Below are 458,002 nucleotides of genomic sequence, written 5' to 3'. Positions count from 1 at the left end.
GTCCCGGGTCGCCTTCGGGCTGCCGGCGGAGAAGGCGCAGCGGGCCGTGGTGGTGGCGCCGCAGTGGCTGAGGAACTGGTCCAGGGTCGCGGCCGCGCCGAGGTCCGAGCCCATGCGCAGGAACGTCGGGAGCCGGGGGGCCTCGCGCGAGCCGTGGTTCGTCCAGGCCCGCGGGTCGATGGTGCTGTCGAGGACCATGGCGCGGACCCTGCCGGGGAACAGATTGGCGTAGGTGGCGCCCAGGAACGTGCCGTAGGAGACCCCGAGGTAGCTGAGCTGCGGTTCGCCCACCGCCTGGCGGAGTCCGTCGAGGTCGCGCGCGGTGTCGGCGGTCGACACATGGCGCAGGAGCTCGGGGTCGCGCTGCTGACAGCGCCGCCCCAGCTCCCGGTACGCGGCGATCCAGGCCGCCCGCTGCGCCGCGCCCACCGGGAAGCCGGCCGGTCTGCTGGCATTCCACGCGCGGGCCTCCGCGGGGGTGGCGAAGCAGTTCACCGCGGTGCTGCTGCCGATGCCGCGGGGATCCCAGCTGACGATGTCGAACCGCTCCCGCACCTCGCGCGGGAAGAACGGGTAGGACTGCGGCATCTGGATGGTGCCCGGCCCGCCGGGTCCGCCGGGGTTGAAGAACAGGGTGCCGAGGCGGCGCCGGGGGTCGGTCGCCTTCCGCTTGACGACGGCCAGTTCGATGGTGCGGCCGCCGGGGTTGCGGTAGTCCAGGGGCACCCTCGCGGTCGCGCAGTCGAACTGGCCGCCCTGGACGCAGGGGTGCCACGCCAGCCGCGGGACAGGCCCGGTGGGCGAGGGCGGACCGCCGGCCGTGGCGAGGCCCGGCCCGGCCAGGACCGTTGAGCAGGTCACGGCCGCGGTGACGACCGCGGCGTACCACCTACGGCCCGCCAGGGCCCCGGCTATGTGCATGCCTTGTCCTTCCACGGCTGAGCGCCCGGCGCCTCCGTACGCGGACGGGCGGCACGCTTCCGTGTCCACCACACCGTGGTCCGACACGGTGCGCGAGCCCACCGCGGCCGAATGGCCGAGCCCCGGATCTACGGCCCGACGAGCGTGCTCTGCCTGGCGGTGCGCCGGGGACTGGAGCGGAAGAAGGGCGCGTTCGGCCTTCGGCGCTTTGAGCTGCCGGTAGCGATCTGTGCGCTGGTGTGGATGCTCGTCGCGTTGTTCGTGCTGGTGGCGCCCGGGAGGCGCTGGTCTCCGTCGTGATCGTGGGCGGCCTGCTGCTCGCGGGCTGGGTGTGCTTCCTCCTCCTGCTGACGTTCGGCCGTGCGGCGCTGTAGACCGAGCCGCGGGGCGTCGGCGCCTTCATGCACTGACGTCAGAGGTGACTGGGGTGGGGGCGGAAGGCTGGGCCCGGTGCGGGGGTGCCGTGCGCGTCGCCCGTCGGCGGGCGGCCTTTCCGGCACGGCGCCGCAGCAGGCATTCGGCCGCGATCAGCTGGAGGACCAGGGCCGTCCAGGCGGTGGCGCCGGCGATGTCGTGTCCGGCGGCCAGGGCGTCGCCGGCGTAGGAGACGGGGTCGGTGAGCTGGGCGGCCACGAGGTACTCGAACAGCGGCTGGATCAGACGTGAGGTGACGGCCACGAGCGTGAGGGCGTAGTTGCGGATCATCCACACCCGGTGGTCGGCGTAGCGGCGCTGCCGGGCGGCGCGGTAGCCGGCGATGCCGGTGAGCAGCCAGAGGGCGTCGAGCACCGCCAGGGACGCCTGGTTGCTGAGGCCCAGAGGGGTGAGGACGATGACGGGGATGCCTACCAGGGCCGAGGGGAAGGCACCGGCGAAGAAGTAGGCGCGGCCCGTCCAGCGGTGGGCGGCCGGACTCCGGCGGCGCAGCCAGGGCCAGGACTGGGCGAGGCCGGTGAGCACGGCGACGGTGGCGGTGGCGATGTGCGCCACCAGCAGGGCGTAGTGGAGCTCGCCGCGGAGCGGGACCCGGCTGGTGTGCAGGTCGGGCGGGACGTAGGCGGTCAGCGCCCGCGCGGTGACGAGAACGGTCACGACGGCGAGCGGGAGCAGCCAGGCGGCGGTCCGGAGACGGCCGCGACGGCGCCGCCGGGCGGCGGAGGGGGGTTTGGTGGTGGGGTGGGTGACGGTGTTCGTGGTGATGGGGCGGGTGTTGGTGTGTGTGGTGGTGGGGTGGGTGTTGGGGTCTGTCGCGGCCGGGCGTGCGGCGCTGTCTGTGGTGGTGGGGCGCGCGCCGCTGTCCGTAGTGGTGCGGTGCGCGTCGGCCTCTGTAGTGGTGGGCCGGTCCCCGGCGGCGCCAGTGGCTCGGGCGGGGGGTTCTCCGTGTCCGGTGGCGGTCATGGGACCACTGTCGCGAGCGGAACGCCCCGGGACACGGGGCCCGGACACCCGGTGGGGGTGTACCCAGACCCCGTATTCGGGGTGACCGTACGGCGGGCGGCCGTGCCCGCCGGGTGGCTCAACCGGTGCGGTGCACCTTGGAGTTGGAGGCCTGGGCGCGGGGGCGGACCACCAGGAGGTCGACGTTGACGTGGGAGGGGCGGGTGATCGCCCAGGCGATGGTGTCGGCGACGTCCTCCGCGCTGAGCGGCTGGTCGACGCCCGCGTAGACCTTGGCGGCCTTGTCGGTGTCGCCACGGAAGCGGGTGGTGGCGAACTCGTCGGTCTTGACCATGCCCGGGGCCACCTCGATGACGCGCACGGGCTCGCCGCACAGCTCCAGGCGGAGGGTCTCGGCGATGACATGCGCGCCGTGCTTGGCCGCGACATAACCGCCGCCGCCCTCGTACGTGCCGTGGCCCGCGGTGGAGGAGAGCACGACGACGGTGCCGTCGCCGGAGGCGGTGAGCGCGGGCAGCAGCGCCTGGGTCATGTGGAGCACGCCCAGCACATTGACCTCGTACATGGTCCGCCAGTCGGCGGGGTCGCCGGTGGCCACCGGCTCCGCGCCGAGGGCACCGCCGGCGTTGTTGACCAGGACGTCGACGGAGGGGTGGCGGCCGAGGTCGGCGGCGAAGGCGTCGACGGCGGCGCGGTCGGTGACATCGAGGGCGTAGGCCTCGGCGTTCGGCAGCTCGGCGGCGAGCGCTTCGATGCGGTCCTTGCGGCGGGCGGTGAGCACCACGTGGTAGCCGGCCGCGGCCAGCGCTCGCGCGGTGGCGGCGCCGATGCCGCTGCTCGCTCCGGTGACGACGGCGGTACGGGCCTCGGCGGTCATGCACTCTCCTCGGGCGTGGGGCCCCTGCTCCTCATGAGCCGGGTGAGACGGTCCGCGGCCAGCATATGCAGGCCGGTCAACGGCCCCTGGGGGCGTACATGATCACTGCCATACCGGCCAGACAGACCAGCGCGCCGATCACGTCCCAGCGGTCGGGGCGGTAACCGTCGGCGACCATGCCCCAGGCCAGCGATCCGGCGACGAAGACACCGCCGTACGCGGCCAGGATCCGGCCGAATTCGGCGTCCGGCTGGAGCGTGGCGACAAAGCCGTACACCCCGAGCGCAAGCACTCCGGCGCCGATCCAGGCCCAGCCCCGGTGCTCCCGGACGCCCTGCCAGACCAGCCAGGCGCCGCCGATCTCGAAGAGGGCGGCGACGACGAAGAGGGCGGCGGAGCGGGCGATGAGCATGGGGGAAGCGTACGGACGGGAAGCGTGCGGAGGGGAAGCCCGGCTCCGGTGGGGGCGGGGGTGGCGGGGCGCGGGGACTGTCAGTGGGGTGTGGCAGCTTCGGAGGCATGCTGATCGAACGGGCTTACGTGGACGTGCCGGAGGGGACGGGGACGGCGGAGGACGGCTGGCCCTGGACGGTGCCGTGTGTGCGCCAGCTGGCAGAGGAGGGGCTCGCCTTCCGCGCTCCGGTCACTTTCCTGGTGGGGGAGAACGGTTCGGGGAAATCGACCCTGGCCGAGGCGCTGGCGGAGGGTTTCGGGCTGGATTCCTACGGAGGTTCGGCCGGATACAAGTACGCCAGCTCGCGGGAGAGGTCGCTGCTCGGCGGACTGATGCGGTTCGATCCGACGCGTGAGGGGCGGCGGATGGTGCGCGGGCCGCGGGTCCGCCGGCGGGGGTTCTTCCTGCGGGCCGAGACCGCGATGGAGGCGCTGAACGGGGAGCTGTCGCGGTCCCCGGACGACATGAGCCATGGGGAGGGCTTTCTGATGGCATTCCGGGAAAAGTTCGCGCAGCGCGGCCTGTATGTGATGGACGAGCCGGAGGCGGCCCTGTCCTTCTCCTCCTGCCTTGAACTGGTGGGACTGATGGACGAGTTGGGGAGCGGCGGCGCGCAGATCATCTGCGCCACCCACTCCCCGCTGCTGACCGCGCTGCCCGGCGCCGAGATCGTCGAGGTCGGCGAGCACGGGATGCGTCGCGTGGAGTGGGCGGAACTGGGGCTGGTCGACCACTGGCGGCGCTATCTCACCGACCCGCGGGCGTATCTGCGGCATGTGCTGGAGAGGTGAGAGCGGTGGCTATGGAGGCGCCGTCCTCGGTGCCGGTCCAGTGGGCGACGGCGCCCCGTAGCGCCGCGGTGCGTGCGGCGGGGGCGGTGGCGTCGGTGGCCCAGGCGATATAGCCGTCGGGGCGTACGAGCAGGGCCGTGCGGCGCTCGCTCCGCCAGGAGGCGGTCACCACGCGGTCATCGGCGGGCCGGGGGGAGTCCCCGCCGCTCGCCGGGGCCTGGGGCACACCGGGCTCACCGGCGGGGGTGATGAGGACGAACCGGCCCTGGCGGAGGAGCTCGTAGAGGCGGCTGCCGCCCGCCAGCCGGAAGTCGGGGGCGCGGTGGCCCGCGAGGGGGTGGGCGCCGGGCCCGGCCGGATAGGCGATGCCGATGCCGGAGATGGTGCGGATCGCCCGGCGGGACAGCGGCCGCACCCGGTTGACGAGCTGGGCGGCGAGCGCGCGGACGGCGGGCCCGGGGCCGGTGGGCAGCAGGGCGATCCGGATGAGGGCGCCGCTGCTGCGCAGCACCTGCTTGCCCACCGGGTGGCGCTCGGTCTGGTAGCTGTCCAGCAGGCTGTCGGGGGCCTGGCCCTGGAGCACCGCGGCCAGTTTCCAGCTGAGGTTGGCGGCGTCCTGCAGGCCGGTGTTCATGCCCATGCCGCCCGCGGGGGAGTGCACATGCGCGGCGTCGCCGGCGAGGAAGACACGACCGACCCGGTAGGTGGGGACCTGGCGCTCGTCGCTGTGGAAGCGGGAGACCCAGCGGGCGTCATGGATGCCGTAGTCACTGCCGAGGGCGAGCCGGGTCAGCTCGCGGACCTCGTCGAGGTCGGCCGGGGAGTCGTCGTCGGCCTGGTGGTGGCGGTTCCAGCCGATGACGCGGTACCAGCCGCCGCCGAACGAGGCGATCAGCGCGAAGGCCTCGCCGTTGGCATTGACCATGAGCGGGGAGTCGGGCTCCTGGGTCAGCCGGACATCGGCGAGCACCAGGGAGCGGATCACGGACTTGCCGGGGAAGGGCAGGCCGACGGCCTCCCGGATGGTGCTGCGGACGCCGTCGGTGCCGACCACATAGGCGGCGCGCACGGAGCCGAGGCCCTCGGCGGTCCGGAAGCGCACCGTCACACCCTCGGCGTCCTGGTCGAGGCCGAGCACCTCGGAGTCATGGCGGAAGGTGACACCGGCCCGGCGGGCTCGGCGCTCCAGGACCCGCTCGACCTCGAACTGCGGCGTGACCAGCACGAAGGGGAAGCGGGAGCGGAGCTGGGTCGGGTCGATGGTGGCCCGGCCGAAGAGGCGGAGGCCGGTGAGCGGATGGCCGCCGGCGACCAGCTCATCGGCGAGGCCGCGGGCGTCGAGCTGCTCCAGGGTGCGGGCGTGTACGACGAGGGCGCGGGTGAGGTTGCTGATCTCGGCGGGGCGGCGCTCCAGGAGCGTGACCCCCAGTCCCGCCTCGGCGAGGTCTCCGGCGAGCAGCAAACCGGTCGGCCCGGCGCCCACGACGATGACGTCCGTGTCGCGCGCCCCGCGGGGGTCGGCCCCCGTGCCGTCGCTCCGGTCGGTCCTGCGGTTCATGGCGTGCATGGCTTCCGCCTCCCGTGGCTGTGCCAACGCATGTTGGTCAACGCTTGTTGGCAAGCGTAGGGCTCCCGGGCCTGGCGTGTCAACAGGTGTTGGCCTACTGTTGTTGGCATGGCTGAACACGCCCCCTCCATGGACGCCGTACCGGGCGCCGCCCCCACCACGGCACCCGTCGCGCCGTCCGACGCACCCGCGGACACCGCCGCCCCCGCCACCGACGGCCTCGCGCCGGACGAAGCGGCCGACGCCGCCCGCCCCCGCCGCTCCGACGCCACCCGGGCCGCGATCCTCGCCGCCGCCAGGGACCGCTTCGCCGCGGACGGCTACGAGCGCGCCACCATCCGCGCCATCGCCAGGGACGCGGCGATCGACCCGTCGATGGTGATGCGCTACTACGGCAACAAGGCCGGCCTCTTCGCGGCCACCTCCGAGATCGAGGTGCACGCCCCGGACCTCACTCACTACCCGCGCGACGAGGCCGGCGCCCGGCTCGTGCGCCATTTCGTGGAGCGCTGGGAGAGCGACGAGACGCTGACGGCGATGATGCGGGTCGGCGTCACCAACGAGGCGGGCGCGGAGCGGATGCGGGGCGTGTTCGCCGAGCAGATCAAGCCGGTCCTCGCCGCGGTCTGCCCGGTGCCCGAGGAGGCGCCCACCCGCGCCGCGCTGATCGCCTCCCAGATACTCGGCATGGCGCTGTGCCGCTATGTGCTGCACCTTCCGCCGGCCGTCGACCTCGGCCGTGACGAGCTCATCGCCTGGCTGGCGCCCACCGTCCAGCGCTATCTGACGGCCGAACACCCCTGAGCACCGCCCGCACCGGGCGGCCTCCGGGGGGCGCTCACCGCACGTACGCGGTCGGCGGGACCCCGACCGTGGCGGTGACATCACGGACCAGATGCGCCTGGTCGCTGTAGCCCAGCTCGGCGGCGAGCGCGGCCCAGTCCACCGCGGCCTCGGAGGCGGCGCGCTCCAGGGCCTCGTGCACCCGGTAGCGCAGCAGCACCCACTTGGGGCTGACCCCCACATACCCGGCGAACAGCCGCTGGAGAGCCCGTACGGACAGGCCCTCGGCCCGCGCGAAGTCCGCGACCCGGCGGATCGTACGGTCCGTGCGGATCCGGTCGGCCAGCCCCATGGCGAGCTCGGCCTGGGCGAGAACGCGCGGCCCGGCCCGCAGCAGCGGGGTCAGGAAGGCGTCGAGCGCGGCGACCCGGGCGTCCTCGTCGGCCGGCTCCAGTACGGCGGCCGCGGCATCGGTGGGCCCGAAGGCGGCGGCCAGCGGCAGCCGGCGGTCCGTCCAGTCCGTGGCCGGCCGCTCCGGGGTGAGCGGACGGAACCCGCCCGGCCGGAACTGCACCCCGCACACCCGCCCGCGCCCCGCCAGCTTCTGCGCGAACAGCTCCAGCCCGACGCCCGCGACCTCGCCGAACCCGGGGCGGTCGGCGTACCGCTGGAAGACCAGGTTCACGCACGGATGCGGGACGACATGCGTGGCGTACGGCTCGGACAGATCCCAGTCGATCAGCCAGTAGTGCTCGACATACGGGCGCAGCGGTTCGGCGGGGGCGCGGCGGCGGAAGCGCACCCGCGTGAAGAGCCCGGGTGCGTCCACGATGCCCCGGGTATCGCGCCGTGGAGCGGCCATGCCTCGGATCCTAGGGTGGTCGCGGCGATTGTGAGCCGGCCGCCTGTCGCGTTTTTTCAAGCCGCCGTCGGCAGCGGCCCGTAGCGTCCTCGGCATGAACGACACATACGACATTCCGGATGAAACGCACCATGGCGCGCCGGCACACACGGCCCGACCGGCCGACGCGCCCCACCCGGCCCAGGCGCCCCACCCGGCCGACGCACCCCCACCCATCAGCGCCCTCCTCGACGCCGCGTCCCAGGCGGCGCTCCCGGTACTCCGCGCAGTACGCGACGACCAGCTGGGGCGGCCCACACCCTGCTCCGAGTACGACGTACGCGCACTGCTCAACCACCTCTTCCAGGTCGTCGTCGCCTTTCAGACACTGGCCGCCAAGAAGGACGTGGACTTCGGCCACACCCCTGACCGGCTCGGTGAATACGGGGCGCAGTGGCCCGACCGGTTCGCCGACGAGACCGTGCGGCTGGTCGAGGCGTGGGCGGCGCCGGGCGCGGAGGACGGGCTGACCGGCGGAATGCAGCTGCCCGCCCGGACCGTCGGCGCCATGGTGCTGCTGGATCTGACCGTGCACGCCTGGGACGTGGCCCGGGCGATCGGCCGGCCGTACGCGCCGGCCGCCGGCTGTGTGACCGAGCTGCGGGCGCTGGTCGCCAGGATGGCCCCGACGGCCCGCACGATGAACGTCTTCGCCGACCCGGTCCCCGTACCTCCCGGCGCCTCCGACCTGGACGTGCTGCTGGCGGAAACAGGCCGCGACCCGCACTGGACGGCCGGCTGACGGGGCGTCGGCCGGGGCCGCCGGACATGGCCCGATTGTGCCTGCGCCCAGCGGACTTCGTGCCTAGGGTGGAGCGACCGGCAGTCGCGGACGAGGCGGAGGCAGCCCGCAGATGGATGAGCACCGCACCGCCCGCGACCCCCTTCCCCAGGCGCTGATCGACTTCTACGGGCTGACGCCGCTGCCCCGTGAGGGTGGGCGCTACCGGAGTACCTGGGCGGGCCCCGAGCGCCCCGACGGACGGCCCGAGGGGACCGCGATCGTGATGCTGCTGACCGCCGAGCCGGGCGACTTCTCCGCCCTGCACCGGCTGCCGTCCGACGAGATCTGGCACTACTACCGGGGCGACCCGCTCACCCTGTTCCTCCTCCGGGAGGACCACGGCGGGGGCACGGCCCGTACGGTCGCCCTCGGGCCGGACGTCCTGGGCGGGCAGCACGTCCAGTTCACGGTGCCCGCCGGCACGTGGATGGCCGCCGAGGTCGCCGACGGCGGCGCCTGGACACTCTTCGGCTGCACGATGGCGCCCGGTTTCACCTTCGAGGACTACGAGCACGGGGACGCCGCCGCACTGGCCGCGCGCTTCCCCGGGGAGGCGGCGCGGATCACCGCGCTGAGCCGGCCATGACCACCACCCCGTCCGACCCCACCCGTCGCCCCGCTCCCACCGGCCTGCCCGACCTCCGGGGCCAGGTCGCCCTCGTCACCGGCGCCGCCGGCGTCCTCGGCCGCGGGATCGCGCTGCGGTTCGCCGCCGCCGGAGCGGCCGTCGTGGCGCACTACCGTACGGGCGCCGAGGCGGCACAGGAGCTGGTCGCGGAGATCGCGGCGGACGGCGGGAACGCGCTGGCCCTGCGCGCCGATCTGGCCGTCGAGGAGGAGTGCCACCGGCTGGTGGCGGAGGCGGCCGGCTGGCGCGGCCGGCTCACCGCGCTGGTCAACAACGCCGGGGTGCAGCCGACCCAGGAGCTGGCGGCGATGTCGCTCGCCGACTGGCGGGCGGTGACCGACCCGAATGTGCACAGCGTCTTCGCCTGCACCCAGGCCGCGGCGGCCGTGATGCGAGCCGCCGGCGGCGGCTCGGTGACCCATATCGCCTCGATCGAGGCGGACCGCCCGGCGCCGCGGCATGCCCACTACTGCGCGTCGAAGGCGGCGGTGGTGATGCACGCCCGCGCGGCGGCGCTCGAATACGGGCCGGACGGTATCCGCGTCAACAGCGTCTCGCCGGGCCTGATCGGCCGGCCTGGGCTGGCCGAGGACTGGCCGGAGGGGGTGCGCCGGTGGCAAGCGGCGGCCCCCGCCGGGCGGTTGGGCGCCCCGCAGGACGTGGGCGACGCCTGTGTCTTCCTCGCCTCACCGATGGCGTCCTGGATCACCGGTCACGACCTGGTCGTGGACGGCGGTGTCTCGGCCCGCCCGACGTGGTGACCGCCGGGGCCCGGCGCCGCCCGCGCTGAACCGTTACGGCCAGACCAGGCAGTACGCCTGGTGCCCCGCCTCGTGCAGCCGGTGGCTGAAGTCCTGCCACTCGTGCAGGAGCTGGTAGACGGTGAAGGCGTCCCGCGGGCCGCCCCGGTCGGGGACGGTGGACCAGATGAAGGCCGCCGCGCCGACCGACTCCTCGCCGACCCCGCGCAGCGGGTCGACCACGGTCATCGGCAGCTTGACGACGGCGTAGTCGGGGTGCAGAACGACGAGTTCGAGCGGCGGAACCTTATGGAGCGGTATGCCCTCTATACCGGTGAGGACCATGGCGGCCATCGTCTCCGGCTTGATCTTGCTGAACATGCCGCCCATGCCGAGCTCGTCACCGCCGAGCTCCTCGGGACGCATGGAGACCGGGACCCGGGCCGCGGTGGCGCCGTTGGGCGCACCGAAGTACCTGTACGTCACCCCCATGCGGCCGCCTCTGATTTCCCCGCCTGTGGTCCTGTCGCCCGTGGTCTCCTCGCGCGTGGTCCGGTCGCCCGTCGATTCCTCGCGCCGGTGACGGCCGCGCTGGGCGCGGTCGGGACCCCGGTCATTGGTTCCCTCGCCCAGTTCGCCACCGCGATGCATATCTCCACCCGACCACTCGCAGCCCCAGCCGCGCAACCCGATCATCGTCTCAGAGACCTCCCCCGTCACCGGCGTGTGAAACGCCCGGCCGCGCGCCCCCGTGCGCCTCTGAGACCATTGCTTGCGTGACTTACTCGTACGTCTCCACAGTTTCGCAGACGAGTGGGGGCTGACGCCCGGTCGAAAGCGAGAGGAATCAAAAAAGGATCGAGATTGAACCGAGCGGCGCCTGACGGCGTACCGCGAGGGGATTCCCGCACCGTTGTCAGCCGGGCCGTGCCCACGAGCCGCCGCCCTCCCTCCGTTTATGCAGGTCAGGATCGCCGTGTCTTTTCCGTATGAAGCCCCCGTTTCGCAGTCGCTCTTCGACCGCGCCTCCGTCGTGACGCCGGGCGGCGTCAACTCTCCGGTGCGGGCGTTCCGCGCCGTGGGCGGTACGCCCCGTTTCATGGTGTCCGGTACCGGTCCGTACCTCACCGACGCCGACGGCCGTGAGTATGTCGACCTCGTGTGCTCGTGGGGCCCGATGATTCTGGGCCACGCGCACCCCGAGGTGATCGCCGCCGTCCAGGAGGCCGTCGCCCGCGGTACGTCCTTCGGCACGCCCGGCGCGGGCGAGGTCGAGCTGGCCGAGGAGATCGTGGCCCGGATCGAGCCGGTCGAGCAGGTGCGGCTGGTCTCCAGCGGCACCGAGGCGACGATGTCGGCGATCCGGCTGGCGCGTGGGTTCACCGGCCGGCCGAAGGTGATCAAGTTCGCGGGCTGCTACCACGGGCACGTGGACGCCCTGCTGGCCGCCGCCGGATCCGGCGTGGCGACCCTCGGGCTGCCCGACACGCCGGGCGTGACGGGGGCGCAGGCCGGCGACACGATCGTGCTGCCGTACAACGACATCGAGGCGGTGCGGGCCGCGTTCGCCGCGCACCCGGGCGAGATCGCCTGTGTGATCACGGAGGCGGCGCCGGGAAACATGGGCGTGGTGCCGCCGCTGCCGGGCTTCAACCAGGGCCTGAAGGATCTGTGCACCGCCGACGGTGCGCTCTACATCTCCGACGAGGTGATGACCGGCTTCCGCGTCAGCAAGGCCGGCTGGTACGGCATTGATGGTGTTCGCCCGGATCTGATGACCTTCGGGAAGGTCATGGGCGGCGGCTTCCCCGCCGCGGCCTTCGGTGGCCGTGCGGACGTCATGGCGCATCTCGCCCCGGCCGGCCCGGTCTACCAGGCGGGCACTCTGTCCGGGAACCCGATCGCCACCGCCGCCGGTGTCGCGCAGCTGCGGCTGCTGGACGACGCCGCGTACGAGAAGGTCGACGCGGTCTCGGCGGAGGTGCGGGGCCTGGTCACCGCCGCGCTGGCCAAGGAGGGCGTGGCGCACCGGGTCCAGGCCGCGGGGAACATGTTCACGGTCTTCTTCACGGACGCCGAGGTGACCGACTACGAGGCGGCCAAGGCGCAGGAGTCGTTCCGCTTCACCGCCTTCTTCCACTCGATGCTGGAGCAGGGCGTCTACCTCCCGCCGTCCGCCTTCGAGTCGTGGTTCGTCTCGACCGCGCACGACACGGCGGCCGTCGAGCGGATCGCCGCCGCCCTCCCGGCCGCCGCCCGCGCCGCGGCCGGGGCGACGGCCTGACGGCTCCGGCGCACGGGCCGGCACCGCTTGAGACCACTGAATGAATGGGTGACATGAGCAGCGAAGAGATCACCGTCGTGCATCTGATGCGGCATGGCGAGGTGCACAACCCCGACGGCGTGCTCTACGGGCGCCGCCCCGGCTACCACCTCTCCGACCTGGGGCGGAAGATGGCCGACCGGGTGGCGGAGCATCTCGCGGAGCGGGACATCACCCATGTCGTCGCCTCGCCGCTGGAGCGTGCGCAGGAGACCGCGGTGCCGATCGCCGGTGTGCGGGGTCTGGATCTGGCCACCGACGAGCGGCTGATCGAGGCCGCCAATGTCTTCGAGGGGAAGACCTTCGGGGTCGGGGATGGTGCGCTGAAGAAGCCGGGGAACTGGAAGTACCTGACGAACCCGTTCCGGCCGTCCTGGGGCGAGCCGTACCTCGAGCAGGTCGTACGGATGATGGCGGCGCTGGGCGCGGCGCGCGACGCCGCACGGGGCCACGAGGCGGTGGCGGTCAGCCATCAGCTGCCGATCTGGATCGTGCGCAGCTTCGCGGAGCGGCGGCGGCTGTGGCACGACCCGCGGAAGCGGCAGTGCACGCTGGCCTCGCTGACGTCGTTCACCTTCCACGGCGACAAGATCGTTTCGGTGGGGTACAGCGAACCGGCGCGCGACCTGGTTCCCTCCCATCTTCTGGCGGGCGCCAAACCCGCCAAGGGAAAGAGCAAGGCCTTCGGGGCCTGACGGCGCATCACATGGCGCAACGTCAAAAGCGCGCGAAATCAAATATCTGAGCGACTGACCCGGAATCCCCGACGCTCAACATGCCCTCCCCTCAGTTGTCCGTTTATATGGATATTGAGTTCGGCGAGCACGAGGGGACGAGGGTATGCGCGCGATCAGTCGGCGAAACCTGCTGGGTATGGGAGTTGGGGCGGCCGTGGCGCCGGTCGTCGACGGCTGCTCCTCGCCGAACCCGGACGCGGGAGCCAACAAGCAGCGCGTAAAGAACGTCCAGGCCCGCCCCAAGCTCATCGGTGACGGTTCGACAGCGCATTTCGGAGCCCAGCCCCATCAGCCGAAATCCCCCGAACGGCTGGAGCCCGGTCAGACCCCGCCGCAGTTCGTGGTCTTCTCCTGGGATGGTGCGGGAGAGGTCGGAAACGGCCTCTTCCCCCGCTTTCTTCAACTCGCCCGGGACCACGGCGCGGCCATGACCTTCTTCCTCTCCGGGGTCTACCTCCTCCCCGAATCCCAAAGGCACCTCTACGAGCCGCCGAACAACCCCCAGGGCGCCTCCGACATCGGCTATCTCAGCGACGACCACATCAAGGAGACCCTCAGGTACGTGCGGGAGGCGTGGCTGGACGGCCACGAGATCGGCACCCACTTCAACGGGCACTTCTGCTCCGGCCGGGGCGCCGTCCGGCACTGGAGCCCACAGGAGTGGCAGTCCGAGATCGACCAGGTGATGGACTTCGTCACCAAGTGGCGCACCCACACCGGATTCACCGATCTGGAGCCACTGCCCTTCGACTACCGGCAGGAATTGGTCGGCAGCCGGACGCCCTGCCTCCTCGGGCAGCGAAACCTGCTGCCCACCGCCCGGGAACTCGGCTGGCGCTATGACGCCAGTTCACCCGGAGGAGTGCAGATGTGGCCGAAGAAGAAAATGGGGCTCTGGAACTTCCCGCTCCAGCAGATCCCCTTCCCGGGCCACTCTTTCGAGGTCCTCTCGATGGACTACAACATCCTCGCCAATCAGTCGAAGAACTCCACGAAGGCCCCGCCGGTCAACTACCCGGGCTGGCGGCAGCAGGCCACCGACGCCTATATCTCCGGATTCCGCCGGGCGTACGAGACCAACCGTGCGCCCTTCTTCGTCGGAAATCACTTCGAGCAGTGGAACGGCGGCATCTATATGGACGCCGTCGAGGAAGCGATCAAACACATCGCCAATGAGCAGAACCGGGATGTCCATCTGGTGTCGTTCCGGCAGTTCACCGACTGGATCGACGCCCAGGACCCGGAGGTGCTGTCCAAGCTCCAGCGGATCCCCGTCGGACAGCGGCCCGCCGGTGGCTGGAAGTCGTACCTGACAGCGGCCTGACAAGCCCCTTCGCGCGGGGACGCGGCCGGCGAGGGGGGCGTGGAAGATCCGGAATGGGCCCATGCGAAACTTTTCACATGAGTGCCTGCCGCGCCCCACGCCGCCTCACGAGCCGCCGTCGCGTCGCCCTGCTCGCCGCGGGGACGGCGGTCGCCGCGCTGACGCTGAGCGCCTGCGGCGACGGCGCCTCCGGCGGTTCCGCCCAGACCCGCTTCGTCCAGGGCAAGAACGGCGTCGACACCGTCAAGAAGGATCAGCGGCAGCCGGCGCCCGAGCTCTCCGGCGAGTCCACCACCGGCAAGAAGCTGGACGTCGCCGACTACAAGGGCAAGGTCGTCATCCTCAACGTCTGGGGATCATGGTGCGGCCCCTGCATCGCCGAGGCGCCGAACTTCTCCAAGGTCGCGAACGAGACCAAGGACAAGGGCGTCCAGTTCCTCGGGATCAACACCCGCGACTCCGAGAAGTCGCAGGCCACCAGCTTCGAGGAAGAGCACAAGGTGCCCTACCCGAGCCTGTTCGACCCGACCGGCCGGCTGATGCTGCGCTTCCCCAAGGGCAGCCTCAACCCGCAGTCCATCCCCTCCACGATCGCCATCGACCGGCACGGCAAGATCGCCGCGCGCTCGATCGGCCCGCTCGCGGAGGACGATCTGCGCAAGATGGTCGAACCGCTGATCGCCGAGAAGTGATCACGTGACCCTGCTCGCCGCCGCCGCGGAGAACCAGACCGTCCTCAACGGCACCCTGCTCGCCGCCGCCCCCATCGCGCTGCTCGCCGGGCTCGTCTCGTTCTTCTCGCCCTGCGTCCTGCCGCTGGTCCCGGGCTATATGTCGTACGTCACCGGCGTCACCGGCACCGACCTCGGCGAGGCCAAGCGCGGCCGGATGCTGGCCGGCGCCGGCCTCTTCGTGCTCGGCTTCACCGCTGTCTTCGTCTCCGGCGGCGCGCTCTTCGGCTTCGTCGGCCGGGACCTCCAGGAGTACAAGGACGTCATCTCGCGCGTCCTCGGCGTGCTGATGATCCTGCTCGGCCTGGCCTTCGCCGGCGTCCTCAAGAACTTCGGGCAGCGCGAATTCCGCTTCCACAAGAAGCCCGCCATGGGCCTGGCCGGCGCGCCGGTGCTCGGGGTGCTCTTCGGCGTCGGCTGGACGCCCTGCCTGAGCCCCACCTTCGCCGCCGTCAGCACGCTCACGTTCTACGATGCCAGCGCCGTCCGCGGCGCCCTGCTCACCGTGGCGTACTGCCTGGGCCTGGGCCTGCCGTTCATCGCCGTCGCGCTGGCCTTCCGCCGGGTGCTCGGCGCCTTCGGCTGGGTCAAGCGGCACTACGTCGGGGTCATGCGCCTCGGCGGCGGCATGATGATCGCGCTCGGCATCCTCCTCGTCACCGGCGTCTGGGACAGTCTGATGTCCGAGGTGCAGGCCTGGACGCAAAGCTCCACCGTTGGGATCTGATTGATGTCCACCAAGACCGGCACCCCCCGCGACCCGGGCCCCGCGGCCGACGGGGGCGGCGATCTCGGCGCGGCCGGGTCCCAGCTCTCGACCGCGCCCACCGAGGACGTCACCTTCCCCTCGCTCGGCCCCCTGGGCTGGGCGCGCTGGTTCTGGCGGCAGCTGACCTCGATGCGGATCGCGCTGCTGCTGCTCTTCCTGCTGTCGATCGGCGCCATCCCCGGCTCGCTGATCCCGCAGACCGGCATCGACCCGGTCAAGGTCGACCAGTTCAAGGCCGAGCACGGCACCCTCGCCGACATCTACGACAAGCTCGGGATGTTCCACGTCTACAGCTCGGTGTGGTTCTCGGCGATCTACCTGCTGCTGTTCATCTCGCTGATCGGCTGCATCGTGCCGCGCAGCTGGCAGTTCGTCGGACAGCTCCGCGGCCGCCCGCCGGGCGCCCCGCGCCGGCTGACCCGGCTGCCCGCCTACACCACCTGGCACACCGACGCGGCGCCCGAGGAGGTCCTCGGGGCGGCGCAGCGGCTGATGAAGAAGCGGCGGTTCCGCGCCCACCGGGACGGCACCGCGGTCGCCGCCGAGAAGGGCTATCTGCGGGAGGTCGGCAACCTCGTCTTCCACCTCGCGCTGATCGTGATGCTGGTGGCGTTCGCAGTCGGCAGCCTGTGGAAGTCCGAGGGCGGCAAGCTGATCACCGAGGGCGACGGCTTCGCCAACAGCCTCACCCAGTACGACGACTTCAAGTCCGGTGCCTTCTTCGACACCGACACCCTGGAGCCGTTCGGCTTCTCCCTCGACAAGTTCGAGGCGACCTACGAGCGGACCGGCCCGCAGAAGGGCACCCCGCGGGTCTTCCGCGCCCACATCAGGTACTTCTCCGGCGCGGACGGCAAGGAGCACAAGACCGCGATCGAGGTGAACACCCCCCTCGACATCGCCGGCTCCAAGGTCTACCTGCTCTCGCACGGCTACTCGCCGGAGGTCACCGTCAAGGACGGCCGCGGCAAGGTCGTCTACCAGGGCGCGGTGCCCTTCCTCCCGCAGGACCCCAAGAACTTCACCTCGACCGGTGTCGTCAAGGTCCCCGGCGCGCAGACCAAGGACGGCAAGCGCAATCAGCTCGGCTTCCAGGGCTTCTTCGTGCCGACGTTCGGCGGCAAGGGCTCCGGCTCGATGTTCTCCCAGTTCCCGGCGCTGGACTACCCGGTGCTGACGCTGACCGCCTACCACGGTGACCTGGGCGTCGGCTCCGGGCTGCCGCAGAACGTCTACCAGCTCGACAAGAAGCGCCTCAAGCAATACAAGGACAAGGGCGCCCCGGTCGCCAAGATGATGCTGCCCGGCGAGACGATGAAGCTGCCCAACGGTGACGGCAGCATCAAGTTCACCGGCATCAAGAGCTGGGCCAGCTTCAAGATCAGCCACCAGCCCGGCAACGGCCTCGCGCTGACCGGCGCGGCCGCCGCCCTGATCGGCCTGGCCGGCTCGCTGTTCATCCAGCGCCGCCGGGTGTGGGTCCGCGCCGAGCCGGGCGAAGACGGCCGCACCGTCGTCGAGCTGGCCGGACTCGGCCGCAGCGAGTCCGCCCGGCTGCCGGAGGAGCTCGCCGAGCTCGCGCTGGCACTGGAGCCCGACGCCCCCCTCGCCGCGGCCGACGACACCGGCCCGGCCTCCGAACCGAAGCCCGACCCGAAGCCCGGACCGGCCGCGGACGCCGGCACCGACTCCGAAGACCCCGGGGAGCCCACCGACTCTGCCGGACCTGCTGACCCCTCTGAAGGAGCGCGCGCGTGAACCTCGCTGCCGCAGCCAACGAGACAATGGCGCACAACAGCAACCTGCTGGTCTATTCGGCGATGGCGGTCTACACGCTCGCCTTCCTCGCGCACATGGCCGAGTGGGTGTTCGGCAGCCGCAGCAAGGTCGGCCGCACCGCCGCCGCCCTCACCGTCCAGGCCAAGGCGCCCGCGACCGTGCCCGTCCGGGCCGGAGCGAGCGGCTCCACCGGGACCGCCGTACTGGAGCGCCCCAAGGTCGTCACCCGGTCCGTCGCCGGCAGCCGGGACGTCCCCGACGGGCCGGGCGCCGCGGGCGGCACCGAGAAGGGCGACCTCTACGGGCGGATCGCCATCTCGCTGACCGTGCTGGCCTGGGCGCTGCACGTGGGCGGCGTCATCACCCGCGCCCTGTCCGTGCAGCGTGCCCCCTGGGGCAACATGTACGAGTTCTCCACGACCTTCGCCGCGGTCGCGGTCGGCGTGTACCTGCTGCTGCTCGTGCTCAAGAAGAACGTCCGCTGGATCGGGCTCCCCCTGATCACCACCGTGCTGCTCGACCTCGGGCTGGCCGTCTCGGTGCTCTACACCGCCAGCGACCAGCTGGTGCCCGCGCTGCACTCGTACTGGCTGTGGATCCACGTCAGCTGCGCGATCATCTCCGGTGCGGTGCTCTACCTCGGCGCCGTCGCCACGCTGCTGTTCCTCTTCCGCGACCGCCACGAGGCCAAGCTCGCCGACCCGGCGGGCAAGCAGCCCGGCGCCTTCGCCACCTCCGTGCTGGAGCGGCTGCCCTCGGCCGCCTCGCTCGACAAGTTCGCCTACCGCATCAACGCCACCGTCTTCCCGCTGTGGACGTTCACCATCATCGCGGGCGCCATCTGGGCCGAGGCCGCCTGGGGCCGCTACTGGGGCTGGGACCCCAAGGAGGTCTGGTCCTTCATCACCTGGGTCGCCTACGCCGGCTACCTGCACGCCCGCGCCACCGCCGGCTGGAAGGGCCGCAAGGCCGCCTGGCTCGGCCTGATCGCCTTCGCCTGCTACCTGTTCAACTACTACGGCGTGAACATCTTCGTGACGGGTCTGCACTCCTACGCGGGGGTCTGACCGCAGGAGTCCACGCGCTCCGCGGCGGTTCGCGCCGTCGCCCCCGGTGCCGTACGGGAAGCCTCGCCCCGAGGCCGCCCGTACGGCACTGTCGTTCCCGGGCGCGCCCGGCCCGCGTCCGCGGCGCCGCCCGCCCCCTCAGCGTCTCCGCCCCTCAGCGCCGCCGGCGCCGCCCGCGCTCCTGGCGCGGCGGCCGCTGCCCGCCACCCGGCAGCGTCGGCTTCGGCAGATGCGCCACCTCCCACTGCGCCTCGGCCAGCTGCTCGGCGGTGTCGTCCGGCAGCCGCGGCGGCCGGTGCGCCCGGTGGCGGAAGCCGAACGCGGAGGTCAGATCGCCGAAGGCGGACCGCCGCCAGGCACTGATATTGGGCTCCGCGACCCCCGTCCAGCGCTCCAGGAACTGCAGCACCGACGTGTGGTCGAAGGGATCCCCGGCCGCCCAGCCGCCCACCGTCCACGGCGACACGATCAGACACGGCACCCGGAAGCCGCCGCCGATCGGCAGGCCGCGCACGAACTCGTCCGGCGTCCCCGCGGGCGGCACCGGCGGCGGCACATGGTCGAAGAGCCCGTCGTTCTCGTCGTAATTGAGGATGAAGGCGGTCTTCGCCCACACCTTCCGGTTGGCCGCGATCGCCTCGATCTTCTTCGCGACATAGTCGGCGCCGGCGGCCGGCAGATAGTCCGGGTGCTCGGACTGATGGCTGGTGGGGATCAGCCAGGACACCGCCGGCAGCCGGTCGGCGCGGGCGTCGTCCTCGAAGGTGCCGGCCGGCTGCGCCCGCATCCCCCGCTCGTACAGCGGCTCCCCGGGCTTGGCGTCCCGGAAGGTCTGGAACTGCTCCAGGAGGTTGCAGCCGTAGTCGTCCTCCTCCTGGTAGACCTTCCAGCTGATGCCCGCCGCCTCCAGCCGCTCCGCGTAGGTCGTCCAGCGGTACGGCTTGGGCGCGGTGTTGTTCAGCACCGGCCCGCCCCGGGTGCCGCCCGGGTCGAGGGTGCCGGTCATCCAGTAGAGCCGGTTGGGCCAGGTCGGGCCGAAGACCGAGCAGAAGTAGTTGTCGCAGAGCGTGAACGCCTCGGCCAGCGCGAACTGGAACGGGATGTCCCGACGGGTGTGATACCCCATCACATACGGTCCGTTGACGCCGTCGGCCTTGCGGTGCGCGGGCAGCCAGCGGTCCATCTTCCCGCCGTTCCACGCCTCGTGCTGCACCGACCAGGCATGGCTGGTGGAGGGGATGGCCTGCGCGCTGGAGGTGTGGGTGTTCAGACGGAACGGCAGCAGATAGCCGTCCGGGTTCTGCGCGTCCGGCTGATGAAAGACGGACCGGCCGTCCGGCAGCGTCAGCGCGTCCGGGTCGGCGAAGCCACGCACGCCGCGCAGCGTGCCGAAGTAGTGGTCGAACGAGCGGTTCTCCTGCATCAGCAGCACGACGTGCTCGATGTCGTGCAGCGAGCCGTGACGTGCGGGTCCGGCGGCGACGGCCTTCTGGACGCTGGGCGGCAGCAGCGACAGCGCGGCGGCGCCGCCGACCGTGCCGGCCGCGGAGCCGAGGAGTCTGCGTCGGGTCATGTCAGGCATATGAGCCACTCTCCCTGAGTCGCGGGAGCCCTCCGTGGGCCGACTTGACTGTGGCGGCGGCTGAGTTTCCCGGGGAGGGGGAGGTAGCTGAACGATCCATCAAATGGCTGTGAACGGCGCTCAGTTGGCCGGACCTCGCTACGTCCCGTACGCCACACGAAGCAGCGCACGGCGGACCCCGCGGTGGCGGGATTTACGCGTTTGCGCGGCGACGTCAGGACACGCGGCGCAGGCCCGGAGTTCCCTCGGGTGCAGGGTAGGGACGCTCCCCGGGCAGCAGCGCGGCGGCCGCCGCGGTCTCCCCGGCCCGCACCAGCGCACGGACCTCCCGCGCCAGCGGGGTGACATCCCGGATCGCCACCGTCCACTCATCCGCGTACCGCCGCGACGCCTCCCCCGACAGCCCCAGCTGAAGCGAACGGTACGGCAGCGCCCGCAACCCCAGATCGCGCTCCGGATCCCACTGCACCCGCGCGGGTGCCCCCTTCAGCTCCCGCCGCCACCCCTCGCGGTCGGCATGCTCATCGGCGTCGTAATGCGACAGACAGGCATTCCGCAGCGCCCAGTCGAACCCGTCCCGGTCGATCTCGATCGCCAGCACGGTCTCCTGATCGGCCTTCTCGCCCCACCCGCAGCGGTACATCATCCACAGGAACGACGGCTTGATCCACGTCATCCGCTCCCGCTTCCAGGCCGCCGGAAACCGCCCGTCCCGCGCAGCCGGAAGGCCGAGCGCGGGGGAGTAGGCCTGGTAGACGGTGACGGTCGTGTCCGTGTGCAGGGCGCGGATACGGCGCTGCGGCTCGGCGAGGGTCGCGGGAGCATCCGTGGCGGCGTCCACGGGGGTGCGGGGAGCCGGGACAGGGCCGGTGGGACCGCTGGGGCCGGCAGAACTGGTGGTCATGCCTGGTCATCCTGGCGGAGGGCCGGGCGGCGGGCCAGCGAATTGTGGGGGCGGGGGCCGGGGCCGGACGGGGGTGCCGGCCCGCCGCTCACTCCTCCCCGATGTCCTCCCGCCACAGCTCCGGATGGGCCCCGATGAAGTCGCGCATCATCGATGCGCAGTCCGGGTCGTCCAGGAGGATGATCCGGACGCCGTGCCGGGCGAGCCAGTCGTGGCCGCCGTGGAAGGTGCGGGCCTCGCCGATGACGACGCGGGAGATGCCGAACTGGCGGACCAGGCCGCTGCAGTACCAGCAGGGGGAGAGGGTGGTGACCATCGTCGTGCCGCGGTAGCTGCGCCGGCGGCCGGCCGCGCGGAAGGCCGCGGTCTCGGCGTGCAGGGTGGGGTCGTCGTCCTGGATGCGGCGGTTGTGGCCGCGGCCGAGGAGGGCGCCGTCGGGGCCGTAGAGGGCCGCGCCGATCGGGATGCCGCCCTCGGCGAGTCCGGTGCGCGCTTCGGCGATCGCTGTCGCCAGCATGGCGCGGGCCTGTTCCTGCACATGGGTGGGGTGGCCGGTCGGGTCGCTGTGGCCGTCGACGTGGCCGTGCAGCCGGAGTTCGTCGCGGTCCTGCCCCCAGTCCTGCGTACGGTCCATGCGCTCACCGTACGCCGCGCACCGGGCTTCAGCCCGTGGCCGGCGGGGTGTCCTCCGGGCCGTTCGCCTCGCCCGGCCCGGCCTCCTTGCGGCGCAGCTCCTCCTCGCGGCGGCGCAGATCGGCCTCCCAGTCCTTCAGCAGCGCCTCGTCCTTCTTGTTCTCGTTCTTGAGGGACTGGAGGAACTCGGGGTTGTCGTCCGGCGCGACGAACTTCGTACGGTGGTTGCGGTGCCACTGCGACGGCGTGCTGCCGCCGCCCGCCGGCTGCCGCTGCTTGCCCGCCACCAGCCAGGCGACCGGGCCGACCAGTACCTCGCCGAAGAGCAGGATGATCAGGACCCAGACGACCTTGGGCAGTCCGCGCACCTGCGATTCGGGGGTGTTGAGGCAGTCGATGAACGCGTAGATCCACAGCGCCAGCACCAGTAGGAACGGCAGATACCTGAGCATTGCGGAACGGTCCCCCTGCGCGCGACGGCGGGCCCTCGCCGGGGCCCGGTGACCCGTCCAGGGTAGTGCGTACCCGATACTGGAACGCATGGCTTATGACGATCTTCGCTCGTTCCTGCGCGCGCTTGAGCGGGAAGGCGACCTCAAGCGCATCAAGGCCGAGGTCGACCCGTATCTGGAAGTCGGCGAGATCGTGGACCGGGTGCAGAAGTCCGGCGGCCCGGCGCTGCTCTTCGAGAACGTCAAGGGCTCGGCGATGCCGCTCGCCATGAACGTCTACGGCACCGACCGCCGCCTGCTGAAGGCGCTGGACCTCAAGGCGTACGAGGACATCAGCGGCAAGATCGGCGGCCTGCTCAAGCCGGAGCTGCCGCACGGGTTCGTCGGCGTGCGCGAGGCGTTCGGCAAGCTCGCCGGCATGACGCACGTCCCGCCGAAGAAGGTCAAGGAAGCGCCCGTCCAGGAGGTCGTGCTCCGGGGCGACGACGTCGATCTGGACCAGCTCCCGGCGCTGTTCACCTGGCCCGAGGACGGCGGCTCCTTCTTCAACCTGGGGCTGACGCACACCAAGCACCCCGAGAGCGGGGTGCGCAACCTCGGCCTCTACCGCCTCCAGCGCCACGACAAGCGCACCATCGGCATGCACTGGCAGATCCACAAGGACAGCCGCAACCACTACCAGGTGGCGGCCAAGCGCGGCGAGAAGCTGCCCGTCGCCATCGCTTTCGGCTGCCCGCCGGCCGTCACGTACGCCTCGACCGCGCCGCTGCCCGGCGACATCGACGAGTACCTCTTCGCCGGCTTCCTCCAGGGCAAGCGGATCGAGATGGTCGACTGCAAGACCGTCCCGCTCCAGGTCCCGGCGAACGCCGAGGTCGTCATCGAGGGCTGGCTGGAGCCCGGCGAGATGCTGCCCGAGGGCCCGTTCGGTGACCACACCGGCTTCTACACGCCGCAGGAGCCGTTCCCGGCGCTGACCATCGACTGTGTGACGATGCGTAAGCGGCCGCTGCTCCAGTCGATCGTGGTCGGCCGCCCGCCGACGGAGGACGGACCGCTCGGCCGCGCGACCGAACGCTTCTTCCTCCCGCTCCTCAAGATCATCGTCCCGGACATCGTGGACTACCACCTCCCCGAGTCCGGCGGCTTCCACAACTGCGCGATCGTCTCGATCGACAAGAAGTACCCCAAGCACGCACAGAAGGTCATGCACGCCATCTGGGGCGCGCACATGATGTCGCTGACCAAGCTGATCGTGGTCGTGGACGCGGACTGCGATGTGCACAACCTCCACGAGGTGTCGTGGCGGGCGCTCGGCAACACCGACTACGCCCGCGACCTCACCGTCGTCGAAGGTCCCGTCGACCATCTCGACCACGCCTCCTACCAGCAGTTCTGGGGTGGCAAGGCGGGCATCGACGCGACGAAGAAGTGGCCCGAGGAGGGCTATACGAGGGACGGGGGCTGGCCGGAGATGGTCGAGTCCGACCCGCGGACGGCGGCGCTGGTCGACCGCCGCTGGAAGGAGTACGGCCTCTCGTGAGCAGCGCATCCGCAGCCGTCCCGCAGCCGGGCCGCACCAAGGCCTTCCTGCGCCTGGTGATGATCGAGCACTCGGTCTTCGCGCTGCCCTTCGCCTACATCGCCTCGCTGACCGCGATGTACCAGGCGGACCGGCACATCCAGTGGGGCCGCCTGCTCCTCGTCACCGTCGCCATGGTCGGCCTGCGGACCTTCGCGATGGCCGCGAACCGCATCATCGACCGCGAGATCGACGCCCGTAACCCGCGCACCGCGCAACGGGAACTGGTCACCGGCGCGGTCTCGGTGAAGTCCGCCTGGACCGGCGCGCTGATCGCGCTCGTCGTCTTCCTGGGCGCCGCCGCCCTGCTGAACCCCCTGTGCCTGGCGCTGGCACCCCTCGCCGTGGTGCCGATGGTGGTCTATCCGTACGGCAAGCGCTTCACCAACTTCCCGCAGGCGATCCTCGGCCTCGCCCAGGCGATGGGCCCGGTCGGCGCCTGGCTCGCGATCACCGGGGCCTGGTCATGGGAGGCCGCGATCCTCGGCCTCGCGGTCGGCATCTGGATCGGCGGCTTCGACCTGATCTACGCCTGCCAGGACGTGGAGACGGACCGCGAGATCGGCGTGAAGTCGGTCCCGGCCCGCTTCGGCATCCCGGCCGCGATCTGGGGCGCCCGCGGCTGCCACCTCGTCACGACGGGCCTCTTCGCCTGGTACGTCGTGGCCACCGGCGCGGGGCCGTTCCTCTGGCTCGGCCTGGTGATCGTGGCGGCGGCGTTCCTCTACGAGCACACGATCGTCAAGCCCCATGACCTGACCCGCCTGAACCGGGCGTTCTTCCAGGTCAATGGCTTCATCGGGATCGCGCTGTTCGTCTGTGCGCTGCTGGATCTGGTGGTGCGGGGGCTGACTGTTTGAGGGGTGGGGGCGGCTTGCGGCCGCCCCCGGCCGTACGAGCTGCGCCCCTGCCCTGCCCCGCCGTGCCTGCTGCCTCCCTCTTATCCGGCAACGATTACGTAGAGTAATCAGTTCCTTGCGGTGTGTCAGGGGTTGACGGTTGCTCAGCCGTTTCCGGTAGTGCTCAGTTCTTCTCGCGCTCAGCCCTTTTGACGGTCGCTCAGCCCTTGCTCAGGGGCCAGGCGATCAGGCGGGGGTAGGTCCACAGTTCGCCGCGGGTTGCCTTGACCGTGGCCATGACGGCGCAGATGACGCCGGACAGGGCGTAGGCGCCGAAGATGGCGATCACGGTGATCAGGGGGACCGCGAGGCCGGAGCTGTTGCGCTGTTCTTCCGTGGCGACCGCGGCGAAGGTGAGGGCGCTGGCGACGTACAGCATCAGGCCGAAGGCCGCCATGATGGCCTGGGTGATGCCATAGTTCACGGCCTGGGTGGCGTGGTGGCGGATGTAGGGGTCGTGCTGGTTGCGGTCGTTGCCGCGCAGGGACAGCGGGAAGATCCAGCCGAGGAAGGCGCCCAGGCCGCAGCACATCATCGTGCCCGCGGTGATGGTCAGCAGCGCGCCGAGGTGGGACCACATCGCGGGGCCCGACGAAGCGGCGGGCGGCCGGGAGCCGTAGCCGGGCTGCGGGGTGCCGTAGCCGCCGGGGTAGCCGTAACCGCCGGGCTGCGGCGTGCCGGGCCCGCCCTGCTGGGGTGTCCCGTACGGCTGCTGTGGTCCGCCGGCCGGTGGACCGTATCCGGGCTGGTGGTAGTCGGACATGCTGTGCTCCCCCGTGGTTGGTGCGTGGCGCCTCAGGCGCGGTGCGGCACGCGCGCGGCCGTTCGTCCGGCCCCCGCGACTCCCGTGGGGATCGAGGCTATGCGAGGGGGCGGACATCGGCGGCGGGCAGGGCGCCGGGAGCGCGCTCCCGGAAGGCGAAGGCCGCGAGCACCCCGCCTATCAGCCCGAAGAGATGCCCCTGCCAGCTGATGCCGCTGTCGGTCGGCAGCGCGCCCCACAGGATCGAGCCGTAGAGCACGCCCACCACCAGGCCGATGCCGATGTCGAGGAGTTTGCGCTCGATGAAGCCGCGCACCAGGAGATAGCCGAAGAGCCCGAAGACGACTCCGGAGGCGCCCGCGGTGTTGCTGTCCGGCGCGGCCGTGAACCAGACGCCCAGTCCGCTGGTGAGGATGATCAGCGCGGCGACGGCGAGGAAGCGGCGCACCCCGCTGCGCAGCGCGGCGACCAGGCCGAGCAGCAGCAACGGCAGGGTGTTCGCCACGAGATGCCCGAAGCCGAAGTGCAGGAAGGCGGCGGGTACGACATCGGCCAGCTCGGCGGGCTCGCGCGGGGTGATACCGAAGGTGTCCAGCGCGCCGCCGGTGACGAAGTCGACGCCCTCCAGCAGCCAGAGCAGGGCCACCCAGCCCAGCATCAGGCAGATCGCGGGCTTCGCGCGTGAGGTCATCTCCGGCCGTCCCTTCTCGTCCCCCGGTGGGGCGGTCCCCGGCGGAGGTCCGCGAGGGGCGCACAGGTAGGAACGGCCGTGAGGGGGTCCATGGTTCCGCCGGATAGGCTCGATGCGTGGAGCCGCCGCACAACGACACCAGTAAGCAGGGCCCCGGCCGCCGCCGTCCGTGGGTCGTGGGGATCTCCGGCGCGTCCGGGACGCCGTATGCCGCGTCCGTGCTGCGCGGGCTGCTCGCCGCCGGGGAGGCGGTGGATCTGATCGTCAGCCGGGCGTCGCGGCTGACCCTCCTGGACGAGACGGGGATCGCCTTCCGGGACGCTCACTGGCGCGCTGACCTGCGGGAATGGCTGGCGCGGGGAGCGGATGGCAAACCGGGGACGTTTCCGGTGACGGAAGAGGACCTGGCGGAGGTGCGGTACTGGCCGGCCGGTGATCTGGCGGCCGGGCCCTCGTCGGGCTCGTATCCGGTGAAGGGGATGCTGATCGTCCCGGCGAGCACGGCGTGTGTGGCCGGGGTGGCGCTCGGGCTCTCGAAGGATCTGCTCCAGCGGGTGGCGAGCGTGACGCTCAAGGAGCGGCGGCGGCTGGTGGTCGCGGTGCGCGAGACCCCGTTGAACGGGCCGACGCTGAAGCATCTGGTGACGCTGGACGAGGCGGGCGCCGTGGTGCTGCCCGCCTCACCGGCGTTCTATGCGGGCGCGACGCACATCCAGGATCTGGTGGACTTCGTCGCGGGCCGGGTGCTCGATGCGGCCGAGGTGCCGCACGGGCTGTACCGGCGCTGGGAAGGGGAGCTGCGGGGCGGCTCCAAAGCAGTGGAGGAGGCCCCGGAGGCTCCTTAGCGCTTCTTCGCTGCGGCGCGGCCGAAGAGGCGCCGGGTCCGCGGTGCCGCGGAGCGGTGGGCACGTGAACGATTGGCCTGGTCCTGAAGCTCGCGCATGCGGGCGTAGGCCATCTCGATCGAGTACACGGTGACAACTCCTGTGAGATCGTCTCTGAAAGATTTACAGGGCTAAGGCCCTGCGTGCCTTAGATTCTACAGGCAGAACCCGAAAATGCGTAAAGATTGGAAGGCTTGAGGGCATGGACGCGGTGGATAGGCAGCTCATCCAGGCACTTCGCGAGAACGGCCGGGCCTCGTATGCGGAGCTCGGCCGGCTCGTCGGCCTCTCCGGGCCCAGCGTCACGGACCGGATCAACCGCCTGGAGGCGGCCGGTGTGATCACCGGCTACCGCGCGACGGTCGACGCCGCCTCGCTCGGCCTCGGCGTCACGGCGCTGGTGGGCATCTCGCTGTCGGACGCCACCGACCACGAGGACGTCGCACAGCGGCTGCGCGACCTCGAAGAGATCGAGGACTGCTGGTTCATCGCCGGCGACGACTCGTACATGCTCAAGGTGCGGGTGGGCGACGTGGACGGCCTGGAGCGCACCATCCGGCGGCTGTCCGGCACCAAGGGCGTCTCCCGTACGCGCACCACGATCGTGCTCTCCACCAAGTGGGAGAACCGCGTCGGCCAGCTGCCCGAAGAGGCCGAATAGGCCACCGGGCGCCACCGGTACCCACCGGGGCGGACGGGCGCGCCAGGGGGCTCCGTCCGCCTCTCTTACGGGGGAGTACGCTCGGTGAAGCCCGTTTCCGGCTCCGCAAGGGCACCGGAACGGCACCGATACGGCAGAGACTGGGAGGCGACCGGATGGCTGCGTCGATGGATGTGGGCCTCAAGCGCGAGCTGGAGGCGAAGGTCCACGCCGGGGAGCGGCTGACCCGCGAGGACGGTATCGCCCTCTACGAGTCCGACGACCTGGCCTGGCTGGGCGGCCTCGCCCATGAGGTGCGTACCCGCAAGAACGGCGACGTCGTCCACTTCAACGTCAACCGTCACCTCAACATGACGAATGTGTGCACCGCGTCGTGCGCCTACTGCTCCTTCCAGCGCAAGCCGGGCGAGAAGGACGCGTACACGATGCGCATCGAGGAGGCCGTCCGCCTCGCCAAGGCGATGGAGAACGACAACCTCACCGAGCTGCACATCGTCAACGGACTGCACCCCAACCTGCCGTGGCGCTACTACCCCCGCTCGCTCAGCGAGCTGAAGAAGGCCCTGCCGAACGTCTCTCTGAAGGCCTTCACCGCCACCGAGATCCACCACTTCGAGACCATCTCCGGGCTCTCCGCCTCCGAGATCCTCGACGAGCTGATCGACGCCGGCCTGGAGTCGCTGACCGGCGGCGGCGCCGAGATCTTCGACTGGGAGATCCGGCAGCACATCGTCGACCACCGCACCCACTGGGAAGACTGGTCGCGCATCCACCGCCTCGCCCACGAAAAGGGCCTCAAGACCCCCTCGACGATGCTCTACGGGCACATCGAGGAGCACCGCCACCGCGTCGACCACGTGCTGCGGCTGCGTGAGCTCCAGGACGAGACCGGCGGCTTCCAGGTCTTCATCCCGCTGCGCTACCAGCACGACTTCGTCGACATGCAGGACGGCAAGGTCCGCAACAAGCTCCAGGCCCGGACGACGATGGCGACCGGCGCCGAGGCCCTGAAGACCTTCGCGGTCTCCCGCCTCCTCTTCGACAACGTCCCGCACGTCAAGTGCTTCTGGGTGATGCACGGTCTGCAGACCACCCAGCTCGCCCTTCAGCACGGCGCGGACGACATGGACGGCTCGGTCGTCGAGTACAAGATCACGCACGACGCGGACAACTACGGCACGCCGAACAAGCTGACCCGTGAGGACCTGCTGGAGCTGATCCGCGACGCCGGCTTCCGCCCCGTCGAGCGCAACACCCGCTACGAGGCCATCCGCGAGTACCCGGGCCCGGACCCGGACCGCCGCGAATCCCCGCAGGCGATGCGCGTCTGACCTGCTCGGGAGCACCGTCCGAGGGGAGCGTTAGGGTCCGGGTCATGAACGTGCGTTTCGACCTGGACCCTTCTGTCACCCCCGAACTCCATGACGGGATATGCGCGTTGTGGGCCGAGGTCTCCAACGCCGGGGGCGCCGTCGGGTTCGTCCCGCCGGTGACCCGCGAGGACGTCCGCCCGGAGCTGCGCAAGCATCTGACGGCCATGGCCGAGGGCCGCCAGCGCCTGGTGGCCGGGCGGGACGCGGACGGCCGGGTGCTGGCCACGGCGTTCCTCACCACCAACACCCACCGCCTGATGAAGCACTGGCTGTGGGTCTACACCGTCATGGTCCACCCCGCCCTCCAGGGGCAGGGCGCCGGCCGCCGGCTGATGTCGGCGGTCGCCGACGCCGCCCGCTCCGTCGAGGGGATCACCGCACTCCGCCTCACCTGCCGCGGCGGCTCCGGCGCCCGCCCCTTCTACGAGGCCTGCGGCTACCAGGAGGTCGGCCGGGTGCCCGGCGCGATCCGGGTGGCCGACGGCGACTACCGCGACGACATCACCATGTGGCTGGATCTGGGCTGAGGGAAGGCCGGGGCGCCGCGAGGGGCGGGCCGCGCCGGTGACCGGCTGTGGCGGGGGCCGGCTGCGGCGGGGGCCGCGAAGATCGCCCGAAGCGCTGTGCTTGACTGGATGCAGACCCTTTAGGTTGCCGTTGAGGAGAAGGTCCCATCCGTGAGTAGCCACAAGTTCGCCACGCTCCGCTACACCGCCCTTCGCATCGGCCTCTTCGTCGCCTCGTTCGCCGTGGTGTGGGTGCTGGCGTACGTCCACGTGATCCCGCTCGGGCTCGGCGCCTCCAACATCTTCTGGCTGCTGCTGCTCGCCGTCGTGATCTCCGCGCCGCTCAGCTTCGTGCTGCTGCGCAAGCAGCGGGACGCGATGGCCGAGCAGATCGCCCCCAGGGTCGACCGCCGGCGTGCGCGCTTCGCGGCCAGCGTCGGCCAGGAGGACGGCCTGAAGTAAGGCCGCCCCACCGGGGCCGCAGGACCCGTCATGTAACACGCCTCACAGCCGCTTCGTCGCGACAGGCGCCCGTCGCCGTGGACTTCGTTCCACGGCCGGGCGCCTGTCGCGTTTCTGACGGCGGGTCCGGTGCGCGGGCCGCCCCGGGAACCCAAAGATTTTCTTTGGGTTCCTCAAAGTTCAAGTGTTAACGTTCGTGGCATGAAGACAGCAGCCGCGCCTCCGTCCCCCATGAGCACTCCGCTCGTGGCGCGCCTGCATGTCGATCTCTGCCGCTGTATGTCCGCGGCCTGTTGCCGCCGCTGACCTCTCTCCTCCAGCGGCCGGAGATCCTTCTCCCCACCCCTCCGGGCGGGAGAGGCCCGCAACGCTGCTGCTCCGCAGCCGCTCGAGTTCCTGGCGCTTCTTTTCGCCGTCCCTGACGCCTGACCTGTCCCCGGAGTGTGTCCCTTGTCCCCGTCCGCCGAGACTTCCGAGTCCGCACCGGCGCCGCAGCGCCCCACGTCCTCCCGCATACCGAAGATCCCGTTCTGGGTGCAGATCCTGACCGGCCTCGCCCTGGGCGTGCTGCTCGGCTGGGTCGCCAAGAGCGGTGACGTCGGCTGGCTCACCACCACCCTCCAGCACATCGGCGACCTCTTCGTCCAGCTGCTGAAGCTGGCCGTGGCGCCGCTGGTCTTCTTCGCGATCCTGGTGTCGATCACCAACCTGCGGCAGGTCAACAACGCCGCCCGGCTGGCCTCCCGCACCCTGCTGTGGTTCATGGTCACCTCGCTGATCGCCGTCGCGATCGGCCTGGTCATCGGCCTGCTCAGCAACCCCGGCGCGGGCACCGGCCTGACCCCCAAGGACGGCAAGCTCCCCGACCACGCGGGCTCCTGGATCGACTTCCTGACCGGCATCGTCCCCACCGACATCATCACGCCGTTCACCGAGCTGAACGTCCTCCAGATCGTCTTCATGGCCGCCGTCGCCGGTATCGCGGCGCTCCAGCTCGGCGAGAAGGCCGAGCCGGTCCTCGCGATCAGCCGCTCGGTGCTGGAGCTGCTCCAGAAGGCCCTGTGGTGGGTCATCCGCCTCGCCCCGCTCGGCACCGTCGGCCTCATCGGCAACGCCATCGCGACGTACGGCTGGAACCTCATCGGCAAGTACGCGACCTTCACCGTCGACATCTACATCGGCTGCGCGCTCGTCCTCTTCGGCGTCTACCCGCTGCTGCTGTCGACCGTCGCCAAGGTCAACCCGCTCCAGTTCTTCCGCGGCGCCTGGCCCGCCATCCAGCTGGCCTTCGTCTCCCGCTCCTCGGTCGGCACCATGCCGGTCACCCAGCAGGTCACCCAGCGCCTCGGCGTGCCGCGTGAGTACGCCTCCTTCGCGGTGCCGTTCGGCTCGACGACCAAGATGGACGGCTGCGCCTCGATCTACCCGGCGATCGCCGCGATCTTCATCGCCCAGATCTTCGACGTCCAGCTGAGCATCGGCGACTACCTCCTGATCGCCTTCGTCTCCGTCATCGGCTCCGCCGCCACCGCCGGCCTGACCGGCGCCACGGTCATGCTGACGCTGACCCTCTCCACCCTGGGCCTCCCCCTGGAGGGCGTCGGCCTGCTGATGGCCATCGACCCGATCCTGGACATGATGCGCACCGCCACCAACGTGGCCGGTCAAGCTGTATGCACGTTGCTCGTGGCTGCGCGGGAGGGAATCCTCGACCGCGACGCGTACAACAGCACGAAGAGCATCAGCCTGAACGCGGCTACTGCTGGTGACGCGGAGGAGAAGGTCTCCGTGCCGGCCGCTGCATAGCCTGAGCTTGCCTTCCAACTGCGCCCCGATCTCCTTGAGGTCGGGGCGCAGACGTATACGGCATGTCACCGTGCCGCCGGTACCTGTCGAGGTCCGGGCCGTTTGCTTTTCACTCATCGCTGGGGCAGAAGGGGCTCACTTCTTCGAATGCTCAAGAATGCAAACGGACACCAGACACGTCCCGACGGCACCAATCGCCAGGCTGATGAGGGCGCTCGTTAGGCCGCGAGCCTCCGCAAGGCCCAATATGAATCCGCCGATACCCGCAAACGTTGCGATCCCGCCAAGGACGATCAGATGGAAGGACCTGAGGTTCAGGAATGAACCAAGCGCCTCGTTCAAGACCCACAGTGGAGCGAACCTCCTACGTTGAGATCTAGGCGATCGGTCCGCTTCCTCCACGAGATTTCCCCTCTCCGTACAATGGGTTGAACTTATCAGGGCCTACGTTCCGACTCTGCTGTTCCAGCTTCTTCGAATCGCTCTCGGGGGTGTAAGCGTAGTCGACAAACGTTGCGGCAATAGCGACAGGTACACCGAAAATCTTCCCTGCACCCTTGATGATCCCGCTGCCGATCTTGTTGACGACAGATTCGCCACCCGCGCCGAGCTTCCCGCCTGCAGTTTTGGCCATCCCCGCGACAGCGTTCGGCGGGGTGCCACCCACGAAGTAATTCCATGCTTCCCCGAACCTGCCGTGTAATGCGGAATCTCCAGCATTGATCCACGACTTATAGCTGAGGAATTCTGCCACCGGCTTGATGGTGTCACTGCCCCAGGGCTTAGCTCCCAGCGTGTGCGTGCCGACGCGGTCACCCTTTTGGAAAGCCTTCTTGTAAGAGCTAATTGAGGTGTACACCTTGCCCTTGAAGCCCTCTGCTGGCTTGCCGGCAGTGTTGCTATGGAGGGCCTGGGAGGCAAAGTTGTCCGTTTCTTCTGCGTCGGCGAGGATCTCCTGGATCCTTAGGCTGAACGCTTCGATCTTTTTCTTCTGTAGGGCACGTATCTCTTCGTTGTCGGGGTCGTCTTGGTTTGGGAGGTCCTGAGTGGTGTCATTGCGGGCCTCGACATGGCCAGTGCCGCTGATCACCAAACCCCGGTCCGGCGCCTCTACATCGGCGAGTTTATGGAGGTCCGCTTTGTTCTTTTTCAGCCTGCCGTGGGCGTCGCGTAAGATGTCACGGATGCCTTTCGCCTCAGTGACCGCATCCGTGATCTCCTTGTCTGCGTCCTCGATCTGGCTAGCTGCCACCGCCGAGGTGAGGTCGAGACTGTTCCAACCGGCCTGACTAAATGTCTTCGAGACATCCTGCGTGAATGCGTCGTCCAGAGCGTCGAGGTGGCGGGCCTGGGTGTCCCATGCCTCGATGGCACTCTCCAGCCTGCTCAGATCGAGGTGATAGAGCTGCTCATACGTCACCATGCACTGTCACCTCATCCGAAGGGCGTGGACTTGGGCGTGGACTTGAATTTCTCCGCGTTCTCGCCCTCCGTCCGCTCATAATTGTCGGCAGTATTGGTGCACTTGGCGTGTATGCCGCGTAATGTCCCGACGAGTCGCGCAACCTGATCGTCCCAGATATCTGCCGTCTGGCCCAGGGACTTGCCTAGACTTCCGTCCCATGAAGCGCTTTTGAAAGCTGCGGCCGCGTGCACGGTCTCATCCTTGGCGCCACGCCCCTTGGTGTGCAGCTCACCTGCGAGTTCCAAAGAGTTGTTTCCGGCCTGACGTAGTTTCGCCGGATTTTTGATCTGAGCAACTCCGGTTCCCCCCGTATTGGGAGGGGTGGGTGCGGTTCCCCAGTCCACTACATGATCCCCCTTCATGTCGATGCTCTCCCTGCGGGCGCCCCGTGTTGTCCGCGCAGAACTTTTGATCGTACATGCGTCCCAATGGTGATCCGATATGGGTGCCGCAGGTTGGCTGATAAGTGGTGACTCGGTTACCCCTTAGGGCTGCCCGTGCAGTATCCGGAGCATTAGCCGCTTAATTTGGCCTCAGCTATCAACGTAACTCGATTCGTACGTTTTCTTAACGCGTCCTTGAGGGCTAGGTCGCCTCAGCTATCCACTCAGAGGTTGAGTGGGTCGCGGCGGCTTCGGCCTACCTGCTGGTCGGCTGGAGCCGCATCCGCTCTAAGAGAGGCTTGATCCACTCAATCCGCTCGTTCAAAGCGGGCTCCGCTCGGTACGGTCGTGGTCGTGTCCGGCGCGCGTGGGTTGGTCGCCATAGCGTGTGCCGGTTGATCGCGCGCGACTAGGGGAGCTGGTTCGGGCATGGCGGTTGACGCTGCTCGGGGTTCGGAAGAGGGGTTCACGTCGGCGGGGCGGCGAGGGTGATGGCTGCCGCGTGCCGGGCTGCGGGGCTCGATGACAGAGGGGCGGAGCTGATCCGCTTTGGGGAGAACGGACTGTTTCGGCTGGCGTCGGCGCCGGTGATCGTGCGCGTGGCCCGTGGAGAAGAGTGGATGCCCAAGGCCCGTACGGAGGTGGCCGTTTCGCGGTGGCTGACGGGTGAAGGGTTCCCTGCTGCTCGCATCGTCGAGGGTCTGGAGCAACCGTTCCTGATAGACGGCCACCCCGTGACCTTCTGGCACCTGATCGTTGAGGGTGACCGGAAGGCTACGTATGGGGAGTTGGGCGGCATTCTGCGCGACCTTCACACCCTGTCCGTCCCGGAGGGCCTTGAACTGCCGTCGTTCAATCCCTTCGACAAGCAGGAACTGCGCCTGGACCGCGCCGTGATCCCGCAGGATGACAAGCTCTTCTTGCGGAAGCGGTGGCGGGAGCTGCGGGACAAGTTCAACGACTTGAGGTTCGAGACACCCAAGGGGCCCGTTCACGGTGATGCCCACGTGCAGAACCTCATGGTGGACGATCAAGGGCAAGTGATCCTGATCGACTTCGAAGCCTTCTGCTTCGATCACCCGGAGTGGGATCTGATGGTCACGGCCGTGGAACACCACAGCCTTGGGTGGCAGACCGATGAGCAGTACGCCGGCTTCGTGAGCGCATACGGGCGGGACCTGTACGACTGGCACGGGTACGAGACGCTCCGCGGCCTCCAGGAGTTCGGCATGACGACGTGGCTCATGCAGAACGTGCAGGAGGACGAAGTCACCGCGGCCGAGTACCGACGGCGCATCGCCGGCCTCCGGAATGACGACGGCCCTCGGGACTGGCGCCCCCGGTAGCTGCTACTCGTCGTCCAGGCGGGCAAGGGCGTCACGTACCTGGTCGTCGAAGGCGGCCACGGAGGGGTTCCCTACGTGGATGCCGACCTCCTGCTGGAAATCGGTGACGTAGCGCTGGAAGCGGGACGACTGGAGCGTGTCCCCGCTGTCGACCGCGAGGCTTGCGGTCTCCACGGCGGCTTCCAGCTCGCCGTTCAGAAGCTGGCTTTGGGCGAGGACCATCCGGCAGAACCCTAGGGTGCGGGCGTACTTCGGGTCGGTGTCGTCGACTGCTCGTTGTGCGGCCTCGATCGACTCGCGGCGCATCTTCAGGTCGCGGAAGCAGTGGCAGAGTTCGCCCATGAGTTCTGCTGAGTCGAAGTAGCCGAGCCATTCCGGGTCTTCGCCTGTGTCGGCTCGCTCGAAGTGGTGTTCTGCCTCGTTCATGGCTCGGCCGGCGCCGGTGGTGTCGCCCGTGTTCGCGTAGGCACGGGCCTCCATCGCTGCGTAGTTCGCCATCGCGCGTGGGGTGGCTCGGCCCTTGGCTCCCTCGACGGCGGCGCGGGCAAGTTGAATCGCCTGGGCGTGGTTGCCGAGGTAGTTCGCCTGATGGCTCAGGTTGCTGAGCTTGTTCCGCTTTGACGGACACCATCGGTGTGGTGGTCAGGCTGCGAGTGCGGTCTCGTATTCGGCGGGACTGCGGTAGCCGAGGCTGCTGTGTAGTCGCTGCAAGTTGTACCAGCCCTCGATGAAGTCGAAGATCGCAGTGCGGGCGGTGGCCCGGCTGGGCCAGGAACCCGTGTCGAGCAACTCCCGCTTGATGGTGGCGAAGAACGACTCGGCGAGCGCGTTGTCCCAGCACTGCCCGGTGCGGCCGACGGACAGGCGGACGCCGAACTCCGTTGCCAGGGTGGCGAATTGCTGACTCGTGTACTGACATCCACGATCCGAGTGGAAGATCACTGGCCGGGTGGGACGACGCTGGCGGCAGGCGGATGTGAGAGCGTCCGCGACCAGTTCGGTCCGCAGGTGGTCGGCGGTGGACCAGCCGACGACGCGGCGGGAGGCGATGTCGATGACGGTGGCCAGATAGAGCCAGCCCTCCTCGGTGGCAACGTAGGTGATGTCACCGCACCAGCGTGTGTCGACGCCGTCCGGGTCGGGGGCGAAGTCCCGGACGACGAGGTCGGGCCGGGACGTGGCCCGCGGGTCGGGGATCGTCGTCAGCTGCCGTCGTCTGCGGTGCCGGCCCTGCAGCCCGGCGTTGCGCATCAGTCTGGCGATGCGGCGTCGGCCGCAGTCCTCGCCCTGTCGTTGCAGGGCGGCGTGGACTCGCGGGGCTCCGTAGGTCCCGCGGGACCGCTCGTGAACTTCGGCGATCTTCTCGGTCAGCTCGGCATCGCGGACCGCCCGCGGACCGGTCCTGCCACTGCGGCGGGCGTAGAAGGCGGCTCGGGAGACCTGCAGCAGTTCACACGCGCGCTTGACGTTGTGACCGTCTCGCTTCTCCGCCTCGATGAACGGGTGCACCGTCACCGGGTCTCCTTCGCGAAGAAAGCCGTCGCCCGCTTGAGGACCTCCACGTCCTCCCGCAACCGGCGGTTCTCCCGCCGCAGCGCGGCCAACTCCTCACGTTCGCTGCTGGTCAGCCCATCGCGCTCGCCCGCGTCGACCTCGGCCTGGCTGACCCACAGCCGCACCGCGGTCTCGGTCAGGTCGAAGTCCTTGGCGACCTGACCGACCGAGCGGTCACCACGCCGGCACAGCTCGACGATCTCGGCCTTGAACTCCGACGTGAACGAACGGCGAGGCCGAGGCTTCTTCTTCCCCATGCTCTCCATGATGGACATCCTCCCGGGGCAGAACCCCTGATCTCAGATGTCCGTCAAAGCGCATCAAGCCCAGTTCGGCTCTGCACTGAGAAACGTACATACTCAGTGTGCAGTTACGAACGTCGCCGGCCAGGCAGTCATCCCGATCCTGGTCTCCGCCCGGGAGAAGATCCTGGACCGCGACGCGTACAACAGCGCCGAGAGCATCAGCCTGAACACGGCCGCTGCGGATGACGCGGAGGCGAAGATCTCCGTGACGGCCGCCGCATGACCTGAGCTCGTCCTTTGGCTGCGCCCTCGGGGAGGGTGTGCGAACGCGATCCGTGTGCATGGTCGCCCGATGTGGGCGGCCAGGAACACGGATCGCGTTCTTCGTGCACGGTGGAGGAGACCGGTGTGCCGTGCCGGCCGGTCCTTCTCTCACGGCGGGCCCATGGCCGTTGACCCCGGCTGTGGGTGGTGTGGGCTCTGCGCAGACGGGGCGGCGGGGGCAGGGTCAGAGGGCGATGAAGGGGGCGTGGGCGGTGGAGGGTTGGAGGGTGGGGGTACCGGCGAAGGTGGCGTCGTAACCGCCGTTGAGGATGATCAGCGGGAGGCTGAGGATCTCGACGAGGGTTGCGGTGCCGTTGGCGTCGGTGATGGCGGTGCCCAGGAAGTGTCCGCCGGTGCTGAAGGTGATGATCTGGCCGGGGACGGGCAGTCCGGTGACCGTGTCGGTCAGCGTGGCGGTCAGGAACGGGAAGTGGAGTTGGAGGGGGAAGAGCTGGATGAGGGCGGGGGTGGCGGTGAGGCTGGTGGCGTGCGGGGTGACCACGGCTTGGTAGGTGAAGCAGCAGGCCAGGGTGGCGGTGCCGCCGGGGGTGGTGATGGTGACGGCGGCGGTGCCGGGGCTGCCGGGCGGGGTGGTGGCAGTGATCTGGGTGCCGGCGGGGTTGACGGAGACCGCGGTGGCGGGGACGCCGTTGAAGGTGACGGTGGCACCGGTCAGCCCGGTGCCGGTGATCGTGACCACGGTGCCGCCGGCCGCGGGACCCTGTCCGGGGGTGATGCAGGTCAGCACCGGGATGGCGAGGTAGGTGAAGCCGCCCGGCACGGTGCTGGCGCCGCTCGGGGTGGTGACGACCACGGGGCAGGTGCCGGGGGTTCCGGGCGGGGTGATGGCGGTGATCTGGGTGCCGGCGGGGTTGACGATGACGTTGGAGGCCGGGCGGCCGCAGAGGGTGACGGTGGCGCCGGTCAGGTCGGTGCCGGTGATGGTGACCATCGTGCCGCCGGCGACCGGCCCTTGGGTGGGGGTGATGCCGGATGTGGTGGGGGCGGCGGCATAGGTGAATGCGCCGGGCAGGGTGACGGCGCCGACCGAGGTGGTCACCACCACGGTCGCCGGGCCGGGAACGCCGGCCGGGGTGGTCGCGATGATCTGCGTACCCGCGGCGTTGTAGAACAGGTTGGTTGCCGCATTGCCGTTGAACGTCACCGTGGCACCGGACAGATTCGTGCCGGTGATCGTCACCACTGTGCCACCCGTGGCCGGTCCCTGCGCCGGGCTGATCGAGGTCACCGTGGGGGCAAGCAGGATGACGCTGACAGTGTTCGAGCCGGTGTTGGTGACGTAGACGTTGCCGCTGGGCGCGACCGTCAGCGCTTCCGGGTCGGTGCCGACAGGGACTGTGTCGGTGACGGTGTTGGTGGCGCTGTTGATCACCGACACAGTGTTCGAGCCCGCGTTGGCGACGAAGACGTTGCCGTTGGGCGCGACCGCCACCGCGATGGGGATGTTGCCGGTGGGCACGGTGGCGATGACGGTGTTGGTGGCGCTGTTGATCACCGTCACGTTGGCCGAAGCGAAGTTGGCGACGTAGACGTTGCCGTTGGGTGCCACCGCCACCTTGAACGGGTTGGCGCCGACGGGCACCGTGGCGGTGACGGTGTTGGTGCCGCTGTTGATCACCGTCACGTTGTTCGAATTGGTGTTGCCGACGTAGACGTTGCCGTTGGGGGCCACTGCCACCGACTGCGGGCTGGTGCCGACAGGGACCGTGGCGATGACGGTGTTGGTGGCGCTGTTGATCACCGTCACGCTGTTCGAACCCTGGTTGGTGACGTAGACGTTGCCATTGGGTGCCACCGCCACCGCGTCCGGACCGGCGCCGGTGGGCACGGTGGTGATGACGGTGTTGGTGGTGCTGTTGATCACTGTCACATTGGCCGAAGCGACGTTGGTGACGTAGACGTTGCCATTGGGTGCCACCGCCACCGCGAACGGGTTGTTGCCGGTGGGCACGGTGGTGATGACGGTGTTGGTGGTGCTGTTGATCACCGTCACATTGGCCGAACTCTGGTTGGCGACATAGACGTTGCCGTTGGGCGCCACCGCCACAGAAGACGGGCTGTTGCCGGTGGGCACGGTGGCGATGACGGTGTTGGTGGCACTGTTGATCACCGACACATTGGCCGAACCGAAGTTGATGACGTAGAGGTTGCCGTTGGGCGCCGCCGCCACCCCGACCGGGGTCGTGCCGACGGGGATGGTGAGGGTCGCCAGGAGAAGAGTGAGCGACGGCTGGAGCGCCGAGACCCCCTGGGCACCGTGTGCCACGGTCGCGGCTGTGGGAAGCCCGCCCGGCGGGGTGCCCTGGGCGAGTGCGGCAGGAATCCGCGGCGTCACCCACGGCTGAATGGTTGTGCTCATGAGGAGCCCTCTCTTCGCGATGAAGGGGGCTGCCCTTGATCTTCGCCCGGCCCTGTGCGGCACCGGGCATCGCGGCCCTCACGCCGGAGGCGCACCCTCCTGGCAGGTGGCCACACAGGCATGGGCTGCTCATCCCCCGGGGAGGGATGGGCAGCCCACCGGTTTGCCTCAAGTAACCCATCGGAGTGACGGCTTGGCAACGTCCTTGACGGGAGCTCACCCGGATGGCCGTGCCTGCCAGGCGGCCGGGCCGTGCTCCGCCATCAGCCCCGTCATCGGCCCCGCCATCAGCTCCGTCACCAGGCGTCCGTGATCCTCGCGGCCGGAAGGCTCAAGTGCAGGCTGTGCGCGTGGTTCTCCGGCTCATCCGTCATGCCGGCGGTGCTCGCTGCCGTGCCGCGGAGGTGTGCGTGCGGCAGCTGCGGCGGACGCCGAGACCATCAGCAGCGAGGACACGGCTGCGGCGCCGGTGCCGGCCATCCGCGGCTTCCCCGGCCCCGGGCTCGGCCTCAGTCCGCCGCCGCTCCCGTATGGCCCAGGATCGCCGTGGCGAGCGGCTCCAGTACGGCGGGCGGCAGCGCATGCCCCATCCCCGGGATCTCGACGACGGATGCGCCGCGGACACACTGCGCGAGGTGCTGGGGGTGCGGCGGCGGGAAGACCGGTTCGGCGGGCGCGCAGACCACGAGCGTCGGCACCTCGTTCGCGGCGAGGCGGTCCGTGCGGAGCATGCCCTCGTGCTCCGCACGGCCGTGCGCGGTGCTGGTCCGGTGATGCCCCGCGTGCTCGATGACGCGGTGCTCAAGAGCGCGGAAATACTCGGTGTCGAAGGGAAGTTGGTCACCGGCGAGTACCCGCCAGTGTTCGATCCGGCGCTCCACCTCGGCCGACGGGCCATGATCCTCGACCGGACGGGCCCATAGCTCCAGGACCTCGGGCGCGATGCCCGGCAGCTCGTCGACCGGCACCGTGCTGCCGTCGGGGCGGGTGTACGGGGTGCTGCTGAGGGCGCTGGTGCCGATGAGAGTGGCGCTGAGCAGTCGGTCGGGGTGGTCGGCGAGCACCATCTGGGCCAGCATGCCGCCCAATGACATGCCGACGACATGCGCCCGGCCGACTCCCAGCCCGTCCAGTACCGCGATCGCGTCCTCGGCGAGGTCGGCGATCCGGTACGGCTGCTCCTCGAAGGGCCAGGTGGAACGGCCGGTGTCGCGGTGGTCGTAACGGATGACCCGGTGGTGCTCGGCAAGCGCGTCGACCAGTGGCTCCGGCCAGCCGACGCCGGTCGCCTGGGCACCCATGATCAGCAGCAAGGGGGCCGCGTCGGCGGCGCCGCGCTGCTCGGTCCACAGGCGGACGCCGGGGGCGGCGTCGATGAACTGCTGCATGGGGCTGTCCTCCAGGGGGAGTGGGCGCACGGGTATCACGTCCGTGCTGCGCTGCGCCGCGTAGCGCAGCACGCGCCGCGCTAGCACGACGAGACGTATCGTCTCGCTGTGGCGGGAACGTGTCAAGGGAGGGAGGTCTGGAGGCGAAGATCGTAAACTTACTTTGCAGTAAAGGGGCGGGATGGAGGGACATTCAGGGTGGGAGCTGTGAAGAGCAAGCGGGTGCCGCGCGCGGTCCGGGAGCAGCAGATGCTGGACGCCGCGGTGCTGACGTTCGCACGGCGTGGCTATCGGGCGGCCTCGATGGATGAGATCGCCGAAGTGGCCGGGGTCTCGAAGCCGCTGGTCTATCTCTACCTGAATTCGAAGGAAGACCTGTTCAGTACGGTGATCCGGCGGGAGTCGGAGGCGCTGGTGGCGGCCGTGACGGCGGCCGTGGAGCCAGGGGGAACGGCCGACCGGCAGCTGTGCAGCGGTCTGAAGGGCTTCTTCGCGCACACCGCCGAGCATCCGTACGGCTGGGCCGTACTCCACCAGCAGGCGCGGACGCACGGTGAGCCGTTCGCGCGCGAAGTGGCCGCGCTGCGGGCGGAAATCGTCGCATTCGTCACGGAGTTGCTCGGTGCAGCCGCAAAGGAGGCGGGTTGCGTCGGCGAACTGGCCGAACGGGAGGTCGCGGGGCTCGCCCATGCCCTGGTCGGCGCAGCCGAGTCACTCGCCGAGTGGGCCAATGTCCGTACGGATGAAGGGGCTTCGGGCGAGCACGAGCATCCGTCGGCGAAGGACACGGCGGCCACGATGATGAACTTGGCCTGGACGGGCCTCAATCAGCTCATGGGCGGAGAACGCTGGGCGCCGGGCGGCCTCGTCGACCACGAGGGCCGCTCCTGCGCCGGGCGCTGACACGACCTACGCGCCGCTTGCCGCCCCGGTCCCGGTTCTCCGGGGCCGGGGCGGCTCCGTAAATGACGGAACGAAGGTCGTGCGGGGTATTGGCCAACTCCCGGTCCTCGCATAAATTTACCTCGAAGTAAGGTTACTGCTGGGTCAGGAGCTGGGTCGAGGATGCGTGCCACGGGTTCCCCCCACTGCGAGCGAGCCGTTCCCCGCCGCCCGCCCTTGCCTTCGCCGTGCCGTCCCAACCCCTCCCGTGCCAGCCGGTGTTCGCGCCCGACGAGGTCGACGCCGCGAAGACGTGCGGTAGTTCGACGCGGCGAGGGGGCCGTTGGCGCTGCGCGTCGTTGGTTGTCTGCGGGTGGGGTGTGGCTGGGCGCGCTTCGGTGGCGCGGCCGATCCATCAACTGCCCTTGGTGCGGCTGTGTGGGGGCTGGCGCCGTTGCGGGGTCTGTGGTTGCCGCGGGGGTCGGAGGGGACGCACCGGAACCCTCCCCCAGCCTCCGGCCGGGAGGTGCCCCCACGGCGCGGGCGACGCGGCTACGTGCGATTGAGCACCCCGGTGTTTGCTCCGGTCCTGCGGGCGGGCCCCGGTACATCCCCTCCGACCGTCCCCCGTTGCCGACTGCCGGCCGGTGACACCGCCCGTCACCACCCACCTCCGCCCGCGCCCAAACTGTGCGGGTGGCCGGACCAGGTCCCTGCCAACGGGGTGCAGCGCATGGCCGCCGTAACGGTCATCGGTATGGCGGGTCGGCCGCGTACGGACGGTGGTCGGAGGGGATGTCCGGTGCCCCGCCCGCAGGACCGGAGCGAACGCCGGGGTGCCTTACCTCTGGGACCCGCGTCGCCCGCGCCGAGGACGGGGTACCGGGCGTCCCCTCCGACCCGCCACCCACCAGCCGAAGGCGAACCGGCGGCCAGCCACCGGCAACCCGCACAGGAAAACGAGGAGCCGCTCGTGTCCCACCAGGAAAGTGCACCCACCGGATCACTCACCGCCTCCACCGTCACCCCCACCCTCACCGAGCCGCAGAAAACCCTGGTCGACGGCACGGTCCGCGAGGTCTACGTCCCCCCGCTGGCCCCGCCCGTACGCAGCGGCTCGCTCGGGGACCTCCCCTTCGTCAACGCCCACGAGGCCCCCGGCGACGTCGTGCTCGCCCGTAAGCAGCCGAGCGGAATCTGGCGCGACATCAGCGCCGCGGAGTTCGCCGCAGAGGTGCGCGCCGTCGCCAAGGGCCTGCTCGCGTCCGGCCTCCGCCCCGGTGACCGGCTCGCGATCATGGCGCGTACGACCTACGAGTGGACCCTCGTCGACTTCGCCGCATGGGCGGCCGGCCTGGTCACCGTCCCCCTCTACCCCACGTCCTCCGCCCACCAGGCGCAGTGGATCCTGCACGACTCCGGCGCCCGCGCCTGCGTCGTGGAGGGCGTCGACGAGGCCCGTCTGATCAGCGGCCTCCGCGCCGAGCTCCCCGTCCTGGACCACCTCTGGCAGTTCGACACCGGCGCCGTCTCCCAACTCGTTGCGGCGGGCCGCGACATACCGGACGAGGCGGTCGACCAGTGCCGCGCAGCCACCGGCCCGTACGCCCTCGCCACCCTCATCTACACCTCCGGCACCACCGGCCGCCCCAAGGGCTGCGCCCTCACCCACGCCAACTTCTTCGCCGAGGTCGACAACGCCGTCGAGCTCCTCCACCCCGTCTTCAAGTCGGTCAGCGAGGAGCCTGCCGCCACCCTCCTCTTCCTGCCCCTCTCGCACGTCTTCGGCCGGATGGTCGCGGTCGGCTGTCTGCGCGCCCGGGTCCGCCTCGGCCACGCCCCCAGCATCCGGACCGACGACCTGCTGGCCGACCTGGCGGGCTTCCGGCCGACCTTCCTCCTCGCCATCCCGTACGTCCTGGAGAAGGTCTACAACACCGGCCGTGCCACCGCGGAGAAGATGGGGCGCAGCTCCTCCTTCGACCGCGCGGCCCGTATCGCCCGCTCCTACGGCGAGGCCATCGAGGCCAAGGAGCACGGGACGGGCGCCGGCCCCGGCGTCGCCCTCAAAGCCGCCCGCAAGCTCTATGACCCCCTCGTCTACCGCCGTATCCGCGCCGCCCTCGGCGGCAAGGTTCGCCACGTCCTCTGCGGCGGCTCACCCCTCGGCCGCCGCCTCGCCGCGTTCTACACCGGCGCCGGCATCGAGATCTTCGAGGGCTACGGCCTGACGGAGACCACCGCCGCCACCACCGTCACCCCGCCCCTCCGGCCCCGTATCGGCACGGTCGGCTGGCCGCTCCCCGGCACCGCCGTCCGCATCGCCGACGACGGCGAGATCCTGATCCACGGCGAGCACGTCTTCTCCGGCTACTGGGACGCGGCCCTCGGCGCGGCCCGCCCGGTCACCGATCAGGGCTGGCTGGCGACCGGCGACCTCGGGGCTCTCGACCCGGACGGCTACCTCACGATCACCGGCCGCAAGAAGGAGCTCATCGTGACGACGGGCGGCAAGAACGTCGCCCCGGCCCCCCTGGAGGACCGCCTCCGCTCGCACCCTCTCGTAGGCCAGTGCCTGGTCATCGGCGACAACCGGCCCTACATCACGGCCCTGATCACCCTGGAGCCGGACGGGCTCGCGCACTGGCGCCAGATGAACAAGAAGCAGGACCTGCCGCCCGAGCGCCTGGTCCGCGACGAGCGCCTGCTGGCCGACATCCAGCGCGCTGTCGACGACGCCAACGAACTGGTCTCCCGCGCCGAGTCCATCCGCCGCTTCGCGGTCCTCCCGGTGGACTTCACCGAGGAATCCGGGCACCTCACCCCGTCCCTGAAACTCCGCCGGGCCGCCGTGGTCCGCGATTTCGCCAAAGACATAGCGGCCCTTTACGAAAGCAGATGACCCCCGGTCTGGAGCAAAAGCCCTCGGCGCGTCAAACTGGAACCCCGTGTCACCTCTGTGGGGGAGGTGGCACGGGGTCTGACGTGCGATGCCGCGCCACGACATCTGGCTGACTTCCACCGGCCGGACCGGTGGCCGTCGGCGCGGCGCACCCCCAGGGGCCGGTCAACGGCGGCTGCTTCGGGGTGAGTTGTCCGGGTCTTCTCAGCGCGGCGGCAGGGCCACGGCCGTCTGCATATCGCAGGTGTTGCACCAGAACGCCCAGCCGTTGGCGTCGACGGACCGCGACCCGCAGGCCAGACACGGGTCGCCCACGAAACTCGCGGCGACCCAGGATCCGGCCGTCGCCGCGCGCCGCCCGGCGATCGCGCATTCGTCGGCGTAGCAGGGGATGCACAACCCGCCCTGCTGGCCGGGCAGTTTCATCGACCGTATCCCGCAGGTCGAGCACGGGAGCTTGCCGACGTACTGCTCGTCCAGGCCGACCGGCTTACCGTTCCTACTGGAGGCCGCCATGTCGCCTCTGCCTCCTCTATGCCAGGACGGTTCCGGTGCCGCCACAACCGGAGCACTGTGTGGTGACGCGGTCGCCGGTCGGCGTCTCCCAGTCCACGGTGCCTCTGCCGGCGCAGTCGGGGCAGGGCTTCTGCGGGGGCAAGTGCTCGCTCATTCTGCCCACGGTATGCCGGGTCATGTTCCGATGTGACCACTTTCCGTGATCGCTTCGGTACGGAGTTGCGCCGGCGCCGCCGGGGGGTGCGTGGGGCGGGCGGGACGGGCGGGACGCTCGGCAGGGGTAATCCGGGTATCCGGGCATTCCTTCCCCTGCGGTTCGTCCGGCCGGGGGCGAGGTGGCCTGCGAATCCGCGGTCATTCGCGGAAGAATTCCCTAATGCGTGCGACATTCGGGTGTGTCATGCGCCGGATGGCCGGAATTCAGGTGTCCGCCATTCGTGGCAGTGCGCGTGTCGGCGGCGAAAAGGCAGGAGCCCCGCTCGCCACCGAAGTGGCGGAGCGAGGCTCCTTGGGTACTGCTTAGGGGCGACCTGGAAGAAATTCCGGGCCGGGCAACTTAGACCGGCGTGACGTTCTCCGCCTGCGGACCCTTCGGGCCCTGCGTGACGTCGAAGTTCACCTGCTGGTTCTCCTCCAGGGAGCGGAAACCAGAGGCGTTGATCGCCGAGTAGTGGACGAAGACATCCGGGCCGCCGCCGTCCTGGGCGATGAAGCCGAAGCCCTTTTCAGCGTTGAACCACTTGACGGTTCCGGTAGCCATAAGCCCTCCTTGGGCCAAAGGGTTGCCCTGCTCCAGAACCTGCAAAGAAGTCTGAAACTACAAGAGCCTGCGGGGTCACATGCTCCGCAGGCTCTGTACTGCAAGGGAAACCAAACTGCAACTTGCGCTGAGCGTAGCATGTGCTGCTCCTGAGGCGGAAGAGCCAAAGATCACGTTTAACCGACCGCACTAACGTCCATACGGCGACCCGCCGCGCTGCCACTGGGGAGACAGGTCTAGCCTCCGCATGTGGACAATTCAACCTTCGGAGACGCACCCGCGGGCGCCGGCGCCGGACGCCGTCGCAGCCGGCCGCGAGTGGGCCACATCCAGTTCCTGAACTGCCTGCCCCTTTACTGGGGCCTGGCCCGTACGGGCACCCTGCTCGATCTGGATCTCACCAAGGACACGCCGGAGAAGCTCAGTGAGCAGCTGGTCCGCGGGGATCTCGATATCGCGCCGATCACGCTCGTGGAATTCCTGCGGGCCGCCGACGACCTCGTCGCCTTCCCCGACCTCGCCGTCGGCTGTGACGGCCCGGTGATGTCCTGCGTGATCGTCTCGCAGAAGCCGCTGGACCAGCTGGACGGTGCCCGGGTCGCGCTCGGCTCGACCTCGCGGACGTCCGTACGGCTGGCCCAGCTGCTGCTCGCCGAGAAGATCGGGGTGCGGCCCGACTACTACACCTGCCCGCCGGACCTCGGTCTGATGATGCAGGAGGCGGACGCGGCGGTGCTGATCGGCGATGCCGCGCTGCGCGCCAATCTGCACGACGGGCCGCGGCTGGGCCTGGAGGTGCACGACCTCGGCCAGATGTGGAAGGACTGGACGGGCCTGCCGTTCGTCTTCGCCGTCTGGGCGACCCGGCGCGAGTATCTGGAGCGCGAGCCGGCCGTGGTGCAGAAGGTGCACGAGGCGTTTCTCGCCTCGCGTGATGTGTCGCTGGAGGAGGTCGCCAAGGTCGCCGAGCAGGCGGCCCGCTGGGAGACCTTCGACGAACCGGTCCTGGAGCGCTACTTCACCACGCTGGACTTCCGCTTCGGGCCCGCGCAGCTCAAGGGCGTCACGGAATTCGCCCGGAGGGTCGGGCCGACGACCGGGTTCCCGGCGGATGTGACGGTGGAACTGCTGGAGTCGGCGGCCGCCCGGTAGCGAGCGGCGGCGCGGCGCGGCCGTACTGCCGAGGCGAAGGCGTACGGCCGCTACTCCTGAGCCCGGCCGTGGCCTCTCCCGTGCGCCGCGGGCAGCCGCCCGGCCGGGCGGCGAGGCTGTCACACCCCTGACGTACGCTGGTTCAGTTCGTGATGCCCGCCTGCGAAAGGGACGCCCCGGTGACCGAGAACGCCGACCTCCAGTCCGTACTCGACCGCGCCGCGCAGGGCGGCCGCATCACGCCGGAGGAAGCGCTCGACCTGTACCGCTCCGCTCCGCTGCACGCGCTGGGCAAGGCCGCCGACGCCGTCCGCCGCCGCCGCTACGCCGGCACCGAGCACATCGCGACGTACATCATCGAACGCAACATCAACTACACCAACGTGTGCGTGACGGCCTGCAAGTTCTGCGCCTTCTACGCCGCGCCCAAGGACACCGCCAAGGGCTGGACCCGCGACCTCGACGACATCCTGCGGCGCTGTGCGGAGACCGTCGAGCTGGGCGGCACCCAGATCATGTTCCAGGGCGGCCACCACCCGGACTATGGCGTCGAGTACTACGAAGAGCACTTCTCCGCCATCAAGAAGGCCTTCCCGCAGCTGGTCATCCACTCCCTCGGCGCCTCCGAGGTCGAGCACATGGCCCGGATCTCCAAGGTGTCCGTCGAGGAGGCCATCCAGCGCATCCACGCCGCCGGCCTGGACTCCTTCGCGGGTGCCGGTGCCGAGCTGCTGCCGGCGCGCCCCCGTAAGGCCATCGCCCCGCTGAAGGAGTCCGGCGAGCGCTGGCTGGAGATCATGGAGACGGCCCATGAGCTGGGCGTGGAGTCGACCTCCACGATGCTGATGGGCACCGGCGAGACCAACGCCGAGCGGATCGAGCATCTGCGGATGATCCGTGACGTCCAGGACCGTACGGGCGGCTTCCGCGCCTTCATCCCGTACACCTACCAGCCGGAGAACAACCACCTGAAGGGCCGGACGCAGGCCACCCTCTTCGAGTACCTGCGCATGATCGCCATCGGCCGGCTCTTCTTCGACAACGTCGCGCACATCCAGGGCTCGTGGCTGACCACCGGTAAGGAGATCGGCCAGCTGTCGCTGCACTACGGCGCGGACGACCTGGGCTCGATCATGCTGGAGGAGAACGTGGTCTCCTCGGCCGGCGCCAAGCACCGCTCCAACCGCATGGAGATCATCGACCTGATCCGCAAGGCGGGCCGGGTCCCGGCGCAGCGCGCGACGACGTACGAGCACCTGCTCGTGCACGACGACCCGGCCAACGACCCGGTCGACGACAAGGTCGTCTCGCATCTGTCGTCGACGGCGATCGAGGGCGGCACGGCCCATCCGGAACTGAAGCTGATCGACGCCAACTGAGCCGCGGATGCTGACACTTCACCGGGTCCGGGGTGTCCGGCCCGGCCATGACGGGGAGCCGATCGCCGGGTACGCGGTCCTCGTCGACGGCGCCCGTCTCGCCGCCATCGGCCCGTACGAGGAGCTGTCGGCGGCCTACGGAGACCGCGCGCGGGTCCGGGAGTGGGACGGTGTGCTGACTCCCGGCCGGTACGAGCCCGCGGGCGCCGCGCTGTTGGAATCCGCCTACCACCCCGACCCGCGCGAGGCCGACGAGCTCGGCAGTGACCCGCTCACCGGCGAGGCGCTCGCCGCCCTCGGGATGACCGAGACCCGCTGGGGCGCCAGTGCCCGCCGTGGTCTCCAGCGTCTGCTGGCCCTCGGGACGACGTCGCTGACCGGGCCGTTCACCCGGCCCGCGGTCCGTACGGCCGTCCAGCGGTCCGGGCTCGCCGAGCCGCCCGGCGGCCGCCCCCGTGCGCTGACCGTGGGCGGCGCGGCCGATTTCGCGGTCTTCGCCGAGGACGGCAGCTGTCTGGCCACCGTTCTCGCCGGCCGTCTGGTCTACCGCCGCCGCTGACGGCGGGCGTGCCGCGCCGTGCCCGGTGCGGCCCCGGGACCCGGCACGGTGGACAATGGCCGGGTGACCCGAGCATCCCTGGACAAGCAGCCGCACGAAGTCGCCGCGATGTTCGACGGCGTGGCGGCCCGGTACGACCTCACCAACGACGTGCTCTCCATGGGGCAGGCGCGGCTGTGGCGCAAGGAGGTGGAGCGTGCGGTGGCCGCACGGCCCGCCGAGCGGGTGCTCGACCTCGCGGCCGGTACCGGCACCTCCTCGCTGCCGTTCGCGCGGACCGGTGCGTATGTCGTGCCGTGCGACTTCTCCGTCGGCATGCTGGGGGAGGGCAAGAAGCGGCACCCGTGGCTGCCGTTCACGGCCGGTGACGGTACCCGGCTGCCGTTCGCGGACGCGGTGTTCGACGCCGTCACCATCTCCTTCGGGCTGCGCAACATCCAGGACACCGATGCCGCGCTGGCGGAGCTGTACCGGGTCACCAAGCCGGGGGGCCGGGTCGTGATCTGTGAGTTCAGCGAGCCGACCTGGGCGCCGTTCCGCACGGTCTACACCGAGTACCTGATGCGGGCCCTGCCGCCGGTCGCCCGCGCGGTCAGCAGCAACCCGGACGCCTACGTCTACCTCGCCGAGTCCATCCGCACCTGGCCCAACCAGCCCGAACTCGCCGCCCGGCTCCAGGGCGTGGGCTGGACCGAGGTGGCCTGGCGCAATCTGACCGGCGGCGTCGTGGCAATGCACCGGGGGACCAGGCCGGCCGGCTGAGCAGGGCCGGCCGAGCAGGCCCGACGTCCCGTCGCCTTCCACGGGCGGGACTTCGGACTCAAAGGTCCCGACAAGGTCCTGCCGTCACGGCTTCAGCTTGTCGGCCTCCCGGACTTCGCTGAGGTGGATGAGGACGTCGAAGTCCTTGGCGAGCGCGACGTCGCGCGGCTTCACGGGGAACTGCGTGCCGATGCTGAGCGTGGGCCGGGCGGTGTTCAGCCAGTCGCGCGCGGCGGCCGGGGCGTTGCGGACGTCGAGGTAGAAGTCCCGGTAGCGGACCTGGTCGAGGGTGTGCTCGTTGCTGCCGGGCTGCGCAGCGTCCACGGTGAACTTCTTCCAGTCGCCGCCGAGGGCGGTGTCCTTCGACAGGAACGAGCCCTGGTTGAAGGTGAAGCCGATGGGGAGGTAGTTCTTGCCCATCGTGTCGCGCAGGAACGACCCCTGCGTCTTGGGATAGAGCTCGGGATAGCTGGCGGCGTAGCCGACGTGGTCGTTGTGCGCCGACAGCAGGATCTTCTGGCCGGTGTGCTGCTGCCACCAGGTGACGTTCTGGGCCATCACCTCGTCGCGGAAGCGCTGGAAGGTGGGCAGCGAGTCCGAGTCGTCGGGGTTCATGGTGAGGAACTTGGCGGTCTGGGCGATGGAGCGGGCGTTCTGCTCGGCCCATGCGAACGCCTCGCCGGAGCCCTTCTGGCTGCTGACCAGTTCCAGGGCCTGCTGTGCCTTGGTGGCGAGCTGCTGCCGTTCCGCGAGCGGCTTGCGCAGGTAGTCGAGGAAGTCGTTGATCGGGCGCAGGCCGGTGTAGAGCTCGTTGAGCTTCGGCAGCGCCTCCGGGTGGTTCTGCTGCACGTAGCCGGTCACCCGGCCGAAGAACGCCTCGCTTATCGAGGGGGCACCGAGGTCGTCGCCCATGAAGTGGACGGTGCGGCCCGGGTGGCGGCTGTTGTAGTCACGCATCCACTCGATGAGGCTGACGAACTCCTCGCGTTCCCAGGGGGAGTTGGTGAGCGTCTCCTTGGCGATCTTGCGGGCGTCGCCCTTGCCGGTCTGGAGGTAGTCGTCGATCCGGAGTCCGGCGGACCAGCTCAGTTCGAGGGCGAAGGTGGTGAAGCCCTTCTCCTCGACCAGGTAGCGGAAGACCCGCTCCTTCATGGCGAAGAACTCGTGGGAGCCGTGGGTGGCCTCGCCGAGGCCGACCACCTCGGCGTCGCCGATCATCGAGCCCAGGGCTCGCAGGTCGGCCGTGTTCGTCCCGGGCTCGGCCGAGCGCAGCGGGTGGGCCGCCTGCTCCAGTGCGCGGACCGGGCTCTGCTTCCCGTCGGCGGTGTCGGCCGGGGCGGCCTGGACCGCCACCGGAACGAGGACGGCTCCCATCGCGGCCACCGCCGTGACCAGCAGCCCCCGGCGGCCGATGCGCTTCCGGTGTCTCACCATGTTCTTGACCTCTCTTGCGTACGGCGACTTGAGGGGAATCATCGCCAGTGATGCCCTTGCCGCGCAGTGGAGGCAGCTACCGAACTCTTCGGGGGGCATACCCCCCTCGGAGGGCAGCCGGCACGTGGACTCGCCGTACGCCGTGCCCGCCCGGCCCTCGCCTCGGGGAGCCCTGGGGCACGGCGCTCGGCACCTGGCCGGTCAGTGACGTGGACCGGTCCGAAAACCGACGGCCGGTGCCCTCATGCCGCGGATGAGGGCACCACGCACGGCTCACATATCCAAACGGTGGCAGTACGCCGTACGCCCCTTCGGCGTGATCACTGTCTCCGCGCGGCGCATCCCCAGCCGCCGGGTCACCGCGAGCGAGCGCTCGTTGCGTGCGTCCACCATCGCGACGACATGCCGGACGCCGGCCGTCCGTACGGACTCCAGTGCCGCCTGCGCGGCAGTGGTGGCGTAGCCCTTGCCCCAGTACGCGCGGCCGAGCCGCCAGCCGATCTCGATCTCGCCCGCCGGTCCCCAGTCGTGCGGCCAGGGCTGGGCGCCGGTGAAGCCGATTACCCCGCCGTCCGCCGGGTCCACCAGGGTGAACAGGCAGAAGCCCAGCTCCGCGTGGTGCCGGCGCTGACGGGCGGTGAGCTCGTCGTACTCCGAGAGTTCGGCGGGGGCGCCGCCGTGGAACTCCATCACATCCGGGTCGTTGAAGGCCCGGTGCCAGTGCCGCGCGTCCTCCTCGGTGGGCACGCGCAGTTCGACGGCGGGGAGTGGTGTGTGCACAGACTTCATGGGGGACAACCCTTCAGGTTCTGATCACCAAGGCCCCCATAGACTGCACATGCCCAGTGCCGGTCGGCACCCAGATATCCAGATATCGACTTCCGGGAGACAGCGCCGTGACCGAATCCGCGTCCGTGACCGATTCCGTGACCACCCCCCGATCGGAGCACAGCGCGGATGTGATCGTCGTCGGTGCCGGGCCGGCCGGCTCGGCCACCGCCTATCACCTCGCCAAGTCCGGTCTGGACGTGCTCCTTCTGGAGAAGACCGCGTTCCCGCGCGAGAAGGTCTGCGGCGACGGGCTGACCCCGCGCGCCACCAAGCAGCTCGTCGCGATGGGCATCGACATCTCCGAGGAGGCGGGCTGGCTGCGCAACAAGGGCCTGCGGATCATCGGCGGCGGCTCCCGGCTCCAGCTCGACTGGCCGGAACTGGCCTCGTACCCGGACTACGGCCTGGTCCGTAAGCGCGACGACTTCGACGAGCAGCTGGCCCGGCAGGCGCAGAAGGCCGGTGCCCGGCTGTATGAGCGCTGCAATGTGGGTGCGCCGATCGTCCACGAGCTGACCGGCCACATCACCGGCGTGCACGCCAAGCTCGGCGAGGCCGGGTCTGATTCAAAAGACACGACCCCGGTCACCTTCCACGCCCCGCTCGTCGTCGCCGCCGACGGCAACTCCACCCGGCTCTCGCTGGCCATGGGCCTGCACCGGCGTGAGGACCGCCCCATGGGCGTGGCCGTCCGTACGTACTTCACCTCGCCCCGCCACGACGACGACTACCTGGAGTCCTGGCTGGAGCTGTGGGACCGCCGCGGCGCCCAGGACCGGCTGCTGCCCGGCTACGGCTGGATCTTCGGCATGGGCGACGGGACGAGCAATGTCGGCCTCGGCATCCTCAACTCCAGCTCCGCGTTCAAGGAGCTGGACTGGCGCGAGATCCTCAAGGCGTGGTGCGCCTCGATGCCCGCCGACTGGGGCTACACGCCGGAGAACATGACCGGCCCGATCCGCGGCGCCGCGCTCCCCATGGCCTTCAACCGCCAGCCGCACTACACCAAGGGCCTGCTGCTGGTCGGTGACGCGGGCGGGCTGGTCAACCCGTTCAACGGCGAGGGCATCGCCTACGCGATGGAGTCCGGGGCGATCGCCGCCGAGGTCATCGTGCAGGCGCACGCCCGTGCCACGTATGCGCAGCGCGAACTGGCCCTGGCGCGCTACCCGAAGATCCTCAAGGACACCTACGGCGGCTACTACTCGCTGGGCCGCGCCTTCGTGAAGCTCATCGGCAACCCCAAGGTCATGAAGATCGCCACCCAGCGCGGTCTGACCCACCCGCTGCTGATGCGCTTCACCCTCAAGATGCTCGCCAACCTCACCGACCCCACGGGCGGCGACGCGATGGACCGCATCATCAACGGGCTGAGCAAGGTCGCCCCGAAGTCCTGACACCGGGGCCGGTCACCGGACGGGAGGTCCGGGACCGGCCCTGTCCGTGCTTCTGCGGCGCCGGGAAGAATTTTCCGGCGCCGCGGTCACACTCTCCGGCCGGGATCCGTCAGTGCGGTAACGACGGATTCTCTTAAGGAGAGCAGCGATGGAAGCACGGATGAAGAACCCCGCGGTGGTCCTGCCCGAGGCCATGCAGCCGCTCCTCGACGTGTTCCGGGCGACCCGCGGGGGCGGGGTGCCGGAGGCGACGCTGGAGCTGGTCCATCTGCGCGCGAGCCAGATCAACGGATGCAGCTTCTGCGTCGACGGGGGAGTGAAGAGCGCCCGGAAGTCGGGCGTCAGCGACGATCAGCTGTTCGCGGTCGCGGCCTGGCGGGAGGCGCCGTACTTCTCGGACGCCGAGCGCGCCGCCCTGGCGCTCACCGAGGTGGCCACCCGGCTCGCGGACAGCTCCGACCCGGTGCCGGACCACGTCTGGGACGCCGCCGCGGACCACTTCGACGAGCGCCAGCTGTCGGCGATCATCCTGACGATCGGCATCACCAACCTTTTCAACCGGCTCAACGCGACCACTCGGCAGCCGGCCGGCGCGGGCTGGTAAGTCCCGCCCGGCGGCGGCCGTGACGGCCGCCGCCGCAGGCCCCTGGCGGCCCGCCGGTGCATCCGGCGGGCCGCCGCTGCTGCGCCCGCGCTCCCGGGGGCCGGTGACCGGTCCGTCAGCCGGCGGGGGCGGGGGCCGGTACGGGGAGCCGGCGTGCCGGGTCCGGGGACAGCCGACGGGCCGGGGCGGTCAGCCGCTCGGCGCCCGGCGGGACCGGTACCGCCGCGAAGATCGCGTTCTGCTGCTCCTGGAGCTCCCGCACCTGCGCGGGCGGAGTGCCCGGCAGCCGCTGCTCCTCGTACAGCTTGTGCGTCTCCAGCTGGGCCGCCTTGCTCTCGGGGGTGTGGAACTGGACCTCGAAGAGCTGGCCGGACCGGGGTGCGCGCCAGACGGAGTTGATCGCCTTGTAGCCGGTCCGGTTCCAGGTGTTGGTCCAGCGGGCGGAGTCGTTGCCCCAGGTGGACAGCAGCCCGGCCGTGGTGTGGACGCCCTGGCTGTAGGTGCCGGCCGGCCACTGGAGGGTGAAGCGGACCGCGTCATTGATCGTGCGGAGCGCCGCGTCCACGGTCTGCCCCGGTGTCTCCCGCAGCCGGGTGGCGACCTTGCGCTTGAGCGAGTCCGGCGATTTCAGCCGCTGGTCGAAGCCGACCAGTTCGGCATGGCTGATCCTGGCGGCTGCCCGGACCGCGGGGCTGATGGTGCGCTCGGCCCGCCGGGCGCGGGCGGCGAAACCGTCCACCTTCTTGTTCTCGGCGGCCGTCAGATGCAGTCCGTCCTGGTGCCAGCCGCCGTCGAGGCCGGTGGGCCGGGCGGTGAGCGGTGCGGCGGACGGTGCGGCGGTCGCGGTGGGGACGGCGCCCAGGCCGAGCGCGGTGGCCAGGGCGGCGGCCGTCGCGGCCCGGCTGACGAGGCGGCGGGGGGTGCGATGCGTATTCATCGAAGCGCGGTTCCCTCTCTCTGCGGAGGCCGGACGACGCATGAGCGGCATCTACGGCATATGGCGAGAGGTGCAACGGCGCGCACCGCGAATCGGTGGCTCCACGGGGCGGCGTTCGGCCCGTACCTGGCTTGATCGTGGCGCCGGGCGGCGCGAATCATCCGTCGGACGACGGCGCGGGGGAACGGCCCGGCGACCCGGCCCACGCAAAAGGACCGCCTCTCCCGAGCGGCGAGAGAGACGGTCCTTGTGGTGTGCGTGTGCGCGGCGGTCCTAGAGGACGCGCACCGCGCCGCTGGGCATGTCGTAGTCGAGCGGGCGCTCGACGATGCCGGTGCTCGGGTTCTGGGCCCCGATGAACTTGCCGCCGCCGACGTAGACGCCGACGTGGTAGGCGCTGCCCGCGCTGCCCCAGTACAGGATGTCGCCGACCTGGAGGTTGTCCAGGCCGACCTGGGTGCCGGTGGTGGACTGGTCCTGCGAGACCCGCGGCAGGTCGATGCCGATCTGGTTGAACGCGGCCTGCGTCAGACCGGAGCAGTCGTACGACGAGGGGCCGCTGGAGCCCAGCACGTAGGCCTTGCCGAGCTGCGCCTTGAGGAAGGCGACGAGCGTGGCGGAGCTGCCGGTGGCGGTCGACGCCGAGGGGGCGGACAGCGTCGAACGCTCGGAGGAGCGCGAGGCACGGGCCTCGGCGGCCTCCTTGGCCTTACGAGCTTCCTCGGCCTTCTTCTTCGCCGCGGCCTTGGCCTTCTTCACGGCCTCGGCCTTGTGCTTCTCCGCGGCCTTGGCGGCGTGCGAGAAGGCGCTGTCCTGGAGCGCCTGATGCTCGTAGTTGAACGCGACCTGCTCGGCCGTGTCGGCGCTCCTGGCGGCACTGGTGGCCAGCGCCGTCGTGATCGTCGGCATCTCCTGGGTTTCGGAGACGGGCTTTTCCGCGGCGTTGGCCGGCACCGTGGCGCCGGTCACCGCGAGGGTGAGGAAGCCACCGGTCACGCCCGCCCGCAGCGCCCGCGAGGACGCGGAAGGACGGCGGGGCTTCCGGTGGCTGGGTATGAGTGCGTTCGGGGACATGGCAATAACGGCTATCAGGCGCCGCTGGTTGCTGCCAAGAAAGGTGCAGTGCGCCACACTTGACGCGTACGCGACGAACAAAACGGACTTTTGTCCGCTCGCTGCCCCCGCGGCGGGATGTCCGAATTTCGCGATCATGTTCCTACGCATGGCATTTGCTGCTCCACGCGGGCCCGGCGGGCGCCTACCACTTCCGCATCCGCCACGCCAAGGCTTCCCGGGCGTCAAGCACTTAGTGCTGGAAATAGCGTGGGATAGGTCACTCTTGAGTGTCCGTTATGTTCCCGTGATCTGACATCGGCCGGCCACTCGTGAACGGAAGCACGTACCGACGATCACGACCGGGTCACGACCGGGCCGGATCTACCGGCCCGCCGCATATAGCAGTTGGCCGTGTCCAGCACCAATTTGCTTGTAGCGGCAACTACTTGATATTGGCAACCCCGCACTGACCAGCGGTAACACCAGGGAATGTCACCTCTCGTGATCACTCGCGCGCTTCGCGTATGAAGATCACCGCTCATCCGACTTCATGATCCTTCGCCGGGTGGTGGAGATCACAAAGGCGTTGTTCACCCCCGTGTCGCAGATCACAGACCAGCGGGCATAAGATGCAGGCGGCTCGGGCTTGTGAACTGCCTCACATAGGCACGATCTCCATGGGGCAGCCGGAGGGCCCGGGCGGACCGCCATCCAGTCATCGTCGACTGAAGGGAGCGAGGACGGTGAACGCTTACGCGCCCATCCTCGTACTGGGAGCCCTCGGGGCAGGCTTTGCGATCTTCTCCGTCGTGATGGCCGCCCTCGTCGGGCCCAGGCGTTACAACCGGGCCAAGCTCGAGGCCTACGAGTGCGGTATCGAGCCGACGCCACAGCCGTCCGGTGGTGGTCGCTTCCCGATCAAGTACTACCTGACGGCGATGCTCTTCATCGTCTTCGACATCGAGATCGTCTTCCTCTATCCCTGGGCCGTCACCTTCGACGCCCTGGGGCTTTTCGGGCTCGTCGAGATGCTCCTCTTCGCGCTCACCGTCTTCGTCGCCTACGCCTATGTCTGGCGTCGTGGCGGCCTGGAATGGGACTAGGGGTCACACATGGGACTTGAAGAGAAGCTGCCGAGCGGCTTTTTGCTGACCACTGTCGAGCAGGCCGCGGGCTGGGTGCGGAAATCCTCGGTCTTCCCTGCGACCTTCGGGCTGGCCTGCTGCGCCATCGAGATGATGACCACCGGCGCCGGGCGCTACGACCTCGCCCGCTTCGGCATGGAGGTCTTCCGCGGCTCGCCGCGACAGGCGGATCTGATGATCGTGGCCGGCCGGGTGAGCCAGAAGATGGCGCCCGTGCTGCGGCAGGTCTATGACCAGATGCCGGACCCGAAGTGGGTGATTTCCATGGGGGTTTGCGCCTCGTCGGGCGGAATGTTCAATAACTATGCGATTGTGCAGGGCGTCGACCACATTGTGCCCGTTGACATTTATTTGCCGGGTTGCCCGCCGCGTCCCGAGATGCTGATGGACGCCATTCTCAAGCTCCACCAGAAGATCCAGGACACCAAGCTCGGGGTCCATCAGGAGCAGGCCGCCCGTGAGGCGGAGGAAGCGGCACTCAAGGCGCTGCCGCTGATCGAGATGCCCCTCTCGTCCGGGAAGAAAGGGCTGCTGCGGTGAGTGAGCAGAAGAACCCCGAGCGTCCCGAGCCGGAGGGCCCGGACGAGGCGGTGCCCGCGCAGCGCGAGGACACCGGCGAGGCGATCGCCACCCGCCGCGGCATGTTCGGCGCCAACAACGGCGGGGACACCACCGGCTACGGCGGCCTCGTCCGCACGGTCCGGCTGCCCGGCGCGGCCCAGCGGCCGTACGGCGGACCGCGCGGCAGGGCCGACGGCTACGGGGAGTTCGACGAGATCGCCGACGAGCTGGAGGGCGCCCTCGACGAACAGGGGCTGGTCCCCGAGAACGTCATCGAGAAGACCGTCGTGGACCGCGACGAGCTGACCTTCCACATCGAGCGCGCCCATCTGCCGGCCGTCGCCGGGATCCTGCGGGACGACCCGGCGCTGCGCTTCGAGCTGTGCACGGGGGTGAGCGGAGTGCACTTCCCCGGCGACAAGGGCCGTGAGCTGCACGCCGTCTACCACCTGCGCTCGATCACCCATAACCGGCTGATCCGGCTGGAGGTCTCCGCCCCGGACGCCGACCCGCATGTGCCCTCGCTCGTGGAGGTCTATCCGACCAACGACTGGCACGAGCGGGAGACCTACGACTTTTTCGGAATCGTCTTCGACGGCCACCCGGCGCTGACCCGGATCATGATGCCGGACGACTGGCAGGGCTTCCCGCAGCGCAAGGACTACCCGCTCGGCGGCATCCCCGTCGAGTACAAGGGCGCCCGGATTCCGGCTCCCGACCAGCGGAGGTCGTACAGCTGATGACTACTGCACCGCACTCCCACTCCTCGTCCGGCCACCGCACCTCGAGCGACTTCGACACCCAGGAGTCCCTGGCCCGCGAGACCACCGAGGGGACCGTCTACAACGTCTCCGGTGGCGACTGGGACGAGATCGCCGCGGCCGCCGTGAAGGCCGACGACGAGCGGATCATCGTCAACATGGGGCCGCAGCACCCGTCCACCCACGGGGTGCTCCGGCTGATCCTGGAGATCGACGGCGAGACCGTCACCGAGGCCCGCTGCGGGATCGGCTATCTGCACACCGGCATCGAGAAGAACCTCGAATTCCGGACCTGGACGCAGGGCACCACCTTCGTGACGCGGATGGATTACCTGACGCCCTTCTTCAACGAGACGGCCTACTGCCTGGCCGTGGAGAAGCTGCTCGGCATCACCGGCGACATCCCCGACCGGGCCTCGGTCATCCGCGTCATGCTGATGGAACTCAACCGGATGTCCTCCCACCTCGTGGCCATCGCCACCGGCGGGATGGAACTGGGCGCCACCACGATCATGATCTACGGCTTCCGCGACCGGGAACTCATCCTCGACCTCTACGAGCTGATCACCGGCCTGCGGATGAACCACGCCTACATCCGGCCCGGCGGCCTCGCCCAGGACCTGCCCCCGGGCGCGGTCGACCAGGTGCGTGAGTTCGTCAAGAAGATGCGGAAGAACGTCGGCGAGTACGACAAGCTCGCCACCGGCAACCCCGTCTTCAAGGGCCGGATGGAAGGCATCGGCTATCTCGACCTGGCCGGCTGCATGGCCACCGGCGCCACCGGGCCCATCGTGCGCTCCGCCGGACTGCCGCACGATCTGCGCAAGACCCAGCCGTACTGCGGCTACGAGGACTACGACTTCGAGGTGCCGACCGCCGACACCTGCGACTCCTACGGCCGGTTCCTGATCCGGCTGGAGGAGATGCGCCAGTCGCTGCGGATCGTCGAGCAGTGCCTGGACCGGCTGGCGCCCGGCCCGGTGATGGTCGCGGACAAGAAGATCGCCTGGCCCGCCCAACTGGCCCTCGGCCCGGACGGTCTGGGCAACTCCCTCGACCACATCAAGAAGATCATGGGCACCTCGATGGAGGCCCTGATCCACCACTTCAAGCTGGTGACCGAGGGCTTCCGGGTCCCGCCGGGCCAGACGTACGCGGCCGTCGAATCGCCCAAGGGCGAGCTGGGCGTGCACGCGGTCAGCGACGGCGGCACCCGCCCCTACCGGGTGCACTTCCGCGACCCCTCCTTCACCAACCTTCAGGCCATGGCGGCGATGTGCGAAGGCGGCCAGGTCGCTGACGTCATCGTCGCCGTCGCGTCCATCGACCCCGTGATGGGAGGCGTCGACCGGTGAACGCCACTCCGGCAAACCAGGACGTGCAGCTGGGGATGCCCGCACTCCCCGCCCCCGATTACCCGGCGGACGTACGGGCCCGGCTGGAGACGGACGCCAAGGAGGTGATCGCCCGCTACCCCGGCTCGCGGTCGGCGCTGCTGCCGCTGCTGCACCTCGTACAGGCCGAGGAAGGGCATGTCACCCGTACCGGCATCCGCTTCTGCGCCGAGATGCTCGACCTCACCACCGCCGAGGTCACCGCCGTCTCGACCTTCTACTCCATGTACCGCCGCAAGAGCAGCGGGGACTACCAGGTCGGGGTCTGCACCAACACGCTGTGCGCGGTGATGGGCGGCGACGCCATCTTCGAGGAGCTCAAGGAGCACCTCGGCGTCGGCAACGGCGAGACCACCGGGGACGGCGCGGTCACCCTCGAACACATCGAGTGCAACGCGGCCTGCGACTTCGCCCCGGTCGTGATGGTCAACTGGGAGTTCTTCGACAACCAGACGCCGGAGACCGCCCGGCAGCTGGTCGACGACCTGCGGGCCGGCCGGACCGTCGAGCCCACCCGCGGTGCGCCGCTGTGCACGTTCAAGGAGACGGCCCGGATGCTCGCCGGCTTCCCGGACGAGCGGCCGGGCGCCGTCGAGGCCACCGGTGGCGCCGGCCCCGCCTCGCTGATCGGGCTGCGGCTGGCCAAGGGCGAGGCCGCTCCCGGCCGCGGCGCCGACCATGTCGTCTCCCCGCGGACCACGGCCGACAGCGCGCCCTCCGACGAGCCCCCGTCCGGGCACCCCGCGGACGAGGCGCCCGCCGGCCACCCCAGCTCCCATGACGCACCGCAGGAGACCTCGGCCTCCGACCCGGCCGGCCCCTCTCCCACCACCACCCCGGATGGAGAGGCTCCGCCACGCAGTGACGATACGTCCGGTCCCACAGCAGAGGAGGGGGAGTGATGACAGTGGCAGCCGAACACGGGGGTGCCTCCCGGCGCGAGACCGGCGGGGACCACCCCGAGAAGCTTCTGACGCCCGTCCTGTCCGCCTTCTGGGACCAGTCCGCGTCCTGGACGCTGGAGACCTACCGCCGGCACGAGGGCTACGAGGGCCTGCGCAAGGCACTGGCGATGCCCCCGGACGACGTCATCGCCTACATCAAGGACTCCGGACTGCGCGGCCGCGGCGGCGCCGGCTTCCCGACCGGGATGAAGTGGCAGTTCATCCCGCAGGGCGACGGCAAACCGCACTACCTCGTCGTCAACGCCGATGAGTCCGAGCCCGGGACCTGCAAGGACATCCCGCTGCTCTTCGCGAACCCGCACTCCCTCATCGAGGGCATCGTGATCGCCTGCCATGCGATCCGGTCGAACCACGCCTTCATCTATCTGCGCGGCGAGGTCGTGCCCGTCCTGCGGCGGCTGCACGAGGCGGTGCGCGAGGCCTACGCGGCGGGCTTCCTCGGGAAGAACATCCTGGGCTCGGGGCTCGACCTGGACGTGATCGTGCACGCGGGCGCCGGCGCGTACATCTGCGGTGAGGAGACCGCGCTGCTCGACTCGCTGGAGGGCCGTCGCGGACAGCCCCGGCTGCGCCCTCCCTTCCCGGCGGTGGCGGGCCTGTACGCCTGCCCCACTGTCGTGAACAACGTCGAGTCCATCGCCTCGGTTCCCGCGATCATGAACCGGGGCAAGGACTGGTTCCGCTCGATGGGCAGCGAGAAGTCCCCGGGCTTCACGCTCTACTCGCTCAGCGGCCATGTGGCCAACCCCGGCCAGTACGAGGCCCCGTTGGGCATCACCCTGCGCCAGCTGCTGGACATGAGCGGCGGGATGCGCCGCGGCCACCGGCTGAAGTTCTGGACGCCGGGCGGCTCGTCGACGCCGATGTTCACCGACGAGCACCTCGATGTCCCCCTCGACTACGAGGGCGTCGGCGCGGCCGGCTCGATGCTCGGCACCAAGGCGCTCCAGTGCTTCGACGAGACCACCTGTGTGGTCCGGGCGGTCACCCGCTGGACCGAGTTCTACGCGCACGAGTCCTGCGGCAAGTGCACGCCCTGCCGTGAAGGGACGTACTGGCTGGTGCAGTTGCTGCGCGACATCGAGGCGGGCAAGGGGCGGCCGGGCGACCTCGACAAGATCGACGACATCGCCGACAACATCAACGGCAAGTCGTTCTGCGCCCTCGGCGACGGCGCCGCCTCGCCGATCTTCTCCTCGCTCAAGTACTTCCGCGAGGAGTACGAGCAGCACCTCAACGGCAGGGGCTGCCCCTTCGACCCGGCCAGGTCGACCCTCTGGGCCGACAACGACGCTCACCTGGGGGTGAAGGCATGACCGTCACGACCACGGGGTCGGACAGCGGCTCCGCCGCCCGTCCCTCGGGGGGCGGCGAGGCAGCGATCCCGCCGGAGGACCTCGTCACCCTGACGATCGACGGCATCGAGATCTCCGTCCCCAAGGGGACGCTGGTCATCCGCGCCGCCGAACTCCTCGGCATCGAGATCCCGCGCTTCTGCGACCACCCGCTGCTGGACCCGGCGGGCGCCTGCCGGCAGTGCATCGTCGAGGTCGAGGGCCAGCGCAAGCCGATGGCCTCCTGCACCATCACCTGCACCGACGGCATGGTGGTCAAGTCGCAGCTGACCTCCCCGGTGGCCGAGAAGGCCCAGCGCGGGGTGATGGAGCTGCTGCTGATCAACCACCCGCTGGACTGCCCGGTCTGCGACAAGGGCGGTGAGTGCCCGCTCCAGAACCAGGCGATGCAGGTCGGCGACCCGGAGTCGCGCTTCGAGGGCCGGAAGCGGACCTTCGAGAAGCCGGTGCCGATCTCCACGCAGGTGCTGCTGGACCGTGAGCGCTGTGTGCTGTGTGCGCGCTGCACCCGCTTCAGCAACCAGATCGCCGGCGACCCGATGATCGAGCTGCTCGAGCGCGGCGCCCTCCAGCAGGTCGGCACGGGGGAGGGCGACCCCTTCGAGTCGTACTTCTCCGGCAACACCATCCAGATCTGCCCGGTCGGCGCGCTCACCTCGGCCGCGTACCGCTTCCGCTCCCGCCCGTTCGACCTCGTCTCCTCGCCGTCGGTGTGCGAGCACTGCGCGGGCGGCTGCGCGACCCGTACGGACCACCGGCGCGGCAAGGTCATGCGGCGGCTGGCGGCCGACGACCCCGAGGTCAACGAGGAGTGGATCTGCGACAAGGGGCGGTTCGCCTTCCGGTACGCGCAGCAGCGCGACCGGCTGGAGCACCCCCTCGTGCGCAATCCGGAGTCCGGCGAACTGGAGCCGGCGAGCTGGCCCGCTGCCCTGGAGGCGGCGGCCCGCGGGCTGGCCGCGGCCAAGGGGCGCACCGGCGTGCTGACCGGCGGCCGGCTGACCGTCGAGGACGCCTACGCCTACGCCAAGTTCGCCCGGATCGCGCTGGGCACCAACGACATCGATTTCCGGGCCCGGGTGCACAGCGCCGAGGAGGCCGACTTCCTGGCGTCCCGGGTCGCCGGCCGCGGCCGTGACCTTGGGGGCACCTCCCGGACGGAGTCTGGGGGAGGCGGGGGTGTCACGTACACCGCGCTGGAGAAGGCACCGGCCGTACTGCTGGCCGGTATCGAGGCCGAGGAGGAGGCCCCGGGCGTCTTCCTGCGGCTGCGCAAGGCGCACCGCAAGAGCGGACAGCGCACCTACGGGCTGGCCGCCTACGCCTCGCGCGGGCTGATCAAGGCGGGCGGCACACTGCTGCCGGCCGCGCCCGGTACCGAGACCGAATGGCTGGACGCGCTCGCGGGCGGGGTCGGCCTGGAGGGTGAGGGCCGTACCGCGGCCGAGGCGCTGCGGGCCGAGGGTTCGGTGATCGTCGTCGGTGAGCGGCTGGCGGCCGCGCCCGGCGCGCTGACCGCCGCGCTACGGGTGGCGTCGGCCACCGGGGCCGGCCTGGTGTGGATCCCGCGGCGGGCCGGTGAGCGCGGCGCCGTCGAGGCGGGCGCGCTGCCCGGGCTGCTGCCGGGCGGCCGGCCGGCCACCGATCCGCGGGCCCGCGACGAGGTCGCCGCCGCCTGGGGCGTGGCCGCGCTGCCGCACCGGCACGGCCGGGACACCGGCCAGATCATCGAGTCCGCGGCGACCGGCGAGCTCAGTGCGCTCCTGGTGGCAGGCGTCGAGATCGCCGATCTGCCGGACCCGGCCGCCGCACTGGCCGCGCTGGACCAGGTCGGCTTCCTGGTCAGTCTGGAGCTGCGGCCCTCGCAGGTCACCGAGCGGGCGGATGTGGTCTTCCCGGTGGCGGCCGTGGTGGAGAAGGCCGGGACCTTCCTCAACTGGGAGGGCCGGGCGCGGCTGTTCGAGGCCGCGCTCAAACCGGACCAGATGACCCGCCGGCATCTGCTGCCGGACTCCCGGGTGCTGCACATGCTCGCCGACGCCCTCGACGTCCATCTGGCGCTGCCGGACCTCCGTGCCGTACGCCGTGAGCTGGACCGGCTCGGCGGCTGGGACGGGCCGTACGCGGGCGAGCCCGCGGAGACCGGGCGGGCGCTGCCCCGCCCCGACAGCGGGGAGGCCGTCCTCGCCGGCCACCGGCTCCTGCTGGACCAGGGGCGGCTCCAGGAAGGCGACCCGGCGCTGGCCGGTACCCGCCACCCCGCGGTCGCCCGGCTGTCGGAGACCACCGCGCAGGAGACCGGGGTCAAGGACGGCGATCTGCTGGCGGTCACCGGGCCGGCCGGGGCGGTCCGGCTGCCGCTCCAGGTCACGCCGATGCCCGACCGGGTGGTGTGGCTGCCGCTCAACTCCACGGGCGGTGGCCTCGCCGCCGATACCGGGGCCCGCCCCGGTGACCTGGTGAAGATCTCCGCCGCCCCGGGCACCCCGGAGCAGCCCGAGGAGGTGGACGCATGATGCAGCTCGATCAACTCGCCGCCGCCGGCAGCGCGCTGGCCCAGGAAGACCTGTCGATGTTCGGCCGCGACCCGTGGTGGCTCGTCGTCATCAAGGCGGTCTTCTGCTTCGCGTTCCTGATGCTGACGGTGCTGTTCTCGATCGTCTGGGAACGCAAGGTCGTCGCCTGGATGCAGCTGCGCATCGGCCCCAACCGGCACGGTCCCTGGGGGATGCTCCAGTCCCTCGCCGACGGCATCAAGCTGATGCTGAAGGAGGACCTGGTCGTCAAGCGGGCCGACAAGGTGGTCTATCTCCTCGCGCCGGTCGTGGCGGCCATCCCGGCCTTCATGGCGATCGCGGTGATCCCCTTCGGGCCCGCGGGCAACGAGATCTCGATCTTCGGTGTCCGCACCCCGATGCAGCTGACGGACCTGCCGATCGGCATCCTCTACATCCTGGCCACGGCCTCGGTCGGCATCTACGGCATCGTGCTGGCGGGCTGGTCCTCCGGCTCGACCTATCCGCTGCTGGGCGGGCTGCGCTCGTGCGCGCAGATGATCTCGTACGAGATCGCGATGGGGATGTCGTTCGCGGCGGTGTTCCTCTACAGCGGGTCGATGTCGACGTCGACCATCGTGGAGTCGCAGCAGAACCGGTGGTACATCCTGCTGCTGCCGGTGTCGTTCATCATCTACATCGTCGCGATGGTGGGGGAGACCAACCGCGCGCCGTTCGACATGCCGGAGTCCGAGGGCGACCTCGTCGGCGGCTTCAACACCGAGTACTCGTCCATCAAGTTCGCGATGTTCATGCTCGCCGAGTACATCAACATGGTGACCGTCTCGGCCGTCGCGATCACCCTGTTCCTGGGCGGCTGGCGGGCTCCCTGGCCGATCTCGACCTTCTGGGAAGGCGCGAACCACGGCTGGTGGCCGCTGCTCTGGTTCACCCTCAAGGTGCAGCTGCTGCTGTTCTTCTTCATCTGGCTGCGCGGCACCCTTCCGCGGGTGCGCTACGACCAGTTCATGAAGCTGGGCTGGAAGGTCCTCATCCCGGTCTCGCTGGTCTGGCTGATGCTGGTCGCCACCGTCCGGGCGCTGAAGAACGAGGGCTACGACTTCTCCCAGATCGTGCTGTACGTCGCCGGCGGCGCCGTCCTGCTGCTGCTGATCTCCCTGCTCGTGGACTTCTTCCGGCGCGCCGAGGTGGCGGAGGAGACGGACGGCGACGGGGCCTTCGACCCGATGGCGGGCGGCTTCCCCGTGCCGCCGCTGCCCGGACAGAGCCTGCCGCCGGTGCCGCGCCGCAGGCCGCGGCGGGAGCGGGAGCTGATTGTCAGTGGCGGGGCGGACACTGTCAGTGACGGAATCGGAAACGACGGAAAGGGGGGCGACGGTGCCTGAGTTCCAGAACCCCGTGGCCGGCTTCGGCGTGACCTTCAAGGCCATGTTCAAGAAGCGGCTGACCGAGCAGTATCCGGAGGAGAAGAAGCCGACGGCGCCGCGTTTCCACGGCCGCCACCAGCTCAACCGCCATCCGGACGGGCTGGAGAAGTGCATCGGCTGCGAGCTGTGCGCCTGGGCCTGCCCGGCGGACGCGATCTATGTCGAGGGCGCGGACAACACCGACGAGGAGCGCTACTCCCCGGGCGAGCGCTACGGCCGCGTCTACCAGATCAACTATCTGCGCTGCATCCTGTGCGGTCTGTGCGTGGAGGCCTGCCCGACCCGCGCGCTGACCATGACCAATGAGTACGAACTCGCCGACAGGTCCCGTGAATCGCTCATCTACACCAAGGAAGAGCTGCTCGCGGGCCTGGAGGAGACCATGGTCGACAGCCCGCATGCGATCTACCCCGGCATGACGGAGAAGGACTACTACAAGGGTCTGGTGACCGAGGCCGCGCCGGGGACCGTCCGCCAGACCGCCACCTCCAAGGGCGAGAAGGACGACGAGAACCCGCAGGCGAAGGGGGCGCACGCATGACCGGCCTGGCCGCCGCGGCCTCCATGACCTCCACGGGGGAGGCCGTGCAGTTCTGGATCCTGGGCAGTGTCGCCGTCATCGGCGCGCTGTGCACGATCCTGATGAAGCGCGCCGTGCACAGTGCGCTGTCGCTCGCCGGGACCATGATCGTCCTGGCGGTCTTCTACCTGGCCAACGGCGCCTACTTCCTCGGCGTCGTCCAGATCGTCGTCTATACGGGCGCGATCATGATGCTGTTCCTGTTCGTCGTCATGCTCGTCGGTGTCACCGCCGCCGACTCCCTCAAGGAGACGCTCAAGGGGCAGCGCTGGCTCGCCGCCGCGGCGGGCCTCGGCTTCGGCATCCTGCTGATCGCCGGGATCGGCAACGCCTCGCTCAAGGAGTTCAACGGCCTGGGCGAGGCCAATGCCGGCGGCAATGTGCAGGGCCTGGCGGCGCTCATCTTCACCAAGTACGTCTTCGCCTTCGAAGTCACCGGCGCGCTGCTGATCTCGGCGGTCGTCGGCGCGATGGTGCTCACCCACCGGGAGCGCACGGAGCGCGCCAAGACACAGCGTGAGCAGTCCGAGGCCCGGATCCGCGAGGGCAAGCAGGTACCGCCGCTGCCCGCCCCCGGTGTCTACGCCCGGCACAACGCCGTCGACATCCCGGGTCTGCTGCCCGACGGCACCGTGTCCGAGCTCAGCGTCAATCCGACGCTGCGGGAGCGCGGCCAGATGCGCGATGTCTCCAGTGCGTCGCTCGCCGAGCTGAAGGCGCTGGAGCGGCGCTCCGAGGACTGGCTGGGCCGGGGCTCCGAGGACGAGCCCGGCCCGTCGTCGTCCGGTGGCGCGCCGTCGACGGAGCGCAAGGAGGGGGCCAAGAAATGAACCCGGTCTACTACCTCTATCTCGCCGCCCTGTTGTTCACCATCGGCGCGGCCGGGGTGCTGATCAGGCGGAACGCCATCGTGGTGTTCATGTGCATCGAGCTGATGCTCAACGCCTGCAATCTCGCCTTCGTCACCTTCTCGCGGATGCACGGGAATCTGGACGGCCAGATCATCGCCTTCTTCACGATGGTCGTCGCCGCGGCCGAGGTCGTGGTCGGCCTGGCGATCATCGTGTCGATCTTCCGCACCCGTCATACGGCCTCGGTCGACGACGCCAGCCTGATGAAGCTGTAAGGGGTCGCACAAAGTGGAGAACTTGATCGCGCTGCTTGTCGCGGCACCGCTGGTCGGTGCGGCCCTGCTGCTGTGCGGCGGCAACCGACTCGACCGCACCGGCCACTTGATCGGCACGCTGTTCTCGGTGGCGTCGTTCGCCATCGGGGTGGCGCTCTTCGCCGACATGCTCGGCAGGGGCGCCGAGGACCGTGCCCTGCATCAGCATCTGTTCAGCTGGATCCCGGTCGGCGGCTTCCAGGCCGACGTCGCCTTCCAGCTCGACCAGCTGTCCATGACGTTCGTTCTGCTGATCACCGGTGTCGGCTCGCTGATCCACATCTATTCGATCGGCTATATGGAGCACGACGAGCGGCGCCGCCGCTTCTTCGGCTACCTCAATCTCTTCCTCGCGGCGATGCTGCTGCTCGTCCTCGCCGACAACTACCTTCTGCTGTACGTCGGCTGGGAGGGCGTCGGCCTCGCCTCGTACCTGCTCATCGGGTTCTGGCAGCACAAGCCGAGCGCGGCCACCGCCGCCAAGAAGGCGTTCCTGGTCAACCGCGTCGGCGATATGGGCCTGTCCATCGCGATCATGCTGATGTTCACGACGTTCGGGACCTTCGCCTTCGGCCCGGTGCTCGCCGCCACCGGCACGATGACATCAGGCGCTGCCGCGCCGGGCTCCGAGGGCAAACTGACCGCCATCGGGCTGATGCTGCTGCTGGCCGCCTGCGGTAAGTCGGCGCAGGTACCGCTCCAGTCCTGGCTCGGTGACGCGATGGAGGGCCCGACCCCGGTCTCGGCCCTGATCCACGCCGCCACGATGGTCACCGCCGGCGTGTATCTGATCACCCGCTCCGGGGCGATCTTCAACGCCGCGCCGACCGCCCAGCTGGCGGTCGTCGTGGTCGGTGCGGTCACGCTCCTCTTCGGTGCGATCGTCGGTTGCGCCAAGGACGACATCAAGAAGGCGCTGGCCGGTTCGACGATGTCGCAGATCGGCTACATGATCATGGCCGCCGGCCTCGGCCCGATCGGCTACGCCTTCGCGATCATGCACCTGGTCACCCACGGCTTCTTCAAGGCGGGCCTCTTCCTCGGCGCCGGTTCCGTGATGCACGGGATGAACGACGAGGTGGACATGCGCCGTTACGGCGGCCTGCGGAAGTACATGCCGGTCACCTTCGTCACCTTCGGCCTGGGCTATCTGGCGATCATCGGCTTCCCCGGTCTGTCCGGCTTCTTCTCCAAGGACAAGATCATCGAGGCGGCGTTCGCCAAGGGCGGCACCGAGGGCTGGATCCTCGGCGGCGCGGCCCTGCTGGGCGCCGCGATCACCGCGTTCTACATGACGCGGGTGATGCTGATGACGTTCTTCGGGGAGAAGCGCTGGAACCCCGACGAGGTGCATCCGCACGAGTCGCCGAAGGTCATGACGCTCCCGATGGTCGTGCTGGCCGTCGGATCGGTCTTCGCGGGCGGGCTGTTCAGCGTCAACGAGGTCTTTGTGAAGTGGCTGGAGCCGGTCACCTCGTTCGCGCACGGCCACTCTCCGGTCAGCGCCACCACGGTCACCGCCGCGACGATGGTGGTGCTGGTCATCGGTGTCGGTATCGCCTGGCTGATGTACGGCCGCAAGCCGGTGCCGGTGCTGGCCCCGCGCGGTTCGCTGCTGACCCGGGCCGCCCGCCGCGATCTGCTCCAGGACGACTTCAACGACCTCGTCTTCGTACGCGGCGGCGAAGAGCTCACCGGCACCCTCGTCCAGCTCGACCGCACCCTGGTGGACGGCGCGGTCAACGGCACGGCGGCGTCGATGGGCGGACTCTCCGGCCTGCTGCGCCGGTTGCAGACCGGATTCGTCCGTTCGTACGCGGTCCAGATGCTGGGCGGCGCCGCCGTTCTCGTCGCCGCGACCCTGCTGATGAGGGGTGTCTGAGCCATGTCGTTTCCCCTGCTGACGGCGGTGGCCGCGGTCCCGGCGGTCGGTGCGATCGCCACCGCCGCGCTGCCCGCCGCCAAGCGCACCGTGGCCAAATGGCTCGCGCTGCTGTTCTCGCTGCTCACCTTCGCGCTGGCGCTGGTCGTCGCGTTCCGCTTCGACCCGGGTGCGAAGGGCCCCTTCCAGCTCACCGAGTCGCATGCCTGGATCAGCGACTTCGGCGTCCGCTACGAACTCGGCGTGGACGGCATCGCGGTCGCCCTGATCGCGCTGACCACCCTGCTGATCCCCTTCATCATCCTGGCCGGCTGGCATGACGCCGACCCCCTGGAAGAGGCCACGCCCAACCGGCGCTGGCGGCCCACCCAGGGCTTCTTCGCGCTGATCCTGGCCGTCGAGGCGATGGTGGTCCTCTCCTTCGAGGCCACCGATGTCTTCCTCTTCTACATCTTCTTCGAAGCCATGCTGATCCCGATGTACTTCCTCATCGGCGGCTTCGGGGACCGGGCGGGCGGGGACGGCGAGGACCAGGCCGCGAGCCGGCGCTCGTACGCCGCGGTGAAGTTCCTGCTCTACAACCTCGCCGGCGGACTGATCATGCTGGCCGCGGTGATCGGGCTGTACGCCGTCACCGCCGACCAGCTCGGCACCGGCACCTTCTCGCTCCAGCAGATCGTCGAGGCCCGGGCGGCCGGCAAGCTCGACATCGGCACCGGTACCGAACGGCTGCTCTTCCTCGGCTTCTTCTTCGCGTTCGCGGTGAAGGCGCCGCTGTGGCCGCTGCACACCTGGCTGCCGGGCGCCATGGGGGAATCCACCGCACCGGTCGCGGTGCTGATCACCGCGGTGGTCGACAAGGTCGGCACGTTCGCGATGCTCCGCTTCTGCCTCCAGCTCTTCCCGGAGGCCAGCAGCTGGGCGACGCCCGCCATCCTGGTGCTCGCCCTGATCAGCGTGCTCTACGGGGCGCTGCTGGCGGTCGCCCAGCGGGACATCAAGCGGCTGATCGCCTACGCCTCGATCTCCCACTTCGGCTTCATCATCCTGGGCATCTTCGCGATGACGTCCCAGGGCCAGAGCGGCGCGACGCTCTACATGGTCAACCACGGCATCTCGACCGCCGCGCTGATGCTGGTGGCCGGTTTCCTGATCAGCCGCCGCGGCTCCCGGCTCATCGCGGACTACGGCGGCGTCCAGAAGGTCGCCCCGGTCCTCGCCGGTACGTTCCTCATCGGCGGCCTGGCCACCCTGTCGCTGCCCGGTCTGGCGCCGTTCGTCAGCGAATTCCTGGTCCTGGTCGGCACGTTCAGCCGCTATCCGGTGATCGGCATCATCGCCACCCTCGGCATCGTCCTCGCCGCGCTGTACGTTCTCGTGCTCTACCAGCGGACGATGACCGGGCCGGTGAAGACCGAGGTGCGCGGCATGCCCGACCTCCGGGTGCGGGAGCTGCTGGTGGTGGCGCCGCTGGTGGCGCTGCTGCTCTTCCTCGGGGTCTATCCGAAGCCGCTCACCGACCTCGTGAATCCGGCGGTCGGCCACACCCTGTCCGTCGTGGACAAGAAGGACCCCAAGCCCACTGTGCAGGTGGACGCCGGGCCCGGTGGAGGCCGGGCCGGCCAGGCCGTGCAGGATCAAGACCGGGAGGCCGCGAAGTGAGTTCCGTGGCAAGTGTCCACAGCCTGTGGACGGTGGCGCACGGCGCACCGGGCAAGATCCCGGCGCCGCACATCGAGTACGCCCAGCTGTCTCCGACGCTGATCGTCCTGGGTGCGGCGGTGCTCGGCGTCGTCGTCGAGGCGTTCGTGCCGCGCCGGCACCGCTACTACTCCCAGCTGCTGCTGACCGTGGTGGCGCTGGCCGCCGCGTTCGCCGCGGTGATCGGTCTGGCGGCCGGCGGCTTCGGCTCGGCCAAGGCGCATATCGCCGCCATGGGCGCCCTCGCCGTCGACGGGCCCGCGCTGTTCCTCCAGGGCACCATCCTGCTGGTGTCCCTGGTCGCGATCTTCACCTTCGCCGAGCGGCGGCTCGATCCGGCGGCGCACGGCAAGCGTGTGGACTCCTTCGCCGCGCAGCCCGCGGCCGTGCCCGGTGGTGCGGCCGAACAGGCCGCGGTCAAGGCGGGGTTCACCACCACCGAGGTCTTTCCGATCGCGCTCTTCGCGGTCGGCGGCATGCTGGTCTTCCCGGCGGCCAATGACCTGCTGACCCTCTTCATCGCGCTGGAGGTCTTCTCCCTCCCGCTGTACATCCTGTGTGCGCTGGCCCGCCGCCAGCGGCTGCTGTCGCAGGAGGCCGCGGTGAAGTACTTCCTCCTGGGCGCCTTCTCGTCCGCCTTCCTGCTGTTCGGCGTGGCCCTGCTGTACGGCTACGCGGGCACGGTCACCTACGCCGGGATCGCCGAGGTGATCTCGGACGGTGCCAAGCAGATCGATCCGGCGCTGGCCGGCACGATGGGCAATGACGCACTGCTGCTGATCGGTGCCGCGCTGGTGCTGATGGGGCTGTTGTTCAAGGTCGGCGCGGTCCCGTTCCACATGTGGACCCCGGACGTCTACCAGGGCGCCCCGACCCCGGTGACGGGCTTCATGGCGGCCGCCACCAAGGTCGCGGCCTTCGGTGCGCTGCTGCGGCTGCTGTATGTCGTCCTGCCGGGCATGCGCTGGGACTGGCAGCCGGTGATGTGGGGCGTCGCGATCATCACGATGCTGGGCGGGGCGATCGTCGCCATCACCCAGACCGACATCAAACGGCTGCTGGCCTACTCCTCCATCGCGCACGCCGGCTTCATCCTCGCCGGTGTCATCGCCACCAGCGAGGAGGGCATCTCCTCGGTGCTCTTCTACCTCGCCGCCTACTCCTTCGTGACCCTCGGCGCCTTCGCCGTCGTCACCCTGGTGCGGGACGCCGGCGGGGAGGCCACCCAGCTGTCCAAGTGGGCCGGGCTCGGCCGGCGTTCGCCGCTGGTGGCCGCGGTCTTCGCGGTCTTCCTGCTGGCCTTCGCGGGCATCCCGCTGACCTCCGGGTTCGCCGGAAAGTTCGCGGTCTTCAAGGCGGCGGCGCAGAGCGGCGCGGGCTGGCTGGTGGTGGTCGGTGTGCTCTCGTCGGCCATCGCCGCGTTCTTCTACATCCGCGTGATCGTGCTGATGTTCTTCCAGGAGCCCAAGGAGGACGGCCCGACCGTCGCGGTGCCCAGCCCGCTGACGACCACGGCCATCGCCATCGGCGTCGCGGTCACCCTGGTGCTCGGCCTGGCGCCGCAGTACTTCCTCGATCTGGCCGGCCAGGCCGGGGTCTTCGTGCGCTGACCACGGCGGCGCGGTACGGCAACGGCCGCCGCCCGGAGCCCTCGGGGGGTTCCGGGCGGCGGCCGTTTTCCGCGTGGCGGGGCGGTCAGCTCTTGGGCATCCCGCTCGGCATCTCCGGCATGTCGGGGATCTTCACGCTGCCGTCGGTGGACTTGGTGTACTTCTCGGTGGGGCCGTTCTTCCAGTCGACGGTCAGGGTCTTGCCGTCCGCGCCGGGCTTGAGGGTGCCCATGGTGCGGGTGGTGTCCCCGTCCGTGCACTTGACCGCGGCCATGGTCATCCCGGCCATCTCCTGGACCTTGCCCAGACAGGCGGCCTTGTGGCCGTTGCTGAACGCGACGGTGCCCTTGGTGACCACCAGGATCAGCGGGTTGCTCTTCGGGCCGGACTTCCAGGCCCCCTCGAACGCGGCGGGGTCCGCGGGCTTGTCGCCGCCTTCCGGAGCCGACGGCGCGTCCGGCGACTTGCTCGGCGTGCTGTCCTTGCCGCTGTCGTTGCCGCCGCTGCTTCCGCAGCCGCTGAGCAGCATCGCGGCGATGGCTGCCGCCCCGGCGATCTGCGCTGCCTTGCGCACGTACGTCTCCTCCGTTGTGGGACCAGGAGACGTGAGGCTAGCAGCGGCCCCGGCACCCGTCCGAGCCGTCGCCCGGATTGCGGCAGCGCCGGTACGGAGTTGGTGTGCGGCTGTGACGTGGGAGCGCCGGTGAGGCGGCGGAAGGGATGCTCCGGGTGGGCCGGGCCGGCCTGGACCGGCCCGGCCCGGCGTACCCGGCGCTCCGCCCGGGTGTGTGAGCGGTGCGCCGTTCACCCCGTCGGCAGGATGCGGCCGGTGACCTCGCCCAGGCCGATGCGGGCGCCGTCGGGGCCGGGCGCCCAGGCGGTGAGGGTGACCTCGTCGCCGTCCTGGAGGTAGGGGCCCTTGCCCCGGGTGAGTTCCAGCAGGCAGCCGAGCTGGTCGGGGTCGGGCCCGGAGACGGTGCCGGAGGCGAACAGATCGCCGGTGCGCAGCGAGGCGCCGTTGACCGTCATATGGGCGAGCTGCTGGGCGGCCGTCCAGTACATGGCGGAGAACGGCGGCCGGGAGACCGTCTCGCCGTTGATCCGCACCTCGATACGGATGTCGATGCCGCCCGGCTCCGCACCCGCGTCGTCGAGGTAGGGCAGCAGCGGGAAGTCCCGGGCGGGCGGCGCCGTACGGGCCTCGTCGAGGGCGTCGAGCGGGGTGATCCAGGCGGAGACGGAGGTGGCGAAGGACTTGCCGAGGAACGGGCCGAGCGGCACGTACTCCCAGGCCTGGATGTCGCGGGCGGACCAGTCGTTGAGGAGGCAGACGCCGAAGACATGGTCGCGGAAGGCGCCCAGTCCGACCGGTTCGTGGAGCGTGGAGGGCGCCCCGACGACAAAGCCGACCTCGGCCTCGATGTCGAGACGGAGGGACGGGCCGAAGGCGGGCGCCTCGTCCGCGGGGGCCTTGCGCTGGCCGCTGGGCCGTACGACCGGGGTGCCGGTGACGACCACGGTGCCCGCCCGGCCGTGGTAACCGATCGGCAGATGCTTCCAGTTGGGGGTCAGCGCCGCGTCGTTCGGGCGGAAGATCCGGCCGACGTTGGTGGCGTGGTGTTCGCTGGCGTAGAAGTCGACATAGTCGGCGACCTCGAAGGGGAGGTGCAGCGTGACCTCGGCCAGCGGATGGAACAGCGGCGCCACTTCGCCGCGGTGCGCGGGGTCGGTCACGGCGCTGTGGACGGCCGCGCGGATCTGCCGCCATACGGGACGGCCCGCGGCCAGCAGCGGGTTGAGGGTCGGTGCCGCGAGCAGTTCGGCGTGCGGATGGATGGCGGCGGGCAGCGCGCTCGGCAGGGCGCTCAGATCGAGGACGCTGTCGCCGTAGCGGACGCCGAGGCGGCGCCGGTCGGGCGCGTCGGCGGTGCTGAAGACGCCGTAGGGGAGGTTGTGCGGGCCGAAGGGATCGCCTTCCGCCAGGTCGAACGGGCTCTGCTCGGGCATGGACAGCTCCTCGCGTGCGTCGTCGCCGGTGGGCGGCCGGGGCCGGGTGGCCCGCGGGCCGTGGGGCCGACGATCAGATTACGGCCGGGCGGTGATCAGCGGGGCGGTCTCGGGGCGCGCGGGCGCGCAGGCGTACGCAGACGGTGGGCGGTGGCGCGGTGCGCCGCGCCCCACGCATCGGTCATGTCCGGAAAAGCCTTGCCGCACCGCGCAATTCGGGCCTAACTTCCTTGCCTGACCGGCGGGAGGACGGCGCCACCGGGCGGGAGGGGCCGGACCGGCGGGTGACGGGGCTGTTGCTCCCCCTCGCCGAAGAGGCGGCCGGGCGGCCGTTCTTCACGCGAGGGAGGACCGAAGTGAGCACTCCGGTAGCGGTCATCGGGGCCGGTCCGTACGGGCTGTCGGCGGCCGCGCATCTACGGGCGTACGGCCTGCCGGTGCGGGTCTTCGGGCAGCCGATGGCGAGCTGGCGCACGGGGATGCCCGCGGGCATGCTGCTCACCTCGGCGCCCGCGGCCTCCGGCATCGGCGTCCCGCAGCCCGGCCACACCCTCGGCGACTTCTGCGCGGCTACGGGGGAGGGGCCTTACGTCACGGACCGGGACCTCGTCCCCGTGGAGACCTTCGTGCGGTACGGGCAGTGGGTGCAGCAGCGGCTGGTCCCCGGCCTGGAGCAGGTCCGGGTGGTGTCGGTCGACCGGCGGGCCGACGGCTTCGAGCTGAAGCTGGACAGCGGTGAGCAGGTCGGCGCGCGGGCGGTGGTCGTCGCCACCGGCCTGACCGGGCTGGCGCAGCTGCCGCCGGAACTGGCCGCCGCGCTCCCGGACGGCCCGTCCGCCACCGGGCCGGTCTCGCACAGCTCCCAGCACCGCGATCTGTCCGCGCTGGCCGGCCGGGACGTGGTCGTGATCGGCGCCGGGCAGTCGGCGCTGGAGAGCGCGGTGCTGCTCACCGAGGCGGGCGCGGCGGCCGTACGGGTGGTGGCGCGCGGCCCCGGCGCGGTGGGCTTCGGCGCGCCACCGGACCACCGGTCGCGGCGGCGCCCGCCGTCGCCGTTCGGCGCCTGGCCCCGGCACACGCCGGCGTACCGCGCCGGTGCCTTCCGGCGGCTGCCGGTGCCCGCCCGTCGCTATCTGGGGCGCCGGGTGCCCGTCCCACGGGGGGCGTGGTGGCTGCGGGAGCGCTTCACCGACCGGGTGCGGGTGACGCAGGGGCGCCGGATCGTACGGGCCACCGTCCGCGACGGCCGCCCCGTACTGGCGCTGCGCGGCGCCGACGGGCACGGCGGGGAGGTCGTCGCCGACCATGTGCTGGCCGCGACCGGCTACCGGATGGATCTGGCGGCGCTGGACTTCCTGGGAGCGGGGCTGTGCACCGGGATCGTGGTGCGGGCCGGCGGTCCGCTGCTGGACGGCGGCTTCCGCTCGTCCGTGCCGGGGCTGTATTTCACGGGGCTCCCGGCGGCCGCCTCCTTCGGGCCAGCGATGCGCTTTGTGTGCGGCACGGAGTTCGCCTCGCCGCGGCTGGCCAGGGCGGTGGCGCGGGCGTACGGGTGAGGCGGGGGCGCCCGCACGGGGCCGGGATCCGGTACGCCCGTATGCACGGTGTGCGCCTCAGTCGGCCATGACGGCCGGGGGCGTCGGCGCGGAAGTCGTCCTGCGCCACGGTGATTTCGCCCGTGGCGGTGACCGGTACGTCCGTCCCGGGGACGGGGCGGTGACCGGGGCGGGGCTTTCCGGCCATGGCCGGTCCGCGGGGCCTTGCCGGAGCGGAAGCGGACCGGGGATGCTGGCGGTTGCCGGTCCCGCTCTTCCCGTTCGCCGGTCCCGCTCTTCCGCGTCGCAGCGCGTCAACAGTTGATCCGGAACATCCCGGCCGAGGGGTCGCCGTGCTTCCCGGGCGGTTCGGGGGGCGGGCGCTCACGGTGATCGAACTGCGACCGGATACGCTGGCCAGTGGTGGAGACAGCGACAGATCGACATTCAGTTTGATCGTCAGCAGACAGGAGTACCCCTCGTGACCGTCGTCGGGCCCTTCGGGCTGAGCGTGCGGGACCAGGCTCTTGAGGCCGATGTCCAGGCCGGGTTGGCGGCTGTCGAGGAGGGCCTGCTGGAGGCCACCAAGAGCGACGTGCCGTTCATCACCGAGTCTGCGCAGCATCTCGTGCGCGCGGGCGGCAAGCGGTTCCGGCCGCTGCTGGTGATGCTGGCCGCGCAATTCGGTGACCCCTACAGCCCGGGTGTGGTGCCCTCCGCCGTCGTCGTGGAGCTCACGCACCTGGCGACGCTCTACCACGACGACGTGATGGACGAGGCCGATGTGCGCCGCGGGGTGGCCAGCGCCAACGCCCGCTGGGGCAACTCCGTCGCGGTGCTGACCGGCGACTTCCTGTTCGCCCGCGCCTCGCACATCCTCGCCGACCTCGGTCCCGAGGCGGTCCGGATCCAGGCCGAGGCGTTCGAACGCCTGGTGACCGGCCAGATCCTGGAGACCGCGGGCCCGCGCGACGGCCGGGACCCCATCGACCACTACCTGGACGTGCTGGCGGGCAAGACCGGCTCGCTGGTCGCCGTCGCCTGCCGCTTCGGCGCGATGATGTCGGGCGCCGAGGAGTCGACGGTCAACATCCTCACCCAGTACGGCGAGCGGCTCGGTACGGCCTTCCAGCTGGCCGACGACGTGCTGGACATCGCCAGCGACTCGCACGAATCGGGCAAGACGCCCGGGACGGACCTGCGCGAGGGCATTCCGACGCTCCCGGTGCTGCGGCTGCGGGCGCGGGCCGAGAGCGCCGCCGGTACCCCCGAGGACCGTGCGCTGTGCGAGCTGCTGGCCGGCGACCTCACCGATGACGCCCGGCACGCCGAGGCGCTGGCCGGTCTGCGCGCCCACCCGGCGCTCGAAGAGGCCCGCCGCGACACCGTGCGCTATGCGGAGGAGGCCCGCGCGATGCTGGCGCCGCTGCCCTCGTGCATGGCCAAGTCGGCCCTTGAGGGGCTCTGCGACGCGGTGGTGCACCGAGCGGGCTGAGACCGCCCGCCGTGCCGGTCCCTGAGGTCTCCCGCCCCGCCTGCCTCTGCGATGTGCCTCCGCGTCCCTGAGGGCATGTCCCCGCATCCCCTAGGGAGTGCTCCGCCTCCTGTGGTACGGCCTCCGACCTGAGGTGAGCGTGCGTCATACCTCAGCAGTACGACGAGTTGCTCCCGCGGGCTGACGTTTTCTGCCGGGCGGTTTGGTGAGATGGAACCACCTGAGCGCGGCGGACAGGTCACCATGGGCCCCAGGGGGGAATACGTGGACAGCACAGCAGCCGCCGCACACGACGGAGGTAGGGCAGATGCCACGGAACGAACCGACCGAGGTCACCGACGAATGGGGCGGGGAGCGTTCCCCGAAGCGCCGTAAGGCGGTGCGGTATGGCGTGCCGGTCGCGGTGGCGGGCTTGTCGGCGGCCATGATCGGGCTGGTCCCGGCGTTCGCCGGTTCCGCTCCGGACCTGCCGAAGATCTCGGCACAGGACCTGATAGCCAAGGTCGCCAAATCGGATGTCCAGCAGCTCTCCGGCACGGTCCGGGTCACCACGGACCTCGGCCTGCCGTCCCTGCCGGGCGCCGGAGCGGGCGCCTTCGGCGGCGCCCCGGGCGGCGGCGCGCAGGGCGGGGACGGTGCCTCCGCAGCGCCCCAGAACAAGCTGATGGAGCTGGCGTCCGGTGCGCACACGCTGCGCGTCGCGGCCGACGGCCCCGAGAAGCAGCGGGTCTCCATCGTGGACAAGGGCGCCGAGTACAGCCTCGTCCACAACGGCAAGGACGTCTGGGCGTACGACAGCGGCAGCAACACCGCCGTGCACAACACCGCCCCCGGCGAGCGGTCCGGCAAGCAGCACCGGGCGCCCGAGGGCCTGCCCAAGGACCTGAAGACCGCGACGCCGCAGGACCTCGCGAAGCAGGCCCTGGAGGCGGCCGGTGACACCACCTCGGTCACCGTCGACGGCACCGCCAAGGTCGCCGGACGGGACGCCTACCAGCTGCTGATCAAGCCCAAGCAGGCCGGTTCCACGGTCGGCTCGATCCGGGTCGCGGTGGACGCCGAGAACGGCACGCCGCTGAAGTTCACCCTGACCCCCAAGAGCGGTGGCGCGGCCGCCGTCGACGTCGGCTACACCAACGTCGACTTCGCCAAGCCCGCCGCGAGCACGTTCTCCTTCACCCCGCCCAAGGGTGCCAAGGTCGTCAACGGCGACAAGGAGCGCGCGACCGCGCAGCGCGGGCACGGCAAGGACGCCCCGTCCCGCAAGGAGCTCGCCAAGGGCATGGACGGGCTGAACGTCATCGGCAAGGGCTGGACGTCCATCGCCACCATCAAGGGTGACGGTCCCGGTCTGCCCTCCGGCAAGGACAAGGACAAGGCCAAGGGCGCCGGCGGTGACGTCGGCAACTTCCTGGACAGCATCGGCGACGAGGTCAACGGCAAGTTCGGCTCCGGCCGGGTCTTCAGCACCCGTCTGGTCAATGCCCTGATCACGGACAACGGCACGGTCTATGTCGGCGCCGTCGACAAGCAGACGCTGATCAACGCGGCCAACGCCGCCAAGTAAGGCACCACCGCGGCCTCGCGGGACCGCCGCGCCACCCCTTCGCGGAGGGGTGGCGCGGCGCAGCCCGTGGGCCTTCCGTACGACAGGGGGAAACCGATGCCGGCACCGCCCGCTCCGGGGTCCGGACCGGTGCGCCCGCCCGTCGACGAGCCCGCGGCCACGCCTGCACCCGCCGGGGAGTGGGCGATCGAGACCCAGGGGCTGACCAAGGCGTACCGCGGCGGGCGGCGCGCCGTCGACGGCCTCGATCTGGCCGTACCGCGCGGCAGCGTCTTCGGCTTCCTCGGCCCCAACGGCTGCGGCAAGACCACCACCATCCGCATGCTGATGGGCCTGATCGAGCCGACCGCCGGCCGCGCCCGGGTGCTCGGAGAGCCGATGCCCGCCGCGGGCCGCCGGGTGCTGCCCCGGGTCGGCGCGCTCATCGAGGGCCCGGCGCTCTACGGCTTCCTCAGCGGGCGGGACAACCTCCGCCGGTTCGACGCCGCCGACCCGGCCGCCGATCCCCGCACCCGCGAGGCGCGGGTCGGCCGGGCGCTGGAGCGGGTGGGCCTGGCCGCGGCGGCCGGCAAGAAGGCGCGCGCCTACTCCCTCGGCATGAAGCAGCGCCTCGGCCTGGCCGCGGCCCTGCTCCGGCCGCGTGAGCTGCTGGTGCTCGACGAGCCCACCAACGGCCTGGACCCGCAGGGCATGCGGGAGATCCGGGCCCTGGTCCGCGAGCTGGCGGCGGACGGCACGACCGTCTTTCTCTCCTCCCACCTCCTCGACGAGATCGAGCAGATCTGCACCCACGCCGCGGTGATGGCCCGCGGCCGGCTGCTCACCCAGGGCCCGGTCGCCGACCTCTCCGCCACGGTCCTCGGCCCGCGCGGCCGCGCCAGGCTGACGGTCACCACGCCCGACACCGCGGACGCGGCCCGGGTGCTCAAGGAGTGCGGCGTGACCGGTGTGGAGGTCACCGACGACCGGGTGACGGGCGAACTCCCGCCCCCGGACGCCCCCGTGGGCGGGACGGAGAACGGGGCGCCGCGGGAGGTCGCGGAGCTCAACGCCGCGCTGGTGCACGCCGGTGTGCGGGTCCGCGGCTTCGGCACGGCGCGCGCCTCGCTGGAGGATGTCTTCGTGTCGCTGACCGGGGAGGGCTTCGATGTCGCAGGCTGAGGCGGTGGCGCGGACGCCCCGGCCGTTGTGGTCGCTGGGGCTGCTGCGCAGCGAGATCGCCATGACGTTCCGGCGCTGGCGCACCCTCGCGCTGCTGGCGGTGCTCGCAGGGATACCCGTCCTGGTCGGTATCGCCGTCCGGATCGAGACCGGTGACGGCGGGCCGGACGGTGGCGGTGGCGGTGAGGGCGGCCCGGCCTTTCTCTCCCAGGTCACCCACAACGGCCTCTTCCTGGTCTTCGCCTCGCTGGCGGTGACGCTGCCGTTCTTCCTGCCGATGTCCGTCGGCGTGATCGCGGGCGACTCCCTCGCCGGCGAGGCATCCGGCGGGACGCTGCGCTATCTCCTGGTCGCCCCCGCCGGCCGCACCCGTCTGCTGCTGGTCAAATACGCCACGACCCTGACGTTCTGCCTGGTGAGCACCCTGATCGTGGCGCTCTCCGCACTGGCGACCGGCGCGCTGCTCTTCCCGCTGGGCGAGGTCACCCTGCTCTCGGGCACCTCCGTGTCCTTCGGCGAGGGGCTGCTGCGGGCGCTGGCCATCGCGGTCGCGGTGGCGGTGTCCCTGACCGGGGTGGCCGCCATCGGCCTGTTCGTCTCGGCGCTCACCACCAGCGGCATAGCGGCCATGGCGACCACGGTCGGCCTGCTGATCACCGTGCAGATACTGGACTCACTCCCGCAGCTGCACGCCCTCCAGCCCTACCTCTTCCCGCACTACTGGCTGTCCTTCGCGGATCTGCTCCGCGACCCCGTCTACTGGGACCAGCTGGAGAAGAACCTCGGCCTCCAGGCGCTGTACGCCGTGGTGTTCGGCTCGGCGGCCTGGGCGCGCTTCACCACCCGGGACATCACTGCGTGAGGCCGGTCGGCCGGGGCGTCTCCGGCTGTTCCGCGGTGGGCTGTGCAGCCGCGGCTGCCGGGGCCGCTTCCGTGGCCGCTTCCGGGGGCGGTGCCGCCGCGGCCGCCTGGGCCGCGGCCTCGGCCAGCGCGGCCCGCGCCCGCCCCGCGGTCCGCAGCGCGTCCCAGGTCAGCATCGCCAGCGCCAGCCACACCAGCGCGAACCCGGCCCAGCGCTCCGGCGGCATCGTCTCGTGGAAGACCGTGAGCCCCAGCAGGAACTGAAAGGTCGGCGCCAGATACTGGAGCATCCCGATCATCGTCAGCGGCAGCCGCACTGCCGAGGCGCCGAAGCAGATCAGCGGCACTGCCGTCGCGACCCCGCAGGCCGACAGCAGCAGCGCCTGGCCCGGCCCGGTGGTGAAGCTGGCGTCGCCGCGCAGGCCGAGGAAGACCAGAAAGCCCAGCGCGGGCAGCAGCTGGAGGGCCGTCTCGGCGCTGAAGCCCTCGATCCCGTCGAGCTTGATGCCCTTCTTGACCAGCCCGTACGTCGCGAACGAGAAGGCCAGCGCGAGCGCGATCCAGGGCATCCGGCCGTAGGCGACGGTCATCACCAGGACGGCCAGGGCACCGATCCCCACCGCCGCCCACTGGAGCGGCCGCAGCCGTTCGCGCAGCACCAGGACGCCGAAGGCGATGCTGACCAGCGGATTGATGAAGTAGCCGAGCGAGGCCTCCAGGACGTGCCCGGAGTTGACCGCCCAGATGTAGAGGAACCAGTTCGCCGAGATCACCAGGGTGCTGACCAGGATCAGCCCGAGCCGCCGGGGCTGCCGCAGCAGCGGACCGATCCAGGACCAGCGGCGGAGCACGGCCAGGAGGACGACCGCGACGGGCAGCGACCACACCATGCGATGGGCCAGGATCTCGGACGGCGCGGCGTCGTCCAGCAGGCGCCAGTAGAGCGGCAGCAGGCCCCACATGGTGTAGGCGGCGATGCCGTAGGCGAGTCCGGTGCGCTGCTCGCTTCGAGTCTGCAAAGGGACCCTCCTGGTGGTGCCGTGTCGCCCTGGTGAACGTAGCGCCGCCCGGAGCGCCTGTCATGCCCGTCTTGCCATACGGTCATGACGGTCCGTAGGGGCGGCTCCGGCGGGCCCGCTTCAGGCGGGCAGCCCGTTCGGCCCCTCCAGTCCCTTCAGCGCCTCCGCGATCGACTCGGCGACCGGTGTGGTCGGACGGCCGATGAGCCGGGACAGTTCGCCGGGCGTCGCGGACAGCTCGCCGCGGGCGATCCCGGTGTCCGCGTCGGCGACCAGCCGGGCGCCCAGCGCCGGTACGCCCGCCTCCACCAGCAGCGCCACATACTGCTCCGGCGGCAGATCGCGGTACGCGACGCGCCGCCCGGCCTGCCGTGAGACCTCGGCCGCGTACTCGGCCATCGTCCAGGCGGTGTCGCCGCTCAGCTCGTACACCGTGTTCTCGTGGCCGCTGCCGGTGAGCACGACGGCGGCCGCCTCGGCGTAGTCCCGGCGCGCGGCGGTGGCCACCCGGCCGCCGTCCGCGCTGCCCACGACGGCGCCGGTCCGGAGGGTGGTGGCGAGCGCGCCCGTGTAGTTCTCGTGGTACCAGCCGTTGCGCAGCAGGCAGTACGGCACCCCGGACGCGAGCAGCGCCTGCTCGGTGGCGAGGTGCTCCTCGGCGATCGAGAACGTGGCCGTCGGCCCGCCCAGCACGCTGGTGTACGCCAGCAGCCCGACGCCCGCCTCCCGTGCGGCGTCGATCACCGTGCGGTGCTGGGTGAGGCGCTGCCCCGCCTCGTTCCCGGAGATGAACAGCACCCGGTCACCGGCGGCGAAGGCGCCCTGGAGGGTTTCGGGGCGGCTGTAGTCCGCGGTCTTGATCTCCACCCCGCGGGCCGCGAGGCCGGCGGCCTTGGCCCGGTCGCGGGCGAGCGCGACGATCTCGCCGGGTGTGGTGCGCCGGAGCAGTTCCTCGATGACGAGCCGGCCGAGTGCCCCGGTGGCGCCGGTGACGACGAAGCTCATGAGTACCCCCTGTGGGCGTCGCTGGCTGAGGCCCCGACCGTATGCCTGCGCTAAACGATCGTCTATGACGGGTGTACGGATAGCTCGTGCGGGATCCCCTTCAGCATCGCCCGGCGGCGCGGCACCGGCACGGCGCAGGGGAGGGGCGGCCCGCCGTGAAGCACGGCCCACAACGAACGGGTGCCTCCGGGAACGCCGTATGACGCTTCCCGAGGCACCCGTTTCGGCACCGGTCGGTCAGCCGACGACCGTCCAGGTGTCGTTGCCCGTCAGCAGTGAGGCGAGGTCGCCCTTGCCCTTCTGCTCGATGGCGGCGTCCAGCTGGTCGGACATCAGGGTGTCGTAGACCGGCCGGTCGACGCTGCGCAGCACACCGATGGGGGTGTGGTGCAGGGTGTCGGCGTCGGCGAGCCGGGAGAGCGCGAAGGCCGTCGTGGGCGAGGGGTTGTGGGCGTCGTGCACCAGCACCCCGCCGGTCCCCTCCTCCCGGACGTCGATGACCTTGAGGTCGCCGGTGGCCGGGTCGCGGACCACGCCCTTGGAGCCGAAGCCGTCGGGGGCCAGCGCGCCGAAGCGGATCGGCTGCCCGTGCTCCAGCCGGATCACGGCCTCCTCGGCCTGCTCCTTGTCCTTGAGTGCCTCGAAGGCGCCGTCGTTGAAGATGTTGCAGTTCTGGTAGATCTCCACCAGGGCCGTGCCGGGGTGGGCGGCGGCCTCGCGCAGCACCGAGGTGAGGTGCTTGCGATCGGAGTCGACGGTGCGGGCCACGAAGGACGCCTCGGCGCCGAGCGCCAGCGAGACCGGGTTGAACGGCGCGTCCAGCGAGCCCATCGGCGTCGACTTGGTGATCTTGCCGACCTCGGAGGTGGGGCTGTACTGGCCCTTGGTCAGACCGTAGATCCGGTTGTTGAACAGCAGGATCTTGAGGTTGACGTTGCGCCGCAGGGCGTGGATGAGGTGGTTGCCGCCGATGGACAGCGCATCGCCGTCACCCGTGACGACCCAGACGGACAGATCGCGCCGCGAGGACGCCAGGCCGGTGGCGATCGCCGGGGCGCGGCCGTGGATGGAGTGCATCCCGTAGGTGTTCATGTAGTACGGGAAGCGGGACGAGCAGCCGATGCCGGAGACGAAGACGATGTTTTCCTTCGCCAGGCCGAGCTCGGGCATGAAGCCCTGCACGGCGGCGAGGACGGCGTAGTCACCGCAGCCGGGGCACCAGCGCACTTCCTGATCGGACTTGAAGTCCTTCATGGACTGCTTGGCGTCGGCCTTGGGCACCAGGGAGAGCGCCTCGATCTGCGAGGGCCTCTCCGAGATCGCCTCAGTCATTGATGGCCTCCTTAAAGACCTCCGCGAGCTGCTCGGCCTTGAACGGCATTCCGCTGACCTGGGTGTGCGACTGCGCGTCGACGAGGTACTTGGCGCGCAGCAGCATGGCGAGCTGTCCGAGGTTCATCTCCGGCACGATCACCTTGTCGTAACGCGCCAGGACCTCGCCGAGATTCCGCGGGAAGGGGTTGAGATGGCGCAGATGGGCCTGCGCGATGCGGTCTCCCGCACGCCGGACGCGCCGGACCGCCGCGGTGATCGGTCCGTACGTCGAACCCCAGCCCAGGGCAAGGGTCCGGGCGCCCTGGCCGCTCTCGTCGGCGGGGTCGTCGACCTCGAGGTCGGGAACCTCGATGCCGTCCACCTTCGCCTGGCGGGTGCGCACCATGAAGTCGTGGTTGGCGGGGTCATAGGAGATGTTGCCGGTGCCGTCCTGCTTCTCGATGCCGCCGATGCGGTGCTCAAGACCCGGCGTGCCCGGCACTGCCCAGGGGCGGGCCAGCGTCTGCTCATCGCGCTTGTACGGCCAGAACACCTCGGTGCCGTCCGCCAGCTGGTGGTTGGTGCCGGAGGCGAACTGGACCCGCAGATCGGGGAGTTCCTCGACATCGGGGATCCGCCACGGCTCGGAGCCGTTGGCCAGATAGCCGTCGGAGAGCAGGAAGACGGGGGTGCGGTAGGTGAGCGCGATACGGGCCGCGTCCAGCGCCGCGTCGAAGCAGTCGGCGGGCGTCTTCGGCGCCACGATCGGCACCGGCGCCTCGCCGTTGCGGCCGTACATCGCCTGGAGCAGGTCGGCCTGCTCGGTCTTGGTCGGCAGCCCCGTCGAGGGCCCGCCGCGCTGGATGTCCACGATCAGCAGCGGCAGCTCCAGGGACACCGCGAGACCGATGGTCTCCGACTTCAGCGCCACACCGGGGCCGGAGGTGGTCGTCACCCCCAGCGCACCGCCGAAGGCCGCGCCCAGCGCCGCGCCGATACCGGCGATCTCGTCCTCCGCCTGGAACGTCCGCACACCGAAGTTCTTGTGCTTGGACAGCTCGTGCAGGATGTCGGAGGCCGGGGTGATCGGGTACGAGCCCAGATACAGCGGCAGATCCGCCTGCCGGCCCGCCGCGACCAGCCCGTAGGACAGCGCGAGGTTCCCGGAGATGTTGCGGTAGGTGCCGGTGGGGAAGTCCTTGGTGGCCGGTGCGACCTCGTAGGAGACGGCGAAGTCCTCCGTCGTCTCACCGAAGTTCCAGCCCGCCCGGAAGGCGGTGACGTTCGCCTCCGCGATGTCCGGCTTCTTGGCGAACTTCGCCCGCAGGAACTTCTCGGTGCCCTCGGTCGGCCGGTGGTACATCCACGACAGCAGGCCCAGCGCGAACATGTTCTTGCTGCGCTCGGCCTCCTTGCGGGAGAGCCCGAACTCCTTGAGCGCCTCGATCGTCAGCGTGGTCAGCGGCACCGGGTGGACGTTGTACGCCTCCAGCGAGCCGTCCTCCAGCGGGCTGGTGGCATAGCCGACCTTCGCCATCGGGCGCTTGGTGAACTCATCGGTGTTGACGATGATGTCCGCGCCCCGCGGGACATCGGCGATGTTCGCCTTCAGCGCGGCGGGGTTCATCGCGACCAGCACGTTCGGCGCGTCACCGGGCGTGAGGATGTCGTGGTCGGCGAAGTGCAGCTGGAAGCTGGAGACGCCCGGCAGGGTCCCGGCAGGGGCCCGGATCTCGGCGGGGAAGTTGGGCAGCGTCGACAGGTCGTTGCCGAACGACGCCGTCTCGGAGGTGAACCGGTCGCCGGTGAGCTGCATACCGTCACCGGAGTCACCGGCAAACCGGATGATCACCCGGTCCAGACGTCGGACTTCTTTGCCTTCGCCGCCGTTACCGGACGCGCGTTGTTCCCCGACAAGCGCTGCGTCGGTCTGCTCGGCTGGGCTACTGACCTGGCTGGTCACTGCTTCGGACCTCCCTCGAGGGGTGCGGCGTCCCCGCCGGAGGCAGGGCTCGGGACGTGTCGTACCGACCGGTTGTCCCATAACCATCGTACGTGGGTAAGGGTGGCCTTCCTTGGGTCGATCGCATGGTGGACGTCGGCATGAGACAGCGATCTGGTGCGTTTGTCATGAAATCACCGCCCCCGTGGCCCCGTTCTTCATGACGCTCCGGACTCCCCCATTGGTTCTACGCCCAAAGTCCTCGACCTGGGCGGAAAACACCTCGAACAGCCCATCTGACAGAGTGTCAGATCCTCAGGAGTTGAGGTAGGTGAGCACTGCAAGCACTCTGCGGTGATCCCCGTCACTCTGCGCCAGACCCAGTTTCGAAAAGATATTGCTGACGTGCTTCTCGACCGCACCGTCGCTGACCACCAGCTGCCGGGCGACCGCGGAATTCGTCCGGCCCTCGGCCATCAGCCCCAGCACCTCCCGCTCCCGGGGTGTCAGATGGGCCAGCACATCCTGCTTACGGCTGCGGCCCAGCAGCTGGGCCACCACCTCCGGGTCCAGCGCGGTCCCGCCCCCGGCGACCCGGACCACCGCGTCGACGAACTCCCGCACCTCGGCCACCCGGTCCTTGAGCAGATAGCCGATACCCCGGGTCGAACCGGCCAGCAGCTCCGTCGCGTACTGCTCCTCGACGTACTGCGAGAGGACCAGCACACCGAGGCCCGGGTGGTCCCGGCGCAGCCGGATCGCGGCCCGCACCCCTTCGTCGGTGTGCGTCGGCGGCATCCGTACGTCCGCCACCACCACATCCGGCAGCGCCCCCTCGTCCGCCAGCTCCCCGATCACCTTGATCAGCGCCTCGGCGTCCCCCACACCGGCCACGACCTCGTGCCCCCGGTCGGTCAGCAGCCTGGTCAGGCCCTCGCGGAGCAGCACCGAATCCTCGGCGATGACCACCCGCACCTTGTCCTCCACGGCTCAGATCCCCCCATGTGTCACCCCGTCCCGCCCCTGCCGGACCCCAGCATCCCAGCATCCGGACGGAAGCGAGGCCGGTAAGGGGGGCCGGGGCGCAGACAGGGGTCCGAGGGGCGCCGGGTGTGGGGGTGGACGGGGCCCGGGTGCTGACCGGGCGGCTTGCCCAGTGCCGTCCGGTGGTCAGCCAGTGCTCTCCGATTGGCGCCGCAGGCGCCGCCCGGCGGTCCTCCGCCAGTGCCGTCCGGTGGTCAGCCGCGCCACGGCGGACAGCCGATGCTCTCCGGTGGTCATCCGCGCCACGGCAGCTCGGCGGTGATGCAGGTCGGGCCGCCGGCCGGGGAGTCCACTATCAGCAGGCCGTCGACGGCATCGAGCCGTTCGGCGAGGCCGGCCAGGCCGGTGCCGCTCTCCGTGTGCGCGCCGCCCTGCCCGTTGTCCGCGACCAGCACCATGAGCCGGTCCGCGTTGGTCCACACATCGAGCGTGGCGCTGGTGGCCCGGGCGTGCTTGGAGACGTTCTGGAGCAGTTCGGAGGCGGTGAAGTAGGCGATGCCCTCGATCGCCGCGGCCGGCCGGCGGTCCAGATCCACGGTCACCGTCACCGGAACCGTGCACCGCGCGGACAGTGCCGACAGCGCCGGGCCGAGGCCCCGGTCGGTGAGGATCGCCGGATGGATGCCGCGGGCCAGGTCACGCAGCTCCCGGAGTGCGGTCTTCACCTCGCCGTGTGCCTCGTCCACCATCTTGGCCGCGGCCTCCGGGTCCTCCGCCAGCTTCTCCTTGGCCAGGCCCAGGTCCATGGCGAGCGCTACCAGTCGCGCCTGGGCGCCGTCGTGCAGATCGCGCTCGATGCGGCGCAGGTCGGCCGCTGCGGTGTCCACCACCACCCCACGGTCCGACTCCAGCTGCGACACCCGGGTGGCGAGCAGGGAGGGCCCGAGCAGGCCGTGGACCATGACGCGGTCGACCTGCGTCAGCCCGTGGATCACCCACGGCCCGGCCAGCACCAGCAGCAGCCCGAACCCGCTGGTGAACCCGATCTCCGTCGGGGTGTCGAGATAGACGCCGTGGCCGTGGCCGTCGCCCCACATCAGGGCGCCCGGCTGGTCGAGATAAGCGGGGAACGTCCACCTCCACAGCGGATAGGCCAGCAGCGCCCAGCCGACGGTCCAGAGCGTCAGCGAGAAGACGAAGGAAAAGATCGCCCACGGCAGGTGCAGCAGGGAGTAGACGACGTGCCGCCAGGACGCACCGCTCTTGAGTACGGCTCCGACCCACCCCATCAGGCCCGGCCTGGAGGCCCGGGGCGGCTCCGGGGCGGCGACCTCCAGCCCCAGCAGGGCGCGGGCCCGCGCCCGCTCCAGACCGCCCAGCGCACGGCTGCCGGCCAGGCCGCCCGCCAGCACCGGGACGCCCAGGGTCGTCACCAGCAGACCGGTGCCCAGCGCGAGCATCGTTATCGCGTACGTGAACATCAGGACGGACATCGGGAGGCTGAGGAGGAGGTAGAGGAACTCCCGCCAGGTGCGCCCGGAGAACGGGGCGCGCAGCCCCACGGGCACCCGGGAGCCGCGAAGTCGCGGTGCGTATGCGGTATCCATCGTCTCGTCGTCCGTTCTGCCGGGCGCGGCCATGCCCTGTCGGCGCCGCTGTCTGCTCCGCCGCTCACTGCGGCTTTTCCGCCATGACAAGCGTCCGCGACCGGCGGCCCCCGCACCATGAGGGTTCTCGCAGTCTTCGCCGGGGGTTATCCCCACCCCCGGACCTGTGGTCGACCACAAGCGGCCGACCACAGCCGGCCGCGCGGCCCCACCCCGACGGCCCGCCGCGTCCTCAGGCCCTCGCCCCGCCGCGCCGACGCGCGGCCCCGACCCCGGCCCCGACTCCGACCCCGTCCCCCGTCCGCTCCCGCCACGGCAGCTCCGCCGTCACCCGCGTGGGCCCGCCCACCGGCGAATCCAGCACGAACAGCCCGTCCACCGACCCCAGTCGCTCGGCGAGCCCGGCCATCCCGCTGCCGCCGTCCAGCCGCGCCCCGCCCTTCCCGTTGTCCGACACCTGGATCAGCAGCCGTCCGCCCGCCCGTCGCCCACGGCCGCCCCTGTCCGAGGCCCCTGCGGGCCCGCCCTCCTGGACCCGCCACACCTCGACGGTGGCCTGCCGCGCCGCACTGTGCTTGGAGATGTTCTGAAGCAGCTCGGAGACGGTGAAGTAGACGATGCCCTCGATGGCGGGCGCGGGCCGCTCGGACAGGTCCACCGTCGTCGTGACCGGCACCGTGCAGCGCCCGGCCAGCGAGGTCAGCGCGGGCCCCAGCCCCCGGTCGGTGAGGATCGCCGGATGGATGCCCCGGGCCAGATCCCGCAGCTCCTGGAGCGCCAGCTTCACCTCGCCGTGCGCCTCGTCCACCATCGCCGCCACGCTTTCGTCCGCCCGGCCCTCCAGCAGCTTCTCCTTGGCCAGGCCGAGCCCCATGGCGAGGGCCACCAGCCGGGCCTGCGCGCCGTCGTGCAGATCCCGTTCGATGCGCCGCAGATCGGCGGCCGCGGTGTCGGTGACCGTCACCCGGTCCGTTTCCAGCTCGGCGATCCGCCGCTCCAACTCGTCGGACGGCGAGAGGAGCCCGCGCACCATCGCCCGGTCCACGTTGGTCAGCCAGCGCGCCACCCAGGGCAGCGCCGGCCACCCCAGGAAGAACAGCACGAAGACGACCAGGAACGTGAGGAGGGCCCACGGCAGCCGGACGAACATGAACAGCGCATGCCGCCAGGCGACCGGATCCTTCAGACTCGCCCACAACCACGCCAGGAACCCCGGGTGCCGCGCCCGCAGCCGGCTCGGCTCCTCGACCCGGACCCCGAGCAACGCCCGCGCCCGGGCCCGCTCCAGCCTCCCGTATTGCCGGCACGCCTGTAGCCCCGTGGCCAGCAGCGGCAGCGTGATCACGATGAGGGACAGCCCGATTCCCGCCACCACCCACACCATCAGCACCGCGAACGCCACACATCCCAAAGGGAAGTTGGCCAGCAGATAGGCGATCTCCCGCCACGTCGCGCCGCTGAGCGGTGCTCTGGGCGGCGGTGGTGTGGCGCCGTCAAGGGCGTCCTCGGCAGTACTGGGGCGGGAACTCTCCGTCATGCGCCCCAGCCTGCCCGGTGGCCGTGCGGGGTGCCATGGGGTAACTGGGCGGACCGGGGTGGGGTTTGCCCCATTCCGCTCCGCGCTTCGAGCCTCCCGACGCAGGTCAAGGCGGTTGCGCCGGGCCGGGGCGCAGCGCCTGTTCCGTTATCGGCGTGGTGGACACGGCGCGCCGACGGGACCGTAAGGTGTGGCGATGCACAACGGGAGGGGCGAGGGGCCATGGCGCGGGGTTACGACGGCCAGTTGCTGAAGCCGGACGACGCCGCGGACCGGCCGGAGTCCGCCACACGGGACCTCGCCGACGCGGTGGCCGCCCCCCTCGACGTCCGCGGCTGGGGCTGGGGCGAGCGGAGCCGGGTCTGGACGGCGGTGACGGCGAGTGTGCTGCTCGCGGCGGTCACCGGGGTGTGCGCGGGCAGTTGGTACGCCAACGGGGACGCGGCCCGCTGGCTGGGTGTCGCCGCAGTCCTCGTCACCGCCGCAGGTGCGGCCGTCGGCGCGCTCGCCGCGCGACACGGGCAGCACGCCCCGGGAGCCGCCCTGTTGCTCCTCGGCGGGGTGCTCGGGGTGGCCGCGGCCTGGCAGGCGGTCCCGGGCGGCGCGGCGCGGCTCGCCGCCGTCGGACTCACGGTGGCGGCCGTGCTCGCGCTCCTCGGGCTCTGTACGGGGCTGGGGCGCGGCGGCCTGACCGCCGCCGCGTCGCTCGCGCTCGCGGTCGGCGCCTGGGAGCTGGGCCTGGCCCTGACCACCCCCGCACGTACGGGAGTTGTGCTCGGCTTCGTCTCCGTCCTCGTCCTGGGCCAGCTGCCGCGCCTCGCACTGCGGGGTGCCGGCCTGACCCGGCTCGACGACCTGCACTCCGGCGGTACACCGGTCAGCCGGCACCAGGTGGCGGGCGCACTGGGCGCCACCCACCGGGAGCTGGCCCCGGCAACAACGGTCGCGGCGGCCTCGGCCGGAGCGGCCGGGGTGCTCGCGGTGCAGACACCCGGCCTCTGGACCGTGCTCGCCGCGCTGCTGCTGTGCGGCGTGCTGTGCTCACGGGCACGGGCGTATCCGCTGGCTGCGGAGGTCGTCGCGCTGCTGGCGGCCGGCCTGGCGGTCGGCGTACGGCTGGTGCTGCTCTGGGCCACCGACGGCGGGGCGGCGGCGCCCGCGCTGGTCGTGCTGGGCCTGCTGGCGGTGCTGCCGGTCGCGCTGCTCGCGGTGCGGATCCCGGAGCCCTCGCGCGCCCGGCTGCGCCGGTGGCTGGACCACGCCGAGTCGGTGGCCGTAGTGGCGCTGATCCCGGTCACTCTCGGGGCCTTCGGGCTCTACGGCGCGCTGTTCGGCGCATCCTGACCCGGAGAGGCGGTGGAGCGGACATGGCATCGGCGGAGCGCGATCCGGAGCGAGCGGGAACGGGAGCGGAAGGGGGAGGGGGTGTGGACGCGGTGCAGGCGATGAACCCGACTCCTGGGGCCTCTACGGCAAGGGAGTTGAGCGCGGCGGGAAATACGGGCGAGAGCGGCGAGTGGGGTATGACGGGCGAGGCGGGAGCGATGAGCGCGTCGGGGGCGATGAGCGAGTCGGACGGTGGTCCGGCGGGGCGGGGGACCGCTCCGGGGGCGCCGGGGATGCCAGGGATTCCGGGGGTGCCCGGGGGCATGCCCGGGGGCGGTGCGATGCCGCTGAGTACGCCGATGTCTTCGGCCGGGGCGCCGCCGCACGCTGAGCCGATGCCTCCGGCCGGGATAACGCCTCCCGCCGCTCCGCCGATGCCCGCCACCCCGGTCCAGCCGCCCGGCCCCGCCGCTACGTCGCCGGGCCCCGCGTCACCCACCCCGCCGCCTTCCGCGCCCCTGACCCCAGGAGCGCCCGCCCCAGGAGCGCCCACCTCCGGAGCCCCTGCCTCCGGAACGTCCGCCCCTGGAGCGCCCGCCCCCGCTCCCGGCCGCTACGGCCGATCCGGGCTGCCGGCGCGGACGCCGCTCTCGGTGCCCCTGCTGCCGCCGGAACTGGCCGACGGTCAGCCCCGGCCGCGTCGCGGCGACCCCGTGGCCCGGCGTGCGGGCCGGGCGCTGCGCAAGGTCTTCGCCTCGGCCCCGGCCGCCGAAACGGCCGCGGTCACCCAAGCCGCGCACGCCATCCAGCAGCCCGTGACCACGGGCCGGCAGATCGCCGTGTCCAGCATCCGCGGCGGCGCCGGCAAGTCCACCCTCGCTGCCCTGCTCGCGCTCACCTACGCGCACTACCGCTCCGACCCGGTGCTCGCCGTCGAGGCCGATCCGGCGCTCGGCACGCTGCCGCACCGGCTCGGCGCCCGCGAGGTGCGGTGGTCGGGCAGCGATCTGGCGCAGATCGTCGAGCCGTCGATGATGATCACGGATCTGACCGGCTATCTCCTCCCGTTCGCGGGCGGCGGCTGGCTGCTGCCCGGCAGCCAGGGCGCCATCGGCACCCGGCTGGATCTCGACACCTACCGCGTGGTGATGACCTCGCTGCGCCGCCACTTCGCGGCCACCGTCGTGGACTGCGAGACGCTGCCCGCCGAAGTGGCGCGCACCGCGCTGGTGACCACGCAGGCGCGAGTGGTGGCCACTCCGGCGACCCCGGAGGGCGTGGCCGCCACCCGCTCCGTACTGGACTGGATCGGCGGACTGCACTCCGGCCTGCTGCCCACCACCGTCGTCGTGCTCACCCACACCTCGCCCGACAGCGGCGTCGACGTCCGCCGGGCCGCCGAACACCTCGGCGCCGGTGGTGCGGCGGTACTGCCGCTGCCCTACGACCGGCATCTGGCGGCCGGCGGCGCCATCCGTACGGAGCTGCTCGGCGAACGCACGAGGGAGGCGGCGGCGCGCATCGCCGCCGAGGTGATGGACCGCGCGGTCTCACGGGAACCGGGCCGGCGGCAGCAGCAACGGCAGACGACGGTCCACCGCCCGGGACAGCCGCCGGTGTACGTCCCCGGACAGGCCACGGCCCCCGCGCCACCCCAGGAACCACAGCGGCCCCAGGGGCACACCGGTCAGCAAGCTCAAGCGCAGCCCCAGGCCGGTCCGCAGGCACTGGCGCAGCCGCAAGCCGGTCCGCATGCCCAGACCGTTCCGCAGCCCCAGCCCCCACACCAGCCCCAACCGGCTCCCCACTACTACCCGCCCCAGGCCATGCCCCCCGCGCCCGGAGCGCACCAGCCCCCACCGCACCCCCAGGCGCAGGCCGCCCCCACCCAGCCGTCCCCGTCGCCGCCGCAGCCCCTGCCGACGATGCCGCCAGGGCCCCAGCCGGCCGCCGGCCCGGAAGCCCCCGGCGCCCCCGCCGCCCCCGACCGCCGCAGCCCGTTCGACGGCGGCCCGGTGCACTGACGCCAAGCCCTCCCGGACCGTCTCCGTCCTACCGCCCGTCCGGTCCGTGAGACAGGTTCTGAGACAACTGGGCGCTGTGTCTACGCTGCCGGCCACCCAGGAAGGGCGAAGTGGGGACAACCCCACCGGCCGCGACGATGCGGCTGCTCACCGGGGCCGGGGCAGGGCCTAGACTCCGGTCCGTACAGATCGTCGAAGTCGTTGAACAATCACAGTCAGGGAGCGAGGGGCGGACGTGCCGGACGCGACCGTACGCACCACCGTCGCCGCGGACTACTTCCAGGGCTACTCGGTCGTCGGGCTCATCGCCGTGATCGGTGTGCTCTTCGTCGCCGTGGCCTTCGGTGCCGGGCGGCTGCTGCGGCCCGTGGTACCGACGCCGGAGAAGCTGCTGACGTATGAGTGCGGTGTGGATCCGGTCGGTGAGGGCTGGGCGCACACCCAGGTCCGCTACTACGTCTACGCCTTCCTCTACGTCATCTTCGCCGTGGACTCGATCTTCCTGTTCCCCTGGGCAACGATCTTCGCCGCCCCCGGTTTCGGCGGCGTGACGCTGGTGGAGATGTTCATCTTCCTCGGCTTCCTCACCGTCGGCCTGCTCTACGCATGGAAGAAGGGCGTCCTGGAATGGACGTGACCCCCGCCTCCAACGGCGCCGCGGCCGCGGGCGCCGCCCCCGAGTTCCTGCCGGAGCCGCGGCGCCTGGGCACCCTCGCCCGGCTCGCGCCCGAACCGATGAAGGTGGTCCTCAACTGGGGCCGCCGCTACAGCCTCTGGGTCTTCAACTTCGGCCTGGCCTGTTGTGCCATCGAGTTCATCGCCGCGTCCATGGCGCGCCACGACTTCATCCGGCTCGGCGTGATCCCGTTCGCGCCCGGCCCCCGCCAGGCCGACCTGATGGTCGTCTCCGGCACCGTCACCGACAAGATGGCGCCCGCGGTGAAGCGGCTCTACGAGCAGATGCCGGAGCCGAAGTACGTCATCTCCTTCGGGGCCTGCTCCAACTGCGGTGGCCCCTACTGGGACTCGTACTCCGTCACCAAGGGCGTCGACCAGATCATTCCGGTGGATGTGTACGTCCCCGGCTGCCCGCCGCGTCCGGAGGCGCTGCTCCAGGGCATCCTCAAGCTCCAGGAGAAGATCGCGCGCGAATCGCTGGGGGAGCGGTACGCGAAGGGCGGCACCGCCCGGCCCTCGGCGGCCGCGCTGCGCAGCGGACTCGTCACCCCGCCCGCGCCGCAGCCGGCGGCTGAGCCGAAGCCGGCCGGGGAGGAGCCCCGATGACCGAGCAGCCCGAGCAGCAGCCGGAAACCCCCGGGCAGCAGCCGGAAACCCCCGGGCAGCAGCCGGAGACCTCCGGTCAGACGACGCCTGCTGGTCAGACGACGCCCGCCGAGCAGACGACGCCCGCCGAGCAGGCCGAGGCCCCCGAGCAGTCGGCGGCGCCGGACCCGGGTGAGCAGCCCGGGGAGCCCCCGGCCGAGCCGGCCGTCGGCTGGCTGCCGCGCCCGGCGAGCGAGATCTTCGGCCCCGGGGCCACTGCGGAGCTGGCGTACGACCTGCTGACCGTCGACGTCCCCGCCGACGGCTGGCTCACCGCGCTGACCGCCGCCCGCGACACCCTGGGGTGCAGCTTCTTCGACTGGCTGAGCGCCGTCGACGAGCCCGGCACCGGCTTCCGGATCTGTGCCCACCTCGTGGAGGTGGCGCGCCCCGGCACCGTCCACCGGCTGATCGTGCGGACGACCGTGCCGCACGACGCGGCCGCGCTGCCCACCGCCGTCGGTGTGTACGCGGGCGCGGGCTGGCACGAGCGGGAGACCCACGAGATGTTCGGGGTCGACTTCACCGGCCACCCGCACCTCGAACCGCTGCTGCTCCCGGAGAACTTCGAAGGGCACCCGCTGCGCAAGGACTTCGTGCTGGCGGCCCGGGTCGCCAAGGCGTGGCCCGGCGCCAAGGAGCCGGGCGAGTCCGAGCACGGCGGCCCCAAGCGGCGCCAGATGCTGCCCCCGGGCGTCCCGGACCCGAACGAATGGGGCCCGCTGAAGGGCCAGTTGCCGCCCGCGCCCGCACGTCCGGCGCGGGGTGCGCGGGCGGCCGGCGGCGCCGCGGGCGAGCGTCCGGCACGCCGTACCCGTACGGCGGCCGCGGGTTCGGCCGGCCAGCAGGCGGCGGCGGAGGGGACCGGAACTCCGGCGGCTCCGGCGCGTACCGAGCGGCCCGAGCGCCCGGCACGGCGTACCCGTTCGGTCAGCGACGGGTCGGCCAGCCAGCAGCGCGCGGCGGCGGAGTCCGCTGCGGAGACGGCTGCGGCGGCAGAGGCGGCGCAGGCAGCCGCGGAGAAGCCCGCGGAGACCCCTGCGGAAGCGGCGCCCCCGACCTCCTCCGACGCGCCCTGGCACCACGCTCGTCCGGCCTTCGACGAGCCGGAACGGAAGCCGGACGAGCCGAAGGCGGCACCCGGACGGAAGCCGGAGCCGGCGCCGAAGGCGGAAGCGGATTCCGAGTCGAAGCCGGAGCCCCGTAAGGCGGCCGAGCCGGACGCGCCGGAAGAGAAGCCGGAACCGGCCACCACCACGGAGCCGGAGCCCGAACCGGCCGCCACCCCTGAGCCCGACCCCACCCCCCAGGACCCGGCAGGAGGCGACACCCCATGAGCGACGCTTTCGACATCGCGCTGCGTCTGCTCGCCGTCTTCGTCGTCTTTCTGGTCTTCCCCCTGGTCATCGGGCAGACCGAGCACAAGGTCATGGCCCATATGCAGGGCCGGCTCGGGCCGATGTACGCGGGCGGGTTCCACGGCTGGGCGCAGCTCGTCGCCGACGGTGTGAAGTTCGCGCAGAAGGAAGACATCGTGCCGGCCGGTGCCGACCGGCGGATCTTCCAGCTCGCGCCCGCCGTCGCGCTGCTGCCGTACCTCCTGGTCCTGGTCGCCATCCCGATAGGCCCGCACAACGCCGTGGGCCAAGAGCTGGATGCGGGGATCTTCTACGTCCTCGCCGTCATGGGTGTCGGGGTGCTCGGCTCGCTGATGGCGGGCTGGGCCTCGGCGAACAAGTTCTCGCTGCTCGGCGGTCTGCGGACGGCCGCGCAGCTGCTGGCGTACGAGCTGCCGATGCTGCTCGCCGCGGCCTCCGTCGCGATGGCGGCCGGCACGCTCTCGCTGCCCGGCATCCTGGAGGCCTTCCACTGGTGGTGGGTGCCGTGGCAGATCGTCGGCGGCGTGGTCTTCTTCACCGCGGGGCTCGCCGAGCTCCAGCGGCCGCCGTTCGATATGCCGGTCGCCGACTCGGAGATCATCTTCGGTGCGTACACCGAGTACACCGGTCTGCGCTTCGCCCTCTTCCTCCTCGCCGAGTACGCGGGCATCGTCGTCCTCTCCGCGCTGACCGCCGTCCTCTTCCTGGGCGGCTGGCACGGCCCGTTCGGCGCCGACGGTCTGGGCTGGCTGTGGACGCTGCTGAAGACCGTGCTCCTCGCCTTCGGTGTCATCTGGCTGCGGGTGACCTATCCGCGGCTGCGCGAGGACCAGTTGCAGAAGCTCGCCTGGACGGTCCTCATCCCGCTCGCCCTCGCCCAGATCGCCCTCACCGGCGTCATCAAGGTGGTGATCTCGTCATGAGCTTCCCCGGTTCGGGCCTCGCCAAGGGGCTGGCCGTCACCCTGCGGACGATGACGAAACGATCGGTCACCGCGCAATACCCGGACGTCCAGCCCGACCTCCCGCCCCGTACCCGCGGCGTCATCGGGCTGTTCGAGGAGAACTGCACGGTCTGCATGCTGTGCGCCCGCGAGTGCCCGGACTGGTGCATCTACATCGACTCCCACAAGGAGACGGTGCCGCCGGCCGCCCCCGGAGGCCGTGAGCGCAGCCGCAATGTGCTGGACCGCTTCGCGATCGACTTCGCGCTGTGCATGTACTGCGGTATCTGCATCGAGGTCTGCCCCTTCGACGCGCTCTTCTGGTCACCGGAGTTCGAGTACGCCGAGACGGACATCCGCGAGCTGACCCATGAGCGGGACAAGCTCCGCGAGTGGATGTGGACGGTGCCCGAGCCCCCGGCGCTCGACCCGGCGGCCGAGGAGCCCAAGGAACTGGCCGCCGCCCACAAGGCCGCGGACAAGCTCGCCGCCCAGCAGCAGGCCGAAGCCGAGGCCGCCCGGGCCGCGGCGGCCGAGCCGGACCAGGACCGACCGGACACCCCAGGGGAGGGACAGTGACGCTCGCCGCCACCGCAGCCGGCCAGGGCTTCCTCTCGCCCACGGGCGTCGAGGTCGCCTTCGTCCTCGTCGGCATCGCCACCCTCGGCGCGGCCGTCATCACCGTCACCACCAGGCAGCTGGTGCACGCCGCCCTCTGGCTGGTCGTCGCCCTCGGCGGGATCGCCGTCGAATACCTGCTCCTCACGGCCGAGTTCATCGCCTGGGTGCAGGTGCTGATCTACGTCGGTTCGGTCGTCGTCCTGCTGCTCTTCGGGCTGATGCTGACCAAGGCGCCCATCGGCCGCTCCCCGGACGCCGATTCGGGCAACCGCTGGGCCGCGCTCGCGGTGGCCCTCGCCTCGGCCGCCGCCCTGGTCTGGGTCGTCGTGGACGCCTTCCGGGCCACCTGGATCAGCTTCGAGGGCGCCGCCCAGGGCTCCACCGAAGCCTCCGGGCGCAGCCTCTTCCAGTACTGGGTGCTGCCCTTCGAGGCGCTGTCCGTGCTGCTGCTCGCCGCGCTCGTCGGGGCGATCGTGCTGTCCCGCAGGACGGGGGAGGGCAGGGCCGCGGCGGCGGACCTCAAGACCGGCGCCTTCCGTGCCCCCGCCCCGCGAGAGGAGCAGCGCTGATGCATCTCGTCTACCCGGCCGTCCTCGCCGTCCTCCTCTTCTGCACCGGGCTGTACGGCGTGCTCGCCCGCCGCAACGCGATCCTGGTGCTGATGTCGGTCGAGCTGATGCTCAACGCCGTCAACCTCAACCTCGTCGCCTTCGACGTCTGGCTGCGCGACACCCTGCACACCGGCCAGGCGCTCACCCTCTTCACCATCGCCATCGCCGCCGCCGAGATCGGCATCGGGCTGGCGATCGTGCTGCTCGTCTACCGCAACCGCGGCAGCTCCGACATCGACCGGCTCCGTGACCTCGCCGAGCAGGCGGGCGCCGGGGACGGGGACCCGCAGCCGGACACCACGGCGGAGGCCGCCGCGTGACCCTCACCACCACCGCCGTTCTCGTCCCCCTTCTGCCCTTCCTCGGGGCCGCCGCCGGCCTCCTCCTGGGCTGCCGGGCGCCCGGATTCGTCCGGCCGCTGGCCGTGCTGCCGACGCTGGCCGCGGCCGCGCTCGCGGTGACCGTCGCCGTCGGACAGGGCGGGGGCCCGGCCACCGACATCGCCACCCGGCTCACCCCGACCGGCTCGATCCCCATCGACCTGGCCCTGCACATCGACGGCTTCGCCGCGCTGCTCGCCGTCCTGGTGGGGGTGGTGGCGTCCTGTGTGCAGCTCTACTCCACCGCCTATCTGCGCGACGATCCGCGCTACCCCTCCTACGCCGCGCTGGTCTCGCTCTTCACCTCCGCGATGCTGCTGGTCGTCTACACCGGCGACCTGATGCTGCTGCTGGTCGGCTGGGAAGTCATGGGCATCTGCTCCTACTTCCTCGTCGGCCACTACTGGGAGACCGAGGCCGCCCGCGCCGCCTCCCTCAAGGCCTTCCTCGTCACCAAGCTCGGCGATGTCCCCTTCCTCTTCGGCATCTTCGCGCTGGCCGCCGACGCCGGAACCTTCCGCATTACCGGCATCCTCGGCACCGTCACCAACGGCGGCCTGGACCATCCGACGCTGATCGCGCTGCTGCTGCTCGCCGGTGTCGCGGGCAAGTCGGCGCAGTTCCCGCTGCACACCTGGCTCCCGGACGCGATGGCCGGTCCGACGCCCGTCTCGGCGCTGATCCACGCCGCGACGATGGTGGCGGCCGGTATCTATGTCGTGGCCCGTCTCCTCCCCGTCTTCGCCGCCTCCGCGGCCGCGCTGGTGGTGATGGCCGTCATGGCCGCGATCACCATGGTCGGCTCCGGTCTGGCCGCACTGGCCCAGGACGACATCAAGCGCGTCCTGGCCTATTCGACGGTCGGCCAGCTCGGCTACATGCTCGGCGCGCTGGCCGTCGGCGACCGCGGCGCCGCCGTCTTCCACCTCATCTCGCACGGTGCGTTCAAGGCCCTCCTCTTCCTCGGCGCGGGCGTGATCATCCACGCCGCGGGCACCAACTCGCTGGCCGCCATGTCCCGGATGAGCGGCCTGGCCCGGCGCATCCCGGATGCCTACTGGACCGTCACCGTCGGCCTGCTCGCGCTCGCCGCGATCCCCCCGTTCGCCGGCTTCTTCTCCAAGGAAGCCGTCCTGGGTGCCGCCGAGCACGCCGCCACCGGTGCGGCGCACGGCATCCCCGGCGCGGCCGGCTGGACCGTCCTGGTCTCCGGACTGCTCACCGCCCTCCTCACCGCGGCCTACGCCACCCGCCTGTGGCTGCTGGCCTTCAGGGGCACGGGCGTCGAGGTCCCCGACCACGGCCCGCAGCCGGTCGTCATGAACGCCGTGCTGTGGGTGCTCTTCCTCCCGACCGCCGCGCTCGGCCTCGCCGCCCCCCTCCTGCCCGGATGGTTCGACGGGCGGTCGCTCGCGCCGACCCTGACCACCTCCGTCCTGGGCACCGGTGTCGCCCTCGTCGGCGGCCTGGTCACCTATGCGGCCTGGCGCCACACCACCGCCCTGGCCGCCCGCACCCCGATCGGCGCGGTCGTCACCGACCCGGACGCCCCGCCCGGGCTCGCCGAGGAGACGGCCATCGCCACCCACGCCCCGGTCTACGGCAGCATCGCCGGCGCCCCGGACCCGGCCGACCCCGGTCGCCTCCTCCTCGGCCCGCTCCAGCCCCACGCCGCCGTCGGCTTCCACCTCGACGCCGTCTACTCCGCACTGTTCGTCCGGGCCGTACGCGCCGCCGCCTCGCTCGTCCGTTTCCTGGACCGCGAGGTCGTCGACACCTACGTCAGCGGTGCCGCCGCCGCCCCCCGGTGGCTGGGCGCCGCCGTCCGCCGCGCCCAGACCGGGAACGTGCAGACCTACCTCGGCGCCCTGCTCGCGGGCTCGCTCGTCCTGGCCGTCGCCGCCGTCCTCGTCGCCACGGGCACGGGGGCCTGACCGTGCTGCCATCCCCCGGGGGCCGACCCCCGCACCCCCAGCCGACAGCCTTCGTGGCCTGCCTCGCCGGAGCCGAACCCCTGAGGAGGGCCTGACCCGTGAATCACACCGCTATGCAGCTTCTCCTCGCGGCCGTCGTCGTCCTCCCCCTCGCCGGCGCGCTCGCCGCCCTGCTCCCGGCCCCGCCCGGACTGCGCGGCAAGAACCCCGACCAGGCCGTACTGCGCCACGGCGTGACCGTCACCGGTGTCGTGCTCGCCGCCTCGATCGCGCTGGCGATCGGCTTCGACCACGACAACCCGGCCCGTATGCAGGCCACCACCGACATCAGCTGGATCCCGGCGCTCGACATCCGCATCCACCTCGGCGTCGACGGCATCTCGCTCCCCCTCGTCGTCCTGACCGCGCTGCTGACCTTCCTCTGCGCGCTCTACTCCTACTTCCACATGCCGACGGGCCCGTCTCCCAAGGCATTTGTGGCCCTGCTGCTCACTCTTGAGGGCGGCACCCTCGCCACCTTCGCCGTCCTCGACCTGATGCTCTTCTTCCTCGCCTTCGAGATGGTCCTCATCCCGATGTACTTCCTCATCGCCCGCTGGGGCGGGGCGGGAAAGCAGGCGGCGGCCTGGAAGTTCATCCTCTACACGCTGCTCGGCTCCGTCGTGATGCTGCTCGGCCTCCTCCTCATCGGCGTGAAATCCGGCACTTTCGACATGGTGGCACTCGCCACTGACAACGGGCCGAAAGCCCAGCTCAGCCACACCGTTCAGCTGCTGGCGGTGCTCACGGTCGGCATCGGGCTGGCCGTCAAGTCCCCGATGTGGCCGCTGCACAGCTGGCTGCCCGACGCGCACACCGCCGCCCCCACCGTCGGCTCGGTGCTGCTGGCCGGCGTGCTGCTGAAGATGGGCACCTACGGCTTCGTGCGGATCGCGCTGCCCATCACGCCCGAGGGCATGCAGACCTTCGCGCCGTACCTCGCCGCGCTGGCCGCCGTCGGCATCATCTACGGCTCGCTCGCCTGCCTCGCCCTGGTCCGCAAGGGCGCCAAGGGCGACCTCAAGCGTCTGATCGCCTACAGCTCCGTCGGCCACATGGGCTTCGTCCTGCTCGGCATCGCCAGCATGACCCCCACCGGCGTCAACGGCGCGCTGTTCGCCAACATCGCGCACGGCCTGATCACCGGCCTGCTCTTCTTCATGGTCGGCGCCCTGAAGGACCGCACCGGAACCACCGACCTCGACGCCCTGGCCGGGACCACCGGTGCCGCCCTCTACGGCAAGGCACCCCGCTTCGGCGGTCTGCTCGCCTTCGGCGCCGTCGCCTCGCTGGGCCTCCCCGGACTCGCCGGGTTCTGGGGCGAGATGCTGGCCATGTTCGGCGCCTTCCAGCCGGCCGCCGGCCTCAGCCGCCCCGCCTTCCTGACGTTCATGGTGCTGGCCGGCCTCGGCACCCTGCTGACCGCCGCCTACCTGCTGCTCGTCGTCCGCCGCGTCTGTATGGGCGGCACTCCGCACCTCGCCCCGACCGCCCCGCTCGGCACCGCCGACCCGGCCGGCGAGGACCCGTCCGGAGAGCCCGCACCGGCCCCCGCCGTCCCCGACATCGCGCGCTACGAATACGCGGCCTGGTCCCCCCTCGCCGTCCTCACCGTCCTTGCCGGACTGTGGCCCGCGGCCCTCCTCGGCCTTACCGACCCGGCCGTCCAGCAGCTCCTCGGAGGCGGTAAGTGATGAGTTCGATCACGCCCCTGGTCCAGTCCGTCGACTGGCTCGCCCTCGCGCCGCCCACGGTCACCGCGGCCGTCGCCCTGGTGGTGCTCGTCGCCGACCTCTTCCTCCCGGCGGCCCGCAAGCCGCTGCTGGGCTGGATCGCCACGGCGGGGCTCGCCGCCTCCGCGCTGCTCCTGCTGCCCCTCCTGGGCGGCGGCCGCCGCACCTTCTGCCTGCCCGCCCACCCCGACGTGTGCAGCTATGTGGCCGACCCGTTCGCCCTGGTCATCCAGTTCCTGGTGCTCGGCGGGGCGCTGCTGACCGCCCTGCTGTCCATCGACACCGTCAAGGACCAGGGCCTGCCCACCGGCGAGTACTGGTTCCTGCTGCTCTCCTCGGCGGCCGGCGCCGCCCTGCTGCCCGCCTCCCGGGACCTCGCCACCCTCGTCATCGCCCTCGAAGTGGCCTCGCTGCCCGCCTTCGCCCTCGTCGGGCTGCGGCGCGACGACCGGCTCTCCTCCGAGGCGGCGCTGAAGTTCTTCCTGTCCTCGGTGGCCGCCACTGCGGTGATGCTGCTCGGCGTGAGCTTCCTGTACGCGGCCACCGGCAGCCTGCACCTCTCCCAGGTGGCGCACGCGCTCACCGCGCTCCCCGACCCGCGGCTGGCCACTCTGGCGAGCGCCGGCGTCGCGCTCACCCTGGTCGGCTTCGCCTTCAAGACCGCCGCCGCCCCGTTCCACTTCTGGGTGCCGGACACCTACGTCGGCGCACCGCTGCCCATCGCCGGCTACCTCTCCGTGGTCGGCAAGGCCGTCGGCTTCTCCGGCCTGATCCTCGTCACCGTCCAGGGCTTCCCGTCGTACGCGAACGTCTGGGGCCCGGCGCTGGCCGTCCTCGCCGCCCTCACCATGACCGTCGGCAATGTCGCGGCCGTCCGCCAGGACCCCCGCCGCGCGCACAGCGCCGTACGCCTGCTCGCCTGGTCGTCGGTCGGCCAGGCCGGCTACCTCCTGGTGCCGATCGCCGCGGCCGGCTACACCAGCGACCCGGCGCACGCCATCGGCTCCACCGTCGCCTACGCCCTGATGTACGCGGCCGTGAACCTCGGCGCCTTCGCCGTCGCCGCCCTGGTGGCCCGTACGAGCCCCGCCAACCGCATCACCGACTACCGGGGCCTGTACGCCCGCCGCCCGCTGGCCGCGCTCGCCCTGGGCTTCTTCCTGCTGTGCCTGGCCGGTCTGCCGCCGGGCATCATCGGCCTGTTCGCCAAGGTCACGGTCTTCTCGGTGGCCGTCGACGCGGGCCTGGCCTGGCTCGCGGTGATCATGGCGATCAATGTCGTGATCGCGCTCTACTACTACCTGAAGTGGACCACGGTGCTCTTCAGGGGAGCCGAGGCCGTGCCCGCGACCGCCCCGGCGGAGCAGCACCCGCCCCGCGCCGGGATCCCGGGCGCCCTCGCCACCGCCATCGCGCTCGCCACCGTCCTCGGCATCGTGCTCTCCGGCGCCCCGCAGCTCGTCCTGCGCTTCGCCTCCGGGGCGCTGCTCTAACCGGCCGGGCGGCGGATACCCGCCCGCTGCGGACCGCCCCCGGCGGCCCGCAGCGGCCCCCACGCCGCCCGTACGGCGGCGGGCCCCACCGGGCGCCGCTCCGTGCCCCGCCCGGCCCGCCACGCGCGCACCGGGGAACCAGGCTCGTTCATCTCGCGTTGACCAGTGAGTAAGGGTCCACTGGAGAGTGGAGAAACGCAGCACAGGGTTCCCCTGCCGCACCGCTTGGAGGGCGTACCGTGCACCGCCGGCACAACGGGCTCAGGACCGCCGTACTCCTCGGGGGACTGTCCGCCCTCATCATCGTCATCGGCAGCCTGTTCGGCCGTACGGGCCTGATCATCGCCGTCGTCGTCGCCCTGGGCACCAACGCCTACGCGTACTGGAACAGCGACAAGCTCGCCCTGCGGGCCATGCGCGCCCGCCCGGTCAGCGAGTTCGAGGCCCCACAGCTCTACCGCATGGTCCGCGAGCTCTCCACCACGGCCCGCCGGCCCATGCCGCGCCTGTACATCTCCCCGACCCAGGCGCCCAACGCCTTCGCCACCGGCCGCAACCCCCGCAACGCCGCGGTCTGCTGCACCGACGGCATCCTCCAGCTGCTCGACGAGCGTGAGCTGCGCGGCGTCATCGGCCATGAGCTCAGCCATGTCTACAACCGCGACATCCTCATCTCCTCGGTCGCGGGCGCACTGGCCTCCGTCGTGATGTTCCTCGTCAACTTCGCCTGGCTGATTCCCCTGGGCCGCTCCGACGACGACGAGGGCCCCGGCCTCCTGGGCATGCTGCTGATCATGATCCTCGGCCCGGTCGCGGCCGGGATCGTCCAGCTGGCCGTCAGCCGCTCCCGTGAGTACCAGGCGGACGCCTCGGGCGCCCAGCTCACGGGCGACCCGCTGGCCCTGGCCTCCGCCCTGCGCAAGCTGGAGACGGGCACCCGGCAGCTTCCGCTGCCGCCCGAGCCGCGGCTGGAGACCGCCGGACACATGATGATCGCCAATCCGTTCCGGGCGGGCGAGGGCATGACCCGGCTGTTCTCCACCCACCCCCCGATGCACGAGCGCATCGCCCGTCTGGAACGGATGGCGGGCCGGCGCCCCTGACGGACCACCGGCCCCGGGGGAGCGGTGGCCGCCGCGTGCCGCCCGCCGCATGATGAACGCAACGCAACGCTTTACCCGGCCCAGGGCGTCTTGCCCGGCAGTTACGTTCTCCGCCGTGCCCGTGGAAGGCTGCTGATCATGAAGTTCATCCTCAACATCATCTGGCTGGTTCTCAGCGGCTTCTGGATGGCGCTCGGCTATGTGGTCGCGGGCATCATCTGCTGCATCCTCATCATCACCATCCCGTTCGGCATCGCGTCCTTCCGGATCGCCGGCTACACCCTGTGGCCCTTCGGCCGGACGACCGTGGTGCGCCATGACGCCGGTGCCGGCTCGGCCATCGGCAACGTCATCTGGATCATCTTCGCGGGCTGGTGGCTGGCCCTGGGGCACATCGTCACCGGCCTCGCCCTGTGCGTGACGATCATCGGCATCCCCTTCGGCATCGCCAACTTCAAGCTGATCCCGGTCTCCCTGATGCCGCTGGGCCGCGACATCGTCCCCACGGACGAGCCCTTCGCAACGCGCTGACCGCCCGCCCCGCCAGGCCCCTCACCCTCGGCCCGTACGAGTCCCCGAGGGGCCCGCTGCCCCACAGGACCGCTCGGTTCGCCACCCGATACGCCGGTGGGGCGGCACGCCGCAGCGCGCCGCCCCATCCCGTGGCACCCGGAAACCGGGCTCCTACCGGTAGTTCACGAACTGGAGCGCGAAGTCCAGGTCCTTGCCCTTCAGCAGCTGCTGCACCGCCTGAAGGTCGTCCCGGCTCTTCGAGCTGACCCGCAGCTCGTCGCCCTGCACCTGCGCCTTGACGCCCTTCGGGCCCTCATCGCGGATGATCTTGGCGACCTTCTTCGCGTTGTCCTGCGAGATCCCCTCCTCGATAGAGGCGAAGATCTTGTACTCCTTGCCCGAGGCCTGCGGCTCGCCGGCGTCCAGCGCCTTCAGGGAGATCCCACGCTTGACCAGCTTGGACTGGAAGATGTCGAGTACGGCCTTCACTCGCTCCTCGGCGTTGGCCCGCATCTCGATCTTCTCGCCCGACCACTCGATCGACGCGCCCACGCCCTTGAAGTCGTAGCGCTGCGAGATCTCCTTGGCGGCCTGGTTGAGGGCGTTGTCGACCTCCTGCCGCTCTACCTTCGAGACGATGTCGAAACTGGAGTCGGCCATGTTGAGTTGGCTCCTCGTACCTAGATCCGTCAGGGGCGCGGCCCGTCCCCGGACCGCCTGCCAAGCCTAGCCACCCGGCCAAGATCCAGCGCTCCCGAATCGAGTGGCGAACCACCCCCAGCCATCGGGTATGGTTTACGTCGTTGCCACGGAGCACCGCCCAACAGCGGCTCTCCCGGCAGCAAACCCAGGCGGTGTGCCCGAGCGGCCAAAGGGAGCAGACTGTAAATCTGCCGGCTCAGCCTTCCCAGGTTCGAATCCTGGCGCCGCCACAGGTGAGAAGGGGCCCGTGACCAGCGTAAAAGCTGGTCACGGGCCCCTTTTTCGTTGCCGCCACCGGAAGATCCGCTATGGGCGGTATGCCCCACTCTGTCTCACCCTGTTTCGCGTGCTGACCAGCGCGAGTGGGGCACGTGTGGGGCAGTCCCAGGGCGCTGGCTCCCACCCTTCAAGGCAGCCTCGATGCGGGCATTCGCCGCGGCAGCCGCGCCATCCAGGCACTTTGCGTAGACGCGGAAGAGCACGGCCACGCTGTGGCCCGCACGTGCTGCCACCACCTGGGGCTCCACTCCCGTCTCACCCCGCCCGCGCGCACAGGCGGACGGAGCCGGTGGGTCACCGCCCACCCGGCGGGCCCGCCCCTCAGCGCCCGGCCACCGCCCGCACCGCATCCTCCACCGGTACCTCGCCGCCGATCAGCTCCAGCGTCCGGCCGATGGTGGCCGGCTCGTCGAGCAGCGCCACCAGGGCGGCCGCCACATCGTCCCGGGTCACCTCGCTGCGGCCGGTCGTGTCGGCCAGCGCCACCAGGCCGGTGCCGGGGTCGTTGGTCAGCCGCCCAGGCCGCAGGATCGTCCAGTCCAGCCCGGCGCGGGCCCGTACGTCCGCGTCCGCGGCGCCCTTGGCCCGCAGGTACGCGGCGAAGACCGGGTCGGTGCCCTCGGGGGGCACACGGTCCGCGCCCATGGACGAGACGACGAGGAAGCGCCGTACCCCGGCCGCCTCGGCCGCGTCCGCGAAGACCGCCGCCGCGCCGCGGTCCACCGTGTCCTTGCGTTCGATGCCGCTGCCCGGCCCCGCTCCCGCCGCGAAGACGGCCGCGTCGACGCCTTCCATGTGCCGGGCGACATCCTCGACCGACGCCGACTCCAGGTCGCAGACCACCGGTTCGGCCCCCGCGGCCAGCAGGTCACCGGCCTGTTCCGGCCGGCGGATGATGCCCGCCACCTCGTCCCCGCGCTTGGCGAGCAACCGCTCCAGCCGCAGCGCGATCTGACCATGTCCACCTGCGATGACAATGCGCATGATCCCGACCGTACGCCGAAGCGCCGCCGCGCAGTGCGGGACCGGCCGGGGGAGCGGCCGTTGTCCCCGCGCGCGGCTCAGCGCTGAGACTGCCGCGGCAGCTCCAGCGCCACCTCCGCCGCCGAGTCGCAGTACTCCCGCACCGCGCTGGTACGGGCGACCACCCGCCCGCGGTGGATCACGATCCGGCTGTACGCGAGCGAGAGCACCCCGGCGATCCGCTCGCCCCGCACCGCCAGCAGCTCCGCGGGAAAGCCCGCCTCGACCCGTACCTCCGGCAGCCCCAGGGTCGCCCGCGCCGCCGAACTCACGCTCTCGTAGGCCGCCTCCGGCGTGGCCTCACCCAGAGAAGCCAGCAAATACGCCGCCTCCAACGGGTCACCGCGCCCCACCGGATTCGCCACGTCCCGCAACGCCCCGCTGCCCGCCGCCACCTGGACACCGGCCGCCCGCAGCAGCCGTACGGGCGCCGGCCGCGACACCCGCGAGCCGTACCGCTCCAGGCCCGTGCAGTCGCCCTGCGGCAGACAGACGACGGCGACCCCGGCGGCCGCCAGCTGCTCGGCGACCCGCGCCGCCACGCTCCGCGGCATCCGCGCCATCCCGGCGCACGGCCCGAGCGCGACGCCCGGCCGCAGCCCGCCGGACATCGCCGCGAACCGCGCCAGCCGCGCCGGATCGTCCCCGTCGGTGTGCAGATCCACCGGGCAGCCGTGCTCCCCGGCCAGCTCCAGCACTGTCTCGACGTACCCGGCCGGATCGGGGTCGAGGTCCGGGCAGCCGCCGATGACCGAGGCGCCCATCTTCACCGCGTCCCGCAGCATCGCCAGCCCGTCCGCCCCGGCCACCCCGGTCAGCACCCGCGGCACCGCGACCGCCGCCAGATCGGCCAGCCCGCGCAGCGACCGGCGCGCCTGGAGCACCGCCTCCAGCGAGCGCAGCCCCTGTACGTCACCGATCCTGACGTGGCTGCGGGAGGCGGTGGCGCCGTGCCCCAACTGGAGCAGCGCGGCCTCGGTCGTCCGGCGCTGCACGTCCTCGGGTGAACGGGAGGCGGGGCCGTCGGAGTCGGCGGTCAGGGCGGTGTCGCAGTGCGCGTGGGGTTCGGCGGGTGCGGGGAGCAGGAGGTAGCCGGCGAGGTCGACGCGGGCGCCCTGCGGGGCGAGGCTGCCGGCCGTCCCGACGGCCTCGATGCGTCCGCCGCCGAGCCGTACGTCCACCATCCGCCCGTCGGCGAGCCGGGCGCCGCACAACACCAGCGCTCCGCTTTCCGACCTGGCGAACCGGCCGGGCCCGACGGGCTTTCCCGGCTGCGGCTGCGGCGAACTGCTGTCGGACATCGCGCTCCTCGAAGGCACCGGCGTGCAAGATCACGCAGCGTTCTTCCGAGCCTAGGCCGCTGCCGGGAGAGCGTTGCGCAGGCGCGAAATAGTCGTACCGGTGTGGTGCGCGGGGCCGCTGTGGCACGGCCCGGATACGGATTTCACGTTTGGCGGCGGGCCGTGTAATGTCTTCATCGCTCGCCCCAATAGCTCAGTCGGCAGAGCGTCTCCATGGTAAGGAGAAGGTCTACGGTTCGATTCCGTATTGGGGCTCTGATGTGTAAGGTTCCCGCCTTCGGGCGGGTTCCCCTCGCATCGCAGCGGTGTAGCTCAGTCGGTAGAGCAAGCGGCTCATAATCGCTGTGTCACCGGTTCAAGTCCGGTCACCGCTACTGACAGTAGCCGATTGTGGGGTCGGTCCTCCGATCGGCTACTCTTTTATGCGTTAATCCGACCACCCGTCCGTCCAAGGAGCACTCACGTGGCTGCCACCGACGTCCGCCCGAAGATCACGCTGGCCTGCGTGGAGTGCAAGGAGCGGAACTACATCACCAAGAAGAACCGGCGTAACGACCCGGACCGTCTTGAGATGAAGAAGCACTGCCCCCGTTGCAACTCGCACACCGCGCACCGCGAGACGCGATAACACAGGCTAGTCCGTGAGGCCGTCCCCATTCGTGGGGGCGGCCTCACGGCGTTGTCACCATCAGTACAGGGAGGTTGCGAGCCCATGGCGCTCGACCAGTCTTTTGTCGGACGCACGTACCCGCCCACCGACCCGTACGAGGTCGGCCGGGAAAAGATCCGCGAATTCGCCGAGGCGATCGGCGACTCCAACCCCGCTTACACCGACGCCGAAGCGGCCAAGGCACTCGGGTACTCCGATGTGATCGCACCGCCGACTTTTGTGTTCGCCATCACTTTCAAGGCCGCGGGACAGGTCATCGAGGACCCGCAACTGGGCCTGGACTACAGCCGGGTGGTGCACGGCGACCAGAAATTCGCCTACACCCGCCCGGTGCGCAGCGGTGACCGGCTGTCCGTCACCTCCACCATCGAGGCCATCAAGACCATGGCGGGCAACGACATCATCGATATCCGCGGCGAGGTGCACGACGAGGCGGGCGAACACGTCGTGACCGCGTTCACCAAGCTGGTGGCCCGTGCCGCGAAGGAGGCCTGAGATGACCGCGAAGATTTCCTATGGCGAGGTCGAGGTCGGCACGGAACTCCCGGCGCAGACCTTCCCGGTGAGCCGCGCCACACTCGTCCGGTACGCGGGCGCCTCCGGTGACTTCAACCCGATCCACTGGAACGAGAAGTTCGCCAAGGAGGTCGGGCTGCCGGACGTCATCGCGCACGGCATGTTCACCATGGCCGAGGCGATCCGGGTGGTCACCGACTGGGCCGGCGACCCGGGCGCGGTCGCCGAATACGGGGTGCGCTTCACCAAGCCCGTCATCGTCCCCAACGACGAGACCGGCGCACTGATCGAGGTCAGCGCCAAGGTCGCCGCCAAGCTGGACGACGACGACCGTACGGTCCGCGTCGACCTCACCGCGATGAGCGCCGGCCAGAAGGTGCTGGGCATGTCCCGCGCCGTGGTCCGCCTCGCCTGAGCCGGGGCCGCCGGGGGCGTCCGGCCGAGCACTGTCGGACCGCCCCCGTACCCTTGGGCGCGTGCAGGAACTCCACGACGCCCCCCTCGCCCCGCTGACCACCTTCCGCCTCGGCGGCCCGGCCACCCGCCTCGTCACGGCCACCACCGACGACGAGGTGATCGCCGCCGTCCGCGCGGCCGACGACACCGGCACCCCGCTGCTGATCATCGGCGGCGGCAGCAACCTCGTCATCGGCGACAAGGGCTTCGACGGCACCGCCCTGCGCATCGCCACCCGCGGCTTCGCGCTCGACGGCACGACCCTCACGCTCGCCGCGGGCGAGAACTGGTCCGACGCGGTCGCCCGCACGGTCGAGGCCGGACTGGCCGGTGTGGAGTGCCTGGCCGGTATCCCCGGGTCCGCGGGCGCCACCCCGATCCAGAACGTGGGCGCGTACGGCCAGGAGGTCTCCGCCACGATCACCGAGGTCGTCGCCTACGACCGCCGCCTCGGCGAGACCGTCACGATCCCCAGCGCGGAGTGCGGCTTCTCCTACCGCCACAGCCGCTTCAAGCAGCACCCCGACCGGTTCGTGGTGCTGCGGGTGCGCTTCGCCCTGGAGGACGCCGGGGGCCTCTCCGCGCCCCTGAAGTACCCCGAGACCGCCCGCGCCCTCGGCGTGGAGGCCGGCGACCGGGTCCCCGCCGCCGTCGCCCGGGAGACCGTGCTGGCGCTGCGCGCCGGCAAGGGCATGGTGCTGGACCCCGAGGACCACGACACCTGGTCGGCGGGCTCGTTCTTCACCAACCCGATCCTCACCGAGGCCGAGCACGCCGTCTTCCTCCGCCGCGTCCAGGACCGCCTCGGCCCCGACGTCGCCCCGCCCGCCTTCCCAGCCGGCGACGGCCTGGTGAAGACCTCCGCGGCCTGGCTCATCGACCGGGCCGGCTTCACCAAGGGCTACGGCAGCGGCCCCGCCCGCATCTCCACCAAGCACACCCTCGCGCTCACCAACCGCGGCACGGCCACCACCGAGGACCTGCTCGCGCTGGCCCGCGAGGTCCGCGACGGCGTGCACGCGGCCTTCGGCGTCACACTCGTCAACGAACCGGTCACGGTCGGCGTCAGCCTCTAGCCGGCCTCTGGCGGGCCTCTGGGCGGCCTCTGGCGCCCCTACGCGGCCAGCCAGGCGTCGATCTCCGCCAGCAGCCGCTGCTGCTCGTCCTGCGGCGCGCAGGAGCCGCGGACCGACTGCCGGGCCAGCTCGGCCAGTTCGGCGTCGGTGAAGCCGTGCGCGGTACGGGCGATCTCGTACTGCGCGGCCAGCCGCGCGCCGAACAGCAGCGGATCGTCCGCCCCCAGCGCCATCGGCACGCCCGCGTCGAAGAGCGCCCGCAGCGGCACGTCCTCCGGCTTCTCGTAGACCCCCAGCGCCACATTCGACGCGGGGCACACCTCGCAGGTCACCCCGCGCGAGGCCAGCCGGCTCAACAGCACGGGATCCTCCGCGGCCCGTACGCCGTGCCCCACCCGGCCGGCGTGCAGATCGTCCAGACAGTCCCGGACGCTCGCCGGCCCCGACAGCTCACCGCCGTGCGGCGCCGCCAGCAGGCCGCCCTCCCGGGCGATGGCGAAGGCGCGGTCGAAGTCCCGGGCGAAACCCCGGCGTTCGTCGTTGGACAGCCCGAAGCCGATCACCCCGCGGTCGGCGTAGCGCACCGCGAGACGCGCCAGCGTACGGGCGTCCAGGGGGTGCTTCATCCGGTTCGCGGCCACCAGGACACGGATACCGAGCCCGGTGTCCCGGGAGGCACTGTGCACCGCGTCCAGGATGATCTCCAGGGCCGGGATCAGCCCGCCCAGCCGCGGGGCGTACGAGGTCGGGTCGACCTGGATCTCCAGCCAGCGCGACCCGTCCCGGACATCCTCCTCGGCGGCCTCCCGCACCAGCCGCTGGATGTCCTCGGGCGTCCGCAGACACGACCGCGCGATGTCGTACAGCCGCTGGAAACGGAACCAGCCGCGCTCGTCCGTGGCTCTGAGCTGGGGAGGTTCACCGCTCCGCAGTGCCTCCGGCAGATGGACGCCGTACTTGTCGGCGAGGTCCAGCAGGGTCTCGGACCGCATCGAACCGGTGAAGTGCAGGTGCAGATGGGCCTTCGGCAATCGGCGCAGGTCTCGGATGGCGGCTTCGCCGCGGGCACGAACGCTCTCCATCCGAAGATCTTGCCGCATGCGAGCGGGCGCCGGTAGGGCCTTTCCCGAAGGGGTGTCCGGCGGAACGGGCGAGCGGGCGCCGGGAAGGTGTCCCGGCGCCCGCTCGCTCACCTCCGGATTTTCGGGGGTGCGGCCGTACTGGAGGCGCTACTTGGCCTCCGCCAGCAGCTTCTGGATCCGCGACACGCCCTCGACCAGGTCCTCGTCGCCCAGCGCATACGAAAGCCGCAGGTAGCCGGGGGTGCCGAAGGCCTCACCCGGGACGACGGCGACCTCCGCCTCCTCCAGGATCAGCTCGGCCAGCTCGACGCTGCTCTGCGGGCGCTTCCCGCGGATCTCCTTGCCCAGGAGCTCCTTGACCGACGGGTAGGCGTAGAACGCGCCCTCCGGCTCCGGGCACAGCACGCCGTCGATCTCGTTGAGCATCCGCACGATGGTCTTGCGGCGCCGGTCGAAGGCGACCTTCATCTCCTCGACGGCCGTCAGATCCCCGGAGACCGCCGCGATGGCCGCGGCCTGCGCGACGTTGGAGACGTTGGACGTGGCGTGCGACTGGAGGTTCGTGGCGGCCTTGATGACGTCCTTGGGGCCGATCGCCCAGCCCACCCGCCAGCCGGTCATCGCGTAGGTCTTCGCCACACCGTTGACGATGATGCACTTCTCGCGCAGCTCGGGCACGACCACCGGCAACGACGAGCTGGTGACATCAGCGCTGCCGCGCGCGGCGGCCTCGCCGTAGACCAGGTGCTCGTAGATCTCGTCGGTCAGCACCCACAGGCCGTGCTCGGCGGCCCAGCGGCCGACGGCCTCGACCTGCTCGCGGCCGTAGACCGCGCCGGTCGGGTTCGACGGCGAGACGAACAGCAGCACCTTGGTGCGGTCCGTGCGGGCGGCCTCCAGCTGCTCCACGGTCACCCGGTAGCCGGTGGTCTCGTCCGCGACGACATCGACCGGCACCCCGCCGGCCAGACGGATCGACTCGGGGTAGGTGGTCCAGTACGGCGCCGGGACGATGACCTCGTCGCCCGGGTCGAGGATCGCCGCGAACGCCTCGTAGATCGCCTGCTTGCCGCCGTTCGTCACCAGGACGTTCGCGGGCTCGATCTCGTAGCCGGAGTCGCGCAGCGTCTTCGCGACGATCGCGGACTTCAGCTCGGGGAGGCCGCCGGCCGGGGTGTAGCGGTGGTACTTCGGGTTGCGGCAGGCCTCGATCGCCGCCTCGACGATGTAGTCGGGCGTCGGGAAGTCGGGCTCACCGGCGCCGAAGCCGATCACCGGGCGCCCGGCGGCCTTGAGGGCCTTCGCCTTGGCGTCGACGGCGAGGGTCGCGGACTCGGAAATCGCACCGACCCGGGCCGATACGCGGCGGTCGGCAGGGGACGAAGCGGGAGGAGTGGCAGCGCTCATACCGGCATCGTCCCAGACCTCTGACAACCCCGGCGCACGCATCGGCGGGCACCACCCGGGACGTTTCTGTTCGACGCCCGGCTCTGAAGCACGTACACTCGCTGATCGTTGGCTCCCGACAGGTCGCCGCGGTGCACGCACGTAGTGCAGTCAGCCGCATGCGGTAGGTTGGGGGAACCACAAAGGGTCGTAGCTCAATTGGTAGAGCACTGGTCTCCAAAACCAGCGGTTGGGGGTTCAAGTCCCTCCGGCCCTGCTACACGCACTTCGTCACCACAGTGCGTGCACGCGTACGTATGAAATGCACCGCCGTGCGGCTCAACCGGGCGCGGCACGGCCACGACCCGGATTCAGGTGAGGACGAGTGACGGACGCCCTGGGCTCCATCGACATGCCTGAGCGCGGTCGTTCCGAGGATGAAGCCGCGGACTCCCAGAAGAAGCCCCGTCGCGGCGGCAAGCGCGGCAAGAAGGGCCCCTTCGCGCGCCTCGCGCTCTTCTACCGCCAGGTCGTGGCGGAACTCCGCAAGGTCGTCTGGCCCTCGCGCAGCCAGTTGTCGACGTACACCAGCGTGGTGATCGTCTTCGTTGTCATCATCATCGGTCTCGTAACCGTGATTGACTTGGGAATCAACCGAGTCGTCGGGTACGTCTTCGGCTGATCCCGCGGAGGGCGCCTCAGCGGGCGCCCGTTTCGCATGTTCAACCCCTTGAAGCCAGGAAGAAGCAGCCACCGTGTCTGACCCGAACCTGAACGACGCCGCCGACTCCGCCGAGACGGCAGCGGCCGACGTGGACGCGGCTGCCTCGGCCGAGGTCCAGGGCGACGACACCGAACTCGAGATCGTCCAGGCCGCCGACGAGATCGACGAGCTGGACGCCGAGGAAGCCGCCGCCGGTGAGCCCGCCGAGGTCGCCGCGGTGCACGTCGAGGACGAGGCCGAGGACGAGGACGTCGCTGAAGCCGCAGAGGAAGAGGAGCCGGTCGACCCGGTGGCCGCCCTCCGCGACGAACTCCGCGGCCTCCCCGGTGAGTGGTACGTCATCCACACCTACGCGGGTTACGAGAACCGCGTGAAGACCAACCTCGAGCAGCGTGCCGTTTCGCTGAACGTCGAGGACTACATCTTCCAGGCCGAGGTGCCGCAGGAAGAGGTCGCCCAGATCAAGAACGGCGAGCGCAAGACCATCCGCCAGAACAAGCTCCCGGGCTACGTTCTCGTGCGCATGGACCTGACGAACGAGTCCTGGGGCGTCGTCCGCAACACCCCGGGCGTCACGGGCTTCGTCGGCAACGCCTACGACCCCTACCCGCTGACGCTGGACGAGATCGTCAAGATGCTCGCCCCGGAGGCCGAGGAGAAGGCCGCCAAGGAGGCCGCCGCGGCCGAGGGCAAGCCGGCGCCGTCCCGCAAGGTCGAGGTCCAGGTGCTGGACTTCGAGGTGGGCGACTCCGTCACCGTCACCGACGGCCCGTTCGCGACGCTCCAGGCGACGATCAACGAGATCAACGCCGACTCGAAGAAGGTCAAGGGCCTCGTCGAGATCTTCGGCCGCGAGACCCCGGTCGAGCTGAGCTTCGACCAGATCCAGAAGAACTAGGTTCTTCCGGAACACCAGCCAAATCGACCAGGTCAGACGGGCTCACAGCCGGTCTGACCTGCTCGGTTTTTGGCCGCGCGACTATACCCGTTATCGTTGTGCGGTATGCCTCCATCCGGATGACCGGGTGGATCGGCGAAACACCTCTCACTAGGACCCGGAGAGAGCATGCCTCCCAAGAAGAAGAAGGTCACGGGGCTTATCAAGCTCCAGATCAGCGCCGGCGCCGCAAACCCGGCCCCGCCGGTCGGCCCCGCGCTGGGCCAGCACGGCGTCAACATCATGGAGTTCTGCAAGGCCTACAACGCCGCGACCGAGTCGCAGCGTGGCATGGTCGTGCCGGTGGAGATCACGGTCTACGAAGACCGTTCCTTCACCTTCATCACCAAGACCCCGCCGGCCGCGAAGCTCATCCTGAAGGCCGCGGGCGTGGAGAAGGGCTCCGGCGAGCCGCACAAGACCAAGGTCGCCAAGATCACCGAGGCGCAGGTCCGCGAGATCGCCACCACCAAGATGCCCGACCTGAACGCCAACGACCTGGACGCCGCGTCGAAGATCATCGCCGGCACCGCCCGTTCCATGGGCATCACGGTCGAGGGCTGATCCCAGCCCTTCAGGCACCACCCGTGGCAGGACCAGGCGCTGGTCCGCACCACGACTCCACCCCACTGCATCAGGAGCAGAAGTGAAGCGCAGCAAGACTCTTCGCACCGCGGACGCGAAGATCGACCGGGAGCGTCTGTACGCCCCCCTCGAGGCCGTCCGTCTCGCCAAGGACACCTCCCCGACCAAGTTCGACGCGACCGTCGAGGTTGCCATGCGCCTGGGTGTCGACCCGCGCAAGGCCGACCAGATGGTCCGTGGCACCGTGAACCTCCCGCACGGCACCGGTAAGACCGCCCGGGTCCTGGTCTTCGCGACCGGTGACCGTGCTGCGGCCGCGGAAGCCGCCGGCGCCGACATCGTCGGCTCGGACGAACTGATCGACGAGGTCGCCAAGGGCCGTCTGGACTTCGACGCCGTCGTCGCCACCCCGGACCTCATGGGCAAGGTCGGCCGTCTCGGCCGGGTGCTCGGTCCCCGTGGTCTGATGCCGAACCCGAAGACCGGCACCGTCACCCCCGATGTCGCCAAGGCTGTCACCGACATCAAGGGCGGCAAGATCGAGTTCCGCGTGGACAAGCACGCGAACCTCCACTTCATCATCGGCAAGGTCTCCTTCGACGAGACCAAGCTGGTGGAGAACTACGCCGCGGCGCTCGAGGAGATCAACCGCCTCAAGCCGTCCGCCGCCAAGGGCCGCTACATCAAGAAGGCCACCATCAGCACCACGATGGGCCCTGGCATCCCGCTGGACTCCAACCGCACCCGCAACCTCCTCGTCGAGGACGAGGCCGTCTGATCTTCCCGATCGGCGCCTCGTAGCGTGTGACCACTGTCGTCAGGCCCCGCTCTCCTGTGAGGAGGGCGGGGCCTGACGCATGCTGTGCCGCTCTTAGCGGCCGCGCCGGCCCCTGGGTGAGGAGCGGGGCGGAGGACGCGCTCCAGTGGCCGGGAGCGCGGCCGGTGCCCCCCTCTCGGTCGATTTGCCTGACGCAGGGCTCTCCCGTACCGTATGCGGAAGCCAAAGACCGCTGGTTGTCTCTGTGCGCCCGATCCCGGGTGTGCAGTGGCCGAAGGATCCGCTAGCTGCGGACGGCCTGCGCAGGTGTGTATGGATGAACTCCCAGGCAGATTTCTGCCTTGGTCGAGTACGCCCCGTGCGCCTGCGCCGGGGCGTTTGTTTTGCCCAGCCCCTTCTGCGCGGTCCTCATCACCCGGAAGGAGGCCGAGGCTCATGGCGACGTCTGACAAGATCGCAGCCGTTGAGGAGATCACTTCTAAGCTCCGTGACTCCAACGCAGCTGTTGTGACTTCTTACACCGGACTGACTGTGGCGCAGCTCAAGGAGCTGCGTCGTTCTCTCGGCGAGAACGCTCAGTACCGTGTGGTGAAGAACACGCTGACCAAGATCGCGGCCCAGGAGGCCGGGATTCAGCTGGACGAGCACCTCAAGGGCTCGACCGCTGTTGCTTTCGTGACCGGTGACCCGGTCACGGCGGCGAAGGGTCTGCGTGACTTCGCCAAGGAAAACCCCTCTCTCGTCATCAAGGGCGGTGTCCTTGAAGGTAAGGCGCTGTCCGCCGACGAGATCAAGAAGCTTGCGGACCTCGAGTCCCGTGAGGTTCTGCTCGCCAAGCTGGCGGGTGGCATGAAGGCGTCCATGGCCAAGGCCGCGGCGACCTTCCAGGCCCCGCTCACGAAGTTCGCCCGCACCGCGGACGCGCTTCGCAGCAAGGTCGAGCAGGGCGGTGCCGGTACGCCGGCTCCCGCCGAGGCTGCCGAGTAACCACTCGGACGCCCAGCGGGCCCGTAGTACGCCCGCCAGACATGTACATCCGGCACCAGCCGAATTAGTGGAAGGACCGCCACCATGGCGAAGCTCAGCCAGGAAGACCTGCTCGCGCAGTTCGAGGAGATGACCCTCATCGAGCTCTCTGAGTTCGTGAAGCTCTTCGAGGAGAAGTTCGACGTCGAGGCTGCCGCCCCGGTCGCCGTTGCCGCCGCCGGCGTCCCGGGTGCCCCGGCCGCCGAGGTCGAGGAGCAGGACGAGTTCGACGTCATCCTCACCGGTGCGGGCGACAAGAAGATCCAGGTCATCAAGGTCGTGCGTGAGCTGACCTCCCTGGGCCTGAAGGAGGCCAAGGACCTCGTCGACGGCACCCCGAAGCCCGTCCTCGAGAAGGTCGCCAAGGACGCCGCCGAGAAGGCCGCCGAGTCCCTCAAGGGCGCCGGCGCCTCCGTCGAGGTCAAGTGACCCCACGGAGTCTCTGACTCCCGTCCACGGCGCCTGAGGCGCTTCGGACACCAGCCAAGGGCGATCACCCATGCGGGTGGTCGCCCTTCGGCGTGCTCGCCACGGCTGCGTTGTCTCGCGCCTGCGTGCGAGTATGGTGATCATCGTTGCCCGGACGTGCCCCCATGTGACGATCTCGCCGAGGTGGGGGGCCTTGACGAACCGGACGCGGCGCGCAATTCTCGGGACGCGACGCAGAAGCGATCCAGGGTTCGAGGCATGGATCGCGGACGAAGAGGGAAGCATCGGTGTGCGCCACTGGCGCAGGGCTTTCGGCAGGCGCAGGGCATTGAGACGAACAAATGAGGGCTTCCTCCGGTGCGGAGGGCATGACCTCCCGGAGGGAGAAGATCGGTATCACGGTGCTGAACCGGTCTCCGGAATCTCGCTCTGGACATCAGTGTGCCAAGTGGCTACACTGACCCTTTGCGCTGCCTGTTAGCTGCTCCCTGCCCGTCACCAGGGGCATACCCGAGCCCGAGCAAACCTGAATGAACCGCCCTGATCTGGGCTTTTCCTCAGTCTGCTCGATTCGGGACCGGTACGCGCGTAGTGAGTCCGAGCCCTCGGAAGGACCCCCTCTTGGCCGCCTCGCGCAACGCCTCGACTGCCAATACGAACAACGGCGACAGCACCGCCCCGCTGCGCATCTCTTTTGCGAAGATCAAGGAGCCCCTCGGGGTTCCGAACCTCCTTGCGCTGCAGACCGAAAGCTTCGACTGGCTGCTCGGCAATGCCGCATGGAAGGGTCGCGTCGAGGCTGCGCTGGAGAGTGGGCAGGAAGTCCCCACCAAGTCCGGTCTTGAGGAGATCTTCGAAGAGATCTCCCCGATCGAGGACTTCTCCGGGTCGATGTCGCTGACGTTCCGCGACCACCGCTTCGAGCCCCCGAAGAACTCCATCGACGAGTGCAAGGAGCGCGACTTCACGTACGCGGCTCCGCTCTTCGTCACCGCCGAGTTCACCAACAACGAGACCGGCGAGATCAAGTCCCAGACGGTCTTCATGGGCGACTTCCCGCTCATGACGAACAAGGGCACCTTCTGCATCAACGGCACCGAGCGTGTCGTCGTCTCGCAGCTGGTGCGCTCGCCGGGCGTGTACTTCGACAGCTCCATCGACAAGACGTCCGACAAGGACATCTTCTCCGCCAAGATCATCCCGTCCCGGGGTGCCTGGCTGGAGATGGAGATCGACAAGCGCGACATGGTCGGTGTGCGCATCGACCGTAAGCGCAAGCAGTCCGTCACCGTCCTGCTCAAGGCGCTCGGGTGGACCACCGAGCAGATCCTCGAGGAGTTCGGCGAGTACGAGTCCATGCGCGCCACCCTGGAGAAGGACCACACCCAGGGCCAGGACGACGCGCTGCTCGACATCTACCGCAAGCTGCGTCCCGGCGAGCCGCCGACCCGCGAGGCCGCGCAGACGCTGCTGGAGAACCTGTACTTCAACCCCAAGCGCTACGACCTCGCGAAGGTCGGCCGCTACAAGGTCAACAAGAAGCTCGGTGGCGACGAGCCGCTCGACGCCGGTGTGCTGACCACCGATGACGTCATCGCGACGATCAAGTACCTGGTCAAGCTGCACGCGGGCGAGACCGAGACGATGGGCGAGTCGGGCCGTTCGATCGTTGTCGAGACCGACGACATCGACCACTTCGGCAACCGTCGTCTGCGCAACGTCGGCGAGCTCATCCAGAACCAGGTCCGCACGGGTCTGGCTCGTATGGAGCGCGTCGTGCGTGAGCGCATGACGACCCAGGACGTCGAGGCGATCACGCCGCAGACCCTGATCAACATCCGGCCGGTCGTCGCCTCCATCAAGGAGTTCTTCGGCACCAGCCAGCTGTCCCAGTTCATGGACCAGACCAACCCGCTGTCGGGTCTGACCCACAAGCGCCGTCTGTCGGCGCTGGGCCCGGGTGGTCTCTCCCGTGAGCGGGCCGGCCTGGACGTCCGTGACGTGCACCCCTCGCACTACGGCCGCATGTGCCCGATTGAGACCCCTGAAGGTCCCAACATCGGTCTGATCGGTTCGCTGGCCTCTTACGGCCGGGTCAACGTCTTCGGCTTCATCGAGACGCCGTACCGCAAGGTCGTCGACGGCCAGGTCACGGAGGAGGTGGACTACCTCACCGCTGATGAGGAGGACCGCTTCCTGATCGCCCAGGCCAACGCGAAGCTCTCCGAGGACATGCGGTTCTCCGAGCAGCGTGTCCTGGTCCGCCGTCGTGGCGGCGAGGTCGACCTCGTCCCCGCCGACGAGGTGGACTTCATGGACGTCTCGCCGCGCCAGATGGTGTCGGCCGCGACCGCCATGATTCCGTTCCTCGAGCACGACGACGCCAACCGCGCGCTCATGGGATCGAACATGATGCGCCAGGCCGTGCCGCTGATCAAGGCGGAGTCGCCGCTGGTCGGCACCGGCATGGAGTACCGCTGCGCGGTCGACGCCGGTGACGTCATCAAGGCCGAGAAGGACGGTGTGGTCCAGGAGGTCTCCGCGGACTACATCACCGTCGCCAACGACGACGGCACGTACACCACGTACCGCGTCGCCAAGTTCACCCGCTCCAACCAGGGCACCTCCTTCAACCAGAAGGTCGTCGTGGACGAGGGCGCGCGGGTCATCGAGGGCCAGGTCCTCGCCGACGGTCCGTCCACGGACGAAGGCGAGATGGCGCTCGGCAAGAACCTGCTCGTGGCGTTCATGCCGTGGGAGGGTCACAACTACGAGGACGCGATCATCCTGTCGCAGCGCCTCGTGCAGGACGACGTCCTCTCCTCGATCCACATCGAGGAGCACGAGGTCGACGCCCGTGACACCAAGCTGGGCCCCGAGGAGATCACCCGGGACATCCCGAACGTCTCCGAAGAGGTCCTCTCCGACCTCGACGAGCGCGGCATCATCCGTATCGGTGCCGAGGTCGTCGCCGGCGACATCCTCGTCGGCAAGGTCACGCCCAAGGGTGAGACCGAGCTGACCCCCGAGGAGCGCCTGCTCCGCGCGATCTTCGGTGAGAAGGCGCGCGAGGTGCGCGACACCTCGCTGAAGGTGCCGCACGGTGAGATCGGCAAGGTCATCGGCGTCCGCGTCTTCGACCGCGAAGAGGGCGACGAGCTGCCCCCGGGCGTGAACCAGCTGGTCCGCGTCTACGTCGCCCAGAAGCGCAAGATCACCGACGGTGACAAGCTCGCCGGCCGTCACGGCAACAAGGGCGTCATCTCGAAGATCCTGCCGGTCGAGGACATGCCGTTCCTCGAGGACGGCACCCCGGTCGACATCATCCTCAACCCGCTGGGTGTCCCGTCCCGAATGAACCCGGGACAGGTCCTGGAGATCCACCTCGGCTGGCTCGCCAGCCAGGGCTGGAAGGTCGAGGGTGTCGAGGAGGAGTGGAAGAAGCGTCTCCACTCGATCTCCGCCGACGAGGTCGCCCCCGGCTCCAACGTCGCCACCCCGGTGTTCGACGGTGCGCGCGAGGACGAGATCTCCGGTCTCTTCGAGTCGACGATCCCCAACCGCGACGGTGAGCGGATGGTCAAGGGCTCCGGTAAGGCGCGGCTGTTCGACGGCCGCTCCGGTGAGCCGTTCCCGGACCCGATCTCGATCGGGTACATGTACATCCTCAAGCTGCACCACCTGGTCGACGACAAGCTCCACGCGCGTTCGACCGGTCCGTACTCGATGATCACCCAGCAGCCGCTGGGTGGTAAGGCTCAGTTCGGTGGCCAGCGGTTCGGTGAGATGGAGGTGTGGGCGCTGGAGGCATACGGCGCCGCATACGCCCTCCAGGAGCTGCTGACGATCAAGTCCGACGACGTGACCGGCCGCGTGAAGGTCTACGAGGCCATCGTCAAGGGCGAGAACATCCCCGAGCCCGGCATTCCCGAGTCCTTCAAGGTGCTCATCAAGGAAATGCAGTCCCTGTGCCTCAACGTGGAGGTGCTGTCCTCGGACGGCATGTCCATCGAGATGCGCGACACCGACGAGGACGTCTTCCGCGCTGCGGAGGAGCTCGGCATCGACCTGTCCCGGCGCGAGCCGAGCAGCGTCGAAGAGGTCTGACGGGAGTTCGGCCGGGGAGCCAGTGATGGTTCCCCGGCCGGCCCCAGGACCCCCGTTTCAGACCCCTAAGACTTACAACCCTGAGAGGGATTGACGCATAGTGCTCGACGTCAACTTCTTCGATGAGCTCCGGATCGGTCTGGCCACCGCTGACGACATCCGTCAGTGGAGCCACGGCGAGGTCAAGAAGCCCGAGACCATCAACTACCGCACCCTCAAGCCCGAAAAGGACGGACTCTTCTGCGAGAAGATCTTCGGTCCGACCCGGGACTGGGAGTGCTACTGCGGTAAGTACAAGCGCGTCCGCTTCAAGGGCATCATCTGCGAGCGCTGCGGCGTCGAGGTCACTCGCGCCAAGGTGCGCCGTGAGCGGATGGGCCACATCGAGCTTGCCGCTCCCGTGACCCACATCTGGTACTTCAAGGGCGTGCCGAGCCGGCTGGGCTACCTGCTGGACCTCGCGCCCAAGGACCTCGAGAAGGTCATCTACTTCGCCGCCTACATGATCACGTGGGTGGACGAGGAGCGCCGTACGCGCGACCTGCCCTCGCTGGAGGCGCACGTCTCCGTCGAGCGTCAGCACATCGAGCAGCGCCGTGACTCCGACCTGGAGGCCCGCGCCAAGAAGCTCGAGACCGACCTGGCCGAGCTGGAGGCCGAGGGCGCCAAGGCGGACGTGCGCCGCAAGGTGCGCGAGGGTGCCGAGCGCGAGATGAAGCAGCTGCGCGACCGTGCGCAGCGCGAGATCGACCGTCTCGACGAGGTCTGGAACCGCTTCAAGAACCTCAAGGTCCAGGACCTCGAGGGCGACGAGCTGCTCTACCGCGAGCTGCGGGACCGCTTCGGCACGTACTTCGACGGCTCCATGGGTGCCGCTGCCCTGCAGAAGCGCCTGGAGACCTTCGACCTCGACGAGGAGGCCGAGCGCCTTCGCGAGATCATCCGTACCGGCAAGGGCCAGAAGAAGACCCGTGCGCTCAAGCGCCTCAAGGTCGTCTCCGCCTTCCTGCAGACCCGCAACAGCCCCAAGGGCATGGTGCTGGACTGCATCCCGGTGATCCCGCCGGACCTGCGTCCGATGGTGCAGCTGGACGGTGGCCGCTTCGCGACCTCCGACCTGAACGACCTGTACCGCCGTGTGATCAACCGCAACAACCGTCTGAAGCGGCTTCTCGACCTCGGTGCGCCCGAGATCATCGTGAACAACGAGAAGCGGATGCTCCAGGAGGCCGTCGACGCGCTGTTCGACAACGGCCGCCGTGGTCGCCCGGTCACCGGTCCCGGTAACCGTCCGCTGAAGTCCCTCAGCGACATGCTGAAGGGTAAGCAGGGCCGCTTCCGTCAGAACCTGCTCGGTAAGCGAGTCGACTACTCGGCGCGTTCCGTCATCGTCGTCGGCCCGCAGCTCAAGCTGCACCAGTGTGGTCTGCCCAAGGCCATGGCGCTGGAGCTCTTCAAGCCGTTCGTGATGAAGCGCCTGGTGGACCTCAACCACGCGCAGAACATCAAGAGCGCCAAGCGCATGGTCGAGCGCGGCCGCACGGTCGTCTACGACGTGCTCGAAGAGGTCATCGCCGAGCACCCGGTGCTGCTGAACCGTGCGCCCACGCTGCACCGTCTGGGCATCCAGGCCTTCGAGCCGCAGCTGGTCGAGGGCAAGGCCATTCAGATTCACCCGCTCGTCTGCACCGCGTTCAACGCGGACTTCGACGGTGACCAGATGGCCGTCCACCTCCCGCTGTCCGCGGAGGCCCAGGCCGAGGCCCGCATCCTGATGCTGTCCTCGAACAACATCCTCAAGCCGGCCGACGGCCGTCCGGTCACCATGCCGACCCAGGACATGGTGCTCGGTCTCTTCTTCCTCACCACGGATGAAGAGGAGCGCAAGGTCATCGGTGAGGGCCGCGCGTTCGGCTCGGCCGCCGAGGCGATCATGGCGTTCGACGCCAAGGAGCTCTCGCTCCAGGCGAAGGTCGACATCCGCTTCCCGATCGGCACCGTCCCGCCCCGCGGCTGGACCCCGCCGGTTCCGGAGGAGGGCGAGCCCGAGTGGCAGCAGGGTGACAGCTTCCGGCTGCGGACGACCCTGGGCCGTGCGCTCTTCAACGAGCTGCTGCCCGAGGACTACCCGTTCGTCGACTACTCGGTGGGCAAGAAGCAGCTCTCCGCGATCGTCAACGACCTGGCCGAGCGCTACCCCAAGGTCATCGTGGCGGCGACGCTCGACAACCTGAAGGCGGCCGGCTTCCACTGGGCGACCCGTTCCGGCGTCACCGTCGCCGTCTCGGACATCGTCGTGCCGGAGGCCAAGAAGGCCATCGTCGCGGGCTACGAGGCCCAGGACGAGAAGGTCCAGAAGCAGTACGAGCGCGGTCTGATCACCAAGGACGAGCGCACGCAGGAACTCATCAACATCTGGACCAAGGCGACCAACGAGGTCTCCGAGGCGATGAATGAGAACTTCCCCAAGACGAACCCCATCTTCATGATGGTTGACTCGGGTGCCCGAGGAAACATGATGCAGATGCGGCAGATCGCCGGTATGCGTGGTCTGGTGTCGAACGCGAAGAACGAGACCATCCCGCGTCCGATCAAGGCGTCGTTCCGCGAGGGTCTGTCCGTGCTGGAGTACTTCATCTCCACCCACGGTGCCCGTAAGGGTCTGGCGGACACCGCCCTTCGTACCGCCGACTCCGGTTACCTCACCCGTCGTCTGGTCGACGTCTCCCAGGACGTCATCATTCGCGAGGAGGACTGCGGCACCGAGCGCGGCCTCAAGCTGCGGATCGCCTCGAAGGACGCCGCCGGTGTCCTGCGCAAGGCGGACGACGTCGAGTCCAGCGTCTACGCCCGCATGCTCGCCGAGGATGTCGTCGTCGACGGCAAGGTCGTCGCCCCGGCGAACGTCGACCTCGGTGACGTGCTCATCGACGCGCTGGTCAACGCGGGCGTCGAGGAGGTCAAGACCCGTTCGGTCCTGACCTGTGAGTCCGCGGTCGGCACCTGTGCCTTCTGCTACGGCCGTTCGCTGGCCACCGGCAAGCTGGTCGACATCGGTGAGGCGGTCGGCATCATCGCCGCCCAGTCCATCGGTGAGCCCGGCACCCAGCTGACGATGCGTACCTTCCACACCGGTGGTGTGGCCGGTGACGACATCACCCTGGGTCTGCCGCGTGTCGTCGAGCTCTTCGAGGCCCGTACGCCCAAGGGTGTCGCCCCGATCTCGGAGGCGGCCGGCCGCGTCCGGATCGAGGAGACCGAGAAGACCAAGAAGGTCGTCGTCACCCCGGACGACGGCAGCGAGGAGATGGCCTACGGCGTCTCCAAGCGTGCCCGTCTCCTGGTCGGCGAGGGTGACCACGTCACGGTCGGCCAGCCGATGACCGTGGGTGCCGTCAACCCGCACGACGTGCTGCGGATCCTCGGCCAGCGTGCCGTCCAGGTCCACCTGGTCGGCGAGGTCCAGAAGGTCTACAACAGCCAGGGCGTGGCGATCCACGACAAGCACATCGAGATCATCATCCGGCAGATGCTGCGCCGTGTGACGATCATCGAGTCCGGCGACGCGGAGCTGCTGCCGGGCGAGCTGGTGGAGCGCACGAAGTTCGAGGGCGAGAACCGTCGCGTCGTGGCGGAGGGTGGCCACCCGGCCTCCGGCCGTCCGCAGCTGATGGGTATCACCAAGGCTTCGCTGGCGACGGAATCCTGGCTGTCGGCCGCCTCCTTCCAGGAGACGACCCGAGTGCTGACGGACGCGGCAATCAACGCCAAGTCCGACTCGCTCATCGGCCTCAAGGAGAACGTCATCATCGGTAAGCTCATCCCGGCCGGTACGGGCCTGTCCCGCTACCGCAACATCCGGGTCGAGCCCACCGAAGAGGCCAAGGCCGCGATGTACTCGGCCGTCGGTTACGACGACATCGACTACTCGCCCTTCGGCACCGGCTCCGGCCAGGCGGTCCCGCTGGAGGACTACGACTACGGTCCGTACAACCAGTAATCCTGGTCCGTACGACAGCAACAGGGCGGTCATCCCTTACGGGGTGGCCGCCCTGCGGCGTTGCCGCGGCCCCTGTACCGGCCGTTTCCTCAGGTCGGTTGCCGCCCAGGGGAACTTGTCCTCCCATTGCTGCGTCTGTGATGAGAAGATGGGGGAACTGTCGAGCGGGGGGAGGTTCGCGAAGTGGCATTCCAGCCGTGGCAGGGTGGTCAGCCGGCTCAGCCGTCGAATCAGGTGCCTGCCATGCGTGCCTCGCACGCCGACCGTGAGCGGACGGTCGATGTGCTCAAGGCGGGATTCGCCGAGGGGCGGCTTCAGCAGCCGGAGTACGAGCAGCGGATCACACGGGCCTACAAGGCGCAGACGCACGCCGAGCTGCAGATGCTGGTAGCCGATCTGCCGCAGGGGCCGGTGCCGCAGGCACAGTTCGTGCCGCAGCGGCCGATGGTGCCGGCGACGTTCATGCCGATGCCCCTGCAGATGCCGGTTCCGGTGACGACGAACAGCTCGGCGACGGGCGCGCTGGTCTGCGGGATCATGACGCCGGTGACATGGGGGCTGACGGCGATTCCGGCGGTGATCCTGGGGCACAAGGCGCGGGCCGAGATCCGGCGGTCCGGTGAGCGCGGTGACGGCCAGGCGCTGACGGGGCTGATCCTGGGCTGGCTGGCGATCGGCGGCTGGGCGCTGTTCCTCCTGGTCTTCATCCTCTCCGCCGCGGTCAACCTCTAGGGGCCGTCCGGTGGAGCCGTCCGCGGTCGGGCGGCGGCTCCCGGGGCCGCCGGGGGAGGGCCGGCGCGGGGCCTGGTGCCTTCTTCCGTACGGCGGTGGATCCCACTACGGTGACCGCAACGCCGTGAGGAGTCCGGCGTGTCCTTCGCGTGTGCATTTGTTTTGACCGCAGCCCATGCGGTAGGTACGCTCTGACCTTGTGCCTGGGGTGTCCCTGGGCTGCCGTGCGCGCACTCTCCCGCTGGAGTACCTGCCGGGCCGTAAGGCCGCGGAAGGGCTTCGTCCGGAGTGCCATCAGCGCGGAAGCCGGGTTTTGACACCGCAATCTGCCGCCTCCTTCGTTCCAGCGAGGGACCGGACTGCAGTATTCGACACACCCGACCGCGTGGGTCGGGGAATGTTCCAGGTTAGCTTTACCGAGACTGGCACACAGAAACCGGAGAAACGGTGCCTACGATCCAGCAGCTGGTCCGAAAGGGCCGGCAGGACAAGGTCGAGAAGAACAAGACGCCCGCGCTCGAGGGTTCCCCCCAGCGCCGTGGCGTCTGCACGCGTGTTTTCACGACCACCCCGAAGAAGCCGAACTCGGCCCTGCGTAAGGTCGCGCGTGTGCGTCTGACCAGCGGGATCGAGGTCACCGCTTACATTCCGGGTGAGGGCCACAACCTCCAGGAGCACTCGATCGTGCTCGTGCGTGGCGGCCGTGTGAAGGACCTGCCGGGTGTTCGGTACAAGATCATCCGCGGCTCCCTCGACACGCAGGGCGTCAAGAACCGCAAGCAGGCTCGCAGCCGCTACGGCGCCAAGAAGGAGAAGTAAGAATGCCTCGTAAGGGCCCCGCCCCGAAGCGCCCGGTCATCATCGACCCGGTCTACGGTTCTCCTCTGGTGACCTCCCTCATCAACAAGGTGCTGCTGAACGGAAAGCGCTCCACCGCCGAGCGCATCGTTTACGGCGCCATGGAGGGTCTGCGCGAGAAGACCGGTAACGACCCGGTCATCACGCTCAAGCGCGCGCTCGAGAACATCAAGCCGACCCTCGAGGTCAAGTCCCGCCGTGTCGGTGGCGCGACCTACCAGGTTCCGATCGAGGTCAAGCCCGGCCGTGCCGGCACCCTCTCGCTCCGCTGGCTCGTGGGTTACTCCCGCGCCCGTCGTGAGAAGACCATGACCGAGCGCCTCATGAACGAACTGCTCGACGCCTCCAACGGCCTCGGCGCTTCGGTCAAGAAGCGTGAGGACACGCACAAGATGGCCGAGTCCAACAAGGCCTTCGCGCACTACCGCTGGTAGTCGCAACCCACATCGAGACCGAGAGAAGATTGAGCCACTATGGCCACCACTTCGCTTGACCTGGCCAAGGTCCGCAATATCGGGATCATGGCCCACATCGACGCGGGCAAGACGACCACCACCGAGCGGATCCTGTTCTACACCGGTGTTTCGTACAAGATCGGTGAGGTCCACGACGGCGCTGCCACGATGGACTGGATGGAGCAGGAGCAGGAGCGCGGCATCACGATCACGTCTGCCGCGACGACCTGCCACTGGCCGCTGGAAGACGTCGACAACACCATCAACATCATCGACACCCCGGGCCACGTCGACTTCACGGTCGAGGTGGAGCGCTCGCTGCGCGTCCTGGACGGTGCGGTGACGGTGTTCGACGGCGTTGCCGGTGTCGAGCCCCAGTCCGAGACCGTCTGGCGTCAGGCGGACCGCTACGGCGTGCCGCGTATCTGCTTCGTCAACAAGCTCGACCGCACGGGTGCCGAGTTCCACCGCTGCGTCGACATGATCGTGGACCGCCTGGGCGCGACCCCGATCGTGATGCAGCTGCCGATCGGCACCGAGGCGGACTTCAAGGGTGTCGTCGACCTCGTCACCATGAAGGCCCTGGTCTGGTCGGCCGAGGCCGCCAAGGGCGAGATGTACGACACCGTCGACATCCCGGACACTCACATCGAGGCTGCCGACGAGTGGCGCGGCAAGCTGCTCGAGGCCGTTGCCGAGAACGATGAAGAGGTCATGGAGCTGTACCTGGAGGGCCAGGAGCCCACCGTGGAGCAGCTCTACGCCGCGATCCGTCGGATCACCATCGCTTCGGGCAAGGCCGAGAACACCACCGTCACCCCGGTGTTCTGCGGTACCGCCTTCAAGAACAAGGGCGTGCAGCCCCTGCTCGACGCGGTCGTGCGCTACCTCCCCTCCCCCCTCGACGTCGAGGCCATCGAAGGCCACTCCGTCAAGGACCCGGAAGAGGTCATCAAGCGCCAGCCGTCCGCGGACGAGCCGCTGTCCGCTCTGGCGTTCAAGATTGCGAGCGACCCCCACCTGGGCAAGCTCACCTTCATCCGCATCTACTCGGGCCGCCTCGAGGCCGGCTCGCAGGTGCAGAACTCGGTGAAGGGCAAGAAGGAGCGCATCGGCAAGATCTACCGGATGCACGCGAACAAGCGTGAGGAGATCGAGTCGGTGGGTGCCGGTGACATCGTCGCCGTCATGGGTCTGAAGCAGACCACCACCGGTGAGACCCTCTGCGACGCGTCGAACCCGGTGATCCTGGAGTCGATGGAGTTCCCGGCCCCGGTCATCCAGGTCGCCATTGAGCCCAAGTCCAAGGGCGACCAGGAGAAGCTGGGTGTCGCCATCCAGCGCCTCGCCGAAGAGGACCCCTCGTTCCAGGTGCACACCGACGAGGAGACCGGCCAGACCATCATCGCGGGTATGGGCGAGCTGCACCTCGACGTGCTGGTCGACCGTATGAAGCGTGAGTTCCGGGTCGAGGCCAACGTCGGCAAGCCGCAGGTCGCCTACCGCGAGACCCTGCGCAAGGCCGTCGAGCGTCTCGACTACACGCACAAGAAGCAGACCGGTGGTTCCGGTCAGTTCGCCAAGGTGCAGATCGCGATCGCGCCGCTCGAGGGCGACGGGTACGAGTTCGAGAACAAGGTCACCGGTGGCCGTATCCCGCGGGAGTACATCCCGTCCGTGGACGCGGGCTGCCAGGAGGCCATGGAGTTCGGTGTTCTCGCCGGCTACCCGCTCACGGGCGTCAAGGTCACCCTGCTCGACGGTGCGTTCCACGAGGTCGACTCGTCGGAAATGGCCTTCAAGATCGCCGGTTCGATGGCCTTCAAGGAGGCCGCGCGCAAGGCCTCCCCGGCCCTGCTCGAGCCGATGATGAAGGTCGAGGTCACCACGCCCGAGGACTACATGGGCGACGTGATCGGCGACATCAACTCCCGCCGCGGTCAGATCCAGTCCATGGAAGAGCGCAGCGGCGCCAAGCTCGTCACGGGCCTGGTCCCCCTGTCGGAGATGTTCGGCTACGTCGGAGACCTCCGCAGCAAGACGTCGGGTCGCGCAAGCTACTCGATGCAGTTCGACTCCTACGCCGAGGTTCCCCGGAACGTCGCCGAGGAGATCATCGCGAAGGCCAAGGGCGAATAGGTCCGTCTCCCGAGAGCCGGAACACGCTTTAGGCTTGACACCGTCTGAGGGGGTAATCCCCGCAACCCGCGAGGATTGCCCCGTCAGCCGGCATCCCAGCAAAGATCACCTGGCGCCGATGAGTAAGGCGTACAGAACCACTCCAGGAGGAACCAGTGGCGAAGGCGAAGTTCGAGCGGACTAAGCCGCACGTCAACATCGGCACCATCGGTCACATTGACCACGGTAAGACGACCCTCACGGCCGCCATTACCAAGGTGCTGCACGACGCGTACCCGGACCTGAACGAGGCCTCGGCCTTCGACCAGATCGACAAGGCTCCTGAGGAGCGCCAGCGCGGTATCACGATCTCGATCGCGCACGTCGAGTACCAGACGGAGAACCGTCACTACGCCCACGTCGACTGCCCCGGTCACGCGGACTACATCAAGAACATGATCACGGGTGCGGCGCAGATGGACGGCGCCATCCTCGTTGTCGCCGCCACCGACGGCCCGATGCCGCAGACCAAGGAGCACGTGCTCCTGGCCCGCCAGGTCGGCGTTCCGTACATCGTTGTCGCCCTGAACAAGGCCGACATGGTGGACGACGAGGAGATCCTGGAGCTCGTTGAGCTCGAGGTCCGTGAGCTCCTCTCCGAGTACGAGTTCCCCGGCGACGACGTTCCGGTCGTCAAGGTCTCGGCGCTCAAGGCGCTCGAGGGCGACAAGGAGTGGGGCGACTCCGTCCTCAAGCTCATGGCCGCCGTCGACGAGTCGATCCCGCAGCCCGAGCGCGACGTCGACAAGCCGTTCCTGATGCCGATCGAGGACGTCTTCACGATCACCGGCCGTGGCACCGTTGTCACCGGTCGTATCGAGCGTGGTGTCCTCAAGGTCAACGAGACCGTCGACATCATCGGCATCAAGACCGAGAAGACCACCACCACGGTCACCGGCATCGAGATGTTCCGGAAGCTCCTCGACGAGGGCCAGGCCGGTGAGAACGTCGGTCTGCTGCTTCGCGGTATCAAGCGCGAGGACGTCGAGCGCGGCCAGGTCATCATCAAGCCGGGCTCGGTCACGCCGCACACCTCCTTCGAGGCCCAGGCGTACATCCTGTCGAAGGACGAGGGTGGCCGTCACACCCCGTTCTTCAACAACTACCGCCCGCAGTTCTACTTCCGTACCACGGACGTGACCGGCGTCGTGACCCTCCCCGAGGGCACCGAGATGGTCATGCCGGGCGACAACACTGAGATGACCGTTGAGCTCATCCAGCCCGTCGCGATGGAAGAGGGCCTGAAGTTCGCCATCCGTGAGGGTGGCCGGACCGTCGGCGCCGGCCAGGTCACCAAGATCACGAAGTAATTTCGCTGATCCGGTGATCCGGTAGCTCCCGGCCTTCGGGCCGGGGGTCCGGGGCGCTTGCCCCGGGAAAGCACGACAAGGAGCCCTGTCCGCCGTCAGGTGGGCGGGGCTCCTTGACAGTTGGGCCCCGATTAGCCTTACGCGTCCCAGGTGTGGCACACTGTCCAGGTTGCTCGGTTGAGTGCCGATGCTGCGCGCCTCTCGCCGGGAGGACTGGAAGCGAGTCCCAGGTATTCGTCGCCCCTTTTCAGGGTCGGAAATACGGGAATCTTCTGGGAAGCGTCAGCGGGGTGCCTCGACCAGGCGCCCGGTGGGTGTTCTTCCCCTGCTGACTCCTTCTGAAGGATCTCCTTTATGGAGATTTACGGGAAGGGGTGCGACACGCCCGACCGCGTGGGTCGGAGAAGAACAGTGTTTCCCAGGGAGCACAGCGCATCGGGTCCCAGAGCGTTTCGAGAGACAGGACTACTGAGTAGCCATGGCGGGACAGAAGATCCGCATCCGGCTCAAGGCCTACGACCACGAGGTCATCGACTCTTCGGCGAAGAAGATCGTCGAGACGGTGACCCGTACTGGTGCGTCGGTCGCGGGCCCGGTGCCGCTGCCCACTGAAAAGAACGTGTACTGCGTCATCAAGTCGCCGCACAAGTACAAGGACGCGCGCGAGCACTTCGAGATGCGCACGCACAAGCGCTTGATCGACATCCTCGACCCGACGCCCAAGACCGTTGACTCGCTGATGCGCCTGGACCTTCCGGCCGGCGTTGACATCGAGATCAAGCTCTGAGAGGCGCGGAACAGATGGCTAAGCAGATCAAGGGCATCCTGGGCGAGAAGCTCGGCATGACCCAGGTCTGGGACGAGAACAACCGTGTCGTCCCGGTCACTGTGGTCAAGGCCGGCCCCTGTGTCGTTACCCAGGTGCGCACCAATGACCAGGACGGTTACGACTCCGTCCAGATCGCCTTCGGCGAGATCGACCCGCGCAAGGTGAACAAGCCCCTCAAGGGCCACTTCGCGAAGGCCGACGTCACCCCCCGTCGTCACCTCGTCGAGGTCCGTACCACCGACGCCGGTGAGTACACCCTCGGCCAGGAGCTGACCGCTGAGACCTTCGAGTCCGGCGTCAAGGTGGACGTGACCGGCAAGAGCAAGGGCAAGGGCTTCGCCGGTGTCATGAAGCGTCACGGCTTCCATGGCGGCAAGGCCTCCCACGGTGCCCACCGCGTGCACCGTAAGCCTGGCTCCATCGGTGGCTGCGCCACCCCGGGCCGCGTGTTCAAGGGCATGCGGATGGCCGGCCGTATGGGCAATGAGCGGGTCACCACCCAGAACCTGACCGTCCATGCCGTTGACGCGGAGAAGGGCCTGCTGCTCATCAAGGGCGCAGTTCCTGGTCCGAACGGCGGCCTCGTCCTGGTCCGTACCGCGGCCAAGGGGGCCTGAGGTAACCGATGAGCACCATTGACATCCTTTCGCCGGCAGGCGACAAGGCCGGTAGCGTCGAGCTCCCCACGGAGATCTTCGACGCCAAGGTCAGCGTTCCGCTGATCCACCAGGTCGTTGTCGCGCAGCTGGCCGCTGCCCGTCAGGGCACGCACAAGACCAAGACTCGCGGCGAGGTCCGCGGCGGTGGCAAGAAGCCGTACCGCCAGAAGGGCACCGGCCGCGCGCGCCAGGGTTCGACCCGTGCGCCGCAGTTCGCCGGCGGTGGCATCGTCCACGGCCCGCAGCCGCGTGACTACTCGCAGCGGACGCCCAAGAAGATGAAGGTTGCCGCCCTGCGCGGTGCCCTCACCGACCGGGCCCGCAACGCGCGCATCCACGTCGTTTCCGGCGTGGTCGAGGGTGCGACCTCCACCAAGGCCGCCAAGGCTCTTCTCGGCAAGGTCAGCGAGCGCAAGAACGTGCTCCTGGTCGTCGAGCGCAGCGACGAGGCCGCGTGGCTGTCCGCCCGCAACCTGCCCCAGGTTCACATCCTGGAGCCGGGCCAGCTGAACACGTACGACGTGCTCGTCTCCGACGACGTGGTCTTCACCAAGGCCGCCTTCGAGTCCTTCGTGTCTGGCCCCAAGGCCGCTGAGACCGAAGGGAGCGACGCCTGATGAGTGAGGCCGTCGTCACCAGCAAGACCTTCTCGGACCCGCGCGACGTGCTCGTCAAGCCGGTTGTCTCGGAGAAGAGCTACGCCCTGCTGGACGAGAACAAGTACACGTTCATCGTCGCGCCGGGCTCGAACAAGACCCAGATCAAGCAGGCCGTCGAGGCGGTCTTCTCGGTCAAGGTCACCGGGGTCAACACGATCAACCGGCAGGGCAAGCGCAAGCGCACCCGCACCGGTTACGGCAAGCGCGCAGACACCAAGCGCGCCATCGTGACCCTCGCCGAGGGCGACCGTATCGACATCTTCGGCGGCCCGGTCTCCTAACGGAGTCCGAGTCGTCCGGAATCGGACGAGGACTGAGAAATGGGTATCCGCAAGTACAAGCCGACGACCCCGGGCCGTCGTGGCTCCAGCGTCGCCGACTTTGTCGAGATCACGCGGTCCACGCCGGAGAAGTCGCTGGTCCGCCCGCTGCACAGCAAGGGCGGCCGTAACAACGCCGGTCGTGTGACCGTTCGCCACCAGGGCGGTGGCCACAAGCGCGCCTACCGAGTGATCGACTTCCGTCGTCACGACAAGGACGGCGTGCCGGCCAAGGTCGCGCACATCGAGTACGACCCGAACCGCACCGCGCGCATCGCGCTGCTGCACTACGCAGACGGCGAGAAGCGCTACATCATCGCGCCCCGTGGCCTGGTCCAGGGTGCTCGGATTGAGAACGGCCCTGGCGCCGACATCAAGCCGGGCAACAACCTGCCGCTGCGCCACATCCCCGTGGGTACGACGATCCACGCGATCGAGCTGCGTCCGGGCGGCGGTGCGAAGTTCGCCCGCTCGGCCGGTGCCTCCGTACAGCTGCTGGCGAAGGAGGGCCGCATGGCCCACCTGCGCATGCCGTCCGGTGAGATCCGCCTGGTCGACGTCCGCTGCCGCGCCACTGTGGGCGAGGTCGGCAACGCCGAGCAGTCGAACATCAACTGGGGCAAGGCCGGCCGTATGCGCTGGAAGGGCGTCCGCCCGACCGTGCGTGGTGTCGTGATGAACCCCGTCGACCACCCGCACGGTGGTGGTGAGGGCAAGACCTCCGGTGGTCGCCACCCGGTCTCGCCGTGGGGTCAGAAGGAGGGTCGTACTCGCTCGCCGAAGAAGGCCAGCAACAAGTACATCGTCCGCCGCCGCAAGACGAACAAGAAGCGCTAGGAGCGGGTTTAGATGCCGCGCAGTCTCAAGAAGGGGCCCTTCGTCGACGACCACCTTTCCAAGAAGGTGGATGTTCAGAACGATGCCGGCACCAAGAACGTCATCAAGACCTGGTCCCGCCGCTCCATGATCGTCCCGGCCATGCTCGGCCACACGATCGCGGTGCACGACGGCCGCAAGCACGTCCCGGTGTTCGTCACCGAGTCGATGGTCGGCCACAAGCTCGGCGAGTTTGCGCCGACCCGCACCTTCCGCGGCCACGAGAAGGACGACCGCAAGTCGCGGCGTCGTTGATCGGCGGAGTGCGAAGACTATGACTGACACCGAAGGGACAACCATGGAAGCCAGGGCCCAGGCGCGGTACATCCGCGTCACGCCCATGAAGGCCCGCCGCGTGGTGGACCTTATCCGTGGCATGGATGCCACGGAGGCTCAGGCGGTCCTGCGTTTCGCCCCGCAGGCCGCGAGCGTGCCGGTTGGCAAGGTGCTGGACAGCGCCATTGCCAACGCTGCACACAACTACGACCACACGGACGCCTCCACGCTGGTTATCAGCGAGGCGTACGTCGACGAGGGCCCGACCCTGAAGCGGTTCCGTCCGCGTGCTCAGGGCCGTGCCTACCGGATCCGCAAGCGGACCAGCCACATCACCGTGGTCGTCAGCAGCAAGGAAGGAACCCGGTAATGGGCCAGAAGGTAAACCCGCACGGGTTCCGGCTCGGCATCACGACGGACTTCAAGTCCCGGTGGTACGCCGACAAGCTGTACAAGGACTACGTCAAGGAAGACGTCGCCATTCGTCGCATGATGACGAAGGGCATGGAGCGCGCCGGTATCTCCAAGGTGGAGATCGAGCGCACCCGTGAGCGCGTCCGCGTTGACATCCACACCGCTCGTCCGGGCATCGTCATCGGCCGCCGCGGCGCCGAGGCCGACCGCATCCGCGGCGAGCTGGAGAAGCTGACCGGCAAGCAGGTCCAGCTGAACATCCTCGAGGTCAAGAACCCCGAGACCGATGCTCAGCTCGTGGCCCAGGCCGTCGCCGAGCAGCTGTCCTCCCGCGTCTCCTTCCGTCGCGCCATGCGTAAGAGCATGCAGTCGACGATGAAGGCCGGCGCCAAGGGCATCAAGATCCAGTGTGGTGGCCGTCTCGGCGGCGCCGAGATGTCCCGCTCGGAGTTCTACCGCGAGGGCCGTGTGCCCCTGCACACGCTCCGTGCGAACGTCGACTACGGCTTCTTCGAGGCCAAGACCACCTTCGGCCGTATCGGCGTGAAGGTCTGGATCTACAAGGGCGACGTCAAGAACATCGCCGAGGTGCGTGCCGAGAACGCTGCCGCCCGTGCGGGTAACCGCCCGGCTCGCGGTGGCGGCAACGACCGCCCGCGCCGCGGTGGCGAGCGTGGCGGCCGTGGTGGCCGCAAGCCGCAGCAGCAGACCGCCGCTGCCGAGGCCCCCAAGGCCGAGGCCGCTGCCGCTGCTCCGGCGGAGACCCCCGGAACGGAGGCCTGACCGACATGCTGATCCCTCGCAGGGTCAAGCACCGCAAGCAGCACCACCCGAAGCGCAGCGGTATGGCCAAGGGTGGCACCGAGCTGGCCTTCGGTGAGTACGGCATTCAGGCCGTCACCCCGGCTTACGTGACGAACCGTCAGATCGAGTCCGCTCGTATCGCGATGACCCGTCACATCAAGCGTGGCGGCAAGGTCTGGATCAACATTTACCCGGACCGCCCGCTCACGAAGAAGCCGGCCGAAACCCGCATGGGTTCCGGTAAGGGTTCTCCGGAGTGGTGGGTCGCGAACGTCAAGCCCGGTCGGGTGATGTTCGAGCTGTCCTTCCCGAACGAAAAGGTTGCCAAGGAGGCGCTGACCCGCGCCGCCCACAAGCTTCCGATGAAGTGCCGCATTGTGCGGCGCGAGGCAGGTGAGTCGTGATGGCGGCCGGTATCAAGGCGACCGAGCTGCGCGAGCTGAATGACGAGGACCTCGTCGGAAAGCTTCGTGAGGCCAAGGAGGAGCTGTTCAACCTCCGCTTCCAGGCGGCGACCGGACAGCTTGAGAACCACGGTCGGCTCAAGTCCGTCCGTAAGGACATCGCCCGGATCTACACCCTGATGCGTGAGCGCGAGCTGGGCATCGAGACGGTGGAGAGCGCCTGATGAGCGAGAAGAATGTGACTGAGACGAACGAGCGCGGTTTCCGCAAGACCCGTGAGGGTCTCGTCGTCAGCGACAAGATGGACAAGACTGTCGTCGTCGCTGTCGAGGACCGCGTCAAGCACGCGCTGTACGGCAAGGTCATCCGCCGTACCAACAAGCTCAAGGCGCACGACGAGCAGAACGCTGCCGGCGTCGGCGACCGCGTCCTCCTGATGGAGACCCGGCCGCTGTCCGCCACCAAGCGCTGGCGCATCGTCGAGATCCTCGAGAAGGCCAAGTAATCCCTCCTAGGGGGACCCCCTAGGAACAGTTCCGCCAGGCTCGGCAGGGGCCCACTCGTCAGAGGAAAGCCCCTGCCGGGAACCGGCAGACAAACAGGAGATAGACGTGATCCAGCAGGAGTCGCGACTGCGTGTCGCCGACAACACTGGTGCGAAGGAAATCCTTTGCATTCGTGTTCTCGGTGGTTCCGGTCGCCGCTACGCGGGCATCGGTGACGTCATCGTCGCCACCGTGAAGGACGCGATCCCCGGTGGCAACGTGAAGAAGGGTGACGTCATCAAGGCCGTCATCGTTCGCACCGTCAAGGAGCGCCGCCGTCCGGACGGCTCGTACATCCGCTTCGACGAGAACGCGGCCGTCATCCTCAAGAACGATGGCGACCCCCGCGGCACCCGCATCTTCGGCCCCGTGGGCCGGGAGCTGCGCGAGAAGAAGTTCATGAAGATCATCTCGCTCGCGCCGGAGGTGCTGTAACCGATGAAGATCAAGAAGGGCGACCTGGTCCAGGTCATCACCGGTAAGGACAAGGGCAAGCAGGGCAAGGTCATCCAGGCCTTCCCCCGCGAGGACCGTGTCCTGGTCGAGGGTGTCAACCGGGTCAAGAAGCACACCAAGGCCGGCCAGACCGCTCGTGGTTCGAAGACCGGCGGCATCGTGACGACCGAGGCCCCTGTCCACGTCAGCAATGTTCAGCTGGTTGTGGAGAAGGACGGCAACAAGGTCGTTACCCGCGTCGGATACCGCTTCGACGACGAGGGCAACAAGATCCGCGTTGCCAAGCGGACCGGTGAGGACATCTGATGACTGCCACCACCAACGCGCCGCGTCTGAAGACGCGCTACCGCGAAGAGATCGCCGGGAAGCTGAAGGACGAGTTCTCGTACGAGAACGTCATGCAGATCCCCGGTCTGACCAAGATCGTGGTCAACATGGGTGTGGGCGACGCCGCCCGCGACTCCAAGCTGATCGAGGGCGCCATCCGCGACCTCACCACGATCACCGGCCAGAAGCCGGCCGTCACCAAGGCCCGTAAGTCCATCGCGCAGTTCAAGCTGCGTGAGGGCCAGCCGATCGGTGCCCACGTCACCCTCCGCGGTGACCGCATGTGGGAGTTCCTGGACCGCCTGCTGTCGCTCGCGCTGCCGCGCATCCGCGACTTCCGTGGTCTGTCCCCGAAGCAGTTCGACGGTCGGGGCAACTACACCTTCGGTCTCACCGAGCAGGTCATGTTCCACGAGATCGACCAGGACAAGATCGACCGTACCCGGGGTATGGACATCACCGTGGTCACCACGGCGACCAACGACGATGAGGGCCGCGCTCTCCTTCGTCACCTCGGCTTCCCGTTCAAGGAGGCGTGAGCGAGATGGCGAAGAAGGCTCTGATTGCCAAGGCTGCTCGCAAGCCGAAGTTCGGTGTGCGCGCGTACACCCGCTGCCAGCGCTGCGGCCGTCCGCACTCCGTTTACCGCAAGTTCGGCCTGTGCCGCGTGTGCCTTCGTGAGATGGCTCACCGTGGCGAGCTGCCGGGCGTGACCAAGAGCTCCTGGTAATCCCTTCATTGGGATGACCAGGGCTCTCGGTAAGCATTCGGTCGGTGGGCGCCCCGCCTCTTCTTCCCGTAGGGTAGAAGGGTTTGGGCGCCCCGCCGCCCGAGACCGACCGCGGGCCGAGCCCGCATAAAGTCGCTTACTACGCCGTAGGTCCCCGCGCCGCACCCGTCCCGACTCTGATCGGGGAGAGGGATGGCGCACATAGGAAACCCCGGCGAGAGAGGCCGAAGGCCAATTCATGACCATGACTGATCCCATCGCAGACATGCTGACCCGTCTGCGTAACGCGAACTCGGCGTACCACGACACCGTCGTGATGCCGCACAGCAAGATCAAGTCGCACATCGCGGAGATCCTCCAGCAGGAGGGCTACATCACCGGCTGGCGCGTCGAGGACGCCGAGGTTGGCAAGAACCTCGTCCTCGAGCTGAAGTTCGGCCCGAACCGCGAGCGCTCGATCGCCGGCATCAAGCGGATTTCGAAGCCGGGCCTGCGGGTCTACGCAAAGTCCACAAGTCTGCCGAAGGTCCTCGGCGGCCTGGGCGTGGCGATCATCTCCACGTCCCACGGTCTCCTGACCGGCCAGCAGGCCAGCAAGAAGGGCGTGGGTGGGGAAGTCCTCGCCTACGTCTGGTAACCAGGGAACGGAGGAATAGCTAATGTCGCGTATTGGCAAGCTGCCCATCCAGGTTCCCGCTGGTGTGGACGTCACCATCGAGGGCCGTACGGTCGCGGTGAAGGGCCCCAAGGGTTCCCTCTCGCACACCGTCGCGGCGCCCATCGAGGTCGCCAAGGGTGAGGACGGCGTGATCAACGTTGTCCGCCCGAACGACGAGCGTCAGAACAAGGCCCTGCACGGCCTGTCCCGCACGCTGGTGGCGAACATGATCACCGGCGTGACCCAGGGCTACAGCAAGGCGCTCGAGATCAGCGGTGTCGGTTACCGCGTCCAGGCGAAGGGCTCCAACCTGGAGTTCTCCCTGGGCTACAGCCACCCGATCCTGATCGAGGCCCCCGAGGGCATCTCCTTCAAGGTCGAGTCCCCGACCAAGCTCAGCGTCGAGGGCATCGACAAGCAGAAGGTCGGCGAGGTTGCGGCGAACATCCGCAAGCTGCGCAAGCCTGACCCGTACAAGGCCAAGGGCGTCAAGTACGCCGGCGAGGTCATCCGCCGCAAGGTCGGAAAGGCTGGTAAGTAAGCCATGGCATACGGTGTGAAGATCGCCAAGGGCGACGCTTACAAGCGGGCCGCTGCGAAGCGCCGCCACATCCGCATCCGTAAGCGGATTTCGGGTACCCCGGAGCGTCCGCGTCTGGTGGTGACGCGGTCCAACCGTGGCATCACCGCCCAGGTCATCGACGACATCGCCGGCCACACGCTGGCCTCGGCGTCGACCCTGGACGCGTCGATCCGTGGTGGCGAGGGCGACAAGAGCGCTCAGGCCAAGCAGGTCGGTTCCCTGGTCGCCGAGCGTGCCAAGGCCGCCGGTGTCGAGGCCGTCGTGTTCGACCGTGGTGGCAAGCAGTACGCCGGGCGGATTGCCGCTCTGGCCGACGCCGCCCGCGAAGCCGGGCTGAAGTTCTAAGCCCCGGTTCCGGAGCTAGCGGACGTAACAGAGAGAGGTAAATCCAATGGCTGGACCCCAGCGCCGCGGGAGCGGTGCCGGTGGCGGCGAGCGGCGGGACCGGAAGGGTCGCGACGGTGGCGCTGCCGCCGAGAAGACCGCATACGTTGAGCGCGTTGTCGCGATCAACCGTGTCGCCAAGGTTGTCAAGGGTGGCCGTCGCTTCAGCTTCACCGCGCTGGTCGTGGTGGGCGATGGTGACGGCACCGTAGGTGTCGGTTACGGCAAGGCCAAGGAAGTTCCGGCTGCCATCGCCAAGGGCGTGGAAGAGGCCAAGAAGAACTTCTTCAAGGTCCCCCGTATCCAGGGCACCATCCCTCACCCCATCCAGGGCGAGAAGGCTGCGGGCGTCGTCCTGCTCAAGCCGGCTTCCCCCGGTACCGGTGTGATCGCGGGTGGCCCCGTGCGTGCCGTTCTGGAGTGCGCGGGCATCCACGACGTGCTGAGCAAGTCGCTCGGTTCGTCGAACCCGATCAACATCGTGCACGCCACGGTGACCGCGCTTCAGGGCCTTCAGCGCCCCGAGGAGATCGCGGCCCGTCGTGGCCTGCCGCTGGAGGACGTTGCTCCCGCCGCTCTGCTGCGGGCGCGTGCAGGGGTGACCGCGTAATGGCGCACCTCAAGATCACGCAGACGAAGTCCTTCATCGGTAGCAAGCAGAATCACCGCGACACCCTCCGTTCGCTGGGCCTCAAGCGGCTCAACGACGTGGTTGTCAAGGAGGACCGTCCCGAGTTCCGCGGCATGGTGCACACCGTCCGCCACCTCGTGACGGTTGAGGAGGTCGACTGACATGGCGGAGAACAACCCGCTGAAGGTCCACAACCTCCGGCCCGCCCCGGGCGCCAAGACCGCCAAGACCCGTGTGGGTCGTGGTGAGGCGTCCAAGGGTAAGACCGCTGGTCGTGGTACCAAGGGCACGAAGGCCCGTTACCAGGTTCCGGAGCGCTTCGAGGGCGGGCAGATGCCCCTCCACATGCGCCTCCCGAAGCTGAAGGGCTTCAAGAACCCCGCTCACAAGCAGTTCCAGGTCGTGAACCTGGCGAAGCTGGCCGAGCTCTACCCGCAGGGTGGCGAGGTCACGGTGGCCGATCTGGTCGCCAAGGGCGCGGTGCGCAAGAACGAGCTCGTCAAGGTCCTGGGCCAGGGCGAGATCTCCGTGGCGATTCAGGTTTCGGTTGACGCCGTTTCCGGGTCCGCCAAGGAGAAGATCGCCGCTGCCGGCGGCACCGTCACCGAGCTCATCTGAGTTCGTTGGTTCAACTGACCGGGGATGCCCATTGATTGGGGCATCCCCGGTTGGTCGTTCCAAGGGGGTACGGTCGCCGGTAAGGTGGCGTGCAGTGTTGTTTTGTCCGGGACCAGTCCTCGGACGTTCGCCGCACAGGCCGTGCCTGTGCGGTTTTGGCCGCTAACTATTCGTCGATCCTCAAGACCGTCACCTCTCGCACAGGCGGGAGGCGCAGGAGGCACCGTGCTCACCGCGTTCGCCCGAGCGTTCAAGACGCCCGACCTGCGCAAAAAGCTGCTGTTCACATTGGGCATCATCGTGCTCTACCGGATCGGCGCGCATGTCCCGGTCCCCGGGGTGAATTACGCGAACGTCGAGACCTGCATGAAGCAGGCCGGCGGTAACAGCGGGTTGTTCGCCCTGGTGAACATGTTCAGCGGTGGTGCGCTGCTGCAGATCACGATCTTCGCGCTGGGGATCATGCCGTACATCACGGCGAGCATCATCCTCCAGCTGCTGACCGTCGTGATCCCCCGGCTGGAGGCCCTCAAGAAAGAGGGACAGTCCGGCCAGGCCAAGATCACCCAGTACACGCGCTATCTGACCGTGGCGCTCGCGATCCTCCAGGGCACCGGACTGGTGGCCACCGCCCGCAGCGGTGCGCTCTTCCAGAACTGCCAGGTCGCCAGCGAGATCGTGCCCAGTGACTCGATCTTCACCACCATCACGATGGTCATCACGATGACCGCCGGCACCGGCCTGATCATGTGGCTCGGCGAGCTGGTCACCGACCGCGGTATCGGCAACGGCATGTCGATCCTGATGTTCATCTCGATCGCCGCCGGCTTCCCGGGCGCGCTGTGGCAGATCAAGCTCACCGGCAAGCTGGCCGACGGCTGGATCGAGTTCTTCGCGGTGATCGCGGTGGGCCTGGCGATGGTCGCCCTGGTGGTCTTCGTCGAGCAGGCGCAGCGGCGGATCCCGGTGCAGTACGCGAAGCGGATGATCGGCCGCCGGTCCTACGGCGGTACGTCCACTTACATCCCGCTCAAGGTGAATCAGGCAGGTGTGATTCCTGTCATCTTCGCGTCATCGCTGCTCTACATTCCAGCCCTCATCGCACAGTTCAGCGGGTCGAAGGCGGCATGGGCGACGTGGATCGCCACCAACTTCACCAAGGGAAATCACCCGGTTTACATCGTTACGTACTTCCTGCTGATCGTGTTCTTCGCCTTCTTCTACGTGGCCATCAGCTTCAACCCCGAAGAAGTTGCCGACAACATGAAGAAGTATGGTGGCTTCATCCCGGGTATCCGGGCTGGTCGCCCGACGGCCGAGTACCTCAGCTACGTGCTCAACCGGATCACGTGGCCGGGCTCGCTGTACCTGGGGCTGATCGCGCTCGTACCAACAGTGGCGTTGGTGCTTTTCAACGCGAACCAGAACTTCCCGTTCGGCGGGACGAGCATCCTGATCATCGTGGGTGTGGGTCTGGAGACCGTGAAGCAGATCGAGAGCCAGCTTCAGCAGCGCAACTACGAAGGGTTCCTCCGCTGATGCGAATCGTCCTCGTCGGACCCCCGGGGGCCGGCAAGGGTACGCAGGCTGCGTACCTTGCCAAGAACCTCGCGATCCCGCACATCTCCACGGGGGACCTGTTCCGCGCCAACATCAGCCAGGGCACGCCCCTCGGCCGCGAGGCGAAGTCATACATGGACGCCGGCAATCTGGTGCCCGACTCGGTCACCATCGCGATGGCCGAGGACCGTATGGAGCAGCCCGACGCAGCCGACGGCTTCCTCCTGGACGGCTTCCCCCGCAACCTGGGCCAGGCCAAGGCGCTGGACGAGTACCTCAAGGACAAGAACCTCACGCTGGACGCCGTCCTGGACCTGGAGGTCCCCGAGGACGAGGTCGTGAAGCGGATCGCCGGCCGGCGTATCTGCCGCAACGACAGCAGCCACGTGTTCCACGCCGAGTACAACAAGCCGGAGACCGAGGGCGTCTGTGACGTCTGCGGCGGCGAGCTGTACCAGCGGGACGACGACCGTGAGGAGACCGTCCGCAAGCGCCTTGAGGTCTACCACACGGAGACCGAGCCGATCATCGACTACTACAAGGCTCAGGACCTGGTGGTCACGCTCCTGGCGATGGGCAAGGTCGACGAGGTCACCAAGCGCGCGATGGCGGCTCTGCCGTCCCGGGACGCGTAGCAGCAAGAACGGCGTGCCTACGGCCGCGGTGCCCGCAACGGGTACCGCGGCCGTATCGTGTACGGGGCGGTCGTGACGGCCGCCGGACAAGCGTTGTAGTCGGTTCAGGAAGGCGCCAGCCGTCATGGTGGAGATCAAGACCCCCGAGCAGATCGCGAAGATGCGCGAGGCGGGGCTGGTGGTCGCCGCCATTCACGCGGCGACCCGGAAGGTCGCGGTGCCCGGCGCCACGACCAAGGACCTGGACGACGCGGCACGCAAGGTGCTCGCCGAACACGGTGCGAAGTCGAACTTCCTCGGATACGGCGGCTTCCCCGCGACGATCTGCACTTCGGTCAACGATGTCGTGGTCCACGGCATCCCCGGCACCGACACCGTGCTCCAGGACGGCGACCTCATCTCGATCGACTGCGGCGCGATCATCGACGGCTGGCACGGCGACGCGGCGTACACCGCCTTCGTCGGGTCCGGTCACGCGCCGGAGCTGGTCGAGCTGAGCCGGGTCACCGAGGAGTCGATGTGGGCCGGCATCGCGGCGGTCGCCAAGGGCAACCGCCTGGTCGACATCTCCAAGGCGATCGAGGGCTACATCCGCCGCCAGCCCCGCCCGGCCGGCGGTAAGTACGGCATCGTCGAGGACTACGGCGGCCACGGCATCGGCTCGCAGATGCACATGGACCCGCATCTGCTGAACTACGTCGACCGCAAGCGCGGCCGCGGCCCGAAGCTGGTGCCCGGCTTCTGCATCGCGATCGAGCCGATGGTGAACCTCGGCACGGCCAAGACCCATGTCCTCGACGACGACTGGACGGTCAAGTCGAACGACGGCAGCTGGTCCTCGCACTGGGAGCACTCGGTCGCGCTGACCGAGGAGGGCCCGCTGGTGCTGACCGCGCCGGACGGCGGCAAGGCCAAGCTCGCCGAGCTCGGGATCACCGCGGCGCCCGACCCTTCCTCAAGGTCTTAAGGGCCAGGGGAGACCCCATCGCTTGAGCCGGACGGCCTCGACGTGAGCCGGACGGTCGGGGCGTAAGGATCACGCCTGATGGGCAATAATCCAGGATTCGTCTTTTCCTGGGCCCTGGCGTAGACTGACGCGTCGGCTCTCGTGCATCCGTATGCCCTCTTGGTTGAGGGTGTGGTGCGGGATAGTCGATCAAGGTAGCCGATTCGAAGGGCGAAGCGTGGCCAAGAAGCAAGGTGCCATCGAAATCGAGGGCACCGTGATCGAGTCCCTCCCGAACGCCATGTTCAAGGTGGAGCTCCAGAACGGTCACAAGGTCCTCGCGCACATCAGCGGCAAGATGCGGATGCACTACATCCGTATCCTCCCGGATGACCGGGTCGTCGTGGAGCTTTCTCCCTACGACCTGACGCGTGGCCGGATCGTCTACCGCTACAAGTAGATCTTGTCGGCGCCCCGCTCCCGTGGGGTGACGGCACTGACCCGGAGAACCTCACATCCCATGAAGGTCAAGCCGAGCGTCAAGAAGATCTGCGACAAGTGCAAGGTGATCCGCCGCCACGGCCGGGTCATGGTCATCTGCGACAACCTGCGCCACAAGCAGCGCCAGGGCTGACGCACGCCGACCACCTGCATTTCGCAGTTTTCGCGCGACGCAAGCACATACGTACATACGCAGTCACCCGACCCCCGCATCACTTGCGTGGGGACGACACCCCCGGCTCGGAGGCCGGGGACCCGGCTCGTAATTCTTCAGAGTCTTACGGGAACGGTGCTGCGGAAGACCTCCGAATAGCCATCAGGAGCCACATCAATGGCACGCCTCGCAGGCGTTGATCTCCCGCGCGAAAAGCGTGTGGAGGTCGCCCTCACCTACGTCTTCGGTATCGGGCGGACGCTGTCGCAGCAGACCCTCGCCGCCACCGGCGTGGACCCGAACACCCGTGTTCGCGACCTTGCTGAGGAAGACCTCGTCAAGATCCGCGAATTCGTGGACAACAACCTCAAGACCGAGGGTGACCTCCGTCGCGAGATTCAGGCCGACATCCGCCGCAAGGTCGAGATCGGCTGCTACCAGGGTCTGCGTCACCGCCGCGGTCTGCCGGTGCACGGTCAGCGCACCAGCACGAACGCCCGTACCCGCAAGGGCCCGCGTCGCGCGATCGCCGGCAAGAAGAAGCCGGGCAAGAAGTAGTCCTCAGCAGGACGCACTGTGTGCCCTGGGGGAGACCCCCAGGCCCCTGCAAGCGGTCTTCGCTGTAGGACCGACCACCTCCACGGGAGTAATGAATGCCTCCGAAGGGCCGTACGGCCGGCGCCAAGAAGGTGCGCCGCAAGGAGAAGAAGAACGTTGCCCACGGGCACGCTCACATCAAGAGCACGTTCAACAACACGATCGTCTCGATCACGGACCCCACGGGCAACGTGATCTCTTGGGCCTCTGCCGGCCACGTCGGCTTCAAGGGCTCGCGCAAGTCCACCCCCTTCGCCGCGCAGATGGCCGCCGAGTCGGCCGCCCGCCGCGCGCAGGAGCACGGCATGCGCAAGGTCGACGTCTTCGTCAAGGGTCCCGGCTCCGGCCGTGAGACCGCGATCCGCTCCCTCCAGGCCACCGGCCTCGAGGTGGGTTCGATCCAGGACGTCACCCCCACCCCGCACAACGGATGCCGCCCGCCCAAGCGTCGCCGCGTCTGACCACCTGAAGTAGGAGACAACACAATATGGCGCGTTACACCGGGGCCGACTGCAAGCGTTGCCGTCGGGAGAAGCAGAAGCTCTTCCTCAAGGGGAGCAAGTGCGAGAGCGCAAAGTGCCCGATCGAGATCCGTCCTTACCCCCCGGGTGAGCACGGTCGCGGGCGCACCAAGGACAGCGAGTACCTGCTCCAGCTTCGTGAGAAGCAGAAGTGCAGCCGTATCTACGGTGTCCTTGAGAAGCAGTTCGTGAACTACTACAAGGAAGCGAACCAGAAGACCGGCAAGACCGGTGAGAACCTTCTGCGCATCCTTGAGACCCGCCTCGACAACGTGGTCTACCGGGCCGGCTTTGCCAAGTCCCGCGACCACGCCCGTCAGCTGGTGCGTCACGGACACATCACTGTGAACGGCCGCAAGACCGACATCCCGTCGGCGCGGGTGGCCGTGAACGACATCGTCGAGGTCCGCGAGGGCTCTCGGAACCTGACCCCCTTCGAGGTGGCCAAGGCCGAGGCCGGCGAGAAGACGGTTCCGGCCTGGCTGGAAGCGATTCCGTCGAACCTGCGGATTCTCGTGCACAGCATGCCCGAGCGCCAGGTGATCGACACCCAGGTGCAGGAGCAGCTGATCGTTGAGCTCTACTCCAAGTAAGAGCTGACCGGTGGGGGCGGTACGGAGCCGATGGCGCCGTGCCGCCCGTACTCTTGTCAGTACAGCGGGCGTCAAATAGCGGGCGTCCACGACTGAAGGATCGAAGAACATGCTGATTGCTCAGCGTCCCTCGTTGACCGAAGAGGTCGTCGACGAATACCGCTCCCGGTTCGTGATCGAGCCGCTGGAGCCGGGCTTCGGCTACACCCTCGGTAACTCTCTGCGTCGTACCCTCCTGTCCTCGATCCCGGGTGCGGCGGTCACGTCCATCCGCATCGACGGTGTCCTGCACGAGTTCACCACCGTGCCGGGCGTCAAGGAGGACGTCACTGACCTCATCCTCAACATCAAGCAGCTGGTCGTCTCCTCGGAGCACGACGAGCCGGTCGTGATGTACCTGCGCAAGCAGGGTCCCGGCCTGGTCACCGCTGCTGACATCGCGCCCCCGGCCGGTGTCGAGGTGCACAACCCGGACCTGGTCCTCGCCACGCTCAACGGCAAGGGCAAGCTGGAGATGGAGCTGACCGTCGAGCGCGGTCGCGGCTACGTCTCCGCCGTCCAGAACAAGCAGGTGGGCCAGGAGATCGGCCGTATCCCGGTCGACTCCATCTACTCGCCGGTGCTCAAGGTCACGTACAAGGTCGAGGCGACCCGTGTCGAGCAGCGCACCGACTTCGACAAGCTGATCGTCGACGTCGAGACCAAGCAGGCCATGCGCCCGCGTGACGCCATGGCGTCCGCCGGTAAGACCCTGGTCGAGCTGTTCGGTCTGGCGCGCGAGCTCAACATCGACGCCGAGGGCATCGACATGGGCCCGTCCCCCACGGACGCCGCCCTCGCCGCCGACCTGGCGCTGCCGATCGAGGAGCTGGAGCTCACGGTCCGCTCGTACAACTGCCTCAAGCGTGAGGGCATCCACTCCGTGGGTGAGCTCGTGGCGCGCTCCGAGGCCGACCTGCTCGACATCCGCAACTTCGGTGCGAAGTCGATCGACGAGGTCAAGGCGAAGCTGGCCGGCATGGGCCTGGCCCTCAAGGACAGCCCGCCCGGATTCGACCCGACCGCCGCCGCCGACGCCTTTGGCGCGGACGACGACGCGGACGCGGGCTTCGTGGAGACCGAGCAGTACTGAGTTTGTCCGGCGGAGGTCCGGGGTGTCCCCCCCCCGGGCCTCCGCCGTGTGAGCCTTCCGCGGGGCGGCCGCCTCGTGGGAACTGACACCGGTACCTGATACGGCCGGTGCAGCAAAGAAGGAGATACACCATGCCGAAGCCCGCCAAGGGTGCCCGTCTGGGCGGCAGCGCTGCGCACGAGCGCCTCATGCTGCGCAACCTGGCCACCGCGCTCTTCGAGCACGGCCGCATCACGACGACCGAGGCCAAGGCCCGTCGTCTGCGTCCGTACGCGGAGCGCCTGGTGACCAAGGCGAAGAAGGGCGACCTTCACAACCGCCGTCAGGTCATGCAGCTGATCTCGGACAAGAGCGTCGTGCACACGCTCTTCACCGAGATCGCCCCGCGGTTCGAGAACCGCCCGGGTGGCTACACCCGTATCACCAAGATCGGTAACCGTCGTGGCGACAACGCTCCCATGGCCGTCATCGAGCTGGTGGAGGCGCTGACCGTGGCCCAGCAGGCCACCGGTGAGGCCGAGGCCGCGACCAAGCGTGCGGCCAAGGACGCGGAGGCGGCCCCGGCTGCCGAGGCGACCGAGGAGTCGAAGGACGCCTGAGTCCCGGCTTGAGCGTCAGCGGGTCCGCCCTTCGGGGCGGGCCCGCTTTCGTATGCGGGCGCGGGTGTCCCCGCGCGGCTTGAGAGGATTGCTGGTGTGAGCGACGAAGTGAAGCCGGGCGCTGTCCGGGTGCGGATGGACCTTTCGTACGACGGAAAGGACTTCTCCGGATGGGCGAAGCAGGCCGGCGGGCGGCGGACCGTCCAGGGGGAGATCGAGGACGCGCTGCGGACGGTGACCCGGTCCGCGGAGACGTATGAGCTCACTGTGGCCGGGCGGACGGACGCCGGGGTGCATGCGCGGGGGCAGGTGGCGCATGTGGATCTGCCCGCGGAGCTGTGGGCCGAGCACCAGGACAGGCTGCTGCGGCGGCTGGCCGGGCGGCTGCCGAAGGATGTGCGGGTGTGGCGGCTCGCCGAGGCGCCGTACGGCTTCAACGCGCGGTTCTCGGCGATCTGGCGGCGCTATGCGTACCGGGTCACCGATCACCACGGCGGGGTGGACCCGCTGCTGCGCGGCCATGTGCTGTGGCATGACTGGGAGCTGGACGTCGAGGCGATGAACGAGGCCTCCCGGCCGCTGCTGGGTGAGCACGACTTCGCGGCGTACTGCAAGCGGCGGGAGGGCGCGACGACGATCCGTACGCTCCAGGAGCTGAGCTGGGTGCGCGGGGCCGACGGGATCATCACGGCGACCGTGCGGGCCGATGCCTTCTGCCACAACATGGTGCGGTCGCTGGTGGGCGCGATGCTCTTCGTCGGGGACGGGCACCGGCCGGTGGAGTGGCCGGGCAAGGTGCTGGCCGCCGGGGTGCGGGACTCGGCCGTGCATGTCGTACGGCCCCATGGGCTGACGCTGGAGGAGGTCGGCTATCCGGCCGACGCGCTGCTGATGGCGCGCAACCAGGAGGCGCGGAACAAGCGGACGCTGCCGGCGGCCGGCTGCTGCTGAGCGGCGGCCCGGTGGTGGCGCCGCCGGATCGGCGGCGCCACCGGAGGCGTCAGGAGGTCTGGCCGGCCTTCCGCCGGGCTTCCTTCAGCTGCTGCTCGGCGGCCTTGGCGGCCTGGTCCTTGCCGCGCTGGGTGATCTGGCTGAACGCGTAGGCACCGCCGTCCCGGGCGATCTGCCGGGCCTTGGTCTCGGTGTTGATGACGTCCTTGCCGTTGAGGTAGCCGGCGATCGTGAAGTAGGCGTAGCGGCCGGTGGCGTTGGTCGCCATCCGGCACTTCGTGCCCTGGCAGAAGTTCCCGGGGACGCCGCCGCCGGGCAGCGGCATCAGGTTGGCCTTGCTCTCGTTCATGACCTTGGTGGCCTGGGCCGGGGAGTCGAAGACCGCGACGCCGATGGTGACCGCGACACCGCCCTTGGCGTACGTGGCCCGCAGCAGCTGCCGGCAGCCGTTGTGGGTCAGCGAGGAGACCAGCGGGCCCTGGGCGGCGGCGGTGCAGTCCTTGGTGCCGGCGGTCTTGGTGCGGGGGTAGGTGTGCTCACCGACGACCATGCTCTTCTGCGGGAAGAGGGTGGCGGGCGTCAGCGGCGCCTTGTCCTTCTTGGGGTCGGAGATGTAGTCCCGCGGGTTGGGCGGGGGCGGGACGGAGACGTCCGGGAACGACGGCTTGTCGTCCGGCGTCGCGGCGTCGTCGGACGCGCTGGGCGACGCCGTCGGACTGCCGCCCTTCGCGCCGCCGGTCATGGCGGCGGCGGTGACGATGCCGGCCACCGCGAGGGCCGCCAGCACGCCGCCGCCGATCCACAGCAGACGCTTGCGGCGGGACTGTGCCGCACTCTCCTCGGCGAGTGCGCCCCAGTCCGGCGTGGACGACGAAGAACCCCCGGGGCCGTCGAACGGCCCGCCTTGCCCAAAGCTCATGCCGCGCATCCTAATGGGGTTGGTAGAAGCCTTGGAGGCCGGTCACAATCCCGTTCATGGGACATCTTGAGGCCGGACATCTGGAGTACTACCTGCCGGACGGGAGGGTCCTGCTGGGAGATGTGTCCTTCCGCGTGGGGGAGGGCGCGTCGGTCGCACTGGTGGGGGCCAACGGGGCCGGGAAGACGACGCTGCTGCGGCTGATCGCGGGGGAGCTCCAGCCGCACGGCGGGGCGGTGACGGTCAGCGGCGGGCTGGGGGTGATGCCGCAGTTCGTGGGCTCCGTACGGGACGAGCGCACCGTGCGTGACCTGCTGATTTCCGTGGCGCAGCCGCGGATCAGGGAGGCGGCCGCTGCGGTGGACGCCGCCGAGCTGGCGATCATGACCGCCGAGGACGACGACGAGGCCGCGCAGATGGCCTACGCCCAGGCGCTCAGCGACTGGGCCGAGGCCCGCGGCTACGAGGCCGAGACCGCCTGGGACATCTGCACGACGGCGGCGCTGGGGATGCCGTACGAGAAGGCGCAGTGGCGCAAGGTGCGCACGCTGTCCGGCGGTGAGCAGAAGCGGCTGGTGCTGGAGTCGCTGCTGCGCGGCACCGACGAGGTGCTGCTGCTGGACGAACCGGACAACTATCTGGACGTGCCGGGCAAGCGGTGGCTGGAGGAGCAGCTGCGGCAGACCCGTAAGACGGTGCTGTTCGTCTCGCACGACCGGGAGCTGCTGGCCCGTGCCGCGGAGAAGATCGTCAGCGTGGAGCCGGGCCCGGCGGGCTCCGACGTCTGGGTGCACGGTGGCGGCTTCGGCACCTACCACCAGGCACGCAAGGAGCGCTTCGCCCGCTTCGAGGAGCTGCGGCGGCGCTGGGACGAGAAGCACGCCCAGCTGAAGAAGCTGGTGGTGTCGCTGCGGCAGGCCGCCTCGATCAGCCATGAGATGGCCTCGCGCTATGCCGCGGCGCAGACCCGGCTGCGGAAGTTCGAGGAGGCCGGGCCGCCGCCGGAGCCGCCGCGTGAGCAGGAGATCACCATGCGGCTGCGCGGCGGGCGCACCGGCGTGCGCGCGGTCACCTGCGAGAACCTGGAGCTCACCGGCCTGATGAGGCCCTTCTCCCTGGAGATCTTCTACGGCGAGCGGGTCGCGGTCCTCGGCTCCAACGGTTCCGGCAAGTCGCACTTCCTGCGGCTGCTGGCCGGGGACGAGGAGAATCCCGTCCCGCACACCGGCGCCTGGAAGCTGGGCGCCCGGGTCGTCCCCGGGCACTTCGCGCAGACGCATGCCCACCCCGAGCTGATGGGCCGCCCCCTGCTCGACATCCTGTGGACCGAACACGCCAAGGACAAGGGCCAGGCCATGTCCGCGCTGCGCCGCTATGAGCTGGAGAAACAGGCCGAGCAGCGCTTCGAGCGGCTCTCCGGCGGCCAGCAGGCGCGCTTCCAGATCCTGCTGCTGGAGCTGTCCGGGACGACCGCCCTGCTGCTCGACGAGCCGACCGACAACCTGGACCTGGAGTCGGCGGAGGCGCTTCAGGAGGGGCTGGAGGCGTACGACGGCACCGTGGTGGCGGTCACCCACGACCGGTGGTTCGCGAAGTCCTTCGACCGGTTCCTGGTCTTCGGCTCGGACGGGCTGGTGCGGGAGACGTCGGAGCCGGTGTGGGACGAGCGGCGGGTGGAGCGGAAGCGGTAGGCCGGGCCCCCGGACCGCACGCCGGTTCGGGGGGCGTTTTGACCCCGCTGGGGACGGCCCGGTATTCTGCTGGTTCGTTATGCGTATTGGCTTGCTCTATCTCACGTGAGGGGCCCTTACGCGGTCCCTGGGCCGATAACCAGCGGCGGACGATCGGGTTGCGTCACCCGTAGTGCCGCCCTGCTGCGGGATCGGTCACGGCGACCAGTACAGGACCCATTCACTTAAGAAGCGAAGGCTAAGACGTGCGTACGTTCAGCCCCAAGCCCGGCGATGTCCAGCGCCAGTGGCACATCATTGACGCGCAGGACGTTGTCCTGGGCCGTCTGGCCACCCAGGCCGCGTCCCTTCTGCGGGGCAAGCACAAGCCGGTCTACGCGCCGCACGTTGACATGGGTGACTTCGTCATCATCGTCAACGCCGACAAGGTGCACCTGTCCGGCAACAAGCGGACCCAGAAGATGGCCTACCGCCACTCGGGCTTCCCGGGCGGTCTGCGTTCGGTCCGTTACGACGAGCTGCTCGACAAGAACCCCGAGAAGGCCGTCGAGAAGGCCATCAAGGGCATGCTCCCCAAGAACACCCTCGGCCGTCAGATGCTCTCGAAGCTGAAGGTCTACGCAGGTGCCGAGCACCCGCACGCTGCGCAGCAGCCGGTCCCGTTCGAGATCACCCAGGTCGCGCAGTAAGTCCGGCCACCCCCTAAGACGACAGAGAATTCTGAGGAGCATCGTGGCCGAGACCACTCCCGAGACCGTCATCGAGAACGAGAACGAAGACGCCGTCGAGGAATACACCACCGAGACCGAGGTCGTGGAGTCGGAGTACACCTCCGAGTCCCTCGCCTCCCGCTTCGGCGACCCGCAGCCGGCCGCCGGCCTGGGCCGTCGCAAGAACGCCATCGCCCGCGTCCGGATCGTTCCGGGCACCGGTCAGTGGAAGATCAACGGTCGCACCCTTGAGGGCTACTTCCCCAACAAGGTGCACCAGCAGGAAGTCAACGAGCCCTTCAAGGTGCTCGAGCTCGACAACCGCTACGACGTCGTCGCCCGCATCTCCGGTGGCGGCATCTCCGGCCAGGCCGGTGCGCTGCGCCTGGGCGTGGCCCGTGCGCTGAACGAGGCGGACGTGGACAACAACCGCGGTGCGCTCAAGAAGGCCGGGTTCCTCAAGCGTGACGACCGTGCGGTCGAGCGCAAGAAGGCCGGTCTCAAGAAGGCCCGTAAGGCGCCGCAGTACAGCAAGCGCTAATCGCGCGTGCTGCACTGTGCAGCATCTTGGCGAACGCCCCGGTGGCACCTCCGTGCTGCCGGGGCGTTCGGCTATCCGGGACCAGGGGCGTATACCTGGACTTAATGCTCTGGTCCAAGCTCATCTACTCGGAGGACACCAGTGGGACGACTCTTCGGCACGGACGGTGTGCGCGGCGTCGCCAATGCGGATCTGACGGCGGAGCTGGCGCTCGGTCTGTCGGTCGCTGCGGCGCATGTGCTCGCGGAAGTCGGCACCTTCGAGGGGCACCGGCCGGTGGCGGTGGTCGGACGCGATCCCCGCGCGTCCGGTGAGTTCCTGGAGGCCGCGGTCGTCGCGGGCCTGGCCAGCGCCGGTGTGGACGTGCTGCGGGTGGGCGTGCTCCCGACCCCGGCGGTCGCGTATCTGACCGGCTCGCTCGGTGCGGACCTCGGCGTGATGCTCTCCGCCAGCCACAACCCGATGCCCGACAACGGCATCAAGTTCTTCGCCCGCGGCGGCCACAAGCTCGCCGACGAGCTGGAGGACCGGATCGAGCGGACCTACCGCGCGCACAGCTCCGGCGAGCCCTGGGAGCGGCCGACCGGTGCCGGTGTGGGCCGGGTCACCGTCTATGACGAGGGCTTCGACAACTATGTCGCGCACCTCGTCGGCGTGCTGCCCAACCGCCTGGACGGGCTGAAGATCGTCATCGATGGCGCCCACGGCGCGGCGGCGCGGGTCTCGCCCGAGGCGTTCGCCCGGGCCGGCGCCGACGTCATCACGATCGGCACCGACCCCGACGGCCTGAACATCAACGACGGCTGCGGCTCGACGCACCTGGAGCTGCTGCGGGCGGCCGTGGTCGAGCACGGCGCTGACCTGGGTGTCGCCCACGACGGCGACGCGGACCGCTGCCTGGCCGTGGACCACGCGGGCAACGAGATCGACGGTGACCAGATCCTGGCCGTCCTGGCGCTCGGGATGCGCGAGGCGGGCACGCTGCGCAAGAACATCGTGGTCGCCACCGTGATGTCGAACCTCGGCTTCAAGCTGGCCATGGAGGGCGCGGGCATCGACCTCGTCCAGACCGCGGTCGGCGACCGCTACGTCCTGGAGGAGATGAAGGCGCACGGCCTCGCGCTGGGCGGCGAGCAGTCCGGGCACGTCATCGTGCTGGACCACGCCACCACCGGCGACGGCACGCTGACCGGTCTGATGCTGGCCGCCCGGGTCGCCACGACCGGCAAGCCGCTGGCCGAGCTGGCGGGCGTCATGGAGCGGCTGCCGCAGATCCTGATCAACGTCCCCGACGTCGACAAGTCCCGGGTGGCCACCTCGCCCGAGGTGACCGCGGCGGTCGCGGAGGCGGAGCGCGAGCTGGGCGCCACCGGGCGGGTGCTGCTGCGGCCGTCCGGTACGGAGCCGCTGGTGCGGGTCATGGTGGAGGCGGCGGACATCGAGCAGGCCCGTGCGGTGGCCGAGCGGCTGGCGGACGCGGTCAAGTCGGCGCTGGGATGAGTGCCGCAGGCGGTGGCCGCGGCCGCCGTTGAGGCAAAAACGGCCTCGCCCCGGGGTGGCACCTTGCCGCCTCGGGGCGAGGCCGTTTCCGGTACGGGGCGGGGCCGTCCGCTGCGGGGGAGACCGTCTCCGGTCCGGGACGGGCCCGTTCCGGTCGCTAGCCGGCGACCGGGAGGGTGCCGTGCCGGGCCCACAGGAGCTTCTGGGTGGCCAGGGTGAGGGTGCCGGCGATCACGATGCCCACCATGTTCAGCCCGAGCTGGCCGACGGAGCCCCAGGTCTGCGCGTAGTCGCCGTAGGTGAAGGCGACGGCGGCGTTGGCGGCGGCGGGCACGGTCGTCACGGAGATCGCCACGCCCACCAGGGCGCCGGACTTCGCCGAGGTCAGCGAGAGGGTGCCGGCGACGCCGGCGAGGAAGGCCACCACGAACGACATCCAGTCCGGCTGCCAGATGAACGACGTATTGGGCCGCGGGCCCTTGACCCGGTGCTCGGTGAACAGCCCCACCGCATCCATGAAGTAGCTGAAGCCGCAGGTCAGCACCATGGCCACGACGAAGCCGACGACCAGCGCCACCAGCGAGCGCCAGGCCGGCCGCGGAGCGCGCCGGACCAGGGCCGTGGAGATGCCCGCCAGCGGGCCGAACTCGGGGCCGACCGCCATCGCGCCGACGATCAGGATGGCGTTGTCGAGGACCACACCGCAGGCCGCGATCATCGTCGCGAGGGTCAGGAACGCGAGGTAGGTGGCCGAGAGCGTCGACTCCTCGTGGGTGGCGTCGGTCAGCGACTCCCACAGCACGGCGTCCGCGCCCTCGCCGGGGGCCTCGTCCGCCGCCCGGTCGGCCCGCCGGGACAGCGACAGATCGATGTGCTCCAGCGCGATGGAACCACTCCGGTCGAGGCCCATCTCCCGCAGCTGGGCCAGCAGTCCGTCACCGGCCTCCCGGGCGACATCGCACAGCACCACATCGCCCCGCGGCTCCCGGGCCGCCCCGCTCAGCACGACGAGATGGGTGGTCCCGACGGTCCGCTCCAGCAGCTGGAGCACCTCGTCCGTACGGTCCGCGGGGACGATCAGGCGCAGATGCAGCACGGTGTTCGCACTCCCTAGAGTTTGCGCAACGACAGCCGTTGCACCTTGTGGTCCGGCCCCTTGCGGAGCACCAGGTTGGCGCGGCCGCGGGTCGGGGCCACATTCTGTTGCAGGTTGGGCTTGTTGATGGTCCGCCACATCTTCCGGGCGTAGTCGAGGGCCTCGTCCTCGGAGACCTGGGTGTACTTGCGGAAGTACGAGAACGGGTTCTGGAAGGCGGTCTCGCGCAGCTTGCGGAAGCGGCCGAGGTACCACTTCTCGATGTCCTCGGTGCGGGCGTCGACGTAGACGGAGAAGTCGAAGAAGTCGGCGAGCCCGAGGCGGGTGCGGCCGTCCTTGCCGGGCAGGGCCGGCTGGAGGACGTTCAGGCCCTCGACGATGAGGATGTCGGGGCGCTGCACGGTCAGCTGCTCGCCCGGCACGATGTCGTAGATCAGGTGGGAGTAGACCGGCGCGGTGACCTGGGCCTTGCCGGACTTCACCGCCGCGACGAAGCGGGTCAGCGCCCGCCGGTCGTAGGACTCGGGGAAGCCCTTACGGGACATCAGACCGCGCCGGTGCAGTTCGGCGTTGGGGAAGAGGAAGCCGTCGGTGGTGACCAGCTCGACGCGTGGGTGCTCGGGCCAGCGGGCCAGCAGCGCCTGGAGCAGCCGGGCGGTGGTGGACTTGCCGACCGCCACGCTGCCCGCGACCCCGATGACGAACGGGGTGCCGGGCTGGGGGCCGCCGCCCGCGTCGCCGAGGAAGGTGTTCAGCGCACCGCGCAGATTGCTGGTGGCGCCGACGTAGAGGTTGAGGAGCCGGGACAGCGGGAGATAGACATCGCGTACCTCGTCGAGGTCGATGACATCGCCCAGGCCACGCAGCTGTTCGACCTCATCGGCCGTCAGGGGCAGCGGGGTTTTCTCCCGCAGGGCGCTCCACTGTGCGCGCGTCAGATCGACGTACGGGGAGCTGTCGGCGCGGCGTCGTTGCTGCGGATCGGTCGTCTGGGGCACGCGCCCATTGTGCGCAGCCGCCACCCGCCGTTCATCTCGGGGTGGCCCGCCGGGCGCCGGAAGGTGGTCTTGTGGATGTCGGGGTGGGCTTGGGTGAATCTCAGCCACCCTGTCTGTACCGGGTTGATATTGCCCGGTACGGTCAGCGGCGGGGAAGGGCCCGGAGCCGGGCCGCGGACGAATCAGGGGGGTTCGGGTGCGCACGCGTAAGGCCGGTCTGCTGGGACATCGGCCGTGGGGGAGAAGCGCCGGCGCGGACCACACCGGTCCGGACTGCATGACGGACGGCTTCGCCGCCCAGGTGTACGCCGAGCTGGCCGAGGAACTGCCGGACGAGGACCTGGGCGAGGATCTCGCCGATTTCCTGGAGCGCTACGAGCCGGGCGGCGGGCCCGGCGGGGACGCCGAGGCGGACGAGGAGTCCTTGGAGACGGTGCGGGAGGCGCACGTGCGGATATCGCGGGGGTACTGAGGGGCCTGGGCGCGCGGGCCCTGCCGTGCGGTGCGGGGGTGCGTCCCCGGAACCGCGGAGTCATCGGCCATGCTCATGACCGGAAAGAGTGAGCCCGGCGGTCCGGTCGGCTCCTCGTGAGCGCGGCGTGAAGGACCTTTCAGATGACTCGGACCCGCGTGATCCCTGCCTGCTTCACGGTGGCCGCCGCGGGCGTACTGGCCGCCGTGGCGCGGGTGTTGATACGGCCCGCGGCGGCGCTGCCGCGCTGGGATCTGCTTGGCTGTCTCGCCCTGACCGTGGCGGGACTCGTGGGCGCGCTGGTGTGCCTGCGGCGCGGCCCGGTTCCGCGCGCGGCGGGGGCGGGGAGCAGCCGGTTCTGGTGGCCTGCCCGCAACTACGGGTGGTCCGTCGCCGGGTTGTGGGCGGCGGCGGTGCCCGTGGGGCTGTTCCTGTACGGGGCCCTCGCCTACTCACCCGAAGCCGCGCGGATCACCGAGGCCGACGGCGGCATCCGCGCGGTGTCCGTCCGGACGGTGCTCTCCGCCGAGTATGTGCGGCAGAAGCACTCCGGCCACTACGAGGTGGTCGCCCGGGTCGCCGTACCGTTCGACGCCGGAACCAGGTCCGAGCGGGCCGCCTTCAGCTCGGAGCGCCGTACGGAGCGCGGTGACCGGGTCTGGGCCCTCTTCGCGCCCTCCTCGGCGGAGCTCGGTGTGCTCGTCGACAGCGACCGGGACGCCCTGCGGGCGAAGGCGGGCGGGTCCGCGCCGGGCGGCGTCCTCGCCGTCGTGCTGGTGGCGGCGGGTCTGGCGCTGTGCCTGGGCACCGTCTTCGGCGGATTTTCCCGGGCGTCCCGGGGCTTGCGGCGTCCGCTGAAGAAGGGCTGGTGCCGGGCCGCGCCCGTCACCGTGCGGAGCGTGGCGGTGGCGGAGGACAGTACCAAGGGCTACCAGGGCGTGGTGTTCTGCCGGCTGCGGCCTGTGCTGAAGCTCGAAGGGGCCGGTGGGGAGCACCTGGATGTGCTGCTCGACCCGGTGATCGATCCGTCGCACCTGTCCCGGGAGATCAACGGCCTTCCGGCGCGGCTCTATTGGGAGCAACGGGCGGCAGAGCACCCCGGCCCGCTCCGGGCGCGCGCGATGGTGGTGCTGGAGGGGCAGCGGTGTCTGCGTGGTGATCTCACGGCCGGCCGGGCCTCGGACCGTCCGGAGGGCACCGCCGTGCCGACCGCCGCGTCCCTCCCCGGGGGAGACCGCCTGCGGGCGATCCGTACGTACCCGGCCTGGGATCCGAAGCTGCACGCCGAGGGGCTGTGGTGGGTGATGTCGGGGGTGCTCGCGCTCGGTGTCGTCGCCTTCGGTGTGGGGCGCTGGGTGTCGTTCGCGCTGGGCGTCGCCGCGTTCTGCGTGCTGTTCATGGCGCGCCTGGTGATGAATGACAGTCGTGCGCGGTATCTGAAGGGCTTCCTTCCGGAACCTGCGCCCCGCGGCGGGCGGTGACCTCGGGGCGGCGGTACGGGCGCGTTGCCGTACCGCCGTGGTGCGGGAGGTGGCGCGTACGCTGCCTCCATGTGCGGAATCGTGGGATATGTGGGCGGGCAGAGCGCCCTTGACGTCGTCCTGGCCGGGCTGAAGCGGCTGGAGTACCGCGGGTATGACTCGGCGGGGGTCGCCGTGCTGGCCGATGGTGGGCTGGCGGCGGCCAAGAAGGCCGGGAAACTGGCCAACCTGGAGAAGGAGCTGGCGGACCGTCCGCTGCCGGCCGGTTCGACGGGGATCGGGCACACCCGGTGGGCCACGCACGGCGGGCCCACCGACGAGAACGCCCATCCGCATCTGGACAACGCCGGCCGGGTCTCGGTCGTGCACAACGGCATCATCGAGAACTTCGCCGGGCTGCGCGCCGAACTCACCGACCGCGGGCACGAGTTGGCGTCCGAGACGGACACCGAGGTCGTGGCGCATCTGCTCGCCGAGTGCTATTCGTCGTGCGGTGAGCTGGCCGAGGCGATGCGGCAGGTGTGCCGGCGGCTGGAGGGCGCGTTCACGCTGGTCGCGGTGCATGCCGATGAGCCGGATGTGGTCGTCGGGGCGCGCCGGAACTCGCCGCTGGTGGTGGGCGTCGGGGACGGCGAGGCGTTCCTGGCCTCCGATGTGGCGGCGTTCATCGCGCACACCCGCGAGGCGATCGAGCTGGGCCAGGACCAGGTCGTGGAGCTGCGCCGGGAGGCCGTGACGGTCACCGACTTCGACGGGGCGCCCGCCGAGGTGCGCGAGTACCACGTCGACTGGGACGCCTCGGCCGCCGAGAAGGGCGGCTACGACTACTTCATGCTCAAGGAGATCGCCGAGCAGCCGAAGGCCGTCGCGGACACGCTGCTGGGGCGGATCGACGCGTCGGGCGTGCTGTCGCTGGACGAGGTGCGGATCCCGCCGGAGGTGCTGCGCGAGGTCGACAAGGTCGTCATCGTGGCCTGCGGGACGGCGTACCACGCGGGGATGATCGCCAAGTACGCGATCGAGCACTGGACGCGGATCCCCTGCGAGACCGAGCTGGCCAGCGAATTCCGCTACCGCGACCCGATCCTGGACCGGCACACGCTGGTGATCGCCATCAGCCAGTCCGGCGAGACGATGGACACCCTGATGGCGCTGAGGCACGCCCGTGAGCAGGGCGCGAAGGTGCTCGCCATCTGCAACACGAACGGCTCGACCATCCCGCGGGAGTCGGACGCGGTGCTGTACACGCACGCCGGGCCCGAGGTGGCGGTGGCGTCGACGAAGGCGTTCCTGACCCAGCTGGTGGCCTGCTACCTGGTGGCGCTGTACGTCGCGCAGGTGCGGGGCACGAAGTGGGGCGACGAGATCCGGGCGGTGGTGCGTGAACTGGCCGCCATCGGCACCCAGGTCGAGCAGGTGCTCGGCACGATGGAGCCGGTACGGGAGCTGGCGCGCTCGCTCGCCGACAAGAACACCGTGCTGTTCCTCGGGCGGCATGTGGGCTATCCGGTGGCGCTGGAGGGTGCGCTGAAGCTCAAGGAGCTGGCGTACATGCACGCGGAGGGCTTCGCGGCCGGGGAGCTCAAGCACGGGCCGATCGCGCTGATCGAGGACGATCTGCCGGTCGTCGTCGTGGTGCCGTCGCCGCGCGGGCGGTCCGTGCTGCACGACAAGATCGTGTCGAACATCCAGGAGATCCGGGCCCGGGGCGCGCGGACCATCGTCATCGCGGAGGAGGGCGACGAGACCGTCGTGCCCTACGCCGACCACCTCGTCCGGATCCCGCGGACGCCGGTGCTGCTCCAGCCGCTGGTGTCGACCGTCCCGTTGCAGGTCTTCGCCTGTGAGCTGGCCACCGCCCGTGGCAACGAGGTCGACCAGCCGCGCAACCTCGCCAAGTCGGTGACGGTGGAGTGATCATCGGGGTGGGGATCGATGTCGCCGAGATCGACCGCTTCGGCGCGGCGCTGGAGCGCACGCCGGAGCTGGCGCACCGGCTGTTCATCGAGGACGAGCTGATATTGCCGAGCGGCGAACGGCGGGGCATCGCCTCCCTGGCCGCGCGGTTCGCCGCCAAGGAGGCGCTGGCCAAGGCGCTCGGGGCACCGGCCGGGCTGCACTGGACCGATGCCGAGGTGTACGTCGAGGACAGCGGGCAGCCGCGGCTGCGGGTGCAGGGCACGGTCGAGGCGCGGGCGGCGGAGCTCGGGGTCCGGTCGTGGCATGTGTCGCTGAGCCATGACGCGGGGGTCGCCTCCGCCGTGGTGATCGCCGAGGGGTGAGCCGGTACGGCGCCTGTCCGGTCCGTCGTGGCGGGCGCCGTCCTCGGGCGGGGGGAAATCCCCCGCACCTGGCAGGTGAGGGGCGAGACTTGGCGGCATGAGGACTGCCTACAGCGTGGAGACCGTACGGGCCGCCGAGCGCGCGCTCATGGCCCGGCTGCCCGAAGGGGCCCTGATGCAGCGGGCGGCCGCCGGACTGGCCGTGGCCTGCGGGGAGTTGCTGGGCAAGGTGTACGGCAGCCGGGTGGTGCTGCTGGTGGGCAGCGGTGACAACGGCGGGGACGCGCTGTACGCCGGCGCCCGGCTGGCCCGGCGGGGAGCCGGGGTGGCGGCGGTGCTGCTCTCGCCCGAACGGGCCCACCAGGGTGGACTGGCCGCGCTGCGGGCCGCCGGGGGGCGTGTTTCGGGCGACGCACCGCGGGACATCGGCCGGGCCGACCTCGTCGTGGACGGCATCGTCGGGATCGGCGGGCGCGGCGGGCTGCGACCGGAGGCCGCGCAACTCGCGCGGGCGGCATGGGAGTCGGCGCCGGTGGTCGCGGTCGATCTGCCCAGCGGGGTGGACGCGGACAGCGGCGAGGTGCACGGGGACGCCGTACGGGCCGATGCGACGGTGACGTTCGGCGCGTACAAGCCGGGGCTGCTGATCGATCCGGCGCGGGACCGGGCCGGGGCGCTGCGGCTGGTCGACATCGGGCTCACGCTGCCGCAGGAGGCCGAACTGGAGGCGTTGCAGCACACGGACGTGGCGGAGCTGCTGCCGCGTCCGGCGCCCGAGAGCGACAAGTACCGGCGGGGCGTGGTCGGGGTGGTCGCCGGGTCCGCGCGGTATCCGGGGGCGGCGGTGCTCGCGGTGGCGGGCGCGCTGCGGGGCGGCGCGGGGGCCGTGCGGTATGTCGGCCCGGCCGCCGACGCGGTGCTGGCGCGCTTCCCGGAGACGCTGGTGCATCCCGGGCCGCCGGACAAGGCCGGCCGGGTGCAGGCGTGGGTGATCGGGCCCGGCATCGGGGACGAGGCGGACGCGCTGGAGGATGTGCTGGCGGCGGATGTGCCGCTGCTGGTGGACGCGGACGGCCTGCGCTTCCTGACGCCGGAGCGGGTCCGCGAGCGTAGGGCAGAGACCTTGCTGACGCCGCACGCGGGGGAGGCCGCCGCGCTGCTCGGGCGCGGGCGCGAGGAGGTCGAGGCGGCGCGGCTGGCCTCCGTACGGGAGTTGGCGGCGCGCTACGGGGCCACGGTGCTGCTCAAGGGCTCGACGACGCTGGTGGCGGAGGCGGACGGTCCCGTACGGGTCAACCCCACCGGGACCGGCTGGCTGGCGACGGCCGGGAGCGGGGATGTGCTCTCGGGGGTGACCGGGTCGTTGCTCGCCGCGGGACTGCCCGCGCGGGACGCCGGATCCGTCGGCGCGTATCTGCACGGGCTGGCGGCGCGCCGCGCGGCCGGGCCGGACGGCGCGCCCATCCTGGCCTCCGAGGTCGCCGCCCATCTGGGCACCGCCTGGCGTGATGTGACGCACTGACAGCTGCCGGGGCGGCGTTACGCCCCGCGGGGGAACGGTGCGGGCACCAGGGCGAACCTGGTGCCCGGCGGGCGGTATGGCCGCGCGCCCACGGCATGCGTGAGGGCATGAAACGCACCCTTTCGGCGTTGCTGGTCTGCGCCTCGCTCCTCGTTGCCGGGCAGCCCGCGGTGGCCGTGGCGCCGTCGCCCACCGTGGCGTCCCCGTCCGCCGCGTACCGTCTGCCCGCCCTGGTTCCCGGGCTGCCGCGCGCGGTACGGGAGACCACCCGGCCCCGGCACATCGAGTACGTGCCGCGGTCCGAAGTGGCGCCCGCCAACCGGGCGGCCCGGTGCAGCGCCTCCACCGGGCCCTACCAGCGGCAGGCGGAGCGCTACCTGGGGCGGCAGGTGGACGGGCGGCAGAGCACGGGGGACTGCCGGGCGATCCGGCGGTTCCAGCAGTCCCACCGCATCGCGCCGGCGACCGGTTTCGCGGGCCCGGTCACGGGGGCGATCGTGCGGGTGATGCGGGCCAGGAAGGACCCCAACCGGGCCGGGCACTGCCCCGCTCTCGCCCAGCGGACCGCGTGTGTCGACCTGAACCGGCAGCTGATGTGGGTGCAGCAGGGCGGCCAGGTGATCCTCGAACCGGTGGCGATCCGGTCCGGTGCGCCGACCATGGAGACCCGCACCGGCTCGTACCGGATCTATCTGCGCCACCGGCACCACATCTCGAACCTCTACGGCACGCGGATGCCCTACGCCCAGTTCTTCGACCGCGGAGAGGCGCTGCACGGCGTCTACGAGGACATCTTCTCGGGGGCCGGCTCGCACGGCTGCGTCAACCTCACCATGACGGACGCGCGGCGGGCGTGGGAAGTGCTGAGGCAGGGCGACACCGTGTACGTCTGGGGGCGGAAGCCCGGCGTGTGAGCACGCTTTCCGCGCCCGTCCCACGGGGCCCCGCGGCGTCGCCTGCGACACTGAGGGGGATGAACGAGACAGCGAAGCGCGCCCGCGCCACCATCGACCTCGCCGCCGTGCGGTCGAATGTGCGTGCCCTGCGGGATCGCGCACCCCGGGCAGAGCTGATGGCCGTGGTCAAGTCCGACGGCTATGGACACGGAGCGGTGCGCTGTGCGCGCGCCGCCCGTGAGGCCGGTGCGGGCTGGCTGGGTACGGCGCTGCCCGAGGAGGCGTTCGCGCTGCGGGCGGCCGGTGACACCGGGCGGCTGCTGTGCTGGCTGTGGACGCCGGGCGGCCCCTGGCGCCGGGCCATCGAGCAGGACATCGAGGTCGCGGTGAGCGGGCTGTGGGCGCTGCGCGAGGTGACCGCTGCGGCCCGGGAGTGCGGCCGTGCCGCCCGTGTCCAGCTCAAGATCGACACCGGGCTCGGCCGCAACGGCTGCGCCCCCGCCGACTGGCCGGAGCTGACCGCCGCCGCCCGGGCCGCTGAGGCCGAGGGTGTGCTGACGGTCAGCGGCGTCTGGTCGCACTTCGCCTGCGCCGACGAGCCCGGCCACCCCTCGATCGCCGCCCAGCTGGCCGTCTTCCAGGAGGGGTTGCGGACCGCCGAGCGGGCCGGGCTGCACCCCGAGGTGCGGCATATCGCCAACACCCCGGCGCTGCTGACCCTCCCCGAGGCGCACTTCGACCTGGTCCGTACCGGTATCGGCATCTACGGCATCTCGCCCAGCCCCGAGGTCGGCACCTCGCAGGACTTCGGGCTGCGGCCCGCGATGACGCTGGAGGCCTCGCTCGCCTCGGTCAAGCGCGTCCCGGGCGGCCACGGCGTGTCGTACGGGCACCACTACACGACGCCCGGGGAGACCTCCCTGGCGCTGGTCCCGCTCGGCTACGCGGACGGCATCCCGCGGCACGCCTCCGGCACCGGCCCGGTGCTGGTCGCCGGCAAGTGGCGGACGGTCGCCGGGCGGATCGCGATGGACCAGTTCGTGGTCGATCTGGGCGGCGACAGCGCCGAGCCGGGTGATCCGGCGGTGCTGTTCGGCCCGGGGGACCGCGGTGAGCCGACCGCGGAGGACTGGGCCAGGGTGGCCGGAACCATCGGCTACGAGATCGTCACCCGGATCGGAAGCCGGGTCCCGCGCGTCTATGTGGACAGCGGCATACGGAGCGAAGCCGAAGGGGACAGCGCGCTCACGGGGGGTACGGCATGACCGAGGGACAGGAGGCCGCCGCGCAGGCGGTCGAGACGGCCGTCGAGGCGGCCGGCAACTGGGCACGGGCGGGCCGGCACGCCGGCGTGGCCGGTGCCGCGATCGGAGTGGTCGCGGCGGGCGCCGCGGCCGGTGTGGCGATAGAGCGGATGACGGTCGGCCGCGGGATGCGCCGCCGGGCCCGGCTCGCACTGGACGCCGCCGGCCCGTACGGCACGCTGCGCGGCACCCCGGGCGCGGCGATCGCCGAGGACGGCACCGAGCTGTATTACGAGGTCGACGAGCCGGGCGTGGAGACGGGCCGGCCGGAGAAGGACGACCACCCGGGCAAGGGCAGGAACGGCAAGGGCGGCAAGGCCGACCGGTCCGCCAAGCCGGTGCGCGGCAAGGAGGCGCGGGCCGCGCAGGAGGCCCAGGGCGGTCTGCGCAAGCGGCTGTCGGCGGCGCTGGGCCGGCGCGCCCTGGCCCCCACGGTCGTCTTCAGCCACGGCTACTGCCTGAGCCAGGACTCCTGGCACTTCCAGCGCTCCGCGCTGCGCGGCGCGGTGCGCACCGTCCACTGGGACCAGCGCAGCCACGGCCGCTCCTCGCGCGGCCACGGCCAGATCGACGGCACGGAACCGGTCACCATCGATCTGCTGGGCCGGGACCTGAAGGCGGTGCTGGACGCCGCGGTGCCCGAGGGGCCGATCGTGCTGGTCGGGCACTCCATGGGCGGGATGACGGTGATGGCGCTGGCCGACCAGTTCCCCGAGTACGTCGCGGAGCGGGTGGTCGGGGTGGCCCTGATCGGCACGTCAGCGGGCCGGCTCAGCGAGGTCGGCTTCGGTCTGCCGTCCATGGGCGTCAAGGCCTTCCACTTGCTCGCGCCGGGCGTGCTGAAGGCGCTGGGCTGGCAGCGCGAGATCGTCGAGCGCGGACGGCGGGCCACCGCCGATCTGTTCGCCGGGATGATCAAGCGGTATTCGTTCGGGACGCCGGAGAAGGTGGACCCGGGCATCGCGCGGTTCGGCGAGCGGCTGATCGAGGCGACCCCGATCGATGTGGTCGCCGAGTTCTTCCCGGCGTTCGCGGTGCATGACAAGACCGAGGCGCTGGTGGCGTACGACGCGGTGCCCGCGCTGGTGCTCGCCGGGGAGAGCGATCTGATCACCCCGGCCGACCACAGCCGGTCGATCGCCGAGGTGCTGCCCGACGCGGAGCTGGTCTGTGTCCCCGGCGCCGGGCATCTGGTGATGCTGGAGCGGCCCGAGCTGGTCAATGAACATCTGGTGTCCCTGGTGGAACGGGCCGGCGCGGCGGCCCGCAGCTCCCGGCACGCCCGCGCCTGAGCGCCTGGCCTGGCCGGGGGCTCAGGCCACCCGGCAGGCCGGCGCGGCGGACCCTCGGTCACAGCGGCGTGGTCGGGGAGGTGCGGGCGGGACGTACCATTTGCGGCATGAGCACCACCGGCGCGATGGCGCACATCACCGTCAAGTCCCCCGAACAGATGCAGGAGTTGGGCCGCCGCCTGGCCCCGCTGCTGCGCCCCGGCGACCTGGTACTGCTCACCGGTGAGCTGGGGGCCGGCAAGACGACGCTGACCCGCGGCCTGGGCGAGGGCCTGGGTGTGCGCGGCGCCGTCACCTCTCCCACCTTCGTCATCGCCCGGGTCCACCCCTCGCTGGCCGGCGGCCCCCCGCTGGTGCATGTCGACGCCTACCGGCTCGGCGGCGGGCTGGACGAGATGGAGGACCTGGACCTCGATGTCTCGCTGCCGGAGTCGGTGGTGGTCGTGGAGTGGGGCGAGGGCAAGGTCGAGGAGCTGTCCGACGACCGGCTGCATGTGGTCATCGGCCGTGCCGTGGGCGACGACGGCCCGGCGGCCCTGGAGGCCGACGCGGACGACGTACGCGAGGTGACGGTCACCGGCTACGGCGCGCGCTGGGCGGACGCCGGGCTGCCCGCGCTGGAGACCTGCTGACGGCGGGGCGCGACGCCCGCTGCGGCGCCCCGGCCCGGCCCTGGATCCGGCCGGGCGTCCGGTAGTTTCCGACAAGCCGTCGGTAAGATGTTGCGCACCTGGTACCGGGCGTGGTCACATGGGTGGAGACCCCAGTTAGGTGAGCCTAAGTAGCCAGCCTAGCTTCTGTCGGTTGCCCCAGGAGCCCCGGGAGGCGTCCATGTCGGCCCACCAGCCCTTCCCCCCGTCTGACGGCCGCGAGGGCAGCCCCGTCGCGGCGGCCGGGCGCGCCGGCGAGACGCCGACGATGAACGAGCTGCTGGCGGCGGGCGCCGCGGCCAGCGCGGTCTCCACACCCCCCGACGCCGCCGAAGAGGCCCGTCAGGACAAGCCCGCGGAGCCGGCGGCGGAGGAGTCCGAGGAGCCGGCGTCCACCGGAGGCCGCGACGCGGCGTAGCCCGTAGGGGCGAAGAGCGGACCCGCCGGGCGCCGTGCGGTCAGGAGACGACGACGACCTTGGTGCCGGTGGGCGCGAAGTCCCACATGGCCTTGCCGTCCGCACGCGACTCACGGATTCCGCCGGTCTTCTTCCCCGTACCCGGGTCGGGCCGCGAGCCGTCCACGGCGGCGCTGAAGCCGACCGTGACCCCGCTGACACCGGCGAACCGCACCACGTGCTCGATCGCGATCCCGTCCGAGCCGGTGACGCTGACCGACCGCGAGGCGACCGCGTAGGAGCCCGGCGGCGGGCTGACGGTGCTCGGCGCGACCGTGAACGTCCGCAGCGCCTTGTCCTGCGCGGTGACCAGCCAGACCCGCTTGGCGCCGAGCGAGTAGACGATCCGCTGGCCCTTGCCGGACGCCGCCGGGACCGGGGCCGGAGCCGGGGTCTTGTGCTTCTTGCCCTGCTGGGCCGGGTGCTTCTCGGGGGCGCTGTGGCGGCCGTCGCTGCGGGCCCGGGTGAGGGTGTCCGGGGCGGACGCCGCGGCCTGGTAGCCGAGCACTCCGACCACGACCAGGGCCGCCGTGGTCAGCGCGGTGACGATCGTGCTGCTCTTACCGGGCACCGCTGTGCCACCTTTCCTCCCTCTCCCTGCCGCCGGCGGGGAGTCCCGGGCCTGGAGGCCGGGCTGCTTGCTGCTGGGCTACGGGGGCGACGGTAGCACCGGGAACGGGAACCACCCGCCGAGCCGTAGTCTTAAGGACGTGCTGCTGCTAGCTCTTGACACCGCCACCCCCGCCGTCACCGTCGCGCTCCATGACGGCACCCGCGTTCTCGCCGAGTCCCGCCAGGTGGACGCGCGCCGGCACGGCGAACTGCTGCTGCCCGCCGTCGACCGGGTGCTGGCCGAGGCCGGGCAGAAGCTCGACGCGGTCAGCGACATCGTGGTCGGCGTGGGCCCGGGCCCCTACACGGGGCTGCGCGTCGGCCTGGTGACCGCCGCCACCTTCGGGGCCGTGCTCGGCGTCCCCGTGCACGGTCTGTGCACGCTGGACGGCCTCGCCCACGCCTCCGGGCTGACCGAGCCCTTCGTCGTGGCCACCGACGCCCGCCGCAAAGAGGTCTACTGGGCGCGCTACGCCGATGCCCGCACAAGGCTGACCGACCCGGCCGTCGACCGTCCCGCGGACCTCGCCGACCAGGTGGCCGGCGTCCCGGCCGTGGGCGCGGGCGCGGTGCTCTACGACACGGTCTTCACCGGCGTACGGCGCGAGGCGCCCGAGCACCAGTCCGCCGGCGCGCTGGCCGACCTGGCCGCGCTGAAGCTCGCGGCGGGGGAGGAGCTGCTGCCGCCGCAGCCGCTGTATCTGCGGCGTCCGGACGCCCAGGTCCCCGCCAACTACAAGGTGGTCACTCCCCGGTGAGTTCCCGCCCGTCGTCCGAACCCCGCACCCCGGCGCCTCCCCCGGACGCTGTCCCGGGGGACCCCCGGCGCGGCGACGACGCCCGGCCGGCGGCCGCGCTGCGCGAGATGCGCTGGTGGGACCTGGCGCCGGTGCTGGAGCTGGAGCGCGAGCTGTTCCCCGAGGACGCCTGGTCGCCGGGCATGTTCTGGTCCGAGCTGGCGCACGCCCGCGGCCCGTCCGCCACCCGCCGGTATCTCGTCGCCGAGCAGGAGAGCCGGCTGGTGGGCTACGGCGGGCTGGCCGCCGTCGACGGCACCGGCGACATCCAGACCATCGCCACCGCCCGCGACCAGTGGGGCAGCGGCCTCGGCGCCCGGCTGCTGACCGAACTCCTGCACGCGGCAACGGACTTCGAATGCCATGAGGTGCTGCTGGAGGTCCGGGTCGACAACCTCCGCGCCCAGCGCCTCTACGAGCGCTTCGGCTTCGAGCCGATCGGCTTCCGCCGCGGCTACTACCAGCCCGGCAACCACGACGCCCTGGTGATGCGCCGCACCACCCAGACCTCCTCCGAAGCACCCTCCGTACAAGGAACTTGACAACCATGGCTGACTCACGCGGCGGACCGCTCGTCCTCGGCATCGAGACCTCCTGCGACGAGACCGGTGTCGGCATCGTCCGCGGCCACACCCTGCTGGCCGACGCGGTCGCCTCCAGCGTCGACGAGCACGCCCGCTTCGGCGGCGTGGTGCCGGAGGTGGCCTCCCGCGCCCACCTGGAGGCGATGGTCCCCACCATCCAGCGCGCCCTGAAGGACGCCGGGGTCGCGGCCTCCGACCTCGACGGGATCGCGGTCACCGCGGGACCGGGCCTGGCCGGCGCGCTGCTGGTCGGCGTCTCGGCCGCCAAGGCGTACGCCTACGCCCTCGGCAAGCCGCTCTACGGCGTCAACCACCTCGCCTCGCACATCTGCGTCGACCAGCTGGAGCACGGCCCGCTGCCCGAGCCGACGATGGCCCTGCTGGTCTCCGGCGGCCACTCCTCCCTCCTCCTCGCCCCCGACATCACCTCCGACGTGCGTCCGCTCGGCTCGACCATCGACGACGCGGCCGGTGAGGCGTTCGACAAGATCGCGCGGGTGCTGCACCTCGGCTTCCCGGGCGGCCCGGTCATCGACCGCTACGCCCGCGAGGGCAACCCCGACGCGATCCGCTTCCCGCGCGGGCTGACCGGCCCCCGCGACCCGGTCTACGACTTCTCCTTCTCCGGCCTGAAGACGGCGGTGGCCCGCTGGATCGAGGCCAAGCGGGCGGCCGGCGAGGAGGTGCCGGTGGCGGATGTCTCGGCGTCGTTCCAGGAGGCCGTGGTGGACGTGCTGACCCGTAAGGCCGTCCGGGCCTGCAAGGACAACGGCGTGGACCACCTGATGATCGGCGGCGGGGTCGCGGCCAACTCGCGGCTGCGGGCGATGGCCCAGAGCCGCTGCGAGGACGCCGGGATCACCCTGCGGGTGCCGCGGCCCAAGCTGTGCACCGACAACGGTGCGATGGTCGCGGCCCTCGGCGCGGAGATGGTGGCCCGCAACCGGCCGGCCTCCGCCTGGGACCTCTCCGCGGACTCGTCCCTCCCGGTCACCGAGCCGCATGTGCCCGGCGAGGCCCCCGAGGACGCCGCCCACCCGCACGGCCACTCCCACGACCATGACCACGTCCACGAGATGAGCAAGCACAACCTCTACTCCTGAGGCCCGGCCAGGACTCGCTTTGTCCTTCTGCGAGTCCTTACGCCGCCCCCGGCCCGCTGTCCGGCCCCAGGTCTTACCCTGACTGGGGCACCGAGTGTGCGAGTGGGGAGGCGGCAGGCTGTGGACTGGTTCTGGTGGGTCTTCATCTTCTTCATGGCGGGCGGCTTCGCGAAGGTCGCCGACACCGCCCGCACCGCGCTGCGCACCCGGCACGAACGCAAGATGGAGCGCCTGGAGACCGCCCGCCAACAGCGGCAGGAGCTGGCCGCCGCCCAGAAGCCGCCGGAGCCGGTGTGCGGGTGCACCCACCACCTCGCCAAGCATGACAAAAAGGGCAAGTGCCATGAGCGGGTGGAGATGGCGGTCGCCTGGGACGCCGACCACAAGCCGGTGCAGTACGAGGCCGGCCAGTGCACCTGCCAGCAGTACATCGGCCCGCAGCCGCTCTCCCAGATCTACGCCGAGGACCTCACCGACCTGGCGTGACCGGGTCCGTGGCCGGGTGCCCCAGCAGCATCGTGGGGGCGCCGGCGACCCGGGTGAGGAAGATCGTGCAGGACGCGCGGCCGCCGCCGAGCTTCAGCTTCTTGCGCAGCTCCTCCGGCTCCACCGCCGAGCCGCGCTTCTTGATCACTGCGATCCCGACCCCGCGCTCCCGCAGCAGCGCCTTGAGCTTCTTGACGTGGAACGGCAGCACATCGGTGATCGCGTAGGCCGTCGCGTACGGGGTGGCCGTCAGCCGGTCCGCGGTGATGTACGCGATGGTCGGATCGAGCAGCCGGCCGTCGAGCTGCTCCGCGACATCCGCGACCAGATGGGCCCGGATCACCGCGCCGTCCGGCTCGTACAGCCAGTCGCCGACCGGCCCCGGCTCGGGGTCCGGCAGCCCCGCGCCCAGCAGCGAGTCCCCGGCCGGCAGCAGTGTGGCCCGGCGGCCGCCGGGCGTGACGCGGTCCGCCCCGTCCCCCGCCGCGCCGAACCACACCACGGCTTCCTTGACGTCGCCCCCGTCCGAGATCCACTCCGTCTCGGCGTCCTCCGGCAGCGCCTCGTGCGGCACCCCCGGCGCGATCTTCAACGCCGCGACCGGTGCCTTACGGGCCGCCTCGACGGCCCAGGACAGCGGCGGCGAGTACGCCTCGGGGTCAAAAATCCGGCCACCCCGCGCCTTGCTGCGCCGCGCCGGATCGACGAACACCGCGTCATACCCGGCCGTATCCACCTCCGTCACATCCGCACAGCGCACCTCGATCAGCTCCGCGAGCCCCAGCGCCTCCGCGTTGGCCCGCGCCGCCGCACAGGCCAGCGGGTCACGGTCGACCGCCAGCACCCGGATCCCGGCACGCGCCAGGGCGATCGCGTCCCCGCCGATACCGCAGCACAGATCGGCCAGCGAACGCACGCCCAGCGCGGCGAGCCGGGTCGCGCGGTGCGCCGCCACCGTGGCGCGGGTGGACTGCTCCACCCCGTTCGGCGTGAAGTACATCCGCCAGGCGTCCGCCCCGAACTTCGCCACCGCCCGCTGTCGCAACCGCGCCTGCCCCAGCGCGGCCGATACCAGCGCCGCGGGGTGCGCCCGCCGTAGCCGGGTGGCTGCCGCCAGCTCATCCGCCGGGTCGTGATCCCGCAACTCGGCCAGCAGGGCCTGTCCCTCCGGGGCGAGGAGGTCGGCGAAGGTGTCTCCGTCATTCACGGTGTCATTGTCCTCCCACGTTTTTGTCTTTCCCGCCGTGGGTGTTGCTCGCCGTTTGTGGCCCGCTTCGCGGTGCCCCCGCCGTTGCGCCTGCGGCGGGCTGGGTGGGTGTCGGGTGCGGTGACGGACCTCCGGGGCCGGTGTGTGGGACTGCTTCGCTTTACGTCCCACACACCGGCCCCTCCGGCCCGTCCCCTCCCGTTGGGGGAGTGAGTGACGGTGAGTGGGGGCGTGCCACTCGTAGCCAGTTCACTGCGACCGACAAGGCGCACCGGACCACCTACGGGAACCCCGATCAACGTTTCTCCCATCCCTCAACGGGAGGGGACGGGTCGGAGCGGGTGGGGGTTTCCGGACGTAAAGCGAAGCAGTCCGGAAACCCCCACCCGCGCAGGCCCGTCACCGCACCCCGACAGCCCCGCGCAGCGGACCCGGCCCGCCGCAGGCGCAACGGCGAGAGGCAAAGCGCAGCGGACCGGCGGGGGCACCGCGAAGCGGGCTACAAGCGGCGAGGTCCCAGACGGCGGGAAAGCCGAAAACGTGGGAATTAAAGCGGCTCACGCCGCCTTTGCGCACGGTCGCTGATCCGCAAAAGCAAGGCCACCATGACCCAATTGGCGACCAACGAGGAGCCCCCCTTGGCGAGGAAGGGGAGGGCCTTGCCCGTGAGGGGGATGAGGCCGGTGACGCCGCCGGAGACGACGAAGACCTGGAGGAGGAGCGCGCCGGAGAGGCCGACGGCCAGGAGTTTGCCGAAGGGGTCGCGGGCGCTCAGGCCGACGCGGAGGCCGCGCTGGGCCAGCAGGACGTAGAGCATGATCACGGCCATGACCCCGGCCAGGCCCAGCTCCTCGCCGACGGTGGTGAGGATGAAGTCGCTGTTGCCGGCGAAGCCGATCAGTTCGGGGTGGCCCTGGCCGAGGCCGCTGCCGCTGATGCCGCCGCTGCCGAAGCTGAGCAGGGCCTCGGCGAGCTGGTTGGACATGTGCTCGGCCTGGCCCTCCTTGGTGAAGGCCCGCATCGGGTCGAGCCAGGCGGTGACCCGGCCGTGGACATGTGGTTCGAGGGAGCCGACCACGGCCGCGCCGACCGTGGCCATCAGCAGGCCGCACACCACCCAACTGGTGCGGTCGGTGGCCATGTAGAGCATGATCACGAAGACGCCGAAGAAGATCAGCGAAGTGCCCAGGTCGCGTTCGAAGATCAGCACCAGCAGGCTGATCGCCCAGATCGTGAAGATCGGCGCGAGCTGCCGTCCCGGGGGCAGCTGGATGCCCATGACGCGGCGGCCGGCCAGTGCCAGGGCGTCGCGGTTGACGGTGAGATAGCCCGCGAAGAACACCGAGATCATGATCTTCACGAACTCGCCGGGCTGCAACGACAGCGGCCCCAGCAGGATCCAGCGCTTGGCGCCGTACATATCGGCGCCGAAGAAGGCCGGTGCCATCAGCAGCACCAGCGCGATCACCATCGTCAGATAGATGTAGCGCTGGAGGATGCGGTGGTCGCGCAGCAGCAGCAGGATGGCGAGGCAGACCATCACCCCGATCACCGTCCACAGCAGCTGGCCGTTGGCCGCCTGGGCGGTCTTCAGCCGGGGGGTCTGTGCGTAGGTGAGGTCGAGGCGGTGCAGCAGCACCAGGCCGATTCCGGTCAGCAGGGTGGCCAGCGGCAGGATCAGCGGATCGGCGCGGGGCGCGTAGCGGCGCAGGACCAGATGTGGGACCAGCGTCATGAACAGCATGCCGGCGGTGAAGACGGCCAGTCCGCCGGGGTGCAGGCCGCGCATCGACAGACCGGTGTAGGTGTAGCCGAAGACCGTGATCAGGACGACGAGGGCGAGCAGCCGGGCCTCGGTTCTCCGCCGGTCCGGTGCCTGGGCGAGGGCGGCGAACGTCATGGTGCGCTCGACATCCCGCTCCGGCACCCGGGCCTTCCGGGGAACTCTGGTCGGTGCACGCACGGCTATTCCTCCGCCATCTTGTCGGGGCCGCCGGCCGGCCGGGTGCGGGCCCGGTTCGTCGGCCCGTCAGTCGAGGGAAGAGACGAGGCAGCCGAGGGCGTGGTTGCGAGGAAGGGGAAGGCATGTCCGATTTGGCGGGAAGCTGCCTGCCTCGTAACCCGCCCCGCCCCCGCTGTAGATGGCCATGATCGCCGAAGCCGGGCCGCCGGGAAACCGGGCCCTGGCACGGCCGGTCAACCGGCGTCGCGGGAAGAGCTCCCCGCCGCGCTGGCACTCCGCTTGACCGAGTGCTAACCGCGTCATAGTCTCGGCGTTGGCACTCTCCAGTGGGGAGTGCCAGACACAGCGACGGGCAGGTCCGGCACCCGCGACGACGGATCCACCTGGTCGCCACCTCAGACAGTTAACCCCGTGAGATCTCCGAAGGGGGAGGTCGGATCGTGACGACCACCAGCTCCAAGGTTGCCATCAAGCCGCTTGAGGACCGCATTGTGGTCCAGCCGCTCGACGCCGAGCAGACCACGGCCTCGGGCCTGGTCATTCCGGACACCGCCAAGGAGAAGCCCCAGGAGGGCGTCGTCCTGGCCGTGGGCCCGGGCCGGGTCGAGGACGGCAAGCGCGTCGAGCTCGACGTGAAGGTCGGCGACGTCGTGCTCTACAGCAAGTACGGCGGCACCGAGGTGAAGTACAACAACGAGGACTACCTCGTTCTCTCGGCTCGCGACGTTCTCGCGATCGTCGAGAAGTAAGTCACCCAGTTTTGCCGTGATCTGCGCCCCTGGTTCCCGCGTCTAATCAACCCGGGGCAGGGGCGCAGTTCGTTTGAGCGACAGCGGTCCCCACGTCGTGGCCGAGGATCGCAATGAGAGGACTTGAAGCAACCCATGGCGAAGATCCTGAAGTTCGACGAGGACGCCCGTCGCGCCCTTGAGCGCGGCGTCAACAAGCTTGCCGACACCGTCAAGGTGACCATCGGCCCCAAGGGCCGCAACGTCGTCATCGACAAGAAGTTCGGCGCGCCGACCATCACCAACGACGGTGTCACCATCGCCCGTGAGGTAGAGGTCGACGACCCGTACGAGAACCTCGGCGCCCAGCTCGTCAAGGAGGTGGCGACCAAGACCAACGACATCGCGGGTGACGGCACCACCACCGCCACCGTGCTGGCCCAGGCGCTGGTCCGTGAGGGTCTGCGCAACGTCGCCGCCGGCGCCTCCCCCGCCGCCCTGAAGAAGGGCATCGACGCCGCCGTCAAGGCCGTCTCCGACGAGCTTCTCGCCACCGCCCGTCCGATCGACGACAAGTCCGACATCGCTGCCGTGGCCGGTCTGTCCGCGCAGGACAAGCAGGTCGGCGAGCTCATCGCCGAGGCGATGGACAAGGTCGGCAAGGACGGTGTCATCACCGTCGAGGAGTCCAACACCTTCGGTCTGGAGCTGGACTTCACCGAGGGCATGGCCTTCGACAAGGGCTACCTCTCGCCGTACATGGTCACCGACCAGGAGCGGATGGAGGCCGTCCTCGAGGACCCGTACATCCTGATCCACCAGGGCAAGATCTCCTCGATCCAGGACCTGCTGCCGCTGCTGGAGAAGGTCATCCAGGCCGGTGCCTCCAAGCCGCTGCTGATCATCGCCGAGGACGTCGAGGGCGAGGCCCTGTCGACCCTGGTCGTGAACAAGATCCGTGGCACCTTCAACGCCGTGGCCGTCAAGGCCCCCGGCTTCGGTGACCGCCGCAAGGCGATGCTCGGCGACATGGCCACCCTCACCGGTGCCACCGTCATCGCCGAGGAGGTCGGCCTCAAGCTCGACCAGGCCGGTCTGGACGTGCTCGGCACCGCCCGCCGGGTGACCGTCACCAAGGACGACACCACCATCGTCGACGGTGGCGGCAACTCCGAGGACGTCGTCGGCCGGGTCAACCAGATCAAGGCCGAGATCGAGTCCACCGACTCTGACTGGGACCGCGAGAAGCTCCAGGAGCGCCTCGCCAAGCTCGCCGGTGGCGTCTGCGTCATCCGCGTGGGTGCGGCCACCGAGGTCGAGCTCAAGGAGAAGAAGCACCGTCTGGAGGACGCCATCTCCGCGACCCGCGCCGCGGTCGAGGAGGGCATCGTCTCCGGTGGTGGCTCCGCGCTGGTCCACGCCGCCAAGGTGCTGGAGGGCTCCCTCGGCAAGGAGGGCGACGAGGCCACCGGTGTCGCCGTCGTCCGCCGCGCCGTCGTCGAGCCGCTGCGCTGGATCGCGGAGAACGCCGGCCTCGAGGGCTACGTCATCACCGCGAAGGTCGCCGAGCAGGACAAGGGCAACGGCTTCAACGCCGCCACCGGCGAGTACGGCGACCTGGTCAAGGCCGGCGTCATCGACCCGGTCAAGGTCACCCGCTCCGCCCTGGAGAACGCCGCGTCGATCGCCTCGCTGCTGCTGACGACCGAGACCCTGGTCGTCGAGAAGCCCGCCGAGGAGGAGCCGGAGGCCGGTCACGGTCACGGCCACGCGCACTGACGCGAGCTGTCCCGCACTGACGTGAGCCGTCGCATCGGCTGACGCGCCACGTCGGACTGCTTCACCCGAGACCCGGTTCCCGCATTGGCGGGGGCCGGGTCTTCGGGTTTCCGGCGGGCGCGCGGGGCCACGGCCGCCGGACTCCCCGCCGGCGGGGCCCGGTTCACGCCGAGTGGTGCAGCTCCTCCCGCCGTACGGGGGCGAGGAACGGGCGGCCCCGGCCGTAGCGTTCGAGTTCGTCGAGGGCGTGGTCGGCCAGGCGGTGCAGCTCGGTGCCCAGCGAACCCGCCACATGCGGGGTCAGCAGCACGTTCGGCAGGTCGTACAACGGCGAACCGGGGCGCGGGAGTTCGGGCTCGGTGACGTCGAGGACCGCGTGCAGCCGGCCGGTGATCAGCTCGGGCAGCAGGGCCGCCTCGTCGACCAGCGCGCCGCGGGCGGTGTTGACCAGGGTCGCGCCGTCCGGCATCAGGGCCAGCTGCCGGGCGCCGAGCAGATGCCGGGTGGCGGGCAGCTGCGGGGCGTGCAGGGTGACGATGTCGCTGTCGGCGCAGAGCGCGTCGAGCGGAACCGGGACCGCGCCGAGCCGGGTGGCCTCGGCGGCCTCCACATACGGGTCGTACAGCAGAACGCGCAGGTCGAACGGGCGCAGCAGCTCGATGACACGGCGGCCGACACGGGAGGCGCCGATGATGCCGACGGTGCGGCGGTAGTTGCCCGCCCCGGCGAGTTCGCCCGGCCAGTCGTGCGGCGCGCGCAGACCGCGGTATCGGTGGGCGGCGTGCAGCACGCGCTTGTTGGCGAAGAGGATCGCGGCGAGGGCGTACTCGGCGACCGGGAGGGCGTTGGCGGCGGCGGCCGAACTGACGGCGATACCGCGGTCCCAGCAGGCGTCGGTGAGGTGGTGCTTGACCGATCCGGCGGCGTGCACGACGGCCCGCAGCCGGGGGGCCGCGGCCAGCACCCGGTCGGTGAGCGGCGGCGCGCCCCAGCAGGTGAGCAGCACCTCGGCGCCGGCGAGGGCGGCGGCGACCTCGGGGGTGGGGTCGGCCAGATCGTGGGCGACCAGATGCGGGTCCGTACGGGCCAGGGCCGCGAGGCGGGTGTGGTGGCGGGCGGCGAGGAGCCGGCCGGCCACACCCGGCCCCATCGACAGCAGCAGACCGGGCCGGACCGGTGGCGTTTCCGCAGGTCCTGGGGGACTGTCAGAGGTGGGGTGCATAGTGCTGAACGGACCTCCTTCGCGGCCGTCCGCCGTCGCGCCTCGCTCGTCCCGCGTCGCGCGCCGCCGGCCGGTCCACGTCGTTGTGCGTCCTGTGCCGTTCCGCGGGGGACGGACCCGGGGGTGCACCGTCGCCGCACCCCACCGCCCCGCCCCGCGCGCCACGGCCATGGCACCACCCCGGCGCCGCCCCCGGCAACGGGCCGGGTGACGTGGCGTCAGCGGGGGCCGTATTTACGGCCGGTACGGGACGTCAGACCCCCCAGCACGCCACGGGGTGCCAGCTTCACCGCGCCCATGAGCGCCTTGTAGCGCGGATCCGGAACGGACAGCGACTTCCCCCGCGTCAGGTCCTTCATCGCGGCGTCGACCAGCTTGTCCGCGTCCAGCCACATCCACCCGGGGATGTTGTCCGTCCCCATCCCGGCCCGCTCGTGGAACTCGGTCCGTACGAACCCCGGGCACAGCGCCATCAACCGCACGCCGCTGCCCGCCAGATCGCGCGCCGCGCCCTGGGTGAACTGCACGACCCAGGCCTTGCTCGCGCCGTAGGTGCCCCGCGGTACGAACGCCGCCACCGACGCCACATTGACCACCGCGCCGCGCCGCCGGTCCCGCATCCCGCGCACCCCGGCCGTGGTCAGCCGCAGCACCGCCTCACAGTGCACCTTGAGCATCGTCAGCTCGTCGGCCATCGAGACTTCGAGGTACTCGCCCTTGTTGCCGAAACCGGCGTTGTTCACCAGCAGGTCCACCGGGTGCTTGGGGTCCGAGAGCCGGGCCTCGACGGCCGCGATGCCCTCCTCGGTGGCCAGATCGGCGCTCAGCACCTCCGCCTCGATGCCGTGCCGGTCGTGCAACTCGGTGGCCTGCTCGTGCAGTCGCTTCTCGTCGCGGGCCACCAGCACCACGCTGTGGCCGTCGCTCGCGAGCCGCCGGGCGAACGCCGCCCCGATACCCGCCGTCGATCCCGTGATCAATGCAGTCGTCATACGGGCACGCTATCCGCCCCGGGCACGACGCCTGAGCCCCAACCCCCGGTGGCGCGGCCGCCCCACGGCCCACCGGAGGCAGATCCTCCGCCGCCCGCTCCGGGCCCCACCGCCCCGGGCCCGGCGGGGCCGCTCAACCCACCGCCCGCTCCGCATACTTCCGGGCCTTCTGCCGCGCCTCCTCCGGCAGCGCCGCACCCGCCTCCAGCAGCCGCGGCAGCAGCTCCCGCCGGGTCGTCAGGGCCCGGAACATCAGCCCGATCGTCACCTCGTGGTCCGGCCGGTGCACCACCTCGACGGCGTCCCCGGCCCGGATCTCGCCCGGCTCGATCACCCGCAGATACGCACCGGGCACCGCGGCCTGGGTGAACCGCCTGATCCAGCCGCGCTCACCGAGCCACGCGTGGAACGTCCGGCACGGAATCCGCGGTGAGGTCACCTCCAGCAGCAGCCCCGGACCCACCCGCCAGCACTCGCCGATACGGGCACCGGTGACCTCGACGCCCCATGTGGTGAGGTTCTCGCCGAAGACCCCATTGGCCAGCTCGCGGCCCAGTTCCCGCTGCCAGGCGTCCAGATCCTCCCGGGCGTAGGCGTAAACGGCCTGGTCGTCGCCGCCGTGATGGCGCAGGTCGACCACCGCGTCCCCGGCCAGCCCGCTGCCCCCGACGCCCTGGGGGCCGGGCGCGGCCACCGCCACCGGCCCGTCCACGGGCCGCTTGTCGATCCCCGTACCGCCCTCCGCGGCGGTGTGCCGGCACGGGGTCGGCCGCCCCACATTCACGCTCAGCAGCTTCATACGGTGCTCCGTTGCTCGGTCGTGCGACGTGCTCCGGGGCCGGTTCCGCCGGCGTCACCCCAGCTCATGCGCGCCTTCGATCCACGTTAGGCATGTCCGACAGCCGTGTGCCCCAAAAGCAAGGACGCAATTTTTCCCGACCGGTCCAAGCGGCGCTTATGCTCGAAACATGATCGAGGCCCGTCACCTCCGTGTGCTGCGCGCCGTCGCCAGGAGCGGCTCGTTCTCCGCGGCCGCGCGCGAACTGGGCTGCACCCAGCCGGCCGTCAGCCAGCAGATGAAGGCGCTGGAACAGTCCGCCGGCACCCCGCTGCTGGTCCGCGCGGGCCGCGAGATGCGGCTGACCCAGGCGGGTGAGGCGCTCGTCCGGCACGCGGTCGGCATCCTGGCCGGGCTCACCGCCGCCGAGGAGGAGATCGCCGCCATCGCGGGCCTGCGTGCGGGACGGGTGCGGCTGGTGTCGTTCCCCTCCGGCAGCTCGACGCTGGTGCCGACGGCCCTGGCCACGATGCGGGCCGCGCACCCGGGCACCCGGGTCTCGCTGGTCGAGGCCGAGCCGCCGCGCTCGATCGAGATGCTGCGCAACGGTGACTGCGAGATCGCGCTGGCCTTCCGCTACCCCGAGGTGCGCGGTGCGGACCCGGCGGCCGGGGCGGAGTGGGACGACCTGGTGGTCCGCCCGATCCTGGCGGACCGGCTGGTCGGGCTGGTGCCGGCCGGGCACCGGCTGGCGAAGGCGGGCGTCGCGCGCTTCGACGAGCTGGCCGACGAACCGTGGATCGCGGGCTGTCCCCGCTGCCGCAGGCATCTCGTGGAGGTCTGTGAGAGCGCGGGCTTCACCCCGCGGATCGACTTCGCGACGGACGACTATCCGGCGGTCATCGGCCTGGTCGGGGCCGGTCTGGGAGTCGCCGCGCTGCCGGAACTCACCCTCGCGTCGGTGCGTCCCAAGGGGGCGACGGCGGTACGTCTGGAGCCTGCCGTCCACCGCGAGATCGTCGCGCTCACCCTGCCGGATCTGGCGCAGGTCCCCGCCGTCGAGGCGACGCTCGACAAGCTGGTGGACGCCGCGGGGCGCTGACGGCCCGGGGGCCGCGGCTTCGGCCGTCATTGCAGGAACGTTTCTTCAGGAGCGGTCCGCTCCGGGGTGTCAGGCGCCCGAGGCGCCCGGGTGGCCGGTCATGGAAGAGGCGGGGACCAGCCGGTGCCGGGCCCGCCCCATGAGTTCCTCGCGCTCGTCCTCCGTCAGCCCGCCCCACACCCCGTAGGGCTCACGAACGGCCAGTGCATGCGCCGCGCACTCGGCCCGTACCGGGCAGCGCATACAGACCTCCTTCGCCGATGTCTCACGCGCGCTGCGGGCCGCTCCGCGCTCACCTTCGGGATGGAAGAACAGCGAGCTGTCCACGCCACGGCAGGCAGCCAGCAGCTGCCAGTCCCAGAGGTCTGCGTTCGGGCCCGGGAGGCGGGAGAAATCTGCCATTGCTTGTCCCCTCGAAGCGATGCTGATTCGGGCTCGGTGCTCACGACGGTACATCTACTGTCGAAGTAGATGTAAATATGACTCATTGCGAATCTAGTCATAGTCACCACGAAAATGGAAGAAAGAGAGCCAAATAGGGCATAGGGTGCACGCGCGGATGCCGGTCGCCCATTGAGTCGTCTGCGTATCCGGCTCCTCACGGAGCGTGCTGAACTCGGTCGCCGAAGCCGTAACTCTTTCGAGTGACCGTCGTTGAGAGTGCGGAGGCGGTTGGCAGAGGTAGACCCCGGGCAAATGTCCGAGGGCCGTCAATCGCACAGGTGACGATACGTACCAGCCTGGAGGCTCAAGGTGACGCGCATCAGCTGCGGAGGGCGGTCATGACATCCGTCCTCGTCTGCGACGACTCCCCGCTTGCCCGAGAGGCGCTCCGTCGGGCGGTTGCGACCGTGCCCGGCGTCGAGCGTGTGACGACCGCGGCCAACGGCGAGGAAGTCCTCCGCCGCTGGGGTGCCGATCGTTCGGATCTGATTTTGATGGACGTACGGATGCCCGGTCTCGGCGGTGTCGAGACCGTGCGCCGGCTGCTGTCAGCGGACCCGGGCGCCCGGATCATCATGCTCACGGTGGCCGAGGATCTGGACGGGGTCGCGCTCGCGGTCGCCGCCGGTGCCCGCGGCTATCTGCACAAGGACGCCTCGCGCGCCGAGCTGCGGGCGACGGTGACCCAGGCGCTCGCGGATCCGACGTGGCGGCTCGCCCCGCGCCGGCTGCGGTCCGCCGAGATGGGTGCCGCGCCGACGCTCACCGCGCGGGAGATCCAGGTGCTGGAGGGCATGAGTCACGGCCGCTCGAACGCCGAGATCGGCCGTGAGCTGTTCCTCTCGGAGGACACGGTCAAGACCCATGCCCGGCGCCTTTTCAAGAAACTCGGCGCCTCGGACCGGGCGCATGCGGTGGCCCTGGGCTTCCGCTGGGGACTGGTCCGCTAAGGCGTTGTGACGTGCAGCGATGCGGGGGAGTGAAGATCCCCGCCCGCCGTGTGGCGGGCGGGGCGGCAGAGCGCCCCGTGCCCGTCGGCGTACGACGGCGGTCCGATTCGCCGCGCGGTGCCGCATCCTTGGGAGTATGGAGTTCCTCGGGGACGGGCCGGTCGGGCACGAGGGGAGGGCGCAGGACATGACATCAGCCGGCGCACCTGCCGCTCATAACGCTTCAGTGCACAAGTGCGGACCTGATGCCGCGGATCGCGCGGCGCCAAGGCACCATGGTCCGATGCGTGATGACGGGAAGCAGGAAATCGGCGATCTCGTCGCACGCGCAGTCGAGGGTGACCAGCGGGCCACCCACGATCTTCTGGCCCATGTGCACCCCCTCGCCCTGCGCTACTGCCGTACCCGGCTGTCGCGGCTGCCGGGTGATGCCCGGCACTTCGTCGAGGATCTGGCGCAGGAAGTATGTGTCGCGGTGCTCTGTGCGCTGCCGCGTTACCGCGACACCGGCAAGCCCTTCGAGGCCTTTGTCTTCGCGATCGCCGGCCACAAGGTCGCCGATCTCCAGCGGGCCGCCATGCGGCATCCGGGCAGCACGGCCGTGCCGTCCGACGAGATGCCCGAGCAGCCGGACGACTCCCTCGGCCCTGAGGAGCGGGCGCTGCTGAGCAGCGACGCCGAGTGGGCCAAGAAGCTGCTGGCGAATCTTCCGGAGAACCAGCGTGAGCTGGTGCTGCTGCGGGTCGCCGTCGGGCTGACGGCCGAGGAGACCGGGCAGATGCTGGGCATGTCGCCCGGTGCGGTGCGGGTGGCCCAGCACCGTGCGCTGAGCAGGCTGCGGGCGCTGGCCGAGCAGTAGCGGTGACCGGTCAAAAGCGGCCGGATGTCACCGTAGAAAAGCACAAGTGACGAGGCCCTCATCGCTCGTGGAATGGGCCACCCCATTAGGCCGTTAGCATGGGAGTCCGCGCTGAGGCAAGAGCATTGGGGAAGGTGTCATGAGTGACAACGTCGACGGTATGCCCGCCAAATTCGCCATGCTCGGGCTGACATACGACGACGTGCTGCTGCTGCCCGGTGCGTCGGAGGTGCTGCCGAACGCGGTGAGCACCGCGTCCCGGGTCTCGCGCAACGTCACGGTGAACATCCCGCTGCTGTCCGCGGCGATGGACAAGGTCACCGAGGCCCGGATGGCCATCGCCATGGCGCGGCAGGGCGGCGCGGGTGTGCTCCACCGCAATCTGTCCATCGAGGACCAGGCCAACCAGGTCGACCTGGTCAAGCGCTCCGAGTCCGGCATGGTCACCGACCCGATCACGGTCCGCCCGGACGCCTCGCTCGCCGACGCCGACGCGCTGTGCGCCAAGTTCCGCATCAGCGGGGTGCCGGTGACGGACGCCGCGGGCAAGCTGCTGGGCATCGTGACCAACCGCGACATGGCCTTCGAGATGGACCGCAGCCGTCAGGTCCGCGAGGTCATGACGCCGATGCCGCTGGTCACCGGCAAGGTCGGCATCTCCGGCGAGGACGCCATCGAGCTGCTGCGCCGCCACAAGATCGAGAAGCTGCCGCTGGTCGACGACGCGGGCGTGCTCAAGGGCCTGATCACCGTCAAGGACTTCGTCAAGGCGGAGAAGTACCCGAACGCCGCCAAGGACGCCGAGGGCCGGCTGGTCGTCGGTGCCGCGGTGGGCGTCGGCGGCGAGGCGTACGAGCGGGCGCAGGCGCTGGTCGAGGCCGGTGCCGACTTCCTCGTCGTCGACAGCGCGCACGGCCACAGCCGCGGCATCCTCGACATGATCGCCAAGGTCAAGTCCAACATCAGCGTCGATGTCGTCGGCGGCAATGTCGCCACCCGCGACGGTGCCCAGGCGCTGATCGACGCGGGCGCCGACGGCATCAAGGTCGGTGTCGGCCCCGGCTCCATCTGCACCACCCGCGTCGTCGCCGGTGTCGGCGTGCCGCAGGTCACCGCGATCTACGAGGCCGCGCAGGCCGCGAACGCCGCGGGGGTGCCGCTGATCGGTGACGGCGGCCTCCAGTTCTCCGGTGACATCGCCAAGGCCATCGCGGCCGGTGCGGACACCGTGATGCTGGGCTCGCTGCTGGCCGGCTGCGAGGAGTCGCCCGGCGAGATGGTCTTCATCAACGGCAAGCAGTTCAAGTCGTACCGCGGCATGGGTTCGCTGGGCGCGATGCAGTCCCGCGGCCAGGCCCGCTCCTTCTCCAAGGACCGCTACTTCCAGGACAACGTGCTCTCCGAGGACAAGCTGGTCCCCGAGGGCATCGAGGGCCAGGTGCCCTACCGCGGCCCGCTCGGCTCGGTCGCCCACCAGCTCATCGGCGGTCTGCGCGCCTCCATGGGCTACGTCGGCTCCGCCGACATCTCCGAGCTCAAGGAGAAGGGCCGCTTCGTCCGGATCACCGCGGCGGGGCTGAAGGAGAGCCACCCGCACGACGTCCAGATGGTGACCGAGGCGCCCAACTACTCTCGTCGCTGAGCGTCCCCGGTCGCCAGCGACCGGATGACAGCATGAGCACCGATGCCCGCGGCCGCTCCCCGGCCGCGGGCTTCGGTGTGTCGGGGATACTGGAACGGCAGACGTAGAGGGAAAGGCCACACACGTGACTGAGATCGAGATCGGGCGCGGCAAGCGCGGCCGCCGGGCATACGCATTCGACGACATCGCCGTCGTACCCAGTCGCCGCACCCGCGACCCGAAGGAGGTCTCGATCGCCTGGCAGATCGACGCCTACCGTTTCGAGCTGCCGTTCCTGGCCGCTCCCATGGACTCGGTGGTCTCGCCGCAGACCGCGATCCGCATCGGTGAGCTGGGCGGCCTGGGCGTCCTCAACCTGGAGGGTCTCTGGACCCGGTACGAGGACCCGGAGCCGCTGCTCGCCGAGATCGCGGAGCTGGACGGCCCCGCGGCCACCAAGCGGCTCCAGGAGATCTACGCCGCGCCGATCAAGGAAGAGCTGATCGGGCAGCGCATCAAGGAGGTGCGGGACGCCGGTGTGGTGACCGCCGCCGCGCTGTCGCCGCAGCGTACGGCGCAGTTCTCCAAGGCCGTCGTCGACGCGGGCGTGGACATCTTCGTGATCCGCGGCACCACCGTCTCGGCCGAGCATGTCTCCTCGGCGGCCGAGCCGCTGAACCTCAAGCAGTTCATCTACGAGCTGGATGTCCCGGTCATCGTCGGCGGCTGCGCCACGTACACCGCGGCGCTGCACCTGATGCGGACCGGCGCGGCCGGTGTGCTGGTGGGCTTCGGCGGCGGCGCCGCGCACACCACCCGTAACGTCCTCGGCATCCAGGTCCCGATGGCGACCGCGGTCGCCGATGTCGCGGCCGCCCGCCGCGACTACATGGACGAGTCCGGCGGCCGCTACGTCCACGTCATCGCCGACGGCGGCGTGGGCTGGTCCGGCGACCTCCCGAAGGCGATCGCCTGCGGCGCCGACGCCGTGATGATGGGCTCCCCGCTGGCCCGCGCCACCGACGCGCCGGGCCGTGGCCACCACTGGGGCATGGAAGCGGTCCACGAGGACGTGCCGCGCGGCAAGCGGATGGACCTCGGTGCGGTCGGCACGACGGAGGAGGTGCTGCTGGGCCCGTCCACGGTCCCCGACGGCTCCATGAACTTCTTCGGTGCGCTGCGCCGCGCGATGGCGACGACCGGGTACTCGGAGCTGAAGGAATTCCAGCGGGTCGAGGTGACGGTGGCGCCGTCCCAGCACGACAACCGCTGACGCACGACACCCGCCGAAGGGCCCGGACCAGGCACACGGTCCGGGCCCTTCGGCATGCGTCACAACCGGTGGGCCGCGCCGGTGGGTGTCGCCCCGCGGGTGTCCAGCAGCAGTTGCGCCTTCACGGACAGCCCCTGGAGGTCGTAGGTGCGGTGGGCCTGGAGCAGGACCGTCAGATCCGCGGCGGCGGCGGCCTCGTACAGGGAGTCGGCCCTGGGCACCGGCCGGTCCAGCACGTTCCACTGGGGGACGTACGGGTCGTGGTACGTGAGGTGCGCGCCCAGTTCCATCAGGCGGGAGGCGATCTCGCGGGACGGTGAGCCCGCCTGGTCGCCGATGTCCGGCTTGTAGGTGACGCCGAGCAGCAGGATGCGTGCGCCGCGGGCGGATTTGCCGTGTTCGTTGAGGAGGGTGGCGCAGCGCTGGATGACATAGCGCGGCATCCGGCCGTTGACCTCCTGGGCCAGTTCCACCATGCGGAGCGGGTGGCCCGGGGCACGGCCCTTGTACGCGAGGTAGTTGGGGTCGATGGGCGCGGCGTGGCCGCCCACTCCGGGGCCGGGGCGGAAGGCCTGGAAGCCGAACGGTTTGGTCTCGGCGCAGCGGATGACGTCCCACAGGTCGACGCCGATCTCATGGCAGAAGACGGCCATCTCGTTCATCAGGGCGATGTTGATGTGGCGGTAGTTGGTCTCCAGAAGCTTGGCGGTCTCGGCCTCGCGGGGGCCGCGGGCGCGGACGACCTTGTCGGTGAGGCGGCCGTAGAAGGCGGCGGCTGCTTCCGTGCAGGCGGGGGTGAGGCCGCCGATGACCTTCGGGGTGTTGGCGTAGCGGTGGGTGCGGTTACCGGGGTCGTGGCGGCCGGGGGAGCAGGCGAGGTGGAAGTCCCGTCCGGCGGTGAGGCCCGAGCCCTCCTCCAGGAGGGGGCGCAGGAATTCCTCGGTGGTGCCCGGGTAGGCGGTGGATTCGAGGATCACCGTGGTGTGCGGGCGCAGTTGTGCCGCCAGGGTGCGGGCGGCGTCGGCCAGGGCGGTGAGGTCCAGGGCGCGGTCCTCGCCGAGGGGCGTGGGCGTGCAGAGGACGGCGGTGCGGACCCGGCCGAGGGCGGTGGGGTCGGTGGTGGTGCGGAAGCCGGCGGAGAGCAGCCGGCGGAGTTCGGTGGCGGTCAGCGGCCCGTCGGCGCCGGAGAGTGCGGCGGTGGGCGGGTCGGGGTCGTAGCCGATGGTGCCGATGCCGGCGGCGGTGGCGGCCTGGGCGAGTGGGAGGCCGAGGTGACCGAGTCCGATGACGGCGAGGTCTGCGGGCATGCTGCGGCCGTCCTTCCCGAGCGACTGCGAATGGCGTGTGCGGCATGACGTGTGCGGAGGTCGCATAAATACACTAAGCGGATATTTGACCCAGAATAGGGATTGGTGGATCAAGGCGGCGGGGTGTTGCCGCCCGGAGCGAAGGGTGGATACCGGCACGCGGCGTGGACAGAATCGACGGACGGGGGGTGTGGCCCCGATCACAGCGGGAGGCAGCGGTGAAGACAGCGATACTGGGACCGGCGCAGCGGGCCGAGGCGCTCGCCCGAATGGCGGAGCGGGAGCTGGACATTCTCGTGGTCGGCGGCGGAGTCGTCGGCGCGGGGACCGCGCTGGACGCGGCGACCCGCGGACTGTCGACCGGACTGGTCGAGGCGCGGGACTGGGCCTCGGGCACGTCCAGCCGGTCGAGCAAGCTCATCCACGGTGGTCTGCGGTATCTGGAAATGCTGGACTTCGCGCTGGTCAGAGAGGCGTTGAAGGAGCGGGGGCTGCTGCTGGAGCGGCTGGCGCCGCATCTGGTCAAGCCGGTCCCGTTCCTGTATCCCCTTCAGCACAAGGGCTGGGAGCGCTGGTACGCGGGCTCCGGTGTGGCGCTGTACGACGCGATGTCGGTCTCCTCGGGGCACGGCCGCGGACTGCCCGTGCACCGGCATCTGTCGCAGAAGCGGGCGCTGCGGGTGGCGCCCTGTCTGAAGAGGGACGCGCTGGTCGGTGCGCTCCAGTACTACGACGCGCAGATGGACGACGCGCGCTATGTCGCCACCATGGTGCGGACCGCGGCCGCCTACGGGGCGCAGGTCGCCAACCGGGCACGCGTGGTGGGCTTTCTGCGCGAGGGCGAGCGGGTGGTCGGCGTACGGGTCGAGGACGTCGAGGGGGGCGGCGACTACGAGATCCGGGCGCAGCAGATCGTCAACGCCACCGGCGTGTGGACGGATGACACCCAGGCGCTGATCGGGGAGCGCGGGCAGTTCCACGTCCGGGCGTCGAAGGGGATTCACCTGGTGGTCCCCAAGGACCGGATCCACTCCACGACCGGGCTGATCCTGCGTACGGAGAAGAGCGTGCTGTTCGTCATCCCCTGGGGGCGGCACTGGATCGTGGGGACGACGGACACCGACTGGGATCTGGACAAGGCGCATCCGGCGGCCTCCAGCGCGGATATCGACTATCTGCTGGAGCATGTGAACGAGGTGCTCGCGACGCCGCTGACCAGGGACGACGTGGAGGGCGTGTACGCCGGGCTGCGGCCGCTGCTGGCCGGGGAGTCGGACGCCACCAGCAAGCTGTCCCGGGAGCACACCGTCGCGCATCCGCTGCCGGGGCTGGTCGTGGTGGCGGGCGGCAAGTACACGACGTACCGGGTGATGGCGAAGGACGCGGTGGACGAGGCGGTGCACGGCCTCGACCAGCGGGTCGCGGACTGTGTGACCGAGGACGTGCCGCTGGTCGGGGCCGAGGGCTACAAGGCGCTGTGGAACGCGCGGGCCCGGATCGCGGCGCGTACCGGACTGCATGTCGCCCGTATCGAGCATCTGCTGAACCGCTACGGCTCGCTGACCGAGGAGCTGCTGGAGCTGGTGGTGGCCGATCCGTCGCTGGGCGAACCGCTGGCCCACGCGGACGACTATCTGCGGGCCGAGGCGGTCTATGCCTGCACCCACGAGGGCGCCCGCCATCTCGACGACGTGCTGACCCGTCGCACCCGTATCTCCATCGAGACCTTCGACCGGGGCACCCGCAGCGCCCGCGAGGTCGCCGAGCTGATCGCGCCCGCGCTGGGCTGGGACGACGACCAGATCGAGAAGGAGATCGCGCATTACCAGAAGCGGGTCGAGGCGGAGCGCGAATCCCAGCGCCAGCCGGACGATCTGACGGCGGACGCGGCGCGGTTGGGGGCGCCGGACATCGTGCCGCTCTGAGGCGGCCCCGCCGCCGCACGTCGCGGGGAAGCCGTCAGCCGTGCAGGGCCACGGGGAGGGCGGTCAGCCGGCTTCCCTGGAGGCCGCCGATGCCGGTCAGCCGGAGTTCGGTGAGGGGGACGGTGAGCCGGGCGTCGGGAAAGTCGGTGCGCAGCACCGCGGCCACCGCGTGCAGTTCGAGGTGGGCGAGCTGGGCACCGACGCAGAAGTGCGGCCCGGCGCCGAAGGCCAGGTCCGGTCCCGGGGAGCGGGCGGGGTCGTTGCTGATGCCCTGGATGTCGACGAGCACCGGTGCCCGGGCGGGCAGCCGCGTCCCGGCGAGTTCCGTCTCGGCCGTGGTGAACCGCCAGAGCGTGAACGGGGCGGGCGGGTGCTGCCGCAGCGTCTCGCGGATCAGTGCGTCGGTGTCCGCCCGGTCCGCCGTGCCCTGGTGCCGGCCGGTGGCGAGTGCGCGGGCGATCAGGACGCCGAGGGCGGCGTCCGTGGTGAGCTGTCCGGCGAATATCAAGCCGAACAGGTGGTACCGCAGTTGGTCCGGGGAGGTGTGCGCGGGGACCCGGTCACGCAACTCCGCGGCCAGCCCCCGGCAGTCCTCGCCGAGCCCGGCGGCGGCGAGTCCGGTGAGCGCGGCGATCGCCCTGCCCTGCGCGCCGGGCTCGGTGCCGAACATCTGCCGGCAGCTGTCGGCGGCCCGGTCGACGCGGTCGAGGGGGATGTCGAGCAGGTCGAGCAGGACGGTGAGCGGATAGCGGGTGGTGAACCCGGCCATCAGGTCGACCGTGGTGCGGCCGGCGGCGAGTTCGGTGAGCAGCTGCCGGGCGAGGGTGTGGACCCGGCCGGACTGCGCGCGGATCCGCTGGGCGTTGAGGAGCGGAGCGTGGGCCCGTCGCAGAGCGGTGTGCTCGGGGCCGTCGAGGGTGGTGAGGGAGGGCTGTGCGGCGGCGGTCTGCTCCAGCCCCGCGGTGTCCCGGTCCCAGCCGGGCGGGGCGAACGCGGGGTCTTTGGTGATCCGGGGGTCGGTGAGCACCGCGCGTGCCAGGGCGTCGTCGGTCACGATCCAGGCCCGTCCCCCGGCCGGGGCGTCCACTTGCACGAGGGGGCCGGCGGCCCGCAGGGCGGCGCGGACCGGGTCGGGCTCGGTGAGGCCGCGAACGGTGGCGGCGAACGGGTCGATGCCGTCGAGGTAGGGAGCGTTCCGCATCAGGACTCCATCAGGCCATGAGGGATGGGGGCAGAGGGTCACACATGCCTCCGCCATCAAGTGACTCGTTGATGAAGTATCTCTATCATGAAGTAATTCCAGCAGGAAGCTATGGTGGGCCGCGGCAGGCTGTCCAGAGGTGCCACGGCGGTGGTGCCGGTGGCGTAGGGAAGGCGGAGGGGCCTCGTGGAGGAACCGGTGTCCGGCGGTGTCGGGGCGCAGCGGGAGCGGCTGGCGGAGGGGCTGCGGACCTACGGCGCGAGCTTCACCGAACTGGGCCGCCGCTTCGCCACCCGGATCGGCGTGCACTCCACCGACGCGTTCGCCCTGCTGGAGATCGCCTCGGCCGAGGAGCGCGGCGAACCCCTGTCCCCGGCCGCGCTCGGCAGACGTATCCCGCTGTCGTCGGGGGCCATGACCGCGCTGCTGAACCGGCTCGAAGAGGCCGGGTATGTCACCCGCACCCGCGGCCACGCCGACCGGCGGATGGTCACGCTGCACAGCAGCTCCCGGGTCAGGGAGCTTGCGGACGCGTTCTTCGGCCCCGCCAACGGGCGCCAGGACGCCGTCCTGTCCCGCTATCCGGCCGAGCTGCTGGCGCAGTTCGAAACCCTGCTGGCCGAGCTGACCTCCGCCATGGACGACGTGCCCTAGCGGACCGGGTGCCGCCCCGGCAGGACGTCCGTACGCCGTGACGGCACGGGGCGGCCGCCGTGCCCGGCGCAGAACTCCGCCGTCAGTACCGCCCTGTCGGGGACCGGGGCGGAGTGGGTGTCGGTGTTCACGCGGTAGCTGAGGACGTGGCGGCCGTCGGGGGTGGCGGCGGTGCGGGCGTGGGAGCCGTTGATCTCGCCGTTGTGGCCCCAGACGGTGACGCCGCAGGGCAGTTCGGTCGCGTAGAGGCCGAGGCCGTAGGTGCCGCCGGTGGGCCGCGCGTTGCGTATCTGCGCCATCTGGCGGGGCGCCAGGAACCGGCCGCCGAGGAGCGCGGAGAAGAAGCGGTTGAGGTCGCCGAGGGTGGTGACCATCTCGCCGGCCGCGCCCGCCCGGCTGGGGTTCAGCGCGGTGGCGTCCACCCGCCGGTGGCCGATGCGGGAGTACGCCCGGCCGTGCGGCCTCGGCAGTGCCGGGGCGGTGCCGGGGAACGAGGTGTGGTGGAGGCCGGCGGGGACGAGGAGGCGGCGGCGGATCTCGGTGGCGTACGGGTGTCCGGTGACGGCCTGGATGACCAGGCCCAGCACGAGGTAGTTGGTGTTGGAGTAGGAGTACCGGGCGCCCGGGGCGGCCGCCGGGGGATGGCGCAGGGCGGTGCGCAGCAGCTCGGCGGGGGTGTGGCGGTCGTAGCGGTGGGCGCGGAAGCCCGTGCCGAAGAGCTGCCTCGCGAGCCGGGGATCGTCGGTGTAGTTGAACAAGCCACTCGTATGGTCCAGCAGCTGGCGGATCGTCACCCGGCGGAGGCCGCCGCGGGTGCCGGGGCCCGTGACCCGCGTGCCCGGCGGGAGGTGGGCGGCGGCGCTGTCGTGGAGGGTCAGCCGGTGCTCGGCGGCCAACTGGAGGACGACCGTGGCGACCAGGGTTTTGGTGAGGCTGCCGGCCCGGAAGTGGTCCCGGGGGCCCATGGCGCGGCCACTGTGCAGGTCCGCCACCCCGGCCGTGGAGAACCGCGCGGCCGGGAAACCGGCGCGGGTGGTGAGGGCGGCCGCGCCCGGGATCCCGTCGCCGACCAGGCGGTGCAGCGCCGGTGCCGTCCGCGCGGGCGGCCGGGCGGGTTTCAGGGGCATGGGGGCGAGGCCGGATTGGCCGGTGGAGGCCGTCAGGAGCAGCGTGGCCAGGACCGCCAGGGCGCCCGTACGGAGCAGGGCGGGACGGTGGCCCGCCGGGGGCGCCGCCGGGCGGAGTGCGCGGGCCGCGGCCGGGCGACGCGGGCGCTTCGTCATCGGGACTCCCGTTCGTCGGGGCCATCATGACGGGTGCAGGGTGTTGTTCGGCACCGACCCGGGCCTTCCGCACGGCCGCGGATGAGGGAGAATGAAGGCTCTGCCAGGGTGGGTTGTCCGAGTTGGGCCAGTTTGGTGATCGATGGGACGTCGAAGCTGCCAACTCGGCTGGATTGCAGAGGGGATTCAGTGGGCGACGAGGTCGAGATGGACGGCAAGGAGGGCAGGCTGCTCGCCGGCCGGTACCGGCTCGCCGATGTTCTCGGCCGGGGCGGCATGGGCACCGTCTGGCGGGCACGTGACGAGGTCCTGGGCCGTACGGTCGCAGTCAAGGAACTGCGCTTCCCGGGCGGGGTCGAGGAGGACGAGAAGCGTCGTCTGATCACCCGCACGCTGCGCGAGGCCAAGGCGATCGCCCGGATCCGGAACAACGGCGCGGTGACGGTCTATGACGTGGTCGACGAGGACGACCGCCCGTGGATCGTGATGGAGCTGGTCGAGGGACGCTCGCTCGCCGAGGTCATCCGTGACGACGGCCCGCTTCCCCCGCGCCGTTCCGCCGAGGTCGGTCTGGCGGTGCTGGATGTGCTGCGCGCCGCCCACGCCGCGGGCATCCTGCACCGCGATGTGAAGCCGTCCAACGTCCTGATGTCCGATGACGGCCGGGTCGTGCTCACCGACTTCGGTATCGCCCAGGTCGAGGGCGACCCCTCGGTGACCTCGACCGGCATGCTCGTCGGCGCCCCTTCCTACATCTCCCCGGAGCGCGCCCGCGGCCAGAAGCCGGGCCCGCCGGCCGACCTGTGGTCGCTGGGCGGGCTGCTGTACGCCTGTGTCGAGGGCGTGCCGCCGTACGACAAGGGCTCGGCGATCGCCACGCTGACGGCGGTGATGACCGAGCCGGTCGAGCCGCCGAAGAGCGCCGGCGGGCTGGAAGAGGTCATCTACGGCCTGCTGGTGAAGGACCCGGCGGGCCGGCTGGACGACGCCGGGGCGCGGACGCTGCTGCTGGATGTGGTGCACGCCCCCGAGGCGCGCAAGCCCGAGCCCCCGCTGGACGAGACCCGGGCGATGGTGCTGCCGACGGTGCCCAAGGAGCGCGCCAAGGCGAAGCCGGACAGCGCGCCGAAGCCGAAGCCCGCCGCGAAGTCGCGGGTGGCGCGCAAGCCGAAGCCCGCTGTCGCCCCGGTGGCGGAGTCGCCGGCCAAGAGCGGGCCCGCGTCCGACGCTGCCACGGCGGGCAAGAGCAAGGCCGGTGCCGCCAAGGCCGGCGGCGCCAAGGCCGCCGCGACGAGCACCCCGGAGCGGACCGGGCGCCCGAAGACGGCCACCCCGGCCGCCGGGGAGAAGGCCGGCGCGGCCCCTGCCGCATCCGGCGCGTCCCGCCCCACGCTCACCCGTCCCGGGTTCGACACCGAGGCCGCCAAGGAGCGGCTGCGCGGTGCGCTGCGGACGGTCCGTGCGGCGGCCGCCGCGGCGAAGGCCCGTGCGGACTCCAGACCCGATGACGGAAGCCGTCCGGCGCCCCGCGCTTCGGTGACCGATGTCGTCCCGCGCCGCACCCTGGTCATCGTGGCCGTGGTCGTCGTCCTGGCGGTGCTGGGCACGGTCCTGGCCGTCGCGCTGAGCGGCGACGACGGCACGAAGAACAGCGGCAAGCCGGCCGGCAAGCCGGACAAGTCGTCGGCCGCGGCGAAGGCGAAGCCCTCCACGGAATCGGCCGACACGGACGAGGACACACCGCAGGGCGGGCCCGCCTCGCCGTCCCCGCAGCCCGGCGGTGTCAGCCCGGCCGAGGAGGAGGGCGACACCGGCGGCAAGGACGGCAAGGGGGGCAAGGCGGTGCCGGACGGCTTCGCCCGGATCTCCAACGGCCGCTTCCACTTCGGTATGGCGATGCCCAAGGGCTTCCATCAGACGGCCACCGCGGGGGAGGGCTCCGGCGTCATCTACAGCGCCTCGGGCGGCTTCCCCCGCGTCCAGGTGGACTACAACGCCCAGCCCGGCGACGACGCGGCGGCTTCCTGGCGCAGCCTGGAGCCGGCGGTGCGCGGCTCCACCGAGGACTACCACCGCATCAGCATCAAGCCGGTGAAGTGGCGGGGCTACCCGACCGTCGCCGACTGGTCCTTCACACGGCGTCAGAGCGGCCAGCAGGTCCGGGTCCTCGACCGCGGCTTCCGGGCCGACGACCAGCACGGCTACGCCATCATGATCACTTGTGAGAAGGGCAAGTGGCCGGACAAGGAGTGCCAGGACGTGGTCTCGGCCGCGTTCAAGTCCTTCGCGATCAAGGACTGAGCGCGGGACCGGGGCGCGGGCCGGGCGACGCACGGACAGAGTGCGCGTCGTTGCGCAGACCGGCCCGCAAGCCGCGGTGCGGGCACGTATCGTGAGACCGCGAAGACCGTACGCATCCGCAATCGGCGGGAATACGACCGGAAGTGACCGGAGGCGCCAGCGCCGAGGGCGTTCCGGCGCGGCGGTAGACACAGCGCGCGCTGCGGGGAGGCGTCGTGGACGAGTACGCGGGAAGGGTGCTCGCCGAGCGTTACCGCCTGCCGTTGCGGCCCCTCGGCGATGACGACTTCACCGAGTCCCGGGCGTTCGACACGTTCAGCGGACAGGAGGTCCTGGTCCGTCAGGTGCCGCTGCCCGAGGTGGTCGACGCGGAGGTCGTGGATGCGGAGCCGGCCGGGCCCGCCGAGCGGGGGACCGGCGGCGGCCGCTATGGTGCCGCACGGCTGACCGGCGGCGCGGGGGTGGCCGACCGCAGCCCCGGGGACCCCGCCGTACGACGCGCGCTGGAGGCCGCCACGACCGCGGCCCAGCTGGCCGATCACCCCCGGCTGGAGCAGGTCTTCGACGTCTTCGCGCAGGACGGCAGCCTGTGGATCGTCGCCGAACTCCTGCTCGCCCGCCCGCTGTCCGCGCTGCTCGCCGAGCGGACGCTGTCCCCGCACCGCGCCGCGGAGATCGCCGCGGATCTGCTCACCGTGCTGCGGGTACTGCACGCCGAGGGCATGCTGCACCGCAACATCACCGCCCGTACGGTCCTGGTCTGCGACGACGGCCGGGCCATCCTGACCGGTCTGGCGGCGGGCGCGGCCCAGGAAGCGCTGTGCGGGACCGAGCCGCCCACCGTCGCGGACCCGCCGGACGAGCCCGCGCCGGACGCCCCGGACGCCAAGACCTCGCTGACCAAGCCCGCACCGGACGACGAGGACAGCACCGGCCCCGCGTACGGCCGGCCCACCGCCGGGCTCGCCGCCGAACGGGCCCGGCAGGCGCGGCTGACCGTCGTCGGCCCGCTCACCGAGCGCTGGGCGCCGGAGCAGGCCGGACCGGTGCACGAGAACTGGCAGTTGGCGCCGCCGGTCGGCCCGGCCACCGATCTGTGGGCGGTCGGCGCGCTGCTCTACCGGAGCGTGCAGGGGCAGGCGCCGTTCCCCGAGGACAGCGCCGTGGAGCTGGCGCAGCTGGTCTGTTCGCAGCCGCCCGCGGACGCCGAGGAGTGCGGGGCGCTGCGGCCGGTCGTCGAGTCGCTGCTGCGCCAGGACCCGGCCGACCGCCCGGATGCCGAGGAGCTGAACGGCTGGCTGCGCTCCCTGATCCGTACGGCGCCGGAGCCGGCGGTCGGCAGCCGGCTGGTGACGATGCCGGCGGAGGGGGCCGATCCGCGGCGGCTGCCGATCGTGCGGCGCCGCGGCGAACTCGTACGGAAGGGCCGGCACAAGAAGACCCGGACGGCCCGCCGCACCCGGCCGCAGCCGGCCCCGGCCGCCGTGGGGGCCGCCGCGGCCGCACCGCCCGTTCCCCGGGCACCGGACCCGGAGCCCACCCCGCTCGTCTCCACCACCCGCCCGCCGCGCCCCCCGAAACAGCCGAAGCCGCTCCGGCAGTCCGGACCGGCCCGCCCGGCCCGGTCCGGTGGACCGGCGTCCGGACAGAGCGGGCCCGCGGACCGGGACCCGTACGACCAGCGGACACCGGCCCCGTCCGGCCCGGACGCCGCCCCCCGCCCGTCGCGCGGGCCGCGCCACCTCGGCCGGCTGCTGCTCACCGCGGTCCTGCTGCTGCTCGTCGGCGCGGTCGTCTATGCGCTGGCATTCCTGCCGAAGTCCGGTTCGGACTCCAAGGCGGGCGAGCGCGGCGGGGACCGTACGGGCAGCTCGGGTGCGGCGCCCGCCAGCCCGGCACCTTCCGGTGACCAGGAGGGCGACCACGCCGCGGCCGGCACCGGCGCACCGCAGACCACCGCGCCCGCCGAGGTCGCCAAGGGCTTCGGGGTACGCAACGACCCGGAGGGTTTCCAGGTCGCGGTCCGCGAGGGCTGGCAGCGGCGCGGCGCCAACGACCGGGGCCAGGTGCGGTACGTCGGCGGGGACTACGAGCTGGTGGTGGTGCCCGGCCGCGACACCACGGCGCGCTTCGGCACCGACCCGATGGCGTATCTCCAGAACAAGGAAGCCGAGCTGGCCCCGTACCGCTCCTCCGGCTGGGCCTCGGCCTCCGGCCTCCAGCGGATCGACGTCGGCAAGACGGCGATGGCCGAGGGCACCTTCTCCTGGCGCGACGGCAGCGGCCGCGAGGTGTACGTACGGAACCTCGCGATGATCCACAAGGGCCGCTACCACCTCGTCCTCGTCATCGGCCCGGACCGCGGCCGGCACGAGATCGACCAGCTCTACACCCAGGCGACGAGCGCCTACCGGCCGGGCTGAGGCGGCGGCATCACCCGGCCCCGCCGCCCCCGAACCGCTCCCGCAGCTCCTGTTTGAGGACCTTGCGCAGCGTGCCGCCGCGGGGCAGGGCGGGCAGCAGCTCCAGCTGTTCGGGGAGTTTGTGCCGGGCCAGGCCCTGGGCGAGGAGGTGCGCCGCGACGGTGGCGAGGGTCAACTCACCGGCAGACGGGGGCTGTTCGACGACCGCGCAGACGCGTTCGCCGCGCTCGGGGTCCGGCAGGCCGATGACGGCGGCGTCGGCGATGTCCGGGTGGCGGTAGAGGAGTTCCTCGATCTCCTGGGCGGAGATGTTCTCGCCCTTGCGGATGATGATGTCTTTGAGGCGGCCGGTGACGACGAGGTGCCCGGTGGGGGTGAGGTGGCCGAGGTCGCCGGTGCGGAGGAAGCCGTCGGCGTCGAAGGGGGCGGGCTCGTCGAGGTAGCCGCGGCAGACGGCCGGGCCGCGCAGTGCGATCTCCCCGCTCTCGGGGGCGATCCGGATCTCCATGCCCGCGGGCGGCCGCCCGTCGGTGTGGGCCAGGTGTCCGGGGCTGTCGTACGGGTCGCCCATGGTGACCATGGGGGCCTCCGTCATGGCGTAGCCGTGGGCGAGTTGGCAGCCGAGCTCGGCGGTGACCTCGTCATACAGCGCGGGCGGCTTGGGCGCGCCGCCGCCGGCCAGCAGCCGCAGTGACGGCAGCAGCCGGCGGCCGGGCGGCAGCTTGCGCGCCTCGGCGAGGAAGAGGGCGTAGAAGGCGGTGGAGCCGCCGGCGAGGGTGACCCGGTGACGGCGGTAGGCAGCGAGCGCGCCGGGCAGCGCGAAGTGTTCCAGGAGGACGGCGGGGATGCCGTGTTCCAGCAGCATGACGGTGTAGTCGGGCCCGGCGACATGGGCGTACGGGAAGGCCATCGAGCCGATGTCCGACGGGCCGAGGCGCAGGGCCGCGCCCAGCCAGTGCCCGGCCGTCCGCAGGCTGTGGTCGGTGTGCAGCACGCCCTTGGGGGCCGCGGTGGTGCCGGAGGTCCAGTAGATCCAGCGGACCGCGTCGTCGTCGGCCGGGGGCGGGGGCAGGACGGCCGGGTCGGCGTCGGGCAGGGTGTCGTAGGCGTCGATGACGGTGGGCGGACGGGGCAGGCCGGCGGCCAGGCGGTTCGCCATCGCGCGGTGGTCGAAGCCGCGCCAGACGCCGGGGACGGCGAAGAAGGCCGCGCGGGTGCGGCGCAGCACCTGGCCGGTCTCGTGTGCGCGGTAGAGCGGCAGCACCGGGCTCTGGACGGCGCCGATCCGGGCCAGCGCGAGGCTGAACAGCACGGTCTCGATCCGGGTCGGCAGCTGCCAGACGACCCGGCTGCCGGGCCGTACGCCCCGCTCGTACAGACCGGCCGCGACCCGTTCCGCGCGCCGGTGCAGGGCGCCGAAGCTGATCCGCCGTTCCTGCCGGGCGGACTCGGCGCCCTGGATGAGGGCCGGGGCGCCGGGGGTACGGGCGGCGCGCCAGGCCACCAGGTCCCAGAGGGTGGTGCCGGTCATCCGTCCCTCCCTTCGCCGTCTGCTGACGCATCGTCAGATTGCCTGCCGAGAGTAGAGGCCGGTGCCTTGTCGGTCCAGAGGGGCCGGGGCTAGCCTCGTTCTGACGGTGCATCAGATGCGAACGAGGGGCGACGATGGCGAATCCGGTGGAGGGCGTCGACGACGCGACGGGCCACCCGCCGCGGTGCGGCATCACGGTCCGCGGGCCCGGCCGCCCGGGCCTCGGCGAGTAGCCGCGCCATGGACCTCAGCTGCACACCCGAGGAGGAGGACTTCCGGGCCCGGCTGCGCCGGTGGCTCGGCGAGGTGCTGCCGAAGCTGCCCGCACCGCCCGCCGCGACCGACTGGCCCGGCCGCCGGGCGTACGACACCGCCTGGCAGCGGATGCTGTACGACGCCGGATACGCGGGCCTGCACTGGCCGCGGGACGCCGGCGGGCAGGGCGCCACCCCCGCCCAGCACCTGATCTTCCTGGAGGAGACCGAGCGCGCCGGCGCCCCCTATGTCGGCGCCAACTTCGTCGGACTGCTGCACGCCGGACCCACCCTCGCCGCCGAGGGCACCGCCGAACAGCGCGCCCGCTGGCTGCCGCCGATCCTGCGCGGCGAGGAGATCTGGTGCCAGGGCTTCAGCGAACCGGACGCCGGCTCCGACCTCGCCGCGCTGCGCACCCGGGCCGTCCGTGACGGGGACGACTACGTCATCAGCGGCGCCAAGATCTGGACCTCGCACGCCGAGGTCGCCGACTGGTGCGAACTCCTCGTCCGCACCGACCCGGCCGCGCCCCGGCACCGCGGCATCAGCTGGCTGGCGATGCCGATGGACGCGCCCGGGGTGACCGTCCGGCCGCTGCGCACCCTCGCCGGTTCGACGGAGTTCGCCGAGGTGTTCCTCGACGAGGTGCGGGTCCCGGTCACCCACCGGGTCGGCGCGGAGAACGACGGCTGGCGGGTGACGATGGTGACGCTGTCCTTCGAGCGCGGCACCGCCTTCGTCGGCGAAGTGGTCGCCTGCCGCCGGGTGCTCGGCGAGCTGGCCCGGGCCGCCCGCGCCAACGGCCGCTGGGGCGATGCCGTGCTGCGCCGCAGACTGGGCCGGCTGAGCGCGGAGTTCACGGCGCTGTGGCGGCTGACCCAGTGGAATGTGAGCGAGGCGATGCGGGGCGCCGCGCGCGGCGGGCAGCGGGGCGGCGGCGTCCCGGGCACCGGCGGCTCGGTCTTCAAGCTGCGCTATTCCCACGCCCGCCAGGAGCTGTACGACACGGCGGCCGAGGTGCTGGGCGCCGGTGCTCTGGACGCGGACCACACCTGGGTCGCGGACCGGCTGTCGTCCCTCTCGTACACCATCGCGGCCGGTACCTCGCAGATCCAGCAGAACATCGTCGCCGAGCGGATCCTCGGCCTGCCGAAGGGGCGGTGACCGGGCGGTGGACTTCCAACTCACGGATGACCAGCGGGCGTTGAAGGACGGCACCCGGGAGCTGCTGGCCGGGCGGTTCGGCCGGGACCGGCTGCGGGCGGCCGTCGAAGACCCCGCGCCGGACCGTGCGCTGTGGCGTGAGCTGGGCGCGGCCGGCTTCTTCGCGCTGCGGCTGCCGGAGCGGGACGGCGGGGTGGGGCTGGGTCTGCCGGAGGCGGTGCTGGCCCTGGAGGAGGCCGGGCGGGCGCTGCTGCCGGGACCGCTGGTGGCGTGCCAGCTGCTGGCCGGGGCGGTGGACGGGGTCGCGGCCGGTGAGCGGATCGCCGTGCTGTGCGACGGGGCGCGGGAGCCGCTGCTGTGGGAACATCCGGCCGGCTGCGATGAGTTGATCTTGCTGGAGGGCGGTAACGGCCCTGCCGGGGGTGAGGCCGACGGCAGGGCGGAGGGCGCACCGGGGCGCACGGGCGGTGCGTACCGGAGCACGCCGGACCGGGTGTCCTGCGCCCCGTTTGCTTCCGTCGACCCCCTCACTCCGCTCGCCCGCGTCCTGGACCTGCCGCGCACCGAACCCGTCGCCGTGGACGCGCCCCGGCTCCGCCGCGAGGCCGCCTTGCTCACCGCGGCCCAGCAGCTCGGCAGCGCCGTCCGCACGGTCGAGACGGCGGCCGCCTATGCCCGCGAACGCGAGCAGTTCGGCGTCCCCATCGGCTCGTTCCAGGCCGTCAAGCAGCTGTGCGCGCAGATGCTGGTACGGGCGGAAATCGCCCGAAGTGCGGTGTATGCGGCGGCGGTCACGGAGAGTGCTCTCGACATCACGGGCGCGAAACTGCTCGCCGACGAGGCCGCGGTGCGCAACGCCCGGGACTGTTTGCAGGTCCACGGCGGGATGGGCTTCACCTGGGAGGCCGATGTCCATCTGCACCTCAAGCGGGCCTGGTGGCATGCCGAACGCTGGGGGACGGCGGGCGAGGCCGAGGAAATGCTGGCCGCGGGCCTGATCGCCTGACGGCGCGGAGGCGGCGGCCGTTGCGGGGACCGTGGCGGCTGCCGCTGTCAGACTGTGGCACTCCGTGTACGGAATGTCGGACTCACTACGCAGAAGTGGTCACGGAGTGTCGATATCGGGTTGTGTCCTAGGCGTGACTCGTCACAGGGGGGAGTCGGCGTTCCGCTCGGGTACTCTCCGTTGGGTGCGAGTGGTTCTGTGGCGCAACGGACCCGGTGCCGTCGGTAGGACGGCTCCGGGGTACGGACTGCGCGCCGCTCGCCTCAGGCAGGGCCCGGGTCGCCCCCCTTGTTCGACTCCCCGCAAAGTGCGTCGCACAGTATGCAGGACGCATACTCCCTTGCGCTGGAATATGCCCGAAGCGCTTGTTGGGGTGACTCAACGTCAACCATGCTGTGCTTCGCCGGGGTCACGCACCGTGACTCCGTGGAGGCGCGAGGCGATGTTTCCGCCGGTTCGGATGGTGTGAGCGGTGCAGGTGCTTCAGGTGCAATTGGACGTACGGCCCGACCCCGCGGAGGTGGGGCGGGCCCGGCGGTGGGCCCGGTCGCGGCTCGTGGGTTCCGGCATAGGGGTCGATGAGCCACTCGCGGAGACGTTGATCCTGTTGATCTCCGAGCTCGTCACCAACGCCGTGGTGCACACCGGCGCGGCGGCCGAGCTGCGGATGTGCTTCTCCGGCTCGGGTGCCGTGGTGGGCACGGTCCGGGTCGAAGTGCTGGACGTCAGCGCCCGCCCGCCGCGCCAGCGGCACGCCGACGGCGACGACACCAACGGCCGTGGCCTGGAGCTGGTCGACGGTCTGGCCGACCGCTGGGGCTGGCAGCAGGAGGGCACCGGCAAGCGGATCTGGTGCGAGGTGGACCGCGGCCGCCCGCTGCTGATGGCGGCGGGGACCGACCTCGGGGCGTATGAGCCCTCTTGCGTGGTGTCACGCACCGTGACGCACCAGGCGTAAGCGATCCATCGGCGCACCACCGGCGCTCCTCCCTCAGATCCCGGCACCTGCCGCCTGACCGGCGGGTGCCGTCGAGTCGCCGGCCGGTGCGGTCGGCGACCCGATGCGGCCGCCTCAGAGGATCGCCACGGGGGCGACCGGCGCACCGGACCCGCCGACGAACGGTTCGGCCACCGCGGACAGGAAGAAGGCGAAGCGGCCCTCCTCCGCGCAGGCCGCCGACAGCTCCTCCAGATTCCAGTTCTGGCCCTGAAGCATGCCCATCTCCACGAGGTGGAGGGCGTGTACCGGCATCCACAGGTTCTCGATCTCCGGCGGGAAGATCTCGAAGGTCAGGGTGTCGTTGGCGACCGCCGCGACCTCGCGTGCGTGGAACCACTCCGGGGTGCGCAGCGACAGCCCGGGTGACGGGAAGGCGTAGCCCTGCCGGTCGCCGGCGAGATAGTGCCGCAGCTGTCCGGTCCGGACGAGGACGATATCCCCGGCCCGGACCCTCGTCCCGGCCAGTTCCTCGGCGGCGTCCAGGTCTTCCGGGGTGACGGCGTGCCCGCCGGGCAGCCCTTCGGTGCCGTGCGCCCGGGCCACGTCCAGGAGGACGCCGCGGGACACGATCGGGGGGACCTTCTCCACGCCGAGGGCGGTGGCGCCGCCGTGTGCGGTGACCGAGTCGGCGGGGCGGTTGTTGTAGAGCCGCCCGGAGTGGGAGACATGGGCCAGGCCGTCCCAGTGGGTGGCGGCCTGGAGGCCCATGGTGACCGCGTCGTCGGAGGTCGCGACCGTACCGGGGCCGAAGATCTCCTGGTTGATGGCGGTCATGGTGTGCAGCGGATTGACCCGGCCCGGGATCACGCCGGTCTGGACGCCGTCCTGCCGGAGGGGGAGGGCGAGCGGGATGCGGCGGCCGCTGCGGATGCCGGCGGCCGCCTCCCGGACGACCTGAGGGGTGATCAGGTTGAGGGTCCCGATCTCGTCGTCCGCGCCCCAACGACCCCAGTTGTTCACGCGTTTGGCGATGTCATGGAACTCCTGCGGCAGGGGCATGGGGCCTCCTCGGGGCGGCCGGGGCCGGTTCGGCCCGGGGTCTTGTGTTCGTACCGGGTCTGCTCAAAAATCTAACGGTCCGTCAGAAACTGCGGGAAGGGTCACGGCATGGGGAACTTCTTGGCCGGCAAAGTGATCGCCGTAACGGGGGCGGGCCGCGGCATCGGCCGGGCGGTCGCCCTGGCCTGCGCGGAACAGGGCGCGAAGGTGGTCGTCAACGACTACGGGGTCGCCCTCGACGGCGGTGCGCCCAGCAGCGAGATCGCCGAGTCCGTGGTGAAGGAGATCGAGGCGGCGGGCGGCGTCGCGACCGCGGTCGCCGACGATGTGTCGACCATGGCCGGCGGCCAGCGGATCGTCGACACCGCGCTGGCGCAGTACGGACGGATCGACGGTGTGGTGTGTGTGGCCGGGATCCTGCGCGAGCGGATGCTCTTCAACATGACCGAGGAGGAGTGGGACCCCGTCGTCGCCACCCATCTGAAGGGGACGTTCACGGTGTTCCGGGCGGCGGCCGCGGTGATGCGCCGGCAGAAATCCGGCACCCTGCTGGGCTTCACCAGCGGCAATCACCAGGGCTCCGTGTCCCAGGCCAACTACGCCTCCGCCAAGGGCGGGATCATCTCGCTCGTACGGAGCGCCGCGCTCGGGCTGCACAAATACGGGGTGACGGCCAACGCGGTGGCGCCCGTCGCCCGGACGCGGATGTCCGAGAAGGTGCCGATGGAGCTGACCGAGATCGGCGAGCCGGAGGATGTGGCGGCGCTCGTCGTCTATCTGCTGAGCGAGCGGGCGCGGGAGATCACCGGCCAGGTCTATACGGTCGCCGGGCCGAAGATCGCCGTGTGGGCCCAGCCGGTGGAGCTGCGCTCCGTGTATGCGGAGGGGGGCGGGTGGACGCCGGAGCGGGTGGCGGAGGTGTTGCCGGGGGCGGTGGGGGTGGATCCCATGCCGATGCTTTCGCGGGTGGCGGCGATGGCGGCTGCGGCTGCGGCTGCGGAGGCGCGGCCGAAGCGGTAGGTGGCCTGCGTGCGTTTTCGGCTGTCCCGCCGTGGGGGTTTCTCGCCGTTGCGCCTGCGGCGGGCCGGGTGGCTGTCGGGTGCGGTGACGGACCTCCGGGGCAGGGTGTCCGGACTGCTTCGCTTTACGTCCACACACCAGGCCCCTCCGGCCCGTCCCCTCCCGTTGAGGGAGTGAGTAACGGTGGGTGGGGGCGGGCGTCGGTGTCGGTGGGCGTCGGTGTGGGTGAGGGTGGGAGGGGCTCGTGGACTTTGGGTTCGGGTGTGCGGATGAGGAATTCCGGGCGGAGGCGCGGGAGTGGCTGACGGGCCATCTCGTCGGGGATTACGCCGCGTTGGCGGGGGTGGGGGGTCCCGGGAGTGAGCATGAGGGGGCCTTTGTGCGGCGGGAGTGGGAGCGGGAGTTGGGGAGTGGGGGGTGGATCGGGCTCGGGTGGGAGTGTGCGGAGGGGGCGTATGGGAACCGGGTGGGGAGTCTGACGCAGCAGGTCGTGTGGGCCGAGGAGTATGCGCGGGTCCGGGCGCCGGGGCGGGTGGGGCACATCGGGGAGAATTTGCTGGCGCCGACGCTGATCGCGGCGGGGGACGAGGCGCAGCGGCGGCGGTTTCTGCCGGCCATCGCCCGGGGGGAGGAGCTGTGGTGCCAGGGCTACAGCGAGCCGGGGGCGGGGTCGGATCTGGCGGGGTTGCGGACGGTGGCGGTCCGCGACGGTGGTGGCTATCGGGTCAGTGGGCAGAAGATCTGGACGTCGCTGGCGGGGGAGGCCGACTGGTGCTTCGTGCTGGCCCGGACCGATCCGGGGGAGCGGCGGCACCGGGGGCTCTCGTTCCTGCTGGTGCCGATGGATCAGCCGGGGCGGATCGAGGTGCGGCCGATCCGGCAGATGTCGGGGACGGCGGAGTTCAACGAGGTGTTCTTCGACGGGGCGCGGGCCCCGCATGTGGTGGGCGGGGAGGGCGCGGGCTGGCGGGTGGCGATGGGGCTGCTGGCGCGGGAGCGGGGGGTGTCCACGCTGGTGCAGCAGATCGGGTTCGCCGCGGAGCTGGCCGCCGTGGTCGCCGCCGCGGTCCGTGGCGGGGCGGTGCGGGATCCGGTGCTGCGGGAGCAACTCGTGCGGCAGTGGGCCGAGTTGAGAGTCATGCGGTGGAACGCGCTGCGGACCCTGGGCGCCGCCGGGGACGCGGGGGCGCCGAGTGTGGCGAAGCTGCTGTGGGGCGGCTGGCATCAGCGGCTCGGGGAGCTGGCGATGCGGGTGCGGGGCGCCGCGGCGGCGCTCGGGCCCGTCGACTGGAGTGCGGGGGCGCCGTACGAACTGGACGCGCTCCAGCGGCTGTTCCTGTTCACCCGGGCCGACACCCTCTACGGCGGCTCGGACGAGATCCAGCGCAACATCATCGCCGAGCGTGTGCTCGGCCTGCCCAGACTGGAGCGGTGATGAGAGGCGTCATATTCGACGGCGAGCAGCCCCGGGTCGTGGACGATCTGACCGTGCGGGACCCGGGGCCGGGTGAGGTGCTGGTCGGGATCCGGGCCGCGGGGCTGTGCCACAGCGATCTGTCGGTGATCGACGGGACCATTCCGTTCCCGGTGCCGGTGGTGCTGGGGCACGAGGGTGCGGGGGTGGTCGAGGCGGTCGGCGCGGGCGTCGGCCATGTGGTGCCCGGCGATCATGTCGCGCTGTCGACGCTGGCCAACTGCGGGGCGTGCGCGGAGTGCGACCGGGGGCGGCCGACGATGTGCCGGAAGGCGATCGGGATGCCGCAGAGGCCGTTCCGGCGGGGCGAGCGGGAGCTGTTCAGCTTCGCGTCGAACTCGGCGTTCGCGGAGCGTACGGTCGTCAAGGCGGTGCAGGCCGTCAAGATCGCCGAGGATATTCCGCTGACCTCCGCCGCGCTGATCGGGTGCGGGGTGCTGACCGGCGTCGGGGCGGTGCTCAACCGGGCGAAGGTGGACCGCGGGGACTCGGTCGTGGTGATCGGGGCCGGCGGGATCGGCCTCAATGTGCTCCAGGGGGCGCGGATCGCCGGGGCGTCGGTGATCGTGGCGGTGGACGCCAACCCGGCGAAGGAGGCGGTGGCCCGGCAGTTCGGGGCGACGCACTTCATCGACGCGTCGGCGGTGGCCGACAGCGTCAAGGCGGTGAAGGAGATCCTGCCGACCGGTGCCGACCACGCCTTCGAGTGTGTGGGCAGCACCCGGCTGATCCGGCAGGCCATCGATCTGCTGGACCGGCACGGCCAGGCGGTGCTGCTCGGGGTGCCGCCGGCCACCGCGGAGGCGTCGTTCCTGGTGTCGTCGATGTACCTGGACAAGTCGATCCTGGGCTGCCGTTACGGGTCGGCGCGGCCCCAGCGGGACATCGCGCTGTACGCCCGGCTGTACCGCGAAGGGCGGCTGCTGCTGGACGAGTTGGTGACCCGGACGTACCCGGTGGAGGACTTCGCGCGGGCGGCGGACGACGCGCATCACGGGCGGGTGGCCCGGGGGGTGCTGACCTTCGGGCCGGACCCCGGGGCGGCCCTGGCCCGATCCTGATGATCCCTGGCCTTCCGGCCACTCGTTCCGCCCGGGGTGACGGGCGAAGCTGCTCCGGTGACCCAGACACCCGAACTGCCCCTGCGCGAGGCGGCCCCCGCGCCTGCCCCCGTACCCGGTCGGCGGCGCCCGCACCGGGCCTGGTCCGTCGCCGCCGTCACCTTCCTCACCCTCATCGGCGCGGCGGGTTTCGCCTCCCTCCCCGGTCTGCTCATCGAGCCGCTGCACGCCGAGTTCCACTGGTCACGCGGCACCATCGGCTTCGCGGTGTCGGTGAACCTCGCGCTCTACGGGCTGACGGCGCCGTTCGCCGCGGCGCTGATGGACCGGTTCGGCATCCGGCGGGTGGTGGCGGTCGCCCTGATGGTGATCGCGGTCGGTGCCGGGCTGACCGTCTTCATGACCACGAGCTGGCAACTCGTCCTGTACTGGGGTGTGCTGGTGGGGCTGGGCAGCGGCTCGATGGCGCTGGCCTTCGCGGCGACGGTCACCAGTCGCTGGTTCACCGCCCGGCGCGGGCTGGTCACCGGCATCCTCACCGCGGCCGGCGCCTCCGGGCAGCTGATCTTCCTCCCGGCCCTCTCCTGGATCGTCGAGCGCTACGACTGGCGGCCGGCCGCGGTGACCGTCGCGCTCGCTGCGCTCGCCGTCGTCCCGCTGGTGTGGCTGCTGCTGCGCGACCATCCGGCGGATGTGGGGGTCGCGCCGTACGGGGCGGCGGAGTTCGTCCCCAAGCCGCCGCCGCAGCGGGGCGCGGCCCGGCGTGCCCTGCGCGCCCTGGTCTCGGCAGCCCTCCCCCACTCTCGGCTGCGCTCGAGCGGGGGGACCCCCACGGGTCCGTTCTGGCTGCTGGCGGGCACCTTCGCGATCTGCGGTGCCACGACGAACGGCCTGGTCAAGACGCACTTCGTGCCCGCGGCCCACGACCATGGCATGCCGATGACGGCGGCCGCCTCACTGCTCGCGGTGATCGGCATCTTCGATATCGCCGGAACCATCGCGTCCGGCTGGTTCACCGACCGCTTCCACACCCGCCGGCTGCTGGCCACCTACTACGGACTGCGCGGCCTGTCCTTGATGTTCCTGCCGCTGCTGCTGTCCGACACCGTCCACCCGCCGATGGTCTTCTTCATCGTCTTCTACGGTCTCGACTGGGTGGCCACCGTCCCGCCGACCCTCGCCCTGTGCCGTGAGCACTACGGGGACGACGCCGCGATCGTCTTCGGCTGGGTGCTGGCCGCCCACCAGGTGGGCGCCGCGCTGATCGCCTTCCTGGGCGGCCTGGCGCGCGATGCGTTCGGCACGTACAACCCGGTCTGGTACGCGTCGGGCGCACTGTGTGCCGTCGCGGCGCTGATGGCCCTGGTCATCCGGCAGGGGCGGGCAGGTGCCGGGGACGGGCGGGTGGTCGCTGCCGGGTAGGGCGCCGGCGGTGGCGGGGTGCCTGCCCGCCATTCCGGCCCGGCGCGGGGGCTGAAAGTGACGTGCGGGCTGCATCGGTTGGCAGGCGCTTACGGACGGAAGTGGCCGAAGGTCCCGCGGTGAAAGAGGAGCGGGCCGTGCTCGGCGGCGGCCGGGTCGGTGCCGAGTGCCTCGACCCGGCCGACCACGATGAGGTGGTCGCCGCCGGTGTGGACGGCCTGGACCGTGCAGTCGATCCAGGCGGGGACGTCCGCCAGCCGCGGCGAGCCGGTCACCGGCGCCGCCTCGTAGGGGACACCCGCGAACTTGTCGCCGCCGCTGACCGCGAACCCGCGGCAGAGATCGCCCTGCCCGGCGCCGAGCACATTGACGCAGAAGACCCCGGCGCGGGCGATCCTCGGCCAGGTGGTCGACGTACGCGCCACCATGAACGTGACCAGCGCCGGGTCGAGGGAGAGCGAGGCGAAGGACTGGCAGGCGAACCCGGCCGGGTCCGGCTCTCCGGGGGCCGTGATGATCGTGACGCCGCTGGCGAAGTGCCCCAGGACGGAGCGGAATTCCGCCGGGTCCAGCGGGGCGCGCTCGTCCTCGCGTACGGCGCGCAGCGCGGGCCGTGGCGGCGCGGTGGCGGGGGACGGCGCGGCCGCCGTGGTGGGCGCGCCGACGGAGCGTAGGTACCGCACGACCGTGGCCGCCATTCCCGCATGTCCCATCATGTCTCCCATTGAATCTGATGGAGCGTCAGATGTGAAGGCGTGCGGAGCGGCTGCCACCCGCAGGTGTGGTTTCCCGTGCTTCCGGGATGACCTGCGGTGGAATCGGGGGAGATTGGGGCGGGGTTCCTGATTGCGTGTCGTTCGCGCGGATAGCGTCCACTGCGGCCGCGTCCGTAGCCGAGCACGGGGGAGAGTTCCGGTACATGGCCGATGCGAGAGCGCCGTCAGCTTCGTCTGCCGCGTCACCCACCTTCGACGAGGTCTTCTGCGGGCTGCTGCCCCGGCTGTACCGACGGGCGGTGATGCTGGCCGGATCGCGACAGTCCGCGGAGGACGTGGTGCACGAGGCCTACCTCAGACTCGCGGCCCGCCCCCAGCGCTTCCTGGCTCATCCCGAGCCCTACGCCTATGCCTTCACCACCGTCCTCAACGTCGCCCGTGACGCCTACCGCAAGGACCGGCGCCAGGTGCTGGTCGACGGCTTGGAGGGCGTCGAGGAGGCCGGTGCGGGCGGAGCGCCCGGTGGGGCGCCGGGCGGCTGGGACGGCGGGGTGGCGCGGCGGCAGTCCGAGATCGAAGCGGTGCGCCTGCTGGGGAAGTTGTCGCACCGGCAGGCCGGCATCGTCATCCTCGTCGACCTCGACGGCTACACCATCGACCAGGCCGCCAAGATCATGAAGGTGCATCGTGGCACCGCCGCCCGCCATCGCGCCCGTGCGCTGGACAGGCTGCGCGCCTACCTCGTTGAATCGGAGCACGGGCAGGCCGGGAGGTGAGCGGCACGGTGGACGTGGGGCCACGGTACGACGGCGGTGCGGGCGCGGCGGGCGGTGACGGCCCGGGGTACGGCGGGGGCCGGGGCGACGGGGGCGGGGGCGATGCCGAAGCGCTGCTGCGTGCCCGACTCCGGCTTGCGGACGAACAGATCGAGACACCGCCCGGCCTGTGGGACCGCATCCGGGAGCCGGGCACCGCGCAGGCACCGGCCGTGGTGCCGCTGCCCCGGAGACGGCCGCGGATGGTCGTGCTCGTCGTGGCGGCGGCGGTGGCCGCGGTGGCACTGGGGGTGTGGTGGCTGGTGCGCCCCGGGCCCGTCTCCGTCCAGCCGGCGGGGCCGACACCGACGGTGAAGATCACGGTCTACAACAGCGAACAGGCCTGCCGTACGGGCCGTTCCCTGGAGTGCGCGCTGCGGCTGGCCAACGATCCGCGCGCCGAGTACGCCGCGCGCGGCAACTCCGCGGGCCGGGTCTGGCACGGCGACGCGCTGGCCGCGCGCTGTGTGGTGACCGACGGCCGGATGGTCCGCGACGAGGCGGGCGTCACCTCCACCCGCTGGTATCTGGTCACCAGCGGGCAGGGGGTGCGGGGCTGGCTGCCGGGGGTGCGGACGCGGAACACCCGTGAGGTACCGGAGTGCCCGGCGGAGGTGACGTAGGCCCACGGGGCGCCGGGAGGTCAGCGGCCCCGGAACGTCGGGCGGCGGCGCGCCACGAAGGAGGCGACGCCCTCCTGTGCGTCCGCCGTCGTCATATTGATCTCCTGGGCGGTGGCCTCGGCGGCGAAGGCGGTGCTCCGGTCCGCGTCGAGCGAGGCGTTGACCAGCTGTTTGGTCAGGGCCAGGGCGCGGGTCGGGCCGGCCGCGAGCCGCTCGGCCCACTCCCGGGCCGTCTTCGCCAGCTCGCCGTCCGGCACCACCCGGTTGACCAGACCCAGCCGTTCCGCTTCTGCGGCCGACAGGGCGTCCCCGAAGAACAGCAGCTCCTTGGCGCGCTGCGGGCCGATCAGCCGCGGCAGGAGGTAGGCGCCGCCGCCGTCCGGTACCAGGCCGCGGCGGACGAACACCTCGATGAACCGGGCCGATTCGGCCGCCAGCACCAGATCGCAGGCGAGCGCGAGATGGGCGCCGAGCCCGGCCGCGGTGCCGTTGACGGCGGCGATGACCGGCTTCTCGCAGTCCAGCACCGCCGTGATGAGCCGCTGGGCGCCGCCCCGGATCATCCGGGCGACATCCCCGGCGACCCGCTCGCCGGCCGGCGGCGCCCCGCGCAGATCGGCACCGGCGCAGAAACCCTTGCCGGTCGCGGTGAGCACGACGGCCCGGACACCGGGGTCGGCCGAGGCGTCGGCGAGCCGGCCGATGAGGCGTTCGCGCTGGTCCCAGGTGACGGCGTTCAGCGCGTCGGGCCGGTTCAGGGTCAGCCACGAGACGCCGTTGTCAGTGGCGTGCAGTACCAATGAATCGACGGTATCGACGGCGTTGACGGAGTCGACGGGGTCCGCGCGGGCGGACGGCTCGTCGGGATCGTCGGGCGCGGCGGGGGGAACGGAACCGGGGGACGGTGAGGGTGTCATGGGGGAGCGGCTCCAGGGGGTGCGGGCGGGGTGGGCACGGCGGCCGGGGGTCCGGTGGACGGCAGCCTGGGTGCGGGCCGTGGTGTGGGTGCGGTCGCGGGTGCGGGGGTGGTCAAGGGCAGACGGCGAGCGCGTCGAGGGCCACGGCGCCCTGTCCGCGCGGCAGCACCACCAGCGGATTGATGTCCAGCTCGGCCAGGTCGTCGCCGAGTTCGAGCGCCATCCGCTGCACTCGCAGGACGGTCTCCACCAGTGCGTCGAGGTCCGCGGGCGGCGCTCCGCGCACACCGTCCAGCAGGGCCCGGCCGCGGAGTTCGTCGAGCATCGCGCGCGCCTGGTCCTCCCCGAAGGGCGGTACACCCACCACGACGTCCCGCAGCACCTCCACCAGCACCCCGCCGAGGCCGACGGTCACGGTCGGCCCGAAGAGGCTGTCGCGGGTGACGCCGACGACCATCTCGACGCCGCGCTCGATCATCTGGCAGACCAGCACCCCGTCCAGCGGCACGTCCTCGTAGCGCGCGATGTCGGTGAGCTCGCGATAGGCGTCCCGGACCTGGCTGGCCGAGGTCAGCTGGACCTTGACCAGGCCGAGTTCGGTCTTGTGCGCGAGCTGCGGCCCGGAGGCCTTCATGACCACGGGATAGCCGACCTGGCTCGCGGCCCGTACGGCCGCCGCCGCGCTGGTCACCAGCTGCTCACGCGGGACCCGGATGCCGTAGGCGCGCAGCAGCTGCTTCGCCGCGTGCTCGCTGAGCTGCTGGCCCGGACGCATCAGGGCCTGTGCCTTGCGCGCGGACGGGGACAGCACGCGCGGGGCGTCGTCGAAGGGCGAGCGGTAGCCGTCGACGAAGCGGTGGTGGTCGAGGTAGGCGCGGACGGCGGTGATGCAGTTGGCGAAGGTGCGGAAGGTCGCCACCCGCGAGGAGCCGAGGAGGGTGCGGCGGTAGGCGTCCTCCGTACCGACCGGCGAGCCCCACACCACACACACCAGCTTGTCCGTCTGCTCCGCCGCGTCCACCAGGTCCTGCGCGAGCTTGTCGCTCATCGGAGGGAAGGGGCCGGTGATCGGGCAGATCAGTACGCCGATGGCGGGGTCGGCCAGGATCGCGTCGAGGATCTTGCGGCCGCGCCAGTCGCCGACCGGGTGCCCGCCGTTGTCGACCGGATTGGCGACGTGCAGGTACTCCGGTATCCACTGGTGCAGTTCGGCCTGCTTGGCGGGGCCGAGGGTGGGCAGCCGCAGACCGGCCGCGGTCGCCAGGTCGGAGAAGTGGGCACCGGTGCCACCGGAGATCGAATAGACGGCGACGCCCTCGGCGGTGGGCTTCCTGGCGCGGGCCAGCAGCGCCGCGGTGTCCTGAAGCTCGTCGAGCCCGTCGACCCGGATCACCCCGAACTGCCGCATCGCGGCGTCCACGACCTCGTCCGCGCCGGTGAGCTTGCCGGTGTGCGAGGCGGCCGTGCGGGCACCGGTCTCGGTGCGGCCGACCTTGACGGCGACGACGGGCACCTTGTTACGGGCGGCCCGGTCGGCGGCCAGCAGAAAACTGCGGCCGTCCTTGAGCCCTTCCACATACGCCGCGATGGCCCCGACCTCGGGGCGGGTGGCGAAGTAGGAGAGGAAGTCGGCGGTTTCCAGATCGGCCTCGTTGCCGGTGGGCGCCCAGTGCGAAAGGCGGATGCCCAGCTCCTGGAGGCTGAAGACGGGACGGCCCTGGTGGCCTGACTGGGTGATCAGGGCGATGGCCGGTCCGTCCAGGTCCGTACGGAACTTCTCGAAGGCGTTGAGGTTGGTGTTCGGGCCGAGCAGCCGGAGCCCGGAGCGGGCGACGGCCTCGGCCAGCCGCTCCTGGGCGGCCGCACCGCGCTCACCGGTCTCCGCGAACCCGGAGGCGAAGGCCACCGCGAACTTCACCTTGGCCTCGGCGAGTTGCTCGATGACCGGCAGTGGGTCGCCGACCAGGAGGACCGCGAGATCGACGGGTTCCGGCAGATCGGCGACGGAGGCATGGCAGGGCTGCCCGAAGACCTGGGCGCGTCCCGGGTTGACGGGGTGCAGCCGGGCGCCGACCCGTTCCGCCCAGGCGACCAGCTGACGGGTGATGCCGGTGTTGGGACGGCCCTCGCTGTCCGAGGCGCCGATCACCGCCACGGACTCGGGCCGGAAGAACCGGTCCAGGTCGGGCACCGGAGCGTGCAGCGGACGGCCGCTGACATCCCGGTCGACGGGGCAGGCGCCCTGGCCCCCGCCGTCGCGATGCGGTTCACTCATGCCGTGGACGGTGTGTGGTGGTTGCTCCCCACAGGCCACGACGCGGGCCGGCCGGGAGTGAGTGGTGAGGGTGCCGTGAGTCGATCCAAGCATCGCAGACGCCCGCTCCTGTGTGACGGCTCTCCATAACTGACGCATAGTCAGATTACTTGAACTGACGCTCTGTCAGGAATGGGGCTGCAGGGGAAAGCTTGCGTGATCCCCGGCCGTCGCTCCAGGGCTCGGGCGGATCGCGCGCCGCCCGCCTCGATGGCCGTGCGGTCCCCTTGCGCGCCCGGCCCGCTTCGGCTGAACTGACGTACCGTCAGGAGTGGATGTCGCCCTGTGCGCGAGGGGCGGGCAGACATGGTCGTTCGACGAGGTGCTGGGGGTGTTCCGGTGAGGGCCAGGGCTGATACGGAGACGCGGAGTGCGGAGGCTCGGGGCGGGGAGTCCCAGGGCGCGGCACGGAGCGTCGCGCGGTGCGATCTGCCGGAGGTGGATGACTTCACCCGGCCGTACTGGGACGCGGCGGCCGAGGGGCGGCTGCTGCTGCGCCGCTGCCGGGCGGTGGGCTGCGGTGCGGCCCACCACTACCCGCGCGAGTTCTGTCCGTACTGCTGGAGCGAGGACGTCGGCTGGGAGCCGGCCACCGGCCGCGCCACCCTCTACACCTGGTCCGTCGTGCACCGTAACGACCTCCCGCCGTTCGGCGACCGGGTCCCGTACGTCGCGGCCGTGGTCGATCTCGCCGAAGGCCCCCGGATGATGACCGAGATCACCGACTGCCCGGAGCCGGAGCTGCGGATCGGGATGCCGCTCGTGGTGCACTTCCGGGGAGTGGGGGAGGCCGGCGGCGAAGGTATCGGCGGGGCCGAGGGCAACGCCGGGGCCGAGGGCGCCGCGGTAGCCGTCCCCGTCTTCCGCCCGGCGTGAAGCCGCGCCCCCGGGTCCCGACTCCGCCCACGGCCCCACCCCGGAGTTCCGGCCTCGCCCCCGGCGCCCCGGCCCGGTCCACAGTGCCCCGCCCCCGACCACGGCACCCCGCCCCGCCCCCGCGTATTCCGGTGGCGCCCCCGCCGGGCCCGAGGCATGCTGTGGCCGTGCAGATCCGTGAGGCGACCGCGGCCGACTGGCCCGCCATCTGGCCCTTCTTCCACGCCATCGTGGCGGCCGGGGAGACCTATACCTATCCGCGGGACATGGACGAGGCGGCGGGCCGCGAGGCGTGGCTGCTGACGCCGCCCGGCCGCACGGTCGTCGCCGTCGACGACTCCGGCACGGTCCTCGGTACGGCCAAGATGAACCCCAACCACATGGGTGGCGCCTCGCACATCGCCAGTGCCAGCTTCATGGTCGACCCGCAGTGCGGCGGCCGCGGTGTCGGCCGGGCCCTGGGCGAACACGTCCTGACCTGGGCCCGCACCGAGGGCTACCGGGCGATGCAGTTCAACGCCGTCGTCGAGACCAACACCGGCGCCGTCGCGCTCTGGAAGTCGCTGGGCTTCCAGATCATGACGACCCTCCCCGAGGGCTTCCGGCACCCCACCAAGGGCTATGTGGGGCTGCACATCATGTATCAGCAGTTGTAAGGGCTAGCTGGTGCCACCCGCGCCGGCCGCGCCTCACGGCCGGAGCAGACCCTGCTCACGCCTCACGGCCAGAGCAGCTCCTGCGCCCAGCGCCCGTTCTCGTAGCGGTAGTTGAGCCGTACGTGCCGGCGCTGCGCATCGCCCTGGAAGAACTCGACCTCCTCGGGGCGCAGCACATACAGCGTCCAGCTCGGCACCGGCGCCGCCGGCTCGCGCCGGGCGCGCTCCCACGCCGCCTCCGAGGCGCGCGCCAGCTCCCCGACAGAGCCGAGCACCTCGCTCTGCCGGCCGACCAGCGCCGCGGCCAGCGCGCCCGTGGAGCGGTGGTGCAGATCGGCCGCGCTCTCCTCGGGCCCCGCCACGGTCACCGGCCCGCTGACCCGCACCTGGCGGCCGACCGCCGGCCAGTAGAAGCCGAGCGCCGCCCGCGGCCGCACGGCCAGTTCGCGGCCCTTGCGGCTGCCGCGGTGCGAGGCGAAGTGCCAGCCGCGCTCATCGGCGTCATGCAGCATCAGGGTTCGCACGGAGGGGTTGCCGGCCTCGTCCGCCGTGGCGAGCGTCATGGTGTGCGGCTCGGGGACACCGGCCTCGGCTGCCTCCCGCAGCCACTGCCGGAACAGGGGGAGCGGCTCGGCCGGGGCCGTCGCCGGGACGAACGACGGCAGTGCGACATCCCAGACCCGCAGCCCGCGCAGCAGCTCGCGGAACGCCTGGGCGTCCGCGTCGTCGGCGTGCTGCGCCGGGGCGCCGGCGGGGCGGGCGTCCGGAGAGTCCTGGTGCGCGCGGTGATCGCTCATGTCAGGCAGCGTACGTCGGGCTTCCGGCGGCCGGAGCGTGCCCGCTGGCCGGAGGGCGCCCGGTGGCTGGAGCGCGCCCAGTGGCCGGAGCGTGCCCCGTGGCCGCGACCAGTACGGGATGGTCCTTGAGGGTGATCGCGTTGGCGCCCCGCTGCACCTCCTCGGCAATCTTCTTCGCGACCAGGTTCTTCCACGGCATGTACGGCAGGATCCGCAGCATCAGATGCCGGAACCGGATCTGCCGCCGGGTGTCCGCCGTCATCTCCTTGGCGAACTTCTCGGCCAGCGCGTGATTGACCGCGACATAGCCGCGCATCTCCTTCTCGTAGGCGTCGAACGCCTCCTGCGGCTCGCGGCCGGCCACCGCGAGCTCCCCCGCCAGCACATACGCGCCGACCAGCGCCATCCCCGTGCCCTGCCCCGAGGCCGGTGAGGCGCAGTGTGCGGCGTCGCCGAGCAGCACCACCCGGCCGCGCGACCAGCGGTCCATCTCGATCAACTGGAGCCCGTCGAAGTAGAAGTCGTCCGCCGCACGGGCCGCTTCGAGCAGCCGCGGGATCTGCGTCCAGCCGTCGGACGGGCGGACGCCGACATCCTTGAACGCGGCGTCGAGCAGGGCCAGTTGCCGGTCGGGCTGCCGGTGGTCGTAGGCCAGCCGCGGCGAGCGGAAGGTGAGCAGTCCCTTGGCCGCCGGGTCCCCGGCCGAGCTGTAGACGCAGCTCAGCCTGCCGGGTACCGCGTGGTACAACTCCTCGCGGTCCAGGCCGAGTTCGTTCGGCAGTGAGAACGCGGAGATATATGCCCCGAGGTGCCGTACGAACTGCTCCTCCGGGCCGAAGGTCAGCCGCCGGACGTTCGAGTGCACCCCGTCCGCGCCGACGACGAGGTCGAAGCGGCGGGGCGCACCCCGCTCGAAAGTGACGTCGATGCCGCTGCGACCGTGGTCGTGCCCGTCCGCCCGCTCGGTGAGGGACGTGATCGAGTCGCCGAAGACGTACTCGACGTCCGCCCGGGTGCGTTCGTAGAGGATGCGCGCCAGGTCGCCCCGCATGATCTCGTCGTCCCGGCCGACCCGGGCGCCGAAGAGGGCGGCGGGGAGGGTGGCGATCCGCTTGCCGTCGTCGTTCACATACGCGCCGGTCCGCATGTCCGTACTGGCGCGATGGATGTCCGCCAGGATCCCCATCCGTTCGGCGACCTCGACCGCCGCACCCCGGATATCGACCTTGTAGCCGCCGGTCCGCAGCTCGGGGGCGCGCTCGACGACGGTCACCGCGAAGCCGTAGCGGTGCAGCCAGTGGGCGAGCGCCGGACCGGCGACGCTCGCGCCGGAAATCAGCACGGTCCGGGGGCGGGTGCGGGAGGGCGGCGAAACGGTGCCGGACATGGCGGGGTTCCCTTCGGGGTCGTGGTGCATTCGCTGACCGATGGCTCGAACTATACGAGCGTCTTAAACGCTTGTCTATGACGTTTGTTTAAGTCGCGCGGGGAGGGGCGTTCGGGCCTATGTCCCGCTCTAGGACGCATCCCGTCCTAGATGCTCACTAACGTCGGTACGGGCAATGGCACTGCGAAGGAGCAGACGTTGAGCGAGATCAGCATCAATCAGCCGCTCGGTACGCCGACGTGGATCGATCTCGGGGTTCCGGACCTCGACCGGGCGAAGGCGTTCTACCGCGCGCTGTTCGGCTGGGAGTACGAGGAACGGTCGGCGGCGACCGGCCCGTTCACCCTGTGTCTGCTGCGCGGCCGACGGGTGGCGGCGCTGCGGTCGGTGTCCGCCGCGGATGTCGAGGGCGAGTCGTGGTGGCTGCCGTATCTCGCCACGGACGACTGCGACGCCGTGGCGAAGCAGATCGCCGAGTGCGGCGGGACGGTGCTGCTGCCGCCCTCGGACGTGGCGGGGGCGGCCCGTACGGCCGTCGTCGAGGACCCCGTCGGCGCCCGCTTCGGCCTCTGGCAGGGACGCACGCTGCCGGGCTGTGAGCTGGTCAATGAGCCCAACACCCTGGTCCGCAACGACCTCGCGTCCCCGGACCCCGGGCCCGCCCGCCGGTTCTACACCGCCGTCTTCGGCTTCACCCTCGACGGCAACGACGATCTCCCCGGCTTCGACTTCACCTTCCTGCGCCGGCCCGACGGGCATGAGGTCGGCGGAGTCTTCGGCGATCCGGCGGCGCGGGCGTCCCGCTGGCAGACCGTGTTCGAGGTGGCGGACACCGATGACGTGGCGGCCCGCGCCGTTGCCGCCGGCGGAACGGCCGGTACCCCCGAGGACGCCCCCTACGGGCGCATGGCCGCACTCACCGACCCCTTCGGGACGTCCTTCAGCGTCATCACCCGCCCGCCCGCGGCCTGATCCGGGCCCGCCCCCCTCGGAGGTCCGTCACTCGCGCCCCAGCACCACCGTCCCCGACGAACAGAACCAGCCGCCCGTGCCGGAGGCGACCGCGAGCTGGGGCAGCCGGCCGCCGGGTCTATGGACCTGGCGGTCCGGGCCGGCCTCGCCGCGGAGCTGGCGCACCGCCTCGACCAGCAGGAACAGCCCCCGCATCCCGGGGTGGCAGGCAGCCAGCCCGCCGCCGTCGGTGTTGACCGGCAACGCCCCGTCCCGCAGCAGCCGCCCCTCCCCGACGAACGCCCCGCCCTCGCCCTTGGCGCAGAAGCCCAGGTCCTCCAGCGTCACCAGGGTCATATAGGTGAAGGCGTCGTAGATCTCGGCGAGGTCGATCTCGGCGGGGCGGACCCCGGCGCGGTCGAAGGCCAGCCGGCCGGAGACCGCGGCGGGGGAGACGGTGAAGTCGTCCCACTCCGACATGGTGGTGTGGGACACCGCGGTGCCCGAACCGAGCACCCATACCGGGGGTTTGGCCAGGTCGGGGACGTAGTCCTCGGCGACGAGCAGGACCGCGCAGCCGCCGTCGGAGCGGATGCAGCAGTGCAGTTTGGTGAACGGGTCGGCGATCACCGGTCCGTCGAGCACGTCGTCGACGGTGATCGGGTCGCGGTACAGGGCGTCCGGATTGGCCGCCGCGTTGGCGCGTGCCTGGACCGCGACCTGGGCCAACTGCTCCAGGGTGGTGCCGTATTGGTGCATATGGCGGCGGGCGGCCATGGCGTATTTGGCGATCAGGGTGTGCCCGTAGGGGACCTCGAACTGGAGCGGGCCACGGGCACCGAACGACAGGTTCGCGGTGCGCCGCCCGGCCTTGATGTCGGCGCGGGCGGTGGAGCCGTAGACCAGGAGTACGGCGTCGGCATGCCCGGCGGCGATCGCGTCGGCGGCGTGCGCGGCGAGCACTTCCCAGGTGGCGCCGCCGACCGAGGTCGAGTCGACCCAGGTGGGGCGCAGCCCCAGGTACTCGGCGACCTCGACGGGTGCGAGGGTGCCCAGACCGGCCGAGGCGAAGCCGTCGATCACCGCCCGGTCCAGCCCGCTGTCGGCGAGTGCCCGGCGGGCGGCCTGGGCGTGCAGGGCGTACGGGGTGGCCCGGTCCACGCGCCCGCAGTCGGACAGCGCGACTCCGGCGACGGCGACCTTGCGATTCCCGTAAGTGGTCCCTGAGGTCATGAATCTGACGGTACATCAGATCTCGTGGGGCGGGCAGGGCGCGGAGTGCGGAGCCGCCCGCCGCCCGCCGCCCGCCGCCCGCCGTCCGCCGCGCCCGGTGGCCGGAAGGTGACGGCTGCCCGGCGCGGACGCCGTCCGGGGCAGCCAACTTAAAGCGATTATCGGAGAATCAGAGATATGCCGCGGCCTTTAAAAGGCTTCCGGAGGACGGTATTCTCACATCGCTTTGTGCAATTCACCGGCCGCTTCCGGCCGGTTGACTGCTCGCTGTTTGCCCATGCGGTGAAGCAGACATTTCCGCGTGCGGGACAAAGATCGTCCCGCCTGCCTCAGGGAGTGTCATGTTCGCCTTTACACCACACATTCCGGTGCCGGCGCAGGCGCGGGGTTCCGGATTACGGGCCGAATTCGTGGCAGGGGCCGTTATTCCCGTGGGCACCATGCCCCAGGGAATTGCCCTTTCGCCCGACGGAACCCGTGTCTATGTCGCCAACCGGGGCTCGGACTCGGTCAGCGTGATCGACACCGCCACCAATACCGTCACGGCCACCATCCCCACGGGGGCCGGTCCCGGCGGCGTGGCGATTCTGCCGGACGGGACGCGCGCCTATGTGGGCCTCGCCGACTCCGGCCAGGTCAGCGTGGTCGACACCGCCACCAACGCCGTCCTCACGGACATCCCCGTAGGGGTGGGGGTGGCGATGGTGGCGATCACCCCGGACGGCGGCCGCGTCTATGTGTCGCGGCAGACCACCAACACGGTGACCGTGATCGACACGGCCACCAACACCGTCACCGACGTCATCACCGTCGGGGACGGGGCGACCGGCGTGGCCATCACGCCGGACGGGGCCCACGTCTACGTGGCATGTCTCGCCTCAGGGGCGGTCAGCGTGATCGACACCGCCACGAACACCGTCAGCAACACCATCCTCGCCGGCCCCGTCCCCATCCTGCTGGCGGTCGCCCCCGACGGGGCCCGGGTCTATGTCACCAACGTCGGCAACTCCACGCTGGGCGTGATCGATACGGCTCTCGGGGTCGTCACCGACACCATCGGCATCAGCGCTCAGCCGCGCTTCCCGGCGGTGAGCCCGGACGGCGCCCATGTGCTCGTGGGGAACTCCCTCCCGGACACGGTGAGTGTGATCGACACCGCCACCCTCACCGTCGTCGAGAACATCGGCGTGGGGGCCGGCCCCACCGGCCTCGTGTTCTCCTCCGACGGGACGCGCGCCTATGTGGTCAACTCCGAGGCCGACACCGTCAGCGTCCTCGCGACGACCGTGCTTCCCGACCAGGGGTCGACGGCGGGCGGTGGCGCCGTGACGGTGACCGGTCACCACTTGGCCAACGCCACCGCCGTGCGCTTCGGTACCGCGCAGGCCGGTATCACCGCCAATACGGATACCTCGCTGACCGTCACCGAGCCCGCCGGATCGGGTGCCGTCCCCGTGACGGTCACCACCGCGGGGGGCACCGGCATCCTCGGCACCTTCTACTACGTGGTGCCGCCCGCCCTCGCCGGCATCAGCCCCGCCTCGGGGCCGGTCGCCGGCAGCGACGAGGAGATCGTCATCACCGGCCGTAACCTGGCCGGAGCGATCGATGTGTACTTCGGCACCAGCCGCGCCGTGATCCAGAGCGCCTCCGACACCCAGCTCACCGTGCGGGCCACCGGTGCCCCGGCGCCGGGCGGCGTCGCGGTCACCGTGACCACCGCCGGCGGGAGTGCCGGGGGGCTGGCCTACACCTACGTCGGTTCCTCCACCGTCACCAACGTCAGCCCCAATACGGGCCCGACGTCCGGCGGCACGGTCGTGACGATCACCGGCACCGGTCTCGCCTACACCGAGCAGGTCACCTTCAACGGCACGCCGGCGCCCTTCGGGGTCCTCTCCGACACCACCGTGACCGCCACGTCCCCGCCCAGCGGCGCCGCCGGCACCGTCGGGGTCGTGCTCACCGGCCCCGCCGGCGACATGCCCAGCGGCTCGTTCACCTACGTCGCCGATCCCGAGATCTGACACCGGACATGCCGGACGGCCGGCCGGGCGGACCCGGCCGGCGCGGCACCGGCACACCGAGTTTCCGGCCGACCGGAAGTCCGGCCGACGGGCCGGGCGGACGGCGCGGGGCCATGCCGTCCACGCGCGAGCGGCCGGGAAGGAGTGCACCCCACGGCATCGCCGTCCGAGCAATTCCCTTCCAGTCCCAGAGGAGAAAACTGTGCGTCCCTTCAAGCAGATCGTGCTGACCGCGGCCACCGGAATGTCGGCCCTTCTTTTCTGCGCCCCCGCCGCGGCCGCGGCGAGCGGCGCCGGCGCCGATTCCTTTCCCCCGAGAGAGGAAGTCTTCCAGCTGGTCGCCAAGCAGACCCAGGGCACGTTCGTCGATGTGGACGGGTCGTCCGGGCCCAGCCAGGGCGACGAATTCGTCATCACCGGGGATCTCTTCCGCGGCGTCGTCCCGGTCGGCACCTACAGCCAGATCTGCACGTTGACCCGGACCGCGCCGAACGACGAGTTCGACCTCCAGTGCGCGGCCGATCTCGCGCTTCCCCTGGGGCAGATCACCGTGCAGGGCCGGTTCACCGTCACCTCCGCCGGCCCCGGCAACATCGACCTCGCGATCACCGGTGGCACCGGGCGCTACCGCACGGCCCACGGCAACGTTCACGGCGTCAACGTCAGTGACACGGAAACGAACCTCACCGTCCATCTCATCCGCTGACCGGCGGCGAGCCAGACGAGCCGGGTCGCGGTGACGTGACCCGGCTCCGTCCTGCGCTCCGCGGTCCGGAAGCCATGGTCTCCTGGCGCTCATTGCGAACCCGGCCTAGGAAAGTGCACCCCCCGTCCCTACTATGACGGCCCGTCAGATCGGAAGCGGGGGCCCGTCGGACCGGACGGGCGTTGTCGCACGGCCGGGAGGAGCCCGCCGATGGATGCCGCGTTCACCGAGGAGCAGCACGAGATCCGCCGCACGCTGCGCGAGCTGCTGCTCAAGCGCTGCGGTCCGGACGAGGTCAAGGCGGCGGTACGCACCCCACCGGGGTACGACACCCAGCTGTGGCAGCAGCTCGCCGGCCGGCTCGGGCTGCCCGGTCTGGCGCTGCCCACGGCGTACGGAGGGGTGGGCTGCGGGCCCACCGAACTCGCCCTGGCCTGCGAGGAAACCGGCCGCGTCGTCCTTCCCTCACCACTGGTCGCGACCGCCGCGCTGGCCGCTCCGCTCCTCCTCGCGCTGGGCAGCGAGCGCCAGCGCACCACCCTGCTCCCGGCCCTCGCCGCCGGGGAGCTGACCGCGACGCTGGCCGTCCCGGGCGGACAGCTCGCCACCGCACTGGCGCTGACCGGGCCGAACGACGGTGACTGGGCGGGTGGCGGCCGGGCCGGCGGCATCCAGGCGAGGAGGGTGCCGGAGGAGGGCGCGGACGCCCCTTCGCGCAACGGCGGGCGGCCGGGCGGCGGCTGGCGGCTGTACGGCGAGGCCGGGCAGGTGCTCAACGGGCACACCGCGGACGTGCTGGTGGTGGCCGCGCACACCGGCGGGTTCGCGCAGAGCCGCACCCTGCTCTTCCTCGTACGGGCGGGGGACGCGGGCGCGGTCCGGCCCGGCGCGGAGCCCGGTGTGCCCGGTCTGCTGCGGACCCGGCAGACCGCGCTGGACGAGACCCGGCCGCAGGCCCGCCTCGAACTGCGCGACGTACCGGCCGAGTTGCTGGGTGAGGGGGACGGCGACGCGGCGGCGGTGGCGCGGGCGCTCGCCGCGACGGGGGTGGTGGCGGCCGCGGCGCTGGCCGCCGAGGCGGTGGGCGCGGCCGATACGGCGCTGGCCCGTACCGTCGCTCACGTCCAGCAGCGGGTGCAGTTCGGCCGGCCCATCGGCTCCTTCCAGGCGGTGCAGCACCGGCTCGCCGATCTGTATGTGGCGCTCCAGGCGGCCCGCTCGGCGGCGTACTACGCGGCCTGGTCGGCGGGCGGCGGACGGGCCGCGCCCGGTGGCCCCGGGGCGGCCGAGCCCGGGGTGGGGGCGCTGGCGCTCGCCCAGGCGCTGGAGGCCCTGCGGGCGGTGGCGGCCGAGGCGGTGCAGCTGCACGGCGGTATCGGCTTCACCTGGGAGCACGAGGCGCATCTGTACTTCAAGCGCGCGGCCTGCGACGAACTGCTGCTGGGACCCGTGCACCGGCTGCGGGCACGGGCCGCCGAGGAGGCGGGGCTGTTCCCGGACGGGGCGGCGGAGCCGGGCGGTGCGCCGCTCGCGGGCCCAGCGCCGGAGACGGTGGAGGTCTGATGCGCCCGGGTGAGCGGCTGCTCATGAAGGTCTCCGCGACCCGTGCGTTCGCCCGGACCGCGCCGTACGTGATCCCCGCGCTGGACCGTGCGGTACACCGGCTGACCCGAGGAAAGGTGCTGCTCAGCGCCCGGATGCTGCCCGGAGTGGTGCTCACCGCGACCGGGGCCAGGAGCGGGCGGCCGCGGCGGACCCCGCTGGCGTGCGTACCGCAGGACGACGGCAGCTGGCTGCTGGTCGGCAGCAATTTCGGGCGGCCGGGGCATCCGGCCTGGACCGGGAATCTGCTCAAGAATCCGGAGGCCGAGGTGAGTTGGCGGGGCCGGGACATACCGGTGCGGGCCCGGCTGCTGTCCGGTGAGGAGCGGGCGCGGGCCTGGCGGGCGGCGCTGGCGCTCTGGCCTCCGTACGCCGCGTATCAGGCGCGGGTGACGCGGGAGATCCGGCTGTTCCGGCTGGAGCGGCGCTGACCGGACCGGTGCGCAACCCCGGCCGGTGGGCCGCCAACGCGCAGCGGGCGCCGTGCCGGACCCCGGAGGGCCGCGCGGCGCCCGCTGCGTGTGGTGTACAGCTATGGCAGGACGGACACAGGACCGATGGCGAACCGTCCCGGGAGCCCCGGGACTTCGAGGCGCGGCAGCTTCTCCGGCCGTTTCCCCGACTGCTATCGCGGTGGCTTCGTTATTTGGTCGGCTTCTTTCCGGTGACACCGAGGTGCACCAGCAGCGCCAGATTCGGCTTGAGCTCGGCCTGCTTGACGCCCCAGCTCTGGAAGCCCTTCTGGTGCGCGGCGACCGCCGCCAGCATGGCGACCATCGAGCCGGCAATGGCGGCCGGGCTCACGTCCTTGTCGACCTTGTTCTTGCTCTGGAGGTCCTTGATGGAGTCCGTAAGGGAGTTGGTGACGGCATTGAGGATCTTCATGCGGATCTTGTAGAAACGCTTGTCGCCCTCGGCCGCGCCCAGGTCGACGACGCGCAGAATCGCGTCGTGCTTGCGCCAGAAGGAGAGAAAGCCCTCGACCAGATCTTCCGCGGTCTGCCAGGCGGATTTGCCCACCCAGGAGCGTCCGGCGACAAGATCGGTCAGAGTGGCGCCTTCTTTGGCCATCTCCTCGGCGATTTCGAGGACGGCGCCCTCGACGTCCGGGAAGTACTGATAGAACGTTGCGGGTGAAGTCCCCGCTTTTCGGGCTACATCGATGACCTTGACGTCCCGATAGGGGGACGAACTGAGCATTTCACTGAGGCAGTCGAGAAGCTTTTGCCGCGTCGCCTGTCCGCGGCGGCCGGCAACTCTGCCGTCGACGGTTCGAACTTGTCCTGTCATGCCGTCAGCTTACCGAGGGGTGATCGGAGCGCGATTTGGCTGCCTGCAAATGGGGATGGGGGAGTTAAGGGTGCATGCCCCCGGGGAGTGCCCTGGTGGCGGGCCCGGGCGCGGTCACGGCTTATCCGGCGCCGCTTGGTCCGTACCGGTGAACGGTGTTATCAACAGCCTGTGGACAACTTTGGTGGATAAGCGGTCACCGTCCGTGCAACAAGTGCACGCCGACGACTGCCGGTTGGGCCTCCCGGCCTCGCTTCCGCCGGTCCCGCCGCCCTCTCCTCCGGTTGCCGGACTCGATTCCCCGTTCGATTTCCTGTCGGGCGGACTACGTGAACCGGCGCTAGCTTGGACATATCGCCGCCGCGACGGTGGCCGCTGTCCGCTGCCCGCACATCAATCAAGGCGCCACGCCCGGCGCGCTGGCACCGAAATGACCTTCGAACGCGCAGAATTGGGGCCTGGGGCCGCAAGCGGCGACGGGGAGGGCAGGGCCGGTGGGGGATGGGTGCGCGCGGTCGGTGGCACGGAATGGTTCCGGCCGCCGCGGCCACCGGATGCGCCGGGGACTCAACCGATTTCCTCATGTGCGCGTCAAACGGAATGGTGAACGTCCAGATAGTCGGCGGTGCCTCGCGCAGGGGACCCGGAACCGATCGGTAACCCTGTGGTCAATCGCCCGTCGGCGGACGTATCGGAGCACGTCAGGCGGGGTGGGGTGACATCGGGTAACGGGGCCGGTGCGGGCTACGGGAGGTATGCCGTGACACGACGGACAGGCCCCGGGTTCGCAACCGTCGGCTCGGCCAGGAAGAATCAGCACGCGTACGGCCGTTTCGGCCAGGCGGTGAGACGCTGCACGGGGCAGTGGCTCTCGGCGGCTCGTGGCTAGTGAGAGTCTCTTTTTATGCCCCACGGGGAGGTGGCAGGTAAGTGGTGGAGCAGCTGAAGCAGCTGACGCAGCACGATCCCCGGCGGATCGGCCCGTTCGAGGTACTCGGTCGTCTCGGGGCCGGCGGCATGGGACTGGTCTATCTCGCGCGCTCGGCGTCCGGGCGGCGGGTGGCGATCAAGACCGTGCGTACCGAGCTCGCCGAGGACCAGCTGTTCCGGGTCCGCTTCACCCGCGAGGTCGAGGCGGCCCGCGCGGTCAGCGGCTTCTACACGGCCGCGGTGGTGGATGCCGACCCGCGCGCGGCGGTGCCCTGGCTCGCGACGGCCTATGTTCCCGCGCCCTCCCTCGAGGAAATAGTCAATGAGTGCGGGCCGCTCCCGGCCCAGGCGGTGCGCTGGCTGGCGGCCGGGATCGCCGAGGCACTTCAGTCCATCCACGGCGCGGGCCTGGTGCACCGCGACCTGAAGCCGTCGAATGTGCTGGTCGTCGAGGACGGCCCGCGGGTGATCGACTTCGGTATCGCCTCCGGGGTGTCCAACACCCGGCTGACGATGACCAATGTGGCCGTCGGCACGCCCGCCTACATGTCGCCCGAGCAGGCCCGGGACTCGCGCAGTGTCACGGGCGCGAGCGATGTCTTCTCCCTCGGGTCGACGCTGGTCTTCGCCGCCACCGGACATGCGCCGTTCCATGGCGCCAACCCCGTCGAGACCGTCTTCATGCTGCTGCGGGAGGGCCCCGACCTGGCGGGCCTGCCGGACGAACTCCGTCCGCTCATGGAGTCCTGTATGCAGATGGAGGCCGGCCAGCGGCCGTCCCCCGCCGATCTCCAGTCCCAGCTCGCCCCGCACCTCTTCGGCTCCGGCAGCGACGACAGCGGTACCGCCTCGGCCTGGCTGCCGCCCGGCGCGGTGGGCCTCATCGAGAGCCGGCGCGGCGGCCGCACCACCGTGCCCGGCAACGGTCAGCGGGCCGGTTCCGGCCGTGGCGCCGTCCGCCCGGCGCCCGCCGCGCCGCCGGCCCCGCCCGCGTCACCCCCGATGCCCGCCGCGCAGCCCGTCCACGCGGCGCCGCGGCCGGAAAGCGTCTCCGCCGCCGCGGAGTCCGGCTGGCCCGGCCAGATCGGTGCGGGCCCCGGTGCGCACCGCGGCGGCGACCCGCGCAGTGGCCACCCCGGCCCGATGCCGCAGCCCGCGGTGCTCGGCCCGGACGCCTCGACGGCCCGTGCGACCCCGGTCTCCGCGCCGCCGCCCGCCGCCGCGCTGTCCTCCGCACCGCCCCTCCCGTCGACCGCCCCCGGGGACGGCGCCGCCGGTCCCGTACAGCTCGGTGGTTCGCCCGCTCCCATAGGGCCGGGGCCGCGCGCCGACGCCCCGCCGCCGCGTGCGCAGGCCGGTGCCGCGACGAACTGGGTACGGCCGCCCGGCGCCGGGCCCACGACCGGCGTGCCCCCGCAGGGCCCGGCCAACGGCGGGGAGAGCCCGCCCCGAGGTGAGGCCGCGCCGCCCCCGCCGCCCGAGGCACCGCCCGAGGCGGGCCGCTGGCGCCCCTGGCGGTTCCGGATGTCGAACGATGTGTGGGGCACCCCCGCCGTCGCCGACGACCTGCTCTATGTCACCTCCTTCGAGGTGCACGCGCTCGATGTGGCCAGCGGGCGCCGCAAGTTCAAGACCCGTGACGTCGCCTGGGCGATGGCCGTCGAGGACGGCCGGATCCACGCCTCGGACGGCCCGAGCCTGTACGCGCTGGACGCCAACGACGGCACCGAGCGCTGGCGGCTGAACACCGAGGGCTGGGTCTACGCCCTCAAGGTCGACCGCGGGACCGTCGTCACCAGCACCCGCGGCGGCGGCATCCAGGCATGGGAGGCCGCCAACGGCCAGCTGCTGTGGGAGACCGGCGGCGTCCAGACCGACTTCGAGACCGCCGAGGCCGGGCCCGTGGTGCACGAGGGCACGGTCTTCGTATGGGCCGACGCCCGGCTCAAGGCACTGGAGGCCCGGACCGGCGCCGAGCGCTGGTCGTATCCGGTGGGCGACGCCGCGGCCTGCGGCGGGGTGCCGATGCGGCTGCTGCCGGCGTCGGACGGCGCGGTCTATGTCGTGGCCGGAACCCGGGTGCTGGCGATCGACATCGCACGCGGCGATGTGCGCTGGCACTTCGAGGCGCCCGCGGTGTTCCTGAGCCCGCCCGCCTTCGCCCCCGGCCCGGCCGTCACCGGCGGCGGGGTCTATCTGGCGGACTACCTCGGCACGGTCTACGCGCTGGACCCGGCGGACGGCCGCGACCGCTGGCGGATCGCCACCGAGGCCCGGCAGTCCACCGAACCGGTCCTGGTCGCGCACGGCGCCGTCCATCTGGGCAGCGGCAAGGCGCTCTACACCCTCGACGCGGTGACCGGCACCCCGCGCTGGCGGTTCCAGGCCGGCGCGGAGGTCATCGGCGCACCGGTCGTCGCGGAGGGCCGGGTGCACTTCGGCTCCGCCGACCACTGTCTCTACACGCTCGACGCGATGGGCGGCCAGCTGCGCTGGAAGCTGGCGACCGGCGGCGAGATCACCGGCTCGCCGGTGGCGGTCGGCGGTGTGGTGTACGCGTGCAGCAAGGACCGCTGTGTGTACGCGCTGGACGCGGCCAAGGGGACGGGGCTGGCGCGGCGCTCGTGAGGCGGGGCCGGGCCGCGCGCCGCTTCCCTTAGGGGCCTGGGCTGCGGACCGACTTCCGTAGGGGACGGGCGCCGCTTCCCGTAGGGGACGGGCCGTTCGTCAGGGGACGGGCTGGGTCGCCGTCCTGCATCTGCCCGTCCCGTATCTGCCCGTGGGTCTACTCCCGTTCCTCCGGCGGGCGTTCACGCCGATCGGGCTGTTCGGGCGGCTCGGGCTGCTCGGGCTGTTCGGCCTGGGTGGGGCGCGGCTGACGGTGTTCCCTGCCCCACTCCACCGGGGGTGTGGGCGGCTGCTGATGGCCGGGCCGGGTCGGCGGCGGAGGGGGCGGCGGCCGCTGTTGCTGTTGCTGTTGCGGTTGCTGCGGGGGCGGTGGTGGGGGCGGGGTGACCGGCAGGGGAGTGGTGGGGGTGTCCTGCCCCTGCCCGTACGGGCCGCCTCCGGGGCCGCCGGGGCCGGCCGGGGGCCCGGCGGCGGGGGTGGGGCCGGTCGGGTACGGCTCCGGATTCCACTCCTCGGCCCCGGGGCGTCCCGCGTCCCACGGTTCGGGCGTCCCCGGGGGGTAGGGCGTGTAGGGGGCGTAGGGCCCGTGTTCGTCGTACCGCTCGTCGTACCGCTCGTCGTACCGCTCGTCGTACCGCTCGTCGTGCGGATAGCGGCCGTAGCGGCCGTCGTCGTACGGCCGGTCGTCGTAGTCCGAGCCGTAGACCCGGCTGGGGCGGCCCCGCATGATCAGGGCGCCGAGCAGCAGCAGCGCACCGCCGCCCAGGGCGTTGGCGACGCCCACCCCCAGGCCCCGGGCGCCGGCGGTCAGTTCGCTCGCGGCCTGGCCCTGGCGGACCATCCACAGAATGGTGAACCCCAGCACCACCAGGCCCGCGAGGGCGACCAGCCCCCGGGAGCGCAGGGCGACACCGATCAGGGTCAGCAGGGCGGCGAAGGCCATGGGGAGGAGGACGGAGCCGAAGAGTGCGGCGCTGTTGTGGGTGACCCCGTTGAAGAGGTCCTCGATCCGCACGTCACTGCCGTGACGGCCGTCGTACCAGGGACGGAAGGGGCTCCAGACGGCGGCCGCCGCTCCGGCGAGGGCGATCAGCGACCCGAGAACGTTGCGCACCACGGGCGTCGCCTCGCTTCGGGTCGTCCGGTCATCCTCCGGGACCGACGCTACGCCTGAGCCCTGGTGGGCGCGAGCCACGTACGTCCGCCCGCGTTGCCGGGGCCCGTAAGGGGTGTCACCTGTGCTTGCTAGGGTGCCGTGCACGCGTCAATTGAAGAGTGATGAGCTCAGAGTTTCCACGGGGGATGGGCAGAATGAAGCAGCGCATGCGCACGGGCATCCGCGGGGGTACCCGTACGGGTACCAGGGCAGCGGTCGCGGCCGGACTGGCGCTGGTGACGGTGGCGACGGTGAGCGGCTGTGCCTTCGGCCGGCCCCGGGTGAAGGTGCCGGTCTCCTTCCCGAGCCCCACGGACTCCAGCTCGTACGACGCGTCCGCGTCCGCGTCCCCGGCGTACGAGCCCACCTACTCGCCCTCGCCGACCCAGGAGACCTACGACCCGGACGGGCGGTCGGATGTCAGGGGCAGCAGCTGCGACTTCTCCGATTCGCTGCGTCAGTTCACCTACACGGTCTCCATCACCAACCCGTCCATGAGCGATTCCTTCTCCTATGACATGGCCGTCAACTGGATGAAGGCGAAGCCGGCCGACGGCAAGGCGTACGGGCTGCACGAGCGCTCGATCACCGTCGGTCCCGGCGACACCGAGACGTACACCGCCAAGTACACCGTCAACCAGTCCTCCATCGGGCAGTTCTGGTTCACCTGCGAGATCACCCGGGCGCACAAGACCCGGATGTGACGCCCAGGACCCCGTAGGTGAGGGGTCACCTGATCAGGGGGTGACCGCTCCGGCTACCGCCCGGCCCGCCGTCCTGGTCGCCGGGCCGTCCGTCCTCCCGCTTCCGGTCGGCGAACAGTCCGGCCTGGCGGTCCGGGGGCAGATTGCCCAGCGCGATCAGCTGGGGGGCGTGCGCCAGGGCCTGCGATCTGGCCGCCTCCTTGGCCGCCCACAGGGCGCGTACCGTGCCCTGGACCGCCCCGGTCGGCTGGGCGGCGAGCACGGCCGCGCGGCGCAGCGCCACCTCGGCCGCGGCGCCCGGTGCGGTCAGTTCGGAGACCAGACCGATCTGGTACGCCCGGGAGGCGCCCAGCCGCTCCGCCGTCCCCATCAGGGCCAGCCGGGCGGCCTCCCCGTAGGGCATCCGCTGCGCCATGAAGACCGACTCGTACGCGCTGACCATCCCGTAGGTGGTGTGCGGGTCGAAGAAGGTGGCGTTCTCGGCGGCGACGAGGAACTCGGCCTCGCCCAGGAGGTAGAAGGCGCCCCCGCAGGCCATGCCCTCGACGGCGGCGATGACCGGCTTCCACAGGTCGTTGGCCTTCGGGCCGATATGGAGCAGCGGATCGTCGACGGAGTAGGGGGAGGACGGCTGGGGGACATCGACGGAGCGGTCGATGCCGGTGCAGAAGGCCCGGCCGCCGGCGCCGGTGAGCACGGCGGCCCGTACGGTGTCGTCGAAGCGCAACTCCCGCCAGACGGCCGCGAGTTCGTCGGCGGTGGCGAGGTCGATGGCGTTGTGCCGCTCGGGCCGGTCGAGGGTGACCAGCGCGACCCCGTCGGCGCTCTCCGTGCGGACCGTCATGGCCGCTCCAGGAGCCAGCGGGGTACGGTCACGCCTCCTGGCATGGTGTGGAAGACGGCCTTCACCGGGGCGCCGATGCGCAGCCGGGCCGGGTCGACGGAGTTGAGCGGGGCGTCGGCGGCGGTGACGAGGTTGCCGACGAGCCGGATGCCCGGGGCCTCGGCCAGTTCCACGATGATCGCGTTGTAGCCCGGCTGCTCGGCGTACGCGGGCAGCAGCGGCGGGTGCGGCAGGACGTAGGACCAGATACGGCCGCGGCCGCTCATCCGCTGCCAGCGGGCGGCGAAGGACCGGCAGTGCGGGCAGCAGGGCCGGGGCGGGAAGCGCAGGGCGTCGCAGTCGGCGCAGGCCTGGATGCGCAGCTCGCCTTGGGCGGCGTACTCCCAGAAGGGCGCGCCGTCGTCGTCCGGGACGGGAAGCAGCAGGCCGGAGCCGCTGCCGGAGCGATTGTCAGTGGCGGGTGCCACGCTCGGTGTCATGGCATCGCGAACGGAATCCCGCACGGACTCACGAACGGATTCGCGCCCTGACTCACGAACGGGCTCCCGCACGCTTTCGCGCACGGACTCGGGTGCGGCATCACGAGGGCTCAAGGCGTATCAACTCCTCAGCAGCAGGGCCGAGGTGGGCACGCCCTCGCCCGCGGTGACCAGACAGGTGGCGGCGTCGGGGACCTGCGCGGTGCCGGTGCCGCGCAGCTGCTTGACGCCTTCATTGATCAGGTTGAAACCGTGCACATACGCCTCGGAGAGACCGCCGCCACCGGTGTTGAGCGGCAGCCGGCCGCCGATCTCCAGCGCGCCGCCCTCGGTGAAGGCCGCGCCCTCACCGCGTCCGCAGAAGCCGTAGCCCTCCAGCGAGAGGGGGATCAGGGGGGTGAAGGCGTCATAGATCTGCGCCACGTCGACGTCCTGCGGTCCGAGGTCGGCGGCTTTCCACAGGTGCCGGGCGGCGGTCCAGGCCGGGCCGGTGAGCGGGTCGTCGGTCCAGTAGTTGACCATGCCGTGGTGCTGGGCGGGCAGGCCCTGGGCGGCGGAGTGCACGTAGACGGGCCGCTGCCGGCAGTCGCGGGCGCGCTCGGCGGAGACCACGACGCAGGCCAGCGCGCCGTCGGTCTCCAGGCAGTTGTCGAACAGGCAGAGCGGCTCGCTGATCCAGCGGGCGGTCATATACATCTCGCGGGTCAGCGGGCGCTCGTACATCATCGCGGCGGGATTCTGGTTGGCCCGGTTGCGGCAGGCGAGGGCGACATTGAAGAGGTGGTCGCGGGTGGCGCCGTATTCGTGCATATAGCGGCGGGCCAGCATGCCGATCTCGTCGGCGGGGCGCAGCAGTCCGAAGGGGCGGGTCCACTGTCCCGGGGTGGGCAGCTGGACCTGGGTGTTCTTCCAGGGGCGCGGCCCCGAGCCGCGTTTACGGGACCGCCAGGCGACGCCGACGCTCGCCTGGCCGGTGGCGATGGCGGCGGCCAGATGCGCCACCGTCGCGCAGGAACCCCCGCCGCCGAAGCCGACCTTGGAGAAGTGGGTGAGGTCCCCGGCGCCGATGGCCTTGGCTATCTCGACCTCGTCGGTCTCCTCCATCGTGTAGGAGGCGAAGGCGTCCACCTCCGAGGGGGCGATTCCGGCGTCGTCCAGCGCCGCGACGATCGCCCGGCAGGCCAACGTCTTCTCCGATTCCGGGAGTTGCCGGGCGAACGGGGTCTGTCCGATACCGGCTATCGCCGTAGCGTCCTTGAGGGTCGCCCCCATCGCCACCTCCGTGGTCGGTCGCCAGTGCTGACAGCGGAGGAGGCTACCGCTAATCTGACGGTCAGTCAGCTAGTGGCGTACAGCTCTTCGCCGGGAGGCAGTGCGATGCACGACGACGTGGATGCGCGGGCGGACCTGGAGTACGGCGTCATCCCCCGTCTGGTGCGCACGGCCGCGCGGCGGTACGGCTCCCGGGAGGCCGTGGTCGAGGGCCGCACCCGCGTCTCGTACGCCGAGCTGGGCGAGCGGGTGGAGCGGGCGGCCGCCGCCTGTATCGCCTCCGGGGTCGCGCCCGGCGACCGGGTGGCCGTATGGGCGCCCAACACCCTGGACTGGATCGTCTCCGCCCTCGGGGCCGTCACCGCAGGCGCCGTCCTGGTCCCCGTCAACACCCGCTTCAAGGGCACCGAGGCCGCCTACGTCCTGCGCCGCACCCGCGCCAAGCTCCTCTTCATCACCGGCACCTTCCTCGGCACGTCCTACGTCGCCGCACTCCGCCGCGCCGCCCGGGAAGGCACCGGCCCCGGCCCGCTGCCCGGACTCCCGCGGCTGGAGAAGGTCGTGGTGCTCTCCGACGACGCCCCCGCCGACTTCTCCACCTGGCAGGAGTTCCTCGCCGACGGCGCCGCGGTGCCCGCGGAGACCGTCCGCGCCAGGGCCGACGCCCTCCGCCCCGACGCCCCCTCGGACCTCGTCTTCACCTCCGGCACCACCGGCCACCCCAAGGGCGCCGTGATCACCCATGCCCAGACCCTGCGCGCCTACGACGTCTGGAGCGAACTGGCCGGCCTCCGGGAGGGCGACCGCTACCTGATCATCAACCCGTTCTTCCACACCTTCGGCTACAAGGCCGGGATCATCGCCTGTCTGCTGCGCGGCGCGACGATGATCCCGCAGCCGGTCTTCAGCGTGGAGACCGCGCTCGCCAAGATCGCCGCCGAACGGATCTCCGTCCTCCCCGGCCCGCCCACCCTCCATCAGCAGCTCCTCGACCACCCGGCCCGCGGCCGGCACGACCTCTCCGCGCTGCGCCTGGTGGTCACCGGCGCCGCCGTCGTCCCCCTGGAGCTGGTCGAGCGGCTGCGCAGCGAGCTGAAGATCTCCACCGTCCTGACCGCCTACGGCCTTTCGGAGAGCTCCGGCGTCGTCACGATGTGCCGCCGCGGCGATCCGCCCGAGGTGATCGCCGCGACCTCCGGCCGGGCGCTCCCCGGCACCGAGGTCCGGATCGTCGACGCAGCGGACCGCCCGGTGCCGCCCGGCGACCCCGGCGAGGTGCTGGTCCGCGGCTACCACGTGATGTCCGGCTACTTCGAGGACCCGGCCGGCACCGCCCGCGCGCTCACCCCCGACGGCTGGCTGCGCACCGGCGACGTGGGCGTGCTCGACGCGGACGGCAACCTCCGGATCACCGACCGCATCAAGGACATGTTCATCGTCGGCGGCTTCAACGCCTATCCCGCCGAGATAGAGCAACTCCTCGGCCGCCACCCGGACATCGCCGAGGTCGCCGTCGTCGGCATCCCCGACCCCCGCCTCGGCGAGGTGGGCAGGGCCTACGCGGTCCGCCGCGCCGGCTCCCTGCTCACCGCCGACGATCTGATCGCCTGGTCCCGCCGCGAGATGGCCAACTACAAGGTCCCGCGGGAGGTCACCTTCGTCCCCGCCCTCCCGCGCAACGCCAGCGGCAAGATCCTCAAGACCCGGCTGCGGGAGGGCGCCCCGGGGCCCGCGCCCCCCGCGTGACCGAGCCGCCCGGCAGCCGTCCGGGGCCCGCGCCCGCCGTATGACCGGGCCCCGCCGGCCGTCCGGGAACCCCGGCTACGACGCCGGCGGCGTCCAGTCGGGCCGGCGGCCGCTGAGCGCCACCACCTGGTCGAGGAGCGGGGCATCCGCCGCCACCGCCACCGGCGGGCCGAACGGCCCGCGGTCCCCGCCCTCGGCCGAGGGCGCCAGCAGCGCGTACGAGACCCCGAGGCTCGCCGTGTCGGGCGCGTACTCCTGGCCGGTGGCCCGCGCCAGGTCCCAGCCGTGCAGCACCAGCTCGTTGAGCGCGATCCGGCCCGCGATGGCCGCGGGCAGGTCGACTCCGCCCGCCTGCGTCTCGCCCTCCCAGGCGTCCGGGGCGTGCCAGGCCTCCGTCATGCCCACCAGATTCCGGTCCAGCTCGGCGCGCCAGCCGGACTCCACATCGGGCACCGACGTGCCAGGGGAGACGTTCGTCATCGGCCCGAGGTCCTTGCGCGCCGCCGCCTGGAAGGCCGCGGTCAGGCCGACGAGATGGCCCAGCAGATGGCGCACCGCGTACGCCTCGCAGGGCGTGGGGGCTTCGAGCTGCTCATCGGCGGTGCGGGCCGCGAGCTGCGACACCAGCCGGGCCTGCGTCGCGAAGTCGATCGTCTCGGTCATCGTCCGGATCCTTCCGTCCTGCCGGTGCGTGTTGGCGGGCGACCACCGGTGCGGCCCGCCCCCACGCGCTGCCTCTCCCAGTGAAGACTCCACCGGACCCCGGAACTCATCGCCACACCGCGGCCCGGCCCCGGCCGGGGCTGTCTGGCGGAGCGGCGACGGGCTCGGGGGTGTGGGTGGTGACTCGGGCCGGTGCCTCAGCCGTTGGCCAGGGTGCGGCCGAGGAGCGGGAGCAGGCGGTCCCAGTGACGCTGAAGTGCGGCGGGGTCGAAGGCGTCGGTGTCGGACATGGTGAAGCCGTGGACGGTGCCGGGGTAGATCTCGGAGGTGTGGTCGACACCCGCGGCGTCCAGGGCCTGGTTGAGCTCGCCGAGGGTCTCGGGCGTCATATCGGATGCGGCGTGGCCGAGGTAGACCTGCGCGGTGATCTTGGCGAGGCTGTCCGGCCCGTCGGCGCCCACGGGGCCGTGGAATCCGGCGACGGCGGCCACCTGGAGGGGGTGGGCCGCGGCGGTGCGCATCGCCAGCAGGCCGCCTATGCAGTAGCCGGTCACTCCGACCGGCCCGGCGCTGACCTCGGGCTGGGCGGTGAGGAACCTGAGGTAGGCATCGGCGTCGCGCAGGACGCGTGCGGTGGTGTGCGCCTCGATCAGGGGCATCAACTGGGCGAAGACCGCGGGCCGGACCTCTTCTCCGATGTGCTCGGGAAGTTCGATCACCGGTGCCGGGCCGTGCCGGTAGAAGAGGTGGGGGACGAGCACGTAGTACCCGTGCCCGGCCAGTTCGCGGGCCATCGCCGTCAGCGCGGGCCGGAGGCCGAAGCCGTCCGCGTACATCAGCACCCCTGGGTGCCGCTCGCCGTCGTCGGGGAAGGCGGCGAAGGCGTCGGCCTGGCCGTCCGTGGTGGGAATCTGCAACATCTTGGCGGGAATAGCGGGTCTTCCTTCCTCGGTGTTCACCGAATTAACGTTTATGGCACTAACGTTTTCGGTGTGGGGTGACCGTATATCGTTAGTCGGACTAACGCAATGGGTAGGATGGGCGCCATGACCAGAGCCGAAGCCGCGGACCTGCCCGACGACGGAGCGCGCGAGACGCCCGACAGGCTGCGCGGCCGGGCAAGCCGACTGCTGTCGCAGCTGACCGTGCGGTCGGACCGGCTGATCAATGAGGGGCTGGACCGGGTCGACGCCCGCAAGTGGCACTACGCCGTGCTCGCCTCACTGGTGGAGTACGGTCCGGCCAGCCAGGCGACGCTGAGCCGGCGCACCGGCATCTACCGCAGCGACCTGGTCGGCGTACTCAACGAACTGGCCGAGCGCGGCCTCGTCGAGCGGGTCCCGGACCCCGACGACCGGCGCCGCAACATCATCACGATCTCCGCCCGCGGCCGCCGTCGCCTGCCCCGCCTCGACAAGGTCCTGGACGACCTCCACGACGAACTGCTCGCACCGCTGAGCCCGGCCGAACGCGACCAGCTCGTACAGCTGCTCACCCGCCTGCTGGACCACCACACCCGGACGTCCTGACCTCGCGAAGCGGCATCCGGCACCCACGCCCGCCCGGGCGCTGCTTCCCAGTCGGTCGTCCGTATCCGGGCCATGCCCTACTCCGCATACCGCTCCCGCAGCTCCGACTTGAGCACCTTGTGCAGCGGCCCGCCGCGCGGCAGTTCGCCGACGGTCTCCAGTTGCTCCGGCAGCTTCTGTGTCATCAGCCCGGCCGCCCGCAGATGCGCGGTCAGCCCGGCCAGGGTCAGCGGCGGTGCGGCCGGATCGGCGGGCGTGACCACCGCGCACACCCGCTCGCCGCGCTCCCGGTCCGGCAGCCCGATCACCGCGGCCTCCGCCACCGCCGGATGGGTGCGCACCAGCTCCTCGATCTCCTGCGCGGAGAGGTTCTCGCCCTTGCGGATGATGATGTCCTTGAGCCGCCCGGTCAGCACCAGATGCCCGTCGGGGCGCAGATATCCCAGGTCACCGGTGCGGAAGGCGCCGTCGGCGGTGAACGCCTCCGCGGTCAGCGCCGGATCGGTGTAGCGCCGGAACAGCATCGGCCCCTCGACCGTCACCTCACCGCTCTCCCCGTCCCCGGCCCCGGACCCGTCCGGCCGGACGATCCGCACCCGCGCACCCACCACCGGCCTGCCGACCGTCCGTGCGAGCTGCTCGTCGCTGTCGTACGGCGTCCCCATCGCGATCATCGGACACTCGGTCATCCCGTAGCCGTGCACGATCGCGCACTCCAGCTCCCGCCCCGCCGCCGCATACAGCTCCGGCGGCATCGGCGCCCCGCCACCGGACAGCAGCCGCAGCGAGGGGATCAGCCGCCCCGCGTGCGGCAGTTGCTGCCGGTAGCGGCGCGACTCGTCCAGGAACGCCTGGTAGAACGCGGTGCTGCCGCCCGCCATGGTGACCCCGTGCCGCCGGTAGACGGCGGCCGCGCGGCCCGGCTCGAAGGTGTCCAGGATGACCGCGGGAAAGCCGCTGACCAGCATGGCGATGACATAGTCCGGACCGGCGATATGCGCGTACGGAAAGGCGATCGAGCCGATGTCGTCCGCGGACATGCCGAGCGCGGTGGCCAGCCCGACGCCACCGGCGATGAGCGACGCATCGGTGTGCTCGACCCCCTTAGGGGCGGAGGTGGTGCCGGAGGTGTAGTAGATCCAGGTGGTGGCCCCGTTGCCCCCACCGGAGGGCGCTGCGGGCAGCCCGGCCGGGTCCGCCGTGGGCAGCCCGTCCCCGACCGGGAGCACCCGCACCCCGTCCCCGGCGAGCTTCCGGACCATCGCGGTGTGATCGAACCCCCGCCACACGCCCGGTACGAGCACGAACTCCGCCGCCGACTCCGCGAGGATGAAGCCGACTTCCCGCTCCCGGTGCAGCGGAATCACGGGCGTCTGCATGGCCCCCAGCCTGGCCAGCGCCAACGACACGACAACCGTCTCGATCCACGTCGGCAACTGCCACGCCACCCGCGTCCCGGCCCCGACCCCGAGCTCCCGGAACCCCGCCGCCACCCGCAGCGCCTCGTCCCGCACACCGTCGAAGGTGACCGCCCGCCCGTCCCCGTCGAAGAACATCGGCTTCCCGCCCGAGACCCGCGCGCGGTACTCGACCAGTTCCCAGAGCGTCCGTATACGGGCGGGGTCGAACATGGGGCGCCTCCTGGCTGCTGGCAGGGCAGATGAGTGCCGCGGCACTGTAACACCGGAACTGACGAATCGTCAGATGCGGGTCGGAGGAAAATTCGGCGACGAGGGCTGATCCGTCACGCGCCGGCCCATGGGGCGGAAAGAGACAACGGGGTCCGAGCGTCAGCCCGGCCCCCGCTCTGTCTGACGCCTCGCCTCAAGTACCGGCGGCCAGGGCGCTGGGCGATATACCGCGTGCGCGCCGTGGAGCGATCAGGGCATGTGGTTGTCCGCCGGCGACAGCGGGGCGTGCCGGTCCAGCGATATCGCCGGGGAGTGGTCGGCCTGGGCCGTCAGGGAGTGCGGCGGGCCGGGTATGTGGTTGTCGGCCGTGGCGGGCAGCGTGGCGACGCCCAGTGCGGCCGCCGCGATACCGGCGACAATAAAAGCCTTCTTTGTGTGGGTCATTCCAACTCCTCGGAGAAGGGGGAAGGTTGACGTTCCCGAAACACGCTAGCGGTAATTACGGGCAGATGTTCGATCATCATGGAAATGCGAGAAATATCGCCAGTTTGCCGCGGAAGGCAAAAAAGCCGCAGGGACCGGTTTTCGATGGCATCCCCTCCGCGCCATCGAAACCGGCCCCTGCGATCCCCCGAATACCCCCCCCGTTGGTTTGACGGGCCCTCACTCGGAGTCGTGGTGAACGGGCGTCAGTCCTTCTTGGAAACGCCGTTCCCCGGAGTGGGCTGGTGATTGTCGTCCGTCAGGGGCGTGGCGATCGGCTGGTGGTTGTCCATGGGCTTGAGGACGTCCCGGTCCTCGGACTTCTTCACCTGCGTGCCGACACCGGCCCCGCTGATGGGCTGGTGGTTGTCCATGGGCTTGAGGACATCCCGGTCTTCGGACTTCTTCACCTGCGTGCTGACGCCGGCTCCGCTGATGGGCTGGTGGTTGTCCATGGGCCGGATGATGTCCCGCTCACCTGGGACGGCGGCCTTGTTGTCGGCGTTCACTTGGATCAACTCCTGTGTGGGCGCTTACTGCTTGGTCACCCGGCCGGCGACTCCCCCGTGGGCCGCCGGACGGGCGTAGCATGGCCGCTCACGATAACTGTGCGGCCTGGGCACCGAGCCGCTTGCCCCCCGAGGCGGCGGATCGATGTTGATAAGAGTGGCCCGACGCGATGAACGATCGATAAACGTCGGAGTCCACCTCACGGTGAACGCGCTTATGCGACCACGGTGGGCGAGAGAAGTGCCTGCACAGCGGTGCCGTCCGAGGAACCCAGGCGCTCGAACGTAGCCAGTGCTTCCTGCCAGCACACCCTCGCACGGCCGGTCTGCCCGAGGGCGTGCAGAGCGCGCCCCAGGGTGGTCAGGACCGTGGCGCGCCAGGAATCGCCTCCGATGCCGCGCAGCGCGGTGAGCGCCTGTTCGGCATGGTTGGCGGCGGTGGCGGGACGGTGGGCGGCGAGTTCGACCTCGGCGAGCCGGAAGTTGGTCATCCCTTCCCAGAAGCGCTGCCGGCTGTCCCTGAAGATGGCCAGCGCGGCGGTCAGCTGCTCGGTCGCCTCCTCCAGGCGCATGGCCTGGGTGTACGCGAGAGCGAGGGCGTACATGCCGTTCGCGAGCCGGCGCTTGGCCCCCAGCCGGCGGTATATCGAGAGCCCCTCTTCCGCCAGGTCGATCGCGCTGTCCACGCGCCCGGTGTCCAGATGGACACGGGAGAGATTGCACAGGGCGCTGGCCTCGGCCTGCCGGTTCTTGTCGTCGCGGAAAGCGGACAGGGCCTGTCGCAGATAGCCCTCCGCGTCGGCATGCCGGTGCTGCGCGTTGGCGATGATCCCGCGGTCGTTGGGAGCGGACGACGAGACGTAGGGGTCCTCGGAGGCAAGGCCCAGCAGCATGGCGGACTTGGCGTTCTCATCGGCCTCGTCCAGCCGTCCCGACAGCGTGCGGACGTACGTGAGCGCCAGGTGGAAGCGCGCTTCCGCGTGCTGGTCCCCGGCCTCCCGGGCGGCCGTCAGCAGCGTGACGTTGGCCTGCTCGTACTGGAGCGCGTCGGCGCCGGATTCGGCCAGGTCCTTGGTGAGCAGTAACAGATCGGCGGCCCGCCGCAGGGTGTCCGGGCTGCTGGACTGCCGGGCGCAGGCGAGCAGGCATCCGGCCTCGTTGAACAGCCATTCCAGGGCCGCCGCACGGTCCGCGAAGACGAGGCCCGGGTAGTTGGTGGCCTCCATGTGGTCGATCAGACGGTCACCGGGACGTTCGAGCGCGTACATCCGTGCGGCGGTCGCCAGATAGAAGTCCAGCAGCCGGGAGATCGCCAGGTCCCGCTCCGACGGCGGGTGTTCATCCCGTTCGGCGCAGGCACGCGCGTAGAGCCGTACCAGGTCGTGATAGCGGTAGCGCCCCGGTGCGGCGGACTCCAGGAGCGAGCTGTCCACGAGGGATTCGAGGAGTTCCTCGGTGTCCTCTGTGTCCATGTCAAGCACAGCGGCGGCCGCGGTCAGCGAGATGTCCGGGCCGTCCGCCAGCCCCAGCAGCCTGAACGCGCGGGCCTGTGCGGGCTCCAGCTGCTTGTAGCCCAGCTCGAAGGTGGCCTTCACGGCGAGGTCGCCGGCCCGGAGTTCGTCCAGGCGGCGGCGCTCGTCGCCGAGCTTGCGGGCCAGGATGGAGACCGTCCACGTACGGCGCGCGGCCAGCCGCGAGGCGGCGATACGGATGGCGAGCGGGAGGAAGCCGCAGGCTCCGACGACGGCCATGGCGGCCTGCCGTTCCGAGGTGACACGTTCCTCGCCGACGATGCGGGTGAAGAGCGCGAGCGCTTCCTCCGGGCTCATCACGTCCAGGTCGACGAGATGGGCACCGGCCAGGTCGATCATGCGGGCGCGGCTGGTGATCAGGGCGGCGCAGCCCTCCGTGCCGGGCAGCAGCGGCCGGATCTGGGAGGCGTCCCGGGCGTTGTCCAGGAGGGTCAGCACCCGGCGGCCGGCCAGGATGGAGCGGAAGAGCGCCGAACGCTCCTCCAGGCCATCAGGGATGGAGGCGTCGGGTGTGCCCAGGGCGCGCAGGAAGGCGCCGAGGACGGCGACCGGTTCGGAGGGGTTGTGGCCGGCGCCCTGCAGGTCGACGTAGAGCTGCCCGTCGGGGAAGTGGTCGCGGGCGGCGTGGGCCACATGCACGGCGAGCGTGGTCTTGCCGACGCCGCCGATGCCGGTCAGCGCCGAGACGGCCATCACGCTGCCCTCGGCGGTGGCGAGTTGGTCGCCGAGCTCGGTGACGAAGGCGGCGCGGCCGGTGAAGTCGGCGACCGTGGCCGGAAGCTGCTGGGGACGCACCACCGCGGGGGCGGTGGGGTCGGTGTCGAAGCTGACGGCGGGCGCGTCCAGATCCGGGTCCGCCTGAAGAATCCGCTGCTGGAGATCGGAGAGCGAGGCGCACGGGTCGACCCCCAGCTCGTCGGCGAGCAGCCGGCGGGTGTCGGCGTAGACCGCGAGTGCCTCGGCCTGCCGTCCGCTGCGGTACAGCGCGAGCATGAGGAGTTCGCGCAGCCGTTCGCGCAGCGGGTGGGCGGCGGTGAGCGCGGTCAGCTCGGACACCGCGTCGGCGTGGCAGCCGGCTTCCAGTATGAATTCGAGGCGGGACTCCGTGAGGGACAGCCGCCACTCGTCGAGGCGGGTGCGCTGGGTGTCGGCGTACGGGCCCGCGAGGCCGGCCAGCGGTTCGCCCTCCCACAACGCCAGGGCCTTGTCGAGGAGTTCGCGGGCGCGGCTGCGGTCGCCGGTCGCCCGGGCCTTCTCCGCCTCGGCGGCGTACTGCTCGGCGTGATCGTGGTCGAGGTCCAGCGGGCGGCCGTCCACCGGGCGGATCGCATAGCCGCCGGACTCGCTGACCAGGGTGTCGGCGTCGTCGCCCAGGGCCTTGCGGAGCCGGGAGGCGTAGGTGCGCAGCGCGGCGAGCGCGGCATGCGGCGGCTCGTCGCCCCAGAGGGCGTCGACGAGTTCGGGCGCGGTGGCGGTGCGTCCGCCGCGCAGCAAGAGCGCGGCGAGCAGCGCCCGCTGCTGCGGGGAGCCCGCTGCCAGCGGTGTTGCGCCGCGCCAGGCCCGTACGGGACCGAGCACGGTGAAGCGGAGCCGCTCCCGCCCCGGACCGTCGTCCATGGTGCCCCCCTGCCGTGTGTGGCATCTGTTCGCGCTGTGCGCACTACCTCGCTGTGTGCAACGGCCAGTCTGCCTTGTCGCGGCTGCTTACGTCAGTAGGGGTCCGGACCGTCCACAAAGCCTCCTCGGACGATCGGTGACGGAGGCGGGGTGGCGCAGGGCAGGGGCGTGGAGGTGAAGCTTCCGTGCGCCCCCTGTCGTTCGGTCCGCCTTCCGCGCTAGCTGACGCATCGTCAGATCAGCGCTACCGTATCCGCCATGGAGACCTTCCCGAAGATCATCTCGGTGGACGACCACACGGTGGAACCCCCTAACGTCTGGCGGGACCGGCTCCCGTCGAAGTACCAGGACACCGGCCCGCGCATTGTTCGGGCGCCGGTGAAGGAAATGAGCTTCGTGGGCGGAAAATTCGCTCCAAAGATGGGTGCCGTCGGTGACGACGGGCCGATAGCCGACTGGTGGGTCTATGAAGATCTGCACCGTCCGCTGACCCGCCTCGACACGGCCGTCGGCTATGCGCGCGACGACATCAAACTCGAAGGCATCACCTACGAGCAGATGCGGCCGGGCTCCTTCAGCGTGCCCGACCGATTGGCCGACATGGATGTCAATCATGTCCAGTCGGCGCTCTGTTTCCCGACCTTTCCCCGTTTCTGCGGCCAGACGTTCACTGAGGCCAAGGACCACGAACTGGGGCTGCTGGGAGTGCGCGCCTACAACGACTGGATGGTGGAGGAGTGGTGCGGCCCGCAGGCGCGCGGGCGGCTGATCCCGCTCGGGCTCATCCCCCTGTGGGACGCCGAATTGGCCGCCGCGGAGGTACGGCGCAACGCGGCCCGCGGCGTCCGGGCCGTCTGCTTCAGCGAAATCCCGCCCCATCTGGGGCTGCCCAGCATCCACACCGACTACTGGGACCCGTTCCTGCGCGCCTGCGACGAGACCGGCACGGTCATCGCCATGCACATCGGCTCGTCCAGCAAGATGCCCTCGACCTCCGCCGACGCCCCGCCCGCCGTCGGCTCGACGATCACCTTCGCCAACTGCTGCTTCTCGATGGTCGACTGGCTGATGAGCGGAAAGTTCGACCGCTTCCCGGATCTGAAGATCATGTACGCCGAGGGGCAGATCGGCTGGATTCCGTATGTCCTGGAGCGCGCGGATGTGGTCTGGGAGGAGAACCGCGGCTGGGGCGGCGTCGCCGACAAGGTCCTCCGCCCGCCGTCCGAACTCTTCACCGAGCACATCTACGGCTGCTTCTTCGACGACGCCTTCGGCCTCAAGAACCTGGACGCGATCGGCGCGGGGAACGTGCTGTACGAGACGGACTACCCCCACTCCGACTCGACCTGGCCGAAGTCGCGGGAGGTCGGCGAGTCCCAGATGGGCCACCTGGCGCCGGACGTGGTGGAGCGGATCGTCCGCGGAAACGCGATCTCGCTGCTGGGGCTGACGGGGGAGGGGCTCTGGGCGGGAGGGGCGTGAGGGTGTAGGCGGGGGCCAGGGCCGGGCGGGGGCTCCGCCTCAGGGCACCCGGCCCGGCGCCGCCCCGGGATGCCCGGCGGACGCCCGCCCCACCCCTTGCCTGATGCCGCGCCAGGCGCCACGATGTCCCGCGCAAGCTATGTGACGGTGCGTCAGATATAGCTGGAGGGGCCTGTGGGCGGCGTGGGTGATGGGGTGTGGCGGCCGGAGGACGGGCGGCTGGTGTGTGGCATGCAGTTGCCGGTGCAGTCGCAGAGCACGCTGTTCGCGGAGAGCTGGGAGGCGGCCGCGGGGCCCGCTGATCTGGTCGAGATCGCGCGGGTGGCGGACCGGTGCGGGTTCGCGTATGTCGCCTGCTGTGAGCATCTGGCGATTCCGCGGCGGCTGGCCGAGGCGATGAGCACCGTCTGGTACGACCCGGTGGCCACGCTGGCGCATCTGGCCGCCGTGACGGAGCGGGTCCGGCTGCTGAGCCATGTCGCGGTGGCCGGGCTGCGGCATCCACTGATCACCGCCAAGCAGTACGCGACGCTGGACCGGCTCTCCGGCGGGCGGCTGATCCTCGGGGTCGGCGCCGGGCACGTGGCGGAGGAGTTCGAGGTGCTCGGGGTGGACTTCGGGCGGCGTGGGGCGGTGCTGGACGAGACCCTCGACGCGCTGAAGGTGGCGCTGGGGCCCGAGGAGTTCCCGAAGTTCGCGGGGGAGCGGTTCGCGTTCGAGGGGCTGGGGCAGGCGCCGCGGCCGGTACAGACGCCGCGGCCGCCGATCTGGGTGGGCGGCTCCTCGCCCGCCGCCGTACGCCGGGCCGCCGAGCGCGCCGACGGCTGGCTCCCGCAGGGCGACCGGCGGGATCAGCTGCCCGGTCAGATCACCAGGCTGCGGCGGCTGCGGGAGGCGGCCGGCGTCGGGGAGCCGGCCGTGATCGGCACCATCGCCGAGCCGCTGTACGTCGGCGAGCCGGGCTGGGAGGTCGGCCGGCGGACGCTGTCCGGGGCGGCGGAGCGGATCGCGGACTCGCTGCGGGAGTACCGCGCGATGGGTGTGCAGCAGATCCAGGTGCGGTTCCGCAGCCGGAGCCGCGGTGAACTGACCGATCAGATGGTGGCGTTCGGCTCGGAGGTCGCGCCGCTGCTGAACGGCTGACGGCCCGGACGGGCGCGGAGCAACTCACCAGCGGAGGAGTGCGGGTATGGGCAAGCTCGACGGGCGGGTCGTCATCATCACGGGTGCGGCGCGCGGGCAGGGTGAGCAGGAGGCGCGGCTGTTCGTCGCGGAGGGCGCGAAGGTCGTGCTCGGCGATGTGCTGGACGCGCAGGGCGAGGCGCTCGCCAAGGAACTGGGGGAGGCGTCCGCGCGGTACGTCCCGCTGGATGTGACGCGGGAGGCGGACTGGCAGGCCGCGGTCGTGGCGGCCAAGGACACCTTCGGGAAGATCGACGGGCTGGTCAACAACGCCGGGATTCTGCGCTTCAACGAGCTGGTGTCGACGCCGCTGGACGAGTTCCAGCAGGTGGTGCAGGTCAACCAGGTCGGCTGCTTTCTGGGGATCCGTACGGTGGCGCCGGAGATCGAGGCGGCCGGCGGCGGCACGATCGTCAACACCGCCTCGTACACGGCACTGACCGGGATGGCCTTCGTCGGCGCGTATGCCGCGACCAAGCATGCCGTCCTCGGGCTGACCCGGGTCGCCGCGGTGGAGCTGGCGGCCAGGAAGATCCGGGTCAACGCGGTGTGCCCGGGGGCGGTGGACACCCCGATGACCAACCCGGCCGCGCTCGATCCGGCCGTCGATCCGGCCGAGTCGAAGCGGGCCGTGGACGAGCTCTACCAGAAGCTGGTGCCGCTGGGGCGGATCGGGCAGCCCGAGGAGGTCGCCAAGCTGGCGCTCTTCCTGTCCTGCGAGGACTCGTCGTACATCACCGGGCAGCCGTTCGTCGTCGACGGCGGGTGGCTGGCGGGGGTCAGCGTCTTCTGACGGCATGTCAGGCAAGTGCGGTGACGGCTCTTGACGCTCTCCGGGCGCGGTGGAACAGTCGGCACATCGAATCTGACGATGCGTCAGATACCTGGTTCGGATACAGCCACAGGGACGGTGAACCTCCTTGGAATTCGGGCTCTTTGTACAGGGATATGTGGGCAAGCGGGCCGAGACCGACCCGCTCGCGGAGCACAAGGCGCTGATGGAGGAGACCGAGTACGTCATCCAGGCGGACAAGTCCGGCTTCAAGTACGCCTGGGCGTCCGAGCACCACTTCCTGGAGGAGTACTCACATCTCTCCGCCAATGACGTCTTCCTCGGCTATCTCGCCCACGCGACCGAACGCATCCATCTGGGCTCCGGGATCTTCAACCCCCTCGCCCAGGTCAACCACCCGGTGAAGGTCGCCGAGAAGGTCGCCATGCTCGACCATCTCAGCGAGGGCCGCTTCGAATTCGGCAGCGGCCGGGGCGCCGGCAGCCACGAGATCCTGGGGTTCCTGCCGGGCATCACCGATATGAACCACACCAAGGAGATCTGGGAAGAGACCATCGCCGAGTTCCCGAAGATGTGGCTCCAGGAGGAGTACGTCGGGTTCCAGGGCAAACACTGGCAGCTGCCGCCGCGCAAGATCTTCCCCAAGCCGTACGGGGCCTCGCACCCGGCGATGTGGTACGCGGCCGGCTCGCCGGCCTCGTACGCCATGGCGGCGAAGAAGGGCCTGGGAGTCCTCGGCTTCAGCGTCCAGAAGGTCTCCGACATGGAGTGGGTGCTGGAGCAGTACAAGACCGCGATCCGGGACGCCGAGCCGATCGGCGACTTCGTCAACGACAACGTGATGGTGACGTCCACGGCGATCTGCGCCGAGACGCACGACAAGGCCGTGGAGATCGCGGTCAACGGAGAGCTCAACTACCTCCAGTCGCTGGTCTTCCGCTACCACGACACCTTCCCGCGGCCCGAGGGCATCCCCGAGTGGCCCGAGCTGCTGCCCGACTACACCACCGAGATCATCGAGCTGCTGATCGCCGAGGAGCTGATGATCTGCGGCGACCCGGACGAGGTGCTCGGGCAGTGCAGGCGCTGGGAGCAGGCCGGCGCCGACCAGCTGAGCTTCGGGCTGCCGATCGGGGTCTCGTACGAGGACACCATGAACACCGTCAAGCTCATCGGCGAGCACGTGATCCCGAAGATCGACACCGATCCGGTGCACCGCACGGCCCGGTTCCGGCAGGCCACGGGCAGCTGAATTCCGCCGAGGGGAAGGGGGCGCACCCCATGCTCGACCACCTGATCAAGGGCGCGACCGTTGTGGACGGGACGGGCACGCCCTCGTACACCGCCGATGTCGGCCTCCGCGACGGCCGTATCGCCGTCATCGCGCCGCCCGGCACCATCACCGAAGAGGCGCGGAGCAGCGAGGACGCCACCGGGCTCGTCCTCGCCCCCGGCTTCGTCGATCCGCACACCCACTACGACGCCCAGCTCTTCTGGGACCCGTACGCCACGCCCTCGCTCAACCACGGGGTGACGACCGTGGCGGGCGGCAACTGCGGTTTCACGCTCGCCCCGCTGAACCCGGCGCGGCCCGCCGACGCCGACTACACCCGCCGGATGATGGCCAAGGTCGAGGGCATGTCCCTGGTGGCGCTCGAAGAGGGGGCGCCCTGGTCGTGGAGCTCGTTCGGCGAGTACCTCGATGCCCTGGAGGGGCGGATCGCCGTCAACGCGGGCTTCATGGTGGGGCATTGCGCACTGCGCCGCCATGTCATGGGCGAGGACGCCATCGGCGGGCAGCCGACGCCCGAGCAGCTGGAGCGGATGCTGGCGCTCTTCCACGAGGCGATGGCGGCCGGGGCGTGGGGCTTCTCCACCACCCAGTCCGCCACCCACTCCGACGGGGACGGGCAGCCGGTCGCCTCCCGGCACGCCGCGCCGGCGGAGCTGCTCGCGCTGTCGCGGGCCGTCGCCGCGCACGAGGGCACCCAGATCGAGGCGATCGTGGCCGGCTGCCTCGACCAGTTCAGCGACGCCGAGATCGAGCTGCTCGTCGAGATGAGCGCGGCCGCCGGGCGCCCGCTGAACTGGAATGTGCTGACCATCGACGCGGCGGTGCCCGAACGGGTGCCGCGGCAGCTGATCGCCAGCGAACGGGCCCGGGAGGCCGGCGGCCGGATCGTGGCCCTGACGATGCCGATCCTCACTCCGATGAACATGTCCCTGGGCACCTTCTGTGCCCTGAACCTGATCCCCGGATGGGGCGACATCCTGGGGCTGCCGGTCCCCGAACGGATCGCGAAGCTCCGCGACCCCGCGGTCCGGGCCGAGATGCTGCGGCGCGCCGACAGCAAGGAGGCGGGCGTCTTCCGGCGGCTCACCCACTTCGGCCGCTATGTCATCGGGGACACCTACTCCGCCGCGAACGAGGGCCTGACCGGCCGCGTCGTACGGGACATCGCGGCCGAGCGCGGCCAGGAGCCGTTCGCGTGCCTGGTGGAGATCTGCGCCAACGACGCGCTGCGCACCGTCCTGTGGCCGATGCCCACCGACAACGACCCGGACTCCTGGACGCTGCGCGCCGAGACCTGGCAGCACGAGGACGTCATGCTCGGCGGCTCGGACGCGGGCGCGCACCTGGACCGGATGTGCGGCGCCCCGTATACGACGCGCTTTCTCGGCGACTGCCTGCGGGGCCGGAAGCTGATGGGGCTGGAGCAGGCCGTGAAGATGCTCACCGACGACCCCGCCCAGCTCTTCGGGCTGCGGGAGCGGGGCCGCATCGAGGAGGGCTGGCACGCCGACCTCGTGCTCTTCGACCCGGTGCGGATCGACGCGGACAAGGCCACCCTCGTCCACGATCTGCCCGGCGACAGCCCGCGCCTGGATTCCCGGGCGATCGGCATCAACGCGGTCTGGGTCAACGGCGTCGAGACGATCCGCGAGGACGTGGTGACCGGCGCGGTCCCGGGCACGGTACTGCGCTCGGGGCGGGACACGAGGACGGTGAGCACGAAGTGAGCCACGCAGGCCGGCTGTTCATCGGTGGGGAATGGGCCGAGCCCGACGGCGGCCACTACGAGGTCATCGACCCGGCGACGGAGGAGGTCGTCGGGCTCGCGCCCGAGGCGAGCCGCGAGCAGGTGCACGCGGCGGCGTCCGCGGCGGCCGGGGCCTTCCCCGCCTGGTCCCGTACGCCGCCGCAGCGCCGCGCCGCGATCCTCGACCGGGCCGCGGAGGTGATGCAGCGCGACTTCGCGGCGCACGCCGAGGTGGCGCAGGCGGAGAGCGGCGCGACGACCGGCACGGCGCGCGGTATGCAGGTCGCGGTGGGGGTGGCGCGCTTCCGGCGGTATGCGAAGGGGGCTCTGGAGCCCGTGGAGCAGGGCCTGCCGCCGCAGATCAACGAGGCCGGGCCGATGGGGAAGGCGGGCGTGCTCGGCGCCCTGGCGGTACGGCAGCCGGTCGGCGTCGTCACCTGCATCACCTCGTACAACAACCCGTGGGCCAACCCGGCGGGCAAGATCGCCCCGGCGCTGGCGATGGGCAACACCGTCGTGGTGAAGCCCGCCCCGCAGGACCCGCTGTCGGTGTACCGGATGGCCGCGGCGCTGGCGGAGGCCGGGGCGCCGCCGGGCGTCGTGAACGTCGTCAGCGGAGCCTCCCCGGAGGTCGGCGCGGCGGCCGTGGACGCGGCGGACGTGGACATGGTGAGCTTCACCGGCTCCACGGCCGTCGGGCAGCGCATCGCCGAGGTGTGCGGCCGCGGGATGAAACGCCAGCTCATGGAGCTGGGCGGCAAGGGCGCCGCGGTGGTCTTCGACGACGCGGACCTGGACTCGGCGGTGGCCGGCATCGGCACGACGTACTCCTTCTACAGCGGGCAGATCTGTACGGCGCCGACCCGGGTGCTCGCCCAGCGAGGCGTGTACGAGGCACTGGTGGAGCGGCTGACGCGGTACCTCGGGCGGCTGACGGTCGGCGATCCGCGCGCGCCGGGCACGGTGGTCGGGCCGGTGATCTCGGCCGCACACCGCGACCGGATCGAGTCGTATGTGGAGCGGGGCCGGAAGGAAGGCGCCCGGGTCGTCGCGGGCGGCGAACGGCCGTCCGCTCCGGAGCGCGGCTTCTATGTCGCGCCGACGCTGCTGGCCGACTGCACCCCGGACATGCGGGTCGTACGGGAGGAGATCTTCGGCCCGGTCGTCGTCGTCCTGCCCTTCGACGAGGAGGACGAGGGGATCGCCCTCGCCAACGACAGCGACTACGGGCTGATCGACTACGTCTGGTCCGGCGATATCGCCCGCGCCTTCCGGGTGGCCCGGCAGCTGCGGGCCGGCGGGGTCGCGGTGAACACGGTCGGCCGGAACATGGAAGCGCCGTTCGGCGGCTTCAAGAAGAGCGGGGTGGGGCGCGACGTGGGCTCGTACGCGCTGCACGCGTACAGCGAGCTTCAGTCGATCGTCTGGCCGGGGTGAGGGGGCGGCCTGGCCGGGGGCGGGGCTTGGGGGCGAGGAGGGCGTGAGGGGCGGGCGCGCGGGGGGCTGCCCCTGGGCGCTGGGCTGACCTGGCTGCTCTCCGGATCTGGTCGCTCACCTGGCCAAGCTGCTCCGCCGCCGGACCGCCCCCCGCCCCCACGTTCGCCCGTGCGCTCCGCCGGGCTCAGCCCCAGCGGCCCAGGAAGACCGGGTTGGTCATCGCCGCCATGGGGCCCGGCAGGCCCGGTGTGGTCGAGGGGTGGCGGACTTCCGCGCGTATGTAGGCGGCGTAATCCGGGGTGGTCTGCCAGCTGACGGTGCCGTCGCCGGAGGGTGGCAGCGTGGTGGAGTACAGCCGGCCCTGGTCGGTGACGAAGGAGGCCGTGCAGCCGGGGGTGCCGGAGACCGTCAGCCGGGCGGTGACCTTCGCCGTACGGGAGACCGCCAGCCGCTCGCCGATTCCGGCGTGTTCGCCCCGCTCGCCGGTGACGGAGAACGCCAGGTCGACCTTCGACGACTCGGCGATCCAGACCCGGCCGGCCCGGATGCCGTTCTGTAGAGCCCGGCGCGAGAGATCGTCGGCGAGCACCACGGTCTGCGGCAGGCCGACGACATCGGGGTCGCGATGGGCGTCGCTGTGGCCGACGGCCGGCAGCCAGTCAGCGCGGCCCTGGACATGGGCGACCAGGGTGTTGTCCCACTCGGCGAGGGTGACCTCGTCATCGGGGGTGTACGGCCCGTTCCAGACCTCCACCGCATCGGCTTCATTGAGCCCGAACTTCCAGTTGCAGCCGATGCAGGTGGCGTGCGGATGCGCCGGGATGACCAGGCCCCCGGCCCGCCGGATGGCGCGGGCGTACTTCCCGAAGGCGTTGTCGCGGGCCCGGTAGCGCCAGTCGATGAAGACCTCCGGGTCGGTGCCCATCGCGACCACGTGCCCATTGCGGGTGGTGACTTCCTCGCCGGTCAGGATCAGCAGGTCGTCGCCCCACAGCCCCTCCCAGGCGCGGTGCGCGGAGGTGGTGTTGTGCTCGGAGGTGTTGATGAAGTCCAGCCCGGCGGCGCGGGCCAGCGCGGCGATCTCGGCGGGGGTGCGTTTGCCGTCGGAGTGCACGGAGTGCAGATGGCTGTCGCCGCGGTACCAGGCGCGGCCCCGGCCCCGGGCGCGCTCCGGCGGATGGACGGGCGCCGGTGTGTGCCCCTGGGGGCCGTACTTCAGAGTGATCGTGACGTCGTAGGACAGGCCCTGCGGCGCGACCGTGTACGGGCCGAGGGCGATATGCCAGGTGCCGGGGTTGACGGGGCCCGGGAGATAGCCGGGGGTGGCCTCGTCGGCGCGCAGGAAGAACTCCGTACGCGCCCCGCCCGACCAGCCGCGGAAGCCGGCGCCGCCGAGGTCGGTGCCCCGTTCGTCGAAGATGCCGATGTCGCAGGCGTTCCCGGCCGTGCCCTCCGGGACGGTGGGTTTGTCGTACCGGTAGGCCACGGCGATTTCGCGCACCCCGCCCGGCACTTCGACCGGCAGGTACACGAAGTCGGGTGAGCCCGTGGGCAGATGGCCGGTGACCCGCCGGGTCTGCTCGCCCGGCCCACCTCCGGACCGCCCGTCCGTGGGCACCGCGTCGGCGAAGCTCACACGTCCGAGCGTAAGCGCGCCCGTCGCGCCCGCAACCGCCGAAAGTCTCAGAACATCGCGTCGTTCCATCCCCGCCCCCGCGTCATGTCGTGTCGGATGAGTGCCGCGTCGCGGCCGGCTCGTCGCACCGCGTGAAAACTGTTGTACGCGGGTGTGACACCGAGGGAAAGGGCTGTGGATAACCGTCGGGCGGTGAGGCAACATGCGGTCACGCACACGCCCTACGCGGAGGTGTTCCCAGCATGCGGATCGCGACCACGATCTTCCTGACCGACGAGACGATCCGGCCGGACCGGCTGGCCCGCGAGCTGGAACAGCGCGGCTTCGCCGGCCTCTATCTCCCGGAGCACACCCACATCCCGGCCGGCCGGGACACCCCCGCCCCCATGGGCGAGCCGCTGCCCCGCGAGTACGGCCGCACCCTCGACCCGTTCATCGCCCTCGGCCAGGCCGCCGCTGTCACCGAGCGGCTCGCCCTCGGCACCGGCATCACCCTGGTCGCCCAGCACGATCCGGTCGACCTCGCCAAGCAGATCGCGACCCTCGACTTCCTCTCCGGCGGCCGCTTCACCCTGGGCATCGGCTACGGCTGGAACGTCGAAGAGGCCGCCGACCACGGGGTGGAGTGGTCGACCCGGCGGGAGCTGACCCGGGACCGGGTGGCGCTGATGCGCGCCCTGTGGGCCGCGGAACCGACCGCGTACAAGGGCGCCTTCGGGTCCGTACGGGCGTCCTTCGCGCACCCCAAGCCGGCCCACGGCGCGCCACGCATCCTCCTTGGCGGCGGAGCCGGACCCAAGCTCTTCGGGCAGATCGCCGCGTACGCGGACGGGTGGCTGCCGATCGGCGGTCGGGGGCTGACCGAGACCCTTCCGGTACTACGGCAGGCGTGGTCGGACGCCGGGCGCACGGGGGAGCCGGTGGTGGTCCCGTATGCGGTCCATCCGTCAGCCGGGAAGCTGGCGTACTACCGCGAGCTGGGACTGCAAGAGGTGGTCCTGCAACTGCCGCCGGCCGGGGAGGCGGAGGTACTGCGGACGCTCGACGACTTCGCGCAGTTCCTGTGACGTACGGCAGCGTGCCGTACCGGATGCGTGACGACGGCGGACGGGCCGCTTGACGGCTTGGTGGAGGGCGCCCGGACCGGACACGCCCTAGGACCAGCGGTGTAAGGCCCTCGCCCCCGGGACCGGTACCGGAGGCCGATTCGCGCCCGCCCCGTCCAGTCGTAGCGTCGGAGGTGAGGGCTGGTTGAACCACCCGCTTTCAACGGTCCACGGAGAACGGTCCACGGTCCCGGAAGAGCCACGGTCCGCACGATTCCGCAGATCAGGGGCCCACGCCGAGCACGGGACCAGAGAGATCAAGGAGACCCCATGCCTCGCCTCGACCACACGATCGTGCACAGCACCGACCGTTTCGCCTCCGCCCGGTTCCTGGCCGGTCTGCTCGGCGCGCCCGAGCCCAAGGCGTTCGGCCCCTTCGCCGCCCTCAAGCTGGACAACGGGGTGGCCCTCGACTACGCCGAGCATGTCGCGGGCGGCGAATTCGTCCCGACGCACTATGCGTTCCTGGTGACCGAGGAGGAGTTCGACGGGATCTTCGGCCGCATAGAGGAGCGCGGGCTCTCCTATTGGGCCGACCCCATGCACACCAAGCCTCAGGAGATCAACCACCACGACGGCGGCCGCGGTGTCTACATCCTTGACCCGGACGGCCACAACATGGAGTTCCTGACCAGGACGTACTCCGACGAGCTGCTGGCAAGCATGTAAGCGTGCGGTGCGCCGCCGCCGGGAAGTGCCCTCTCCATGCCCTGACGGAACCTCTGTCCGCAGTGATCAGCGGCACAGCAACGGCCCCTTCTCCGGCGGCGGGGCTGTCGGTGGGCGCTCGTATGCTCGGAGGATGACTTCCAGCGCGCAGGTACCCGGCCAGGCATCCGACCAAGGGACCGACCGCGAGACGAACGCCGGGGCCGCCGCCGCGGGCCGCCCCACGGCGAACGGCATGCGCCGCGCGCTCAAGCGGGCCCGCGACGGTGTCGCGCTGGACGCCGGCGAGGCCGCGGTGCTGCTTCAGGCGCGCGGCGAGGACCTCAGGGACCTGTGCGCCTCGGCGGCCCGGGTGCGGGACGCCGGTCTGGAGGCCGCGGGCCGCCCGGGGGTCATCACCTACTCGCGCGGTGTCTTCATCCCGTTGACGCGCCTGTGCCGGGACAAGTGCCACTACTGCACCTTCGTCACCGTCCCCGGCAAGCTGCGCCGGGACGGCCACGGGATGTTCATGTCGCCCGACGAGGTGCTGGACATCGCCCGCCGCGGCGCCGAAATGGGCTGCAAGGAAGCCCTCTTCACCCTGGGGGACAAGCCGGAGGACCGCTGGCCCGAGGCCCGCGAATGGCTGGAGGCGCACGGCTACGACGACACGCTCTCGTACGTCCGCGCCATGGCCATCCGCGTCCTGGAGGAGACCGGCCTGCTGCCGCACCTCAACCCCGGGGTGCTGTCCTGGACGGACTTCCAGCGGCTCAAGCCCGTCGCCCCGTCCCTGGGGATGATGCTGGAGACGACCGCCGAGCGGCTGTGGAGCGAGCCCGGCGGTCCCCACTACGGATCGCCCGACAAGGAACCGGCCGTCCGGCTGCGTGTCCTGGAGGACGCCGGCCGCTCCAACGTCCCCTTCACCACCGGGCTGCTCATCGGCATCGGCGAGACGTACGAGGAGCGCGCCGAGTCCCTGTTCGCGCTGCGCCGTATCCAGCGCGCCTACCACGGCATCCAAGAACTGATCATGCAGAACTTCCGCGCCAAGCCGGACACGGCGATGCGCGGAATGCCGGACGCCGAACTGGAGGAGCTGGCCGCGACAATCGCGGTGGCCCGGCACATCATGGGCCCCTCGACCCGTATCCAGGCACCGCCCAACCTGGTCGACGGCGAATACCAGCTGCTCATCGACGCCGGCATCGACGACTGGGGCGGCGTCTCCCCGCTGACCCGCGACCATGTGAACCCCGAGCGCCCCTGGCCGCAGATCGACGAGCTGACCGAGCGCTGCGCCGCGGCCGGCTTCGCACTGCGGGAACGGCTCCCCATCTACCCGGAGTTCCTCCAGCGCGGTGAGCCCTGGCTCGACCCCCGCCTGCTTCCGCACGTCCGCGCCCTCGCCGACCCGGAGACGGGCCTGGCCATCGAGGACGCCCCCGTGGTGGGCCGCCCCTGGCAGGAGCCCGACGAGGGCTTCACGATGAGCTCCTCGGGCCGTACGGACCTGCACCACACCATCGACACCGAAGGCCGCACCGCCGACCGGCGCGACGACTTCGACGAGGTCTACGGCGACTGGGAGGCGCTGCGCGAGGCCGCGGCCCCCGGGATGGCACCGGAGCGCATCGACTCCGACGTACGCCAGGCCCTGGCGCAGGCCGCCGACGACCCCACCCGGCTCACCGACGCGCAGGCCCTGGCGCTGCTGCACGCCGACGGGCCCGCCCTGGACACGCTCTGCACCATCGCCGACGAGCTGCGCCGCGACACCGTGGGCGACGACGTCACCTACATCGTCACCAGGAACATCAACTTCACCAACGTCTGCTACACGGGATGCCGCTTCTGCGCGTTCGCCCAGCGCCGCACGGACGCCGACGCCTACACCCTCTCCCTCTCCCAGGTCGCCGACCGCGCCCAACAGGCCTGGGATGTGGGCGCGGTGGAGGTGTGCATGCAGGGCGGCATCCACCCCGACCTGCCCGGCACCGCCTATTTCGACATCGCGCGCGCCGTCAAGGAACGCGTCCCCGGTATGCATGTGCACGCCTTCTCGCCCATGGAGGTCGTCAACGGTGCGACGCGCACCGGGCTGTCCGTCCGCGAGTGGCTCAGCGAGGCCAAGGCCGCGGGTCTGGACAGCATCCCCGGCACCGCCGCCGAGATCCTGGATGACGAGGTCCGCTGGATCCTCACCAAGGGCAAGCTGCCCACCGCCACCTGGGTCGAGGTCATCAAGACCGCCCATGAGCTGGGCATCCGCTCCTCCTCGACGATGATGTACGGCCATGTCGACCAGCCCCGCCACTGGCTGGGCCACCTCCGCCTGCTCGCCGAAATCCAGCAGGAGACCGGCGGCTTCACGGAGTTCGTCACCCTCCCCTTCATCCACACCAACGCCCCCGTCTACCTCGCCGGTATCGCCCGCCCCGGCCCCACCACCCGCGACAACCGCGCGGTGACGGCCATGGCCAGGGTGCTGCTGCACCCGCACATCACCAACATCCAGACCAGCTGGGTCAAGCTCGGCACGGACGGCGCCGCCGAGATGCTGCGCTCCGGCGCCAACGACCTGGGCGGCACCCTGATGGAGGAGACCATCTCCCGGATGGCGGGTTCGAGTTACGGCTCCTACCGCTCCATCCAGGACCTCATCGCCATCGCCGACCTCGCCGGCCGCCCGGCCCGCCCCCGCACCACGACCTACGCCCCGGTCAGCGAGGAACGCCAGGCCGCCGCCCTCGCGTCGGACGGACATCTGCCGGAGCTGCTGCCGGTCGTGGAGTAGCCGGTGGGGGCCGCCCTCCGCGGTTATCCACAGCCCCCTTCCCGCACCGCCGCCGGCGGCTAATCTGCGGGAGCAGGGCGGAATTGCCGGCACCGCGGCGAACGCCGGGCGGAGGGGGTGGACTCGATGGCACGCAACAGGCTCTCGCGGCAGGAGCTGATCCGGCTCCGGCGGCGGGAGGGGTTCGTCGGGCGGCGCGGCGAGATCGCCGCCTTCCGGGACAACTTCGCCCGCGCGGTGGAGGATCCGGCGCACCAGTTCCTCTTCCATGTGCACGGCCAGGCCGGCGTCGGCAAGACGTCACTGGTCCGGCAGTTCGAGGAGGCCGCGCGCGGGCAGGGCGCGCCGACCGCGTATGTCGACGAGGCGGTGCACGACGTCCCCGAGGCCATGGCGGCCATCAGTGGCCAACTCGCCGCGCAGGGCCACCCCTTGAAGGTCTTCGACAAGCTGCTCGCCACCTACCGGGAGCGCCGCCACGAGGCCGAAGCGGCGGCCGGCACCGCGGAGGCGGCGCCCGGCCCGGCGGACCAGGACGACCCCCAGGGGACCGCCCCGTCGCCCGGCAGCATGATCGCCGCCCAGGCCGGGCTGGCCGGCCTGGGGCTGTTACCCGGCGTCGGCGCCCTCACCGGAGGGCTGGACCCCCGCCAGGTGGCGCGCGGCGCCGACCGGCTGCGCGGTCTGCTCAGCGCCCGGCTGCGCAGCCATGACGAGGTGCAGCTGGTGATGGCGCCGCTGGAGGTCCTGACGCCCGTCTTCGTCCGTGAAGTGAGCGCCATCGCGGACGAGTCGCCCTCGGTGGCACTCTTCTTCGACACCTATGAGCGGACGGGCCCGCTGCTCGACATCTGGCTGTGTGACGTCCTGGTCAGCGATCGCTACGGCCCGCTGGCGCCCAACGTGGTGGTGACGCTGGCCGGCCAGACCGCGCTGGACCGCCGCTGCTGGGCCGACTGCCTGGACTGCGTGACGGATCTGCCGCTGGACGCCTTCACCGAGGACGAGGCACGCCAGTTCCTGGCCACCAGGGACATCACCGACGAGCGCGTCGTCGAGGTGATCCTGCGGCTGTCCGGCGGCCTGCCGGTGCTGGTCTCCACCCTCGCCGAGAACCGCCCGCGCGCCGTCGAGGCCGTCGACGACCCCAGCGACACCGCCGTCGAACGCTTTCTGAAATGGGAGACGGACCCGGTGCGCCGGGAGGCCGCACTGGCGGCCGCTCTGCCGCGCCACGTGGATGAGGACATCTTCCGGGCCGTGGTGGACGCGGCCGCCGCCGAACAGTTCGGCTGGCTGTGCGGGCTGCCGTTCGTCGCCGACCGGGCCGGGCGATGGCAGTACCACGAGGTGGTGCGGACGGCGATGCTGCGCCTCCAGCGCCGCAGATCACCGCAGACCTGGACGGCCCGGCACCGCCGTCTCGCCGAGGCCGCCCGGCGCCACCGCACGGACCACGCGCCCGGTGCGAATCCCGCGGACTCCTGGTCCGACGAACGCCAACTGGAGCACCGGCTCCGGGAGATCTACCACTCCCTCTGCGCGGACCCGCAGCCGTCCCTCACCCCGGCGCTGTCCGACACCCTGGACGCCGCCGAACACGCGCCGACCGCCGTGCGCAGAGTCACCGAGACCATCCGCCAGGCCGGTGAGGACGCCGGGGCTGTGGAGGTCCGTGACTGGGGCCACCGTATGACCACCGCGCTCACCGAGGACGGTGGCGGCCTGATCGCGATCCTCACCGCGCTGCTCGGCCACCCCGGCCTCGATGTGCACGGACAGGCCCGCATCCACCACGTCCGAGGCCGCGAACACCGTAAGGCCGAGGCCTGGCAACAGGCGTTCGCCGACTTCGACCGCTGCCTGGAACTCGATCCGCGCAACGCCTCCGCCCTGCTCGGCCGCGGTCTGACCCACCGCTATATGCGCTGCTTCGAGCGCGCCGCCGAGGACTACACCCGCGCCCTGGAGATCACCCCGGACTCCCTGGAAGCCGCCTCCCAACTCGGCGAGGCCTACCGCCTCCTGGGCCGCTATGAGCAGGCCATCACCGAGTTCGACCGGGCCCTTGCCCGGCAACCCCGTCACGCCTTCAGCATCGCCAGCCGCGCCGTCTGTCTGCGCCGCCTCGGCCGCCACGAGGAAGCGCTGGCCGGCCTGGAGCACGCCATCGAGATCAACGCGAACTACGCCTGGGCGATGGCCGAACGGGGCGCCGCCTACCGCGACACGGGACAGTACGACCTCGCCCTGGCCGAGTTCGACCGCGCCCTCGCCGCCAATCCCACCTACGTCTGGGCCCACGCCCGCCGGGGGATCACCCTGCGGGTGATGGGCCGCCACGACGAAGCCCTCGACGCCCTCGGACGCGCGGCCGAACTCCAGCCGAACGACCCCTGGGTATGGGCGGAGCGCTGCCACACCTGCCTGGAGAGCGGCCGGCACGAGCAAGCGCTCCTCGAGGCCGACCGGGCCCTCGCCGTCGACCCCGACTACGCCTGGGCCCACCGGGCCCGCGGCACCGCACTGCACGCCCTGGACCGCCACGACGACGCATTGGCAGCCCTTGACCGCTCCCTGGAACTCGACGCGGACGACGCCAGGGTGTGGCGATTGCGCGGCGCGGTATGCGGCCACCTCGGCCGCTACGAACAGGCCCTCACGGACCTCGACCGATCGATCGCTCTGGACCCCGTGGACGGCCACACCCACTGGCAACGCGCCCTGGCACTGACAGCTCTGCACCGCACCGAGGAGGCCCGCTCCGAACTCTCCACCGCCCTACGCCTCACCCCCGATTCGAGCCGGTTCACGGCCACCCGCGGAGCGATCAACCTGCTCACCGGCCGACTGACCGAAGCCCTGACGGACTTCGACCGAGCCCTCGAACTCGGCGACGCCCCCACCCACACCCTCGCCCGCCGCGCCAAAACCCACCTCCTACGAGGCGACACCCGCCGCGCCCTCACCGGCTTCAACCGCGCCCTCGCCGACGCCGACCCGTCCGCCACCGCCACCCTCCTGTCCCTCAAGGCGGGCTGCCTGCGCCGGACCGGCCACCTGGACGCGGCACGTGAGGCGCTCGAGGCCGCCTGGGAGGCCATGAATTCCACCTCGGGCGGCGATCCGGACGCCGGGCTGGTTGTCCGGTATGAGACGGCGCTGCTTGCCGCCATGCCTGGCGGAAGCGCGACTGGGCCAGGGGCCGGGGCCATGCTTGCGCCCGTGGACGGCAACGTGAATGCCGCCGCGTCCGCGTTCACGGCCGGAGGTGCCTGGGTGGCGCTGAGAGCCGACGAGCGCTTTACCCGGGCCTTCGGTGACGGCCCCACGGGGAGTGGCAGCGACAGCAACATCGGCACCGGTCGTGGCACCGGCACCATCCGTGTCACCGCCACCGCCCGCGTCACTGCCCCCGACCCTGACCGCGACGCCAACACCATCACCAACCCCGACCGCGCGTCCGCTCTGCACGGCAGCAATGCCCCCTCCGCGCCAACCCCTCTCCTGGAGACGGCTCTCATATCGACGGAGTCTGTCGCGATCCTCGTCCGATGTGCCCTCGGCGACTGGTCGGGGACCGAGGCCCTCATTGCGGAATTGTTGGACGGCGGCTCATGGGAGGCCATTGCCGAGACCGAACTCGGGCTGCGGGATCTCGTGCTTCTGCCGGGCGTGGATACTGAGCGACTGGAAGCGATACGCAGCGGGCTGATACGCCACCTGCGGGCGACGGCTGCCGTCCCGGAGTGACGGCGGCCCGGGGTGACCACGGCCCGGGTGACGGTCGGTCCCGGGCGAGCAGGCGGCCTGGGTGGGCGGTGCTACCCCCAGAGCCCACTGAACCGGACCCGTCCGGACCCTGCCACCGACCGGCCCCGCACCGACCCGGACCGTGCCTCCAGCCGCGACCGTGCCACCCGCCCGCCAAGACGGCCTCAGCGTCCGCGACTGCGGCCCCCGCTACTCAGTCCCCTACTCCGCCCTCGTACTCCGCCTCGTGCTGAAGGATGCACTGCTGCCACTGGGACAGGGCCTCCTCGCGGTCCCCTCCGCTGTCCTGGGCGGCGACGATCAGTGCGTCGGCGGCCATGGCGGCGAGCCGTACGGCGATATGGCACACATCGCTCTGGGGGAGCGGCCGAAGGAGTTCCACCGCGCCGTCGCTGTCTCCGGAGAGGGCGGAGGCGACGACAGCCATGGTGGTGCGATCCCACTCGTACTCGGACATGGGGAGAGCATGCCCAACGGGCGACGCCGCCATCATCGAACGGATGCGCGCCCAGGAAGGGGCGGGGGACGAAGGCGTCGGCCGAGGCCCGGCGGCCCGGTGCGGCGGCACGCTCTGCGTGCCCGGGGGTGGCCGGGTGAGTCCGGCCAGGACTGTCGGCCCGTGGGGTAGGTCCCACATCCGGATGACCGGTGCTGCCTCAGCCCAGTTGACGGATCGGGCCGCCCGCCAGAAAGGCCGCAATGCCTTCGACCGCCTGTTGGAAGTGGCCCCGCAATTACGGCGGGTGACATGGCCGAGGTGGGGGAGGGCCAGCACGTTCGGGAGTCTGCGCAGCGAGTGTTCGTCCGGCAGTGGCTCGTGGTCGAAGACGTCCAGGCCGGCGCCGGCGACCCCAGTTCTCGCGCACCGCCCGCCCCGCCCAGGAACCACTCCCGACCCACCGCCCCGACCTGCCCAGGAGTCACCCCGACCCACCGCCCGCCCCGCCCAGGAACCACCCCCGCCCCACCGCCCGACCCCGTACCCATCGGACGCCACCGGCTAAAAGCCTCCTTACGAATGACTATTCGCAATACCCTCCTGGCCAAAATTTGATCATTCTCGGTCGATTACAGTGCTGCGCCAGGGGCCCCACAAGGCCCCGGGACGTAGTGAGCTTCAGGAGGGCGCAGTGAGCGAGCGCAGCGAGCGTGCCGTTCAGAGGTGCGCGCCAGGCGGATGCGAGGCCAAGTGGAGCGAGGTTTCGGCATGAGCGCAGCGGGCGGCGGCGCCATCTGGGGGCGCGCGGAGCAGCAGGATTTCCGCAGCCGGGTACGCGGCTGTCTGCTCGGCGGCGCCATCGGCGACGCGCTCGGTGCCGGTATCGAATTCGACTCGCTCGACGCGATCCGTAAGGCGCACGGCCAAGAGGGCGTGACCGATCTGGTGCCCGCCTACGGGCGGCGCGGCGCGGTCACCGACGACACCCAGATGACGCTGTTCACCGTGGACGGCCTGATCCGGGCCCAGGTACGCCGCGACACCGGTGCCTGGCATCCGCCCACCGACGTCCACCGCGCCTATCTGCGCTGGTCCGCCACCCAGCGTGACTGGGGCCCGGACGAGCGCAGGAAGGACGACGGCTGGCTCGCCCGCGAGGAGTGGCTGTACTCCCGGCGGGCACCGGGCCGGGCCTGTCTGAGCGGTCTCGGCGACGAGGTGATGGGCACGCTCGACAGCCCCAAGAACCCGGACTCGAAGGGCTGCGGCGCGGTGATGCGCTCCGCGCCGTTCGGCCTGCTGGTCGGCTGGGAGCCGCAGCTGGTCTTCCAGCTCGCCGCCGAGTGCGCGGCGCAGACGCACGGCCACCCCACCGGCTATCTGGCGGCCGGCGCGTTCGCGGTGATCAGCCATTCGCTGGCCCGTGGCGACGACCTCGACAGCGCCGTACAGAAGTCGCTGGCCCATCTGGCCACCCGCCCCGGCCACGAGGAGACCACCGACGCCCTCAAGCGTGCGCTCGGCGCCGTACGGCAGGGCATGCCGACACCCGCCCGGGTCGAGTCCCTGGGCGAGGGCTGGACGGCCGAGGAGGCGCTGTCGATCGGCGTGTACTGCGCACTGGTCGCCGAGGACATCCGGCACGGCCTCCTGCTGGCCGTCAACCACGGCGGGGACAGCGATTCCACCGGCGCGATCTGCGGCAATCTGCTGGGCACCCTGCACGGCGAGACGGCACTGCCGCCGAACTGGCTGGTCGAGCTGGAGGGCCGGGACACGATCCTCCAGCTGGCCGACGACTTCTCGATGGAGATGACGCAGGGCGCCGTGCTGCACGGCCCGGCCGGATCATCGCCGGGCTGGCTCGTCCGTTACCCGCGCGCGTAAGGCGGCCGCAAACACAGAGGCTCAGGGGCCGCCCGGCGACGTGCACCTCATGCCACGACGGCCTGAGGGGGGCACCGGGCCCGGCCGCCGTACGCCTGCCACCCGCCCACCGGCCTGCGGAACACCCCCTACCGCATCACCTCCCCCGCATTGACCAACAGCGACTGCCCCGTGATGGCGCGCGCCCGGTCGGAGGCCAGAAAGACCACGGTCTCGGCCACATCCGCGTCCGTCGCCAGCTCGGGCAGCGCCATCCGCTCGGTGAGCCGGGCCAGCACCTCGGCCTCCGGGACGCCCTCACTCTGCGCCTGGAACCGTACGTACGCCTCCACCGGCGGGCCCCACATCCAGCCGGGCTGCACGGTGTTGACCCGTATCCGGTCCGGCCCCAGCTCGCGCGCCAATGAGTACATCGCCGAAACCAGTCCGCCCTTGGACGCCGCATACGCCGCCTGCTGGACCTGTGACGGCGCGGCGACCGACGACTGGGTGCCGATCAGGACCACCGAGCCGCCGCCGCGCGCCGTGAGCGACGGCAGGCAGGCGCGGGTCATCCGCAGCGTGCCGAAGAGATTGACGTCCACGACACGGTGCCAGGAGTCGAAGTCGGCCTCCCGCAGGCCCCCGAACAGCGAGTCCAGGGCGGCGACATGGACCACCGCGTCGATCCCGCCGAACCGCTCCACGGCCAGCGCGGCCAGCGCCGCGCACTGCGCCTCGTCGCCGATATCGGTCACCCGCCAGGCCGTACGCGCGCCCGAAGCATCCAGCTGCGCCGCCGACTTGGCGAGATTCGCCTCCGTACGGGAGCTCAGCACCACCGAGGCGCCCTCCCGCACACAGGCCGCCGCGACCTGATGGCCGAGCCCGGTGCCTACGCCCGAGATGACGACGGTCTTGTTCCGCAGCAGCATGTGTGCCTCCCGGCCGGGCCGCCCCGCTCACGCCTGATGGGGCGTCAGGTTAGGCCCCGCGCCCCGGGAAGACCAGAGCCGTTCGCCAAGACGGAGCCGCGCAGAGGCAGCCGCCTCCAAGGCACGTAACCACCAGGGGGCAGCACCGGCCCCGCAGGAGACAGAGGCCCCCGGCGCTCAGGCGTACCGCCGCCGCGCCTCCTCCAGCGCCCCCCTCAGCCGTGCTGCCGCCCCGCCCCGTCCAGCGCCTTCCTGAGCCGGTCGAGCCCCTCGCGGATCTCCTCCGGGGAGTGCGTCACGAACGACAGCCGGACGGCCGTGGCGTCCGGCGGCCCGGCGAAGAACGGCGCGCCGGGGACGTACGCGACGTCATGCCGCACCACCTCGGGCAGCAGCGCCGTCGCGTCATACCCCTCCGGCAGCGTCGCCCACACGAACATGCCGCCCGCCGGACGGTTCCACCGCGAGCCCTCGGGGAGTGCCGCTGCCAGCCCGTCGACCAGCGCGTTCCGCCGCTCACGGTAGGCGTCGCGCACCCGCCCCAGATGCGCGTCCAGATCCGCGACCGCCAAATACCGCGCCGCCGCGGCCTGATCGACGGTCGAGGTGTGCAGATCGGCGGCCTGCTTGGCGATGACACAGGCGCGCCGCAGCGCGGCCGGCGCACGCAGCGAACCCAGCCGCAGACCGGGCGCCATCACCTTGGAGAACGAGCCGAGCAGCGCCGTACGGTCCTCGGCCCCGGGGAACGACGCGACCCACGGCACCGGCTCACCCTCGAAGCGCAGCTCCCCGTACGGGTCGTCCTCAGCGATCCACAGCCCGCGCCGGGCGGCGACCTCGGCGACCGCGGCCCGGCGCTCGGCGGACAGCGTGCGGCCGGTCGGGTTCTGGAAGGTCGGCACGACATAGAGCAGCTTGGGCCGTTCCCGCGCGGTGATCTCGTCCAGCGCGACCGGGTCCAGCCCCTCGTCATCGGTCGGCACCGGCACCACCCTGGCACCGGCGAAGGAGAAGATCTGAAGCGCCGCGAGGTAACACGGATCCTCGACCAGCACCACGTCCCCCGGCTCCAGCAGGGCCGTGGCCAGCAGCGTCAGCCCCTGCTGCGAGCCGGTGGTCACCAGCAGGTCGTCGGCGTCGGTGGCCAGCCCACGCGCGGTGGTGCGCGCCGCGACGGCCGCACGCAGCGCCGGACTGCCCTCACTCGTGGAGTACTGAAGCGCCCGCCGCGGATCCTCCGCCAGCACATGCTGAAACGCGGCCGCCAGCCCCTCCGTATCGAACAGCTCGGGCGCGGGCAGCCCACCCGCGAACGAAATGACCTCCGGCCGCGCGGTGAGCGCCAGAATGTCCCGCACCGGCGAACTCCCGGTCCGCGCCGCCCGAGCGGCCAGCCCGGGGACGGGGGCGGTGGCACGGCCCACTATCGCGTCCGGCATGACGACTCCCCTCGCTCGTGTTCTGCGCCCGACCATCGCCGGCTACAGATGCCCAGCAGCTTAAGCGGCCGGGGGACGGGGCGCAGGGGTGATCGGATGATGAGCCGGGGCGGACAAGGGCAAGGACGAGGGTGCGGGGCGGGTGCGGCCGGGGCTGCGAAGCCGGCGCCGCGTACGGGCCGGGGCGGCCCCGCGCGCTCGATGCCTGACGATGCGCGCACCGATCCGCGCATCGAACCGCGCACCACCCCTCCCCATCTGACGATTCGTCAGCTACACCTGTCTGGCATGACCGCAGACAGCGAACGAACGCCAGAGGTCACCGCCGCCGCAGCCGTCGACACCGGGCCCGCCGCCTACGCCGAGCTGGCCGCCGTCGGCCCGTACGGCGTGCACCCCGGACATGCGCTGATCACCATGGTCGAACCGCATCCCGGCCATGAATACGCCTACAACCGCTGGTACGAGGACGACCACTACATCGCGGGCGCGATGGCGATGCCATGGATCTTCGCCGGCCGCCGCTGGGTCGCCACCCGCGAGCTGCAACTGCTGCGCCGCCCCGAGAAGTCCGCCGTCGCCCGGCCGGTCACGGCGGGCTGCTATCTCTCCACGTACTGGATCACCGCGGGCCGCTACGACGAGCACATGAAGTGGACCGTCGGCATCAACAAGCGCCTCAACCGGGACGGCCGGGTCTACCAGGACCGCACCCATGTCTTTACGGCCTTCCAGGACCACCTGGCGACGGTGTACCGGGACGGTGCGGCGGGTCCCCGCGACCTCCACGCGCTGGACCACCCGTACGCCGGGCTGGTGTTGGAGGTGATCGACACGGACGGTCCGGAGCGGCGGGACCAGCTGCTGGAGTGGCTCTGTGCCCGGCATCTGCCGCGGCGGCTGGCGGGCTCCCCGGCCGCGATGGTCACGGTCTTCCGCCCGACGCCGCTGCCGGGCGACCGGATGTCCTATGTGCGGCAGGTCGAGGGCGTCGACACCCGGCTGACCCTGCTGTGGTTCCTCCAGCAGGACCCGCGCGACGGCTGGCCGGAGCCGTTCGCCGGCCTGGAGGAGGAGGTCGCGGAGTCGGGGCTGGGGTGGGTGGAGCTGGTGGCACCGTTCCTGCCGACCGTGCCCGGGACGGACCGTTATGTGTCCGAGCTGCGCTGACGGCCACCGGTAGCGGCCGTACGAGGACTGCCGCAGGCCCGCCGGAACGGGGAGACCGGGCATGGCCGAGCCCCCTCGGCCGGGACGGCGATCCAGTCGAGAGGGCTCACAACTGCGAACTGCGGAGGGCGACGGCTCAGGTCACGCCGCGTCGAACGCGCCACCGGCGACGTCCGACAGGAAGTGGCGCCAGGAGGAGTTGTCGAAGGTGAGGCGCGGACCCTCGGGGTCCTTGGAGTCGCGCACAGCGATGGCTGCCGCGGTCGGCACGGCGATTTCCACGCAGGCGCCGTTGCCACCGGAGTACGAGGACTTGGTCCAGGAGAATGCGGAATTGGGCTGCACGGCCATGTTCACTCCAGCTCACTCTGAGTTACCGGGGATTCGGTACTGACGACGCTACGCGCCAACATCACGAGCCGCAGAGGCCGTTCACCCGTACGAAGGGCATATTTCTTGATCTCTTTTCATGGGAGCGACGGCAGGTGTACCGTGCGATCCCTTTCCCCGGAATCCTGGATTCCGCGCCAATGACTCCTGGTGGATGTCATCCCATGGCGTCCGCATGGGATTTCGCCGCAGCGGCGATGAACTCCCGGCTGTGCTCCGCACTCAACGCCTGCGCACGCAAATGCTCGTACATGATCGTGTATTTGTGCACATCGTTGGTCTTCTCCAGATAGAGGTCACTGGTGACGCCCTCGATGTACACCACGCTGGAATCGGCGGCATCGTCGAATTCCAGGATGGAGAACGTTCCCGACATTCCGGCATGCGCACCGGTGTTGTACGGCAGAACTTGCACCGTCACATGCGGCAATTGGCTCATCTCGACGAGATGGTCCAGCTGCTCGCGCATGATCAGATGGCTGCCGACCACCCGCCGCAGCGCGCTCTCGTCCAGCACCACCCACAGCCGCAGCGGGCGCTCGGGGTCGGTGACCCGCTCCTGGCGGCGCATCCGCACCTGGATGCGCTTGTCCAGATGGTCGGGCGCCAGCTCGGGGACCGTGCCGGGAATGACCGCCTCGGCGTAACCGGGGGTCTGGAGCAGACCGGGCACCAGCAGGGACTCGTAAATCCGCAGTGAGGCGGCCTCGGTCTCCAGGCCGATGTAGACGCTGTAGGGGATGTCGCCGAAGGCGTGCCACCAACCCTGCTGACGCGAATCCTTGGCCATCTGCATCAGCGAATCCACAATGCGGTGGTCCTCGACCTCGTAGACCCCGCACAGATCGCGGACATCGCGCTGACTGATGCTGCGGCGGCCGTTTTCCAGTCTGCTGATCTTCGACTGGGAGACCAGCAGCCGGTCGGCCACCTCTTCCGCCGTCATGCCTTTGAGCTCACGGAGCCTTCGTAGCTCCTGGCCCAACCGGCGTCGCCTGACGGTGGGATTGACATTGGACGCCACGGGACGTGCACCTCCGGCTCCGTACTGCTGTCGTTTTCTGTTCAGCAGACTGCCACTCCGAGGTGACGCCGCGCAGTGAAATGCACACAGAAGGCGAGCGAGCAGATGCGCGGGGTGGCAGGCCGGCCGTTGTCTGGAACGGCCGACCCGCCACCCCGCGCTTGGTGCTGCGGCTCCCGTACGGGACTTCGGGGACGGTGGTGCGGGTGATGCGTGGAACGAGTGCTGCGCTGGGTGGTGCGAGGTGTCGTACGCGTTCTACGGCGTCAGCGGGCGCCTACCCGGGCCATCCGGCCGTGGCCGTGCCGCGACTGGACCGGCGCGCCGGCCGGGTCCGCCGTGGCCCGTGCCGCCGGTTGCCGGACCGGTCCCGCGACGGCCGCCTGCTGCCGCCGGGGCTGTACCGCGACACCGTTCTGCACATCCATGACGGCGTGTGCGACCAGCCCGCCCATCGGGTCGTGCCGGATCAGATCCCGGAGACGGGAGCGCGATGACCGCCCTTCGTTCCCTGGATACAGATGCTTGCCGAGGCCGACCGCATGGGCCAGCGCGGCGAGCGCCGCGGTCCGCGGGTCCGGGGGTACGCCGGTGCGGATCGCGTTGTCCAGCCGGGCCCTGATTTCCCGGCTGATGGCCGTCTCCGTCGCTTGGTAGCGCGTCGTCGGCAGCACCCCGCACATCTGTCCCGCCACGGCATGCACCATGCCGCACCGTTCGAGATGCGTGAGGTAGGTCTGGCGCAGCCCGAGTCGGGGCCCGCCGATCCAGTGGACCGCGCGCACCGGACTGCCGCGTCGGCGCAGCAGTTCGAGCGCGGAGTCCAGAGTTGGATCTCCTGTCGGCCGTGCCATCACCACGGCGATACGATCCCCGTCTGGGGCTATCCGTCCTGCCAGAGCCAGCTCTACTAGCTGTGCCCCGGCCAGGCCGAGGTCGAGCGACTGCGGCTGCGCTGTGGTGCCCGTGGTCGGGTCCAAAGCGAGCAGCAGAAGCTCCTCCGGAATTGTTCTGCGGCTCCTGCCCATCCATGCCTCCCCGCGTGGATGAATGACAGGGTGACCCCTCTCACATTCATCTGTCGAGAGTGCGTGGGGGGTTCGATATGGAACCGGTAGGTATGTCGTTCTCGTCTTGCACGTCGGCGACATCTTTCTGAGGGGTGCGGCGCCTACCGGTACGCGTGGCGGCGAGATGGGGCCACGTGGACACAGGACACTTGGGAACACTGGGCCAGGCAGCAGTGGGACGTATGAAGGAGACATCGGTGGCGGGCGAGTCCCCCGACAAGTCGGACAAGAAGCAGTCGTCGGGGAAGACGGCGCGGAACGAACGTGATCCGCGGCTGTCGGCCTTCCGCGGGGAGCCGGACGAATCGGCTCAGGCTTCGGATGCCGGGAAGCATCCGAAGCCTGCGGACGACGGGGCGGAGGCAGCGGCGGAGTCGAAGTCCGAGGCGAAGCCGGAACCGGTCGCCGCGGCGAAATCCGCGTCGGCGGGGAAGCCCGCCCCGGCGAGTGAGGCGGAGTCCTCGGCGGAGCCGGTGGGCGGGAGCGAGCCGGCGGCCGGGACGGAGGCGGAGCCCGGGGCCGGGTCGGCGTCCGAGGACGCGTCTGAGGAGCCTCAGGACGCCGCGGAGGGCGGTGCGGGCGCCGAGGGCGGGGATGCCCGTCTGCGCGCCGCTGTGGCCGCCTGGGTCGCGGGCACGGGCGATGAGGACGGCGAGGGCGGCGAGGGAGCCGAAGGCGCCGAGGCGGGTGAGGGTGGCGACGGTGATGCCGGTGCTGCTGCTGCGTCGGAGGCCGAGGTGAAGGCTGAGGCCGATGTCGATGCCGAGTCGGCCGCTGGGTCGGGTGAGGCTTCGGGGGCTGGTGCTGGTGCTGGTGCCGCCGCAAAGCCGGAAGCGAAGTCCGGTGCGAAGGCCGATGCAAAGGCCGACGCCGAGCCGGGCGCGAAGTCTGGTGCGAAGTCTGCTGCGAAGCAGTCGGTGAAGTCGGAGGCGAAGGCGGACGCCGACAGCGAGGCGGACGCCGACAGCGAGGCGGACGCCGACGGGGAGACGGACGCCGACGGGGATGCCGGTCGCGGTGGCTCCAAGGGCGGCGCGAAGTCCCAGTCCGAGGCGAAGTCCCAGCCCAAGGGCAAGGCCGAGCCTCAGAGCAAGGGCGGCCCTGAGGGCAAGTCCGACTCCGAGGACAAGCCCGCTTCGTCGTCCAAGGCCGAGGTTGTCGATCAGCCGACCGCCGTGTTCAAGACCGTCGGGCCGCAGAAGGGGAAGCCCGGTGCGGCGAGCGAGCGCAACGGGGACGGCACGGGCGGCGGCGAAGCGGCTGGGGCCGAGGAGCCGGCGGTCGATGAGGCGACGCGTGTCTTTGCGTTTGCGAAGTCGAAGAAGGGTGCGGAGGCGGAGGCCGTCGATCAGGCGACCACCGCGTTCAAGATCTCCCCGCCCGCCAAGGACGGCGACGCGGCCAAGAGCAAGGCCAAGGACAAGCCCGAGAGCAAGGGCAAGGCCGACGCCAAGACCGACGCCAAGGACAAGAACGCCGAGGGCAAGGACGCCGACGGCAAGAACGAGGCCAAGGCGGCGAAGGTCGCCGAGCGGGACTCGGAGCGGACCAGCCAGTTCGTGGCGCTGAAGTCGGCGGACGACGGCACGGCGGGCAAGTCGCTGGGCAAGACGGCGCCGAAGACGCCCGCCCGTACGCCCGACAAGGCCGCGGACAAGCCCGGGGACGAGGCAGCCGACAAGCCCGCGGACAAGTCGGCAGGCAAGTCGGCGGACAAGCCCGAGGGCAAGGTCGCGGACAAGGCGGCCGGCAAGGCCGACAAGGCCGGTGCCAAGCCGGCCGGCAAGGCCACCGGCGCGCTGCCGGCCGCCGAGCCCGCCAAGCCGGCCGCGGCGCCCAAGCCCAAGCCTGCGGACCGGCCGGGCACCAAGCCGTCCGCCACCACGGGCGCCACGGCCGCCGCCCCCGCCGAGTTGCCCGAGGCCGAGCGCACCAAGCAGCAGCCGCTGCCGCCGCTCGACCTCCTGGCGCAGCTCACCAACACCCCGCCGCCGCCCGAGACCCCGCTGCGTTCGGTCGTCCGCCGGTTCAAGATCTGGACACCGCTGGCGGTCCTGCTGGTGATCATCTTCGTGGTCGCCCAGGCGGTGCGCCCGCTGCCCGCCCCCGAGCTCGCCGTCGGCGGGTCGACCGGGTTCACCTTCGAGGGCGGCCAGCTCTCGATTCCGTGGCCCAACCAGGGCCAGGCCGCGGTCAAGGTCGTCGGCGTCGGCAACATGGGCACGTCCGGCGAGGCCAAGCCCGTACCGACCGCGAGTGTCGCCAAGGTGATGACCGCCTATGTGATCCTGCGCGACCACCCGCTCAAGAAGGGTGAGAAGGGCGAGACGATCAAGGTCGACGCACAGGCCGAGGCGGACTCACAGAAGCGGGACGAGTCGCGCGTGACGCTCAAGAAGGGGCAGAAGTTCACGCAGTATCAGATGCTCCAGATGCTGATGATCCCCTCCGGTAACAACGCCGCGCGGCAGCTGGCGCGTTGGGATGCCGGGTCCGAGAAGGCGTTCGCGAAGAAGATGCAGGCCGCCGCCAAGGACCTGGGGATGACCAAGACGACCTACACCGACCCCAGCGGCCTGGACGCGTCGACCAAGAGCACCGCGGTCGACCAGCTCAAGCTCGCCGAAGAGGTCATGAAGAACGACGCGTTCCGCGAGGTCGTGCGCACCGAGAACGTGCAGATCCAGGGCCTGCCGGAGAAGATCTACAACAACAACTCGCTGCTCACGACGATGGCGGGCAAGGTCGCCGGCATCAAGACGGGGTCGAGCACGCCGGCCGGTGGAACGTTCATGTGGGCCGGCTACCGCACCGTCGGCGACAAGACCCCCCTGCTGATCGGTGTGACGATGGATCAGCACGTCAGCGGCCCGGACCCCAACGGCTCCAGCTCGCTCCCGCTGGCCCTGAACAACACCTCGAAGGTGATCACGGGTGTCCGCGACGCGCTGACCTCGGCCACCGTGGTCAAGAAGGGCCAGGTCGTCGGCTACGTGGACGACGGGCTCGGCGGTGAGACGCCGGTCGTGGCGACCAAGAACCTGTCGGCCGTCGGCTGGGCCGGTATGAAGGCCAAGTTCTCCATGAGCGACGCCGGCAAGACCATCCCGCACACGGCGAAGGCCGGCACCGTGGTGGGCGTGCTGACGGTCGGCGACGGCGAGAGCGCGCAGAAGGTGCCGGTGGCCCTGAAGCAGGACCTCGCCGAGCCGGGCTTCGGCGCGAAGCTGATCCGCATCAGCTGAGCAGGCGGGCCGGGGGCCGGGGGCGTCGGGTTGGCTGAGGGGGAGCACCCCTGGCCACCGGCCGCCCTCGGCCTTCTGGCTTTCTGGGCCTCCGGCTTCCGGCCTCCGGCTTCCGGCCTCCGGCTTCCGGCCTCCGGCTTCCGGCCTCTGGCCTCTGGCCTCCGGCCGACCTTCCGCCCGTCTCGTCGTTCGACCCGTCGCCCGCCCCTCGCGTGACTCATCCTTGACCCATCTCCGACTGACCCGTTCGTTTGACCCGTTCGTCTGACCGTTCGTCTGTTTCGTCCGTTCCGTACGTGACCGGAGTCCGTCATCGACGTAGCGCAAGCGCAGAAGACGTATGTGTCCGCCGTCGCCGCCCGCGGTACCTGGGTGGCGCAGGGCGCGGTGGTGCTGATGCCCGCGGGGCTGATGCTGTTTCTGGGGGCGTGGGGGATCCGCCGCCAGGACGCCATATGGCGGGACGAGGCGGTCACCTACGACATGGCACACCGCGGCCTGACCGACCTGTGGCACACGCTTCAGCATGTCGATGTCGTGCACGGCCTGTATTACCTGCTGATGCACCTCTGGTTCGCCGGCTATGACGCCACCCTCCGCGGCACTTTCGGCGATGCGGTCGGTCTGCGGCTGCCGTCCGTAGTGGCGATGACGGTCGCTGCCGCCGGGGTCGCTCTACTGGGGCAGCGCCTGGTCGGCCGGCGGGCGGGGCTGCTGGCGGGCTTCACCTTCGCGCTGATCCCGGTCGTCCAGCAGTACGCGCAGGAGGGCCGCTCGTACGCGATGGTCTGCGCGCTGGTCGTCTGGGCCACGTATGTGCTGGTGTCGGCCGCGTCCCGGCCGAGCAGAGGCCTGTGGGCCGGCTATACGGCGCTGATGCTGGCCGCTTGCCTGCTGCATGAGTTCGCGTGTCTGGCGCTGCCTGCACACGGAGCCGCGGTGGTCCTGGCGCGGCTGCCCCGCCGCGTACTGCGCGCCTGGCTGCTCGCCTCGGCCACTGTCCTCGCCGGTCTGGCGCCGCTCGCGGTGTTCAGCACCCGGCAGTCGGCCCAGATCAGCTGGCTCATGTGGCCGGACCCCCTCCAGCTGCTGACGTTCGCCGTGCTCGCCGTCCTCGGCATCGCCTGCGCCCGCGTCCGGATCCGCTCGCGCGGCCCCATCGGGCTGCGGGCCCTCGGTGTCCCGCTGCTGCTTCTGCCCACCCTCCTCCTGCTGCTGCTCTCCCATGTCGAGCCGGCATATGTGGACCGCTATGTCCTCTACTACGTCGTCGGGTTCGCGTTGCTCGCGGGCGCCGCGCTGGCGCGGCTGCTGCGGCCGGCCGGCGAGCGGGGGCAGACCCGTGGCCGGCGGCTGCGGCGGGCGACGGCGGTGGCGCTGCTGCCGGCGGCGCTGCTGCCGGTGAATGTCCATCTGCGCAGCCCGGACAGCCGGGTCGACGATGTCACCGCGGTCGCGCACGCCGTACGCGCGATGGCCCTGCCCGGCGACGGGCTGCTGTTCGTGCCGTCCCGGCGGCGGATCTGGCGCGCGACCCTGCCGCACGAGTTCCGCGGGCTGCACGATCTCGCGCTCGCCAAGAGCCCGTTGGCCTCGCACACCCTCTACGGCACCGAGCGCTCCGGCGATGAGATCCGCGAGCGGATGCTGACCGCCCGCCGGATCGTCGTCGCCGGGGACCCGGACGGCCAGCCGGCCGACGACAGCGACCAGGAAATCGCCAAGCGGTCCACGTTGCGCGCCGCCTTCGAAATCTGCGGCATCAGGGAGGTCCGGGGGGCCAGGGTCACGGTGTATGGGCGGGCGGGGGCGTGTGGTGTAGATGGGGGGCGGTAGGCGGGGGCGCCGGGTCCTGGAGCCGGGGGAGGGTGCTGGTCCCCGCCCGGCATCCCCTGCGTTGCCGTTCGCTGCCCGGTCATTCCCCGTCCGGCCTTCGCCGCTCGGTCACTCCCTGCCGGTTGCTCCCTGCCTGGTCATTCCCTGTCCTGCGATGACTCCCCCTGAACCGGCCGGAAGCTGCGGACCAGCTCGATGCGCCCGACGATGTGCCGGTTGAACTCCGCCAGCTCCTCGGCGGGGACCCACAGTTCGAGGATCGTCTCGCCGCCTGCCTGCCGCACCGGATAGCGCGCGGCGAAGTCCGCCTCGATCTCGAAGCGGGTGACATGGCCGACGCCGGAGGCCGGCGGGGAGGGCACGGGCCGGGCGGCGGGAGGGGGCTGAGGGCACGGGCCGGCGGCGGTGAGGGAGCCGAGGGCGCGTACCGGGCGGCCATCCCGGGCGGCCATCGAGGAGCCGAGGCCACGGGCCGGGCGGTGGGTCGCGATTCCGCGGGCGGACGGGCGGTGGCGCACGGTGGCTGTACGCCGGAGTGGTCATGACTGCATCGTCCGCCGCGAGTCTTCGACCCCTACCGAAGGGACTCCGGCCTACGGTGCCCATATGAGCACCTCCCCGGAGTACGCCACCTTCCACTTCCACGCGCTGCACCACGCCGATCAGCCGCTGCTGCTGCCCAACGCCTGGGACGTCATCTCGGCGGTCGCACTCGCCGGGGCCGGGTACGCGGCAGTCGGCACCACGAGCCTGGGCGTCGCCGCGGCCCACGGCTGTCAGGACGGGCGCGGGCTCGCCGAGGTCCGGGACGCCACGGTCGCGCTCGCGCTGCGGCTCAACGGTCGGCTGGCCTGCCCCTACACGGTCGACGTGGAGGGTGGATTCGGCGGCGACGCCGGCCAAGTGGGGGACCTGGCCGCCGAGTTGGCGGCGGCGGGGGCGGCCGGGCTGAACCTGGAGGACGGGCTGCCCGGCGGCGAGGGGCTGAAGGATCCGGTGCAGCAGGCCGAATTGATCAGCGCGGTGAAGGAACGGGCACCGGGCTTGTTCCTCAACGCCAGGATCGACACCCACTGGCTGGCGGACAGTCCGCCGCCCCTCTCTGTGACGCTCTCGCGCGCCGAGACCTATCTGGCCGCGGGCGCGGACGGCGTCTTCGTACCGGGCGTCGTCGCCGACGAGGGCATCTCGACTCTGGTCGCTGGGATCCCGGCCCCGCTGAACATCCTCTTCGCTCCCGGCCGGCACACCGTCAGTCGTCTGGCGGAGCTCGGCGTACGCCGCATCAGCACCGGCTCCCTGCTCTTCCGGACCGCCCTCCAGGCCACTCTCACGGCGGCGGACGCCATCCGCACGGGCCGGCAGCCAACGGAAGCGGCCGGGACGGCCGGCGAGATCCTGGGCTACGCGGAGGTGCAGCGGCTGGTGGGGGAGGAGGAGTAGGTTCAGGCCTGCCGGCCGCGGCTTCCGTGGCGTCGGCGGTGGACGGTGAGGGCCGTCGCGGCCACGCCCAGCGCACCGGCGCCACCGATCAGGCCCGCCTTGGGCAGCTGGCCGGCCTTCTCCGCCAGTCCGGCCAGCCCGTCGTCGGGCAGCATGATCGAGGTCCGGCTCTCCGCGTGCGCGCTCGGCTCGGCCGCGAAGGCGATGCCCGTGGGGAGCAGCAGCACGGCCAGCGCACCGGTCGCGACGGTGGCGGTACGGATCACGGAGCGGTGCTGGGCCCGCATGGGTACTCCTCGTCGTGGGCGGCTCGGGCCGCCGTAGGGATGCGATAAAGAACGCGATGAGAATCAGCACGCTACGGAGCGTCCTTAACGGCGACCCATCCGTTGTGTAACAGTCACCAAGATCTCTGGGATCGGTCGTGTGAAGGAACGCCCGCGCAGGACGGTCCAAATCCACCGAATTCCCCCTCCGGTCGCCCTGCATGGCCTGGCCTGGGCCGTCACCGAACTCAGCCGTCGCCGTTCATCAGCCGGCCACCTTGATCAGCTCACCGAGCCGAGCCGCCGACCCTCACCGAGCCGAGCGCCCCCCGGCCGTCACCGGGCCGAGCCCAGCCGTCCGCCCACCCCGGCACCCCAGCCGCTCTCACCCCTCCGGCCGCTACGACACCCTCCCTCCAGCTCACCAATCGATGTCGTCCGGCGGCTCCGGCAGCTCCTCGTCCTCGGGCTCCGGTGCGGCGTGATGCTCCTCGGCCGCCCCAGCCACCTTCGCGGCACTGGCACTGGCACTAGCACCGGCACTGGCGGCTACGCGCACGTCCGCCCCCGCGCCTTCGCCCGCGCCCTCCGGAGTCTCCCGCCCGGCCAGCACATCCAGGATCGGCTGGCCGTACTTCGCGAGCTTGTTCTCGCCGACGCCGCTGACCGTGCCCAGTTCGTCCATCGTCGTCGGCCCGAGCGTGGCGATCTCCCGCAGCGTCGCATCGTGGAAGATCACGTACGCGGGCACGCCCTGCTCCTTGGCCGTGCGGCCCCGCCAGCCGCGCAGCGCCTCGAAGGCCGGCAGCGCCGCCTCCGGCAGGTCCGCCGGCGCCGCACGCTTGCCCTTCGTCTTCGCCTTGGCCGCCCGCGCCGCCTTCTCCGGCTCCCGCCGCATCGGCACCTCACGACGGCCGCCCAGCACCTCGCCGCTCGCTTCCGTGAGCACCAGCGTGCCGTAATCACCCTCGACGGCGAGCAGCCCCTGCGCCAGCAACTGCCGTACGACGCCCCGCCATTCGGCTTCCCGGAGGTCGGCGCCCACGCCGAAGACGCTCAGTCCGTCGTGGTCGAACTGGATGACCTTGGCGGTCTTCTTCCCCATCAGGATGTCGATGATCTGGCCCGCGCCGAACTTCTGCCCGCGCTCACGCTGGAGCCGTACGACCGTGGACAGCATTTTCTGCGCGGGCACCGTGCCGTCCCAGGTCTGCGGCGGAGCCAGGCACGTATCGCAGTTGCCGCAGGCGCTGCTCTCCTGCCCGAAGTAGGCCAGCAGCCGCACCCGCCGGCACTGCACCGTCTCGCAGAGCGCCAGCATCGCGTCGAGATGGGCCGACAGCCGCCGCCGGTGCGCCTCGTCGCCCTCCGACCCGTCGATCATCTTCCGCTGCTGCACCACATCCTGGAGCCCGTACGCCAGCCAGGCCGTCGACGGCTGCCCGTCCCGACCGGCGCGCCCCGTCTCCTGGTAATAGCCCTCGACGGACTTCGGCAGATCCAGGTGGGCCACGAACCGGACATCCGGCTTGTCGATGCCCATCCCGAACGCGATCGTGGCGACCACGACCAGCCCGTCCTCCCGCAGGAACCGGCCCTGGTGCTCGGCGCGCGTCCGCGCATCGAGCCCCGCGTGATACGGCACCGCCGCGATGCCGTTGTCCACCAGGAACTGCGCGGTCTTCTCCACCGACGCCCGCGACAGGCAGTAGATGATCCCGGCGTCTCCGACATGCTCGTTCCGCAGCAGCTCCAGCAACTGCTTCTTCGGTTCGCTCTTCGACGCGATCCGGTACTGGATGTTCGGCCGGTCGAAGCTCGCCACGAAATGCCGGGCGTCCGCCATCCGCAGCCGGGAGGTGATCTCCGTATGCGTGGCGTCGGTCGCGGTGGCGGTCAGCGCGATCCGCGGCACCTCGGGCCACCGCTCGTGCAGCATCGACAGCGCCAGATAGTCCGGCCGGAAGTCATGGCCCCACTGGGCGACACAGTGCGCCTCGTCGATCGCGAAGAGGGAGATCTTCCCGCGGTCGAGCAGATTCAGCGTCTGCTCGACCCGCAGCCGCTCGGGCGCCAGATACAGCAGATCCAGCTCACCGGCCAGGAACTCGGCCTCGACGAGCCGGCGCTCCTCCAGGTCCTGCGTCGAATTCAGGAACCCGGCCCGCACGCCGAGCGCCCGCAAGGCGTCGACCTGGTCCTGCATCAACGCGATCAGCGGCGAGATCACGATCCCCACACCGCTTCTGACCAGCGAGGGAATCTGATAGCAGAGCGATTTGCCGCCACCGGTAGGCATCAGGACGACCGCGTCCCCGCCCCCTATGACGTGCTCGATGATCTCCTGCTGGCTGCCGCGGAACGCGTCATACCCGAACACCCGGCGCAGCACCTGCACCGCCTCGCTTGCGTCCGAAGCGCCTTCCACATCCATGTCCACGACCACTTCCACGTCCGCCAGAGCCATTCCGAAAGCCTACGAGCTTCGCGGGGGTCCCCGTCGACCCTGTGGATAACTCACACCGTCCGGCGCCGTCATCCGCCCGGCGGCGCCGACGCCGATACGCCACCGTCACCCGCCCCAGACGCTGTCCCCAGGCCGGCAGAGGCAGAGAGCAGCGGCAGAGAGGAGACGGTTTATCACCCAGGCCGCCACGCCCTTCGGCACGGCGGGGTACGAGCGGGCGCACCCCGGGCGTCGTCATCGGGACCCGGCCCCGTCGGCCCGCTTCCCCCACCCCGCCGGCAGCGGTGGCAGCTCCGCATGCCTGACCTTGAAGCCGCCCTTCGTCACCGCGGCGAACGGAGCCGGACGTCGTCCTGGCGGACATCCGCATGCCCCGCCTCGGCGGCCTGGAACTCACCCGCCTGCTCGCCGGACCCGAGTCCACACTGCCGACCAAGGTCGTCGTCGTCACCACCTTCGACCTCGACGACTACGTCCACACCGCCCTGCACAACGCCGCCTGCGGCTTCCTGCTCAAACGCTCCGGCCCGAACCTGCTGATCGAGGGCGTCCGTGCGGCCATGGCGGGCGACGCCCTGATCAGCCCCCAGATCACCGTGCGACTCCTCTGCCAACTCTCCCCACCGACGCGCCCTCGCACCCCCACCCCGGTCCCGGCCCGGATGCCCTCACGGACCGCGAACGCGACATAGCCCGCCTGGTGGCCCGAGGTTTGACCAACCAGGAAATCGCCACCGGGCTCGTCATCTCACCGGGCACCGCGAAGACCCATCTCGCCAACATCCAGGCGAAGCTGAAACTCCGCAATCGCGTCGAAATCGCCGCATGGGCCTGGCATACAGGCCTCACCCCACCGGCCTCATAACCTCGCCGTCCCCTCCGGCGCACGTCTGCCGATCAGATCACCCACCCCCGGGTAGCCTGATCGTACGTACGTTCGAAGCAAGGTGAGGGAGTTCCGTTGTTCATGGTGCCGTGTGGTGATCGCCGATGACATCGACCGATATCTGCTTCCTGGATGCCACCGATCTGGCCGCTCGGATCCGGACGCGGGAGCTCTCCCCGCTGGAGGTCGTCCAGGCGCACCTCGACCGGATCGAGGAGGTCAATCCGAAGCTCAACGCCGTCGTGACGGTGACCGCCGAACAGGCCCTCGACGCTGCGAAGGCGGCACGGGAGGCGGTCTCCCACAACAGGCCGCTGGGACCGCTGCACGGCGTCCCGTTCACCATCAAGGACTCGCTCGATTCGGCCGGCGTCCGCACCATGCGTGGCTCGCACCTGTTCGCCGCACACGTCCCGGACCGGGACGCAACCACGGTGGCCCGCTTCCGGGCGGCCGGCGCGATCCCGATCGGGAAGACCAACCTGCCGGAGTTCTCCTACTGGACGGAGAGCGACAACCTCCTCTCCGGCCGCTCCCTCAACCCCTGGGACCCGGAGCGCACCCCCGGTGGGTCGAGCGGCGGGGAGTCGGCGGCCATCGCAGCGGGGCTGTCGCCGATCGGCCTCGGCAGCGACGTCGCGATCTCGATGCGCGGACCGGCCCACTACACCGGCATCGTCGCGCTCAAGGCGACCCACGGCCGGATCCCCTTCACCGGCCACTGGCCGGACATCCTGCGCCGCTACTGGCATGTGGGCCCGATGGCCCGCAGCGTCCGGGACATCGAGGCGGCCTACGCGGTACTCGCCGGCCCCGATGGACTGGACGGCTATGCCGTGGACGTCCCGGTCGCCGCCGGGTCCGCAGAGGCTCCGGCCGCGCGGGAGGGCTTGCGGGTCGGGTGGCTGGTGCAGCCCGGCTTCGGCCCGGTGGACCCCGCGGTGGCGGCGACCGTGACCGCCGCCGCGGAAGCGCTCGCTGACGCCGGCTGCGACGTGGAGGAAGTGCGCGTGCCGGAGCTGGAGGCCTGCGACTGCACGCAACTGAGCGCCACTCTCTTCCTGCCGGAGATCCTGCCGTACTTCAAGGAGCACACGGCGGGCCGGGAGGACGAGCTGCACGCGGTGCTCCAGCACACACTGTCGCTGCCGGACGTCCCGCTGGGCGATTACGTGACGGCGCAGCGCACCGTCGAAGCACTCAAGTCGGCGTTCTCGGCGTACTTCGAACGCTACGACGCACTCCTGTGCCCGGTCGTGACCATGCCCGCACCCCCGCACGGCCAGACCGAGTACGTCGTCGACGGGGAGACGGTGCCCGCCTGGAACGTCATGCGCGCCACCGTTCCCTTCAACCTGACCGGCCTGCCGGCACTCTCCGTCCCCTTCGGTGCAAGCCCCGAGGGACTGCCGATCGGCGTGCAGCTCGTGACCAAGTGGTACGCCGAGGACGCGCTGCTCCACCTCGGCGCCCTACTGGAGTCCGCCAGCCCGGTCCGCGAACGACACCCGGCCCTGTGAACCCCGCGCCATCAGCTGGTCGGCCAGGCAAGGAGGGTTGACGGGGCTTCATGCTCACTTGTCCGGCCGCCGTCCGGCCGGCACCGCGTCGACGAGTTCGCCGTTGATGCCGGACCTGGATGCCGAAAGGGCACCTACGGAAATCCGTAGGTGCCCTTCGCGCTGGTGCCCCCGGCAGGATTCGAACCTGCGACACCCGCTTTAGGAGAGCGGTGCTCTATCCCCTGAGCTACGGAGGCATGGGATTGGACCCCTGACAGCGTAGCTGATGCGTTCGTTGGAGATCGCTTGTGTGGGGGGATAGGGGGTGGTGGGCGTGGCCCGGGGGTGGGGGCGCCCACCGTCGCGGGGTCAGCCGCCGATGTGCCAGCTGACTGTGCCGTCCGTGGTGGCGAGGAGGGCGAGGAGCAGGAGGTCGGTGGCGCCGAGGGTGAGGCCGAGGAGGGCGCGGCCGCGGCGGGTGGTGCCGCGGGTCAGGGCCAGGGTGCCGAGGACCAGGGCGCAGGGGCCGAGGAGGAGGTTGAGGACCAGGGTGCCGAGCAGGCCGAGGATGAAGGAGGCCACGGCCATGCCGTCCGCGTGGCGGCGGAGGGGGGAGGTGGCCGGGTCGGCGGCCTGAGTCGGGTCGGCAGTCCGGGCCGGCTCGGCGGTCTGGGTCGCGTCGGCGGCGGCCTGGGACGGCTTGGCGGCCTCAGCAGGCTTGGTGGCCCGGTTCGGCTGGGCCGGCTGGGCCGGAGTTGTTGGCCGGAGGGCTTCGCTGAGCGTGGTCATCGGGAGGTCACCTCGTTGTTGTGGCGGCGTTCGCGGAGGAAGAAGACGAGCAGCCAGCCGGCGATGGCGGCGGCCGCGACGAGGGTGACCGGGACGGGGAGGTGTGCCGCGGTGCCCAGCAGGATCCCCATCAGGAGGAGGGCTGCGACGAGGAAGAGCATGATCTTCCTTTCCGATTCCAGAGGACAGTTGTTCACTCAGTTCCTCCAGTCTACGACCGCCGCCGGGTGGAGTAGTTCGGAGAACGGTTGTTTACTGGATGACATGAGTCACAGTCTTGGAGTCCGGCAGGCCCAGAAACAGAAGACCCGTCAGGCGTTGCTCGACGCGGCGCTCGGGCTGCTGGAGGAGCAGAGCCTGAGCAGCCTGGGGTTGCGGGAGGTCACGCGGGTGGTGGGGGTCGCCCCGACCGCGTTCTACCGGCACTTCCGGGACATGGGGGAGCTGGGCGTCGCCCTGGTCGAGGAGGCGTTGGGGAGTCTGCATGTGATGGTGCGGGCGATCCTCGCGGAGCAGGACGGGGCCGAGGAGCGGATCGACCGTACGGTCGCGGTCGTGCAGCAGCATGTGCGGCACCATCCGCTGCACATCCGGTTCGTGGCGCGCGAGCGGCATGGCGGGGTGCGGGATGTGCGGCTGGCCATCGCGGGGGAGCTGGACCGGTTCGCGGAGGAGGTCGCGGCGGCGCTCAAGTCCCAGCCGGTGTCGGAGGGCTGGCGCGATGATGATGTGCGGATGCTGGCCGAGCTGTATGTGGACCGGTTGGTGACGACGGCTGCGGCGCTGCTGGATGCCGAGGCGGACGGTGCGGAGGGGGCGGCCGAGCAGGTCGTACGGGTGGCGCGGCGTCAGCTGCGGCTGATCAGCGTCGGACGGCGGCACTGGCTGGCGGAGGGGAGGGGGAAGGGAGAGGAGGGCGCGGGGTAGGCGTTAGGCGCGTGCCGGGGTTACCCGTACGCGGTAGGTGCCGTCCGGGTTTTCGGTCAGGACCGTGATGGCTGCGCCGGTGGTGCGGTCGGTGTAGGTGTCGCCGGGGCGGAAGGTGGCGTCGGTCAGTTCCGGGTCGACGTATTTGTTGTCGCGGTAGCAGCCGCCGCTGTGCGGGGTGGCGTCCACGATGCGGAGGGGGCCGCGGCCCGAGGGGACGTGGGTGGCGACGCGGTAGATGAGGACGCCGGGGCGGCAGACCGTCGGGTCCAGCAGGCCGCGGGTGCGGGCCTCGGCCACCAGGGCGGTGTGCGGGGACGTCGGGATGACGACGATCTTTGTGCCGCCGCGGGCGGAGACCGGGGTGAGGGTGTGTTCGCCGGGTGTCCCGCGATGCGGGACGCAGTGCACCTGATCGGCGGAGAGCCAGCCGAGTTTCCACTTGTGCCAGCCGACGAAGTCATTGCTCGGCCCCCAGTCCTCGTCCATCGGGTCCCAGTGCCCCGCGGGGGGCGGGGCGTCGCGGCCGTCCGTGAAGTAGAGGTCGGGCAGGCCGAAGCTGTGGGCGTTCTCGTGGTTGAGGACACGGAAGGCGCTCAGCCCGGATTGCCGGCTCCAGATGAACGACGCGTTCCGGAACGGCACCCCGTCGGCGGTCCGCAGCCCCATGTCGCCACCGCTGAAGGTGACCGAAAGGACCGTACGGGTGGCGGGCGGCCCCGCGTTGGGGGTGGCGATGATGTTGATGACGTCGTAGTCGCGGAAGTCGACGAGGGGGTCGACGGCGCGTACGACTTCCCGGGAGAGGGCGTGGTAGCCGCCGTCCGAGGCCGGGTCGAAGCCGGCGCCGCGCTGGATGCCGTACGCCGCGACCGGCCGGGACATACGGATCCACCGGAGCAGCGGCCTGGGGCGGTAGGTCAGCCTGCCGTACGAGCTGGTGCGGAAGTAGTCCGTCGCGGCCGGGAAGAACTCGGCGAAGCGGTCGCCGGGGGACATCGTGGCGTGGGCGTCCGGGAAGTCGATGAAGAGGGTGAGGGCCTCCACGACGCCGGACGAGCGGGAGAAACCGGCGGGGGTCCCGGCGGATTCGGCGACGTCGTCGCTGATGCCGCGCAGCGCACACGGGCCGCGCGGCGGGGCGCCGGGCACCGAGGGTATGGCCACGGCGCTGGGCGGTGAGCCCAGGGCTATCGCCGCGGCGGCGGTGGCCGCGCCGGCGGCCAGGACCGCGGATACCTTGTGCTTCATACCGATCACCTTGGGTCGGCGGGTGATCGCTCGCGCGCGGGATTACGTCAACTGGAGTCATGGCGGGGTGGGGTGGGGTGCGCGGCACGTGGTCGCGCCCGGGAGGGACTCCGGGGTCGGCCCGGTGTGAGCGGAGCGCGGCGCCGGGGCAAGGGCGGACGCGACGAGAAGGGCTGGCCCCACGGCTGGGGCGGACGCGGCCGGCAAGGGCGGGCCCCACGGCTGGGGCGGACGCGGCCGGCAAGGGTGTGGTTCAGGTCACGTGCGCCCGTGAAATATCCGGGGACGGTGTCCCCGTTTAACCAGGCGTCCGGGTGAAACGGGGAGCCGGTCCCCGGTTCGTGCGGGTCGTCGAGACCGCACCCGGGCCGGCCGCCGAGAGGCACCGACAGATGAGGGGAGTGAGCTGCCGTGACCGCCGTCGCCGCATGCGTGAAGTCCGGGGAGCAGGAGCAGCAGCCCCGGCTGCGGGCCGATGCGCTGCGCAACCGGGAGCGGATCATCGCGGCCGCCCGCGAGACGATGGTCGAGTTCGGGGCCGAGGTCCCGCTCGATGAGATCGCCCGGCGCGCGGGTGTCGGCAATGCGACGCTCTATCGTCACTTCGCGGATCGCCTGGAGTTGATCCACCACGTCACGCTGTCCGTCATGTCCCGTACCGCGGACCGCGCGGAGAGCGCCCTCGCCGAGGAGTCCGATGCCTTCCAGGCGCTGAGGCGCTTCGTCCGCGCCGCGGTGGAGGAGCGGATCGGGGCGTTGTGCCCGCTGCTCGCCGACGGCGTCGACCGCGACCACCCCGATCTGTGCGCCGCACGGGATCGTCTGGAGGCGGGCGTCGAGGCCGTCATGGCCGCCGCCCGCGACAGCGGTCAGCTGCGCACCGACATCGCCGTCGGTGATCTGATGGTCGCGCTCACCCAGCTCACCCGGCCGCTGCCGGGCAGCCGCTGTGCGAACTTCGACCAGTTCGTGCACCGGCATCTGCAACTGTTCCTGGACGGTCTCCAGGCCCCCGCCCGCTCCGAACTTCCCGGCGCCGCCGCCACTTTGGATGACTTGAGGCGCCGTTCGTAAACCGGCGGGCCCTGCACCGCCGACCGTCACCCCCGTCCCGTCTTCGCTCCCTTTCGCTCACTGCACCAGTAGGTGGATCCCGCCATGCCTGAAACCGTCCCGTCCGTCGATCCCCGGCGCTGGAAAGCGCTGATATTCATCGCTCTCGCCCAGCTGATGGTCGTGCTCGACGCGACCATCGTGAACATCGCGCTGCCCTCCGCCCAGCAGGACCTCGGTATCACCGACGCCAACCGGCAGTGGGTGATCACCGCCTACGCACTGGCCTTCGGTGGGCTGCTGCTCTTCGGCGGGCGCGTCGCCGACCTGTGGGGACGGAAGCGGACCTTCATCATCGGGCTCGTCGGCTTCGCGGTCGCCTCCGCGCTCGGCGGGGCCGCGGCCAACCAGGAGATGCTGCTCGGCGCGCGTGCCCTCCAGGGTGTCTTCGGTGCGCTGCTGGCGCCGGCCGCGCTGTCGCTGCTCGCGGTGACCTTCACCGAGGCCAAGGAGCGGGCCAAGGCGTTCGGCATCTTCGGCGCGATCGCCGGTGGCGGCGGCGCCGTGGGGCTGATCCTCGGCGGGGTGCTGACCGAGTACATGAACTGGCGCTGGACCTTCTTCGTCAACATCCCGTTCGCCGTGGTCGCCGCGACCGGTGCCTACCTGGTCATCCGTGAGCCGGCCGGGAGCCGTAACCCGTCCCGGCTGGACATCCCCGGCGTCATCCTGGCCACCCTCGGCCTGGTCTCGCTGGTCTACGGGTTCACCCGCGCCGAGTCGGACGGCTGGCTGGCCGGCCCGACCCTCGGCCTGTTCGCCGCGGCGGCCGTGCTGCTGCTGGCGTTCGTGCTGGTCGAGGCCAGGGTGAAGGCCCCGCTGCTGCCGCTGCGGGTGCTCACCGACCGGAACCGCGCCGGTGTCTACGCCTCGCTGGGCCTGGCCGTGATCGGCATGTTCGGTCTCTTCCTCTTCCTGACCTACTACCTCCAGATCGTGAAGGGCTACACGCCGGTCACCACCGGTCTGGCCTTCCTCCCGATGATCGTCGGCATGGTCACCGGCTCCACGCAGATCGGCGCCCGGCTGATGACCCGCGTCCGGCCGCGGCTGCTGATGGCGCCCGGTTTCACGGTCGCCGCGCTCGGCATGCTGGTGCTGACCCAGATCGACCTGGACACGTCCTACCCGGCGCTGATCCTGCCCGGCTTCCTGCTGATGGGCCTGGGCATGGGTACGGCGTTCATGCCGGCCATGTCGCTGGCCACGCACGGTGTCCAGCCGCGCGACGCCGGTGTCGCCTCCGCCATGGTCAACACCTCGCAGCAGGTCGGCGGCGCGATCGGTACGGCCCTGCTGAACACCATCGCGGCCAGCGCCACCACCGCCTATGCCACCTCGCACGCGGCCGGTGCCCGCTCGGCCGACCTGCTCAAGCTCCAGTCGATGGTGCACGGCTACAGCACCGCCATCTGGTGGGCGGTCGGCATCCTGGCCCTGGCCGGCGTGATCGCCTTCACCTTCATCAACACCGGGCGGCCGGGTGCCGGTTCGCCGGCGGCTTCCTCGGCCGAGGGCGAGAGCACGGTCCTGGGCTCGTCGGAGGGTGAGGGCGAACTCCAGGTGCCGGTCATGGCGCACTGAGGGGGCGGTTACGGGCCGGACCGCAACGGCCTCGGGCCGGGGACTGGACCGTACGGCGCCGGGCGGGGGGCCGGGCCCGGCCGTGGCTTCTCCGCCCGCCGCGCGACCTGCCCCGGCCGCCCCACGCTCACCCAGGCGTCGGCCTCTCCCGGTTCCGCTGATCCGTCAGCGCAGCCAGGGGAGGTCGGCGCCTTTCGGTTGCAGTCCTTCGGTCATCACTTGGCATATCTCGGCGAGTTGGCCGACCTGCTCCGGGGAGAGGCGGTCGAAGATCGCGGAGCGTACGGCGGCGACATGTCCGGGGGCGGCCTTCTCCAGGACCCGCATCCCCTCATCCGTGAGAAGGGCGTTCTGGCCCCGCTTGTCGGACGGGCAGTTCTCGCGCCGTACCCAGCCGTTCTTCTCCAGGCGCGCGACCGCATGCGAGAGCCGGGAGCGGGTGATCTTGGCGTTCTGAGCCAGCTCGGTCATCCGCATCCGGCGCCGCGGTGCCCGGGAGAGCTGGACGAGCAGGCCGTAATAGACGTGCGGCATTCCCGCGTCCCGTTGCAGCTGGCGGTCGAGGTGGTCCTCCAGGAGCGTGGTGGCGTGGAGGTAGCACTGCCAAGCGAATTGCTCCTCGTCGCTGAGCCAGCGTGGCTCGGCTGCGGGTTCGTTGCTCATACCATCCACTCTCTCACCACTCGGAGAGTTATTTAAGTTTTAACAACGTCGAATTATGCCCAAATCCTGACACTTGAAACTTCAAGTATATGGTCCTGTCGATGCCGCGGTCATCCGCACCACCACTGCCCAGTGTGACGCTGTGAGGCGGTGATGTCCGTAACGGGCGGCCCACGATCTGGCGGCACCTGTGCTGCGACCGTCAGCCGGCCTTGTCGATCAGCGCCAGGGCGTTCACGGCGGCCGACAGGGCGCGGGTGTCGCCGTCCTCGGAGGTGGCTGCGACGTCCAGAGCGGTGTCGGCGAACTTGATCGCATGCGCGTCGCCGTGGGTGACCGCCCGCGCGAAGACCTCCTCGGGCGTGAGCCCCTCGGCGCCCGGTGCCGGGCGCGGGGTGTCCGCGGCGTAGAGCGCGGTGAGAGCGGAGGCCGCCGTCCAGGCCACCGCGAACGAGCTGGTCCACAGCTCCCGGGGGAGCGCGGGCAGGGTGCGCAGCACCGCGTTCGGCGCGGTGGCGGCGTGCACCAGCAGGATCGCGTCACCGTGGCCGTGGTCCGCGTAGTTGAGGGTGGCGGCCCGTACGAGCGCGGTCAGGCCCTCGCGTGCGGCTTCGGGGTCCTCGGGGACGTGCAGCGATTCGGTGGTGCTCAACCAGCCGGAGAGGTGCGGGAGTTGGGCGTAGCCGTTCAGGGGCGTCAGGTCCCGCTCGGTGATACGGGGGAGGGCGGCCAGGGCCTCGGCCGGGGTGGCGCTGCCCCGGGGGCGCACCGTGGTGGGCAGGAGCAGATGGCGGGCGGCCCAGTAGCCGAGGGCGTGCGCGAGCTCCGCGATCCGTGCCTCGTCCTCCCCCTCCGTCAGCAGGCTGCGTACGGCATGACCCACGCGGATCACGGGGTGGGTGGCGGCGCCGGCGATACCGGGCAGCAGCCGCGGCCACCACGCGGCGAGGAGCTCGCGCCAGGGGTGCTCGGCGATCTGCTCGGTGAAGTAGCCGGTCCAGTCGGTGACCCGGCCCGGATCGCCCAGCGCCTGCTGCCAGTTGGCGTCGGTGATACGGGCGCGGGGAACCGGTACGTCCTCCAGCCTCTGCGCGTAGGTGTCGAGCCAGCGGTGGACGGTCCGGGCCTGGCCGTTGCGGACCATGGCTTCGACGGCCATCGGACCGTGGTTGCTCAGATAGCCCCCGAACTCGGGGCCGGCGGTGTGCAGTCGTAACAGGGCTTCGTCGAGGGTGCCGTTCGTCGTCTCCATGGCCCGAGGCTAGGTCGGCGTGAAGGCGTCCCGTAACGGGCTTCCGGCCTACACCGGTGGTCTTCGCGGCCTACGCCACCGGCCTCGACGGCTTACGGCGCCGGTCGTAAGACTGCTGCTGAGGGCGGTCGCGGGGGGAGGGGGGCGTGCGCCTGCGGCGCGGTGCGGTGGTGTTCCGGGTCCGGTGTCCCGAGCCCGGTGCCCCGAGTCCCGTGTTCCGAGCCCGCGTTCCGGCTCCTGTGTCCCGCGAAGGACGGCGCACCGCGGCTCACCGGTCTGGAAGGCGGACTTCCGCCACGGGGAACTGTGGCTGGGGATGATGACCGGCTCGCGCAAGGTGGCCGATCTGCGGCGCGACCCCCGGTTCTCGCTGCATGCCAATCCGGGGCCGCGCACCATCCGGCGGACCTCCAACGACCCGGCGCAGCAGGGGGAGCGAGGGGGCGGGGGCTGGGCTCAGCGGACGTCGCGGGCCCCGGAGCGGCCGTCGTCCGGTGCGAGGTGCCAGCTGATGACGCGGCGCGGGTGGACGCGGATCACGTCGTTGCTGAAGAAGTCGGGGGCCATCGGCGGCGCGTCGAGGGTCAGTAGTTCGGCGCGGCCGCGGATCTCCACGCCGCGGCCCCAGCCGGGCGCGACCGGGTCGTCGGCCGGGGCCATGTCGTCGATGAGCAGGGAGACTTCGGGGCGGGCCTGGGCGTTGCGGTACTTCTGGCTGCGCCGCAGTGCGGGCCCGCCGATGTCGAGGGTGTCGTCGTCGTTCAGCACGAAGCCGACCGGGCGTACCTGGGGCCCGCCGTCCGGCCCTACGGTCGCCAGCCGGGCCAGCGGCTGACCGGCGAGGTAGGCGCGCTCCGTGGGAGTGAAGACCTTCCCGGTGGTACCGGGGGCGGACGCCGTCGCGGCGGGCGGGGCGGCGGCGGCCGGTGCCGGGGTGTTCGGTGCCGAGGTGTCGGGGGTGTGCGGCGTCGAGCCGTGGGAGGGCGTCGTCATATCGCTGACGCTAGGACCTCAAGTGCAATTGAGGTCAAGGGGCGGGCCCCTTCAGTGGGTGGCCACCGGCAGGCGGTGGGCCCGGTCGCCCCGGTGACGGTGGTGCTCGTGCGGCCGGTGGAGGCCGTGGGGCTCGCGGGTGCGGTGGGTGCGGAAGATGTACAGGGAGGCGACGAACATCACGGCGCCCATGGTGAGGCCGAAGGCGCACGACTTCAGGATGGCTTCGCCGCCGAGGCTGTAGACCCAGCCCATCGAGCAGCCGAAGAGCGCACCGTAGGCGGCCGCCCGGGTCTCGGTGATCAGGGTCGACTGGAAGTGGGCCACCAGCAGGCCCAGTACGCCCGACACCACCGCCCCGGCCAGCCCGTACAGCATGGCCGGGCCGCCCTTGATGCCGGCGGTGTGCGTGCGGAAGATGATGAAGCAGCCGAAGGCGAGCGCCGTGATGATCGGCAGCGTCACCGTCGCCGGGATGTGCCTGGCCCGCTCCTTCATGCCGGCCATCCCCGAGGCCCGCGGGAGCGCGGGGGCGTCGGTGGTCGCGCCGTGTTCGGGTTCGACGGTGCCGTGGGAGCGGGCGGCCCTCGCGCCGTGCCGCTGGGCGTGCTGGTCCATGGCGGGCTCCTCTCGGTTTCCCCCGCTGCCCCTCCCGTCCAGGCGACACCCGGGCGCCGCCCGCGGCAACCGGAACGGCGGGCGGCCGGGCCGGGGGCGGCGCGGGGAGCCGGTGACCGGCGGGTTCAGCCGAGGTCCTTCTGGTACCAGGCCACGTCCCAGTAGCGGTCGAACTTGCGGCCCACCTCCGTGAACGTACCGATGTGCCGGAAGCCGAAGCGGGTGTGAAGGCGGTGGGAGGCCTCGTTCGGCTGGGCTATCCCGGCGTAGGCGCGGTGCACGTCCTCGTCGGCCAGCGCCTCGAACAGGGCCGTGTACAGGAGCGTGCCGATGCCGCGGCCGGTGGCGCGCGGGGCGCAGTAGACGGTCACCTCGACGGACGGGGCGTAGGCCGCCTTGGGGCGGAACGCGCTGCTGGTGGCGTAGCCGAGCAGCGCACCGACGGGGTGTCCGGGCCCGGGGGCCGCCGAGCCTGCGGAGGGGCCGTGCGCCGGACCGTTGTGCGGGTTTTTCGTCCGTTCTGTCGCCTCTTGGGCAACCAGAAGGCGGTGCGGGCCGTCTTTGGGGTGGGAGAGCAGCCACGGGCGGCGCTGGTCCGGAGTGAAGGGCTCCAGGTCGAACGTGATGGAGGTCTCACGGATGAAGTGGTTGTAAAGATCGGTAAGGGCCGGCAGGTCCGCTTCGGTGCCCGCTCTGACCTGCGCTTCCCCGTGTCGTTGCAGCATCTGGCCTCCTAAATGGAGCCGCAGGGTACTGCATGATCAGAAAAATAGCGGGGCCTCCTGGGAATTCTGTCCGGATTCCAGCCGTTGTTTCCTTCGGACGGGCCACGCGGCGAGCATCGGTTTCGATGCCACCACCCGGCCCGCCCACCGTCCCGCGACCGACTCATCGCAAAGGGAGCACACGCATGGCAACCCGTGCCGTCGCCCGCCGTCAGGAAAGCCGCAGCGGTTCTGACGGGGCCAAGAGCGTTCGCGCCGTAGGCGGGGAGATCGCCGACCGCGACCTGGTCGGCATGTACCTCGACGAGATCGCGCGTACGCCACTGCTCGACGCGGCCAAGGAGGTGGAGCTGTCCCAGACCATCGAGGCGGGTGTCTACGCCCAGCAGATCCTGGACGGCGAAGTCACCGACGGCAATGCCGCAGGCGCCGGCCGCGAGGAGCTGGCCGCGCTGGTCGAGGAGAGTGCCCGGGCCAAGGACGTCTTCATCCGTTCCAACCTCCGCCTGGTGGTGGCCGTCGCCCGCCGCTACCCGCGCGCCGGGCTTCCCCTGCTGGACCTGATCCAGGAGGGCAACGCCGGTCTGGTGCGTGCCGTGGAGAAGTTCGACTACGCCAAGGGCTTCAAGTTCTCGACCTATGCGACGTGGTGGATCCGCCAGGCCATCACCCGCTCCATCGCCGACCAGTCGCGCACGATCCGGCTGCCCGTGCACCTCGTCGAGGAGCTGGGCCGGATACGCCGGGTGCAGCGCGAGTTCAACCGTGAGAACGGCCGGGACCCGGAGCCGGCGGAGGTCGCCGGCGAGCTGGGCTCCACGCCCGCCCGTGTCACCGACGTACTCGACTGGGCGCGCGACCCGGTCAGCCTCAACATGTCGGTGGACGACGACGGCGACACCCAGTTCGGCGATCTGCTGGAGGACACCTCCGCGGCCTCGCCCGAGCAGTCCGTGCTCACGCTGCTGCGCAGCGAGGAGCTGGAGGACCTGATCGACCGCCTCGACCACCGCACCGCCTCGATCATCAAGGCCCGCTACGGCATCGATGACGGCCGCGAGCGCACGCTGACCGAGGTCGGCAAGCAGCACGGCCTGACCCGCGAGCGGATCCGCCAGATCGAGAAGCATGCGCTGCTGGAGCTGAAGCGGATGGCGCACGACACGGGATTCGACGCGGCCGCGTAGCGAGCGCGCGGGTGCGCCCGCCGAGACCCGAGGCGCGGTCTGTGACGGACGAGCCCCGGCGCCCTTCGAGGCGCCGGGGCTCCGTTGCGTCCGGAGCCGCGGACAGCGCCGACCCGCCTCCGACGCGATGTCCGTTTGAGTCTGCCTGACGCCCGGATCTGTTTACTTTGCAGAAAACCGGGCGTAGTGTCGCGCTGGAACCACAGGCTCGGGCATGAACGGACACACGCTGATGTACGCACCGGAGCGCCAGCAGGAGATTCTGCGGCTCGCCCGTGAGGGCGGCCGGGTCGATGTGCTCTCCCTCGCGGAGGAGTTCCAGGTCACCGCCGAGACCGTGCGGCGCGATCTGAAGGCCCTGGACCGGGCCGGACTGGTGCGCAGGGTGCACGGCGGAGCCATCCCCGCCGGCCGGCTGGACTTCGAGCCCGACCTCGCCGAACGGGACGCCGTCGCCGCCGACGAGAAGCAGCGCATCGCCCGGGCCGCGCTCGCCGAGCTCCCCGGCGGCGAAGGCGGCATCGGCAGCTCCGGGAGCGTGATCCTGGACGCCGGCACCACCGCCGCCCGGCTCGCCGCCGAGATCCCGCTGGAGGCCGAGCTGACCGTCGTCACCCACGGTCTGCCGGTCGCCGCGCGGCTGGCCGACCACCCCGGGCTCACCCTGCACCTCGTGGGCGGCCGCATCCGGCGCCGTACGCGGGCCGCGGTCGACGACTGGGCGTTGCGTGCCTACCGCGAGATCAACGCAGATGTGCTGTTCCTCGCGACCAACGGCTTCTCCCCCGACGGCGGCCTGACCACCCCCGACCTCGCGGAGGCCGCCGTCAAGCGGACGCTGATCGCCGCCGCCCGCCGGGTCGTCCTCCTCGCCGACTCCGCCAAGTTCGGGCAGCAGCACTTCGCCCGCTTCGGCGAGCTGTCGGACGTGGACCTGCTCATCACCGACACCGGTCTGAGCCCCGACGACGCCCTCGCCATCGAGCGCGCGGGCACGGAAGTAGTACGCGCATGATCCTCACCGTCACCCCCAACCCGAGCCTGGACCGTACGTACGAGATCCCGGCGCTGGATCGCGGGGCCGTGCTCCGGGCCACCGGCGACCGGATCGACCCCGGCGGCAAGGGCGTCAATGTCTCGCGCGCGGTCGCCGCCGCCGGACACCGCACCCTCGCCGTACTCCCGGTCGGCGGACCCGCCGGCGGGGCGCTGGCCGGGCTGCTGAGCGCCGAGGGCATCGAGGTGGCGGGGGTGCCGGTGGCCGGCCAGACCCGTTCCAACATCTCCGTCGCCGAACCCGACGGCACCCTCACCAAGATCAACGCGACCGGCCCCGAGCTGTCCGCCGAGGAGTCGCAGGAGCTGCTCGCCACGGTCGGCGAACGGGCCGTGGGCGCCGACTGGATCGCCTGCTGCGGCAGCCTCCCGCGCGGTCTGGCCCCCGAGTGGTACGCGGAGCTGGTCGCCCGCACCCACCGGGTCGGCGCCCGGATCGCCCTGGACACCTCGGGCCCCTCGCTGACCGCGGCGCTGCGCGAACGCCCCGACGTCGTCAAGCCGAACGCCGAGGAGCTCGCCCAGGCCGTCGGCCGCCCGCTCACCACCCTCGGCGACGTGGTCAAGGCCGCCGAGGAACTGCGCGCCTGGGGCGCCCGCGCCGTACTGGCCTCCCTGGGGGCCGACGGCCAGCTCCTGGTCGACGAGGAAGGCGCCTACTACGGCAGCGCCCCGGTCGCCGCCGTCCGCAGCAATGTCGGCGCGGGCGACGCCTCACTGGCGGGCTTCCTCACCGCGGGCGGTACGGGCCCGCGGGCGCTGGCCGTCGCCCTGGCCCACGGCGCGGCCGCCGTCCAGCTCCCCGGCAGCCAGATGCCGACCCCCGCCGACCTGGACACCTCCGCGGTCCGCATCACCGACGCGATGCCGTTCGACCGCCTGCTGACGGAGCCGGTGCCGTGAGGGGGGTGGCGGGGGACGCGGGTGCGGTGACCGCTGCTTCTGCTGTCGTCCCGAACCCTCCGCCCCCCTGGGACCACCTGGTTCCTCGCGAACTCCTGGTCCCCTGCGCCCCCTCGGCACCTACCGGGCGCCGCCTCAGCCACCCCCCGTTCCGTCCCCGCCGCCCCCGCGGCGGTACCGCGCGCAAGGGAGCCCGTGATGAGTGAGCTGATCACCGCGGAACTGGTCGACCTCGACCTGTCCGCAGAAACGAAGCAAGCCGCCGCACGGTCCCTGGCCGAGCGGATGGCCGCCTCCGGTCGCGTCACCGATCTGGAGGGCTTCCTCGCGGATGTCGCCGCACGCGAGGCCCAGATGCCGACCGGCCTGGACGGCGGGATCGGCATTCCGCACTGCCGCAGCGCACACGTCCCGGAACCGACGCTGGCCTTCGGACGCAGCGCGGGGTGGCGTACGCCTTCGCGGTCGGCGGCCTCGCCAACCCCAACGAGGGCAGCCTCAAGGTCATGGCCGCGGTGATGGCAGCCGGGATGGTCCCGCCGCTGGCGATGGCGCTGGCCACGACCGTCCGGGGCCGGCTCTTCACCAAGGCCGAACGGGAGAACGGCAAGGCGGCCTGGGTGCTCGGGGCTTCCTTCATCACCGAGGGCGCGATCCCCTTCGCCGCAGCCGACCCGCTGCGCGTCATCCCCTCCGCGATGGCCGGCGGCGCGGTCACCGGCGCCCTGTCGATGGCCTTCGGCTGCACCCTCCGCGCCCCGCACGGCGGCATCTTCGTCGTCCCCCTGATCGGCCAGCCCTTCCTCTACCTGCTCGCCATCGCCGCGGGCACGGGCGTCAGCACGGCCCTCGTCATCCTCCTCAAGGGCCTGCGCAAGCCGTCCCCCACCCACCCGGCACCCGCACCGGCCGACGACGAGGCCGGGGTTCCGGCCGCCGCCTGATCCCTGCCGCCTCTGTCTGCCGTTTCCCTGCCCGGGCCCCTGGCGGACCACTACCGTGCGTATTCCGGCCCTTACGGGAATGGGCCAGGAATTGGGCGCGAATGCCGCTTGTAGGCGGTACTTCTGCGCCACGCACCGTTAGTTCCACACCTTCCACGGAGGAGGTCGCCATGCCGCCCAGGCGAGCGGTCACCGGTCGGAGCCAGGAGCCGCGCCGGCGCTACGTAGAAGAGCTGCGATTACTACGCACCGAGAAAGGCATCAGCCTCCGGCAGCTCGGCGAGGCGCTGGGGTGGGACTGGTCGTTGTTTGGGAAGATGGAGAGCGGGCAGGCGATCGGCGGCCCCGAGGTCGCCGAGGCGCTGGACCAGTACTACGGCACGCCGAGGTTGCTGCTGACACTGTGGGAGTTGGCGGCTGCCGATCCCACGCAGTTCAAGGAGCGGTACCGCCGCTATATGACCTTGGAAGCGGAAGCGCTGAGCTTGTGTCACTACGCGGTGAGCATTCTGCCTGGCCTGCTCCAGACGGAAGGTTACGCACACGACGTACTCGTGGTGGGTGGCACGAAAGGCGAAGAGCTGACACGGCAGGTCGAAGCTCGCGTGGGGCGCCGCAAGCTGCTCATGGGGGACGATGCGCCACCCTTCCGGACCATCCTGTCCGAGGCCGTGTTGCGAACACCGTTGGACGATGCCGAGGAGTGGCGAAAGCAGCTTACGCACTTGGCAGAGGCGGCTGAGCGCCCGAACCTCACCCTTCAGGTGCTCCCTCATGACGCTGGCCCGCACGGCTTGGTCAGTACCGCTGTGATGTTTCTGCGACTGCCGGACGGCCGCACGGTTGCCTATACGGAGAACGCCCACCGTGGCGAACTCATCGAGGAAACCAGCTCTGTTGAGCGTCTGCAACGCGCGTACGATGCGGTGCGTGACCTGGCAATGAGCCCGGCCGAATCGCGGAAATTCGTCATGCGGATGTTGGAGGAAGTGCCGTGCGAGCCATCGACCTGAGCAACATCACCTGGCGCAAGAGCACGTACAGCAACCCGGACGGCGGCGAGTGCATCGAGGTCTCAGACGACCTCCTGGCCACCGCCACCTGGCGCAAGTCCAGCCACAGCAACCAGGACGGGGGCAACTGCATCGAGGTGGCCGACGGCTTCCCCGCCCTCGTCCCCGTCCGTGACAGCAAGGACCCCCACGGCCCCGCCCTCCTCTTCGAGGCGCCCGCATGGGCATCCTTCGTCACCGCCGTGAAGCACGGCGCACTTCCCGGCGCCTGAACGTCACGCCCTCGGTCCCAGAAGACCGGCCCGCAGACCGGCCCCCGTCGCTCGCCCGCGACGGGGGCCGTGGCACGGTGGCGATGGCCGATGGGCAGCCGCTGACGGACTGCCCCGGCCAGCCGCCGACGGCCGTCCCCTCGCCTGGGCGGGGAGCGGTCCTGTACGGACAAGGCGGTGGCCGGCCCCCTACCAGGGACCGGCCACCGCCTTCAGCTGTGCTCCGCGGGTGCGCCGTCCGTCAGACCGCGCTGCCCTGCTGCCACTCGGACCAGGACATGTTCCAGCCGTTGAGGCCGTTGTCCGGCTTGACGGTCTCGTCCTTCGAGTTCTTCACGATGACGACATCGCCGATCAGCGACTCGTTGAAGAACCACTTGCCGTCGGTGTTGCCCCCGCCGCCCTTGTTGTCCTGTAGGCCGACGCAGCCGTGGCTGGTGCCGGCCTGGCCGAAGATGGACGGGGAGCCCCAGTAGTTGCCGTGGAGGAAGGTGCCGGAGGCCGAGAGCCGCATGGCGTGCGGGACGTCAGGGATGTCGTACTCGCCCTTGCCGTCCTTGTTCTTGAAGCCGACCGTGGAGCCGTCCATGCGGGTCTGCTCGAACTTCTCCGAGATCACCATCTGGCCGTTGTAGGTCGGGTTCTCGGGGCTGCCGCCGGAGATCGCGACGTTCTTGAGGGTCTTGCCGTCCCGCTTGACCGTCATGTGCTGGGTGTTCATGTCGACCGTGGAGACCTGCGAGCGCCCGATGGTGAAGGACACCGTCTTGGACTGCACACCGGTGATGCCCTGGCCGCCCTTCACCCCCTCCAGGTCGATCTTCATGGTGACCTTGGAGTTGGCCTGCCAGTAGTCCTCGGGACGGAAGTCCAGGCGCTGGGCGCCGAACCAGTGGCCGACGACCTTCTGGCCGCTGCTGGAGGTCACCGTGATGTGGGACTGGACGTCCTTCTTGTTGGTGATCGCCTTGTCGAAGTTGAAGGACACCGGCATGCCGACGCCGACGGTCTTGCCGTCGTCGGGGGTGTAGCTGCCGATGAAGCTGTTGGCCTGGGAGACCGTCGTGAAGGTGGCGTTCTCGGTGGCGGCGCGGCCCTTGGCGTCCTTGGCCTTCACCACGATCTTGTACTTGGTGCCGCGCTCCAGCTGGACGCCGGGCTTCCAGGACGTGCCGTCGGACGATATGGCACCGGCGACGTCCTTGCCGGATTCGGCTTCGGTGAGCTTCACCTCGGTCAGCTTGCCGCCGGTGGCCTTCACGCCGGTGTCGTTGATGCTGGCGTTGGTGGCGCCGTCGTCCGACGAGACCTTGATCTTGACGTCGGAGGCGTTCTTGGCGGCCGCGGCGTCCGCGCCGGCCTGGCCGTTCTTGCCGTCGTTGTTGCCACCGGCCGAGGCGTCCCCGCCACAGGCGGACAGGGTCAGCGCGCCGGCGGCGAACAGGGCCGTCACGGCGAGCGTGCGGCGCATCCGCCGGTTACGGCGCGGCGCGCCCGGCGCCGGCTGCTCGGCAGACGGGAGCAGCTGGTGGGGGGTGCGGGACCGAGCGGGCGCGGGGATGTCCGGCGTTGTCACGAGCTGCTCCATAACAGGGGTGTTGTGTTTCCGTGCTGCTAAACAGCACGAGCGGGCGGATTTGGTTGCGGGTACGGCTCTCTTGTGATGAAGGTCACATGCGCGGCGGCAAGGGGTCGTCGGACGGCCCCGACAGCCAGGTTCGCAGTGCCGTGCCGTGTTCGTCCAGGCGGGGTGGAGCGAAGGGTTGGGCCACCGGCGTCCCCGAAAGGCGGAGTGGGCTGGTGACTTGGGGGACGCGCCCCTCGCCGACCGGCGTCACCGGATCGAGACCGAGGCGCGCCGCCAACTCCAGGGCCTCGGAGACGGTGTTGACCGGACCGCACGGCACGGACACGGCGGTCAGCCGCTCGGTCCAGCCGTGCGGAGTGTCGGAGGCCAGCCGCCCTTCCAGCGCTTTGATGAGATTTGTGCGGTTTTGCACCCGGTCCTCGTTGCGGGCGAACCGGAGATCCTCGGCGAGTTCCGGGGCGCCCAGCGCCCGCGCCAGCTCCCGGAACTGACGGTCATTGCCCACCGCCACCGCCAGCAGCTGCCCGTCATGGCAGGCCAGCGTCTCGTACGGGGCGATGCTCGGATGGCGATTGCCCATCGGGCCCGGATCGCGGCCGGTGGCCAGATGGCCGGACGCCTGATTGACCAGCGAGCCCAGCAGCGACGAGAGCAGATTGACCTCGACCAGCTGGCCCTGACCGGTGCGATCGCGGTGGCGCAGTGCCGCCAGGATGCCCGTGGTGGCGTCCTTCGCGGTCAGCACGTCCACCAGCGCGACGCCTGCCTTCAGCGGGGTGCCGCCGGGCTCGCCGGTGATGCTCATCAGCCCGCCGACAGCCTGCACGACGAAGTCGTAGCCGGGCAGCTGAGCGCCCTCGCCGGAGCCGAAGCCGGTGATCGTGCAGTGCACCAGGCCCGGGTTGGCGGCGCGGGTGGCGGTGTGGTCCAGGCCGTAGCGGGCGAGCGAGCCGGGGCGGAAGTTCTCGATCAGTACGTCGGCCCGGCGCGCCAACTCGCGGGCCGCGGCCGCGTCGTCCGGGTCGCCGAGATCCAGTGCCAGGCCGCGCTTGGAGCGGTTCGCGGCGTCGAAGTACGCGGCCGTTCCGCGCCGCGGTGCGCCGCCCTCGCGCGAGGACGGTTCCACACCGGAGGGGGAGTCCGCACCGGACGGGAGGTCTGCGGCGAACGGGGGGTCCGCGCCGAACGGCGGGCCCCAGGCGCGGGTGTCGTCACCGATGCCCGGCCGCTCCACCTTGATCACCTCGGCGCCGAGGTCGGCGAGTGTCGCGGCGGCCAGCGGTCCGGCCAGCACCCGGCTGAAGTCTGCGACGAGGATGCCGTCCAGGGCGCGGGCGGGCGGTGCACCGGGCCGGGTGGCGTCGGCAGGCCCGGGGGCGGCGTCGGCGGGCGGCCGGGGCTGTGGCCGGTGCGGCTGCGGCACGTGCGTACTCCTCACGTCGCGGACGGGTGACGTCATCGTCCGGGACGATCTTCGCCGGGCGGAAGCTTCCGGGGTGTCCAACGGGGCAGGGGCAACCCTGCCGGGGCGGCCTCATGGGGTGGCGCCTTCATGGGTCGTGCCGGGAATGTGGCGATATGTCATAGGAGATGTGTCACTTCGGGACGTACGGCCCAAGATCTCCTGTCGGAAGTCCCGAAGCGTGGTGTCTACTGGCCTCCGGGCTGTTTCTTTCGGATCGGCCCGGATCAGTCCGCGGCGTCCACCGACAAGTCCTGGCCCCCAGCGCCTCACCCCTCCGGGAGGACCACATGCTTCCCTCCGCTTCGATTCTCCAGCAGATCGGCCTCGGCGTCTTTGTCGCCGTGGGCGTCATCTGGGCCATCGGGATCACCAGACTGCTGCGACGGGGCCGGTACGAGGCCGCCCTGCGGCGGGACCAGCGGGAGATGCGGGCACGGTACGCGTCGCGGGGACGCTTCGCACCAGGTGGCTCGTTCGCCGCACCCGGGCCGGAGGAACTGCCCGGGGTGGGGCTGCCCGCACAGCCGGAGCTGCTCGGATCGGTACCGCGGCAGACCGGGCCGGGCGGGCCGCCGTCGGAGTGCGTGGAGCTGAGTGCCGCCGAGCGGGCGGCTTTCGAGGGGCTCGTACGGCAGCTCAGCAGCCGTAGTTGAGCCGGTTGTAGGGCGTCGGCTGTAGTGGCGCCAAGTCGTGGTGGCGTCGGCTGTAGTGGCGCCCGGTCGTGGTCGCGACGGCTGTAGTTGAGCCGGTCGTCTTCGAGCTGGTCGTCTGCGAGCCGGTCGTAGTTCTTGCGCCCGCCGTGGGGGGCCGGGTGGAGGGACCGGCCGCGTGGGCCGGCCCCGGGTTCAGCGGATCGGGCCCAGCCGCAGCAGGGCCAGGGCGGCCAGCATCTGTACGGAGACCGCGGCCGCCGACTTCCACGTCGACAGATGGTGCTGGCCCCGTATGAGCAATATCGCGAGGACATAGCCGAAGCCCCACGTCGTCCAGGTCGCGGCCTGGACGAAGGTGGCGTCGGTCGGCAGCCAGGCGGCGATCGCCAGCCGCGGCAGATCCGTCACCCAGAAGAGCACGATGAACAGGCTCGCGGTCGGCGCGAAGCGGCCTATGCCGCCCAGCGTGCGGGCGATCGCATGGGCAACCGCGCCCAGCACGAAGCTGGCGGCCAGCACCCCCGCCTCGGCCAGCCCGATGAGCTGGAGACCCGCGGTGTGGTCGACGGCCCACTGGGTGTGGAACGCGTCCACCGACAGCACCCCGATGGCGCCGCTGATCAGCGACAGCAGCACCGCCGCACCCCAGGCGCTGCGGTCCCGCGCCTCGTCCAGCACCTCCACCGGGCGGTACCAGAGCCCGAATATCAGCCGGTGCCACCACAGTCGGCGACGGGGCGCCGGCTTGCGGGGGGCCGACTGGACGAGCGTGGGCGGTGGCGGCGGGGGAGGCGGTGAGGGGGGCGGTGCGGACATAAGCCGTTTCTATCACCGGCCATTCCGGGGTGGCGCGGGGGCGTCGAGCGGGGCACGGCCGGTACGGGTGAGACGCTCGGCCGATGACCTTGCAGACACCGGACCACGACGAGGCGCACGGCGGCGGACTCGGCAGCCGGCTCAACTGGCTGCGGGCGGCGGTACTCGGGGCCAACGACGGCATCGTCTCCACCGCCGGACTCGTCGTCGGGGTCGCCGGAGCCACCGACGAACGGGGCGCGTTGCTGACGGCGGGGCTGGCGGGGCTGCTGGCCGGTTCCCTGTCGATGGCGGCCGGTGAGTATGTGTCGGTCTCCACTCAGCGCGATTCGGAGAAGGCCGCGCTGGCGCAGGAGAAGCGGGAGCTGGCGACCGAGCCGCAGGCGGAACTCATCGAGCTGACGCAGATGTTGGAGGGCAAGGGGCTGGACGCTCAGCTCGCCCGGGAGGTGGCCGAGCAGCTCACCGAGCACGATGCGCTGCGGGCCCATGCCGAGGTGGAGTTGGGCATCGACCCCGACGAACTCACCAATCCGTGGCACGCGGCGGGGGCGAGCTTTCTCGCCTTCACGGTGGGGGCGTTGCTGCCGTTGCTGGCGATTGTGCTGCCGCCGACCGCGTATCGGTTGTGGATCACGGTGGTTGCCGTGGTTGCGGCGCTGGGGTTGTGCGGGTGGAGCAGTGCGCGGATGGGGTTTGCGCCGGTGGGGCGGGCGGTGTTGCGGAATGTGGGGGGTGGGGTGGTGGCCATGGGGGTGACGTACGCGGCGGGGTCGGTGTTGGGGGCGGTGGGGGTTTGAGGATTTTGGGCGAGCGGGCGAGCGGGCGTGCGGGCGTGGGGGTGCCTGTTTCGCCGTCAGGCCGTTCCGTACAGGTCGCGGTAGGACGGGAAGATGCCGCCGGGACCGCGCACCGTTTCTGCTGCCAGGGCGGCGTTGATCACGGCGCGGGTCAGGACGTCTGCGCCGGCGGCGAGGATCTCGTTCAGGGCGCCGGCTTCGGTGTGGATACCGAAGGCGGGGTCGGTGAGGGGGGCTTCGGGGGTGAGGGGGCGGGTGGCGGTGGACAGGGCGAAGACCGTGTCGCCGTCGGAGAGGAGATGGACGGGGCGGAGGGCGCGGGCCAGGCCGTCGTGGGCGGTGCCGGCGAGTTTGTGGGCCTGGGCGCGGGTGAGGGTGGCGTCGGTGGCGACCACGGCGAGGGTGGTGTTGAGCGGGGGGCCGACGGACGCCGCCGAACGTGTCAGGGAGGTTTCCCGGGCCTCGGCCAGGCGGCGCAGGGCGGCGGCGTGGACCTCGGGGGGCGGCAGGGCGGTGGGGTCCTCGTACAGATGGCCGTAGAGGGCGCCGGTGCGCGGGTCGGTGACGGAGCCCGCGGCGTTGACGGCGGCCAGGGCGGCGACGGTGGCGCCCGAGGGGAGGACGGCGCTCGCGGTGCCGGTGCCGCCCTTGAGGCCGCCTGCTACCGCGCCCGTGCCGGCGCCCGTGTTGCCCCGGGCGACGGGGGCGCCGGGCTCGGTGGCCGCCGCGGCGGCGGCCGCCTCCCGGCCCAGGGCGGCGTCGGGGCGGGCCCGCCAGTTGCCGCCGCGGCCCAGGTCGAAGAGGGCCGCGGCCGGGACGACGGGGACGACCTGGGCGGGGTCCGGGCCGACGCGGAAGCCCCGGCCCTGGTCCTCCAGCCAGGCGGCGACACCGGACGCGGCGTCAAGACCGAAGGCGCTGCCGCCGGTCAGCACCAGTGCCTCGACGCGCTGGACGAGGTTGCGCGGGTCCAGCGCGTCGGTCTCCCGGGTGCCGGGGCCGCCACCGCGTACGTCGACGGCAGCGACGGCGCCGCCCTCGGGGGCCAGGACGACGGTGGTGCCGGTCAGGTAGCCGTCGCCGATGCGCTGGGCGTGGCCGACCCGGAGGCCGAGGACGTCGGTGAGGGCGTCCTGCGGCCCCGTGGGGTGCGGCCGGCCGGTCGGCTGCTCAGTAATCGGCCGGTCCCATCACGATGACCGGGTGCAGGTCGGGGTCGAGGGTGCGCAGCAGTTCCCGCATCACCTTCGGCTTGAGGCTGATGCAGCCCTGGGTGGGGCCGTCGTGGTCGACGTGCAGCCAGACGCCGCCGCCCTTGGCGGCGCCCCACGGGCGCTGCTGGTCCAGGGGGGAGGTCCCCGATGCGCGGTTGTAGTTGATGGCGATGACGTAGTCGAAGGCGCCGGCCAGCGGCTCGCCCTCGACGCCGGTGCCGTCGGCGACGAAGCTGCCGTTGCGGTCGTAGGGGAGTTTGGTGCCCCCGGGCGGGGCCAGCAGGCCGCCCGCGTCGGTGAGGGGGTAGACCCCGATGGGCGAGCGCAGATCGCCGTAGCGGTGGTCGGCGGTCCAGCCGCGGGCGGCGTTGTGCGCGGACCAGGTGGGGCCCGGCTCCCAGGCGTCCGAGCCCTCCTCGCGGGTGTAGAGGACGACGCGGGACTGGAAGGAGTCCATGTCCTTGCCCGTGACGACCAGTACCTGGCGGGAGTCGGCCGGTATGCGCTTCCTGGCCGCGTCACTGAGGCCCGGGATCGGCCGTCCGGCCGGGGCGTTCGGTGCGGCGTTCGGGGCGGTTTTCGGCGCGGACACGGGCGTACGTGGCGTGTCCGGGCCGGAAGCCGTCGTCGACATGGTGCTCTTGGCGTCGGTCCCGCTGTTGTGGTCGTCGCCCGAGGCCGGCCACGCCCACAGGGCGGTGCCGACCAGGGTGGAGAGGGCGAGACCGCTCACGGCCTTGCTGCGCCGGGACAGTCTTGTCCGCGGGGCGCGGGACTGAGCATGGCGGGCCATGGCTGGCGTCTCCTCAGGTACGGACGGCGGTCGGTCCCGGGGCTTCCTGCGGGTCTCCCACAAGGACACCCCCTGTCATAAAAAGGGCAATCTGCACCCTACCGCTTCCGCGTCCCTGCGCCTCCGCTGGCCTGTGTGAACAGTGGGGAACAAGAGCCCGAAGTGGCGGGAAGTGGGGTCCATTGGTAGGTAATTGACGGGCAATGGGGTGGGTTGGGGGCCGCGCCCGTGCTGATGACGGGGCCCTCGGCCGGCGGAAGGTGAAGATGGCCGAATCTGATGCGGGATCAGGGTCGGAACGGGGTGGGCACGGGGCTGGACGGGGCGTCAGGTCCGTCGGCGGGGGAGGACAACGGCGGCTCCGGAGGCTCGCGGGGGCGGGCGGCCGCACCTTCGGCGAGATCGGTGCCGGGGGGATCGTCGAGATGGGTGACGCCGGGCCGTTCACTCCACCAGGGCGGTGCCCTGACGGGAGGCGAGGGTGGCGCCGACCGCCACGGTGGCGGAGGCCACCAGCCCGGTCGCCAGGACCGCCCCGTGCCCGGCGAAGGTGCACGCCAGGACCAGCAGCGCCGACACCGGCAGCACCAGCTGCTGGGCCGGGCCGCGCTTCTGGTGCCGTGAGTGGATCAGCCACACCGTGAGCAGGAACAGCGCCGCCGGCACCGTGACACAGGCGGCCGCCGCGAACGCCGACAGCTGCGCCCGGCCGAACGACTCCGCCACCGCGACCTCGATGCCCGCGCCGACCGCGGCCACCGAGCCGAACACCAGGTAGTGCCCATAGCCCCACAGGAACGCCTGACGGTTCGAGCGGAGGTGCAGGTGGATGGGCACCGCGAAATAGATCCAGTACGCGGCGAAGACCAGCAGCAGCCCGCCGCCCGCGATCGGCAGCAGCGTGTCGAGCGCGTCGTTCCTGTCCAGCGCCGCCTGCACGGCCAAAGTGGCGGCCGCGATCGTCTCGCCCAGCACGATGATGGTGAACAGGCCGTAGCGCTCGGCGATGTGATGCGGATGCCAGGTCGTCTGCCGCTCCCGTTCGGCCAGCGCGGGGACCGCCAGCTCCAGGAGGCCCACGACCACGAACACCCAGGGGATGTCGTGCTCGGGCAGCACCAGCAGACCCAGCCAGCCGATCTGGCACACCGTCACCCCCAGGGCGTAGCGCAGCGCGGTACGCCGCCCGGCTCCCTGGCTGCCGTGGGCGGCCCGCAGCCACTGGGTGACCATCGCCAGCCGCATCACCAGGTACCCGAACCAGATGACGGTGAAGTCGCTGTGCGCGAAGGCCCGCGGCACGCCCGCGGCCAGGATCAGCACCCCCGCCATCTGGACGAGCGTCACCACGCGATAGAGCACGTCATCGGTGTCGTACGCCGAGGCGAACCAGCTGAAGTTCATCCAGGCCCACCAGACGGCGAAGAAGAGCATCAGATAGCCGGAGATGCCGTGCCCCGGATGCCCCTCGGCGAGCCCGTGCGCCAGCTGGCGGCCGGCCTGGGCGACCGCCACCACGAAGCACAGGTCGAAGAAGAGCTCCAGCGGCGTGGCGGCGCGGTGCCGCTCGTCGCGGCGGCGCGCCTGCATGAGGACCGGCACGTCAGCTCCTCTCGTCGGCCGATGAGGCCGCCCTCAGTAGAGCGCGGGCCGGCGGTACCGCCGACGAGGGGAGCGGGGCGCGGCGTGTCGTCCCGGGGCCGGCGGCTACTCGGCGACCGCCTCCACGATCGAGGGAAAGGCCGAGGTCGGCAGCACCCGCGTCAGCCGGAATCCGCCGGCCGACAGCAGCGTCGCGAACTCCTGCGCGGTGCGCTCCCGCCCGTCGAGCAGCGCCATCATCGCGACGTCCATGGTCTTGCCGAAGTGCGGGGCGTTGCCCGGCGGCAGCACGGATTCGATGACCAGCAGCCGGCTGCCGGCCGTCATCGCCCGGTGGCAGCTGCGCAGGATGCGCCGGCAGGGTTCGTCCGCCCAGTTGTGCAGCACGTGCTTGAGGACGTAGAGGTCACCGCCCTCCGGTACGGACGCGAAGAAGTCGCCCTCCTGGGTGCGCCAGCGGCCCTTCAACTCGTCGCCGTCCAGGAGATGGTGGGACAGCGGCGGCGCCTGGTCGAAGAGCACGCCGGTCAGCTGCGGGTAGCGGCTCAGCGCGGCGCGCAGCAGACCGCCGCGGCCGCCGCCGATGTCCACGACCGTGCCGGTCGCGGGGAAGGGGTAGGCGGCGGCCACCGCCTCGTCCACCGGGGCGGACAGCGATGACATCCCGTCGTCGAAGAGCCGGCGGTCGGCCGGATCCGACATCAGATGCGCGAAGAGCGGCGCCCCGAAGATCCGCTCGAAGGACGCGCCGCCGTGCTCCACGGCCTCCGGCATGGCGGCCGACGCGCGCAGGAACAGCTCGTCGGTCGTCATCAGCACGGCGGCGTGCAGCGAGTCGGGGACATCCGTACGCAGCGGCTGGGCGGCGGGCGTCAGATGGTAGGCGCCCGCGGCGTCCTCCCGGAAGATGCCGCGGGTGGCGAGGTAGCGCAGTACGCGGCGCAGATGCGGGGCATGGGTGCCGGTCGTCGCGGCCAGCTGCTCGGCGGTGCGCGGCCCCCCGGCGAGATGGTCGGCGAGGCGGTGGTGCGCCGCCGTGCGCAGGGCGGCGGAGAAGAGATGGCTCAGCGCCAGGTCCATCAGAGGAGCCATGAGGTCGCGGGGCTCGCCGGTCGGTCGGTCGGGGGAAGTGGCCAACGTCAGCCTCCAGTCATCGGCTCGGTCTCGCTGATCCCGGTCGCAGGCGGTGATCCACCGTTGCAGCCCCGGGCTCCGGTGTCACGAACGGAGGCAACGGCAACCGCGAAGTCCGGCCAGGGCGGGTCCGGTGCCCTTAGGGGCGGGCTCCGGGGAATGCCGGGGCCATCGCCCGGTGCCGGCGGGCGGTTTCATGGTCGAATGCATGTATGAGCGACAGCGATACGACAGGTACGACCGCTAACGCCGACCCCCGCGGCAGCTCCGCCCCCGCTGCCGTCCTGGCCCCGCTCGACGACCGTCTCGCGGACCTCGTGGCCCTCTACAAAGACCTGCACCGTCATCCCGAACTCGGCTTCCAGGAGACCCGTACGGCCGCCGAGGCCGCCCGCCGGCTGACCGCCTGCGGCTATGACGTCACCACCGGCATCGCCGAAACCGGCGTCGTCGGCGTACTGCGCAACGGCCCCGGGCCCGTGGTCCTGCTGCGCGCCGACATGGACGCGCTGCCCGTCACCGAGAACTCCGGCCTGGACTACGCCTCCACGGTCCCCGGCCGGATGCACGCCTGTGGGCACGACGTCCATGTGACCTGCCTGCTGGGCGCCGCCGACCTGCTCGCGGCGGGCCGGGACCACTGGTCCGGCACCCTGATCGCGCTCTTCCAGCCCGCCGAGGAGGTCGGCAGCGGCGCCCGCGCCATGCTCGACGCCGGCCTCTACAGCGACGGTCTGGTCCCCACCCCCGATGTCGTGCTGGCCCAGCATGTCGCCCCGCTCGGCGCCGGACTGATCGCCTACTGTCCCGGCCCCTGCATGGCGGCCGCCGACAGCCTGGAGATCACCTTCCACGGCACCGGCGGCCATGGCTCACGCCCCGAGACCACCACCGACCCGATCCTGATGGCGGCGTCCTTCGTCCAGCGGGTGCAGTCCGTAGTGGCCCGCGAAGTCGCCCCGAAGGACCAGGCGGTGGTCACGGTCGGCTCCTTCCACGCCGGGGACTCCGCCAATGTGATCCCCGACCGCGCCGTCGTACGGCTCAGCGTCCGCACCTTCGATGAAACGGTCCGCACCGCCGTGCTCGCCGCCATCGACCGCATCGCGCGCGCCGAGGCCGCCGCCTCCGGTGCCGACCGCGCACCCGACACCGAGCTCCTGGACTCCTTCCCCGTCACCGTCAACGACGCCACGACCCTGCGGGAGGTCAACGAGCAGTTCACCGAACTCTTCGGCGCACAGCGCCTGTTCGCCTACGAAGCGGCCACCGGCAGCGAGGACGCCGGCCTGCTGGCGACCGCCGCCGGGGCCCCGCTCTACTACTGGTGGCTGGGCGGCTGGGACCCGGAGCAGTTCCGGACAGCAATGGCGGCCGGGCGGCTCGCCCAGGACATCCCGTCGAACCATTCGCCGCACTTCGTTCCCGTGGTGCAGCCGACGCTCGGCATGGGCGTGGAGGCGTTGACGGCGGCGGCGCTCAGTCGGTTGGGGGGCGGGGGGAAGGGGTGACGGGGGCGGTGCTGCGGCGGGTGTGAGTGGGGGGCCGGGTCGGTTCGGGCGGGGCGTTGGCCGTGTTTGACCTTGCCCTTGGGGCAAGCCCCAGCATCGGGCGTGCCGGGCGAAGTGCCCGGTACGAGGAGGACGGACGGGTGGACGGAGACGGGCGCACGGCGCCGTACGACGACGCTGAGCTGCTGACCATCGGGGCGTTCGCACGGGCCTCCCGGCTCTCGCCGAAGGCGCTGCGCCTTTACGACGAGCTCGGCCTGCTGCCCCCGGCCCATGTCGACCCGCACAGCGGCTACCGCCACTACGCCCCCGCCCAGTTGGAGCGGGCCCGGCTGGTGGCCTGGCTGCGCCGGCTCGGTATGCCGCTGGCCCGTATACGCGAGGTGTGCGAGCTGGCACCGGACGCGGCGGCCGTGGCGGTCGCCGCGTACTGGGCGCAGGTCGAGGCCGACACCGCGGCCCGCCGGGACCTCGCCGCCTTCCTCGTCGACCAGTTGGAGAGGAAGAACACCGCCATGACCACACCACACACTCCCCTGACGATGCGCTGCGCCGCCCTGACCGACCAGGGGCTGGTGCGCCCGGCGCACCAGGACGCCGCGTACGCCGGACCACGGCTGCTGGCCGTGGCCGACGGCTACGGCCCGGACGGCGGCCAGGCCGCGAAGGCCGCCATCGACGCACTCAAGGGCCTGGAGGACCAGGACCTGACCTCGGCGGACCTGCTGGGCGCCCTGGAAGAGGCGGCCCACCGAGCCCACCGAGCCCATCGCGCCCACCGAGCCGGCGGCGACCATCGCGCGGCCCCGGCGGCGGAGGGAACGACCGGCTGCACCCTCACCGCGCTGCTCCGCTCCGGCACCCAGCTGGCGCTGCTGCACGTCGGGGACTCCCGCGCCTATGTCCTGCGCGACTCCGGCCTCCTCCAGATCACCCACGACCACAGCCTGGTCCAGTCGCTGATCGACGAGGGCCGGCTCACCCCCGAGGAAGCCGCCTCGCATCCGCAGCGCGCCCAGCTGCTGCGGTCGCTCGACGGGACCACCGAGTTCGCCCCCGATCTGCAACTCCTGGAGGCCCGGCCGGGGGAGCGCTATCTGCTGTGCACCGACGGCCTGACCGGGATGGTGCCGGCCGGGACCATCCAGCAGGTGCTGACCGCGGCCGACGGCCCCGACCAGGCCGTACGCGAACTGATCCGGCTGGCCCGCGAGGCGGGGGCGCCGGACAACGTGGCGTGTGTGGTGGCGGAGATGACGGGGGCTTAGGGCGGGGGTAGGGGGCGGTCCCCTAGGGGGGAGGTGCGCCCCTTGCATGAGCCCTGCCCGGTGGGGGGTGTGGTTACGCCAGGCCCTTGAGCATGCCCTTGAAGTAGAGCTGCGGCAGCCCGTAGCGCTTGAGGAACCACATGTCGGTGCGTTCCCGGGTGGTGTCGAGGAAGGGGATCGAAGGGGTGGGCTGAAGGTCGTAGTCGAACTCGGCGAGCAGCATCTTGTGCCGGGCGGTGACCAGCGGACAGGAGGTGTAGCCGTCGTAGCGGGCGGTCGCGGGACGGCCGCGCAGCCCGGCGAGGAGATTGGCGACCGCGACCGGAGCCTGTTTGCGGATCGCGGCGCCCGTCTTCGACGTCGGCAGATTGGCGACATCGCCGAGCACGAACACATTCGGGAAATCCGGGTGCTGGAGTGTTTCCCGGTCGGCCTTCACGTACCCGTACGGGGAGTCGGGGTCGGCGAGCGGGCCGTCCGCCAGCCACTGGGGGGCGCGCTGCGGCGGTACGGCGTGCAGCAGGTCGTAGTGCACGGTCTCGGCCTTGCCGGTGGTGTGATCGGTGATCACCGCCTCGCGCGCCGCACCGTCGAGGCGGGTCATCTCCGAACTCAGCCGCACCTCGATGCCGTACCGCCGGGCCGTCTCCGTCAGCGCACGGGAGAACACCGGCACCTTGAACATCGCGGGCTCCGGGAGCACCAGAATCGTGCGGATCGCCCCCAGCACCCCCCGCTTACGCCAGTGATCCGCCGCCAGATACGCGATCTTCTGCGGGGCGCCGCCGCACTTCACCGGCCCGGACGGCATGGTGAACACCGCCGTGCCGCTCCGCATCCGGCGGATCAAATCCCAGGTCAGCGGCGCGAGATCGGGCCGGTAGTTGCTGCTCACCCCGCCGTGGCCGAGGGCCTCGGCGAGACCAGGCACCCCGTCCCAGTCGAGCTGGAGACCCGGCGCGAGCACCAGCCGCCCGTAGGAGAGGACCCGGCCCGAGGCGGTGGTCACCGTCCGCGCGGTCGGGTCCACGGCGGTGGCACGCTCCCGCAGCCAGCGCACCCCCGGCGGTATGACCTCCGCCTCGGTGCGCAGCGAGGCACGCAGCGGCGCCTGACCGCCGCCGACCAGCGTCCACAACGGCTGGTACCAGTGCGTCTCGGACGGCTCCAGCAGCGCGATGTCCCGCACACCGGCACGGCGTAACCGGGCGGCGACGGTGATGCCTGCGGTGCCGCCGCCGACGATGAGGACCTGGTGATGGGACGGGGCGGCGGGTGCGGGGGCCATGTGCTTCCTCCTGGAGGTGGTGGGAATCGGGTGGTCGGTGACGGGGGACGGGGGCGAGGGACGGGGCGTGTGGCTACCAGAGACGGGGCAGTGCGGTGGCCGCCATGATGACGGCGAGGACGGTGACCAGGCAGGCGAAGGCCGTGGCCAGCACCTGCGGGCGCAGCCGGGTGGTGAGGCGGTTGCCGAGATGGCTGCCGAGCGCCGCACAGGCCGCGAAGCCGGCCAGCAGCGGCCAGTCCAGGGACCCGGTGCCGGCCCGGGTGGCCAGCGCCGTAAGGGAGTTGATGAGGATGACGAGAAGCGAGGTGCCGATCGCGACCGGCATCTCCAGCCCCAGCACCAGAGTGAGGGCCGGCACGACGACGAAACCGCCACCGACCCCGAAGAACCCGGTGAGCAGCCCGACGGCGGAGGCGGTCACGGCGAAGCGGACGGGCCGCGGGGGCGCGGGGCGGGCGAAGCCGTTCGTCTTGCTGGAGGGGGCCGGGACGGCGGTGTCCCGTAAGGGCGCGGTCTCCGAGGGCTTCTGCGAGGGGAGCGTCTCTGCGGGCTCTTGCGGGGACAACCTCTCCCCGGGCTCCGCCAAGGAATCCCTCTCCCCGGCCCCCCGTAAGGGCACAGCCTCCGGCGCGTCCCGTAACGGCGTGCCCTCCCTCGGTTCCCCTAAGGGACGGGTCTCGGCCGCCGTGCGCCGCTCGCCCCGCCCCCGTAACACCAACATCGCCGCCACCACGAGCAACAGCCCCGAGAACGCCGCCATCAACACCGTGGGGTCCATGGTCGCGCTCCACCGGGAGCCGAGGTAGCTGCCCGCCGTCCCCAGGGCGCCGAACGCCGCACCGGCCGCCCACCGGACCCGCCCGGCCCGGCCATGACACAGCAGCCCGGTCACCGCGCCGACCGTGACGACGACCAGCGCCCCCGCGGTCGCCTCGTGCGGCGACTGCCCCAGCAGATAGACCAGTGCCGGTACCGCCAGCACCGAACCGCCGCCGCCGAGCGCACCCAGCAGCAGCCCGATCAGCAACCCGCACGGCAGCGCCGCCAGGGCTACGAGGACGGACACGAGGCCCGCGGCGCAAGGGCGACGGCCCGGCTGTCGCCGGACCACTCCGCGACGAACGTGAACCGGTCGCCGCGCACCACCGTCTCGCGCCACTCCACCGGCCGCTCCCCGGCCTGCCCGAGCCGCTCGATGGCGAACGCCGCCTCCCGGTCGGCCAGCCCCAGCAGCCACGCCTGCCGGATGTCCGGCAGGAACGGCTGGATCCGCTCCTGGCCACCGGTGACCTTCACCTCGCAGCGCCGCGTCAGCTCGCCGTAGAGCGAGGTGTGCCCGAAGTCGGCCTCCAGCAGCGGCTCGGCAACCTCGGCGGGCAGATACGCGGTGTCGTGCGCGAGCGGCTCACCGTCCGCGAGCCGCAGCCGCTCCAGTACGACCAGCGGCGCCTCCGGGACCAGCCCCAGATGCCCGGCGACCGTCCCGTCCACGGTCCGCTCCAGCCGCAGCACCTCGCTGCGCTGCTCCACCCCCTGGCCCTCCAGCTCACGGAAGAGGCTGTAGAGCGAGCCCAGCGGCTGCTGGATGCGACGGGTGTCCAGCCGGCTGGCCCGGCCGCGTTCGGCGATCACCAGGCCCTCGGCGCGCAGTTTGCGCAGCGCCTCCCGGACGGTGTGCCGGCTGACCTCGTACTGGCCGGTGAGCCGGTGCTCGGCCGGGAACTCCGCCCGGAACGCGCCGGCTTCCATCCGGCGGCGCAGATCGGCGGAGAGCTGCGCCCACAGGGGCAGCGGCGAGCGCCGGTCCAGGGGACGCGGCCCGTGCGCGCCGTGCGGCGGCTCGGTCGTCATGGTGGATTCCTCCGCGGGCGTACGGGGGGTGCGGGGTGATGCCGGTGCGCTGGACGCCGCTCGCAAGCCTCGACCGGCCAGTTGATGCCCGATCAATTGATGACGGCTCCATACGGGATGACGGGGCGTCCAGGCCTGCGCGGCTTGTCGCCCGCCGTCCGGCTACCTAATGTACGTACATCCGTGCATCCGCACAACGCACCCTGCCCGAACGGGCCCCGGCCGCCGCGCACGGGCCCCGCGCACCCCTGGAGGCCGACCGTGCACTTCGCGCAGTACTACCTCGACTGCCTCTCCCAGGCGTCGTATCTGATCGGCGACAAGACCACCGGACGCGCCGTCCTCGTCGACCCGCGCCGCGACATCGACGACTACCTGCACGACGCCGAAGCCGCCGGCCTGCGGATCGAACTCGTCATCGAGACGCACATTCACGCCGACTTCCTCTCCGGCCACCTCGAACTCGCGCGGGCCACCGGCGCCACCATCGCCTTCGGTGAGGCCGCCGAAACCGGCTTCCCCGTACGGCGGTTACGGGACGGCGAGCGCATCTCACTGGGCGCGGACGACGGCCAGGGGGTCACCCTCACCGTTCTCGCCACCCCCGGCCACACCCTCGAATCCATCTGTCTGGTCCTGCGCGAACACCCCGATGACGACGTGCCGTTCGGCGTGCTCACGGGCGACACCCTCTTCGTCGGCGACGTCGGCCGCCCCGACCTGCTCTCCGCCGCCGGGCACACCCCGCAGGACATGGCCGCCCGTCTGCACCGCTCCCTGCACACCAAACTCCTCACCCTCCCGGACGCGACCCGGGTCTTTCCCGCACACGGCGCCGGCTCCGCCTGCGGCCGCAGCCTCTCCAGCGAAACCAGCTCCACCATCGGCGACCAGCGCCGGTACAACTACGCCCTCCAGCCCATGCCGGTGGACGACTTCATCCGCCTGGTCACCGCGGGACAGCCCGCCACCCCCGGCTACTTCGCCCACGACGCGGCACTCAACCGCGACGGCCACCCCCTCCTGGAGCCCGGCCCGCCGCCCGCCCTCACCCTGGACGAGGCCCTCGCGGCCCGCGACCGGCAGGGCGCCGTCCTCCTCGACTGCCGCCCACTGGCCGCCTACACCCGCGCGCACCTGACCGGCTCACTCCACACGAGCCTCGACACCCGCTTCGCCGAATACGCCGGCAGCGTGGTCACCCCGGGCACCCCCATCGTGCTGCTCGCCGACCCCGGCACCGAACAGGAAGCCCGCCTCCGCCTCGCCCGCATCGGCTACGACCACGTCCTCGGCCACCTCCCCGACCCGACCGCCGTACTGGACCGCATGCCGGAGCTCAGCAGCAGTAGCCGACGCATCCGCCATGAGGAACTGGGGTTGGGAGAGGCCCGGTTGGCGGGGGTGGCGGAGGCCGAGGGGGGCCGGATGGGCGGCGTCGCACAGACGGACGTGACGTCGGCCGACCCCACACCGTCGGGCTCCATACCGAAGGGCTCGCTGCCCACCGACTCCGTAACCACCGACTCCGTAACCACCGACATCCAGCTGATCGACGTCCGTAACCCGGCCGAGTACGAGGCAGGTGCTCTCCCCGGCGCCCGCAACCTCCCCCTGGCCGGCCTGGCCCACCGCATCGCCGAACTGGACCCGTCCCGCCCGGTGGTCCTGTACTGCCGCAGCGGCAACCGGTCGGTGATCGCGGCAGCACTGCTGGAGGCGCGCGGGTTCGCCGAAGTCTGCGACGTCATCGGTGGGTACGACGCGGTGGGTGCGGGCACGCAGTAAGCGCCTGGGCCGGTGCGCCCGTTCACCGGCGCCTTACTGCCTTACCGCCTCACTGCCTTACCGCCTCACCGCCGTACGGCGCTGTCCGCAGCATTGCCCCGTACGGCATCCGTCCCGTACGACACCCTCACCCGCGTCGGCCCGACGGGCGCTCGCTTGACCGGCGCTCGTCTGACCGGCGCGCCCCTGTCCCGCGCGCGCCGACCCCGCCGCTTACAGCCACCCGGGCGCGTGCACGTACGCGCACCCGCCCAAGTGTGAGGGCGAGCCCGAGCACCAGCACAAGCGCTGCGCCCGTGGCCAGGCAGACCGCGGCAGGCAGCAGCAGGGACGGGCGGGTGCCGCCGCCCGCCCCCGCGCCGGTGAGGGCGAGTCCGGCCCCCGCCGTGGCCGTCATCACGGCCTTGGTCACCCCGGACGCCTCGCCCGCCCGCGCGCGGCGCACCACCGCCTGCGTGCCGGTGAGCGCCAGCCCGCCTGCCACCCCGAGCGTGGCCGCGGCCACCGTCGAGGCCACCAGCAGGGCGGGCATACCCGTACGGGATGCGGCGGTGGCCGCCAGCGCGACCGCCGCGGCGGCGAGACAGGCCGCCATCACCGGCACCGCCACCGCCGGACGCACCCGCCCGGCCAGCGGGCCGCCGACGGCCAGCGCGCCCGCCGGAACGACAAGGGCCACCCCCGCGTCCCGCACCGACCACCCAGCGGCCTGCTGAAGCGTCCACGGGACCACGTACCAGAGCGCCACGGTCGCCGAGTTGGCGATCGCACCGGCCACCGTCAATGCCACATACGGGCGGTTGCGGAACAGGGCGAGGTCCACCAACGGGGCGGGCGAACGCCGCTCGGCCCCCACGAACAGCGCGCCCAGCAGCACCGCGCCGACCGCCCATCCCCAGGCCGCGACATGCTCCAACCAGCAGGCCAGGCAGGCCGGAACGCCCGTCGCGGCGACCGCACCGACGATGTCGAGGGACGCCCCGGCATCCGGATCGCGGGACTCCGCCGCCCGTCGGGCACCCATCGCGGCGACCACCACCAGCGGCACCGTCAGCCAGAAGACGGCCCGCCACGACACGGACCGGGCCAGCACACCGCCGATGAACGGACCGCAGACGGTGGCCAGTCCGGCCAGCCCCAGCGCCTGCCCCATCGCCCGGCGTCCGCGCCCCGGGGGACAGGCGTGCGTCAGCAGGGCCAGCCCCACGGGCATGATCAGCGCACCGCCCGCACCCTGCACCACCCGCGCCGCGACCAGCAGCGGCAGCGACGGCGCGAGCGCACACAGCGCAGCGGCGACACCGAACAGCATCAGCCCGGCCGTCAGCATCCGGCGCCGCCCGTACAGATCCCCGAGACGACCGGCGAGGGGCATCAGGGACCCCGCGGCGAGGAGATAGCCGCTGACGACCCAGGGGGTGGCCGTCGCGGAACCGTGCAGCGCGTCGCGGACGACCGGCAGCGCCGAATTCAGCGCGAAGGAGTCCAGTTGGACACAGAACGCGCCGAGGGCGACGGCAGTCAGCGCCCAACGGGCCCGCGCGTCCAGGTGGGAATGCGGTTCGGGTTTCGGCAAAACGGGCACAGGGCCGCCTCTCACGGGTCCGCCGCGCGCCGGCGGAGGAAAACGAGAAATGGGAGGGGAGAGGGGGATGAAGTGCACCGGAAAGGGGCAGGAACCCGGGAGCGGATTGCGCGCACGGCCAGGAACCGGAGAGATGAGCCGGGACGGCCGGTGCGGCGACCGAAAGCGGCCGGGCCCGCAGCGCTCTGCCGCGTGGTGCGGGAAGGGGTGGCGTCGACCCCGTACAACGGACGTTCAGCGATCGTTGATCGGTGATCTCCATGCTGAACCGCATGTTGAGCCGTGTGACTTCAGAGCATGCAGATGACGCCCGGGAAGTGCAAGAGCCGGAGGCGTCGCGGATCGCCCTCACCTGGAGTGGGGAGCCCGGACGCCAGGAGGAGCTGACGCACGGCATGCTCCTCGACCAGGCCGAACGCGCCGCCGCCGTCCTCAGGCGGCTCGGCGTACGGGCCGGTGACCGGGTCGCGGTGCATCTGCCGCTGGTGCCCGAGTCGGTGATCGCCACGCTCGCCTGCGGGCGGCTGGACGCGATACGCGCCACGCTGCCGGTCTCCCTGACGGTGCCCGAACTGGTCGCGCGGACCCGTGAGTCCTCGGCCCGGGTACTGATCACGGCCGACGCAGCGTTCTGGGACGGCGCCGTACGGCCGGTGAAGCCCCTGCTCGACCACGCCCTGGCCCGCAGCGCGGCCGCGGACGGCGCCATGGACCGAACCGTCCTGGTGGTGAACCGCTGCTCCCGCCCGGTCTCCTGGAAGCCGGGCCGCGACATGTGGTGGCACGAGGCACTGGGCGTCCCGTCCGCCGCCCACTGACCGCACCATCGCGGCAAGCGGGCGGCGGCCTGTTTTCTCCGCGAGACGCGGCCTGACGCCAAGGGGGGCCGTCAGGAGCGGGCGAGGCCCTTACAGGGGCTCGCGGGGGCGTGACCTTCTCGGGGGAGTCGGTTCACGGGGGCGGGGGCCCCAGCGGAACTCTTCGGGGGCGTGTGGTCTGGGGTGCGGGGCCTTTCGGGGAGTACGGCGCTTGGGGGAGAGCCGGCGGGGGATCTGGCGGGCTGGGGCGTGGCGGGGGCGCGGCGCGTCGGGGGAGTGCGGCGCGGGGGGAGGCCCGGTGGTTTCGGGGCATGGCGGGGGCCCAGGCTTTGGGGGCGCGGCGCTTGGGGAGCGTGGCGCGGGGGGAGCCTGGGGCCTTGGGTACGCGGTGGTCGGGGGCTCGGTGGGGCAGGGCAGGTGCTCCGGACGCGGCGCGGGTGCGGGGCTCGGGGGAAGCGCGCCCTCACCCACTCAGGTCACCAAACGGGCCATTCGCCTCATCCGCGCCTAGCCTGGAGCACGGGTGAAGCGCCGGCCCCAAGCATCCGGCACGGGCCTCTTCCCTCACCCCACCCCCGCCCCCACCGGAAAGGTCGCTGACCCATGGCTCGTCATGAGTACGCGCACCCCCGCCACCCCCTGCCCGGCAGCGATCGCAGGTGGCCCCTCAGGCGTAGCGGCGCGTCACAGGGACCGCCGACCCGGCCCCATGACGGACATCGCCCGCACCCCATACCCACCCACGACAAGGGCCGCTGAGACAGGGGGCGTTCGCTCAGCTCGATCCCGGGGCGTGCGATGCGCGGGACGGTGCCGCGCGGTGCAGCCGACGCCGGAGCCCGGCCGGCGAACCCTTGCGCACGTCGGTGGTGGCCCGCGGACTGCCGCTGCGCTACGCCGAGTTCAGCGCAGACGCTCCCCTGCGAGGGCGATCAGGAGCTTCGCCAGACGGCACCGCGCTGCTCGTACTCCATGACGGACTCGACGCCGGTGGCGAGGGAGGCTCCGCACTCGCGGGTGATCATCCAGAGCGCCAGATCGATGCCGCTGGTGACACCGCCCGCGGTCACCAGGTTCCCGTCGTCGACGACTCGGGCGTCGATCACCTTGCCTCCCTGGGCGGCCAGCTCGGCCTTCGCGAGGTGGTGTGTCGTGCACGGGCGGCCGCTGGTCAGGCCAGCCGCGGACAGCACCATGACTCCTGTGCAGACACCGGCGACGGTGACTCCGGCCTGCTGCGCCCGTACGAGGTTCCGCAGGACATCCGGATCGTGGATCAGCTGGTCGCCGCCGCCCGGCACGATCAGAAGATCGGCGTCGGTGGGCTCCCATGCGGCCGGCACCGTGACTTCGGTGCCGAAGAAGCAGGTCACCTTGCCAGGAGCCGATGGCCGCACCAGTGTCGTGTGTATCTGGCCGCCCGCACGCTCGGCGTGACCGAGAACGTCACGCGGCCCGATGAAGTCCTGCTCCTCCACCCCGTCGTACATGAGGATCTGTACGCGTAACGGCATCTGCTGTGTCTCCTTGGCTGGTGCGGCGTCCGCGGAAGCCGCGGATGCTCCGAGGGTCCCGACCGAACCAGGACCGGCAGTCGCGGCCGACGGCCTGGCTCACCCGAGAAGTCCGCTGCGTCGGTCGAATAGTTCCCTTGGTTCCCGTCCGGCCCCGACTTGTCCTCGCTCTCCGACGAACAGCGAACGGCGGGCGGCCGCGCTGTCCACCCGCCCCATTGCGAAAGTCCCAGGCCACTGGCCTGGGACTTTCACATGGACGGCCGGGGAGGCGGCCGGAGAACGTGCGGCCTCCCGGTCACCGGTGGCAGAACTCGCCGTTCACACCGGGCCGGAAGCCCGTGCCGCCCGCCTCGGGAGGGGAGAGGCGGACGGTGGGCTGTGTGTCCGGCAGCCTCAGGAGGGGCTGGCGTTGCCGCAGCGGGTGGTCTTCTCCTCTTCGGTCATCGGGCGGGACTGCTTCCGGTACGCGGTGTACGTCACGTCGGCCTCGACATCCGTGAACTCGCGCGCCGGGATGGCCTTGACGGAGTCCCCTTCGTACGACCAAGTCCCCTTCGTACGACCAAGTCCCCTTCAGGGTCTGGGTCATCGGAACCTTGTCCAGCCAGTAGATGGTGTAGGGCTGGTCCTGGTTGACCGTGTCGGTGATGCCCGTGGTCTTGGTGTGGACCTGGGAGTAGTCGATCTACTTTGGCAGCCGCACTGATGGGGCGCCCCGGCCGGGCCCACCGTCCGCCGTGGGCACCGGTGCCCCCGTCCCGCCGGAATGTCCGGCGGGCGGCAATGACACGATGGGGGAATGGTGACAATGCCCGAAGAATCCTCGGAGTGCCGGTCCGTAGTTCCCGAGCCCTGGCCGGAGGGGGAATCCCTGCATGCCGAGCTCCTCGCGGCGAAGAAGCGGGTTTACGACCCCTGCGGATTCACCTGCTCACGGCCGGTTCCCGAAGCGGAGAGCGCTGAGTACGCGGCACATGAATTCACTCTCGACGGCTCCGCCGTCCGGTTCCGGGTCGCCAAGACCACCCCGACAAAGGTCGGTCAGTTCGTCACGGTGTGGAAGCGGACCCCTGGCGGGCCGATTCAGCCGTTCGACGCCGCGGATCCGGTGGATCTTTTCGTCATCAGCACTCGCGAGGGCGATTACTTCGGGCACTTCGTCTTTCCGCGCGAGGTGCTCTGTGAGCGCGGCATCGTTTCCCGGAACGGCTCCGGCGGAAAGCGGGCGTTTCGCGTCTACCCGCCGTGGGTGGAGACCACCAATCGGCAGGCCCGCACCACCCAGGCGTGGCAGGTGAACCACTACCTCCAGATCCCTGAGGACGCGCCCCTCGACGCGGCCCGCGCCCGGGCGCTCCATCACCCCTGACCCCAGCACCAAGCCGCCAGCCGGTCCAAGCCCCCTGGCCCGACCTCAGTCGACCCCTCCCCGCGCCCGCCCCGCCCGTACCCTGGACACGTGAGCCCCACCCCCGAACCCGAGCCGACGCCCGCGCCCCACGAGGGCTCCGACGCCGAGCAGACGGCTGCCGTCCGCCCCGCGACCCCTCGCCCCGCAGCCAAGCTGATCTTCGACGACCCGCTGAGCCAGCAGTCCTCGGACGACACCGACCGTGGCTGGGGCGAGCGCCCGGCCGGGGGCGACAGTGCGGCCGACCTGGCCCGTTTCCTCGACGAGAAGCCGCCCCACCACCTCTGAGCGAGGTGAGGGGGCGGCGTGGGCCGACGGCCGCGGGCGGCGTCTGCTACTCGCGGGTCTTCTGGATGCCGATCGTGCCCGAGGTGGATACGGGCGCGGACGGTGCGGCCGTGCGCTGGGCGAGCAGTGCATCGCGGATTTCGGTGAGCAGCTCGATCTCGGTGGGGTCGGCGGGGGCCGCCTCCAGGGCCTGACGGGCCGCCTGGCGCTCCTTCCACTTGTTGATCGGAAGGATCATGAGGAAGTAGACGACCGCGGCGGTGATCACGAACGTCAGGGCGGCGCTGAGCACCGAGCCCCAGAGGATGTAGATCCCGTCGGTGAAGGCGCCCGTCTTCGGGTCCTTGGCGCAGGTGGCGGTCAGGCAGGCCTGGTAGTGATCGAGGTTCTGCGAGCCGAGCGCACCCACGATGGGGTTGATGATGCCCTTCACCACCGCGTTGACGATGTTGGTGAAGGCCGCACCGACGACGACCGCGACCGCGAGTTCGATGACGTTGCCGCGCATCAGGAATTCCTTGAATCCCTGAAGGACGCCCTTGCTCTCGCTCACCTGACAGCCTCTTTCCATGCTCACTACGGACGGTGCACCAACAATCAGCACCGCAACTTACGGCAGGGCAGGGCGGAGGTGTCCAGTCGTGTGACATGAACCATCCGGCAGCCGGTGCGTCGGCACGGAATCGGAGGTTCCGGGGGAGGGGTCCGAGCGTGCGGGCCGTAGGGACGGAAACCGCGGTACCGGTGCGGTGGGCGCGCCCCCATTGGCGCGCGGCGGGTGCCCCGCCATGCGCAGCAGTCTCGCGTGGGGTCGGCGTGGAGGCCACTTGATCTTGGAGCATGGTCACCGCCCGCCCGGGGTCGCCGCCGACGGGCAGCCGGGGGCCGGAGCGTCTCGTACGGCACCGTACGACGCCCCGCCGGCCAGTGCTGCGGCGGTCAGTGCCAGGCCGGCGGCCAGTAAGCGCTGCCGCGCGGGCCGTCCCCACCGGTGTCTGCCGCCGCGCGCCCGGACCGGTGCGAAGTGCGGCACGTCACACGGCGGGGGAGCGGGCAGCGGCGGGGAGAGGGGATCGGGGAGGGCCGGGGAAGCGGGAGCGGGCGTGGTCCGGAGCATGGGCACCGCCAGGGGGTGAGGGGTCGGGTGAACCGCTGATCACCACCGTGCCGGAAGACTCCGCCCGCCCGCTCCGGGCTGTGGACGGCCCCGCTCCTGTGGACAACTCGGCCACCCGGGAGGGGGAGGCCGAGCGCGTCCCGGGGCGTTACGGCAGCTCGATGCCCAGGTCCCAGCCGGCGTGGGCGCCGGTGCACAGGCAGTCGCGGGTGGAGTTGTCGGGCAGTGCGGCGACCGCGTCGAAGAGGACCTCGCGCAGCCGGCCGACGTTCTCGGCGAAGACCCGGAAGACCTCGTCGTGGGAGACGCCCTCACCGGTCTCGGTGCCCGCGTCCAGGTCGGTGACCAGGGTCAACGAGGTGTAGCAGAGGCTCAGTTCGCGGGCCAGGACGGCTTCGGGGTGGCCGGTCATGCCGACCACCGACCAGCCCTGTGCGGCGTGCCAGCGCGATTCGGCGCGGGTCGAGAAGCGGGGGCCCTCGATGACGACGAGGGTGCCGCCGTCGACCGGTTCCCAGTCCCGGCCGCGGGCCGCCGAGAGGGCGGCCTGTCGCCCCGTGGGGCAGTACGGGTCGGCGAAGGTCAGATGGACGACGTTGGGGACGCTGCCGTCGGGGAGCGGCTCGCCGTCGAAGTAGGTCTGGGTGCGGGCCTTGGTGCGGTCGACGAGCTGGTCGGGGACCAGCAGCGTGCCGGGGCCGTACTCGGGGCGCAGTCCGCCGACCGCGCACGGGCCGAGGACCTGGCGTACGCCGAGCGAGCGCAGGGCCCACAGATTGGCGCGGTAGTTGATGCGGTGCGGCGGGAGGTGGTGGTCGCGGCCGTGCCGGGGCAGGAACGCGACCTGGCGGCCGGCGACCTCTCCCAGGAACAGCGAATCGCTCGGGCGCCCGTACGGGGTGTCCACCGTGATCTCGGTCACGTCGTCGAGGAAGGAGTAGAAACCCGATCCGCCGATAACGCCAATCTCCGCGTCAGCCATGCCGATCACACTATCGGGGCGCGGCGGCGGGGGAAGGCGGGTGGCGGGAACGAAAGAAACCCGTAAGGCGACGGACCCCGCTAAGGCGACGGACCCCGCTAAGGCGACGGCGGGGTCCGGGCACGTGCGGAGTCAGGCGGCGGAGCTGGTGCCCGAGCTGCTGCCGGTGGACGAAGCGGCGGCCGGGGCGGAGGACTTGCTGTCGGAGCTGCCGGACGAGGAGCTCGACGAGTCCGAGGAGGACGTCGTGCCCGACGTGGAGGCGCTCTTGGCGGGGCTGCTGCTGGACGACGAGCCGCGGCTGTCGTTGCGGTAGAAGCCGGAGCCCTTGAAGACGATGCCGACCGCGGAGAACACCTTCTTGAGGCGTCCGTCGCAGGCCGGGCACTCCGTGAGCGCGTCGTCGGTGAACTTCTGCACCGCCTCGAGGCCCTCGCCGCACTCGGTGCACTGGTACTGGTAGGTCGGCACTTGTCTTCCTCCTGGCACTCTCACTCGATGAGTGCTAACGACGCTCCATATTGCAGTATTCCCGCCCGCCAGTCCACCGTGACCGGCGGACGGTGACCGACTCCACGCCGGGTCAGGCGCGCGCCAGCTCCCGTTCGCGGTCCTCGGAAACGGCCGTAACCGGGGCCTCGGCGCCGTCCGCCGGGGCGCCGGCGGCCACGGTCGAGGAGCGCGGCAGCAGGTGGGCGCGGAGCGCCAGCAGCACCGTCAGGGCCAGCGCCGTACCTGCCAGCGGCACCAGGAAACCCATACTCGGGCCGAAGCGGTCCGCCAGTTGGCCGGACGAGGTGGCCGCGGCGGCCTGGCCCAGCGCGACCGCGCCGGTCAGCCAGGTGAAGGCCTCGGTGCGGGCGGCGGCCGGCACCAGCGACTCCACGAGGGTGTAGCCGGTGATCAGGGCCGGGGCGATGCACAGGCCGACGACCAGGCCGACGGCGCCCAGCAGCGGCACCGCGGTGACCGTCCACAGCGGGGTGGTGGCCAGCGCCAGCAGCCCGTAAGCGACCAGCAGCCGGCGCCGCGGGCCGACCTTCCAGGCGATCGCGCCGCAGGCGATACCGGCGAGCATGTTGCCGCCTGCGAAGATCCCGTAGAGCACGCCGTTGATGCCGGGCTGCCCGATGTGCTCGGTGAAGGCCGTCAGCGAGACCTGCATCCCGCCGAAGACGGCGCCGATGCCGAGGAACGCCACGATCAGGACGCGTACGCCGGGCACCGACAGGGCCGAGACCCGCGGCCGGTCACCGGCCTGCGGCCGGTGCACCGCCGGCTGGCTGCGCCGCTGCGCGGCGAACAGCAGCCCGCCGGCCAGGGTCAGTACGGCCTCGGCGACCAGCCCGGCCGCCGGGTGGACGCCCGTGCACAGCGCGGTCGCCAGCACCGGGCCGACCACGAAGGTGAACTCGTCCGTCACCGACTCGAAGGCGGCGGCCGTCGGCATCAGCGGACTGCCGCCGAGCCGGGCGGCCCAGCGGGCCCGCACCATCGGGCCGACCTGCGGCGTCGAGGCGCCCGTGGGGACCGCCACCGCGAGCAGCGCCCACAGGGGGGCGTGGGCCAGGGCGAGGATGATCAGCGCCACGACGCCGGCGACATGCGCCAGGACGCCGGGGATCAGCACCGCGCGCTGCCCGAAGCGGTCGGCGAGCTTGCCGCTCTGCGGGGCGAACAGGGCCATCGCGACACCGGTCGTGGCGGACACCGCGCCCGCGGTGCCGTACGAGCCGGTGGTGGACTGGACGAGCAGCACGATGCCGATCGTCAGCATGGCGAAGGGCTGCCGGGCCAGAAAGCCGGGCAGCAGGAATGTCCATGCACCAGGGGTGCGGAGCAGTGGTCCGTATCCGGAACGGGAGTCCTTGACCGCGGATGCCACGGCCGGGCCTTTCTGCCGCCTGGTAGCGCGCCACCCGCGAGGTCGTCACGGGAACGCGCCGAGAGCTGTCCTCTCGCGCAGGACCGAGTGATACCGCGTGGTCCGCACCGGAGAGGTGGCTGCGTAAGGCAGGGGGACCGCGGCCGCCGAGCGGTCGCGCCAGCTCTGCATCAGGCAGAGTTGGTTCGTCGATGTGCCTCTTCATACTACAGGCCGCGGGGCGTGAAGCCCTGGGATAAGTCAGGGCTTCACGCGGAATCCCTTGGGATCCGTGGAGAGATGCAGCACATTCCCGTCCAGGGGGCGGACACGCCCTAGCGGTGGCGGTGGTGTGACCGTCCCGTGGGGCCGCCGGTGCCCAGCCAGCCGGCCAGCTTGCCGCCCTGGGAGACCGCCTGGAGCCGCCGCTCGGCCGCGTCCCGGACCGGATCGGTGGCGACCACCAGCAGCTCGTCGCCGCGCCGCAGCACCGTGGAGGGCGACGGCACGAAGCTGGAGCCGTCCCGGACGATGAGGGTGACCGCGGCGCCCGCGGGCATCCGGAGCTCGCCGACCTCGACGCCGTGCATACGGGACGCCGGGCCGATGGACGTGGACAGCAGATGGCCGCGCAGCCGCTCCAGGGGCGCCGATTCGATGCCCAGGTCGGCGGCCTCCTCGCCGTCGCCCAGCCGCAGGCGTCGGGCCAGCCAGGGCAGGGTCGGCCCCTGGATGAGGGTGTAGACCACGACCAGCACGAAGACGATGTTGAAGACCCGTTCGCTGCCGGGCACATCGCTCACCATCGGGATGGTGGCCAGCACGATCGGCACCGCACCGCGCAGCCCGGCCCACGACAGGAGGGTCTTCTCCCGCCACGGCACCCGGAACGGCAGCAGCGCCACGAACACGGACGTCGGCCGGGCCACCAGCGTGAGGATCATGCCGATCACCAGCGCCGGGACGATGTCGTCGAGCAGGTTGTGCGGGGTCACCAGCAGTCCCAGCAGGACGAACATGCCGATCTGGCCGAGCCAGCCGAGGCCCTCGGCGAAGCCGCGGGTGGCCGGGGCGTGCGGCAGTTTGGCGTTGCCGAGGATCACCGCGGCCAGGTAGACGGCGAGGAAGCCGGAGCCGTGCGCCAGGGCGCCGGCCGCGTAGGCGGAGACCGCGATGGCCATGACGGCGATCGGGTACAGACCGGACGCGGGCAGCGCCACATGCCGCATGGCGTACGCGCCGAGCCAGCCGATGGCCAGTCCGATGGCGGCGCCGATCGCCAGCTCCAGGGCGATCTCACCGAGCAGGGTGTACCAGTGCTCGACCGGTCCCGCGGCGGAGAAGGCGACGACGAGGATGACCACGGGGGCGTCGTTGAAGCCGGATTCGGCTTCCAGTACGCCGGTCAGGCGGGCCGGCAGCGGCACACTGCGCAGCACGGAGAAGACGGCCGCGGCGTCCGTGGAGGAGACCACGGCGCCGATCAGCAGCGCCTGGCGCCAGTCGAGCCCGGCCAGATAGTGCGCTCCGGCCGCGGTGACCCCCACGCTCACCGCGACGCCGACCGTCGAGAGCGCTGCCGCCCGGGGCAGCGCCGGTTTGATCTCTTTCCACTTGGTGCCCAGGCCGCCCTCGGCGAGGATCACGACCAGCGCGGTATAGCCCAGGAGTTGGGTCAGCTCGGCGTTGTCGAAGATGACGCCACCGGGCCCGTCCTGCCCTATGGCGACGCCTATCCCCAGGTAGATGAGCAGGCTGGGGAGCCCGCTGCGCGAGGAGAGCCGTACCGCGGCGACCGCGATGAGCAGTACGAGCGAGCAGATCAGCAGGAGTTCATTGAGGTGGTCGACAGACAGGAGCTGATCCTTCCTCGCACGGGTTCCGGGGGCGGCTTTCCTTACCGTATCTAGTTACTGAGGCTAACAATTTACCATTACTTGAATGTTGGCTGTGCTGGCGGTGACTCCGCGTAGGGGTCTTTGAACCCGTGCGCCTATGGTTGCTCCAGCACTCCCACCCTGCCCCTCGAAGGACAGAGATGCCCGCCAACAAGTCCGGCCCAGTCCCCAGGAAGAAGAAGGGGCGGCGCGGCCGCCTCGTCGCGATTACGGTCGTGCTGCTGCTCGTGGCGGGCATCGGCTTCGGCGCGTTCTGGGGTGTCAGTACCGTCCGCGCGTCGTTCCCGCAGACCACGGGCTCACTCAAACTCCCGGGACTGACCAACCCGGTGGACGTCACCCGCGATGCCCACGGCATTCCGCAGATCTACGCCGACACCGACGAAGACCTCTTCCGCGCCCAGGGGTACGTCCAGGCCCAGGACCGCTTCTGGGAGATGGATGTCCGGCGGCACATGACCGCCGGCCGGCTCTCGGAGATGTTCGGCAAGAGCCAGGTCAAGACCGACTCGTTCCTGCGCACCCTCGGCTGGCGCGAGGTGGCGCAGAAGGAGTACGACACCAAGCTGTCGCCCAGCACCAAGAAGTACCTCCAGTCCTACTCCGCGGGCGTCAACGCCTACCTCAAGGACCACGAGGGTTCGGCGGTCTCCCTGGAGTACGCGGCGCTGGACTTCGAGAACGACTACAAGCCCGAGAAGTGGACCCCGGTCGACTCGGTGGCCTGGCTCAAGGCGATGGCCTGGGACCTGCGCGGCAACATGAAGGAGGAGATCGACCGGTCGCTGATGACCAGCCGCTTCACCCCCGCGCAGATCGCCCAGCTCTACCCGGCATACCCGTACAAGCGGAACAAGCCGATCGTCGAGGGCGGCGCGGTCGACCCCGCCTCCAAGCGGTTCACGCCCGGCGCTTCGGCGAACGCCGCCCCGGCGAACCCCGGCGGGGTCACCGCCGGCCTCCAGTCGCAGCTGTCCTCGCTGTCCAAGACGATGGACGAGGTCCCGGCTCTGCTCGGTCCCAACGGCAACGGCATCGGCTCCAACTCCTGGGTCGTCTCCGGCGCCCACACGACCACCGGCAAGCCGCTGCTCGCCAACGACCCGCACCTGGCCCCCCAGATGCCGTCGCTCTGGTACCAGATGGGCCTGCACTGCCGCACCACGAGCGCCAAGTGCAACTACGACGCCTCCGGCTTCACCTTCTCCGGGATGCCCGGCGTCGTCATCGGCCACAACCAGGACATCTCCTGGGGCATGACCAACCTCGGCGCCGACGTCACCGACCTGTATCTGGAGAAGGTCAACGCCGACGGGTACTTCTACGACAACAAGCAGCAGCCCTTCATAACCCGCAAGGAGACCATCAAGGTCGCCGGCGGTGAGAGCCGCGAGATCACCGTGCGGTCCACCAGGAACGGGCCGCTGGTCTCCGACCGCGACGGCGAACTGGCCAACGTCGGCAAGGACGCCCCCGTCGGCAACGCCGCCCCGGACCGCGGTGACGGCTACGCCGTATCGCTGCGCTGGACCGCGCTGGACCCCGGCAAGTCCATGGACGCCGTCTTCGAGATGAACCGCGCCAAGGACTGGAACGAATTCCGCAAGGCCGCAGCCCACTTCGAGGTCCCGTCCCAGAACCTGGTCTACGCCGACACCAAGGGCAACATCGGCTACCAGGCCCCCGGCCGGATCCCGGTCCGCGGCAAGGGGGAGGGCCAGTTCGACGGCACCTACCCGGCGCCCGGCTGGAACCCGAAGTACCAGTGGACCGGCTACGTCCCGCAGAAGTCCCTGCCGTACGAGTACAACCCCAGGCGCGGCTACATCGTCACCGCCAACCAGGCCGTCACCGACGAGAAGTACCCCTACCTCCTCACCAAGGACTGGGGCTACGGCTCCCGCAGCCAGCGGATCAACGACCTGATCGAGTCGAAGATCAAGGACGGCGGCAAGGTCTCCACCGACGACATGCAGGCCTTCCAGAAGGACAACAGCAGCGAGATCGCCCGGCTGCTGACGCCCTACCTGACGAAGATCGACATCAAGGACAAGTACGTCCGCGACGCCCAGCAGCTGCTGGAGGGCTGGGACTTCACCCAGGAGCCCGACTCCGCCGCGGCCGCCTACTTCAACGCCGTCTGGCGCAACACCCTCAAGCTCGCCTTCGGCAACAAGATGCCCAAGGAGGTGCGCCCCGACGGGCAGTGCCTCACCGTCCGCCCGGCCGACGAGACCGGCCCCGCCGACGAGAACGACAAGTACATCCGCGAATGCGGCGAACGGGCCGGGGACACCGCCCAGCCCGACGGCGGCGACCGCTGGTACGAGGTTGTCCGCGGCATCCTCGACGACCCGGGCAACGCCTGGTGGAAGACCGAGGACCGGCCCAACCGCCCCGGTGACAAGAACCGCGACCAGCTCCTGGCACACGCCATGAAGGACGCGCGCTACGAGCTCACCTCCAAGCTGGGCAAGAACATCGACAACTGGAGCTGGGGACGGCTGCACCAGATGTTCCTGACGAACCAGACCCTGGGCACCGACGGACCCGGCATGCTCCAGGGCCTGTTCAACCGCGGACCCTGGAACCTCGGCGGCGGTGAGGCCGCGGTCGACGCCACCGGCTGGAACGCCGCCGGCGGCTACCAGGTCACCTGGGTCCCGTCGATGCGGATGGTCGTCAACCTCGCCGACCTCGACAAGTCCCGCTGGATCAACCTCACCGGCGCCTCCGGGCACGCCTACGACGCGCACTACTACGACCAGACCGACAAGTGGGCCAAGGGCGATCTGCTGCCCTGGGCGTACAGCGAGAAGGCCGTGAAGGACGCGGGCAAGGACACGCTGACGCTGTCCCCGTAGGGGCGGGCGGCGGGCACACCGCCGCCAGCCGATCGCCGAGCCGTCGGGCGGGCCGGAGGAATCCGGTCCGCCCGACGGCTTTCCGGCTCCTGCCCCCGGGCCGCGCGGCCCGGCCCGCCCGTATACGGCGGGTGCCCTGCCGCGCCGCTCGCCCGCCCGTATACCGCCCGCCTCAGTCCTCCGCAGACTCTCCCGGCTCCGTGAACCGGTGCACCCCCGACGGGGTCACCGCGGCATGCACATGCCGGTCGTGCGGCTCGCCCGGCACCTCCGCCAGCACCTCCGCGTCGTACAGCAGCACCACCAGCGACGCCCGCGCCCCGGCCCGCTCCAGCCGCGCCAGCACCCGGTCGTAGGAGCCGCCGCCGCGCCCCAGCCGCAGCCCGCTGCGGTCCACCGCGAGCCCCGGCAGCAGCACCACGTCCGCCTCCGTGACGGCCTCCGGGCCCAGCCGCTGCCCGTCCGGCTCCAGCAGCCCGCGGCCCGCCCGTACGAGCCCCTCGGCGCCCTCGTAGAGCGCCCAGTCCAAGTCGTTGTCCGGCAGCAGCACGGGCAGCAGCACCTGCACCCCGGCCGCCCGCAGCAGGTCGAGCAGCGGGCGGGTGGAGGGCTCGCCGCCCATCGAGACATACGCGGCGACGGTCGGCAGCGCCTCGGGCCGCGGCGTGACCGGCCAGACCAGCTCGTCCAGCTCCAGGGCACGCGTGGCCAGCGCCTCGCCCGTCGCCGCGACGACATCCGGCGGCAACGCTCTCCTCACCTGCAGGAGATCCCGCCGCAACCCGCGCTTCCTATCGTGATCCATGCTCACTGTGCGCCCTTGCTCCCGCTCTCATGCTCTATTCACCAGACCCTCATCATCGTGCCGATAGGGCCGGTTATGGTGTCGCGCATGACTCCATCGCACACACGGATCAGCAAGGCTGTCATCCCCGCAGCCGGCCTCGGCACCAGGTTTCTCCCCGCCACAAAGGCCACACCCAAGGAGATGCTCCCGGTAGTCGACAAGCCCGCCATCCAGTACGTGGTGGAGGAGGCCGCCGCCGCCGGGCTCTCCGACGTCCTGATGGTGACCGGCCGCAACAAGCGCCCGCTCGAAGACCACTTCGACCGCAATTACGAACTCGAAGAGGCCCTGCACCGCAAGGGCGACGAGTCCCGCCTCGCCAAGGTGCAGGAATCCAGCGACCTGGCGACCATGCACTACGTACGCCAGGGCGACCCCCGGGGTCTGGGCCACGCGGTGCTGTGTGCCGCACCCCACGTCGGCGACCAGCCCTTCGCGGTCCTCCTGGGCGACGACCTGATCGACCCCCGCGACCCGCTGCTCCAGCGCATGGTCGAGATACAGGAGCAGCACGGCGGCTCCGTCATCGCCCTCATGGAGGTCGACCCGGCGCAGATCCACCTCTACGGCTGCGCGGCCGCCGCCCCCACCGGCGACGACGATGTCGTGGTCGTCTCCGACCTGGTCGAGAAGCCCGACCCGGCCGACGCCCCCAGCAACCTCGCCATCATCGGCCGCTACGTCCTCGACCCGGCCGTCTTCGAGGTGCTGCGCAAGACCGCCCCGGGCCGCGGCGGCGAGATCCAGCTCACCGACGCCCTCCAGGCGCTGGCCGCCGACCCCGCCCTCGGCGGTCCGGTGCACGGCGTGATCTTCAAGGGCCGCCGCTATGACACCGGCGACCGCGGCGACTATCTGCGTGCCATTGTCCGACTGGCATGCGAACGTGAGGACCTGGGCCCGGACTTCCGGACCTGGCTTCGCAGTTACGTCACCGAGGAGATGTAAGACGTTGAACAACGCCACCGGCCGGACCAGCCACCAGGACCGCGTCTGGTCGGTGGCCGAGCATCTCGACGACGTACTGTCGAAGATCGCTCCGCTCGACCCGATCGAGCTGCAACTCCTCGACGCCCAGGGCTGCGTACTGGTCGAGGACGTCACGGTCCCGGTCGCCCTGCCGCCCTTCGACAACAGCTCGATGGACGGCTACGCGGTCCGGGCCGCCGATGTCGCGGACGCCACGGAGAGCGCCCCGGCCGCCCTCACGGTCATCGGCGATGTCGCGGCGGGCAGCGGCGAACTGCCCGCGATCGGGCCCGGCCAGGCCGCCCGCATCATGACCGGCGCCCCGGTACCGCCCGGCGCCGAGGCCGTCGTCCCCGTCGAGTGGACCGACGGCGGCACGGGCCAGGGGCCGGCCGCCACGATGCGCGCCCACAGCGCCGCCCCCGAGGACGCCGGCGGCGAGGTCCGCGTCCACCGCCCGGCCGCCGCCGGCGCCCATATCCGTGCCCGTGGCAGCGATGTCACCGAAGGCGAGTTGGCGCTCGCGGCGGGCACGGTCCTCGGCCCCTCCCAGATCGGCCTGCTCGCCGCCATCGGCCGCGGCACGGTCCGGGTCCGCCCCCGCCCCCGCGTCGTGGTGCTGTCGACCGGCAGTGAACTGGTCCAGCCCGGCGAGGCGTTGGGCCCCGGCCAGATCCACGACTCCAACAGCTTCCAGCTCACCGCCGCCGCCCGCGCGGCCGGTGCCATCGCCTACCGCGTCGGCGCCGTCGCCGACGACGCCGAGACCCTCCGGTCCACCCTGGAGGACCAGCTCATCCGGGCCGACATCCTTGTCACCAGCGGCGGTGTCAGCGTCGGCGCGTATGACGTCGTCAAGGAGACCCTGGTCGCCCTGTCCTCCACGGAGGACGACGGCTCGTCCCTCGCGGGCGGCACGGTCGAGTTCCGCAGGCTCGCCATGCAGCCCGGCAAGCCCCAGGGCTTCGGCCTCATCGGCCCCGACCGCATCCCGCTGCTCGCCCTGCCCGGCAACCCCGTCAGCTCGTATGTCTCCTTCGAGCTGTTCGTCCGCCCGGCCATCCGCGCCCTCATGGGCCTGTCCGAGGTCCACCGCTCCACCACTCCCGCCCGGTGCACCGAGGCCGTCGCCTCCTCGCCCAAGGGGAAGCGCCAGTTCCTGCGCGGCTCCTACGACGCCGAGGCCGGCACGGTCACCCCCGTCGGCGGCGCCGGCTCCCACCTGATCAAAGCCATGGCGCACGCCAACGCGCTGATCATCGTCCCCGAGGACACCACCGAGGTCCCCGCGGGCACGGACGTGGAGGTCGTCCTGCTCGGATAGCCCGCTGCCGCCGGGGGTACGGTGTCGTCCCACAGGCGGCAGTTTGGTACCGGGAGAACGATGAGCAGCGGCCAGCAACACCTCACCCATCTCGACGCGGCGGGAGCGGCGCGGATGGTCGACGTCTCCGGGAAGGACGTCACCGCCCGCACCGCCCGCGCCCGCGGCCGCGTCCTGGTGTCATCGCAGGTCATCGAGCTGCTGCGGGGCGAGGGCATGCCCAAGGGCGACGCCCTCGCCACCGCCCGGATCGCCGGCATCATGGGCGCCAAGCACACCCCCGACCTGATCCCGCTCTGCCATCCGCTGGCCGTCTCCGGCGTCAAGGTCGACCTCTCCGTCACCGACGACGCCGTCGAGATCACCGCCACGGTCAAGACCACCGACCGCACCGGCGTCGAAATGGAGGCGCTGACCGCGGTCTCCGTCGCCGCCCTCACCGTCGTCGACATGGTCAAGGCCGTCGACAAGGCCGCGGTGATCTCCGACATCCGCGTGGAGGAGAAGACCGGCGGCAAGTCCGGCGACTGGAGCCGGTCATGACACCCGCCCGCGCCCTCGTCGTCACCGCCTCCAACCGCGCCGCTGCCGGTTTGTACCCCGACAAGAGCGGCCCGCTGCTCGCCGAGGGCCTGGCGGCCATGGGCTTCGAGGTCGACGGCCCGCAGGTGGTGCCCGACGGCGAGCCGGTGGAGGCCGCCCTGCGCGGCGCCGTCTCCGCCGCCCACTACGCCGTCATCCTCACCACCGGCGGTACCGGCCTGTCACCCACCGACCGCACCCCCGAGGCCACCCGCCGGGTCCTGGACTACGAGGTCCCCGGGATCCCCGAGGCGATCCGCGCCGCCGGCCGGGCGAAGGTCCCCACCGCGGCGCTCTCCCGCGGCCTGGCGGGCGTCGCCGGGACGACCCTGATCGTCAACCTCCCCGGCTCCTCCGGCGGCGTCCGCGACGGCCTCGCCGTCCTCACCGGCCTGCTGCCGCACGCCGTCGACCAGATCCGCGGCGGCGACCACCCCAGACCCTCCGGGAGCCCGAGCTGAACGCGCCCTGGCCGGTGGTCCTGACGGACGGTGAGGTCACCCTCCGCCCGATAAGGGTGCGCGACCAACGGGAATGGCGTGAGGTCAACCGCCGTAACCGCGACTGGCTGCGCCCCTGGGAAGCCACCATCCCGCCGCCCCCGCCGGGCCTCGCGCCGCCGCACCGCCCCACGTTCCGTCAGATGGTCCGTCATCTCCGCGGCGAGGCGCACGCCGGCCGGATGCTGCCGTTCGTCGTCGAATACCGCGGCCGGCTCGTCGGCCAGCTGACGGTCGCGGGAATCACCTGGGGCTCCATGTGCTCCGCCCATATCGGCTATTGGGTCGACCAGGAAGTCGCCGGCCGCGGTGTCATCCCGACGGCCGTGGCGCTCGCCGTCGACCACTGCTTCCGGGCCGTGGGCCTGCACCGCATCGAGATCTGCATTCGCCCGGAGAACACCCCCAGCCGCCGGGTGGTCGAAAAGCTCGGTTTCCGCGAAGAGGGCATCCGCCCGCGCTACCTGCACATCGACGGCGCCTGGCGCGACCACGTGGTCTTCGTCCTCACCGCGGAAGAGGTGCCCGAAGGCATGCTCAACCGCTGGCGGCGGGGGAAACCCCGGACGCCCGGCGCACCCCACAAATAAAATAAATGTTCGAATGCATTCGCCGATTGACCGGATCGGCGGAGGACCTGATCTCTACGATCACAAAAAAGTTCGAGATATCAGCCAGATCGTGCGACACACCGGCCCAATTGGCGGATGGCCCCGTGCAAACCCCTCTACCGTGTGAGTCGTGAGAAGCAGCGGCCTCATCTACGCAGTCATCGTCGGGGCCTGGGCTGCCTATTTGGTGCCGATGTGGCTCCGTAGGCAGGACGAGCTCAACGAGGCCCGTCCGACCGAGCGCTTCAGCACCGCCATCCGGCTGCTGTCCGGACGCGCGGCGATGCAGCGCCGCTACGACAAGCGGCAAGGGGAGCACTCCGCCGACGATGCGGGCGACGAAGCGGACCCGGACGCTCCGGCCGACGAGGCCGCCGCCCGGGCCTTTGGCGACCCCGCCGCGGAGCCCGCCGAGGCCGGCCACACCCGGGTGCAGGCCGCCCCTCCGCGCCCCTCCGCCGCCGAGCGGACCAAGCGCGCCGAGGTCCTCGCCCGCCGCCGCCGCTCCATCACCATCCTGTTCCTCGCCTTCACCGTCGGCGCCATCGTCGCCGCGGTCGGCGGCCTCCCCTTCCTCTGGGCCCCCGCCCTCCCCGCCCTCCTCCTGACCGCGTACATCATTTATCTGCGCGCCCAGGAGCGGCGGCGCTTCACCTTCACCATGGACCGGCGCAAGGCGGAGGCCGCGGCCCAGCGACTGCGGGAGGGCCGGCGCCGCCCTCCCCAGGCGGCCGACCAGCCGCCCGCCGACGAGCACCCGGCCGAGACCGGCCCTGACATCCCGGCCGAGGCCGCCCCGGAACCGCCGCGCGCCGCGACCCCCGCCCACACCGCGGGCCGCCGCGCCCTGGTGGAGGAGACCGACCACGCCGAGTGGGTCGACCAGCAGCGCGAACGCGAGCGCCCCGCCCCCGGCAGCTGGGAGCCGGTCCCGGTCCCCCTCCCCACCTACGTCACCGCCCCGGTCGCCCCGCGCGCCACCAGCCACGTCGACCTGGACGCCGACGACGCCTGGAGCTCCGCCCGCTCCAGCGCCGCCGCCGACCGCCCCCACCACGACCCCCAGGCGGACCGCCCCACCCACCCCGGCCGCCGCGCCCGCGGCCGCACCCCCCTCTTCGACCAGTACGAGGACGAGGACCGCCCGCGCGCGGCGAACGAGTGACGGCCCTCCGCTGACCAGCACCGGAAGCGATTTCCGAGCACCGCGATCGAGATGCTAGAGTTTCATTCGTCGCAAGGGCCTGTGGCGCAGCTGGTAGCGCACCTCGTTCGCAACGAGGGGGTCAGGGGTTCGAATCCCCTCAGGTCCACACAGCAGGGCCGTTCGCGGGTTAGCCCGCGAACTGTTCACGAGATCCCGGTCAGACGGTCACCGTCTGACCGGGATCTCGGCGTTTGAGCTCCTGATTGTGTGAAAGTCAGCCTGCCGGGCCGCCGGGAAGCGCGGCGGCCCGCGTCGGAACGGACCGGGGGTCGGGATGCGGACATGCCGCGGGGACCGCAGGCGTGGAGGCAGGCTCCTGCGGTCTCGCGACGTGTCGATCTTCAATTACCCGGAACGTGCCCGTTCAGGGGCTACGGCTCAGCGCCTGGGAGCGGGGAGGGACCGTCAAACTGATGGTCGGGTAGGGCAGAAGGGCATCGTTCGGCCCGAGGTCGAGGCCGGTGATCGCGCTCTGCTTGCTCGCAGCCAGGTACTGCTCGAGTTCCTTGATGTTGTGGACCATGACGGTGATGGCGGACAGGAGGGCTTGGGCGACACGGCCACGGGGCTGACGTCTCTCGCGGGCGTGCAGGGCGGAGTCGACGGACTTCAGCCGCCCGTTGCCACCTTCGATGTGAGCACGCAACGTCTGGTAGGCCAGGGCCCAGGAGGGCGTCTGCCAAGGCAGCTCCTGACGCGTGCGGGGCATGACGTGCGCTTGCACGGTGACGGAGGACTGGCGGCAACATTTGGGGCGCTCGCCGAGCGGAATGGTCGGCGGCTCCACGGTGGGCCGACTGGCGGGGTGCGCGGTGCGCTCCCTACGGGCATCGAGGTTGATGACGACCGGTACGGGCCCCGTCTTCGGCGGTGTGCCGCGACCCTCACGCTCCTGCGCCCAAGGGCAGTTGAGCTTGGTGATGGGGCAGGCGAACCGCTCGGTGCCGCGATCGTCGAGCGTGTCCTTACGGGTGAGCGCGTACGCCTCGATCTCCTGCAGCCGCTCTCGGAGCGAGATGCGTTCACGCTCGTTCTTGGCGCTGCGGATCTGCGAGTACAGGTCGAGCAAACGGCGTGGGGTGAGGGGGCAGAAGAGCCGGCCGACTTTCGTGATCGCGCCCTGGTGATGGCCTTCCGCCTTGGCGGAGGTGACCTGGGGCTCAGTGAAGTCGAGCACGGGCATGTAGCCGAGGGCGCGCATCGGTCGGTGGAAGTTCTCGGGGAGGAGCTTGGTGTAAGCGCGGTCGGCCGCCGTGAAGCCACGGAGCTCGGTGAGTTGCGCCAGCACAGCGCTGACGTAGTGGGCGTGGCGGCCCATGTCCTTCTCGGGCGTGTGCAGCACCATGCCGAGGATCAGCTGGGGGTAGCGGCCGGCTCGGTCCGGGTCGGCGTGGGCCGCGATGGCGAGCGTGGCGCTGTAGCCGAACTCCCGGTCGCCGCCCCCCTTGTAATGCCAGTTGGCGCTCGCCTCCAGAGCCGAGCGCTTGCGTGTGTGGGGACGGGCCCAAGTTGGCACGCAGGTGGTGTCGATCGCAGTGTCGCCGCGCCAGTGACGCATCAGACCTTTCGCGAAGGCGATGCGGGCCGGGGCGGTGACCAGCCGGTTGGCGAGCTCTTCCAGACGGCGGAGCGCAGGCTGTCCGTGTTCACCGTTCCACTGAGAGGCCACTTTGCGACCTGCCGCCCTGGGCAGCCGACTGCGGCGCTGGTGCGGTGCAGCGTCCAGCAACCGGTTCATGCGGGTCCAGGCGCGGTGGAAGCGGTTGTAAAGCGCGTTGACCGCGTCCTGGTCCTCGATGTCGCAGGTCGGAATGGCGAGGTGGGCGCGCAGCCGCTCGCTGGTGCCGAACGTCATGATCTCGAAGGCGTCGTCGAGGTTGCTGCTGGTCCTTTCGTAGCTTGCACAGACCAAACCGAGCAGCACCAGACGGACGGGGTAGCCGGGCGGGCCTGGCAGCCCGGCAAACTGGGCCTCGATCATTTCAACGACGCCGCTCTGATGGAGCGTGCGCCGAAGCTTCATGACCTTGCTGTCGGCCATCTCGGACGGCTCGTGTGAGCGCGGGTACGGGCGGCGGGGGCGGCCGTTGCCAGGTTGATAGCGGGGGTCATCGGCGGGAGTTCTCATGCCGAGCCGCGCAGCATGCGGGCGGTGGCCGCGGTGGTGAGCGGGGGGACCGAAGCCCGGTAGGGGGCCAGGGCGGCGGTCGACTTCATGCCCGCCGCCCTGGCGATGACATCTTCTGGGACACGTTGACGCAGGAGCTCAACGATCCAGGTGCTGCGCAGCCGGGCCAGCTTCAGTTCGGGAAGCCCCGATGCACCCTTCAGCGTCCGCTTGGCCCAGTTGGACACACCGTTCTTCGGGTCGGCGACCTGGCGTTGGGGCAGGAACAGGTATCCGTCACCTGCGGCACACGCCCTTGCGGCGAGGGCCTCCTCCCACATCGCTCGGCAGACCACCAGCCGGTCGCTGCCTGGTACTGCGACGACCACCGCCTCCGACGGCAGCACGGTGATGTCGGTGCCGCGGGTGGCCAGTACCTCGCTACGTGCCAGTCCGCAGCCGGCGCCGAGGGCCAGCAGGGCCAGGGCGCTGCCGCCGAGGGTGGACGTAGGGGGCAGTGTGCGGGTCCACATCAGGTAGCGGGCGAGTTCCGGCGGGGTGTACGGGGCGGCGCGCTGGCGCTTGGCGCTCATTCGGGGCGTGGGCTGCTGGCCGTACTCCAACCACAGCAAAGCCTCGCGGATGCGCAGGAGGATGCTCCGGTACGTCTGGACGGAACTGCCTTCGAGTTTCGTCCGTGCGAGCAGGTAACGCGTCATCACCTCCGGCGCCAGCCAGGCCAGCGGGTCGCGGGCAATGCCGACGCGCTCGGCGTACACAGCCAGACCGGAGAGCGCCAGCATCACTTTCGGCACTGGATATGGGACGGAATCGCAGGTCGCGGCTGCCACCATGCGAACGCCATCGGCGACCAAGGGCCACTCGGATGGCTTTTCCAACGGCTGGTAGCCGAGGATCGCGCCGCTCATAGCCGTCTCCAAAGGAACACACCACGAAAAGTGGCTACACAACTGGCCACCTGTTTCGTGAGTGTGCACTTCGACAGTCAGGAGCGCATGCGCATGACCGGAGGGCGAGGACGTAGTAGGCCGCCGCGGGAGCTGGCTCGGGACCCGGAGAACTGGCCCGAGGCGACGTTCGTTGATCAGCCCCAGGCCAGGGTGGTGCAGGCGGTCGCACAAGCCCTGACCAGGCAAATGACCCTTCAGGGTCTGGGGCTGCGACGCGTCGCCGCTCTCAGCGGCGTCAACCGCCAGGCGGTCGCGAATCTCCTCGCCGGCAGTAGCTGGCCTGACGTGGCGACGTTGAGCCGTCTGGAGGACGGGCTCGGCGTGGGTCTCTACCCGGGTGTCAACGATCCGGGATCGATGCATTGCTGAACCTCCGGAACCCGCACGTCATGTGTACGGGCAGGACGGATTGGGCTCAGCACGCCACAGGTGGCCCGACGGTGGGCTACCCTCAAAAACGGCATGCAGAAGCCCCTAACCGGACTCACATGCTCGGTGCCGCCGAGACTGATCCCTTGGCGGCACCACCAAATCACCGTCCAGCGCCGTGCTGATCCTTCACGGCATCGGACGTGCTGCTAGGCACTGCTGCTTATCGATCCACCTCCGCCCCGGTGTACAGCCCCCGTCCGACCTGCTTCAGGTATCCCTTGTCCACCAGGCGGTTGAGCCGGTGACGCATCCGCTCGATGTCTGCACGAGGCGCACCCTTGTCGACGAGGGGGATGACGACGTCCTTGGGGCTCATCGGCCGATCCGCCGAGGCCACCAGAGTTACCACCTTCCGGTTCAGCTCGGTCAGCTGGTCAGAGGGCTTCGAGGCCTGCCGCCCGTCCGTCCTGCGCTGCTGCTGAGGAACCGGCTGCCTGTCGGAGTCCGACTCAGCGGCTTCTGCAGCGCCATCCGTGGAGGACTGAGCATGACCCACCCTGTTGCTTTCGGCTGATCCCCCACTCGCAGTCGGCTTCTGGGCGGGAACCTCTTCGAGAAGTTGCGCTGCAGTACGCCGCGTGATTGCAAGTGCCGCCAGCCGCTCCTCGGTCTCGGCGATCTCAGCGCGCAGCCGGGCAACCAACTCCCGAGCAGCGTGTTCCTCCGCGTCGAGACGATGGAAGAGCATCTCGCTCATTGCCGACCTCCCATCAAACTCCCTATGCGCAACCGTTGTTGTGCGCAGGCTCGCCCGCAAGCTTGCGTGCAAGCGTCACTCTAAAGCCACCGTGTGCCATCGCGCGGCCCCTTGCGCGATCTCACCTTCGCAAGAGAGGGGGACGCGCAAACCATTGCGTCGAAGGGGAGCTTGCGTAACCACAGTGGTGATGCTCTTCGGGGCGCTCGTCGTTCCCTGCGTCCCCCGTAGGGGCAGGGGCGCACGGATCTCTTGGTTCCGGGGTTGCGCCTGGTGGACTGGCCCTGCTGTGCGGATGGGGGCTTGTGTGAGATGAACGCCAACATGCAGCTCAATCGAGGGTGATTGGACCATCGGGCAGCCAGCCGTCGAGGTAGCCGTCGATCAGGGTCGCCGTGCTGTCGAGGTGGGGCTCCTGCAGGAGTGACGAGAGCATTTCTCGTGCTGCCCACACGACAGCCATCCCAGGCCGTCCTCGTCCATGGATCGAGTTGGAGGCCAAGGGAGCCCTGGCGCGAGCGAGGAACACATGCTCCTCCATCCGCGCCCGTGGCGCGCTGCTCGAGGGAACGGTGGCCCATCTTCGTCCAACAACTGGGCCCCATCGGATGGCCGTGCCACGGAAGCAACGTGTTCCCAGCCTCAGGGCGGCCTCGGCATAGGACTCGACCAGCCGGACCGGGGCACGGGGCAAGGTCCAGGGCTTGTGGACGGAATCAGAGAGTGGAAAGAGGGCTACGCGTTCTTGTCCATCGATCACGACGAGAGTCACTGTGCGATGGAAGCGGGGGCCGGGGAGATGCATGGAATTACCATCAGTGGTGGCTATATGAATAGCCAGCTCGGCTGGGCTGGATGGCGGAGGGTGCTGCCGAAGGAGTAGGTCGGTCACCAGTCCCTGCTTCGGGCGGACGCGAATGCGCCTTCGCGATCGCTCTCCGCTGACCTCCCTACCGCTTTGCCGTGTGGTCTAGCAGGCGTCGGCGGGTTCCGTCGCGTTCAGCCCGGCAGCGGTGATCTCGTCGTGTGCGGTAGCGCCCATGAACATCCCTCCCCATGCGGCGCCCATGGACGCTGCGACGGTGAGCCGCTCGGCTCCGGTGAAAAACCATCAAGGCGTGTGGGTAGCCAACGCTCCGACCAACTCGCCGACCTCCGCTTGCCAGATGCGGACCTGGTCCTGTGTGGGTCCGATCTCGTATTGGTGGTAGTGGCACCCCAGGCAGAGGTGTGACCAGACGGCGTTGGTGCGGCGGGCGGTCTCCGCTGCGGTGTAGCAGCGGAGGCACAGCATCTTGGCCCGCATCGTGGTGTCGGCGAGCCCCGGCACCGCGGCGTCGACCGCGAGGTCGACGGAAATCTCCAGGGCGGTTCGAAGAGCGAGCGAGGCTCCGCGGTGGCAGCCGGCGGCCGTGGCACCCAGGCCGGCGACAAGCAACCGGTCAGCGGTCAGGAGGAACTCCTCGACAGAGGCAGTGGGAGTGCTCATCACGCGGTCACCTCCGGCTTGCGCACCTTCTGCGCCATGGTCTCGATGTCGTCGACGAATCGGTGGGGGGCGATGATCTGAGTCCCGGCGGCGTGGGCACCGCTCTGGCACTGCTTGAGGAGTTCCACCGCACGTGGCCCGCAAAGGGTGCGCAGTTCCCGGTAGACATCGCCGGTCCGCCCGGCGTCGCCGAACAGGGCCAGCGCCGCGACCTTCAGGAGCTTGTCGGCTTCGCCGACGGCCGCCTGCAGTGCGTGCTCGGGTGCGCCGGCGCGGTGGTGCCGGATCCAGGCGGCCTCGAGGAAGGCGTTCTCCAGAGCGATACGGCACAGGCTGGGCAGCACGTGGGTCCGTGCCGCCGTCGGCAGGTCACTGGTACTGGCGATGGCCCGCGCGTCGTCGAGCGCCTGCCGTACCGGGTCGGTCACCGGCTTGACCTTCACCTTGGACGATTTGGCCCGCTCGACCTCGAACACCGTCACGGGCAGATCCTGGCTGGTGAACGCTCGCTGGAGCCGGGTGTCGTGGGTGAACACGACGACCTGCCGATGCTCGCCGAGCTCGTGCAGGACTTGGGCGAGTCCGTTGACCTTGGCGGGGTCCATGGACTGCACGGGGTCGTCGATGACGATGAAGCCGAACGGACTGTCGGCGGTGGCGGCCCTGGGCAGAAACAGGGACAGCGCGAGGGAGTGCTGCTCGCCCTGGCTCATGACGCTGAGCGCCGAGGCCTCCTGGCCGTCGACGGAGACGTCCATGACGAGCTTGCGGACAGTGGCCTTCTCGCTGCCCTTCAGACTCACGGCCTTGAGATCAATGTTGCTCTCCTGGCGGAGCCGCTCCCAGATCCGCTGCGACTGGTCGGCGAAGCCTTCCATGCGCTGTTCCCGCAACCCGGCGGCCAGCGCCTTGATCCAGGTGCTCGCCTTCCGGATGTCCCGCAGCCGAGGCTTGTTCGCCGCCACGGCACGGGCCCCCTCCGCCCAGCCCGCCAGGCGGGTGACGAGCCTGCGCCAGCGTTCGTCCCGCTTCTCCAGCTCCCTGATGGCGTTCTCCTTGACCGCGGCGCAGGCATCGGCCAGGGGCGCGGCGGCCTCGTGGGTGCGCCGGGCGAGCTCGCCGGGATCACTGATCGTCCGGCAGGCGGTCCAGGCGCACCACGGGTCGGTGAGGGCGACGGGGATCCGCCGGGGCGTGTGAACGAGGTCCTGCACGGCCTGTGTGGCCGACCGGAGTTCGCTGCGCGCGCCCGCGGCTGCCTCTGCCTCCTGTCGCAGTGCGGCGATCTGGGCTATGGCCTCCGCGGCCCATGCCGCGTCCAGCATCCCGGCGGTCCCGCACACGGGGCAGTAGGCCGCGTCGGGGTGACGGTCGTTGTGCGCCACAGCCCGTTCGATAAGTTCTGCACGCTGCAGAGCGTCCTCGGCGCCGGTGCCGCGCAGGTCCTCGACGTCGGCGAGAGCCTTGCGCAGGCGGTCCACGGCCGTGCGGACCTGCGGCATCTCGGGTCCCTGTACGTCGGCCTCGGCGCGCAGCCCGGCGAGCAGGCCATCGTCCGTGTCGGCGGGCACACCGGCGACCAGGGCTTCAATGGTCGAGAAGTCGGGGGTTCCCGCCGTGTCGACGGCGACGAGTGCCTGGACCGCGCGGTCGTCGTCCTCCAGCTCGTACAGGGCCTCCTTGAGGCCCGGCAGCTCCGCCTTCGCCGCCTTCTCCGCGTCTTCGAGCGCCTTCGCCTCCTGACGGAGCCGGCCGTCGGCGGCGCTGAGCTGCCCCAGGCCGAGGATGGTGGCGATGGCGTCGTACATCTCGGAGGGCTTGCCACTGATCATGCGGTCGAGATCGACGTACGACAGGAAGGGTCGGAAGTCCCGCAGGGCCTGCTTCCAGTCCACCTGGTCCAGGTGTGCGCGCCCGTGTCCGGGCCGCTTGAGCTCGGCCTGGGAGTCGTCGAAGGCGTCGCCCTCCCAGGTGCGGGTAAGGGTGCTGCGGCCGGTGTCGCCCTCGATGGCGAGCTTGACCTCGATCTCCGGCCTGCCGTCGGTGTCATGGAGGTTGCGCCAGTTGCTGCTGCGCATCGCGTGCTGCCCCTGCCACCGCATGTTCACGCCGGTGAAGGCCGTCTCGATGCTCTCGGCGATGCTGGACTTGCCGGAGCCGTTGCGGCCGACGACCAGGTTCACGCCGGGCCGGGGGCTGAGCTTGAGCAAGGCGCGCGGTCCGATGCCGCGGAACCGGGCGACGGCGACGGACTCGAGGTAGATCCGGCCGATCGGGGAGGTCCCGCGAGTCTCGCTCTCGCCCAGTGCCTCCTTCAGGAGCGCCTTCACGGGCTCGGTGAGTGCCGCCTCTGCCAGGCGGGCTTCCACCAGACCGGCCACGGGCACGGGCTGGTCGGCGGGGGACGGCTGAGCAGGGTCGGTGGGGTCGTCCGCGTTCCGCTGGGGCTGTTCCGTCACAGTCATGTGCTGTCTCCTGGGGGCGGGATGCTGGTTCGGAGGATGGGGCGGACACCGGCACGCGGTCGGTGAGGTTGCCCCCGGCGTTCGCGTCGGGTGGGGCGGTGAGAAGCGATCGGGAGAGATCGGATGCGTGGCGCGGTACGGCGACAGGGCGCTCCACAGCGCGGTTGAGCAGTCGGCGCCCTGCCGCCACTCGGAAGCATGGCCAGATAAGCATGACACTGAAAGCACCGTCAAACGATTTGTCGAAGTTGACGACCGTTGTAATCTGTTAACCGTCCCCATCCGACTGGCCCGAGAGGTACGGAACCCCACGCCATGCCCCAGCAGCCACCAGCCCAACTGGCCCCCTCTGCGCACGTGACAGCCGCCGAAATCTCCCGCATCGCAGGGGTCACGCGCGCCACCGTCAGCAACTGGCGCCGCCGCCACGACGACTTCCCGGCCCCCAGCGCGGGCACAGAAACCAGCCCGCTCTACGACCTGCCGGCCGTCCAGGCATGGCTGCGGGGACGCGGGCACACCTCCACCGCCTCGCCGACCGAGGAGCTGCGTACGGCGCTACGGCTGCTGGGACCCGGCTCGGGAGTGGCCGCGCGACTGTTCCCGCTGGTAGCTGCCACGTCCCGTCGCACGCCGCAGGAGCTGGCAGAACTCGCCGCCGTGCCCGACGACCAGCTGATCGCCCGAGCGGAGAAGACCGCGGGCGAGTTCCCGGCTGCCGTGCCCGAGGCCGAGCCGGTCCGCTACGGCCCGGCCGACGCGGACGCGGTCCGCGCGCTGCTGGGTTGCGTCCGTGAGGCGGGGGCACAGGCCGCCGCCGACGTCCTCGCCGAACGCGAACTGGACGAGGGCGCCGCCAGCGGCGTTTACCAGACCCCGGAGGGCCTGGCCCTGCTCATGGCACGGCTACTGCCCGCCGGCACGTCCCGCGTCCTCGACCCCGCCTGCGGCAGCGGCACGCTCCTCGCCGCCGCCGCCCGGCAGGGCGCGCGGGAACTGTTCGGGCAGGACTCGCTCCCCGTCCAGGGCCGGCGCACCGCGGTCCGGCTGCTGCTCGCCGCACCCGAGGTTGAGACGGCGATCCGCGTCGGCGACAGCCTGCGCGCCGACGCCTTCCCCGACGTCACCGTGGACGCCGTCCTGTGCAACCCGCCGTTCGCCGACCGGGATTGGGGTCACGACGAGCTGGCCTACGACCCGAGGTGGGCGTACGGACTCCCACCACGCTTCGAATCCGAACTGGCCTGGGTGCAGCACGCCCTCGCGCACCTGGAGCCCGGCGGCCACGCGGTCATGCTGCTGCCGCCCGCGCTCGCCTTCCGCTCCTCCGGCCGCCGTGTCCGCGCGGAACTCATCCGCAGCGGGGCCCTGCGCGCCGTCGTCTCCCTTCCCGCACGTGCCGCGTATCCGCTCCACATCGGCCTGCAAATCTGGGTGTTCCAACGCCCCGAACCGGGCGGCACGGACCGTACAACGGTGCTGTTCGTCGACGGGGAGGGCGAGCAGCGGGACGGCGCCACGCACACGCCGACCGCCACCGATACGGCCACGGCCGGCGCCGGCACCCGCGGCGGCTCACGCCCCCGCCGATCCGGCTCCTCCTCTTCCGCCACCTCCTCCGCCCCTGCCTCTGCCGCCTCCGCCGCCTCCTTCGAATGGGCGGGGCTGACCGACCGGGTCCTCGGCCAGTGGGTCGCGTTCACCACCGCACCCGACACCTACGCCGACGAGCCCGGCGTCGCCCGCGCGGTGCCGCTCGTCGACCTTCTTGACGACGTCGTCGACGTCACCCCGGCCCGTCATGTGCGGGCGACCGCGGCCGACATCGACCCGGTCGCCCTGACCCGCCGCGTCCACGAACTGCACGAGCAACTGGCAGAACAGATCGACGCCTTGTCAGCCGCCTCCGCGTCCGGCGGGTGGCTGCCGTCCGGGGACTCGGCCCGCGAGTGGCGTACGGCCACCGTCTCCGATCTGGCACGCGGCGGGGCCCTGACCGTGCTGCGGGCGGCCCCGTCCGGCACACGAGGCTCCAAGGGCTCCGCCACCCCCACCGTGGACCGGCCGGTGCTCACCGCCTCGGACATCTCCGCCGGACGCCCCCCATCCAGCAGGGCCGTCGACCTCCACGCGGACGCTGCACAACCCGTCGCCGCCGGGGACGTCCTCGTACGCGCCGTCGCGGGCGGCGGCGACTCGACCGCGATGACCCGGGTCGCGGACGACCGGGACGCCGAAGCCCTGCTCGGTCAGCACATTCACCTCCTGCGCCCCGACCCGGCCCGCCTCGACCCGTGGTTCCTGGCCGGGTTCCTCGGCGCCGAGGACAACATCGCCTCCGCGTCCACCGGCTCCACCCTCGTGCACGTCACACCGGGCCGCCTGCGCGTACCACTGCTGCCCCTGGAGGAACAGCGGCGCTACGGGGAGGCCTTCCGCCGCGTGCACGAGCTCCGCGCGGCCGTCCGCCGAACCGCCGTCCTCGCCGCCGACACCGCGGCCACCCTGACCACCGGCATCACCGCCGGCGTACTCCTACCGCCGAACACCCCGGATACCCCAGACAGCCGTTCCACCTGAAAAGCCCCCCACGTCCGACCCCACACGACCACACTGGATCTCTGCCGTCCCCCGCCCGGACGGCGCTCTTCGGAAGGAAGCCGGGACCTCTTGAACAGCAGCAAGCACACGGAGTTGGCGAACCACGCCTGGTCCGTCGCCGATCTCCTGCGCGGCGACTACAAGCAGTCCGACTACGGCAAGGTCATCCTGCCGTTCACCGTGCTGCGCCGCCTGGAGTGCGTCCTGGAGCCGACGCGCGAGAAGGTCGTCGAGACCGTAGCCAGGTTCGCGGGCCAGGACATCGACACCGGCCACTTCCTGCGCAGGGCTTCGGGCCACTCCTTCTACAACAAGAGCGACCTCACGCTGCGGAAGATCGCGGCCGACCCACAGAACGCGGCGAAGAACCTGCAGATCTACGTCGGCGCCTTCTCCGACAACGCCCGTGAGGTCCTCGACAAGTACGAGTTCAACCAGCAAGTTAGGAAGCTCGACGGAGCGAACCTGCTCTACCAGGTCATCGGCACGTTCACCGACCTCGACCTGCACCCCGATGTCGTGCCCAACCACAACATGGGTTACATCTTCGAGGAGTTGATCCGCCGCTTCGCCGAGCAGTCGAACGAGACCGCGGGTGAGCACTTCACCCCGCGCGAGGTCATCAAACTGATGGTCAACCTGCTGGTGGCACCCGACGCGGACGCCCTCAGCGTGCCCGGTGTCGTCCGCACGGTCATGGACCCGGCCTGCGGCACGGGCGGCATGCTCAGCGCCGCCGACGACCGCATCAAGGCCCTCAACCCGGACGCGACGGTCGAGGTGTACGGGCAGGAGCTCAACCCCGAGTCCTGGGCGATCTGCCGCTCCGACCTCATGATCAAGGGCCAGGACCCGGAGAACATCCGCTTCGGCAACTCCTTCTCCGACGACGGCCACGCCCGCCGGAAGTTCGACTACATCCTCGCCAACCCGCCGTTCGGCGTGGAGTGGAAGAAGGTCAAGGAGGACGTCGAGTACGAGCACAAGTCGCTCGGCGACGCCGGCCGCTTCGGCGCGGGCCTGCCGCGCATCAACGACGGCTCGCTGCTCTTCCTCCAGCACATGATCTCCAAGATGAAGCCGGTGGACGTGAACGGCGGTGGCGGCTCCCGCATCGCCATCGTCTTCAACGGCTCACCGCTGTTCACGGGCGCGGCCGAGTCCGGCGAGTCCAACATCCGCCGCTGGATTCTCGAGAACGACTGGCTGGAGGCGGTCGTCGCCCTCCCGGACCAGCTCTTCTACAACACCGGCATCTCCACTTACTTCTGGATCCTCACCAACCGCAAGAACGCCGACCACAAGGGCAAGGTCGTCCTGCTGGACGCGCGCGACCAGTGGCAGAAGATGCGCAAGTCGCTCGGCGACAAGCGCAAGGAGCTCGGCGACGGGACGAACGGCCGCCCCGACCACATCGGCGCCATCACCCGGCTGTACGCGGAGGCCGTCCAGGTCGCCAAGGACCCCGAGCACCCGCTGCACGGCAAGGTCAAGGTCTTCGCCAACGAGGACTTCGGCTACCAGCGCATCACCGTCGAACGCCCGCTGAAGCTCCGCTTCGAGGTCACGGAGGAGACGTTGGCGGCGCTCGCGGAAGCCAAGCCGGTGGCGAAGCTGGAGCGGAGCGAAGAGTTCGTCGCGGCGGTGCGCACGGTGCTCGGCTCGTCCTGGACGACGAAGTCCGAGGCGCTCATCGCGCTCAAGGACGCGGTGGTCGCGGCCGGCCTGACCTGGCCGTCGGGAGCGTCGTTCGCGAAGGCGGTACGGGAGGCGGTCGGGGTCCGTGACCCCGAGGGCGAGGTCCAGAAGGTCAAGGGCGCGTCGGAGCCGGATACGGACCTGCGGGACTACGAGAACGTCCCGCTCGGCGAGGACGTCGAGGACTACCTCAAGCGCGAGGTGCTGCCGCACGTGCCGGACGCGTGGATCGACCACACGAAGACGAAGGTCGGCTACGAGGTCCCGTTCACGCGGCACTTCTACGTTTACAAGCCGCCGAGGCCGCTGGCGGAGATCGACGCGGAGTTGAAGTCGCTGGAAGCCGAGATTCAGGCGCTGTTGGGTGAGGTGACGGACTAGTGGTCGAGTACTCAGTGACACCGCTCCGGTATCTACTTCGTCCTGTAGAGCGGACGGGCTTTCCATCGGCCGATGTCTTGTCCGTCTATCGCGATCATGGGGTCATTCCGAAAGAATCACGCACTGACAACTACAACAAGACTCCTTTGAACCTCTCTCGCTACCAACTCGTACAGGCTGGCGACCTCGTAGTCAACAAGATGAAGGCGTGGCAAGGGTCGCTCGGTGTCTCCGCATACGGAGGCATCGTTAGTCCAGATTACTTGGTCTGCGAGGTGAGTCCCAGAGTTCACTCCCGGTACCTTCACCACTTGCTCAGGTCTCATTTTCTGATTGGCGAGTTCAAGTCGCGATCAAAGGGGATTCGCCCAGCGCAATGGCGTCTTTACTGGGAAGATTTGGCGAAGGTAGAAGTGTCCCTTCCTCCAGTGAAGGAGCAGCGCCGCATTGCCGATTTCCTCGACGCCGAGACCACCCGGCTGAGCCAGATTGAAGGCCTGGTAAAAAAGGCTGGGCAGCTGGCGGTAGCTCGCCGCACGGCCGTCATTGACGCGGAACTTGGAGCACTTTCCGACGACTGTGTCGCACCTGTGACCAGCGCATGCGAGCTGGTCTTGGACTGTGTCAACAAGACTGCCCCAATCGAAGCTGGCGAGACTCCATATCGCATGCTCCGAACGTCTAACGTCCGAGATGGGCAAGTAAACGTCGACGACACCTATCGGGTCTCGGAAGAGACGTTCAAAAAATGGAATCGGCGCGGTGCCCCTCAGATCGGTGATGTCCTGTTCACTAGGCAAGCCCCCGTCGGTGAAGCTGGACTCCTCAGTTCTGACGCACCTGTGTTCCTTGGGCAACAGGTCATGCTGTACCGCCCAAATGAACTACGTACGATCCCCGAGTTTCTCTTGTATAACTTTTTGAGTTCTTTCATGAAGCGGCAGTTCGAACTAGCCAGTGACGGTGCTGCGCACTCGCACATGCGAGTTCACGACTGCTTGAAGCTGCGCATCTACTACCCACCTCTCGACAAGCAGCGTCGAATCGTTGGTCGAGTAAGTAGAGCGCTGGATCATGCTGACAGGCTACGGGCAGCTACGGCGAAGCAGGCTGACCTGCTGGCGGAACGCCGCCAAGCCCTCATCACCGCCGCCGTAACCGGCCAGTTCGACGTCTCCACCGCCAGCGGACGCAACGTAACGGACGGAGTGAGCGCGTAGCCATGAGCCCCATCCACACGGAGTCCGCCTTCGGTGATGCCATCGTCGCCGCCATGATCGAGCGCGGCTGGCGCGAGGCGCGCCCGCAGGATTACCGGGCCGATCTCGGCCTGGACACCAATGAGTTGTTCACGTTCATCGGCGCGACCCAGCCGGACGAGTGGAGCGAGCTGCTCACCGTCTACGGCAGCGATCCGAACGAGGCGCAGCGCGGGTTCGCCGGCCGCCTCGACCAGGCCATCGCCACCAACGGGCTCCTAGATGTCCTCCGGAACGGCGTCAAGGACCGGGGGGTCTTACTCCGCGTTGCGTACTTCAAGCCGAACCTCGTCGCCCACGACTCCGTGCTCGACGGCTACCGGGCGAACCGCCTCACCGTCGTCCGCGAACTCGAGTACGCGACGAAGCAGGCCGACTGGGGCAACCGGCTCGACCTTGCCCTCTTCCTCAACGGAATCCCCGTCGCCACAGCCGAGTTGAAGAACCCGCTGACCAAGCAAGGGGTGGAGCAGGCGAAGGAGCAGTACCGCACTGACCGCGACCCCACCGAGCTGATCTTCACGCGTCGCGTCGTCGCGAACTTCGCCGTCGACCCGGATCTGGTCTTCGTCGCCACCCAGCTCAAGGGCAAGAACACCCGCTTCCTCCCCTTCAACACCGGCTCCAACGGCCCCGGCCAGCCGGGCGGCGCCGGAAACCCGGCCCCCACCGCCTACGGCACGCACGCGACCTCCTACCTCTGGGAGCAGGTCTGGCAGCCGGACAACTGGCTGGACCTGCTCCAGCGGTTCGTGCACCTGCACAAGAGCAAGACACCCGGCGGCGGCACCACCAAGACGATGGTCTTCCCCCGGTTCCAGCAGTGGGACGCGGTCAAGAAGCTCACCGCGCACGCCGCAACGCACGGCGCCGGCCACGACTACCTGGTCATGGCCTCGGCCGGCTCGGGCAAGTCGAACACCATCGGCTGGCTCGCGCACCGCCTCAGCGACCTGCACACCCCCACCGACCCGCGCGAACTCGACGCCGAGGCCATCGCCAAGGGCCTCAACCCGGGCGTGCCGGTCTTCGACAAGGTCATCGTCATCACCGACCGCCGCAACCTGGACGCGCAACTCCGGGAAACGATCGGCAATTTCGAGCAGACCGCGGGCCTCGTCGTGAAGATCGATGAGAAACACGGGGCGAAGGGCGAGCAGCTTGCCAAGGCCCTCTCCCGTGACGCCGGGAAGATCGTCACGGTCACCCTGCACTCGTTCCCGGCGCTGATCTCGTACATCGAGCGCAATCCCACCGAGATCCGGGGCAGCCACTTCGCGATCATCGTGGACGAGGCGCACTCCTCGCAGTCCGGCGACGCCGCCAAGGACGTACGGGCCGCCCTGCGTGACCTCGGCCTGGACGCCGACTCGGACGACACGGGCGCGACCACAGTCAAGGCCCCGGACACCACCCTCGACGAGCAGCTCAAGAAGAGGGCCGAGCAGCGTTCCCGCGCCGCGAACCTCTCCTACTTCGCGTTCACCGCCACGCCGAAGGCCAAGACCCTCGAACTCTTCGGCACGCTGCAGGACATCGACGGCAAGGCGGCCTACCGGCCCTTCCACACATACTCCATGCGGCAGGCGATCGAAGAGGGCTTCATCCTCGACCCGCTGCGCAACTACGTCACGTACAACACGTACTGGAAGCTGGTGAACCAGAACCCCGACGAGCGCGAGGTCGACCCGTCGAAGGCGAACGGCCTGCTCGCCCGGTACGCGCTCACCCATGACTCGACGGTCGCCCAGCACGCCCAGGTGATCGTGGAGCACTTCGTGGCGCACAGCCGGGGCCGTCTCGGCGGGCGGGCCAAGTCCATGGTGGTGACCGCCTCCCGGCAGTCCGCCGTGCAGATGGCACGCGCGATCAAGAGCTACCTCAAGGACCGGGACTACGACACCAAGTACCCCGACCTGGGCGTCCTCGTCGCCTTCTCCGGCTCGCTCACCGCCGACGGCGAGGAGACCACCGAGCCGAAGGAGAACGGCGGGCTGTCGGAGAGCGCGCTGCCGAAGGCGTTCGCGTACACGCGCGCCGACGACAAGGCCGCCCGAGCCGGCGGTGCGGGCCAGCGGGAGTACAAAATCCTGGTCGTGGCGGAGAAGTACCAGACCGGGTTCGACCAGCCGCTGCTGACGACGATGTACGTCAACAAGTCGCTGACCGGCATTTCCGCCGTCCAGACCCTGTCCCGGCTGAACCGGACCGTCGAGCGCAAGACCCAGGCGGACCTGGCGGTACTGGACTTCGTCAACGACGCCAACGACATACAGGAGTCCTTCCGCCCGTACTTCGAGGAGGCGAACACCCTCCCCTCCGACCCCAACCTGCTCTACACCGCGCAGAGCCGGGTCATGCAGGCGGCGATCCTGTCCGGGCAGGAGATGGACGAGTTCGCCGCCGCGTACTTCGCCGCCAAGGAGAAGGCGGCAGGCTCACAGTCCAAGTGGGAGAAGCTGCACGCCGAGCTGTACCGGCTGCTGTCTCCCGCGGTGGCCCGCTTCACCGCGTTGCAGGACAGCGAGGACGAGGACGACCAGGAGACGGCGGAGGGCTTCCGCGCCGACCTCAACGACTACGTCAGGAAGTACGGCTTCCTCGCGCAGATCGTCCCCTACCGGGACGCCGAGCTGGAGCGGCTGCACCTCTACGGCCGTTACCTGCTCAACCGGCTGCCGCGCCGCGCGGACGGCGGCGTGGACATTGGGGAGGTCGACCTCAGCCACATGCGGGTGGAGAAGACCGGCGAGTACGACGTCTCCCTCACCGCCGAGGGGCCGACTACGATGCAGGGCTTCGGCGACGGCTCGGGCGGCGCGAAGGAAGCTGAGAAATCGCTGCTCTCGCAGTTGATCGACAAGTTCAACGAACGCTTCGGCACCGAGTTCACCGAGCAGGACGTCATCCGCCCGTTCGAGGAGGCCAAGGCCGACCCGAAGGTGCGGGCGGCGGCCGTCGTCAACGACGAGGAGAACTTCGGCCTCGTCTTCGACAACATCTTCGCGGACAAGATGGCCGACCACATCGACACCATCGCGGGCATGGGCCGCCAGTACTTCGGCCCCGACAAGGGCTTCAAGTCCAGCCTGGACCGCAGCGCCCGCAAGGCCGCCTGGCGGATGATCCGCCGCGAGGAGGGCCTGGACGACGACGTCTGATCCGTACGCCCCGGCTGGATATGCCGGCCGGGGCACCCTTGGAGGACATCGTGCGCACACAGCCGGACCACGCACGGGGCGCTGGTGCGGGCTGCTGAAGTCTTCTACCTCCCCTCAACCACGAGAAGCCACCTCAGGAGCGGGCGATGGACAACGAGATTCAGCTGATCAGTGACGGTGACGGACTCGCGGTCATCGGGAACGCGACGGATGTCGACCGGTTCCTCGTCTCGGAGGGACTCTCGTCGAAGGACCTCGGACTGCAACGGCTCAAGTCCGTCTTCGGTACCGGGGCCGCAGCCGCGCAGGCAGGTTCAGAGATTGCCGCCAACTCCGGTCGCTGGGTGAAGCTGACTCCGAAGTCGGCAGCACTTGTCAAGAAGTACAGGCTGAGGGAAAGCTCGAAGACGGGTTTCAGCACAGGTGTGCTGAAGGGGCCCAAGGGCCAGATCAAGGGATTCGTCGAATTCGCGAAAGCGCCCCGATCGTTTCTGACCAACCCGGTGGTTCTCGCCAGTGCTGCGGGCATCATGGCGCAGTTGGCGATGCAGCAGACCATGGACGAGATCACCGACTACCTCGTCACGATCGACGAGAAGGTCGACGACGTGCTGCGCGCCCAGAAGGACACTGCGTTGGCCCGCATGATCGGAGTGGGCTTCGTCATCGAGGAAGCCATGACCATCCGGGAGAAGAGGGGCAGGGTCGACGAGATTACGTGGTCGAAGGTACAGACCGCGCCGACGACGATCGCGGAGACCCAGGCGTACGCATTACGTCAACTAGACGCTATCGCAGGCAAGTTGGAGGGCAAGGGCAAGATCGGTGATCTCGCCGCGACGGCCAAGGAAGCTGAGTCCATGGTTCGGGAGTGGCTCGCCGTTCTGGCTCGCTGCTTCCAGCTGCAGGACGCGATGGCCGTGCTCGAACTCGACCGGGTGCTGGACGCGTCCCCGGAGGAGCTGGACGGGCATCGCCTCGGACTGAAGGCCGCCCGGCAGGACCGGCTGGAACACATCTCGCGCAGCACCGAGCGTCTGGTGGCCCGGATGAATGCGGCTGCCGGCACGGCCAACACGAAGGTGCTGCTGCATCCGACCAAGTCCCCGGCCGTAGTCCAGTCGAGCAACCATGTCGTGTCCGGCGTCCATGACTTCCACGGGCGGCTCGGAATTGAGTCAGGTCGCCAGTCATCGGATGCGAGACGATGGGTGGAAGCGGCCGTGGAAGCGAGGGACAAGGCGCTCGAGACAGGAGCGAAGGGCGTCGATGCCGCCAGAAACCTCGGCAACGAGACCCTCGACCGGGCCAGCTCGGTCAAGGGCAAGCTCTCCATCGGGATCGCCGAGCGAGCGCGCCGTCGGCGCGGGCACGAGGAGGAATGCCACGAGGAAGGCTGAGTGAGCGCCGACCGTCAGCCACGAGCGCAGCCCGACTACACCCTCAACTTCGAAGAGCCACACATCGACAGCGGATTCTTCGTCTCCCTCGTCGTTCCCCGGCATGAATGCGTATACGCCTCCGCGACACCGGCCACGGCCTGCTCCTCGTGGAGCACCTCGCCGACCGCTGGGACTGGCACCCGCGCCAGGGCGGCCCCGGCAAGACGGTCTGGGCGGAGTACGTCCTGCCGTTGGGAGGCCGACAGGCCGCCCCACTCTCCTACCCGTCGTCCACCGCCGCGCCCGAGCCCACGTCGCACGCAATCGCTGGACGGCAGATCGACGCAGCGGTCACACTTGACCCCTGACCGTGACTGTTCATCACGCACACCGGGGGCAAGGTGCCGCAGGAGGAGATCTCCGACCGTTACGAACTCCTGGAGGAGCTCAGCCACGGCGGCATGGGCGACGTGTGGCGCGGCTACGACGCCGTGCTCGACCGGCCCGTCGCCGTGAAGCTCATCCGGCAGGCGTCGGTCACCTCCCCGCAACTGGCCGAGGAGTTCGCCAAGCGCTTCCGTCGCGAGGCCCGCATCACCGCGCGCATCCAGCACCCCGGCGTGCCGCAGGTGTACGACGCGGTGCTCGACGCGTCGTACGAGCGGCTGTTCCTGGTAATGGAGCTCGTCGACGGCGTACCGCTGTCCGCCTACCTCGACCCCGGCCGGCCGCTGCCGGTCAGTTGGGCGGCCGCCGTCGCCGCGCAGATCGCGACCGTGCTGTCGTACGCGCACGACGTGCCGGTCATCCACCGGGACCTCAAGCCGGGCAATATCCTCGTCGCACGCGACGGCACTGTGAAGGTCCTCGACTTCGGCATCGCGGCGATCCTGCGCACCGACGTCACCAAGCTGACCGCCACCGGCAGCCCCATCGGCACCCACCAGTACATGTCGCCCGAGCAGGTCCGCGGCGGACGCATCACCCCGCAGACCGACCTGTACGCGCTGGGTTGTGTGCTGCACGAACTCCTCAGCGGGCGCTTCGTGTTCGAGGCGGAGAGCGAGTACCTGCTGATGTACCAGCACGTCAACGCCGCCCCCACCCCCCTGCGACAGCTGCGGCCCGACGTCCCCGAGGCGCTGGAGGAACTGGTCCTGCACCTGCTGCGCAAGGCGCCCGAGGCGCGGCCCGCCGACACGCAGGAGGTGTACGCGCGGCTGCTGCCGTTCCTCCCGCCGCCAGGCCAGGAGCCTGGCACAGCCGATGCCGGGCCGGCCGGCGCACCCGACCCGACGGGCGTGTTCCGTCACCCTTTCGCGCCCCGCGCCCGGGCCCAGGCCCCCGCACCCGGTGGTTCGACGCCGACGGCCGTCCTCCCGGGGGCCCAGCCGGTGCCCGTCCCCGCTCAGCTGCGCGAGGACATCAAGGAGGCGTACGCACACTCCGACGCCCTGCTGGAGGAGGAGCGGTTTGCGCAGGCCGCCGAGGTGCTCGGCGAGGTCATCGAACCCGCGGCCCTCGCCCTCGGCTCCGAGAGCAAGCAGGTCCTGTCGCTGCTCCGCCAGCGGGCGGCGATCCGCCTCCTCGGCGGCGACTACCGGGCCGCCCTGCCCGAGTTCGAGGCCCTCGCCGACGCGTACGCCCGCATCGCCGGACCCACCGGCGAGCAGGCCCGCGCCTGCCGCGCCCAGGCGGCCCGGTGCCGCGCCGAACTCGGCCAGGTCACCGACGCGCTCGCTGCGCTCCAAGGCGTGCTGAACGTCGTGCGGGCCGTCGACAGCGACGTGAGCGAGGAAGCCGTGGAGCTACGGCACAACATCGGGATGCTGCTGCTCGCCCAGGGCCGGGCCGTCGAAGCCCGGCGGGTCCTCGAACCGCTCCACCAGGACATGTGCATGGTGTTCGGCCCCGACGACGAGATGACCGGCGAGATCGCCGAGGCGCTTGCCGTGATCCGCCTCGGCCTCGACGGCGACGGCGACGCCGTCGGATGAGCCGCTCGTAAACCTCGCAGGCACTCGTAGCCACTCCCAGCCACAGGACGCGGTCGGGATACGGGCTGTGCCGGGTAGTCCATTGCTCGGCTGACCGGCCTGCGCCTGGGTCACACCGCTCGATGCTTCGGACGTCTCGCGATGAAGCCCTCGTGCTAACGCAGTCGCTGGCGGCGTGTGCCTAGGCGGACCCGTCGGATGTGGACGGTCGGGCCCTCGGCGGCTGTGACGATGTACGGAGCCCTCTGCAGCTGCCGACAAGGCGTGACGATCATGGTGTGACCGATGGGGACCCGAGAATTTTCGTCGTCACCGATTCGATGAACGTGGCGGCTTCGATCTCTGTGATCTTGACATGGTCGACTTCGTTGTGACCGAGGTCGTACAGCTTGAGGTACTCGGTCGGCTCCCAGCGGAGGTGCCGGGTGAAAGCTTCGTCATATGTCTGGCCCTCGTCGATGCGACGCCGGACGATTCCGCGCGGGTTGTTCCGGGGGTAGCCCTCGCTGACCTTTGCGTAGTAGGTGATCTCACCTTCGGTATCGAGTGCATCGAGTGTGGCTGGGGCGAGCGTGAGGAAGGGCGTGACGGAAGCGTTGCTCTCCACGTTGCCGAGCCGGATCATCACGCCGTTGAGGTCGAGATACTCCTCCAGGAAGTACCCACCACCCCGTTCGTACATGAGGAGGAGTGGTTCATAGGGGTCCGGCAGATCGGCAGGCAGATCGTCACGGGTGTCACGGAGCGTCGCCCACCGGAGAGCGGCTCGGCAGGTCCGCTTCAGCGAAGTCGGGGCGAGCCCGGCCAGGACTTCTTCCACTTCGGCGGCGACATCCGGGGGCGTCTCGAGCTCCGCATCGACGTGCTCCGCGATGTCGAAGAAGGGCCAGGACTGCTCCGCCCTGCAAGCACGCGCCCAAAGTGCTGCCCGTCGCAGGTATTCGCGCATGAGCAGAGCACGCGAATTGGCGTGATCGGATGCCGCAAAGTCGTCGGCCCAGTCAATGGCACGCAGCCGCTCCAACACCCTGCGTGCAGAACTCTCCGTCACTTCAGGTCCACCCCCTTGGCTCGCAGTTCTTGCACAATATCCTTCACGAAGTCATCGATGTTGGACAAATCAGCGGCGAGATCCGTCTTGGGGTGCCTGAGGCCGAGCTTCTGCCACTGTGTCCCGAAACCACCCCGTGCGGGGTTCGGCGCCAGGTCGTGTGCGCCTGCTGCGGACAGGCTCTTCGGCGACCTCCTGCCTTCGAACTCCCCGTCGTCGCCCCACCTCCACAGGCCGGTCTCGTCGTGCAGATAGGGAAGGCCACCCTTCATCAGTCGGCTCTCCACGTACTCGTGCGTCATCAGGTTCCTGAATTCCGCGATCTGGTCCGTGTCCAGTGTGCCCTTGCGCGCTCCGTCCCACAGGGCCGCGAGGTCATCGCGTGGGGTGAAGAGACCGCGCCTCCACTCCCCGGGCCGGATGATCACGTCGTGCATTTGCTTGATCATGTGGGTCTTCACTTGCCGGATGACAGCCTCGTTGAGACCGGTGTTACGGGCCATTGTGGGGACGTCAACGTGGTTGGGCGTGGCCCGGAGCGAGTCGTACACGCCGGCCGCATACGTCGAGGGCTGCTCGACCCAACCGGCTCCTCCCCACCCGCCGTTGGGACCGTGGGTGTACGGATTTTCTGCGTCACCTGCGGTGTCCAGCGAGTCGTCGCCCAGGCTACCGGCGTCTGCCGCGTCGTCTCCCAAGCCCCCGACATCGTCGCCCACTGACCCGAGGTCATGAGCCGTCGAGTCGAGGTCCTTGCCGAGTGCCGCTGCCGCATCGTCGGCGCCGTGTGCATCGATCCTGATGGCGCCCGCATCATGCGGCACCGGCACCTTGCCGAACAGCTCGGCCTGCTCGGCCTTGATCGCGGAAGTCTCTTCCGGGGAGACACCGGGCAGGCGTTCCCTCTCGTACAAGACGTGGCCGTCCATCTTGGCCGCAAAGCTATCGGCCGTGTGGAACTGCAGCTCGAAGACCTTGCCACTGGCCGGGTCACGCCAGGTTGAGTTGATTCCCTTGTAGCTAACAGAGTCCCAGGTGTTCTTGAACGTGACGTTCTCGAATCCCTTGGTCTGCAGGTCGTTGATCGCCTGCTGCACTCCGCGGGTGTAACCGTTGCTCGGGACCTCCATCGTGTAGCGGATGGAGTCCTTGATGTCGCTGAGCGTCTGGCTGTGGTCCATGCCGATGTCTTCGAGCATGTCCGTGGCGAGCTTGCGCTTGAGGGATCCCTCCCCCTTGAGCCGGTACTCCAGGCCGAGCAACTTCCCGTCGTCGACCTTGCCAGCGATGTCTTGCATCGCCTCCGTGATGCGTGGCTCCGCCTCGGCGGACCTGCGTATGAAGTCGTCCGCGGCGGCGTTCGCCTCCCGGTCCAGGTGCAGGCCATTCTCGCCTGCCCAGGAACCATCGGGCAGATTGCCTCGCGAGCCGTCGGGCAGGGACGCACCGGGATTACCAAGCCCGCCTTCGTGGGGTGGGGGTGGCACGTCGGTTCCGGAGTCGCCCGGAACACGGTCTCCCCCAGCACTGCCTTGCGCGTGATCACCGCCGATAGACCCATCGTGACTGCTGCTGCCCGGGACGTCCCCGTGACCACCGGTCGCGGATCCGTGGCTGGCGTCTGGGCCCCGCCTGAGGTCGTCGGCGCGGCCCATGGGGGTGTTGTCGCTCGGCCCGGCTTGGCCGTGCCCCGCGTTGTCGCCCGCACGGGCCGGGTCGGAGATGTCCGAGCCGACGCGTGTGACATCGTCGCTCCGTCCGCCGACGCCGGCCGGGACCGGCTGTTCCTGGCGGACCGGAGTCTCGATCCTTGGGTTGTCGGCGCCCGCCGTCGGGTTCGGGGTCTTCTCCGGCTTGGCCTCGTCGCCCCTCTGCAGGAGGCTCCCGTCCTCCTTGTAGAGGGAGCCTTCGCCGTCCATGTACTTACCCGGGCCGTCGAAGGGCGACTTCACCGTGTGCGGCGGAAGGGTGACGGTGCCCTCAGGCAGCTTGATGTTGCCGTCCGGGAGCTTGATCGCCCCTTCCGGAATGGCGGCATCCTTGGGCAGCTGTACCGAGCCGTCCGGCATCTTTACGGCGCCCTCCGGCAGGCTGTAGGCGCCCTCGGAGATCTTTGGGGCCTCGACGTGGCCGAGGCCCTTGAGGTGGGCCATCACGTCGCCGATCTTCGATATACCGGCGCCCGCGCCCTTGAAGACGTACGTCATCGGGTCGATGGCGTGGCCCACCTTGCCGGCGATGGACACGGCCTTGGCCGCGGTGGCTGCCTTGCCTGTGCCCGACACTGCGGCGCCGCCGCCGCGGGTGAAGATGGCGGTGATGACGTTGAAGGTGACGGCGCCGGCGGCCCGGGAACCGTTCGATTCCCACTGGTCCCAGGCCACGAGGGCCTTGCCGGTCTCCTTCATCGCGGTACGCGAATCCCGCAGCCAGGAGGGCAGTTTGTCTCCCGGGATCATCAAGAACGCGGGGCCCACAAAGGGCAGGGTGGTGATCGCCACGCCGGTGGCGAGCTTGGCCAGACCGGTCCATGCCTGACCGGCGGCGTCCCAGCCGTCAACGCCGATCAGGGTGCCCAGGCCCTTGATGGTGCCCCACACGCCGTCGACGACGACGCCCTTGCCGAAGTCGTAGGCGTGCTCCCATACCTGCCACCAGGGAACGGACTCCTCAACCGCATCACCCCAGGGCAGGCTCTTGGAGGCCTTGAGGGCTTCGGCGTCATAGCCGTAGCCGGTCGGGTGGGAGCCGTCGATGGTGTGGAGTGCCTTGCCGCCGACCAGGCCGACGATCTTGGCATGGCAGTCGCGTTCGGCCTCCTGGAACGCGGCCCAGACCTCGGCGATCTTGTTGCGGCGGTTGAGGTTCTCGTCGACCAGGTCGCCGTCCTCGCGCCAGTCGTCGTCGGCGGCGTCCTTGGCCCGGAAATCGGCGGCGTCCTGCTTGAGTTGCTTCAGCTGCTCGACCAGCGGGGTGATCTCACGGGCGTAGGTGCCCAGAGCCCTGGCGATGGCATGCATGTCCTCGCCCAGGTCGTGCGCCTTGTCCGCCACCGGTTGGGTGACGCCGAACAGCTGCTCCGCCTCGGGCGCCTTGTAGAAGGCGGCGAGGCCGCCGAAGGACTTGTGGACGTCCGATCCGATGGTTTTGACCTGGGAGCCGCCGTGGGACAGCGCCTTCGCCTTGGATTCGAGAAGGTCCAGATCACCGGTGAAGACAGGTACCTCGGCCGGGTCGACCGGTGCGTTGCTCACTTCTGCTTCCCCCCGAAGTCCTTGAGAGCGTCCACCCGCACGGCCCGGGCGGCTGTCTGGGCGTTCCTGGCCGCCTCCAGGTCGCCCTCGACGTACTCATTGGTGGCTTTGGCTGCGCCCAGGACGGCGGCCTGGCAGCGATCGGCCATCGACTTGAAGTACGTCTGGCGCTGCGTCGCGTATTCGGACAGCGCCGCGGCGACCGGACCCGTCGCCTTCTGTGCGAACACCGACGGAGTCTTCTGCGGCACCACCGGCCCGTACGGCGCCACTGTGGCCTGTGAGCCCGGTACGGTCGTGCCCGCGGCCTGCGCCGCGTCCTTCATGTCCGTGAGCAGGGTGTTGAGGGCGTTCCCCAGATCTTCGGCATGCGTGCCGACGACCTTCAACTGGCCCTGTACTCCCTGCGGCTGAATGTCCCATGCCGCCATGAATGCCCCCCGCATTCCTTCTTGTTGCACCGCCGCCACCATCCCGGCGGCGCCGTCCCCCGACGGCCGGCAACCCGTGGGCGCACCCGGTGGAATACTGCTCCGCCCGGTGCGCCGTACTGGTTCAGCCGATGTTGTCGACCGCTGTCTTCGCGCGCGCGAGCGTTTGGTGCGCCGTCGCGTCGTTCTTCTCCAGCGTCGTCTTCAGCAGCTGGATAATGCTCTTGACCTCCTGCGACGCACGGTTCCAGCGCAGTTCCTTGCCGTGGTACTCGTCCGCGACACCGTCCGCCGCGAAGTCCGACATCGCTGCCTTCACCTGTGCATCACGCGCCGCGATCACCTGCTCCAGGCGCGCGATCACCGCCTGGATGTTGCCCTGTGCCTCCGCCGACGTGGCCGTGTCGTACGAACGGCGGTCACTGCCACCAGCCATCACAATCACTCCCCCTGAGATCTGAGTACTTCCGACGCAATCGGGCTGTCAGCGGCCCGAGAAGCGGGCCGCGTCGAAGTTCGCCGCCGACATCTGCGACCGGGCGTTGTCGGCCTGCTCCTGGTCACCGGAGCTGAACGCCGACTCCATGCCCGACTGTCCGCCCACGATCCCGGCCAGCGCACTGTTCAACGCCGCCGAGATCTCGTCCGCGCGCGACTTGAAGGAGTCGAACGCCACCTTGCCGGACCCGTTGAACTTGCCCTCCAACGGCTGTGCCGCCTGGACGAGTTGGCGGATCAGCGTCCCCAGTTCCGTACTCGACCCCTGCGACTGCGACCTCAGGGTCGAGAGCGTCTGTGCCCCCATGTCGAACTTCATCAGGCTCCCCCTGCCGGACTTGACGATCGTATGTACGGTCATGCCTATCAACTCGGACATCACCCGTGCAATTCACAATCCCGATGCTATGCCCGGGGTCTGACAACGGCTCAAAGTCGCCCGGTGCCCGCCGTTCCCCGCCTGCGGTGTGCTTGGCGTGAAGGCCCTCGGCCGACCCCACAGGTACCGGGCTTCATGCCCCTTTCAGATGCCGCATCAGGCGCTCGAAGTCCTGCCAGCCCGACAGGTCCGACGGATCGCCCGGCAGCAGGTAGTACAGCGCCGGGCGGGCCTTCGGGCCGAGGACGACAGGCGGCTGGGGCAGTGGCGTGTGGCGGGCTCGGTCGCCGGGAATCTGGCGGACCTCCTCAGCGCCGAGTACGAACGCAAGCGGTACGCCGGGTCCCTCGAAGCGGGGCGGCACCGCCAGGTCACGACGTGCCTTGCGGAGCTGTACGAGCATCGACTGGAGGTGGTGGCGGGTGGCGAGCAGCTCCGCCGCCCCGGCCAGGGCATCCACTGGCGGCTTTTCGTCGGGTCCGTAGCCGAAGGCCAGTGTGACGTGTTCCTCCACACCGGCTTTCGTACGGCTGACACGCACCGTGGCGAGGCCGGGCCGGTCCGGGGTGCCGACCACGACGAACCAGGTCGGTTCGGGCGACCTTTCGTGGGCGAGGTCGGTCATCCGGCGCGGCGACCAGGGGAGGTTGGCGGGCTCCGCGGTTCCCCATCCGGCCGGCGGCGCGCCGGTGAGTTCGCGCCATATCGACTCCAGTGCACCGCCGAGTACCAGACGATCGTCAGCGGGGTGGACCGTTCGGAACGTCACCGCGAGCTGATGCTCCCCGGTGATCGAGGCCTCCTGGTAAGAGGCGGCAACCGGGGTGCGGGGGTCGTCAGCGGTCGCGTCCGCCCCCGCTAGCGGCGCGAACATGCCGTCCTGCCAGCGCAGTACGGCGCCGGACAGTCCGTCGTAGTAGTCGTCCCCCTCGTCGCGTACCACCCATCGCGACGGCCAGTGGCTGAGGCTGTCGCGTACGGCCGGGGAGAGGGTGGTTCCGGCCGGGGTGACGATCTGGAGGCCCAGCTCGGCGTCGGCTGCGGTCCGGAAGGCGTCCGAGAGCCAGGCGGTCATGGCGACCACCGGGCGGTCCTGGATGACGACGGCGACCTTGTCGGTGAGGACGTCGACGGCAGGCTGTGCGGCGGCGGGTGCGGGCGCAACGTTTACCCGGTCGCTGTCCACTACGGCCAGGGAACGCGCGGCCTCCGGTGGCCAGGCAGAGCCGTCGGCCAAGACGGCCAGTCGGGCTGCAAAGGTGCCCGCGAGGCGCTCGGCCTCCTCGACACCGGTGGTGGCGCGGGCCTCCGTCCACCAGTACGGGACCGGCGGCGGAGTGGCTCCGAGCAGCCGCTCGGCCTCGCCGGGGACCTGCACGAGCAGCGGTGCCTCGACGGAGACGAGCGGTCGGCCCTCGTCGTCACACAGCCGCACGACGGCGCCGTCGCCTGCCGCGTCCATCAGCTTGTCGGGGCCCCCGGAGAGCAGTCCCGCGAGCATGGTCCACGGGTCGGGCATGCGCTGGGTGAGGGCGATGACGTCCTTGGTCATGTGGTCGTCCGGTCCTTCATCGTTTGTGGCATGGGTGTCGTGCCTCTCGTGGCTCGCGGGTGCGGCGGAGCCCCCGGGTGGGTCACTCGGCGGAGTACACGGCCTGGATCAGGCGGTTGGGCCGGCCCCTGCGGATCAGGACACCGCGGCCGGCCGGCTGCTGGGAGGCGTAGACGCCGGGGAACAGCTGGCCTTCGCTGCGGTCCCCCGCCATGAGGAGCGCCGAGGAGCCCGATTCGCGCAGGCCCTGCACCAGAGGCTCGTAGATGCCACGTGAGGCGCCCGCGACGCGACGCGTCAGGACGAAGTGGAGGCCGATGTCCACCGCGGACGGGATGTACGGCAGGAACGGGGCCAGCGGTTCCTGGCCGGCGGTAGTGAGCACGTCGTAGTCGTCGACGAGAACCACGATCCGCGGGCCGCCGCCCCAGCTGCCGGGCTCCAGATCCTCCAGGCGCGCGCTGTCTTCGGGCAGCCGCTTCTCCAATACGGTCGCGATACCCGCGGCGAGGCCCGCACACAGCTTGGCGTTGTGCGCGTAACCGCCGTTGAACTCCTCGGGGATCGCGCCGCGCAGACTGCGTCGGGGGTCCATGACGGCGAAGACCAGCTCGTCCTCGCTGTATCGCTCGATCAGGCCGTTTGCGATGGTCTTGAGGAGGTTGGTCTTGCCGCACTCACTGTCGCCCATGACCAGCAGGTGCTGGTCATGCCGGAACAGGTCGAGCAGAACGGGTTCGAGTGCCGTCTGGTCCAGGCCGATGGGCACCCGCTGGGGTTCGGCGACCGGGCCCGGCAGGAGCCGGGGCTCCAGAATGTGCGGCAGCACCCGTACCGGCTGGGCGACCTCGCCGCTCCAGGTGGCGCGGATCGTCCGGGCCGTGCGCTCCAGAACCGCGCCCATGTCCGTGGTGTCGGCGAGACCGTCCGTACGGGGAAGAGCGACCTGTGCGAAGAGTTTGCCGTCGGTCAGGACGCGGCCGGGCTCGTCGGGCGAAAGCGTCCGGGCGAGTTTGTGGTCGATGCTGGACTCGCCGGGGTCGTTCAGCCGCAGCTCGACGCGGGTGCCGAAGTTCGACTGGATGGCGAGACGTACGTCGTTCCAGCGGAGCATGCCGGCGACGACATGGATGCCGTAACCGCCGCCGCGTTTGAGGATGTCGGCGATGTCGTCGTCCAGGGCCTCGAAATCGTCGCGCAGGGCGCCGAAGCCGTCGATGACGAGCACGATCTCGGCGGAGGCCAGCTGGGGCAGCCGCCCCGCCGCGTGCAGGTCGCGCAGCTGCTCGACGGAGTCGATGCCGTGCTCGCGGAAGAGGTCTTCCCTGGCGGCGAGCATGTTCCGTACTTCCTCGACGGTGCGCGCCGCCCGCTCACGGTCGGCGCGGCCGGCGATACCGCCGACGTGTGGCAGCCCCGAGAGCGCCTGGAGACCGCCGCCGACCAGGTCGAGGCCGTAGACGCCGACCTCCTGCGGGGTGTGGGTCAGCGCGAGCGCGAGGACGAGGGTGCGCAGGAGTGTCGTCTTGCCGGACTGGGGGCCGCCGATGACGGCGGCGTGGCCACCCGCCACGGTGAGGTCCAGGTACCACTGGCCCTGCCATTGCCTGGCCGGATCGTCGAGCAGGCCGAGCGGGATCGCGAGCGGGCTGCGACGCTTGGCCAGCTGCATCCCGCGCGTACCCACCCCCAGCGGTCCGGCGACCCTGTCCAGGGCGACCGCACCGGGCAGCGGGGGCAGCCAGATACGGCGCACCGGACCGGCGGCGTTCACCAGCTGCTCGACCATGACGCCCAGCTCGGTCGGCCCGGTCTCGCGGCGCCGCATCGCCGGCTCCTGTGTGCTCGAATCCTCCGTTCCGGCCGTGGAGTTGAAGGTCTCGTAGGAGAGGGCGAGCGGCCCGGCGTCCTCTTCCTCCCCGCGCCGTACGGGGCCGCGGTAGGCGCCCGAGACATAGCTCGCCTTGAAGCGGTCGTAGTGGCTGGTGTCGACCTTGAGGTAGCCGAAACCGGGCAGCGGCGGCAGGTGGAAGGCGTCCGTGGTGTCCAGGACCGTACGGGATTCGTCGGCGGAGAAGGTGCGCAGGCCGAGCCGGTAGGAGAGGTAGGTGTCCAGGCCCTTGAGGTTGCCGCCCTCGATGCGCTGGCTGGACAGCAGCAGGTGCACGCCGATGGAGCGGCCGATGCGGCCGATGGACAGGAACAGGTCGATGAAGTCCGGCTTGGCGGTGAGCAGTTCGCCGAACTCGTCGATGACGACGAACAGGTGCGGCAGCGGGTCCAGGTCGGGCCGCTGGTGGGCGCGCAGTGCGGCGTAGTCACCGATGTCGGCGATGTTGCCCGCGTCCTTGAGGACCTGCTGACGGCGCTTGACCTCGCCGGCGAGTGAGGCATGCACGCGCTCGACCAGACCGGCCTGGTTCTCCAGATTGGTGATGACACCGGCGACGTGCGGCAGGTCCGCGAACGGGGCGAAGGTCGCACCGCCCTTGTAGTCGACCAGGACCAGGGCGAGGTCCTCCGGCGGGTGCGTGGCCACCAGGGCGAGGACGAGGGTGCGCAGGAGTTCCGACTTCCCGGAGCCGGTGGCGCCGACGCACAGACCGTGCGGGCCCATGCCGAGCTCGGAGGACTCCTTCAGGTCCAACAGCACCGGCTCGCGGGAGTCGTTGATGCCGATGGGGACGCGCAGGAAGGCGCGTTCGCCGCGTGGCGCCCACAGGCGCGACACGTCGAGCTGTGCCATGTCGTCGATGCCGAGCAGCTCGGCGAAGTCGACGGGCCCGGTCAGGGGTGCGTCGACGAGCGACTCGGCGGACAGGCGCAGCGGCGCCAGCATCCGGGCCAGGCCCTCGGCGAACGGGATGCCGGCCTCGTCCACGGTGCCGTGGGCGCTGACCGGCTCCGGCTCGCGCAGGTCCTCGATGAGCACTTGATCGCCGTCGACGGTTATCCGGACGCCGACCTGTCCGGGTTCCTGGACCCGCTGTTCGAGCAGGTGCAGGACGGTGACGCCCATGTCCCGCAGGCCGACCGCCTCGTCGGGACGCGGCAGTTCGACGGCGTCCTCGCCGTGTCCGTCGGCGACGACGAGCAGCCGGGAGGTCATGGACAGGGCGTCGTTGCCGGACAGGCCGCGGCGCACCTCGGCCGCGTAGGAGGCTCGGCGGCGCAGTTCGGGGCCGAGCAGCCGGGCGAGTTGGGGGGCGGAGGGGGCGATACGGCGAGCGGCTACGGGGCCGTCGTACTGCTCGGTGTCGAGCAGATGCGGCATCCACTTGGCCCACTCCCAGTCGGCGAGCCGGTCGCCGGGCGCGGCGAGCGCCATCGCCACGTCGTCGGGGGCGTGCAGGGCGGCGGTCTGGACGAGCAGGGCGCGGGCGACGCGCAGGCAGTCCTCGCGGGGGCCGATGACGCTGACGTTGCCGACGCGGTCGAGCGGGACGGTGAGCGGGAGTTCGGTGCCGGTGCGGAAGCGGGCCATCAGCGCCGACGCCTCGTTGAGCATGAAGCGGTCGGGCGGGGTGAGGACCGACGAACCCTGCTGGGCGATCTGCAACGTGCGCACGGGCATCTCACCGGTGCCCACCCGCACGCGCAGGAAGTCGCCGTCGACGCGGCGGCGCTCCCACAGGCGAGCCGGATCGCGCACGATGTCGTAGAGGGCGGCCGGCGGAGGGTTGAGGACGTCGTCGCGCTCGCGCCGCCGCCGCTCGTCGTCGGAGAGCTCCTCGCGCTGGTCTTCCAGATAGGCGAGATACGCCTCGCGCTGGGTGCGGCGGGTGCGCTGTGCCTTGCCGCGCTGCGAGAAGACGAGCGCGACGGAGCCGATGACCGTGACGACGAGAATGATCGCGCCGAGCCCGGCGAACTGACTGTTCCGCACGACGGTCATCATCACGACGGACGACATCACACCGGCGACGGGCAGCAGCGACATCGCGATGTTCCCCGACTTCCCCTCGGGGAGGTTGGGCGGGGCCTCGATGATGCGTGCGGCGGAGGTGGCCGGGGGCCTGGTGGTCCTGGCCGGGCGGTGGATCAGTCGGGTACTCATCGTCGTCCGTCATTCGCGATCGGGCTTGGCATCTGGGTCAGTGACGCTGCTGGGAGAGCTGGAAGACATCCGCGGCGAGACGGGCGGCGGCTTGCCTGGTCGGATGAGCGAGCAAATCGGTACGGATCCGGCCGCCGCCCGCCAAGTGCCGGTCGTACGGCAGGATCTGGACGCTCACCCCGGTGGACCTGAGCCGCTGGACGGCCTCACCGAGATCGAGCCCCGAGCGGGGCACCAATTCGGTGAGCACGACGACCGTGCCGGCGATCACATGCCGGGGCAGCCCCTGCATCCACTGGAGCACCGAGTGCGTACTGCTGATGCCTTCCGGTGTGGCAGGTGCGGTCAGAACACGGCCGTGAGTGGAGGCGAGAGCGACCCGGCCGACTTCGGCGGGCAGCGTCTCGCAGTCGATGACCATCACACCGAAATAGCGCCGCAGCGCGACCACGGCCCGCTCGTACGCCCGGCTGTCCAGCATCACACCGATCCGGCCCTGGCTCGCGGGCAGCAACCAGGCGTTGTCGGGGAGTTGGACGAGGTAGCCGGTGACGTCGAGCAGCGACATGTCCGGCTTGACGATGTCCGCGATCTCGCTGGTCGTCCAGCGCAGCGACTCGGCGCCGAGACGCAGCGGCAGCGAGCCGAGCGCCGGGTCGGCCTCCAAGAAGAGGACCGGGTCTTGCCGGTAGTGCGCGTACGTGGTGCCGAGCAGCGCGGCGACGGTCGATTTGCCGGACCCGCCCCGGATGGAGGTCACGGCGATCTGCCGGCCGGTCGTCACGGGCCGCTGGAGCACCTCGGCGGTACGGGTGATCTCGGCGACCTCCCGCGCGGCCGACGAGGAGAGCGTACGGCGCAGGGCGCGTACGGCACGCGCGGCGTAGGACTCGCCGTGCTGCGGCTTGTGGCGCACCGCACCGGCCGGCCCCTGGTCCACCACGGGTCGGGAGCCGGGTCCGCTGTGGGGCTGGGGGCCCGGGGTGTACGTGGCCGACGCCTGCTGCCGCTGCTCCTGGTAGCCGGCCTGCGGCGGCCTGGTGCCCTGATGGCCCGTCGGTTGTCCATGCTCCTGATACGGGTGGCCGACTTGCCAGGGCGAACCGCCGTCAGCGGCGGTGCCCGGCACCTGGGCGCTCTGCGCGGGAGGGCCCGGGGCGGGGGCGCGGTACGCCTGCCCGCCGGTCCCCTGCTGGGCGCCGCCCCTCATGTCGCGCAGCGCATCCCCCTGCCAGCCCTCTCCGTTCGGCATGCCTCCCCTTCTCCCCCCGCCTGCTGTCCGCCCTCGCAGCGCCGGCACATCGACTCAGAGCCGTCAGAACTGATTCAGCAGCTGCCCATACACACCGAAGACACCGAAGGCGAGCGGAAACAGTCCCACCATGCCAATGGATTCGGCCAGATCGGCCACGCGCCGCAACCGCACCTGCGCGTGCTCCGGCAGCTGCACCGCCAGCACGAGCAGCGGCAGCACCGCGGCCACACACAGCACGGCGAGCGGCCCGCCACCCCCCGCATGCTCCATCCACACCATCACCAGACGCACCACGAGGCACGACGCGGCGACGAAGAGCGCGACGACCTCGGCGACCAGCGGAAAGGCCCGCGCCCTCGAGACAAGCACCACGACGACGAGCGACGCCAGCAGCACGGTCCATACGGTCGGCTTCCCGGCCAGGGTGAGCAACCAGCCGGCGGAGGCCGCCGAAACCGCGGTGACAGTCGTCGAGAGGGCCAGGCCACGGTGCGTCGCCGCGAGCGCGGTACCCACCTGATGCCGGCTGACGGAGACACCGCCCGAACGCCGGTCGTCGAGTGCGGTGAGCCCCGACGCCATCAGGGCCAGTCGCGGCAGCACGCCGAGCAGCACCAGAGAGAACACGGCCATGACGGCACCGAGCCGGGCCGGGTCACCCTGTAGAGCGGCGGCGGCCTCCCATACGGCCGTGAGCGTGGCGGTGGTCACGGCACCGACGAGCCCGCCCTTGCCGAGCGGCGAGAAGTAGCCGAGAAACCCAAGCGCCAGGACGAACGCGCCTGCGACGGCGGCGAGCCGCGCCGTGCCCGGCCAGTCGTACGCGTCGGCCGCCGTCCACGCGGCGAGCACGCCGAGCCCGCCGGAAGCGACCAGCAGCGCGGTCGCCAGACCCCGGTTCCCCCGTCCGACCTTGTCGACAAGTGCACCGGCCACCAGGAGGACCAGCGTGAGGCCCGAGAGAACACCGGCCAGAGCGCCGAGCGCGAACTCACGGCGGGCGAGCAACGCGGCGATCACCACGAAGACGACGGTCGCCACACCCGCGCCGGCCCGGCGGGCGGCCGGACGCCAGCGCCAAGCCCGCAGATCGAGGTCGTCAGCCACCTGATCGGTGACATCGTGCACGACGGGGGCAGGCGGCGCGGAGTGGGTCCTGACAAGCCGGAGCACCGCGCCGTCGGCGACCCCGGACGACGCCAGGGTGCTGTCGTGCAGCAGGACGGAGCCGTCAGCTGTCATCAACTGACGGGACAACGGGCTTGATGCGGGACGGTCACCCAGCAACTTCAGAATATCCGGGAGCAGTTGCCCAATAGGGGTGTCGGACAGCAGCACGATGTCGGCCCGACGTCGCTCACCGACCAAGGTCACTCGGCTCAGTTGCGCCTGGGAAGTCGTTACTCTGCTCACCACTTGTGGGAACCTATCATCGCGACGTTGACGAACCTTGGGGGCAAACGGGGCGTACTTGTGGTGCTCATCTCCGCCCAGCCCCACCTCAGGGAACCCTTCTTCCACCCCCGGTAGCTCTTCGCGTAGTGCCCAGGAACGCCACAAAAACTGTCCGAATCCAATCTGTGGGCTCCTAGGATTTCGCCGACCTCGACGGCTGCTCATACTGCTGCACCTGACGCTGCTGCTTCTCCTGCTCAGCCTTCTGCTGCGCCAGGGTGTGCTGCAGGAACGACCACCCGACACATCCCGCGCACAGGACAGCCGTGATCGCGATCCCCGCGAATACCTTCCCAAGCCGCTCGTCCGCCATACGGCGTCCCCGCTGCGTGCCGAACAACAGGGCATCCCGCATCCTGCGCCGGCGAACTGCCACCGACTCCAGCAGTTGACTGTCGTAATCCCGCGTCATCTTGTCGTTTGTCGCCTCAGTCGTCCGTCGTTTCAGTCACGGTCTGAACCCTCGGCCATCGACGGTCACGCGCAGACCGCCCCTCCAAGGCGCCCGTGCGTCTGCCGCTGTGCAATCAACGTGTCGAGCACCGCAACTGAATGACGATATCCCCAGCCACCGACAACCGCAGGGGCAAGTTGTACGAGCCGCCAGGCCACCAGAAGGACCCGCCAGCTCGGCTCGCCGTCCCGGCGAGCGCGTGTCGGAGCCTTAGCGGGACCTTTCGGGGTCGGCACTGGGTTCTATTGCTCCGTGCAGCCGGAGGCGGGATCTTCGCTATGCGCGCTGGTGGGTGGCGTCTGTGATGGTCATGCCGACGGAGTAGGACAGCTGGCGGCCACACTGGGCGAGCCAAGCGGGTCGTCGGGTGCTCGCCTTCGGCGATTCGGGCCTCTTGCCGACTCCGGCGGCGGCACGCACGGGCTAGCCGGCCGAGGCACACACTGCGCCGGGGCGGCAGTTACACCATGAGCGCCAAAGGTCCTTCAGACGTGGGAGCCAGGCGCTTCGGCGAGATCACGTCGATGAGACAAAGGCTCGGTTCGTGCAGGAGCTGTCATTTGCCTCGCTGCGGCCATGCGTGCGCTGGCGGCGGTGCGGTACATGCATCATGCATTCGTATGGGGAATCCGCCCCCAAGCGCTGGGAAACCCCAGACATTCGTCCCCGTGGTCGCAGGTCAGACCCACCCGCGAACGGCCCACAGCACGTCAAAGCCCCCGCCGGGGATACTTCGGTTCTAGTGGTCGTTGCAACACCCCAGTTCAAGGGGTGCGATGGGCTTCGAGATCCGCAAGGTCCGTAAGGCTCAGGGGCCTGTGAAGCTCCGAGCCGAGCGGGAGGAATACTTCCGGCTCGTGCAGATGGGGCTGACCAACCGAGAGGCAAGCCGACGCGTCGGCGTCCATGAGCGGACTGGCCGCGAGTGGCGAAACGGCCGCTTGGACCCGAAGCGGCGGCGGGCTCCTGCTCTGCCAGAGCAGGAGCCCGTGCCCACGTCGACGAGGTATCTACGTGAAGACGAGCGCATCCACATAGCCGACCGGCTGCGGGAGAAGGCGTCCGTCCGTGCGATCGCCGCCGAGCTGGGCCGCAGCCCGTCCACGATCAGCCGGGAAATACGCCGCAACGGCCTACCCCTGCGCGGTGACCACGCCCGATGGGCCTACCGCCCCCACGCCGCCCAGCGCCGGGCCGATGCCCGCCGGCCCCGGCCCAAGCCCGGCAAGATCGGCCAGAACACCGAGCTGCGGGACTTCATCCAGGCCCACCTGGTGATGCGATGGAGCCCGGAACAGATCTGTCACGCTCTCCGCAAGAGGTTCCCCGACCGGCCGGAGATGCACGTGGTCCACGAGACGATCTACCAGGCCCTCTACGTCCAGGGCCGCGGCGAACTCCGGCGCGAGATGGCCAGAGCCCTGCGGACAGGGCGGGCCCGGCGCAAGCCGCACCACCAGGCCGCCGCCCGGCAGCCGCGCTTCTCCCACCCCATGGTCATGATCAGCGAACGGCCCGCAGAGGCAGACGACCGCGCCGTGCCCGGCCACTGGGAAGGCGACCTGATCATCGGCAAGGACAGCGCCTCCGCCATCGGCACCCTGGTCGAGCGGGCCACGCGCTACGTCATGCTCGTCCACCTGCCCCAGGGCCGCGGCGCGGAAGACGTCAGCACGGCCTTGCAGACCACCGTCCAGACCCTGCCACGGCACCTGACCAAGTCCTTGACCTGGGACCAGGGCTCGGAGATGGCCGCCCACCACGCCTTCACCGTCGCCACCGACATCCCGGTTTACTTCTGCGACCCGGCCAGCCCCTGGCAACGCGGATCGAACGAGAACACCAACGGCCTGCTGCGGCAGTACTTCCCCAAAGGCACCGACCTCTCCGCCCACGATCCCGAGCACCTGGCCGCCGTCGCCGCCGAACTCAACAGCCGCCCACGCAAAACGCTCGGCTGGGAAACCCCAGCCGAGCGCCTGCATAAACTGCTCGCGTCCTGATCAACACGACCACGTGTTGCAACGACCCCTGGAATCCGCCATATCCGGTGGGGGCTTTTTCGTATGTCAGCCGGTCCGTGTCGGCGGTGGCGGGGCGCCAACCGCCGCTCCCCGAACTGCCACTGCGCACCCTGCGGGAATCAGAGGGTGAAGAGCCAGGCCAGGACGCCGACGGGGGCGAGGGCCGCGGCCAGGGCGACGGTCAGGCAGACACCGGCCAGGAGCTTGAACGCCGGGTGGCGCTGGGCGCGGCATCCGGCGAAGCATGTGAAGCCGGCGATGGCGACGCACGGCAGCATGACGAAGACAAAGCCGAACGCTGCCACGGGTCCCCCAGCATGCTCATCCCACCCCTGCGTACAGCAGGAAAGTACAGCAACTGGTGGGGAGGGAGAGGGTCGCCGTCATCGGGCGGGGGGTGCGGGACCGGTCGGCCCCCGCGCAGCTGCGGCGACCGGCCGGGTGCGGCTGAAGGGCCGTCAAGGGGCTCTGAGTGGGGGCCTGTTGGCGGCGGGCTAGCGGTGGTGGTGGCGGTGAGGGTGGTGGTGACGATGGCTGTGGCTGTGGCTGTGGCTGTGGCTGTGGCTGTGGTGGTGGCGGGGTTTGTGGTGGGTGTGGTGGCGCTTGGGGTGTGAGGTGGGGGTGGGGTGGGTGAGGTGGATGCCGCGTTTGGCCAGGTAGGGGAGGGGGTTGATGTCCGAGCCGTAGTGGCGGCTGGTGCGGACCTCGAAGTGGAGGTGGGGGCCGGTGGCGCGGCCGGTGGCGCCGCTGTAGCCGATGTGGGTGTGGGCGCGGACCTGCTGGCCGAGGCGGACCGTGATGCGGGAGAGGTGGCCGAAGAGGGTGTAGTGGCCGTCGTTCATCCGGATCGTCACGGCCTTCCCGTAGGCGCCCGACCGTTTGGCGAGGACTACGGTGCCGGAGCCCACGGACCTGACCCCGGTCCCGGTGCGGACGGCGAGGTCTATGCCCGTGTGGTGACCGGCCTGCCAGCTGCCGCGGACGCCGTAGGGCGAGCTGATCAGGCGGTGGCGGGCCTTCGTGGGGTGGCCGCCCGAGGCGCCGGCCGGGGCGGCGAGGGCCACCTGGGAGGCCGCCAGGGCGAGGACGCAGCTCGTGGCCGTCGGGGCTATGGCGAGCAGCAGCATTCTGCGCAGCGAGGTGCTTTTGCGGAACGTGGTCATAGTTGCGAGCCCACGCCTGGTGGCGGGCGCGCGCATCCCGGGGCGGGGCACCGGGCCGCCGAACGGGTGGAGCAGCGTCCGCCGGGCGGGTCTAGTTCGGGCGGGCTGTGTCGGGGGGCTCAGTTCGGTGGGGGGTCGGTTTCTGTCAGGTGTGTGACTGCCTTGAGGACCTTGGTGGCGCCGTCTTCGGTGGCGAGACGGTGGGCGGCGGTGCGGGCGTGGTCGCGGCGGGCCGGGGTGGCGGTGGCCTGGGTGAGGGCCTGGGACAGGCGGGCGACGGCGTGGTCCCCGGACAGTTCCTTGAAGGGGATCGGGGCGGTGGCGACGCCCAGGGAGGTCAGGCGGGCGGCCCAGAAGGGCTGGTCGGCGGTGACCGGGACCGGGACGGTGGGGACTCCGGCGCGTACGCCCGCGGCGGCGGTGCCGGCGCCGCAGTGGTGCACCACTGCGGCCATCCGGGGGAAGAGGAGGGCGTGCGGGACCTCGCCGATGGTGAGCAGGTCGGCGTCCGCGGAGGTGTGCCCGGTGGACAGGCCGGCCCAGCCGGACTGGAGGATGCCGCGGAGCTTGGCGCGGCGCAGCGCGGCGGCCACGAGGGTGCTCAGGCGCTCGCCCTCGCCGCCCGCCATGCTGCCGAAGCCGATGAAGACCGGGGGCGGGCCGGCGGCCAGGAAGTCCTCGACGACGGGCGGGAGTTGGGCGTCCGGTGCGTGCCAGGGCCACCAGTTCCCCACGACGTCGAGGCCGGGGCGCCAGTCCGTGGGGCGGGGCACCAGGACCTCGCTGAAGCCGTGCAGGACCGGCCGGCCGGCGGCTTCGGCGCGGCGGCGGACCGTACGGGGCGTGGCGGGCGGCAGTCCGAGGCGGGCCCGGAGGTCGCGGGCCGCATCGGCGTAGAGGCGGTCGATGATGCGGAGGGAGAGCCGGCCGGCGGCGCGGTTGCCCCAGCGGCCCAGTGAGCGGCCGCCGCTGACCACCGGGGCGAAGTCGCCGGTGGGGGTGCCGGGCACGAGGGGCAGGTCCAGGAACGGGATGCCCCACGCCTCCGCGAGGTGATGGCCCAGCGGTGCGGTGGTGGCGGAGAGCAGAAGCAGACCGGTGTCCTCGCGGGCGGCGTCGGCGAGGCCGCCGCCCAGCTCCTTGATGAAGGCGGCGGCGTGGCGCATGAGGTCGTAGTTGCGGCCGGTGCCCGAGGGGCGGTCTGGCTGGGCGGGGTCCCGGGTGTCCGCGGTGGCGGCGTGGCGGTTGCGGGGGTCGGCCGGCAGTCGGCGGAACTCCAGGCCGGCGGCCCGTACGAGCGCGGCGTAGCTGTCGTGGGTGGCGAGGGCTACCTCGTGGCCGGCTGTGCGGAGGCGGGCACCCAGGCCGGTGTAGGGGGCGACGTCGCCGTAGGAGCCGGCGGCCGTGATGAGGATCTTTGTCATGGACGGTCAGCTTTCTTCGGGTCGGGTCGGGGCCGGTCGTGTCGGATCGGGGTGGGTTGGGTCTGGTCGGGTGGGCGGGCGCGTGCGCCTGAGGGGCGGGCATGGCGGGGACGGCTGCCGTGGCGGGTATGCCGTGCTTGGCGGGCGGCGTAGGCGTGGCGGGATGCCGCGCATGGCGGGCACGGCAGGCATGGCGATGTGGTGGATGCGATGAGCGTGGGGCCGCGGCGGAGGGGCGGCTGTGGCGGGTGGGTGCCGCTGTCTTTGCGCGGGGGCGGTGTACAGAGCCCGGTGGGGGCGAGATGCGGTCGCCGGGTATCCGGGCGCGCAGGCGAGGGGCCGGGCAGGGCGCGGCGCTCAGCCTTGTCCCGTGCTCAGCCTCGTGCTCGGCCTCGTGAGCCTCTCAGCCCTCCCGACCGGCAGCCGTCCGGCCCTTGCCCCCCTGGCGGGCAGCTGCCCGTACCCCCGTGACCGGCAGCTACCCGCCCCTCGCCCCCGTACCGCCAGCCCCCTCAGCCCCCGCTCCCCGGTGACTGCCGCACCCCATTGGCATATACGGCCGTCCGCAAATACGGGGCCAGGCCAGGGCGTTGTTCGGTGGGGGGTACGACCAGGGCGAAGGCGCGGGGGTCGGTGGTGAAGTCGTCGGCGATGCGGGTGTGCATGTCGGTGGGGCAGGGGGTGAACCAGCGGGTGATGTGCCGGCGGTGTTCCTCCGCGAGGTCCATGGCGCGCTCGCCGTCGGCCGGTTCCCCGGTGTCGAAGGCGGTCAGGAGCCGCAGGCGCCAGTCGGTGGCCTCGGTCATGATGGTTGCCCAGTCCTCCTTGGAATGTGCGGCGGCTCGGGCCATCGAGCGCTGATGGCCCTCGCGGTGCTGCCACTTGAGGTGGGCCTGGGTGGCGTAGGTGAGGTCGAAGGTCACCTCGCCGAAGACCTCGAACCGCTCCTCGGGGGTCAGCTCCACGCCGGTCTGCTGGACCTCCATGGCGTGTTCGGCGACCTCGACCAGCCGTCGTAGCTTGCTGATCTGGTCGTTGAGGAGGCGGTGCCGGGCGCGGAGGTGGTCCAGGGCGTTGGCCTGGGGGTACCTCCCAGCGGTAGCTGGGGGAGGGTCCTCCAGGATGGTGGCGATCTCGTCGAGGGGGAAGCCGAGTTCCCGGTAGAAGAGGATCTGCTGGAGGCGGGCGAGGTCGGCGTCGCTGTAGAGGCGGTAGCCGGCGGGGCTGCGGTCGCTGGGGGAGAGCAGCCCGGACTTGTCGTAGTGGTGCAGGGTCCGCACCGTGATCCCCGCGAAGCCGGAGACCTGCCCGACCGAGTAGCTCATCGCAGCGCCTTTCGTCCCGTCCTGTCCGGTCGGCCCGCCGTCGTCCGGTGGTGAGGTCACCGGTGGCCGGGGCCGTGCCGCGGCTTCAGAGTGGGGCCTGACGTTGCGTGAGGGTCAAGCGGGTAGGCAGGGGGAGGAGAGGCGGGACGGGTGCCGGGGCGACCCGCCCCGTCCGGGGCCGTGCGAGGAGGGCGGGCGCCGGGTCCGACCGGTTCAGCCGTCCGCCGGATACCGGTCCTGGAGTACCGAGGCCACCAGGGCCTGGACGTCCTCCCGGTCGAGGCCCTCCGTGCGGGCCCGGTCCATCCAGGAGCGGAGTTCCTCGCGGAGCAGGGCGTCCGCGGCGGATTCGGGGCGGGCGAGCGTACGGCTGACGAAGGTGCCGAGGCCGGGGCGTGGTTCGACCAGGCCCTCCCGCTCCAGTTCGCGGTAGGCCTTGAGGGTCGTATTGGGGTTGACCTTGGTCGTGGCGGCCACCTGGGCCGCGGTCGGCAGCCGGTCGCCCTCCACCAGGACGCCCAACCGCAGTGCCTGCTGGACCTGTTGGACGATCTGGAGGTAGGTGGCGACACCGCTGCGGCGGTCGATCCGGAACTCGACGACGCTCACCACCTCTCTGCTTCTTCCGCTTCTTCCGCCCGTGCCGCCCTGGGGGCCGCCGGGGCCGGGCTGCCCGACCGCTTGATGATCGGGCCGGCCGTCCCGGGTGTCAAAGCGCCGCCCGGGGCGTGCCCCGTACGGCGTGGACGCGCGGTCGGCCGCCCGTAGGGGCCGCCGCGCGGTGGCCCGTTCAGAGCGGCCGCCGTTGGGCCCGCCAGACGACGAACGCCAGCACCACGGCGGCCAGCGCCAGCAGGAGCGCCGCGCCCCGCCACTGCATACCGGCCAGCTGCCCGTAGTCGAAGTACTGGGTCACCCGGTTGACGATGCCCAGCTTGGCCCGGCAGGCCTCGGCGTCGCTGTGGACGCAGGTGCCGAAGCCGTAGAGCTTGCCGTCAGCGGTGGACACCCAGTCGTCCATCCGTACGGCGTCGAACGGCAGGCGGGGGCCGTTGTCGGAGTCGTACGGGTAGGTGACGCTGCGCAGGGTGCCGAGCCGGGGGCGTATCTGCTCGGCCCAGATCACACCGCCGACCACGGCGAGGACGGCGGTGGCCGCCATGGCCGGCACCACCCGCTTGATCAGCATGCCGAGGGCGATACCGCAGGCGGTCAGAAACAGCGTCATGGCGACCGGGACGGGGCCCGTGCTGTCGAAGGGGCCGCCCGCCAGCCAGTCGCCGGTGGCGATCAGCGCGTGGGCCGGGGTCCACAGCCAGGTGAAGAGGGCCGACAGCAGGGTGGTGCACAGCACCGCGACGGCCAGCGGCAGCCCGAGCGTGGCGGCGATCCAGCGGCCGCGGCTCACCGACTGGGTGGTGACCAGCGTGACGGTGCCGTGCTCCAGCTCGCCCGCGATCAGCGGGGCGCCGAGGAAGACGCCGACGACGACGGGCAGGGACTGCATGAAGTCCAGGTCGCCGTTGAACACCGAGCCGTAGTGGTTCTGGAACGCGTTGGCCAGCCGTCCGCCGAGGCCGGGCGAGGTGCCGTGGGTGTGCAGGAAGTCCTGTACGCCGATGCGCTGGTAGGCGAAGACGGCTGCGCCCACGACGGTGAGCAGCAGGGCGGTGCGCAGTACGGTGCGGTGCCGGTGCCAGACCAGCCAGGGCAGGCCGTGCAGCAGACCGCGGCGGCCGCCGTCCGTACCGGCCGGGCCGTGCCCCTCGGCCGCGGCGGTCGGGCCGGCGGTCCGGCCGGACGTGTCGGTCGTGCTCATGCCGCGGCTTCCTCCGCCCCGTCGGTCTCGTCCATGACCAGGGTGGGGGCGTCGGGCGCGCGCAGATAGGCCAGCAGGACCTCCTCCATGCTCGGCGACAGCACCTCCCAGCTGTCGGAGAACGGCCCGCCGGTGCGGACCAGGGCGCTGAACTGCCGCCCGGTGACCCGGGATTCGATGACGGTGTGGTGCCGGCGCAGTTCCTCGGGGACCCCGTCGTCCCCCTCGGCGACGCCCGTCACCAGCAGGTGGGCGGGGATCAGGTCGTCGGTCCGGCCGGTCATCCGCAGCCGGCCCTCGGCCAGGACGATGAGGTAGTCACACATGACCTCGATCTCGGAGAGCATGTGGGACGACATCAGGACGGTCGTGCCGTGTTCGGCGGCCTCGGCCATCAGCAGCCCGGACAGTTCGTGCCGGGCGAGCGGGTCGAGGTCGGACATCGGCTCGTCGAGCAGCAGCAGCTCGGGCCGCTTGCCGAAGGCGAGGGCGAAGGCGACACGGGTGCGCTGGCCGCCCGAGAGGGTGCCGATACGGGCGCTGAGCGGCACCTTGCCGGACCGGACGATGCGCTCGGCCAGCGCCTGGTCCCAGCGCGGGTTGAGCTCACGGCCCAGCCGCAGCGTCTCGGCCACCGTGAAGCGGGGGTAGAGCGGCTTGTCCTGGGCGAGGAAGGCGACCCGGGACAGTACGGCCGGGTCGGAGACGGGGACGCCGAACAGCTTCAGCGTGCCGGTGGTCGGCTGCACCAGCCGGGTCGCGGTGCCCAGGAAGGTGCTCTTGCCGGCGCCGTTGGGGCCGACGAGGGCGCAGATGTGGCCCGCCGGGAGCCGGAAGGAGCAGTCCCGCAGCGCCCAGCCGCGGTGGTACTTCTTCCCCAGTCCTTCGGCCTCGATGGCCCATGGGCTCGAGTCACTCACCCCGGATCCCCCCTTTAGCTAGTTGATTAGTGGAATGAGTATGGGGAGCGGTGCGGAGGCATGTCAACAAAGGGCGGGCAGGGGTGGCGGGGCCGGGGGGACCGTCCGCGCGGGGCGGCGGCCGCCCCGGCTCCCTCAGTCCTCCGCCACCAGCGCCTTCGCCATACAGCGGCTGTCGTCATACGTCCGGTACAGGCCGAACTTCTCGACCAGCGCATAGCCGCACGAGGCGTACAGCTCCAGCGCCTCCGGCTGCTTGATCCCGGTCTCCAGCACCATGCGGGAGCGCCCCGCGGCCCGGGCGTCGGCCTCCAGGGCGGCCAGGATCCGCCGGGCCAGCCCCTGTCCGCGCGCCTCCGGGAGCACGAACATCCGCTTGATCTCGGCGTCGCCGACCGCGTACCCCTCCGCGGTGTCCTCCTGCCGCCGCCATCCGCCGGTGGCCAGCGGGCGGCCGCCGTCGTACGCGATCAGATACGTGCCGTGCGGAGGGGTGAACATCTCCGGGGTGAGCGGGGTGATGTCGCCGTCGTCGCCGTAGCGCCGGGCGTACTCCTGCTGCACCAGCGCGTCGAGGGCGACCGCGTCGGGGTGGTCATAGCGGACGGGGCGTATCTCCATTCCGGAAAGCGTACGGGTGGGCGGGTGCCGGGCGCGACGAGGCGGGGGCCCGCGGCCCGCGGCCCCCGAGGACCGTGCGGCCGGGGATATGGGAGCCTGACCCCTGGCCCGAGGCGACGCCATGGGGCCGGGAAAGGGCTGGGTGAGGGTTGTGTACACCGTGACCTCGGTGAATGTGAACGGGCTGCGCGCCGCGGCCAAGAAGGGCTTCGTCCCGTGGCTGGCGGAGACCGCGGCGGATGTGCTGTGCCTGCAAGAGGTCCGGGCCGAGACCGCCCAGCTCCCGGACGAGGTGCGCGAGCCCGCGGGCTGGTACACCGTGCACGCCCCGGCGGCCGCCAAGGGCCGGGCCGGCGTCTCGCTCTACACCCGGCGGGAGCCGGACCGCGTCCGGATCGGCTTCGGTTCGGCGGAATTCGACACCAGCGGCCGCTATGTCGAGGCGGACCTGCCCGGTGTGACCGTCGCCAGCCTCTATCTGCCCTCCGGGGAGGTCGGCACGGAGCGGCAGGACGAGAAGGAACGCTTCATGGCGGAGTTCCTGCCCTACCTGGCCGGGCTGCGCGAGCGGGCCGCGGCGGACGGCCGTGAGGTGGTGGTGTGCGGTGACTGGAACATCGCGCACCAGGAGGCCGACCTGAAGAACTGGAAGGCCAACCAGAAGAAGTCCGGCTTCCTCCCGGAGGAGCGCGCCTGGCTGACCGACGTCCTGGACGGGACCCGCGGCGGCTACGTGGACGTCGTCCGCGCCCTGCACCCGGACACCGAGGGCCCGTACTCGTGGTGGTCGTACCGGGGCCGCGCCTTCGACAACGACGCCGGCTGGCGGATCGACTACGCCATGGCCACTCCCGGTCTCGCCGCGCGTGCGGTGAAGGCGTATGTGGAGCGGGCGGCCAGCTACGACCAGCGGTGGTCGGACCATGCGCCGGTGACGGTGGTCTTCGACCGGTAAGCCCCGGGCGGACGGTACGGACGCCAGGAGCCCGTGAGCCGGAAGTGGCCGGACCGCGGGCCCAACTGCGTTGTCAGTCCCCGCAGTTATTCTCCGGACCATGGGATATACCGAGGCTGAGACATACGACGGGGCGTGGGTCGACCACCCCGATCTCGTCAGGGCGTGGCGGGGCAGCACCACCCTGCTGACCTTGTCCTTCCCGCCGTTCCGCGAGCCGGCGGCAGCCGCCGGTCCATGGACTCCGGAACCGCACGATCCGGTGCGTGCCCGCCGCGTCGTCGAGTCGCTGGGCACCGTCGATGCGGTCCTGGAGGAGCTGCCGGCCCGCCGGACGGCGGACCTGGAGGATCCGGAGATGCGGGCCGACCTCGACTATGTCGCGGTCGGCTGCTGGGGCGACATCGTGTGGATCAGCGACCCGGCGCTGGGTGACTACGGCATGGGGTGCGGGATGGACGGGGAGGTCGGTGTGCAGCGCGCGCTGCATCCGGAGGCCCGGATCGTCGGGACGATGTCCATGGATTACGGGCTCACCTACTGCCAGCACGTGGTGGACCTGCCCGGGGGCCATCAGCTGGACGTCAGCGGGTGGACCGACGCCGAGGGTCTTGAGGTCACCGGTGACCCGGAGGGCATGCTGCGCGTCATCGGGATCGATCCCGCAACGGTGCGGGACACGTACACCGACCCCGACGAACCCGACAACATCGACTGGTGCGACTGGGACCGCTACACCGACTTCTTCGTCGGCGGCTTCGCCGACATCGACTGGAGTACCCACGAAGGCCTGCGGGCGTCCCTTTTCCGGGTCAGGCGCTCGGAAAGGGCCGTGGGTGACCTGGACGAGGTGTGGCTCGGGAAGTGAGCCGGATGCCTACCGGCCAGTTTATGTAAACGTCTGATTCCGCGGGGCATTCCCGTGTGTGCCGGGGTCGCCGGGGGAATTCCGGTGCCGGGGTGCGCGGCATTTCCCGGTGCCGGGTACGCACGAGAGGGCGGAGGGGGCCGCGGCGGCGGCGGACAGCAAAACGGCCCGCCGGAGATTCCGGCGGGCCGTCACGCTGGGGGGTGCTGCGACCGCTGGGTCAGGAGACGCGGGAGAACTTCACGTAGCCACCGTTGTCGGGACGCTCGAAGACGCCGCGGAAGGCCCAGTTGATGTAGCCGCCGTCGCCCTTGTTCGTGAACTCGCCGTCCTCGAACACCCAGATGCCGTAGACGACACCGTCATAGGTGGCGGTGCCGAACGACTGCACACCGTTGAAGTGGTCCTCGTACCCCTGGCTCAGGTTGTGGACCATGACGTTGTACTTGCCGCCGGCCGCGTAGAACGCCGACTCCATGAAGCTCTTGACGAAGCCCTCACGGTTCTGCGCGGTCTTGATCGACGCCTCGATCTTGTTGGCGATGCCGAGAACGTCGACGTTCATGTTGAGGTTCGCGTTGGCACCGACGCTGACCGGCGACTCGCCGGCCGCGGCGGCGGGAGCCGCGGGCGCCGCCGAGGCGGTCGCCGGGAAGGCGACGGCCGTGCCGGCCAGGGCTGCGCACAGGGCCGCCGTGGCAAGGCTCTTCTTCACGATGTTGGACATGGTTCTCCTCCATGGGTACGGATGGCAGGCCTCTCCGGCCCCCCATGCGGGTGGGAGGGGCCGGAGAGGTGGCCCGGACAGCCGCGGGGGAAAGCGGCGGTCACCGGCACGGAAGTGATGTTTCAAGGCGGCGCTCATGATCCGCTCACATCGTGATCATGGCCTCAGTCGACAGCCCGCGCTTTTCATTGACATTTCGTCAATTCACTGACGGTGTCCACATAGTGAGAGCGGCCGAGGCAAACGGAACCCTTGGTTCCCTTCGGCGGTCTTTCTGGAAAAAGAGGCGATTTGCCGTGCCTGCATCGGCGGCGTGAAGTCGGGGTCACAATGGTTCAGTTGCGGCTACTAGGGCCGGTTGAAATTGAAGTGAACAATGGGCGACTGCTGAGCCTCGGAACGGGCCGTCTGCGCACCGTGGCCGCGATTCTGATCAGCGAGGTCAATCAGGTGATCACGGTCGGCAGAATGATCGACCTGGCCTGGGACGCGGACCCGCCGGCCAGGGCGAGAGGTGTGGTCCACAACCATGTGCACCGCTTGCGGCGGCTGCTGGTCGGCCAGGCCGAGATCGCCACCCGCGGCCAGGGGTATGTGCTGCTCGCCGATCCGTATGCGGTGGACGTCAACCGGTTCCGGTATCTGGTGTCGGGTGCCCACGAGGCCGAGCCGCGGACCGCCGTCGCGAAGCTGCGCCAGGCGCTCGGGCTCTGGCGGGGCGAGGCGCTGGCGGATGTGCCCGGTGAACGGGTGCGGCGGGCGCTGGGCGTCGGACTGACCCAGGCAAGGGTGGCGGCGCTCCAGGAGCTCGGCGCCAAGCTGCTGCTGCTCGGCCGGTACGGGGAGCTGGTCACGGAGCTGATGGCCTGGCTCGCGGAGCATCCCCTGCACGAGGAGCTGACCGCGCTGCTGATGCGCGCGCTTCAGGCGAGCGGCAGACAGGCCGAGGCCCTCGACCACTATCACCGCACCCGACGGCATCTGAAGGACCAGTTGGGCATCGATCCCGGCCCGGCCCTCCGTGAGACCTATCTGGCGGTGCTGGGCGGGGAGCCCGCGGGCCCCCCGCTGTTCGCCGGTCGCACGTCGGTCGGTCCCGGTCCCGGTCCTCGTCCGGGTTCCGGTCCCCGTCCGGGTTCCGGTCCTCGTCCGGGCTCCGGCCCCGGCCCGGGTTCCGGCCCCCGCACGCGCTCCGGCCCCGGCCACGACCCGGGGACCTCGTCCGGCCCCGCCGTCCCGTACGGCTCCGGCTACCCGTCGGCTCCGACCCCGGCCGTGGCCCAACTCCCGCCCCGTATAGCCGACTTCTGCGGCCGGGTGCGGGAGACCGTCGCGCTGGACCAGCAGCTGGACCGGCTGCCGCGGCCGGACTGTGTGGTGCTCACGGGCGCCGGAGGGACCGGCAAGACCACGCTGGCGGTGCACTGGGCGCACTCCCACAAGGACGAGTTCCCCGACGGGCAGCTCTTCGCCGACCTGCGGGGCTTCGAGCGTCCCCCGATGCGCCCGGCCACCGTACTGGCCATGTTTCTGCGGGCGTTGGGAGTGCCGGAGGCAAAGGTTCCCGAACCCCTGGCGGAGCGCTCGGCGCTGTACCGCTCACTGCTCGCCGGCCGGCGGATGCTCGTCGTCCTGGACAACGCCGGCACGGCCGAACAGGCGCGCCCGCTGCTGCCCGCGACCCCGGGCTGCCTGGCGGTGGTGACCAGCCGGCGGCGGCTGAGCGGGCTGGTGGTCCGCGACGGGGCGGCCCTGCTCACGGTGGGGCCGTTCGCCGCGGAGGACGCCCTGGAGCTGCTGGGCAACGCGCTGGGCCGGTCCCGCGTCGCGGCGGACCGGGACGCCGCGAGGGTGCTCGTCGAGCGGTGCGACAGACTGCCGCTGGCGCTGCGGATCGCCGCGGCGCGGCTGATGGCGCACCCCGACTGGTCGCTGGTGCACTGGACGGCGAAGCTGGCCGATGAGCGGCGCCGGCTCCAGGAGCTGTCCGCACACGACGCCGATCTGGCGGTGGAGACCAGCCTCTATCTCAGCTATCGCGCGCTGTCGAGCGGGGCCGCCCGGCTGTTCCGCCTCCTCGGGCTGCATCCCGGCCCGGACGTGGACGCGCCCACCGCCGCGGCACTGGCCGGACGCGATCTGGAACGCACCCGCCGCCACCTCGCCGAACTGTGTGACGCGCACCTGGTCGAGGAGCAGGCGCAGGGGTCCTACCTGCGGACCGATCTGGTGCGCATCTACGCCGAGCAGCTCGTCGCGGTCGAGGAGACACCGACCGAGCGGGACCTGGCCCGGCAGCGGCTGCGCGACCACACGGCGCGGTACGGGCCGTGGCGCTGAGCCGCGGCCGCCCGGCGGCTCGCGGTCACTTCTCCTCCCGCCCCTCCTCGCGTCGCCACTGCGCCAGTTCCGCCCGGACCCGGCGGTCCATGGCCATGGAGAGCTCGGCCTCGACCACGCCCGCGGAGAGCGGGCGGAGCTTTTCGATGGTCTCGCCGATGTGGTCGGCCTCCCGGGGGCCGACGTCCTCGCACGCCGCGATGCGGCTGAGGACGTCGGAAAGGAGGTGGGTGCGGATGAGACCGGTGAAGACCTCGGCGAGGGCGTCGGCGTGGGCGCGTACCTGGCGGCCGGCTTCCAGGACGGCGGCCAACGGGATGCCCTGGTGGACGAGTTCGGTGGAGGCGTCCAGGAGACGGCGGCTGATGTGGACGAACTCGTCGCCGTCGACGGCGAGATAGCCGAGGTCCAGGGACGTGCTGAGGTTCTCGGCGGTGATGTCCTCGCTGAAGTGGTCGGCGAGTTCCTCGGGGGTGAGGCGGACCGGGGTCTCCTCGGACCAGGGCGGGACCAGGGGGTTCTCCAGGCCGAGGAGTTCGCCCACATCGCGGCCGGCGTCGAAGGCCGAGAGGAGCTCGGCGATGCCGCCGAGGGTGTGGCCGCGCTCCAGGAGGGCGCCGATGGTGCGCAGCCGGGCGAGGTGGTGTTCGTTGTACCAGGCGATCCGGCCCTCGCGGCGCGGTGGCGGGATGAGCTTGCGCTCGCGGTAGAAGCGCAGCGTACGGACCGTGATGCCGGCTTCCTCGGCCAGGTCGGCCATGCGGAATTCGCGCGCGGCGCGGTGGCCCGCGGGCTCCGTCCGCGCGTCCTGGGGGTTCTCGTTCGCTGCCACGGACTCAGCCTATGCCGGGGGTGTGAGGCGGGGGCCGGGGGCGACCGGCGGTAACTTCCTGCCGCCCGCCCCCTACCGCTCGGTACGTGGCTGCCCTACGCTCCCATTGCGCCAGTGATTGCTGGCGCAGTTGGGCGGGCGGCTGTGACGCCGAAGGTCATGGCACTGAAGATGGCAGGGAAGAACGTCGAAATCGGGAGGCGGCGGGATGGTCGAGCGCGAGCGCGGGCATGTGCGGGTTGCGGTGATCGGATCGGGTTTCGGTGGTCTGGGGGCGGCGGTCCGGCTGCGACGCCAGGGGATCACCGACTTCGTGGTCCTGGAGCGGGCCGATGCGGTGGGCGGCACCTGGCGGGACAACAGCTATCCGGGATGTGCGTGCGATGTGCCCTCGCACCTGTACTCCTTCTCCTTCGCGCCCAACCCGGAGTGGCCGCGGAACTTCTCCGGACAGCCGCATATCCGCGCGTACCTGGAGCGGGTCACCGACACCTTCGGGCTGCGCCCGCACCTCCGCTTCAACTCGGAGGTGCGCGCCCTGCGATGGAACGGGGACGCGCTGCACTGGGAGCTGGAGACGGCGAGCGGGCCGCTGACCGCGGATGTGGTGGTGTCGGCGACCGGACCGCTGTCGGACCCCAAGGTGCCCGACATTCCGGGGCTGGACACCTTCCCCGGCAAGGTCTCGCACTCCGCCCGCTGGGACCACGACTACGACCTGCGCGGCAAGCGCGTCGCCATGATCGGTACGGGCGCCTCGGCGATCCAGATCGTGCCCGCCATCCAGCCGGAGGTGGAGCGCCTCACGCTCTTCCAGCGCACCCCGCCCTGGGTGCTGCCGCGCGCCGACCGCGAGATCAGCGCGGCCGAGAAGTGGCTGCACACCAAGGTCCCGGCGACCCGGGCCGCGCGCCGCGGGCTGCTCTGGGGCCTCCGGGAGATGCAGGTCAGCGCCTTCACCAAGCGCCCCGATGAGCTGGGCCTGATCGAGTTCCTGGCCCGGAACCATATGAAGAAGGCCGTCAAGGACCCGGCGCTGCGGGCCGCGCTGACCCCGGACTACCGCATCGGCTGCAAGCGCATCCTGCTCTCCAACACCTATTACCCGGCCCTGGCGCAGCCGAATGTGGACCTGGTCGCCGCGGGGCTGACGGAGGTCCGCGGCAGCACCCTCGTCGGGTCCGACGGGAGCGAGGTGGAGGCCGATGCGATCGTCTTCGGCACCGGGTTCCATGTGACCGATATGCCGATCGCGCAGCGCGTCACGGGCGCCCACGGGACGACGCTGGCCGAGGAGTGGAAGGACGGCATGGAGGCGCTGCGCGGTGCCAGCGCGGCCGGCTTCCCCAACTTCCTCACCATCATCGGCCCCAACACCGGCCTCGGGAACAGCTCGATGATCCTGATGATCGAGGCGCAGCTGAACTACCTGGCCGACTTCATGCGCCAGCTGGACGTCCTCGGCGGGAAGATCGCGCTCGACGCCCGGCCGTCCGCGGTCCAGGACTGGAACCGCAAGGTCCAGGAGCGGATGACCCGCACGGTGTGGAACACCGGTGGCTGCGACAGCTGGTATCTGGACGCCAGCGGCCGCAACACCACCGTCTGGCCGGGCACCACCGGGGAGTTCAAGAAGGTCACCCGGCAGGTCGACCTCGCGGAGTACGAGGTGCTGCGGCCACCGAAGGCCGCGGGCACGAGCACCGGCGAGCGTGCGGAGGTGGCCGCATGAGCCGCCGGCCCGCCCATGTCACCAGCGGTCCGTACGCCCCGCCGGTGCCGCGCACGACCCGGACCGTCACCTCGGCCGACGGCGCCCGGTTGTACACCGAGATCCATGGCCCCGAGTCCGCCCCCGCCGTCGTCCTCGCGCACGGCTGGACCTGCTCGACCGCCTTCTGGGCCCCGGTCGTCCGCGAGCTGGCCACCGACCACAAGGTCGTCGTCTACGACCAGCGCGGCCACGGCCGCAGCCCCGCCGCCGGCCCGGCGGGCCACAGCACCCATGCCCTCGCCGACGACCTGGTCGCCGTACTGGAGGCGACCCTGGCGACGGGCGAACGCGCCGTGCTGGGCGGCCACTCCATGGGCGGTATGACGATCATGGCCGCCGCCGAGCGGCCCCAGCTGCGCGAGCGGGCCGCGGCCGCGCTGCTGTGCAGCACCGGCAGCGCCGATCTGCCCGCCGAATCACGGGTGTTCCCGCTGCGCAGCCCGCAGGCCCGCCGGCGCGCCCACCGGCTGATGCTGCGGTCACGGGCCCCGCTCGGCCCCGTATCGCCGCTCACCCGGCGCGCTCTGAAGTACGCCACGATGGGGCCGGCCGCCTCCGCCGAGCAGATCGAGGCCTGTGCCCGCATCGTGCACGGCTGTCCGACCGCGGTACGGGCCCGCTGGGGCACGGTGCTGGACGGCCTCGAACTGACCGGCGGCGCCGCCCGGCTGGAGCTGCCGACCGCGGTCCTCACGGGCACCGCCGACCGGCTCACCCCGCCGGTGCAGGCCCGCCGGCTGGCCTCCGTCCTGCCCGACTTCCGCGGGCTGACCGAGCTGCCGGGCCTGGGCCACATGACGCCGATCGAGGACCCCGGCGCGGTCTCCGGGCGACTGCGCGCCCTCGTACAGGACCACCTGCGGAGCACCGGCACCACGGGTGCCGTGACCGCCGAAGTCGCCGACGGCACCCGGCAGAAGAAGGAGAAGACGGTATGAGCGCGAGCAGGAGCCTGGCCGGGCAGGTCGTGGTGGTGACCGGTGCGGCGCGCGGGGTCGGTGCGCTGCTGGCCCGCAAGCTGTCGGCGCGCGGTGCGACGCTGGCACTGGTCGGCCTGGAGCCGGACGAGCTGCGCGGGGTGGCGGCCGCGCTGCACGGCCCGGCGCACCACTGGCACGCCGATGTCACCGACCACGAGGCGATGGCCCGGGTGGCGGGCGAGGTCAAGGACCGCTTCGGGAAGGTCGATGTGGTCGTCGCCAATGCCGGGGTGGCGACCGGCGGTCCTTTCGCCGACTCCGACCCGGTCGCCTGGAAGCGGGTCATCGAGGTCAACCTCATCGGCGGCGCTGTCACCGGCCGGGCCTTCCTGCCCCTCCTCACGGCGTCCCGCGGCTACTTCCTCCAGATCGCCTCGCTGGCCGCGATCACCCCGGCGCCGATGATGACCGCGTACTGCGCGTCCAAGTCGGGTGTCGAGGCCTTCGCGCACAGCCTGCGCGCCGAGGTCGGCCACCGGGGCGTACGGGTCGGCGTCGGCTATCTGAGCTGGACGGACACCGACATGGTGCGCGGCGCCGACCAGGACGACATCATGCGCGAGCTGCGCTCCCGGCTGCCCTGGCCGGCGAACAAGACCTATCCGCTGGGCCCCGCCGTCGACCGCATCGTCGCGGGCATCGAGCGCCGCTCCGCGCATGTCTACGGGCAGTGGTGGCTGCGCGGGATGCAGTCGGTCCGCGGCTACCTTCCCGGGCTCATCGGGACGGTGGGCCGACGGGAGATACGGCGCTTCGGGGACCGGCTGGACGGGATGCGGATCGGTCTGGTGGGCGCCGGCGGCGAGGCCGACGAGAAGGCGCGGGCGGACCGGTGACCCGCCGCCGCTGAGCGGCGATCCTCACGGACCGTAGTCAATCGTGATCGAAATGCGAGCAATGTCCGGGCGTGTCACGCTGAATCGGGGCCAAACCCCCCTTACACCCCACTAGGAGTGAACAGCATGGGCATCAAGGACCAGTTCCAGGACAAGGCCAACGAGCTCAAGGACCAGGCGAACAAGGCCAAGGGCGACGCTCGCGAGCAGGGTCACGAGCGCGGTCAGCGCCAGGACGAGCGTGGCGGTCAGCGCCCGGAGCGCGAGGGCGACCGGCGCCAGGGCGGCCAGGACCGTGGCCAGCAGCCCCGCGACCGCCAGCAGGGCCGCCGTCCGGCCCAGGACGCGATGGACGCCGCCGAGGGCCGCTCCCAGAGCTGACATGGCACGTCCTGAACACCACGCGCGGCGGCGTACGCGCCATGCGTGAGGGGCGCACCCGGTCGACCGGGTGCGCCCCACCGCTTTCCCCCTGTTGCTGCGTTCCCTCCCTGTGGAAACGGCCCCCACCTCCTGTTTCCCCAGGGTCAGTTGGTGCCTGCGGTCAGCTGACGACCTTGAGTTCGTCCGGCCAGCCGTAGCGCCCGGCCTTGGTGAAGAGGTTGTCGATGTCCGCCGGCTTCAGCTTGATGCAGCCCAGCGAGCGGTAGTCATCAGAGCCCTCCCAGCGGTAGGGGTTGTCCTGGCCGGGCCGAGGGGACGCCTGGCTGCCCTCGGGCCACATCTCGCTGTGCACGAACAGCTCGGCGCGGGTGGTCCGGCCGTTCTCGCACACCTTGTCCTCGACGTGTATGACCTTGCCGTTCACCCCGAGGTCTCCGCCGTTGTAGTGGGCGTCGTGGGCCAGCACCTGGTAGGTGCCGTTCGGCAGCCAGCCCTGCGAACTGGCGCACTCGTCCTTGCCGTTGGGGCCGCCGTCGCCTGAGCCCGCGCGGTACTTGGCGAGCACCGTGTCCTTGGCGTTCGGAACGCTCTTCATCAGGTAGAGCCGCGAGTTGCCCGGGTTGCTCTGATTCTTGTTGAAGTAGAGGTACGTACCGTCGGCCGCGGCAGTTCCGGTGGTCTTCCCGGACGCCGGCTGGGCGGCCAGCGCGGGGGCAGCTGCGGTGGCCGCCAGGCCGCCGGCCAGAGCCAGCACGGCGGCCAGCGGCGCGATCCGGTGACGGATTCCCATGGGTGTATCTCCGTTGCGGTGGGGGTGTTGCCGGAGCTCGTGCGAATGCCCCGGCCGGTGACGCTACGACCCCCATGTAATGAGCACGTAACCGGAAGGTGATCGGTTGTCTCGATCGGCACCCGGCTGTCCGTGCAGGTCAGTTGGGTACCGGTCCGGTCGTGTGCCGTCGGTTGTGTGCTGTGCGGCGGCCGGTGACGCGGTCGCACTCGCCGCCTGAGGCAACAGCTCAGGGAACAGCCAGGGGTGACCTGCCGTCAGCTCGAACAGCGGGAATGGTGGAACGGGGCGCGTCAGGCCCCCGCCGCCTCCGCCGACGCGCCCCCGCTCCGCGGCGGCAACAGCGGCCGCCGCAGGTCCGGCACGTCCGACAGGTCCGGAGGCATCGCCGCCGGGTGCCGCTCCAGCAGCTCCAGCGCCGTACGGATCGCGACGCCCAGCTGGGGATGCCGGCCCTCGGCCCAGTGCAGCGGGGAGCGCAGCGCTTCGATGTCGACCTCGACGCCGTGGTTCTCCACGCCCCAGCCGTAGAGCCGGAACCAGGCGGCGTTCATCGGGACGGTGATCGCGGTGCCGTCGGCGAGCCGGTGCCGGCCGGTCATCCCGACCACCCCGCCCCAGGTGCGCATGCCGACCACCGGGCCGAGGCCCTGGAGTTTGAAGGCCGCGGTGATCATGTCGCCGTCGGAGGAGGTCATCTCGTCGGCGACCGCGACGACCGGGCCGCGCGGCGCGTTGCTGGTGTACGAGACGGGCTCGGCGTCCCGGGTCAGGTCCCAGCCCATGATGGTGCGGGTCAGCTTCTCGATCACCAGCTCGGAGATGTTGCCGCCCGCGTTGCCCCGGACGTCCACGATCAGCGCGGGCCGGGACACCTCCATCCGCAGATCGCGGTTGAACTGCGCCCAGCCGGAGCCGCCCATGTCGGGGATGTGCAGATAGCCGCACCGGCCGCTGCTCAACTCCCGTACCACCGCCCGGCGTTTGGCCACCCAGTCCTGGTAGCGCAGCGGCCGTTCGTCGACCAGCGGGACCACCGCGACCCGGCGGGCCGGGCCGTCGCCGTCCGGCGGGGAGAACGTGAGCTCCACGGTGGTGCCGCCGGCCGCGGCCAGCAGCGGTCCGGGACCGGCCACCGGGTCCACCGGGCGGCCGTCGACATGGGTGAGCGCGGTGCCCTCGCGGATGCCCGTACCGGCCAGCGGGGAACGGGCCTTGGAGTCCGAGGACTCACCGGGCAGGATCCGGGTGACCACCCAACGGCCGTCCCGGCACACCAGGTTGGCGCCGAGCAGGCCCATGGCGCGCTGGTAGTGCGGCGGCCCCTCGTTGCGCCGGGCGCCGGTGACGTACGCGTGCGAGGTCCCCAGTTCGCCCATCACCTCGCGCAGCAGATCGGCGAACTCGTCGGGGGAGGCGACCCGGTCGAGCAGCGGCCGGTACTGCGCCAGCACCGCGTCCCAGTCGATGCCGCACATCCGCGGCTCCCAGAAGTACGCCCGGGTGATCCGGCCCGCCTCCTCGAACGCCTGGTGCCACTCCGCCACCGGATCGACGTCGTGCAGGATGCGCCGAAGGTCCAGGAAGACGGTGGTGTCGCTGTCCGGCTGTTCGGCCGCCGGTACCGCGCGCAGTTCGCCCTCGTCGTTGACGACCAGCCGGGAGCCGTCGCCGCTGAGCGCGAACCCGTCCAGGGAGCTGGTGAGTTCGGTGCGCCGCGCCTTGGTCAGGTCGAAGTGTTCGAGGGTGGGGCGGCCCGAGGTCTCGGCCGGGTTGGCGAAGGTCTCGCCCAGCGCGCCGGAGATCGGCCAGCGTAGCCAGACCAGCCCGCCGCCGCTGACCGGCTCCAGGGAGGAGTACTTCGACGCCGCCACCGGGAACGGGGTGACCCGGTTCTCCAGCCCCTCCACCTCGACCAGCAGCGGCCCTTCGCCGGCCGGCGGGATCTCGTCCGGGTCCAGGCCGCCCGCCGCCGGCCGGCCCTCCGGGGACAGCGCGAAGGGGGACGGGGTCGCCGACGACAGCGGGACGAGATGGGGGCGGCAGCCCAGCGGGAACGACAGATCGCCGGTGTGCACGTCGTAGACCGGGTCGAAGCCGCGCCAGGACAGAAACGCCAGATAGCGGCCGTCGCGGGTGAACACCGGCTGCTCGTCCTCGAACCGGCCGTTGGTGACGTCCACGATGTGCCGGTCGGCCAGCCGGGCCATCTTGATCTGCCGCAGCGACCGGCCGATACCGGGGTGCGACCAGGTCAGCCAGCGGGAGTCGGGGGAGAACGCCAGGTCGCGGACCGGGCCGTTGACGGAGCGGATCAGCTCGGTGACCCCGCCGGAGGCGTCCTCCTCGCTCACCCCCTCCTCGGGCCGGGCCACGTCCACCAGCAGCAGCCGGCCGTCGTTCGAGGCCACCGCCAGCCGTTCGCCGTCCGGAGCGGCGGTCATCTCCTGGACCCGGCCCAGCTCACCGGCGGCCAGCCGGCGCGGCTCGCCCGGCGCGCTGGCCCGCGGCAGGTTGGTGATCTCGATCGCGTCCTCGCCCTCGGCGTCGGTGACGTAGGCGATCCGCCCGCTGCCGCCCAGCATTTCGGGGAGCCGGACCCGTACGCCCGGGACGTCGTGGATGGTCCGGGCCGGGCCGTCGCGGTGGGTGAGCCAGTACAGGCTGCCGCGGACACCGACCGCGCTGGCCCGCCCGGTGGTGTCCACCGCGAGCGCGGTGACATGCGCGGCGGCCGGGACCTGGTAGCTGCGCCGGCCGGCCCGCGGACCGCCCAGGCGCACCGCCAGCTTGCGCGGTACCGCGTCCGGGCCGAGGTCGTCGATCAGCCAGAGGTCACCGGCGCACTGGTAGACGATCCGCTCGCCGTCGGTCGAGGCGTGCCGGGCGTAGAAGTCGGTGTGGTCGGTGTGGCGGCGCAGGTCGGTGCTGTCGGGCAGACAGGAGTAGACATTGGCGATGCCCTCGTGGTCGGAGAGGAACGCGACCCGGCCGCCGACGAACATCACCGAGTCGAGATGCCCGTGCAGATCCGGCAGCAGCCGGGTGCCGTGCAGCCACATCCGGCCCATCGCGCCGCCCCGGTAGCGCTTCCAGGAGGCGGGCTCGTGCGGCGGTTTGCCGGTCAGCAGCAGGGTGCGGTGCTCCCCGTCGATGTCGGCGACCGCGATGTCGGAGACCGGCCCCCAGGGCAGCTGGCCGCCGGGGCTGCCGTCGGTGGTCAGGCTGTAGGCCCACGAGTAGTACGAGAACGGCTGGCCGTGCGAGGAGACCGCGAGGATGTGGGACCGGCCCTCGTGGTCCGGGGGTGCCCAGCCGCAGACCCGGGCGTCGGTGCTGCCCCAGTACGTCAGCCGGCGGGCCGGGCCGCCCTCGACCGCCGCGACATGGACCTCCGGGTCGAGGCTGCGCCAGGTGGTGAAGGCGATCTGCTGCCCGTCGGGGGAGAAGCGGGGGTGGCCGACGCGGGTGCGGTCCACGGTCAGCCGCCAGGCGCGGCCGGGTTCCGCGCCCTCCGGGGCGAGCGGGGCGATCCACAGATCGTCCTCGGCGGCGAAGCAGAGCAGCTCACCGTGCAGATGCGGAAAGCGCAGATACGAGCCGCCGGGCGGGTCCGGCCGGGCCGGCATGCGGCGCAGCCGCCCGCGGGGCTTCGCGGGGTTCGGCTCCGGGCGCGGCCCGACGTCCTCGGGTGCATCGCTCACGCACCCATCGTTTCGGGACGAGCGGGCGGCGGCAACTCGGTCGGGTGACACCGGCCCCTCGTCCGCGGCCGGGCGGCCCGGCTTCGGCCCGTTCGTACAGATGTGCCACCGGGGAAGGGTGCCCAGATGGGACCCCCCTTCGAGGGGCGCCGAGGCCGTTCCGCATCATGGGCGCTCTTGCAACTTATTTGCAGGAGGCCCCACCATTGGCGGGTTGCAGCACCTGAAGCGGAGAAGCCGAGATGCACGTACCCGATGGATTCATCAACGCGCCGGTGTCCGCGGCGACCGGAGTGGTCGCCGCGGTCGCGGTGGCCGTCAGCCTGCGCGGTGCCCGGCGTGAGCTGGCGGGTGCGGGGCCGGTCGGCGCGGCCGCCGCCGAGCGTACGGCGCCGCTGGCCGGACTGGTCGCGGCCTTCATCTTCGCCGTGCAGATGCTGAACTTCCCGGTCGCGGCCGGCACCAGCGGACATCTGCTGGGCGGCGCCCTCGCGGCGATCCTCGTCGGCCCGTACACCGGCGTGCTGTGCGTCTCGGTGGTGCTGCTGATGCAGGGCGTGCTGTTCGCCGACGGCGGGCTGACCGCGCTCGGCGTCAACATCACCGATATGGCGATCGTGACGACCGTGGTCGCCTACGGCCTGTTCCGGGGCCTGGTGAAGGTGCTGCCGCGGCGGCGCCGCTCGGTCACCGTCGCCTCCTTCGTCGCCGCGCTGCTCTCGGTGCCCGCGGCCGCGGTCGCCTTCACCGCGCTCTACGCGCTCGGCGGGACCGCGGACGTGCCGCTCGGCAAGGTCTTCACCGCCATGGTCGGCGTGCACCTGCTGATCGGGATCGGCGAGGCGGCGATCACCGCGCTGACCGTCGGCGCCGTGATCGCCGTGCGCCCCGACCTGGTCTACGGCGCGCGCGGCCTGACCGAGCCGCTGGAGCTGCGGACCTCACCGCTCGCCGGACCGGCCGACGGGGCCGCCCCCGCCGCCGAGCCGGCCCCCGTGCCCGCTGCCCCCACCCCGGCCCCCGCCCCGGCCCCCGCACGCAGCTCCGTCCGCCGCGTCTGGCTGGCCGGCCTCGCCGCCGCCCTGGTGTGCGCGGGCGGCATCAGCTACTACGCCTCCGCCAGCCCCGACGGCCTGGAGAAGGTCGCCCAGGACCACGGCATCGACCGCAAGGCCGAGGACCACGCCGCCAAGGACTCCCCGCTCGCCGACTACAGCGTCAAGGACATCACCGACCCGCGGCTGTCCGGCGGCCTCGCCGGGGTCATCGGCGTCGGCGCGACGCTGGCGGTGGGCACCGGTGTGTTCGTCGTGCTGCGCCGCCGCCGGAGCGCCGCCACCGCCGAGCGGTCCGACGCGGGTGCCGGGCGCCCGTCGGAGAGCGTCTGAGATGGGCGCCGGGCACGCGCACAAGCTCTACCGGCACGGGCACTCGGCGGTCCACGCGCTGCCGGCGCACTGCAAGATCGCGGCGGTCTTCGGCTTCGTCCTGGTCGTCGTCTCCACCCCGCGCGAGGCGGTCTGGGCGTTCGGGCTGTACGCGCTGCTGATCGCGGCCGCCGCCGGGGCCGCCCGGGTCCCGGCCGGGTTTCTGCTCAAGCGGCTGCTGATCGAGGTGCCGTTCGTCGCCTTCGCCGTGCTGATGCCGTTCGTCGCCGAGGGGCCGCGGGTCGCCGTCCTCGGCATGAGCCTGAGCGAGTCCGGGCTGTGGGGCGCCTGGAACATCCTCGCCAAGGGCACCCTCGGCGTCGCCGCGTCGGTGCTGCTCGCCTCCACCACCGAGCTGCGCGAACTCCTGCTGGGCCTCCAGCGGCTGCGGATGCCGCCGCTGCTCGTCCAGATCGCGTCCTTCATGATCCGCTACGGGGATGTGATCACCGACGAGATGCGGCGGATGCGGATCGCCCGGCTCTCCCGCGGCTTCGAGGCCCGGGGCGTCCGTCACTGGGGCGTGCTCGCCAAATCCGCCGGGGCGCTGTTCATCCGCTCCTACGAGCGCGGGGAGCGGGTCCACCTCGCGATGGTCAGCCGCGGCTACACCGGCACCATGCCCGTGGTCGACGCCGGCGCCGCCACCCGCACACAATGGACCCGCGCGGCCGCCCTCCCGCTGGCCGCGCTCGCCGTCTGCCTCCTGGGATGGACCCTTTGAGCACCACCACGCCCCCCTCCCTCGCCGTCTCCGGGCTCGCCTACGCCTACCCCGACGGCCACCAGGCGCTCTTCGGCGTCGACCTGACCGTCGGCCGTGGCGAGCGGGTCGCCCTGCTCGGGCCCAACGGCGCCGGCAAGACCACCCTCGTCCTGCACCTCAACGGCATCCTCGAAGCGGGCGCCGGCAGCGTCGCGGTCGCCGGGCTGCCGGTCGCCCGGGAACATCTCGCCGAGATCCGCCGCCGCGTCGGCATCGTCTTCCAGGACCCCGACGACCAGCTGTTCATGCCCACCGTCCGGGAGGACGTCGCCTTCGGACCGGCCTCCGCCGGGCTGCGCGGCGCCGAACTGGACGCACGGGTCACCGAGGCGCTCACCCGGGTCGGGATGGCGGAGTTCGCCGACCGGCCGCCGCACCATCTCTCGTTCGGCCAGCGCCGCCGGGTCGCGGTGGCGACCGTCCTGGCCATGCGCCCCGAGATCCTGGTCCTCGACGAACCGTCCTCCAACCTCGACCCCGCCTCCCGCCGGGAACTCGCCGACATCCTGCGGTCGTTGGACGTCACCGTCCTGATGGTCACCCACGATCTGCCCTACGCGCTGGAGCTCTGCCCGCGGTCCGTCGTCCTCTCCGGCGGGGTGCTGGTCGCCGACGGCACCACCCAGGACCTCCTGTGCGACGAGGAACTGATGCGCACCCACCGGCTGGAGCTGCCCTTCGGTTTCGATCCGCGGTCGGTCGACGTCCCGCTGTGACCCACCGCTGAGCCCTCCCCGTGCCCGGCCGCGCCGTTCGCATGTGACGAACACCACGGGCCGCGGTCCTGGTCATGAGCACTGATCCGCGCGTTGCACCATGGATGGGTCACGAAAGCGACGGATGAGTGGGAAGCGGGAGTCAGTGGTGGACGTCCAGGGCACGGTCGAGGACGGCTTCGAGCCGGTCCGGGACGCCTTCATGGCCAACTTCGCGCGGCGCGGGGAGCGGGGCGCGGCGGTCGCCGTCTACCGGCACGGGCGCAAGGTCGTCGACCTGTGGGGCGGCACGAGGGACGGCGACGCCGGCAAGCACGCGGCGGACGCGGCGCCCTGGGAGGCCGGTACCGCCCAGGTGATCCGTTCCGCGACCAAGGGCATCGCCGCCGTCGTCCCGCTGCTGCTGCACCAGCGCGGACAGCTCGACCTCGATGCGCCGGTCGGCACGTACTGGCCCGAGTTCAAGGCCGCCGGCAAGGAACGCGTCCTCGTCCGCCATCTGCTCTCGCACCGCGCCGGACTGCCCGTCCTCGACACCCCGCTCACCCCGGACCAGGCCATCGACGGCCTCAGCGGCCCCGCCGCGCTCGCCGCCCAGGCACCCGCCTGGGAACCCGGCACGGACCACGGCTACCACGCGCAGACCTACAGCTGGCTCCTCGGCGAGCTGGTGCTGCGGGTCACCGGCCGCAGCATCGGCAGCTGGATCGCCGACGAGATAGCCGGGCCGCTCGGCCTCGACCTGTGGGTCGGTCTGCCCGCGGCGGAGCGAGCCCGCGTCGGGCGGATCGCCGCCGTCGAGCCCCCCGCCCCGCCCGCCGCGGCCGGGCTCCGGGTCCGCCCGAAGCAAGCCGTCGCCGACGCGTACGCCGATCCGGACTCGCTCACCAGCCGCGCCTTCGGCGCGATTTCCCCCGCCCCCGACGAGAACGCGCCCGCGTACCGGGCCGCCGAGCTGCCCGCCTCCGGCGGCGTCGCCACCGCCCGTTCGCTGGCCCGCTGTTACGCCGCGCTCATCGGCCCCGTCGACGGCCGCTCCCGGCTCTTCGCGCCCGCGACCCTCACCCTCGCCCGCACCGAGGAGTCCGCCGGCCTCGACCGCACCCTCCTGGTCCACACCCGCTTCGGCCTGGGCTTCATGCTCCACGGGCCGGCCTCCCCGCTCCTCGCCCCCGGGTCCTTCGGCCACCCGGGCCGCGGGGGCGCGCTGGCCTGCGCCGACCCCGAGAGCGGGCTGGCGTTCGGCTATGTCACCAACGGGATGCAGCGGGGGGTTACGGCGGACCCGCGTGCGCAGGCGTTGTTGCGGGCTGTTTCCCACGTTGCCGGGTGACCCACCGTTTTTCTTCTGTGGGTTGAGCCTGCCTTCGGCGGGAGCGGGGGAGGGGTTGGGACGGCCCCCTGTGAGTGGTGGGTGCCGGGTGCGGGGCCTCCGGGGTGGTGGGGGAGGAGGGCATGTGGTGGGTTTCGGTGGGGAGTTGGGTGCCGCGGGAGCTCTGTTACGTCGCCATCATCTGGCCATGGAAGGGCCGCCATGTGGGGGCGTGAGGGTGTGCGGCATGAACGCTTCAGATTCCTTCTCCCGGCCCGAGGACGGGTCGGTCGAGAGCTTGGACGGTCGGGCGCGCTGGGTGCGCAGGGGTGTTGGCCTCACGGCTTCGGTGGGGGTGGCGGTGCTTGCCGGGTCGCTGCTCGTGCCGTCGAGTGCGGGGGCGAGTCCGTCGAGTCCGGGGCCAGGAACGGCTCCGGTGCGGTCGATCAAGTGGTCCGCCTGTCCCAAGGCCGAGCCGCCCTATCCCGCTCCGAGCAAGCGGACCCGGTGCGGAACGCTGGAGGTGCCGGTCGACTGGGCGAAGCCGGACGGGCCGACGATGAAGATCGCGGTGGCCCGCCAGAAGGCCACCGACCCGAAGAAGCGGATCGGGGTCCTGCTTTCGAACCCGGGCGGGCCCGGCACGAGCGGTCTGGACGATGCCTACTACGCCGACGACCCGGTCGAGGGCTACGACAAGAACATCAGGAGCCGCTTCGACATCATCGGCTTCGACCCGCGCGGCATCGGCCGCAGCGGACAGTTCCGGTGCGACGACAAGCTCGCCGCCAAGATCCCCACCCGCCCGAAGAACGCGGCCGAGTTCGAGCGGATGCGCAGCCTTGACAAGGAGCTCGCCGACAGTTGCCGTCAGCGCAGCGGTCCGGTCGTCGACCACATGGACAGCGTCAGTGTCGCGCGTGACATGGATGCGATCCGCGCCGCCCTCGGTGAGAAGAAGATCAGCTTCCTCGGGCACTCCTATGGCACGCTCATGGGCCGCCAATATGCCCGTCTCTTCCCGCAGAAGCTCCGGGCGCTGGCCCTCGACAGCGCCATGGACCCGTCCCGGCCGGACGCCGAGCGCTTCCTCGCGGAAGGTTCCGCCGCCGCCGAGAACGGGGTGCGGCAGCTCGCGGACTGGTGCGCGAAGGACACCTCCTGCGCACTGAAGGGCCAGGACGTGCAGGCCGTCGTCCGCGGGCTGTTCGCGCGCGCCGACGCGGGCAGGCTGTTCGAACCGGGACGGCACGGCCCCACGCGGAAGAAGGTCACCGCCGACCAGCTGTCCGGCTTCCTTTTCAACTACCTCCAGAAGTGGAACCCCCAGACAACCGCCGAGCAGCTGGGGGCCCTGAACAGCGGCAAGGGCAAGGTCTACTGGATCGACAGCTCTCCCGACCTCGCCTGGCGCACCGTGATGTGCCGGGACTACGACTTCCGCCTCCGCGACTATGCCCACTACCGGGAGCTGCGTCAGCGGACCCAGTCCGCCAACCCGCACATCCGCTACAACTCCCAGGCCCTGGACATGATCCTCGGCTGCCAGGGGTGGCCGGCCGCGCCCGAGCCGGAGCCGGCCCAGGCCAAGGGCCCACTGCCGCCGGTGCTCGTCGTGAACGCCAAGCACGATCTGGCGACCCCGCTGCCGGGTGCCCGGCGCATGGCGCAGGAGTTCCCGCAGGGCAGGCTCGCCGTTCTCGACGCGGTGGACCACTGGCTCTACCGCAAGTGCCAGTCGCCGCTTCCGGCACGGGCGATCGACAGCTATCTCCGTACGCTGCACACACCGCCGCCGGGCACGGTCTATCCGCACCGTTGACGGGACCGCCTGCGACGGCATCTGCTGGGGCCGGGTGTGGCACGTCCACACCCGGCAACAGGCGAAGCGGCCCGTGGGCGCGGTCCGATGTGGCATGAGGGAGCCCGATGAAGATAGTGATACCCGGCGGGACCGGCCAGGTGGGCGGCATTCTGCGCCGTGCGCTGGCCGCGGCGGGGCACGAGGTCGTGGTGCTGACCAGACGTCCCGTGCGGGCGGGGGAGGTGGCCTGGGACGGTGCGACGCCCGGGCCCTGGACGGCGGCGATCGAGGGCAGTGATGTCGTGATCAACCTGGCCGGGCGCAGCGTCAGTTGCCGCTACACCCGGGCCAACCTCCAGGAGATGAGGGATTCGCGGGTGGACTCCGCCCGGGTCGTGGGCGAGGCGATCGCGGCGGCCGCCCGGCCGCCCCGCGTCTGGCTACAGATGAGCACCGCCACCATCTACACCCACCGCTTCGACGCGCCCCACGATGAGGCGACCGGCGAGCTGGGCGGTGCGGAGTCCGGCGTCCCGGACTACTGGGCGTTCAGTGTGGAGATCGCCAAGGAGTGGGAGCGGGCGCAGGAGGAGGCCGCCACCCCGGATACCCGTAAGGTCGCGCTGCGTTCCGCGATGGTGATGAGTCCCGACCGCGGCGGGGTGTTCGACGTGCTGCTGCGGATGGTCCGGCTGGGGCTCGGCGGCCCGGTCGCGGGTGGCGCCCAGTACGTGTCCTGGATTCATGACCGGGACTTCGTGCGCGCGGTGGAGTTCCTGGTCGACCGGAACGACCTCAGCGGGCCGGTGAACCTCGCCGCGCCCGGTCCGCTGCCCCACCGGGACTTCATGCGTGCGCTGCGGGCCGCCTGGGGCGTCCCGGTGGGGCTGCCCGCCACGAAGTGGATGGCCGAGCTGGGCGCGTTCGCGCTGCGGTCCGACACCGAACTGCTGCTCAAGAGCCGCCGGGTGGTGCCCGGACGGCTGCGCGACGCGGGCTTCACCTTCGCGTACGACAGCTGGCCGGCGGCCGCGGACGACCTGGTGCGGCGCGTCCGTACCCGCTGAGCGGTCGGGGCGGCGCCCCTCAGCCGGTGTGCAGCATCAGGCCGATGCCGATGACCATCAGGCCCGCCGCGGCGATACGGGGGGCGCCGAAGCGTTCCTTGAAGAACAGCGCGCCGATGGCGGCGCCCACGATGATCGAGGACTCGCGCAGGGCGGCGATCGGTGCGAGGGGGGCGCGGGTCTGGGCCCACAGGACCAGGCCGTAGGCGAAGACGGAGAGCACCCCGCCGGCCAGCCCGCGCAGTGCGAACGGGCGGAGTTCGGTGAGGAGCCGGCCGCGGCGGGTGGCGAGCGCGTAGGCGGGGATCGCGATGCCTTCGAGGAGCATCAGCCAGCCGATGTAGCCGAGGGCGTTGCCGGAGGCCCGTACGCCCAGGCCGTCGACCGTCGTGTACGAGGCGATGGCGAGGCCGGTGGCGAGGGCGGCGACCAGGGCCGGCCAGTGCGGCCGGGTCCCGGAGCCGCGGATGCCCCAGAGGGCGACCCCGACCAGGCCCGCGGAGGCCAGGGCGACACCGGCCAGGGCCCAGCCGTTGGGGATCTCGTGGACGAAGACGGCAGCCAGGACGGTGACGGCCAGGGGCGCGGTGCCGCGGGCGATGGGGTACATCTGCCCGAAGTCGCCCAGCCGGAACGACTGCATCAGCAGGGCCTGGTAGACGATGTGCAGTACGGCGGAGGCCAGGAGGAAGGGCCAGGCGCCGGCGGCCGGGAGCGGGGTGACGGCGACCAGTGCGAGGCCGCAGACCGCACCGCCGCCGCCGACCAGGGTGAAGGCCAGCAGCTGGTCGCGGATGCCGTGCGCGATGGCGTTCCAGCTGGCGTGGGTGACGGCGGCCATCAGGACCGCGGCGACGACGAGCGGGGTCACGAGGTGCGCTCGCGCACGCCGGTCGGTAGGTCGGTCGGGGTTCCGGGGGCGGCGCCGGAAGCGGAATCGCTCATGGCCCGCACGCTAGCGAAAGCTGTACGGGCCATGCGAACCGGATTCGGTGACTGAGACGGGGCGCCCCCACGGCGCCCCGTCCTGTCAGCCTGCGGTGAGCAGCGCGCGGACCACCGGGCCCGCGTTGGAGCCGCCGTGGCCGCTCGCCGGGACGACGGCCGCCGCGGCGAGGTCGTTGCGGTAGGCGGTGAACCAGGCGTTGGGCTTCTTCTGGTTGTCGACCTCGGCCGAGCCGGTCTTGGCGCCGATGTCACCGCTGAGCCCGGACATCGCCTCGGCGGCCGTACCGGACGTCGCGGTCAGCTTCATCAGGGACTTCAGCCCGCTGAGGGTGGACGGCTTCATCGTGCGGGGCGCCTTGGCGAGCGTCCGGTGGTCCAGGTCCGGCGACACGAGGTACGGCTGGTGGAAGGAGCCGGACCGGACCGTCGCGGAGAGCGTGGCGACATTGAGCGGATTCATCCGCACGCCGCCCTGGCCGATCAGCGAGGCCGCCATCTGCGCGTCGCTCTGCACCGGCACCGCGCCGTCGAAAGTGGGGATGCCGGTCTGCCAGTTCAGCCCGATACCGAAGACGTCCCGGGCCTCCTTGGTCAGGTCGTCGTCCTTGAGGTGCTCGGCCTGCGAGATGAAGGCGTTGTTGCAGGACGCCGCGAAGCTCTGCGCGAACGTGCCGTGCTTGATCTCGGACTTGTCGAGGTTCTGGAACTTCCAGCCGCCGACCGTCACGTACTTGGGGCACGGGTGGGACTTGCCCGGCGAGGTCAGGCCCTTGTCCATCAGCAGCGCCGCGGTGACGACCTTCATCGTCGAGCCGGGGGCCAGCGACCCCTGGGTGGCCAGGTTGAAGCCCTTCTCCGGGGAGTTGGCGAGCGCCAGGATCTCGCCGGTGCTGGGCTTGACCGCGGCCACGGACGCGGACTTCTTGCCCTTGACCGCCCGCTCGGCCGCCGACTGCATCCCGGCGTCCAGGGTGGTCTTGAGCGTGCCCGGCGTCCCCTTGGACAGCACCTTCAGCGTCTTCTCGGGCAGCTGGTCGGCGGGCTTGGCGGCCTTGGCGCGGTGGATGAACAGCTCCACGCCCGGCTTGCCGTCGGTCTTGTCGCCGTACTTGTCCCGCAGGCTGTCCAGCACCCCGGCCAGCGCCGGATGCGCCTCGGGGGTCAGCGCGGCGCCCTTGCGGTCCACGGCCTTGATCGGCGGCGCCTCCGCCTCGCCGGTGCGCAGTTCGTCACCCTTGCCCAGGCCCGGGTGCATCATCGCCGGCTTCCAGGCGATCTGCGGCTTTCCGGTGGCCTTTTCGCGCTGCACGGTCGCGGAGGTGCGGTACGAGTACGCGGCCTTGGTGCCCTTGTAGTCGATCTGCGCGGCGACGGTGTACGGCACCTTGTCACCGGCCGGGGCGCCCGGGGTGAGCGTCACCTTCGAGAACCGCGCCTGCTTGCCGAGGGCCGCGAGCGCGCTCTTGCACTTCTCCGGGTCGTCGGTCAGCCCGGCCGCCTTGGCCGCGTCGCCGGACTGCCAGGCGGTGAGGAACTCCCGTGACGTCGTCTGTACTTCCTTGGCCGACAGCGGGCCGGTCGCCACCTTGGTCCCGTTGTTGCCCGACTTGGCATCCGCCGAGCTGACCTCCTGCGACGACTCGTCCGAGCCGCCGAACAGGGTGAAGCCGCCCACGACTCCTGCCACCAGGGCCACCGATCCGCCGATCAGCCCGTACTTCACCTCACGGCGCATGCCACTGAATCCCTCCAAGAGCCTCGTCCTTGAATACGCACACAAGAACGTGCCTCGCACTCTAAGGGACACGGGAGGGCTGTGAGTCTCGATACGGGCACGGTCCGGTGACGCGCTGTTGTACGGCTGTTACGGAACTGTCGAATTGGCGGGCTCACACCCAGGTGTCGAACCACATCCGGTGGTGCCAGGCCGACTTGGGGATCGGCATTCCCGTATAGAGGGGATAGAAGTAGATGAAATTCCATGCGATCAGGAGAACCAGGACACCGGCGCCGACCGCGCCGATCGTGCGGCGGCGCTCCGTCGAGCCCGGCGGCCCGACGATCGCGCCGAGCATCATCGCCAGCGCCAGACACAGGAACGGGACGAACACCACCGCGTAGAAGAGGAAGATGGTCCGCTCCTGGTAGAGGAACCACGGCAGATAGCCGGCCGCGACACCGCAGACGATCGCCCCGGCCCGCCAGTCCCGCTTGAACAGCCAGCGGTAGAGGACATAGAGGAGCGCGAAGCAGGCGGCCCACCACAACAGCGGGGTGCCCAGCGCCAGCACCTCGCGGGCGCAGCCCTCGGCCGCCGTGCAGCCGTCCTGGCCCACCTTGGGGTCCTCGTAGAAATAGGAGACCGGGCGGCCCAGGACCAGCCAGCTCCATGGGTTGGACTGGTAGGTGTGCGGGGTGGTCAGTCCGGTGTGGAAGGAGTAGACCTCGGTCTGGTAGTGCCACAGACTGCGCAGCCAGTCCGGCAGCCAGGTCCAGGCACCCGTACGGCCGTCCGGTGAGGTCGCCCAGTCGCGGTAGTAGCCGCCCTTGGTGGCGATCCAGCCCGACCACGACGCCAGATAGGTGGCGAGGGCCACCACGACGGTGGACCCGAAGGCGGGCAGCGCATCGCGGCGCACGGCCGAGCGGAAGGGGTGCCGGGCGCCTGCCGTACGCCGTGCCGCGACATCCCAGAGCACCGCCATCAGCGCGAACGCGGCGAGGTAGTACAGACCGTTCCACTTCGTCGCGGTGGCCAGGCCCAGGCACAGTCCGGCCGCGATCCGCCACGGCCGCCAGCCGAGCCGCAGCCGGTCACCGACCCCTTCGTCGGGTCGTGCGATGCCTCCCCCATTCTCGGCTTCGCTCGAACGGGAGGTGCCCCCATGCCCGACCGGCAGCGCCGCCGCCAGCCGCGCCCTGGTGCGGTCCCGGTCCACCAGCAGACAGCCGAACGCGGCGACCACCCAGAACATCACGATCAGATCGAGCAGCGCGGTGCGGCTCATCACGAAGTGCAGACCGTCCACCGCCAGCAGGCCGCCCGCGAGGCAGCCCAGCGCCGTCGAGCGCATCAGCCGGCGTCCGATACGGCACACCAGCAGCACCGACAGGGTGCCGAGCAGCGCCACCATGAACCGCCAGCCGAACGGGTTCATCCCGAACAGGCCCTCGCCGACCGCGATCAGCCACTTGCCCATCGGGGGGTGGACGACATACGAGTGCTCGGGCGAGAGCAGCAGCTGCGGCGGATGCCCGACCAGCGCGTCATTGGCGTTCTTGGCCCAGGTGCCCTCGTAGCCGTACTGGAGCAGCGACCAGGCGTCCTTCGGGTAGTACGTCTCGTCGAATATCACCTTCCGCGGGCTGCCCAGGTTCCAGAACCGCAGCACCCCGGCGAACAGCGCCACCAGCAGCGGACCCAGCCAGCCGGACCAGCGCGTCAGCCGGGCCGCGGCCTCCGGGCCCACGCCGAACACGGCCCACAGGCGACCGCTCGACTCGGGGAAGGCGGGCACCAGCCGCGCGCGGACATCGGTCTGCGGGCGGGCCGGAAGCCCGAAACGGCGCAGTCGCCGCTGCCACACGGGGGGCGCTCCGGGCGGCTCCGGGGCGTGCTGCGCGGCGGCGTCGGTCGCGGTGGTGTCACTCGTCACCCGGCCCATCGTAGGGAAGCCGCCTGTGGAGCGCCGTGGACCGCACCGGGGGAGACCGACCGGCCGGAGCACACCGGCGCCCTGGGAGGATGGGGAGGTGACTGGAACGCTGGTACTTGCAGGGACGCCCATCGGGGAGATCGCGGACGCGCCGCCGCGGCTCGCCACCGAGCTGGCCGCCGCCGATGTGATCGCCGCCGAGGACACCCGGCGGCTGCGCCGGCTGACCCAGGCCCTGGACGTCCAGCCGTCCGGGCGGATCGTGTCGTACTTCGAGGGCAATGAGGCGGCCCGGACGCCCGAGCTGGCCGAGGCGCTGGCCGGCGGGGCGCGGGTGCTGCTGGTCACCGACGCCGGGATGCCCTCGGTCTCCGACCCCGGCTACCGGCTGGTCGCCGCCGCCGTCGAACGGGACATCAAGGTCACCGCCGTCCCGGGCCCCAGCGCGGTGCTCACCGCCCTCGCCGTCTCCGGGCTGCCGGTGGACCGCTTCTGCTTCGAGGGGTTCCTGCCCCGCAAGGGCGGCGAGCGGCGCACCCGGCTGCGCGAGGTCGCCGACGAGCGCCGCACCCTCGTCTACTTCGAGGCGCCGCACCGGCTGGACGACACCCTCGCCGCGATGGCCGAGATCTTCGGCGCCGAGCGGCGCGCGGCGGTCTGCCGGGAGCTGACGAAGACGTACGAGGAGGTCAAGCGGGGCCCGCTGAGCGAGCTGGCGCCCTGGGCGGCCGAGGGCATACGCGGCGAGATCACCATCGTCGTCGAGGGCGCCCCCGACACCGGGCCGCAGGACCTGGGCCCCGAGGAGCTGGTGCGCCGGGTGCAGGTCCGCGAGGAGGCCGGGGAGCGCCGCAAGGAAGCCATCGCCGCGGTCGCCGCGGACGCCGGGCTGCCCAAGCGGGAGGTCTTCGATGCGGTGGTCGCGGCGAAGAACGCGGCGAAAACCGACCCATCAGAAGGTAAATGACCGGCCTGAAAGGTAAAGCTCAGGCCGGGATGGCGGGGACTTTTCCCTGCCCCCGGCCAAATCTGGGCCAATACGGTCGGCGAGCTGCTGCTTTGTGACCGGGAAAGGCGTCCACTGGACGTCGGGACGAACCCTTCCCGAAGACCTTGTCCAGCGGACAAGAGGAGCGCAGCACATGAGTGATTTCGCCAGGACCACCGGAGTTTCCACGACGACCACGGGCGCAGCACACCCCGATCCCCGGGCCGACGCCGCCGCGCACGAGGCGTACTCCTTCGCCTGTATGCGGTGCGGGCACGGCTGGGAGCAGGCGTACGACATAGTCCATCAGGTCGACGGCAAGGGGGAGCTGCATGTCGTCTACTACGCGGACGGCCAGCGCGTCCCCTCCCCGCTGACCCGCCCCACCTGTGTGAACTGCGGCACCGACATCGTCCGCATCATGCGTTCCGGCCAGGTCTCGATGGTCTCCGACGCGATGGCGAGCATGCATCAGCGCCAGCACGGCAACGGGAAGAAGGCATCCCCGGCGGCGGACCCGGACGCCGCCGGCACCAGCGACGGCAAGGACCCCGGCCGCCACCACTGGCACCTCTCCGACCTGCTGCATCCGTTCCAGCACCACCGCAAGTGAGCTCCGTGCCGCGGCCCTCGTAGGATCGCGGCCATGGCACCGCAGGACAAGAACACCCCGCCCCCGCTGCCCGAACCGCTTCGGGTGGCGGTCGCGGACTCGCACACCCACCTGGACATGCAGGACTCCTCCGTCGAGGAGGCGCTCACCAAGGCCGCCTCCGTCGGGGTGACCACCGTCGTCCAGGTGGGGTGCGACCTGGCCGGTTCACGCTGGGCCGCCGAGACCGCGGCGGCCCACGACAGCGTGCACGCCACCGTCGCCCTGCACCCCAACGAGGCGCCCCGGATCGTGCTGGGCGATCCGGACGGCTGGTCGCGGCAGGGCGCCCGGGAGCCCGGCGGCGACAGCGCCCTGGACGAGGCCCTCGCCGAGATCGACCGGCTGGCCGCCCTGCCGCAGGTCCGCGGCGTCGGCGAGACCGGCCTGGACTACTTCCGTACGGGCCCCGAGGGCATGGCCGCCCAGGAAGCCTCCTTCCGGGCGCATATCGAGATCGCCAAGCGGCACGACAAGGCCCTGGTCATCCACGACCGCGAGGCGCACGACGATGTGCTGCGCATCCTGCGCGAGGAGGGCGCGCCCGACCGGGTCGTCTTCCACTGCTACTCCGGCGACGCCGGGATGGCCAAGATCTGCGCCGCGGCCGGCTACTTCATGTCCTTCGCCGGCAACGTCACCTTCAAAAACGCCCAGCACCTGCGCGACGCCCTCGCCGTCGCCCCGCCGGAGCTGGTCCTCGTCGAGACCGACGCCCCCTTCCTCACACCCGCCCCGTACCGCGGACGGGCCAACGCCCCGTACCTCATTCCGGTCACGCTGCGGGCCATGGCCGAGGTGACGTCGCTGACGGAGGACGCGATGGCCACCGCCGTCGCGGCGAACACGGCGCGGGCCTTCGGTTACTGACGGTTCGCGGCGGCCCTCCGACGGCCCCCGGAGAGTCCGTACGCCCCACCGGAAAGCCCGCCCGCACTCCCGGATCCCGTCCACATCACTCCACTTCGCTCACTTTCCGTAGTGGGGCGACTTTGGAGAGTGACGAATACTCCGCTACATTCCGGCCGTCAACCGCAGCCGGGGCATGTGGAGCGCGCCGTGAGTCATTCGCAGAGCAGCCACCGCGCCGCGCGCGGCCGTCGCAGACGCCGCGCCGAAGGCCCCGAGGCGCTGCGCCAGCTGCTGCCGCGGGCCCTGGTCGTCGCGTTCCTCGCCGGCGGCACCACCGCCTTCATCGCCCACGACAAGGCGGTCCGGCTCACCGTCGACGGCACCCCGCGCACCCTGCACACCTTCGCCTCCGACGTCGACGACCTGCTGGCCGACGAACGGCTGGACATCGGCGCCCACGACATCGTCGCGCCCGCCCCCGGCACCGCCCTCAGCAGCGGTGACGAGGTCGTCGTCCGGCACGGCCGCCCGGTCGTGCTGAGCATCGACGGACAGCGCCGCACGGTGTGGACCACCGCCGACACCGTCGCCGGCGCCCTCCACCAGCTCGGCGTACGGGCCGACGGCGCCTATGTGTCCGCCTCCCGCTCGCGGCGCATCGGGCAGCGCGGCCTGGAGCTGGCGGTCCGTACCGAACGCTCGGTGACGATCGTCGCCGACGGCCGCGCGCACCGCCTCCGCACCAACGCCGCCACCGTCCGCGAGGCCCTGGCCGAGGCCGGGCTCGTGCTGCGCGACCAGGACACCACCTCGGTGCCGCCGGACAGCTTCCCGCACGACGGCCAGACCCTCTCGGTGCTGCGGATCACCGGCTCCAAGGAGGTCCGCGACCGGGCCATCCCCTTCCGCACGATCCACCGGGCCGACTCCGGCCTGGCCCGCGGCACCGTGGTTGTCGTCCAGCAGGGGCGCCCCGGAGTCCGGCGGGTCACCTACCGGGTGCGCACCGTCAACGGCGTCAGACAGCGGCCGAAGCGGCTGCACAGCGAGGTCGTGCGCGCCCCGCGCCCGCAGGTCGTGCACCTCGGCATCCGGGAGCTGCCCACCTCCGTGCGCGGCGCCGACCACCTCGCCTGGCACGCGCTGGCGCAGTGCGAGGCCGGCGGGCGGCCGCGCGCGGTGGACTCCTCCGGCACCTACGGCGGGCTCTACCAGTTCGATGTCGGCACCTGGCGGGCCCTCGGCGGCCACGGCCGCCCGCAGGACGCCACCCCCCAGGAACAGACCTACCGCGCCAAGAAGCTCTACATCAGAAGGGGGGCGAGCCCGTGGCCGGTCTGCGGCCGTAAGCTTCACGGGTGAACGAGCGCAACGAGGCTGTGGCATGAGCAAGAGCACCACCGACGATCCCGGCCCCCTGCTGGGCGCCGCCGACATCCGCGAGCTGGCCGCCGCGCTGGGCGTCCGCCCCACCAAGCAGCGCGGCCAGAACTTCGTCATCGACGCCAACACCGTCCGCCGGATCGTCCGGACCGCCGAGGTCCGGCCCGACGATGTCGTGGTCGAGATCGGCCCGGGCCTCGGCTCGCTGACCCTGGGCCTGCTGGAGGCCGCCGACCGGGTCACCGCCGTCGAGATCGACGAGGTGCTGGCCGCCGCGCTGCCGGACACCGTCGCGGCCCGGATGCCCGACCGCGCCGACCGCTTCGCGCTGGTGCACCGTGACGCGATGCACGTCACCGAGCTGCCCGGCCCCGCGCCCACCGCACTGGTCGCCAACCTCCCCTACAACGTCGCCGTGCCGGTGCTGCTGCACATGCTCGCGACCTTCCCCACCATCGACCGCACCCTGGTCATGGTGCAGTCCGAGGTCGCCGACCGGCTGGCCGCCCGCCCCGGCAACAAGGTCTACGGCGTGCCGTCGGTGAAGGCCAACTGGTACGCCGAGGTCAAGCGGGCCGGCGCCATCGGCCGCAACGTCTTCTGGCCCGCCCCCAACGTCGACTCCGGACTGGTCTCCCTCGTCCGCCGCGACCAGCCGATCGAGACCACGGCGAGCCGCGACGAGGTCTTCGCCGTCGTCGACGCGGCCTTCGCCCAGCGCCGCAAGACGCTGCGGGCCGCGCTGTCCGGGTGGGCCGGATCGGCCGCCGCCGCGGAGGCCGCCCTGGTCGCCGCCGGCGTCTCGCCGCAGGCCCGCGGCGAGGCACTGACCGTCGAGGAGTTCGCGCGGATCGCCGAGCACAAGGGACCGGGCGGGGCGCCGGGCATCCGTCAGGCACGGGGACAGCAAGCATCAGCGGGAGAGCAGGCATGACGACCACCTCGATCACCGTCCGCGTACCGGCCAAGGTCAACGTCCAGCTGGCCGTGGGCGCCGCCCGCCCCGACGGCTTCCACGACCTGGCCAACGTCTTCCTCGCCGTCGGCCTCTACGACGAGGTCACCGCCACCCCCGCCGACACCCTCCGGATCACCGCCGAGGGCCACGACGTCGACCAGATCCCCCTGGACCGCACCAACCTGGCAGCCCGCGCCGCCGAACTCCTCGCCGCCCGCCACGGCATCGAGCCACACGTCCACCTCCACATCCGCAAGGACATCCCCGTGGCAGGCGGCATGGCCGGCGGCAGCGCGGACGCCGCCGGGGCCCTGCTGGCCTGCGACACCCTCTGGTCGACGGGTGCGTCGCGGGATGAACTCCTGGCCATCTGTGCCGAGTTGGGCAGCGATGTGCCCTTCAGCCTGGTGGGCGGGGCGGCCCTGGGCCGCGGCCGCGGCGAGCTGCTGACGCCGCTGCCGGTCGGCGGCACCTTCCACTGGGTCTTCGCGGTCGCCGACGGCGGCCTGTCCACCCCAGCCGTCTACGGCGAGTTCGACCGGCTGACGGCGGGCACGGACGTGCCGGAGCCGGAGGCGTCCCCGGAGCTGCTGGCCGCCCTGGAGTCCGGCGACGCCACCGCCCTGGCCGGGGCCCTGGCCAACGACCTCCAGCCCGCGGCGCTGTCCCTGCGGCCGTCGCTGACCGCGACGTTGGCGGCCGGCACCGCCGCAGGTGCCCTGGCAGCCCTGGTCTCCGGCTCCGGCCCGACCACCGCCTTCCTGGTCAAGGACGCGGAGTCGGCCCAGCAGGTGGCCGCGGCGCTACTGGCGTCGGGGACCTGCCGGCAGGTGCGGGTGGCGGAGTCGCCGGCGGTGGGGGCGAGGGTTCTGTAGGGCGGGGACGGTTCTCAAAACCGTCTTGGCAGGGGAAGCCCCGGACTGCATGCAGCCCGGGGCAGGTTGGGGCGGCAGCCTGTGTGCGGCCTGGTACCCCTGCCGTCTCGCTACGGCGGTGCGCTATCGGTCTGACGGCGGGGTGGGCGGTGCCGGCGGGAACGAGGCGGGCGCCCCTGGCTGCTGCTGGTAGGGGCCAGGTGGGTAGGCGCCCGGCGCCCCCGGCGGCTGCTGATAGGCGCCGGGCGGGTAGGCGCCCGGCGCGCCGGCCTGTTGCTGGTAAGGACCGGGAGGCTGCGGCACAAAACCACCGGGGACGCCCGGCCCACCGGGGCCGCCATATCCGCCGATGCCACCCGGAGGCGGCCCATTACGGCGCTTCTTCTTCACGGTAACCATGACAACAACAAGCGCGATGACGGTGAGGAGGACGACCACACCGCCGACGGTGCTGATGATGGCGACCTTGTTGCCATGGAACTCGTATTCAGAGGCGGCTGCCGCACGCAGCGTGCGCGTGAAGTTCATCCCCGTCGTACCTCCCTTGCACCGGTGAGGCCCAGGCGTTTCCGCTGGGCCTCTGTTGGTGCGGCTGTGATAACCGGCACGGGCCGAGGTGCGCGGCCGGCTGTCGGTGGATTGGCTTGCCGGGCGGACTCAGACGCCAGGGAGGCCGGTGTCCTTGACGGCGGTGACGAAGGTCGACCAGGCGGTGTCCGGGAAGACGATGGCCGGGCCGTGGGGGTCCTTGGAGTCGCGGACGGGGACGATGCCGGCCATGCCGTCGACCACCTCGACGCAGTCCCCGCCGTCGCCGTTGCTGTAGCTGCTCTTGCGCCAGGCAACCGTGCTCAAGTCAATGTGGCTGTTTGCCATTTCGAGAATCCTCAGCCGCTTCGTCGATCATGGCGAGGGACGCCTTCGGCGGCAGCGCGGCGGCCCTGAGCCAATCGTATGCCTTGCGGTACTTCTGCACGAGGGCCGGATCATCGATCGTGTCACCGCTGTACTGCGACTCCAAGTAGGCCAGTGGCGGAGCATCCGCAAAGGTCATGATCTTGGCCAGGCCCACCACCATGAGGGGATGCGGTCCGCAGTTCCACGGAAGGATCTGTGGAACGATCCGGCGGCTCCGTGCCAGCGCTGAGATGTGGTCTAGCTGGTCGGCCGCAGTTTCCGGCGGGAGGATCGGGTGACGCAGCAGCGACTCATGCAGGATCACCCAATACTCTGGGGTCTTGTGGTCGGCCTCGAACAGGCAGGCGCGGGCCATGGAGGCGTTGACCTTCTCGTCCACCTCCGCGTCGGACGCCAGTGGACGCGCGGCCTGCGCCACTGCTCGTGTGTACGGCTCGGTCCGCAACAAACCAGGAATGACGGTAGGGGACCACTCCTCGATGCTCGCCGCGTACTTCTCCGCCTCCAATACGCGCTCGAAGTACTCGGCGTGGCCGGTGCGCCTCGCCTTCCGTACGTCCTCACAGCGCCGCGTGAAGAAGCCGTCCGTCTTCAGCACCTTGTCGACGTGCTCGGCCAGCTCCGCCGGCATCCGCCGTTCGCCGCGCTCGATTTCGCTGAGGTGGCTCGGGCCGTAGAAGCTGCCCTCGACCAGCTGCTGGAGCGTGAGGCCGGCCAACTCCCGCTGGTAGCGCAGTTCCTTGCCGTAGAAGGTGGGTACTCCCGCCGAGCCGTCAATGTCCTTGCGTTGTGCCACGGTTCACCGCCGTACGTGTAGCTGATTCTCAGTCGTTGCGGACGAGCCCCGGCGGTCCCCACATTTCCACCACGTCACACCGCGCATTCCCCGGACCGCGGCCGGGAGCCCAAACCCCTTTCACGCTACGCCGCGCCACATCACTCTGTAATGGATTCGTAGCTATGCGTAGAGAAAGGCGGGCCCGCCCATGGCCCTCGACCGCTCCCTCCCCGACGATGTGCACGACAGCGCCGAAGAGCTGCGTACCGCGCTGAAGGACCACGGCATCACGCTGCCGTCGCTCGGCGTCGACCTGCCCGGCTTCGCGGGCGTCTACGGCGTCTCGCTCGTCGCCCTCGGTAACTGCAACGCGGCCACCGCCCGCCGCCTCGCCGAGGTTCTCCGCAAGGCGGCCGCCCGTTGAAGGGAGTTCCTGGCCTCGTCCGAACAGTGTTGGGGAGGCTGCTGAGTTGGTTACTTCCGGGCCGTGGCGGCCATCGGGCGACCAGTAGTGCCGGTGCCCTCTCGCCCACTGCCTGGTTGTCGGAGGCCCCGGTGCGGCGGCGCCTCGTACGCGTCCGGCGGCTGCCGCCCGAACTGCTCCCGCTGTGCGGCGAGGACGGCCGCCTCGTCCGGCCGTACGTCCGCCCGGCGGAGGCGCAGAGGCACCCCGCGCCCGCGGATCAGGCCGCCCGGCGCCGGGAGCTGGAGGAGGCCGTACGGAGGCTCAACACCTGGTCGTCCGGTGGGGGCGGGCGCCGCTGAGCGGCCCACGGGCGGGCCGGTACTGAGGGGCCGCCGGGCACGGGCCAGGCGCTCCCGCGACGGCACCCCGCTCCTGCTACGCCCCGGCCGTCGCCGGCACCCCGTTCCCGCTAGCCCCGTTGCCGCCTATGCCCCAGCCGTCGCCAGCATCCCCGCCACCATCCGCCCCGCCCGTACCGCGTGCTCCTCGGACGGCGGGTACGGACGTCCCGGAGCCGGAGGCGGCCCCCGAGCTGCTCGCCGCCCTGGAGTCCGGCGACGTGGCCGAGAGGCTGGCCGGGCGTGGGGACAAGGCGCTCTCGACCCGCCATTGGGTCGCCTCGGTTCAAGCGGAGGCGCACGCGGGCCTGGGCGACCTTGAGGCATGCGAGCGTGCGTTGGGGCGCGCCGAAGAGGTCCGGGAACTCACCCCAGACAGCGTCAACGGCGGGTGGCTCAGGTTCGACGGATCCCGGCTCGCGGAGGAGCGCGGTGCGCGTTATGTGCGGCTGGGGCGCCTGGACCTGGCGGAGACAACACTGCGGGCGGCCTTGCAGCACACGGCGTTGGCGTCCGGACAGGTGCTGCGACGAAGGGGCGCGGTGCTGACGGATCTGGCGGCCATCGGCGTGAAGCGGCGCGACCCCGAGCAGGCGGTCTCCTATGGGAGGGAAGCCGTCGACCTGGCTCGTGCCTCATCCTCCGGTTACGTCGCCCGTAGACTCCGAGACCTGAGCGACGAGTTCGGCCCCCTGAGCCGCGACCACCGCGTGGCTGAGCTAGGGGCGAAGATCGCCACGCTGAGCACGCCGTGACGAGAGGGGATGACATGTCGCAGACCGAGGGTGCACGACTGTTCCGGGAAAGCTGGATCGCGGGTGTGCACCAGCACTTCCCCGGGGAGCCGAAGGCGGGCTACGTCACTCCGTGGGACGACACCCCGCAGTGGGAGCGCGAGGCCGCCGGGTCGGTCTATGCGCAGGTGCGCCAGTTCGTCGAGGTCAGCGACGGGCGCACCTCCAGGCTGTCCCGGGAACAGAAGGGCCGCTTCGTCGCGACCTGTTGGACGGCCCAGATGTTCAAGCACTTCGACGACCCGAAGCCGGGCTACGTCGCGGACTGGCCCGACCTTCCGGCCTGGCAGCAGGAGACCGACGCCGACATCTTCGAGGCCATCGAGAAGGCGCTGAGCTGACCACGTAGAGAGGCCCTCGGGGCCTCGTTCGGCGGTACGTCCGCCAGGCGGAGCAGGCGTGGGCGAGGCGCTTTCGCTACACCCCGCTCCCGCTACCCCCGGCCGTCGCCAGCACCCCCGCCACCATCCGCCCCGCCCCTACCGCGTGCTCGTCGGTGGTCGGGACGCAGCGGTCCGCCACCGGGTCGTACGCCGTCATGATCACGCCCGCGTGGTCGGTCTCCGGCTCCTGGAGGGTCACCGCCCGGCCCGGCGTCCGCAGCGCCTCCGTGAGGTCGCGGGAGTACCGGGCGTCCACGATGGTGTCGCGGGTGCCGTGCACCAGGTGGACCGGGACGCCCGGGTCCCGGCCCGCGGTGAGATCGTCCAGCGGCGGGGTCCCGGTGGTCCGCGCCGGCAGGTCGTAGCGGCCCGCCAGGCCCACCACCGCCGATGGCCGCCATTCGTCCGCGATCTCGGGCCGCAGCGCGACCCCCAGCGCGGCCCCGGCGCCCGCCGACCACCCGGCCAGGACGAGCGACTCCCCGTCGGCGCCCAGCCCACCCGCTTCCTTACGGGCGAAGGCCAGGGACTCCAGCAGATGCGACCGGCCACCGTCCGGGGCGTCCGAGCGCCAGTCCGGTACCAGGACCAGCGCCCCGTGCGCCGCCGTCGCCCGCGCCAGCGGCTCCAGCACGTCCCGCTCGTCGGGGCCGATGCCGTGCCAGAGCAACACGGTGGGCGTCGCGCCGGACGCCCCGGCCGGACGGTGGACGTCCAGCCGCTTGCCGCTCGGGCCGTAGACCAGCCCGCGTACCGTCTCCACTGTCGTGCCCGCCATGCCCATGTCCGGTGCCATGACGGCACGTTACAACGGGGGAGCGGTGCCTCAGGCGCCCGCGAGGGCCAGCGACACCACCCAGGACAGGACCAGCAGACACGGAGCCGCCAGGAGGCTGCCGATGCCGACGGCGTTCCTGTTGGCCATACCCACCACCGCAAGGAGGGCGGCCACGAAGGCGGCGGCGATCGGCAGGGTGCCGACGATCTGCTGGGTGCCCGCGGAGCAGATCATGCGGGCGTCACCCTCGTTGCAGCCGTCGCTCGCCATCACCATCAGCGGCGCGAACAGCCCGGTCACCCCGGCGAACGCCAGCACAAGCAGGCCGGCGAAGATCCGGCCCACGTCGGAACCCGTCACCGACGGTGCCTCGTCGCGCACGGGAAGGGCGCTCGGCGCCTGGTCGTTGATCATGCGGCTCACGCTAGGCCCGCCCGCAGCCCCTGCCATCAGTACGGCTACTCATCTCCCGGTACTCACCTCCCCGCACTTATCCACAGGTATTTATCTCCCGGCGGCTCTCCTTCGCACGACGACTAGGCTGGGAAGGTCGATCGATCTGAAGCGCAGGTCGGAAGCGCAGGTCTGAAGTGCAGGAGTGAGATGGCCGTCAACCTCGTCAATCTGGAAGCCGTCGGCAAGGTGTACGGGACCCGTGCCCTGCTCGACGGTGTCTCGCTCGGCGTCAACGAGGGGGACCGGATCGGCGTCGTCGGGCGCAACGGGGACGGCAAGACCACCCTGATCCGGATCCTCGCCAAGCTGGAGGACGCGGACAACGGCCGGGTCACCCACAACGGCGGCCTGCGTCTCGGCGTCCTCACCCAGCACGACTCCCTCGACCCGGCCGCCACCATCCGGCACGAGGTCATCGGCGATCTCGCCGACCACGAGTGGGCCGGCAACGCCAAGATCCGCGACGTCCTCACCGGCCTCTTCGGCGATCTGCACCTGCCGGGCTTCACCCAGGGCCTGGACACCGTCATCGGCCCGCTCTCCGGCGGTGAGCGCCGCCGCATCGCGCTCGCCAAGCTGCTGATCGCCGAGCAGGACCTGATCGTCCTCGACGAGCCCACCAACCACCTCGATGTCGAGGGCATCTCCTGGCTGGCCCGCCACCTCCGGGCCCGCCGCTCCGCCCTCGTGGTCGTCACCCACGACCGCTGGTTCCTCGACCAGGTCTGCACGCGCATGTGGGACGTCCAGCGCGGCGACGTCCATGAGTACGAGGGCGGCTACAGCGACTACGTCTTCGCCCGGGCCGAGCGGGAGCGGATCGCCGCCACCGAAGAGGTCAAGCGGCAGAACCTGATGCGCAAGGAGCTGGCGTGGCTGCGGCGCGGCGCCCCGGCCCGTACGAGCAAGCCGCGGTTCCGCATCGAGGCCGCCAACGAGCTGATCGCCGACGTGCCGCCGCCCCGCGACAACGCCGAGCTGATGAAGTTCGCCAGCTCCCGCCTCGGCAAGACCGTCTTCGAGCTGGAGGACGTCAGCGTCCAGGCCGGACCGAAGGTCCTCCTCAAGCACCTGACCTGGCAGCTGGGCCCCGGTGACCGGATCGGCCTGGTGGGCGTCAACGGCGCCGGCAAGACCTCGCTGCTGCGGGCGCTGGCCGAGGCCACCCGCACCCAGGGCGAGGTGCAGCCGGTGGCCGGCCGGATCGTGGTCGGCAAGACCGTCAAGCTGGCATACCTCTCCCAGGAGGTCGGCGAACTCCCCCCGACACTGCGGGTGCTGGAGGCCGTCCAGCAGGTGCGCGACCGGGTCGACCTGGGCAAGGGCCGGGAGATGACCGCCGGCCAGCTCTGCGAGAAGTTCGGCTTCACCAAGGAGAAGCAGTGGACCCCGGTCGGCGACCTCTCCGGCGGTGAGCGCCGCCGCCTCCAGATCCTGCGCCTCCTGATGGACGAGCCCAACGTCCTCTTCCTCGACGAGCCCACCAACGACCTCGACATCGAGACCCTGACCCAGCTGGAGGACGTCCTCGACAGCTGGCCCGGCTCCCTCATCGTCATCAGCCACGACCGCTACTTCATCGAGCGCACCACCGACCGCGTCCACGCCCTCCTCGGCGACGCCACGCTCCGGATGCTCCCCCGCGGCCTGGACGAGTACCTCGAACGCCGCCAACAGGTCATCGACGCCGCCACCCCGGCCCCCGCGCAACAGACCGCAGCGGCCCCCAAGAAGGCGGCCGCGGTCAACCGCGCCGCCCAGAAGGAACTCCAGAAGATCGAGCGCCAGCTGGAAAAGATCGGCGACAAGGAGACCAAGCTCCACGCCCAGATCGCCGAGAATGCGACGGACTTCGAGAAGGTCGCCGGGCTCGATGCTCAACTCCGCGAACTGAGCGCGGAGAAGGAGGAGTTGGAGATGCGGTGGCTGGAGTTGGCTGAGGAGGCGTAGGGGCGGCGGATGGTGGCGCCTCCTGGGCGACGCCGGTCATCGTGTGGTCACCGCGCCGATTTCCCGCGGTGACCACACAATGGTCGGCGCGTCCTTCAGGAGGTGCTCCGCGTGCGGCGGCGAAAAGCTATCCCACCGGTTTCCTGACCTCACTGCGAATCTTGCCCACCTTGTCGGCGAATTCCTGGAGGTCGACGGAGTACGGATCTTTCGACAGCTCCGAGGCATCGGTTTGGGCGACGCTCCCGCTCGTACTGGAATCCGCCCAGACGCAGAACGGCAGCGTGACCTTCTGCCCCATCTCCGTCCGCTCATCCACACCGCAGGTGAGCGATCCTCCGCCACCGCTGGGCGTGAACTCCGAGTCCGTCACGGCGACTTCCGTCTTGCCGTCGCGCGTCATGCCGCGGATGGTGTGGTCGACGGTCGTCTCGGGATCATCAATGACGCCGTAAAGCCCCAGCATCACCAGCGATTTGGTCCCGGACGAGTACTGCCCGCCCGCTGTCTTGACGTTGTGCTCATTGGCCCCGTCAGACGGCACCGCCCTGCCGGCCTGCTGGGATATGTCCTTGGCGAGCTTGTACTCCCCACCCGCCAGCGTCTGCGGCACCGTAATCCGATACCTCGGCCCGCTGTCGGATGCGCCCGACGAACTCCCTCCACCACGGAACACCCCCACCCCCGCCAGCGTCCCGATCACCAGCACCCCGGCCACGACCGCGATGATGGCCCCCGCCTTATTCCGCTTCGGCGGAATGGGCGGCGGCATCCCCGGCCCGCCGCCGTACCCGAACTGAGGTGCCTGCTGCGGCATTCCGTAGGGCGCCGGCTGGCCGTAGGGCGCTGGCCCGGGTTGGGGCTGCTGTCCGTACGGCACCGGCCCACCAGGCGCGGCCCCCGCCGGATACCCGGCCGGTGGCGAGCCGGGCTGCGGCATCCCTTGCGGCGCGCCGTAACCCGGTGCCTGCCCGAAACCACCTGGCGGCTGTTGCGGAGTGGTCATTTACTTCCTTCTTTTCCGACGCGCAGCCGAAGGCCCGAGTAGGGATTCTTGATCACGTTAGTTCACCCCGATGTCCCGCTCCTCCAACAGCACATCGATGACGCCCGACGACTGGGTCATCCTGAACCTTTATCACGTCAATTCCCTTTTTCATGCGACGGGTTCCGTAAGCTCTTGGCGAGCGGCATTGAGCGCACCACCGACCGGGGCCACGCCTGCTCGGCGATGCCACCCTGCGGATGCTGCCGTGCGGCCTGGACGAGTACCTGGAGCGCCGCCGGCAGGTCATCGAGGCTGCTACCCCGGCGTCGGCCCCGCAGGCCGCGGCGCTCAAGAAGGCCGCCGCGGTCAACCGCGGCGGTCAGAAGGAACTCCAGAAGATCGAGCGCCAGTTGGACAAGCTCGGCGACAAAGAGAGCAAGCTCCGCGCCCAGATCGCCGAAAACGTCACGAATTTCGAAAAGTCGCGGGCCTCGACGCCCAGCTCCGCGAACTGAGCGCGGAGAAGGATGAGTTGGAGATGCGGTGGCTGGAGTTGGCGGAGGAGGCGTAAGGCGCCAGGCGACTCCTGCTGCCGGTGTTCAGGACCGGTAGGAGGCGACGGTATATGTGCTGGGGCCGGGCAAGGGGCCGGCCCCAGATGCGCCCTCCACGGCCACCGAGGCTCGTTCTTTCTGAAGTGTGAAATCGTCTCTTATGGAATCCCCGTGTGCGGTTTGAGGATTTCCGCGTATCGCCCCGACCTCGCCCGTGACCTTCAGTCTGCCTCAATGGGTGCGAATTCAGAACTCGTGGCGCACGATCCAATAATCCTCATCTTCGACAGAAATTGCGCAGAGGTGGCGTCTATCTTCGGATAGAGCCAGGAACGTCGGCGAGCCCTTAGCCTCGACCAGGCGGGAGGCAATATTGTCGCCTCTCATTGGATCCTGAACTCTGAGCCATCCGACATCCGTAGGGCAGGTGGCAGGGGAGCAGACAAGGATCCCTCCACTCGCGGAGTACAGATGGGCTGCTTCGGACTGCTGCTTCCAGTGATGGTTCAGAAAATGCAACGAATCTGAAGAATTGCGGTCGACTGAAACCGTCGGTTCTGCGTCTATGCCATTTACGATGTGCAGGGCTGCCGTGGCTTCTGGGGCTCCCTGCGGAGGTTCTTGATTTGAAATCAGCATTCCTGCAGCGGTCAGATCGCTGATCCAGTCTGCGACGTCTTTCTTGGTGGTGGCCATGCTAATCCCTTCGCTGTTTCAATGTAACACCATCGCTAGTTGTAGAATAGGTGATGGTCTCCGCCTGGCTTATTGATCTTAGCGTATCTTTCCATTGAATCCTTGTAGCGCTTAATTCCTTCGCCTCTTTCGTTATCCCATCCAAAATTCACCTCGTTCCGCGTGGGGATCGACTTTGGCATGCCTGCGTGGAAATGTGGGCCCGCCGGGTCATGGGTATGCTCAACCACCACCCTCGATCCTGCCTCGGTTTCAAACTGCCGGAAGTGACCCCAATGCGACGGGTCGTTGCTGTAAAGGTGTCCGGGCGCATGCGCCAGATCCTTGTTTCCAGATACCGTCCACGCGGCATCGGGTGTGGTGCCATGTGGGACCCCAGCGAGCTCGTGTGCGGCTCTCTCTGCCTCGGATCTACTTTCAAATGGATTCGAAGCCTCACCCTTGGGTTTGCATTCGAACAAGCCAAGCGGGTCTGTGTGACTGTTTGGGTTAGCTACATATGTGCAGGTATTGGGGTCTGGGGCGATGCCGAGCGGGTCAGTGGATATGTATCGAGCTGTGGCGGTGTCATAATACCGGTGGAAGTTATAGTGGAGTTGAGTTTCATGGTCGAAATATTGCCCCAGAAATCGCAGTGGCGTATAAGCCGTTGCGCTGCTGTTCCAGGTTGTTGTGCCCCAAAGTGTGGCCTGCATTTTCCATGAGATATCACCTGATTCCGAGATGAGCTCATTAGGGGTGCCGACCGGATCGGTGATTACGGCGTAGAAGCGTTGGTCAATAAGATGTTGTGGGGCGCGAGACAAGTCAGGTGCTGAAGTCTTGCGTTCGGTTTGGGCTACGGGCGTCAGGCGTTGATGGTCCCAGGTGAGAGTGATGGATTTTGCGGTGTCCTGGGGCCGGGTGGTTTGTTCGGTGAGGGTGGGGCCGTCCCAGGTAAAGTCAGTTTGCTCAAAGGTTATTGATTCACCGGGGATAAGGCGTTGTTTGGCTATTCGGCGGCCGGAAGGGTCGTAGAGATAGCGCCAGGTGGTGCCGTCGGGGGTGGCGACGGATGTGAGGCGGCCCTCGGTGTTCCAGGAGTAGCGCCAGGTGTCGGGTTTGCGGGAGACGCGGGTCTTTTGGCGAAGGGTCACGCGGCCGAGGGCGTCGTGTTCGTAGCGGATGCGGCCGGCGCGGGTGATGTTGGTGCCGGTATAGGTGCGGTCGCCTCGGGCTGAGGGGTTGGGGTGGCGGTCGGGCCAGGTGGCGTGGGTTTGGTTGCCGGCTTCGTCGTAGGCGTAGGTCTCGGTCCAGTCGGTGGCGTGGACGGCGGTGACGCGGCCGGAGCAGTCGAGGTCGAAGGTGCGGCGGCCGGTGTGGGAGTCGTCGACCGTGGTGAGGTTGCCGTCGGGGCGGTAGGTGTAGCCGCGGTGGAGGACCCGTTGGGCTTCGGCTGCGGCAGGGTTCTGTGCCCGGGGCGTCCCGGTGGGGGGCGGGAGAGTGCCGGTGGCTGCTGCGGTGAGGGACTGGGCGGTGAGGCGGCCGGTGGGGTCCCAGGTGTGGGTGAGCTGGAGATGGTCGCCGATGGTGCGGGTGAGTTCCTGGCCGGCCGCGTCGTGGTCGAAGGTGAGGACGTGGCCGGCGATGTCCATGGCGGTGCGATTGCCCGCCGCGTCGTAGGTGTAAGTGGTGGTGTGGCCGGTAGGGGTGGTGCGGGAGGTGCGGCGGCCCAGGGCGTCGTAGGTGAACGTCATGGTGCGGCCGTTGACGGTTTCGGCGGTGACGCGGCCGAGAACGTCGTGGGTGTAGGTGACGGTGGCGTCCGGGTTGGCTGCTTGTTGCAGGTTGCCGCTGGTGTTGTGAACGTAGGTGGTGACGAGACCGGCGGCGTCCTTGTGTGTGATGCGGCCGAGGGTGTCGCGGGTGTAGGCGGTGACTTCGCCGAGAGTGTTGGTGCGGGTGGCGAGTTGGCTTGCGGCGTCGTGGGTGTAGGCCAGGATGCGGTCGTCGAAGTCCGTCTCGGAGATGAGGCGGCCGGCGCCGTCGTAGGTGTAGTTCCAGGTCAGGCCTTGGGGGTTGGTGACCTGGGTGAGGCGGAGTTCGGTGTCGTGGGTGAACTCGTGGCGGACGCCGTCGGGGTCGGTGCGGGCTGTGAGCAGGTCGAAGTGGCTGTACTCGAAGCGGGTGGTCTGGCCGATGGCGTCGGTGTGGGTGAGACGGTTGCCCTCGCCGTCGTAGGTCCACTCCTCGGTGGCGCCGGTCGCATCGATGCGGGCCGCCAGCTTCCCTTCGACGGTCCACACCATGTGAGTGGTCTCGCCGAGGGGGTCGGTAACCGATGTGGTGCGGCCGAAGGCATCGCGGCGGTAGTGGGTGGTGGCGCCCAGTGGGTCGGTGACGGTCAGGGGAAGCCCGGCCTCGTTGCAGTAGAGGCGGGTGGTGTTGCCGAGGGCGTCGGTGACCGAGGCGACGTGGCCGCGGGTGTCGTGGGTGTAGGTGGTGGTGGCGCCGGTGGGGTCGGTGGTGGAGGTCCGGTTGCCGTCGGCGTCGTAGGCGTGGGTCCAGGTGGTGCCGTCCGGACCGGTGGTGGTCAGGGGCAGGCCGAGGTCGTTGTAGCTGGTGGTGGCGGTGGAGCCGTCGGGGAGGGTGACGGTGGCGGGGCGGCCTGAGTCGTTGTAGGTGAAGCGAGTGGTGCGGCCCAGCGGGTCGGTGGTGGACTGGATGTGGTGCTTGGCGTCGCGGACCGTGCGGGTGGTGGCGCCCGTGGGGTCGGTCTCCGCGACGATCTGGTGGCGGTCATTGACCTCGTAGCGGCTGACCTGGCCGTGGGAGTTGTGGAAGAGGTTGGTGCGCAGGCCCGTTACGGGATCAGGTTTGCCCCAGGTGTACTGGGCACGGAGGTGGCCCGCTATGCCGCCCTGTGAGACGCAGCGGTCCTGGTCGTCATAGGCGTACGTGTAGCTGCTGTTGTTGGTGTCCGTCCAGGACGTGATGCGGCCGTGGTCGTCGTAAGTGAAGCGGAGGGGTAGGCCGGAGGAGTTGGTGGTGGTGATGAGGTTGCCGGCTTCGTCGTAGCCGTACGTCATCAGCAGTTGGTCGGAGCCGTCGGGGGCCGCGCCTGCCAGGTGGAGGGCGGTGATGCGGCCTTCGTCGGTGGTGAGCAGGAGGCGGTAGCCGGCGCTGTGGGTGATGGCGGTGGGGGTGCCGTCTTCGGTGTAGTCGAAGGTGTGGTGGTTGCCACGCCGGTCGGATATCTCGTCGAGGACGGCGAGATCTTCGGTGTAGGTGGTGAAGTAGCGGCGAGTGCCGGTGACCGGGTCGGTGAGGACGTAGTCGCCGTCCGGTGTGCGCTCCAGGGGGTGGCCGTCACCCTCGGCGGGGAGGGTGGGCACGCCGACGGCCGGGTGTGGGTAGAGGCGGAAATCGCCCTCGTCGCCGATGAGGATGACGCCCTCGGCGTCGATCTCCAGACGCTGGTCGACGGTGCTCATCCACGCCGGCCCGAACCAGCGGCCCTGGCGGTAGGACGACTCGAAGGTGCGGGTGAAGGAGAGGGGGAGGCTGCCGGGGAGGGCGATGTCGGTCTGCGGAAGGACCATCCGGCCGGTGGCCATGTCGATGGGGTCGCTTTCGCATTCCCTGGACCAGAGCTTACGGAAACGGTCCTTGATGGTGGTCTTGCCGCCGTCCTTGACGGCTGTCCGTGCGGCCCCCTTGGCCGCGTCCTTCGCCCCGGCCTTCACCAGGCCCTTGCCGACGGCACCGACACCCTTGGCGCCGATGAGGTTGCCAATGACGCCCCCGAGCGCATCCCCGGGGTCGCTGCCCCAGCCGTCTCCGAGCATCCCCTTGGCCAGGCGCCCGGGGTGGGCGGCCGTACTGGCCAGGCCTAGCGTGATCTTGGAGACGTTGGCCATGTACAGATGGGGGTGGGCGAGGTTGTACGGCTCCAGCGGGTTCACCATGCGGCCCAGATTGACCGTTTCGACCAGGGCCTTGCCCACACCGCCGACGACGTGCATCAGGTTCATGCCGCCGGCGGCGATGCCGTCAGTGACATCGAGCGTCGCCTCCGTGGTGAACTTCGGTGCCTGCGGGGCGTGTTCCAAGGCGCCTTTGAGGGCGTGCTGTGCTTTCTCCGCGGCCTCGTTGCGCTGGCTGCGGGCGTTCTTGAGGATTTCCTGTGCCGCCTCGCGATCCTGTTCAGCGGGGTCGTGGAAGTCACCGGGTTTCTCGGGCTTGGGGCCCGGGTCGGAACCCTCGTCCAGTGCTGCGTTGTACGTGTCTGCCTTGTCGTTGTACGTGTCGACCGCGTGGCTGTACGCCTTGAAGGCTTTCATGGTCTTCTTCTCGGCCGCGCGCCATGCGTCGATGGCCGCCTGAGCCTTCTTCTGGGCCCAGGAGACCGTATCCGCGTAGGAGTCGAGGGCCTTCCACGCCGTCTCACAGGCGTCCGCGGTGCGCATCCACTGCTTGGGGTGCACGTCGAATTTCTCGTGGAAGCTGTCGGCGGCCTTTCCCTTCCACGATCCGGCGTCGAGCTTGCGGATTCCCTGGCCGACGCGTTCGAAGGCCGCGTAGAAGTCCTTCAGATGGGCGGCGGATTCATTGATCTTCGCGACGTCCCCGTGGATCAGCTCCTTGGGGTCGTCGCTCTCGCCCAGTTGCCGTTCGTCGACCTGTGCGCCCAACGCATCGGCGACGTCGTCACCGGCCGAGCGGACGGTCTTGGCCGCGCCGTCCGCACCGACGTAGTCGAGTGCGTCGGCGGTCATGTCCGAGGCGGAGTCGACGGCCTCGCCGGCCGCCTCCTTGATGCCGTCGACAGCATTGCCAGCCTTTTCGGCTGCGGAATTGATGACGTCGCCGAGGCCCATCAGTTCCTAACCCCCCAGTGGTGCTCTACAACAGTGGTTGTGCGGTGGTGAAGGTGTGACGCGTCCTCAGGATCCGCCGTGGTCGTGTGCCTGTGCCTGTGCCTGTGCCTGCGCCCGGTGTTCCTGGGCGATTTTCAGCGGGCGCAGGGCCCAGTTGTGGTCCGCGTCGCCCGCCCACTTGGACGTCGAGAAGTCCTCGCCCGTTTGCTGTGCTGCCTCATCGACTTCGCGAAAAGCCTTTCGGGAGCTGGCCGAGGTGGGGTCCCAGTCCGCGTCGTCGAACTGGGTGATGGCGTTGTCGTCGCGGACCTGCTTCCACGTCCGGTTCTTGAGCTTTTCCTCCGTCATTGTCGGGTCCCCCATCAGCAGCGCATTCGCCCCGACCTTCAACGTCGTCGAAACGTACTGCTCCTGCTCGTGATAGAGCCCGGCCGACAAATCAAGGCGGCGCGCGAATTCGTTGGCCTCATGGATGAGCAGGCGAACGCCCCAGCCCCAGCGTTCACAGAACGAATCCAAGACGGAACTCATGCCGGCGTGCCCGCTCTCCATTCCGGAGAGAGCCAGCTTGTCGAATCCCTGGCCGAGTTGAGCGTTGGCGTCAAAGCCCAACTCCTTCAGCTCCGCAATGGCGTCGTGGATGCCCTTGGTGACCTGCTTCAGGGCATTCGGGTCGAGCTCGTAGCCCTCGGCGGATGTCATGCCGCACCCCCGGACACGGGTGCTCCGGACCCGCTTGCGGTTGGGTCCGGCTCGGTGAGGTCGATCGCCGCGGAGTCCGGCACGATGCCGCTGACCGGCGGAAACACCATCCCCTGCTCGCTTCCCGCGTCCAGTACCACGCCGGCCGGTCCCTCGATGGCGGGGATGACGACGTCCAAGAGGCGTGCGCCGACCGCGCGGGCGTAGGGCAGCTCGGCATCGGGAGCGGCGCCGCGGGACATCGCGAAGCGAGCCAGTTCCTGTTCGTCGGAGAACGCGTACAACCAGCGAATTCCGGACAACTCGGCGGACATGAGGGAGTCGTTGACGAGCGGTACCAATACCGGTGTCCGGCGGAACTCACCCACCAGTGCGGCCGGATTCGGTTCCCCTGCGTGTGCTGCCGCTACTTCGTCGGCCAATGACATGACGGCTGGCTCCCTCCCCGACCTCAGCTCAACTGTCGAACCCACTTTCGCATACGGCACTGACAATGCAGGGGATGGCGCTCCGCCTGAAAACCGGCCACCGGTTTCTTTTGAATTCAACCAGCATGGAGGGGGGTGGAGTTCGAAGAGCGACGATGGCGGGTGGCGCGCTCGGTGTGGACCGAGCTGTTTGCCATGGGGGGCGCCTCGGGGCAGGCCGGTCTCAACTCTGGCATGGGGCGGCCGGGTTATGGCGCTACGCCCTCGGCGCCCCGTGCGTCGGCAGGGCCCGGTCCGTGAAAGCCCCGCCTTCCCCCACCCCAACCAGCCCCGAATGGCCGGGATTCCAGCATTCCGGGGGGCTTCTTCCCGGTAGGGGGCGCGCTATGGCAGCCGAGCGTGTAGCTTCCCGGGGACAAGCGGCCCGGCCGGGGGCTGCGCCGGGGCCCGCCGGAGCGGGGGAGGTTGCTCGATGGGCGTGCGGCTCATGGTGGTCGACGATCATCGTCTGCTCGCGGAGGCGCTCGCCTCGGCGCTGAAACTGCGCGGGCACCGGGTGCTGGCGGCGGCCGCGCCGAGTGCGGGGGCCGCGGAGCTGGTGGTGAGCCGGGCGCCCGAGGTGTGTCTGCTGGGTACTGCCGCGCCGGCCCGCCCGGGTGCCTTCGACCCGGTCGTACGGATCAAGAAGGAGCGGCCGCAGGTCGCGGTGGTGGTGTTGGGGCCGGTGCCCAGTCCGCGGGGGATCGCCGCCGCCTTTGCCGCCGGGGCTTCGGGCTATGTCCGTAACGACGAGCGGATCGAGGGTGTGGAGCGCGCCATGATGAAGGCGCGGGCGGGGGAGTCGGCGGTGTCGCCGCAGTTGTTGCAGCAGGCCTTCGAGGAGTTGCTGCACCCCGCGGCTCAGCCGGACGACGAGGGGGCGCGGCTGCTGGAGCTGCTCACCCCGCGTGAGGTCGAGGTGCTGATGCGGGTCGCGGACGGGGAGGATACCCGGCTGATCGCGGCGGGGATGGATATCGCGCCCAGTACGGCGCGGACGCATGTTCAGCGGGTGTTGATGAAGCTGGAGGTGGGCTCCCGGCTGGAGGCCGCCGCGCTGGCGGCGCGTACGGGGCTGCTGGACCGGGCGGGCGGCCAGGCCGCGCCCACCACAGCGGCGGGACCGGACGCATCGACGGCGGGACCGGACGCACCGGTGCCGCCGCCCGGCTAACGCCGCGATCAGCCCTTCGCCGCCCCGCCGTCCACCGCATCCCCCTCATCCGCCATCTCCCCCGCCGTCGGCGGAACCGCCGGCCGCAGCTGTTGCCAGATGAGGAAGAACAGGCCCAGGGCGAGCATGCCCAGGCCCGTCCAGAGGTTGATGTTGATGTTCTGGGCCTTCTTCAGGTCCGCGTCGGTCGCCATCAGGCCGGCGATGGTGACGATGACGCCGTAGACGGTGAACAGGCCGCCGATGATGCGCCGTACGTCGAAGAGCCGCGCGGCGGTCGCCGATTCGCGTTCCAGCTCCTCGACCTCGTGCTGGTAGTCACTCATGGGTGCGTCAACTCCGCTGGTTCAGGCAGGTCAGAGGGAGAACGGGAGGTAGCAGAGGGCGGCGAGGACGACGGCGCCCCAGCCCAGCAGGGCGGGCCTGCGGTACCAGGCGTCGTCGCCCTCGGCGGGCAGCTCGGCCATGCCGGGGGACCTCGTGCCGTAGACCAGGCCGGCCAGCGACTCGGCGGACTTGGGCTCGGTGAACAGGGTGACCACGAACATCACGAGCGCGCCGACGACGAAGGCGACGATGGAGGAGACGAAGTTGGCGCCCTGGTCGGAGGGGATCGCGATGATGCCCTGCTTGTAGAGCCAGAAGTAGTTGACCATCGCGGCCGCGGTGCCCGAGAGCAGGCCCCAGAAGCCGGCCGCGGCGCTGGTGCGCTTCCAGAACATGCCGATGATGAAGACGACGAACAGCGGCACGTTGAAGAAGGAGAACAGCGTCTGGAGGTAGTTCATGATGTTGCTGAAGGACGAGGCGATGAAGGCCGTGCCCATGCCGATCAGCACGCCGACCGCGGTGACCACCCGGCCCGTCTTCAGGTAGTGCGCGTCATCGCGGCCCTTCTTCAGGTACGCCGCCCATATGTCGTTGGTGAAGACCGTGTTGAACGACGAGACGTTGGCGGCCATGCCGGCCATGAAGGCGGCGAGCAGGCCGGTGACGGCGATGCCCAGGACGCCGTTGGGGAGCAGATCGCGCATCAGCACCGGGATCGCGTCGTTGTACTGGAGCCCGTCCTTGGACTTGCCCAGCGTCGGCTCCATGACCAGCGCGATCAGGCCGGGGATGACCACCACCAGCGGGATGAAGATCTTGGGGAAGGCGGCGATCAGCGGGGTGCGCTTGGCGGCGGAGAGGTTCTTCGCGGACAGCGCGCGCTGCACCTCGGCGAAGTTGGTGGTCCAGTAGCCGAAGCTCATCACGAAGCCGAGGCCGAGCACGATGGTCAGCCAGTTCGCGCCGAGCGGGTTGGCCTCGCCGATGCCGGTGCCCTTCCAGGCGGTGAGGAAGGCGTCCCCGTGCGAGGAGTTGAGCGAGTCGGTCAGCCCGTCCCAGCCGCCGACGCGCTTGAGGCCGACGATGGTCAGCGGGATCAGCGCGGCCAGGATGACGAAGAACTGGAGAACCTCGTTGTAGATCGCCGAGGACAGGCCGCCGATGGTGATGTACGCGAGGACGAAGAAGCCGGCGACGACGATCGCGACCCACTGCGGCCAGCCGAGCAGCGCCTGGAGCACGATCGCCATGGCGTAGAGGTTCACGCCCGCGATCAGTACGGACGAGACGGCGAAGATCACGGAGCTGAGCAGGTGCGAGGAGGGGCCGAAGCGGTGCAGCAGGAACTCCGGCACCGATCGGACCTTGGAGCCGTAGTAGAACGGCATCATCACCAGGCCGAGGAAGACCATCGCCGGGATGGCGCCGATCCAGTACCAGTGGACGGTGTAGGCCCCGTACTGCGCGCCGTTGGCGGCCATACCGAGGATCTCGGTGGCGCCGAGGTTGGCGGCGACGAAGGCGAGACCGGTGACCCAGGCGGGCAGTGACCGCCCGGAGAGGAAGAAGTCCAGGCTCGTCTTCACGCTGCGTTTCGCCGCGAATCCGATGCCGAGGACGACGACGAAGTAGAGGGCCAGGATCGTGTAATCGAGCCCGTTGGTAGGGAGCCGTAGCCCCTCGGCCAAGGTGATCATGGTGGGAACTCGCTTCTCTGCGCGATCGGAATCCACAGAAAGCTACGCCCGGGCCTTCAGAAACTGAATACTTTTGTTTGGTTGAGTTGTTGATTCGTGATTGAGCTTGTCGATATGTCGCGAATATCCCCCGGAGATCCGTGCCGCATCCGGTGCCGCGCCTGACATTGACGACGCTGTTTAGTTGTGCTTCATTGTGTTTGTTTGTGTTTGGTCGGCGTGTGAGGAGCTCCGTGAAGAAGACGACGACCCGGCTGGCGGACGGCCGGGAGCTCATCTACTACGACCTGCGCGACGACGCGGTCCGCGGCGAGCGCGACCCCCGCCCCCTCGCCCCCGTCGCCACCGCCGCCGAGATCCGCCACGACCGGCTCCTCGGCGACTCCGTCGCCATCGCCTCGCACCGCCAGGCCCGCACCTACCACCCGCCGGCCGACGAGTGCCCGCTGTGCCCCTCCAGGGACGGCCGGCACTCCGAGATCCCCGCCCCCGACTACGACGTCGCCGTCTTCGAGAACCGCTTCCCGTCCCTCGCCGGTGACAGCGGCCGCTGCGAGGTCGTCTGCTTCACCCCCGACCACGACGCCTCCTTCGCCGACCTCACCGAGGAGCAGGCCGCCCTGGTCCTGGAGGCCTGGACCGACCGCACCGCGGAGCTCTCCCAACTCCCGGGCGTGGAACAGGTCTTCTGCTTCGAGAACCGCGGCGCGGAGATCGGCGTCACCCTCGGCCACCCGCACGGCCAGATCTACGCGTACCCCTTCGTCACCCCGCGCACCGCGCGCATGCTCACCTCGGTCGCCGCGCACCGCGAGGCCACCGGCCGCAACCTCTTCGACGACACGGTCGCCGACGAGCTGGCCGACGGCCGCCGGATCGTCCTGGAGGGCGAGCACTGGGTGGTCTTCGTCCCGTACGCCGCCCACTGGCCCTACGAGGTGCACCTCTACCCCAAGCGCCGGGTCCCCGACCTGCTCGCCCTCGACGACGCCGCGCGCACAGAATTCCCACAGCTCTATCTGGAAGTCTTGCGGCGCTTCGACCGGATCTTCGAGGGGCCCGGCGGCGGGAGCGGGGAGCCGGCGCCCGCCGCCCGCACGCCGTACATCGCCGCCTGGCACCAGGCGCCGCCGCGCGCGGAGCACCGTGAAGATTTCGCGCTTCACCTCGAGCTTTTCACCATCCGCCGTACTTCCGGCAAGCTGAAGTTTCTCGCGGGTTCCGAATCCGGCATGAACGTGTTCATCAATGACGTGCCGCCGGAGGCCGCGGCCGACCGACTGCGAGAGGTAGCGAGCGAGTGAGCAAGAAGTACCTGGTCACCGGTGGTGCGGGATACGTCGGCAGCGTCGTCGCGGCACATCTGCTCCAGGCCGGTCACGAGGTGACCGTGCTGGACGACCTGTCCACCGGCCACCGCGAGGGCATCCCCGCCGGTGCCCATTTCATCGAGGGCCGCATCCAGGACGCGGCGAAGTGGCTCGACCCCTCCTACGACGCGGTGCTGCACTTCGCCGCCTTCTCGCAGGTGGGCGAGTCCGTCGTCAACCCCGAGAAGTACTGGCGCAACAACGTCGGCGGCACCATGGACCTGCTCGCCGCGATGCGCGACGCCGGGGTCCGCACCCTCGTCTTCTCCTCCACCGCCGCCACCTACGGCGAGCCGCGGTCCACCCCGATCACCGAGACCGCCGAGACCGCGCCCACCAGCCCGTACGGCGCCAGCAAGCTCGCCGTCGACCACATGATCAGCGGCGAGGCCGCCGCCCACGGTCTGGCCGCCGTCTCGCTGCGCTACTTCAACGTCGCCGGTGCCTACGGCAGCTGCGGTGAGCGCCACGACCCCGAGTCGCACCTGATCCCGCTGGTCCTCCAGGTCGCCCAGGGCAAGCGCGCGGCGATCTCCGTCTTCGGCGAGGACTACCCCACCCCCGACGGCACCTGCGTCCGCGACTACATCCACGTCGCCGACCTCGCCGAGGCCCACCTCCTCGCCCTCGACGCGGCCACCGCCGGTGAGCATCTGATCTGCAACCTCGGCAATGGCAACGGCTTCTCCGTCCGCGAGGTCATCGAGACCGTCCGCAAGGTCACCGGGCACCCCATCCCGGAGGTGGTCGCCCCGCGCCGCGGCGGCGACCCCGCCGTGCTGGTGGCCTCCGCGCAGACCGCCACCGACCGCCTCGGCTGGCGGCCCGCCCGCGCCGACCTCGCCGGCATCGTCGCCGACGCCTGGGAGTTCGCGCAGCACCTCGACCGGACCAAGGAGTCCTGATGACCGCACACGGAGCCGCCGTCCCGGCCACCGAGCGCCCGCACCGCGCTCAGCACACCGCCGCGCAGTTCGCCGCGGTGTACGGCGCCGCCCCCACGGGCACCTGGGCGGCGCCCGGCCGGGTCAACCTGATCGGTGAACACACCGATTACAACGACGGTTTCGTGATGCCGCTCGCCCTCCCGCACACCACCCTCGCCGCCGCCTCGGCCCGCACCGACGGGGTGCTGCGGCTGCACTCCGGCGGCGCCGACGGCGGCATCGTCGAACTGCGCCTGGACGAGCTGCGGCCCGCCCCCCAGGGAGGCTGGGCCGCCTACCCGGCGGGCGTCGTCTGGGCGATGCGGGAGGCCGGTCTGCCCGTCGGCGGTGCGGATCTGCACTTCGAGAGCACGGTGCCGACCGGCGCCGGACTCTCCTCCTCCGCCGCCCTGGAGGTCGTCACCGCGCTCGCCCTCAACGACCTGTACGCGCTCGGCCAGGAGCCGCAGCGGCTGGCGCAGCTCGCCCAGCGGGCCGAGAACGCCTTCGTCGGCGTGCCCTGCGGAATCATGGACCAGACCGCCGCGGCCTGCTGCACCGAGGGCCACGCCCTGTTCCTGGACACCCGCGACCTCACCCGGCGCCAGGTCCCGTTCGACCTGGCGGGGGAGGGGCTGCGGCTCCTCGTGGTCGACACCCGGGTGAAGCATGAGCTGGGGGACGGCGCATACGCGGAGCGGCGCGCCGGCTGCGAGCGTGGCGCGCGGGCGCTCGGGGTGCGTGCCCTGCGCGAGGTGCCCTACGAGCATCTGCCCGAGGCGCTGGCCCGGCTGGCCGGCGAGCCCGTCGTCCAGGCCCTCGTCCGGCACATCGTCACCGAGAACCACCGCGTCGAAGAGGTCATCGGCTGCCTCGACGCGGGCCGCACCCGCGCCATCGGCCCGCTGCTGACGGCCGGTCACGCCTCGCTCCGCGACGACTTCAAGATCTCCTGCCGTGAACTCGATCTCGCCGTCGACTCCGCGCTGGCCGCGGGCGCCCTCGGGGCCCGGATGACCGGCGGCGGCTTCGGCGGCTCGGCCATCGTGCTCGTCGAGGAGGCGGCCGCCACGGCCGTCGGCGCGGCGGTCACCGAGGCGTTCGCGGCGGCCGGTCATGCCGCCCCGCGGATCTTCGACGCCGTCGCCGGCGCGGGGGCGCACCGCGTCGCGTAGGGCGCGCCGGACGGCGTGAAGCCGCCGGACAGGCACCGAATGGCCCGGCCGGCGGAGCAGTTTCGCCAATCACCTTCCCTCGCCGCACCCCGTCCGTACGCTGGGAACCTGCACCGGTGGGGGCCGGTGCCGATCAGGGGGCGAGACCGTTCGGGTACGGCGCCCGGGGTGGGGTAGTCATGTCGGCACGGCGGCGGCCGTGCGGCTGAGGCGATCTTCAATCCGGGCGTCGTGCCCGCTATGGTCCGTTCACCGAGACAGGGGGTCTCTGTGCAACGCATCCGGGTTCTGGTGGTCGACGACCACCGCATCTTCGCCGAATCCCTGGCGGCCGCGCTCGCCGCGGAACAGGACGTGGACGTCGCGGCCGCGGGCAGCGCCCCCGCTGCCCTGCGCAATCTGGACCGCGCGGCCACCGACGGCCGCCGCTTCGACGTGCTGCTCGCCGACGCCGATCTCGCCGCGCCGCTGCTCGCGGTGCCCGCCCAGGGAGCGGCCCGCGACGCGGTACCGCGCGCCGTGCCGCGGGACGGTATCGCGCTGGTCTCCGGCCTGCGCACCAGCCATCCGTATCTGCGCACCGTCGTCCTCGCCGACCGAGACGACCCGCGCCGCGCGGCCGCCGCCCTGCAGGCCGGTGCCTCCGGCTGGGTCGCCAAGGACTGCTCGCTGTCCCGGCTGCTCGCCGTCATCCGGGGCGTCCTCCGGGACGAGACGCATCTGCCGCCCGCGCTGCTGACCGGTGTGCTGCGGGAGCTGACGGCCGCGCGCAAGCACCGTTCGGAGAGCGAGCGGCTGGTGGAGTCCCTGACTCCGCGCGAGCGTGAGGTGCTGCGCTGCATGGTGGCCGGCCTGGGCCGCAAGGCGGTCGCCGAGCGGCTGTTCCTCTCCCCGCACACGGTCCGTACCCATATGCAGAACGTGCTCGGCAAGCTCGGCGTGCACTCCACCCTCGCGGCGGTGGCCCTGGCCCGCCGGGCCGGGGTCGGCCCGGTCGAGCTGGAGACGGCGGCCGCGGCGTCGGTGCCGGTGCCGTGACGGGGTGGGGTGGGGCGCGGCGGCGGTGAGGGACGCTCACCGCCCTGGCTCCGGCCCGTCGCCTCAGGGCTCCGTCAGCACGGCCACGCCCCGGGGGCCCAGCGTGATCCGGTCGACGGGACCGGCCCCGGCCCCAACTCCGGCCCCGGCCGCCCCGTCCGCTCCCGCGAGCGCGTCCCGCATCGGCGACGGCAGCCCGACCTCGACGGCCTCCGCCCCGTGGTGGAGCAGGAAGAGATAGCGTCCGCCGGTGCCCTCGCGGACGGTGGCCTGGACGCCCGGTGGCAGACCCGGCAGTACGGGGGCCACCCCGGCCGCCGCGCGGACATCGTCCAGCAGCGTCCGCATCAGCGCCGGTTCGAGTCGGGTGCCGACGTACCAGACCGTGCCGCGCCCGTAGGAGTGCCGGGTGACCGCGGGGCGGCCGGCCAGCTCCCCGTCCGTGAAGTGGGCGAGCGCCTCGGCCCCTTCGAGGTCGAGGGCCTCCGACCACAGGTCCGCCCGGCCCGTATAAGTCCCGCCGCCGACGCCCACTGACCGGCCCTCGTCCAGCGGCCAGAACTCCGCCACCCGCAGCCCCAGCAGCGCCCGCAGCGGCGCCGGGTAGCCGCCGGGGTGCACCCGGTCGTGCTCGTCGACGATGCCGGAGAAGAACGACACCAGCAGCTGTCCGCCGTCGCGTACATAGGCGGCCAGCCGCTCGGCATCCGGTGCGGTGAGCAGATACAGGCTGGGCGCCACGACCAGCCGGTAGCCGGACAGGTCGCGTTGCGGCGGGAGCACCTCGCAGGCCACGCCTGCCTCGAACAGCGGCCGGTAGTGGTCCAGCGCGATACGGGAGTGGTCCAGGGCGGTCGACGGCTTGGAGTCCAGCTCCAGCGCCCACCAGCTGTGCCAGTCCGCCAGCAGCGCCACCTCGGCCCGCGACCGGGTCCCCTCGATCCCCGGAAGCGATGCCAACTCCCGCCCCAATTCCGTCACTTCGCGAAAGAGGCGGGTGTCGGTCCCGCCGTGCGGCAGCATCGCCGAGTGGAACTTCTCCGCGCCGCCCAGCGACTGCCGCCACTGGAAGAACAGCACCGCGTCCGCGCCCTGGGCGACGGCCTGCCAGCTCCACAGCCGCATCGCGCCGGGTGGCTTGGGGCCGTTGCGGGGCCGCCAGTTGACCGCGCCCGGTGCCTGTTCCAGCAGCATCCAGGGCTGCCCGGAGCGCGCCGAGCGCATCAGATCGAAGACATAGCCGGCCCGGACGTGGTCGTCGGGCACATAGGGATCCTGGTAGAAGTCCAGCGCCATCGTGTCCATATGGGGCGACCAGGCGAAGGCGTCGACCGGCTTGTGCTGCGGCATCAGATTGGTGGTGGCCGGAATCGCTGGGGTGACGCGTTCCAGCACCTGCTTTTCGGCCAGATAGCAGGCGCGCAGCGCCTGGTCGCCGAAGCGCAGATAGTCCAGCTGCTGGGCGGGGTTGGGGAAGGTGGGCGCGGTGCGGGGCGGCAGCACCTCGTCGAAGTCGCCGTACGCCTGTGACCAGAAGGCCGTCGACCAGGCGGCGTTGAGCGCGTCGACGGTCCCGTACCGCTCACGCAGCCAGCGTCGGAAGTCCGCCGCCGACACGTCGCAGTAGCAGTGGCGGGTGTGGCAGCCGTACTCGTTGCCGATGTGCCACAGGGCGAGCGCGGGGTGATCGCCGTAGCGGGTGGCGAGCTGTTCGACGAGGCGTACGGCGTGGGCGCGGTAGACGGGGCTGGAGGGGCAGTAGTGCTGACGGCCGCCGGGCCAGCGGCGCCGGCCGTCGGCGTCCTCGGGCAGGATCTCCGGGTGCGCGCGGGAGAGCCACGGTGGTGGCGAGGCGGTCATGGTCGCCAGGCAGACGGCGATCCCGGCGCCCGCCAGCCCGTCCATGACGCGGTCGAACCAGCCGAAGTCCCAGGCCCCGGGCCGGGGTTCGACCTTTGCCCAGGAGAAGATCCCGGCGGTGACCATGGTGACATGGGCCGCCTTCATCAGCTTCAGATCCTCGGCCCACACCTCCTCGGGCCACTGCTCGGGGTTGTAGTCGCCGCCGAAATGGATGCCCATGGATTCCCCTACGGGTCGATGGATTCCCTACGGATCGAAGCCGGACAGGGCGCCGCCGCCGCGCCGCCGGCAGGCACGGCGCACACCTCACGAGGAGTTCTTGTACACGCTCCAGCCGCCGTCGACGACGAGGCTCGCCCCGGTGACGAAGGATGCCTCGGGGGAGAGCAGAAAGGCGATGACCGCGGCGACCTCCTCGGGCCGCCCCAGCCGTCGCGCCGCCGTCTCCGCGGCGCTGGCCTGCCGCTCCTCCTCGCCGATCCCGTCCCAGGCCGCGGTCAGCACGGGACCCGGCAGCACGCTGTTGACCCGCACCTCCGGCCCGTATTCGACGGCCAGTTGACGGCCCAGGCCGGTCAGCCCGGCCTTCGCCGCGGCGTAGGCGGGCCGCCCCGGCAGCCCCACCAGGGCGTGCACGGACGAGGTCAGTACCACCGCGCCGCCGCGCGCCCGCAGATCCGGCAGGGCGGCCCGTACGCCGAGGAACGAACCGGTGAGGTTGACCGCCAACTGCCGGTCCCAGTCGGCGAGCGAGGTGTGGTCCGCGGCCGCGACCTGCGCCAGGAAGGCGTTGCTGACCAGCCCGTCCACCGGGCCGTAGCGCCGCCGCGCCGCCTCGACGGCCCGCCGCCAGTCGTCCTCGGCCGCCACCTCGCAGTGCTCGTACGAGGCATGGCCGCCGGCCGCCCGGATGCGCCGCGCGGTGCGTTCGCCGCGCGCGTCGTCGATGTCCAGCAGCAGCACCCCGGCGCCCTCGGCCGCCAGCCGGTCGGCGGTGGCCGCCCCGATCCCGGCGGCGGCCCCGGTCACCAGGACCGTACGGCCCTCGAACCGCCTGCCGTACGGGCCGTTCGGCGGATGCGATGCGCGCTGCTGGCTCATGGCGCGATCCAAGCCCACGGGGCGAGCGGCGGGCAAGGGTGCAGAGGGGGAGAGGGGCGCACAAGGAGTCAGGGGGCGTGCGCCACCTTCTTTCGCGCCGCCAAATGCGGTGCGCCAACCGGTCGTACGCCGGTGCGGGAAGCCTCTCCGGACGCGCCCGGGGCGGCCGCGACTCTGAGCCGCTAGCCGGGGGTGTTGTCGAACGGGCCGGTCAACTTCCGCAGCAGCCCGGCGAGTTCACCGCGCTGCTGCCGGGAGAGCTCGGCGAGAATCGCGCGCTCCTGGATCAGCAGTCCGGCCAGCGACCGGTCGGCCTTGTCGCGGCCCTCCGCGGTCAGCCTGACCAGCACGCCGCGCCGGTCGCTGGGGTCGGGCAGCCGCTCGACGAGGTTCTTCTTGGCCAGCCGGTCGATGCGGTTGGTCATCGTCCCCGAGGTGACCAGTGTCTGTGTCAGCAGCGCCCCGGGGGAGAGTTGATACGGCGCCCCGGCGCGCCGCAGCGCGGTGAGCACATCGAACTCCCAGGGCTCCAGGCCCACCTCGGAAAAGGCGATACGGCGGGCCCGGTCAAGGTGTCTGGCCAGCCGGGAGACGCGGCTGAGGACCTCAAGCGGCTCCACGTCGAGGTCCGGGCGCTCGCGGCGCCATGCTGCGACCAGTCGGTCGACCTCGTCCTCCATGACGATCAGTGTAGAGGGTCTGTCGACATGAAGTCTCTTGACGTCGAGATATATTCCGCTGGACTATGGGGCATCGTCGGCGGGGGCTCGGTTTCCAGCCGAGACGGCCCGAACCAGACCGTGCCAGCCTTGTATCAGCCCTGCATCGGCAAAGGGGTTTCGAACATGCACGACGCACCAACCTGGGATCCGCAGCAATACCTCCGCCACTCCGGGCACCGTACCCGTCCGTTCCACGACCTGCTCAACCGGATACCCGACCTGCCCCGGCAGGACCGCGCCGCCCGCATCGCCGACCTCGGCTGCGGCCCCGGCAACGTCACCGCCCAGCTCACCACCCGCTGGCCCGACGCGCACATCACCGGATACGACAACTCCCCGGAGATGCTCAAGGAAGCCGAGACCTACGCCGGGCCCACCCCGGGCGGCGGCCACCTCGACTTCGCCCCCGCCGACGCCGCCGACTGGACGCCCGAGGAGACCTACGACCTGATCGTCTCCAACGCGGCCCTCCAGTGGGTCCCCAACCACCCGGACTCCTTCGCCCGCTGGATCGAGGCCCTCGCCCCCGGCGGCACCTTCGCCTTCCAGGTCCCCGGCAACTTCACCTCACCCAGCCACGCCCTCCTCGGCGAACTGTGTGACGCCCCCCAGTGGCGCGAGCGGCTCACCACCCACGGCCGCCGCTTCGTCCATGTCCTCGAACCGGGCGACTACCTGGAGCGCCTCGCCGACCTCGGCTGCGCCGCCGACGTATGGGAGACGACCTACGTCCAGCTCCTGGCGGGCGACGATCCGGTCCTCGACTGGGTCAAGGGCACCGCACTGCGCCCCGTCCTCACCGCCCTGGAGCACGACCCGGCCGCCCGCGAAGCCTTCCTCGCCGAATACCGCGACGCCCTCCGCAAGGCCTACCCCACCGGCCCGCACGGCACGGTCTTCCCGTTCCGCCGCATCTTCGCCGTGGCCCGCAAACCGGCTGACGGCTGAGGCCCGCCGCCCACGGTCACACCCCGACGCTCCCCCTCCGAGGTGACCCCACGCCGTGACCACCGGCCCCGACCACCTCCGGCTCGCCGCGCAGGACGCCGCCGGTACGGGGCCGGTACGGGGCCTCAGTTCTTCCGATGCCCTATCAACCGCGGCTTGGCCTCCAGATTGCCCAGGCCGTGCCAGGCCAGGTTGACCAGGTGGGCCGCCACCTCGGCCTTCTTCGGTTTGCGGGTGTCGACCCACCACTGTCCGGTGAGGGCGACCATGCCGACCAGGGCCTGGGCATACATGGGGGCGAGTTTCGGGTCGAAGCCGCGGGCCTTGAATTCCAGGCCCAGGATGTCCTCGACCTGGGTGGCGATATCGCTGATGAGAGAGGCGAAGGTGCCCGTCGACTGGGCCACGGGGGAATCGCGGACCAGGATGCGGAAACCGTCGGTGAAGGTCTCGATGTAGTCGAGCAGCGCGAAGGCGGCCTGTTCGAGGAGTTCGCGGGGATGGCCGGCGGTCAGTGCGCCCGTCACCATGTCCAGCAGCTGCCGCATCTCGCGGTCCACCACCACCGCGTACAGGCCCTCCTTGCCGCCGAAGTGCTCGTAGACCACCGGCTTGGACACCCCGGCCTTCGCCGCGATCTCCTCCACCGAGGTGCCCTCGTAGCCCCGCTCGGCAAAGAGCGTGCGACCGATGTCCAGCAGCTGCTCCCGGCGCTCCGCACCGGTCATCCGGACCCTGCGGGCCCGCCGCGTGCCCGCGGAGGAAGACTTGCCCTTGTTGCCGCTGGTACTGCTGTCGTCGATCGCCACCCGTCAATCATGCCTTCCTCGCTAGCGCCGGGCGGCACCCCCGGCGGCCTTCTCCGCGCGTCGGGCATCGAGACGCGACGCGTCCGGCCACCGGACGTCGTACGCCCAGCCCGCCTTCTCGAACCAGCGGATCAAGCGGGCGCTGGAGTCCAGCTGCCCCTTCAGCACCCCGTGCCGGGCGCTGGTCGGGTCCGCGTGGTGCAGGTTGTGCCAGGACTCGCCGCACGAGAGGACGGCCAGCCACCAGACGTTCCCGGAGCGGTCACGGGACTTGAAGGGGCGCTTTCCGACGGCGTGACAGATGGAGTTGATCGACCAGGTGACGTGGTGCAGCAGGGCCACCCGGACCAGGGAACCCCAGAAGAACGCGCTCAGCGCGCCCTGCCAGGACCAGGTCACCAGGCCGCCCACCAGCGGCGGGATCAGCAGCGAGACCGCGGTCCACAGCACGAACTGGCGGGAGACCGCCCGGATCGCCGGGTCCTTGACCAGGTCCGGTGCGTACTTCTGCTGCGGCGTCTGCTCCTCGTCGAACATCCAGCCGATGTGCGCCCACCACAGGCCCTTCATCAGGGCGGGCACCGTCTCGCCGAAGCGCCACGGCGAATGCGGGTCGCCCTCGGCGTCGGAGAACTTGTGGTGCTTGCGGTGATCCGCCACCCAGCGCACCAGCGGTCCCTCCACGGCCAGCGACCCCATGATCGCGAGCGCGATCCGCAGCGGCCGCTTCGCCTTGAACGAACCATGGGTGAAGTAGCGATGGAAGCCGATCGTGATGCCGTGGCAGCCGATGTAGTACATCGTCACCATCAGCGCCAGGTCGAGCCAGCTCACCCCCCAGCCCCAGGCAAGTGGCACCGCGGCCACCAGCGCCACGAACGGGACGGTGATGAACAGCAGGAGCGAGATCTGTTCGACCGACCTGCGCTGCTCACCGCCGAGCGTCGCGGACGCGGCCGGCGCACCGGCGGCCGCACCGACGGCGGAATCGGCGGGAATCGGGGGATCTTCTACGGCTTCAGGACCAGCGGTCATGGTGTCCCTCGTCGGGGGCTCGGGGGCACGGCTACGGCTACGGAACCGTAACCTACGGTCTCGTAAGTATGGCAGTGCCGCCACCCCCGGCAAGGCCGTGACAGGCGCCACACCCGCCCGGCTGTGACGCAGTGCCCACCCTGCGGACGGTGTGATCTGCGGAAGCTGGGCAGACCTATCCTGGGACGTCGGACAGCGCGGTCCGCAACCCGCCCGCATCAGACCCGCCCAACCCGTCGCCCGTTCCGACCCCACCCACGGGTCACGTGCGACGTCCCTGATCGCCGCAAGGAGCCGCACCTGTGAGCAGCGCCGACAACACTCCAGCCGAGATCGTGTCCATCGAAGGCCCCGAAGTCGGCCCGAGCGACAACGTCGCCCTGCGTGCCGACATCCGCCGCCTCGGTGATCTCCTCGGCGAGACCCTCGTCCGGCAGGAGGGGAAGGAACTGCTCGACCTGGTCGAGCAGGTACGCGCCCTGACCCGTTCCGACGGCGAGGCAGCTGCCGGGCTCCTGGGCGACACCGACCTGGCCACCGCCGCCAAGCTGGTGCGCGCCTTCTCCACGTACTTCCACCTCGCGAACGTCACCGAGCAGGTCCACCGCGGCCGCGAGCTGGGTGCCCGGCGTGCCGCCGAGGGCAGCATCCTCGCCCGCACCGCCGACATGCTGAAGGACGCCGACCCCGAGCACCTGCGCGCGACCGCCGCCAACCTCGGCGTACGCCCCGTCTTCACCGCGCACCCCACCGAGGCCGCCCGGCGCTCCGTCCTCACCAAGCTCCGCAAGGTCGCCGAGCTGCTGGACAGCCCCGACGGCGAGCGCCGTCGCGCCGACCTCCGCCTGGCCGAGAACATCGACCTCATCTGGCAGACGGACGAGCTGCGCGTCGCCCGCCCGGAGCCCACCGACGAGGCCCGCAACGCCATCTACTACCTCGACGAGCTGGGCCGCGGCGCGGTCGGCGACGTCCTGGAGGACCTCGCCGCCGAGCTGGAGCGGGCCGGCACCGAGCTGCCCGCCGGCACCCGCCCGCTGACCTTCGGCACCTGGATCGGCGGCGACCGCGACGGCAACCCCAACGTCACCCCGCAGGTGACCTGGGACGTCCTGCTGCTCCAGCACGAGCACGGCATCACCGACGCCCTGGAGCACGTCGACGAGCTGCGCGGCGCGCTGTCCAACTCCATCCGCAACTGCGGCGCCACCGACGAGCTGCTGGAGTCCCTCCAGCGCGACCTCGAGGTGCTGCCCGAGATCAGCCCCCGCTACAAGCGGCTGAACAGCGAAGAGCCCTACCGCCTCAAGGCCACCTGCATCCGGCAGAAGCTCGTCAACACCCGCGAGCGGCTGGCCGGCGACACCCCCCACGTACCCGGCCGCGACTACCTCGGCACCGCGGAGCTCCTCGACGACCTCGCGCTGATCCAGACCTCGCTGCGCGAACACCGCGGCGGCCTGGTCGCCGACGGCCGTCTGGAGCGCACCCTGCGCACCATCGCCGCGTTCGGCCTCCAGCTCGCCACCATGGACATCCGCGAGCACGCCGACGCGCACCACCACGCCCTCGGCCAGCTCTTCGACCGCCTCGGCGAGGAGTCCTGGCGTTACGTGGACATGCCGCGCGACTACCGCCGCAAGCTCCTCGCCAAGGAACTGCGCTCGCGCCGTCCGCTGGCCCCCACCCCGGCCCCGCTCGACGAGGCCGGCGCCAAGACGCTCGGCGTCTTCCGCACCATCCTCAAGGCCAAGGACACCTTCGGCCCCGAGGTCATCGAGTCCTACATCATCTCCATGTGCGCCGGCTCCGACGACGTCTTCGCGGCCGCCGTCCTCGCCCGTGAGGCCGGTCTGATCGACCTGCACGCCGGCTGGGCCAAGGTCGGCATCGTGCCGCTGCTGGAGACCACCGACGAGCTGAAGATCGCCGACCAGCTGCTCGACGAGATGCTCGCCGACCCCTCCTACCGGCGTCTGGTCGCCCTGCGCGGCGACGTCCAGGAAGTCATGCTCGGCTACTCCGACTCCTCCAAGTTCGGCGGCATCACCACCTCCCAGTGGGAGATCCACCGCGCCCAGCGCCTGCTGCGCGACGTCGCCCACCGGCACGGCGTACGGCTGCGCCTCTTCCACGGCCGCGGCGGCACCGTCGGCCGTGGCGGCGGCCCCTCGCACGACGCGATCCTCGCCCAGCCGTACGGCACCCTCGAAGGCGAGATCAAGGTCACCGAGCAGGGCGAGGTCATCTCCGACAAGTACCTGGTGCCGTCGCTGGCGCGGGAGAACCTGGAGCTGACGGTCGCCGCCACCCTCCAGGCCTCCGCCCTGCACACGGAGCCCCGGCAGTCCGACGAGGCGCTGGCCCGCTGGGACGCGGCCATGGAGAGGGTCTCGGAGGCCGCCCACGGCGCCTACCGCCGCCTCGTGGAGGACCCGGACCTGCCCGCGTACTTCTTCGCCGCCACCCCCGTCGACCAGCTCGCCGAGCTCCACCTGGGTTCGCGCCCGTCCCGCCGCCCCGACTCCGGCGCCGGCCTCGACGGACTGCGCGCCATCCCGTGGGTCTTCGGCTGGACCCAGTCCCGCCAGATCGTCCCCGGCTGGTTCGGCGTCGGCACCGGCCTCAAGGCCGCCCGCGAGGCCGGACTCGACAGCGTGCTGGACGAGATGCACGAGTACTGGCACTTCTTCCGCAACTTCCTGTCCAACGTCACCATGACGCTGGCCAAGACCGACCTGCGGATCGCCCAGCACTACGTCGACACCCTGGTCCCCGACGAGCTCAAGCACGTCTTCGACGTCATCAAGGCCGAGCACGAGCTCACCGTCGCCGAGGTCCTGCGCGTCACCGGCGAAAAGGAACTCCTGGACTCCAACCCGGTCCTCAAGCAGACCTTCCACATCCGCGACGCCTACCTGGACCCGATCTCCTACCTCCAGGTCTCGCTGCTGGACCGCCAGCGCAGCGCCGCCGAACGCGGCGAGGAGGCCGACCCGGTCCTCGCCCGCGCCCTGCTGCTGACCGTCAACGGCGTCGCCGCCGGACTGCGCAACACCGGCTGACCCGGCCCGGCACCACATACGGCGGCGGCCCGCCCTCCACCAAGGAGGACGGGCCGCCGCCGTATCAGCTTCTAGAGAGCCGCGAACGCCGCGCCCAGCAACACCGCGCCCAGCAGCCCCATCACCCATGCCGTACGCCGCAGCCGCATGCCCCCGGCCACCACCAGCGCCGCCAGCAGCAACGAGCCGGCGAACGGCACCCACGCATGCAGAATCCCGGCCGCCCCGGTCCGTATCGCGTGCGTCGTCCCCGGCTTGACCGTCACCTCGACCCGGGTGCCCTTGTCCGCGGCCCCCTCCGCGATCGACACCTTCGCCAGCCGCCCGGCGTCACCCGACGACGGCGCATACGGGCCCGTGCACCGCTCACCCGCACAGGCCGACACCGTCATCATGCCGCGGCTCCGCCCCTTGACGAGCATCGCGTACTGCGCCGTCTGCCAGGACGTCCACACCCCCGCCACCAGCAGGAGCGCCGCCAGCAGACCCATCAGCCCCACCCGGGCGACAAGCAGCGCCCCATAGGCGCTCTCACCGACCCGCCGGGAACGACTACGTCTGACCGAACGGGTGCGCGTGCTGCTTCTGGGCATGGCGGCGATCCTTGGCCATCCACCAGCACCCGGTCAACCTCCGAAAACGGTTCGTCAGAGCCTGACCACACCTGTCCCATTCAGGAGTTGTACGTACTCTGCGCCCGTTCCAGACCGTCGACGATCAGCGTCTCCACCGCATCCGCCGCACGGTCCACGAAATAGTCCAACTCCCGCCGCTCCGCTGCGGAAAAGTCCTTCAGCACGAAATCCGCCACCTGCATCCGGCCCGGCGGACGCCCGATGCCGAACCGCACCCGGTGATACTCCGCCCCCAGCGACTTCGTGATCGACTTCAGGCCGTTGTGACCGTTGTCACCGCCGCCCAGCTTCAGCCGCAGCGCACCGTAATCGATATCCAACTCATCGTGAATCGCCACGATGTTGGCCACCGGCACCTTGTAGAAATCCCGCAGCGCGGTCGTCGGCCCACCCGACAGATTCATGAAAGTCCCCGGCTTCGCCACCACCACACGACGGCTCGACGGACCCGGCGCACCACAGCGCCCCTCCACCACCTGCGCCCGTGATTTGTGCGCCTTGAAACGGCCGCCCATTCGCTCCGCCAGCAAATCCGCCACCATGAAGCCCACATTGTGGCGATTACGCGCATACTCCGGGCCCGGGTTACCCAGCCCCACCACCAGCCACGGATCAGCGTCCGCCATCTCAGCCACTCCCACATCCGCCGGCCACACCCGCCGGCCCCGACCGCAACTGCCCATGAAACAGCCCAACCGCCACCCCGCGCCCAAAGGCGCGCGGCAGCGGCTGGACAAAGCGCCGAGAACGCGTCTCAGCGAAAAACGACTCAGGCCTCGGAGCCCTCGGCGCCCTCACCCGCGGCGGCCTCCTCGGCCGGTGCCTCGGCCTGCGCGGCGACGACCTGGAGGACCACGGCGTCGTCCTCAACGGCCAGCGACACACCGGCCGGCAGTGCGATGTCCTTCGCCTGCACCGAGTGACCGGCGTCCAGGCCCGCGATGGAGACGGTGACCGACTCCGGGATGTGGGTGGCCTCGGCCTCGACCGGCAGGGTGTTCAGCGAGTACTCGAGCAGGTTGCCGCCCGGGGCCAGCTCGCCCTCGGTGTGGATCGGCAGCTCGACGTTGACCTTCTCGCCCTTCTTCACGGCCAGGAAGTCCGCGTGCACCAGGAAGCCACGGATGGCCTCACGCTGCACCGCCTTGGGGATGACCAGCTCGTTCTTGCCGTCGAACTCCAGGCGCAGCAGCACGTTCGGGGTCTTCAGGGCCATCATCAGCGCGTGGTTGTTGATCGCCACGTGCTGCGGCTCCGCACCGTGGCCGTAGATGACCGCGGGAACCAGGTCGGCGCGGCGCGCACGACGGGCGGCGCCCTTACCGAAGTCGGTACGGACCTGGGCGTCGAGCTTGACCTCAGCCATGACTGCACTCCTCGTATCTCAGAAACATCTGGTGGGCGTCACCCGGCCCACGACAGACCTGCTACGAAGAGCGCGTCGATAACGGACAGCCACCACAAAAGGGCGGCCTCCCTCGCCGAGCAACTCCACGAGTCTACCCGGCCGGAAGGCCGCCCCAAAGTCGATCAGACCCGGACTACCTCACAGGCCCGTCCGGTGCCGCTGACTCACTGCTCCTCGAAGAGGCTCGTCACCGAACCGTCCTCGAACACCTCACGCAGCGCACGGGCGATCGTCGGTGCCATCGACAGCACCGTGATCTTGTCCAGCTCCAGCTCCGAAGGCGTCGGCAGCGTATTCGTGAACACGAACTCGCTCACCTTCGAATTCTTCAGCCGGTCCGCCGCCGGACCCGACAGCACACCGTGCGTCGCCGTCACGATGACGTCCGAGGCGCCATTCGCGAACAGCGCGTCCGCCGCCGCGCAGATCGTGCCACCGGTGTCGATCATGTCGTCGACCAGGACACACACCCGGTCCTTCACATCGCCGACGACCTCATGGACGGTGACCTGGTTCGCCACGTCCTTGTCACGCCGCTTGTGCACGATCGCCAGCGGCGCGCCCAGACGGTCACACCAGCGGTCCGCCACCCGCACCCGGCCCGCGTCCGGCGACACGACCGTCAGCTTCTCGCGGTCGACCTTCGCGCCCACGTAGTCCGCGAGAACGGGCAGCGCGAAGAGGTGGTCCACAGGGCCGTCGAAGAAGCCCATGATCTGGTCGGTGTGCAGATCCACCGTCACGACACGGTCCGCACCCGCCGTCTTCATGAGGTCAGCGATCAGCCGCGCCGAAATCGGCTCACGGCCGCGGTGCTTCTTGTCCTGCCGCGCATAACCGTAGAACGGCACGACCACGGTGATGCTCCGGGCCGAGGCCCGCTTCAGCGCATCAATCATGATCAGCTGTTCCATGATCCACTTATTGATCGGAGCCGTGTGGCTCTGAATCAAAAAGCAGTCCGCGCCACGCGCCGACTCCTGATAGCGGACATAGATCTCGCCATTGGCGAAGTCGAATGCCTTCGTCGGGACCAGGCCCACACCCAGCTGGTGCGCGACCTCCTCGGCAAGCTCGGGGTGGGCGCGGCCGGAGAAGAGCATCAGCTTCTTCTCGCCGGTCGTCTTGATCCCGGTCACAGCAAATCTCCTCGAATCACAGTTTGCGTGCGCTCATCACGGTACGCCCCGCACGGCGTGCCCTCTGCACGATCACCGCTCGCCCTCGGACTCCTGGCGAGCAGACGAAGCCGCCTGCGCGGCGGCACTTCCAGGCCGCTTGCGCGCGACCCAACCCTCGATATTCCGCTGCTGGCCACGCGCGACCGCCAGCGAACCCGGGGGCACATCCTTGGTGATAACCGAGCCGGCCGCCGTATAAGCGCCGTCCCCGATCGTGACCGGAGCCACAAACATGTTGTCCGACCCCGTCCTGCAATGTGAACCGACCGTGGTGTGGTGCTTCGCCTCACCGTCGTAGTTCACAAAGACACTGGCCGCACCGATATTGGTGAACTCACCAATCGTCGCATCCCCCACATATGAAAGGTGCGGCACCTTCGTGCCTTCGCCGATCGACGCGTTCTTCATCTCCACGTACGCACCGGCCTTCGACTTCGGGCCAAGATCCGTTCCCGGACGCAGATAGGCGTAAGGCCCGACATTCGCCCCGGCGCCAATACGCGCGCCCTCGGCCACCGTGAACGACGCCACCGCGCCCGCGCCCACCGACGTATCCGTCAGCCGGGAATGCGGACCCACCTCGGCACCCGACGCGATATGCGTGGCACCCAGCAGCTGGGTCCCCGGGTGCACCGTCGCGTCCGGCTCGAAGGTCACCGACACGTCGATCAGGGTCGACGCCGGGTCCACCACGGTCACGCCGGCCAGCATCGCCTGCTCCAGCAGCCGGTCGTTCAGCAGCCGCTGCGCCTGCGCCAGCTGCACCCGGTTGTTGATCCCCAGGATCTCCCGGTGATCGACGGCCACCGCGGCACCGACCCGGTGCCCGGCCTCCCGCACGATGCCCAGCACGTCCGTGAGGTACTCCTCGCCCTGGCTGTTGTCCGTACGCACCTTGCCGAGCGCGTCGACCAGCAGCCGGCCGTCGAAGGCGAACACCCCGGAGTTGATCTCCCGGATCGCCCGCTGCGCCACGCTCGCGTCCTTGTGCTCGACGATCGCGGTCACCGCGCCGGAGCTCTCCTCGCGCACGATGCGCCCGTAGCCCGTGGCGTCCGGCACCTCGGCCGACAGCACCGTGACGGCGTTGCCGTCCGCGGCGTGCGTGTCACCGAGCAGCCGGAGCGTCTCGCCGGTCAGCAGCGGGGTGTCGCCGCAGACGACGATCACCGTGCCGTCGATGGCCACACCGCTCTGGCTCAGCTCCTCCAGAGCCGTCCGCACCGCGTGACCGGTGCCGTTCTGCTCGTGCTGCACGGCGGTGCGCACGTCGGGATCGACCTCGGAGAGATGTGCCTGCACCTGCTCACGGGCGTGGCCGACGACCACGACGAGATGCTCGGGGTCCAGCTCACGGGAGGCGGCGACGACATGGCCGACGAGGGAGCGGCCGGAGACGGTGTGCAGGACCTTTGGGGTCGCCGACTTCATGCGGGTGCCCTCACCCGCTGCGAGAACGACGACGGCTGCCGGGCGGTTGGCGCTCACGGGGATGCCCTTCGGCTTCTTGGCTACTTCGGGTGGTGGTCATCCGAAGGATACCGGTGCGTATTGCAGCCGAAACGCGGGCGGGTCCTGACGTGGTGGTCAGGACCCGGAAATTCGCCCGTTGTGCATGTGCTCCCCTGCCAGGACTCGAACCCGGACATAAGGCACCAAAAGCCTCAGTGCTGCCAATTACACCACAGGGGATAGTAGAGCGACCCAAACAGGACATCGCGTCGGTCCGGCCGCTCGGCACCCAACACTATGCCGTACCACCAGCCTTCGATGCGACGGTATAGCTCTGCGCTTTGCCGCACCCGGAGGAGCGGAGCGGCTCGGTCCGGATGCTCGTAACAGCCTGGCTGTGGCCGATAACGGGGCAGGGGAATCGGGGGCGGGCGCCCGTAGGCTGGTCGGTATGACCGCGACGGGGGCAAGTGAAGGTGTGGGCGCGCGGGGTGCGCCGGTGAGCGGGCCGTGGTGGTGGGCCCGGCGGCGGAGTGCCGTGCTGGACGTGGTGCTGGCGGCGGCGTCCGCGGTGGAGTGCGCGTTCGAGGGCGCGCGGTTCGCCTCGGGGGCACAGCTGCCCGAGCTGGTCGGGGTACTGCTCGGCCTGCTGGCGGGGCCGGTGCTGCTGGTGCGCCGCCGCTGGCCGGTGGTGGTGGTGCTGGTCTCGATAGCGGTGATCCCCGCGGAGATGGGCGGGCTGCTGAGCACGGTGGGGCTGTACACGCTCGCCGCGTCGGATGTGCCGCGCCGGATCACGGGGGTGCTGGCGGGGATGACCGTGGCGGGGACGTTGGTGACGACGTTCCTCAGCCTGCGGCAGGACGTGCTGGCGCAGGAGGACTTCCAGCCGCCGATGTGGCTGCTGCCGGCGATGTCGCTGGCGCTGGGCCTGGTGCTGACGGCGCCGCCGGTGCTGTGGGGGCTGTATGTCGGGGCCCGGCGCCGGCTCGTGGAGAGCCTCCGGGAGCGGGCGGACGGGCTGGAGCGCGAGCTGTCGCTGCTGGCGGACCGGGCCGAGGAGCGGGCGGAGTGGGCCCGTAACGAGGAGCGGACGCGCATCGCGCGGGAGATGCACGATGTGGTCGCCCACCGGGTGAGCCTGATGGTGGTGCATGCGGCGGCGCTGCAGGCGGTGGCGCTGAAGGACCCGGAGAAGGCGTCGAAGAACGCCGGGCTGGTCGGCGACATGGGGCGGCAGGCGCTGACCGAGCTGCGGGAGATGCTGGGGGTGCTGCGGACGGCCGACGGGGCGGCGGTGCGGGGTGCCGCGGCGTCCGGTGCGCCGGAGCGGCTGGCGGCGGTGGCGTCCCGGGCCGGGGCGCAGGCGACGGTGCAGGCGCGGTCGCCGGAGGCGTCCGAGGCGGCGGAGTCCGCGGGGGGCGCCGGTCCTGAGGACGGCGCGCCGGTGCCGGCGACGGCTGCCGCGGAGGCGGATTCCGAGGGGCCGCATCTGGCGGAGCTGGGGGATCTGGTGGGCCAGTCCCGGGCGGCCGGGATGGTCGTCGAGCTGACCGTGGACGGGGTGGCCGAGGGGGAGCCGACTGCCGTCGATGGGCAGCGGTATGCGCCGCCGGTGGAGCGGACCGTCTACCGGGTGGTGCAGGAGGCGCTCACGAATGTGCACAAGCATGCGCCGGGGGCGCGGGCGCGGGTGCGGCTGGCGCACCGGGAGGGGGAGCTCGCGGTGCAGGTGGAGAACGGCCCCTGTGAGGGCGGCGCGGCCGATGCGGGGCTGCCCAGCGGCGGCAACGGCCTGGTGGGGATGCGGGAGCGGGTGACGGCGCTGGGCGGGGTGTTCGTGTCGGGCCCGACGGAGGCCGGTGGCTTCCGGGTGTCGGCGGTGCTGCCGGCGGCCTCCGCGGTGAGCTGACCGCGCCGTACGCGGGGCCGCGGCGGCTCAGTCGCCGGTGTGGCCCGCGACGCCCAGCCGTACGGGCCGGGACCCCAGCACCAGGATCCCCAGCGCACTGTCGATGTCCGGTCCCAGGTACCAGTCGCCGGTGTGGTCGAGGCTGTAGACGCGGCCTTCGGCGTCGATGGCGAGGGTGGCCTGGCCGTAGGTGTCGCCGTCGTGGGTGGTGAGTTCTTCGCGGCCCAGGGGAGCCACGTCGGTCTCCAGGGCGCGGCCGAGGTCGCCGAGGGTGCGGGCGAGGTGGAGGCCGTGCAGCGGGTCTACGGCGAAGGGCGTGGGGGCGATGTGCCGGCCGGGGCCGGGCCCGGTGATGTGCAGTCCGCCGAATTCGGCCCAGGCCTCGACGGCGGCGGGGAAGACGGTGTGGCGGTGGCCCGCGGGGGAGGTGTGGGCGCGGAGGGTGTCGGCCCAGTGTTCCGCCTGCTTTATGTCCCAGCGGCCGGGGTGCCAGCCGGCTTCCTGGAGGGCGACGTCGACGGCGACGGGGAAGCGCGTCGAGTCGGTCCGGTCGTGGGCGGGGGTGCGGGGGCCGGGGGTGGTGGGCGGCATGGTGACGGTCAGCTTCCTGTGGGCGTGGTGCCGCTGATGGGCATGACGCCGAAGTGGGCGAGGAGGGCGTCGCAGGAGCGGCAGGGCGGGGCGTAGCTGCCGTGCCGGGGGTCGCCGTCCTCGCGGATGTGGCGTGCGGTGAGTTTGGAGTGCTTGAGGGAGCGGCGGGCTTCGCCGTTGGTGAGGGGTTTGCGGGAGGCGCGCTTGCCGCGGTTGCCCTCGACGGCGGTGAGGTGCCGGGAGAGCAGGACGGCTTCGGGGCAGCGTCCGGTGAAACGTTCGCGTTGTGCGGTGGCGAGGGTGTCGAGGAAGTCCTGGACGAGGGGGTGCAGGGCGGGGGGCTGCTCGGCCTTGCTCGCGGTACAGGTGAGCGTTTGTCCGCGTACTGACAGGGCGGCGCCGATGGTGGGGAGGATGCCGTCGCGGCGGTGGTGGAGGGCCGGTGCGCCGTCGGCGGGGCCGCTCCAGCCGATGCGGGGGTCGCCGGCGGCTGAGTTGTGGTGGCGTGCAGTGGTGCTCATGGTGGTGATTTCCCTCCCCGAATCCCCGTGTAGCTGGGGGTCCCCCCCGCCGTAGGTGGGGGAGGGTCAGCCTGCCAAATGTGCTGGGTGTTGCGGTAGTCGGGCGGGCTGTCGGTGATCTCACCGCGGGCTGACGGGGCGTCGGTCGTGGGGCAACGGGGCTGGTGGGCGGGGTGGTGCGCGGGGGGCTCGGGGGTGGTGGGGCGGTGGGTGACGTCGGTGTGTCGCGGGGCTGACGGACGGGGACGGGGGAGGGGGGACGGCGTAGCGGTACGGCTTAGGCTGTGCTCCAAAGCCAGCTTCAGCCAGGGGGCAAGCGCGATGACGACAGGTCGGCAAGGGCTGGGGGCACTCCCCGGCCCCCAGGCGGCGGGACATGCCGCGCCACCGAATTCGGCCTATGCCGGGCAGGTCGTGCATTTTCCGGATCCGGTCCGTGCCGCACGGTACCCCGCCGGTGTGCGGATGGACGAACGGGGATTCCCGGAGTTCTCGCCGTACGCGCGCGCGGCGGCGGAGATCGCCGAGCCGCCGGAGGGTTTCGGCGTCGATGAGCTGCGGCTGACGGACTATGTCTCGGCGAACGCGGCCCTGCACGCGCAGGGGCACGAGCTCTGGATAGATGTGCCGGCGGTGGCCACGCCGCACGGCTGGACCTGGCATCACGTGGCCGGCACCCGGCGGATGGAGCTGATCCCGGTCGAGGTGAAGGCGCTGCTGCGGCATCACGGCGGGCTGGCGACGGCCGCCGTGGCGCACGACAAGCGCGGTACCCGCCCGTTGCAGGAGACCCGGCCGGCGCACTTCGGGCTGCCGCACCGTGATCTGTCCGTGGGCGAGGAGCAGTTGGCGCAGGCCGAGGAGGCGCTGGGCTACCGGCTGCCGGGCGCCTACCGGGCGTTCCTGAAGGCGGCGGGCGGGTGCGCGCCCGTGGGAGCGGCGCTGGACGCGGAGTTGGGGCTGCTGGTCGACCAGCCGTTCTTCACGGTGCGCGACGACGCGGCGGTCAACGACCTGCTCTATGTGAACAAGTGTCTGCGGGACCACTTCACCAAGGACTATCTGGGCGTGGCGTTCGCGCAGGGCGGTGTGGTCGCGGTGAAGGTGCGCGGCGAGGCGCTCGGCTCGGTCTGGTTCTGCCCGTACGACGATGCGCGGGACCAGGACGGGTGGGCGGTGCAGGAGCGGGTCGAGCGGCTGTTGTTGCCGTGCGGCGCGGATTTCGATGACTTTCTCCAGCGGCTCGCGGGCAATCCGCCGGAGCTGGAGACGGTGGCGGATCTGATGGTCGACGGCGGTTTCGCGTACGCGGTCGCGGTGGGGGGTTGAGCGCGGTGGTGACGTTCGCGCAGGCGCAGGAGCGCGCCGAGCGGTGGGTGAACGGCGAGGTGCCGGCGGCGCTCCATCGTGAGGTGCGGGTGCGGGAGTTCGATCTGGGCTTCGTGGCCTGGGCCGAGGACCGGGAGGGTGGCCCGGCGACCGATGGCGGCCGGGCCCGGCTGGTGATCGCGCGGGACAGCGGGGAGACGACGCTGTGGCCGGGGCTGCCGGTGGGTGAGGTGATCCGGCGTTACGAGGAGGAGTACGGCGCTGCTGTGGACGGCGGCGCGGCCGAGGCGCCGCCGCAGCGGATCGACCTGGAGGCCACCTCGTTCCTGCTGACGCCGCCGGAGTGGTTGCAGGAGGCGGCGGACGCGCGGGGCGCGGGCGGCGAGCAGGCCCCGGTGGCTGTCCCGCCGTCCGTTCCCGCGCCTGCGCCCGGGCCCGCGGTGTCGGCGTCCGATGCCTGGGCCGAGGTGAGCGTCAACGGCACGGACGGTGTGGCCGCGCAGAGCGGTGCGCAGGCGGCGGAGACGGGCCCGGGGGCCGGTGCCGCCGGTGTGCCGACGCCGTGGGCCGACGCGGACACCACCTCCGGCGCGGGGGGTGAGGACCGTTCGGTGGGGCTGCCCGCGACGGTGTTCGCGCCGCCGCTGGCCGGTTTCGACGAGGAGGACGACGCCCCGTCGGTGCCGCGGGCCCGGCCGGAGGCCAAGACCGAACTTCTGCACGGCGGCAGTCAGTTGCCGCGTACGCAGGTCGCGCCCGCGCTGGATCTGCCGGAGGGCGGCACCCGGCCCGGCAGCGGTCCGCTGCCGCCGCCGATGCCGCCCCCGCCGCCGGCCGCCGCTCCGGCGCCGGATCTGCCGCCGCCGTCCGGCCCGCCGGTCACCGATGTGCCGCCCCCGCCGGGTGCCGGTACGCCCGCCGCGGCCGGGCCGGGTGTGCCGCCTCCGGCCGCGCCGCCCGCGCCGCCCGTGGGCGGTGGGGTGCACGCCGCCGCGACGATGCTGGCCGACGGCTCCGCGCTGCCCGGTATCGCCGCCGCGGGCCCGCCCCCGCCGCCCGCCGCGCCCGGTCCGCCGCAGCACGCCGACGGCGGCGGCGCCGGGGTGCGCCCGTCCGGCGGCCCCGCCGCGTCCGGCCCCGGTGCGCCCGGAGTGCCGGCCGGTGGTTATGTGCCGACGCAGATGGTGTCCCAACTGGACGCGGCGGAAATGGATCTCAGCGCGGTGGACGGGCCGGGGGACGGGTCCGGCTCCGGTGGCGCGGGTTCCCCCGCGGCCGGTGGTCCCGGGTCCGGCGGAGTGCATGCCGCCGCGACGATGCTCGCCGACGGCGCGTCCCTTCAGGCGTCCCTCGGGAATGCGGGCGGTGCCGCCGCCGGCCCCGGGGTGCCGCCGCCGCCCTCGCCGCCCGGCGTGCCGGGCGTACCCAAGCCTCCCGGCCCGCCCGGTAAGCCCGGGGTGCCCGCGGACGGCCGGAACTCCGGCGGCCAGGGCGGTCCGCCCCCGCCGCCCGCCCCGCCGCCCGCCGCGGGCGGTACCGGCGGCGTACACGCGGCCGCCACGATGCTGGCCGGCGGCGCGGTGCTGCCCGACGGCGGTCCCGGCGGGCCGGGTGTCCCCGGTGTCCCCCCGTCCGCCGGTCCCACGGCCCCGCCCGCGGCGCCGCCCGGTCCTCCGCAGGGCCCGCCCGCCGCGCCGGGCCCCGGCGGCGGTGCGTACGGCTATCCGCAGGCGCCGAGCGGTCAGCCGACGGTCGGTCCGGGCTATATGGCCGTGCTGAGCTATCGCGCGCCGGACGGGTCCGAGCAGAAGATCGTGCGCCGTTCCGCGCCCGGTACACCGCATCCGGAGTGGCAGCTGCTGCACGAGCTGCGCGGGATGAACGTCCCGCCGCAGCAGGTGCTGGAGCTGCACACCGAGCTGGAGTGCTGTGATCTGCCGGGTGGCTACTGCGCCCGGATGATCCGGGACAACTGGCCGCAGGTGCGGATCAGCCACACCGCCGCGTACGGCCGCGACCATGCCTCGCGCCAGCAGGGCGTACGGCATCTCGTCGAGCACCAGGGCGAGTTGCACCAGGTCGCGGACGGTCCGGCGCGGCCGGCGCCGGTGCGGGTGCCGCTGCCGCATCCGTCACAGGTGCCGCCCGTGCCGCCGGTGCCCCCGCAGGTGATCGGGCAGGAGCTGGAGCAGGCGTTCGGCCCGCAGGCCCTGTTCCGTTTCGACCAGCGGGCGGTCTCCCGGCACGGGGTGCCCGATGTGGTGGCGCAGATGCTGGTGTGGGCCGGGTTGCCGGTCGACTTCGGGCCGTTCTTCTGGGCGCAGGCGCAGCCGCAGCGTCCGGTGCCGACGCTGGCGGAGCTGGCGGCGGAGCGGATGGTGCAGCCGGCCGCGGACGCCGGTTCGTATCTGGTGATGGGCAACGACTTCGGCCGTCAGCTGTGTGTGCAGTACGGGACCGCGCACATCGTGGCGGTGCCCATGGAGGCCGGGCCGGGCGGCCAGCCGGCCACGCCGCAGTTCGTGAACTCGGGGCTGCCGGAGTTCGTGCGCTGTCTGGCGATGCTGGGACGGATGTGGCGGCTGCGGTACGGGCTGACGCCCGAGCAGGCGGGCCGCTGGACCGTCGACTTCCAGGCGCAGCTGGTCGCGCTGGACCCGCCCGCGCTCGGGTCGCCGGAGACCTGGTGGTCGGTCCTGCTGGAACAGATGTGGGACGGGCTGCTGTAGCGGTGCGTCACCGGCCCGGCGGCGGGTGCCGCCGGGCCGGGTCGGGGCGCTCGACCTGCGGGATGGGTCGGGCGCCCCGACCATGCCTATATGGGCCGTCCGATACCCCCGCTGTCGCAGACGTCGTCGACGACGCTGTACCGGGCAGGGCGCCCGCGGTGGTGGCACCGCGGGCCGTCGGGCCGGCCGCCGCGCAGGCCGGGGCCGCGCCGCCGCCGGCGGCCGTGGCTCACCTGGACCCTGGTGACGCTGCTGGTGCTGGTCGCCCTGGTGGTCGCGGGCGGCGCCTGGCTGTACGTCTCCGCGGGGCGGCAGCTCCAGCACGTGGACGCGCTGGGCGACTACGCCGGGCGCCCGGCCGCGGGCAAGGGCACGAACTGGCTGCTGGTCGGTACGGACAGCCGTTCCGCGCTGACCCCGGAGCAGCGCGAGGAGCTGCACGTCGGCAACAACGAGGTGCAGAACACCGACACGATCATGGTGCTGCACTCCGGTGAGCACGGCCCCACGCTGGTCAGCCTGCCGCGCGACAGCTACGTCCCGATACCCGGCCACGGCAGCCGGAAGATCAACGAGGCCTATGCGGACGGCGGCCCGCGGCTGCTCACCCGAACGGTGGAGCAGGCGACCGGACTGCGGATCGACCGCTATGCCGAGGTGAACTTCCTGGGGTTCGTCCAGGTCGTGGACGCGGTGGACGGGGTGCGGCTGTGTCTGGACGCCCCGCTGAAGGACGAGAAGTCGGGCGCGGACTTCACAGCCGGCTGCCATCGGATGAACGGCGCCGAGGCGCTGGCGTTCGTCCGTGCCCGGTATGCCGACCCGGAGGGTGACCTCGGACGGGTGAAGCGTCAGCGGCAGTTGCTCGGTGCGGTGGCGGAGGAGATGGCCGCCCCGTCGGTGCTCCTCGACCCGGGCCGGTTCCGGCGCGTGCTGGACGCCTCGCTGGCGGCGCTGGTCGTGGACGACGGCGCGGACATGGCGCGGGTGCTGGATATGGGCTGGTCGATGAAGCAGATCGCCGGGGGCGGCGGTACCGCGACGACGGTTCCGGTGAACCGGCCCGGGGTGATGGTCACTGGTGTCGGGTCGGTGCTGCCGTGGAACGAGAGCGGTGCACGGGAGTTGTTCGGGGCGCTGCGTCACGACGACCCGATTCCGACTTCTGGCACCAAATAACGCATCCTGGTGGGGTGGATGGGGTGAAGTGTCGCGAGGGTGCGATCTCGCACCGATTCCCAGGGAAGTGCACATAACGGCACAGACCTGCACATAACCATGCGAAAGAGCGCGGAGGCCGCGGATCGCACGACGGCCGCGCGGCGGAGAGGGGCTTGAGGATGAGTGCATCGGTTTCGCCTCACGGGTTCGAGACCGTACGAGGGCGTGGCTACCGGCCGGAGGACGTGGACCGCCGCGTCGAGGGGCTCTCGGTCGACCGGGACTCCTGCTGGGAGCGCGCCGCGCGGCTCACGGTCCTGTCCAACGAGATGGCGGCCGAACTCACCGAACTGCAGGAGCGGGTGGCGCAGTTGCCACCGCAGACGTATGCCTCGCTCGGCAGCGAGGCCCAGCTGATCCTGACGACCGCGGAGTCCGAGGCGGCGCGGCTGCGGACCGGGGCACAGCAGGCGGACGAGGAGATCCGGGACGCGGCCGCGGTGTACGCGGACGAGGTCCGGGAGGCGGCCGACCAGGCGGCGCACGCGCGGCGCGACGAGGCGGAGACCCGGGCCCGGCGCACGGTGGAGGCGGCGCGCGGAGAGGCCGCGGACCTGGTGACCGTGGCGACCGAGGAGGCCGGGACGCTGCGGGAGGAGGCGGCAGCGGAGCTGGCGGAGGTGCACCGGCGCACCGCGCAGCTGCTGCGCGACCAGGAGAAGCGGCAGGCCGACGAGTGGGACGCGGCCGGACGGGAGATCGCGGAGCGGGAGGCGGAGACCGACCGGCTCGTCGCGGAGCTGGACGCCCGTGGGAAGACCGCCCGTGCCGACAGCGAGCGGCTCTACGCGGAGGCCGAGGAGGCCGCCCGGCACCGTCAGGAGGACGCCGAGGACCGCGGCGCCGGACTGCTGGCCCAGGCCGAGGCCGAGGTGGAGCGCATCGAGCGCACCACGGCACGGATCCTG

408 protein-coding genes, 7 tRNA genes and 10 pseudogenes (2 of these 425 only partly in view) are annotated in these 458,002 nt (G+C 70.9%); 256 read left to right on the top strand and 169 right to left on the bottom strand.

Annotated elements, in window-relative coordinates; genetic code table 11:
* Positions 1-921, bottom strand: the 5' portion of a protein-coding gene (locus QT196_RS18275) for an alpha/beta hydrolase (protein ID WP_290355254.1). 744 nt of this gene lie to the left of the window's left edge; 921 of the gene's 1,665 nt are visible here — the first part of the coding sequence; it begins with the start codon at positions 919-921; the stop codon falls past the left edge of the window.
* Positions 922-1,160: 239 nt separating this feature from the next.
* Here QT196_RS18275 and QT196_RS18270 point away from each other — a divergent pair, with 239 nt between their 5' ends.
* Positions 1,161-1,295 (top strand): hypothetical protein, encoded by a 135-nt coding sequence (locus QT196_RS18270; RefSeq protein WP_266738215.1) that lies wholly within the window; start codon positions 1,161-1,163, stop codon positions 1,293-1,295.
* 25 nt (positions 1,296-1,320) lie between these two features.
* Here the strand turns inward: QT196_RS18270 and QT196_RS18265 are convergent, their stop codons facing one another.
* From QT196_RS18265 to QT196_RS18255, 3 genes are all read right to left on the bottom strand, one after another.
* A complete protein-coding gene (locus QT196_RS18265; protein WP_290355253.1) occupies positions 1,321-2,319 on the bottom strand; it encodes a DUF2306 domain-containing protein in 999 nt (332 codons plus the stop codon).
* 118 nt (positions 2,320-2,437) lie between these two features.
* Complete coding sequence (locus QT196_RS18260; protein ID WP_085924356.1) at positions 2,438-3,196, bottom strand: SDR family oxidoreductase; 759 nt, start codon at positions 3,194-3,196, stop codon at positions 2,438-2,440.
* 76 nt (positions 3,197-3,272) lie between these two features.
* On the bottom strand, positions 3,273-3,608 hold the full coding sequence (locus QT196_RS18255; RefSeq protein WP_168480092.1) for a YnfA family protein: 336 nt from the start codon (positions 3,606-3,608) through the stop codon (positions 3,273-3,275).
* Positions 3,609-3,715: 107 nt separating this feature from the next.
* On the opposite strand from QT196_RS18255, the gene QT196_RS18250 reads away from it, so the two are divergent.
* On the top strand, positions 3,716-4,441 hold the full coding sequence (locus QT196_RS18250; protein WP_168480090.1) for an AAA family ATPase: 726 nt from the start codon (positions 3,716-3,718) through the stop codon (positions 4,439-4,441).
* Here the strand turns inward: QT196_RS18250 and QT196_RS18245 are convergent.
* Positions 4,398-6,008 (bottom strand): FAD-dependent monooxygenase, encoded by a 1,611-nt coding sequence (locus QT196_RS18245; protein WP_290355252.1) that lies wholly within the window; start codon positions 6,006-6,008, stop codon positions 4,398-4,400. The genes QT196_RS18250 and QT196_RS18245 overlap by 44 nt on opposite strands.
* A gap of 108 nt (positions 6,009-6,116) precedes the next feature.
* On the opposite strand from QT196_RS18245, the gene QT196_RS18240 reads away from it, so the two are divergent.
* The gene (locus QT196_RS18240; protein WP_290355251.1) at positions 6,117-6,812 is read left to right on the top strand and encodes a TetR family transcriptional regulator; all 696 of its coding nucleotides are present in this window, start codon (positions 6,117-6,119) and stop codon (positions 6,810-6,812) included.
* Between the two features lie 34 nt (positions 6,813-6,846).
* Here the strand turns inward: QT196_RS18240 and QT196_RS18235 are convergent, their stop codons facing one another.
* A complete protein-coding gene (locus QT196_RS18235; RefSeq protein ID WP_290355250.1) occupies positions 6,847-7,653 on the bottom strand; it encodes a helix-turn-helix domain-containing protein in 807 nt (268 codons plus the stop codon).
* 94 nt (positions 7,654-7,747) lie between these two features.
* Here QT196_RS18235 and QT196_RS18230 point away from each other — a divergent pair, with 94 nt between their 5' ends.
* The 3 genes from QT196_RS18230 to QT196_RS18220 all read left to right on the top strand — a co-directional run bounded on the left by QT196_RS18230 (position 7,748) and on the right by QT196_RS18220 (position 9,865).
* Complete coding sequence (locus QT196_RS18230; RefSeq protein WP_266738228.1) at positions 7,748-8,434, top strand: TIGR03086 family metal-binding protein; 687 nt, start codon at positions 7,748-7,750, stop codon at positions 8,432-8,434.
* Between the two features lie 112 nt (positions 8,435-8,546).
* Positions 8,547-9,062, top strand: coding sequence for a cupin domain-containing protein (locus tag QT196_RS18225; protein ID WP_266738230.1), 516 nt, complete (start codon positions 8,547-8,549; stop codon positions 9,060-9,062).
* Positions 9,059-9,865, top strand: coding sequence for an SDR family oxidoreductase (locus tag QT196_RS18220; RefSeq protein ID WP_168480080.1), 807 nt, complete (start codon positions 9,059-9,061; stop codon positions 9,863-9,865). Before QT196_RS18225 ends, QT196_RS18220 begins: the two co-directional genes overlap by 4 nt.
* Positions 9,866-9,898: 33 nt before the next feature.
* On the opposite strand, the gene QT196_RS18215 is transcribed toward QT196_RS18220, so the two are convergent.
* Positions 9,899-10,495, bottom strand: coding sequence for a hypothetical protein (locus QT196_RS18215; RefSeq protein ID WP_018091013.1), 597 nt, complete (start codon positions 10,493-10,495; stop codon positions 9,899-9,901).
* A gap of 325 nt (positions 10,496-10,820) precedes the next feature.
* Here QT196_RS18215 and hemL point away from each other — a divergent pair, with 325 nt between their 5' ends.
* From hemL to ccsB, 7 genes are all read left to right on the top strand, one after another.
* Complete coding sequence (gene hemL / locus QT196_RS18210; RefSeq protein WP_168480077.1) at positions 10,821-12,128, top strand: glutamate-1-semialdehyde 2,1-aminomutase; 1,308 nt, start codon at positions 10,821-10,823, stop codon at positions 12,126-12,128.
* Between the two features lie 53 nt (positions 12,129-12,181).
* A complete protein-coding gene (locus tag QT196_RS18205) occupies positions 12,182-12,862 on the top strand; it encodes a histidine phosphatase family protein (protein ID WP_168480075.1) in 681 nt (226 codons plus the stop codon).
* A 145-nt stretch (positions 12,863-13,007) separates the two neighbouring features.
* Positions 13,008-14,228 (top strand): hypothetical protein, encoded by a 1,221-nt coding sequence (locus tag QT196_RS18200; RefSeq protein ID WP_168480073.1) that lies wholly within the window; start codon positions 13,008-13,010, stop codon positions 14,226-14,228.
* A gap of 77 nt (positions 14,229-14,305) precedes the next feature.
* Positions 14,306-14,920: a TlpA disulfide reductase family protein gene (locus QT196_RS18195; protein WP_085924367.1), complete on the top strand. Its 615-nt coding sequence runs from the start codon at positions 14,306-14,308 to the stop codon at positions 14,918-14,920.
* Between the two features lie 4 nt (positions 14,921-14,924).
* The gene (locus QT196_RS18190; RefSeq protein WP_085924368.1) at positions 14,925-15,686 is read left to right on the top strand and encodes a cytochrome c biogenesis protein CcdA; all 762 of its coding nucleotides are present in this window, start codon (positions 14,925-14,927) and stop codon (positions 15,684-15,686) included.
* 3 nt (positions 15,687-15,689) lie between these two features.
* Positions 15,690-17,486 carry a cytochrome c biogenesis protein ResB gene (locus tag QT196_RS18185; protein ID WP_266738236.1) on the top strand — a complete coding sequence of 599 codons (1,797 nt, stop codon included), beginning with the start codon at positions 15,690-15,692 and terminating at the stop codon, positions 17,484-17,486.
* Complete coding sequence (ccsB, locus tag QT196_RS18180) at positions 17,483-18,574, top strand: c-type cytochrome biogenesis protein CcsB (RefSeq protein ID WP_168480069.1); 1,092 nt, start codon at positions 17,483-17,485, stop codon at positions 18,572-18,574. Before QT196_RS18185 ends, ccsB begins: the two co-directional genes overlap by 4 nt.
* A gap of 154 nt (positions 18,575-18,728) precedes the next feature.
* Here ccsB and QT196_RS18175 read toward each other — a convergent pair whose 3' ends face one another.
* The 4 genes from QT196_RS18175 to QT196_RS18160 all read right to left on the bottom strand — a co-directional run bounded on the left by QT196_RS18175 (position 18,729) and on the right by QT196_RS18160 (position 22,145).
* Complete coding sequence (locus QT196_RS18175; RefSeq protein ID WP_168480067.1) at positions 18,729-20,156, bottom strand: alkaline phosphatase family protein; 1,428 nt, start codon at positions 20,154-20,156, stop codon at positions 18,729-18,731.
* Between the two features lie 214 nt (positions 20,157-20,370).
* Positions 20,371-21,060, bottom strand: coding sequence for a DUF4291 domain-containing protein (locus QT196_RS18170; protein WP_290355249.1), 690 nt, complete (start codon positions 21,058-21,060; stop codon positions 20,371-20,373).
* A gap of 88 nt (positions 21,061-21,148) precedes the next feature.
* A complete protein-coding gene (locus QT196_RS18165) occupies positions 21,149-21,694 on the bottom strand; it encodes a nucleoside deaminase (RefSeq protein WP_356948475.1) in 546 nt (181 codons plus the stop codon).
* A 28-nt stretch (positions 21,695-21,722) separates the two neighbouring features.
* Positions 21,723-22,145 carry a PLD nuclease N-terminal domain-containing protein gene (locus tag QT196_RS18160; protein WP_168480063.1) on the bottom strand — a complete coding sequence of 141 codons (423 nt, stop codon included), beginning with the start codon at positions 22,143-22,145 and terminating at the stop codon, positions 21,723-21,725.
* A gap of 88 nt (positions 22,146-22,233) precedes the next feature.
* Between QT196_RS18160 and QT196_RS18155 the strand changes: the two genes are divergently transcribed.
* The gene (locus QT196_RS18155) at positions 22,234-23,688 is read left to right on the top strand and encodes a menaquinone biosynthesis decarboxylase (RefSeq protein WP_168480061.1); all 1,455 of its coding nucleotides are present in this window, start codon (positions 22,234-22,236) and stop codon (positions 23,686-23,688) included.
* Positions 23,685-24,587: a menaquinone biosynthesis prenyltransferase MqnP gene (gene mqnP, locus QT196_RS18150; RefSeq protein ID WP_168480059.1), complete on the top strand. Its 903-nt coding sequence runs from the start codon at positions 23,685-23,687 to the stop codon at positions 24,585-24,587. The genes QT196_RS18155 and mqnP overlap by 4 nt, the downstream gene beginning before the upstream one ends.
* Before the next feature lie 199 nt (positions 24,588-24,786).
* On the opposite strand, the gene QT196_RS18145 is transcribed toward mqnP, so the two are convergent.
* Entirely contained in the window at positions 24,787-25,389 is a 603-nt protein-coding gene (locus QT196_RS18145; RefSeq protein WP_168480057.1) for a DUF4870 domain-containing protein, read from the bottom strand.
* Between the two features lie 97 nt (positions 25,390-25,486).
* A complete protein-coding gene (locus tag QT196_RS18140) occupies positions 25,487-26,080 on the bottom strand; it encodes a rhomboid family intramembrane serine protease (RefSeq protein WP_168480055.1) in 594 nt (197 codons plus the stop codon).
* A 116-nt stretch (positions 26,081-26,196) separates the two neighbouring features.
* Between QT196_RS18140 and QT196_RS18135 the strand changes: the two genes are divergently transcribed.
* A complete protein-coding gene (locus QT196_RS18135; RefSeq protein WP_168480053.1) occupies positions 26,197-26,925 on the top strand; it encodes a UbiX family flavin prenyltransferase in 729 nt (242 codons plus the stop codon).
* Here the strand turns inward: QT196_RS18135 and QT196_RS18130 are convergent.
* On the bottom strand, positions 26,922-27,053 hold the full coding sequence (locus tag QT196_RS18130; protein WP_259670458.1) for a hypothetical protein: 132 nt from the start codon (positions 27,051-27,053) through the stop codon (positions 26,922-26,924). The genes QT196_RS18135 and QT196_RS18130 overlap by 4 nt on opposite strands.
* 113 nt (positions 27,054-27,166) lie before the next feature.
* Between QT196_RS18130 and QT196_RS18125 the strand changes: the two genes are divergently transcribed.
* From QT196_RS18125 to QT196_RS18105, 5 genes are all read left to right on the top strand, one after another.
* Positions 27,167-27,625: an Lrp/AsnC family transcriptional regulator gene (locus QT196_RS18125; protein ID WP_042155701.1), complete on the top strand. Its 459-nt coding sequence runs from the start codon at positions 27,167-27,169 to the stop codon at positions 27,623-27,625.
* Positions 27,626-27,792: 167 nt separating this feature from the next.
* Positions 27,793-28,956, top strand: coding sequence for an aminofutalosine synthase MqnE (mqnE, locus tag QT196_RS18120; protein ID WP_168483816.1), 1,164 nt, complete (start codon positions 27,793-27,795; stop codon positions 28,954-28,956).
* Positions 28,957-29,000: 44 nt separating this feature from the next.
* Complete coding sequence (locus QT196_RS18115) at positions 29,001-29,525, top strand: GNAT family N-acetyltransferase (protein ID WP_168480052.1); 525 nt, start codon at positions 29,001-29,003, stop codon at positions 29,523-29,525.
* A 150-nt stretch (positions 29,526-29,675) separates the two neighbouring features.
* Positions 29,676-29,966 (top strand): DUF4229 domain-containing protein, encoded by a 291-nt coding sequence (locus QT196_RS18110; RefSeq protein ID WP_168480046.1) that lies wholly within the window; start codon positions 29,676-29,678, stop codon positions 29,964-29,966.
* A 450-nt stretch (positions 29,967-30,416) separates the two neighbouring features.
* Entirely contained in the window at positions 30,417-31,772 is a 1,356-nt protein-coding gene (locus tag QT196_RS18105; protein ID WP_266738249.1) for a dicarboxylate/amino acid:cation symporter, read from the top strand.
* Positions 31,773-32,148: 376 nt separating this feature from the next.
* Here QT196_RS18105 and QT196_RS18100 read toward each other — a convergent pair whose 3' ends face one another.
* Together QT196_RS18100 and QT196_RS18095 are read right to left on the bottom strand one after the other, a co-directional pair.
* On the bottom strand, positions 32,149-33,195 hold the full coding sequence (locus QT196_RS18100; RefSeq protein WP_290355248.1) for a hypothetical protein: 1,047 nt from the start codon (positions 33,193-33,195) through the stop codon (positions 32,149-32,151).
* 11 nt (positions 33,196-33,206) lie between these two features.
* Complete coding sequence (locus QT196_RS18095) at positions 33,207-33,599, bottom strand: hypothetical protein (RefSeq protein WP_266738253.1); 393 nt, start codon at positions 33,597-33,599, stop codon at positions 33,207-33,209.
* 450 nt (positions 33,600-34,049) lie between these two features.
* Between QT196_RS18095 and QT196_RS18090 the strand changes: the two are divergent.
* Positions 34,050-34,966, top strand: a pseudogene (locus QT196_RS18090) (aminoglycoside phosphotransferase family protein).
* Positions 34,967-34,969: 3 nt separating this feature from the next.
* Here the strand turns inward: QT196_RS18090 and QT196_RS18085 are convergent.
* The 3 genes and pseudogenes from QT196_RS18085 to QT196_RS18075 all read right to left on the bottom strand — a co-directional run.
* Positions 34,970-35,566: pseudogene (locus QT196_RS18085) on the bottom strand (sporulation protein); the annotation flags it as partial.
* Positions 35,567-35,608: 42 nt separating this feature from the next.
* Positions 35,609-36,481, bottom strand: coding sequence for an IS3 family transposase (locus tag QT196_RS18080; RefSeq protein WP_168477820.1), 873 nt, complete (start codon positions 36,479-36,481; stop codon positions 35,609-35,611).
* Positions 36,478-36,786 carry a transposase gene (locus QT196_RS18075; protein WP_168477819.1) on the bottom strand — a complete coding sequence of 103 codons (309 nt, stop codon included), beginning with the start codon at positions 36,784-36,786 and terminating at the stop codon, positions 36,478-36,480. The genes QT196_RS18080 and QT196_RS18075 overlap by 4 nt, the downstream gene beginning before the upstream one ends.
* Positions 36,787-36,823: 37 nt before the next feature.
* On the opposite strand from QT196_RS18075, the gene QT196_RS18070 reads away from it, so the two are divergent.
* Entirely contained in the window at positions 36,824-37,048 is a 225-nt protein-coding gene (locus QT196_RS18070) for a hypothetical protein (RefSeq protein WP_290355246.1), read from the top strand.
* A gap of 225 nt (positions 37,049-37,273) precedes the next feature.
* Here the strand turns inward: QT196_RS18070 and QT196_RS18065 are convergent, their stop codons facing one another.
* The gene (locus QT196_RS18065; protein WP_290355245.1) at positions 37,274-39,469 is read right to left on the bottom strand and encodes an IPT/TIG domain-containing protein; all 2,196 of its coding nucleotides are present in this window, start codon (positions 39,467-39,469) and stop codon (positions 37,274-37,276) included.
* Positions 39,470-39,978: 509 nt separating this feature from the next.
* Positions 39,979-40,857, bottom strand: a complete 879-nt coding sequence (locus tag QT196_RS18060) for an alpha/beta hydrolase (protein WP_168480041.1) — start codon at positions 40,855-40,857, stop codon at positions 39,979-39,981.
* Between the two features lie 198 nt (positions 40,858-41,055).
* Here QT196_RS18060 and QT196_RS18055 point away from each other — a divergent pair, with 198 nt between their 5' ends.
* Both QT196_RS18055 and QT196_RS18050 read left to right on the top strand, forming a co-directional pair.
* The gene (locus QT196_RS18055) at positions 41,056-41,760 is read left to right on the top strand and encodes a TetR/AcrR family transcriptional regulator (RefSeq protein WP_168480040.1); all 705 of its coding nucleotides are present in this window, start codon (positions 41,056-41,058) and stop codon (positions 41,758-41,760) included.
* A 1,033-nt stretch (positions 41,761-42,793) separates the two neighbouring features.
* Complete coding sequence (locus QT196_RS18050; RefSeq protein WP_290356676.1) at positions 42,794-44,641, top strand: AMP-dependent synthetase/ligase; 1,848 nt, start codon at positions 42,794-42,796, stop codon at positions 44,639-44,641.
* Positions 44,642-44,845: 204 nt separating this feature from the next.
* Here QT196_RS18050 and QT196_RS18045 read toward each other — a convergent pair whose 3' ends face one another.
* The 3 genes from QT196_RS18045 to QT196_RS18035 all read right to left on the bottom strand — a co-directional run bounded on the left by QT196_RS18045 (position 44,846) and on the right by QT196_RS18035 (position 45,917).
* Positions 44,846-45,157 (bottom strand): hypothetical protein, encoded by a 312-nt coding sequence (locus QT196_RS18045; protein WP_085924387.1) that lies wholly within the window; start codon positions 45,155-45,157, stop codon positions 44,846-44,848.
* 16 nt (positions 45,158-45,173) lie between these two features.
* On the bottom strand, positions 45,174-45,311 hold the full coding sequence (locus tag QT196_RS18040; RefSeq protein ID WP_158092640.1) for a hypothetical protein: 138 nt from the start codon (positions 45,309-45,311) through the stop codon (positions 45,174-45,176).
* Positions 45,312-45,713: 402 nt separating this feature from the next.
* Entirely contained in the window at positions 45,714-45,917 is a 204-nt protein-coding gene (locus QT196_RS18035) for a cold-shock protein (RefSeq protein ID WP_003984261.1), read from the bottom strand.
* A 249-nt stretch (positions 45,918-46,166) separates the two neighbouring features.
* On the opposite strand from QT196_RS18035, the gene QT196_RS18030 reads away from it, so the two are divergent.
* The 4 genes from QT196_RS18030 to QT196_RS18015 all read left to right on the top strand — a co-directional run bounded on the left by QT196_RS18030 (position 46,167) and on the right by QT196_RS18015 (position 49,769).
* On the top strand, positions 46,167-47,069 hold the full coding sequence (locus QT196_RS18030) for a menaquinone biosynthesis protein (RefSeq protein ID WP_168480037.1): 903 nt from the start codon (positions 46,167-46,169) through the stop codon (positions 47,067-47,069).
* Between the two features lie 179 nt (positions 47,070-47,248).
* Positions 47,249-48,448 carry a cyclic dehypoxanthinyl futalosine synthase gene (gene mqnC / locus QT196_RS18025; RefSeq protein ID WP_168480035.1) on the top strand — a complete coding sequence of 400 codons (1,200 nt, stop codon included), beginning with the start codon at positions 47,249-47,251 and terminating at the stop codon, positions 48,446-48,448.
* A 7-nt stretch (positions 48,449-48,455) separates the two neighbouring features.
* Complete coding sequence (locus QT196_RS18020) at positions 48,456-49,007, top strand: hypothetical protein (RefSeq protein ID WP_168480033.1); 552 nt, start codon at positions 48,456-48,458, stop codon at positions 49,005-49,007.
* A gap of 63 nt (positions 49,008-49,070) precedes the next feature.
* Positions 49,071-49,769 carry a demethylmenaquinone methyltransferase gene (locus tag QT196_RS18015; protein WP_168480031.1) on the top strand — a complete coding sequence of 233 codons (699 nt, stop codon included), beginning with the start codon at positions 49,071-49,073 and terminating at the stop codon, positions 49,767-49,769.
* A gap of 84 nt (positions 49,770-49,853) precedes the next feature.
* Here the strand turns inward: QT196_RS18015 and QT196_RS18010 are convergent, their stop codons facing one another.
* Positions 49,854-51,203, bottom strand: a complete 1,350-nt coding sequence (locus QT196_RS18010; protein WP_290355244.1) for an erythromycin esterase family protein — start codon at positions 51,201-51,203, stop codon at positions 49,854-49,856.
* Positions 51,204-51,476: 273 nt separating this feature from the next.
* The gene (locus tag QT196_RS18005; RefSeq protein WP_211117370.1) at positions 51,477-51,992 is read right to left on the bottom strand and encodes a GNAT family N-acetyltransferase; all 516 of its coding nucleotides are present in this window, start codon (positions 51,990-51,992) and stop codon (positions 51,477-51,479) included.
* A gap of 74 nt (positions 51,993-52,066) precedes the next feature.
* Between QT196_RS18005 and QT196_RS18000 the strand changes: the two genes are divergently transcribed.
* Together QT196_RS18000 and QT196_RS17995 are read left to right on the top strand one after the other, a co-directional pair.
* On the top strand, positions 52,067-53,431 hold the full coding sequence (locus QT196_RS18000) for a geranylgeranyl reductase family protein (protein ID WP_356948502.1): 1,365 nt from the start codon (positions 52,067-52,069) through the stop codon (positions 53,429-53,431).
* Positions 53,432-53,579: 148 nt separating this feature from the next.
* Positions 53,580-54,035 (top strand): carboxymuconolactone decarboxylase family protein, encoded by a 456-nt coding sequence (locus QT196_RS17995; protein ID WP_168480028.1) that lies wholly within the window; start codon positions 53,580-53,582, stop codon positions 54,033-54,035.
* A gap of 115 nt (positions 54,036-54,150) precedes the next feature.
* Here QT196_RS17995 and QT196_RS17990 read toward each other — a convergent pair whose 3' ends face one another.
* Positions 54,151-54,972, bottom strand: coding sequence for an ATP nucleotide 3'-pyrophosphokinase (locus QT196_RS17990; RefSeq protein WP_290355243.1), 822 nt, complete (start codon positions 54,970-54,972; stop codon positions 54,151-54,153).
* Positions 54,973-55,245: 273 nt separating this feature from the next.
* Complete coding sequence (locus tag QT196_RS17985; protein WP_290355242.1) at positions 55,246-56,046, bottom strand: C40 family peptidase; 801 nt, start codon at positions 56,044-56,046, stop codon at positions 55,246-55,248.
* A 725-nt stretch (positions 56,047-56,771) separates the two neighbouring features.
* Between QT196_RS17985 and QT196_RS17980 the strand changes: the two genes are divergently transcribed.
* The 14 genes from QT196_RS17980 to nuoN are packed head-to-tail and all read left to right on the top strand — an operon-like array spanning position 56,772 to position 73,090.
* On the top strand, positions 56,772-57,131 hold the full coding sequence (locus tag QT196_RS17980; protein ID WP_127151714.1) for an NADH-quinone oxidoreductase subunit A: 360 nt from the start codon (positions 56,772-56,774) through the stop codon (positions 57,129-57,131).
* A 9-nt stretch (positions 57,132-57,140) separates the two neighbouring features.
* Complete coding sequence (locus QT196_RS17975; protein WP_266738281.1) at positions 57,141-57,713, top strand: NADH-quinone oxidoreductase subunit B; 573 nt, start codon at positions 57,141-57,143, stop codon at positions 57,711-57,713.
* On the top strand, positions 57,710-58,474 hold the full coding sequence (locus QT196_RS17970; RefSeq protein WP_168480019.1) for an NADH-quinone oxidoreductase subunit C: 765 nt from the start codon (positions 57,710-57,712) through the stop codon (positions 58,472-58,474). Before QT196_RS17975 ends, QT196_RS17970 begins: the two co-directional genes overlap by 4 nt.
* A complete protein-coding gene (locus QT196_RS17965; protein ID WP_290355241.1) occupies positions 58,474-59,850 on the top strand; it encodes an NADH-quinone oxidoreductase subunit D in 1,377 nt (458 codons plus the stop codon). Before QT196_RS17970 ends, QT196_RS17965 begins: the two co-directional genes overlap by 1 nt.
* Before the next feature lie 35 nt (positions 59,851-59,885).
* Positions 59,886-60,791, top strand: a complete 906-nt coding sequence (gene nuoE / locus QT196_RS17960) for an NADH-quinone oxidoreductase subunit NuoE (protein ID WP_168483813.1) — start codon at positions 59,886-59,888, stop codon at positions 60,789-60,791.
* Positions 60,791-62,170, top strand: coding sequence for an NADH-quinone oxidoreductase subunit NuoF (nuoF, locus tag QT196_RS17955; protein WP_085924398.1), 1,380 nt, complete (start codon positions 60,791-60,793; stop codon positions 62,168-62,170). Before nuoE ends, nuoF begins: the two co-directional genes overlap by 1 nt.
* Positions 62,167-64,725 carry an NADH-quinone oxidoreductase subunit G gene (locus QT196_RS17950; RefSeq protein WP_290355240.1) on the top strand — a complete coding sequence of 853 codons (2,559 nt, stop codon included), beginning with the start codon at positions 62,167-62,169 and terminating at the stop codon, positions 64,723-64,725. The genes nuoF and QT196_RS17950 overlap by 4 nt, the downstream gene beginning before the upstream one ends.
* Positions 64,722-66,110 (top strand): NADH-quinone oxidoreductase subunit NuoH, encoded by a 1,389-nt coding sequence (gene nuoH / locus QT196_RS17945; RefSeq protein WP_168480015.1) that lies wholly within the window; start codon positions 64,722-64,724, stop codon positions 66,108-66,110. Before QT196_RS17950 ends, nuoH begins: the two co-directional genes overlap by 4 nt.
* Entirely contained in the window at positions 66,103-66,693 is a 591-nt protein-coding gene (gene nuoI / locus QT196_RS17940; RefSeq protein ID WP_248001194.1) for an NADH-quinone oxidoreductase subunit NuoI, read from the top strand. Before nuoH ends, nuoI begins: the two co-directional genes overlap by 8 nt.
* The gene (locus QT196_RS17935; RefSeq protein ID WP_290355239.1) at positions 66,690-67,562 is read left to right on the top strand and encodes an NADH-quinone oxidoreductase subunit J; all 873 of its coding nucleotides are present in this window, start codon (positions 66,690-66,692) and stop codon (positions 67,560-67,562) included. The genes nuoI and QT196_RS17935 overlap by 4 nt, the downstream gene beginning before the upstream one ends.
* A complete protein-coding gene (gene nuoK / locus QT196_RS17930) occupies positions 67,559-67,858 on the top strand; it encodes an NADH-quinone oxidoreductase subunit NuoK (RefSeq protein WP_018090964.1) in 300 nt (99 codons plus the stop codon). Before QT196_RS17935 ends, nuoK (QT196_RS17930) begins: the two co-directional genes overlap by 4 nt.
* Before the next feature lie 13 nt (positions 67,859-67,871).
* Positions 67,872-69,779 (top strand): NADH-quinone oxidoreductase subunit L, encoded by a 1,908-nt coding sequence (nuoL, locus tag QT196_RS17925; protein WP_290355238.1) that lies wholly within the window; start codon positions 67,872-67,874, stop codon positions 69,777-69,779.
* A gap of 3 nt (positions 69,780-69,782) precedes the next feature.
* On the top strand, positions 69,783-71,441 hold the full coding sequence (locus tag QT196_RS17920; protein ID WP_168480007.1) for an NADH-quinone oxidoreductase subunit M: 1,659 nt from the start codon (positions 69,783-69,785) through the stop codon (positions 71,439-71,441).
* Entirely contained in the window at positions 71,438-73,090 is a 1,653-nt protein-coding gene (gene nuoN / locus QT196_RS17915; RefSeq protein ID WP_168480005.1) for an NADH-quinone oxidoreductase subunit NuoN, read from the top strand. The genes QT196_RS17920 and nuoN overlap by 4 nt, the downstream gene beginning before the upstream one ends.
* Positions 73,091-73,175: 85 nt before the next feature.
* Here nuoN and QT196_RS17910 read toward each other — a convergent pair whose 3' ends face one another.
* Together QT196_RS17910 and fahA are read right to left on the bottom strand one after the other, a co-directional pair.
* The gene (locus QT196_RS17910; protein WP_168480003.1) at positions 73,176-73,664 is read right to left on the bottom strand and encodes a hypothetical protein; all 489 of its coding nucleotides are present in this window, start codon (positions 73,662-73,664) and stop codon (positions 73,176-73,178) included.
* A 230-nt stretch (positions 73,665-73,894) separates the two neighbouring features.
* The gene (fahA, locus tag QT196_RS17905) at positions 73,895-75,097 is read right to left on the bottom strand and encodes a fumarylacetoacetase (RefSeq protein WP_168480001.1); all 1,203 of its coding nucleotides are present in this window, start codon (positions 75,095-75,097) and stop codon (positions 73,895-73,897) included.
* A 356-nt stretch (positions 75,098-75,453) separates the two neighbouring features.
* Here fahA and QT196_RS17900 point away from each other — a divergent pair, with 356 nt between their 5' ends.
* The 5 genes from QT196_RS17900 to QT196_RS17880 all read left to right on the top strand — a co-directional run bounded on the left by QT196_RS17900 (position 75,454) and on the right by QT196_RS17880 (position 81,717).
* Positions 75,454-76,653: an FAD-dependent oxidoreductase gene (locus QT196_RS17900; RefSeq protein WP_168479999.1), complete on the top strand. Its 1,200-nt coding sequence runs from the start codon at positions 75,454-75,456 to the stop codon at positions 76,651-76,653.
* A 460-nt stretch (positions 76,654-77,113) separates the two neighbouring features.
* Positions 77,114-78,127 carry a polyprenyl synthetase family protein gene (locus tag QT196_RS17895; RefSeq protein WP_168479997.1) on the top strand — a complete coding sequence of 338 codons (1,014 nt, stop codon included), beginning with the start codon at positions 77,114-77,116 and terminating at the stop codon, positions 78,125-78,127.
* A 307-nt stretch (positions 78,128-78,434) separates the two neighbouring features.
* Positions 78,435-79,694 carry a DUF2092 domain-containing protein gene (locus QT196_RS17890; RefSeq protein WP_290355237.1) on the top strand — a complete coding sequence of 420 codons (1,260 nt, stop codon included), beginning with the start codon at positions 78,435-78,437 and terminating at the stop codon, positions 79,692-79,694.
* A 96-nt stretch (positions 79,695-79,790) separates the two neighbouring features.
* Positions 79,791-80,855 carry an ABC transporter ATP-binding protein gene (locus QT196_RS17885; protein ID WP_290355236.1) on the top strand — a complete coding sequence of 355 codons (1,065 nt, stop codon included), beginning with the start codon at positions 79,791-79,793 and terminating at the stop codon, positions 80,853-80,855.
* Positions 80,842-81,717 carry an ABC transporter permease gene (locus tag QT196_RS17880; RefSeq protein WP_290355235.1) on the top strand — a complete coding sequence of 292 codons (876 nt, stop codon included), beginning with the start codon at positions 80,842-80,844 and terminating at the stop codon, positions 81,715-81,717. The genes QT196_RS17885 and QT196_RS17880 overlap by 14 nt, the downstream gene beginning before the upstream one ends.
* Here QT196_RS17880 and rarD read toward each other — a convergent pair.
* The 7 genes from rarD to QT196_RS17845 all read right to left on the bottom strand — a co-directional run bounded on the left by rarD (position 81,707) and on the right by QT196_RS17845 (position 91,124).
* Entirely contained in the window at positions 81,707-82,735 is a 1,029-nt protein-coding gene (gene rarD / locus QT196_RS17875) for an EamA family transporter RarD (protein ID WP_290355234.1), read from the bottom strand. The genes QT196_RS17880 and rarD overlap by 11 nt on opposite strands.
* A gap of 120 nt (positions 82,736-82,855) precedes the next feature.
* Positions 82,856-83,740, bottom strand: coding sequence for an SDR family oxidoreductase (locus QT196_RS17870; protein WP_266738307.1), 885 nt, complete (start codon positions 83,738-83,740; stop codon positions 82,856-82,858).
* A 237-nt stretch (positions 83,741-83,977) separates the two neighbouring features.
* A complete protein-coding gene (locus tag QT196_RS17865) occupies positions 83,978-85,072 on the bottom strand; it encodes a 2-oxoacid:ferredoxin oxidoreductase subunit beta (protein WP_168479984.1) in 1,095 nt (364 codons plus the stop codon).
* Complete coding sequence (locus tag QT196_RS17860; RefSeq protein ID WP_266738309.1) at positions 85,065-87,017, bottom strand: 2-oxoacid:acceptor oxidoreductase subunit alpha; 1,953 nt, start codon at positions 87,015-87,017, stop codon at positions 85,065-85,067. Before QT196_RS17860 ends, QT196_RS17865 begins: the two co-directional genes overlap by 8 nt.
* 294 nt (positions 87,018-87,311) lie before the next feature.
* Positions 87,312-87,971, bottom strand: coding sequence for a response regulator transcription factor (locus QT196_RS17855; RefSeq protein WP_168483811.1), 660 nt, complete (start codon positions 87,969-87,971; stop codon positions 87,312-87,314).
* Between the two features lie 302 nt (positions 87,972-88,273).
* Positions 88,274-89,587, bottom strand: a complete 1,314-nt coding sequence (locus QT196_RS17850) for a sensor histidine kinase (RefSeq protein WP_266738311.1) — start codon at positions 89,585-89,587, stop codon at positions 88,274-88,276.
* Between the two features lie 232 nt (positions 89,588-89,819).
* Complete coding sequence (locus QT196_RS17845) at positions 89,820-91,124, bottom strand: sensor histidine kinase (protein ID WP_168479978.1); 1,305 nt, start codon at positions 91,122-91,124, stop codon at positions 89,820-89,822.
* A gap of 222 nt (positions 91,125-91,346) precedes the next feature.
* Between QT196_RS17845 and QT196_RS17840 the strand changes: the two genes are divergently transcribed.
* The 14 genes from QT196_RS17840 (at position 91,347) to QT196_RS17775 (ending at position 106,564) form a co-directional block, all read left to right on the top strand.
* A complete protein-coding gene (locus QT196_RS17840; protein WP_290355233.1) occupies positions 91,347-92,468 on the top strand; it encodes a secretion protein snm4 in 1,122 nt (373 codons plus the stop codon).
* Positions 92,469-93,103: 635 nt separating this feature from the next.
* The gene (locus QT196_RS17835) at positions 93,104-94,474 is read left to right on the top strand and encodes a hypothetical protein (protein WP_290355232.1); all 1,371 of its coding nucleotides are present in this window, start codon (positions 93,104-93,106) and stop codon (positions 94,472-94,474) included.
* Between the two features lie 235 nt (positions 94,475-94,709).
* A complete protein-coding gene (locus tag QT196_RS17830) occupies positions 94,710-95,111 on the top strand; it encodes an NADH-quinone oxidoreductase subunit A (RefSeq protein ID WP_211117368.1) in 402 nt (133 codons plus the stop codon).
* A complete protein-coding gene (locus tag QT196_RS17825) occupies positions 95,102-95,758 on the top strand; it encodes an NADH-quinone oxidoreductase subunit B (RefSeq protein WP_168479974.1) in 657 nt (218 codons plus the stop codon). The genes QT196_RS17830 and QT196_RS17825 overlap by 10 nt, the downstream gene beginning before the upstream one ends.
* The gene (locus QT196_RS17820; RefSeq protein WP_290355231.1) at positions 95,755-97,134 is read left to right on the top strand and encodes an NADH-quinone oxidoreductase subunit C; all 1,380 of its coding nucleotides are present in this window, start codon (positions 95,755-95,757) and stop codon (positions 97,132-97,134) included. Before QT196_RS17825 ends, QT196_RS17820 begins: the two co-directional genes overlap by 4 nt.
* A complete protein-coding gene (locus tag QT196_RS17815) occupies positions 97,131-98,099 on the top strand; it encodes a complex I subunit 1 family protein (protein ID WP_168479972.1) in 969 nt (322 codons plus the stop codon). Before QT196_RS17820 ends, QT196_RS17815 begins: the two co-directional genes overlap by 4 nt.
* Entirely contained in the window at positions 98,096-98,698 is a 603-nt protein-coding gene (locus QT196_RS17810; RefSeq protein ID WP_085924424.1) for an NADH-quinone oxidoreductase subunit I, read from the top strand. The genes QT196_RS17815 and QT196_RS17810 overlap by 4 nt, the downstream gene beginning before the upstream one ends.
* The gene (locus QT196_RS17805; protein WP_085924425.1) at positions 98,695-99,309 is read left to right on the top strand and encodes an NADH-quinone oxidoreductase subunit J; all 615 of its coding nucleotides are present in this window, start codon (positions 98,695-98,697) and stop codon (positions 99,307-99,309) included. The genes QT196_RS17810 and QT196_RS17805 overlap by 4 nt, the downstream gene beginning before the upstream one ends.
* The gene (nuoK, locus tag QT196_RS17800; RefSeq protein ID WP_042155798.1) at positions 99,309-99,671 is read left to right on the top strand and encodes an NADH-quinone oxidoreductase subunit NuoK; all 363 of its coding nucleotides are present in this window, start codon (positions 99,309-99,311) and stop codon (positions 99,669-99,671) included. Before QT196_RS17805 ends, nuoK (QT196_RS17800) begins: the two co-directional genes overlap by 1 nt.
* Positions 99,668-101,665 (top strand): NADH-quinone oxidoreductase subunit L, encoded by a 1,998-nt coding sequence (locus QT196_RS17795; protein WP_290355230.1) that lies wholly within the window; start codon positions 99,668-99,670, stop codon positions 101,663-101,665. Before nuoK (QT196_RS17800) ends, QT196_RS17795 begins: the two co-directional genes overlap by 4 nt.
* Positions 101,666-101,778: 113 nt before the next feature.
* The gene (locus tag QT196_RS17790) at positions 101,779-103,398 is read left to right on the top strand and encodes an NADH-quinone oxidoreductase subunit M (RefSeq protein WP_168483808.1); all 1,620 of its coding nucleotides are present in this window, start codon (positions 101,779-101,781) and stop codon (positions 103,396-103,398) included.
* On the top strand, positions 103,398-104,930 hold the full coding sequence (locus QT196_RS17785) for an NADH-quinone oxidoreductase subunit N (RefSeq protein WP_290355229.1): 1,533 nt from the start codon (positions 103,398-103,400) through the stop codon (positions 104,928-104,930). The genes QT196_RS17790 and QT196_RS17785 overlap by 1 nt, the downstream gene beginning before the upstream one ends.
* Positions 104,931-105,169: 239 nt before the next feature.
* Entirely contained in the window at positions 105,170-106,033 is an 864-nt protein-coding gene (gene htpX / locus QT196_RS17780; protein WP_168479966.1) for a zinc metalloprotease HtpX, read from the top strand.
* 138 nt (positions 106,034-106,171) lie between these two features.
* Positions 106,172-106,564: a YccF domain-containing protein gene (locus QT196_RS17775; protein ID WP_168479964.1), complete on the top strand. Its 393-nt coding sequence runs from the start codon at positions 106,172-106,174 to the stop codon at positions 106,562-106,564.
* A 153-nt stretch (positions 106,565-106,717) separates the two neighbouring features.
* On the opposite strand, the gene QT196_RS17770 is transcribed toward QT196_RS17775, so the two are convergent.
* On the bottom strand, positions 106,718-107,206 hold the full coding sequence (locus QT196_RS17770; protein ID WP_018090929.1) for a YajQ family cyclic di-GMP-binding protein: 489 nt from the start codon (positions 107,204-107,206) through the stop codon (positions 106,718-106,720).
* 190 nt (positions 107,207-107,396) lie between these two features.
* Here QT196_RS17770 and QT196_RS17765 point away from each other — a divergent pair.
* Positions 107,397-107,478 (top strand) — tRNA-Tyr (locus tag QT196_RS17765).
* A 102-nt stretch (positions 107,479-107,580) separates the two neighbouring features.
* On the opposite strand, the pseudogene QT196_RS17760 reads toward QT196_RS17765, so the two are convergent.
* From QT196_RS17760 to QT196_RS17750, 3 genes and pseudogenes are all read right to left on the bottom strand, one after another.
* Positions 107,581-107,781 (bottom strand): annotated as a pseudogene (locus QT196_RS17760) (hypothetical protein); the annotation flags it as partial.
* Positions 107,782-107,848: 67 nt separating this feature from the next.
* Positions 107,849-108,511, bottom strand: a complete 663-nt coding sequence (locus QT196_RS17755) for an SDR family oxidoreductase (protein WP_168479962.1) — start codon at positions 108,509-108,511, stop codon at positions 107,849-107,851.
* Between the two features lie 77 nt (positions 108,512-108,588).
* Positions 108,589-109,851, bottom strand: a complete 1,263-nt coding sequence (locus tag QT196_RS17750) for an amidohydrolase family protein (protein ID WP_085925672.1) — start codon at positions 109,849-109,851, stop codon at positions 108,589-108,591.
* Positions 109,852-110,033: 182 nt separating this feature from the next.
* On the opposite strand from QT196_RS17750, the gene QT196_RS17745 reads away from it, so the two are divergent.
* The 6 genes from QT196_RS17745 (at position 110,034) to QT196_RS17720 (ending at position 112,569) form a co-directional block, all read left to right on the top strand.
* Positions 110,034-110,106, top strand: a tRNA-Thr gene (locus QT196_RS17745).
* Positions 110,107-110,152: 46 nt separating this feature from the next.
* Positions 110,153-110,225: transfer RNA gene (locus QT196_RS17740), tRNA-Met, on the top strand.
* Positions 110,226-110,314: 89 nt separating this feature from the next.
* Entirely contained in the window at positions 110,315-110,479 is a 165-nt protein-coding gene (gene rpmG, locus QT196_RS17735) for a 50S ribosomal protein L33 (RefSeq protein WP_006604855.1), read from the top strand.
* Positions 110,480-110,563: 84 nt separating this feature from the next.
* Positions 110,564-111,016, top strand: coding sequence for a MaoC family dehydratase N-terminal domain-containing protein (locus QT196_RS17730; protein ID WP_085925673.1), 453 nt, complete (start codon positions 110,564-110,566; stop codon positions 111,014-111,016).
* 1 nt (position 111,017) lies between these two features.
* The gene (locus tag QT196_RS17725; RefSeq protein ID WP_290355228.1) at positions 111,018-111,452 is read left to right on the top strand and encodes a MaoC family dehydratase; all 435 of its coding nucleotides are present in this window, start codon (positions 111,018-111,020) and stop codon (positions 111,450-111,452) included.
* A gap of 61 nt (positions 111,453-111,513) precedes the next feature.
* Positions 111,514-112,569, top strand: coding sequence for a UDP-N-acetylmuramate dehydrogenase (locus QT196_RS17720; RefSeq protein ID WP_168479960.1), 1,056 nt, complete (start codon positions 111,514-111,516; stop codon positions 112,567-112,569).
* Positions 112,570-112,607: 38 nt separating this feature from the next.
* Here QT196_RS17720 and QT196_RS17715 read toward each other — a convergent pair whose 3' ends face one another.
* Both QT196_RS17715 and QT196_RS17710 read right to left on the bottom strand, forming a co-directional pair.
* Positions 112,608-113,651 carry an adenosine deaminase gene (locus QT196_RS17715; protein WP_168479958.1) on the bottom strand — a complete coding sequence of 348 codons (1,044 nt, stop codon included), beginning with the start codon at positions 113,649-113,651 and terminating at the stop codon, positions 112,608-112,610.
* Positions 113,652-113,798: 147 nt separating this feature from the next.
* Entirely contained in the window at positions 113,799-115,058 is a 1,260-nt protein-coding gene (locus QT196_RS17710) for a pyridoxal phosphate-dependent aminotransferase (protein WP_168479956.1), read from the bottom strand.
* Between the two features lie 183 nt (positions 115,059-115,241).
* Here QT196_RS17710 and QT196_RS17705 point away from each other — a divergent pair.
* The 46 genes from QT196_RS17705 to truA all read left to right on the top strand — a co-directional run bounded on the left by QT196_RS17705 (position 115,242) and on the right by truA (position 151,518).
* A tRNA-Trp gene (locus QT196_RS17705) sits at positions 115,242-115,314 on the top strand.
* A 108-nt stretch (positions 115,315-115,422) separates the two neighbouring features.
* Positions 115,423-115,719 carry a preprotein translocase subunit SecE gene (gene secE / locus QT196_RS17700; protein WP_290355227.1) on the top strand — a complete coding sequence of 99 codons (297 nt, stop codon included), beginning with the start codon at positions 115,423-115,425 and terminating at the stop codon, positions 115,717-115,719.
* A 73-nt stretch (positions 115,720-115,792) separates the two neighbouring features.
* Positions 115,793-116,659 carry a transcription termination/antitermination protein NusG gene (nusG, locus tag QT196_RS17695; protein WP_168479954.1) on the top strand — a complete coding sequence of 289 codons (867 nt, stop codon included), beginning with the start codon at positions 115,793-115,795 and terminating at the stop codon, positions 116,657-116,659.
* 168 nt (positions 116,660-116,827) lie between these two features.
* Positions 116,828-117,262, top strand: coding sequence for a 50S ribosomal protein L11 (gene rplK / locus QT196_RS17690; RefSeq protein ID WP_127151674.1), 435 nt, complete (start codon positions 116,828-116,830; stop codon positions 117,260-117,262).
* A gap of 82 nt (positions 117,263-117,344) precedes the next feature.
* Positions 117,345-118,061, top strand: a complete 717-nt coding sequence (gene rplA, locus QT196_RS17685) for a 50S ribosomal protein L1 (protein WP_168479952.1) — start codon at positions 117,345-117,347, stop codon at positions 118,059-118,061.
* A 435-nt stretch (positions 118,062-118,496) separates the two neighbouring features.
* Entirely contained in the window at positions 118,497-119,048 is a 552-nt protein-coding gene (gene rplJ, locus QT196_RS17680; RefSeq protein ID WP_042155838.1) for a 50S ribosomal protein L10, read from the top strand.
* 84 nt (positions 119,049-119,132) lie between these two features.
* Positions 119,133-119,516: a 50S ribosomal protein L7/L12 gene (gene rplL, locus QT196_RS17675; protein WP_168479950.1), complete on the top strand. Its 384-nt coding sequence runs from the start codon at positions 119,133-119,135 to the stop codon at positions 119,514-119,516.
* A 621-nt stretch (positions 119,517-120,137) separates the two neighbouring features.
* The gene (gene rpoB / locus QT196_RS17670; RefSeq protein ID WP_030074767.1) at positions 120,138-123,623 is read left to right on the top strand and encodes a DNA-directed RNA polymerase subunit beta; all 3,486 of its coding nucleotides are present in this window, start codon (positions 120,138-120,140) and stop codon (positions 123,621-123,623) included.
* A gap of 100 nt (positions 123,624-123,723) precedes the next feature.
* Positions 123,724-127,623 carry a DNA-directed RNA polymerase subunit beta' gene (locus QT196_RS17665; RefSeq protein ID WP_168479948.1) on the top strand — a complete coding sequence of 1,300 codons (3,900 nt, stop codon included), beginning with the start codon at positions 123,724-123,726 and terminating at the stop codon, positions 127,621-127,623.
* A gap of 243 nt (positions 127,624-127,866) precedes the next feature.
* A complete protein-coding gene (locus QT196_RS17660) occupies positions 127,867-128,355 on the top strand; it encodes a DUF1707 and DUF4190 domain-containing protein (protein WP_290355225.1) in 489 nt (162 codons plus the stop codon).
* 447 nt (positions 128,356-128,802) lie between these two features.
* Complete coding sequence (gene rpsL / locus QT196_RS17655) at positions 128,803-129,174, top strand: 30S ribosomal protein S12 (protein ID WP_003948652.1); 372 nt, start codon at positions 128,803-128,805, stop codon at positions 129,172-129,174.
* A gap of 2 nt (positions 129,175-129,176) precedes the next feature.
* Positions 129,177-129,647 carry a 30S ribosomal protein S7 gene (gene rpsG, locus QT196_RS17650; protein ID WP_168479944.1) on the top strand — a complete coding sequence of 157 codons (471 nt, stop codon included), beginning with the start codon at positions 129,177-129,179 and terminating at the stop codon, positions 129,645-129,647.
* 39 nt (positions 129,648-129,686) lie between these two features.
* On the top strand, positions 129,687-131,807 hold the full coding sequence (gene fusA, locus QT196_RS17645) for an elongation factor G (RefSeq protein ID WP_168479942.1): 2,121 nt from the start codon (positions 129,687-129,689) through the stop codon (positions 131,805-131,807).
* A gap of 155 nt (positions 131,808-131,962) precedes the next feature.
* Positions 131,963-133,156, top strand: a complete 1,194-nt coding sequence (gene tuf, locus QT196_RS17640; protein WP_006604872.1) for an elongation factor Tu — start codon at positions 131,963-131,965, stop codon at positions 133,154-133,156.
* A gap of 478 nt (positions 133,157-133,634) precedes the next feature.
* Complete coding sequence (gene rpsJ / locus QT196_RS17635; protein ID WP_014054162.1) at positions 133,635-133,943, top strand: 30S ribosomal protein S10; 309 nt, start codon at positions 133,635-133,637, stop codon at positions 133,941-133,943.
* A 14-nt stretch (positions 133,944-133,957) separates the two neighbouring features.
* Positions 133,958-134,602: a 50S ribosomal protein L3 gene (gene rplC, locus QT196_RS17630; protein ID WP_018090903.1), complete on the top strand. Its 645-nt coding sequence runs from the start codon at positions 133,958-133,960 to the stop codon at positions 134,600-134,602.
* A gap of 8 nt (positions 134,603-134,610) precedes the next feature.
* Positions 134,611-135,261, top strand: a complete 651-nt coding sequence (gene rplD / locus QT196_RS17625; RefSeq protein WP_168479940.1) for a 50S ribosomal protein L4 — start codon at positions 134,611-134,613, stop codon at positions 135,259-135,261.
* On the top strand, positions 135,261-135,584 hold the full coding sequence (gene rplW / locus QT196_RS17620; RefSeq protein WP_085925686.1) for a 50S ribosomal protein L23: 324 nt from the start codon (positions 135,261-135,263) through the stop codon (positions 135,582-135,584). The genes rplD and rplW overlap by 1 nt, the downstream gene beginning before the upstream one ends.
* Before the next feature lie 39 nt (positions 135,585-135,623).
* Entirely contained in the window at positions 135,624-136,460 is an 837-nt protein-coding gene (gene rplB, locus QT196_RS17615) for a 50S ribosomal protein L2 (protein ID WP_042155863.1), read from the top strand.
* A 12-nt stretch (positions 136,461-136,472) separates the two neighbouring features.
* Positions 136,473-136,754, top strand: a complete 282-nt coding sequence (gene rpsS, locus QT196_RS17610; RefSeq protein ID WP_018090899.1) for a 30S ribosomal protein S19 — start codon at positions 136,473-136,475, stop codon at positions 136,752-136,754.
* A gap of 43 nt (positions 136,755-136,797) precedes the next feature.
* A complete protein-coding gene (gene rplV / locus QT196_RS17605) occupies positions 136,798-137,145 on the top strand; it encodes a 50S ribosomal protein L22 (RefSeq protein ID WP_009997296.1) in 348 nt (115 codons plus the stop codon).
* Positions 137,145-137,972 carry a 30S ribosomal protein S3 gene (rpsC, locus tag QT196_RS17600; protein WP_030986147.1) on the top strand — a complete coding sequence of 276 codons (828 nt, stop codon included), beginning with the start codon at positions 137,145-137,147 and terminating at the stop codon, positions 137,970-137,972. The genes rplV and rpsC overlap by 1 nt, the downstream gene beginning before the upstream one ends.
* Before the next feature lie 5 nt (positions 137,973-137,977).
* Positions 137,978-138,397, top strand: a complete 420-nt coding sequence (rplP, locus tag QT196_RS17595; protein ID WP_006604880.1) for a 50S ribosomal protein L16 — start codon at positions 137,978-137,980, stop codon at positions 138,395-138,397.
* On the top strand, positions 138,397-138,621 hold the full coding sequence (rpmC, locus tag QT196_RS17590; protein WP_030074787.1) for a 50S ribosomal protein L29: 225 nt from the start codon (positions 138,397-138,399) through the stop codon (positions 138,619-138,621). Before rplP ends, rpmC begins: the two co-directional genes overlap by 1 nt.
* Entirely contained in the window at positions 138,621-138,902 is a 282-nt protein-coding gene (rpsQ, locus tag QT196_RS17585) for a 30S ribosomal protein S17 (RefSeq protein ID WP_006604882.1), read from the top strand. Before rpmC ends, rpsQ begins: the two co-directional genes overlap by 1 nt.
* 106 nt (positions 138,903-139,008) lie before the next feature.
* Positions 139,009-139,377 (top strand): 50S ribosomal protein L14, encoded by a 369-nt coding sequence (gene rplN, locus QT196_RS17580; protein WP_003992364.1) that lies wholly within the window; start codon positions 139,009-139,011, stop codon positions 139,375-139,377.
* 3 nt (positions 139,378-139,380) lie between these two features.
* The gene (rplX, locus tag QT196_RS17575; RefSeq protein WP_006604883.1) at positions 139,381-139,704 is read left to right on the top strand and encodes a 50S ribosomal protein L24; all 324 of its coding nucleotides are present in this window, start codon (positions 139,381-139,383) and stop codon (positions 139,702-139,704) included.
* Positions 139,704-140,264 carry a 50S ribosomal protein L5 gene (gene rplE / locus QT196_RS17570; protein ID WP_016571061.1) on the top strand — a complete coding sequence of 187 codons (561 nt, stop codon included), beginning with the start codon at positions 139,704-139,706 and terminating at the stop codon, positions 140,262-140,264. Before rplX ends, rplE begins: the two co-directional genes overlap by 1 nt.
* Positions 140,265-140,269: 5 nt before the next feature.
* Positions 140,270-140,455: a type Z 30S ribosomal protein S14 gene (locus QT196_RS17565; RefSeq protein WP_003956452.1), complete on the top strand. Its 186-nt coding sequence runs from the start codon at positions 140,270-140,272 to the stop codon at positions 140,453-140,455.
* A gap of 238 nt (positions 140,456-140,693) precedes the next feature.
* Positions 140,694-141,092, top strand: a complete 399-nt coding sequence (rpsH, locus tag QT196_RS17560) for a 30S ribosomal protein S8 (protein ID WP_168479938.1) — start codon at positions 140,694-140,696, stop codon at positions 141,090-141,092.
* A gap of 22 nt (positions 141,093-141,114) precedes the next feature.
* The gene (gene rplF, locus QT196_RS17555; protein ID WP_030986151.1) at positions 141,115-141,654 is read left to right on the top strand and encodes a 50S ribosomal protein L6; all 540 of its coding nucleotides are present in this window, start codon (positions 141,115-141,117) and stop codon (positions 141,652-141,654) included.
* Positions 141,655-141,657: 3 nt separating this feature from the next.
* On the top strand, positions 141,658-142,041 hold the full coding sequence (gene rplR, locus QT196_RS17550; RefSeq protein ID WP_129295748.1) for a 50S ribosomal protein L18: 384 nt from the start codon (positions 141,658-141,660) through the stop codon (positions 142,039-142,041).
* Positions 142,042-142,087: 46 nt separating this feature from the next.
* Positions 142,088-142,690 carry a 30S ribosomal protein S5 gene (rpsE, locus tag QT196_RS17545; protein ID WP_006604888.1) on the top strand — a complete coding sequence of 201 codons (603 nt, stop codon included), beginning with the start codon at positions 142,088-142,090 and terminating at the stop codon, positions 142,688-142,690.
* Complete coding sequence (gene rpmD, locus QT196_RS17540; protein WP_030074796.1) at positions 142,690-142,872, top strand: 50S ribosomal protein L30; 183 nt, start codon at positions 142,690-142,692, stop codon at positions 142,870-142,872. Before rpsE ends, rpmD begins: the two co-directional genes overlap by 1 nt.
* A gap of 1 nt (position 142,873) precedes the next feature.
* The gene (gene rplO / locus QT196_RS17535) at positions 142,874-143,329 is read left to right on the top strand and encodes a 50S ribosomal protein L15 (protein ID WP_085925690.1); all 456 of its coding nucleotides are present in this window, start codon (positions 142,874-142,876) and stop codon (positions 143,327-143,329) included.
* A 225-nt stretch (positions 143,330-143,554) separates the two neighbouring features.
* Entirely contained in the window at positions 143,555-144,868 is a 1,314-nt protein-coding gene (secY, locus tag QT196_RS17530; RefSeq protein ID WP_168479936.1) for a preprotein translocase subunit SecY, read from the top strand.
* The gene (locus QT196_RS17525; protein WP_168479934.1) at positions 144,868-145,524 is read left to right on the top strand and encodes an adenylate kinase; all 657 of its coding nucleotides are present in this window, start codon (positions 144,868-144,870) and stop codon (positions 145,522-145,524) included. Before secY ends, QT196_RS17525 begins: the two co-directional genes overlap by 1 nt.
* Before the next feature lie 124 nt (positions 145,525-145,648).
* Positions 145,649-146,491: a type I methionyl aminopeptidase gene (map, locus tag QT196_RS17520; RefSeq protein WP_168479932.1), complete on the top strand. Its 843-nt coding sequence runs from the start codon at positions 145,649-145,651 to the stop codon at positions 146,489-146,491.
* A 217-nt stretch (positions 146,492-146,708) separates the two neighbouring features.
* Positions 146,709-146,930, top strand: coding sequence for a translation initiation factor IF-1 (gene infA, locus QT196_RS17515; RefSeq protein ID WP_003956442.1), 222 nt, complete (start codon positions 146,709-146,711; stop codon positions 146,928-146,930).
* A gap of 60 nt (positions 146,931-146,990) precedes the next feature.
* Positions 146,991-147,104 (top strand): 50S ribosomal protein L36, encoded by a 114-nt coding sequence (gene rpmJ / locus QT196_RS17510; RefSeq protein WP_003956441.1) that lies wholly within the window; start codon positions 146,991-146,993, stop codon positions 147,102-147,104.
* Between the two features lie 198 nt (positions 147,105-147,302).
* Positions 147,303-147,683 (top strand): 30S ribosomal protein S13, encoded by a 381-nt coding sequence (gene rpsM, locus QT196_RS17505; RefSeq protein WP_168479930.1) that lies wholly within the window; start codon positions 147,303-147,305, stop codon positions 147,681-147,683.
* A 95-nt stretch (positions 147,684-147,778) separates the two neighbouring features.
* Positions 147,779-148,183, top strand: coding sequence for a 30S ribosomal protein S11 (rpsK, locus tag QT196_RS17500; protein WP_004571845.1), 405 nt, complete (start codon positions 147,779-147,781; stop codon positions 148,181-148,183).
* Between the two features lie 26 nt (positions 148,184-148,209).
* Positions 148,210-148,836, top strand: coding sequence for a 30S ribosomal protein S4 (rpsD, locus tag QT196_RS17495; protein WP_042155896.1), 627 nt, complete (start codon positions 148,210-148,212; stop codon positions 148,834-148,836).
* Positions 148,837-148,945: 109 nt separating this feature from the next.
* A complete protein-coding gene (locus QT196_RS17490; protein WP_003956430.1) occupies positions 148,946-149,968 on the top strand; it encodes a DNA-directed RNA polymerase subunit alpha in 1,023 nt (340 codons plus the stop codon).
* Positions 149,969-150,099: 131 nt separating this feature from the next.
* On the top strand, positions 150,100-150,567 hold the full coding sequence (gene rplQ / locus QT196_RS17485; RefSeq protein ID WP_085925694.1) for a 50S ribosomal protein L17: 468 nt from the start codon (positions 150,100-150,102) through the stop codon (positions 150,565-150,567).
* A gap of 96 nt (positions 150,568-150,663) precedes the next feature.
* Positions 150,664-151,518, top strand: a complete 855-nt coding sequence (gene truA, locus QT196_RS17480; RefSeq protein WP_168479925.1) for a tRNA pseudouridine(38-40) synthase TruA — start codon at positions 150,664-150,666, stop codon at positions 151,516-151,518.
* Positions 151,519-151,567: 49 nt separating this feature from the next.
* Here truA and QT196_RS17475 read toward each other — a convergent pair whose 3' ends face one another.
* The gene (locus QT196_RS17475) at positions 151,568-152,437 is read right to left on the bottom strand and encodes a hypothetical protein (RefSeq protein WP_168479923.1); all 870 of its coding nucleotides are present in this window, start codon (positions 152,435-152,437) and stop codon (positions 151,568-151,570) included.
* 56 nt (positions 152,438-152,493) lie between these two features.
* Between QT196_RS17475 and QT196_RS17470 the strand changes: the two genes are divergently transcribed.
* The 4 genes from QT196_RS17470 to glmM all read left to right on the top strand — a co-directional run bounded on the left by QT196_RS17470 (position 152,494) and on the right by glmM (position 156,879).
* Positions 152,494-154,128, top strand: a complete 1,635-nt coding sequence (locus QT196_RS17470) for an ATP-binding cassette domain-containing protein (RefSeq protein ID WP_168479921.1) — start codon at positions 152,494-152,496, stop codon at positions 154,126-154,128.
* Between the two features lie 245 nt (positions 154,129-154,373).
* Positions 154,374-154,817: a 50S ribosomal protein L13 gene (rplM, locus tag QT196_RS17465; protein ID WP_006604900.1), complete on the top strand. Its 444-nt coding sequence runs from the start codon at positions 154,374-154,376 to the stop codon at positions 154,815-154,817.
* A gap of 43 nt (positions 154,818-154,860) precedes the next feature.
* Entirely contained in the window at positions 154,861-155,379 is a 519-nt protein-coding gene (gene rpsI, locus QT196_RS17460; RefSeq protein ID WP_085925698.1) for a 30S ribosomal protein S9, read from the top strand.
* Between the two features lie 141 nt (positions 155,380-155,520).
* Positions 155,521-156,879 carry a phosphoglucosamine mutase gene (glmM, locus tag QT196_RS17455; RefSeq protein WP_168479919.1) on the top strand — a complete coding sequence of 453 codons (1,359 nt, stop codon included), beginning with the start codon at positions 155,521-155,523 and terminating at the stop codon, positions 156,877-156,879.
* A 157-nt stretch (positions 156,880-157,036) separates the two neighbouring features.
* Here the strand turns inward: glmM and QT196_RS17450 are convergent, their stop codons facing one another.
* Both QT196_RS17450 and coaA read right to left on the bottom strand, forming a co-directional pair.
* Positions 157,037-157,975 carry a DUF389 domain-containing protein gene (locus QT196_RS17450; RefSeq protein ID WP_290355223.1) on the bottom strand — a complete coding sequence of 313 codons (939 nt, stop codon included), beginning with the start codon at positions 157,973-157,975 and terminating at the stop codon, positions 157,037-157,039.
* Positions 157,976-157,989: 14 nt separating this feature from the next.
* On the bottom strand, positions 157,990-158,973 hold the full coding sequence (gene coaA, locus QT196_RS17445) for a type I pantothenate kinase (protein WP_168479915.1): 984 nt from the start codon (positions 158,971-158,973) through the stop codon (positions 157,990-157,992).
* A gap of 196 nt (positions 158,974-159,169) precedes the next feature.
* On the opposite strand from coaA, the gene QT196_RS17440 reads away from it, so the two are divergent.
* The 10 genes from QT196_RS17440 to QT196_RS17395 all read left to right on the top strand — a co-directional run bounded on the left by QT196_RS17440 (position 159,170) and on the right by QT196_RS17395 (position 169,290).
* Positions 159,170-159,445, top strand: a complete 276-nt coding sequence (locus QT196_RS17440; protein ID WP_248001192.1) for a hypothetical protein — start codon at positions 159,170-159,172, stop codon at positions 159,443-159,445.
* Positions 159,446-159,588: 143 nt separating this feature from the next.
* Positions 159,589-160,926: a hypothetical protein gene (locus tag QT196_RS17435; protein WP_168479913.1), complete on the top strand. Its 1,338-nt coding sequence runs from the start codon at positions 159,589-159,591 to the stop codon at positions 160,924-160,926.
* A gap of 69 nt (positions 160,927-160,995) precedes the next feature.
* Positions 160,996-162,843, top strand: coding sequence for a glutamine--fructose-6-phosphate transaminase (isomerizing) (gene glmS / locus QT196_RS17430; protein WP_266738378.1), 1,848 nt, complete (start codon positions 160,996-160,998; stop codon positions 162,841-162,843).
* A complete protein-coding gene (locus QT196_RS17425; protein WP_168479908.1) occupies positions 162,840-163,208 on the top strand; it encodes a holo-ACP synthase in 369 nt (122 codons plus the stop codon). Before glmS ends, QT196_RS17425 begins: the two co-directional genes overlap by 4 nt.
* Positions 163,209-163,305: 97 nt before the next feature.
* Positions 163,306-164,730 carry an NAD(P)H-hydrate dehydratase gene (locus QT196_RS17420; RefSeq protein WP_290355222.1) on the top strand — a complete coding sequence of 475 codons (1,425 nt, stop codon included), beginning with the start codon at positions 163,306-163,308 and terminating at the stop codon, positions 164,728-164,730.
* A 107-nt stretch (positions 164,731-164,837) separates the two neighbouring features.
* Positions 164,838-165,644: a L,D-transpeptidase gene (locus QT196_RS17415; RefSeq protein ID WP_290355221.1), complete on the top strand. Its 807-nt coding sequence runs from the start codon at positions 164,838-164,840 to the stop codon at positions 165,642-165,644.
* Between the two features lie 59 nt (positions 165,645-165,703).
* A complete protein-coding gene (alr, locus tag QT196_RS17410) occupies positions 165,704-166,891 on the top strand; it encodes an alanine racemase (RefSeq protein ID WP_168479906.1) in 1,188 nt (395 codons plus the stop codon).
* Positions 166,888-168,222 carry an alpha/beta hydrolase gene (locus QT196_RS17405; RefSeq protein WP_168479904.1) on the top strand — a complete coding sequence of 445 codons (1,335 nt, stop codon included), beginning with the start codon at positions 166,888-166,890 and terminating at the stop codon, positions 168,220-168,222. The genes alr and QT196_RS17405 overlap by 4 nt, the downstream gene beginning before the upstream one ends.
* A gap of 107 nt (positions 168,223-168,329) precedes the next feature.
* Positions 168,330-168,854 (top strand): tRNA (adenosine(37)-N6)-threonylcarbamoyltransferase complex ATPase subunit type 1 TsaE, encoded by a 525-nt coding sequence (gene tsaE / locus QT196_RS17400; protein ID WP_168479902.1) that lies wholly within the window; start codon positions 168,330-168,332, stop codon positions 168,852-168,854.
* 199 nt (positions 168,855-169,053) lie between these two features.
* Positions 169,054-169,290, top strand: coding sequence for a hypothetical protein (locus QT196_RS17395; RefSeq protein WP_168479900.1), 237 nt, complete (start codon positions 169,054-169,056; stop codon positions 169,288-169,290).
* A gap of 40 nt (positions 169,291-169,330) precedes the next feature.
* On the opposite strand, the gene QT196_RS17390 is transcribed toward QT196_RS17395, so the two are convergent.
* Positions 169,331-169,900, bottom strand: coding sequence for a hypothetical protein (locus QT196_RS17390; RefSeq protein WP_290355220.1), 570 nt, complete (start codon positions 169,898-169,900; stop codon positions 169,331-169,333).
* 139 nt (positions 169,901-170,039) lie between these two features.
* Between QT196_RS17390 and tsaB the strand changes: the two genes are divergently transcribed.
* The 4 genes from tsaB to QT196_RS17370 all read left to right on the top strand — a co-directional run bounded on the left by tsaB (position 170,040) and on the right by QT196_RS17370 (position 172,911).
* Complete coding sequence (gene tsaB, locus QT196_RS17385) at positions 170,040-170,699, top strand: tRNA (adenosine(37)-N6)-threonylcarbamoyltransferase complex dimerization subunit type 1 TsaB (RefSeq protein ID WP_168479896.1); 660 nt, start codon at positions 170,040-170,042, stop codon at positions 170,697-170,699.
* Between the two features lie 107 nt (positions 170,700-170,806).
* The gene (rimI, locus tag QT196_RS17380; RefSeq protein WP_168483806.1) at positions 170,807-171,280 is read left to right on the top strand and encodes a ribosomal protein S18-alanine N-acetyltransferase; all 474 of its coding nucleotides are present in this window, start codon (positions 170,807-170,809) and stop codon (positions 171,278-171,280) included.
* A gap of 5 nt (positions 171,281-171,285) precedes the next feature.
* The gene (tsaD, locus tag QT196_RS17375) at positions 171,286-172,425 is read left to right on the top strand and encodes a tRNA (adenosine(37)-N6)-threonylcarbamoyltransferase complex transferase subunit TsaD (RefSeq protein ID WP_168479894.1); all 1,140 of its coding nucleotides are present in this window, start codon (positions 171,286-171,288) and stop codon (positions 172,423-172,425) included.
* Positions 172,426-172,545: 120 nt separating this feature from the next.
* The gene (locus tag QT196_RS17370) at positions 172,546-172,911 is read left to right on the top strand and encodes a hypothetical protein (protein WP_085925716.1); all 366 of its coding nucleotides are present in this window, start codon (positions 172,546-172,548) and stop codon (positions 172,909-172,911) included.
* On the opposite strand, the gene QT196_RS17365 is transcribed toward QT196_RS17370, so the two are convergent.
* Together QT196_RS17365 and QT196_RS17360 are read right to left on the bottom strand one after the other, a co-directional pair.
* Positions 172,895-174,118, bottom strand: coding sequence for a class I SAM-dependent methyltransferase (locus QT196_RS17365; RefSeq protein WP_266738388.1), 1,224 nt, complete (start codon positions 174,116-174,118; stop codon positions 172,895-172,897). The two genes, QT196_RS17370 and QT196_RS17365, sit on opposite strands and share 17 nt — an antisense overlap.
* 547 nt (positions 174,119-174,665) lie before the next feature.
* On the bottom strand, positions 174,666-176,018 hold the full coding sequence (locus QT196_RS17360; RefSeq protein ID WP_290356674.1) for an FtsW/RodA/SpoVE family cell cycle protein: 1,353 nt from the start codon (positions 176,016-176,018) through the stop codon (positions 174,666-174,668).
* A 503-nt stretch (positions 176,019-176,521) separates the two neighbouring features.
* On the opposite strand from QT196_RS17360, the gene groES reads away from it, so the two are divergent.
* On the top strand, positions 176,522-176,830 hold the full coding sequence (groES, locus tag QT196_RS17355; RefSeq protein ID WP_018090856.1) for a co-chaperone GroES: 309 nt from the start codon (positions 176,522-176,524) through the stop codon (positions 176,828-176,830).
* Between the two features lie 135 nt (positions 176,831-176,965).
* Positions 176,966-178,588: a chaperonin GroEL gene (gene groL / locus QT196_RS17350; RefSeq protein WP_168483804.1), complete on the top strand. Its 1,623-nt coding sequence runs from the start codon at positions 176,966-176,968 to the stop codon at positions 178,586-178,588.
* A gap of 163 nt (positions 178,589-178,751) precedes the next feature.
* Here groL and QT196_RS17345 read toward each other — a convergent pair whose 3' ends face one another.
* From QT196_RS17345 to QT196_RS17335, 3 genes are all read right to left on the bottom strand, one after another.
* Positions 178,752-179,810: a hydroxyacid dehydrogenase gene (locus QT196_RS17345; RefSeq protein WP_290355219.1), complete on the bottom strand. Its 1,059-nt coding sequence runs from the start codon at positions 179,808-179,810 to the stop codon at positions 178,752-178,754.
* 218 nt (positions 179,811-180,028) lie between these two features.
* The gene (locus QT196_RS17340; RefSeq protein ID WP_168479890.1) at positions 180,029-180,802 is read right to left on the bottom strand and encodes an SDR family NAD(P)-dependent oxidoreductase; all 774 of its coding nucleotides are present in this window, start codon (positions 180,800-180,802) and stop codon (positions 180,029-180,031) included.
* A gap of 133 nt (positions 180,803-180,935) precedes the next feature.
* Entirely contained in the window at positions 180,936-181,601 is a 666-nt protein-coding gene (locus QT196_RS17335; RefSeq protein WP_168479888.1) for an MOSC domain-containing protein, read from the bottom strand.
* 169 nt (positions 181,602-181,770) lie between these two features.
* Here QT196_RS17335 and QT196_RS17330 point away from each other — a divergent pair, with 169 nt between their 5' ends.
* On the top strand, positions 181,771-182,682 hold the full coding sequence (locus QT196_RS17330) for a LysR family transcriptional regulator (protein WP_168479886.1): 912 nt from the start codon (positions 181,771-181,773) through the stop codon (positions 182,680-182,682).
* Positions 182,683-182,751: 69 nt separating this feature from the next.
* Here the strand turns inward: QT196_RS17330 and QT196_RS17325 are convergent, their stop codons facing one another.
* Entirely contained in the window at positions 182,752-183,084 is a 333-nt protein-coding gene (locus QT196_RS17325; protein ID WP_042155964.1) for a WhiB family transcriptional regulator, read from the bottom strand.
* Positions 183,085-183,464: 380 nt separating this feature from the next.
* On the opposite strand from QT196_RS17325, the gene QT196_RS17320 reads away from it, so the two are divergent.
* From QT196_RS17320 to QT196_RS17305, 4 genes are all read left to right on the top strand, one after another.
* Positions 183,465-184,076 (top strand): response regulator transcription factor, encoded by a 612-nt coding sequence (locus QT196_RS17320; protein ID WP_003948568.1) that lies wholly within the window; start codon positions 183,465-183,467, stop codon positions 184,074-184,076.
* Between the two features lie 283 nt (positions 184,077-184,359).
* Positions 184,360-184,935 (top strand): sigma-70 family RNA polymerase sigma factor, encoded by a 576-nt coding sequence (locus tag QT196_RS17315; protein ID WP_018090849.1) that lies wholly within the window; start codon positions 184,360-184,362, stop codon positions 184,933-184,935.
* 139 nt (positions 184,936-185,074) lie between these two features.
* A complete protein-coding gene (guaB, locus tag QT196_RS17310; protein WP_168479884.1) occupies positions 185,075-186,577 on the top strand; it encodes an IMP dehydrogenase in 1,503 nt (500 codons plus the stop codon).
* A 124-nt stretch (positions 186,578-186,701) separates the two neighbouring features.
* On the top strand, positions 186,702-187,829 hold the full coding sequence (locus QT196_RS17305; RefSeq protein ID WP_266738400.1) for a GuaB3 family IMP dehydrogenase-related protein: 1,128 nt from the start codon (positions 186,702-186,704) through the stop codon (positions 187,827-187,829).
* Between the two features lie 59 nt (positions 187,830-187,888).
* Here the strand turns inward: QT196_RS17305 and QT196_RS17300 are convergent, their stop codons facing one another.
* Positions 187,889-189,136, bottom strand: a complete 1,248-nt coding sequence (locus tag QT196_RS17300; protein ID WP_290355218.1) for a nucleotide sugar dehydrogenase — start codon at positions 189,134-189,136, stop codon at positions 187,889-187,891.
* Between the two features lie 218 nt (positions 189,137-189,354).
* Here QT196_RS17300 and QT196_RS17295 point away from each other — a divergent pair, with 218 nt between their 5' ends.
* Positions 189,355-191,061, top strand: coding sequence for a glycerol-3-phosphate dehydrogenase/oxidase (locus QT196_RS17295; RefSeq protein WP_168479878.1), 1,707 nt, complete (start codon positions 189,355-189,357; stop codon positions 191,059-191,061).
* Positions 191,062-191,095: 34 nt separating this feature from the next.
* Here QT196_RS17295 and QT196_RS17290 read toward each other — a convergent pair whose 3' ends face one another.
* A complete protein-coding gene (locus QT196_RS17290) occupies positions 191,096-192,262 on the bottom strand; it encodes a cytochrome P450 (RefSeq protein ID WP_266738404.1) in 1,167 nt (388 codons plus the stop codon).
* Between the two features lie 186 nt (positions 192,263-192,448).
* Here QT196_RS17290 and QT196_RS17285 point away from each other — a divergent pair, with 186 nt between their 5' ends.
* A complete protein-coding gene (locus QT196_RS17285) occupies positions 192,449-192,916 on the top strand; it encodes a MarR family transcriptional regulator (RefSeq protein WP_168479874.1) in 468 nt (155 codons plus the stop codon).
* On the opposite strand, the gene QT196_RS17280 is transcribed toward QT196_RS17285, so the two are convergent.
* A complete protein-coding gene (locus tag QT196_RS17280) occupies positions 192,913-194,199 on the bottom strand; it encodes a serine hydrolase domain-containing protein (RefSeq protein ID WP_168479872.1) in 1,287 nt (428 codons plus the stop codon). The two genes, QT196_RS17285 and QT196_RS17280, sit on opposite strands and share 4 nt — an antisense overlap.
* A gap of 189 nt (positions 194,200-194,388) precedes the next feature.
* Between QT196_RS17280 and QT196_RS17275 the strand changes: the two genes are divergently transcribed.
* The gene (locus QT196_RS17275) at positions 194,389-196,500 is read left to right on the top strand and encodes a protein kinase (protein WP_290355217.1); all 2,112 of its coding nucleotides are present in this window, start codon (positions 194,389-194,391) and stop codon (positions 196,498-196,500) included.
* Positions 196,501-196,715: 215 nt separating this feature from the next.
* On the top strand, positions 196,716-198,923 hold the full coding sequence (locus QT196_RS17270; protein WP_290355216.1) for a protein kinase: 2,208 nt from the start codon (positions 196,716-196,718) through the stop codon (positions 198,921-198,923).
* A 10-nt stretch (positions 198,924-198,933) separates the two neighbouring features.
* Here QT196_RS17270 and QT196_RS17265 read toward each other — a convergent pair whose 3' ends face one another.
* The gene (locus QT196_RS17265) at positions 198,934-200,454 is read right to left on the bottom strand and encodes an AMP-binding protein (RefSeq protein ID WP_168479870.1); all 1,521 of its coding nucleotides are present in this window, start codon (positions 200,452-200,454) and stop codon (positions 198,934-198,936) included.
* 240 nt (positions 200,455-200,694) lie between these two features.
* Here QT196_RS17265 and QT196_RS17260 point away from each other — a divergent pair, with 240 nt between their 5' ends.
* The 3 genes from QT196_RS17260 (at position 200,695) to QT196_RS17250 (ending at position 203,837) form a co-directional block, all read left to right on the top strand.
* Entirely contained in the window at positions 200,695-201,873 is a 1,179-nt protein-coding gene (locus tag QT196_RS17260; RefSeq protein WP_168479868.1) for an acyl-CoA dehydrogenase family protein, read from the top strand.
* A 7-nt stretch (positions 201,874-201,880) separates the two neighbouring features.
* Complete coding sequence (locus QT196_RS17255) at positions 201,881-202,879, top strand: acyl-CoA dehydrogenase family protein (protein ID WP_290355215.1); 999 nt, start codon at positions 201,881-201,883, stop codon at positions 202,877-202,879.
* 472 nt (positions 202,880-203,351) lie between these two features.
* Positions 203,352-203,837 carry an ATP-binding protein gene (locus QT196_RS17250; protein WP_168479866.1) on the top strand — a complete coding sequence of 162 codons (486 nt, stop codon included), beginning with the start codon at positions 203,352-203,354 and terminating at the stop codon, positions 203,835-203,837.
* A gap of 114 nt (positions 203,838-203,951) precedes the next feature.
* Here the strand turns inward: QT196_RS17250 and QT196_RS17245 are convergent, their stop codons facing one another.
* Positions 203,952-204,878, bottom strand: coding sequence for a cyclase family protein (locus QT196_RS17245; RefSeq protein ID WP_168479864.1), 927 nt, complete (start codon positions 204,876-204,878; stop codon positions 203,952-203,954).
* Positions 204,879-204,986: 108 nt separating this feature from the next.
* Between QT196_RS17245 and QT196_RS17240 the strand changes: the two genes are divergently transcribed.
* The 4 genes from QT196_RS17240 to QT196_RS17225 all read left to right on the top strand — a co-directional run bounded on the left by QT196_RS17240 (position 204,987) and on the right by QT196_RS17225 (position 209,855).
* Positions 204,987-205,898, top strand: a complete 912-nt coding sequence (locus tag QT196_RS17240; protein ID WP_290355213.1) for an SDR family oxidoreductase — start codon at positions 204,987-204,989, stop codon at positions 205,896-205,898.
* 244 nt (positions 205,899-206,142) lie between these two features.
* Positions 206,143-207,333, top strand: a complete 1,191-nt coding sequence (locus QT196_RS17235) for an acyl-CoA dehydrogenase family protein (RefSeq protein WP_290355212.1) — start codon at positions 206,143-206,145, stop codon at positions 207,331-207,333.
* Positions 207,333-208,433: a Zn-dependent alcohol dehydrogenase gene (locus QT196_RS17230; RefSeq protein ID WP_290355211.1), complete on the top strand. Its 1,101-nt coding sequence runs from the start codon at positions 207,333-207,335 to the stop codon at positions 208,431-208,433. The genes QT196_RS17235 and QT196_RS17230 overlap by 1 nt, the downstream gene beginning before the upstream one ends.
* A 57-nt stretch (positions 208,434-208,490) precedes the next feature.
* Complete coding sequence (locus tag QT196_RS17225) at positions 208,491-209,855, top strand: MFS transporter (protein WP_290355210.1); 1,365 nt, start codon at positions 208,491-208,493, stop codon at positions 209,853-209,855.
* An 89-nt stretch (positions 209,856-209,944) separates the two neighbouring features.
* Here the strand turns inward: QT196_RS17225 and QT196_RS17220 are convergent, their stop codons facing one another.
* Entirely contained in the window at positions 209,945-210,580 is a 636-nt protein-coding gene (locus QT196_RS17220; protein WP_248001189.1) for a flavin reductase family protein, read from the bottom strand.
* Positions 210,581-210,774: 194 nt separating this feature from the next.
* Here QT196_RS17220 and QT196_RS17215 point away from each other — a divergent pair, with 194 nt between their 5' ends.
* Both QT196_RS17215 and QT196_RS17210 read left to right on the top strand, forming a co-directional pair.
* Positions 210,775-211,347 (top strand): RNA polymerase sigma factor, encoded by a 573-nt coding sequence (locus QT196_RS17215; RefSeq protein WP_266738455.1) that lies wholly within the window; start codon positions 210,775-210,777, stop codon positions 211,345-211,347.
* 8 nt (positions 211,348-211,355) lie between these two features.
* Complete coding sequence (locus QT196_RS17210; protein WP_266738457.1) at positions 211,356-212,009, top strand: hypothetical protein; 654 nt, start codon at positions 211,356-211,358, stop codon at positions 212,007-212,009.
* Positions 212,010-212,029: 20 nt separating this feature from the next.
* Here QT196_RS17210 and QT196_RS17205 read toward each other — a convergent pair whose 3' ends face one another.
* Entirely contained in the window at positions 212,030-212,926 is an 897-nt protein-coding gene (locus tag QT196_RS17205; RefSeq protein ID WP_248001187.1) for an enoyl-CoA hydratase-related protein, read from the bottom strand.
* Between the two features lie 112 nt (positions 212,927-213,038).
* Positions 213,039-215,294, bottom strand: coding sequence for an acetate--CoA ligase family protein (locus tag QT196_RS17200; RefSeq protein WP_168479850.1), 2,256 nt, complete (start codon positions 215,292-215,294; stop codon positions 213,039-213,041).
* A 375-nt stretch (positions 215,295-215,669) separates the two neighbouring features.
* Between QT196_RS17200 and QT196_RS17195 the strand changes: the two genes are divergently transcribed.
* A complete protein-coding gene (locus tag QT196_RS17195; protein WP_290356673.1) occupies positions 215,670-216,116 on the top strand; it encodes an OB-fold domain-containing protein in 447 nt (148 codons plus the stop codon).
* Positions 216,117-216,283: 167 nt separating this feature from the next.
* Positions 216,284-216,772, top strand: coding sequence for a GNAT family N-acetyltransferase (locus QT196_RS17190; RefSeq protein WP_290355209.1), 489 nt, complete (start codon positions 216,284-216,286; stop codon positions 216,770-216,772).
* A 62-nt stretch (positions 216,773-216,834) separates the two neighbouring features.
* Here the strand turns inward: QT196_RS17190 and QT196_RS17185 are convergent, their stop codons facing one another.
* Positions 216,835-217,569 carry a pyridoxal 5'-phosphate synthase gene (locus QT196_RS17185; protein ID WP_168479846.1) on the bottom strand — a complete coding sequence of 245 codons (735 nt, stop codon included), beginning with the start codon at positions 217,567-217,569 and terminating at the stop codon, positions 216,835-216,837.
* A gap of 1 nt (position 217,570) precedes the next feature.
* Positions 217,571-218,956, bottom strand: a complete 1,386-nt coding sequence (locus tag QT196_RS17180) for an FAD-dependent monooxygenase (protein WP_290355208.1) — start codon at positions 218,954-218,956, stop codon at positions 217,571-217,573.
* 198 nt (positions 218,957-219,154) lie between these two features.
* Here QT196_RS17180 and QT196_RS17175 point away from each other — a divergent pair, with 198 nt between their 5' ends.
* Positions 219,155-219,928 (top strand): VOC family protein, encoded by a 774-nt coding sequence (locus QT196_RS17175; protein ID WP_168479842.1) that lies wholly within the window; start codon positions 219,155-219,157, stop codon positions 219,926-219,928.
* Between the two features lie 27 nt (positions 219,929-219,955).
* Here QT196_RS17175 and QT196_RS17170 read toward each other — a convergent pair whose 3' ends face one another.
* Positions 219,956-221,140, bottom strand: coding sequence for an acetyl-CoA acetyltransferase (locus tag QT196_RS17170; protein ID WP_290355207.1), 1,185 nt, complete (start codon positions 221,138-221,140; stop codon positions 219,956-219,958).
* A gap of 440 nt (positions 221,141-221,580) precedes the next feature.
* Here QT196_RS17170 and QT196_RS17165 point away from each other — a divergent pair, with 440 nt between their 5' ends.
* The 4 genes from QT196_RS17165 to QT196_RS17150 all read left to right on the top strand — a co-directional run bounded on the left by QT196_RS17165 (position 221,581) and on the right by QT196_RS17150 (position 225,906).
* A complete protein-coding gene (locus QT196_RS17165; RefSeq protein WP_290355206.1) occupies positions 221,581-223,167 on the top strand; it encodes an IPT/TIG domain-containing protein in 1,587 nt (528 codons plus the stop codon).
* A gap of 202 nt (positions 223,168-223,369) precedes the next feature.
* On the top strand, positions 223,370-223,873 hold the full coding sequence (locus QT196_RS17160; protein WP_168479836.1) for a dirigent protein: 504 nt from the start codon (positions 223,370-223,372) through the stop codon (positions 223,871-223,873).
* A gap of 210 nt (positions 223,874-224,083) precedes the next feature.
* Positions 224,084-225,436 (top strand): acyl-CoA dehydrogenase family protein, encoded by a 1,353-nt coding sequence (locus QT196_RS17155; RefSeq protein ID WP_168479834.1) that lies wholly within the window; start codon positions 224,084-224,086, stop codon positions 225,434-225,436.
* Positions 225,436-225,906, top strand: coding sequence for a nitroreductase family deazaflavin-dependent oxidoreductase (locus QT196_RS17150; protein ID WP_168479832.1), 471 nt, complete (start codon positions 225,436-225,438; stop codon positions 225,904-225,906). The genes QT196_RS17155 and QT196_RS17150 overlap by 1 nt, the downstream gene beginning before the upstream one ends.
* Before the next feature lie 211 nt (positions 225,907-226,117).
* On the opposite strand, the gene QT196_RS17145 is transcribed toward QT196_RS17150, so the two are convergent.
* The gene (locus tag QT196_RS17145) at positions 226,118-226,765 is read right to left on the bottom strand and encodes a TetR family transcriptional regulator (protein WP_168479830.1); all 648 of its coding nucleotides are present in this window, start codon (positions 226,763-226,765) and stop codon (positions 226,118-226,120) included.
* A gap of 930 nt (positions 226,766-227,695) precedes the next feature.
* On the opposite strand from QT196_RS17145, the gene QT196_RS17140 reads away from it, so the two are divergent.
* Positions 227,696-230,323, top strand: a complete 2,628-nt coding sequence (locus QT196_RS17140; RefSeq protein ID WP_266738478.1) for a PQQ-binding-like beta-propeller repeat protein — start codon at positions 227,696-227,698, stop codon at positions 230,321-230,323.
* Positions 230,324-230,480: 157 nt separating this feature from the next.
* Here the strand turns inward: QT196_RS17140 and QT196_RS39385 are convergent, their stop codons facing one another.
* Complete coding sequence (locus QT196_RS39385; protein ID WP_356948474.1) at positions 230,481-231,440, bottom strand: hypothetical protein; 960 nt, start codon at positions 231,438-231,440, stop codon at positions 230,481-230,483.
* 194 nt (positions 231,441-231,634) lie between these two features.
* On the opposite strand from QT196_RS39385, the gene QT196_RS17130 reads away from it, so the two are divergent.
* Positions 231,635-232,183, top strand: coding sequence for a hypothetical protein (locus tag QT196_RS17130; protein ID WP_290355205.1), 549 nt, complete (start codon positions 231,635-231,637; stop codon positions 232,181-232,183).
* A gap of 25 nt (positions 232,184-232,208) precedes the next feature.
* Here the strand turns inward: QT196_RS17130 and QT196_RS17125 are convergent, their stop codons facing one another.
* The 3 genes from QT196_RS17125 to QT196_RS17115 all read right to left on the bottom strand — a co-directional run bounded on the left by QT196_RS17125 (position 232,209) and on the right by QT196_RS17115 (position 234,778).
* The gene (locus tag QT196_RS17125) at positions 232,209-233,027 is read right to left on the bottom strand and encodes an enoyl-CoA hydratase/isomerase family protein (protein ID WP_290355204.1); all 819 of its coding nucleotides are present in this window, start codon (positions 233,025-233,027) and stop codon (positions 232,209-232,211) included.
* Positions 233,024-233,506 (bottom strand): OB-fold domain-containing protein, encoded by a 483-nt coding sequence (locus tag QT196_RS17120; RefSeq protein ID WP_168479824.1) that lies wholly within the window; start codon positions 233,504-233,506, stop codon positions 233,024-233,026. Before QT196_RS17120 ends, QT196_RS17125 begins: the two co-directional genes overlap by 4 nt.
* 120 nt (positions 233,507-233,626) lie before the next feature.
* Positions 233,627-234,778, bottom strand: coding sequence for a lipid-transfer protein (locus tag QT196_RS17115; protein WP_266738484.1), 1,152 nt, complete (start codon positions 234,776-234,778; stop codon positions 233,627-233,629).
* 105 nt (positions 234,779-234,883) lie between these two features.
* Between QT196_RS17115 and QT196_RS17110 the strand changes: the two genes are divergently transcribed.
* A complete protein-coding gene (locus tag QT196_RS17110; RefSeq protein ID WP_290355203.1) occupies positions 234,884-236,524 on the top strand; it encodes a FadD3 family acyl-CoA ligase in 1,641 nt (546 codons plus the stop codon).
* A 75-nt stretch (positions 236,525-236,599) separates the two neighbouring features.
* Here the strand turns inward: QT196_RS17110 and QT196_RS17105 are convergent, their stop codons facing one another.
* Positions 236,600-237,187 carry a TIGR03086 family metal-binding protein gene (locus QT196_RS17105; RefSeq protein ID WP_266738488.1) on the bottom strand — a complete coding sequence of 196 codons (588 nt, stop codon included), beginning with the start codon at positions 237,185-237,187 and terminating at the stop codon, positions 236,600-236,602.
* A 197-nt stretch (positions 237,188-237,384) separates the two neighbouring features.
* Positions 237,385-238,119 (bottom strand): dienelactone hydrolase family protein, encoded by a 735-nt coding sequence (locus QT196_RS17100; protein ID WP_290356672.1) that lies wholly within the window; start codon positions 238,117-238,119, stop codon positions 237,385-237,387.
* A 114-nt stretch (positions 238,120-238,233) separates the two neighbouring features.
* On the opposite strand from QT196_RS17100, the gene QT196_RS17095 reads away from it, so the two are divergent.
* Positions 238,234-238,716, top strand: coding sequence for a MarR family transcriptional regulator (locus tag QT196_RS17095; RefSeq protein WP_168479818.1), 483 nt, complete (start codon positions 238,234-238,236; stop codon positions 238,714-238,716).
* A 77-nt stretch (positions 238,717-238,793) separates the two neighbouring features.
* Here the strand turns inward: QT196_RS17095 and QT196_RS17090 are convergent, their stop codons facing one another.
* The 4 genes from QT196_RS17090 to QT196_RS17075 form a co-directional block, all read right to left on the bottom strand.
* Positions 238,794-240,347, bottom strand: coding sequence for an AMP-binding protein (locus QT196_RS17090; RefSeq protein ID WP_290355202.1), 1,554 nt, complete (start codon positions 240,345-240,347; stop codon positions 238,794-238,796).
* A 249-nt stretch (positions 240,348-240,596) separates the two neighbouring features.
* On the bottom strand, positions 240,597-240,791 hold the full coding sequence (locus QT196_RS17085; protein ID WP_168479814.1) for a hypothetical protein: 195 nt from the start codon (positions 240,789-240,791) through the stop codon (positions 240,597-240,599).
* Positions 240,792-241,036: 245 nt separating this feature from the next.
* A complete protein-coding gene (locus tag QT196_RS17080; RefSeq protein ID WP_085925799.1) occupies positions 241,037-241,339 on the bottom strand; it encodes a hypothetical protein in 303 nt (100 codons plus the stop codon).
* 215 nt (positions 241,340-241,554) lie between these two features.
* A complete protein-coding gene (locus tag QT196_RS17075) occupies positions 241,555-244,488 on the bottom strand; it encodes a BTAD domain-containing putative transcriptional regulator (protein WP_290355201.1) in 2,934 nt (977 codons plus the stop codon).
* A gap of 258 nt (positions 244,489-244,746) precedes the next feature.
* Between QT196_RS17075 and QT196_RS17070 the strand changes: the two genes are divergently transcribed.
* From QT196_RS17070 to QT196_RS17045, 6 genes are all read left to right on the top strand, one after another.
* Positions 244,747-245,970 (top strand): amidohydrolase family protein, encoded by a 1,224-nt coding sequence (locus tag QT196_RS17070; protein ID WP_290355200.1) that lies wholly within the window; start codon positions 244,747-244,749, stop codon positions 245,968-245,970.
* Between the two features lie 231 nt (positions 245,971-246,201).
* Complete coding sequence (locus QT196_RS17065) at positions 246,202-247,113, top strand: TIGR03619 family F420-dependent LLM class oxidoreductase (RefSeq protein WP_290355199.1); 912 nt, start codon at positions 246,202-246,204, stop codon at positions 247,111-247,113.
* Positions 247,114-247,159: 46 nt separating this feature from the next.
* Entirely contained in the window at positions 247,160-247,945 is a 786-nt protein-coding gene (locus tag QT196_RS17060) for a glucose 1-dehydrogenase (protein ID WP_266738499.1), read from the top strand.
* A 127-nt stretch (positions 247,946-248,072) separates the two neighbouring features.
* Positions 248,073-249,197: an LLM class flavin-dependent oxidoreductase gene (locus QT196_RS17055; RefSeq protein WP_290355198.1), complete on the top strand. Its 1,125-nt coding sequence runs from the start codon at positions 248,073-248,075 to the stop codon at positions 249,195-249,197.
* Between the two features lie 29 nt (positions 249,198-249,226).
* Positions 249,227-250,966 carry a D-aminoacylase gene (locus QT196_RS17050; RefSeq protein ID WP_290355197.1) on the top strand — a complete coding sequence of 580 codons (1,740 nt, stop codon included), beginning with the start codon at positions 249,227-249,229 and terminating at the stop codon, positions 250,964-250,966.
* Positions 250,963-252,423: an aldehyde dehydrogenase family protein gene (locus QT196_RS17045; protein WP_290355196.1), complete on the top strand. Its 1,461-nt coding sequence runs from the start codon at positions 250,963-250,965 to the stop codon at positions 252,421-252,423. Before QT196_RS17050 ends, QT196_RS17045 begins: the two co-directional genes overlap by 4 nt.
* A 184-nt stretch (positions 252,424-252,607) precedes the next feature.
* Here QT196_RS17045 and QT196_RS17040 read toward each other — a convergent pair whose 3' ends face one another.
* Positions 252,608-254,128 carry a CehA/McbA family metallohydrolase gene (locus QT196_RS17040; protein WP_290355195.1) on the bottom strand — a complete coding sequence of 507 codons (1,521 nt, stop codon included), beginning with the start codon at positions 254,126-254,128 and terminating at the stop codon, positions 252,608-252,610.
* Between the two features lie 173 nt (positions 254,129-254,301).
* On the opposite strand from QT196_RS17040, the gene QT196_RS17035 reads away from it, so the two are divergent.
* The 4 genes from QT196_RS17035 to QT196_RS17020 all read left to right on the top strand — a co-directional run bounded on the left by QT196_RS17035 (position 254,302) and on the right by QT196_RS17020 (position 262,369).
* A complete protein-coding gene (locus tag QT196_RS17035) occupies positions 254,302-255,126 on the top strand; it encodes a TIGR03619 family F420-dependent LLM class oxidoreductase (RefSeq protein ID WP_168479788.1) in 825 nt (274 codons plus the stop codon).
* 309 nt (positions 255,127-255,435) lie between these two features.
* On the top strand, positions 255,436-255,834 hold the full coding sequence (locus tag QT196_RS17030) for a VOC family protein (protein WP_168479786.1): 399 nt from the start codon (positions 255,436-255,438) through the stop codon (positions 255,832-255,834).
* 133 nt (positions 255,835-255,967) lie between these two features.
* On the top strand, positions 255,968-258,616 hold the full coding sequence (locus QT196_RS17025) for a bifunctional FO biosynthesis protein CofGH (RefSeq protein WP_290355194.1): 2,649 nt from the start codon (positions 255,968-255,970) through the stop codon (positions 258,614-258,616).
* Between the two features lie 126 nt (positions 258,617-258,742).
* A complete protein-coding gene (locus QT196_RS17020) occupies positions 258,743-262,369 on the top strand; it encodes a tetratricopeptide repeat protein (protein WP_290355193.1) in 3,627 nt (1,208 codons plus the stop codon).
* Between the two features lie 214 nt (positions 262,370-262,583).
* Here the strand turns inward: QT196_RS17020 and QT196_RS17015 are convergent, their stop codons facing one another.
* Both QT196_RS17015 and QT196_RS17010 read right to left on the bottom strand, forming a co-directional pair.
* Positions 262,584-262,847: a hypothetical protein gene (locus QT196_RS17015; RefSeq protein WP_018092249.1), complete on the bottom strand. Its 264-nt coding sequence runs from the start codon at positions 262,845-262,847 to the stop codon at positions 262,584-262,586.
* Between the two features lie 199 nt (positions 262,848-263,046).
* Positions 263,047-263,249 (bottom strand): annotated as a pseudogene (locus tag QT196_RS17010) (NAD(P)-dependent oxidoreductase); the annotation flags it as partial.
* A gap of 348 nt (positions 263,250-263,597) precedes the next feature.
* Between QT196_RS17010 and QT196_RS17005 the strand changes: the two are divergent.
* Positions 263,598-264,716, top strand: coding sequence for an ADP-ribosylglycohydrolase family protein (locus QT196_RS17005; RefSeq protein WP_168479780.1), 1,119 nt, complete (start codon positions 263,598-263,600; stop codon positions 264,714-264,716).
* A 128-nt stretch (positions 264,717-264,844) separates the two neighbouring features.
* On the opposite strand, the gene QT196_RS17000 is transcribed toward QT196_RS17005, so the two are convergent.
* Both QT196_RS17000 and QT196_RS16995 read right to left on the bottom strand, forming a co-directional pair.
* A complete protein-coding gene (locus tag QT196_RS17000) occupies positions 264,845-265,630 on the bottom strand; it encodes an SDR family oxidoreductase (protein ID WP_290355192.1) in 786 nt (261 codons plus the stop codon).
* 215 nt (positions 265,631-265,845) lie between these two features.
* On the bottom strand, positions 265,846-267,072 hold the full coding sequence (locus QT196_RS16995; RefSeq protein ID WP_168479776.1) for a PLP-dependent aminotransferase family protein: 1,227 nt from the start codon (positions 267,070-267,072) through the stop codon (positions 265,846-265,848).
* A 288-nt stretch (positions 267,073-267,360) separates the two neighbouring features.
* Here QT196_RS16995 and QT196_RS16990 point away from each other — a divergent pair, with 288 nt between their 5' ends.
* Positions 267,361-268,242 carry a hypothetical protein gene (locus tag QT196_RS16990; RefSeq protein WP_248001184.1) on the top strand — a complete coding sequence of 294 codons (882 nt, stop codon included), beginning with the start codon at positions 267,361-267,363 and terminating at the stop codon, positions 268,240-268,242.
* 141 nt (positions 268,243-268,383) lie between these two features.
* Here the strand turns inward: QT196_RS16990 and QT196_RS16985 are convergent, their stop codons facing one another.
* The 3 genes from QT196_RS16985 to QT196_RS16975 form a co-directional block, all read right to left on the bottom strand.
* Positions 268,384-268,593 carry a DUF397 domain-containing protein gene (locus QT196_RS16985; RefSeq protein WP_168479774.1) on the bottom strand — a complete coding sequence of 70 codons (210 nt, stop codon included), beginning with the start codon at positions 268,591-268,593 and terminating at the stop codon, positions 268,384-268,386.
* 196 nt (positions 268,594-268,789) lie between these two features.
* Positions 268,790-269,656 (bottom strand): helix-turn-helix transcriptional regulator, encoded by an 867-nt coding sequence (locus QT196_RS16980; RefSeq protein WP_168479772.1) that lies wholly within the window; start codon positions 269,654-269,656, stop codon positions 268,790-268,792.
* Positions 269,657-269,922: 266 nt separating this feature from the next.
* A complete protein-coding gene (locus QT196_RS16975; RefSeq protein ID WP_168479770.1) occupies positions 269,923-270,684 on the bottom strand; it encodes a GPP34 family phosphoprotein in 762 nt (253 codons plus the stop codon).
* 224 nt (positions 270,685-270,908) lie between these two features.
* On the opposite strand from QT196_RS16975, the gene QT196_RS16970 reads away from it, so the two are divergent.
* Together QT196_RS16970 and QT196_RS16965 are read left to right on the top strand one after the other, a co-directional pair.
* Complete coding sequence (locus tag QT196_RS16970) at positions 270,909-273,971, top strand: D-alanyl-D-alanine carboxypeptidase (protein ID WP_290355190.1); 3,063 nt, start codon at positions 270,909-270,911, stop codon at positions 273,969-273,971.
* Between the two features lie 342 nt (positions 273,972-274,313).
* Complete coding sequence (locus QT196_RS16965) at positions 274,314-275,807, top strand: glycosyltransferase family 39 protein (RefSeq protein ID WP_290355189.1); 1,494 nt, start codon at positions 274,314-274,316, stop codon at positions 275,805-275,807.
* A 137-nt stretch (positions 275,808-275,944) separates the two neighbouring features.
* Here the strand turns inward: QT196_RS16965 and QT196_RS16960 are convergent, their stop codons facing one another.
* On the bottom strand, positions 275,945-276,325 hold the full coding sequence (locus QT196_RS16960; RefSeq protein WP_290355187.1) for a hypothetical protein: 381 nt from the start codon (positions 276,323-276,325) through the stop codon (positions 275,945-275,947).
* 88 nt (positions 276,326-276,413) lie between these two features.
* On the opposite strand from QT196_RS16960, the gene QT196_RS16955 reads away from it, so the two are divergent.
* Complete coding sequence (locus QT196_RS16955; RefSeq protein WP_168479768.1) at positions 276,414-277,250, top strand: isocitrate lyase/phosphoenolpyruvate mutase family protein; 837 nt, start codon at positions 276,414-276,416, stop codon at positions 277,248-277,250.
* A gap of 2 nt (positions 277,251-277,252) precedes the next feature.
* Here QT196_RS16955 and QT196_RS16950 read toward each other — a convergent pair whose 3' ends face one another.
* Positions 277,253-277,537, bottom strand: coding sequence for a hypothetical protein (locus tag QT196_RS16950; protein ID WP_168479766.1), 285 nt, complete (start codon positions 277,535-277,537; stop codon positions 277,253-277,255).
* Between the two features lie 400 nt (positions 277,538-277,937).
* Positions 277,938-279,983 carry a DNA helicase RecQ gene (recQ, locus tag QT196_RS16945; RefSeq protein ID WP_290355186.1) on the bottom strand — a complete coding sequence of 682 codons (2,046 nt, stop codon included), beginning with the start codon at positions 279,981-279,983 and terminating at the stop codon, positions 277,938-277,940.
* A gap of 341 nt (positions 279,984-280,324) precedes the next feature.
* On the opposite strand from recQ, the pseudogene QT196_RS16940 reads away from it, so the two are divergent.
* Positions 280,325-280,848, top strand: a pseudogene (locus QT196_RS16940) (response regulator transcription factor); the annotation flags it as partial.
* Positions 280,849-280,973: 125 nt separating this feature from the next.
* Positions 280,974-282,389: an amidase gene (locus QT196_RS16935; RefSeq protein ID WP_168479762.1), complete on the top strand. Its 1,416-nt coding sequence runs from the start codon at positions 280,974-280,976 to the stop codon at positions 282,387-282,389.
* Between the two features lie 163 nt (positions 282,390-282,552).
* On the opposite strand, the gene QT196_RS16930 is transcribed toward QT196_RS16935, so the two are convergent.
* From QT196_RS16930 to QT196_RS16920, 3 genes are all read right to left on the bottom strand, one after another.
* A tRNA-Arg gene (locus tag QT196_RS16930) sits at positions 282,553-282,628 on the bottom strand.
* Positions 282,629-282,740: 112 nt separating this feature from the next.
* On the bottom strand, positions 282,741-283,160 hold the full coding sequence (locus tag QT196_RS16925; RefSeq protein WP_290355185.1) for a hypothetical protein: 420 nt from the start codon (positions 283,158-283,160) through the stop codon (positions 282,741-282,743).
* The gene (locus tag QT196_RS16920) at positions 283,157-283,321 is read right to left on the bottom strand and encodes a hypothetical protein (protein ID WP_290355184.1); all 165 of its coding nucleotides are present in this window, start codon (positions 283,319-283,321) and stop codon (positions 283,157-283,159) included. The genes QT196_RS16925 and QT196_RS16920 overlap by 4 nt, the downstream gene beginning before the upstream one ends.
* 103 nt (positions 283,322-283,424) lie before the next feature.
* Between QT196_RS16920 and QT196_RS16915 the strand changes: the two genes are divergently transcribed.
* Positions 283,425-284,087 carry a TetR family transcriptional regulator gene (locus QT196_RS16915; protein WP_168479758.1) on the top strand — a complete coding sequence of 221 codons (663 nt, stop codon included), beginning with the start codon at positions 283,425-283,427 and terminating at the stop codon, positions 284,085-284,087.
* 3 nt (positions 284,088-284,090) lie between these two features.
* On the opposite strand, the gene QT196_RS16910 is transcribed toward QT196_RS16915, so the two are convergent.
* Positions 284,091-285,338, bottom strand: a complete 1,248-nt coding sequence (locus QT196_RS16910; RefSeq protein WP_168479756.1) for a M6 family metalloprotease domain-containing protein — start codon at positions 285,336-285,338, stop codon at positions 284,091-284,093.
* Between the two features lie 411 nt (positions 285,339-285,749).
* Here QT196_RS16910 and QT196_RS16905 point away from each other — a divergent pair, with 411 nt between their 5' ends.
* Both QT196_RS16905 and QT196_RS16900 read left to right on the top strand, forming a co-directional pair.
* A complete protein-coding gene (locus tag QT196_RS16905) occupies positions 285,750-286,412 on the top strand; it encodes a TetR/AcrR family transcriptional regulator (protein ID WP_290355183.1) in 663 nt (220 codons plus the stop codon).
* An 84-nt stretch (positions 286,413-286,496) separates the two neighbouring features.
* Entirely contained in the window at positions 286,497-288,035 is a 1,539-nt protein-coding gene (locus tag QT196_RS16900) for an MFS transporter (protein WP_168479752.1), read from the top strand.
* Between the two features lie 165 nt (positions 288,036-288,200).
* On the opposite strand, the gene QT196_RS16895 is transcribed toward QT196_RS16900, so the two are convergent.
* On the bottom strand, positions 288,201-288,698 hold the full coding sequence (locus QT196_RS16895) for a MarR family transcriptional regulator (protein WP_042156153.1): 498 nt from the start codon (positions 288,696-288,698) through the stop codon (positions 288,201-288,203).
* 202 nt (positions 288,699-288,900) lie between these two features.
* Positions 288,901-289,950 (bottom strand): questin oxidase family protein, encoded by a 1,050-nt coding sequence (locus QT196_RS16890; RefSeq protein ID WP_266738942.1) that lies wholly within the window; start codon positions 289,948-289,950, stop codon positions 288,901-288,903.
* 198 nt (positions 289,951-290,148) lie between these two features.
* On the opposite strand from QT196_RS16890, the pseudogene QT196_RS16885 reads away from it, so the two are divergent.
* Positions 290,149-290,338 (top strand): annotated as a pseudogene (locus QT196_RS16885) (hypothetical protein); the annotation flags it as partial.
* Between the two features lie 68 nt (positions 290,339-290,406).
* On the opposite strand, the gene QT196_RS16880 reads toward QT196_RS16885, so the two are convergent.
* From QT196_RS16880 to QT196_RS16870, 3 genes are all read right to left on the bottom strand, one after another.
* Entirely contained in the window at positions 290,407-290,943 is a 537-nt protein-coding gene (locus QT196_RS16880; RefSeq protein WP_356948473.1) for a PPOX class F420-dependent oxidoreductase, read from the bottom strand.
* A 51-nt stretch (positions 290,944-290,994) separates the two neighbouring features.
* Positions 290,995-291,561: a hypothetical protein gene (locus QT196_RS16875; protein WP_290355182.1), complete on the bottom strand. Its 567-nt coding sequence runs from the start codon at positions 291,559-291,561 to the stop codon at positions 290,995-290,997.
* Between the two features lie 125 nt (positions 291,562-291,686).
* Complete coding sequence (locus QT196_RS16870; protein ID WP_290355181.1) at positions 291,687-292,286, bottom strand: GNAT family N-acetyltransferase; 600 nt, start codon at positions 292,284-292,286, stop codon at positions 291,687-291,689.
* A 185-nt stretch (positions 292,287-292,471) separates the two neighbouring features.
* On the opposite strand from QT196_RS16870, the gene QT196_RS16865 reads away from it, so the two are divergent.
* The 7 genes and pseudogenes from QT196_RS16865 to QT196_RS16835 all read left to right on the top strand — a co-directional run bounded on the left by QT196_RS16865 (position 292,472) and on the right by QT196_RS16835 (position 297,661).
* The gene (locus QT196_RS16865; protein ID WP_168479743.1) at positions 292,472-293,473 is read left to right on the top strand and encodes a sigma-70 family RNA polymerase sigma factor; all 1,002 of its coding nucleotides are present in this window, start codon (positions 292,472-292,474) and stop codon (positions 293,471-293,473) included.
* Positions 293,474-293,705: 232 nt separating this feature from the next.
* Complete coding sequence (locus QT196_RS16860; protein ID WP_168483794.1) at positions 293,706-294,488, top strand: DeoR/GlpR family DNA-binding transcription regulator; 783 nt, start codon at positions 293,706-293,708, stop codon at positions 294,486-294,488.
* On the top strand, positions 294,485-295,432 hold the full coding sequence (pfkB, locus tag QT196_RS16855; protein WP_290355180.1) for a 1-phosphofructokinase: 948 nt from the start codon (positions 294,485-294,487) through the stop codon (positions 295,430-295,432). The genes QT196_RS16860 and pfkB overlap by 4 nt, the downstream gene beginning before the upstream one ends.
* 198 nt (positions 295,433-295,630) lie before the next feature.
* Positions 295,631-295,951: a PTS sugar transporter subunit IIA gene (locus QT196_RS16850; protein WP_290355179.1), complete on the top strand. Its 321-nt coding sequence runs from the start codon at positions 295,631-295,633 to the stop codon at positions 295,949-295,951.
* Positions 295,879-296,376 (top strand): annotated as a pseudogene (locus QT196_RS16845) (fructose-specific PTS transporter subunit EIIC); the annotation flags it as partial. The gene QT196_RS16850 and the pseudogene QT196_RS16845, both read left to right, overlap by 73 nt.
* A gap of 170 nt (positions 296,377-296,546) precedes the next feature.
* Positions 296,547-297,389: a helix-turn-helix transcriptional regulator gene (locus QT196_RS16840; protein WP_290355178.1), complete on the top strand. Its 843-nt coding sequence runs from the start codon at positions 296,547-296,549 to the stop codon at positions 297,387-297,389.
* Positions 297,371-297,661 (top strand): DUF397 domain-containing protein, encoded by a 291-nt coding sequence (locus QT196_RS16835; RefSeq protein WP_290355177.1) that lies wholly within the window; start codon positions 297,371-297,373, stop codon positions 297,659-297,661. The genes QT196_RS16840 and QT196_RS16835 overlap by 19 nt, the downstream gene beginning before the upstream one ends.
* 241 nt (positions 297,662-297,902) lie before the next feature.
* Here the strand turns inward: QT196_RS16835 and QT196_RS16830 are convergent, their stop codons facing one another.
* On the bottom strand, positions 297,903-299,249 hold the full coding sequence (locus QT196_RS16830; protein WP_290355176.1) for an Ig-like domain-containing protein: 1,347 nt from the start codon (positions 299,247-299,249) through the stop codon (positions 297,903-297,905).
* 82 nt (positions 299,250-299,331) lie between these two features.
* Positions 299,332-300,672, bottom strand: a complete 1,341-nt coding sequence (locus tag QT196_RS16825) for a CoA transferase (RefSeq protein WP_266738932.1) — start codon at positions 300,670-300,672, stop codon at positions 299,332-299,334.
* A gap of 329 nt (positions 300,673-301,001) precedes the next feature.
* On the opposite strand from QT196_RS16825, the gene QT196_RS16820 reads away from it, so the two are divergent.
* Positions 301,002-301,367, top strand: coding sequence for a hypothetical protein (locus QT196_RS16820; RefSeq protein WP_168479733.1), 366 nt, complete (start codon positions 301,002-301,004; stop codon positions 301,365-301,367).
* Between the two features lie 192 nt (positions 301,368-301,559).
* On the opposite strand, the gene QT196_RS16815 is transcribed toward QT196_RS16820, so the two are convergent.
* A complete protein-coding gene (locus QT196_RS16815) occupies positions 301,560-302,183 on the bottom strand; it encodes a YIP1 family protein (RefSeq protein WP_248001179.1) in 624 nt (207 codons plus the stop codon).
* An 83-nt stretch (positions 302,184-302,266) separates the two neighbouring features.
* On the opposite strand from QT196_RS16815, the gene QT196_RS16810 reads away from it, so the two are divergent.
* The gene (locus tag QT196_RS16810; protein ID WP_168479731.1) at positions 302,267-302,983 is read left to right on the top strand and encodes a VIT family protein; all 717 of its coding nucleotides are present in this window, start codon (positions 302,267-302,269) and stop codon (positions 302,981-302,983) included.
* A 56-nt stretch (positions 302,984-303,039) separates the two neighbouring features.
* Here QT196_RS16810 and QT196_RS16805 read toward each other — a convergent pair whose 3' ends face one another.
* From QT196_RS16805 to QT196_RS16790, 4 genes are all read right to left on the bottom strand, one after another.
* Positions 303,040-304,161, bottom strand: a complete 1,122-nt coding sequence (locus QT196_RS16805) for a P1 family peptidase (RefSeq protein ID WP_266738949.1) — start codon at positions 304,159-304,161, stop codon at positions 303,040-303,042.
* The gene (locus tag QT196_RS16800; protein WP_266738931.1) at positions 304,154-304,990 is read right to left on the bottom strand and encodes a L,D-transpeptidase family protein; all 837 of its coding nucleotides are present in this window, start codon (positions 304,988-304,990) and stop codon (positions 304,154-304,156) included. Before QT196_RS16800 ends, QT196_RS16805 begins: the two co-directional genes overlap by 8 nt.
* Positions 304,991-305,434: 444 nt before the next feature.
* The gene (locus QT196_RS16795) at positions 305,435-306,592 is read right to left on the bottom strand and encodes a low temperature requirement protein A (RefSeq protein ID WP_168479727.1); all 1,158 of its coding nucleotides are present in this window, start codon (positions 306,590-306,592) and stop codon (positions 305,435-305,437) included.
* Between the two features lie 105 nt (positions 306,593-306,697).
* Entirely contained in the window at positions 306,698-307,729 is a 1,032-nt protein-coding gene (locus QT196_RS16790; RefSeq protein WP_266738930.1) for a methyltransferase, read from the bottom strand.
* 209 nt (positions 307,730-307,938) lie between these two features.
* Between QT196_RS16790 and QT196_RS16785 the strand changes: the two genes are divergently transcribed.
* Positions 307,939-309,237, top strand: a complete 1,299-nt coding sequence (locus QT196_RS16785) for an amidohydrolase (RefSeq protein ID WP_266738929.1) — start codon at positions 307,939-307,941, stop codon at positions 309,235-309,237.
* 140 nt (positions 309,238-309,377) lie between these two features.
* Positions 309,378-310,505: a MerR family transcriptional regulator gene (locus QT196_RS16780; RefSeq protein WP_266738928.1), complete on the top strand. Its 1,128-nt coding sequence runs from the start codon at positions 309,378-309,380 to the stop codon at positions 310,503-310,505.
* Between the two features lie 73 nt (positions 310,506-310,578).
* On the opposite strand, the gene QT196_RS16775 is transcribed toward QT196_RS16780, so the two are convergent.
* From QT196_RS16775 to QT196_RS16765, 3 genes are all read right to left on the bottom strand, one after another.
* Positions 310,579-311,793 (bottom strand): FAD/NAD(P)-binding oxidoreductase, encoded by a 1,215-nt coding sequence (locus QT196_RS16775; protein ID WP_168479721.1) that lies wholly within the window; start codon positions 311,791-311,793, stop codon positions 310,579-310,581.
* 73 nt (positions 311,794-311,866) lie between these two features.
* Complete coding sequence (locus QT196_RS16770; RefSeq protein WP_168479720.1) at positions 311,867-312,862, bottom strand: TSUP family transporter; 996 nt, start codon at positions 312,860-312,862, stop codon at positions 311,867-311,869.
* Positions 312,847-313,647, bottom strand: coding sequence for a GntR family transcriptional regulator (locus tag QT196_RS16765; protein ID WP_290355174.1), 801 nt, complete (start codon positions 313,645-313,647; stop codon positions 312,847-312,849). The genes QT196_RS16770 and QT196_RS16765 overlap by 16 nt, the downstream gene beginning before the upstream one ends.
* A 261-nt stretch (positions 313,648-313,908) precedes the next feature.
* Here QT196_RS16765 and QT196_RS16760 point away from each other — a divergent pair, with 261 nt between their 5' ends.
* Complete coding sequence (locus QT196_RS16760; protein ID WP_290355173.1) at positions 313,909-315,435, top strand: MBL fold metallo-hydrolase; 1,527 nt, start codon at positions 313,909-313,911, stop codon at positions 315,433-315,435.
* 127 nt (positions 315,436-315,562) lie between these two features.
* Here the strand turns inward: QT196_RS16760 and QT196_RS16755 are convergent, their stop codons facing one another.
* Positions 315,563-317,020: an MFS transporter gene (locus tag QT196_RS16755; RefSeq protein ID WP_290355172.1), complete on the bottom strand. Its 1,458-nt coding sequence runs from the start codon at positions 317,018-317,020 to the stop codon at positions 315,563-315,565.
* A 284-nt stretch (positions 317,021-317,304) separates the two neighbouring features.
* On the opposite strand from QT196_RS16755, the gene QT196_RS16750 reads away from it, so the two are divergent.
* Positions 317,305-317,838 (top strand): AMP-binding protein, encoded by a 534-nt coding sequence (locus QT196_RS16750; protein WP_245698603.1) that lies wholly within the window; start codon positions 317,305-317,307, stop codon positions 317,836-317,838.
* Between the two features lie 932 nt (positions 317,839-318,770).
* Here the strand turns inward: QT196_RS16750 and QT196_RS16745 are convergent.
* Positions 318,771-319,352, bottom strand: coding sequence for a DJ-1/PfpI family protein (locus QT196_RS16745; protein ID WP_168479716.1), 582 nt, complete (start codon positions 319,350-319,352; stop codon positions 318,771-318,773).
* 802 nt (positions 319,353-320,154) lie between these two features.
* On the opposite strand from QT196_RS16745, the gene QT196_RS16740 reads away from it, so the two are divergent.
* Both QT196_RS16740 and QT196_RS16735 read left to right on the top strand, forming a co-directional pair.
* The gene (locus QT196_RS16740) at positions 320,155-320,724 is read left to right on the top strand and encodes a MepB family protein (RefSeq protein WP_168479712.1); all 570 of its coding nucleotides are present in this window, start codon (positions 320,155-320,157) and stop codon (positions 320,722-320,724) included.
* 90 nt (positions 320,725-320,814) lie between these two features.
* Positions 320,815-321,054, top strand: coding sequence for a hypothetical protein (locus tag QT196_RS16735; RefSeq protein WP_266738925.1), 240 nt, complete (start codon positions 320,815-320,817; stop codon positions 321,052-321,054).
* 46 nt (positions 321,055-321,100) lie between these two features.
* On the opposite strand, the gene mscL is transcribed toward QT196_RS16735, so the two are convergent.
* From mscL to QT196_RS16710, 5 genes are all read right to left on the bottom strand, one after another.
* A complete protein-coding gene (gene mscL / locus QT196_RS16730) occupies positions 321,101-321,607 on the bottom strand; it encodes a large conductance mechanosensitive channel protein MscL (protein WP_211117364.1) in 507 nt (168 codons plus the stop codon).
* 712 nt (positions 321,608-322,319) lie between these two features.
* Positions 322,320-323,153, bottom strand: a complete 834-nt coding sequence (locus QT196_RS16725; protein ID WP_168479706.1) for an S-methyl-5'-thioadenosine phosphorylase — start codon at positions 323,151-323,153, stop codon at positions 322,320-322,322.
* Positions 323,154-323,285: 132 nt separating this feature from the next.
* The gene (locus tag QT196_RS16720) at positions 323,286-323,624 is read right to left on the bottom strand and encodes an FmdB family zinc ribbon protein (RefSeq protein WP_290355171.1); all 339 of its coding nucleotides are present in this window, start codon (positions 323,622-323,624) and stop codon (positions 323,286-323,288) included.
* Positions 323,625-323,736: 112 nt separating this feature from the next.
* Complete coding sequence (locus QT196_RS16715) at positions 323,737-325,038, bottom strand: MFS transporter (RefSeq protein WP_290355170.1); 1,302 nt, start codon at positions 325,036-325,038, stop codon at positions 323,737-323,739.
* A 314-nt stretch (positions 325,039-325,352) separates the two neighbouring features.
* The gene (locus QT196_RS16710; RefSeq protein ID WP_290356671.1) at positions 325,353-326,873 is read right to left on the bottom strand and encodes a potassium/proton antiporter; all 1,521 of its coding nucleotides are present in this window, start codon (positions 326,871-326,873) and stop codon (positions 325,353-325,355) included.
* A gap of 182 nt (positions 326,874-327,055) precedes the next feature.
* Here QT196_RS16710 and QT196_RS16705 point away from each other — a divergent pair, with 182 nt between their 5' ends.
* Positions 327,056-329,779 (top strand): penicillin acylase family protein, encoded by a 2,724-nt coding sequence (locus tag QT196_RS16705; protein WP_266738922.1) that lies wholly within the window; start codon positions 327,056-327,058, stop codon positions 329,777-329,779.
* A gap of 172 nt (positions 329,780-329,951) precedes the next feature.
* Here QT196_RS16705 and QT196_RS16700 read toward each other — a convergent pair whose 3' ends face one another.
* Positions 329,952-330,584, bottom strand: a complete 633-nt coding sequence (locus tag QT196_RS16700) for a 5-formyltetrahydrofolate cyclo-ligase (protein WP_168479694.1) — start codon at positions 330,582-330,584, stop codon at positions 329,952-329,954.
* A gap of 87 nt (positions 330,585-330,671) precedes the next feature.
* On the opposite strand from QT196_RS16700, the gene galU reads away from it, so the two are divergent.
* From galU to QT196_RS16665, 7 genes are all read left to right on the top strand, one after another.
* Entirely contained in the window at positions 330,672-331,574 is a 903-nt protein-coding gene (gene galU, locus QT196_RS16695; RefSeq protein WP_168479692.1) for a UTP--glucose-1-phosphate uridylyltransferase GalU, read from the top strand.
* A gap of 4 nt (positions 331,575-331,578) precedes the next feature.
* Positions 331,579-332,919: a gephyrin-like molybdotransferase Glp gene (gene glp / locus QT196_RS16690; protein ID WP_248001176.1), complete on the top strand. Its 1,341-nt coding sequence runs from the start codon at positions 331,579-331,581 to the stop codon at positions 332,917-332,919.
* A gap of 60 nt (positions 332,920-332,979) precedes the next feature.
* A complete protein-coding gene (gene moaC / locus QT196_RS16685; protein ID WP_168479688.1) occupies positions 332,980-333,462 on the top strand; it encodes a cyclic pyranopterin monophosphate synthase MoaC in 483 nt (160 codons plus the stop codon).
* Positions 333,459-333,962 carry a MogA/MoaB family molybdenum cofactor biosynthesis protein gene (locus tag QT196_RS16680; RefSeq protein ID WP_168479686.1) on the top strand — a complete coding sequence of 168 codons (504 nt, stop codon included), beginning with the start codon at positions 333,459-333,461 and terminating at the stop codon, positions 333,960-333,962. The genes moaC and QT196_RS16680 overlap by 4 nt, the downstream gene beginning before the upstream one ends.
* Before the next feature lie 14 nt (positions 333,963-333,976).
* Positions 333,977-334,591: a GNAT family protein gene (locus tag QT196_RS16675; protein ID WP_168479684.1), complete on the top strand. Its 615-nt coding sequence runs from the start codon at positions 333,977-333,979 to the stop codon at positions 334,589-334,591.
* A gap of 151 nt (positions 334,592-334,742) precedes the next feature.
* Positions 334,743-335,777, top strand: a complete 1,035-nt coding sequence (locus QT196_RS16670) for a hypothetical protein (protein WP_290355169.1) — start codon at positions 334,743-334,745, stop codon at positions 335,775-335,777.
* A 75-nt stretch (positions 335,778-335,852) separates the two neighbouring features.
* Positions 335,853-335,925: transfer RNA gene (locus QT196_RS16665), tRNA-Ala, on the top strand.
* A gap of 258 nt (positions 335,926-336,183) precedes the next feature.
* Here QT196_RS16665 and QT196_RS16660 read toward each other — a convergent pair.
* Both QT196_RS16660 and QT196_RS16655 read right to left on the bottom strand, forming a co-directional pair.
* A complete protein-coding gene (locus tag QT196_RS16660) occupies positions 336,184-337,860 on the bottom strand; it encodes a hypothetical protein (RefSeq protein ID WP_290355168.1) in 1,677 nt (558 codons plus the stop codon).
* 83 nt (positions 337,861-337,943) lie between these two features.
* Positions 337,944-338,855, bottom strand: coding sequence for a hypothetical protein (locus QT196_RS16655; RefSeq protein WP_290355167.1), 912 nt, complete (start codon positions 338,853-338,855; stop codon positions 337,944-337,946).
* Between the two features lie 30 nt (positions 338,856-338,885).
* On the opposite strand from QT196_RS16655, the gene QT196_RS16650 reads away from it, so the two are divergent.
* Positions 338,886-339,266, top strand: coding sequence for a helix-turn-helix transcriptional regulator (locus tag QT196_RS16650; protein ID WP_285506083.1), 381 nt, complete (start codon positions 338,886-338,888; stop codon positions 339,264-339,266).
* Positions 339,267-339,489: 223 nt separating this feature from the next.
* On the opposite strand, the gene QT196_RS16645 is transcribed toward QT196_RS16650, so the two are convergent.
* The 4 genes from QT196_RS16645 to QT196_RS16630 all read right to left on the bottom strand — a co-directional run bounded on the left by QT196_RS16645 (position 339,490) and on the right by QT196_RS16630 (position 343,980).
* A complete protein-coding gene (locus QT196_RS16645) occupies positions 339,490-340,026 on the bottom strand; it encodes a hypothetical protein (protein ID WP_290355166.1) in 537 nt (178 codons plus the stop codon).
* 331 nt (positions 340,027-340,357) lie between these two features.
* Positions 340,358-340,489: a hypothetical protein gene (locus QT196_RS16640; protein WP_290355165.1), complete on the bottom strand. Its 132-nt coding sequence runs from the start codon at positions 340,487-340,489 to the stop codon at positions 340,358-340,360.
* 648 nt (positions 340,490-341,137) lie between these two features.
* Positions 341,138-341,515: a hypothetical protein gene (locus tag QT196_RS16635; protein ID WP_290355164.1), complete on the bottom strand. Its 378-nt coding sequence runs from the start codon at positions 341,513-341,515 to the stop codon at positions 341,138-341,140.
* On the bottom strand, positions 341,515-343,980 hold the full coding sequence (locus QT196_RS16630) for an AAA family ATPase (protein ID WP_290355163.1): 2,466 nt from the start codon (positions 343,978-343,980) through the stop codon (positions 341,515-341,517). Before QT196_RS16630 ends, QT196_RS16635 begins: the two co-directional genes overlap by 1 nt.
* 357 nt (positions 343,981-344,337) lie before the next feature.
* Here QT196_RS16630 and QT196_RS16625 point away from each other — a divergent pair, with 357 nt between their 5' ends.
* From QT196_RS16625 to QT196_RS16595, 7 genes and pseudogenes are all read left to right on the top strand, one after another.
* The gene (locus tag QT196_RS16625; RefSeq protein ID WP_290355162.1) at positions 344,338-346,560 is read left to right on the top strand and encodes an N-6 DNA methylase; all 2,223 of its coding nucleotides are present in this window, start codon (positions 344,338-344,340) and stop codon (positions 346,558-346,560) included.
* A 90-nt stretch (positions 346,561-346,650) separates the two neighbouring features.
* Positions 346,651-348,660, top strand: a complete 2,010-nt coding sequence (locus QT196_RS16620) for a class I SAM-dependent DNA methyltransferase (protein ID WP_290355161.1) — start codon at positions 346,651-346,653, stop codon at positions 348,658-348,660.
* On the top strand, positions 348,660-349,880 hold the full coding sequence (locus QT196_RS16615; RefSeq protein WP_290355160.1) for a restriction endonuclease subunit S: 1,221 nt from the start codon (positions 348,660-348,662) through the stop codon (positions 349,878-349,880). Before QT196_RS16620 ends, QT196_RS16615 begins: the two co-directional genes overlap by 1 nt.
* 2 nt (positions 349,881-349,882) lie before the next feature.
* A complete protein-coding gene (locus QT196_RS16610) occupies positions 349,883-353,080 on the top strand; it encodes a type I restriction endonuclease (RefSeq protein ID WP_290355159.1) in 3,198 nt (1,065 codons plus the stop codon).
* A 146-nt stretch (positions 353,081-353,226) separates the two neighbouring features.
* Entirely contained in the window at positions 353,227-354,480 is a 1,254-nt protein-coding gene (locus QT196_RS16605; protein ID WP_290355158.1) for a hypothetical protein, read from the top strand.
* A 119-nt stretch (positions 354,481-354,599) separates the two neighbouring features.
* Positions 354,600-354,830, top strand: a pseudogene (locus QT196_RS16600) (hypothetical protein); the annotation flags it as partial.
* A gap of 33 nt (positions 354,831-354,863) precedes the next feature.
* Positions 354,864-356,459, top strand: coding sequence for a serine/threonine-protein kinase (locus tag QT196_RS16595; RefSeq protein WP_290355157.1), 1,596 nt, complete (start codon positions 354,864-354,866; stop codon positions 356,457-356,459).
* A 271-nt stretch (positions 356,460-356,730) separates the two neighbouring features.
* Here QT196_RS16595 and QT196_RS16590 read toward each other — a convergent pair whose 3' ends face one another.
* The 10 genes from QT196_RS16590 to QT196_RS16545 form a co-directional block, all read right to left on the bottom strand.
* Entirely contained in the window at positions 356,731-357,510 is a 780-nt protein-coding gene (locus QT196_RS16590) for a hypothetical protein (protein ID WP_290355156.1), read from the bottom strand.
* Positions 357,507-360,764 carry a hypothetical protein gene (locus QT196_RS16585; RefSeq protein WP_290355155.1) on the bottom strand — a complete coding sequence of 1,086 codons (3,258 nt, stop codon included), beginning with the start codon at positions 360,762-360,764 and terminating at the stop codon, positions 357,507-357,509. The genes QT196_RS16590 and QT196_RS16585 overlap by 4 nt, the downstream gene beginning before the upstream one ends.
* Positions 360,761-361,195 (bottom strand): DUF6507 family protein, encoded by a 435-nt coding sequence (locus tag QT196_RS16580; protein WP_290355154.1) that lies wholly within the window; start codon positions 361,193-361,195, stop codon positions 360,761-360,763. The genes QT196_RS16585 and QT196_RS16580 overlap by 4 nt, the downstream gene beginning before the upstream one ends.
* A gap of 124 nt (positions 361,196-361,319) precedes the next feature.
* On the bottom strand, positions 361,320-361,631 hold the full coding sequence (locus QT196_RS16575; protein WP_190143302.1) for a pore-forming ESAT-6 family protein: 312 nt from the start codon (positions 361,629-361,631) through the stop codon (positions 361,320-361,322).
* A gap of 48 nt (positions 361,632-361,679) precedes the next feature.
* On the bottom strand, positions 361,680-362,012 hold the full coding sequence (locus QT196_RS16570; RefSeq protein ID WP_290356670.1) for a hypothetical protein: 333 nt from the start codon (positions 362,010-362,012) through the stop codon (positions 361,680-361,682).
* Positions 362,013-362,205: 193 nt separating this feature from the next.
* Positions 362,206-363,624 (bottom strand): DUF6177 family protein, encoded by a 1,419-nt coding sequence (locus QT196_RS16565; protein WP_290355153.1) that lies wholly within the window; start codon positions 363,622-363,624, stop codon positions 362,206-362,208.
* 82 nt (positions 363,625-363,706) lie between these two features.
* Complete coding sequence (gene eccCa / locus QT196_RS16560) at positions 363,707-367,681, bottom strand: type VII secretion protein EccCa (RefSeq protein WP_290355152.1); 3,975 nt, start codon at positions 367,679-367,681, stop codon at positions 363,707-363,709.
* Between the two features lie 37 nt (positions 367,682-367,718).
* Entirely contained in the window at positions 367,719-368,933 is a 1,215-nt protein-coding gene (locus QT196_RS16555; protein WP_290355151.1) for a MinD/ParA family protein, read from the bottom strand.
* Positions 368,934-368,996: 63 nt separating this feature from the next.
* On the bottom strand, positions 368,997-370,352 hold the full coding sequence (eccD, locus tag QT196_RS16550) for a type VII secretion integral membrane protein EccD (protein WP_290355150.1): 1,356 nt from the start codon (positions 370,350-370,352) through the stop codon (positions 368,997-368,999).
* Between the two features lie 172 nt (positions 370,353-370,524).
* A complete protein-coding gene (locus QT196_RS16545; protein ID WP_290355149.1) occupies positions 370,525-370,803 on the bottom strand; it encodes a hypothetical protein in 279 nt (92 codons plus the stop codon).
* A 911-nt stretch (positions 370,804-371,714) separates the two neighbouring features.
* Here QT196_RS16545 and QT196_RS16540 point away from each other — a divergent pair.
* Positions 371,715-372,848, top strand: coding sequence for an IS30 family transposase (locus QT196_RS16540; protein ID WP_290356669.1), 1,134 nt, complete (start codon positions 371,715-371,717; stop codon positions 372,846-372,848).
* A gap of 140 nt (positions 372,849-372,988) precedes the next feature.
* Here QT196_RS16540 and QT196_RS16535 read toward each other — a convergent pair whose 3' ends face one another.
* From QT196_RS16535 to QT196_RS16500, 8 genes are all read right to left on the bottom strand, one after another.
* Complete coding sequence (locus QT196_RS16535; protein ID WP_168479682.1) at positions 372,989-373,174, bottom strand: hypothetical protein; 186 nt, start codon at positions 373,172-373,174, stop codon at positions 372,989-372,991.
* A gap of 189 nt (positions 373,175-373,363) precedes the next feature.
* A complete protein-coding gene (locus QT196_RS16530) occupies positions 373,364-374,032 on the bottom strand; it encodes a M23 family metallopeptidase (RefSeq protein ID WP_290355148.1) in 669 nt (222 codons plus the stop codon).
* Positions 374,033-374,151: 119 nt separating this feature from the next.
* Positions 374,152-375,456 (bottom strand): glycosyltransferase, encoded by a 1,305-nt coding sequence (locus QT196_RS16525; RefSeq protein ID WP_290355147.1) that lies wholly within the window; start codon positions 375,454-375,456, stop codon positions 374,152-374,154.
* Between the two features lie 512 nt (positions 375,457-375,968).
* Positions 375,969-376,781: a MerR family transcriptional regulator gene (locus QT196_RS16520; RefSeq protein ID WP_266738919.1), complete on the bottom strand. Its 813-nt coding sequence runs from the start codon at positions 376,779-376,781 to the stop codon at positions 375,969-375,971.
* A gap of 213 nt (positions 376,782-376,994) precedes the next feature.
* Complete coding sequence (locus QT196_RS16515) at positions 376,995-377,393, bottom strand: GntR family transcriptional regulator (protein ID WP_168479674.1); 399 nt, start codon at positions 377,391-377,393, stop codon at positions 376,995-376,997.
* A gap of 178 nt (positions 377,394-377,571) precedes the next feature.
* Entirely contained in the window at positions 377,572-378,600 is a 1,029-nt protein-coding gene (locus QT196_RS16510) for an ABC transporter permease subunit (RefSeq protein WP_266738918.1), read from the bottom strand.
* Positions 378,597-379,520: an ABC transporter ATP-binding protein gene (locus tag QT196_RS16505; RefSeq protein WP_168479672.1), complete on the bottom strand. Its 924-nt coding sequence runs from the start codon at positions 379,518-379,520 to the stop codon at positions 378,597-378,599. Before QT196_RS16505 ends, QT196_RS16510 begins: the two co-directional genes overlap by 4 nt.
* A 135-nt stretch (positions 379,521-379,655) precedes the next feature.
* Positions 379,656-380,141 (bottom strand): GNAT family N-acetyltransferase, encoded by a 486-nt coding sequence (locus QT196_RS16500; protein ID WP_168479670.1) that lies wholly within the window; start codon positions 380,139-380,141, stop codon positions 379,656-379,658.
* A 151-nt stretch (positions 380,142-380,292) separates the two neighbouring features.
* Here QT196_RS16500 and QT196_RS16495 point away from each other — a divergent pair, with 151 nt between their 5' ends.
* Both QT196_RS16495 and QT196_RS16490 read left to right on the top strand, forming a co-directional pair.
* Positions 380,293-381,096, top strand: coding sequence for an exodeoxyribonuclease III (locus QT196_RS16495; protein ID WP_266738917.1), 804 nt, complete (start codon positions 380,293-380,295; stop codon positions 381,094-381,096).
* 100 nt (positions 381,097-381,196) lie between these two features.
* Positions 381,197-381,964, top strand: a complete 768-nt coding sequence (locus QT196_RS16490) for a DUF6333 family protein (RefSeq protein WP_266738916.1) — start codon at positions 381,197-381,199, stop codon at positions 381,962-381,964.
* Between the two features lie 220 nt (positions 381,965-382,184).
* Here the strand turns inward: QT196_RS16490 and QT196_RS16485 are convergent, their stop codons facing one another.
* Positions 382,185-382,691, bottom strand: coding sequence for a stress protein (locus tag QT196_RS16485; protein WP_168479664.1), 507 nt, complete (start codon positions 382,689-382,691; stop codon positions 382,185-382,187).
* Positions 382,692-383,060: 369 nt separating this feature from the next.
* Here QT196_RS16485 and QT196_RS16480 point away from each other — a divergent pair, with 369 nt between their 5' ends.
* Positions 383,061-385,031: an AfsR/SARP family transcriptional regulator gene (locus QT196_RS16480; RefSeq protein WP_290355146.1), complete on the top strand. Its 1,971-nt coding sequence runs from the start codon at positions 383,061-383,063 to the stop codon at positions 385,029-385,031.
* 25 nt (positions 385,032-385,056) lie between these two features.
* On the opposite strand, the gene QT196_RS16475 is transcribed toward QT196_RS16480, so the two are convergent.
* The gene (locus QT196_RS16475; protein ID WP_290356668.1) at positions 385,057-385,791 is read right to left on the bottom strand and encodes a MerR family transcriptional regulator; all 735 of its coding nucleotides are present in this window, start codon (positions 385,789-385,791) and stop codon (positions 385,057-385,059) included.
* Positions 385,792-386,071: 280 nt separating this feature from the next.
* Between QT196_RS16475 and QT196_RS16470 the strand changes: the two genes are divergently transcribed.
* The 4 genes from QT196_RS16470 (at position 386,072) to QT196_RS16455 (ending at position 389,834) form a co-directional block, all read left to right on the top strand.
* The gene (locus tag QT196_RS16470) at positions 386,072-387,595 is read left to right on the top strand and encodes an NAD(P)/FAD-dependent oxidoreductase (RefSeq protein WP_290355145.1); all 1,524 of its coding nucleotides are present in this window, start codon (positions 386,072-386,074) and stop codon (positions 387,593-387,595) included.
* Positions 387,592-388,575 (top strand): alpha/beta hydrolase, encoded by a 984-nt coding sequence (locus tag QT196_RS16465; protein WP_290355144.1) that lies wholly within the window; start codon positions 387,592-387,594, stop codon positions 388,573-388,575. Before QT196_RS16470 ends, QT196_RS16465 begins: the two co-directional genes overlap by 4 nt.
* Complete coding sequence (locus QT196_RS16460; protein ID WP_290355143.1) at positions 388,572-389,453, top strand: SDR family oxidoreductase; 882 nt, start codon at positions 388,572-388,574, stop codon at positions 389,451-389,453. Before QT196_RS16465 ends, QT196_RS16460 begins: the two co-directional genes overlap by 4 nt.
* A gap of 126 nt (positions 389,454-389,579) precedes the next feature.
* Positions 389,580-389,834, top strand: a complete 255-nt coding sequence (locus tag QT196_RS16455; RefSeq protein WP_290355142.1) for a hypothetical protein — start codon at positions 389,580-389,582, stop codon at positions 389,832-389,834.
* A gap of 163 nt (positions 389,835-389,997) precedes the next feature.
* Here the strand turns inward: QT196_RS16455 and QT196_RS16450 are convergent, their stop codons facing one another.
* Positions 389,998-390,627: a hypothetical protein gene (locus QT196_RS16450; RefSeq protein ID WP_168479656.1), complete on the bottom strand. Its 630-nt coding sequence runs from the start codon at positions 390,625-390,627 to the stop codon at positions 389,998-390,000.
* 293 nt (positions 390,628-390,920) lie between these two features.
* Positions 390,921-394,256: a S41 family peptidase gene (locus QT196_RS16445; protein WP_290356667.1), complete on the bottom strand. Its 3,336-nt coding sequence runs from the start codon at positions 394,254-394,256 to the stop codon at positions 390,921-390,923.
* 317 nt (positions 394,257-394,573) lie between these two features.
* Between QT196_RS16445 and QT196_RS16440 the strand changes: the two genes are divergently transcribed.
* The 6 genes from QT196_RS16440 to QT196_RS16415 all read left to right on the top strand — a co-directional run bounded on the left by QT196_RS16440 (position 394,574) and on the right by QT196_RS16415 (position 401,423).
* Complete coding sequence (locus QT196_RS16440) at positions 394,574-395,719, top strand: energy-coupling factor ABC transporter permease (protein ID WP_168479654.1); 1,146 nt, start codon at positions 394,574-394,576, stop codon at positions 395,717-395,719.
* A gap of 1 nt (position 395,720) precedes the next feature.
* Positions 395,721-396,482, top strand: coding sequence for a cobalt ECF transporter T component CbiQ (cbiQ, locus tag QT196_RS16435; protein ID WP_168479652.1), 762 nt, complete (start codon positions 395,721-395,723; stop codon positions 396,480-396,482).
* Positions 396,470-397,240, top strand: a complete 771-nt coding sequence (locus QT196_RS16430; RefSeq protein ID WP_168479650.1) for an ABC transporter ATP-binding protein — start codon at positions 396,470-396,472, stop codon at positions 397,238-397,240. Before cbiQ ends, QT196_RS16430 begins: the two co-directional genes overlap by 13 nt.
* 124 nt (positions 397,241-397,364) lie before the next feature.
* Positions 397,365-398,573: a serine hydrolase domain-containing protein gene (locus QT196_RS16425; protein ID WP_266738910.1), complete on the top strand. Its 1,209-nt coding sequence runs from the start codon at positions 397,365-397,367 to the stop codon at positions 398,571-398,573.
* Positions 398,574-398,988: 415 nt separating this feature from the next.
* Entirely contained in the window at positions 398,989-400,374 is a 1,386-nt protein-coding gene (locus tag QT196_RS16420; protein ID WP_248001173.1) for an alpha/beta hydrolase, read from the top strand.
* 107 nt (positions 400,375-400,481) lie between these two features.
* The gene (locus QT196_RS16415) at positions 400,482-401,423 is read left to right on the top strand and encodes a TIGR01777 family oxidoreductase (protein ID WP_168479648.1); all 942 of its coding nucleotides are present in this window, start codon (positions 400,482-400,484) and stop codon (positions 401,421-401,423) included.
* A gap of 19 nt (positions 401,424-401,442) precedes the next feature.
* Here QT196_RS16415 and QT196_RS16410 read toward each other — a convergent pair whose 3' ends face one another.
* The 3 genes from QT196_RS16410 to QT196_RS16400 all read right to left on the bottom strand — a co-directional run bounded on the left by QT196_RS16410 (position 401,443) and on the right by QT196_RS16400 (position 406,036).
* Entirely contained in the window at positions 401,443-402,294 is an 852-nt protein-coding gene (locus tag QT196_RS16410) for an EamA family transporter (RefSeq protein WP_168479646.1), read from the bottom strand.
* 159 nt (positions 402,295-402,453) lie between these two features.
* Positions 402,454-404,106 (bottom strand): penicillin-binding transpeptidase domain-containing protein, encoded by a 1,653-nt coding sequence (locus QT196_RS16405; protein WP_290355141.1) that lies wholly within the window; start codon positions 404,104-404,106, stop codon positions 402,454-402,456.
* Positions 404,107-404,260: 154 nt separating this feature from the next.
* Positions 404,261-406,036: a phospholipid carrier-dependent glycosyltransferase gene (locus tag QT196_RS16400; RefSeq protein WP_266738908.1), complete on the bottom strand. Its 1,776-nt coding sequence runs from the start codon at positions 406,034-406,036 to the stop codon at positions 404,261-404,263.
* 88 nt (positions 406,037-406,124) lie between these two features.
* Here QT196_RS16400 and rsmI point away from each other — a divergent pair, with 88 nt between their 5' ends.
* From rsmI to QT196_RS16370, 6 genes are all read left to right on the top strand, one after another.
* Positions 406,125-406,994, top strand: a complete 870-nt coding sequence (rsmI, locus tag QT196_RS16395) for a 16S rRNA (cytidine(1402)-2'-O)-methyltransferase (RefSeq protein ID WP_290355140.1) — start codon at positions 406,125-406,127, stop codon at positions 406,992-406,994.
* A 175-nt stretch (positions 406,995-407,169) separates the two neighbouring features.
* Positions 407,170-407,628, top strand: coding sequence for a hypothetical protein (locus tag QT196_RS16390; RefSeq protein WP_290355139.1), 459 nt, complete (start codon positions 407,170-407,172; stop codon positions 407,626-407,628).
* A 33-nt stretch (positions 407,629-407,661) separates the two neighbouring features.
* Positions 407,662-408,537, top strand: coding sequence for a TatD family hydrolase (locus QT196_RS16385; RefSeq protein WP_290355138.1), 876 nt, complete (start codon positions 407,662-407,664; stop codon positions 408,535-408,537).
* A gap of 189 nt (positions 408,538-408,726) precedes the next feature.
* A complete protein-coding gene (locus QT196_RS16380; protein ID WP_168479634.1) occupies positions 408,727-409,881 on the top strand; it encodes a resuscitation-promoting factor in 1,155 nt (384 codons plus the stop codon).
* A 22-nt stretch (positions 409,882-409,903) separates the two neighbouring features.
* Positions 409,904-410,836 (top strand): 16S rRNA (adenine(1518)-N(6)/adenine(1519)-N(6))-dimethyltransferase RsmA, encoded by a 933-nt coding sequence (gene rsmA, locus QT196_RS16375; protein ID WP_290355137.1) that lies wholly within the window; start codon positions 409,904-409,906, stop codon positions 410,834-410,836.
* The gene (locus QT196_RS16370) at positions 410,833-411,735 is read left to right on the top strand and encodes a 4-(cytidine 5'-diphospho)-2-C-methyl-D-erythritol kinase (protein WP_290355136.1); all 903 of its coding nucleotides are present in this window, start codon (positions 410,833-410,835) and stop codon (positions 411,733-411,735) included. Before rsmA ends, QT196_RS16370 begins: the two co-directional genes overlap by 4 nt.
* 123 nt (positions 411,736-411,858) lie before the next feature.
* Here the strand turns inward: QT196_RS16370 and QT196_RS16365 are convergent, their stop codons facing one another.
* From QT196_RS16365 to QT196_RS16355, 3 genes are all read right to left on the bottom strand, one after another.
* Positions 411,859-412,263: a hypothetical protein gene (locus tag QT196_RS16365; protein ID WP_290355135.1), complete on the bottom strand. Its 405-nt coding sequence runs from the start codon at positions 412,261-412,263 to the stop codon at positions 411,859-411,861.
* Positions 412,264-412,392: 129 nt separating this feature from the next.
* Positions 412,393-412,611, bottom strand: coding sequence for a DUF397 domain-containing protein (locus QT196_RS16360; RefSeq protein WP_266738903.1), 219 nt, complete (start codon positions 412,609-412,611; stop codon positions 412,393-412,395).
* Entirely contained in the window at positions 412,592-413,449 is an 858-nt protein-coding gene (locus tag QT196_RS16355) for a helix-turn-helix transcriptional regulator (RefSeq protein WP_266738902.1), read from the bottom strand. Before QT196_RS16355 ends, QT196_RS16360 begins: the two co-directional genes overlap by 20 nt.
* Before the next feature lie 190 nt (positions 413,450-413,639).
* Here QT196_RS16355 and QT196_RS16350 point away from each other — a divergent pair, with 190 nt between their 5' ends.
* From QT196_RS16350 to QT196_RS16335, 4 genes and pseudogenes are all read left to right on the top strand, one after another.
* The gene (locus QT196_RS16350) at positions 413,640-413,855 is read left to right on the top strand and encodes a hypothetical protein (RefSeq protein WP_085926459.1); all 216 of its coding nucleotides are present in this window, start codon (positions 413,640-413,642) and stop codon (positions 413,853-413,855) included.
* A gap of 116 nt (positions 413,856-413,971) precedes the next feature.
* Positions 413,972-414,196 carry a hypothetical protein gene (locus tag QT196_RS16345; RefSeq protein ID WP_266738901.1) on the top strand — a complete coding sequence of 75 codons (225 nt, stop codon included), beginning with the start codon at positions 413,972-413,974 and terminating at the stop codon, positions 414,194-414,196.
* Positions 414,197-414,456: 260 nt separating this feature from the next.
* Positions 414,457-414,990, top strand: a pseudogene (locus QT196_RS16340) (transcriptional regulator); the annotation flags it as partial.
* Between the two features lie 14 nt (positions 414,991-415,004).
* The gene (locus tag QT196_RS16335; protein WP_168479620.1) at positions 415,005-415,370 is read left to right on the top strand and encodes a hypothetical protein; all 366 of its coding nucleotides are present in this window, start codon (positions 415,005-415,007) and stop codon (positions 415,368-415,370) included.
* A gap of 76 nt (positions 415,371-415,446) precedes the next feature.
* On the opposite strand, the gene QT196_RS16330 is transcribed toward QT196_RS16335, so the two are convergent.
* Together QT196_RS16330 and QT196_RS16325 are read right to left on the bottom strand one after the other, a co-directional pair.
* Complete coding sequence (locus QT196_RS16330) at positions 415,447-416,208, bottom strand: alpha/beta hydrolase (protein ID WP_290355134.1); 762 nt, start codon at positions 416,206-416,208, stop codon at positions 415,447-415,449.
* 30 nt (positions 416,209-416,238) lie between these two features.
* Entirely contained in the window at positions 416,239-416,604 is a 366-nt protein-coding gene (locus QT196_RS16325; protein ID WP_290355133.1) for a hypothetical protein, read from the bottom strand.
* 189 nt (positions 416,605-416,793) lie between these two features.
* Between QT196_RS16325 and QT196_RS16320 the strand changes: the two genes are divergently transcribed.
* Positions 416,794-418,596, top strand: a complete 1,803-nt coding sequence (locus tag QT196_RS16320) for an ABC-F family ATP-binding cassette domain-containing protein (RefSeq protein WP_290355132.1) — start codon at positions 416,794-416,796, stop codon at positions 418,594-418,596.
* 127 nt (positions 418,597-418,723) lie between these two features.
* Here the strand turns inward: QT196_RS16320 and QT196_RS16315 are convergent, their stop codons facing one another.
* Positions 418,724-419,602: a hypothetical protein gene (locus QT196_RS16315; protein WP_290355131.1), complete on the bottom strand. Its 879-nt coding sequence runs from the start codon at positions 419,600-419,602 to the stop codon at positions 418,724-418,726.
* 215 nt (positions 419,603-419,817) lie between these two features.
* On the opposite strand from QT196_RS16315, the pseudogene QT196_RS16310 reads away from it, so the two are divergent.
* Positions 419,818-420,155, top strand: a pseudogene (locus QT196_RS16310) (ABC transporter C-terminal domain-containing protein); the annotation flags it as partial.
* A 229-nt stretch (positions 420,156-420,384) separates the two neighbouring features.
* Here the strand turns inward: QT196_RS16310 and QT196_RS16305 are convergent.
* From QT196_RS16305 to QT196_RS16290, 4 genes are all read right to left on the bottom strand, one after another.
* The gene (locus QT196_RS16305; protein ID WP_290355130.1) at positions 420,385-420,834 is read right to left on the bottom strand and encodes a hypothetical protein; all 450 of its coding nucleotides are present in this window, start codon (positions 420,832-420,834) and stop codon (positions 420,385-420,387) included.
* Positions 420,835-420,869: 35 nt separating this feature from the next.
* Entirely contained in the window at positions 420,870-425,693 is a 4,824-nt protein-coding gene (locus QT196_RS16300; protein ID WP_290355129.1) for a putative T7SS-secreted protein, read from the bottom strand.
* A 66-nt stretch (positions 425,694-425,759) separates the two neighbouring features.
* Positions 425,760-426,395 carry a hypothetical protein gene (locus QT196_RS16295; RefSeq protein ID WP_290355128.1) on the bottom strand — a complete coding sequence of 212 codons (636 nt, stop codon included), beginning with the start codon at positions 426,393-426,395 and terminating at the stop codon, positions 425,760-425,762.
* Positions 426,392-426,823, bottom strand: coding sequence for an SseB family protein (locus QT196_RS16290; RefSeq protein WP_290355127.1), 432 nt, complete (start codon positions 426,821-426,823; stop codon positions 426,392-426,394). The genes QT196_RS16295 and QT196_RS16290 overlap by 4 nt, the downstream gene beginning before the upstream one ends.
* A gap of 472 nt (positions 426,824-427,295) precedes the next feature.
* On the opposite strand from QT196_RS16290, the gene QT196_RS16285 reads away from it, so the two are divergent.
* Complete coding sequence (locus tag QT196_RS16285; protein ID WP_168479604.1) at positions 427,296-428,036, top strand: LuxR C-terminal-related transcriptional regulator; 741 nt, start codon at positions 427,296-427,298, stop codon at positions 428,034-428,036.
* 8 nt (positions 428,037-428,044) lie between these two features.
* Here the strand turns inward: QT196_RS16285 and QT196_RS16280 are convergent, their stop codons facing one another.
* Entirely contained in the window at positions 428,045-428,362 is a 318-nt protein-coding gene (locus QT196_RS16280; protein WP_168479603.1) for a hypothetical protein, read from the bottom strand.
* Positions 428,363-428,392: 30 nt separating this feature from the next.
* Positions 428,393-430,063, bottom strand: a complete 1,671-nt coding sequence (locus QT196_RS16275) for a sodium:solute symporter family protein (protein WP_168479602.1) — start codon at positions 430,061-430,063, stop codon at positions 428,393-428,395.
* Between the two features lie 233 nt (positions 430,064-430,296).
* On the opposite strand from QT196_RS16275, the gene galT reads away from it, so the two are divergent.
* From galT to QT196_RS16255, 4 genes are all read left to right on the top strand, one after another.
* Positions 430,297-431,367 (top strand): galactose-1-phosphate uridylyltransferase, encoded by a 1,071-nt coding sequence (gene galT / locus QT196_RS16270; RefSeq protein WP_168479601.1) that lies wholly within the window; start codon positions 430,297-430,299, stop codon positions 431,365-431,367.
* Positions 431,364-432,338 carry a UDP-glucose 4-epimerase GalE gene (gene galE, locus QT196_RS16265; protein WP_168479600.1) on the top strand — a complete coding sequence of 325 codons (975 nt, stop codon included), beginning with the start codon at positions 431,364-431,366 and terminating at the stop codon, positions 432,336-432,338. Before galT ends, galE begins: the two co-directional genes overlap by 4 nt.
* A complete protein-coding gene (gene galK, locus QT196_RS16260) occupies positions 432,338-433,534 on the top strand; it encodes a galactokinase (protein ID WP_266738887.1) in 1,197 nt (398 codons plus the stop codon). Before galE ends, galK begins: the two co-directional genes overlap by 1 nt.
* Before the next feature lie 270 nt (positions 433,535-433,804).
* Positions 433,805-434,572: a response regulator transcription factor gene (locus tag QT196_RS16255; RefSeq protein WP_168479598.1), complete on the top strand. Its 768-nt coding sequence runs from the start codon at positions 433,805-433,807 to the stop codon at positions 434,570-434,572.
* Between the two features lie 63 nt (positions 434,573-434,635).
* On the opposite strand, the gene QT196_RS16250 is transcribed toward QT196_RS16255, so the two are convergent.
* From QT196_RS16250 to QT196_RS16240, 3 genes are all read right to left on the bottom strand, one after another.
* Entirely contained in the window at positions 434,636-436,654 is a 2,019-nt protein-coding gene (locus QT196_RS16250) for a beta-galactosidase (protein WP_266738886.1), read from the bottom strand.
* Positions 436,655-436,741: 87 nt separating this feature from the next.
* Positions 436,742-437,536, bottom strand: coding sequence for an SDR family NAD(P)-dependent oxidoreductase (locus tag QT196_RS16245; protein WP_085926439.1), 795 nt, complete (start codon positions 437,534-437,536; stop codon positions 436,742-436,744).
* Positions 437,537-437,718: 182 nt separating this feature from the next.
* Positions 437,719-438,216 (bottom strand): MarR family transcriptional regulator, encoded by a 498-nt coding sequence (locus QT196_RS16240; protein WP_085926438.1) that lies wholly within the window; start codon positions 438,214-438,216, stop codon positions 437,719-437,721.
* 165 nt (positions 438,217-438,381) lie between these two features.
* Here QT196_RS16240 and QT196_RS16235 point away from each other — a divergent pair, with 165 nt between their 5' ends.
* Positions 438,382-439,206, top strand: a complete 825-nt coding sequence (locus QT196_RS16235) for a trans-aconitate 2-methyltransferase (RefSeq protein ID WP_290355126.1) — start codon at positions 438,382-438,384, stop codon at positions 439,204-439,206.
* A gap of 125 nt (positions 439,207-439,331) precedes the next feature.
* Here the strand turns inward: QT196_RS16235 and QT196_RS16230 are convergent, their stop codons facing one another.
* Both QT196_RS16230 and QT196_RS16225 read right to left on the bottom strand, forming a co-directional pair.
* Entirely contained in the window at positions 439,332-440,015 is a 684-nt protein-coding gene (locus QT196_RS16230) for a TetR/AcrR family transcriptional regulator (protein WP_168479593.1), read from the bottom strand.
* A 21-nt stretch (positions 440,016-440,036) separates the two neighbouring features.
* A complete protein-coding gene (locus QT196_RS16225; RefSeq protein WP_168479591.1) occupies positions 440,037-441,050 on the bottom strand; it encodes a fatty acid desaturase in 1,014 nt (337 codons plus the stop codon).
* A gap of 341 nt (positions 441,051-441,391) precedes the next feature.
* Between QT196_RS16225 and ppc the strand changes: the two genes are divergently transcribed.
* Positions 441,392-444,115 carry a phosphoenolpyruvate carboxylase gene (gene ppc, locus QT196_RS16220; RefSeq protein ID WP_168483784.1) on the top strand — a complete coding sequence of 908 codons (2,724 nt, stop codon included), beginning with the start codon at positions 441,392-441,394 and terminating at the stop codon, positions 444,113-444,115.
* Between the two features lie 71 nt (positions 444,116-444,186).
* Here the strand turns inward: ppc and QT196_RS16215 are convergent, their stop codons facing one another.
* The 6 genes from QT196_RS16215 to QT196_RS16190 form a co-directional block, all read right to left on the bottom strand.
* Positions 444,187-444,708, bottom strand: a complete 522-nt coding sequence (locus tag QT196_RS16215; RefSeq protein ID WP_168479589.1) for a hypothetical protein — start codon at positions 444,706-444,708, stop codon at positions 444,187-444,189.
* 80 nt (positions 444,709-444,788) lie between these two features.
* Positions 444,789-445,376 (bottom strand): aminoacyl-tRNA hydrolase, encoded by a 588-nt coding sequence (pth, locus tag QT196_RS16210; protein ID WP_085926434.1) that lies wholly within the window; start codon positions 445,374-445,376, stop codon positions 444,789-444,791.
* Positions 445,377-445,519: 143 nt separating this feature from the next.
* Complete coding sequence (locus QT196_RS16205) at positions 445,520-446,116, bottom strand: 50S ribosomal protein L25/general stress protein Ctc (RefSeq protein WP_168479587.1); 597 nt, start codon at positions 446,114-446,116, stop codon at positions 445,520-445,522.
* 206 nt (positions 446,117-446,322) lie between these two features.
* Positions 446,323-447,297 (bottom strand): ribose-phosphate diphosphokinase, encoded by a 975-nt coding sequence (locus tag QT196_RS16200; protein WP_018091057.1) that lies wholly within the window; start codon positions 447,295-447,297, stop codon positions 446,323-446,325.
* Positions 447,298-447,369: 72 nt separating this feature from the next.
* Complete coding sequence (glmU, locus tag QT196_RS16195; RefSeq protein WP_290355125.1) at positions 447,370-448,827, bottom strand: bifunctional UDP-N-acetylglucosamine diphosphorylase/glucosamine-1-phosphate N-acetyltransferase GlmU; 1,458 nt, start codon at positions 448,825-448,827, stop codon at positions 447,370-447,372.
* 132 nt (positions 448,828-448,959) lie between these two features.
* Positions 448,960-449,031, bottom strand: a tRNA-Gln gene (locus QT196_RS16190).
* 211 nt (positions 449,032-449,242) lie between these two features.
* On the opposite strand from QT196_RS16190, the gene QT196_RS16185 reads away from it, so the two are divergent.
* Entirely contained in the window at positions 449,243-450,703 is a 1,461-nt protein-coding gene (locus QT196_RS16185; RefSeq protein ID WP_248001172.1) for a histidine kinase, read from the top strand.
* Between the two features lie 27 nt (positions 450,704-450,730).
* On the opposite strand, the gene QT196_RS16180 is transcribed toward QT196_RS16185, so the two are convergent.
* Positions 450,731-451,294, bottom strand: coding sequence for an SUKH-3 domain-containing protein (locus QT196_RS16180; RefSeq protein WP_290355124.1), 564 nt, complete (start codon positions 451,292-451,294; stop codon positions 450,731-450,733).
* A gap of 8 nt (positions 451,295-451,302) precedes the next feature.
* Positions 451,303-451,815, bottom strand: coding sequence for a YwqJ-related putative deaminase (locus QT196_RS16175; protein ID WP_168479581.1), 513 nt, complete (start codon positions 451,813-451,815; stop codon positions 451,303-451,305).
* A gap of 321 nt (positions 451,816-452,136) precedes the next feature.
* On the opposite strand from QT196_RS16175, the gene QT196_RS16170 reads away from it, so the two are divergent.
* From QT196_RS16170 to QT196_RS16155, 4 genes are all read left to right on the top strand, one after another.
* Positions 452,137-453,144, top strand: coding sequence for an SMI1/KNR4 family protein (locus QT196_RS16170; RefSeq protein ID WP_266738882.1), 1,008 nt, complete (start codon positions 452,137-452,139; stop codon positions 453,142-453,144).
* A gap of 5 nt (positions 453,145-453,149) precedes the next feature.
* Complete coding sequence (locus QT196_RS16165; protein ID WP_290356666.1) at positions 453,150-455,873, top strand: SUKH-4 family immunity protein; 2,724 nt, start codon at positions 453,150-453,152, stop codon at positions 455,871-455,873.
* 90 nt (positions 455,874-455,963) lie between these two features.
* Positions 455,964-457,052, top strand: a complete 1,089-nt coding sequence (locus QT196_RS16160; protein ID WP_248001171.1) for an LCP family protein — start codon at positions 455,964-455,966, stop codon at positions 457,050-457,052.
* 161 nt (positions 457,053-457,213) lie between these two features.
* Positions 457,214-458,002: the 5' portion of a cellulose-binding protein gene (locus QT196_RS16155; protein ID WP_290355123.1), read on the top strand. Its footprint extends 216 nt past the window's final position; only the first 789 of its 1,005 coding nucleotides appear in the window; the start codon lies at positions 457,214-457,216; its stop codon lies off the right edge, out of view.

This window comes from Streptomyces sp. P9-2B-2, assembly GCF_030406865.1.
GTDB classification, from domain to species: Bacteria; Actinomycetota; Actinomycetes; order Streptomycetales; family Streptomycetaceae; genus Streptomyces; species Streptomyces platensis.
Note: the sequence above shows the minus strand (reverse complement) of the source record. Positions and strands in the feature narration are given on the sequence as shown.

Bases quoted from the DNA above. Each gene is read 5' to 3' on its own strand.
- QT196_RS16545 (WP_290355149.1), bottom strand. From the start codon at position 370,803: ATGACGCGGGATTACGACAGTCAACTGCTGGAGTCGGTGGCAGTTCGC.
- QT196_RS17315 (WP_018090849.1), top strand. From the start codon at position 184,360: ATGCGTGATGACGGGAAGCAGGAAATCGGCGATCTCGTCGCACGCGCA.
- QT196_RS16485 (WP_168479664.1), bottom strand. From the start codon at position 382,691: ATGTCCAACATCGTGAAGAAGAGCCTTGCCACGGCGGCCCTGTGCGCA.
- eccCa (WP_290355152.1), bottom strand. From the start codon at position 367,681: ATGAGTACCCGACTGATCCACCGCCCGGCCAGGACCACCAGGCCCCCG.
- QT196_RS16425 (WP_266738910.1), top strand. From the start codon at position 397,365: ATGAGTGGGAAGCGGGAGTCAGTGGTGGACGTCCAGGGCACGGTCGAG.
- QT196_RS17475 (WP_168479923.1), bottom strand. From the start codon at position 152,437: ATGAGCTTTGGGCAAGGCGGGCCGTTCGACGGCCCCGGGGGTTCTTCG.
- QT196_RS16820 (WP_168479733.1), top strand. From the start codon at position 301,002: ATGCTTCCCTCCGCTTCGATTCTCCAGCAGATCGGCCTCGGCGTCTTT.
- QT196_RS18020 (WP_168480033.1), top strand. From the start codon at position 48,456: ATGCTGACACTTCACCGGGTCCGGGGTGTCCGGCCCGGCCATGACGGG.
- QT196_RS17975 (WP_266738281.1), top strand. From the start codon at position 57,141: ATGGGACTTGAAGAGAAGCTGCCGAGCGGCTTTTTGCTGACCACTGTC.
- QT196_RS17785 (WP_290355229.1), top strand. From the start codon at position 103,398: ATGAGTTCGATCACGCCCCTGGTCCAGTCCGTCGACTGGCTCGCCCTC.
- QT196_RS18040 (WP_158092640.1), bottom strand. From the start codon at position 45,311: ATGAGCGAGCACTTGCCCCCGCAGAAGCCCTGCCCCGACTGCGCCGGC.
- QT196_RS16400 (WP_266738908.1), bottom strand. From the start codon at position 406,036: ATGGGCCGGGTGACGAGTGACACCACCGCGACCGACGCCGCCGCGCAG.
- QT196_RS17000 (WP_290355192.1), bottom strand. From the start codon at position 265,630: ATGCTGCTGCGGAACAAGACCGTCGTCATCTCGGGCGTAGGCACCGGG.
- cbiQ (WP_168479652.1), top strand. From the start codon at position 395,721: ATGGGCGCCGGGCACGCGCACAAGCTCTACCGGCACGGGCACTCGGCG.
- QT196_RS17130 (WP_290355205.1), top strand. From the start codon at position 231,635: ATGAAGCAGCGCATGCGCACGGGCATCCGCGGGGGTACCCGTACGGGT.
- QT196_RS17845 (WP_168479978.1), bottom strand. From the start codon at position 91,124: ATGACGGAGAGTTCCCGCCCCAGTACTGCCGAGGACGCCCTTGACGGC.
- QT196_RS17920 (WP_168480007.1), top strand. From the start codon at position 69,783: ATGTCGTTTCCCCTGCTGACGGCGGTGGCCGCGGTCCCGGCGGTCGGT.
- QT196_RS18075 (WP_168477819.1), bottom strand. From the start codon at position 36,786: ATGGAGAGCATGGGGAAGAAGAAGCCTCGGCCTCGCCGTTCGTTCACG.
- QT196_RS16185 (WP_248001172.1), top strand. From the start codon at position 449,243: ATGACCGCGACGGGGGCAAGTGAAGGTGTGGGCGCGCGGGGTGCGCCG.
- QT196_RS16175 (WP_168479581.1), bottom strand. From the start codon at position 451,815: ATGAGCACCACTGCACGCCACCACAACTCAGCCGCCGGCGACCCCCGC.
- QT196_RS18245 (WP_290355252.1), bottom strand. From the start codon at position 6,008: ATGCACGCCATGAACCGCAGGACCGACCGGAGCGACGGCACGGGGGCC.
- QT196_RS16725 (WP_168479706.1), bottom strand. From the start codon at position 323,153: ATGGCTGACGCGGAGATTGGCGTTATCGGCGGATCGGGTTTCTACTCC.
- QT196_RS17965 (WP_290355241.1), top strand. From the start codon at position 58,474: ATGACTACTGCACCGCACTCCCACTCCTCGTCCGGCCACCGCACCTCG.
- QT196_RS16800 (WP_266738931.1), bottom strand. From the start codon at position 304,990: ATGGCCCGCCATGCTCAGTCCCGCGCCCCGCGGACAAGACTGTCCCGG.
- QT196_RS16565 (WP_290355153.1), bottom strand. From the start codon at position 363,624: ATGACCAAGGACGTCATCGCCCTCACCCAGCGCATGCCCGACCCGTGG.
- QT196_RS18010 (WP_290355244.1), bottom strand. From the start codon at position 51,203: ATGGTGAGACACCGGAAGCGCATCGGCCGCCGGGGGCTGCTGGTCACG.
- QT196_RS16475 (WP_290356668.1), bottom strand. From the start codon at position 385,791: ATGGCCGACCTGGCCGAGGAAGCCGGCATCACGGTCCGTACGCTGCGC.
- QT196_RS17340 (WP_168479890.1), bottom strand. From the start codon at position 180,802: ATGACGACTGCATTGATCACGGGATCGACGGCGGGTATCGGGGCGGCG.
- QT196_RS16390 (WP_290355139.1), top strand. From the start codon at position 407,170: ATGAGTGATTTCGCCAGGACCACCGGAGTTTCCACGACGACCACGGGC.
- pfkB (WP_290355180.1), top strand. From the start codon at position 294,485: ATGATCCTCACCGTCACCCCCAACCCGAGCCTGGACCGTACGTACGAG.
- QT196_RS18095 (WP_266738253.1), bottom strand. From the start codon at position 33,599: ATGAAGGGGGATCATGTAGTGGACTGGGGAACCGCACCCACCCCTCCC.
- QT196_RS17020 (WP_290355193.1), top strand. From the start codon at position 258,743: ATGGCACGCAACAGGCTCTCGCGGCAGGAGCTGATCCGGCTCCGGCGG.
- QT196_RS16250 (WP_266738886.1), bottom strand. From the start codon at position 436,654: ATGGGCATCCATTTCGGCGGCGACTACAACCCCGAGCAGTGGCCCGAG.
- QT196_RS18205 (WP_168480075.1), top strand. From the start codon at position 12,182: ATGAGCAGCGAAGAGATCACCGTCGTGCATCTGATGCGGCATGGCGAG.
- QT196_RS16525 (WP_290355147.1), bottom strand. From the start codon at position 375,456: ATGACAAAGATCCTCATCACGGCCGCCGGCTCCTACGGCGACGTCGCC.
- QT196_RS16680 (WP_168479686.1), top strand. From the start codon at position 333,459: ATGACACCCGCCCGCGCCCTCGTCGTCACCGCCTCCAACCGCGCCGCT.
- QT196_RS18045 (WP_085924387.1), bottom strand. From the start codon at position 45,157: ATGGCGGCCTCCAGTAGGAACGGTAAGCCGGTCGGCCTGGACGAGCAG.
- QT196_RS17035 (WP_168479788.1), top strand. From the start codon at position 254,302: ATGCGGATCGCGACCACGATCTTCCTGACCGACGAGACGATCCGGCCG.
- QT196_RS16285 (WP_168479604.1), top strand. From the start codon at position 427,296: ATGGGCGTGCGGCTCATGGTGGTCGACGATCATCGTCTGCTCGCGGAG.
- QT196_RS17215 (WP_266738455.1), top strand. From the start codon at position 210,775: ATGGCCGATGCGAGAGCGCCGTCAGCTTCGTCTGCCGCGTCACCCACC.
- QT196_RS18155 (WP_168480061.1), top strand. From the start codon at position 22,234: ATGGCTTATGACGATCTTCGCTCGTTCCTGCGCGCGCTTGAGCGGGAA.
- QT196_RS16470 (WP_290355145.1), top strand. From the start codon at position 386,072: ATGGTCGAGCGCGAGCGCGGGCATGTGCGGGTTGCGGTGATCGGATCG.
- QT196_RS16315 (WP_290355131.1), bottom strand. From the start codon at position 419,602: ATGACCACTCCGCAACAGCCGCCAGGTGGTTTCGGGCAGGCACCGGGT.
- QT196_RS16205 (WP_168479587.1), bottom strand. From the start codon at position 446,116: ATGGCTGAGGTCAAGCTCGACGCCCAGGTCCGTACCGACTTCGGTAAG.
- map (WP_168479932.1), top strand. From the start codon at position 145,649: ATGGTGGAGATCAAGACCCCCGAGCAGATCGCGAAGATGCGCGAGGCG.
- QT196_RS18265 (WP_290355253.1), bottom strand. From the start codon at position 2,319: ATGACCGCCACCGGACACGGAGAACCCCCCGCCCGAGCCACTGGCGCC.
- QT196_RS17240 (WP_290355213.1), top strand. From the start codon at position 204,987: ATGGGGAACTTCTTGGCCGGCAAAGTGATCGCCGTAACGGGGGCGGGC.
- QT196_RS18165 (WP_356948475.1), bottom strand. From the start codon at position 21,694: ATGGACCGTACGCAGGACTGGGGGCAGGACCGCGACGAACTCCGGCTG.
- tsaD (WP_168479894.1), top strand. From the start codon at position 171,286: ATGGCTGACTCACGCGGCGGACCGCTCGTCCTCGGCATCGAGACCTCC.
- QT196_RS17165 (WP_290355206.1), top strand. From the start codon at position 221,581: ATGCCCCAGGGAATTGCCCTTTCGCCCGACGGAACCCGTGTCTATGTC.
- rplL (WP_168479950.1), top strand. From the start codon at position 119,133: ATGGCGAAGCTCAGCCAGGAAGACCTGCTCGCGCAGTTCGAGGAGATG.
- QT196_RS18170 (WP_290355249.1), bottom strand. From the start codon at position 21,060: ATGACCACCAGTTCTGCCGGCCCCAGCGGTCCCACCGGCCCTGTCCCG.
- QT196_RS16450 (WP_168479656.1), bottom strand. From the start codon at position 390,627: ATGGGAATCCGTCACCGGATCGCGCCGCTGGCCGCCGTGCTGGCTCTG.
- QT196_RS16170 (WP_266738882.1), top strand. From the start codon at position 452,137: ATGACGACAGGTCGGCAAGGGCTGGGGGCACTCCCCGGCCCCCAGGCG.
- QT196_RS17525 (WP_168479934.1), top strand. From the start codon at position 144,868: ATGCGAATCGTCCTCGTCGGACCCCCGGGGGCCGGCAAGGGTACGCAG.
- QT196_RS16920 (WP_290355184.1), bottom strand. From the start codon at position 283,321: ATGCTCTTCCTCGTCGCAGCCCTCCTCCTGATGGGGATCCTGCTGGGC.
- QT196_RS18200 (WP_168480073.1), top strand. From the start codon at position 13,008: ATGCGCGCGATCAGTCGGCGAAACCTGCTGGGTATGGGAGTTGGGGCG.
- QT196_RS16570 (WP_290356670.1), bottom strand. From the start codon at position 362,012: ATGAAGTTCGACATGGGGGCACAGACGCTCTCGACCCTGAGGTCGCAG.
- QT196_RS16290 (WP_290355127.1), bottom strand. From the start codon at position 426,823: ATGTCATTGGCCGACGAAGTAGCGGCAGCACACGCAGGGGAACCGAAT.
- QT196_RS17280 (WP_168479872.1), bottom strand. From the start codon at position 194,199: ATGACGAAGCGCCCGCGTCGCCCGGCCGCGGCCCGCGCACTCCGCCCG.
- QT196_RS17825 (WP_168479974.1), top strand. From the start codon at position 95,102: ATGGACGTGACCCCCGCCTCCAACGGCGCCGCGGCCGCGGGCGCCGCC.
- QT196_RS18070 (WP_290355246.1), top strand. From the start codon at position 36,824: ATGTCCGTCAAAGCGCATCAAGCCCAGTTCGGCTCTGCACTGAGAAAC.
- rpsD (WP_042155896.1), top strand. From the start codon at position 148,210: ATGGCGCGTTACACCGGGGCCGACTGCAAGCGTTGCCGTCGGGAGAAG.
- QT196_RS16995 (WP_168479776.1), bottom strand. From the start codon at position 267,072: ATGCCGGACGCGATAGTGGGCCGTGCCACCGCCCCCGTCCCCGGGCTG.
- QT196_RS17885 (WP_290355236.1), top strand. From the start codon at position 79,791: ATGCCGGCACCGCCCGCTCCGGGGTCCGGACCGGTGCGCCCGCCCGTC.
- QT196_RS16955 (WP_168479768.1), top strand. From the start codon at position 276,414: ATGAGCACCTCCCCGGAGTACGCCACCTTCCACTTCCACGCGCTGCAC.
- QT196_RS16660 (WP_290355168.1), bottom strand. From the start codon at position 337,860: ATGGCCGACAGCAAGGTCATGAAGCTTCGGCGCACGCTCCATCAGAGC.
- QT196_RS17015 (WP_018092249.1), bottom strand. From the start codon at position 262,847: ATGTCCGAGTACGAGTGGGATCGCACCACCATGGCTGTCGTCGCCTCC.
- rpsJ (WP_014054162.1), top strand. From the start codon at position 133,635: ATGGCGGGACAGAAGATCCGCATCCGGCTCAAGGCCTACGACCACGAG.
- QT196_RS16385 (WP_290355138.1), top strand. From the start codon at position 407,662: ATGGCACCGCAGGACAAGAACACCCCGCCCCCGCTGCCCGAACCGCTT.
- QT196_RS16880 (WP_356948473.1), bottom strand. From the start codon at position 290,943: ATGACGACGCCCTCCCACGGCTCGACGCCGCACACCCCCGACACCTCG.
- QT196_RS17790 (WP_168483808.1), top strand. From the start codon at position 101,779: ATGCAGCTTCTCCTCGCGGCCGTCGTCGTCCTCCCCCTCGCCGGCGCG.
- QT196_RS17265 (WP_168479870.1), bottom strand. From the start codon at position 200,454: ATGACCGGCACCACCCTCTGGGACCTGGTGGCCTGGCGCGCCGCCCGT.
- QT196_RS17110 (WP_290355203.1), top strand. From the start codon at position 234,884: ATGCACGACGACGTGGATGCGCGGGCGGACCTGGAGTACGGCGTCATC.
- QT196_RS17065 (WP_290355199.1), top strand. From the start codon at position 246,202: ATGCAGTTGCCGGTGCAGTCGCAGAGCACGCTGTTCGCGGAGAGCTGG.
- QT196_RS16700 (WP_168479694.1), bottom strand. From the start codon at position 330,584: ATGGATCACGATAGGAAGCGCGGGTTGCGGCGGGATCTCCTGCAGGTG.
- QT196_RS16935 (WP_168479762.1), top strand. From the start codon at position 280,974: ATGACATCGACCGATATCTGCTTCCTGGATGCCACCGATCTGGCCGCT.
- QT196_RS17155 (WP_168479834.1), top strand. From the start codon at position 224,084: ATGGATGCCGCGTTCACCGAGGAGCAGCACGAGATCCGCCGCACGCTG.
- QT196_RS16510 (WP_266738918.1), bottom strand. From the start codon at position 378,600: ATGAGCACGACCGACACGTCCGGCCGGACCGCCGGCCCGACCGCCGCG.
- rplP (WP_006604880.1), top strand. From the start codon at position 137,978: ATGCTGATCCCTCGCAGGGTCAAGCACCGCAAGCAGCACCACCCGAAG.
- alr (WP_168479906.1), top strand. From the start codon at position 165,704: ATGAACGAGACAGCGAAGCGCGCCCGCGCCACCATCGACCTCGCCGCC.
- QT196_RS16775 (WP_168479721.1), bottom strand. From the start codon at position 311,793: ATGGCCCCCGCACCCGCCGCCCCGTCCCATCACCAGGTCCTCATCGTC.
- QT196_RS17205 (WP_248001187.1), bottom strand. From the start codon at position 212,926: ATGACACCCTCACCGTCCCCCGGTTCCGTTCCCCCCGCCGCGCCCGAC.
- rpsG (WP_168479944.1), top strand. From the start codon at position 129,177: ATGCCTCGTAAGGGCCCCGCCCCGAAGCGCCCGGTCATCATCGACCCG.
- QT196_RS17435 (WP_168479913.1), top strand. From the start codon at position 159,589: ATGACTCGGACCCGCGTGATCCCTGCCTGCTTCACGGTGGCCGCCGCG.
- QT196_RS17890 (WP_290355237.1), top strand. From the start codon at position 78,435: ATGCCACGGAACGAACCGACCGAGGTCACCGACGAATGGGGCGGGGAG.
- QT196_RS17095 (WP_168479818.1), top strand. From the start codon at position 238,234: ATGACCAGAGCCGAAGCCGCGGACCTGCCCGACGACGGAGCGCGCGAG.
- QT196_RS17850 (WP_266738311.1), bottom strand. From the start codon at position 89,587: ATGGATACCGCATACGCACCGCGACTTCGCGGCTCCCGGGTGCCCGTG.
- QT196_RS17345 (WP_290355219.1), bottom strand. From the start codon at position 179,810: ATGCACCCCACCTCTGACAGTCCCCCAGGACCTGCGGAAACGCCACCG.
- QT196_RS16860 (WP_168483794.1), top strand. From the start codon at position 293,706: ATGTACGCACCGGAGCGCCAGCAGGAGATTCTGCGGCTCGCCCGTGAG.
- mqnE (WP_168483816.1), top strand. From the start codon at position 27,793: ATGGATGTGGGCCTCAAGCGCGAGCTGGAGGCGAAGGTCCACGCCGGG.
- QT196_RS18145 (WP_168480057.1), bottom strand. From the start codon at position 25,389: ATGTCCGACTACCACCAGCCCGGATACGGTCCACCGGCCGGCGGACCA.
- QT196_RS16465 (WP_290355144.1), top strand. From the start codon at position 387,592: ATGAGCCGCCGGCCCGCCCATGTCACCAGCGGTCCGTACGCCCCGCCG.
- QT196_RS18260 (WP_085924356.1), bottom strand. From the start codon at position 3,196: ATGACCGCCGAGGCCCGTACCGCCGTCGTCACCGGAGCGAGCAGCGGC.
- QT196_RS16990 (WP_248001184.1), top strand. From the start codon at position 267,361: ATGACCGCAGACAGCGAACGAACGCCAGAGGTCACCGCCGCCGCAGCC.
- QT196_RS17170 (WP_290355207.1), bottom strand. From the start codon at position 221,140: ATGACCTCAGGGACCACTTACGGGAATCGCAAGGTCGCCGTCGCCGGA.
- QT196_RS17405 (WP_168479904.1), top strand. From the start codon at position 166,888: ATGACCGAGGGACAGGAGGCCGCCGCGCAGGCGGTCGAGACGGCCGTC.
- QT196_RS16415 (WP_168479648.1), top strand. From the start codon at position 400,482: ATGAAGATAGTGATACCCGGCGGGACCGGCCAGGTGGGCGGCATTCTG.
- QT196_RS18225 (WP_266738230.1), top strand. From the start codon at position 8,547: ATGGATGAGCACCGCACCGCCCGCGACCCCCTTCCCCAGGCGCTGATC.
- QT196_RS16180 (WP_290355124.1), bottom strand. From the start codon at position 451,294: ATGCCGCCCACCACCCCCGGCCCCCGCACCCCCGCCCACGACCGGACC.
- rplW (WP_085925686.1), top strand. From the start codon at position 135,261: ATGAGTGAGGCCGTCGTCACCAGCAAGACCTTCTCGGACCCGCGCGAC.
- QT196_RS16530 (WP_290355148.1), bottom strand. From the start codon at position 374,032: ATGACCACGTTCCGCAAAAGCACCTCGCTGCGCAGAATGCTGCTGCTC.
- QT196_RS16745 (WP_168479716.1), bottom strand. From the start codon at position 319,352: ATGCCGTTACGCGTACAGATCCTCATGTACGACGGGGTGGAGGAGCAG.
- QT196_RS18185 (WP_266738236.1), top strand. From the start codon at position 15,690: ATGTCCACCAAGACCGGCACCCCCCGCGACCCGGGCCCCGCGGCCGAC.
- QT196_RS16335 (WP_168479620.1), top strand. From the start codon at position 415,005: ATGTCGCAGACCGAGGGTGCACGACTGTTCCGGGAAAGCTGGATCGCG.
- QT196_RS17470 (WP_168479921.1), top strand. From the start codon at position 152,494: ATGGGACATCTTGAGGCCGGACATCTGGAGTACTACCTGCCGGACGGG.
- rpsE (WP_006604888.1), top strand. From the start codon at position 142,088: ATGGCTGGACCCCAGCGCCGCGGGAGCGGTGCCGGTGGCGGCGAGCGG.
- fahA (WP_168480001.1), bottom strand. From the start codon at position 75,097: ATGCCCGAGCAGAGCCCGTTCGACCTGGCGGAAGGCGATCCCTTCGGC.
- QT196_RS16235 (WP_290355126.1), top strand. From the start codon at position 438,382: ATGCACGACGCACCAACCTGGGATCCGCAGCAATACCTCCGCCACTCC.
- QT196_RS17060 (WP_266738499.1), top strand. From the start codon at position 247,160: ATGGGCAAGCTCGACGGGCGGGTCGTCATCATCACGGGTGCGGCGCGC.
- QT196_RS16950 (WP_168479766.1), bottom strand. From the start codon at position 277,537: ATGCGGGCCCAGCACCGCTCCGTGATCCGTACCGCCACCGTCGCGACC.
- rpsK (WP_004571845.1), top strand. From the start codon at position 147,779: ATGCCTCCGAAGGGCCGTACGGCCGGCGCCAAGAAGGTGCGCCGCAAG.
- moaC (WP_168479688.1), top strand. From the start codon at position 332,980: ATGAGCAGCGGCCAGCAACACCTCACCCATCTCGACGCGGCGGGAGCG.
- rplC (WP_018090903.1), top strand. From the start codon at position 133,958: ATGGCTAAGCAGATCAAGGGCATCCTGGGCGAGAAGCTCGGCATGACC.
- QT196_RS17770 (WP_018090929.1), bottom strand. From the start codon at position 107,206: ATGGCCGACTCCAGTTTCGACATCGTCTCGAAGGTAGAGCGGCAGGAG.
- QT196_RS16300 (WP_290355129.1), bottom strand. From the start codon at position 425,693: ATGGGCCTCGGCGACGTCATCAATTCCGCAGCCGAAAAGGCTGGCAAT.
- QT196_RS17245 (WP_168479864.1), bottom strand. From the start codon at position 204,878: ATGCCCCTGCCGCAGGAGTTCCATGACATCGCCAAACGCGTGAACAAC.
- QT196_RS17730 (WP_085925673.1), top strand. From the start codon at position 110,564: ATGGCGCTCGACCAGTCTTTTGTCGGACGCACGTACCCGCCCACCGAC.
- QT196_RS18220 (WP_168480080.1), top strand. From the start codon at position 9,059: ATGACCACCACCCCGTCCGACCCCACCCGTCGCCCCGCTCCCACCGGC.
- QT196_RS16430 (WP_168479650.1), top strand. From the start codon at position 396,470: ATGGACCCTTTGAGCACCACCACGCCCCCCTCCCTCGCCGTCTCCGGG.
- QT196_RS16610 (WP_290355159.1), top strand. From the start codon at position 349,883: ATGAGCCCCATCCACACGGAGTCCGCCTTCGGTGATGCCATCGTCGCC.
- QT196_RS17085 (WP_168479814.1), bottom strand. From the start codon at position 240,791: ATGACCCACACAAAGAAGGCTTTTATTGTCGCCGGTATCGCGGCGGCC.
- QT196_RS16445 (WP_290356667.1), bottom strand. From the start codon at position 394,256: ATGCCGGCCCGGCCGGACCCGCCCGGCGGCTCGTATCTGCGCTTTCCG.
- QT196_RS17180 (WP_290355208.1), bottom strand. From the start codon at position 218,956: ATGTCCGGCACCGTTTCGCCGCCCTCCCGCACCCGCCCCCGGACCGTG.
- rpsQ (WP_006604882.1), top strand. From the start codon at position 138,621: ATGAGCGAGAAGAATGTGACTGAGACGAACGAGCGCGGTTTCCGCAAG.
- QT196_RS17030 (WP_168479786.1), top strand. From the start codon at position 255,436: ATGCCTCGCCTCGACCACACGATCGTGCACAGCACCGACCGTTTCGCC.
- QT196_RS17330 (WP_168479886.1), top strand. From the start codon at position 181,771: ATGATCGAGGCCCGTCACCTCCGTGTGCTGCGCGCCGTCGCCAGGAGC.
- QT196_RS17300 (WP_290355218.1), bottom strand. From the start codon at position 189,136: ATGCCCGCAGACCTCGCCGTCATCGGACTCGGTCACCTCGGCCTCCCA.
- rimI (WP_168483806.1), top strand. From the start codon at position 170,807: ATGCGCTGGTGGGACCTGGCGCCGGTGCTGGAGCTGGAGCGCGAGCTG.
- QT196_RS17820 (WP_290355231.1), top strand. From the start codon at position 95,755: ATGACCGAGCAGCCCGAGCAGCAGCCGGAAACCCCCGGGCAGCAGCCG.
- QT196_RS16215 (WP_168479589.1), bottom strand. From the start codon at position 444,708: ATGCCCAGAAGCAGCACGCGCACCCGTTCGGTCAGACGTAGTCGTTCC.
- QT196_RS16810 (WP_168479731.1), top strand. From the start codon at position 302,267: ATGACCTTGCAGACACCGGACCACGACGAGGCGCACGGCGGCGGACTC.
- QT196_RS17115 (WP_266738484.1), bottom strand. From the start codon at position 234,778: ATGGGGGCGACCCTCAAGGACGCTACGGCGATAGCCGGTATCGGACAG.
- QT196_RS17395 (WP_168479900.1), top strand. From the start codon at position 169,054: ATGTCGGCCCACCAGCCCTTCCCCCCGTCTGACGGCCGCGAGGGCAGC.
- rplF (WP_030986151.1), top strand. From the start codon at position 141,115: ATGTCGCGTATTGGCAAGCTGCCCATCCAGGTTCCCGCTGGTGTGGAC.
- QT196_RS16875 (WP_290355182.1), bottom strand. From the start codon at position 291,561: ATGGACCAGCACGCCCAGCGGCACGGCGCGAGGGCCGCCCGCTCCCAC.
- QT196_RS16325 (WP_290355133.1), bottom strand. From the start codon at position 416,604: ATGATCAACGACCAGGCGCCGAGCGCCCTTCCCGTGCGCGACGAGGCA.
- QT196_RS17750 (WP_085925672.1), bottom strand. From the start codon at position 109,851: ATGTCCGACAGCAGTTCGCCGCAGCCGCAGCCGGGAAAGCCCGTCGGG.
- QT196_RS17880 (WP_290355235.1), top strand. From the start codon at position 80,842: ATGTCGCAGGCTGAGGCGGTGGCGCGGACGCCCCGGCCGTTGTGGTCG.
- QT196_RS17715 (WP_168479958.1), bottom strand. From the start codon at position 113,651: ATGGAGAGCGTTCGTGCCCGCGGCGAAGCCGCCATCCGAGACCTGCGC.
- nuoH (WP_168480015.1), top strand. From the start codon at position 64,722: ATGATGCAGCTCGATCAACTCGCCGCCGCCGGCAGCGCGCTGGCCCAG.
- QT196_RS16635 (WP_290355164.1), bottom strand. From the start codon at position 341,515: ATGAGCACTCCCACTGCCTCTGTCGAGGAGTTCCTCCTGACCGCTGAC.
- QT196_RS17565 (WP_003956452.1), top strand. From the start codon at position 140,270: ATGGCGAAGAAGGCTCTGATTGCCAAGGCTGCTCGCAAGCCGAAGTTC.
- QT196_RS18035 (WP_003984261.1), bottom strand. From the start codon at position 45,917: ATGGCTACCGGAACCGTCAAGTGGTTCAACGCTGAAAAGGGCTTCGGC.
- QT196_RS17660 (WP_290355225.1), top strand. From the start codon at position 127,867: ATGCGTGCCTCGCACGCCGACCGTGAGCGGACGGTCGATGTGCTCAAG.
- QT196_RS18250 (WP_168480090.1), top strand. From the start codon at position 3,716: ATGCTGATCGAACGGGCTTACGTGGACGTGCCGGAGGGGACGGGGACG.
- rplD (WP_168479940.1), top strand. From the start codon at position 134,611: ATGAGCACCATTGACATCCTTTCGCCGGCAGGCGACAAGGCCGGTAGC.
- QT196_RS16850 (WP_290355179.1), top strand. From the start codon at position 295,631: ATGAGTGAGCTGATCACCGCGGAACTGGTCGACCTCGACCTGTCCGCA.
- QT196_RS16785 (WP_266738929.1), top strand. From the start codon at position 307,939: ATGAGCGACAGCGATACGACAGGTACGACCGCTAACGCCGACCCCCGC.
- QT196_RS16455 (WP_290355142.1), top strand. From the start codon at position 389,580: ATGGGCATCAAGGACCAGTTCCAGGACAAGGCCAACGAGCTCAAGGAC.
- QT196_RS16900 (WP_168479752.1), top strand. From the start codon at position 286,497: ATGCCTGAAACCGTCCCGTCCGTCGATCCCCGGCGCTGGAAAGCGCTG.
- QT196_RS16890 (WP_266738942.1), bottom strand. From the start codon at position 289,950: ATGGAGACGACGAACGGCACCCTCGACGAAGCCCTGTTACGACTGCAC.
- QT196_RS17995 (WP_168480028.1), top strand. From the start codon at position 53,580: ATGGAAGCACGGATGAAGAACCCCGCGGTGGTCCTGCCCGAGGCCATG.
- QT196_RS17185 (WP_168479846.1), bottom strand. From the start codon at position 217,569: ATGAGCGATCACCGCGCGCACCAGGACTCTCCGGACGCCCGCCCCGCC.
- QT196_RS16360 (WP_266738903.1), bottom strand. From the start codon at position 412,611: ATGGCAAACAGCCACATTGACTTGAGCACGGTTGCCTGGCGCAAGAGC.
- rplJ (WP_042155838.1), top strand. From the start codon at position 118,497: ATGGCGACGTCTGACAAGATCGCAGCCGTTGAGGAGATCACTTCTAAG.
- nuoE (WP_168483813.1), top strand. From the start codon at position 59,886: ATGCCCGCACTCCCCGCCCCCGATTACCCGGCGGACGTACGGGCCCGG.
- QT196_RS16500 (WP_168479670.1), bottom strand. From the start codon at position 380,141: ATGGAGATACGCCCCGTCCGCTATGACCACCCCGACGCGGTCGCCCTC.
- QT196_RS16640 (WP_290355165.1), bottom strand. From the start codon at position 340,489: ATGGCTGTCGTGTGGGCAGCACGAGAAATGCTCTCGTCACTCCTGCAG.
- QT196_RS17290 (WP_266738404.1), bottom strand. From the start codon at position 192,262: ATGCGGAACGCTCCCTACCTCGACGGCATCGACCCGTTCGCCGCCACC.
- rplO (WP_085925690.1), top strand. From the start codon at position 142,874: ATGGCGGAGAACAACCCGCTGAAGGTCCACAACCTCCGGCCCGCCCCG.
- QT196_RS17025 (WP_290355194.1), top strand. From the start codon at position 255,968: ATGACTTCCAGCGCGCAGGTACCCGGCCAGGCATCCGACCAAGGGACC.
- QT196_RS16520 (WP_266738919.1), bottom strand. From the start codon at position 376,781: ATGAGCTACTCGGTCGGGCAGGTCTCCGGCTTCGCGGGGATCACGGTG.
- QT196_RS17105 (WP_266738488.1), bottom strand. From the start codon at position 237,187: ATGACCGAGACGATCGACTTCGCGACGCAGGCCCGGCTGGTGTCGCAG.
- QT196_RS18065 (WP_290355245.1), bottom strand. From the start codon at position 39,469: ATGAGCACAACCATTCAGCCGTGGGTGACGCCGCGGATTCCTGCCGCA.
- galU (WP_168479692.1), top strand. From the start codon at position 330,672: ATGACTCCATCGCACACACGGATCAGCAAGGCTGTCATCCCCGCAGCC.
- rplE (WP_016571061.1), top strand. From the start codon at position 139,704: ATGACTGCCACCACCAACGCGCCGCGTCTGAAGACGCGCTACCGCGAA.
- rplB (WP_042155863.1), top strand. From the start codon at position 135,624: ATGGGTATCCGCAAGTACAAGCCGACGACCCCGGGCCGTCGTGGCTCC.
- rpsH (WP_168479938.1), top strand. From the start codon at position 140,694: ATGACCATGACTGATCCCATCGCAGACATGCTGACCCGTCTGCGTAAC.
- QT196_RS16460 (WP_290355143.1), top strand. From the start codon at position 388,572: ATGAGCGCGAGCAGGAGCCTGGCCGGGCAGGTCGTGGTGGTGACCGGT.
- QT196_RS17230 (WP_290355211.1), top strand. From the start codon at position 207,333: ATGAGAGGCGTCATATTCGACGGCGAGCAGCCCCGGGTCGTGGACGAT.
- QT196_RS16490 (WP_266738916.1), top strand. From the start codon at position 381,197: ATGGGATATACCGAGGCTGAGACATACGACGGGGCGTGGGTCGACCAC.
- QT196_RS17040 (WP_290355195.1), bottom strand. From the start codon at position 254,128: ATGGAACGACGCGATGTTCTGAGACTTTCGGCGGTTGCGGGCGCGACG.
- QT196_RS17990 (WP_290355243.1), bottom strand. From the start codon at position 54,972: ATGAATACGCATCGCACCCCCCGCCGCCTCGTCAGCCGGGCCGCGACG.
- QT196_RS18175 (WP_168480067.1), bottom strand. From the start codon at position 20,156: ATGCCTGACATGACCCGACGCAGACTCCTCGGCTCCGCGGCCGGCACG.
- pth (WP_085926434.1), bottom strand. From the start codon at position 445,376: ATGGCGGACGCTGATCCGTGGCTGGTGGTGGGGCTGGGTAACCCGGGC.
- QT196_RS16350 (WP_085926459.1), top strand. From the start codon at position 413,640: ATGGCCCTCGACCGCTCCCTCCCCGACGATGTGCACGACAGCGCCGAA.
- nuoK (WP_042155798.1), top strand. From the start codon at position 99,309: ATGCATCTCGTCTACCCGGCCGTCCTCGCCGTCCTCCTCTTCTGCACC.
- QT196_RS16975 (WP_168479770.1), bottom strand. From the start codon at position 270,684: ATGGGCAGGAGCCGCAGAACAATTCCGGAGGAGCTTCTGCTGCTCGCT.
- QT196_RS16440 (WP_168479654.1), top strand. From the start codon at position 394,574: ATGCACGTACCCGATGGATTCATCAACGCGCCGGTGTCCGCGGCGACC.
- QT196_RS16985 (WP_168479774.1), bottom strand. From the start codon at position 268,593: ATGGCCGTGCAGCCCAATTCCGCATTCTCCTGGACCAAGTCCTCGTAC.
- QT196_RS17335 (WP_168479888.1), bottom strand. From the start codon at position 181,601: ATGAAGCTGCTGAGCGTGAATGTGGGGCGGCCGACCCCGTGCCGGCAC.
- QT196_RS17075 (WP_290355201.1), bottom strand. From the start codon at position 244,488: ATGGACGACGGTCCGGGGCGGGAGCGGCTCCGCTTCACCGTGCTCGGT.
- QT196_RS18255 (WP_168480092.1), bottom strand. From the start codon at position 3,608: ATGCTCATCGCCCGCTCCGCCGCCCTCTTCGTCGTCGCCGCCCTCTTC.
- QT196_RS17810 (WP_085924424.1), top strand. From the start codon at position 98,096: ATGAGCTTCCCCGGTTCGGGCCTCGCCAAGGGGCTGGCCGTCACCCTG.
- QT196_RS17725 (WP_290355228.1), top strand. From the start codon at position 111,018: ATGACCGCGAAGATTTCCTATGGCGAGGTCGAGGTCGGCACGGAACTC.
- recQ (WP_290355186.1), bottom strand. From the start codon at position 279,983: ATGGCTCTGGCGGACGTGGAAGTGGTCGTGGACATGGATGTGGAAGGC.
- QT196_RS16280 (WP_168479603.1), bottom strand. From the start codon at position 428,362: ATGAGTGACTACCAGCACGAGGTCGAGGAGCTGGAACGCGAATCGGCG.
- QT196_RS18160 (WP_168480063.1), bottom strand. From the start codon at position 22,145: ATGCTCAGGTATCTGCCGTTCCTACTGGTGCTGGCGCTGTGGATCTAC.
- QT196_RS17415 (WP_290355221.1), top strand. From the start codon at position 164,838: ATGAAACGCACCCTTTCGGCGTTGCTGGTCTGCGCCTCGCTCCTCGTT.
- QT196_RS16275 (WP_168479602.1), bottom strand. From the start codon at position 430,063: ATGATCACCTTGGCCGAGGGGCTACGGCTCCCTACCAACGGGCTCGAT.
- QT196_RS16630 (WP_290355163.1), bottom strand. From the start codon at position 343,980: ATGACTGTGACGGAACAGCCCCAGCGGAACGCGGACGACCCCACCGAC.
- tsaE (WP_168479902.1), top strand. From the start codon at position 168,330: ATGAGCACCACCGGCGCGATGGCGCACATCACCGTCAAGTCCCCCGAA.
- QT196_RS16405 (WP_290355141.1), bottom strand. From the start codon at position 404,106: ATGCGCCGTGAGGTGAAGTACGGGCTGATCGGCGGATCGGTGGCCCTG.
- QT196_RS16225 (WP_168479591.1), bottom strand. From the start codon at position 441,050: ATGACCGCTGGTCCTGAAGCCGTAGAAGATCCCCCGATTCCCGCCGAT.
- QT196_RS18240 (WP_290355251.1), top strand. From the start codon at position 6,117: ATGGCTGAACACGCCCCCTCCATGGACGCCGTACCGGGCGCCGCCCCC.
- QT196_RS16970 (WP_290355190.1), top strand. From the start codon at position 270,909: ATGAAGGAGACATCGGTGGCGGGCGAGTCCCCCGACAAGTCGGACAAG.
- rsmA (WP_290355137.1), top strand. From the start codon at position 409,904: ATGAGCAAGAGCACCACCGACGATCCCGGCCCCCTGCTGGGCGCCGCC.
- QT196_RS18195 (WP_085924367.1), top strand. From the start codon at position 14,306: ATGAGTGCCTGCCGCGCCCCACGCCGCCTCACGAGCCGCCGTCGCGTC.
- QT196_RS16605 (WP_290355158.1), top strand. From the start codon at position 353,227: ATGGACAACGAGATTCAGCTGATCAGTGACGGTGACGGACTCGCGGTC.
- QT196_RS17935 (WP_290355239.1), top strand. From the start codon at position 66,690: ATGACCGGCCTGGCCGCCGCGGCCTCCATGACCTCCACGGGGGAGGCC.
- QT196_RS16870 (WP_290355181.1), bottom strand. From the start codon at position 292,286: ATGCTGCAACGACACGGGGAAGCGCAGGTCAGAGCGGGCACCGAAGCG.
- QT196_RS16245 (WP_085926439.1), bottom strand. From the start codon at position 437,536: ATGAGCCAGCAGCGCGCATCGCATCCGCCGAACGGCCCGTACGGCAGG.
- QT196_RS17070 (WP_290355200.1), top strand. From the start codon at position 244,747: ATGGAGACCTTCCCGAAGATCATCTCGGTGGACGACCACACGGTGGAA.
- rplX (WP_006604883.1), top strand. From the start codon at position 139,381: ATGAAGATCAAGAAGGGCGACCTGGTCCAGGTCATCACCGGTAAGGAC.
- guaB (WP_168479884.1), top strand. From the start codon at position 185,075: ATGAGTGACAACGTCGACGGTATGCCCGCCAAATTCGCCATGCTCGGG.
- QT196_RS18115 (WP_168480052.1), top strand. From the start codon at position 29,001: ATGAACGTGCGTTTCGACCTGGACCCTTCTGTCACCCCCGAACTCCAT.
- QT196_RS16705 (WP_266738922.1), top strand. From the start codon at position 327,056: ATGCCCGCCAACAAGTCCGGCCCAGTCCCCAGGAAGAAGAAGGGGCGG.
- QT196_RS17200 (WP_168479850.1), bottom strand. From the start codon at position 215,294: ATGCTTGGATCGACTCACGGCACCCTCACCACTCACTCCCGGCCGGCC.
- QT196_RS17865 (WP_168479984.1), bottom strand. From the start codon at position 85,072: ATGACTGAGGCGATCTCGGAGAGGCCCTCGCAGATCGAGGCGCTCTCC.
- rpmD (WP_030074796.1), top strand. From the start codon at position 142,690: ATGGCGCACCTCAAGATCACGCAGACGAAGTCCTTCATCGGTAGCAAG.
- QT196_RS17815 (WP_168479972.1), top strand. From the start codon at position 97,131: ATGAGCGACGCTTTCGACATCGCGCTGCGTCTGCTCGCCGTCTTCGTC.
- QT196_RS16555 (WP_290355151.1), bottom strand. From the start codon at position 368,933: ATGCCGAACGGAGAGGGCTGGCAGGGGGATGCGCTGCGCGACATGAGG.
- QT196_RS17360 (WP_290356674.1), bottom strand. From the start codon at position 176,018: ATGACGTTCGCCGCCCTCGCCCAGGCACCGGACCGGCGGAGAACCGAG.
- rplV (WP_009997296.1), top strand. From the start codon at position 136,798: ATGGAAGCCAGGGCCCAGGCGCGGTACATCCGCGTCACGCCCATGAAG.
- QT196_RS17325 (WP_042155964.1), bottom strand. From the start codon at position 183,084: ATGGCAGATTTCTCCCGCCTCCCGGGCCCGAACGCAGACCTCTGGGAC.
- QT196_RS17220 (WP_248001189.1), bottom strand. From the start codon at position 210,580: ATGGGAGACATGATGGGACATGCGGGAATGGCGGCCACGGTCGTGCGG.
- QT196_RS16330 (WP_290355134.1), bottom strand. From the start codon at position 416,208: ATGGCACCGGACATGGGCATGGCGGGCACGACAGTGGAGACGGTACGC.
- QT196_RS18140 (WP_168480055.1), bottom strand. From the start codon at position 26,080: ATGACCTCACGCGCGAAGCCCGCGATCTGCCTGATGCTGGGCTGGGTG.
- QT196_RS17775 (WP_168479964.1), top strand. From the start codon at position 106,172: ATGAAGTTCATCCTCAACATCATCTGGCTGGTTCTCAGCGGCTTCTGG.
- QT196_RS17320 (WP_003948568.1), top strand. From the start codon at position 183,465: ATGACATCCGTCCTCGTCTGCGACGACTCCCCGCTTGCCCGAGAGGCG.
- QT196_RS16895 (WP_042156153.1), bottom strand. From the start codon at position 288,698: ATGAGCAACGAACCCGCAGCCGAGCCACGCTGGCTCAGCGACGAGGAG.
- QT196_RS16865 (WP_168479743.1), top strand. From the start codon at position 292,472: ATGGCAACCCGTGCCGTCGCCCGCCGTCAGGAAAGCCGCAGCGGTTCT.
- QT196_RS17755 (WP_168479962.1), bottom strand. From the start codon at position 108,511: ATGCGCATTGTCATCGCAGGTGGACATGGTCAGATCGCGCTGCGGCTG.
- groL (WP_168483804.1), top strand. From the start codon at position 176,966: ATGGCGAAGATCCTGAAGTTCGACGAGGACGCCCGTCGCGCCCTTGAG.
- QT196_RS17150 (WP_168479832.1), top strand. From the start codon at position 225,436: ATGCGCCCGGGTGAGCGGCTGCTCATGAAGGTCTCCGCGACCCGTGCG.
- QT196_RS17145 (WP_168479830.1), bottom strand. From the start codon at position 226,765: ATGACAGGACAAGTTCGAACCGTCGACGGCAGAGTTGCCGGCCGCCGC.
- QT196_RS16830 (WP_290355176.1), bottom strand. From the start codon at position 299,249: ATGGAGCAGCTCGTGACAACGCCGGACATCCCCGCGCCCGCTCGGTCC.
- QT196_RS18125 (WP_042155701.1), top strand. From the start codon at position 27,167: ATGGACGCGGTGGATAGGCAGCTCATCCAGGCACTTCGCGAGAACGGC.
- QT196_RS17125 (WP_290355204.1), bottom strand. From the start codon at position 233,027: ATGACGGTCCGCACGGAGAGCGCCGACGGGGTCGCGCTGGTCACCCTC.
- glmS (WP_266738378.1), top strand. From the start codon at position 160,996: ATGTGCGGAATCGTGGGATATGTGGGCGGGCAGAGCGCCCTTGACGTC.
- QT196_RS16295 (WP_290355128.1), bottom strand. From the start codon at position 426,395: ATGACATCCGCCGAGGGCTACGAGCTCGACCCGAATGCCCTGAAGCAG.
- fusA (WP_168479942.1), top strand. From the start codon at position 129,687: ATGGCCACCACTTCGCTTGACCTGGCCAAGGTCCGCAATATCGGGATC.
- QT196_RS18215 (WP_018091013.1), bottom strand. From the start codon at position 10,495: ATGCATCGCGGTGGCGAACTGGGCGAGGGAACCAATGACCGGGGTCCC.
- QT196_RS16160 (WP_248001171.1), top strand. From the start codon at position 455,964: ATGGGCCGTCCGATACCCCCGCTGTCGCAGACGTCGTCGACGACGCTG.
- QT196_RS16655 (WP_290355167.1), bottom strand. From the start codon at position 338,855: ATGAGCGGCGCGATCCTCGGCTACCAGCCGTTGGAAAAGCCATCCGAG.
- rplQ (WP_085925694.1), top strand. From the start codon at position 150,100: ATGCCGAAGCCCGCCAAGGGTGCCCGTCTGGGCGGCAGCGCTGCGCAC.
- QT196_RS18060 (WP_168480041.1), bottom strand. From the start codon at position 40,857: ATGCAGCAGTTCATCGACGCCGCCCCCGGCGTCCGCCTGTGGACCGAG.
- QT196_RS16925 (WP_290355185.1), bottom strand. From the start codon at position 283,160: ATGACCACGCTCAGCGAAGCCCTCCGGCCAACAACTCCGGCCCAGCCG.
- QT196_RS16915 (WP_168479758.1), top strand. From the start codon at position 283,425: ATGAGTCACAGTCTTGGAGTCCGGCAGGCCCAGAAACAGAAGACCCGT.
- QT196_RS18100 (WP_290355248.1), bottom strand. From the start codon at position 33,195: ATGGTGACGTATGAGCAGCTCTATCACCTCGATCTGAGCAGGCTGGAG.
- QT196_RS18235 (WP_290355250.1), bottom strand. From the start codon at position 7,653: ATGGCCGCTCCACGGCGCGATACCCGGGGCATCGTGGACGCACCCGGG.
- QT196_RS16815 (WP_248001179.1), bottom strand. From the start codon at position 302,183: ATGTCCGCACCGCCCCCCTCACCGCCTCCCCCGCCGCCACCGCCCACG.
- QT196_RS16765 (WP_290355174.1), bottom strand. From the start codon at position 313,647: ATGACGACCGAGCCGCCGCACGGCGCGCACGGGCCGCGTCCCCTGGAC.
- QT196_RS16645 (WP_290355166.1), bottom strand. From the start codon at position 340,026: ATGAGCGAGATGCTCTTCCATCGTCTCGACGCGGAGGAACACGCTGCT.
- QT196_RS16740 (WP_168479712.1), top strand. From the start codon at position 320,155: ATGGTGACAATGCCCGAAGAATCCTCGGAGTGCCGGTCCGTAGTTCCC.
- nuoF (WP_085924398.1), top strand. From the start codon at position 60,791: ATGACAGTGGCAGCCGAACACGGGGGTGCCTCCCGGCGCGAGACCGGC.
- QT196_RS17120 (WP_168479824.1), bottom strand. From the start codon at position 233,506: ATGACACCGAGCGTGGCACCCGCCACTGACAATCGCTCCGGCAGCGGC.
- QT196_RS17710 (WP_168479956.1), bottom strand. From the start codon at position 115,058: ATGAGCGCTGCCACTCCTCCCGCTTCGTCCCCTGCCGACCGCCGCGTA.
- QT196_RS17005 (WP_168479780.1), top strand. From the start codon at position 263,598: ATGAGCGCAGCGGGCGGCGGCGCCATCTGGGGGCGCGCGGAGCAGCAG.
- QT196_RS17090 (WP_290355202.1), bottom strand. From the start codon at position 240,347: ATGTTCGACCCCGCCCGTATACGGACGCTCTGGGAACTGGTCGAGTAC.
- QT196_RS17950 (WP_290355240.1), top strand. From the start codon at position 62,167: ATGACCGTCACGACCACGGGGTCGGACAGCGGCTCCGCCGCCCGTCCC.
- QT196_RS17420 (WP_290355222.1), top strand. From the start codon at position 163,306: ATGAGGACTGCCTACAGCGTGGAGACCGTACGGGCCGCCGAGCGCGCG.
- QT196_RS17490 (WP_003956430.1), top strand. From the start codon at position 148,946: ATGCTGATTGCTCAGCGTCCCTCGTTGACCGAAGAGGTCGTCGACGAA.
- QT196_RS16840 (WP_290355178.1), top strand. From the start codon at position 296,547: ATGCCGCCCAGGCGAGCGGTCACCGGTCGGAGCCAGGAGCCGCGCCGG.
- QT196_RS17260 (WP_168479868.1), top strand. From the start codon at position 200,695: ATGGACCTCAGCTGCACACCCGAGGAGGAGGACTTCCGGGCCCGGCTG.
- QT196_RS17840 (WP_290355233.1), top strand. From the start codon at position 91,347: ATGGCGCGGGGTTACGACGGCCAGTTGCTGAAGCCGGACGACGCCGCG.
- QT196_RS18005 (WP_211117370.1), bottom strand. From the start codon at position 51,992: ATGAAGTCTGTGCACACACCACTCCCCGCCGTCGAACTGCGCGTGCCC.
- galK (WP_266738887.1), top strand. From the start codon at position 432,338: ATGACCGCACACGGAGCCGCCGTCCCGGCCACCGAGCGCCCGCACCGC.
- QT196_RS16305 (WP_290355130.1), bottom strand. From the start codon at position 420,834: ATGGCCACCACCAAGAAAGACGTCGCAGACTGGATCAGCGATCTGACC.
- rpsC (WP_030986147.1), top strand. From the start codon at position 137,145: ATGGGCCAGAAGGTAAACCCGCACGGGTTCCGGCTCGGCATCACGACG.
- QT196_RS16370 (WP_290355136.1), top strand. From the start codon at position 410,833: ATGACGACCACCTCGATCACCGTCCGCGTACCGGCCAAGGTCAACGTC.
- rplR (WP_129295748.1), top strand. From the start codon at position 141,658: ATGGCATACGGTGTGAAGATCGCCAAGGGCGACGCTTACAAGCGGGCC.
- rpsS (WP_018090899.1), top strand. From the start codon at position 136,473: ATGCCGCGCAGTCTCAAGAAGGGGCCCTTCGTCGACGACCACCTTTCC.
- rpmJ (WP_003956441.1), top strand. From the start codon at position 146,991: ATGAAGGTCAAGCCGAGCGTCAAGAAGATCTGCGACAAGTGCAAGGTG.
- rpmC (WP_030074787.1), top strand. From the start codon at position 138,397: ATGGCGGCCGGTATCAAGGCGACCGAGCTGCGCGAGCTGAATGACGAG.
- rplK (WP_127151674.1), top strand. From the start codon at position 116,828: ATGCCTCCCAAGAAGAAGAAGGTCACGGGGCTTATCAAGCTCCAGATC.
- QT196_RS17870 (WP_266738307.1), bottom strand. From the start codon at position 83,740: ATGAGCTTCGTCGTCACCGGCGCCACCGGGGCACTCGGCCGGCTCGTC.
- QT196_RS16910 (WP_168479756.1), bottom strand. From the start codon at position 285,338: ATGAAGCACAAGGTATCCGCGGTCCTGGCCGCCGGCGCGGCCACCGCC.
- QT196_RS16240 (WP_085926438.1), bottom strand. From the start codon at position 438,216: ATGGAGGACGAGGTCGACCGACTGGTCGCAGCATGGCGCCGCGAGCGC.
- QT196_RS16320 (WP_290355132.1), top strand. From the start codon at position 416,794: ATGGCCGTCAACCTCGTCAATCTGGAAGCCGTCGGCAAGGTGTACGGG.
- QT196_RS17050 (WP_290355197.1), top strand. From the start codon at position 249,227: ATGCTCGACCACCTGATCAAGGGCGCGACCGTTGTGGACGGGACGGGC.
- QT196_RS17985 (WP_290355242.1), bottom strand. From the start codon at position 56,046: ATGTCCCCGAACGCACTCATACCCAGCCACCGGAAGCCCCGCCGTCCT.
- QT196_RS16575 (WP_190143302.1), bottom strand. From the start codon at position 361,631: ATGGCTGGTGGCAGTGACCGCCGTTCGTACGACACGGCCACGTCGGCG.
- rpsM (WP_168479930.1), top strand. From the start codon at position 147,303: ATGGCACGCCTCGCAGGCGTTGATCTCCCGCGCGAAAAGCGTGTGGAG.
- QT196_RS16365 (WP_290355135.1), bottom strand. From the start codon at position 412,263: ATGAACTTCACGCGCACGCTGCGTGCGGCAGCCGCCTCTGAATACGAG.
- QT196_RS16580 (WP_290355154.1), bottom strand. From the start codon at position 361,195: ATGGCGGCATGGGACATTCAGCCGCAGGGAGTACAGGGCCAGTTGAAG.
- QT196_RS18230 (WP_266738228.1), top strand. From the start codon at position 7,748: ATGAACGACACATACGACATTCCGGATGAAACGCACCATGGCGCGCCG.
- nuoK (WP_018090964.1), top strand. From the start codon at position 67,559: ATGAACCCGGTCTACTACCTCTATCTCGCCGCCCTGTTGTTCACCATC.